361 protein-coding genes, 1 tRNA gene and 16 pseudogenes are annotated in these 394,669 nt (G+C 65.0%); 180 read left to right on the forward strand and 198 right to left on the reverse strand.

Annotated elements, in window-relative coordinates:
- Positions 1–20: 20 nt before the first annotated feature.
- Genes AC5Y5E_RS17270 through AC5Y5E_RS17295 form a run of 6 tightly spaced genes read left to right on the forward strand, consistent with a single transcriptional unit; the run spans position 21 to position 6,310 of the window.
- A complete protein-coding gene (locus tag AC5Y5E_RS17270; RefSeq protein ID WP_499904038.1) occupies positions 21–1,271 on the forward strand; it encodes an amidohydrolase family protein in 1,251 nt (416 codons plus the stop codon).
- A gap of 43 nt (positions 1,272–1,314) precedes the next feature.
- Complete coding sequence (locus tag AC5Y5E_RS17275) at positions 1,315–2,223, forward strand: VOC family protein (RefSeq protein ID WP_426628997.1); 909 nt, start codon at positions 1,315–1,317, stop codon at positions 2,221–2,223.
- A gap of 55 nt (positions 2,224–2,278) precedes the next feature.
- Positions 2,279–3,487 carry a cytochrome P450 gene (locus AC5Y5E_RS17280; RefSeq protein WP_067921700.1) on the forward strand — a complete coding sequence of 403 codons (1,209 nt, stop codon included), beginning with the start codon at positions 2,279–2,281 and terminating at the stop codon, positions 3,485–3,487.
- Positions 3,488–3,520: 33 nt separating this feature from the next.
- Positions 3,521–3,916, forward strand: a complete 396-nt coding sequence (locus tag AC5Y5E_RS17285) for a Zn-ribbon domain-containing OB-fold protein (RefSeq protein WP_369828961.1) — start codon at positions 3,521–3,523, stop codon at positions 3,914–3,916.
- Positions 3,909–5,054: a thiolase family protein gene (locus tag AC5Y5E_RS17290; protein ID WP_067921623.1), complete on the forward strand. Its 1,146-nt coding sequence runs from the start codon at positions 3,909–3,911 to the stop codon at positions 5,052–5,054. The genes AC5Y5E_RS17285 and AC5Y5E_RS17290 overlap by 8 nt, the downstream gene beginning before the upstream one ends.
- A 59-nt stretch (positions 5,055–5,113) precedes the next feature.
- A complete protein-coding gene (locus AC5Y5E_RS17295; RefSeq protein ID WP_068051591.1) occupies positions 5,114–6,310 on the forward strand; it encodes an amidohydrolase family protein in 1,197 nt (398 codons plus the stop codon).
- A gap of 550 nt (positions 6,311–6,860) precedes the next feature.
- On the opposite strand, the gene AC5Y5E_RS17300 is transcribed toward AC5Y5E_RS17295, so the two are convergent.
- Positions 6,861–7,517, reverse strand: a complete 657-nt coding sequence (locus AC5Y5E_RS17300; protein WP_499904039.1) for a nitroreductase family protein — start codon at positions 7,515–7,517, stop codon at positions 6,861–6,863.
- A gap of 254 nt (positions 7,518–7,771) precedes the next feature.
- On the opposite strand from AC5Y5E_RS17300, the gene AC5Y5E_RS17305 reads away from it, so the two are divergent.
- The 6 genes from AC5Y5E_RS17305 to AC5Y5E_RS17330 all read left to right on the forward strand — a co-directional run bounded on the left by AC5Y5E_RS17305 (position 7,772) and on the right by AC5Y5E_RS17330 (position 14,622).
- Positions 7,772–9,130 (forward strand): phenylacetate--CoA ligase family protein, encoded by a 1,359-nt coding sequence (locus AC5Y5E_RS17305; protein ID WP_499904040.1) that lies wholly within the window; start codon positions 7,772–7,774, stop codon positions 9,128–9,130.
- Between the two features lie 37 nt (positions 9,131–9,167).
- Positions 9,168–9,845 carry a hypothetical protein gene (locus tag AC5Y5E_RS17310; protein ID WP_499904041.1) on the forward strand — a complete coding sequence of 226 codons (678 nt, stop codon included), beginning with the start codon at positions 9,168–9,170 and terminating at the stop codon, positions 9,843–9,845.
- Between the two features lie 852 nt (positions 9,846–10,697).
- Positions 10,698–11,675 carry a thiamine pyrophosphate-dependent dehydrogenase E1 component subunit alpha gene (locus AC5Y5E_RS17315; RefSeq protein ID WP_067921611.1) on the forward strand — a complete coding sequence of 326 codons (978 nt, stop codon included), beginning with the start codon at positions 10,698–10,700 and terminating at the stop codon, positions 11,673–11,675.
- Positions 11,672–12,655: an alpha-ketoacid dehydrogenase subunit beta gene (locus AC5Y5E_RS17320; RefSeq protein WP_067921608.1), complete on the forward strand. Its 984-nt coding sequence runs from the start codon at positions 11,672–11,674 to the stop codon at positions 12,653–12,655. Before AC5Y5E_RS17315 ends, AC5Y5E_RS17320 begins: the two co-directional genes overlap by 4 nt.
- Positions 12,656–12,658: 3 nt before the next feature.
- On the forward strand, positions 12,659–12,901 hold the full coding sequence (locus AC5Y5E_RS17325; protein WP_067921605.1) for a lipoyl domain-containing protein: 243 nt from the start codon (positions 12,659–12,661) through the stop codon (positions 12,899–12,901).
- Positions 12,898–14,622, forward strand: coding sequence for an FAD-binding protein (locus tag AC5Y5E_RS17330; protein WP_499904042.1), 1,725 nt, complete (start codon positions 12,898–12,900; stop codon positions 14,620–14,622). The genes AC5Y5E_RS17325 and AC5Y5E_RS17330 overlap by 4 nt, the downstream gene beginning before the upstream one ends.
- A 646-nt stretch (positions 14,623–15,268) precedes the next feature.
- On the opposite strand, the gene AC5Y5E_RS17335 is transcribed toward AC5Y5E_RS17330, so the two are convergent.
- The 4 genes from AC5Y5E_RS17335 to AC5Y5E_RS17350 form a co-directional block, all read right to left on the reverse strand.
- On the reverse strand, positions 15,269–16,036 hold the full coding sequence (locus AC5Y5E_RS17335) for a hypothetical protein (RefSeq protein WP_499904043.1): 768 nt from the start codon (positions 16,034–16,036) through the stop codon (positions 15,269–15,271).
- Between the two features lie 98 nt (positions 16,037–16,134).
- On the reverse strand, positions 16,135–16,293 hold the full coding sequence (locus AC5Y5E_RS17340; protein WP_499904044.1) for a hypothetical protein: 159 nt from the start codon (positions 16,291–16,293) through the stop codon (positions 16,135–16,137).
- Positions 16,294–16,490: 197 nt separating this feature from the next.
- A complete protein-coding gene (locus AC5Y5E_RS17345; RefSeq protein ID WP_499904045.1) occupies positions 16,491–17,633 on the reverse strand; it encodes an acyl-CoA dehydrogenase family protein in 1,143 nt (380 codons plus the stop codon).
- 213 nt (positions 17,634–17,846) lie between these two features.
- Entirely contained in the window at positions 17,847–18,020 is a 174-nt protein-coding gene (locus AC5Y5E_RS17350; RefSeq protein WP_156764356.1) for a hypothetical protein, read from the reverse strand.
- Between the two features lie 447 nt (positions 18,021–18,467).
- On the opposite strand from AC5Y5E_RS17350, the gene AC5Y5E_RS17355 reads away from it, so the two are divergent.
- The 5 genes from AC5Y5E_RS17355 to AC5Y5E_RS17375 all read left to right on the forward strand — a co-directional run bounded on the left by AC5Y5E_RS17355 (position 18,468) and on the right by AC5Y5E_RS17375 (position 22,852).
- Positions 18,468–19,478: an LLM class flavin-dependent oxidoreductase gene (locus tag AC5Y5E_RS17355; RefSeq protein ID WP_499904046.1), complete on the forward strand. Its 1,011-nt coding sequence runs from the start codon at positions 18,468–18,470 to the stop codon at positions 19,476–19,478.
- A gap of 117 nt (positions 19,479–19,595) precedes the next feature.
- Positions 19,596–20,039, forward strand: a complete 444-nt coding sequence (locus AC5Y5E_RS17360; RefSeq protein WP_499904047.1) for a Zn-ribbon domain-containing OB-fold protein — start codon at positions 19,596–19,598, stop codon at positions 20,037–20,039.
- Positions 20,036–21,211 (forward strand): thiolase C-terminal domain-containing protein, encoded by a 1,176-nt coding sequence (locus AC5Y5E_RS17365; protein ID WP_499904048.1) that lies wholly within the window; start codon positions 20,036–20,038, stop codon positions 21,209–21,211. Before AC5Y5E_RS17360 ends, AC5Y5E_RS17365 begins: the two co-directional genes overlap by 4 nt.
- A gap of 203 nt (positions 21,212–21,414) precedes the next feature.
- Positions 21,415–22,059: a TetR/AcrR family transcriptional regulator gene (locus AC5Y5E_RS17370; protein ID WP_067921584.1), complete on the forward strand. Its 645-nt coding sequence runs from the start codon at positions 21,415–21,417 to the stop codon at positions 22,057–22,059.
- Positions 22,060–22,279: 220 nt separating this feature from the next.
- Positions 22,280–22,852, forward strand: coding sequence for a TetR/AcrR family transcriptional regulator (locus tag AC5Y5E_RS17375; RefSeq protein ID WP_499904049.1), 573 nt, complete (start codon positions 22,280–22,282; stop codon positions 22,850–22,852).
- A gap of 156 nt (positions 22,853–23,008) precedes the next feature.
- Here AC5Y5E_RS17375 and AC5Y5E_RS17380 read toward each other — a convergent pair whose 3' ends face one another.
- Positions 23,009–24,412, reverse strand: coding sequence for an aromatic ring-hydroxylating oxygenase subunit alpha (locus AC5Y5E_RS17380; RefSeq protein WP_499904050.1), 1,404 nt, complete (start codon positions 24,410–24,412; stop codon positions 23,009–23,011).
- A gap of 167 nt (positions 24,413–24,579) precedes the next feature.
- Between AC5Y5E_RS17380 and AC5Y5E_RS17385 the strand changes: the two genes are divergently transcribed.
- Entirely contained in the window at positions 24,580–26,241 is a 1,662-nt protein-coding gene (locus AC5Y5E_RS17385) for a class I adenylate-forming enzyme family protein (protein WP_499904051.1), read from the forward strand.
- A 156-nt stretch (positions 26,242–26,397) separates the two neighbouring features.
- On the opposite strand, the gene AC5Y5E_RS17390 is transcribed toward AC5Y5E_RS17385, so the two are convergent.
- From AC5Y5E_RS17390 to AC5Y5E_RS17405, 4 genes are read right to left on the reverse strand one after another with little or no spacing between them, the layout of a single operon-like run.
- Positions 26,398–27,177 (reverse strand): SDR family oxidoreductase, encoded by a 780-nt coding sequence (locus tag AC5Y5E_RS17390; protein ID WP_231984153.1) that lies wholly within the window; start codon positions 27,175–27,177, stop codon positions 26,398–26,400.
- Between the two features lie 40 nt (positions 27,178–27,217).
- Positions 27,218–27,967 carry an SDR family NAD(P)-dependent oxidoreductase gene (locus AC5Y5E_RS17395; RefSeq protein ID WP_067919816.1) on the reverse strand — a complete coding sequence of 250 codons (750 nt, stop codon included), beginning with the start codon at positions 27,965–27,967 and terminating at the stop codon, positions 27,218–27,220.
- Positions 27,964–28,581, reverse strand: coding sequence for a TetR family transcriptional regulator (locus tag AC5Y5E_RS17400; protein ID WP_083169391.1), 618 nt, complete (start codon positions 28,579–28,581; stop codon positions 27,964–27,966). Before AC5Y5E_RS17400 ends, AC5Y5E_RS17395 begins: the two co-directional genes overlap by 4 nt.
- On the reverse strand, positions 28,578–29,612 hold the full coding sequence (locus AC5Y5E_RS17405) for a phosphotransferase family protein (RefSeq protein ID WP_083169389.1): 1,035 nt from the start codon (positions 29,610–29,612) through the stop codon (positions 28,578–28,580). The genes AC5Y5E_RS17400 and AC5Y5E_RS17405 overlap by 4 nt, the downstream gene beginning before the upstream one ends.
- Positions 29,613–29,667: 55 nt before the next feature.
- On the opposite strand from AC5Y5E_RS17405, the gene AC5Y5E_RS17410 reads away from it, so the two are divergent.
- The 3 genes and pseudogenes from AC5Y5E_RS17410 to AC5Y5E_RS17420 all read left to right on the forward strand — a co-directional run bounded on the left by AC5Y5E_RS17410 (position 29,668) and on the right by AC5Y5E_RS17420 (position 32,765).
- Entirely contained in the window at positions 29,668–30,906 is a 1,239-nt protein-coding gene (locus tag AC5Y5E_RS17410) for an acyl-CoA dehydrogenase family protein (protein ID WP_083169387.1), read from the forward strand.
- Between the two features lie 256 nt (positions 30,907–31,162).
- A pseudogene (locus AC5Y5E_RS17415) lies at positions 31,163–31,313 on the forward strand (thiolase family protein); the annotation flags it as partial.
- Positions 31,314–31,565: 252 nt separating this feature from the next.
- Complete coding sequence (locus AC5Y5E_RS17420; RefSeq protein ID WP_083169385.1) at positions 31,566–32,765, forward strand: cytochrome P450; 1,200 nt, start codon at positions 31,566–31,568, stop codon at positions 32,763–32,765.
- Between the two features lie 82 nt (positions 32,766–32,847).
- Here the strand turns inward: AC5Y5E_RS17420 and AC5Y5E_RS17425 are convergent, their stop codons facing one another.
- Positions 32,848–33,867: a zinc-binding dehydrogenase gene (locus tag AC5Y5E_RS17425; RefSeq protein ID WP_499904267.1), complete on the reverse strand. Its 1,020-nt coding sequence runs from the start codon at positions 33,865–33,867 to the stop codon at positions 32,848–32,850.
- A gap of 225 nt (positions 33,868–34,092) precedes the next feature.
- Positions 34,093–35,331 carry an acyl-CoA dehydrogenase family protein gene (locus AC5Y5E_RS17430; RefSeq protein WP_499904052.1) on the reverse strand — a complete coding sequence of 413 codons (1,239 nt, stop codon included), beginning with the start codon at positions 35,329–35,331 and terminating at the stop codon, positions 34,093–34,095.
- A gap of 55 nt (positions 35,332–35,386) precedes the next feature.
- On the opposite strand from AC5Y5E_RS17430, the gene AC5Y5E_RS17435 reads away from it, so the two are divergent.
- From AC5Y5E_RS17435 to AC5Y5E_RS17450, 4 genes and pseudogenes are all read left to right on the forward strand, one after another.
- Complete coding sequence (locus AC5Y5E_RS17435; RefSeq protein ID WP_426628993.1) at positions 35,387–36,421, forward strand: phosphotransferase family protein; 1,035 nt, start codon at positions 35,387–35,389, stop codon at positions 36,419–36,421.
- A 10-nt stretch (positions 36,422–36,431) separates the two neighbouring features.
- Positions 36,432–37,052, forward strand: coding sequence for a TetR family transcriptional regulator (locus AC5Y5E_RS17440; RefSeq protein ID WP_426646497.1), 621 nt, complete (start codon positions 36,432–36,434; stop codon positions 37,050–37,052).
- Positions 37,049–37,798 (forward strand): SDR family NAD(P)-dependent oxidoreductase, encoded by a 750-nt coding sequence (locus AC5Y5E_RS17445; RefSeq protein ID WP_426646499.1) that lies wholly within the window; start codon positions 37,049–37,051, stop codon positions 37,796–37,798. The genes AC5Y5E_RS17440 and AC5Y5E_RS17445 overlap by 4 nt, the downstream gene beginning before the upstream one ends.
- 14 nt (positions 37,799–37,812) lie before the next feature.
- Positions 37,813–38,408: pseudogene (locus tag AC5Y5E_RS17450) on the forward strand (SDR family oxidoreductase); the annotation flags it as partial.
- A gap of 526 nt (positions 38,409–38,934) precedes the next feature.
- Here AC5Y5E_RS17450 and AC5Y5E_RS17455 read toward each other — a convergent pair.
- The 11 genes and pseudogenes from AC5Y5E_RS17455 to AC5Y5E_RS17505 all read right to left on the reverse strand — a co-directional run bounded on the left by AC5Y5E_RS17455 (position 38,935) and on the right by AC5Y5E_RS17505 (position 49,448).
- A complete protein-coding gene (locus AC5Y5E_RS17455; protein WP_083169375.1) occupies positions 38,935–39,714 on the reverse strand; it encodes an enoyl-CoA hydratase/isomerase family protein in 780 nt (259 codons plus the stop codon).
- 22 nt (positions 39,715–39,736) lie between these two features.
- Positions 39,737–40,138: pseudogene (locus tag AC5Y5E_RS17460) on the reverse strand (thiolase family protein); the annotation flags it as partial.
- A 163-nt stretch (positions 40,139–40,301) separates the two neighbouring features.
- Positions 40,302–40,496: a ferredoxin gene (locus tag AC5Y5E_RS17465; RefSeq protein ID WP_083169371.1), complete on the reverse strand. Its 195-nt coding sequence runs from the start codon at positions 40,494–40,496 to the stop codon at positions 40,302–40,304.
- Between the two features lie 195 nt (positions 40,497–40,691).
- Positions 40,692–42,155 carry an aldehyde dehydrogenase family protein gene (locus AC5Y5E_RS17470; protein ID WP_083169369.1) on the reverse strand — a complete coding sequence of 488 codons (1,464 nt, stop codon included), beginning with the start codon at positions 42,153–42,155 and terminating at the stop codon, positions 40,692–40,694.
- Positions 42,156–42,638: 483 nt separating this feature from the next.
- Positions 42,639–44,129: an aldehyde dehydrogenase gene (locus AC5Y5E_RS17475; protein ID WP_426646500.1), complete on the reverse strand. Its 1,491-nt coding sequence runs from the start codon at positions 44,127–44,129 to the stop codon at positions 42,639–42,641.
- A gap of 14 nt (positions 44,130–44,143) precedes the next feature.
- Positions 44,144–45,700, reverse strand: a complete 1,557-nt coding sequence (locus AC5Y5E_RS17480) for a class I adenylate-forming enzyme family protein (protein WP_174814376.1) — start codon at positions 45,698–45,700, stop codon at positions 44,144–44,146.
- Positions 45,701–45,711: 11 nt separating this feature from the next.
- Positions 45,712–46,188: an aromatic-ring-hydroxylating dioxygenase subunit beta gene (locus AC5Y5E_RS17485; RefSeq protein ID WP_372510066.1), complete on the reverse strand. Its 477-nt coding sequence runs from the start codon at positions 46,186–46,188 to the stop codon at positions 45,712–45,714.
- A gap of 53 nt (positions 46,189–46,241) precedes the next feature.
- A complete protein-coding gene (locus AC5Y5E_RS17490) occupies positions 46,242–47,552 on the reverse strand; it encodes an aromatic ring-hydroxylating oxygenase subunit alpha (RefSeq protein ID WP_499904053.1) in 1,311 nt (436 codons plus the stop codon).
- The gene (locus AC5Y5E_RS17495) at positions 47,549–48,022 is read right to left on the reverse strand and encodes an OB-fold domain-containing protein (RefSeq protein WP_083169361.1); all 474 of its coding nucleotides are present in this window, start codon (positions 48,020–48,022) and stop codon (positions 47,549–47,551) included. Before AC5Y5E_RS17495 ends, AC5Y5E_RS17490 begins: the two co-directional genes overlap by 4 nt.
- Complete coding sequence (locus AC5Y5E_RS17500; protein WP_083169359.1) at positions 48,019–49,170, reverse strand: thiolase family protein; 1,152 nt, start codon at positions 49,168–49,170, stop codon at positions 48,019–48,021. Before AC5Y5E_RS17500 ends, AC5Y5E_RS17495 begins: the two co-directional genes overlap by 4 nt.
- A complete protein-coding gene (locus AC5Y5E_RS17505) occupies positions 49,170–49,448 on the reverse strand; it encodes a hypothetical protein (protein WP_083169357.1) in 279 nt (92 codons plus the stop codon). The genes AC5Y5E_RS17500 and AC5Y5E_RS17505 overlap by 1 nt, the downstream gene beginning before the upstream one ends.
- Positions 49,449–49,704: 256 nt before the next feature.
- On the opposite strand from AC5Y5E_RS17505, the gene AC5Y5E_RS17510 reads away from it, so the two are divergent.
- From AC5Y5E_RS17510 to AC5Y5E_RS17535, 6 genes are all read left to right on the forward strand, one after another.
- A complete protein-coding gene (locus tag AC5Y5E_RS17510; protein WP_232078538.1) occupies positions 49,705–50,556 on the forward strand; it encodes an alpha/beta fold hydrolase in 852 nt (283 codons plus the stop codon).
- Complete coding sequence (gene hpaH / locus AC5Y5E_RS17515; protein ID WP_083169353.1) at positions 50,553–51,368, forward strand: 2-oxo-hept-4-ene-1,7-dioate hydratase; 816 nt, start codon at positions 50,553–50,555, stop codon at positions 51,366–51,368. Before AC5Y5E_RS17510 ends, hpaH begins: the two co-directional genes overlap by 4 nt.
- A 2-nt stretch (positions 51,369–51,370) precedes the next feature.
- A complete protein-coding gene (locus AC5Y5E_RS17520) occupies positions 51,371–52,171 on the forward strand; it encodes an aldolase/citrate lyase family protein (RefSeq protein ID WP_499904054.1) in 801 nt (266 codons plus the stop codon).
- Entirely contained in the window at positions 52,168–53,319 is a 1,152-nt protein-coding gene (locus AC5Y5E_RS17525) for an acetyl-CoA acetyltransferase (protein ID WP_083169636.1), read from the forward strand. The genes AC5Y5E_RS17520 and AC5Y5E_RS17525 overlap by 4 nt, the downstream gene beginning before the upstream one ends.
- A 4-nt stretch (positions 53,320–53,323) precedes the next feature.
- The gene (locus AC5Y5E_RS17530) at positions 53,324–54,784 is read left to right on the forward strand and encodes a class I adenylate-forming enzyme family protein (RefSeq protein ID WP_083169349.1); all 1,461 of its coding nucleotides are present in this window, start codon (positions 53,324–53,326) and stop codon (positions 54,782–54,784) included.
- Positions 54,785–54,923: 139 nt separating this feature from the next.
- Positions 54,924–55,283 (forward strand): nitroreductase/quinone reductase family protein, encoded by a 360-nt coding sequence (locus tag AC5Y5E_RS17535; RefSeq protein ID WP_499904268.1) that lies wholly within the window; start codon positions 54,924–54,926, stop codon positions 55,281–55,283.
- Between the two features lie 40 nt (positions 55,284–55,323).
- On the opposite strand, the gene AC5Y5E_RS17540 is transcribed toward AC5Y5E_RS17535, so the two are convergent.
- The 4 genes from AC5Y5E_RS17540 to AC5Y5E_RS17555 are packed head-to-tail and all read right to left on the reverse strand — an operon-like array spanning position 55,324 to position 58,607.
- Positions 55,324–56,247, reverse strand: coding sequence for an SDR family NAD(P)-dependent oxidoreductase (locus tag AC5Y5E_RS17540; protein ID WP_499904055.1), 924 nt, complete (start codon positions 56,245–56,247; stop codon positions 55,324–55,326).
- On the reverse strand, positions 56,244–56,678 hold the full coding sequence (locus tag AC5Y5E_RS17545; RefSeq protein ID WP_083169343.1) for a Zn-ribbon domain-containing OB-fold protein: 435 nt from the start codon (positions 56,676–56,678) through the stop codon (positions 56,244–56,246). The genes AC5Y5E_RS17540 and AC5Y5E_RS17545 overlap by 4 nt, the downstream gene beginning before the upstream one ends.
- A 4-nt stretch (positions 56,679–56,682) precedes the next feature.
- Entirely contained in the window at positions 56,683–57,477 is a 795-nt protein-coding gene (locus tag AC5Y5E_RS17550) for an enoyl-CoA hydratase/isomerase family protein (RefSeq protein WP_083169341.1), read from the reverse strand.
- Positions 57,474–58,607, reverse strand: a complete 1,134-nt coding sequence (locus tag AC5Y5E_RS17555) for a Zn-dependent alcohol dehydrogenase (RefSeq protein WP_083169339.1) — start codon at positions 58,605–58,607, stop codon at positions 57,474–57,476. The genes AC5Y5E_RS17550 and AC5Y5E_RS17555 overlap by 4 nt, the downstream gene beginning before the upstream one ends.
- Before the next feature lie 158 nt (positions 58,608–58,765).
- Between AC5Y5E_RS17555 and AC5Y5E_RS17560 the strand changes: the two genes are divergently transcribed.
- From AC5Y5E_RS17560 to AC5Y5E_RS17570, 3 genes are read left to right on the forward strand one after another with little or no spacing between them, the layout of a single operon-like run.
- Positions 58,766–59,212, forward strand: a complete 447-nt coding sequence (locus tag AC5Y5E_RS17560; RefSeq protein WP_499904056.1) for an FAS1-like dehydratase domain-containing protein — start codon at positions 58,766–58,768, stop codon at positions 59,210–59,212.
- Positions 59,209–59,631 carry a MaoC/PaaZ C-terminal domain-containing protein gene (locus AC5Y5E_RS17565; protein WP_083169335.1) on the forward strand — a complete coding sequence of 141 codons (423 nt, stop codon included), beginning with the start codon at positions 59,209–59,211 and terminating at the stop codon, positions 59,629–59,631. Before AC5Y5E_RS17560 ends, AC5Y5E_RS17565 begins: the two co-directional genes overlap by 4 nt.
- A gap of 49 nt (positions 59,632–59,680) precedes the next feature.
- Positions 59,681–61,018, forward strand: coding sequence for a TetR/AcrR family transcriptional regulator (locus AC5Y5E_RS17570; protein ID WP_499904057.1), 1,338 nt, complete (start codon positions 59,681–59,683; stop codon positions 61,016–61,018).
- On the opposite strand, the gene AC5Y5E_RS17575 is transcribed toward AC5Y5E_RS17570, so the two are convergent.
- On the reverse strand, positions 61,015–61,923 hold the full coding sequence (locus tag AC5Y5E_RS17575; protein ID WP_499904058.1) for a 3-carboxyethylcatechol 2,3-dioxygenase: 909 nt from the start codon (positions 61,921–61,923) through the stop codon (positions 61,015–61,017). The genes AC5Y5E_RS17570 and AC5Y5E_RS17575 overlap by 4 nt on opposite strands.
- A 113-nt stretch (positions 61,924–62,036) precedes the next feature.
- Between AC5Y5E_RS17575 and AC5Y5E_RS17580 the strand changes: the two genes are divergently transcribed.
- Together AC5Y5E_RS17580 and AC5Y5E_RS17585 are read left to right on the forward strand one after the other, a co-directional pair.
- Complete coding sequence (locus AC5Y5E_RS17580) at positions 62,037–63,212, forward strand: acyl-CoA dehydrogenase family protein (protein ID WP_083169331.1); 1,176 nt, start codon at positions 62,037–62,039, stop codon at positions 63,210–63,212.
- A gap of 27 nt (positions 63,213–63,239) precedes the next feature.
- The gene (locus AC5Y5E_RS17585) at positions 63,240–64,262 is read left to right on the forward strand and encodes an acyl-CoA dehydrogenase family protein (RefSeq protein ID WP_083169329.1); all 1,023 of its coding nucleotides are present in this window, start codon (positions 63,240–63,242) and stop codon (positions 64,260–64,262) included.
- Here the strand turns inward: AC5Y5E_RS17585 and AC5Y5E_RS17590 are convergent.
- Positions 64,226–65,344, reverse strand: coding sequence for a TIGR03857 family LLM class F420-dependent oxidoreductase (locus AC5Y5E_RS17590; protein WP_083169327.1), 1,119 nt, complete (start codon positions 65,342–65,344; stop codon positions 64,226–64,228). The two genes, AC5Y5E_RS17585 and AC5Y5E_RS17590, sit on opposite strands and share 37 nt — an antisense overlap.
- 65 nt (positions 65,345–65,409) lie before the next feature.
- Between AC5Y5E_RS17590 and AC5Y5E_RS17595 the strand changes: the two genes are divergently transcribed.
- Positions 65,410–66,486, forward strand: a complete 1,077-nt coding sequence (locus tag AC5Y5E_RS17595) for a phosphotransferase family protein (protein ID WP_499904059.1) — start codon at positions 65,410–65,412, stop codon at positions 66,484–66,486.
- 29 nt (positions 66,487–66,515) lie between these two features.
- Here the strand turns inward: AC5Y5E_RS17595 and AC5Y5E_RS17600 are convergent, their stop codons facing one another.
- Positions 66,516–67,982: a FadR/GntR family transcriptional regulator gene (locus AC5Y5E_RS17600; RefSeq protein WP_499904060.1), complete on the reverse strand. Its 1,467-nt coding sequence runs from the start codon at positions 67,980–67,982 to the stop codon at positions 66,516–66,518.
- Between the two features lie 173 nt (positions 67,983–68,155).
- Between AC5Y5E_RS17600 and AC5Y5E_RS17605 the strand changes: the two genes are divergently transcribed.
- Positions 68,156–69,748, forward strand: coding sequence for an AMP-binding protein (locus AC5Y5E_RS17605; RefSeq protein WP_499904061.1), 1,593 nt, complete (start codon positions 68,156–68,158; stop codon positions 69,746–69,748).
- A 64-nt stretch (positions 69,749–69,812) separates the two neighbouring features.
- On the opposite strand, the gene AC5Y5E_RS17610 is transcribed toward AC5Y5E_RS17605, so the two are convergent.
- Both AC5Y5E_RS17610 and AC5Y5E_RS17615 read right to left on the reverse strand, forming a co-directional pair.
- Complete coding sequence (locus AC5Y5E_RS17610; RefSeq protein WP_426628976.1) at positions 69,813–71,012, reverse strand: cytochrome P450; 1,200 nt, start codon at positions 71,010–71,012, stop codon at positions 69,813–69,815.
- Positions 71,013–71,062: 50 nt separating this feature from the next.
- Positions 71,063–71,284 (reverse strand): hypothetical protein, encoded by a 222-nt coding sequence (locus AC5Y5E_RS17615; protein ID WP_499904062.1) that lies wholly within the window; start codon positions 71,282–71,284, stop codon positions 71,063–71,065.
- A 405-nt stretch (positions 71,285–71,689) separates the two neighbouring features.
- Here AC5Y5E_RS17615 and AC5Y5E_RS17620 point away from each other — a divergent pair, with 405 nt between their 5' ends.
- The 3 genes from AC5Y5E_RS17620 (at position 71,690) to AC5Y5E_RS17630 (ending at position 75,607) form a co-directional block, all read left to right on the forward strand.
- A complete protein-coding gene (locus AC5Y5E_RS17620) occupies positions 71,690–73,270 on the forward strand; it encodes a class I adenylate-forming enzyme family protein (RefSeq protein ID WP_083169319.1) in 1,581 nt (526 codons plus the stop codon).
- A 352-nt stretch (positions 73,271–73,622) separates the two neighbouring features.
- Positions 73,623–74,924 (forward strand): phenylacetate--CoA ligase family protein, encoded by a 1,302-nt coding sequence (locus tag AC5Y5E_RS17625; protein ID WP_499904063.1) that lies wholly within the window; start codon positions 73,623–73,625, stop codon positions 74,922–74,924.
- A complete protein-coding gene (locus tag AC5Y5E_RS17630) occupies positions 74,921–75,607 on the forward strand; it encodes a hypothetical protein (RefSeq protein WP_083169315.1) in 687 nt (228 codons plus the stop codon). Before AC5Y5E_RS17625 ends, AC5Y5E_RS17630 begins: the two co-directional genes overlap by 4 nt.
- Before the next feature lie 70 nt (positions 75,608–75,677).
- On the opposite strand, the gene AC5Y5E_RS17635 is transcribed toward AC5Y5E_RS17630, so the two are convergent.
- From AC5Y5E_RS17635 to AC5Y5E_RS17655, 5 genes are all read right to left on the reverse strand, one after another.
- Positions 75,678–75,914, reverse strand: coding sequence for a hypothetical protein (locus AC5Y5E_RS17635; protein WP_067926447.1), 237 nt, complete (start codon positions 75,912–75,914; stop codon positions 75,678–75,680).
- Positions 75,914–77,059, reverse strand: a complete 1,146-nt coding sequence (locus AC5Y5E_RS17640; protein ID WP_426628972.1) for an amidohydrolase family protein — start codon at positions 77,057–77,059, stop codon at positions 75,914–75,916. The genes AC5Y5E_RS17635 and AC5Y5E_RS17640 overlap by 1 nt, the downstream gene beginning before the upstream one ends.
- 467 nt (positions 77,060–77,526) lie before the next feature.
- Complete coding sequence (locus AC5Y5E_RS17645) at positions 77,527–78,786, reverse strand: cytochrome P450 (RefSeq protein ID WP_499904064.1); 1,260 nt, start codon at positions 78,784–78,786, stop codon at positions 77,527–77,529.
- Between the two features lie 42 nt (positions 78,787–78,828).
- Positions 78,829–80,283 carry an aldehyde dehydrogenase gene (locus tag AC5Y5E_RS17650; RefSeq protein WP_426628970.1) on the reverse strand — a complete coding sequence of 485 codons (1,455 nt, stop codon included), beginning with the start codon at positions 80,281–80,283 and terminating at the stop codon, positions 78,829–78,831.
- A gap of 36 nt (positions 80,284–80,319) precedes the next feature.
- Positions 80,320–81,084: an SDR family NAD(P)-dependent oxidoreductase gene (locus AC5Y5E_RS17655; RefSeq protein ID WP_083169307.1), complete on the reverse strand. Its 765-nt coding sequence runs from the start codon at positions 81,082–81,084 to the stop codon at positions 80,320–80,322.
- A gap of 625 nt (positions 81,085–81,709) precedes the next feature.
- Here AC5Y5E_RS17655 and AC5Y5E_RS17660 point away from each other — a divergent pair.
- Positions 81,710–82,051, forward strand: a complete 342-nt coding sequence (locus AC5Y5E_RS17660) for an SDR family NAD(P)-dependent oxidoreductase (protein ID WP_499904065.1) — start codon at positions 81,710–81,712, stop codon at positions 82,049–82,051.
- 38 nt (positions 82,052–82,089) lie between these two features.
- Positions 82,090–83,115 (forward strand): TetR/AcrR family transcriptional regulator, encoded by a 1,026-nt coding sequence (locus tag AC5Y5E_RS17665; protein ID WP_499904066.1) that lies wholly within the window; start codon positions 82,090–82,092, stop codon positions 83,113–83,115.
- A 235-nt stretch (positions 83,116–83,350) separates the two neighbouring features.
- Here the strand turns inward: AC5Y5E_RS17665 and AC5Y5E_RS17670 are convergent, their stop codons facing one another.
- Both AC5Y5E_RS17670 and AC5Y5E_RS17675 read right to left on the reverse strand, forming a co-directional pair.
- Positions 83,351–83,575: a hypothetical protein gene (locus AC5Y5E_RS17670; protein ID WP_083169303.1), complete on the reverse strand. Its 225-nt coding sequence runs from the start codon at positions 83,573–83,575 to the stop codon at positions 83,351–83,353.
- Positions 83,576–83,618: 43 nt separating this feature from the next.
- Positions 83,619–84,197 (reverse strand): TetR family transcriptional regulator, encoded by a 579-nt coding sequence (locus tag AC5Y5E_RS17675; RefSeq protein WP_083169301.1) that lies wholly within the window; start codon positions 84,195–84,197, stop codon positions 83,619–83,621.
- 159 nt (positions 84,198–84,356) lie between these two features.
- On the opposite strand from AC5Y5E_RS17675, the gene AC5Y5E_RS17680 reads away from it, so the two are divergent.
- Together AC5Y5E_RS17680 and mftD are read left to right on the forward strand one after the other, a co-directional pair.
- A complete protein-coding gene (locus AC5Y5E_RS17680; protein WP_499904067.1) occupies positions 84,357–85,169 on the forward strand; it encodes a mycofactocin-coupled SDR family oxidoreductase in 813 nt (270 codons plus the stop codon).
- A gap of 34 nt (positions 85,170–85,203) precedes the next feature.
- Positions 85,204–86,388 carry a pre-mycofactocin synthase MftD gene (gene mftD, locus AC5Y5E_RS17685; RefSeq protein WP_499904068.1) on the forward strand — a complete coding sequence of 395 codons (1,185 nt, stop codon included), beginning with the start codon at positions 85,204–85,206 and terminating at the stop codon, positions 86,386–86,388.
- Positions 86,389–86,580: 192 nt separating this feature from the next.
- On the opposite strand, the pseudogene AC5Y5E_RS17690 reads toward mftD, so the two are convergent.
- The 13 genes and pseudogenes from AC5Y5E_RS17690 to AC5Y5E_RS17750 all read right to left on the reverse strand — a co-directional run.
- Positions 86,581–86,859 (reverse strand): annotated as a pseudogene (locus tag AC5Y5E_RS17690) (SDR family NAD(P)-dependent oxidoreductase); the annotation flags it as partial.
- 396 nt (positions 86,860–87,255) lie between these two features.
- Complete coding sequence (locus AC5Y5E_RS17695) at positions 87,256–88,857, reverse strand: GMC family oxidoreductase (RefSeq protein WP_083169293.1); 1,602 nt, start codon at positions 88,855–88,857, stop codon at positions 87,256–87,258.
- 761 nt (positions 88,858–89,618) lie between these two features.
- On the reverse strand, positions 89,619–90,416 hold the full coding sequence (locus AC5Y5E_RS17700; RefSeq protein ID WP_426628965.1) for a GntR family transcriptional regulator: 798 nt from the start codon (positions 90,414–90,416) through the stop codon (positions 89,619–89,621).
- A 44-nt stretch (positions 90,417–90,460) separates the two neighbouring features.
- Entirely contained in the window at positions 90,461–91,618 is a 1,158-nt protein-coding gene (locus AC5Y5E_RS17705) for an acyl-CoA dehydrogenase family protein (RefSeq protein ID WP_426628964.1), read from the reverse strand.
- A gap of 23 nt (positions 91,619–91,641) precedes the next feature.
- The gene (locus tag AC5Y5E_RS17710; protein WP_499904269.1) at positions 91,642–92,865 is read right to left on the reverse strand and encodes a CaiB/BaiF CoA transferase family protein; all 1,224 of its coding nucleotides are present in this window, start codon (positions 92,863–92,865) and stop codon (positions 91,642–91,644) included.
- Between the two features lie 550 nt (positions 92,866–93,415).
- Positions 93,416–94,030: a DUF6537 domain-containing protein gene (locus AC5Y5E_RS17715; protein WP_499904069.1), complete on the reverse strand. Its 615-nt coding sequence runs from the start codon at positions 94,028–94,030 to the stop codon at positions 93,416–93,418.
- A 17-nt stretch (positions 94,031–94,047) separates the two neighbouring features.
- Positions 94,048–94,686 carry an isochorismatase family protein gene (locus tag AC5Y5E_RS17720; protein ID WP_499904070.1) on the reverse strand — a complete coding sequence of 213 codons (639 nt, stop codon included), beginning with the start codon at positions 94,684–94,686 and terminating at the stop codon, positions 94,048–94,050.
- A gap of 12 nt (positions 94,687–94,698) precedes the next feature.
- Positions 94,699–94,929: pseudogene (locus tag AC5Y5E_RS17725) on the reverse strand (SDR family oxidoreductase); the annotation flags it as partial.
- Positions 94,869–95,066, reverse strand: a complete 198-nt coding sequence (locus tag AC5Y5E_RS17730; RefSeq protein WP_169718411.1) for a hypothetical protein — start codon at positions 95,064–95,066, stop codon at positions 94,869–94,871. The pseudogene AC5Y5E_RS17725 and the gene AC5Y5E_RS17730, both read right to left, overlap by 61 nt.
- Before the next feature lie 51 nt (positions 95,067–95,117).
- Positions 95,118–96,287: a cytochrome P450 gene (locus tag AC5Y5E_RS17735; RefSeq protein WP_499904071.1), complete on the reverse strand. Its 1,170-nt coding sequence runs from the start codon at positions 96,285–96,287 to the stop codon at positions 95,118–95,120.
- 25 nt (positions 96,288–96,312) lie between these two features.
- Positions 96,313–96,531, reverse strand: coding sequence for a hypothetical protein (locus AC5Y5E_RS17740; protein WP_083173206.1), 219 nt, complete (start codon positions 96,529–96,531; stop codon positions 96,313–96,315).
- Entirely contained in the window at positions 96,531–97,682 is a 1,152-nt protein-coding gene (locus tag AC5Y5E_RS17745; RefSeq protein WP_499904072.1) for an amidohydrolase family protein, read from the reverse strand. Before AC5Y5E_RS17745 ends, AC5Y5E_RS17740 begins: the two co-directional genes overlap by 1 nt.
- A 30-nt stretch (positions 97,683–97,712) precedes the next feature.
- Entirely contained in the window at positions 97,713–98,942 is a 1,230-nt protein-coding gene (locus AC5Y5E_RS17750; RefSeq protein ID WP_426628923.1) for an amidohydrolase family protein, read from the reverse strand.
- 141 nt (positions 98,943–99,083) lie between these two features.
- On the opposite strand from AC5Y5E_RS17750, the gene AC5Y5E_RS17755 reads away from it, so the two are divergent.
- Entirely contained in the window at positions 99,084–99,689 is a 606-nt protein-coding gene (locus AC5Y5E_RS17755) for a TetR/AcrR family transcriptional regulator (protein WP_083173207.1), read from the forward strand.
- 570 nt (positions 99,690–100,259) lie between these two features.
- On the opposite strand, the gene AC5Y5E_RS17760 is transcribed toward AC5Y5E_RS17755, so the two are convergent.
- The 7 genes and pseudogenes from AC5Y5E_RS17760 to AC5Y5E_RS17790 all read right to left on the reverse strand — a co-directional run bounded on the left by AC5Y5E_RS17760 (position 100,260) and on the right by AC5Y5E_RS17790 (position 107,474).
- Positions 100,260–101,174, reverse strand: coding sequence for an esterase family protein (locus tag AC5Y5E_RS17760; protein WP_083173168.1), 915 nt, complete (start codon positions 101,172–101,174; stop codon positions 100,260–100,262).
- Between the two features lie 1,224 nt (positions 101,175–102,398).
- Positions 102,399–102,536: pseudogene (locus AC5Y5E_RS17765) on the reverse strand (cytochrome P450); the annotation flags it as partial.
- A gap of 63 nt (positions 102,537–102,599) precedes the next feature.
- Positions 102,600–103,427, reverse strand: coding sequence for a mycofactocin-coupled SDR family oxidoreductase (locus tag AC5Y5E_RS17770; RefSeq protein ID WP_083173171.1), 828 nt, complete (start codon positions 103,425–103,427; stop codon positions 102,600–102,602).
- Positions 103,428–103,584: 157 nt separating this feature from the next.
- A complete protein-coding gene (locus AC5Y5E_RS17775) occupies positions 103,585–104,364 on the reverse strand; it encodes an SDR family oxidoreductase (RefSeq protein ID WP_426629021.1) in 780 nt (259 codons plus the stop codon).
- 32 nt (positions 104,365–104,396) lie between these two features.
- Positions 104,397–105,470 (reverse strand): acyl-CoA dehydrogenase family protein, encoded by a 1,074-nt coding sequence (locus AC5Y5E_RS17780; RefSeq protein WP_083173173.1) that lies wholly within the window; start codon positions 105,468–105,470, stop codon positions 104,397–104,399.
- Positions 105,467–106,615, reverse strand: coding sequence for an acyl-CoA dehydrogenase family protein (locus AC5Y5E_RS17785; RefSeq protein ID WP_499904073.1), 1,149 nt, complete (start codon positions 106,613–106,615; stop codon positions 105,467–105,469). Before AC5Y5E_RS17785 ends, AC5Y5E_RS17780 begins: the two co-directional genes overlap by 4 nt.
- 7 nt (positions 106,616–106,622) lie before the next feature.
- Complete coding sequence (locus AC5Y5E_RS17790) at positions 106,623–107,474, reverse strand: SDR family oxidoreductase (RefSeq protein ID WP_499904270.1); 852 nt, start codon at positions 107,472–107,474, stop codon at positions 106,623–106,625.
- A gap of 112 nt (positions 107,475–107,586) precedes the next feature.
- Here AC5Y5E_RS17790 and AC5Y5E_RS17795 point away from each other — a divergent pair, with 112 nt between their 5' ends.
- The 3 genes from AC5Y5E_RS17795 to AC5Y5E_RS17805 are packed head-to-tail and all read left to right on the forward strand — an operon-like array spanning position 107,587 to position 110,785.
- Positions 107,587–108,807, forward strand: coding sequence for a Zn-ribbon domain-containing OB-fold protein (locus tag AC5Y5E_RS17795; RefSeq protein WP_083173175.1), 1,221 nt, complete (start codon positions 107,587–107,589; stop codon positions 108,805–108,807).
- Positions 108,804–109,964, forward strand: a complete 1,161-nt coding sequence (locus AC5Y5E_RS17800) for a thiolase C-terminal domain-containing protein (RefSeq protein WP_083173176.1) — start codon at positions 108,804–108,806, stop codon at positions 109,962–109,964. Before AC5Y5E_RS17795 ends, AC5Y5E_RS17800 begins: the two co-directional genes overlap by 4 nt.
- An 11-nt stretch (positions 109,965–109,975) precedes the next feature.
- Positions 109,976–110,785 carry an enoyl-CoA hydratase/isomerase family protein gene (locus AC5Y5E_RS17805; RefSeq protein ID WP_083173177.1) on the forward strand — a complete coding sequence of 270 codons (810 nt, stop codon included), beginning with the start codon at positions 109,976–109,978 and terminating at the stop codon, positions 110,783–110,785.
- Positions 110,786–110,792: 7 nt separating this feature from the next.
- On the opposite strand, the gene AC5Y5E_RS17810 is transcribed toward AC5Y5E_RS17805, so the two are convergent.
- From AC5Y5E_RS17810 to AC5Y5E_RS17820, 3 genes and pseudogenes are all read right to left on the reverse strand, one after another.
- Positions 110,793–111,161, reverse strand: a complete 369-nt coding sequence (locus tag AC5Y5E_RS17810) for a PaaI family thioesterase (protein ID WP_499904074.1) — start codon at positions 111,159–111,161, stop codon at positions 110,793–110,795.
- Positions 111,162–111,626: 465 nt separating this feature from the next.
- On the reverse strand, positions 111,627–112,367 hold the full coding sequence (locus AC5Y5E_RS17815; protein WP_499904075.1) for a FadR/GntR family transcriptional regulator: 741 nt from the start codon (positions 112,365–112,367) through the stop codon (positions 111,627–111,629).
- A 109-nt stretch (positions 112,368–112,476) separates the two neighbouring features.
- Positions 112,477–113,139 (reverse strand): annotated as a pseudogene (locus AC5Y5E_RS17820) (acyl-CoA dehydrogenase family protein); the annotation flags it as partial.
- Positions 113,140–113,268: 129 nt separating this feature from the next.
- Here AC5Y5E_RS17820 and AC5Y5E_RS17825 point away from each other — a divergent pair.
- The 7 genes from AC5Y5E_RS17825 (at position 113,269) to AC5Y5E_RS17855 (ending at position 119,827) form a co-directional block, all read left to right on the forward strand.
- Positions 113,269–113,580, forward strand: a complete 312-nt coding sequence (locus tag AC5Y5E_RS17825) for a hypothetical protein (RefSeq protein WP_083173180.1) — start codon at positions 113,269–113,271, stop codon at positions 113,578–113,580.
- Positions 113,580–114,527 carry a VOC family protein gene (locus AC5Y5E_RS17830; RefSeq protein WP_083173181.1) on the forward strand — a complete coding sequence of 316 codons (948 nt, stop codon included), beginning with the start codon at positions 113,580–113,582 and terminating at the stop codon, positions 114,525–114,527. Before AC5Y5E_RS17825 ends, AC5Y5E_RS17830 begins: the two co-directional genes overlap by 1 nt.
- Before the next feature lie 287 nt (positions 114,528–114,814).
- Positions 114,815–115,891: an NAD(P)H-dependent amine dehydrogenase family protein gene (locus AC5Y5E_RS17835; protein ID WP_083173182.1), complete on the forward strand. Its 1,077-nt coding sequence runs from the start codon at positions 114,815–114,817 to the stop codon at positions 115,889–115,891.
- A 7-nt stretch (positions 115,892–115,898) separates the two neighbouring features.
- Positions 115,899–116,735 (forward strand): SDR family NAD(P)-dependent oxidoreductase, encoded by an 837-nt coding sequence (locus AC5Y5E_RS17840; RefSeq protein ID WP_499904076.1) that lies wholly within the window; start codon positions 115,899–115,901, stop codon positions 116,733–116,735.
- Between the two features lie 458 nt (positions 116,736–117,193).
- Entirely contained in the window at positions 117,194–117,751 is a 558-nt protein-coding gene (locus AC5Y5E_RS17845; protein ID WP_499904077.1) for a TetR/AcrR family transcriptional regulator, read from the forward strand.
- 86 nt (positions 117,752–117,837) lie between these two features.
- Positions 117,838–119,049, forward strand: coding sequence for a cytochrome P450 (locus AC5Y5E_RS17850; protein WP_499904078.1), 1,212 nt, complete (start codon positions 117,838–117,840; stop codon positions 119,047–119,049).
- The gene (locus AC5Y5E_RS17855; protein WP_197747111.1) at positions 119,042–119,827 is read left to right on the forward strand and encodes an SDR family NAD(P)-dependent oxidoreductase; all 786 of its coding nucleotides are present in this window, start codon (positions 119,042–119,044) and stop codon (positions 119,825–119,827) included. Before AC5Y5E_RS17850 ends, AC5Y5E_RS17855 begins: the two co-directional genes overlap by 8 nt.
- Before the next feature lie 14 nt (positions 119,828–119,841).
- Here AC5Y5E_RS17855 and AC5Y5E_RS17860 read toward each other — a convergent pair whose 3' ends face one another.
- From AC5Y5E_RS17860 to AC5Y5E_RS17880, 5 genes are read right to left on the reverse strand one after another with little or no spacing between them, the layout of a single operon-like run.
- Complete coding sequence (locus tag AC5Y5E_RS17860) at positions 119,842–120,864, reverse strand: DUF2889 domain-containing protein (protein WP_499904079.1); 1,023 nt, start codon at positions 120,862–120,864, stop codon at positions 119,842–119,844.
- 33 nt (positions 120,865–120,897) lie between these two features.
- Positions 120,898–121,110: a hypothetical protein gene (locus AC5Y5E_RS17865; RefSeq protein ID WP_083173186.1), complete on the reverse strand. Its 213-nt coding sequence runs from the start codon at positions 121,108–121,110 to the stop codon at positions 120,898–120,900.
- A gap of 6 nt (positions 121,111–121,116) precedes the next feature.
- Positions 121,117–121,566 carry a Zn-ribbon domain-containing OB-fold protein gene (locus tag AC5Y5E_RS17870; protein WP_083173187.1) on the reverse strand — a complete coding sequence of 150 codons (450 nt, stop codon included), beginning with the start codon at positions 121,564–121,566 and terminating at the stop codon, positions 121,117–121,119.
- Positions 121,563–122,762, reverse strand: coding sequence for a thiolase C-terminal domain-containing protein (locus tag AC5Y5E_RS17875; protein ID WP_499904080.1), 1,200 nt, complete (start codon positions 122,760–122,762; stop codon positions 121,563–121,565). The genes AC5Y5E_RS17870 and AC5Y5E_RS17875 overlap by 4 nt, the downstream gene beginning before the upstream one ends.
- Positions 122,763–122,766: 4 nt before the next feature.
- Positions 122,767–123,906 (reverse strand): amidohydrolase family protein, encoded by a 1,140-nt coding sequence (locus tag AC5Y5E_RS17880; protein WP_499904081.1) that lies wholly within the window; start codon positions 123,904–123,906, stop codon positions 122,767–122,769.
- Positions 123,907–124,104: 198 nt separating this feature from the next.
- Between AC5Y5E_RS17880 and AC5Y5E_RS17885 the strand changes: the two genes are divergently transcribed.
- Together AC5Y5E_RS17885 and AC5Y5E_RS17890 are read left to right on the forward strand one after the other, a co-directional pair.
- Entirely contained in the window at positions 124,105–126,561 is a 2,457-nt protein-coding gene (locus tag AC5Y5E_RS17885) for a CaiB/BaiF CoA-transferase family protein (RefSeq protein WP_499904082.1), read from the forward strand.
- Positions 126,554–127,156 (forward strand): TetR/AcrR family transcriptional regulator, encoded by a 603-nt coding sequence (locus AC5Y5E_RS17890; RefSeq protein WP_083173190.1) that lies wholly within the window; start codon positions 126,554–126,556, stop codon positions 127,154–127,156. Before AC5Y5E_RS17885 ends, AC5Y5E_RS17890 begins: the two co-directional genes overlap by 8 nt.
- Before the next feature lie 156 nt (positions 127,157–127,312).
- Here AC5Y5E_RS17890 and AC5Y5E_RS17895 read toward each other — a convergent pair whose 3' ends face one another.
- Positions 127,313–127,456, reverse strand: coding sequence for an LLM class flavin-dependent oxidoreductase (locus AC5Y5E_RS17895; RefSeq protein WP_142275067.1), 144 nt, complete (start codon positions 127,454–127,456; stop codon positions 127,313–127,315).
- A 185-nt stretch (positions 127,457–127,641) separates the two neighbouring features.
- Between AC5Y5E_RS17895 and AC5Y5E_RS17900 the strand changes: the two genes are divergently transcribed.
- The 8 genes from AC5Y5E_RS17900 to AC5Y5E_RS17935 all read left to right on the forward strand — a co-directional run bounded on the left by AC5Y5E_RS17900 (position 127,642) and on the right by AC5Y5E_RS17935 (position 137,531).
- Positions 127,642–128,925 (forward strand): amidohydrolase family protein, encoded by a 1,284-nt coding sequence (locus AC5Y5E_RS17900; protein ID WP_083173191.1) that lies wholly within the window; start codon positions 127,642–127,644, stop codon positions 128,923–128,925.
- Positions 128,926–129,070: 145 nt separating this feature from the next.
- Positions 129,071–129,727, forward strand: coding sequence for a TetR/AcrR family transcriptional regulator (locus AC5Y5E_RS17905; protein WP_232078241.1), 657 nt, complete (start codon positions 129,071–129,073; stop codon positions 129,725–129,727).
- Positions 129,728–129,785: 58 nt separating this feature from the next.
- A complete protein-coding gene (locus tag AC5Y5E_RS17910; protein WP_499904083.1) occupies positions 129,786–130,859 on the forward strand; it encodes a Rieske 2Fe-2S domain-containing protein in 1,074 nt (357 codons plus the stop codon).
- 77 nt (positions 130,860–130,936) lie between these two features.
- Positions 130,937–131,614, forward strand: coding sequence for a TetR/AcrR family transcriptional regulator (locus tag AC5Y5E_RS17915; RefSeq protein ID WP_499904084.1), 678 nt, complete (start codon positions 130,937–130,939; stop codon positions 131,612–131,614).
- 411 nt (positions 131,615–132,025) lie between these two features.
- Positions 132,026–133,087, forward strand: coding sequence for a hypothetical protein (locus AC5Y5E_RS17920; protein ID WP_499904085.1), 1,062 nt, complete (start codon positions 132,026–132,028; stop codon positions 133,085–133,087).
- Entirely contained in the window at positions 133,044–134,564 is a 1,521-nt protein-coding gene (locus AC5Y5E_RS17925; protein WP_499904086.1) for an aldehyde dehydrogenase family protein, read from the forward strand. The genes AC5Y5E_RS17920 and AC5Y5E_RS17925 overlap by 44 nt, the downstream gene beginning before the upstream one ends.
- Positions 134,565–134,826: 262 nt before the next feature.
- Positions 134,827–136,323 (forward strand): aldehyde dehydrogenase family protein, encoded by a 1,497-nt coding sequence (locus AC5Y5E_RS17930; protein ID WP_499904087.1) that lies wholly within the window; start codon positions 134,827–134,829, stop codon positions 136,321–136,323.
- The gene (locus tag AC5Y5E_RS17935) at positions 136,320–137,531 is read left to right on the forward strand and encodes a CaiB/BaiF CoA transferase family protein (protein ID WP_499904088.1); all 1,212 of its coding nucleotides are present in this window, start codon (positions 136,320–136,322) and stop codon (positions 137,529–137,531) included. Before AC5Y5E_RS17930 ends, AC5Y5E_RS17935 begins: the two co-directional genes overlap by 4 nt.
- 200 nt (positions 137,532–137,731) lie before the next feature.
- Here AC5Y5E_RS17935 and AC5Y5E_RS17940 read toward each other — a convergent pair whose 3' ends face one another.
- Positions 137,732–138,532 carry a mycofactocin-coupled SDR family oxidoreductase gene (locus AC5Y5E_RS17940; RefSeq protein ID WP_499904089.1) on the reverse strand — a complete coding sequence of 267 codons (801 nt, stop codon included), beginning with the start codon at positions 138,530–138,532 and terminating at the stop codon, positions 137,732–137,734.
- Between the two features lie 111 nt (positions 138,533–138,643).
- Positions 138,644–139,458, reverse strand: a pseudogene (locus AC5Y5E_RS17945) (mycofactocin-coupled SDR family oxidoreductase).
- Between the two features lie 329 nt (positions 139,459–139,787).
- Between AC5Y5E_RS17945 and AC5Y5E_RS17950 the strand changes: the two are divergent.
- The 4 genes from AC5Y5E_RS17950 (at position 139,788) to AC5Y5E_RS17965 (ending at position 143,698) form a co-directional block, all read left to right on the forward strand.
- Positions 139,788–140,981 carry an amidohydrolase family protein gene (locus tag AC5Y5E_RS17950; protein ID WP_499904090.1) on the forward strand — a complete coding sequence of 398 codons (1,194 nt, stop codon included), beginning with the start codon at positions 139,788–139,790 and terminating at the stop codon, positions 140,979–140,981.
- 86 nt (positions 140,982–141,067) lie between these two features.
- Positions 141,068–142,081, forward strand: coding sequence for an acyl-CoA dehydrogenase family protein (locus AC5Y5E_RS17955; protein WP_142274955.1), 1,014 nt, complete (start codon positions 141,068–141,070; stop codon positions 142,079–142,081).
- Positions 142,078–143,250, forward strand: coding sequence for an acyl-CoA dehydrogenase family protein (locus AC5Y5E_RS17960; RefSeq protein ID WP_083171977.1), 1,173 nt, complete (start codon positions 142,078–142,080; stop codon positions 143,248–143,250). The genes AC5Y5E_RS17955 and AC5Y5E_RS17960 overlap by 4 nt, the downstream gene beginning before the upstream one ends.
- Before the next feature lies 1 nt (position 143,251).
- Positions 143,252–143,698, forward strand: coding sequence for a YybH family protein (locus AC5Y5E_RS17965; RefSeq protein WP_499904091.1), 447 nt, complete (start codon positions 143,252–143,254; stop codon positions 143,696–143,698).
- Between the two features lie 217 nt (positions 143,699–143,915).
- Here AC5Y5E_RS17965 and AC5Y5E_RS17970 read toward each other — a convergent pair whose 3' ends face one another.
- Complete coding sequence (locus tag AC5Y5E_RS17970; protein ID WP_158086219.1) at positions 143,916–144,542, reverse strand: TetR/AcrR family transcriptional regulator; 627 nt, start codon at positions 144,540–144,542, stop codon at positions 143,916–143,918.
- A gap of 284 nt (positions 144,543–144,826) precedes the next feature.
- On the opposite strand from AC5Y5E_RS17970, the gene AC5Y5E_RS17975 reads away from it, so the two are divergent.
- The 3 genes from AC5Y5E_RS17975 (at position 144,827) to AC5Y5E_RS17985 (ending at position 147,112) form a co-directional block, all read left to right on the forward strand.
- A complete protein-coding gene (locus AC5Y5E_RS17975; protein WP_499904271.1) occupies positions 144,827–145,942 on the forward strand; it encodes a cytochrome P450 in 1,116 nt (371 codons plus the stop codon).
- A gap of 41 nt (positions 145,943–145,983) precedes the next feature.
- Complete coding sequence (locus AC5Y5E_RS17980) at positions 145,984–146,121, forward strand: hypothetical protein (RefSeq protein WP_158086220.1); 138 nt, start codon at positions 145,984–145,986, stop codon at positions 146,119–146,121.
- 163 nt (positions 146,122–146,284) lie between these two features.
- A complete protein-coding gene (locus AC5Y5E_RS17985) occupies positions 146,285–147,112 on the forward strand; it encodes an enoyl-CoA hydratase/isomerase family protein (RefSeq protein WP_499904092.1) in 828 nt (275 codons plus the stop codon).
- A 114-nt stretch (positions 147,113–147,226) separates the two neighbouring features.
- Here the strand turns inward: AC5Y5E_RS17985 and AC5Y5E_RS17990 are convergent, their stop codons facing one another.
- From AC5Y5E_RS17990 to AC5Y5E_RS18015, 6 genes are all read right to left on the reverse strand, one after another.
- Positions 147,227–148,054, reverse strand: a complete 828-nt coding sequence (locus AC5Y5E_RS17990) for an SDR family NAD(P)-dependent oxidoreductase (protein ID WP_499904093.1) — start codon at positions 148,052–148,054, stop codon at positions 147,227–147,229.
- A gap of 9 nt (positions 148,055–148,063) precedes the next feature.
- Positions 148,064–149,266 carry a cytochrome P450 gene (locus tag AC5Y5E_RS17995; protein ID WP_083171985.1) on the reverse strand — a complete coding sequence of 401 codons (1,203 nt, stop codon included), beginning with the start codon at positions 149,264–149,266 and terminating at the stop codon, positions 148,064–148,066.
- Between the two features lie 10 nt (positions 149,267–149,276).
- Positions 149,277–150,590, reverse strand: a complete 1,314-nt coding sequence (locus tag AC5Y5E_RS18000) for an amidohydrolase family protein (RefSeq protein WP_499904094.1) — start codon at positions 150,588–150,590, stop codon at positions 149,277–149,279.
- A gap of 589 nt (positions 150,591–151,179) precedes the next feature.
- A complete protein-coding gene (locus tag AC5Y5E_RS18005; RefSeq protein ID WP_142274957.1) occupies positions 151,180–152,250 on the reverse strand; it encodes an NAD(P)H-dependent amine dehydrogenase family protein in 1,071 nt (356 codons plus the stop codon).
- On the reverse strand, positions 152,240–152,833 hold the full coding sequence (locus AC5Y5E_RS18010) for an SDR family NAD(P)-dependent oxidoreductase (protein WP_426646531.1): 594 nt from the start codon (positions 152,831–152,833) through the stop codon (positions 152,240–152,242). The genes AC5Y5E_RS18005 and AC5Y5E_RS18010 overlap by 11 nt, the downstream gene beginning before the upstream one ends.
- Positions 152,834–152,916: 83 nt before the next feature.
- Positions 152,917–153,936, reverse strand: a complete 1,020-nt coding sequence (locus AC5Y5E_RS18015) for an aromatic ring-hydroxylating oxygenase subunit alpha (protein WP_083171989.1) — start codon at positions 153,934–153,936, stop codon at positions 152,917–152,919.
- Between the two features lie 199 nt (positions 153,937–154,135).
- On the opposite strand from AC5Y5E_RS18015, the gene AC5Y5E_RS18020 reads away from it, so the two are divergent.
- Positions 154,136–154,852 carry a TetR/AcrR family transcriptional regulator gene (locus AC5Y5E_RS18020; protein WP_426629495.1) on the forward strand — a complete coding sequence of 239 codons (717 nt, stop codon included), beginning with the start codon at positions 154,136–154,138 and terminating at the stop codon, positions 154,850–154,852.
- Here the strand turns inward: AC5Y5E_RS18020 and AC5Y5E_RS18025 are convergent.
- From AC5Y5E_RS18025 to AC5Y5E_RS18040, 4 genes and pseudogenes are all read right to left on the reverse strand, one after another.
- Entirely contained in the window at positions 154,849–155,757 is a 909-nt protein-coding gene (locus tag AC5Y5E_RS18025; protein ID WP_174814374.1) for an SDR family NAD(P)-dependent oxidoreductase, read from the reverse strand. The two genes, AC5Y5E_RS18020 and AC5Y5E_RS18025, sit on opposite strands and share 4 nt — an antisense overlap.
- A gap of 11 nt (positions 155,758–155,768) precedes the next feature.
- Positions 155,769–156,896: an acetyl-CoA hydrolase/transferase C-terminal domain-containing protein gene (locus AC5Y5E_RS18030; RefSeq protein WP_426629510.1), complete on the reverse strand. Its 1,128-nt coding sequence runs from the start codon at positions 156,894–156,896 to the stop codon at positions 155,769–155,771.
- Positions 156,897–156,955: 59 nt separating this feature from the next.
- Entirely contained in the window at positions 156,956–158,095 is a 1,140-nt protein-coding gene (locus tag AC5Y5E_RS18035) for an acyl-CoA dehydrogenase family protein (RefSeq protein WP_426629494.1), read from the reverse strand.
- 321 nt (positions 158,096–158,416) lie between these two features.
- A pseudogene (locus tag AC5Y5E_RS18040) lies at positions 158,417–158,539 on the reverse strand (amidohydrolase family protein); the annotation flags it as partial.
- A 607-nt stretch (positions 158,540–159,146) separates the two neighbouring features.
- Between AC5Y5E_RS18040 and AC5Y5E_RS18045 the strand changes: the two are divergent.
- Positions 159,147–160,058: a TIGR03619 family F420-dependent LLM class oxidoreductase gene (locus AC5Y5E_RS18045; protein ID WP_426629493.1), complete on the forward strand. Its 912-nt coding sequence runs from the start codon at positions 159,147–159,149 to the stop codon at positions 160,056–160,058.
- A gap of 47 nt (positions 160,059–160,105) precedes the next feature.
- Here AC5Y5E_RS18045 and AC5Y5E_RS18050 read toward each other — a convergent pair whose 3' ends face one another.
- The 4 genes and pseudogenes from AC5Y5E_RS18050 to AC5Y5E_RS18065 all read right to left on the reverse strand — a co-directional run bounded on the left by AC5Y5E_RS18050 (position 160,106) and on the right by AC5Y5E_RS18065 (position 164,717).
- Positions 160,106–161,236, reverse strand: a complete 1,131-nt coding sequence (locus AC5Y5E_RS18050) for an acyl-CoA dehydrogenase family protein (protein WP_083171995.1) — start codon at positions 161,234–161,236, stop codon at positions 160,106–160,108.
- Positions 161,233–162,724 (reverse strand): annotated as a pseudogene (locus AC5Y5E_RS18055) (class I adenylate-forming enzyme family protein). Before AC5Y5E_RS18055 ends, AC5Y5E_RS18050 begins: the two are co-directional and overlap by 4 nt.
- Complete coding sequence (locus AC5Y5E_RS18060; protein WP_499904095.1) at positions 162,721–163,569, reverse strand: alpha/beta fold hydrolase; 849 nt, start codon at positions 163,567–163,569, stop codon at positions 162,721–162,723. Before AC5Y5E_RS18060 ends, AC5Y5E_RS18055 begins: the two are co-directional and overlap by 4 nt.
- Positions 163,566–164,717, reverse strand: a complete 1,152-nt coding sequence (locus AC5Y5E_RS18065) for a thiolase family protein (RefSeq protein WP_083171998.1) — start codon at positions 164,715–164,717, stop codon at positions 163,566–163,568. Before AC5Y5E_RS18065 ends, AC5Y5E_RS18060 begins: the two co-directional genes overlap by 4 nt.
- Before the next feature lie 78 nt (positions 164,718–164,795).
- Here AC5Y5E_RS18065 and AC5Y5E_RS18070 point away from each other — a divergent pair, with 78 nt between their 5' ends.
- From AC5Y5E_RS18070 to AC5Y5E_RS18080, 3 genes are all read left to right on the forward strand, one after another.
- Positions 164,796–166,298: a class I adenylate-forming enzyme family protein gene (locus AC5Y5E_RS18070; protein ID WP_499904096.1), complete on the forward strand. Its 1,503-nt coding sequence runs from the start codon at positions 164,796–164,798 to the stop codon at positions 166,296–166,298.
- Positions 166,295–166,597, forward strand: a complete 303-nt coding sequence (locus AC5Y5E_RS18075) for a hypothetical protein (RefSeq protein WP_426629489.1) — start codon at positions 166,295–166,297, stop codon at positions 166,595–166,597. The genes AC5Y5E_RS18070 and AC5Y5E_RS18075 overlap by 4 nt, the downstream gene beginning before the upstream one ends.
- 98 nt (positions 166,598–166,695) lie before the next feature.
- Positions 166,696–167,601 carry an alpha/beta fold hydrolase gene (locus tag AC5Y5E_RS18080; protein WP_083172000.1) on the forward strand — a complete coding sequence of 302 codons (906 nt, stop codon included), beginning with the start codon at positions 166,696–166,698 and terminating at the stop codon, positions 167,599–167,601.
- Positions 167,602–167,673: 72 nt separating this feature from the next.
- Here the strand turns inward: AC5Y5E_RS18080 and AC5Y5E_RS18085 are convergent.
- Positions 167,674–167,844, reverse strand: a pseudogene (locus tag AC5Y5E_RS18085) (amidohydrolase family protein); the annotation flags it as partial.
- A 181-nt stretch (positions 167,845–168,025) separates the two neighbouring features.
- Between AC5Y5E_RS18085 and AC5Y5E_RS18090 the strand changes: the two are divergent.
- On the forward strand, positions 168,026–168,604 hold the full coding sequence (locus AC5Y5E_RS18090; RefSeq protein WP_083172002.1) for a TetR/AcrR family transcriptional regulator: 579 nt from the start codon (positions 168,026–168,028) through the stop codon (positions 168,602–168,604).
- On the opposite strand, the gene AC5Y5E_RS18095 is transcribed toward AC5Y5E_RS18090, so the two are convergent.
- Both AC5Y5E_RS18095 and AC5Y5E_RS18100 read right to left on the reverse strand, forming a co-directional pair.
- Complete coding sequence (locus AC5Y5E_RS18095; protein WP_426629488.1) at positions 168,579–169,004, reverse strand: Zn-ribbon domain-containing OB-fold protein; 426 nt, start codon at positions 169,002–169,004, stop codon at positions 168,579–168,581. The genes AC5Y5E_RS18090 and AC5Y5E_RS18095 overlap by 26 nt on opposite strands.
- A 1-nt stretch (position 169,005) precedes the next feature.
- Entirely contained in the window at positions 169,006–170,196 is a 1,191-nt protein-coding gene (locus AC5Y5E_RS18100; protein WP_083172004.1) for a thiolase family protein, read from the reverse strand.
- A gap of 105 nt (positions 170,197–170,301) precedes the next feature.
- Between AC5Y5E_RS18100 and AC5Y5E_RS18105 the strand changes: the two genes are divergently transcribed.
- From AC5Y5E_RS18105 to AC5Y5E_RS18115, 3 genes and pseudogenes are all read left to right on the forward strand, one after another.
- Positions 170,302–170,760, forward strand: coding sequence for a MaoC family dehydratase (locus AC5Y5E_RS18105; RefSeq protein WP_083172005.1), 459 nt, complete (start codon positions 170,302–170,304; stop codon positions 170,758–170,760).
- Complete coding sequence (locus tag AC5Y5E_RS18110; RefSeq protein WP_499904097.1) at positions 170,760–171,953, forward strand: thiolase family protein; 1,194 nt, start codon at positions 170,760–170,762, stop codon at positions 171,951–171,953. The genes AC5Y5E_RS18105 and AC5Y5E_RS18110 overlap by 1 nt, the downstream gene beginning before the upstream one ends.
- Before the next feature lie 28 nt (positions 171,954–171,981).
- Positions 171,982–172,524 (forward strand): annotated as a pseudogene (locus AC5Y5E_RS18115) (AMP-binding protein); the annotation flags it as partial.
- 169 nt (positions 172,525–172,693) lie between these two features.
- On the opposite strand, the gene AC5Y5E_RS18120 reads toward AC5Y5E_RS18115, so the two are convergent.
- Positions 172,694–173,515, reverse strand: coding sequence for an NAD(P)-dependent oxidoreductase (locus tag AC5Y5E_RS18120; protein ID WP_083172008.1), 822 nt, complete (start codon positions 173,513–173,515; stop codon positions 172,694–172,696).
- A gap of 198 nt (positions 173,516–173,713) precedes the next feature.
- Between AC5Y5E_RS18120 and AC5Y5E_RS18125 the strand changes: the two genes are divergently transcribed.
- The 3 genes from AC5Y5E_RS18125 (at position 173,714) to AC5Y5E_RS18135 (ending at position 175,316) form a co-directional block, all read left to right on the forward strand.
- A complete protein-coding gene (locus tag AC5Y5E_RS18125) occupies positions 173,714–174,439 on the forward strand; it encodes a hypothetical protein (protein WP_142274958.1) in 726 nt (241 codons plus the stop codon).
- Between the two features lie 62 nt (positions 174,440–174,501).
- Positions 174,502–175,047 carry a cytochrome c oxidase subunit 3 gene (locus tag AC5Y5E_RS18130; protein ID WP_083172010.1) on the forward strand — a complete coding sequence of 182 codons (546 nt, stop codon included), beginning with the start codon at positions 174,502–174,504 and terminating at the stop codon, positions 175,045–175,047.
- Between the two features lie 2 nt (positions 175,048–175,049).
- On the forward strand, positions 175,050–175,316 hold the full coding sequence (locus AC5Y5E_RS18135) for a cytochrome C oxidase subunit IV family protein (protein WP_083172011.1): 267 nt from the start codon (positions 175,050–175,052) through the stop codon (positions 175,314–175,316).
- 406 nt (positions 175,317–175,722) lie between these two features.
- Here AC5Y5E_RS18135 and AC5Y5E_RS18140 read toward each other — a convergent pair whose 3' ends face one another.
- The 4 genes from AC5Y5E_RS18140 to AC5Y5E_RS18155 form a co-directional block, all read right to left on the reverse strand.
- On the reverse strand, positions 175,723–177,204 hold the full coding sequence (locus tag AC5Y5E_RS18140; protein ID WP_306460841.1) for a class I adenylate-forming enzyme family protein: 1,482 nt from the start codon (positions 177,202–177,204) through the stop codon (positions 175,723–175,725).
- 407 nt (positions 177,205–177,611) lie between these two features.
- Positions 177,612–178,427 carry an SDR family NAD(P)-dependent oxidoreductase gene (locus AC5Y5E_RS18145; RefSeq protein WP_499904098.1) on the reverse strand — a complete coding sequence of 272 codons (816 nt, stop codon included), beginning with the start codon at positions 178,425–178,427 and terminating at the stop codon, positions 177,612–177,614.
- A 445-nt stretch (positions 178,428–178,872) separates the two neighbouring features.
- Positions 178,873–179,535, reverse strand: coding sequence for an isochorismatase family protein (locus AC5Y5E_RS18150; protein WP_083172014.1), 663 nt, complete (start codon positions 179,533–179,535; stop codon positions 178,873–178,875).
- 342 nt (positions 179,536–179,877) lie between these two features.
- A complete protein-coding gene (locus AC5Y5E_RS18155; RefSeq protein WP_499904272.1) occupies positions 179,878–180,327 on the reverse strand; it encodes a Zn-ribbon domain-containing OB-fold protein in 450 nt (149 codons plus the stop codon).
- A 116-nt stretch (positions 180,328–180,443) separates the two neighbouring features.
- Between AC5Y5E_RS18155 and AC5Y5E_RS18160 the strand changes: the two genes are divergently transcribed.
- A complete protein-coding gene (locus AC5Y5E_RS18160; RefSeq protein WP_426629480.1) occupies positions 180,444–180,599 on the forward strand; it encodes a maleylpyruvate isomerase N-terminal domain-containing protein in 156 nt (51 codons plus the stop codon).
- Between the two features lie 579 nt (positions 180,600–181,178).
- Here the strand turns inward: AC5Y5E_RS18160 and AC5Y5E_RS18165 are convergent.
- The 3 genes from AC5Y5E_RS18165 to AC5Y5E_RS18175 form a co-directional block, all read right to left on the reverse strand.
- Positions 181,179–181,820 (reverse strand): CAP domain-containing protein, encoded by a 642-nt coding sequence (locus AC5Y5E_RS18165; protein WP_083172015.1) that lies wholly within the window; start codon positions 181,818–181,820, stop codon positions 181,179–181,181.
- 331 nt (positions 181,821–182,151) lie between these two features.
- The gene (locus tag AC5Y5E_RS18170) at positions 182,152–182,484 is read right to left on the reverse strand and encodes a lipoprotein LpqH (RefSeq protein WP_499904099.1); all 333 of its coding nucleotides are present in this window, start codon (positions 182,482–182,484) and stop codon (positions 182,152–182,154) included.
- 80 nt (positions 182,485–182,564) lie between these two features.
- Positions 182,565–183,194 (reverse strand): TetR/AcrR family transcriptional regulator, encoded by a 630-nt coding sequence (locus AC5Y5E_RS18175; RefSeq protein WP_232078232.1) that lies wholly within the window; start codon positions 183,192–183,194, stop codon positions 182,565–182,567.
- Positions 183,195–184,457: 1,263 nt separating this feature from the next.
- Here AC5Y5E_RS18175 and AC5Y5E_RS18180 point away from each other — a divergent pair.
- From AC5Y5E_RS18180 to AC5Y5E_RS18225, 10 genes are read left to right on the forward strand one after another with little or no spacing between them, the layout of a single operon-like run.
- Positions 184,458–185,294, forward strand: coding sequence for an MlaE family ABC transporter permease (locus tag AC5Y5E_RS18180; protein WP_499904273.1), 837 nt, complete (start codon positions 184,458–184,460; stop codon positions 185,292–185,294).
- Complete coding sequence (locus AC5Y5E_RS18185; RefSeq protein WP_083172018.1) at positions 185,291–186,145, forward strand: ABC transporter permease; 855 nt, start codon at positions 185,291–185,293, stop codon at positions 186,143–186,145. Before AC5Y5E_RS18180 ends, AC5Y5E_RS18185 begins: the two co-directional genes overlap by 4 nt.
- Before the next feature lie 5 nt (positions 186,146–186,150).
- Entirely contained in the window at positions 186,151–187,638 is a 1,488-nt protein-coding gene (locus AC5Y5E_RS18190) for an MCE family protein (protein WP_426629477.1), read from the forward strand.
- Positions 187,639–187,670: 32 nt separating this feature from the next.
- On the forward strand, positions 187,671–188,699 hold the full coding sequence (locus AC5Y5E_RS18195; RefSeq protein ID WP_083172020.1) for an MCE family protein: 1,029 nt from the start codon (positions 187,671–187,673) through the stop codon (positions 188,697–188,699).
- Positions 188,696–190,108: an MCE family protein gene (locus AC5Y5E_RS18200; protein ID WP_499904100.1), complete on the forward strand. Its 1,413-nt coding sequence runs from the start codon at positions 188,696–188,698 to the stop codon at positions 190,106–190,108. Before AC5Y5E_RS18195 ends, AC5Y5E_RS18200 begins: the two co-directional genes overlap by 4 nt.
- Positions 190,105–191,445 (forward strand): MCE family protein, encoded by a 1,341-nt coding sequence (locus AC5Y5E_RS18205; RefSeq protein ID WP_499904101.1) that lies wholly within the window; start codon positions 190,105–190,107, stop codon positions 191,443–191,445. Before AC5Y5E_RS18200 ends, AC5Y5E_RS18205 begins: the two co-directional genes overlap by 4 nt.
- Complete coding sequence (locus AC5Y5E_RS18210) at positions 191,442–192,593, forward strand: virulence factor Mce family protein (RefSeq protein ID WP_499904102.1); 1,152 nt, start codon at positions 191,442–191,444, stop codon at positions 192,591–192,593. Before AC5Y5E_RS18205 ends, AC5Y5E_RS18210 begins: the two co-directional genes overlap by 4 nt.
- Positions 192,594–192,625: 32 nt before the next feature.
- A complete protein-coding gene (locus tag AC5Y5E_RS18215) occupies positions 192,626–194,065 on the forward strand; it encodes an MCE family protein (protein WP_426629508.1) in 1,440 nt (479 codons plus the stop codon).
- Positions 194,029–194,769, forward strand: a complete 741-nt coding sequence (locus AC5Y5E_RS18220) for an Rv1363c family protein (RefSeq protein WP_083172096.1) — start codon at positions 194,029–194,031, stop codon at positions 194,767–194,769. The genes AC5Y5E_RS18215 and AC5Y5E_RS18220 overlap by 37 nt, the downstream gene beginning before the upstream one ends.
- A 47-nt stretch (positions 194,770–194,816) precedes the next feature.
- Positions 194,817–195,524 (forward strand): Rv1363c family protein, encoded by a 708-nt coding sequence (locus AC5Y5E_RS18225; RefSeq protein WP_499904103.1) that lies wholly within the window; start codon positions 194,817–194,819, stop codon positions 195,522–195,524.
- A gap of 32 nt (positions 195,525–195,556) precedes the next feature.
- Here AC5Y5E_RS18225 and AC5Y5E_RS18230 read toward each other — a convergent pair whose 3' ends face one another.
- The 4 genes and pseudogenes from AC5Y5E_RS18230 to AC5Y5E_RS18245 form a co-directional block, all read right to left on the reverse strand.
- Positions 195,557–195,973 (reverse strand): hypothetical protein, encoded by a 417-nt coding sequence (locus AC5Y5E_RS18230; protein WP_499904104.1) that lies wholly within the window; start codon positions 195,971–195,973, stop codon positions 195,557–195,559.
- A gap of 220 nt (positions 195,974–196,193) precedes the next feature.
- Positions 196,194–196,334 carry a hypothetical protein gene (locus tag AC5Y5E_RS18235; protein WP_499904105.1) on the reverse strand — a complete coding sequence of 47 codons (141 nt, stop codon included), beginning with the start codon at positions 196,332–196,334 and terminating at the stop codon, positions 196,194–196,196.
- Between the two features lie 211 nt (positions 196,335–196,545).
- Positions 196,546–197,046, reverse strand: coding sequence for a MarR family winged helix-turn-helix transcriptional regulator (locus tag AC5Y5E_RS18240; RefSeq protein WP_083172023.1), 501 nt, complete (start codon positions 197,044–197,046; stop codon positions 196,546–196,548).
- 606 nt (positions 197,047–197,652) lie between these two features.
- Positions 197,653–197,865 (reverse strand): annotated as a pseudogene (locus tag AC5Y5E_RS18245) (hypothetical protein); the annotation flags it as partial.
- A 96-nt stretch (positions 197,866–197,961) separates the two neighbouring features.
- On the opposite strand from AC5Y5E_RS18245, the gene AC5Y5E_RS18250 reads away from it, so the two are divergent.
- Positions 197,962–198,459, forward strand: coding sequence for a DUF732 domain-containing protein (locus AC5Y5E_RS18250; RefSeq protein WP_232078229.1), 498 nt, complete (start codon positions 197,962–197,964; stop codon positions 198,457–198,459).
- A gap of 256 nt (positions 198,460–198,715) precedes the next feature.
- Entirely contained in the window at positions 198,716–198,841 is a 126-nt protein-coding gene (locus tag AC5Y5E_RS18255) for a hypothetical protein (protein ID WP_264054972.1), read from the forward strand.
- Positions 198,842–199,027: 186 nt separating this feature from the next.
- On the opposite strand, the gene AC5Y5E_RS18260 is transcribed toward AC5Y5E_RS18255, so the two are convergent.
- From AC5Y5E_RS18260 to AC5Y5E_RS18270, 3 genes are read right to left on the reverse strand one after another with little or no spacing between them, the layout of a single operon-like run.
- Entirely contained in the window at positions 199,028–199,663 is a 636-nt protein-coding gene (locus tag AC5Y5E_RS18260) for a TetR/AcrR family transcriptional regulator (RefSeq protein WP_174814373.1), read from the reverse strand.
- A 32-nt stretch (positions 199,664–199,695) separates the two neighbouring features.
- Positions 199,696–202,569 carry an MMPL/RND family transporter gene (locus AC5Y5E_RS18265; protein WP_083172026.1) on the reverse strand — a complete coding sequence of 958 codons (2,874 nt, stop codon included), beginning with the start codon at positions 202,567–202,569 and terminating at the stop codon, positions 199,696–199,698.
- Positions 202,566–202,997, reverse strand: coding sequence for an MmpS family transport accessory protein (locus AC5Y5E_RS18270; RefSeq protein ID WP_083172098.1), 432 nt, complete (start codon positions 202,995–202,997; stop codon positions 202,566–202,568). Before AC5Y5E_RS18270 ends, AC5Y5E_RS18265 begins: the two co-directional genes overlap by 4 nt.
- A 362-nt stretch (positions 202,998–203,359) precedes the next feature.
- Between AC5Y5E_RS18270 and AC5Y5E_RS18275 the strand changes: the two genes are divergently transcribed.
- Complete coding sequence (locus AC5Y5E_RS18275; protein ID WP_142274963.1) at positions 203,360–203,572, forward strand: hypothetical protein; 213 nt, start codon at positions 203,360–203,362, stop codon at positions 203,570–203,572.
- Positions 203,573–203,668: 96 nt separating this feature from the next.
- A pseudogene (locus tag AC5Y5E_RS18280) lies at positions 203,669–203,897 on the forward strand (IS110 family transposase); the annotation flags it as partial.
- 36 nt (positions 203,898–203,933) lie between these two features.
- Here the strand turns inward: AC5Y5E_RS18280 and AC5Y5E_RS18285 are convergent.
- Positions 203,934–204,494, reverse strand: a complete 561-nt coding sequence (locus AC5Y5E_RS18285) for a TetR/AcrR family transcriptional regulator (protein WP_083172027.1) — start codon at positions 204,492–204,494, stop codon at positions 203,934–203,936.
- Positions 204,495–204,679: 185 nt separating this feature from the next.
- Here AC5Y5E_RS18285 and AC5Y5E_RS18290 point away from each other — a divergent pair, with 185 nt between their 5' ends.
- The 5 genes from AC5Y5E_RS18290 to AC5Y5E_RS18310 are packed head-to-tail and all read left to right on the forward strand — an operon-like array spanning position 204,680 to position 209,587.
- Positions 204,680–205,108 carry an MmpS family transport accessory protein gene (locus tag AC5Y5E_RS18290; RefSeq protein ID WP_426629470.1) on the forward strand — a complete coding sequence of 143 codons (429 nt, stop codon included), beginning with the start codon at positions 204,680–204,682 and terminating at the stop codon, positions 205,106–205,108.
- Positions 205,105–208,014, forward strand: coding sequence for an MMPL/RND family transporter (locus AC5Y5E_RS18295; protein ID WP_426629469.1), 2,910 nt, complete (start codon positions 205,105–205,107; stop codon positions 208,012–208,014). Before AC5Y5E_RS18290 ends, AC5Y5E_RS18295 begins: the two co-directional genes overlap by 4 nt.
- The gene (locus AC5Y5E_RS18300; protein ID WP_083172030.1) at positions 208,011–208,337 is read left to right on the forward strand and encodes a DUF732 domain-containing protein; all 327 of its coding nucleotides are present in this window, start codon (positions 208,011–208,013) and stop codon (positions 208,335–208,337) included. Before AC5Y5E_RS18295 ends, AC5Y5E_RS18300 begins: the two co-directional genes overlap by 4 nt.
- A gap of 25 nt (positions 208,338–208,362) precedes the next feature.
- Positions 208,363–208,728 (forward strand): DUF5078 domain-containing protein, encoded by a 366-nt coding sequence (locus tag AC5Y5E_RS18305; protein WP_158086221.1) that lies wholly within the window; start codon positions 208,363–208,365, stop codon positions 208,726–208,728.
- Between the two features lie 22 nt (positions 208,729–208,750).
- On the forward strand, positions 208,751–209,587 hold the full coding sequence (locus tag AC5Y5E_RS18310) for an SDR family NAD(P)-dependent oxidoreductase (RefSeq protein ID WP_499904106.1): 837 nt from the start codon (positions 208,751–208,753) through the stop codon (positions 209,585–209,587).
- Positions 209,588–209,594: 7 nt separating this feature from the next.
- Here the strand turns inward: AC5Y5E_RS18310 and AC5Y5E_RS18315 are convergent, their stop codons facing one another.
- The 9 genes from AC5Y5E_RS18315 to AC5Y5E_RS18355 all read right to left on the reverse strand — a co-directional run bounded on the left by AC5Y5E_RS18315 (position 209,595) and on the right by AC5Y5E_RS18355 (position 220,556).
- Entirely contained in the window at positions 209,595–210,017 is a 423-nt protein-coding gene (locus tag AC5Y5E_RS18315; protein ID WP_499904107.1) for a hypothetical protein, read from the reverse strand.
- Positions 210,018–210,251: 234 nt separating this feature from the next.
- Positions 210,252–211,139: a nucleotidyl transferase AbiEii/AbiGii toxin family protein gene (locus tag AC5Y5E_RS18320; RefSeq protein WP_499904108.1), complete on the reverse strand. Its 888-nt coding sequence runs from the start codon at positions 211,137–211,139 to the stop codon at positions 210,252–210,254.
- A complete protein-coding gene (locus tag AC5Y5E_RS18325) occupies positions 211,136–211,777 on the reverse strand; it encodes a type IV toxin-antitoxin system AbiEi family antitoxin domain-containing protein (protein ID WP_499904109.1) in 642 nt (213 codons plus the stop codon). Before AC5Y5E_RS18325 ends, AC5Y5E_RS18320 begins: the two co-directional genes overlap by 4 nt.
- Positions 211,778–211,806: 29 nt before the next feature.
- A complete protein-coding gene (locus tag AC5Y5E_RS18330) occupies positions 211,807–211,947 on the reverse strand; it encodes a hypothetical protein (protein ID WP_499904110.1) in 141 nt (46 codons plus the stop codon).
- A 796-nt stretch (positions 211,948–212,743) separates the two neighbouring features.
- Positions 212,744–213,301, reverse strand: coding sequence for a M15 family metallopeptidase (locus AC5Y5E_RS18335; protein ID WP_499904111.1), 558 nt, complete (start codon positions 213,299–213,301; stop codon positions 212,744–212,746).
- Positions 213,302–213,363: 62 nt separating this feature from the next.
- Complete coding sequence (locus AC5Y5E_RS18340; protein WP_499904112.1) at positions 213,364–214,233, reverse strand: cutinase family protein; 870 nt, start codon at positions 214,231–214,233, stop codon at positions 213,364–213,366.
- Positions 214,234–214,359: 126 nt separating this feature from the next.
- Positions 214,360–218,499: a PE domain-containing protein gene (locus AC5Y5E_RS18345; RefSeq protein ID WP_499904113.1), complete on the reverse strand. Its 4,140-nt coding sequence runs from the start codon at positions 218,497–218,499 to the stop codon at positions 214,360–214,362.
- A 96-nt stretch (positions 218,500–218,595) separates the two neighbouring features.
- Positions 218,596–219,462 carry a cyclopropane mycolic acid synthase family methyltransferase gene (locus tag AC5Y5E_RS18350; RefSeq protein ID WP_499904114.1) on the reverse strand — a complete coding sequence of 289 codons (867 nt, stop codon included), beginning with the start codon at positions 219,460–219,462 and terminating at the stop codon, positions 218,596–218,598.
- A 110-nt stretch (positions 219,463–219,572) separates the two neighbouring features.
- Entirely contained in the window at positions 219,573–220,556 is a 984-nt protein-coding gene (locus AC5Y5E_RS18355) for a glycoside hydrolase family 6 protein (RefSeq protein WP_499904115.1), read from the reverse strand.
- A gap of 157 nt (positions 220,557–220,713) precedes the next feature.
- On the opposite strand from AC5Y5E_RS18355, the gene AC5Y5E_RS18360 reads away from it, so the two are divergent.
- Both AC5Y5E_RS18360 and AC5Y5E_RS18365 read left to right on the forward strand, forming a co-directional pair.
- Positions 220,714–220,784 (forward strand) — tRNA-Cys (locus AC5Y5E_RS18360).
- Positions 220,785–221,059: 275 nt separating this feature from the next.
- A complete protein-coding gene (locus AC5Y5E_RS18365) occupies positions 221,060–221,731 on the forward strand; it encodes a TetR/AcrR family transcriptional regulator (RefSeq protein WP_499904116.1) in 672 nt (223 codons plus the stop codon).
- 286 nt (positions 221,732–222,017) lie between these two features.
- Here AC5Y5E_RS18365 and AC5Y5E_RS18370 read toward each other — a convergent pair whose 3' ends face one another.
- Positions 222,018–222,710 carry a TetR/AcrR family transcriptional regulator gene (locus AC5Y5E_RS18370; protein WP_499904117.1) on the reverse strand — a complete coding sequence of 231 codons (693 nt, stop codon included), beginning with the start codon at positions 222,708–222,710 and terminating at the stop codon, positions 222,018–222,020.
- Positions 222,711–223,050: 340 nt separating this feature from the next.
- Between AC5Y5E_RS18370 and AC5Y5E_RS18375 the strand changes: the two genes are divergently transcribed.
- Positions 223,051–223,959 (forward strand): TPM domain-containing protein, encoded by a 909-nt coding sequence (locus AC5Y5E_RS18375; RefSeq protein WP_499904118.1) that lies wholly within the window; start codon positions 223,051–223,053, stop codon positions 223,957–223,959.
- 98 nt (positions 223,960–224,057) lie between these two features.
- Positions 224,058–225,026 (forward strand): carbon-nitrogen hydrolase family protein, encoded by a 969-nt coding sequence (locus tag AC5Y5E_RS18380; protein WP_499904119.1) that lies wholly within the window; start codon positions 224,058–224,060, stop codon positions 225,024–225,026.
- Here AC5Y5E_RS18380 and AC5Y5E_RS18385 read toward each other — a convergent pair.
- Complete coding sequence (locus AC5Y5E_RS18385; protein WP_499904120.1) at positions 224,969–225,646, reverse strand: TetR/AcrR family transcriptional regulator; 678 nt, start codon at positions 225,644–225,646, stop codon at positions 224,969–224,971. The two genes, AC5Y5E_RS18380 and AC5Y5E_RS18385, sit on opposite strands and share 58 nt — an antisense overlap.
- Positions 225,647–225,782: 136 nt before the next feature.
- Here AC5Y5E_RS18385 and AC5Y5E_RS18390 point away from each other — a divergent pair, with 136 nt between their 5' ends.
- From AC5Y5E_RS18390 to AC5Y5E_RS18415, 6 genes are all read left to right on the forward strand, one after another.
- Positions 225,783–226,106, forward strand: a complete 324-nt coding sequence (locus tag AC5Y5E_RS18390; protein WP_499904121.1) for a hypothetical protein — start codon at positions 225,783–225,785, stop codon at positions 226,104–226,106.
- A gap of 354 nt (positions 226,107–226,460) precedes the next feature.
- Positions 226,461–230,126: a nitrate reductase subunit alpha gene (locus AC5Y5E_RS18395; protein WP_499904122.1), complete on the forward strand. Its 3,666-nt coding sequence runs from the start codon at positions 226,461–226,463 to the stop codon at positions 230,124–230,126.
- A gap of 12 nt (positions 230,127–230,138) precedes the next feature.
- Positions 230,139–231,728 (forward strand): nitrate reductase subunit beta, encoded by a 1,590-nt coding sequence (narH, locus tag AC5Y5E_RS18400; protein WP_499904123.1) that lies wholly within the window; start codon positions 230,139–230,141, stop codon positions 231,726–231,728.
- Positions 231,725–232,399 carry a nitrate reductase molybdenum cofactor assembly chaperone gene (gene narJ / locus AC5Y5E_RS18405; protein WP_499904124.1) on the forward strand — a complete coding sequence of 225 codons (675 nt, stop codon included), beginning with the start codon at positions 231,725–231,727 and terminating at the stop codon, positions 232,397–232,399. Before narH ends, narJ begins: the two co-directional genes overlap by 4 nt.
- Positions 232,396–233,139, forward strand: a complete 744-nt coding sequence (gene narI, locus AC5Y5E_RS18410; RefSeq protein WP_499904125.1) for a respiratory nitrate reductase subunit gamma — start codon at positions 232,396–232,398, stop codon at positions 233,137–233,139. Before narJ ends, narI begins: the two co-directional genes overlap by 4 nt.
- Positions 233,140–233,251: 112 nt before the next feature.
- On the forward strand, positions 233,252–234,685 hold the full coding sequence (locus tag AC5Y5E_RS18415; protein WP_499904126.1) for a nitrate/nitrite transporter: 1,434 nt from the start codon (positions 233,252–233,254) through the stop codon (positions 234,683–234,685).
- A 656-nt stretch (positions 234,686–235,341) separates the two neighbouring features.
- Here AC5Y5E_RS18415 and AC5Y5E_RS18420 read toward each other — a convergent pair.
- Positions 235,342–235,716: pseudogene (locus AC5Y5E_RS18420) on the reverse strand (PE family protein); the annotation flags it as partial.
- Between the two features lie 134 nt (positions 235,717–235,850).
- On the opposite strand from AC5Y5E_RS18420, the gene AC5Y5E_RS18425 reads away from it, so the two are divergent.
- Entirely contained in the window at positions 235,851–236,480 is a 630-nt protein-coding gene (locus AC5Y5E_RS18425) for a MerR family transcriptional regulator (RefSeq protein ID WP_499904127.1), read from the forward strand.
- Entirely contained in the window at positions 236,477–239,419 is a 2,943-nt protein-coding gene (locus AC5Y5E_RS18430; protein ID WP_499904128.1) for a DUF4349 domain-containing protein, read from the forward strand. The genes AC5Y5E_RS18425 and AC5Y5E_RS18430 overlap by 4 nt, the downstream gene beginning before the upstream one ends.
- On the opposite strand, the gene AC5Y5E_RS18435 is transcribed toward AC5Y5E_RS18430, so the two are convergent.
- The 5 genes from AC5Y5E_RS18435 to AC5Y5E_RS18455 all read right to left on the reverse strand — a co-directional run bounded on the left by AC5Y5E_RS18435 (position 239,403) and on the right by AC5Y5E_RS18455 (position 258,945).
- Positions 239,403–253,016: a BTAD domain-containing putative transcriptional regulator gene (locus tag AC5Y5E_RS18435; protein ID WP_499904129.1), complete on the reverse strand. Its 13,614-nt coding sequence runs from the start codon at positions 253,014–253,016 to the stop codon at positions 239,403–239,405. The genes AC5Y5E_RS18430 and AC5Y5E_RS18435 overlap by 17 nt on opposite strands.
- A gap of 161 nt (positions 253,017–253,177) precedes the next feature.
- Positions 253,178–255,157 carry a serine/threonine-protein kinase gene (locus AC5Y5E_RS18440; RefSeq protein WP_499904130.1) on the reverse strand — a complete coding sequence of 660 codons (1,980 nt, stop codon included), beginning with the start codon at positions 255,155–255,157 and terminating at the stop codon, positions 253,178–253,180.
- 7 nt (positions 255,158–255,164) lie between these two features.
- Positions 255,165–256,370: a DUF7373 family lipoprotein gene (locus AC5Y5E_RS18445; protein ID WP_499904131.1), complete on the reverse strand. Its 1,206-nt coding sequence runs from the start codon at positions 256,368–256,370 to the stop codon at positions 255,165–255,167.
- Positions 256,367–257,542 (reverse strand): DUF7373 family lipoprotein, encoded by a 1,176-nt coding sequence (locus tag AC5Y5E_RS18450; RefSeq protein WP_499904132.1) that lies wholly within the window; start codon positions 257,540–257,542, stop codon positions 256,367–256,369. Before AC5Y5E_RS18450 ends, AC5Y5E_RS18445 begins: the two co-directional genes overlap by 4 nt.
- 407 nt (positions 257,543–257,949) lie before the next feature.
- On the reverse strand, positions 257,950–258,945 hold the full coding sequence (locus AC5Y5E_RS18455; protein ID WP_499904133.1) for a sensor domain-containing protein: 996 nt from the start codon (positions 258,943–258,945) through the stop codon (positions 257,950–257,952).
- Positions 258,946–259,195: 250 nt separating this feature from the next.
- On the opposite strand from AC5Y5E_RS18455, the gene AC5Y5E_RS18460 reads away from it, so the two are divergent.
- Positions 259,196–259,894 (forward strand): sensor domain-containing protein, encoded by a 699-nt coding sequence (locus tag AC5Y5E_RS18460; RefSeq protein ID WP_499904134.1) that lies wholly within the window; start codon positions 259,196–259,198, stop codon positions 259,892–259,894.
- 2 nt (positions 259,895–259,896) lie between these two features.
- Entirely contained in the window at positions 259,897–260,226 is a 330-nt protein-coding gene (locus AC5Y5E_RS18465) for a hypothetical protein (protein ID WP_499904135.1), read from the forward strand.
- Here the strand turns inward: AC5Y5E_RS18465 and AC5Y5E_RS18470 are convergent.
- A complete protein-coding gene (locus AC5Y5E_RS18470; protein ID WP_499904136.1) occupies positions 260,219–261,358 on the reverse strand; it encodes an FHA domain-containing protein in 1,140 nt (379 codons plus the stop codon). The two genes, AC5Y5E_RS18465 and AC5Y5E_RS18470, sit on opposite strands and share 8 nt — an antisense overlap.
- Positions 261,359–261,670: 312 nt before the next feature.
- On the opposite strand from AC5Y5E_RS18470, the gene AC5Y5E_RS18475 reads away from it, so the two are divergent.
- Together AC5Y5E_RS18475 and AC5Y5E_RS18480 are read left to right on the forward strand one after the other, a co-directional pair.
- On the forward strand, positions 261,671–261,991 hold the full coding sequence (locus AC5Y5E_RS18475; protein WP_499904137.1) for a WhiB family transcriptional regulator: 321 nt from the start codon (positions 261,671–261,673) through the stop codon (positions 261,989–261,991).
- A 36-nt stretch (positions 261,992–262,027) separates the two neighbouring features.
- Positions 262,028–262,507 (forward strand): DUF4333 domain-containing protein, encoded by a 480-nt coding sequence (locus tag AC5Y5E_RS18480; protein WP_499904138.1) that lies wholly within the window; start codon positions 262,028–262,030, stop codon positions 262,505–262,507.
- 14 nt (positions 262,508–262,521) lie between these two features.
- On the opposite strand, the gene AC5Y5E_RS18485 is transcribed toward AC5Y5E_RS18480, so the two are convergent.
- The 6 genes from AC5Y5E_RS18485 to AC5Y5E_RS18510 all read right to left on the reverse strand — a co-directional run bounded on the left by AC5Y5E_RS18485 (position 262,522) and on the right by AC5Y5E_RS18510 (position 268,345).
- Positions 262,522–263,265 carry a sensor domain-containing protein gene (locus AC5Y5E_RS18485; protein ID WP_499904139.1) on the reverse strand — a complete coding sequence of 248 codons (744 nt, stop codon included), beginning with the start codon at positions 263,263–263,265 and terminating at the stop codon, positions 262,522–262,524.
- Positions 263,266–263,446: 181 nt separating this feature from the next.
- Complete coding sequence (locus AC5Y5E_RS18490; RefSeq protein WP_499904140.1) at positions 263,447–264,706, reverse strand: hypothetical protein; 1,260 nt, start codon at positions 264,704–264,706, stop codon at positions 263,447–263,449.
- Between the two features lie 23 nt (positions 264,707–264,729).
- Positions 264,730–265,470, reverse strand: coding sequence for an esterase (locus AC5Y5E_RS18495; protein WP_499904141.1), 741 nt, complete (start codon positions 265,468–265,470; stop codon positions 264,730–264,732).
- 51 nt (positions 265,471–265,521) lie between these two features.
- A complete protein-coding gene (locus tag AC5Y5E_RS18500; protein WP_499904142.1) occupies positions 265,522–266,184 on the reverse strand; it encodes a hypothetical protein in 663 nt (220 codons plus the stop codon).
- Positions 266,181–267,146 (reverse strand): NHL repeat-containing protein, encoded by a 966-nt coding sequence (locus tag AC5Y5E_RS18505; protein ID WP_499904143.1) that lies wholly within the window; start codon positions 267,144–267,146, stop codon positions 266,181–266,183. Before AC5Y5E_RS18505 ends, AC5Y5E_RS18500 begins: the two co-directional genes overlap by 4 nt.
- A 14-nt stretch (positions 267,147–267,160) precedes the next feature.
- Positions 267,161–268,345: a TolB-like translocation protein gene (locus tag AC5Y5E_RS18510; RefSeq protein ID WP_499904144.1), complete on the reverse strand. Its 1,185-nt coding sequence runs from the start codon at positions 268,343–268,345 to the stop codon at positions 267,161–267,163.
- 197 nt (positions 268,346–268,542) lie between these two features.
- On the opposite strand from AC5Y5E_RS18510, the gene AC5Y5E_RS18515 reads away from it, so the two are divergent.
- Both AC5Y5E_RS18515 and AC5Y5E_RS18520 read left to right on the forward strand, forming a co-directional pair.
- Entirely contained in the window at positions 268,543–269,949 is a 1,407-nt protein-coding gene (locus AC5Y5E_RS18515; protein ID WP_499904274.1) for a serine/threonine-protein kinase, read from the forward strand.
- Between the two features lie 17 nt (positions 269,950–269,966).
- Positions 269,967–271,094, forward strand: coding sequence for a BTAD domain-containing putative transcriptional regulator (locus tag AC5Y5E_RS18520; protein WP_499904145.1), 1,128 nt, complete (start codon positions 269,967–269,969; stop codon positions 271,092–271,094).
- Between the two features lie 12 nt (positions 271,095–271,106).
- Here AC5Y5E_RS18520 and AC5Y5E_RS18525 read toward each other — a convergent pair whose 3' ends face one another.
- The gene (locus AC5Y5E_RS18525; RefSeq protein WP_499904146.1) at positions 271,107–272,024 is read right to left on the reverse strand and encodes a DMT family transporter; all 918 of its coding nucleotides are present in this window, start codon (positions 272,022–272,024) and stop codon (positions 271,107–271,109) included.
- 138 nt (positions 272,025–272,162) lie between these two features.
- Positions 272,163–273,032 carry an oxidoreductase gene (locus tag AC5Y5E_RS18530; protein WP_499904147.1) on the reverse strand — a complete coding sequence of 290 codons (870 nt, stop codon included), beginning with the start codon at positions 273,030–273,032 and terminating at the stop codon, positions 272,163–272,165.
- 176 nt (positions 273,033–273,208) lie between these two features.
- Here AC5Y5E_RS18530 and AC5Y5E_RS18535 point away from each other — a divergent pair, with 176 nt between their 5' ends.
- Complete coding sequence (locus tag AC5Y5E_RS18535) at positions 273,209–274,276, forward strand: diacylglycerol/lipid kinase family protein (protein ID WP_499904148.1); 1,068 nt, start codon at positions 273,209–273,211, stop codon at positions 274,274–274,276.
- A 14-nt stretch (positions 274,277–274,290) separates the two neighbouring features.
- Here the strand turns inward: AC5Y5E_RS18535 and AC5Y5E_RS18540 are convergent, their stop codons facing one another.
- On the reverse strand, positions 274,291–274,551 hold the full coding sequence (locus AC5Y5E_RS18540; RefSeq protein WP_499904149.1) for a hypothetical protein: 261 nt from the start codon (positions 274,549–274,551) through the stop codon (positions 274,291–274,293).
- 580 nt (positions 274,552–275,131) lie between these two features.
- On the opposite strand from AC5Y5E_RS18540, the gene AC5Y5E_RS18545 reads away from it, so the two are divergent.
- Genes AC5Y5E_RS18545 through AC5Y5E_RS18560 form a run of 4 tightly spaced genes read left to right on the forward strand, consistent with a single transcriptional unit; the run spans position 275,132 to position 281,322 of the window.
- Positions 275,132–278,383, forward strand: a complete 3,252-nt coding sequence (locus AC5Y5E_RS18545; protein WP_499904150.1) for a thioester reductase domain-containing protein — start codon at positions 275,132–275,134, stop codon at positions 278,381–278,383.
- Between the two features lie 19 nt (positions 278,384–278,402).
- The gene (locus tag AC5Y5E_RS18550) at positions 278,403–279,311 is read left to right on the forward strand and encodes a metal-dependent hydrolase (RefSeq protein WP_499904151.1); all 909 of its coding nucleotides are present in this window, start codon (positions 278,403–278,405) and stop codon (positions 279,309–279,311) included.
- An 11-nt stretch (positions 279,312–279,322) separates the two neighbouring features.
- The gene (locus tag AC5Y5E_RS18555) at positions 279,323–280,237 is read left to right on the forward strand and encodes an alpha/beta fold hydrolase (RefSeq protein WP_499904152.1); all 915 of its coding nucleotides are present in this window, start codon (positions 279,323–279,325) and stop codon (positions 280,235–280,237) included.
- Positions 280,238–280,239: 2 nt separating this feature from the next.
- Positions 280,240–281,322: a PDR/VanB family oxidoreductase gene (locus AC5Y5E_RS18560; RefSeq protein ID WP_499904153.1), complete on the forward strand. Its 1,083-nt coding sequence runs from the start codon at positions 280,240–280,242 to the stop codon at positions 281,320–281,322.
- 9 nt (positions 281,323–281,331) lie between these two features.
- On the opposite strand, the gene AC5Y5E_RS18565 is transcribed toward AC5Y5E_RS18560, so the two are convergent.
- Both AC5Y5E_RS18565 and AC5Y5E_RS18570 read right to left on the reverse strand, forming a co-directional pair.
- Positions 281,332–282,894, reverse strand: a complete 1,563-nt coding sequence (locus AC5Y5E_RS18565) for a PE family protein (RefSeq protein ID WP_499904154.1) — start codon at positions 282,892–282,894, stop codon at positions 281,332–281,334.
- 217 nt (positions 282,895–283,111) lie between these two features.
- Positions 283,112–284,119 (reverse strand): YihY/virulence factor BrkB family protein, encoded by a 1,008-nt coding sequence (locus AC5Y5E_RS18570; RefSeq protein WP_499904155.1) that lies wholly within the window; start codon positions 284,117–284,119, stop codon positions 283,112–283,114.
- Between the two features lie 272 nt (positions 284,120–284,391).
- On the opposite strand from AC5Y5E_RS18570, the gene AC5Y5E_RS18575 reads away from it, so the two are divergent.
- Positions 284,392–285,084 (forward strand): type 1 glutamine amidotransferase domain-containing protein, encoded by a 693-nt coding sequence (locus AC5Y5E_RS18575; protein WP_499904156.1) that lies wholly within the window; start codon positions 284,392–284,394, stop codon positions 285,082–285,084.
- Here the strand turns inward: AC5Y5E_RS18575 and AC5Y5E_RS18580 are convergent.
- Entirely contained in the window at positions 285,077–286,324 is a 1,248-nt protein-coding gene (locus tag AC5Y5E_RS18580; RefSeq protein WP_499904157.1) for an MFS transporter, read from the reverse strand. The two genes, AC5Y5E_RS18575 and AC5Y5E_RS18580, sit on opposite strands and share 8 nt — an antisense overlap.
- Positions 286,325–286,406: 82 nt before the next feature.
- On the opposite strand from AC5Y5E_RS18580, the gene AC5Y5E_RS18585 reads away from it, so the two are divergent.
- The 3 genes from AC5Y5E_RS18585 (at position 286,407) to AC5Y5E_RS18595 (ending at position 288,507) form a co-directional block, all read left to right on the forward strand.
- A complete protein-coding gene (locus AC5Y5E_RS18585) occupies positions 286,407–287,348 on the forward strand; it encodes a GlxA family transcriptional regulator (protein WP_499904158.1) in 942 nt (313 codons plus the stop codon).
- Positions 287,349–287,437: 89 nt separating this feature from the next.
- Complete coding sequence (locus AC5Y5E_RS18590; protein WP_499904159.1) at positions 287,438–287,734, forward strand: hypothetical protein; 297 nt, start codon at positions 287,438–287,440, stop codon at positions 287,732–287,734.
- Positions 287,735–287,871: 137 nt separating this feature from the next.
- On the forward strand, positions 287,872–288,507 hold the full coding sequence (locus AC5Y5E_RS18595; protein WP_499904160.1) for a class I SAM-dependent methyltransferase: 636 nt from the start codon (positions 287,872–287,874) through the stop codon (positions 288,505–288,507).
- On the opposite strand, the gene AC5Y5E_RS18600 is transcribed toward AC5Y5E_RS18595, so the two are convergent.
- Positions 288,504–288,992: a hypothetical protein gene (locus AC5Y5E_RS18600; RefSeq protein WP_499904161.1), complete on the reverse strand. Its 489-nt coding sequence runs from the start codon at positions 288,990–288,992 to the stop codon at positions 288,504–288,506. The genes AC5Y5E_RS18595 and AC5Y5E_RS18600 overlap by 4 nt on opposite strands.
- A gap of 1 nt (position 288,993) precedes the next feature.
- Positions 288,994–289,314, reverse strand: a complete 321-nt coding sequence (locus tag AC5Y5E_RS18605) for a helix-turn-helix domain-containing protein (protein ID WP_499904162.1) — start codon at positions 289,312–289,314, stop codon at positions 288,994–288,996.
- Between the two features lie 95 nt (positions 289,315–289,409).
- Between AC5Y5E_RS18605 and AC5Y5E_RS18610 the strand changes: the two genes are divergently transcribed.
- Positions 289,410–290,330: a TIGR03619 family F420-dependent LLM class oxidoreductase gene (locus tag AC5Y5E_RS18610; RefSeq protein ID WP_499904163.1), complete on the forward strand. Its 921-nt coding sequence runs from the start codon at positions 289,410–289,412 to the stop codon at positions 290,328–290,330.
- A 66-nt stretch (positions 290,331–290,396) separates the two neighbouring features.
- On the opposite strand, the gene AC5Y5E_RS18615 is transcribed toward AC5Y5E_RS18610, so the two are convergent.
- Positions 290,397–290,951 carry a chitin-binding protein gene (locus AC5Y5E_RS18615; protein WP_499904275.1) on the reverse strand — a complete coding sequence of 185 codons (555 nt, stop codon included), beginning with the start codon at positions 290,949–290,951 and terminating at the stop codon, positions 290,397–290,399.
- Between the two features lie 250 nt (positions 290,952–291,201).
- On the opposite strand from AC5Y5E_RS18615, the gene AC5Y5E_RS18620 reads away from it, so the two are divergent.
- The 3 genes from AC5Y5E_RS18620 to AC5Y5E_RS18630 all read left to right on the forward strand — a co-directional run bounded on the left by AC5Y5E_RS18620 (position 291,202) and on the right by AC5Y5E_RS18630 (position 294,390).
- Positions 291,202–291,915 (forward strand): VIT1/CCC1 transporter family protein, encoded by a 714-nt coding sequence (locus tag AC5Y5E_RS18620; protein ID WP_499904164.1) that lies wholly within the window; start codon positions 291,202–291,204, stop codon positions 291,913–291,915.
- Between the two features lie 148 nt (positions 291,916–292,063).
- The gene (locus tag AC5Y5E_RS18625; RefSeq protein ID WP_499904276.1) at positions 292,064–292,834 is read left to right on the forward strand and encodes an acyl-CoA thioesterase domain-containing protein; all 771 of its coding nucleotides are present in this window, start codon (positions 292,064–292,066) and stop codon (positions 292,832–292,834) included.
- Positions 292,831–294,390: a class I adenylate-forming enzyme family protein gene (locus tag AC5Y5E_RS18630; protein ID WP_499904165.1), complete on the forward strand. Its 1,560-nt coding sequence runs from the start codon at positions 292,831–292,833 to the stop codon at positions 294,388–294,390. The genes AC5Y5E_RS18625 and AC5Y5E_RS18630 overlap by 4 nt, the downstream gene beginning before the upstream one ends.
- Before the next feature lie 78 nt (positions 294,391–294,468).
- On the opposite strand, the gene AC5Y5E_RS18635 is transcribed toward AC5Y5E_RS18630, so the two are convergent.
- Positions 294,469–295,089 carry a TIGR03085 family metal-binding protein gene (locus tag AC5Y5E_RS18635; RefSeq protein ID WP_499904166.1) on the reverse strand — a complete coding sequence of 207 codons (621 nt, stop codon included), beginning with the start codon at positions 295,087–295,089 and terminating at the stop codon, positions 294,469–294,471.
- A gap of 92 nt (positions 295,090–295,181) precedes the next feature.
- On the opposite strand from AC5Y5E_RS18635, the gene htpG reads away from it, so the two are divergent.
- Both htpG and AC5Y5E_RS18645 read left to right on the forward strand, forming a co-directional pair.
- Positions 295,182–297,107 (forward strand): molecular chaperone HtpG, encoded by a 1,926-nt coding sequence (gene htpG / locus AC5Y5E_RS18640; RefSeq protein ID WP_499904167.1) that lies wholly within the window; start codon positions 295,182–295,184, stop codon positions 297,105–297,107.
- A gap of 67 nt (positions 297,108–297,174) precedes the next feature.
- The gene (locus tag AC5Y5E_RS18645; protein ID WP_499904168.1) at positions 297,175–297,390 is read left to right on the forward strand and encodes a hypothetical protein; all 216 of its coding nucleotides are present in this window, start codon (positions 297,175–297,177) and stop codon (positions 297,388–297,390) included.
- 1 nt (position 297,391) lies between these two features.
- On the opposite strand, the gene AC5Y5E_RS18650 is transcribed toward AC5Y5E_RS18645, so the two are convergent.
- Entirely contained in the window at positions 297,392–298,114 is a 723-nt protein-coding gene (locus tag AC5Y5E_RS18650; RefSeq protein ID WP_499904169.1) for a GntR family transcriptional regulator, read from the reverse strand.
- A gap of 103 nt (positions 298,115–298,217) precedes the next feature.
- On the opposite strand from AC5Y5E_RS18650, the gene AC5Y5E_RS18655 reads away from it, so the two are divergent.
- A complete protein-coding gene (locus AC5Y5E_RS18655; RefSeq protein ID WP_499904170.1) occupies positions 298,218–299,519 on the forward strand; it encodes an MFS transporter in 1,302 nt (433 codons plus the stop codon).
- A 12-nt stretch (positions 299,520–299,531) separates the two neighbouring features.
- Here AC5Y5E_RS18655 and AC5Y5E_RS18660 read toward each other — a convergent pair whose 3' ends face one another.
- The 3 genes from AC5Y5E_RS18660 to AC5Y5E_RS18670 form a co-directional block, all read right to left on the reverse strand.
- Positions 299,532–299,774, reverse strand: a complete 243-nt coding sequence (locus AC5Y5E_RS18660; RefSeq protein ID WP_499904171.1) for an excalibur calcium-binding domain-containing protein — start codon at positions 299,772–299,774, stop codon at positions 299,532–299,534.
- 96 nt (positions 299,775–299,870) lie between these two features.
- Positions 299,871–301,466: an NRAMP family divalent metal transporter gene (locus AC5Y5E_RS18665; protein WP_499904277.1), complete on the reverse strand. Its 1,596-nt coding sequence runs from the start codon at positions 301,464–301,466 to the stop codon at positions 299,871–299,873.
- Between the two features lie 74 nt (positions 301,467–301,540).
- Positions 301,541–302,869 carry a magnesium transporter MgtE N-terminal domain-containing protein gene (locus AC5Y5E_RS18670; protein ID WP_499904172.1) on the reverse strand — a complete coding sequence of 443 codons (1,329 nt, stop codon included), beginning with the start codon at positions 302,867–302,869 and terminating at the stop codon, positions 301,541–301,543.
- A gap of 327 nt (positions 302,870–303,196) precedes the next feature.
- Between AC5Y5E_RS18670 and AC5Y5E_RS18675 the strand changes: the two genes are divergently transcribed.
- The gene (locus tag AC5Y5E_RS18675) at positions 303,197–303,565 is read left to right on the forward strand and encodes a bleomycin resistance protein (protein ID WP_499904173.1); all 369 of its coding nucleotides are present in this window, start codon (positions 303,197–303,199) and stop codon (positions 303,563–303,565) included.
- On the opposite strand, the gene AC5Y5E_RS18680 is transcribed toward AC5Y5E_RS18675, so the two are convergent.
- The 6 genes from AC5Y5E_RS18680 to AC5Y5E_RS18705 all read right to left on the reverse strand — a co-directional run bounded on the left by AC5Y5E_RS18680 (position 303,536) and on the right by AC5Y5E_RS18705 (position 308,228).
- A complete protein-coding gene (locus tag AC5Y5E_RS18680) occupies positions 303,536–304,414 on the reverse strand; it encodes a DMT family transporter (RefSeq protein WP_499904174.1) in 879 nt (292 codons plus the stop codon). The genes AC5Y5E_RS18675 and AC5Y5E_RS18680 overlap by 30 nt on opposite strands.
- 2 nt (positions 304,415–304,416) lie before the next feature.
- Positions 304,417–304,809 carry a DoxX family protein gene (locus AC5Y5E_RS18685; RefSeq protein ID WP_499904175.1) on the reverse strand — a complete coding sequence of 131 codons (393 nt, stop codon included), beginning with the start codon at positions 304,807–304,809 and terminating at the stop codon, positions 304,417–304,419.
- Between the two features lie 34 nt (positions 304,810–304,843).
- Entirely contained in the window at positions 304,844–305,902 is a 1,059-nt protein-coding gene (locus AC5Y5E_RS18690) for a cupin domain-containing protein (RefSeq protein ID WP_499904176.1), read from the reverse strand.
- Between the two features lie 104 nt (positions 305,903–306,006).
- Positions 306,007–306,795 (reverse strand): HD domain-containing protein, encoded by a 789-nt coding sequence (locus AC5Y5E_RS18695; RefSeq protein ID WP_499904177.1) that lies wholly within the window; start codon positions 306,793–306,795, stop codon positions 306,007–306,009.
- A gap of 3 nt (positions 306,796–306,798) precedes the next feature.
- Positions 306,799–307,671: an alpha/beta fold hydrolase gene (locus tag AC5Y5E_RS18700; RefSeq protein WP_499904178.1), complete on the reverse strand. Its 873-nt coding sequence runs from the start codon at positions 307,669–307,671 to the stop codon at positions 306,799–306,801.
- Positions 307,672–307,715: 44 nt separating this feature from the next.
- On the reverse strand, positions 307,716–308,228 hold the full coding sequence (locus AC5Y5E_RS18705; RefSeq protein ID WP_499904179.1) for a winged helix-turn-helix transcriptional regulator: 513 nt from the start codon (positions 308,226–308,228) through the stop codon (positions 307,716–307,718).
- Positions 308,229–308,384: 156 nt separating this feature from the next.
- Here AC5Y5E_RS18705 and AC5Y5E_RS18710 point away from each other — a divergent pair, with 156 nt between their 5' ends.
- Positions 308,385–309,560 carry a thiolase family protein gene (locus AC5Y5E_RS18710; RefSeq protein WP_499904180.1) on the forward strand — a complete coding sequence of 392 codons (1,176 nt, stop codon included), beginning with the start codon at positions 308,385–308,387 and terminating at the stop codon, positions 309,558–309,560.
- 4 nt (positions 309,561–309,564) lie between these two features.
- On the opposite strand, the gene AC5Y5E_RS18715 is transcribed toward AC5Y5E_RS18710, so the two are convergent.
- Positions 309,565–310,149 carry a hypothetical protein gene (locus AC5Y5E_RS18715; protein ID WP_499904278.1) on the reverse strand — a complete coding sequence of 195 codons (585 nt, stop codon included), beginning with the start codon at positions 310,147–310,149 and terminating at the stop codon, positions 309,565–309,567.
- A gap of 132 nt (positions 310,150–310,281) precedes the next feature.
- On the opposite strand from AC5Y5E_RS18715, the gene AC5Y5E_RS18720 reads away from it, so the two are divergent.
- Entirely contained in the window at positions 310,282–311,022 is a 741-nt protein-coding gene (locus tag AC5Y5E_RS18720; protein ID WP_499904181.1) for a 3'(2'),5'-bisphosphate nucleotidase CysQ, read from the forward strand.
- 79 nt (positions 311,023–311,101) lie between these two features.
- On the opposite strand, the gene AC5Y5E_RS18725 is transcribed toward AC5Y5E_RS18720, so the two are convergent.
- Complete coding sequence (locus AC5Y5E_RS18725) at positions 311,102–311,746, reverse strand: TetR/AcrR family transcriptional regulator (protein WP_499904279.1); 645 nt, start codon at positions 311,744–311,746, stop codon at positions 311,102–311,104.
- Positions 311,747–311,909: 163 nt separating this feature from the next.
- On the opposite strand from AC5Y5E_RS18725, the gene AC5Y5E_RS18730 reads away from it, so the two are divergent.
- The gene (locus tag AC5Y5E_RS18730; RefSeq protein WP_499904182.1) at positions 311,910–312,335 is read left to right on the forward strand and encodes an MmpS family transport accessory protein; all 426 of its coding nucleotides are present in this window, start codon (positions 311,910–311,912) and stop codon (positions 312,333–312,335) included.
- A complete protein-coding gene (locus AC5Y5E_RS18735; protein WP_499904183.1) occupies positions 312,332–315,244 on the forward strand; it encodes an MMPL/RND family transporter in 2,913 nt (970 codons plus the stop codon). Before AC5Y5E_RS18730 ends, AC5Y5E_RS18735 begins: the two co-directional genes overlap by 4 nt.
- On the opposite strand, the gene AC5Y5E_RS18740 is transcribed toward AC5Y5E_RS18735, so the two are convergent.
- Genes AC5Y5E_RS18740 through AC5Y5E_RS18755 form a run of 4 tightly spaced genes read right to left on the reverse strand, consistent with a single transcriptional unit; the run spans position 315,233 to position 318,304 of the window.
- The gene (locus AC5Y5E_RS18740) at positions 315,233–315,676 is read right to left on the reverse strand and encodes a hypothetical protein (RefSeq protein WP_499904184.1); all 444 of its coding nucleotides are present in this window, start codon (positions 315,674–315,676) and stop codon (positions 315,233–315,235) included. The two genes, AC5Y5E_RS18735 and AC5Y5E_RS18740, sit on opposite strands and share 12 nt — an antisense overlap.
- 47 nt (positions 315,677–315,723) lie before the next feature.
- Positions 315,724–316,725 carry a 4-hydroxy-2-oxovalerate aldolase gene (gene dmpG, locus AC5Y5E_RS18745; RefSeq protein WP_499904185.1) on the reverse strand — a complete coding sequence of 334 codons (1,002 nt, stop codon included), beginning with the start codon at positions 316,723–316,725 and terminating at the stop codon, positions 315,724–315,726.
- Positions 316,722–317,654 (reverse strand): acetaldehyde dehydrogenase (acetylating), encoded by a 933-nt coding sequence (locus tag AC5Y5E_RS18750; protein ID WP_499904280.1) that lies wholly within the window; start codon positions 317,652–317,654, stop codon positions 316,722–316,724. The genes dmpG and AC5Y5E_RS18750 overlap by 4 nt, the downstream gene beginning before the upstream one ends.
- A gap of 20 nt (positions 317,655–317,674) precedes the next feature.
- The gene (locus AC5Y5E_RS18755; protein ID WP_499904186.1) at positions 317,675–318,304 is read right to left on the reverse strand and encodes a TetR/AcrR family transcriptional regulator; all 630 of its coding nucleotides are present in this window, start codon (positions 318,302–318,304) and stop codon (positions 317,675–317,677) included.
- 96 nt (positions 318,305–318,400) lie between these two features.
- Between AC5Y5E_RS18755 and AC5Y5E_RS18760 the strand changes: the two genes are divergently transcribed.
- From AC5Y5E_RS18760 to AC5Y5E_RS18775, 4 genes are read left to right on the forward strand one after another with little or no spacing between them, the layout of a single operon-like run.
- A complete protein-coding gene (locus AC5Y5E_RS18760; RefSeq protein ID WP_499904187.1) occupies positions 318,401–319,987 on the forward strand; it encodes a bifunctional 3-(3-hydroxy-phenyl)propionate/3-hydroxycinnamic acid hydroxylase in 1,587 nt (528 codons plus the stop codon).
- Entirely contained in the window at positions 319,984–320,844 is an 861-nt protein-coding gene (locus AC5Y5E_RS18765; RefSeq protein WP_499904188.1) for an alpha/beta fold hydrolase, read from the forward strand. Before AC5Y5E_RS18760 ends, AC5Y5E_RS18765 begins: the two co-directional genes overlap by 4 nt.
- A complete protein-coding gene (locus tag AC5Y5E_RS18770; protein ID WP_499904189.1) occupies positions 320,841–321,845 on the forward strand; it encodes a VOC family protein in 1,005 nt (334 codons plus the stop codon). Before AC5Y5E_RS18765 ends, AC5Y5E_RS18770 begins: the two co-directional genes overlap by 4 nt.
- 17 nt (positions 321,846–321,862) lie before the next feature.
- Positions 321,863–322,894, forward strand: a complete 1,032-nt coding sequence (locus AC5Y5E_RS18775) for an amidohydrolase family protein (protein ID WP_499904190.1) — start codon at positions 321,863–321,865, stop codon at positions 322,892–322,894.
- A gap of 7 nt (positions 322,895–322,901) precedes the next feature.
- Here AC5Y5E_RS18775 and AC5Y5E_RS18780 read toward each other — a convergent pair whose 3' ends face one another.
- Positions 322,902–323,807, reverse strand: coding sequence for a haloalkane dehalogenase (locus tag AC5Y5E_RS18780; RefSeq protein ID WP_499904191.1), 906 nt, complete (start codon positions 323,805–323,807; stop codon positions 322,902–322,904).
- A gap of 109 nt (positions 323,808–323,916) precedes the next feature.
- Here AC5Y5E_RS18780 and AC5Y5E_RS18785 point away from each other — a divergent pair, with 109 nt between their 5' ends.
- Positions 323,917–324,642 carry a DUF2652 domain-containing protein gene (locus tag AC5Y5E_RS18785; protein WP_499904192.1) on the forward strand — a complete coding sequence of 242 codons (726 nt, stop codon included), beginning with the start codon at positions 323,917–323,919 and terminating at the stop codon, positions 324,640–324,642.
- Here the strand turns inward: AC5Y5E_RS18785 and AC5Y5E_RS18790 are convergent.
- Positions 324,639–325,835 (reverse strand): MalY/PatB family protein, encoded by a 1,197-nt coding sequence (locus tag AC5Y5E_RS18790; protein WP_499904193.1) that lies wholly within the window; start codon positions 325,833–325,835, stop codon positions 324,639–324,641. The two genes, AC5Y5E_RS18785 and AC5Y5E_RS18790, sit on opposite strands and share 4 nt — an antisense overlap.
- Before the next feature lie 9 nt (positions 325,836–325,844).
- Positions 325,845–326,939, reverse strand: coding sequence for an NAD(P)H-dependent amine dehydrogenase family protein (locus AC5Y5E_RS18795; RefSeq protein WP_499904194.1), 1,095 nt, complete (start codon positions 326,937–326,939; stop codon positions 325,845–325,847).
- Positions 326,940–327,159: 220 nt separating this feature from the next.
- Here AC5Y5E_RS18795 and AC5Y5E_RS18800 point away from each other — a divergent pair, with 220 nt between their 5' ends.
- The 3 genes from AC5Y5E_RS18800 (at position 327,160) to AC5Y5E_RS18810 (ending at position 330,473) form a co-directional block, all read left to right on the forward strand.
- A complete protein-coding gene (locus AC5Y5E_RS18800) occupies positions 327,160–328,221 on the forward strand; it encodes an NAD(P)H-dependent amine dehydrogenase family protein (RefSeq protein ID WP_499904195.1) in 1,062 nt (353 codons plus the stop codon).
- A 69-nt stretch (positions 328,222–328,290) separates the two neighbouring features.
- Positions 328,291–329,283 carry an LLM class flavin-dependent oxidoreductase gene (locus tag AC5Y5E_RS18805; protein WP_499904196.1) on the forward strand — a complete coding sequence of 331 codons (993 nt, stop codon included), beginning with the start codon at positions 328,291–328,293 and terminating at the stop codon, positions 329,281–329,283.
- Positions 329,280–330,473: a cytochrome P450 gene (locus AC5Y5E_RS18810; RefSeq protein ID WP_499904197.1), complete on the forward strand. Its 1,194-nt coding sequence runs from the start codon at positions 329,280–329,282 to the stop codon at positions 330,471–330,473. The genes AC5Y5E_RS18805 and AC5Y5E_RS18810 overlap by 4 nt, the downstream gene beginning before the upstream one ends.
- A gap of 81 nt (positions 330,474–330,554) precedes the next feature.
- Here AC5Y5E_RS18810 and AC5Y5E_RS18815 read toward each other — a convergent pair whose 3' ends face one another.
- Complete coding sequence (locus tag AC5Y5E_RS18815; RefSeq protein WP_499904198.1) at positions 330,555–331,340, reverse strand: spirocyclase AveC family protein; 786 nt, start codon at positions 331,338–331,340, stop codon at positions 330,555–330,557.
- A gap of 173 nt (positions 331,341–331,513) precedes the next feature.
- On the opposite strand from AC5Y5E_RS18815, the gene AC5Y5E_RS18820 reads away from it, so the two are divergent.
- Entirely contained in the window at positions 331,514–332,152 is a 639-nt protein-coding gene (locus AC5Y5E_RS18820; protein ID WP_499904199.1) for a TetR/AcrR family transcriptional regulator, read from the forward strand.
- Between the two features lie 8 nt (positions 332,153–332,160).
- Entirely contained in the window at positions 332,161–333,360 is a 1,200-nt protein-coding gene (locus AC5Y5E_RS18825; protein WP_499904200.1) for a cytochrome P450, read from the forward strand.
- Here AC5Y5E_RS18825 and AC5Y5E_RS18830 read toward each other — a convergent pair.
- Both AC5Y5E_RS18830 and AC5Y5E_RS18835 read right to left on the reverse strand, forming a co-directional pair.
- Positions 333,347–333,937, reverse strand: coding sequence for a peroxiredoxin-like family protein (locus AC5Y5E_RS18830; protein ID WP_499904201.1), 591 nt, complete (start codon positions 333,935–333,937; stop codon positions 333,347–333,349). The two genes, AC5Y5E_RS18825 and AC5Y5E_RS18830, sit on opposite strands and share 14 nt — an antisense overlap.
- Positions 333,938–333,948: 11 nt before the next feature.
- Positions 333,949–334,797, reverse strand: coding sequence for a TIGR03621 family F420-dependent LLM class oxidoreductase (locus AC5Y5E_RS18835; RefSeq protein ID WP_499904202.1), 849 nt, complete (start codon positions 334,795–334,797; stop codon positions 333,949–333,951).
- 95 nt (positions 334,798–334,892) lie between these two features.
- Between AC5Y5E_RS18835 and AC5Y5E_RS18840 the strand changes: the two genes are divergently transcribed.
- Positions 334,893–335,528, forward strand: coding sequence for a TetR/AcrR family transcriptional regulator (locus AC5Y5E_RS18840; protein WP_499904203.1), 636 nt, complete (start codon positions 334,893–334,895; stop codon positions 335,526–335,528).
- Positions 335,529–335,595: 67 nt separating this feature from the next.
- Here the strand turns inward: AC5Y5E_RS18840 and AC5Y5E_RS18845 are convergent, their stop codons facing one another.
- The 7 genes from AC5Y5E_RS18845 to AC5Y5E_RS18875 form a co-directional block, all read right to left on the reverse strand.
- Complete coding sequence (locus AC5Y5E_RS18845; protein ID WP_499904204.1) at positions 335,596–336,585, reverse strand: alpha/beta fold hydrolase; 990 nt, start codon at positions 336,583–336,585, stop codon at positions 335,596–335,598.
- An 87-nt stretch (positions 336,586–336,672) separates the two neighbouring features.
- On the reverse strand, positions 336,673–337,176 hold the full coding sequence (locus AC5Y5E_RS18850; protein ID WP_499881047.1) for a lipoprotein LpqH: 504 nt from the start codon (positions 337,174–337,176) through the stop codon (positions 336,673–336,675).
- 102 nt (positions 337,177–337,278) lie between these two features.
- Positions 337,279–338,007, reverse strand: a complete 729-nt coding sequence (locus AC5Y5E_RS18855) for a hypothetical protein (protein WP_499904205.1) — start codon at positions 338,005–338,007, stop codon at positions 337,279–337,281.
- Positions 338,004–338,417, reverse strand: a complete 414-nt coding sequence (locus AC5Y5E_RS18860; RefSeq protein ID WP_499904206.1) for a hypothetical protein — start codon at positions 338,415–338,417, stop codon at positions 338,004–338,006. Before AC5Y5E_RS18860 ends, AC5Y5E_RS18855 begins: the two co-directional genes overlap by 4 nt.
- A 15-nt stretch (positions 338,418–338,432) precedes the next feature.
- On the reverse strand, positions 338,433–339,296 hold the full coding sequence (locus tag AC5Y5E_RS18865) for an LLM class F420-dependent oxidoreductase (protein WP_499904207.1): 864 nt from the start codon (positions 339,294–339,296) through the stop codon (positions 338,433–338,435).
- Positions 339,293–340,075, reverse strand: coding sequence for an SDR family NAD(P)-dependent oxidoreductase (locus AC5Y5E_RS18870; RefSeq protein WP_499904208.1), 783 nt, complete (start codon positions 340,073–340,075; stop codon positions 339,293–339,295). Before AC5Y5E_RS18870 ends, AC5Y5E_RS18865 begins: the two co-directional genes overlap by 4 nt.
- Positions 340,072–340,878 (reverse strand): alpha/beta hydrolase, encoded by an 807-nt coding sequence (locus AC5Y5E_RS18875; protein ID WP_499904209.1) that lies wholly within the window; start codon positions 340,876–340,878, stop codon positions 340,072–340,074. The genes AC5Y5E_RS18870 and AC5Y5E_RS18875 overlap by 4 nt, the downstream gene beginning before the upstream one ends.
- Positions 340,879–341,016: 138 nt before the next feature.
- On the opposite strand from AC5Y5E_RS18875, the gene AC5Y5E_RS18880 reads away from it, so the two are divergent.
- Entirely contained in the window at positions 341,017–341,949 is a 933-nt protein-coding gene (locus tag AC5Y5E_RS18880) for a 5'-methylthioadenosine/S-adenosylhomocysteine nucleosidase (protein ID WP_499904210.1), read from the forward strand.
- 1 nt (position 341,950) lies between these two features.
- On the opposite strand, the gene AC5Y5E_RS18885 is transcribed toward AC5Y5E_RS18880, so the two are convergent.
- Positions 341,951–342,802 carry a sulfurtransferase gene (locus AC5Y5E_RS18885; protein ID WP_499904211.1) on the reverse strand — a complete coding sequence of 284 codons (852 nt, stop codon included), beginning with the start codon at positions 342,800–342,802 and terminating at the stop codon, positions 341,951–341,953.
- A 248-nt stretch (positions 342,803–343,050) separates the two neighbouring features.
- On the opposite strand from AC5Y5E_RS18885, the gene AC5Y5E_RS18890 reads away from it, so the two are divergent.
- From AC5Y5E_RS18890 to AC5Y5E_RS18900, 3 genes are all read left to right on the forward strand, one after another.
- Complete coding sequence (locus tag AC5Y5E_RS18890) at positions 343,051–343,380, forward strand: DUF732 domain-containing protein (protein WP_499904212.1); 330 nt, start codon at positions 343,051–343,053, stop codon at positions 343,378–343,380.
- Positions 343,381–343,464: 84 nt separating this feature from the next.
- Entirely contained in the window at positions 343,465–343,911 is a 447-nt protein-coding gene (locus AC5Y5E_RS18895) for a hypothetical protein (protein ID WP_499904213.1), read from the forward strand.
- Positions 343,895–344,599: a TetR/AcrR family transcriptional regulator gene (locus tag AC5Y5E_RS18900; protein WP_499904214.1), complete on the forward strand. Its 705-nt coding sequence runs from the start codon at positions 343,895–343,897 to the stop codon at positions 344,597–344,599. Before AC5Y5E_RS18895 ends, AC5Y5E_RS18900 begins: the two co-directional genes overlap by 17 nt.
- Before the next feature lie 3 nt (positions 344,600–344,602).
- Here AC5Y5E_RS18900 and AC5Y5E_RS18905 read toward each other — a convergent pair whose 3' ends face one another.
- Both AC5Y5E_RS18905 and AC5Y5E_RS18910 read right to left on the reverse strand, forming a co-directional pair.
- On the reverse strand, positions 344,603–345,718 hold the full coding sequence (locus tag AC5Y5E_RS18905) for a glycosyltransferase (RefSeq protein ID WP_499904215.1): 1,116 nt from the start codon (positions 345,716–345,718) through the stop codon (positions 344,603–344,605).
- Positions 345,719–345,798: 80 nt separating this feature from the next.
- Positions 345,799–346,581 (reverse strand): helix-turn-helix domain-containing protein, encoded by a 783-nt coding sequence (locus AC5Y5E_RS18910; RefSeq protein WP_499904216.1) that lies wholly within the window; start codon positions 346,579–346,581, stop codon positions 345,799–345,801.
- A gap of 84 nt (positions 346,582–346,665) precedes the next feature.
- On the opposite strand from AC5Y5E_RS18910, the gene AC5Y5E_RS18915 reads away from it, so the two are divergent.
- Both AC5Y5E_RS18915 and AC5Y5E_RS18920 read left to right on the forward strand, forming a co-directional pair.
- Complete coding sequence (locus AC5Y5E_RS18915) at positions 346,666–347,616, forward strand: LLM class flavin-dependent oxidoreductase (protein ID WP_499904217.1); 951 nt, start codon at positions 346,666–346,668, stop codon at positions 347,614–347,616.
- Positions 347,613–348,278, forward strand: coding sequence for a maleylpyruvate isomerase family mycothiol-dependent enzyme (locus AC5Y5E_RS18920; protein WP_499904218.1), 666 nt, complete (start codon positions 347,613–347,615; stop codon positions 348,276–348,278). Before AC5Y5E_RS18915 ends, AC5Y5E_RS18920 begins: the two co-directional genes overlap by 4 nt.
- On the opposite strand, the gene AC5Y5E_RS18925 is transcribed toward AC5Y5E_RS18920, so the two are convergent.
- From AC5Y5E_RS18925 to AC5Y5E_RS18945, 5 genes are all read right to left on the reverse strand, one after another.
- The gene (locus AC5Y5E_RS18925; protein WP_499904219.1) at positions 348,249–349,784 is read right to left on the reverse strand and encodes an FAD-dependent monooxygenase; all 1,536 of its coding nucleotides are present in this window, start codon (positions 349,782–349,784) and stop codon (positions 348,249–348,251) included. The two genes, AC5Y5E_RS18920 and AC5Y5E_RS18925, sit on opposite strands and share 30 nt — an antisense overlap.
- Positions 349,777–350,424 carry a TetR/AcrR family transcriptional regulator gene (locus AC5Y5E_RS18930; RefSeq protein ID WP_499904220.1) on the reverse strand — a complete coding sequence of 216 codons (648 nt, stop codon included), beginning with the start codon at positions 350,422–350,424 and terminating at the stop codon, positions 349,777–349,779. The genes AC5Y5E_RS18925 and AC5Y5E_RS18930 overlap by 8 nt, the downstream gene beginning before the upstream one ends.
- A 55-nt stretch (positions 350,425–350,479) precedes the next feature.
- The gene (locus AC5Y5E_RS18935) at positions 350,480–351,631 is read right to left on the reverse strand and encodes an AAA family ATPase (RefSeq protein ID WP_499904221.1); all 1,152 of its coding nucleotides are present in this window, start codon (positions 351,629–351,631) and stop codon (positions 350,480–350,482) included.
- Between the two features lie 8 nt (positions 351,632–351,639).
- A complete protein-coding gene (locus AC5Y5E_RS18940; protein WP_499904222.1) occupies positions 351,640–353,232 on the reverse strand; it encodes a Na+/H+ antiporter in 1,593 nt (530 codons plus the stop codon).
- A 116-nt stretch (positions 353,233–353,348) separates the two neighbouring features.
- Positions 353,349–354,401 carry a DUF5685 family protein gene (locus tag AC5Y5E_RS18945; RefSeq protein ID WP_499904223.1) on the reverse strand — a complete coding sequence of 351 codons (1,053 nt, stop codon included), beginning with the start codon at positions 354,399–354,401 and terminating at the stop codon, positions 353,349–353,351.
- 84 nt (positions 354,402–354,485) lie between these two features.
- Here AC5Y5E_RS18945 and AC5Y5E_RS18950 point away from each other — a divergent pair, with 84 nt between their 5' ends.
- From AC5Y5E_RS18950 to AC5Y5E_RS18970, 5 genes are all read left to right on the forward strand, one after another.
- Positions 354,486–355,394, forward strand: coding sequence for an RNA polymerase sigma-70 factor (locus AC5Y5E_RS18950; protein WP_499904224.1), 909 nt, complete (start codon positions 354,486–354,488; stop codon positions 355,392–355,394).
- 4 nt (positions 355,395–355,398) lie between these two features.
- Complete coding sequence (locus AC5Y5E_RS18955; protein ID WP_499904225.1) at positions 355,399–356,208, forward strand: SDR family oxidoreductase; 810 nt, start codon at positions 355,399–355,401, stop codon at positions 356,206–356,208.
- 65 nt (positions 356,209–356,273) lie between these two features.
- Positions 356,274–356,708, forward strand: coding sequence for a protease inhibitor I42 family protein (locus AC5Y5E_RS18960; RefSeq protein WP_499904281.1), 435 nt, complete (start codon positions 356,274–356,276; stop codon positions 356,706–356,708).
- Positions 356,709–356,751: 43 nt separating this feature from the next.
- Positions 356,752–357,231 (forward strand): hypothetical protein, encoded by a 480-nt coding sequence (locus AC5Y5E_RS18965; protein ID WP_499904226.1) that lies wholly within the window; start codon positions 356,752–356,754, stop codon positions 357,229–357,231.
- A 49-nt stretch (positions 357,232–357,280) separates the two neighbouring features.
- Positions 357,281–358,099 carry a lysophospholipid acyltransferase family protein gene (locus AC5Y5E_RS18970; protein WP_499904227.1) on the forward strand — a complete coding sequence of 273 codons (819 nt, stop codon included), beginning with the start codon at positions 357,281–357,283 and terminating at the stop codon, positions 358,097–358,099.
- Here AC5Y5E_RS18970 and AC5Y5E_RS18975 read toward each other — a convergent pair.
- Positions 358,096–358,860, reverse strand: coding sequence for an SDR family NAD(P)-dependent oxidoreductase (locus tag AC5Y5E_RS18975; protein WP_499904228.1), 765 nt, complete (start codon positions 358,858–358,860; stop codon positions 358,096–358,098). The genes AC5Y5E_RS18970 and AC5Y5E_RS18975 overlap by 4 nt on opposite strands.
- 2 nt (positions 358,861–358,862) lie before the next feature.
- Positions 358,863–359,273, reverse strand: coding sequence for a DUF1707 domain-containing protein (locus AC5Y5E_RS18980; protein WP_499904229.1), 411 nt, complete (start codon positions 359,271–359,273; stop codon positions 358,863–358,865).
- Positions 359,274–359,337: 64 nt separating this feature from the next.
- On the opposite strand from AC5Y5E_RS18980, the gene AC5Y5E_RS18985 reads away from it, so the two are divergent.
- Entirely contained in the window at positions 359,338–359,925 is a 588-nt protein-coding gene (locus AC5Y5E_RS18985; protein ID WP_499904230.1) for a TetR/AcrR family transcriptional regulator, read from the forward strand.
- Here the strand turns inward: AC5Y5E_RS18985 and AC5Y5E_RS18990 are convergent.
- On the reverse strand, positions 359,871–361,166 hold the full coding sequence (locus AC5Y5E_RS18990; RefSeq protein ID WP_499904231.1) for an alpha/beta hydrolase fold domain-containing protein: 1,296 nt from the start codon (positions 361,164–361,166) through the stop codon (positions 359,871–359,873). The two genes, AC5Y5E_RS18985 and AC5Y5E_RS18990, sit on opposite strands and share 55 nt — an antisense overlap.
- A gap of 34 nt (positions 361,167–361,200) precedes the next feature.
- On the opposite strand from AC5Y5E_RS18990, the gene AC5Y5E_RS18995 reads away from it, so the two are divergent.
- From AC5Y5E_RS18995 to AC5Y5E_RS19005, 3 genes are all read left to right on the forward strand, one after another.
- Positions 361,201–361,845 carry a TIGR03085 family metal-binding protein gene (locus AC5Y5E_RS18995; protein ID WP_499904232.1) on the forward strand — a complete coding sequence of 215 codons (645 nt, stop codon included), beginning with the start codon at positions 361,201–361,203 and terminating at the stop codon, positions 361,843–361,845.
- 201 nt (positions 361,846–362,046) lie between these two features.
- Positions 362,047–362,274 (forward strand): FitA-like ribbon-helix-helix domain-containing protein, encoded by a 228-nt coding sequence (locus AC5Y5E_RS19000; protein ID WP_499904233.1) that lies wholly within the window; start codon positions 362,047–362,049, stop codon positions 362,272–362,274.
- A gap of 167 nt (positions 362,275–362,441) precedes the next feature.
- A complete protein-coding gene (locus AC5Y5E_RS19005; protein ID WP_499904234.1) occupies positions 362,442–363,914 on the forward strand; it encodes a serine/threonine-protein kinase in 1,473 nt (490 codons plus the stop codon).
- Here AC5Y5E_RS19005 and AC5Y5E_RS19010 read toward each other — a convergent pair.
- The 6 genes from AC5Y5E_RS19010 to AC5Y5E_RS19035 all read right to left on the reverse strand — a co-directional run bounded on the left by AC5Y5E_RS19010 (position 363,911) and on the right by AC5Y5E_RS19035 (position 367,698).
- Entirely contained in the window at positions 363,911–365,290 is a 1,380-nt protein-coding gene (locus AC5Y5E_RS19010) for an FAD-binding oxidoreductase (RefSeq protein ID WP_499904235.1), read from the reverse strand. The genes AC5Y5E_RS19005 and AC5Y5E_RS19010 overlap by 4 nt on opposite strands.
- Positions 365,291–365,311: 21 nt before the next feature.
- Complete coding sequence (locus AC5Y5E_RS19015) at positions 365,312–365,515, reverse strand: hypothetical protein (RefSeq protein ID WP_499904236.1); 204 nt, start codon at positions 365,513–365,515, stop codon at positions 365,312–365,314.
- Positions 365,502–365,738 carry a DUF6400 family protein gene (locus tag AC5Y5E_RS19020; RefSeq protein ID WP_499904237.1) on the reverse strand — a complete coding sequence of 79 codons (237 nt, stop codon included), beginning with the start codon at positions 365,736–365,738 and terminating at the stop codon, positions 365,502–365,504. The genes AC5Y5E_RS19015 and AC5Y5E_RS19020 overlap by 14 nt, the downstream gene beginning before the upstream one ends.
- A 298-nt stretch (positions 365,739–366,036) precedes the next feature.
- A complete protein-coding gene (locus tag AC5Y5E_RS19025; RefSeq protein WP_499904238.1) occupies positions 366,037–366,891 on the reverse strand; it encodes a phytanoyl-CoA dioxygenase family protein in 855 nt (284 codons plus the stop codon).
- A gap of 21 nt (positions 366,892–366,912) precedes the next feature.
- Positions 366,913–367,425 carry a GNAT family N-acetyltransferase gene (locus AC5Y5E_RS19030; RefSeq protein WP_499904239.1) on the reverse strand — a complete coding sequence of 171 codons (513 nt, stop codon included), beginning with the start codon at positions 367,423–367,425 and terminating at the stop codon, positions 366,913–366,915.
- A 3-nt stretch (positions 367,426–367,428) separates the two neighbouring features.
- Positions 367,429–367,698, reverse strand: coding sequence for a type II toxin-antitoxin system TacA family antitoxin (locus AC5Y5E_RS19035; RefSeq protein WP_499904240.1), 270 nt, complete (start codon positions 367,696–367,698; stop codon positions 367,429–367,431).
- Positions 367,699–367,913: 215 nt separating this feature from the next.
- On the opposite strand from AC5Y5E_RS19035, the gene AC5Y5E_RS19040 reads away from it, so the two are divergent.
- Together AC5Y5E_RS19040 and AC5Y5E_RS19045 are read left to right on the forward strand one after the other, a co-directional pair.
- Positions 367,914–369,320 (forward strand): CehA/McbA family metallohydrolase, encoded by a 1,407-nt coding sequence (locus tag AC5Y5E_RS19040; RefSeq protein ID WP_499904241.1) that lies wholly within the window; start codon positions 367,914–367,916, stop codon positions 369,318–369,320.
- A gap of 272 nt (positions 369,321–369,592) precedes the next feature.
- Positions 369,593–370,744: a serine/threonine-protein kinase gene (locus AC5Y5E_RS19045; RefSeq protein WP_499904242.1), complete on the forward strand. Its 1,152-nt coding sequence runs from the start codon at positions 369,593–369,595 to the stop codon at positions 370,742–370,744.
- 22 nt (positions 370,745–370,766) lie between these two features.
- Here the strand turns inward: AC5Y5E_RS19045 and AC5Y5E_RS19050 are convergent, their stop codons facing one another.
- Both AC5Y5E_RS19050 and AC5Y5E_RS19055 read right to left on the reverse strand, forming a co-directional pair.
- Complete coding sequence (locus AC5Y5E_RS19050) at positions 370,767–370,925, reverse strand: hypothetical protein (RefSeq protein WP_499904243.1); 159 nt, start codon at positions 370,923–370,925, stop codon at positions 370,767–370,769.
- Between the two features lie 35 nt (positions 370,926–370,960).
- Complete coding sequence (locus AC5Y5E_RS19055) at positions 370,961–372,235, reverse strand: cytochrome P450 (protein ID WP_499904244.1); 1,275 nt, start codon at positions 372,233–372,235, stop codon at positions 370,961–370,963.
- 87 nt (positions 372,236–372,322) lie between these two features.
- On the opposite strand from AC5Y5E_RS19055, the gene AC5Y5E_RS19060 reads away from it, so the two are divergent.
- Positions 372,323–372,775, forward strand: a complete 453-nt coding sequence (locus AC5Y5E_RS19060; RefSeq protein ID WP_499904245.1) for a VOC family protein — start codon at positions 372,323–372,325, stop codon at positions 372,773–372,775.
- A gap of 78 nt (positions 372,776–372,853) precedes the next feature.
- On the opposite strand, the gene AC5Y5E_RS19065 is transcribed toward AC5Y5E_RS19060, so the two are convergent.
- The 7 genes and pseudogenes from AC5Y5E_RS19065 to AC5Y5E_RS19095 all read right to left on the reverse strand — a co-directional run.
- Positions 372,854–373,915 (reverse strand): DNA cytosine methyltransferase, encoded by a 1,062-nt coding sequence (locus AC5Y5E_RS19065; RefSeq protein WP_499904246.1) that lies wholly within the window; start codon positions 373,913–373,915, stop codon positions 372,854–372,856.
- A 61-nt stretch (positions 373,916–373,976) separates the two neighbouring features.
- Complete coding sequence (locus tag AC5Y5E_RS19070; protein ID WP_499904247.1) at positions 373,977–374,744, reverse strand: type II restriction endonuclease; 768 nt, start codon at positions 374,742–374,744, stop codon at positions 373,977–373,979.
- A 59-nt stretch (positions 374,745–374,803) separates the two neighbouring features.
- The gene (locus tag AC5Y5E_RS19075; RefSeq protein WP_499904248.1) at positions 374,804–375,232 is read right to left on the reverse strand and encodes a very short patch repair endonuclease; all 429 of its coding nucleotides are present in this window, start codon (positions 375,230–375,232) and stop codon (positions 374,804–374,806) included.
- Between the two features lie 100 nt (positions 375,233–375,332).
- On the reverse strand, positions 375,333–380,660 hold the full coding sequence (locus tag AC5Y5E_RS19080) for a DEAD/DEAH box helicase (RefSeq protein ID WP_499904249.1): 5,328 nt from the start codon (positions 380,658–380,660) through the stop codon (positions 375,333–375,335).
- 8 nt (positions 380,661–380,668) lie between these two features.
- Positions 380,669–383,695 carry a hypothetical protein gene (locus AC5Y5E_RS19085; RefSeq protein ID WP_499904250.1) on the reverse strand — a complete coding sequence of 1,009 codons (3,027 nt, stop codon included), beginning with the start codon at positions 383,693–383,695 and terminating at the stop codon, positions 380,669–380,671.
- Positions 383,696–383,961: 266 nt separating this feature from the next.
- Positions 383,962–384,351, reverse strand: a complete 390-nt coding sequence (locus tag AC5Y5E_RS19090) for a hypothetical protein (RefSeq protein WP_499904251.1) — start codon at positions 384,349–384,351, stop codon at positions 383,962–383,964.
- Positions 384,352–385,207: 856 nt separating this feature from the next.
- A pseudogene (locus AC5Y5E_RS19095) lies at positions 385,208–385,839 on the reverse strand (FIST C-terminal domain-containing protein); the annotation flags it as partial.
- A 126-nt stretch (positions 385,840–385,965) separates the two neighbouring features.
- Here AC5Y5E_RS19095 and AC5Y5E_RS19100 point away from each other — a divergent pair.
- The gene (locus tag AC5Y5E_RS19100; RefSeq protein ID WP_499904252.1) at positions 385,966–386,199 is read left to right on the forward strand and encodes a hypothetical protein; all 234 of its coding nucleotides are present in this window, start codon (positions 385,966–385,968) and stop codon (positions 386,197–386,199) included.
- A gap of 41 nt (positions 386,200–386,240) precedes the next feature.
- Complete coding sequence (locus tag AC5Y5E_RS19105; RefSeq protein WP_499904253.1) at positions 386,241–387,200, forward strand: SMP-30/gluconolactonase/LRE family protein; 960 nt, start codon at positions 386,241–386,243, stop codon at positions 387,198–387,200.
- Here the strand turns inward: AC5Y5E_RS19105 and AC5Y5E_RS19110 are convergent.
- Genes AC5Y5E_RS19110 through AC5Y5E_RS19125 form a run of 4 tightly spaced genes read right to left on the reverse strand, consistent with a single transcriptional unit; the run spans position 387,197 to position 390,075 of the window.
- Positions 387,197–388,042, reverse strand: a complete 846-nt coding sequence (locus AC5Y5E_RS19110; protein ID WP_499904254.1) for an SDR family NAD(P)-dependent oxidoreductase — start codon at positions 388,040–388,042, stop codon at positions 387,197–387,199. The two genes, AC5Y5E_RS19105 and AC5Y5E_RS19110, sit on opposite strands and share 4 nt — an antisense overlap.
- A gap of 25 nt (positions 388,043–388,067) precedes the next feature.
- Positions 388,068–388,475, reverse strand: coding sequence for a type II toxin-antitoxin system VapC family toxin (locus AC5Y5E_RS19115; RefSeq protein ID WP_499904255.1), 408 nt, complete (start codon positions 388,473–388,475; stop codon positions 388,068–388,070).
- On the reverse strand, positions 388,475–388,747 hold the full coding sequence (locus AC5Y5E_RS19120) for a type II toxin-antitoxin system Phd/YefM family antitoxin (RefSeq protein WP_499904256.1): 273 nt from the start codon (positions 388,745–388,747) through the stop codon (positions 388,475–388,477). The genes AC5Y5E_RS19115 and AC5Y5E_RS19120 overlap by 1 nt, the downstream gene beginning before the upstream one ends.
- Before the next feature lie 35 nt (positions 388,748–388,782).
- Positions 388,783–390,075: a hypothetical protein gene (locus AC5Y5E_RS19125; RefSeq protein ID WP_499904257.1), complete on the reverse strand. Its 1,293-nt coding sequence runs from the start codon at positions 390,073–390,075 to the stop codon at positions 388,783–388,785.
- Between the two features lie 218 nt (positions 390,076–390,293).
- Here AC5Y5E_RS19125 and AC5Y5E_RS19130 point away from each other — a divergent pair, with 218 nt between their 5' ends.
- The 5 genes from AC5Y5E_RS19130 (at position 390,294) to AC5Y5E_RS19150 (ending at position 394,184) form a co-directional block, all read left to right on the forward strand.
- Positions 390,294–391,241, forward strand: coding sequence for a 2-oxo acid dehydrogenase subunit E2 (locus AC5Y5E_RS19130; protein ID WP_499904258.1), 948 nt, complete (start codon positions 390,294–390,296; stop codon positions 391,239–391,241).
- 80 nt (positions 391,242–391,321) lie between these two features.
- Entirely contained in the window at positions 391,322–392,131 is an 810-nt protein-coding gene (locus AC5Y5E_RS19135) for a DUF3060 domain-containing protein (protein ID WP_499904259.1), read from the forward strand.
- A 265-nt stretch (positions 392,132–392,396) separates the two neighbouring features.
- The gene (locus AC5Y5E_RS19140) at positions 392,397–392,849 is read left to right on the forward strand and encodes a DUF5994 family protein (protein ID WP_499904282.1); all 453 of its coding nucleotides are present in this window, start codon (positions 392,397–392,399) and stop codon (positions 392,847–392,849) included.
- Between the two features lie 49 nt (positions 392,850–392,898).
- Entirely contained in the window at positions 392,899–393,531 is a 633-nt protein-coding gene (locus AC5Y5E_RS19145) for a TetR/AcrR family transcriptional regulator (protein WP_499904260.1), read from the forward strand.
- Positions 393,528–394,184, forward strand: a complete 657-nt coding sequence (locus AC5Y5E_RS19150; protein WP_499904261.1) for an enoyl-CoA hydratase-related protein — start codon at positions 393,528–393,530, stop codon at positions 394,182–394,184. The genes AC5Y5E_RS19145 and AC5Y5E_RS19150 overlap by 4 nt, the downstream gene beginning before the upstream one ends.
- Positions 394,185–394,187: 3 nt before the next feature.
- Here AC5Y5E_RS19150 and AC5Y5E_RS19155 read toward each other — a convergent pair whose 3' ends face one another.
- A complete protein-coding gene (locus AC5Y5E_RS19155) occupies positions 394,188–394,556 on the reverse strand; it encodes a ClpX C4-type zinc finger protein (RefSeq protein WP_499904262.1) in 369 nt (122 codons plus the stop codon).
- Positions 394,557–394,669 lie beyond the last annotated feature (113 nt).

The raw sequence follows: 394,669 nt of genomic DNA on the forward strand, positions 1-394,669 counted from the left end.
GACGAGAGGGAAAACGTCACATGAATGACAGCATCCTCGCCGACCCGGCGAGCCTTGGGTTCGCAATGGTTGACGCCGACAATCACTTTTACGAGCCACGAGATTGCTTCAGTACGTATGCCGATCCAGGTGCGAAGGACTTAATCTTCCACTCTGAGGATGTTGACGGCGAGGAGCAGTACTTCATCGCAGGGAGGCGATTCACCTACCTGGAGAAGCCATTCGAGGACATTCAGGTGAAGCCGGGGGCTCTCGCCGAGATGTTGCGGTCTCGGTACCGCGAAATTCCGCCGGACAATGATGAAAATGTCGGGCCGCGGCACCCTGATTTCGAAGGAAGCTCAGCATTCACTCCGATGCATCCCTCCTGGCAGAACCGCGATGCTCGCATCGCTGTTATGAACAACCAAGGGGTGCAGGCATCGGTCATGTTGCCGACCCTTGGCGTCACTGTCGAACACTTTGTGAAGGACAACCCCGCGGCCACTTACGCAAACCTGGATGCCTTGAATCGCTGGATTCGGGAGATGTGGGGTTTCGCCTATCAGGACCGGATCTACTGCCCGGCCATGGTGTCGCTGCTCGATGTCGACGAGGCCGTGCGTCAGGTCGACGAGGCGCTGGCTCACGGCGCACGCTTCGTGTCGATGAAGCCAGGTCCCGTTGCGGGACGTTCGCCGGCCCACCCAGACTTCGATCCTGTCTGGGCGCGCTTGGAGGAAGCCAAGGTTTCGGTGATCTTCCACGTGGGTGAGGCTGGTTACAATGAGTTGTTCTCCGCTGCGTGGGGTGAAGCGGCCAATCCCAGTGCTTACCGCGCATCCGCATTCCAGTGGTGCAACTTCATGGTCGAACGACCGATCATGGATACCGTCGCCGCACTGATCTTCCACAACCTGTTTGGCAGGTTCCCGGGGTTGCGCGTGATGAGCATCGAGAACGGCTCCGCATGGGTTCCGTACCTCCTTCACACGATGGACAAGAAGAAGGGGATGGGCCGCAATGGCCCGTGGCTTGGCGGACGTGTCGCCGGTCGGCCGAGTGACATCTTCAAGGAACACGTGCGGATCACGCCGTTCCCCGAAGACGACCTTGACGTGTTGATCGCTGAAATCGGTGCAGAGGCTGTGCTTTTGGGATCCGACTATCCGCATGCGGAAGGACTCGCCGAGCCCGCTGACTTCGTGCCTCTGCTCAAGAATCAGTCTGAGCAGACGATCAAGTTGGTTCTCAGGGAGAACGCCTTGAAGTTGATCGAGGGAACCTGGTGAACGGACTTGTGCTGTATGTCGGCGTGATCCCACGGAGTGATTCGTGATCAACGCGCAAGTTGCGGTGCAGGCGACCCGCTTTCTCCATGTAAACCTCAACACCGCTTTACCCGATGCGTCGGTGAACTGGTATACGTCGCAGCTCGGCTTGCGAGTTGGCATGAAGACGTTGTCGCGCATCGAGAACACGCGTGGAATGGGCTTCGACCACCCAACCGAGGTCAACGCACGTTTTGCATTCGACCACAGAGGCGGCAGGCGTGCGCTTGCCCTTGAGATCGTTGAGTGGCTTACCCCGCCGACCGTCGATTATGGTGCGGTCGATCACGAAGCGCTCGGCATCGCAGCGATTGGATTCCTGGTTCCGACCGCGCATCCATTGCTCCAATCATCGCCCCGCACAAGGCGTTTGCTGGGGAACGATGGTGAGCAACTGGTGGCAGCGACCGTTGTGGATCCGGACGGTGTCCACGTTGAGTTGGTCGCCGATCCAACAGTGGAAGCTCCTGAGTTCTCCTACGCGCGTATCAACACTCATGATATCGGAAGATCAGTGGCGTTCTACGAGACCATCGGCTTCACGCCAAGAGGCGGTCGCAGAAACGCGACGTGGCAAAGCGCGGCAGGACCCGGCCGGGCTGTCGAGATTCAAGCGTTGCGACTGCCTGGCGGCGCTGACTTCTCCCTTCAGCTGACGACATCGTCATCTGAGCGCGATGCCGGACGGACCGCCAATGCTCGCGGTCTTTTCCGTATTGCGCTCGCAGTTGACGATATTGAGGCGGCGGTGAAGGCAGCGCGCGCGAGCCACATCGAGGCGTCGGACCCGGCGTGGGTGCCACTGCCTGATACCCCGAGGGAAGGTATCGATGCATCCTTCTTCAGCGACCCTCAGGGAGTAATGGTCGAGTTCGTAGGTGTTACTGAAGCAGCCGTCGAAAGGCGGCCGTGACCTTGAAAAACCATAATTGTCCGGCTGTAGGTTCGAGACTGTCAGCGAGGTTCTGATGACGCAATTCAAAGACTATGATCCCCGGTTGTCGCCCATCACGATCCACGTCAAGTCCATGGCCTCGCCGCAAGAATACTTCGCAGCGAAGGCCGGCGACGTCCGCCACGAATACCTGGATGGCGTTCACGTGCTGTATCGCCACGAGGATATTGTCAAGATCAACCGCCATCCCGCCGTCCTCGGAATGGGCGCTGCCCCGAAGCGCATGTTCGCCACCGGCAGTCCGTTGATTCCGCTGGAAGTGGACGGCGAAGAGCACAGGAAGTGGCGTCGTGTACTCGATCCCATGTTCTCGCCCAAGAAAATGGCAGAGCTGGGCGAGTCAGTGCGCGCGCTGGCCGGCGAACTCCTCGATCAGTTCGCGGCAGACGGCTTTGCCGAGCTGCACGATGCCTTTTGTGTCCCACTGCCGTCACTGACGTTCCTTCGCCTCGTCGGCGCCCCGGTGTCGGACCTTGACTTTTTCATCTCGTTCAAGGACGGCGTCCTCCACCCGGAGGGGGAGACCCTTGAGGAAATGAATGTGAACATGCTTGAGGCGGGTACCAAGCTGCTTCAGTACTTCGTTACTTTCCTCGCGGAGCGTCGCCAGGATCTCGAAGGTAGAAACGACGTCATCTCCAACTTGATCCGGACGGAAGTCGATGGTGAACCCGTCACAGATGACCTTCTGTTGCGGATCCTCTTCTTGTTCATGTTTGCGGGCCTGGATACCGTCACAGCGTCACTGTCGTGCGTATTCGCCTGGCTTGGACAACATCCCGAGGAGCGGGATCGACTTGTCGCTGATCCTTCGCTGATTCCCGCAGCGACCGAGGAGATCTTGCGGTACGAGTCTCCGGTGCCCTCCGGGCTTCGGTATCCCTGTGAGGACATCGACCTCGGGGACGGGCTCATCGTGAAAGCCGGCGAGACGATTCATACGCTGTGGTCAGCGGCGAACGTCGATCCGACCTTCCACGAGGATCCTCTTCGTGTCGACTTCGATCGTGGCCGCACGAACCACATTGTGTTCGCGAGCGGTGCGCATAGGTGCCTTGGATCGCACTTGGCCCGACTGGAGATCCGGATCGCAGTCGAGGAACTCCTCGCTCGCGCACCCGATTTCACCACCGACCCCAAGGAACTCAGGTTCGACAACGTCTCGGTGCGTGTGGCCAATCACCTGCCGATCAAATTCACCCCCAAAACCGCGGGAGTCTGACCAGAGATGCCATCAGAGTTTGAAACTGAGCTCGTGGCAGAGGGTCTCTTCACTTGGCCCTCGGATGAGCCGCAACTTATTGGGTCGGAGCGCGACGGCGTCGTCTCGTTTCCGGCGCGGCCGGGCGACCCGACCGTCCTTCTGCATCGGCGTGGAAAGCTCTGGGGGTTTACGACCCAAGAGTTCCGGCCGCCGTCGCCACCCTACGACGGTAACGACACTGCTGACACATTCCAGCCATTTGCAATCGGCTACGTCGAGTTGGATGGACAGCTTTTTGTGCAATCCCGATTCACGGTGTCTGACCCTTCGCAGCTGCGCATTGGCCAGGAAATGGAACTGCGAATCGTTCCGTACACCACCCGTTCGGACGGCACTGAGGTCCTGACATTCGCATTTGCCCCGGTGGAAGGGAACTCTAATGACTGACGTCGCGATTATTGGGGTCGGGCTGCACCCGTTCGGCCGGTACGGAGACAAACTCTGCTTACAAATGGGGGCAGAGGCGGCCCAGCAAGCCCTTGGTGATGCAGGTATTCCATGGTCGGGCGTCCAGCGCGCATACGTGGGTAGCTTCGAGGTAGCCAGCCCGGATGCAGTGGTCGGCTGGCTCGGGCTGACGGGCATCCCGGTTCGCGGGGTGTTCAACGGATGCGCCACCGGCGGTACGGCACTGCAGATGGCTGTCGAGGCAGTGCGTCACGGGCAGGCCGACATCGCCATGGCCATCGGCATGGACAAGCACCCGCGCGGCGCGTTCGCCGCCGATCCATCAATAGTCGGGCTGCCCAGCTGGTATGGACGTACCGGACTGTTCATGACGACGCAGTTCTTTGGCACCAAGATCAATCGCTACATGTACGAACACGGCATCTCCGTCGAGTCTCTGGCACGTATCGCCGCCAAGAACTTCGCTAACGGTGCGATCAATCCAGATGCTTGGCGGCGTAAGCAGGTGTCGGCCGAAGAGATTCTGGCCTCCGAAGTCGTCAACTATCCGCTCACCCGGCTTATGTACTGCGGCCCCGATGAGGGGGCGGCCGCGGTGGTCGTGTGCCGCGGCGATCTCGCCAAGAAGTACACGGATACACCAGTTTTCGTGAGGTCGTCGGTACTTCGAACCCGGACTGACGGCGCGTTCGAAGTACAGAGCCCGTCGATGCCGCTGAAGTCCGACCACAGTCCGACTGTCTATGCCTCGCGGGCGGCCTTTGACGAAGCGGGAATTGGGCCCGACGATGTCGACGTCGCGCAGCTACAGGACACCGACGCCGGTTCGGAGCTGATCCATATGGCCGAGAACGGGTTCTGCGTTGACGGGGAGCAAGAGAAATGGATCAGCGAGGGTGTCACTGAGATCGGTGGGCGTCTGCCAGTCAATACCGATGGCGGATTGATGGCCAACGGTGAACCGGTCGGTGCATCGGGTCTCCGGCAGATCCGTGAGATCGTGCTACAGCTGCAGGGTCGCGCCGGGGAGCGCCAGGTTCCCAACAATCCCAGGGTCGGCTATACGCATCTCTATGGCGCGCCGGGCGCTTCAGCAGTATCGATACTTTCGCGATAACGCACAGCCTCCAAGCTTCACCCTCCAGCAACCAGCTACATCCAGATCGAAGGACTACCATGATCGAGAACACTATCGGCCAATTGCCTTACAGGTTAATTGATTACGATCAACATCTCTACGAGCCGCATGACTGCTTCACAAGGCACATGCCCAAGGCTAAGCTCGACACCTCGATCTACCCGGTCAAGACTCCGAGCGGTCAGCAGGTGTTGTTGGCCAATGATCGGGTTGTCACGGGTTTGGAACGTGAGCAAAGCGATATGGCGTACCTCCCGGGCTCGCTCGTCGAAATGCTCCGGCAGAGAGCATCAGGGAACGCCTCTGACGCGGAGCGGTTTTTTGAGCCGATTCAGCCGGAGTACCTGGATAGGGATGTGCGGTTGCGCCAGCTCATTGAGCAGCAGATCGAGAAGACGATTCTCTATCCCGGCTGGGCGTTGATGGCCGAGGCGTTCCTTGACGGCATCGATCCGCTGTACGACAACCTCACGTCCTACAACAAGTGGATCGACGAGGATTGGGGCTTCCACTACAAGGACAGCGTGTACGCCACGGCGGTGTTGTCCCTGCGCGACCTGGATAGGGCCGTGGCCGAGCTAGACCGTGTGCTTAACCAGGGAGCGAAGTTCATTCTTCTGCCCGCTGGCCCAGCGTATGGCCGCAGTCCGGGAGACCCGTACTTCGATCCGTTTTGGTCCCGGATCAACGAGGCGAAAGCCGTTGTCTGCTACCACATCACCGAGTTTCACTATCAAGAGAATGTGGCCTCGCATTGGGGTTGGCAAGTTGGCCCGCCTTTCCAGTTCTCCGCGTGGCAGTGGCAGAACACGTATGGCGAGCGGCCGATAACCGACACGTTGTCTGCACTCATCTTTGACAACCTGTTCGGTCGCTTCCCCAACATTCGGGTGTTGGTCAGCGAGTACGGTGCCGCTTGGGTGCCACACTTTGTCCGCCATATGGATAAGAGTCGGGGGATGGCACGGCTGGGCAAATGGCTGGGCGGTCCGTTGACGGAGCGTCCGAGTGCGATCTTCAAGAAGCACGTTCGTGTTGTTCCGTACCCTGAAGACGATACGGTCGCCATCGCCAGTCAACTCGGTGGAACCGACGCGCTTGTGATGGGATCGGACTGGCCCCATGCCGAAGGCCTGCGTGAACCGGGCGAAATGTTCAACCTGGTAGAAGGATTGGGCGACGCCGCGCGTAAGCACTTCCTGCGCGACAACGGACTTGAGCTCCTGACTGGATGACGATCGCCTGCTCACGACAAGCGCGGCAGTGGTGGGCACGTTCCAAAAGGAGGTCGCCCAGGTGTCGTTGACAACGTGGACTGCTTTTGCCAACCACCTGGGCCGGGGATGACGGAGACCTGTGTGAGCAACGAGTTCCGTGGCGCTGTTGCGCTCGTCACGGCGTCAGCGGGTCCTGGTATTGGACAAGCCACTGCACGTCGCAAGTGCTCTCAACACGCTGACAGGTAGCCTCGCGCATGAGGGCGGGCCTCGCGGTATCCGCCCACCGTCGCGATGGGAATGGTTCGGGGCGCCAAATTGATTGACGACCATCCCGAATTGCTTTCGAGGCCGGAAGCTAACCGACCGATGGACTCTTTCTGATGATGTCGCGAGGCGATCGCGTCCTTGGCTGGGCCGCAAGGGGGCATATCACCGGCGAGGTGGCCAACGCGACCAGCGGTTCCTACATGCGCAGCCGAGCCCCACTCAACGGGAACCGGCGACAGTCCATCTCCGGAGCTCGATGGGGATCCTCGTGCGTGCGGCCAGTGTGCGCGCTGGTAACTCAGGAGAAATCTGAAGGCGGTTGGTTTCCCCAAGAATTCCACGAAGTCACCTTCTTGGGTGATCGGTTCTTTGCGCGGGCGAATGTGCCCTTGGTGTATGCGACTGCCAAGAGTGCGACTTGGGCGACATTGTCGGGTATGTCGAGTAGTGCTGCGACTTCGTTCTCGTACTTCAGATGCACAGTGGTGAACACGGATCCCAGGCCGCGGCTGCGCAACGCCAGCTGAAGTGACCAGATCGCCGGGATCACCGAGCCCAAGTACCCCGACCACTGCGAGATGGGAGCGCCGGGCTGCAAACGACCCTTCAGGCACGCGATGACCAACACGGGGACCTCAGCCAGATGGTCGGCCAGGTAATCGGCAGACGAGTACACGCGGCGTTGTTGGTCCTGTCTCTCGGTTGGCAGGCCGTCAACGAATGAGTCAATGCTTTCGTACTCGGAGCGCCAACCCTCGCGGTAGTATTTCGCGATCTCGCGCCGCTTTTCAGGGTCGTTCACGACTATGAACCGCCAGAGTTGGATGTTCGTTCCGGTCGGAGCTTGCAGGGCGATCTGAAGGCACTCATGGAGCACAGCCGGCTCGACGGCACGATGTAGATCGAGCCGTTTGCGTACCGCCCGTGTGGTGGTCGCGACCTCATCGAAATCCATCCGTGCCCCTATCGAATCGCCAGAACGACCGCCCGCTCATGCCCTCACAGCGAAGGCCGCAGCCGACGGGGAGAGTCATGCTTGGCATTGGTCTCCACTCCTGCGACTGGGCGGGGCGAGGGCCCGGGACGCGGCCTTAATGTACGAAACTATCTACCAGTATAGAACGTGTCCGCAATCACGTTACGATGTACTGTAGGTGCTACGGCGATAGCAGCGCACCTTGATTACTAACGCCGAACTCGAGGAGAATCGTGGCGAGTCCGACCGAGAGCCCGCTGGCACCGTTCAACGCGTCGTTCCCGGGCGACGACATGGGCCGCTACTTCTATGAGCCCGGGATCGAGACGGCAAGCCGCGAGGAGATCCATGCGTGGCAGGAGCGGCGCATCCTCGAACTTGTGCCGTATGTGTGGGAGCGGTCCGGTTTCTATCGCGAACATTGGGGCGGCGCTGGCGTGCAACCGAGCGACATCCGATCCCTAAACGACTTCTTCGCCAAGATTCCCACGTTCAGCAAAGCTGATCTCAGGGGGTATCGCGAACGCACGGGTGATCCCTTTGCCGGGATCCTATGCGTGGATCGAGCGGAGCTGTCCTCCATCACCTCGACTTCCGGCACCACGTCGTTGCCCGAATTCCTTCCCGAGATCTGGGATGCGGCACCGCCGCTGCCCATGACGTCCACCCGCGCGCTGTGGCAGCTCGGGCTGCGGCCGGGTGATCGCGTGCTGGTCGCGCCGGGGGCGTTTCGTGGGTTCTGGGACGATTACTACCGCCTGCTTGGCCTAGTGCCGGTGTACATCGACACCTGGATCGGTGAGGGCGAGCGGGTCCTGAACGCCGTCAACCGTCATCAGGTCGCATACCTTCAGTTGTTCATGCCGATCGTCATGGAGTTTGAGGCGCTCGAGGCGAAGTACGACCTTCGCGACATGCTTTCATCACTCAAAGGCGCCTCGTTCGCAGGCCAGCCGCTGAGCGCGACTCTCGCTCGCAAGGTCCGCGACGAGTGGGGGGTGCACTTGGTGACGTGGACAAGCGCAGGCGACACAGGTGGCGCATGGGAGGGCAATGAACGCGATGGCTACTTCCTGCAGGAAGATACCGTGCTGGCCGAGATCGTTGATCCGGTGACAGGCGTACCGGTGGGCGAGCGCGAGACGGGTGAACTCATCGCGACAGACCTCGACAACGACGCCGCCCCCTATATCCGATTCCGCTCCGAAGATCTCGTACGCGTCAGCCGCGAGCCGGCCATCAGTGGCTGTACCCATACACGAATCTGGGTCATGGGCCGGGCTGGTGACCAGATCCGGATCGGTGGTAAGACTTTTGTCCTGTCAGATATTTGGGCGCCCATAGAGTCGTTACCCGAATGTGCAGACGCGATCTTCCAGATCGTCAAGTACGCCGATGAAATGGGTGCTCTGCGCATCCGGATCGGATATGCGCCCGAACGCACGGCCGACATCGACGAACTGCATAGCCGCGCGGTGCTCACGCTCAAGAACGCCCTCGATGTCGAGGTGGAAGCCGAGCTGATGGCCGTTGACGAGCTGATGAAGCACTCGACGAGTGTGGCGAAGTTCCTCAGGGTGGTCAAGGAATGAACGAAAGCGCGGGAGGCAAGTTATGAGCAGAGCGACCATGGCAGCGGCGTCGGTGACGGTTCCGCGTGCCAGCCTCTATGGCATCGGTTCGTGTCGGGTCGGCACCGAGTTCCGCGACTTCGAGATCGGATGGGATGAAGTCGATCGTGATATCGAGTGGATGACTGCACTCCTGCGCGAAGCCGGTCTAAAGAAGGGCGACCTGGCGCAGATTACCCTGCCGAATTGGGAAGGGCCTTGGTTCACTCCCCTCATTGCCGGGCTAAAACGCATCGGCGTGGTCGTCGCGCTGGCCGAGCAGTTCTCGTGGGATGCGCGTCGCGTCGCCCATTTCGTCGGGAGTCTGCGTCCGCGTGCTTATTTCGGTCTGTGCGCGGAGACGCTCCAGGGGTTGCGCGGGCTCGAGATCGACACCGCGGAGCTGTTGAGCGATGTCGAGATTATCTGGGCGCGTCACGATGCGCTCGCTGAGACCCCAAACCTGGGCTTTTCGGCGCAGCCGCTAGTGCCGCTGGGCCCTGCCCTGGCTGTTGGTGTCCCTGGTGTGGGCGCGGTCGTGAACACCGGCGAGTGGGAAATACGCACCGCGGAGGGGGAATTCGTCGTGTCGACGGCTTCCGATCGCGCTATGCGATTCACCGATGTCGGCACGGGTATCAAAGGAACCGTCGGCAAGCAAACCGAACTTGGCACGACCGTCGAGTTTGAGTTCTGAGCGTGACTGTAATCGGGTAGGGTGCCGGACCCCGTGGCGCTGGCGGTGGCGCGCGATGAATGGATCACCTCAGAGAGGGCCGTCGCAAAGGCCAATCGCACCGTCAGCACGGAGCGGTGACCTGAGATTTGCAGTCTCGCGCAAGCCGATCTGCTCGCGTGGAGTACGCGTACACCTCCCAGGTTCCAGCTAGGCCGTCGATGAATCGCCCTACCGCGGCCGGTGATCAATGTCCGCAGGTCGGGCATCAGGCGTGGCAGCGCCCAGTCATCCATCGAATTGCATTGCGGGGCATGGCGCCGATCCGCATTCGCGCCTCCTGAGCGCGAATCCGCCTCGGACGGGTCCGAGTGATGAACGCAGGCTCGCGGCAAACACGACGGCTGTCCTTTCGGGTATCGCCGGCATGAAGTGGCGCGGTTGCCCGTCGCACGAAAGAAATAGATAGATGTTTGCTTCACCTCTTCAGAGCTCAGCTGTATAGTGTCCACTGACTAGAAGTGCGGTGTAGCGCGCATGGAGGGCGGGCCCATGACTGACGTATCAGAAGCCCCAGTCAGGTTTTCGCGTTCGGCGCCCATCGCGGCGTCGCACCCCGGCGGTGTCACACCGACTTCGTCTCCAAACGGGCCTACTGCCAGTCTGCTTTGCTGCTCGCGGCGCAGGAGCGCCTGTGGCCGAACGTCTTGCGGCTCGCCTGCCGCCAGGAGACGTCAAACCCGCGGCGGACGTGGTCACGGGGAATTCAACGGATCAACACGCGAACACCATTCAGGAGAAATCGATGTCTAAAGTGCACCGCGCAGTGAAGCAGTACTTGGGAACGGGCGTTGACGTCGGGGAGGCCCGGTCATGACGAGTCCAACATCGCAGCAGCTGGCGGACATCTACCGCATGGCGTCATTAATCAAGATGACCGATGAGAAGATCCGCGGACTGTTGATGTCCGGCGAACTGGCGCTTTCGTATTACTCGCCGCGTGGTCAGGAGATCGTCGCCGCAGCGACGGCGCAGTCGCTACGACCAGAGGACTACGTTGTCACCATCTACAGGGGAATCCACGATCAGATCGCCAAGGGTGTTCCGCTTCGGCCGCTCATCGCCGAGTTCTTCGGCAAGGTCGACGGTGCCTGTAAGGGCAAGGGCGGCCCCATGCACGTTACCTATCCTCAGTCGGGTGTCATGCTCACGACCGGCGTCGTGGGCAGCGGTCTGCCAATCGCCAACGGTTTGGCGTTGGCGGCACAGCTGCGTGGCGAGTCCCGCGTTGTAGTCAGCAACTTCGGCGACGGCGCAAGCAACATCGGAGCCTTTCACGAGGCACTGAATCTCGCCGCACTGTGGAAACTGCCCGTCATCTTCCTCTGTCAGAACAATGAATACGCAGAGCACACGCGCTTCGCCAACGGCACCAGCTGCGCCAACGTGGCTGACCGGGCGGACGCTTACGGGATACCCGGCGTGATCGTGGACGGCAACGACCCGGACACGATGTTCGCCGTCGCGGCAGAGGCCACCGCGCGCGCCCGCGCCGGTGGTGGCCCGACTCTGTTGGAGGCCAAGACATTCCGCTTCATGGGTCACTTCTTCGGTGACGACGGAGGCTACATCCCGCAGGATGAGTATGCGCTGCGACTCGCCGCCGATCCGGTTCCGGCGTTGCGAGCAAGACTCGTCGATCGAGGTTGCGCCACCGAGGAAGTGCTCGACGCGATCGATGCGGAGAACGGCCGCCTCATCGATGATGCGATTGAATTCGCCCGCGGCAGCGAATACCCCTGTGAAGCCGAACTCGGCCGCGACGTCTACGCGCAGGAGATTCTGGTATGAGCAGCGCCGAAATCACCTTCGCCCAGGCGTCCAACATGGCCATGGACGAGGCGCTTGCGGCAGACGATTCGGTGTTTATCCTTGGCGAGGATGTCGCCGACCGGGAGGGCGGCGGTGTCGCCAAGGTGACCGCGGGGTTGTCGACCAAGTACGGCGATCAGCGGGTCCGTAGCACGCCGATCAGCGAGCAGGCTATAGCCGGTGCCGCCGTCGGTGCGGCGATCGCGGGCATGCGACCAGTGGCCGAGATCATGCTGGCCAACTTCCTGTCGGTGGCGATGGACCAGATCGTCAACCACGCCGCCAAGATCAGGTTCATGTCGGGCGGACAGACGGGCGTACCACTGACTATCAGGACGATGAGCGGCGCCGGAATGGGTTCGGGCGGACAGCATTCCGATATGCCTGAGGCGTGGTTCGCTCATGTCCCGGGTCTCAAGGTCGTCACAGGGTCGACACCGGCGGAAGTCAAGGGCTTGCTGCTCTCCTGCATCTTCGACGATGACCCTTGCATCTTTCTCGAGTGCATGCCGACGTATTGGGACAAGGGGACTGCTCCGGAACCCGGTTTTCGCATTCCACTGGGCACCGCAAGGATCGCGCGCGCGGGGGCCGATGTCTCGGTCATCACCTACGGTCGCCCGGTCGCACAGGCGCTGGCGCTTGCCGACAGGCTGGCTGCGGAGAGAATCGGCGTCGAAGTCATTGACTTGCGCACTGTTTCGCCGTTCGACTCCGAAACAGTGTTGCGTTCGGTCGCCAAGACCGGTCGGGCGGTGATCGTACATGAAGCGGTCGAGCAGTTCAGCGTGGGCGCAGGCATCTCGGCAGTCATCTCCGAGGAGTTGCACGGCGATCTGCGTGCGCCAGTGGCCCGTGTGGGATCACGCAACTGTCCGGTGCCCTTCAGTCGGCCCCTGGAGCAGGCATTCCTGTACAGCGACGACCGTATCGAGGCCGCAGTACGAAAGGTGCTGTAAGACATGCCATTTGTTTATAAGATCAAGATTCCTAAATTGGGTATGGCGGTCGAGGCGGCGACTCTGTCAGCGTGGCTTGTCGAGGACGGACAGACGATCGCCGCCGGAGAACCGCTGTACGTCGCGGCCACTGACAAGGTCGACCAGGAGATCACCTCTCCGGTGTCGGGTGTCGTCAAGCTGATCGGAGTGGTTGAGGAAAACTATCCGGCAGGGACGTTGATAGCGGAGATCACGGCCCAATGACCATCGGCGACCAGCAGTGGGATGTCATCACCGACTGCGTCATAGTCGGCAGCGGCGGGGGGTCGATGTGTGCGGCTTTGGCCGTGGCCGACGCCGGATGCCAGGCACTTGTCGTGGAGAAAGCCGCCGTCGTCGGAGGGTCGACCGCAATGTCGGGTGGGGTTCTGTGGTTACCTGACAATCCCGTGTCGCGCCGCGTCGGCGTCGAGGACTGCCGCGAGGACGCCCGACGCTACTTTGCCTCGGTCGTAGGTGACGAGGGTCCTGCCACTTCGTCGCAACGGCGGGAGTCGTTTCTGGACGGGATTGAGCCGATGATCGCGTTTCTGAAGCGAAAGGGAATTCCATTCCGGCACTGCGAGGGGTACCCGGACTACTACGACGAGCGGCCAGGCGGAAAGCAACGGGGCCGGTCCATTGAGACCGATCTCTTCGACACCGGGCTATTAGGACCTTGGGAATCGAAACTGCGAGTGCCAGAGAGAATTCCACCGATCCCGATGTTCACCGGCGAGGTCGCGGCGGCGACTCTCGGCGGACGCACCGTCGGATCGGTGCGGACCATCGCGAACGTCGCCGGGCGCGCGCTCCGCGCGTTGGCCACAAAGCGCACCATGCGCGGCTCGGGTGCGGCATTGCAGGGCTGGATGCTGCTGGCCGCGTTGCGCCACGACATCCCGGTATGGACAAACACCCCGATGGTCGATCTGATCGTCGATGACGGCGCGGTGCTGGGGGTTCTTGTCGAACGCGACGGCAGGCGGCTGCGAATCCGGGCACGTGTGGGTGTGCTGCTCAACTCCGGAGGCTTCTCGCACAATGCGGCGATGCGGTCCCAGTACGGTAAGCAACCCGCGTCGACGAAATGGACCGCGGCCAACCCGGGCGATACCGGTGAGGTGCTGGAGGCTGCGATCCGTCATGGTGCCGCAACCGATCTCATGGACGAAGCGTGGTGGATGCCGGTGACGTTGCCACCGCCCGCCGACGATCCGCTGTTCCTGATGTACGAACGGTCGAAACCGCACGGCGTCCTGGTCGACGGCACAGGTCAGCGATACGTGAACGAGGCCTGCTCCTACATGGAGGTCGGTCGGGCGATGTTCGAGCGACACCGCTCGGGGCAGGCGGTGCCCAGCTGGTGGATCATGGACAGCCGGCATCGCCGCCGTTACATGTGGGGCTTCAACCCGATCCGCGGACACACGCCACGCAAGTGGCTGGCGAGTGGCTACATGCTCGCGGCCGACAATATCGCTGGGCTCGCGACACGGTGCGGATTACCCGCCGAGGCGCTGGAACATACGCTGGAACGTTTCAACGCGTCCGCGACTACGGGAAAGGATCCCGATTTCGGCAAGGGGGAACGGGCTTACGACCGCTACTACGGCGATCCGCGCACAAAACCGAACCCGTGCGTGGGTCCGGTGGACAAGCCGCCGTTCTACGCCGTCCGTGTCTATCCCGGCGACGTGGGGACGTGCGGAGGGATGCTGACCGACGAGCACGCCCGTGTGCTTCGGCGGGACGGAGACCCGATCGTGGGGTTGTACGCGACTGGTAATTGCACCGCACCGGTGGTCGGACGCAGCTATCCGGGTGCGGGAGCCAGCATCGGTGTCTCGTTCGTCTTCGGCTGGCTGGCAGCCGAGCACATGCTGGCGGCTCGTACGTCCGCGCTGTCGGGGCAGGACGCGGTGAACGTGGACACAGCGAGGTGACCAGAATTCGGGACAACTGAGGTTTTGTATGCAACGCCAGTTGTCGGCGACGCCGGCCGCGAGTTCGTGGTTCTCCAGCTGCAGGAAGATCGGCAGCATCTCCGCCCAGCCCCACCCGGGCCTACCGAGGGCGGCGATGGCGTGGAGGACAACCGCGTTGCCGCGGTTGTCCTCCATTTCGATAATCGAACTGGACCCACCCAGCAACAGGCCGCGCGTCCACTGCTCAACGAGCCGAGAAGAGCCGACCGGCCGTACCGGGAAGTGCCACGCCAGTGTGGATGGTCGACGAGCTTACCGAGCCCCTTCGGTATGCGCGCACCAAAGGTTGCCATCCGCTTCGATCAGCAGACGCGATTGGGGGTCGACGTTGAGCCGATTGGCCAGTACACAACCCGCCAACACGCGCCCACGACGATGTAGTTGAAGTCGCTCACCGGTCGCTCCTTCGCAACGTGCCGCTGCCGTCCGCGCTCCAAGTTGGGCAACGATTAGCCCAACCAATTCAACGGACTTCGCCGCCGAGCTCGGGTGTGCCGCCATGAACTGGAATCCGTTGTCCAAAACGAGGGCTGAGGCGGGCCGCCGTGACATTTGGCGATCCTACCAACGCATTAGCGCGATGAATCAGATGTTCATCAGGCCGTCATCCGGCTGTGTACGTCGCATCGACAGTGATGGCCACCCTCCCGTCGGGACCGAGTAGTTCGGCGCGTGCGACGGCGAGGCGTCGGCCGCGGTGCAGCACGATGACGCGGCAGTCGATCTCGCCACTCGACACCGGAATGCCCCGGAGAAACACCGCGCGAAGGTCGGCTAAGCAGAGGTCGGTTGATCCACCGGTGCTAAGCGCGAGGTCGATCGCCCGTCCGCCCATCATCGCACCTATCCCGCCGTGGATGATTTTATATGCGTTCGCCAGGTCCGTCGACGCACCGAAGCTCACGTCGGCACCATCTGCAGTTGTGCGCCTCACCCGCGTCTGAAGCAGCGCGTCGACGTCTTCGAATTCAGGAACCGGTGATGAGCTGATGTGAGTGGTAATCGATTGGTCCTGGGCGGAGACCAACATCGCCCCCAACGTCGCATATCCGAGCACGTTGTCGTTCTCGTCTGTAATGGTCGACTCCGCGAGACCGAATGTTCCTCGGATGCGGCGCAACCCGGCGCTGCACCTCAACATAGTCAGATGACCCGGAACCGGTCCCGTCAGTTCGAGGTGCAAGTGCGTGGTGAGCATTGCAGGGTGGTCACTGTCGATCACCGCCACGCCCAGACCCCAGTCGGCGAGTATCGCCAAAGCCCCGGGGATCAGCGCTCCCCGCGAATCACGCATCGCGCTGGAAACTGCCATGTGCCCGACCACCCGACCGTCGATCGCGACCGGATCATCGAGCCCGGCGACGGCGCGCACTGGGATGTGGGGCATAACGATTCGCCGGCTCGGCATAGCTGGCGGGGTTGGTTTCCTGTCCGACGAAAACCGCGCCATTACCGGGGGTCCCACATGTCTTAGTCCTCTGCGAACGTGGTGCCGGAGTCGGTCTCCCGCACCAGACCCTGGTGCACAGGCATCGACGGATAGATGAGATGGGAGAACCGCGTCAGCGTCTCATCGCGTGCCCTCACGGCGCGACCCCACCCACCGTCGGCGATGACGAACCCCGTCACGACGCGACCCTCAGACCTGCGCCATGAGTGTCGGGTCTGGCCGCCGCCATGGTGGAGAAGTATCAGCCCCTTCGTTGTGTGGCTGGATGCTGACCAGTGATCGCCGCGGATAATGCCTGCGGCGCCACGGAATTGGATTGGCGTTGGCTTCATGGTGGTACTCCGTTTTCACAGGTGCGGAAGGTGGTCCGGTCAGATCAAAATCCCATCGCGCGTCCCATGAGGTCCTTCATGATCTCCGTGGTGCCGGCGTAGAGTCGCTGGACACGCGAATCGCGCCACAGGCGTGCAATTTCGTATTCGTTGATATATCCGTAGCCACCATGCAATTGGAGGCAGCGGTCGATAATTTCCCACTGCACTTCGGACGTCCACCACTTCAATCCGGCCGCGTCCTCATCGGTGAGGGTTCCGTCGTTGGCCGACAGCACGCACTGATCGAGATAGCACTGAGCGCTGTCGAGTTTGGTCTGCATCTCGGCCAAGAAGTGCCGGTTCACCTGGAAGGTGCCGATCGGCTGGCCGAATGCGGTGCGCTCCATCGCATAGGCCTTTGTCAGGTCGAGCGCGCGCCGCGCCATCGGCAGTGCGTAACACGCCACCCCTAGCCGTTCGGTGGCCAGGTGCGATACCAGATGATAGAAGCCGCGATTGAGGTCACCGACCAGGTTTTCCTTGGGCACCCGGACGTCTTCGAAGAACAGCTCGGCCGTGTCGGCTGAGTGTTGGCCGATCTTGTCCAGCTTGCGTCCCCGGGTGAACCCGGACATACCTTCCTCGATCATCAACAGGCTGATGCCCTTGCGACCCGCCGCGGGATCTGTTTTGACCGCCGTCAGGATGAGGGACGACAACAACCCATTGCTGATGAACGTCTTCTGCCCGTTAACGATCCAAGCGTCGCCGTCGTCGCGGGCGGTAGTCTTGATGCCGGCGAGGTCGGATCCGGCCGCTGGTTCCGACATTGCAATTGAGCCGATGTACTCACCCGAAATGAACTGAGGCAGCCACCGCTTCTTCTGTTCCTCGGTAGTCAGGTCGTTCAGGTACGGCACCAGGATGTCGTTCTGCACGCCAAGACCGATGCCGGCGGTGCCGGAAGCGAAGAACTCCTCCGACAGGATCTGGTTGAACCGGTAGTCGGTGATGCCGAGCCCGCCGTACTCCTCTGGCAGCGCCCAACCGATCAGACCGTGTTTACCAGCTGCGCGCCAGGCCTCCCGACTGGCCTTACCCTCGCGCTCCCACTTGTCGGCGTTGGGCGCGCATTCGTTGTCGAAGTAAGCTCGTGCGGTCTGGCGGAACTGGTCGTGAATCGGGGCGAAGATATTGCGGCGCATAGATTTTATTCTCCTACTTGGCTGAGGTTGCAGGGCTGATGGTGTCGTCGTGACCCGTGTGCTAGTTGGGCTACCGGGCCGACATCACGCCTTGGGCCTTCACGGGAGTGAATCGACACGTGCCGTCAACGCGATGGGATCACCACTGCACCGCGGCCGGGTGTGCTGTAGAACTGAGACAGTCCGACCTTCGGTTGTTCGCACATGGCGGTGTCAGGCTGCGCCGCGCAATTTTTGCACAAGCTCATGGAACTGCCGCAGGCCTGATGCGCCTACCGGCTCACTATTGGCAAGCAAGCCGCCCATCTCCAGCGCCGACCGGTCGGGGTAGTGGCCGAATCGATACAGGCCAACACCAACGATAGCCATCTCCGCTGTGGTGCCCATCGAGGTCCTTCCCGTGGTAATGCTCCATTGCCGCCGCGCCAGCGATCACATTTGGAATGAATAATATAGCTGATTCACCGATCTTGACGAACTTACTCGCTGGTGCTCAAGCGGGCGCCAAGGCGTACGTTTGCAGAACATGGCTGTCGGCTCGCCTGTCGATTCCGCTTCGGGTGATTGGCAACTCCGTGGGGCGGATCCCGTTGCGCCCCATCGTGGCCCCTGAATGGTACACCGTATCTATACACCGTATAGTTGTGCGTTAGGATGCATTTGTTAACTCTCTTCGGACGACATCGGGCAACCAGCTATGAATGCTGTTTCACTATCCACGTTTTATGACGGAGGCTGCATGGAAGGGTTGATGTGACGGAATTTGCCCAGGGCTCGTCTGCGAGTCGCGACGCCGGTAGCCTCGTGGTCGAAGCGCCAGCCGACGGACCGCACGTGCCGCAACATTCCAGGTCCATCGACGTCGGCGTTTACTTCGACCTTCGTAATCCGGCGCGGTGGCGCAAGGACCCCGCGTATCTGTACCGATTCACAATCGAGGCGTGCGAGGAAGCCGAGCGATTGGGCGCCGCATCGGCCTGGTTCACCGAACACCACCTCTTCGACGACGACTACATGTCCAATCCGCTCACGTTTGCCGCCGCCGTCGCGGCCAGGACAACGCGGATCCGCCTCGGTATCGGGATCGTGATCGCCCCACTGCACCATCCCGTGGAGATCGCCGAGCAGTCCGCCTGCGTGGATCTAATCTCTGGCGGGCGTCTCGATCTGGGTCTCGGAGCAGGCTACCGCGTACCTGAATTCGACCTCTTCGACACGAATCTGAAGAACCGCTACGCGCGCACCGACGACACAGCACGCAGGTTGCGTGAGCTATGGGCGCCCGGCGGGGTGACACCGGCACCGGTACAACCTCAGCTCCCTATCTGGATGGGATACCAGGGCCCGCAGGGCGCCCGGCGCGCCGGCTTGCTGGGAGAGCGGCTCCTATCGGCCGACGGCGCGTTGTGGGAGGAGTACCGCGCCGGCCTCATCGAAGGCGGCCACCCCGTCAGCGCTGGTGTGATGGGCGGTGCTATCCAAGGCTGGGTCAGCGACGATCCGGAGCGAGATTGGCCCATGGTGTCCGAGCATCTCAGTCACCAGTTCGACACCTACCGCCGCCACAGTGTCGAAGGGACGGGACGGGACGTACCCAAGCCGGTCGACCTGAACCGCATTATGAATAAGGAAGGCCAAGCAGGGCCGTTGGGCTCATTTCTTTATAGCACACCGGAATTCGTCGCCGAGCGTATTCGCGCGTCGATCGGCGATGCCCCCGTGAAGACGGTGTTCTTGTGGGCGTCAATCGGCGGAATGGACGAGAAGCCGGTGATACGCAACATCGAAACCATCTGCAACCGGGTGGCGCCGCTGCTGGCGGCCGCTGACTCGTCGACGTCCTGAATCTGGGCACACGTGCGCCGAAGCTTCTCTGGCACACGCCACCAAGCTGCTCAGACGTTACAGCGTAAGGTTGTCAAGCCGACATTTTGTGCGGTGGACCGAAGAGGAGTTCTATCGATGGTGATCAGTGACGACGAATTGGTCGAGCGTTTCCCCGGCGAGTCCGTCACGCATGACAATGCGGAGCACTACCGCGGGCGCTTGCGCCGAGAGCTCCTGATTAATCGCTGCCAAGACTGCGGGCGGTGGCATGCGCCGCCCAAGCCGGTGTGCCCGGATTGCTGGTCGTCTGACCTGCGGTCGACTCCCGTTGTCGGGGGCGGAGAGATCTTCATGGCGATATTCCTTCACCAGGGCTCACCCGCGCCGGGTGTGGACTATTCGACGCCCTACCCGGTCGTGACGATCGAGTTGGACGAGCAACGGGGTCTACGGTTCACCTCCACGGTCGTCGGTGCGCCCAACGACGCGATCCGAATCGGTGCGCGCGTGAACCTAGCGTGGATCGACCGTCATGGGTCGCCGATGCCTGTCTTCGAGTTGAGCGACACCGGATCATGAGCGGAAAGCCCATTAACTCGATGAAGGATCACGTCGCGATTGCGGGCGCGGCTACGACCGGTTTTGTGGCCGCGAATTCGGGTCGCAGCCAGACGTCACTGGCGGCACAAGCCGCCATCGAGGTCATTCGGGCTTGTGGCCTGACCAAGGACGAGATCGATGGCCTATGTGGCAGTTGGCCATCGGCTAATGAACTGCAATCGGTGCTGGGCCTGCCGCGGCTCACGTGGTCGGGAAATCCGATGATTCCCCTTGTCGACCATGTCGCCACCGCCGCCGCCGCCGTCTATTCCGGCCTGTGCGAAACCGTACTGGTTTATCACGCGGCTTATCGCGCGATGTGGAACAGCGGCGGGGCATGGAAGGATCCGTTTCGGCGCATCGCGACTCCGGGACTCGGCGATCCGAAACCGGGTCCCGAGACGATGGCGGGTGCCGTCGGATACACCGGCTGGGCTTCTCGGTACATTTACGAATACGATGTGCCGCGTGGGGATTTCGGGCTTGTCGCCCTCAACGCTCGTGCTAACGCGGCGCGCAATCCCGCTGCGGCGATGCGTGATCCGCTCACGATGGATGAGTACCTCGGGGCGAGGCTGATTCGCGAGCCGTTGTGTCTCTACGATATGGATCCTGCCGTCGACGGTGGTGACGCTTTCATTGTCACCACCACCGAACGTGCCTGTGATCTGGCATTGCCGGCGGTGCTAATTAATGCTGCCGTACTCGGGCAGGTCGCGCCCAACGAGGAGGACCAGACCCTGAGCCTGAGGCACAATGGCCAGCACGTCGTGGTGAACACCCTGAAAGCGAAAAGTGACTTCTGGATTGACGACATCGACGTCTACTTTCCCTACGACGGCTTCACCCCGATCACTTTGAACTGGATGGAGAATGTCGGCTGGTGTAAACCGGGAGAGGCGGGCAATTTCCTACGTCAGCACTGGGACGCGGCCGAGGGCCGAGTGCTGATCAATGGCAAGATTCCCGTCAACCCCCACGGCGGATCGCTCTCGGAGGGGGCGACTCAAGCATCAGGGCACATTCGTGAGGCAGTTCATCAGCTGCAGGGGTTGGCAGGGGAGCGCCAAGTGCCGAATGCGCGGCGGGCGTTGATCACTGCAGGCGGGTTCTTCTTCAACGCACAGGGGCTTGCGCTGCACACCGACTGACTTCGTCGACGGTCAACACAGGCTACTGTGGATCGGCCGCGCGTATCGCCAGACTAGGACCGACCGGGGTTTCCCGGTTTCCCCGCCAATCGAAGAATCCCCGGTATGTCTAGATTGGGTGGCGTGGACCTTCGAACGCTGGTGCGGGATGGTGTCCGCTCTCCGGGTGCCCCGCTCGGGGCTGGCGGGTTGGTGATTGCGGCATGAGCCTCGAGCGGCATCGCAATGCAAAGCGCGTCCGGCGAACGGGCGACGAAGTACGGGCGCGGTTGCTCCAGGCAGGCCTAGAGGTTTTCGCTGAACGCGGCTACGCCGGGGCGTCGACCAAGGAGATATCGCGTCGGGCAAAAGTCGCAGAGGTTTTGTTGTTTCGCCACTTCGGAAATAAGGACGGGCTTTTCGAGGAGGCTGTGCTTGCCCCGTTCCAGCAGTTCGTTGATGCATACCTCTCCAAGTGGGAGGAGCACCGCCAAGTGGCTGAGCAGCCGTTAGAGGACAGGGTGCGTGAATATGTGGACTTACTCTACAGATTCTTCGAGCAGAATCGCCAACTCTTCGATGCGCTATTGGCGGCCAGAGCTCATCGCCCTGCGGTCGCTTCGCGCCTCGATGAGTTGTTCGCGCGATTGCAGAAACGGACGTTCGAAGCGACGATAGTGTTCGGCTTACCCATGAGGAACCCCGCGCTCACCACCCGGCTGAGCTTCGGACTGGTTATGTCAGCTGCATTGCACGCCGACATGCTGTTCCCATCACCGTCACATGCGGATCAAACGCGTGAGCAGGTGGTCGACCAGTTATGCGGCTACATGCTGGAAGGGGCGCAATCCGAGACAGAGACCGGGTGACATGGTGTTCGACGGTCTCCGGCATCAGATCCTTGCCTCCGCTGTGATGGGTAGGTCTAGAGGTTGGGAGTCGGACGAGCAGGTGAATGGTTGACGAACTGCGAGGTCGACCTGATAGTCGGATATGGCTGGCGCCTCGGTGCCACTGACGCCACATGGAGGCGAATTGGCTAGCACGCCATCGACGCGCCCGGTCCGCCACCGCCGATCGGGCGCCGAAGTGCGTGAACTGTTGGCCACGGCCGCGCGTGAAGCCTTTGCCGAAAAGGGTTACGCGGGGACATCGACGAAGGACATAGCGATTCGAGCCGGGGTGGCCGAGGTCCTAATATTCCGCTATTTCGGCACCAAAGCGGGACTCTTCGACGGGGCGGTTCTCGATACCTTCGAACAGTTCATTGACCAGTACGCCGTCCGCTGGTCAGAACGCGGTGCCCGCGGCGAGTCGGTCGAGGATATCGCTCGCGAGTACATCGCGATGCTCTACGCCTTCTTCGAAGAAAATCGCGCACTGCTAGTCGCCTTACTGTCAGCGAAGGCGCACCATCCGAGCACGGCCTTACGGCTCAATGAGTTGTTCGCGCGTCTGGAAAACATAGTTCGGGAGGCCACGCGCGAATATGGCATTCCAAGCCGGGATGCCGCAACGACGGTGAGACTTACTTTTGGCATGGTGTTGTCGACCGTCATTCATGCGGATGTTCTCTTCGCGGGCGGCCCAAGACTCAGCGAGCGACGGCTCGTGAATGAACTCACCGCCTACACCCTGCACGGAATCTCAGATTCATCCTAGCGTTCATCACCAGATGCCAGTTCCGCAACGGAACTACGCGTGCCTCCGAAGCTGTCAGGCGGAGGGCAAGGATCGCCTGATCTTGAACGACCGCCCGGAGCGTCGGGTTGCGCTCAGACGAGTGTGGTCGAACTGGGGGATTACCACATAGATTCCTCACCGACGGTTTGCTCTTCGCCCGGTGGGATATGTCGGTATCCCGAGATACTCGTGAAGAACACGGTGGAAGTTCGAGATAGGTTTTTCCTGCACTGGATTCGTCCGGGCGCCCACAAAACCTCGTGACTTCATTCCCCGTTGGACCTCACCGAGATTCTGGAAGTCCTGAGGCAGAATTCCGCCCCAATCATCGTGCTCGCGCCAATCTCTGAAGAACTGTCGCTCCAGTGGCGGCTCACCACCCGGGCGATAGCGAGCCAGTGACCAGACATCGAACACACACGAATCAGGGTCATCGCCGTTGGGACGCGCCCGATACCATAGGGCCCCGTCCATATAGGGCAACACGATGAGATTCGGGAATATATGCCAGTCCATTCCAGCGCGAACAATGTTCTCGAAGGTTAAGCCGTCCGGCCACCCGGCGCCGCTTTCCAGCGCTGCCTCGCGCTGAAAGGTCATCAGCTTCATCATGACGGTCATCGGTTCCTCGTCGGCGGGAACATCGGTCAACAACCGCTTGGCGGCCTCGTAATCGCGGGTGGTGTAGATGGCTCGAAGGTCTCGCTCCATGAGCTCGAGAAATCCGAAGAGCCCGTGGCGCAGATCCTTCGGCACTTCGCCACCCAACCGGCGCGACGGGAAACCCAGCGGTCTATTGTCCGGGGGGTAGGTGAACATCCCGTGCTTGCCGAACGCTTCGCCGACCGTCCAGTCATCGGCGAAGCGCAACAGCTGAGGATGCGTCGCTGAGACGTGATAGCCCTCGTTGAACGCCTCTAGCACCGTTTTCCAATTGCACGGTAGAACAACCGTTTTGTACCAGCGATACCGCAATTTTTCGAACTCGAAACCGTCAAAGATCTCCGGTACCGGTGACAGGTAATCCCGCAACGGCTCGGGGGACCTTTCCATCGTGACGAACACAAACCCGCCCCATGTGTCGACGTGGACTGTCTTCAGTCGAATGTCTTGATCCTGAAGGCTATCCCCGTAGTCGGCACGGTCGAGGACCTCACGCGGGCTGCCGTCCAGGTTCCACCGCCAGCCATGAAACCGGCAGTAGAAGTGTTTGGCATTCCCGCATCCCTCGGTGAGGCGACGGCCTCGGTGCTGGCACACGTTGTAGTAGGCCCGAACCGTCCCCTCATCGATTCGGATGACGACGATCGACTCGTCGCCGATCTCGTAGCTCACGTAGTCGCCTGCGTTCGGAATCTCCTCCTCGCGGCAGGCAACCTGCCACACCTGCGGCCACAACCGTTGCTTCTCCAGGTCGACGAAGTTCTTCTCGTAATAGGGTTCCTTCGGCACGAAGTCGTCGCGCACCCGGCCGTTGTCGGAATTGCTGCCCGTAACGAGGTAGTCGCCGTTGGCGGCCTGTTGCGTTAGATCGGTCACTGCGCGCCTGCCCTCACCGTAACGTCGCCATTAGTTAGTGATCGCTATATATTCACTCGAATGAGGTCGCCTGTCAACGATTGCCAAGAATCCTTTGACCTATCGAATCTTCGCTACGGTGGGCCTTGCCATGAGCGGTTGGGAATCCACGCAGAAGCAGCTGACAAATGACTGAGGCCACGACGGCAGGCGCCGCCAAAGGGCCTGCCCTCGGCGCGCTCCCACAGCCTGGCCAGTCGTACGTGCGTGCCACCGACTCGGTCGCCCTGTCCGAGGAAACCATTGATCAGGCACTCGCTCGCCTAGCCCGCGACTGCGGCCAGGATCCGGCATTGCGCTGGCTCGACGAGACAGGGCCCCATACCATGTCATGGGCCGAGGTGCATTCGCGTGCCTGCGCGGCCGCCGCTACCTTCCTTGAACTGAATCCAGGGCGTGCGCGGACCGCTATCGTCGCGCCGAATTCGGTCGACTGGATCGTCGCGATGTTCGGATGCGCGATCGCGCGAATGACCGTCGTCCCAATCAGCCCGTCATCAGCTGAAGCTGAAGTTGCCCACATGCTTTCGCTCTCGCGGGCGGGACTCGTCTTGGCTTCGAAGCGCTTCGGCGATCGCGAGGTGCTACAAAGGATCGGGCGCGTCGCCGAGACGATTTCAGTCCGCCCGGTGGTGCACGACATCGCTGACTACGACGCGGCGTCGTGGAAGTCCACATCGTACGTCGGCGGGCGTACCGGGGCGGATGAGTTTCTTGTGCAGTTCACATCGGGCACCACCGGGCTACCCAAGGCCGCCGTCCTGTCACATCAAGCGGTGCTGAATACGGCGCGGCTGTTTGTCGATGCAGTTGGGCTTCAGCCCGGTGACATTTTCCTGAATCCACTGCCCTTGCATCATGTCGGCGGCAGCGTGACTGGTCTGCTGTTGGCCTCGGCTGTCGCTGGCACGTACGTAATCATCGAGCGCTTCGATAGCGTCAGTGCCTTGCGCGCGATCCGTGAATTCGCGCCGGCGGCGATAGGATCAGTGCCCACCATGCTGGCCGACATACTCGCCCTGCCGGATGTCTCGCCATCTGACTTCGCGTCCGTGCGCATCGTGATGACTGGTGCAACAGCGGTCGACTCCGGGCTTATCGAGGAGATGGAGCGTCGTCTAAATGTGAAGTTCGTGGTGAGTTATGGCCAAAGTGAGGCCCCTGGCATGGTGACGAGCGCGCCCTCGGACCCGATTGAACTGCGACTTCGGACGCTTGGACACTGTGTGCCGGGCCGCGATTACTACATCTGCGACCCCAACGGTTCACTTCTGGCAACAGGGATGGTTGGCGAATTGTGTGTCCGCGGCCCGCTCACGATGTCTGGTTACCTGAGGGACGACGGTGCCCTTGAGCCTGCGACCGATGACGCCGGTTGGATGCACACAGGTGATCTCTGTTCGATGGATGACCACGGCATCGTGACGTTTCGCGGGAGGATTCGAGATGTGATCATCCGTGGAGGCGAAAATGTCTACCCCGCCGAGGTCGAACATGTCATCACGGCCCACCCATCGGTTGCCGAAGCGGCAGTCTTCGGAGTGCCCGACACCCGACTGGGGGAGCGAGTCGTTGCTGTGGTGCTGCCCGCCGCCGGCGCGACTGTTGACGTAGACGACCTCAGCACGTTCGTCGCGAAGCGGCTGAGCCGCTACAAACGGCCCGTCGAGTGGATGATCGCTGCGACGCTGCCGCGGACGAGCACAGGCAAAGTTCTCAAACATCAATTACAGCAGTGGTACGAGGCAGGCAGCATCACAAATTATTGCCGCGGCCGCGACTCGTTGTGAAATATGGCTAACACCAGCGACTTTCGGCATTCCTCCGCGACGGCTATCTGCAGATCGTCGATCGAGAGAAGGACATCAGCGCCGACCTTCGCGTGGACTTGAATTACCGGCAGTCCGCGAGGATCGAAAGACGGTCAATTCGTCGCTGCGAAGTTCTCAACGAATGGATTGACCGCCGGTGTTCATCCGCTGCAGCCGCTGGTTGGTGCGTTGCAGCCATGCGTCGTAATCGGTGGCTTTGCGCAGGAATGACTCCCCGACGCGGGGGTGGGGTAGTGCTAAGAACTTTCCGGCCTGGGCGGCGTCAAGCGTCAGCCTGGCGCAGTCCTCAGGCTCGACCACGTCGCCAAGGGCAATGAGATCTTGTGTCGCCCCGATGCTTTCGTCGTCCTCGTTGCGGCCGAGCATTCCGGTGTTGACGGCGTTCGGGCACAGGCAGGTGACCTGGATGCCTCGGTGGGCATAGTTCAGGGCCAGCCATTCGGCGAACCCGAGGGCTCCGTGTTTACTCAGGGTATAGCCCATGAAGGATGGTCCGGTGATCAATGCCGCAGACGAGATGGTTTGAATGAGCCAGCCTTCGCCACGTTCCAACATGCCGGGAAGCACTTCCTGCGCAGCCCAGACGTGGGCGAGCAGGTTTACGTCGACGATTCGACGGATTTCCTCGGGCGACTCGGTCAGCCCGTCTCCGGTGTCGCTGAATCCTGCATTCGAGCAAAACACGGCGACCGGCCCGAAGATGTCTTCGGCACGGGCGACAAGGGCGGTGATGGAGTCAGGGGAGCCGACGTCGCTGCGCACGGCGATGCCTCCGACGCGGGTGGCGATCTTCTGCGCGCGTTCGCCGTTGAGGTCGGCGACGACGACCCTTGCACCCCGCGCGGCGAGTTCTTCTGCTAGCGCTCGCCCGATTCCGTGACCGCCGCCGGTCACCACCGCACACCGTCCGTCTAATTGCATGGCTGTTGCTTCCTCAGAGATGCCCGCCGTCGACAGCGAGTACTTGTCCGGTGGTGAACGTGGCCGCATCGGAGGCGAGGTACAGTACTGCGCCCGAGATTTCGTCTGGCTGACCGACTCGGCCGAGTAGCGCGGTGCTGGCCGCGAAGTCGCGTTCGGTCTGCGGCCATGCCTTCATGACGTCGGTGTCGACGGCGCCAGGCATGACCGCGTTGACCCGTACTTTGGGTGCGAAGGCCCGGGCGAACGACTTGGTGAGATTGTTGAGGCCCGCCTTGGCGGCGGCGTACACGATGGCGTGCGAGGCCCCCATGTGTGCGGAGATAGTGCTGATGTTGACCACGGTGCCGCCGCCGTCCGCCGCCATCCGGGTGCCGATGGCGGCGGTCAGTCGGAACGGTCCCTTCAGGTTCAGCGCAATGGTCTTGTCGAAGAGCTCTTCGCTGATCGCATCGACACTGTCGTAACGCACTGACGATCCCGCGTTATTGACCAATATGTCGATGCGCCCAACGGCCGCGTAGGCTTCGTCAACCAGGCGGTCACATTCGGCCCATCGGTTGACGTTGGCGGGCAACGAGAATGCGCGCCGACCAGTGGCGGCGATCTCGGCTGAGGTCTTTTCGCATGCCTCAGAATTGCGGCTGACTACCACGATGTCCGCCCCCGACGATGCCAGCTGCGCGCAGATCGCCCGGCCGATGCCGCGGGTGGCGCCGGTGACAAGTGCAGTGCGTCCGGTCAGATCGAAGAGATTGGTCACTGGTTGTCTCCTCCTCCGTCGAACTTGCCGATTCCCTGCTCGAGCAGGGACAGTGCCGCCCGGATTCGCTCGGCCGGGTCGCCCCGCCCGCCGCCTTGGACCCAAGCGCCGAACTCTGCGGCGGCGACGGCGTTCATCGCCGTTACGACGATGCGCGCGTGCATCGTTGACTCCTTGTGTCCCTTGGGGAAACGTCCCGCCACCAGCGCGACGAGCTCGTCGTCGTTGACCAGGCGCTGGCCGCGGCTGCGGGCATTCAACTCCGGTGCCTGGGCAAGAATGCGGCCCAGTTGCACGACGCGTAGACGGTCTGCTGGTTCGACGTGGGAGGTGGCCAAAAAGGCTTGCCGTAGCGCGGTGACCGGACCCTCGTCGGCCGGGCGCGAAGCCAGCGCGTGGATCAGTCGCTCCCACACATGACGTTCGTAGTCCAGCAGTACTTCGTCCTTGGATGCGAAGTACCGAAAGAAGGTCCGTTCGGAGATTCCAGCGGCGGCGCTGATGTCGCCTACAGTAACCGTGTCAAAACCGCGCTCAGCGAACAACGCGATAGCGGTACGGCCGATGTCGGCGCGTAGCAGGCGCCGTCGCCGATCGGTCAGCGGTTCGGTCATAGCCGTTGCCCGCGCGCAAATTCCGCTGCGCCATGAAGCAATCGAATCACTCGCGGGCCCATGTCTGTGCGGTCGGCATCGACGCCGGATTTGACCTGCCGGGCGTGCGAGCCTTCGAGGATGATGGCGAGTTTGAACAATGCCAGCGCCTCGTAGTAGGGCAGCGCCGAGAGATCACGTCCGGTGCGCTCGGCATAACGAGTCGCCATTTGGGAGCGAGTCGGATAGCCGTCGGCGCCGCCAGCCTGGAGGGTGATAACGGGTTCCTCACCCGGCTCCGTCCAGCGCGCCAGCAGATGTCCGATGTCGAGCAATGGATCACCGATGGTGCCGGTGTCCCAGTCAACGATTGCGGCGAGCCTAGCGGGCGGTTGCGGGCTGACCATGACGTTGAACGGACTGTAGTCGCCGTGAATGATCGCTGCCGGGCTCATCGCGGGTATGTTGGCGGTGAGCCAGTCACTAAGGAAGTCCAGCTCGGGAAGGTCGCGTGTGCGATAGCGGTCGAGCTGAGCCAACCACCGCGGCACCTGGCGCTCCAGGAATCCCTCCGGCTTCCCGAGCCCATCGAGAGCCCTTGCCCGCCAGTCGACTTCGGCGAGATGGACGAGCCCGTCCACGTAGGCCATGGCCAAGTCGTGCCGCAATTCGGGATCGCCGGCGAACGGCTCGGGCAAGTCGAAACCGGGCGTGAATCCGTCGACGACGCCCATCAGCATGAATTCAGAACCAAGTACGTCGGTGTCAGCACAGTACAGCACGGGCTGCGGGTGCGGAACCGGTGTGCCTTCGAGGGCGTGCAGAATGCGCCACTCGCGGTGGGTGTTTGACGCGCTCGGGTCATTCTTCACCACGGGTGGGCGGCGCAGGACCCAGGCGTCGTCGCCGCGTGCTACGCGGAACAGTGCATTGGCGATTCCGGTGCTTGCCCCGATGCGTTCAGCCGTCAGCGGCTGACCACGGCCAGGGAGGCGGTCGCCGATCCACTCGTCGAGCCGGCCAATGTCGACAAGGTGTGCGGTGGTGGTCATCGCTCCGAAGATAGCAATCTTGACAGTGGGTGTCAATGATGGCAGGGTATGACACATGATCAACTTCGAGTTGCCTCATGAGGTTTGTGAACTGCGGACGCGTGTCGCCGCATTCATCGACGACGTTGTGCTGCCAGTCGAGCCTCAAGTCGGCGCGCGGCCCTTCTTCGAAATCGTTAAAGAGCTTCAGGCCGAAGCGCGCGCTGCCGGGTTGTGGTGCCCGTTCGTTCCGGTCGAATACGGCGGAATGGGCCTCGGTCATCTGGCGAACGCGGTCGTGCAGGTCGAGGTCGGGCGCGCCTTCAGTCACCTGGGTGCCTGGGCGATGAACTGCATGGGCCCCCAGGACGCGACGATGCTCACGCTGATCGAGCATGGAACCGACGAGCAGAAAAAGCGCTATCTGGAGCCGCTGGTCAACGGTGACATTCGGGTCTGTTTTGCGATGACCGAGCGTGCGGCCGGTGCCGATGCAACCGGTATGCAGACCGCGGCCGTGCAGCGAGGGCCGGATTGGGTTCTCAATGGCGAAAAGTGGTTCACCTCCGCCGCTTCCATCTCACAACTGGCATTGGTCATGGCGAAGACCGATCCCGACGCGCCGCGCCATCGCCAGTACACGACGTTTCTCGTCGAGTTGCCCAATCCTGGCTTCGAGATCATCCGCAACATTCCGGTTATGGGAGAGACCGACGTGCCGGCCTTCCACGGTGAGGTGACCATGGGTCACGCGGAAGTCCGCATCCGCGACCTAGTGGTCCCCGACGAGAACATTCTCGGCGGCCGTGGCGAGGGCTTTGCGATGGGGCAGCATCGGCTCGGATACGGCCGGCTCCGGCACGGGATGTGGAGCGTGGCCAAAGCTCAGGCAGCCTTGGATATGGCCACCGCACGTGCGTGCGAGCGTGTCACCTTCGGCAAGCGCGTCGCCGATCGGCAAGGCATCCAGTGGATGCTCGCCGATTGCGCCGAGAAGCTCTACATCACGCGACTGATGATCCTGCACCTGGCCTACAAAATGGAGCACGGGCACGACCTGCGCATCGAGAACTCGATGGCCAAAACCTATATCGCCAACATGCTGATCGAGGTGATCGACACGGCGTTGCAGATACACGGGTCCTTGGGCTACACCCACGACCTGCCGTTGGCGGCCTGGCTCTCAGAGGCGAGAATGAGCCGCATCGTCGACGGCCCCGATGAGGTGCACCGGTGGACCGTCGGGCGCAATGTCGTCAAGGCTTACGAAGCGACCGGCACCACGGCGACCGCAGCAGGCGGGGAGCTGTTTTGACCCAACGATGGCCTCCAACAATGTTTCGGGCCCATGCCTCTAGCCATCAACTGCCAGTGCAGCCCGGTGAACTTCTGTGAGCGGCTCGAATGAACATTGAGGGCACTGTTGGGCTAATTGCCGGGGCCGCAGGTCGCGCCTCTGCGCTTTGTCGCCGATTCGCGCGCGACGGCGCTAAGGCCGCGGGCGGTGGATCTCGCACTGCACCTTGCGATACGTGGCCTTGCTATACCAACGCCGAGGAGAACGAGAATCTATGCGCGACTCCGTAATCACTGCAGCCGTCCGGACCCAATCGCCAAACGCAACGGCGGTCTGGCCGGCGTTCATGCCGCGGAGTTGTCGGCCACGGTGCTGAACGGTTGATCGAACATGCCGGTATCGCGCCGGAGTCGGTTGACGATGTGCACCCGCACTAAAGCACCACCATTCTGGCAGATAATTCGGTTGATTGCCGGATCGCCCTCAGCTCAAGTTGCCTGGCTTGTCGAAGGACTCGCACGGCTGCGTGGAAGTGTTCCGAGGCCGATCGCGCCCACCTGAGCGGATCGAAACGTCATCGGCCGGTATCGGATGGCGACCGGCAGATGGTACTGTGCTATCCATCACGTTACGACGTAAAGTCAACGCTCCGTGCCTGGTCCAATAGTGAGGTACCGATGACGCAAGCCACCCGATTCGACCCCCGCTTTGCCCCGCTGACTCTGCAGGTCAAAGATATGGCCGAGCCGCAGCCGATCTACCACCAAAAGGCCGCCGAGGTCCGTGCCGAGCGGGTCGAGGGTGTGGTGACGCTGTATCGGCTCGAAGACATCGTGGCCATCAATCGACACCCGGGGATTCTCGGTACCGGTGGCCGCGGTGGTTCCTTCGGCCACGAAGGCAAGCTGATTCCGCTCGAAATCGACGGGGAGGACCACCGCAAGTGGCGCCGTCTCCTGGACCCGATCTTCGCCCCGAAGAAGATCGCCTTCCTCGAAGACCAGATCCGTACGCTGGCCCGCGAACTGATCGCACAATTCAAGGCAGCCGGGCATACCGAGTTGCACGACTCCTACTGCGTTCCGTTGCCGTGCCTGACATTCCTGCGTTTGTTCGGGGCGCCGGTCGAAGACCTTGATTTTTTTGTAGAGTTCAAGGACGGCGTGATCCATCCGCAGGGGGAGACCATGGAGGAAGCCGAGGCCAACATGATGGCCTCGGCGATGAAGATCTACCAGTACTTCGCGACGTTCCTGGCCCAGCGCAAAGCTGAGACTGAGACCAAACCGGACATCATCTCGACATTGCTGCACTCGGAGGTCGGCGGCAGGCCGTTGACCGATGAGGAGATGGTCAACATCATGTTCCTGTTCATGTTCGCCGGGCTGGACACGGTGACCTCGTCGATGTCGTGCGTTTTCGCCTGGCTTGGGCAACATCCCGAAGAGCGTGACCGGCTGGCCGCCGATCACTCGCTGATCCCGGCTGCCATCGAGGAGTTGATGCGCTACGAGTCACCGGTTCCGTCCGGGCTGCGCTACGCCGAGGAGGACATAGACCTCGGTGACGGGTTGGTGATCCGCGCGGGGGAGTCCATCCATGCCGTCTGGGCGGCGGCCAACGTCGACCCGAATGCCTTCGAGGACCCGCTGACCGTCAAACTCGACCGCGGCCGCACCAACCACATCGTGTTCGCCAGCGGCACCCACCGCTGCCTGGGTTCGCACCTGGCGCGCCTCGAACTGCGGATCGCCACCGAAGAACTGCTCGCAGCGATCCCCGACTTCGCGGTCGACTCCACTGAACCGCTGCAATACAACAACGCAGCGGTACGCGCCGCGCTGAAGCTACCGGTGGCGTTCACGCCGTCGGCCTGATTTCATAACGCCTGATCGCGGGCCGGATGGTGTCGAGCTGCACTTGAAGGCCCGCGATCAGCGTGCTTCGTCGGCGGTCATGTCAGGGAGCGACCAGGACCTTGCACTGCCGACCGGGATCGGTCAGGTCGACGAAGGACTGCCCGATCTCGCCCAGATCGACGACGGCGGTGACCATCGGCGTAACGTCGATCGCACCATCGGCGATTAGCCGCAGCGCCTCGCCGAACTCCTCGGGCGAGTAACCGTTGGCGAATGTCATCACCAATTCCTTTGATGCGCCGTAAATCATGTGCAAGGTGTCGGCCTGCATGCATACCCCCGCGATGAGGATACGGCTGCCGCTCGGTGCTCGGCACATGGCTTCGTCGAGCACCCCCGGCGCTCCTGCGGCCTCAAACGTGACGTCGGGGGTGACGAGATCGAACGGGGATGTCACGGCGGGGTCGACAGCATGGTGCGCGCCCATCGATATCGCAATGGTTCGGCGCAGCGGGGAAGGGTCAGCCGCCACAATCGACTCGACGCCGCGTGCTCGCAGCACCGCAATGATTGCCAGACCGACTCCGCCGCAACCGAGCACGAGCGCCGACTCGCCGGGCCGCAGCGCCGCCTTGCTCACCGAATGCACGCCGACGGCAACGGGCTCGGTGACGGCCGCGGCGGTCGGCGCCACCCCGTTGGGTACGGGAAGCAGCAGCGGCGCGGCCAGCAGCATCCGCTCGCCGAAGCCGCAAGACGCCGTATTGCTGTACACAAGGGGCTCGATCCCGGAGTCGGACAGCAGCGCAGGCATGGAGGTAACGATGGTGCCGCGCTTCGGCCCGTCGGTGCCAGGCCCGTACTCGAGCACCTGGGCGCAGAACTCGTGACCCATATACACATCCCGACTCAGGTCGACAGCGAGCTTCGCGAATGGGGCATCGCCGCCAATGGTTTCGGCGATGGCCACCATCTCGGGGCCGTGGGCGGCGAACTGCAGGTCCGATCCGCAGATCCCGCAGGCCTTGACCTCGACCAGTACCTGCCCGGGCCCGGGAACCGGTTCAGGGACGTCGTCGACCACTGTCATCGCTCCGTGGCGGAGCACCGCGGCTCGCATCACTGGACCCCATTCTTGGATAGCTAGATACTCGGACTCGACTGCTTTGTTGCCCTGGTGTGTCGAACGCTGACACGCAGCGTGGTGCCCTGGCGCGCGACAGCTTCGGTATCGCCGACGGCTCCTTCGAATCGGCAAACACGGCTACGGTAGCCAACTCAGCCGACTGTGTCGACGCCTGCCCGAGTCGTCTGGGGCTGAGTCGCGCTGTGCTGGTGACGCTGCTCAGAAGAGGTCGCCGCCGGCCGCGCCGGCGGTGGTGCCCGTTGCCTCGAACGCCTTGATCACGCTGCGCCCCACCGTCCAGCGGTGCACTTCGTCGGGCCCGTCGACAATGCGGTTCATCCGCGCCTCTGCCAACCAGGCCGCTAGGGGCAGATCGTGTGAGTATCCGAGTGACCCGTGAATCTGCAGGGCGGTGTCGACGACATCGATGAGCATGTTGGCAATGTAAGTCTTGGCGATGGAATTCGCGATCCGCAAGTCGAGCCCGCGTTCCATCTTGTAAGCCAGGTGCAGGATCATCAGCCGGGTGATGTAAAGCTTCTCGGCGCAGTCGGAGAGCATCCACTGGATTCCCTGACGATCAGCCACCCGTTTGCCGAAGGTGACTCTTTCACATGCCCGCGCGGCCGCCATGTCAAGCGCTGCTTGGGCTTTCGCGATGCTCCACATGCCGTGCCGCAGCCGGCCGTAGCCGAGGCGATGCTGGCCCATGGCAAAGCCCTGTCCAAGTCCGCCGAGAATGTTCTCGTGGGGGACAACGAGGTCGTTGATGCGCACTTCGGCGTGGCCCATCTGGATTTCGCCTTGGTAGGTGGGGATATCGGATTCGCCCATGATCGGGATATTGCGGACGATATCGAAACCCGCGTTGGGCAGCTCCACCAAGAAGGTGGTGTATTGCCGATGACGAGGGGCGTCGGGATCGGTCTTGGCCATCACCAGTGCCAGCTGAGAAATGGACGCCCCTGAGGTGTACCACTTCTCGCCGTTGAGGATCCAATTATCGCCCTCGCGCACCGCGCTGGTCTGCATGCCGGTGGCATCGGCGCCGGCGGCTCTTTCGGTCATGGCAAAGCAGACCCGGATATCGCCGTTGACCAGCGGGACCAGGTAGCGCTGCTTCTGCTCCTCGGTCCCGTGCTCGATGAGGGTCAGCATGGTCGCGTCCTGTGGGCCCATGCAGTTCAACGCCCACGCACCCAGATGGCTGAACGCGCGGCCCACTTCGACTTGCACGACGGCATTGGCCAAGTGTCCCAACCCCATTCCGCCGTACTGCACCGGTACCAAAGGGCACCACAACCTTTCCGCGCGGGCCTTGTCCTGGACCTCCTTGACGATGTCGAAGAAGGGACGCGTGCCGATCTGTGGCTCCGCCGGCAGCACCACCTCGTCGATGAAGGTGGCGACCCGGCTGCGCAGTTGCTGAATCTCAGCCGGGAGCTCGAAATCGATCATGTGACATAGACTGACAGTATTGACAGTGACTGTCAACAACCGTTAGCTTCAGTGCATGGCTTCGACCACGACGCTGCTCGACGTCGACCGGCTCGACTCGTGGATCGGGGACCAGTTGCCCGGTTGTGGGACCCCGATGACGGCTGAACGGATCGGCGGGGGGACCGGAACGGCAAACGTGTTATTCCGGGTGGCGCGCGGTGAGCACGCCTGGGTGTTACGTCGGCCGCCAGCGGTAAAGAACCACCCAACTGCCTCGAATACATTGCGGGAGTGGCGTATCCTGCAGGCTCTGGACGGCACCGACGTGCCCCATCCACCGCCGGTGCTCTACTGCGGAGATGCCGAAGTGCTGGGCACTGAGTTCATGTTGATGTGCGTGGTGGATGGATTCACGCCGGGGTTCGAGCTGCCCGAACCCTTTCTCGGTGATATCACCCTGCGGCACGGCCTGGCGATGGCCTACGTCGACGGACTGGTCCACCTGGCCGCGGTGGACTGGCGACGGCGCGGTCTGGCTGATCTTGGCAAGCCCGAGGGATTTCTGGAGCGCCAAGTGCCACGATGGCTCGCCCAGCTGGAGCGCTACAGTACCCGCGAGCTCCCCGAACTCGAATTCCTCGCCACCTGGCTTTCCGCCAACACCCCAACGATGAGCCCGGCCGCGCTCATCCATGGCGACTACAGCCCATTCAATGTAATGGTTGCTCCGCGGCCGCCGGCCCGCTTGGCCGCAATCGTCGACTGGGACACCGGCACCATCGGCGATCCGCTGCTCGACATCGGGCATCTGCTCGCGCGGTGGACCGAGCCGGGTGAAGATCCGATCATCACCGAACAGGCGGGCGGCTCGGCCGGCTACCCGAGTCGTCAGCAGATGGCGGACCGTTATGCCAGCCTCAGCGGACGGGACCTCACCGCGCTGCCCTACTACCAGGCTCTGGCGTTGTTCAAGCTGGCCGTGATCCTGGAGGGGTCGCACGCTCGGCAGGTCAAGGCGGGCATCGACCCGGACCGAACCGACATGGGACCTCGGGTGATTCGCCTGCTCGCCGGGGCTGCGGAGTTCGCCCGCGGGCAGCGCAAGTGAGGTTGCGGGCATGACCGAACCACTCACCGAGCGACGCCGACGACTCGTGCGCGACGACATCGGCCGGGCCGCCGTGCATCTGTTTGCCGACCAGGGCTACGACAACGTCACCGTCGCCGACATCGCCGCAGCGGCGGGTATATCCGAGCGCACCTTCTTCCGGTACTTCGCGACTAAGGACGATGTGCTGTTGGCTTACGAACGTCACCTGTGGGACCGTCTCGTCGCCGCGGTGGCCGCCCGCCCGGCCGACGAAGGCCCCGTCACCGCGTTGCGTGAGGCATTCCTGTCGACCTCTCGTGTCGAACCGGCCGACCGGTCGCGGGCTGCGCAGCTGGGCAGCATCCTCGCGCGGGCACCCGAACTCAACGCCCGCAGCCGAGGCCATCGCCTGCTCAACGACTCCGATCTGATCGAGCAGGTCGTGGCCCGCTTCCCGACGAGCACCGCCACGACGCGTGGCCAGGCCCGGGTGATCGTGACCGCGATGAATGCGGTTGCGGCAGCGGAATTCGGCGCTTGGTCGGAGTCCGGCGGCCGCGGTGACCCAGCGGCTCGCATCGGCGCGGCGCTGGCCGTGCTAGAAGAGGGACTCGCTCGATTCGACCGTCCCAAGGAGTGCATGTCGTGACCGACGGCTTCGACCTGTCCGGACGTACCGCCTTGGTCACCGGCGCTACCCGGGGCATCGGGCGCGCGATTGCCGCACGACTGGCCGCTGCCGGCGCCGACATCATCGTGACGAGCCGAAAAGCCGACGCCTGCGAACAAACCGCCGCCGAGATCGCCGCCAGCGGGCGGCGCGCGTATGCGTTGCCCGCCAACGTGAACCGCTGGTCGGAATGCGACGGCCTGGTCGCTCAGGCCTATGAGACAGCCGGCCGGATCGACATCCTGGTCAACAACGCGGGCTCCTCATTGCGCTACGACAATGTGAATTCGATCGGCGAGGAACTGTTCGACAAGACAATCGCACTCAATCTCAAGGGTCCCTTCCGACTCAGCGCGCTGATTGGTAGCCGGATGGCCGCCGACGGTGGCGGCAACATCGTCAACATCTCGACCATCTCGGCCCAAATCGGTGCCGGCCACGCCATCGTCTATGCAGCCGCCAAAGCCGGCCTGAACAACCTCACCAAGTCGTTCGCGCAGACCTTTGCCCCTAAGGTGCGCGTGAACGCGGTAATGCCAGGCGCCGTGGAGACCGACGTGATGAAGGCGTGGCCGCAATCCGAGCGTGATCTGGCCAGTGCTACAGCAGTGCTGGGAAGATTCGGAACCCCTGACGAAATATCGGGCGCCGTACTGTATCTGGTCTCCGATGCCGCGAGTTTCACCACCGGGCAAATCCTGGCCGTCGACGGCGGACACCTCTGAGAGCGGGAACCGATATGGAGCTGAACGGACGCTGTGCGGTGGTCACCGGCGGGGCACACGGAATCGGCCGGGCGCTGGCCGAGGAACTCACCGATCGAGGCGCCCGCGTCGTGGTAGCCGATCTCAATGTTGAACGCGCGCAACGGGTCGCTGCGCGGATCGGTGGTCTCGCCGTCGCTTGCGACGTCGCTGCAGTAGATGACATCACAGCACTGGTAGCGCAGGCCGAGGACGCTTTCGGACGGGTGTCGGTGTTCTGTTCCAACGCCGGGTACTCCGACAGCGGCGACGGCCTGACCCAGACCCCAGACCAAGTACGACACATCGTCGACGTCAACCTGCTCAGCCACGTGTGGGCCGCCCAGGCGGTGCTGCTGGGCATGCTTGAACGCGGGGAGGGATGGCTGGTCAGACGATTTCGTCGGCGGCGCTGATCACGGGCCCGTCGTTCATGGGCTACACGCTGAGCAAGCACGGGGCTCTTGGATTCGCCGAGTGGGTGGCGCTGAACTATCGGCGTCGCGGCATCCAGGTCACCTGCCTGTGCCCGAACGCGCTGAACACCGGGATGCTGGGGCGGAACGAGGATGATGAAAGCCTCACGCCCACTGCCGATATCGCGGCTCTCGGAGACGTCGTGGAACCCGAGGAATGCGCGCGCCAGGCGCTCGACGCCGCCGCGGCCGGCAAGTTCTTGGCGTTACCCCCATCCCCCGGTGGGGGAGTCTTTTCTGCGCAAGGCGACCGATTATGACGCCTGGCTGGCCCGCACCAACCGGCGGCTGCAGAAGATGCAGATGGCGGGACGCACCCCGGCCGGGCGGTGAAGCTTCGTTGTCCACAGCCGTCGGGGGGGTCATGATCGCCATACCACTCGGCAGTCGATCAGCCTGTCCTGTAGTCCGTGATCGATGCGAGCGGGATTCCACGCGAGTCCGATCGAGCAGTGTGGTGCCTCGAGTCGGCGGAAGATGAGGTCGCTTCGCTGCCACATGAGTGGAATGAAGGCGGGCAGAGTCAGAAACCCCGCACCGTCGGCGATTTCGCTGAGGAGATCCGACACGCTCCTCGGACGCCGTGCCAGTCGCCGTGGGGGCCATCTCATCGTGGTTGTTATATGCGGTCTTATTCCGGCACTAGCCCTTCCCTCCGTCGGCTTTGGCCGCCAAGTCACGCGCGATTCTGGCCACCTCGGGTTGGCTGAAGGAGACCTCCTCGGCGGCAAGCGCATACGGAAGGACCCGCCCTGCCGCGGCATTGAGGTGCAAGTTGACTGCGCGCTTGGTGTCCTGCAACGCCTGCGCCGGATGTGCGGCGAGCTTGTGGGCGAGTTCGAGTGCGGCGGGCATGAGCTCCTCAGGAGCTAACACCTTGTTGGCCAAGCCAATCTCCTTGGCGTCTTTTGCGTAGATGCGTTCCCCGGTGAACAGATACTCCTTGGCGCGCAGGATGCTCATCATTGCGGGCCATGTGATAGCTCCACCGTCGCCGGCGACCAGACCCATGGTGACATGCGTGTCGGCAATGAATGCGGTATCCGCCATGTACACGATGTCGGCCATCGTGGCCAGGCTGGCACCGAGTCCGACTGCGGGGCCGTTGATTGCCGCGATGACCGGCAGGTGGAAGCGCAGCATTTCGGTGACCAGCCGGCCGGCTTCGCGCATGCCGTGTCGCCGCCGGTCAACGTTGGTGACCTTCTCGAGGAAGCCGGACACGTCGCCTCCGGCGCAGAACGCCCGCCCCGCACCGGTAAGCACCACGACGCGGGCCTCCCAGTCGCTGGCGATCCGCTGCCATACGTTGCACAGCTCCAGATGGAGTTCATAGGAGAGCGCATTGAGGCTGTCGGGTTTGTTCAGTGTGACGATACGGACCGCCCCGTCAGACTCGATCTTGAGGATTTCGTCGCTCATGGTGCCTTGCTCCTTAGGTCGGGCCCTTCGTGAAGGGCTTGCGCTTCCGGGTCACCGGAGTGGTGGATAAAGACTCCATGCCGCCGGCGAAGAATGCAGAGCTCATCCCCGCGGCAATCTGTCCGGCGCCGATCGCGATCGCCGAAAGACTCGAAGCGCATTGCCGATTCACGGCCACGCCGGGGATGTCGGTCAGGCCGAGCTCGACGGCGATGTATCGGGCGGAGTCTCCACCGCCCTGCGTTACCTCGGCCAGGACGAAGTCGTCGAAGTCGCTGAGCACAAGACCAGACCGTTCGATGACCGCCGTCGTCACGGGCTTGGCGAGCTCGACCGCGGGCATGTTCGCCAACGTTCTCTTGCGAGCGGTGCCGATGCCGCTACGGCCGACGGGGATGATCGATGCCTTGGAACGTGACCGCACGGTTCCTCCGAGGTCGGACGTTAGATCTCAAGATAGCTTTCTGAGCAAATTGCGCGTTGGGAGCGTATCCCGCGCCAGGGGAGTCATTGCACCGCCGAATTGCGTTGTGCTTGCGCTAACTCACCGAAACACCATCAATCGTTGCGCGGCACCGCGACCGCGCCTAATCCTCGTCAAGGACGAGCGCGCGTTCGGGGCAGGCGCCCGCTCCTGCGCGTGCGGTCTCGACGTCTTGCGGTGCGACCTCCGTCGTCGTCAGCGACGAGTAGCCGCTGTCATCGAGTGGGAACATGTCCTGATTGACGGCGTAGCACTGCGCGTGGCCGACACAGTGTTCGCGTTGCAGCCGTAACTTCATGGCGAATCACCTCCGGATCGCGTCTTCTCGCCGCGTCTACGCGACGGCGACGCTCTAAAAGAATATAAACATTTGCCTTTTCGACCTCATTCTATCCAACCGCGCCGGCGGTCGCCCGGCCGTGGGGAAGGCCCCGACCGTGCCGCGTGCCCTGGGGTACCCGGCACGGTCGGGTTCGACGGGCGCTGTCCTGGCTCAGCAGGGGCTGGCGATGGTCTTGATACGGAGATACTCCGCGAAGCCCTCGACGCCGTGCTCCACACCAACGCCGCTGATGCCCCATCCGCCGAATGGTCCGTCGGGCGAGAGGTAGAAGGAGTTGTTGATATTGACCGTGCCTGCATTGAGTCGTCCGGCGACCGCCCACGCCCGCTCCTCGTCGGCAGACTGGACGTAGGCCGACAGACCGTAGCGGGAGTTGTTGGCCACTCGCACCGCCTCATCGTCATCACCTTCGTAGCGGACGACCGTCAGTACGGGGCCGAAGACCTCGTTCTGGGCGATCTCCGCGTTCTCGTCGACGTCGACCACCAGGGTCGGCTCGTACCAGAACCCCCTGTCGCGATCGCCGCGCTTACCGCCGACGGGCACTTTGGCTCCGGCCTGCTTCGCGCGGTTGACGAGACCCTCCATCCGATCGACCTGCTCGGCCCGGATGATCGGGCCCACGATGTTGTTCGGCTCGGTCGGGTCACCCCAGGGCATGTTCCCGATGTTGGCCGTCAGCCGCTCGACGACGTCGTCGTAGATCGATTCGTGGACCACCATGCGGGTTGGCAGTGCGCATCCCTGACCGCTGGTTGCCATGCACATGAATGTCCCCATAGCGCAGGAAGAATCGAGGTCGGCGTCGGGAAGCAGCACGTTGGCCGACTTACCGCCCAACTCCAGGACGACCTTGCGGCTCCCGATGGCCGCGCGCTGTTGAACTCGTTCGCCGACGCCGGGGGAGCCGGTGAAGTGATACAGATCCACACGCGGATCGCCGGTGAGGGCATCACCGGCGATGGCCTTGTCCGCTGAGCTGATCGTGTTGACTGCGCCGGCCGGAATGTCGGTGTGTTCGGCGATCAGCTGAACCATGCGCGCTGCGGTCAGCGGTGTATCTGGGGCGCTCTTGAGCACGACGGCGTTCCCGGCGGCGAGGCTGTGGTGGATCTTCCAGATGGCGGTCATGAAAGGGGCATTCCACGGGGTGATAGCCCCAACCACGCCGTACGGCTGGTAGCGCACGCGCCGGTTGGACCGCATCCCCAGAAGTTCGTAGGGCCCCAGCTCACGCTCCCAGGGGAACGACGTGGCCAGGTCATTGAAAAAGTCCATTCCCTCGATCATCGCGTCGACGTGCGTGCCCATCACCGCGGTGCACACACCTGCTTCCGATGTCACGATGGTGCGCAGTTCCTCGACGTCCTTGCGGAGTGCTTGGTGGAATTGCTCGAGGCAGTGGCGCCGGAACGCGTGGTCGGTGGCCCACGTCGTCTCATCGGCTACCCGCCGGGCAGCTGTGACCGCGTCGGCCACGTCCTCCGGGCCGGCATCGGCGGCGGCGGCCACCACCGATTCGTCCGCGGGATTGATTACGTCGTAACGATTGCCCGAGCGGGCTTCTCGGAACTCTCCGTCGATGAACAGCCTGCCCTCGTATCCAGCACCCATGGCACCCAAAACCTCTCTCGCGAAGCCCAACGGCATTCGCACGCTCTAATAGGACACTCATTTAGCAGACTAGCGTGATGGCAGTCACCGCACAATGGTGCCCCTGCGAGTGATGCGACAGTTAACGGAATCTACTGTCGAAGCAGGTGTCGACGGCGTTGTCCACGGCCCGAGCGTGTGGAGCAGGAACCACCGATTTACCTGATGGGTATCCTTAATTGGCCGGACGGTAGCACTCGCCGCGGTGCTGTCGTTGCACCGTCGGTTAGGCCTATGTTCGCCCCTGGCAGATGCCGTCACCGCGGCGCCCGCAAGCCCGTGGCGCTGCGCCCCGGCCTCTGGATCCTCGACACGACCGGGGCAGCTGGAAGGCGTCGTGGTCTCGAGGCTGGCCTTCAGTGGTAGCTCCTTGTCGGGCAGCGCGTCGAGAGCGGCCGGATCGTCGCCGGAGACGCGGGGGGACGGCGTCTCCGTCGACACACATCATCCGAGGGTGAACGGGTCTCGGGTGGCGCCGCTCAGCTCGACCCAGATCGCCTTGGTCTCGGTGAACTCGTGAATGGCGTCGGCGCCGTTCTCGCGGCCGATTCCGCTGTGCCCCATGCCACCGAAGGGAACTTGCGGGGCGACCGCCCGGTAGCAGTTCACCCATACCGTTCCGGCGCGCAGTCCCGCCGCCACGCGGTGGGCACGGTGCACGTCGTTGGTCCACACGCCGCTGGCAAGACCGAACGGGGTGGCGTTGGCCATCTCGACCGCCTCGTCCTCGTCGGTGAACGTCATCACAGCTAGGACCGGGCCGAAGACTTCCTCGGCGACGGCCCGCATCGACGGGTCGACACCGGTCAGCACGGTGGGTTTGACGAAGAAGCCGCCGAATTCGGTCGCGGGTTCACCGCCGCACGCGATTGTCGCGCCCTGTGCCCGGGCCGCGGCGAAGTGTTCGAGCACCTTCTCGTACTGGACCTTGTTGGACACGGGCCCCATCTCGGTGGTCGCCGCCTTGGGGTCACCCAGCTTGATGCTCGCGGCGCGGGCGACCACACGGTCGACCAAGGCGTCGGCAACGTCGCGATGGACCAGCAGCCGGGACCCGGCCAGGCAGGTCTGCCCCGTTGCCGCGAAGACGCCGGCGATGATGCCGTTGGCCGCCGCATCGAGATCGGCGTCGGGGAACACCACCTGGGCGGACTTGCCGCCGAGTTCCAGCGTGAAGCGCGCCATGTGCTCGATTGCCGTGCGCCCCACCGCGATTCCGGTCGATGTGGAACCGGTGAAGGCGACCTTGTCTATGTCGGGATGGGCGGCCAGCGCGGCACCGGTTGCCGGGCCCCAGCCGGTGACGACGTTGACCACTCCGGGCGGAAACCCGGCCTTGGCGAATAGCTCGGCGAACGCCAGCGTCGACGTAGGCGTGTGCTCGCTCGGTTTGATGACGAACGTGCATCCGGCGGCCAGGCCCGCGGCTAGCTTCCATGTCAGCAGCAGCAGCGGGGAGTTCCACGGCGTGATGGCCCCGACCACCCCGACGGGCTCGTTGCGCGTATAGACGAGGTAGTTGGGTTTGTCGGTGGGTATGACTCGACCGTGCACCTTGTCGGCGAGTCCACCGAAGTATTTGTAATAGTCAGGCAGGGAACGCATTTGGCCCACCATCTCGCGGGCCAACTTGCCTCCGTCGCGCACTTCGAGTTCGGCCAGTGTTTCCGCTTCGGCGGCGATGACGTCGGCGAGCTTGAGTAGCAGGGCGCCGCGCGCCGTCGGTGTGAGCTCCCCCCATGGCCCCCGCAACGCCGCGCGCGCCGCAGCGACGGCGGCGTCGACGTCTGAGGCGCCACCATCGGGTACCCGCACCCATGGTTGTCCGCTGTAGGGGTCGATGCTGTCGAATGTCGCGCCTGATTTGGCAGGGACGCGTTGCCCATTGATGAGCAGCTGGTACTCGGGCAGCGCGTCGGTGAGTGCTCGCGTCATGGTTGATCCCTCGCCTAGTCCGCTGATCGCTGGTGGCCGATCACGGCCTCGGGCTGCGTCGCGTCGAGGTCTTCGCGGATCCGGCCCTTGAGGATCTTGCCCGCCGGCCCGAGGGGCAATTCGTTGCGATAGGCGAATCGACGGGGTTGCTTGTAGCCGGCTAGCCGTTCACGACATGCGGTGGTGAGCTCGGCGGTCAGTGCATGGAGGTCGGTGTATGACGGGTGCGGCACGACGACGGCCACCGGGGTCTCGCCCCATTCGGCGTCCGGCACGCCGACCACCGCCACTAGCTCGACTCCGTCACATTGGGCGATGACCCGTTCGATTTCGGCCGGGTACACGTTGAAGCCGCCGGAGATGATCATGTCGGTTTGGCGTCCGGTGACGTGCAGATAGTTATCTGCGTCGAGGTATCCCATGTCCCCGGTGCGCACGCCGTCAGCGCGGAAGGTGGCGGCGGTTTGCTGGGGCTGGTTCCAGTAGCCCATGGCGTTGGCCGGGCTTTCGATGACGATCTCGCCGACTTCGTGTGCCGGAAGTGATCGTCCGTCGGCGTCGCAGATGCGGATCACGCACATCGGGGTTTCGCGTCCACACGACGTCAGGATAGAAACCCGTCCGGCGACGATGTCGCGGTGGTCCTGTGGCGTCAAGATGGTGGCCTGTCCACCGCACTCGGTCAGACCATACCGTTGCTGTAAGTCGCAGCCGAGCAACGTCATTGCCCGTTCGGCCAGGCCGGGTGGGACTGGTGCCGACCCGTAGGAGATGCGGCGCAGGCTCGAAAGGTCGCGGGGTGGACCCGACTCGATCATGGCCAGCGTGCGTTGCAGCATCGTGGGGATGAATGTGGTGAAGGTGATTTTATGGTGCTCGATCTCGTCCAAGACGCGTTCAGGTTCGAAGCGTTGATGGATCACCATCGTCTGGCCGAGGTATAGCCAGGAGACGGTGCGCAGCATTCCGCCGGCGGTGAAGAACGGCGTGGTTGCCAACATGACGTCGGATGCCTGCGCCTCGGTCACCAGATTCGTATCGGCGGCCTGGTAAAGCAGGGCACGGTGAGCGTGCATGACCCCCTTGGCCCGGCCGGTCGTCCCGCTGGTGTAGAGGATGACGGCCATATCGTCGGGCGCGGTCGGGCATGGCGGTGCGGCGGGGGACGCGTTGGCCAGGCGGCGTTCGTAGTCGTTGCCAATGACGAATGGGTCCAAGGCCTCCAGCGCGACGGCGAACCTGTCGAATTGGTCGCCGTGCACGATGGCGGCGCGGGCACCCGAGTCATCGACGATGTGTGCGACCTCGTCGGGGGTGAGCCGGATGTTGACGGGGATGGCGACGAGCCCGGCATAGGACAGGCCGAAGGAGATCTCTGGCCATTCGATGCAGTTGCGGGCGATCACGACGACGCGGTCGCCGGCCTGAAGACCCCGGTCGAGCAGGACGTTGGCCAGTCGACGGGCACGGTCGTCCAGTTGCGACCAGGAATGCCGCCGGTCACCATCGATTAAGGCGATCTTGTTGGGGTAGCGGCGGGCGTTGTTGGCGGTGACGTCATGGATGAGCAGCAACGTTTCCCCTAGATCAGGAAAGCGAGCGTGTCGACGGGCCCGCTCGCGTCGATGAGGTGAACGATCTTGCGGACCAGCCACAGCTCGCCATCGGCGTCGGCGCGCCTGACGGTATGTACCACCCGGCCGGCCCAGACGCGCTGTCGCACACGGTATTCGAACAACGCGAAGTTCGACTCCACGGTTACGGTGTCAGCGGTCGTGCCGACAACCTCGGAGTTGGACAGCAGCCGGCGCAGATGTGACGGTGGCACCTGCGAGTGCCGGTTTCCGGTGTTCAACTGCGCGACGCGGCTTTTGATGCGCCGCCGGTTGTCGTTGATGTAGGCCAACGATGTGCGCGGATCGTCGTCGGGATTCATCGGTACTCGGTACTCGGCGTCGTCGGCCCACAGCGACTCCCATTCCGAGTACCGGCCTTCGTCGGCCAGTCTTGATTCCAGGTAGAGGAACGACAGGATGTCGGAATCGGGTACGGCGCGCATCGCGGCCGCGATCGCGGCGGGGCGATCGCCGGTAGCGGTGTCGGCGTTCGTGCTCATGAGGCTGCTCCGCTGACGACCTGCGCCCAGCGCGCGTAGAAGCCCCGCTGCGGCGTCTCAGCGCTCTTGTCCGAGTTGACCGTTCCCGTCTCGTCGACGACGTCGGTGGTCATCCCTCGGGACAGCACCAGCCACTCCGGCGTCGTGGCGGCCAGCCCGGCCTGGTTGCGCATCCCGATCTCGCCGTCGTCGGCGATCAGGAACCCGGCCGGGCCCATGGCGCCCTCGGCGCGGCGCATGGTGCGCTGGTTGAGGTCGTCATGGCCCGGTATGAGCACTGCGGTGGTGTAGGCCACGGTGCGGTTGACGGCCTGCGGTTCGACGAACATGACGTTCATCTCGGCGAGGAAGAGGTTGGGCCAAATGAGCGTGTGCGGGGGTCCCACCACGAGGGCGTCGTGGGTCTGGTCGGGTCCGTAGGCGCGCTCGAGGGCATCGACATAGCCGGCCAGCTTGGCTCGGGGAATGCGCCCGTACCAGACGAATTCCTCGTCCAGTTTGCGGTATTCGTCGGAATAGTCGATCTCCGAATGCCCGTTGCCCATGTCGCGGACGACGACGTCGACTTTGGTCGGTACGTGCGACACCTTGGCGGGGCGAATCGCGTCGTACACCGATGCGTGGGTGAACAAGGCGTGGTAGCCGTCAACGTTGTTTTCCACCACCATCTTCCAGTTGGCGTGGTGGAGATGCTTCATCCAGTTGGCCCGCAGATCGATGCTGCGGGTGGGGGACAGGTTCAGCAACCTGTCGATGGCGTGCGTGGCGTTGCCCAGGTGCTCGGCCAATGTCGGTCCCTCCGGGCTCAACGATGCGAAGATGAATCCGCCGTAGCTGTCCACCCGGGGGGCGAGGGCCAGGCCGAGCTCGCCACGTACCTGTTCGAAAGCATCGCCGTAGGCCTCGCGCATGGGGACGCCGCTGAGCTCGCCGGTGTTCTTGAAAGTCCAGCCGTGGTACGGGCAGCGAAACGCGTTGGCGTTCCCCTTGTCTGCGTTGCATAGCCGGTTGGCTCTGTGGCTGCAGCGGTTGAGCAGCACTCGGACCACGCCGTCGCGGCCGCGCACGACGATCACCGGGTCGGTGCCGATCATCCGCGTGAGGTAGTCACCGGATTCGCTGACTTCGCTGTCGTGGGCGACGTAAACCCAGCCCTTGCGGAAGATGGTGTCCATTTCGCGCTGGAAGACGGCCGGCGAGGTATAGACCGATCCGTGCACTCGGTCTGGTCGCACGATGTCGGCGATGTCGGCGATGTCGTCATGGGGCGGGGGTGTGGGCTGCTTCGGTTTCTCGACTGTGGTCACGACGATCCTTTGCTGTACTCGATGGCCGGGATGGTGGCCGCTCCTAGGCGTCTGAAGCCGAGGAAGACCCTGGCTCCGATCGGGGGAGCAGCGGGGCATGGCGTCACTGTTGTGACGACGATGCGGTGACTGCTGACAAGTTCCACGTCAACGATCGGATAGGGCTGCTCGGCAACGACTAGCCCGCGTTCGCGGCGATGCATCATGGTGGCGGCGTGGACCTCCCCGACGGGTTCGACTTGGCGCCAAAGCATTTCAAGTGCGCCGCAGCCGTCGCACCGCTGTTGTTCGAGCTCGAGCGCCAGGTCGCAGTGCGCACAAAAAGGCATTGCCAGTACCCCGCGCGCGGCGAAGTCGTACAACGGTTGCAGGGGATCGCCTTGCACGTGGGGTGCTAGTGATTCTGCAAGTAACCAGTCGGCTGCGCAGTGCGCGGTTGTCGGGTTCGCGGGTGGGTTCGAAATGCTCATGCGGCACGCTCCAGGACCACGGCCGCGTGGTGGTCCATTCGCCCGCCAAGCCCGCTGACCAGTGCGGTGGACGCATGCGAAACCTGGCGTGCTCCACCGAGTCCGCGCAGCTGCAGGATGGCTTCGGCGAGCGGTGTCATGCCCTGAAGGTAGAAACCGGCCAGCTGGCCTCCGCCGGTGTTGACCGGCCGATCGCCGCCGGGTGCGATGCGCCCTTCTTGGACGAATGCGCCGACGGGCGCGTCGTTGGTCAACCCGTATTCGGCGAGCAGGATGAGTGTCACGATCGAGAACGGGTCGTAGAGTTCGACGACGTCGATGTCCGACCTGGCCATGCCGGCCTGCGCCAATGCGGTGTCCACGGCGCTCCGTCCACCGCCGAACCATGACTCCGCCCCGGCGCGCCTGCGCCGCACGGGGTGCGACCGGCCGAATCCGCGCAGTCGAATCCTATTGTGGCCCAAGGTCGTGTCACCAGTCACTACCACGGCGACGGCACCGTTGACTGGGCGGGCGCAATCCGGGCGGCGCAGCGGCTCGGCGATCATCGGGGCGGCGTGATAACTGTCAGCATCCAGGGGACTGTGATCCACGGCGTCGGGATTGTCGGCTGCCCAGCGGCGTGCTGTGACGGCGACCGCGCACAAATCCATCGCAGACCCACCCATGACGTGGAACCAGCGCTGGGCCAGCAGCGCGTAGGTCGGCACCGAGCCAAGCAGTCCCGAGGCCCGCTCCAGGCCTCGGGTGCCCCTGTGGCCACCGCTGTGGGCGTAGGTCGAACCGGAACCGCGTCCTGTCACGATCGGGGCGTCGGCGAATACGCAGACGACGGTGTGCGCCTCACCGGAGCTGATCGCGTAGTGGGCTCGCTGCAGCATGGCTAGGGTGGTGGCGCCCTTGATCTCGAGGTGCTCGAGCAATCGCAGGTCGACAAGTCCCGCGGTGGCAGCCAGCCCGACCCCCACCCGCTCGGGTCGCACGCCCTGGGAGGAGGCCACCAGAAGGCCGTCGACGTCGGCATGGCCGATGCTCGCGTCGCGCAGCGCGGCGACGATTGCGTCGCATGCCAGGCGGCCCGGAGTCGCGCCGGGTCGCAAGGACATCGGCGTCATGCCCAGGCCCGCAATGTCGACGTCGGTGACCATCAGCCCCCGCTGTATTTGCGTTCTGCGCGGTAGGTGCCCACGTGCAGCCACCGCTCGCGATCGCTTTCGGTGGACCGCGTCATGCTGGCCAACTCCAAAGGGCATAAGAACACCAGATCCCCGCTGTCGAGATCTTCGATCGCCAGCCGGTCACCGTTGCCGTTGGAATCCAGCCACAGGCGCACCCCGGCGAACTCATTGACCACGTCGGCTAGTGGTTTGCGGCGAACGGACGCTGGATGCGGGACGTCTGCCCGCGCATCCTTGTCGCCGCTCATCGATACCGCTTCTTTCGACTCGTCTGGATCAGGGTCACCCCAGTATTACCGCATAGCACTGTCAGAATCAACGCTGGGTGAGTTGGGGGCGTCGTTGCGCTTCACCCGCCTGGACATGCAGACTATCGGTACCAATGTTTGGTGATTGAGTAGTGACACTAGTGTCAGAAACGTATAGATGAGGGAGCCCGTCCCAGTGACACAACCCGCCACGGTTGGACCCGCCGCGCCCGAAGAGGCCTACCGCAGCATCTGGATGTACCTCAAGCAATTGTCGTTTTCTCAGCGCTATCTGACGGTGCCTGTCAACGGGCAGGCGGTGCGCACTCGGGTGGCCGAAGCCGGCGATCCGGCGATGCCGCACCTAGTGCTCCTGCACGGCACTGGTGGTCATTGGGAAACCTTCGCGCCCAATCTCGGCGAGCTGTCTGTGCACTTTCATTGCATCGCGCTGGACATGGTCGGTAACGGGTTCACCGACAAGCCGGATTTCGACTACGAGATCCCGGTCTACGTCGAACATGTGCTTGCGGTGATGGACGCGCTCGGCATCGAGCGGGCGCACCTGGTGGCGATGTCGCTCGGGGCCTGGGTGGCCGCGGCTATCGCGGTTCGCCATCCGGAGCGGGCTGACCGGCTGATCCTGATGTCGCCGGCCGGCAAGGAGGCGTCGGCGACCAATATGGCCCGTATTCGCGCCGAGCGGACCAAGGCGGTCAACGAGCCCACGTGGGAGTCGCTGCACGCGGTGTTCGCCCATCTGATTGCCGATGAACGCAACCGGCTGCCTGATCTCATCGGGCTGCGGCAGGCGATCTACCAACGTGAGGACACCCGGGCCAGCATCGATCATCTGCTGATCCTGCAGGATCCGGAGGCACGAGACCGTAATCTGATTGCGGAGGCGGATTGGCGATCGATCAGCTCGCCGGTCACGGTGGTTGCCTCGGGGCGCGACCACGGTGTGTATCAGGAAACCGCTACTTCGATCGCGGCACTGATCCCCGATGCCAGGGTTTTGGAGATGCCCGAGGTGCGTCATTGGCCACACTTTGAGGATCCGGACATGTTCAACGCCGCGGCTGTCGCGTTCCTCGTAGGCCGATGACTCGGCCGTCGCCCGCCGATATCGACGTCCTCGCTGCGGAATTGCACCGTGCTGAGCACGAACGCCGCACGATTTCTCAGCTGTCGCTGCGGTTTCCCGAGATGACGGTGGAGGACGCCTACGCAGTGCAGCGGGCACTGGTGGAACTCAAGGTTGCTGATGGTCGAGTCATTAAGGGCCGCAAGGTAGGTCTGACCTCTAAGACCATGCAGCGGGCGGTGTCGATTGATGAGCCTGACTTCGGCGCGCTCTTTGATGACATGTTCTTCGCCGACGGGGGGCGGGTGCCGCTGGGCAGATTTATCCGCCCACGAATCGAGGTCGAACTGGCCTTCGTACTGGGCCACGCACTGCGTGGTCCCGACGTTACGGCGGCTGATGTAGTGGCGGCCACCGACCACGTCGTGCCGGCTATGGAGATCCTTGATGCCCGGGTGGATATGACCGACCGCGAGACCGGGCACCGGCGCACGATCGTCGATACGATAGCCGATAACGCCGCCAATGCGGGATTGGTCCTGGGTTCTCAGGCGGTGCGTCCTGCGGAGCTGGACTTGCGGTGGGTGCCGGCGCTGCTGTTGCGCAACGGTGTCATCGAAGAGTCCGGGGTATCGGCGGCGGTGTTGGACAACCCGGCTCACGCGGTCGCGTGGTTGGCCAATCGCATTGCCGGATACGGAATCTCGCTTTCTGGGGGTGATGTCGTGCTATCAGGGTCGTTCACCGCGGCCATTTTTGCCGACCCTGGTGACGAATTTGTCGCTGACTTCGGGGAGCTGGGAACGGTGTCGATCACGTTCGCGGAGCTGTAACGATGAACAATCAGTGGACGCAGCGTATGCGTAGCGGGACCCGACAGATCGGCATGTGGGTGGCGTCGGGCAGCCCGTATGTCACCGAGATCTGCGTGGGCTCGGGGGTGGACTGGGTGTTGCTCGATCAGGAACACGCCCCCAACGATTTGCGCAGTACGCTCGCTCAATTGCAGGCCGCCGCCGGGTATCCGGATACCGAGGTGGTGGTTCGGCCGCCCATTGCTGATCCGGTCGTGATCAAACAGCTGCTGGACATCGGAGCGTGCAATCTGATGTTGCCGATGATCGATTCCGCCGAACAGGCTGTGGCCGCGGTGGCTGCGACTCGTTATCCGCCGGTGGGCATTCGAGGCGTAGGCAGTGCGTTGGCGCGGGCATCGCGGTGGAACCGTCGGGTTGACTACCTGGGCACGGCGGATCGTGATGTCTCGGTGACGGTCCAGGTCGAGTCCGACCGTGGCCTTGCTGCGCTTCCGCAGATCGTTGCCGTCGAGGGTGTGGATGCGGTATTCATCGGCCCGGCCGATCTGGCGGCGGCACTGGGCCACCTGGGCGACCCCGAGCATCCCGAGGTGGTGGCCGCCGTGGAACGTGCCCTCGCGATCATCGCGGCGGCCGGAAAACCTGCAGGTGTCAACGCATTTAACGAAGTTCTTGCCCGCCGATATCTTGCCGGGGGGGCGAGCTTTGTGCTTGTGGGCGCCGACGTCACGTTGTTGGCGCGCGGTGCGGAGCGGCTTGTTGATACTTACGAAGAGGTGCGTGAGGCGCCCACTGGCTCTGCGGAGGTGTGGCGGTGAGCCGCGCTGTTGCCATTGCCGGGGTGGCACTGTCGGAACTGGGTACCGCCGGTGACCGCAGCCCCTATGACTTGATCGCGCATGCGAGTCGGCGCGCGCTGGACGATGCGGGGCTAACTGCTGCTGACGTTGACGGGCTGGCCTCCACTGGGCAGGGAATGTTGGCTCCCGTTGAGGTGGCTGACTATCTGGGGTTGCGACCGACGTGGCTGGATTCGACGTCGGTGGGCGGTGCGGCCTGGGAGGTGATGGCATCGCATGCTGCCGATGCGATCGCCGCCGGTCACGTCGACGTCGTGCTGCTCACCTACGGGTCAACTGCCCGTTCGGATCTGCGCCGCGGGTTGCGTGGGGCCGGAATCGCGTGGGGCGCCCGCGGCCCGATGCAGTGGGAGGCGCCCTATGGGCACACGCTGATCTCGAAGTACGCGATGGCCGCTCGCCGGCATATGCACCAGTACGGCACCACCATCGAGCAACTTGCGGAGGTCGCGGTGTCCGCGCGGATGAACGCCGCGCTCAATCCGGAGGCTTTCTACCGGGATCCGATCACGATCGACGACGTGCTGGGCGGTCCGATGATTGCCGATCCGTTCACCAAACTGCACTGCTGTATCCGCAGCGACGGCGCGGCGGCGGTGGTCTTGGTTGGTGCGGACCGGGCCAGGGACCTGCCGCGCGATCCGGTGTGGATACTGGGCTCGGCGGAGACGACGTCGCACATGCTGACCTCGCAGTGGGATGACCTGACTGTGGGGCCCGCCGCGGTGAGCGGCCCGTTGGCGTTTCAACGCGCCGGGGTGCGTCCAGACGATATTGACGTGGCCGCGATCTACGACGCCTTCACCTACATGGCTCTGCTCACGGTGGAGGATCTCGGGTTCTGCGCGAAGGGCGAGGGGGGTCCGTTCGTCGAGTCCGGTGCGTTGCGGCTCGGTGGCGCCTTGCCGACGAACCCGGACGGTGGCGGATTGTCGGCCTGTCACCCTGGCCAACGCGGGCTCTTTTTGCTGGCGGAGGCGGCCCGGCAGTTGCGCGGAGACTGTGGTCCGCGCCAAGTTCCGGGCGCGACGTTGGCCTGCGTGAGCGCCACCGGCGGCTGGTTTTGCTCTAGCGGCACGATGATCCTTGGTCGTGGAGCACCCTAGCCTGATGGCCGTTTCGCCCCTGAATCCCGACGAATTCGCCGGTACCGGTGAGTTGTTTGCGGCCGCCGCGCGAGTTTATGGCGATCGGATCGCCTATGTCGATCGCGGTGAGCGGATCGGCTTCGCGGAGTGGTACCGGCGGTCCCAGACGGTGGCAGCGCAGATGCGCAGTCGCGGGGTGGGTGTCGGTGAGGTTGTCGCGTTGTTGCTGCCGTCCGGTATCGACTACGCGGTGTGTTATGGCGCCGCCGCGCTGCTCGGCGCGATCACCGCCGGTATCAATCCGCGGCTGGGCCCCTACGAAGTCATCGGGATTCTCGCACGGGCGGACCCGGCGTTGGTGGTGGTCGACGAGGTGACGGTCAAGGCCGAGCTCGCGGGCTGCCCAACGTTGCGCCGTGCCGAACTGGCGTCGGCTGTCGGCGCGGTGGTGACGCCGGCTGTGACTACGCGCAGTGATCCTGTGGCACTTATTTTCTCGAGCGGGACGACTGGGCAGCCTAAGGGTGCGATCTTTGACGGTGACAATCTCGCGGCCGGGGCCTTGGCATCGGGGGTGATGAGCGAGCCTTTTGACCGGCGGCTTACCTCGACACCGTTCTCGCATGCGGGCTACATGTTCAAGTTGTGGGATCAGCTCGTGTGGGGTTCGACTCTGGTCATCCCGGATACGCCGTGGTCGGTGCAGTCGATGGTGGCTCGGCTGACCGACGAGCGGATCACGGTCGCCGGCGCCGTGCCCACCCAGTGGGAGAAGCTTTTAGATAGCGATGTTAGCCGAGAGTCGTTGGGCCATCTGCGAATTGGAGTGGTTGCCAGTGCTCCGGCTTCACCCGAGCTCGTCCGGCGGGTCGGCGAGCGGATTGGGGTTCCGCTCGTGGTGCGGTACGCGATGACGGAATGTCCGACGATCAGCGGCACCGATCCCGACGATCCGCCCGATCTGTTGTGCACGACGGTGGGCCGACCGGCCCCGGGGATGGCGGTTCGGATTAACGACGGGTTGGTGGAGGTCAGCGGTCCGTGCGTGATGCGTGAATATTGGCGCCAACCTGACTTGACGGCCGAGACCGTACGGGACGGCTGGTTGCGGACCGGGGATGTCGGCGAGATCGGAGAGGACGGCTGTTTGCGCCTGCTGGGCAGGAGCGGCGATATGTACATTCGCGGTGGCTTCAACGTGCACCCGTTGGAGGTCGAACGGGTGTTGGCCCGGCATCCTGGCGTCGCGCGCGTCGCGGTGGTGTCGCGGCCGGCCCCTGTTATCGGCGAGATCGGTGTGGCCTTCGTCGTGCCGGCGGGCGAACCGCCATCGCTTTTGGATGTTCGCCGCTGGGTGTCGGACCGACTGGCCGACTACAAGGCTCCCGATGAGCTCGTCATCGTCGACGAACTGCCGCTGACGGCGATGTTGAAGCCTGATCGTGCTGCACTGCGCCGGCGGCTCGAGGCGGAGTCGGGATGAATTGCTGAACGGAAGGGACACGAGGTGGTGTGGGAGGGGATGAGCCGTGGCTTGCTGATGTGGGCGGTGGGGCGAGACTGCGACGTGATGCGGCTGACCGGATGCGCGCCTGTGGTGGCTTTCATTCCGGAAAGGGGCCCTGCGCTATCAGCATTCGCTTCTGTTGACGACGATCGGCGCGCGCACTGGGGTGCTGCGTACGGTGACGCTGCCGTTTTGGGCTGTTGACGATCGTGTGGTCGTGTGCGGATCCAATGCCGGCGCGGCGAAGGACCCGCACTGGGTGGGTAACATCCGCGCGGACTCGCGCTGCTGGGTCGACCTGCGCCGGCGTCGAGTGCCCGCGCTGGCCCGGGTCAGCGAAGGTGAAGAGCGCGAGGTGCTGTTTGACCGGATCGGACCGAGCCACCCGCACTTGCACCGGTATCGGGACAGTGCGGCGAAATCGGGCCGGGAGTTGCCTTTGGTCGTGATCACAGCACGCTCAGCGCAGTGGTGACGTAGCGGCGGTGGGCGTGATTTGTGCGGTCGGGTGTGGGTCAGCCGCCCAGACGCAGGCCGGCATTGCGCGTGCCGAAGATTTCGGTAGCGAAGATGGAACCCAGTTTGTTGGCGTCCCAACGCGTTCCGCCGTTGGAGGCCGCGGCGACCGGATGCCACCCCTTTAACAGCTGAAGATTCTCGCCCATAGCGCGGACCACCTGCCCGCTGACGTGCCCTGCTTGTGGGCTGGCCAGCCAGGCCACCACGGGTGAGCCCAGGGAGGGATCCTTGGGGTCGAATTGGTCCTCACCGTGTTCGTCGGGCTCGATGGCCGGTGCCGCACCGGGCATGGATGCCGACATCCGCGTGCGTCCACCCGGGCTGATCACGTTGGCGGTGGCGCCGATCGAGGCCAGTTCCAGGCTTAGTGTCTGGGTCAGCCCGACGATGGCCGACTTCGCGGCGCTGTAATTGGTCTGTCCGAAGTTGCCGTGCAGGCCAGCGCCCGAAGTGGTGTTGATGATGCGGCCGTACACCGGGCCGGCGTTGTTTTTGGCTTCGGTTCGCCAGCGGCGTGCCACCGCCCGGCTCAACAGCCAGCTGCCCCGCACGTGTACGCGCATTACCAGGTCGAAGTCCTCTGCCGACATATTCCAAATCGCTTTGTCCCGAACGATTCCGGCGTTATTCACCACGACGTCGAGTCGGCCGTGGCGCTCATATATTCGGCTCACCGACTGTTCGACCGCGTTCTCGTCACCGACGTCGGTGAAATCGGGGAACGCCGTTCCGCCGCGGTTTGTGATGATGGCGACGACCTCGTCGGCGATCTTGCCGGAGCCTGTCCCGTCCAGGGTGGTTCCCAGGTCGTTGACGATCACCGTGGCCCCATGCTTGGCAAGCTCGAGCGCATGGCCGCGGCCTATGCCGTGGCCGGCCCCGGTGACCAGCGCGACCAGTCCATCGAGCAGGCGGCTCATTTGTGCTCCTCATCAGTGGTGTCGGGGGTGAAGATCGTCAGGTATGGCGATTGGTCGTCGGCGGCGTCGACAGGCCGAAAGCCGGCGGTCACCGCCATGCCGATGGACACGGCGCCGGGGTCGACGCCTTCGATCAGGGTCATCAGGCGGGGGCCCTCGGCGAGTTCGACGATGGCTGCGACGTAGGGCACCCAGTCGCGAAACGGCGCCATGTCGTTGAGGTGGATCGTCGAATAGGTGTAGATCGTGCCCTTACCGCTTGCGGGTGTAGGGGTCAGGTCGGCACTCCAACAGCGCGGGCACAGAGGCCGCGGGTAGTGATGCACCGACGAGCAGGCCCGGCAGCCGGCGATGAGGAGTTCACCGCGTCGCGCGCCGTCCCAATAGGGACGGCTGGTGCTGTCGATCACCGGAATGTCGTTGCGCGCCATCGGGTCACCACCCGGTGAACTGCGTCGGGCGCCGCTCGACGAAGGCGCGCACGCCTTCGGTGGAATCGTGTGCGTGCGACTGGATTTCTTGCGCCATCGCTTCCGCGGCGAACGCGCCGGCGCGGTCGCAGTCGGGGGAGTCGTTCAGTAGGCGCTTGGTCAACGCGATCGCGCTGGTGGGCCCCGTGGCGCAGCGCGAGGCAAAGTCGCTCACCGTCGAGTCGAATTCGGACTCGGGTACCACGCGGTTGACCAGTCCGAGGGCCAGGGCGTCTGGGGCCGACAGGCGCTCGCCGAAGAAGGCCAGTTCTTTGGCCTTCTGCATCCCGATGCGGCGGGGAAGCAAGTAGCACCCGCCGCCGTCAACGACGAGACCGCGTTTGACGAACGACTCGGCGAAGTATGCGTGCTCTGTGGCGATTACGAGATCTGAGGCGTACGCGAGGTGGGCACCGAGGCCGCTCGCCGCGCCCTGCACCGCCGCGATGACTGGCTTCTGGCAGTCCAGCACGCTGCCGACCAGGCGCTGGGCTCCCGTCATGATCCTGCGCATCGGATCGAGCACGCGTTTGGGCGAGGCGTCGCGTCGTTTGGCGAGCGCGGCGACGTCGGCGCCGGAGCAGAAGTGTTTGCCGGCGGCGCGCAGCACGACGACCCGGATGAGCTCGTCGGCATCGGCGTTGTGCAGCAGAGCGATCAGTTGATCGCGGTCTTGTGGGCGGAGCGCGTTGGCCGCCTCGGGCCGGTTGAGGGTGATCGTCAGGACGCCGTTGGCGGAATCATTCACAATTGCGTTCATCGCTGATCCTCCCTGGCCGCTGGAAACACCAGTACGCCACGCACGTTGGCGCCCGACCGAAGGTGCTCGAATGCCTCGTTGATCGCGTCGAGTGGGTATTCGCGGGTGACCATGGAATCTAGATCGACGTGGCCTTGCGAGGCGAGCTCGAGAATCTTGGGAATGTCGGCGCGTGGGTTGCCCGAGCCGTACAGCGTTCCGACGAGCTGTTTTTCGGTCAGTGTGAGATCCATGAAGTTGGCTGTGATCGACCGGTCGAGCATCGGGTGAATGTTGGTGATCACCACGCGGCCACGTTTGGCGGTCATGGTTAGCGCCTTGCCCACTAACTCGCCGTCACCGACTCCCATCGCGCAGATGAATCGGTCGACTCCGCGGTCCCAGGTCGCTTCTGCTACCACCGATGTAGCGTCATCCCAGTTGCGGGTGGTGTGGGTGGCGCCCATCGTCAAGGCGGTGTGGCACTTGGTTTCCGAGGGGTCGATCACGACGATCGCGCGGGCACCAGCGAGCTTGGCGCCCTGAACGGCGGCTGCGCCGATGCCCCCGAAGCCGGCGACCGCCACAGTGTCGCCTGGGCGGACGTCGGCCGCGTATACCGCCGAGCCCCACCCCGTGACGAAGCCGCATCCCAGCAGGCATGCCCTGGTCAGTGGGACGTGGGACCCGACCTTGACGCAGCTGGCCTCGTTCACCACCGTGTGGTGTGCGAACGACCCGACACTGCATGCCAGTGCGAGGTTGACGTCGCCGAGGTGATGGCGGGCGGTGTTGTCGTGCAGCTGGGTCCCTAGATACATCCGGGCTCCCAGGTCGCACAGGCTCTGATGACCGGTCGAACATGAGTGGCAGCGGCCGCATGACGGGACGAAGCTGAAGACGACATGGTCACCCGGCTGCAGCCATGTCACGTGTTCGCCGACCTCGCGCACGACACCTGCGCCCTCGTGACCTCCGATGCAGGGCAGCCGCAGCGGCATGTCTCCAGTGACCAGATGCTCATCGGAGTGGCAGATTCCCGAGGCGTGGATCTCGACGAGTACCTCGGGCGGCTTCGGCGGATCCAGTTCGATCGTTTCGACCGTCCATGGCTTCCCGCGTTCGCTGAGAACGGCGGCTTGTGTGTGCACCCTGCGATCCCTCCTGCGGATGCTGTTGGCTGCCGAGTCGGCAATGACCATCACCCGCTTGGTCGACCCGATTCTGGCATCCTTGTACTGTTACCACAACTAGCTGTACTGCTGATACCTGCTTGACACTCCTTCGGTTTCTGACAGTATTGACTACTATGGACGACGCTGATGACGCCGAAGAACAGGCGCCTGTCGGAACGGTGAGCGAGGCGTGGGAGATGGTCGTGGAGCGGGGCAAGCTGATCGAGTTTGCGACCGCCATGCAATCCGAGCATCCGGCCTATCGCGGACCCGATGCGGTGATAGCGCCGACGTTCTTGATCAGCGCGGCGCGCTGGGCGCCGCCGGGGGCGCGGGTGGCCGTCGGGTTCAACCGCAAGCGGCTGTTGCACGGTGAGCAGGAGTACACGTTTCACGGCGCGCTGCCGCGAGCTGGTGATGTGCTGACGGTGCGCGAACGGGTGGCCGATCGGTTCGATAAGCCCGGAAAACGTGGCGGTGCCATGCGTTTCGCCGTCGTCGTTACGGAGTTCCGGCGCCCCGACGGCACGTTGGCGGCGGAGGCTAAGGCGACCTACATCGAACGCGAGGCCAAAACATGACGACAGATGCTGCGGTTTTGGCGCGGCTCGCGGTCGGTGACGAGGCTCCGCCGCGGGTGTTCGGCCCGTTGTCCAAGGACATGTTCGTGCGTTACGCCGGTGCTTCCGGCGACTTCAACCCGATGCATTACGACGACGATCTCGCGCGATCGGCGGGCTACCCGTCGGCCTTTGGGCAGGGCATGTTGACCGCCGCGCTGCTGGCCACGTTCGTGACCGATTGGCTGGGCCCGTGGCAGCTGCAACGCTACGGCGTGCGATTTAGGGGCCAGGTGTGGCCGGGCGACACGCTTACCTGCACCGGCCGCGTCACTGCCGTCGATCATGACCACGATCGGGTGACCGTCGAGATGAGCGTGACTCGGCCCGACGGCGCCGTGGCGGTGACGGGTTTTGCGGACTATCGGCTGGCGTCGTGAGGCATCGGCCGGCAGCGGTGGCGGGCAGCCCCGCCTAAGCTGGGTGACCATGTCGGAAGCTGAGGTCGTTCGTCGATCGAGTTACGGCCCGACCAGTCCGCGCATCGGCAGGCGTGGCGCTACGACGCGCAAACGCATCGCCGAGGTTTCCCTCGAGCTGTTCGGACGCGTCGGCTATGTCGACACCTCTGTCGATGCTCTGGCCAGGGCGGCAGGCGTGTCGCGTGCCACCTTGTATCAGTATTTCGGAGGTAAGGACGACATCTTCCTCGAGTTGTTGGAGGAATGCCGTGAGGCGTTGTACCGGGTGTCGCGCCGCATCGGCCCGCTTGGCGCCGATGCGACTGGTTTCGACAATCTGCACTGGTGGTTGGGGGAATGGAGCTGGGTCTTCGAGAAGTACTCGACGATGTTTATCCAGTGGTCTGCTGTCGCCTCGATGGATCAGACCGCGCGCGATCAGATCACGCGGTCGATCCGCGGGTATAACCACCGCATCGCCGCTAGGTTGGAGGCGTCGGAGATGGCTGGCCTCGATGCAGAGGCGGCCGCGATGATGATCACCGGACTCGTTCACGACGTCAACTTGTTCGTGCACACCGACCGCGCGTATGGGCGCGGTACGCAAGATGTCGTCGATACGCTTTCGGTGTTCCTGCAGTCGATGCTGTATCCGGAAACGCCGCCTGAGGTGTTTAGCGGTCTGGATCGTCCTGAGCGCAGCGAACCGCGCGGGGGGATTGCGTTCGCACATCCTGCGCTGCCCGACCTGGCCGGCTTGTCGGTCGAAGACCGGATCGCGAATTTGAGCAGACGCTCGGCGCAGACCGTCCAGGGTCTTGTTCGTGCCGGGACCGCGCGGTTCAACGCGATTGGTTATCGCCGCACATCGGTGGAGGACATCGTCGAAATGGCGCAGGTCGCGCGGGGAACGTTTTATAAGTACTTCACCGACAAGTTGGACATGCTCGTTGCCATCAGTGTCGACATGCATTCTCAGCTCGCCGCGCTTGCGATCGCGGCCGATGCGCTCGATCCGGTTACCGACCGTGATGGGTTGTCAGCTTGGCTGACGCGCTCTTATGACTTCTATGAACGTCATTTCGGTTCTATCGAGGCGTGGAACGGCGGTGTCACAGACAGCGCGCTGATCGCGGCGATAGGACGCGCCAGCGACGCTCAGTTCGACTCTGCGGCCGCGGCGATGCTGGCGCGAGCCCCGCAGCACTACCCCTTCGATCCGGTGGTGTCGGCGCTCATTTTGCGGGCGTCCTCGACCAGCGTCTTGAACAAGGCGAAGGAAATTCTGCATCCCATTTCGGGTGAGGAGCTTGTGAGGTTGTCGGCCAGTTGCGTGCGTCGGGGGTTTTTCGGTGAGTCGGGCTAAGCCGACATTGCCACGGCCATGCCGGTAATCCATTCCGGTACTGGCTGATAGACCAGTTTGCGCAGCGGCGTGCCGCCGCCTGCTGCCGCAGCGGCCAGCCAGGTCCGCACCTCGTTGGCGCCCGATCCGCCGCGCATGCGCGCTACATCCACTAAGTGGGTCAGCGCGGATGTATCCCAGCGCGCGAATGCGGCGAGGACCTCCTCGTCCCAGTCGGGGCGGATCTTTTCGCGTGCGGCGGGCATGCCTTCGGTGATAAGCCGGCGACGCTCATCATCGGTGAGCTGGTAGGCATCGACGTCGAGGCTGGGAGGCGAGTGCGATAGTCCTCCGGTACCGATCACCAATGCGCGCAGCTGCTGCTGGTCAAGGAACTCGGCTACCGCCGCCCCGAAATCCAGTACCCGCGCGGCCGTGGGCAGCGGGGCGGTGGCGCAGTTGATGGCGATCGGGATGACTGGCTTGGCGGCGAGGTCGCCTAGGAGGTCTCGTAACGGTTGGCCGAAGGCGTGGTCTAGTGCGATGTCGCGGCAAACCGCCACGTCGAAGTTCGCCCTGAGCAGGTACTCACTGGTGCCGAGGGCCACCTCGCTCGCGACGTCGAGCGTGCCGGGCGGGTGCGGGCCCTCGGCGATGATCGTCGCAGAGAGCACCACTGCGAAGGTGGGCACGACGTGGTTGAAGGCGCGGCGGTGGTCGCCGCCGAACAACACCACCACGTCGGGATCGAAGCTCGTGCACCGCTGCGCCGCGTCGGCAAGGGCTGCGCGAAACTTTGTGCCGTGAAGACATTGGGTGTCGCGGTCTTTGCCGGGGCTGTGGCTGGCACAAACGACGAGGCGGTCGGCCGCGCGACGGCCCGTCGAAGCCCGCCGCGCCAGGGCGGCCTTATTAAGGATGCTCATTGCCGCGTTATCCTACACTGACGGGGACTGCCTGGTTATCTCGTAGTGTTCATGAGTATCATGATTGGGATTGCTCGCCTGCTGATGGGCAGCTCGATGACGATGGTGAGTGAATGGACCTAACGTTCTCAGCGGAGCATATCGAGTTCCGCGACGAGGTGCGTAGCTGGTTGGCCGAGAATGCGCCCACCGAGCAGCGCCCCGATGTGCCCGCGGAGATCCGTGAGTACGACCTCGGGTGGCAGCGCACGCAGTGGGGTGGTGGCTGGGCTGGGATCTCCTGGCCGGTCGAATACGGTGGGCGTGGCCTGTCGCTCGTCGAGCAGCTCATCTGGTACGAGGAGTACGCGCGGGCCGGACTTCCGCCTATTGACGCATGCTTTGTCGGTCTTAGTCACGCCGGTCCGACTTTGATGACGAAGGCGACTCCTGACCAACGCAGCTTTCACCTGCCGAAGATCCTTGGCGGCGAGGCCATCTGGTGTCAGGGGTTCTCTGAGCCGTCGGCCGGTTCTGACCTTGCCGCACTGCGGACGCGGGCGGTGATCGACGGTGACGAACTGGTCATCAACGGGCAAAAGATCTGGACTAGCTTCGCCAACATCGCCGATTATCAGGAATTGCTCGTACGAACCACGTCTGGCGGCAAGAAGCACCACGGCATCACGTGGGTGATCTGCGACATGCACTCGCCGGGAATCGACGTCCGTCCCATCAAGACCATCGATCGCGGTGCGGAGTTCTGCGAGGTGTTCTACGACGATGTGCGGATCCCGATCGCCAACGTCGTCGGCGAGATCGACAACGGTTGGGCCGTTGCCATGTCGACGCTTGCTTTCGAACGTGGAACAGCTTTCACGGCAAGCCAGGTCCGCTTGTCCAACACCGTGGAAAATCTCATCGCACTGGCCCGCGAGACTACCGGGCCGGACCAGCGGCGGCCGGCGATCGCCGATGATGAGATCGCACGCCGGCTAGCGACTGCACGAGCTGAGGTCATCGCAATGCGCGCGATGACCTATGCCAGTGTGAGCGCCAATGCACGTACCGACACCCCGGGCCCGGGCGGATCGATGCTGAAGTTGTTCTACAGCCAGATCGCCGTGTCGGTTGCCAAGCTGGCCATGGATATCCTTGGACCGCAAGGGCTGCAATATAATTCGCGTTGGGCACGACCGATGGGCTGGTCGGGTCACTACCTGTACTCCTATTCGGTGCCGATATCCGGCGGTACATCGGAGATCCAGCGCAACATCATTGGGGAACGTGTGTTGGGTCTGCCCAGGTGACGGCGAGCGCGAAGGACTGATCGACAGATGGAGATGTCGGCGTCACAAGAGCAGCTTGAATTAGCTGCAGCCGCTGCAGAGTTCTGCGCTGAGTATGGTGCGCTCAGCGGTCTGCGGGAGCGGGCTGATGCGCCCTCGGCGGTCGAACCGAAGGTGTGGCACGCGGCTGCCGAACTTGGTTTCCTCGGATTGAGCGCGCCCGAACACGTCGGCGGCCAAGGGCTGCGACTGGAGGACCATGCGCTTGTATTCCGTGAGTTGGGAAAGTCCTTGCTGCCGGGCCCCTTCGTGGCAGGTGTGGTCGCTGCCGAGCTCGCCTGTCAGGGCGGCGACGCACAGTTGGGCGCCCGGTTCGTTGATGGCTCGACGCGAGCCGGCGTGGTCAACGCTGTGGGCGCCGGTGTGGATGCCTCGCGACTGACCGGTGCTGTTCAACTCGTCGATGCGGCCGATGCCGAATGGGCCGTGGTCGGTGGCGAATCCGGGATCGGTTTGATCAGGGTGGCCGACCTTGCTGACGTGGCTTGGGTGTCGTGCATCGATCCCGGGAGCCGCATCGCCGGCGCGCATGCGGCCGCGGTGCCGGTGTTGTACTGGGCCGCGTCGGCCTCGCATCCTGCGCTGCATATCGCGCGGGTGCTGGCGGCGGCGCAGCTAGCTGGTATCGCTGAGCGCGCGTTGGCGATCACCGCCGAGCACGCCAAGACGCGAATTCAGTTCGGCCGGCCGATCGGGGTCAACCAGGCTGTCAAGCACAGGTGCGCTGACATGGCAGTGGCGGCGGACGCCGCGCTGCAGCAGACCCTGTTCGCTGCGGTCACCGTGTCCGAGGGACACCCGGACGCCGAACTACAGACTCGGGCGGCCAAGTTCATCGCGGGCCGCGCGGCAATCGAGAACTCCGCCAGTGCGATCCACCTGCATGGCGGCATGGGGTTCACCTATGAGCACGACATCCATTTGTATCTTGAGCGGGCGCATGTCCTGAATCAGCTATTTGGTTCGGGCGCAGCTCAACTCGGCCCGATCCTGGCGTTGCCGCAGCCCTGAATGGCTGGGCCGGTCGACCCGGTGCAGTTGGCCGCGTGAGCCATCAGCGGTCCGAGCAGTTCTGGGGTCGCGCCGTGCAGCACGAGTTCATCGGCTCCGGCGGCGAGGTACTCGGCGAGTCGTTGGGCGCAGTGCCGAGCCGAGCCGACCGCCGCCGCCGCCTTGATCCAGGCGCTGGGAATGCACTGCTGGGCGACGTCGGTGAGGTCGTATCGGGTGAACCGGTAGTCGGCAATGGCGGTGCTGCCGTCAAAGAAGGGGTGCGCGCGCAACTGTGTCAACGGGGACGGATCCCATTGGTTGGCGGTGGTCAAGCTCTCGCCATAGCCGACGATCTGGAAATAGGTCACGGCGCGGGCGGCGATAGCGGCAATTTCTTGCTGCTCGGGCAGTTCGGGGGCCACCAGCACTGAGGCATACACCCGCATCTGGCTCGGGTCGCGCCCGCTTCGCTGCGCGGCGTCGCGCACCGTTGCGGCCGAGCGGGCCACCGCATCGACGGTGAGCATGGGGTGCAACAGCACCCCGTCGAAGTGGGTGCCCGCCAATTCGAGGCTTTTGGGCCCGATCGCTGCGAAGACCAGCGGTGGTGGTGCGGTGTCGGGCAAGTCGGTGAGGCGAAGCTTGGGAAAAGTGCCTGCGGGGCCCGAATAGGACACCTTCTCGCCCCCACAGAGCCGGCGCAGCAGTTCTGCGGTGTCGGCGACGACTGCGTTGGTGACGAGGGGCAGACCGTAGGCCTTGGCCGCCGCCGGATTCAGGCGGCCTAATCCCAGGATGAAGCGGCCGCTGGCCAATCCCTGCAGCGTCATGGCAGTCGAGGCCAGCTGAATCGGGTGGCGCAACCCGATGTTGGTCACGCCGGAGGCGACCTTGATGGTGGTCGTCGCCTGGGCGACGGCGGCCGCGAGCGGCCCGATGTCCTTGTTACCCAACCGTTCACCGATCCACGCGGTGGACAGCCCCGTATGTTCTGCGGCCCGCGCCTGCCCGATGGCAACGCGTGGATCGTGTACTCGTCCCGGCAGGAGGTATGCGCCGAACCGGTCCTGCGTCGAACCATGAGGTTCGAAGGTTTCCATCCTTTCCTTATACTCTATTATCGTCGTGGGTCAGGCATCGGTGTCGGACTGGGGAGGCGACGTCTGTGACCATTGCCACGCAGCGCGACATCGATGCCACCGGTCGCACGCTGCGCCGCTGGTTCGTTGCCAAGGCGGGTGCGCGCGTCGTTCACGATGTGGAAGTGACGCCGTCGAAGAGCGGATTTTCCAACGAGACGGTGATGTGTCGTGTGCGGTGGTTGGATGCCGCGTCGACCGAACACGATGACAGCCTGGTGCTGCGCATTGAGCCGACCCGCCATCAGCTCTTTCCGACCAGCGATGCGCTGCATCAGGCCGCGGTCATGCAGGCGCTGGCTGGCGCGTGCCGACTTCCGTTGCCGCAAATTCGCTTCGCCGAACCCGAGTCGCGGTGGTTCGGTGCCGCCTTTTACCTGATGAATCGAATCGACGGCCGGATACCGACCGATGTGCCGAGCTATCACCAGCGTGGCTGGGTGGCCGAGTTGTCAGCCGCCGAGCGCGCGCGCTTGTATGACAATGCGCTGGCACGGCTGGCCGAGCTGCATCAACTAGATCCGCGGCGGGTCGCATCGGTGCTTTCGCCCAAGTCATCGACCGGTAATCCCTTGCAGGACTACGTCGAGCATGTGACAGCGTGGGCGAGGTGGGCCGATGCTGATCTGCAGATCAACCGGTCCTGCATCACTGATGGGCTGCGTTATGTGCAACGCGCCCGACCCGCCGATGTCGCACCGGTGGTGGTGTGGGGCGATGCACGCATCGGCAACATGATCTTTGGAACGGATCTGTCTGTGGTGTCGATGCTGGACTGGGAGGCCGCTACCATCGGCCCGGCCGGCATCGACGTCGGGTGGTGGTTGATGTTCGAGGAGTACATCTGTGAGGCCGGCGGGCTGAACAGACTGCCGGGTATTCCGTGTCGTGAGGCGATACTGCAGCGCTACGAGTCCTTGCGGGGTTGCCCGGTTAAGGACGTGAGCTACTTTGAAGTGCTTGCCGCTCTGGTGTTCTCATTGATCAATAGTCGGCTGGCGACGCTGTTGCGCAATGAGGGATTCGACGAACAGCGGGCGGCGCAGTTCGCCGAGCGCTCGACGGCGATGTTAGGGCGAGGGCTCGATGTCGCCGGTGCCTGAGCCCGATCGGCGGGTCTGAAGCGCCAGGATCAGGCTTGCCACCAGTCGCCGAGTGCACGGAGGTAGCGGCGCAGTCGGTTCTTGGCCAGGCCGGAGTCGTTGGCCAGCAACGCGTCGACGATCGCGGCGTGCACGGCGGCCAGCTCCGGGGCGCGGGGCCCGGCGGCGGGGTTTTTCACCGGAAGCGCGGCGCTGTGACGTACCCACAGCTCCAGCAGCACCTTGAGGAAGAGTTCAAGAATCGGGTTGCCGCTGAGGTCGGCGAGCTCGGCGTGGAATAACCGGGCGGCTTCCAGCACGTCGGATTCCGGTGTGTGCTCGTCGATCAACAGCGATCCGCGCAACCGGTCGGCCACGCCGGGTTCGTTGATACGCGCCGCGACATTGTCTACACAGCCCAGCTCAATGGACTCCTGCACCCCGAGCAGATCGCGGACCTCGATGTGGCGGTAGTCAAGGTATAAGCTCATCGTCTCCACGCTCGCCTCGGCGTCGGGTGCCGACACCACGAGTCCGCCACCAGGTCCCCTTCGCATCTGGGCGATGGAGTGATATTCGAGCAAGCGGATGGCTTCGCGCAGCACCGAGCGGCTTACGGCGTAGCGGTCTTGCAGGATGGTTTCCGAGCCCAGTACATCGCCGACTCGTCCGTCGGCTTGACGGATGTCTTGTCGAATCCGTTCTGCTACAACCTCGGCCAGCTTGTCGCCGCTGATGACATTGTCGAAGGCCGAGGGGCGTGCGTGATACGACAGCAGCTTCGCCTGATCGGCTAACCAAGCGCCCAGGGCCTCAAGGTGGTTCCGCATGGCGAATTGGGCGCGCGCCACGTCGCCACCGATGATCGCTTCGACGACCGCGCGATGGGCGTTGACGCCGTCGTGGCCGATCGCCGCCGAGGTCGCGGCATGCTCGCGGCCGTTGGTCACCTTCGAGTAGCGCTCAGTGAGCTGAGCGAGAATCTCGATGAACAACGCGACTGCGGGATTGCCCGATAGCTCCCCGATCGCGACGTGTACGACGTGGCCGGACTTGCCGCGGTGGGGCAGGTCGGAATCGTCTGCCGCCAAGACCGCACGCAGATGTTCGATGCCTTGCTCGTCGACGCGCTCAATGGCCAGTGCCACGGCCAGCGGCTCGAGCAGGAGCCGCGCTCCGATGAGGTCTTCGAGGTTGGTGCCGACGCTTTCCAGATAGATGACCATCGCTTGGGTGGCGCCGCTGGGCTCGGGGGCTCGGACCACCAATCCGCCCGCGGGGCCGCGACGCATTGTGGCGGCCTGGTGATGCTCGGTGAGGCGGATGGCTTCGCGCAGCACGGCCCGGCTGACCCCGTAGTGTTCGCGTAGTTCGGCCTCGGAGCCGAGTAGGGCACCGACGGGCCACCGTCGGCGGATAATGTCGGCTTCGATGCGTTTGGCGGTCAACTGGGCCAGCTTGCCCCTCGAGCCCGGTGCGCCGGTCGTGTCGGCCGGCGGCAAGCTAGGCGAAGTCATAGCTAGGCGAAGTCATTGAGTGTGCTCCATGCGGTCGGTGAGTTGCACAGAGCGTACTGCTAGCCGGCCCGTCGCGGTGGATCCCGCGCTAACCAGTGCTTGATCCCGCTTTCTTCGGCGAAATCCGGGCGCATGCTATCCTCCCGATTAAGGATACTTAATAGATTCCCGCGATGCGCACTTTCCGTCCGCTCCAAAGTCGCGCCGAAGGCCTGATCCATGAGGAGTGTCATATGTATCGGTTGACGTTGGGTGATGTTCTGGATCAGAACAGTCGCACCTATCCCGACAAGGTCGCCACCGTATGTGGCGAACACCGCTACACCTATCGCCAACTGCGGGAACGGGTCGACCGGCTGGCGGGTTGCCTTAAGAATGCCGGCGTCGGCGAGGGCGATCGGCTGCTGTGGCTGGGCCAGAACTGTCACCGGTTGCTCGAGTTGATTTTGGCAAGCGCGAGGCTGGGCGCGATGACATGCCCGGTGAACTGGCGGCAGTCCGTCGACGAGTTCGTGTTCGTGATCGAAGATCTCGACCCCAAGGTCGTGGTCTGGCAGGAGGACATCACCGGCGACGTGTCGAAGGAGGCCCGCACCAAGGTCGGCGGCGAAGCGCTGTGGGTTCAGCACGACGGCGATGGCGAAGACGGCTACGAGCGTTTGCTCGCAGCGAACGAACCGAACTCCTCGTTCGGCGATGTCGATCCGGCATTGCCGGTCGTGGTGATGTATACGGCGGCTTTCGGTGGTCGCCCCAACGGTTCAATGATCACCCAGCTCGGGCTGCTAACGCAGGACGCGAACCTCTTCTATCTCGCCGAGATCACTTCGGAATACGTGTATTTGAACTGCGGACCGCTGTTTCACATTGGCAGCCTCATGTTCACAGTGGCCACCTTTCACATCGGCGGAACGAATGTATTCATCGCACGAGCCGAGCCGCAGTATGTGATGGAGGCGATCAGCCGCGAGCGTTGTGTGTCGGGATTCGTGCTCCCCCCCACCATCGAGAAGATCGTCGAACTCAACGCCGATGGCGCGCACGACTTAACGAGCTTCCGGTCGCCGTTTCCAGTGCCCGGCTGGGTCGACATGGTCTCGCCCGACACGTCGGCGTTCTTCCGTGGTGGATACGGTCAGACCGAGGCGACGGGATTCAACTGCTTCGCCGGATACGGCGGTAAGGCAGGGGTTTCGACGGCTGGGCGTCCATCGCCGTGGACGCGCGTCTACATCCTGGACGAAGACGGTCGCGAGGTGCCGCAGGGCGAAGTCGGCGAGATCACGTTCAACGGTCCGATGGTTCACGCCGGGTACTGGAACAGGCCGCAGATCAATGCCGAACGCACCCGCAGTGGCGGCTGGCGAACCAACGACCTCGGATTGCGGGACGAAGGCGGCATCATCAACTTCATCGGACCCAAGACACAGATGATCAAGTCCGGTGTCGAGAACATCTATCCCGCGGAAGTCGAGCGGTGTATCGAGGAAATCGATGCGGTCAAGGAAGCGGCCATCATTGGTGTGCCGGATGCCCAGTACGTGCAATCGGTCAAGGCGATCATCGTCGTTGAACCGGGACACACGGTCACGGCAGAAGACGTCATCGCCCACTGCAAGGCGCGCATTGCGTCGTACAAGAAACCAAAATTCGTCGAATTCCTCGACGCGCTCCCACGTTTGGTCACCGGCGGCAAGGACTATGCGCTGTTGGACCAGAAGTTCGGTGGCGGTGGCTACCCCGGCGGCGGTACCCGCAGTCAATAGGCGCCTGCCAACGAGCGGCGGGCCGCCCCTCCGTACTTCTTGAGCTGCGGCCGGGGACCGCCGTTCAGCCGTTCAGGAATTTGAGGGGCAGGTACTCCGCGCTGCGCACCGGCAGGTTAACGTATCGGACGTCTTCGCCAGGCGCGAGCTCATAGTGTGGCAAGCGCTTGTGCAGTTCTTCGATCGCGATCTTGAGCTCCATGCGGGCGAGGTTGGAGCCCAGACAACGATGCGTGCCGCTGGCGAAAGCGATGTGCTGATGACGCGGCCGATCGATGTTGATACGCAAGGGATCGTCGTGCACCGACGCATCGAGGTTCGCTGTCGCCCACGATGCGAGGATGGCCTCGCCGGCCTTAATCACGAGGCCGTCACCGAGGTCAACGTCCTCGGTCGGGTAGCGCGTGCCGACAGGCACCGGCGACTCGTAGCGCAGTAGTTCCTCAACCAATCCGCGAATCAGCGACGTATCGGCGATGACCCGGGCGCGTTCGTCGGGATGCCGAGCGAGCCAGTCGAGCATCAGCGAAAGTGACGATGTCACCGTGTCGAGGCCGGCGAACATCATCAGCGTGATGATGTTCATCAGCTCCATGTCGTTTAACCGTTCGCCGTCAATCTCAGTCTCTAGCAGGATGCCCAGGACGTCATCGCGGGGCTCGGTGGCGCGACGATTGGCGAGGTGCTCGGTGAAGTAGGTGACCAGGCGCATGCCGGCGGCAGCCCCGATCTCCTGGTTCTCTTCGGCGGTCTTTCCGGTGGGATGAAGGATGTCCTTCATGAATTGCAGGAAGAAATCGAGATCCTTTGTGGGAGCACCGAACAATTGCAGAAATGTCAGACAGGGCAGCGGCACGCAATAGCGCTGGGTGATGTCCACGATGTCGTCTCCTGCGAACCCGTCGACGAGCTCACCGGCCAGTCGGCGCACCGCATCCTCGAGACGTGCCACCTGCTTGGGCGTGAACATCGGATCGAGGATGCGCCGCCACTTGGCGTGGTCGTCGCCGTCGATCTCGAGTGGGATCAGTGGCATGGGAACCCCGAATGCCGGTCCGCGGCCACCAACGCCAAGGACCTTGGGGTGTCGATTGATTTTGATGATGTCGTCGTGCCGGTAGAGGTAGACGACACCCTCTTCGACACGCTCGTACCGAAGATCGGCGACCTTTTGTGCGAGATACGGCTGTGGAGGCTGGACATATTCGGTCGCCTTGCCGTATTCCGAGAGCCGGAAATCGAACGGCTCGAGTTTGGTCTCCATATTCTTTGATCTCCTGATGTTTGATCTCTCGATAAGTACCGTGGTCGTTTCTAACGGACGTCGAGCATGTCGCAACCGGTGACGCCAGCGGGCGCATCTTTCGCCCTGGGGCACACCGGCCACACGCTCGTAGAAGTCGGCGGGCTCTCACCACGCGGGTCGCCGGCCAGCGGCACTTCGCGTCCGGACGCCTCGTAGCTGTGTTGGTCGAAGCTCACCCAAACGCCCCGACGGTAGGGCAATTCGCCGACGGCGTCTTGTACGAGCGCCATGTGGGTCTCCTGTCGCATGCTGGCGAGACCAGATCGTAGGTGAACGTTGGTCAACCGCTCATCGAGCGTACAACAAAGAGCACTCTATTCGAACCCTGTTCCCGTCGGTGCCGGGCACCCGGATTTTCGCACCAGGGTGAGGTCTACAGCGCCGCGTCGCGGCCAGCTTAGCCGGTCTCAAGAATGGTTAAAAACCGAGGTAAACCGCGGTATTGAGAGGATTCCTTCGGTCAGCGCTGCCGCGGTCTATCGGCCGGATTGGGCGCCTGCAGGTCGACCCTGTTGATGTTGAGAGGAACGCAAGCGAGCCGCAGAAGCGCAATCTAGGACACTATTTTCGCCACCCGTATACGTGCCGAATATAGTGCCGTATCAGTGGGTGATGACAGATTGCTGGAGGTAGCGATGGGCAAGGTCGACGGTCTGTCGTTGTGGCTGCGTGATCCCGACTTCCCCTGGATCGACGAGTCCGTTGGTGCATTACTGCAACACCGCGCGCGCCACGATGCGGGCCGGGTTGCGCTGTACTGGTCGGCCGCCGGCGACACGATCACCGCTTTGACGTACGCCGACGTCTATCGCGACGCGTGCAGGATGGCCCGGGGACTGCTCGAATTCGTCGAACCAGGCGAGGCGGTCGCGGTCTGTGGCCCCAATTCGATCGAGTGGGTATTGCTCGAGTACGCCTGCGCCCTCGCGGGTGTGGTGCTGGTGCCGATGAATCCCGCGATGCGTGAAGACGAGTTCGTTCACATCCTCAGCATGACCGACAGCCGTGTCGTGCTGGCGGTGAACGAGTTCCGTGGACGAGGCGTCATCGACTCCCTGCGGTCGGCGGCGGGCTCATGCGCGGCGCGCCCGCAAGTCCTGGAGTTGGTCGAATGGGCGGGATCGACCGACGGCACCCACTCCTTGCCCACCGTCGATCCCAAGGCGCCCTTCATCATTCAGTACACCTCCGGCACGACGGGACGACCAAAGGGCGCGGTGCTCGACCACGCTGCATCGGTCAACGCGGGGGCACTGTGGGTAGGGGGCTGGGGGCATACCGCCGATGACATCCTGGTGACCGCGGCGCCGTTGCACCACGTCGGCGGTTCGGTGGCGATTGTGCTGGGTGTGCTTGCCGCCGGTTCGTCGTTCGGCACCTTGGCACGTTACGACGTCGATCAACTGATCGCCTTCGTCAAGAACACCGCGGCGACCGTCGTGGCGGCGGTGCCGACCATCCTCTACGACCTGCTCGAGCGGCCCGGCTTCAGCCCGGATCAATTACCCTCCCTACGCACCGTCATGGGGGGAGGCGCCTACGTTCCGCCGGAGACGATCCGCACGGTCGAATCGCGGTTCGGCGTGGAGTGCATTGTCAGCTATGGGCAGAGCGAAGCCCCGGCGTTTTTGCAATCGAGCCGCGACGACCCGCCTGAGCTAAAGGCGACATCGCTGGGACGACCGTTGGCAGGCCGCGACGTACGCATCGCCCTGCCCAACGGCCGTACGGCTCGCGACGGTGTGGTGGGGGAGATTTGTACCCGTTCGGACATGCGCATGGTCGGCTACCTTGGCCAACCTGAGGCGACCGCCGAGGTCGTCGACGACGACGGATGGCTGCACACAGGGGATCTCGGAGCGATGGACGAAAACGGGTACGTGACGTCGCACGGGCGCGCGCGAGACGTAATCATTCGCGGCGGCGAGAACATTTACCCGGATGAGGTCGAGGCTGTGTTGTCCACGCATGAATCGGTGGCTGCCGTGGCGGTGGTCGGTCAACCCGACGTCCGTTGGGGTGAGGTGCCTGTGGGATTTGTCCTGCTCAATCCCGGTTACGACATGGACGAGGCACGGTTGATGGAGTACGGCCGGGAGCGGCTCGCCTCGTTCAAGGTGCCCAAAAAGTGGATTCCTATCGAAGCCATGCCGTTGACGTCGTCGGGCAAGATTCGCCGCGTCGAGCTGCGAAAAGCTTTGTCCGAGAAGGCATGACATGGCTAGACCCCGGTGTGGGGTATCCGTTGGCGGCCGTGCAGGTGTTGGCGCGAATATACCCCGGCCAATGCGCGATTGATCCGTCGCCGATTTGGATTGTCCGATGTCGTTGCCCGCGAACCCTCCGGACTCGAGCTCGATCTCGAACGAGGGCTGCTCGGGGTCTAACAGGCCGTCGGCGTCAGCGCACCGAATCCATTCTCCAGCCACGGTAATGCGCGCGGGAAGCGGCAGCAGCGGGTGCGATGTCAGCGCCGGAGCGCCTTGACTCGCCCGGCTGCTCAAGCCATGATGTGGTATGGAGAATGAGTATACTGTTTAACTATCGACGGCGAATCCCCGGAGACCGATGAGTCAAGAAGATCTGTTCGAACCTGAAATAGAGGCCATGCCGCGGCCGGAACTCGAACAACTGCAGGAGCAACGCGTTCTCGAGCTGATTCCGTATGTTTACGAGCGGTCGGACTTCTACCGCATGCACTGGGATGAAGCGGGGGTCAAGCCAGCCGACATCCGGTCGTTGCAGGATTTCAAGGAGCGAATCCCGTTCATCAATAAGGACATGATCCGCGATTACCGGGAGAAGACCGGCGACCCGTATGGAGGGATCCTGTGCGTCGACCCGGCCGATTTGACGTCGATCGCGTCGAGTTCGGGGACCACCGGTGACCCGACGTTCTTCAACGAGCAATATGACGAGTACATCCCGCTGATGGTGGGTTGGGTGCGGGCACTTTGGGAGCACGGCCTGCGACCGGGCGACCACGCGATCACCGGGTCAGCGACGTTTCGCGGTGCGTCCTGCCACGAGCACCGAATCCTCGGTGTCGTACCGATAGCGATCGACAGCTGGTTTGGCCAATGGGATGCGGTGCTGGACGCCATCAAGCGGTACGACGTCAGGCAGATCCATGTTGTGGGACCGCTGATTTCGGAACTCGAGCGTCTCAGTCATCACCGCGACATGCGTGAGGCGCTGGCTCCGCTGAAGTTCATGACCTTCGCCGGTGAGCCGATGGGGTCGCGCATGCAGCAGACCGTCCGGGAGGAATGGGACACCGACCTGGTGATGTGGACGAGCGCCGGCGACACCGGAACCGCGTGGGAATGTAAGCAGCACAACGGATACCACGTCCACGAGGACACCGTCTTGGTGGAGGACCTCGTCCCCGACAAGAACGAGTCGGTAATCGAAGGGGAAGTCGGCGAATTGGTCACGACCGACCTCGATAACCTCGTTGCGCCGTTGATCCGCTATCGCGCTGAGGATCTGGTGCGAGTGAATCGGCAGCAGTGCGAATGCGGTCGTACTCATGCCCGGTTCTGGCCGCTGGGGCGGGCGGGCGACCTGACGATCGTACGGGGCAAATCGGTCATGCCGCTGGAAGTATGGGCGGTTATCGAGCAATTCGACGAGACCCGCTCGGCGCTGTTCCAAATCATCCGGCCGCAGAAAGAGGTGGATGAGCTGCACTTGCGTGTGGGTTATGCACCGGATTTGACCAAGGACACCGGCGAACTGCGTGAGCGGATCTGCGCAGGCTTGGCCGAAGCGGTCGGTATCTCCCCGACCGTCGAATTGCTCGAGGAGAAGGAAATCGTCGCCCGTGCCTCGTCGGCGGCCAAGATTCCGAGGATTGCGAAGTCATGAGCCAACAATCGACCATCGCCAGGGCTGCAAAGCTTCAGCGGCCAGGAATCGCTTGGATCGGGCGCTACAAGGTAGGTGACGATGTCATCGACTTCACCGTCAGCGAAGACGATTTCGCACGCGACAGTGCCTGGGCTGCGCAGGTCTTACGCGGTCACGGCATCGGCAAGGGCAGTCACGTTCTGGTGACGGCCACCCCATCCGAGACGCCGTGGATTGATGCGTTTCGCGTCGGTGCTGGCGTGGCGGGCGCGGTGCATTCGAACGCCGAACCGTGGAACTGGGACGCGCGTCGTTCGGAGATGTACATCCGCCGACTGAACACCGAAATGGTGATCGGTTTGAGTGCCGAAACGGTCACAGCCATGCGGCAACTCACCGATGCCGCCGTTCGGCTCGGCTCCGTTGGCACCATCTTGGCCAGGCCGGAGGCGCTGCCGGTGCTCAACGACCTCGGCATCGAGGCGGGTTTGTACGTCCGGTTGGGTCCGGCCGTGGCCGTCACCGCGCCTGATCGTGCGGGATTGCAGTACGACGAGGAGGAGTGGGCGGTCGAGAGCGTCGATGGACAGCTTGTCGTGTCCACGGTGGGACCACGCGCGACGCGGTTCGACCGGCAGCCTACTGGCGTGGCGGGTGAAGTGACATCGACGTCGGGCGGCGCTCGTATCACCCTGCGCTGACCTCGCGCGGCAAGAAAGCGCCGGCCGGAATCTCCGGCCGGCGCTTCATCTCGTCAACAGACCGGCAGACCTAACCGCCTGCCCTGGCCGAGACCGCTTTGGCGGCCGCGGTCTCGGCGGTGTGTTTGCGGGCCAGCTCGAGCCCGGCCTGCAGGCTTTCGGCGGTCATCACCCAGTCCTTACACGAGCAGCCGCAAGAGTAAGTCCCATCGTCGAGCGGAATGACGGACTGCACGTCGCATTCACCCGAGGACACCGCGTCGGATAGGAACTCCCTCGGCGAATCGTGCAGGACATTGTCGGACATCAGGCGCCGGCACCCACGGGCTCCTCGACGGGAACCTGCGGCACATCGGGGAACAGTTCGTAGAACGTGCCGCGCATGACCCGCTCGGCCACCTTCGGATCGGCGTCGTCGAACAACTCGTGCAGAGTCTCCTGCGTGTGGCCGAACGTCCCCTCCATGTGGGGGTAGTCGCTGCCCCACATGACGTTGTGGTAGCCCATGTAGGTCGCGGCCGCGACCGCGCTTTTGTCGTGCTGGAACGAGGCGTACACCTGGCTGAAGATCTGCTCGCGGATCGGACGCTCGAGCTTGGGCCGCACCGCCATGTGGTGCTGACGGTAGCCTTCCTCCATGCGGTCGGCGATGAACGGAACCCATGTGGCGCCGCCTTCGGAGACCAACACCTTGAGGTTCGGTCGCTTGTCCAGTGCGCCGGACGCGACCAGCTTCATGACCGCCCGCTGGCCTTCGAACGTCGTCTCGGTGTAGTTGAGGACGGCGCCGCCTGGACCGCGGTACTTCTGGCCAGGGTTGCGTGTCTTGTCACTCAGATCGACGGGCTCGCTGCCGATATGGAAAGCGATGACCATGTTCGCGGCATCGCATGCGTCCCAGAACGGTTCCCACTCGGGATAGTTGTAATCCTTCTGCATGGGATGAGGCAGGGTCGGCAGGAACACCGCGCGGTAGCCCATCTCGGCGATGCGCTCCAGTTCCTTGACCGCGTCGCCGACGTCGAGTGTGGACACTTGACCGACGGTGACCAGCCGCGGGCTGGCTTTCTCCAGGGTTTCGTACGCCCAGTCGTTGCTGACCCGCAAAGCCTCACGCAGCAGTTCTGGGCTGCGGAACGACGAGCACCACAACCCAAGTGAAGGGTAGACGACCTCGCCCCACACGCCCTCGTTGTCCAGGTCGTTAATGCGCACCGATACGTCCTTGCCGCCCGGAGCGCCGACGGTCATCTCCATAAACTTGCGTGCGGCACTGGTGGGAAGTTTGCGCCGGAACGCCATACCGTCGATATGGACAGTCTCCCACTCGCCGTCCGGATCCTTGACGGACCTTGGTACGCGTTCGGCAAGGTGAGGCGGCAAGTTGTCCCGCCATAATTCGTCGGGCTCCAGGAAGTGCGAGTCACCGGAATTGGCCCAGAGTTTCGTCATCATGTCCCTTCTCTGTTCGAAGCTGAGGCAACCAGCTCGCCAGCATGGATCGGGGTCTCAATCCATCGTCGACAACAACTATACGCTGTCAAGTAACGCTGCGCGAGAGCCGCCACGACCGCTGTCCGGTCGCCGGACCGGCCCCTAAATGAGTAGTCTGCTTAGACTGCGGTGCAAGTCGCCGGTTCGACGACGGTGGGCCTGTAGCGGTCAGGGCAGCGCAGCTGCGGTTCCTCGTTGCGCCGCACGCCGGCGCGTCGCAGGCCATCGAACTCATATCGACGTCGGTGTGAAACGCTGTTTCTCTGGACCTCGATCGGTGGAATGCCGCAAGACATGGTGGCCCAGGACGTGCAGACGATCTGCGCTCCGCTCGGTCGGTTGCTGCGTGGACCGACAGCCGCCGCGCACGCCCAGTATCGATCGGCCGGCGCGCAGGCGCTCGGCTTCTCACCGGTCACTCGCGGTCAGCTCGGCATGTACTCGACCTGTAGGTGCTTGATCCCGTGCACGAAGTTGGCCCGCAGGTAGTCCGGCTCGCCCACCGTGCGGATATCTGGCAGCGTGGAGAAGAGCTTGAGGAAGAAGATGGAAAGCTCGAGTCGGGCCAGGTTCGCGCCCAGGCAGTAGTGAGGTCCGGGGGCGCCGAATCCCAAGTGCGCGATTTGCTTTCGGGTGATGTCGAATTCCGTGCCGCGTTCGAAGTAGGTTTCGTCCTGATTGCCCGAGCGGTACCAGAGCACTACTTTGTCTCCGCGCTCAAATACCTGGTCGCCGAGCATTACACCGTCGCGGGTGACCGTGCGCCGCATGTGCAAGACCGGCGAGGCCCACCGGACGATTTCTTCGACCGCAGCCTTGGTATGGGTCTGGGGATCCGCCAGCCACAGCGCCCGCTGATCGGGAAACAACGTCAAGGCGTGCATGCCGTGCGCGATTGCGTTACGGGTGGTCTCGTTGCCTGCGGTGATGAGCAGGATGAAAAACGCGGCAAGTTCCTGGGGGCTTAGGTTGTCCTCATTGCGCGCCGCGACAAGTGCGGTGGTCACATCGTCACGGGGAGTGTTGATCCGATCGTTGGCGAGTTCTGCTAGCAGCGCGGCGAGTTCGTCGCTGGCGGCGTAGATGGCCGAGCCGACCGCTCGCGGACTCTGGTCGGGGACGTATTCAGGATCGCTTGCGCCCATGATGATGTTGGTGAGGTCGAATATGCGCCGTTCATAGCTGCGCGGAACCCCCATCATGTCGTTGACGATGCGGAGCGGAAGCAGGGCCGCAACTTCGGTGACGAAGTCGCATGCACCACGCTCGCGCACGCTATCGAGGATGGCCCGGCTCTGTTGATCGACGTCGGCGCGCACGCGCTCGAGCGAGCGGGGAGTGAAGCCGCGGGAGACGATCTTTCGTACGCGGGTGTGCTCGGGGTCGTCCATAGTGATCACCGAACTGCGGTACTCGAGCATGGCCTGCGACTGATCGAAGATGAGCGTGCCTTGCCCCGAGCAGAAGTCTCCGGCGCGGCGGCTTACCTCCCGGATGTCGTCGTAGCGCGTCAACGCCCAAAAGCCTCCGCCGCGCGGGTTGCCTTGCGTGTCGCGCTCTGGACAGTACGGGCGGGGTTCGTTGGCGCGTAGCCATGCGAACGCGGCGTCTCGCTCGTTGGCCGGTCTGGTCCACCAGCTCAGGTCGTCGAGGTCAATTGTGGGTGTGCTGTCAACGGATGCCATCGCGCGCTACCTTTTTGTCGGTCGGACGGTCGTGGGTTCGGGTCATTCGTCGGTGGTCCCGCCTAGCAGGATCGATTGGTATTCGATGAAGCCGGTGACGCCCTCGGGGCCACCTTCGCGGCCGATGCCTGATTCTTTGAAGCCGCCGAAGGGACTACCTAGATCGATTGGGGCTGAGGAGTTTACGGCGACTGAACCGGCTCGTAGCCGGGCAGCGAGGCGTTCGGCGCGGGTCGGGTCGGAGGTCCATACGCTGGCCGCCAAACCGTAGGGCGTGTCATTGGCGATCCGGACGGCCTCGTCGTCGTCGGAGTATTCGATAGCAAGCGCCACCGGGCCGAAGATCTCGTTACGGGCCAGCGCGGACGTGGTGTCGACGTCGGCGAACAACGTCGGCTCGAAGTAGTGGCCGGTGGTCAGGTCCGCCGGTCGGCGTCCGCCGGCGACGAGTCGGGCGGTCTTTGCGCCCTGCTCGACGGTGGCTTCGATCCGTTGCAGTGCCTGTGCCGAGATGACGGGGCCGATTTCGGTGGCGCGATCCGCGGGATCTCCGACGCGAAGGGACCGGACACGGTCGGCGAGCGCGCGGACCATTTCGTCATACCGTGTGCCGGGAATCAGTATGCGGGACAACGACGTACATACTTGGCCGCTACCGGCCATCGCGCCGAGCACTAGCGCGTCGATCAGCGCCTCGGAGATTTCGGCATCGTCGGTGACGATGGCGGCGGACTTGCCGCCGAGTTCCAGGGTGAGGCGGCGCAGGTCGCGGCCGCAGGCCTCCGCTATCCGGCGGCCCACTGCCGTCGATCCGGTGAAGCTGACCTTGTCGATTTCCGGGTGAGTCACCAGATGTGCGCTGACGGAGTCGTCGGCGGGGACGACGTTGAGGATGCCCCGCGGGATTCCCGCTTGTTCGGCGGTTTCAGCGAGCACGAACAGCGACAGGGGGGCCTCCAGCGACGGCTTGAGTACCACCGGGCAGCCGGCCAGCAACGCCGGCGCGATCTTGAGTGCGGTGGTGAATAGTGGTGCGTTCCATGGGACTACGGCGGCGACGACACCGACCGGCTCGCGTCGGACCAGCACGGTCCCGCCGGTCAATGCCGGGCGTGTCTCCCGCCATGGATAGGTGGTGGCGAGCCGTTGATGCACGCGAAGTACGCCGATCGCCGAGCCGACTTGGGCATTGGCGGCCCAGGCGCGCGGGCTGCCCACCTCGTCGGAGATGAGTTCGGCCAGTTCGTCACCGCGCGCCTTGAGCGCTTTGGCCAATCGGGCGAGGCGCTCGCCGCGCTCGGCGGGCCCAAGGTCGAGCCACTCACGACTTTCGTGGGCCGCCCGGGCCGCGCGCACCGCGCGATCGACGTCAGCGACAGCGGCCAGCGGCACTTGGCCGATTGGCAATTCGGTGGCGGGTGAGTGAACCTCGACGTGGGTGTCGGTGTGCGGCTTGAGCCACTGTCCGTCGATGAATAGTCGGTCGTATGTCCGCATGCGGTGTCCTCCGCGGTTGGCTAGCTATCGGGGCGCTCAGCGGAGCAGGGTGCGGCCACCGTCGACCATGAGGGTGGCCCCTGTGACGTAGCGCAGATCGGTGGCCAAAGACACGATGACCGGTGCGATGTCGGTTTCGGAGTCGCCGAGCCGTCCTAGTGGGACCTTCTTCAGCACACCGTCGAACCAGCGGGAATGCTGCTCGGCGTATTTCGCCACGTTCTCCGTCAGGGCGGCAGGGCACAAGACGTTGACCGTGATCCCGTAGCGGCCCCATTCCTTGGCAGCGTGCTTTGTGAGCCCGCGGATCGCTTCCTTGTTGGTGCCGTACGCGGAGAACCCCGGGTCGCCGTCGACGCCAGTGGACGACGCCATGTTCACGATGGTGCCGCCGGTCTGCTTCATGTACGGCAAGCACATTTGCATGGCATGGAAGGTTGGGAACAGCCCGCCATTCATCGCCGATTGCACCATGTCACTGGTGGTGTCCTCCAACGGGACCGGTACTCCCGCGCTCACCCCGCTCTGAGCGTTGTTGACCAAGATGGTCGGTGAGCCGAATTCGGACACGGTGCGGTCGATAACGCCCTTCAGCGCGTCGATGTCGGACACGTCGCAGCCGATGGCGATCGCCGTTCCACCGGAGGCGGTGATCTGCTCGACGACGTCGGCCACCCGGGAGTGCGTGCGGCTCGCCGCGCACACCGATGCGCCCTCGGCGGCCAATCGCACGGCGATCCCTCGGCCGATGCCCTGGCCGGCGCCGGTCACGATGGCCACCTGTCCCTTGAGTCTGCTCATTGCGGTGCTGGCTCCCATCCGTGCTCGTGGTCGAATGCGCTCATCGGCGGCCGGCGGGCCGCGAAACGGCATTATTCTCGGCGTTTCGGCCCACGGGGCTTGGCGGTAATCGTCCGTGGGCCACGGCCAACGGGCCAATAAAGAGTGTACTATATGTCTGATGCGGGACTGCTGCGGTGGCGAGATCGCGTAGGTAGCCTGACACGATATCGTTCTGCAGAGCGATGCCCAGCCCACGGCGCCGGTGAGCCAGAACTCCTCGGCGATGATGCGTTGAAGCGGAAATCGACGATGTCGGCACCCCCGTACTTCGCGGGCATCTCCCAGCCCAGCAGATTTAGCTTGCCTACTTCTCGGTCGACGTGGCCGCGTTGCTACGACTCCTCGGTATGCGGCACACGGGAGGTTCGAACCACGAGCGTGCGGTGTTGCGGAACTCATCGTGTGCGGGCTCGAGAATCTTGCGTTTCACCTGACCTCCATCGGTGCGGGCATCCGATGGTCGCCCGGCGTGATCGGCGACTGACCCATGAACCCAATAAGCTGATACTCAAAGCAACAGCCGATTCCTACACGTTATACCTAATATATGGGGTGGTTGATTGCATTAATCTCATCCTAAATCTTGGCCCCTGAGGATCTGGACGAGACTACCTGGCTGGTCGAGAAGGCCGGGCGCCGGATCGTGGCCGGACAGGCCGACGTTCGCGATGGGGATCAGTTGACGACGCTGATCGATCGGGGACTTGATGAATTGGGACGGCTGGACTTCTTCTTGGCCAATGCCGGGATCATGCCCAGTATTGGCGAACCGTCGCAACAACTCTCGGCGTTTCGTGATGCCATCGACGTCATGCTCACCGGCGTGTACCAGACCATCGAGGCGCAGGGCAGGTCATCAGCGTTGACGGCGGCATCGGTACTCAACGGGGGTATCTGGCCGACGTCGCCGAACTCGTTGGGATGAAGTGGCGCAGCTAGGACGTGGATGGATTGAGTCAGCGGGTGCAGGTGGCCAAGGCGCCCATCTGGGTTGGGTTGACCGGCGGTTGGGAGGGCCACATCGACGGGGGGTATCCCATGGGCACGACGGAGGGTGTCGGTAACGTCGCGCAGCGCGCGAGGATCTTCGGTCGCTGTAAACCGCAGTGGAGCAAACAGGTGTGGGGGGCCGCATCGACGGTGCGGGCGGGTGTTGGTGGCACTAAGTGGTGGTGCGGTGGTGATGGGGGTCGGCTCCCATTAGGACCCACAGCGAATGCGTTGTCGCGTGGTGGCGTCTGCATCGCGGCGCTTTACCATTACCATTCAGCTACTGAGGTTGCGGTGAAACACCGATTGGAGACGTGCCATAGTTCGCAGTGCTGCTACCCCCGCTCGGGCGGCGAGGGGCCGTCACGTAGCAAGCCGCCGGCCCTGACTGAGGAGCAGATCGTCGAGGCGGCGCTTCAGGTTATCCGCGACGAAGGCTTGGAGGCGCTGTCGATGCGTCGGCTGTCGCGTCAGCTCAAGCGATCTGCGATGGCCGCATACTGGTACGTCTCGGATAAACAAGAGTTGCGGGACCTCGTTGCGGGCAGGTTGTTGTCGAGGGTCGAACTGCCTGATCCAGAGTCTGGCCCGTGGGATGTGCGAATCCGCGCCGTCATCCAAGACATCGATACACAGTTGCACAGTTATCCCGGGATTGCGGCGATCCTGTTGGAGCGCATGCGCCGAACCGACCGACGCCTCATGAACGGCATCATCGAGATTCTGCTCAGCGCTGGTTTCGAGGGCCCCGATGTGTTCCTCTCGTACGCGATGATTCACACCTACCTCTTTGGTCGGTACCAGGTGGTTGGGCTTGGCGACGACCTCAACACCGCCGATCTCGAGGACACGTTGGCGGCGTTGGTACCCCATCTTGCCGGCCTGCACGGCGCCGACTTCTTCAACTACGGAATCGACACCATCATCGAAGGTCTGCGGGTCCAACTTGCCGCGCGCCGGCCCGCCGCGCTCCGGCGCAAGACGCGCGCGTCCGAGTGACAGCGCCTTAGCCATTACGGGTCACCCGAAATTGGCGGGCGAGGATCTATGCGGCGTCCGTAGGTTGCTAGGGCCGTTATGCGCTGTATAAGTAGTCGGCGTCGCGTGAGCTCAGTGTCAGGGCCGCGATCAGGCTCGCTTTCTGCATGCCAGATCTAGGTCTAAAGGTGTTTCTTTTCAGGCGAATTGGTAGTGCTTTTGCCATCGGGTTGTTGACCGACGTGGATCGGATCGGTTAGCGATCGATCGTTTCGCGGAGATCGTCCGGCAGGGCGCCGGCGGTGATGTCTTCAGATTGGCCGAGGCCGGCGGGAAACATGATCGAGGTGCGCACGAATTGGCCGCCGTCGGCGGAATGGAGTACGCGACTAGACATGTACGCCGATTCATTGGACGCGAGGAACAGCGCGACGTAGGCATTGTCGCGCAGGTCGGGTGCTCGATCCAGCCGCACCGGCACGGCCCGCTTGTCGGGATCTCAGCGCACCGTCGGGCAGGTCCGCTTACAGATAGGGATGCAAGACCGATAGGAATTGGCGAGCGAGGACGAATTCGGAGATCTTCGGATCGTCGTGATGCGCCTGCAGCGCAACCCGGAATGCGCTGATCACCACTGATGACAGGAAATCAGCGGTCGGCGAGTCTGGCTGAAGTCCCAGGCGCGCGGCCAGCAATGGCCGCAACGCGCGTTGAGAGTCGGCGTGGATCCGCAGCCAGGTCGGTTCGAGTTCGGGTGAGTTGGGCAGTGTGACGAGAAACTCGCGATACCGCTCGGAGTACTCGCCCTCTGCCGCTTGCGCGAAGGCGGCGATGAGGTTCTCGACCAAAGGGGCGTCTGGATCGGTGTCAGCGAAAGCTTGAATGCAGGTCCTCCACATGGTGTCCAGGATGGGCGCGATCGCGTCAGCTTTCGTGCGGAAGTACCGATGGAAGGTGCGCACGGATACGCCCGCGGCGACGGCGACGGCGTCGATGGTGGTGTTGTCGAAGCCGTTGGCGGCGAACAACGCCAAAGCGACTGTCGAGATCTCTAATTCGGTGGCCTGCCGTCGGCGACGCCGTAAGTCACCCAACTCCATCATGCAGTGATGATACACACATTACGCCAACATGACATTTTCTGCCATGATGGCGTAATGTGAAGTTGCTGCGGTTGGTGGGTGCGGACCTGCAACGTGGCCGGATGCAAGAACCCTGGCGTCGAGGCGTCAGGCATCAGATGACAACAGGAGGAGGCACCCATGAACCGGGTAATTGGCAAGGTCGCTCTCGTTACAGGTGCGGCGCGCGGGCAGGGTCGAGCCGAGGCGGTCAAGCTCGCCCAGGAGGGCGCCGATGTGATCATCACCGACGTGTGCGCCCGGGCCACCGAGACCGACTACCCGCCAGCCACTGTCGAAGACCTCGCCGAAACCGCTCGGCTGGTGGAGAAGACCGGTCAGCGGGTTGTTCATTCGGTTGCCGACGTACGGGACCTTGCCGCGTTGGAAAGCCTTGTGCGCGAGGGTGTTGCAGAACTCGGGCGATTGGACATCGTCGTGGCCAACGCAGGGATCGTTAGTTGGGGCCGGTTTTGGGAGATGAGCCCACAAAGGTGGCAGGACATGATCGATATCAATCTGACCGGGGTCTACAACACGTTGCGCGCAGCCGCGCCGGCGATGATAGAAGCCGGTAACGGTGGGTCGGTCATTGCCACCAGCTCGGTCGCCGGAATCAAGTCGCTACCGGGGCAAGCCCACTACAGCGCCGCCAAGCACGGGGTCGTGGGGCTGGCCAAGTCGGCCGCCATCGAACTCGCCCCGTATCGCATCCGGGTCAACACCGTGCACCCGTGGGCGGTGAACACGGCCATGGGTCAACAGGGGACCGAAATGCAGAAAATCTTCTCCGACAACCCTTCCTACGCCGCGGCGATGGGACAGTACTGGTTCGATCCGGCGATCTCCGAGCCCGACGACATCGCCAATGTCGTGGTATTCCTGGCCAGCGACGAGTCGCGGACGATGACCGGCGCCCAGATCACCGTCGATCACGGCGCCACCAAGATCTGATCTCAAACCCCACCGCAAAGAAGGACCTCTAGTCATGGCAAATCCATGGTTCGAAACCGTCGGCGAAGCTCAGCGCCGCGCGAAACGCAGACTGCCGCGCTCGGTATACTCCGCCTTGATCGCCGGAACCCAGGCTGGCGTAACTGTCAATGACAACGAAAAAGCCTTCGGCAAACTCGGATTCGCACCGCACGTGATCGGGGTGCAGGCCCAGCGCGATCTGACCACGACGGTATTGGATCAGCATATTTCCATGCCGGTTTTGATCTCTCCCACCGGAGTTCAGGCTGTCGATCCTGACGGTGAGGTCGCCGTGGCCCGCGCCGCCGCTGCGCGCGGGATCGCCATGGGGCTCTCAAGCTTCGCGTCCAAACCGATCGAGGAGGTGGTTGCCGCCAACGACAAGACGCTCTTCCAACTCTATTGGTTGGGATCGCGCGACGAGATTCTGGCCAGGGCCATGCGCGCTAAGGACGCCGGCGCAACAGGATTGATCGTCACCACCGACTGGGTTTTCAACGTCGGTCGCGACTGGGGCAGCCCCGAAATACCCGAACGGGTCAATCTGAGGGCACTGATGAAGCTCGCACCCGAGATTGCGGTGCGGCCGCGGTATGCGCTGCGCTGGGTGCGCGGGGGCAAGGTCACCATCCCGGATCTGACTGTCCCGAACATCAATGGCAAAAATGCCCCCGCGCCAACCTTCTTCGAAGCCTACGGTCAGTGGATGGACACCCCGCCGCCCACGTGGGATGACCTTCGATGGCTACGCGAGCAGTGGGATGGACCGTTCATGGTCAAGGGAATCACCCGTATCGACGACGCCAGGCGGGCTGTCGACATCGGCGCCTCTGCCATCTCGGTGTCCAACCACGGTGGGAACAACCTCGATGGAACGCCGGCGACGATCCGCGCTCTGGGTCCTGTCGCAGACGCGGTAGGCCACGAGGTCGAAGTCCTTCTCGACGGCGGCGTGCGCCGAGGTAGTGATGTGGTCAAAGCACTCGCCTTGGGTGCGCGCGCGGTGATGATCGGGCGCGCCTACCTGTGGGGCCTGGCGGCCAACGGCCAGGCCGGAGTGGAGAACGTGCTGGATCTGCTACGCATGGGCATCGATTCGACGCTGATGGGGCTGAGCTGCAGCAGGGTCCAGGAGGTCAACCGCGAACACATCATCGTCCCCGCAGGATTCGAGTCTGCGCTGGGCGTTTCTGCCTGACCTGCGGGTCGCAGGGTCACGGTCGGTCGACGCAGCCTCGACCGGGAGACAGTCAAGTCAGACGACGGCAACTGCACGCAATCGACTCGGACGCACCGGCTTTCGGTTGCAGCGTCAGGCGCAGTGCGCCGCTGTGAGCGCCCTCGCCATCGTGATCTGACAAGAGGCCCGCCCCGCGCGCTCGGGGCGACCACCGAAGCCGCCGTGGGTGATGACGGCGTACCTGAGCGTGTCGAGTTCGCTGGCCTTAGCGATGGCGCCAGCGACGCTGTCGTCGTTTGCGACGTCGGTGTTGACGAAGACTGCCCCCTCACCAAGCTCGTCGGCGAGCTTGTGGCCTTTGTCGTCGGCTAGGTCGGCGATGACAACCTTGAGACCGTCGGCGTGAAGCCGCCGAAGGGTGGCCTCCCCCAGCCCGCCCGCACCACCGGTCACGATGGCCGATGCGCCGCTGAAAACCTGCTGGGTCAATGCGAACTCCTTGTGTCGGTGAAGCCATGCTCGATGTCGCTGGGCGCGTTCCAAACTCATTGGCGGCCCTATCATCTAAACCATATAGCGCATTGCGGTGCGCTCGTGCACCGCCTCTGGGGTCGGCCCTCGCCGCGTGTGCGATGTTTGGGGCGTGGTCTGCGACGACGATCTCGTGCCGGTGCCGAGCGAAAGGCGATTCAGCCGTGGGTGGGCGTTGGCCTGGCCAGCAGCATCGAGTCGCTGCCTGTCGGTCGGTCCGTACCGACTTGGGAGACGATCAGTATCCCGAATGCGATCAAGCAGCGAGCCGCCGCGACCAGCGGAAGTCTTCCGGCGGAGATCGGTGGCGGCTGCTGGCGTGTTCGGGGAGCGCCTCCATTGATACCCGCCGCGTCAGCGGTCGGCGAGGATGAGGTCTGCAGCCCGCCAGGCCATCGCCATCACCGGCCCGTTTAGATTGCCCGACACCATCGTCGGCATGACCGAGCAGTCCATGACGCGCAGACCGTCGACTCCACGCACCCGCAGTGTCGCGTCGACGACATCATCGTCGGCGGAGCCCATGGCGCAGGTGCCCACGGCGTGGTAGCCGCAGTAGCCCTGATCGAGCGAGGCGTCGATGATCTCCTGATCGGAAATCACTTCAAGTCCGGGCCGCGTTTCCTCAACGATCTCGTCGGCGATGGGCGACTGCTCGAAGATGGTGCGCAGGGTGCGGAACAGGCCCGTGATCGTGTCCCGATCGTGCCGAGTCGCATAGAAGTTGGGGTCGATGTCCATCGGCGCATTGGGATCGCGGGATGTGATCGTCACTGAGCCTTCGCTGTCGGGCCGAGAGATGAACCCGATCACTTGTAGGCCCGGTTGGCGCTCCACGCCGACGTCTTGTCCGGGCTCTAGCGGTTTGGCTGAGAAGGGCGCCATGAGCAGTTGAGCGTCCGGACGGTCTTTATCGGGGGACGTCTTGAAGAAGCCCAGCACGTCGTATGCCGAGGTAGACATCGGCCCCTTGTGGGTGGCGAGATACTCTATGCCACTGAGCGCTTGTGCCAGCGGTGTTGCCAACTTCCGGTTGTATCCGACGTCGCGCTTGAGCCGGTATTGAACCGCACAACAACGGTGTTCTCGCATCCGGCGCCCGACGTTGGGGCTGTCGACAATGGTGTCGATCTTGAGGCGTCGCAGTTCGGCGGAATCACCGATCCCGGACAGCTGCAGCAGCTTTGGCGTCGCCAGGCTGCCAAGGCACAGGATGACCTCGCGACCGGCAGTGAATGTGACTGGCATGTTTTTTGCGACGGCCGTGACGCCGGTCGCCTTATCGCCCTCGAATACCACTCCGGTGACTTGTGTATTCACCGAGATCGTCAGGTTGGGGCGTTTGCGGACCGGGCGCAGAAACGCCCACGCAGAACTGATCCGGCGCCCGTTTTTGATGGTCCGGGTCGCCGGCCCGACCCGGCACGAGTCGTCGGCGTTGAGATCGTCGGTGATCGTCATCCCCAATCCGGCGGCCGAGCTGATGAATTCGGCACAGATGGCGGGGAGGTGTTCGTCGACGGACACATCGAGTGGGCCGCCGACACCTCTGGTGGCGGCTGCGCCGAGCCCATGGTTTTCCATCTGCAGATAGATGGGCAGAATGTCGTTCCATCCCCAGCCAGGGTTGCCGAGCTTCACCAGGGTGTCGTAGTCGGCTGCGGCTCCCCGGTTGTACACCATGCCGTTGATGGCACTTGATCCGCCAAGCATGCGACCGCGCGTCCATTGCTCGACCAGCTGGGACGGGCCGATCGGCCGCACGGGATAATGCCAGGCGAGGGTGGGATGACCGACGAGCTTCCCAAAACCCTTCGGAATACGCACCAATGGGCTGCGGTCGCGCGGGCCGGCCTCGACAAGCAGCACTCGGTTAGCGGGATCCGCAGACAGCCGGTTCGCCAGGACGCATCCCGCCGAACCGGCACCGACGATGATGTAGTCGAAGTGGCTCATGGCGGCGACGCTCTCCTTTGTGAGATGTGACTTTTGCGCTGCGGAGCGAGTACGCGGTGTCGATACCGAGCGCTACTGGCGTGACGCATATAGTACACTCTTTACTGATCTGCTGGCGGGCCCTCTATTTGGGGCGTCGGGCGCTGCGTCGAATCGGGGTCGTGTCCAGCGTGTTGGCACCTGTCAGGTCGGGTGATGTGGGGTGTGGGCAGCGTCGTGACCCGAAGGCATTTGCGCAAGTGCGCTCGCCGATGACAGGTGCGACCATCGCTGGCGGCGGTTGGTAGTGTGCGGCCGAGTTGCTCTACTGCCAGATCCAGCTAGGGCACGATCGTGATGTTTTGCCGCGACAGTCGCTTCGCTTTCAGCGCATGTTCGGCGTGCTGCCGCTGATCGCGGTTTGTCTGGCCATAGTTCGGAGACTCTATGATTTGAGGACTCAGTGGGCAACCGGCCCAGGAGACCCCCGAATTCAAGCTCATCGCTGACGTCATAGTCCGGACTGGGATCCCAGGGTCACCTCCACGGAGATTCAAGTCAACCCGTACCGTGTATAAATTTATCTGTTTTGATCTAGTGTGTGTGGCCTGCGTGCCGCAGGCACGGATCGGCGCTCAACGGGCCAGTTTGGAATCGTGACGGCCCTGAGATAGGGCAGAGGTCGGCGCGAAGTGGTAGACCGAGGGCCATGCGGACGTCTCAGGTGCGGAGCTTGCCGCCGGATTCCCGGCGGACCTATCACTACTACAACAGGCCAGTCGTTAGGCGCCGTCGTGGTGGAGTTGGCGGGGTGTGTGCGAGCCTGCCAGCGATACAGAATCTCGCCGTAGTGTCACGCGGTAGGTGTAGTGCTCGGGCAAAAAGTAGCTAATCGATAATTCGACCGGTTCACCGAGGTCGTTGGAGTAAAGCCGGTCCACCCGCAAGACGGGATGGCTGAGGGGGCAGCGCAGTTCGGCTGCAACCTGGTCAGAGGCCAGCGCCACCGTAATGGACTGCGCCGCTTGGGTAATAGGCCGGTCCAGGCGGGGATCGAGCAATCCGATCACGGTGGCCGTACTGACAGCGTCGGCTTTGAGTTCGGGGGCGTCTGCTAGAAGTTGGGCGCACGGGGGAGTGAGGTGAACGGTTGTCACGACGAAGGGGACGTCGTCGTGCAGTCGTATAAACACGATCGTGTACTGGGCGTCGGATTCGAGGCGCAGTCGGCCCGCGGCTTCGATGTCAATGCAGCGTTGCAGTGGGCTGACGACCCGCATGGTGGTGTCTAAGGACAGACACATCAGGTCTTCGATTGAACCCAGTTGGCGCAGGTAGCGGCCTGCCCTGCCCTCTGCGGCGAACGTGCCTCGGCCCGGGACTCGGTAGACCAGGCCCTCGGCAACCAATTCGGAAAACGCATGCCGAATTGTTTGCCTGCTCAATCCGTAAGACTGCGAGAGCTCGGATTCTGTAGGCAATTGCTCGCCGTTTGAGTAGCGGCCGGAGGTGATCTGGGCGCGCAGGTCGCGGGCGACTTGCCGGTACGCCGGTCCGCTGTCTGATCGGCTGAGTGTCATCGTCTCGAGGGTATTAGCCGCTCGCCGGGATCGCGGTCGATCCGTCAGATGGCATCGACGCCACGCTCGATGAGTTGCGTGGCAATGACGTTGCGCTGGATCTCGTTGGTGCCCTCTCCCACGATCATCAGCGGGGCGTCGCGGAAATAGCGTTCGACGGGATACTCCGTGGAATACCCATACCCGCCGTGGATGCGCACCGCGTCCAAGGCGATCTGCATGGCGGCTTCGGAGGCGAACAGTTTTGCCATTCCCGCTTCCATGTCGCAGCGCTGGTTGCTGTTGAAGCGTTCAGCGGCCAGCAAGGTGAGTTGGCGCGCGGCGGCAAGTTTGGTGGCCATGTCCGCCAGCATGTTACCCACGGCCTGGTGTTTCCAGATGGGTTTATCGAAGCTCTCGCGCACTTGGGCGTATGCCAGCGCGTCCTCAAGAGCCGCGCGTCCGACCCCCAGCGCTCGTGCGGCGACCTGGATGCGGCCGGTCTCCAGGCCTTTCATCATTTGACTGAACCCTTTGCCGGTGGCGCCGCCGAGAACGGCGTCTGTGGTGGCCCGGTAGTCGGCGAAGCGCAACTCACAGCTCTCCACGCCTTTGTAGCCGAGCTTTGGTAGGTCGCGGGAGACTTCGAGGCCGGGCCCATGCTGCACAAGGAGAATTGACATGCCCGTGTGAGGGGGCTTTGCTTGGGGATCTGTTTTGCACAGCAAGGCGATGAGGCCGGCACGGCGAGCGTTGCTGATCCATGTCTTGGCTCCGTTGATGACGTAGTTGTCGTCGAGCAGCGATGCGGTCGTCGTCATGGCTTGCAGGTCAGACCCACCGCCGGGTTCGGTGAGGGCCATGGTGGCGCGCAATTCGCCAGTTGCCATGGGCGGCAAATAGGTTTGTTTCTGCTCCTCGGTGCCGAAATCCAACAGCAGCTTAGCCACGACGGTGTGTCCGCCCATCGCACCGGCCAGGCTCATCCAGCCTCGGGCGAGTTCTTCGGTGACGTGCACGTAGCAGGGCATCGAGACCTCGGCACCACCGTATTGTTCGGGTATGGCGAGACCATAGATGCCAATCCGCTTCATCTGTTCAATAAGTTTGTCCGGGTAGGTGTTCGCGTGCTCGAGTTCGGTGACGACCGGCTTGACGTCGCGGTCGACGAAGCGCCGCACGGTCTTGATGAGCAGTTCCTCTTCTTCGGTTAAAGACGCCATGGTGGTTCTTTCTTCGCAAGGGTTTATACGGTGCGCGAGGTGCGCAGGTCGACGATTTGCTCACTGGTGTAACCCAATTCGGTGAGGACTGAATCGGTGTGCTGGCCTAGGCTTGGCACGGGTCCCAGCACCACCGGGACACCGGACAAGGTCGCAGGTGGCGACAGTGCGCGTATCGGGCCGTTAGGGGTGTCCACCTCACCCCAACGGTGCCGTTGGGTCAAGGATCGGTGCGCGATGAGGTCCGCGACCGAGTTTATCGATGCAGTGGCGACGGCTGCTTCGTCCAGCAGGGCGAGGGCATCGATCGTCTTCAGCTTGGACAATCGGTCGGCGATGAGGGCATTGCACTCGTCGCGGTGGGCCACCCTGGCGGAGTTGCTCGCGAAGCGTTCATCGTGCGCTAGTTCGGGCAGCGCCAACACGATTCGACAGAAGCTGGCCCATTCGCGTTCGTTTTGAACTGCCAGCAGTATGGAGCCGTCGGCGGTTTCAAAGGGGCCGTATGGGGCGATCGTGGCGTGCTGGGCGCCAAAGCGGGCTGGTTGACGGCCGCTGTAGTGGCTGTAATACATTGGCGCACCCATCCATTCGGCCATGGCGTCAAACAACGACACCTCGACTGGGCCGGCCTGACCGGTTTTCGCGCGGCGCAGCAACGCCGTCAGGATGCCGCTGAAGGCGTACATTCCGGCGGCGATGTCGGCGATGGAAATGCCGACTTTGGCCGGCGATGACGGCGTGCCGGTCAACGACAGCAGGCCGGACTCGCCCTGCACCAGCAGGTCGTAGGCTTTTCGCTGGGCGTCTTGGCCGACGGCGCCATAGCCCGAAATGCTGCAGACGATTATGTTCGGGTGACGTCGGGCTACCGCGTCGGCATCCAGATCGATCCGCCCCGCGGCCCCTGGGCCCAGATTGTGCACTAGCACATCGGCTTTGGACAACAGCGCTTCCAAGATTGCCCGGCCCGCTGCGCATTTGAGGTCGATAGTAAGGGACTCCTTGGACCGGTTGAGCCACACGAAGTAGCTGGACTGGCCCAACACCGTCTCGTCATAGTGGCGAGCGAAGTCGCCGCCGTCGGGCCGCTCGATCTTGATCACCCGGGCACCCAGGTCCGCCAGTTGCCGGGTCGCGAATGGCGCGGCGACGGCCTGCTCAACGCTGACCACGGTGGTTCCTTCTAGTGGCAACGGTTCCTGCAACGTCGACGATCTCCTGGGCGATGAAGGCCTACTGACCATGTACGGCCAAATATACATCTGGCCGTATTTTGATCTGCCAATGGGTGGGCCAGCCATGGCTTTAGGTTCGGCATATGCCTTCTTGACCTGGTGGTATAGGCCCAGCGGCACCCCGGTACGGCCAAGGATAAGCGTTAACCTTATTTGGCGATTTGTCTGGCGGCTGTGGGATGGAGCGCTAAACGGCCGCGATGGCCCGCGGAGCCAGGACGCGCGGCCAAGACGGGTTCCTCTCCCTGCCCGCACGCATCAGCGAAACCTCCGCGATCCGGACTGTTGGTGCTCCAAAGCAAGGGCCGGTATTTTGCGGTCACGTTCGGTTTCGGTCGCAGCCTGCTTGGCCGGGCAACCTCGCAAATCGCTGCCCAACTCCGAATCGTGCTGATCGCTGATCTCGACGACCATCCGAATCGCCCGCTCCCGCAGCTCGGGCGGGTAAAGCCTCGACGTACTCCCTGACATGACTCCAACCTTCCCAAGAAGTGGAGTCTCCGACATGCCGGTTCACTTTGAACCAGGACCGTTCTGCTGCGGACCTCATCAAGGGCTGTCAGGCTGACAGTATCGACGCGTCGATCTCAAGTTCCCGTAGCCGGGCTACATAGCGGCGAAGGTTATACATCTTTACCTCTTCGTACCCGCGGATCAGGTCGGGGGCCGAGGCGATGGCTATAGCCCTGTCGTAGCTATCGTGAGTGAGGGTGGCCAGAAGTTCATTTAGGCATGACTCGTAGTGGGTGATCAGCTTGCGCTCCATACGCCGGATCCGCGTATACGCGAAGGGATCGAAAGGGTGACCGCGTAGGAGCTTTCCCTTTGCGAGCAGCCGCAGCGCGAAGTGCACGCGGGGTCCCATGCTGATCTTCTTCTTGCGGCCAAGGGCTTTTAAGATCGGTGGGTGCAGCTTGTAGGTCAGCCCTTTAGCCCCGGGTATCTGTGTCGTCACCGATTCCAGGAATGCCGGGTCAGTGAGCATGCGCGCGACTTCGTATTCGCCCTTGTAGGCAAGCAGCTTGAAGAAGTTGCGCACGACAGCTCCAGAGAGTTCGGTGCGGTCGGTGATCGCGCGCTCCTGCGACCATACGTTTTGAGTCAGAGTGATTAGCCGACTGGCCAAGCGCTCGCCCTGGTATGCGATGAGGTCTGCGCTGCGGTGCTCCAGCACGTCTCGTGTTGTACCGGTTACAGAACAGGCGGCGAGTAGTCGCCGGGGTAACGCGGCCGATCGACGGTCCATGACCCGATGAGCTCGTCGATAGTGGTCAGGCGACCGAGCTTCGCCATCGTGTGGGTGAGCACCTGCTGGCCATAGTCGGGCGGTGTCCCCGCGACGGCGTCACGGGCCACGATGAGGTGGAAGCCCGCGTCGGACAGGTGCGCGGCGGTGACGGGGAGCGCCAGATTCAACGAAACCCCGGCCAGCACAACAGTGTCCACGCCGAGACCCCTCAGCACCGCAAGCAGGTCGGTGTCCAGTGTCGGAAACAGGCCGTGGCGGCGCGGCACCACCACGTCAGAGGGTGCCAACAGCTCGGACATGACCTGTGTGGCCGGTGCGCTGGGCTCCCAGTCCGCGGTGGCTGGCGCCAATACCCGCCAAATTCTCGCCGTACCGACTGTCTCTGCTTCGCACGCTCCCTCGTAGGTCGCGTGCACGACGTGTACGCCTGCGATGCGCGCCGCGTCGAGGAGGCGCTGCAGATCGGTGACGAGGCGTGGGCAGTCCTGCGCGAGCAGCGGCAGCACCGAATCCGGTCCCAGCACACCGGTTTGGCACTCGACACATAGCACGGCGATGCGGCGGCGGTCGATAGCATGCATTGGCGCCATCACTTAGCGTCGATCGCCCATGCCGGCGTCGACCTTCAGAACACTTCCGGTGAACGACCGTCCGGCCTCCGATATCAGAAACAGCACCGCGTTGCTGACGTCCTTCGGTTCGATGAGCAGGAGATCGGGCAGCGCGGTCTGCATCGCATTGACGAGATTCGTGTTCTGTTCGATCACCTTGAACAGGACGGGATTGTCGGTGACCATCGGCGTGGCACAGTTGGTCGGTGCGACGCGTCGGCGGCCACGCCGAGGATCTCCTCGGTGGCCGGGTTGATGTTGTCGATGACCTGACCGCTCGACGCGTCGCGCAGCCGGCGGTCGATGAACATCCGAGGTTCGGGATGGAAATCGACAGCACTGGTCGGCATTGGTGCGATCGTCATTGGCGTTACCTCCGTGCTGGCGTTGTCGGTGCTGTCTCAACGTGCTTCCCAGTGCAGCGGCAAACTGGTGAGCGAATAGGTGTTGGCCGGCCAGCCGATCCGCGGTGTGAAACCTGGCTCGAGCTCGAATTCCGGGATGCGGCGCAACCACTCTTCGATGATGAGGTTCAGTTCCATGCGTGCCAGGTGGGCCCCAAGGCATCGGTGCGGTCCACCGCCGAAACCCCAGTGTCGGTGAACTTTTCCGTCCATCAGCACCTCGTTGCCCGAGGTGGCGTCGCTGCCGTCGCGGTTGATCGCGGCGATCAGTAACCGGACCGGAGTGTCGGCAGGCAGCGTGATGCCGCCGACGGTGACTTCCCGGGTCGTCATCCGCGGTAGGATCGGCGCCGGTGGCTCCAGCCGGACGATCTCCTCGACGAAGACCGTGATCAGCTGGGGATCTTCCCGCAGCGCGGACCGCAGGTCGGGCCGGCGGGCCAGCTCCAGCAGCGCGAAACCGATTGCCGCCGTGACGGTGTCCAGTCCGGCCAGCACGAACAGAAAGCTCAGCCCGACCGCTTCGGCGTCGTCGAGGGGCTCCTCGCCCGTCAGCACCGCCGACAGGACGTCGGAGCCCGGGTTGGCGCGGCGTTCGTTGATGGCGGCTCCCAGGTAGGCGAACAGCTCCAGGGCAGGCCCGAGATCGTGGCCTTCCAACGTCGTGCCGCTGTCGGCGAGCTCGATGACGGCGTCCTTCCAGGTCAGGAGCTTGGCGCGGTCAGCCAACGGCAGGCCGTAGAGGGTGAGGAACACCTGCGACGGGTACGGCATTGCCAACTCGGTGACGACGTCGGCATGCCCATGCGGGGCGAGGGCGTTGATCATCCCGACCGCCTGCTGCTGCAGCGCCGGCAACATCGCGCCCAGGGTGTGCGGGCTGAAGAAGGGCTGCAGGATCTTGCGGAACCGGGTGTGCTCGGGCGGATCGAACGAAATCGGCACCAGCGGCAGGGGACTGCCAAGGGTGTCGAACGCCTTCTTCGACGAGAAGATCTCGGGGTTGCGCAGCGCGTGTAGCACGTCGTCACGGCGGGTCAGGTAGTACCAGCCGTGCATCAGGACGACGGGCCCCATGGCGCGGAGGGCGTCCCAACCGACTTTTCGGTCGTCGGCCATCGGCAACGACTCGTACTCGAGCTCCGGCACTGCATGCACGCTGGTCATCCGAATAACTCTCCTTGCTTAAGAATCAGTCCTGGTTGTGCAGATAGGCGTCGTATTCACCGCGAACCGACTCCATGGCGGCCAGCCGCCGTGTGACCGAGCGAATCTCGGCCTCATCGGCGGGAAATTGCAATGCTGCAAGCCGGTTTTGGGCGCGGACGATCGCGTCGTCGAGCCGGTCCCGCGCCTCGTCTTTGGTCAGCAGATCCTGGTCGGCCCAGTCCTCCACCTCCGGCGGGTCCATCAAGCCGCCCGTGGGAAGTTGTAGAACTCGCGCGCGTTCAATTCCACCATCCGGTGTGCCTCGTCGTCGGGCACGTCCCTGAGGGTCTCGGCGGCGCGTTCACGGCTCTGCGGCCAATACGAGTCCGAATGCGGGTAATCGCACTCCCACGTGATGCGGTCGACGCCGATGAAGTCACGTACATCAACCCCGAAGTCGTCTTCGATGAAGCAGCCGTGGATGTGCTTCTTGAACAGTTCGCTCGGCGGATGCTCCTGGTTGATGTTGTTGTAGAAGCGGTGCTTGCGCCACACGCTGTCGCAGCGTTCCAAAATGTATGGAATCCAACCTATTCCGCCTTCGGACAGACCGATCTTGAGCCTCGGATGACGGTAGAGCGTGTTCGAGAACAGCCAGTCGGTCATCGCCGTCATCGACATCGTCCCCATCAGGGTGATGAACACGGCGAACGGCGCGTCCGGCGCGATCGGTGGGGGAAAGCCGCCGGACCCGAAGTGCTGCGCCAGCACCATCCCGGTCTCTTCAACGGCCGACAGAACCGGATCCCAGTGGTCGGAATGCACCGACGGCAGTCCCAGCCTGTCCGGCAGGTCGGGGAACGTCACCGTCTTGGCGCCCTTCTCGGCGACTCGGTGGATCTCCGCGACGCTTGCGTCGATATCCCAAAAGGGCAGCATCGCAACGGGGATGAACCGGTTCGGCGCAGTGGCTGCCCACTCGTCGAGATGAAAATCATTCCACGCCCGTGAGCATAGGCGGGCGAGCTCCTTGTCCTCCCCTTCGGCGAATACCGCACCGGCGAACCGTGGGAAGGACGGGAAACAAGTCATCGCCTGCACGCCGTCGATATCCATGTCAGCCACGCGCGCCTTGGGGTCATAGCAGCCCGGGATCATGTCGTCGTAGCGCACCGGCTCGACGCCGTAGTCTTGGGGCTTCTTGCCGGCCACCGCGTTCAGGCCGATGTAGGGATAGATGCGGCCCTCGTACTGCCATACCTGGGTCAATGCCCCGGTGTCGGGGCGTTCGAAATCGATGATCTTCGGACCCGCTTCGAGGTATTTGCGGGGGAGCCGGTCGCTCCACACAGTCGGGTGCTCGATCAGATGGTCGTCGACCGAGATCAGCTGCATCCACGGCTGCAACGGCATCGGCGTTCTCCTTGCGTCGCTTCGAAGTTCTCAGGCGGAGGCCAGCTGCGGTGGTCTCATGGCGTCCGGGTTGGGATTCGCAATCGGCAGCCCCATGAAGCGGCGGGCGTTGTCGCCCATGAAGTCGTAGGTGCGTCGTTCGTCCATGCCTTCGGCGTATTCGTAGAACCGTTTGGGAGTTGCCAGGCCCTCGGGATGCGGGTAGTCGGAGCCGAACAGCACCTTGTCCCAGCCCACCGTCTCGACCACCTCGGCCACCGAACCCTCCCAGAAGGGGCTGACCCAGATGTTGCGGCGGAACACGTCAAGAGGATGCTCTGCGAAGTTCTGCGGCATCTTGGTGTAGATGTCGTCGAGATCGTGGAAGAGGGGCTTGATCCATGAACTGCCGTTCTCCACGCTGGCGATGCGCAGTCGTGGGAACCGGGTCAGTGTGCCGTGGCATATCAGACTGGTGATCATGTCGGCGATCTCCCTGTGCCCCAGCGCAACCCATCGGAATGCGCTCATCTCCATGAAGCTGTTTGTGTCGGGCGGTTCCCACTGATTGATGTAGCCGTCGAGCGGCGGCTGGCTCGCGTGCAGGACGATCGGCAAGCTCGCGGCTTCGACGTCGCGCCAGAACGGGTCGAACTCGGGCAGTGCGGGAGAGCGCCACCCGCGAAACCCCTTAACCGGGGAGGGTTTGATCAACGCCACCTTGGCGCCGTTGTCGAGGATGTAGTCGAGCTCCCGACGCGCGCCGTCGACCTCGGCGCAATTGATCACCGGCGTCATGAATAGCCGGTTGGCGTAGGTGAACTGCCAGTGTTCGAGCATCCACTGGTTGAGCGCGTGGATCATCGCCATAGTCAGTTCGGGATCCTCGGCCGCCGAGTGTTCCACGAGATTGGCCAGCGTCGGATAGACGAGCGTCTCGCGGACCTCTTGGCGGTCCAGCTCCCTGATCCGGTCCTCGGGATTTCGGCTCGCGGGCGGCGCGTCGATCGCCGCGCCCTGCATCTCGCGCAACGTCAGTCCTTCGGGATTGTGACCCGAATAGAACTTCTCGTGCGAGCCCGGTGCAGCGACCCGGTCGAAGGTTGGGTTGGGGATGTACTCGGTGATCTTGCCCAGTATCGCGATGCGAGTCCGCCGACCCATCTGGACGAACTGCACGGCTTTGGCGAACCGGTCTGGCAGGTATTTCGTCAGCGCACCGGGCGTTTCATACATGTGCTGGTCGGCATCGAATATCGGCGCGTCGGTGATCGGTTTCATCGCTGTCTCTTTCGGATCGGCTTTCAGTGTCGAGCTTTGATCAACTTGACGATTGTGTCAAGTCACTAGCGTGGATTTCACTATTGATGGTTTCAACTCGATGATTGGTACTTGACACTTATGTCATATATGCTGGTGGGCATGACGGTGACGCAGGGGAACGGCCGCGCCGGTGCGGCGGAGGAGGCCGGCCGTGGGGAGCGGACGCGGGCGCTGATCCTTGAGGCGAGCCGACAGTTGTTCCTACAGCGCGGCTTCGCCGGCACGCCCATCAACGCGATCACCGAGGCATGCGGAATTTCGCGCGCTGGCTTCTACACGTACTTCAAGGACAAAGAAGAGATCTTCGCCGTCCTGGGCGAGAGCGCCTACCGCGACGTGATGGCGGTGTTGACTCGGTTGGACAGGTTGCCGCGGCCATTCACTGCAGAAGATCTGCGCGGTTGGGTCGGCGAGTACTTCGCGTTCATGGACCGCCATGGAGCATTTGTGTTTGGCGCGTGGCATTCGTCGCCCGACCGGGAGGCGTTCCGGCGCTCGCGCAACCGCACGGTCACACGATCTGCCTTCAAGCTAGGGCAGGCGATCGTCGGGCCGGGTGACCACTCGCCCGAGGTCGTCGGTATCGCAGTGCTCGGGATGATGGACCGTGCCTGGCACGCCGAGCAGATCCAGGCCGTCGCCGTCGAAAGGGACGAGGCGATCAGCGCGCTGGCCGACATGATCCTGCGACTGGCCCACCAGTAGGTGCACTGGCACGACAGCGAAAACGCCTTGGCCCAAATACTTCAACGGTCCGATGACCCGGGCGTCTCAACCCACTACGGGCGACGGGCGGTCTGCCGTAAAAGATGTGCGCAGTGGCGTCCGCAGTCGCGCAGGGCGAACGATTGGACAGCTCGGCTATTGCTGGCGTCGCACGAACACGCGGTAGCCGAGCTGTCGGCGATCGGCGCAGCAGCAGACCATGGACTGGTCTGGTCGTCGTCTGGGGGTCCATGGTCGAATTGCCCGCAAGCCATGCGGCCAATATGCGGCCAAAGCGGCGGATGGGTTAGTCCAAGAGGGCCAGTTTAGTGACCTACTACGGGTAACCAGCTGAAATACATTGATGTAAGCTTAAACTCCGCTTTGGTCAGAAGCCTCGCCGGTGGCGTCGGCCCGCGTCGATGTCGCCGATCCCACAGTGACGCCCTAGCCCACGCCGGGTCTGATGACTGCTTCCGGGCGGTTGCCATCGCATCAGCCATAAGTAGCGAGCGCTGCTGAGAATATGCCTGCGGCATGATGGACGGGGGTGCACCCGCACTCGCCCAATCAGCGAATGGTTCCGGCGATATCGCCCGACATGGCACCCAGCTGCGGGCCCCATGAGCCCCAGCCATGGTCGCCGTCGGTTGGGAAGTCAAAGTGGCCGTTGCGTCCGCTGACGTTGCGGTACTGCTGGTAGAACGTTCGGTTGACACCCTGAGCCTGGTCGCCAGCTCCCAGCATGGATGCCGGGTCGCTGGCCGTGGGCGTCGTCGGGCTGAAGACCCACACGCGCGTGTCGTTCTGGGCTAGCAGTGCGGCATGGACCTGAGGGTCATGCCACTTCCACCGACCCAGCTGCGGGGGACCCCACATGCTATTGCCGTTGATGCCGCCGAACTGCTGCAAGCCTGCGAGGATCGCGCCAGCGAACGCGGTTTCCGACGGGTACAGAAAGCCCGACATGGAACCGGCGTAACGGAAGCGGTCGGGATGGAAGGCGGCCAGCGCCATCGCAGCGTAGCCACCCTGAGCGGCTCCGACGACTGCGTGGCCACCGGGAGCCAGGCCCTCGTTGGCGGCCAGCCAGTCAGGCAGCTCGCTGGACAGGAAAGTATCCCACTGCTTGCTGCCGTCCTGCTCCCAATTGGTGTACATGCTATATGCGCCCCCGGCCGGGGCGACTACCGAGATGCCCTTGCCGGCCAGCGTGTTCATCGCATTGCCCGCGGTGACCCAATTGCTGACATCCGGGGCGGCATCAAAAGCGTCCAACAGATAAACCGCGTGCGGCCCGCCCCCCAGGAAGGCCACCGGAATATCGCGGCCCATTGCTGCCGACGGAACCATCAGGTTTTCATATCCGGCTGCCCTGGCTTGTCCGGTGAGCCCGCTCGGCACGGTCACACCGCCCAGACCAGCCAATAGCGCGGCGACGCAGAACGCCCGCAGAACCGCTAACAAACCCCGCCTGGGTCCCATGTCCACTCCATCGTCTAGTCGATCCGCTACATCGCTACGATTTCTCACCCCAACTGGCAGTAAACAGTTATATGTATATATCATAAGATCTGGGTCAATTTTAAGGGCCGACTGCCAGCCTGGGTACGGGCCAAGTCAGGGGAGGTTGGGATGATGCGGGGTCTCGCGTCGGAAGTTCACCGCGACTGGTCCACGCAAGTCCTGGCCGGGATCGCCCGCGTCGTTCTGTGGTTCGCGCGGCCAAATTCCCCGGTCGTCGTGGAGCTGCGCGTCGCGGACCGTTCGTACGTCGTTACGGCAATGCCGACCCTATAGGTCGCGTTCGTCGCGGCGTAGGAACAGGTGAAAATGGCTCTCGATCGATTGTTGCGCCCCGAGGGGGCGCTGATCAACTTCCGCGGTGCTTCAGCCAACCAGTTGCGGTGACGACAACACGTGCTGGCAGCCCCTTCCGCGGAGCTGTCGGACGGCAGGCCGCTGCCGCTGGGGCGGGCGCCACGGGCAAAGCACGGTCGCCAGCGACGTCGATTTGCTACGAGCGGCACACACAGATTCAGTGGATTTACCCCCCATCTGTTGTCGTCTAACCATTCTGCGATGAGGTCATCGACGGTGGTTAACCGGCCAAGAACGGCAATGGTGTTGTCCAGCACCCTGATTTCCATAGTCGACAGGGGTACCCGCGACGGCGTCGCGCGGGACAATGAGTTCGAAGCCGGCCTGCGTAATGTGGCCGGCCGAGATCGGCAGCGCGAGGTTCAACGAGACACCGGTCAGAACGATCGTCCGCACACCGAGGCCCTGAGGATCGGCAGCAGCTCGGAATCGATGGTCGGGAACAAGCCATGGTGGCGGGGCAGCACCAGGTCGGTCGATGCGAAAGCTTGGGCAGTACCTGAGTTTCAGGAGATCTGGGAGCCCTCCCCGCGATGGCTGGCCCCAGCGTCCGCCATATCCGTGCGGTGCCATGGTATGCGCAGCCCAGTGTGCCTCCGTAGGTGGCATGGACCACCCTCACACCAATTGCGCGCGCCGCGTTGAGGAGGCGGCAGAGGCTCTCGACGAGACCCGTGCTTTCCGCGGCAAGTTGTCGGAGTACCGATTCGTGCCCAAGCAGGCCATTCTGGCGTTCCACGCAGAGGACGGCTGTAGTGGCCGATGGGGCTCACTTGTACTGGAGGGGTAGCGACGCGAGTAGCCAGCTGCCAAGGGAGTCGAATGCCTTTTCGACGAGAACACGCCCGGATCCCGTAGCGCACCAAAGACATCCACGCGACGCGTCTGGTAGTACCAACCGTTCATGAACACGACGGGTCCGGCGTCCCGGGCAGTCTTTCACCCCACCCACAGATCGGTCGACATAGGCAATAGGGCCCATTCGAGTTCTGGCACGCCACCGATGATCGACCGGGTCTTCTGTTGCCTTCAGCGGCGCACATCCATGCCGGCATCGACCTTCAGCACGCTTCCGGTGAAGGAACGTCCCAAATCCGAGATCAGGAACAGTATCGCGTTGCTGACGTCCTTCGGTTCGATCATGGGGAAGTCGGGCAACGCGGTCTGCATCACGTTGGCTAGATTTGGAGTCTTTTCGATGACTTTGAACAGCGCCGGGTTCTCGGTCACCATCGGTGTGGCGCAGTTCGTAGGTGCCACAGCGTTGACCCGGATACGGTCTGGGGCAAGCAGGTTCGCGTATGAACGCACCAAGCCCGTGATCGCCAGCTTGGCCATGTTGTACGCATCGGATCCGCCGCGGCCATCGGTCAGGTCCAACAGCGCCGCCATGGAGCTGGTCGCCACCAGGTTGCCCCCTGTGCCACGCTCCTTCATGTGGGGGATGGCGACTTGGAAGGTGTTCCAGACGCCGATCTGCATGATGTCGATACCCAACCGCAGCGTTTCGGACGCGTCCACCTCGTCGAGATTCGTGAGGATGACCCCAGCATTGGCGATGGCGGTGTCGATGTGGCCGAACTCTTTCACACCCTTGTCAAAGGCCGCCTGCAGCGCCGCCTTCTCCCGCACATCGGCCTGCTGGAAAACCATCTGCTGCCCAGTCTTCTCAACAAGGCGGGCGGTTTCTTCGAGATCCTCGAGACTGCCCAGCTTGTATGGGACCGCGTCAATGTCGTGGCAGATGTCCACACCTACGATGTTCGCGCCTTCCTCCGCGCACATGACGGCGTGTGACCGTCCCTGACCGCGCGCGGCTCCGGTGATAAATACAACCCGGCCGTCCAGCAAAGCCATCAAGTGCTCCCATCATTGTGGCTTCCATAGTCAGAAGCGCGGCGAGATGACTGCGCTCTGAGGAGGATTTTACGCCCACGATCTCAAATCATCCAACTATTTCGCTAATTTAGTCGGCGCAGGTTATGGACGGCGGCTTCGCGACACGCGCCTTAGCTCACCGCGGGGTGAAGCGTTGTGCGCCGTCGAGGCGCATTACTTCACCATTGACGTATCCGTTGGTCAGCAAGAAGGTCGCAGCGTCTGCGAACTCGTCCGGCGCGCCGAGGCGCTTAGGGAATGGAATATTGGCGGCGAACTTCGCGATCGCTTCTTCTCCGACCGACTCCATGATCGGCGTCTTCATCGTCCCGGGGGCGATCGTGTTGACTCGGATGCCGAGGGAGCTGAGGTCGCGTGCGGCGGCGATCGTCAATCCGATCACACCGGCTTTGGCCGCGGCGTAAGCGCTTTGACCGATCTGGCCTTCGTAACCGGCGATGGATGCCGTGAGTACCAATGCGCCCCGCTCGCCGTCGGGCAGAGTCGGCGCGGCTGCGATGGCGGCGGCGACCAGCCGAGCGACGTTGTAGGTGCCGTTGAGATAGAGGTCGATGGTCTTGGTGAAGGCGGCGAAATCAGCCGGGCTGTTGTCGCGTTGCACGATGCGTTGGGCGACGCCGAATCCTCCGTGGGCCACGACGGCATAACGCAGGTGGCCCAGTTGGTGGGCCCGTTCGATCGCTTCCCCGATCGAGTCTTCGCTCGTCACATCGGTAGTAACGAAGCTCGCGCGGCTGCCCAACTCGTCTGCGAGCGCCTTGCCCTTGTCGGCGGCCAGGTCGGCAATGACCACACCGAGGCCTTCGGCGTGCAATCGCCGCACCGTGGCCTCACCGAGGCCGCCCGCGCCTCCGCTGACGATCGCGGACGCACCGTTGAATTTCTCGACTGTCACTAGCTCTCCTTTTGATGTTGACTGCACCGCGGTCACAAATTGCCGATCACCAGGTCCCACGGATCGGCGGCATTTAGGGCCATCCGGCCGAGCCGGCGCGCATAGCCGGGGGTCGTGCCGTAGTCATTGCTCCAACTCTGCGCGCGCAGTGTCACCGACGACAACGGATGTTCAGCGGTCACGCCGATCGCGCCATGAAGTTGGTGGGCGATGGTCGTGACCGGTCTGACGGCTCGTCCGGCAGCCACCCGCGCGACGGCAACCGCGTATTCGGTTTCGCCACAATTGAACCCATAATCGGTGGCAGCCGCGACGGCCAGCATGGTGGCGGCTCGGGCACGTTCGACGTCGCCGGCTATCGCGGCAAGGGCATGCTGAACGGACTGGAACTTGCTCAGCGACCGGCCGAACTGGGTTCGTTCCCGCGTGTGGGCCACCGACATCGCTGCGGCGGCATCCAGTGCCCCGATGACCTGTACGCAGCGACACCATGCGCCGCGCACCGCCAACTCGTCGGCGACGGCCGGTTCGACGACGGCCAGCTCGTCGGCGGCCACGTCGAAGGTCAGTCGATCGCGTGGCTCCCCGGCCAGATTGTGGCTTTCCGCCAGCTCGGCGGGATTGATGTCGACGACACCCACGCGCGCCTCCTCGTGGCCTCGTGCGAGAAGCAGCACTGCCGAGCACGCGCGCGTCCATGGAACGCCAGTCGCCGTTCCGCGGATGCGCCCCCGAGTCGCGGTCGCGTCAGCGATCGCGACTGTGAGTGGTCCTTCCGGCAGTTCGATGCCTGCCAGGTTGCCGAGCCAGCCTGCCAGAGCGTCGGTTTCGGCCAACGGGACAGCGCCCGCGTGCCGGGCGATACCCCAGAGCGCAATGGCAAGCTCGCCAGGCCCCGCGCCCAAATCCGCGGTGCTCGTCAACCGCGCCAGCCCGGTCTCCTCGAGGTTGCGCCACAATTGCGCGTCGAATTGTTCGGGAATCCTGCGCTGACCAATCCGGGCATCGAAGGATCGCCGGCCGATGTCGTCGACCAACTGCCGCAGCTCGGCATGCTCGTCATCGGCGGTGTCGCCGGCGAACGCACCGCTCGAAAACGCCATCATCGCAACCCCATTCCGCGGGCGACGACACCGCGCAACACCTCATTGGTGCCACCGCGCAAAGTGAACAACGGTTTGTGAAATGTCGCTGTGGCCATTAGCGCCACCAGTTGCGGTGTCATCGGTATGCGGTCGAGCACGTCGGTGACCAGGTCGATCGACTGCTGCTCGAACCGGGTGCCGAGATCCTTGACCAGCGCTGCCTGGTTGGCTGCGTCCTTGTTCTCATTGAGCGTGCGTGCCACCCAAACTGACAGCTGTCGCAACGAGATCAGCCGTCCCACAAGGTCGCCGACGATGCCGGCGGTCGTGTCATCTGTTTCGCCAGAGCTGTTCAGCACTCGGACCGCCGCCATGATCAGCGGTGCGGTCGACAAAATCCGTTCCGGTCCGCCGCGTTCGAAGGAGAGTTCCGCGGTCACTTGGTGCCATCCTTGGCCGACCTCGCCCAGTACGTCGCTGTCCGGTACGAAGACCTCCTCGAATCCGACTTCGTTGAAATGATGGTCGCCGTTCATCAACAGGACCGGCTCGATTCGCACGCCCTCGGCGTCGCAGGGAACCAGGAACTGACTCAAGCCGTCGTGCCGTTGTTGTGGGTCCGGCAGGCTTGTCCTGGCGAGCACCACAACCTGATGGGCGTGGTGCGCCCCACTTGTCCATACCTTGGTCCCAGTGAGCAGCCAGCCGCTGTCGGTCTTGGTCGCCTTGGTCTGCACGGCAGCGAGGTCGGAGCCTGCGCCGTGTTCGCTCATCCCGATGGAGGAGTAGAAAGTTCCGGCGCCAATGCGTGGCAGCAGCCGCTCTCGCTGCTCTTCGCTGCCATAGGCCAACAGGCCCGGGGCCACCTGCCGGTCGGCGACCCAGTGTGCGGCGATCGGAGCACCGGCCGCCAGCAACTCCTCGGTCACCACATAGCGATGGAGGTGGGTCAACCCCCGTCCGCCGTACTTCTCGGGGATGATCAGCCCGACAAGACCGGCCGCGCCGAGGCGCGCACTGAATCCTTCGTCCCATTGTCCGAGCCAGGAGTCGACGGCGGGCACCCAGCCGTGTTCGGCCCGGTCAGCCTCGAGGAACTCCCGTACCGATGCGCGCAGCTTAGCGAGCTCGGGTTCGTCGGCGCGCAGCGCGTCGAATTGACTCATCGATCACCTAGGTGGTCGGAAGCGGGGTCGAGGGCAGATAGAAGTTCGGGACGAGGTCGTCCTCCGTGGCGGCCAACAGATATGCGGACAGGTCGTCCACTCCCTCTTCGGCGAGCACCTGCTCGTCGGTGTAGAAGTGGCCGCTGCAGTCGGTAGACCGGGTGATCAACGCGTGCGCCGCGTCGGCCACGATGCGCGGGTCACGTGCGTGCGCGCGGATAGCGTCGCCCATCGCGACGACCATCCCGGTGCTCCCCACGGTGGCGGCTGGCCACAGCGAGTTCACTGCGATCGGGATCGACGCGAACTCCGCAGCCCACCCGAGCGTCAACAGGCTCTCGGCATACTTGCCCACGGTGTGGCCGACGTGGGCCCCGACCCAGCGCGGATCCAAATTCAACGGCGGAGAGATGTTCACGATGTGTGCGTTGTCGGACTGACGCAGGTGAGGCAGCGCGGCCTGCACGACTGCGAACGGTCCCTCGACGTTGACCTCCAGCAGCCGGCGAAAGTTCCCGGGCGGCAGCGTCGGGGTCGCACGCAGATCCAGCGCACCCGCGTTATTGATTACGACGTCGATGCCACCGAACACATCGGCCACTTCCGCCACGGCAGAGGCGGTGGCGTCGCCGTCGCGTACGTCGCAGACCACTGGCAGGGCGCGACCGCCCGCCTCGCGAACTGCGTCGGCTGTGTCACCAATGGTGCCGGGCAGTTTGGGGTTAGGAGACGCCGTCTTGGCGAGCAGTGCCAGCGCGGCGCCATCGGTGGCGGCCCGGATCGCGATCTCACGCCCGATGCCGCGGCTGGCGCCGGTCACCAGCACGACGCGGTCCTTCAGCGTGCGGGGACCCGTTATTCTCACGCGTTGCTCCTCCCACAGGCAGGCACGTTGCCTAGAATGCTATAACTATATAGCTTATTAAAGCGGGCGTTTCTTCTCCGGGGCGCCATAGATGAAGCGAGGCTAGATGACCCACGTCGTTTCGATCGGCTGCTATCTCCCGCCGTGGTGCAAGGGGTCGCGCCGAGTGAAGGGACCCGACGAGGACGCGGTGACAATGGCCGTGGCGGCCGGCAGGGCCGCCGACACCGTTGCGTCTGCTCGGCGAGTAGTCCTGGTATCCCGCGACTTTCCACTGCTCGAAGGCGGGAACGGAGCCGTCCTGCTGGCCGCGCTGTCGCTACCGGCCGATACGCCCATCGCGGAGGTACTCGGCGGTGCGCCCGCGGTGTTGGACCAGATTGTGACGGCGTCGCCCGGCACGCTGGTGATCGCGGCCGATGACAACGCCGCGGCGGTGGGTGCTGCTGCGGTGTTGACCGGCGACGGCGAGTCGCACCTCACTCCGGTCGGACGACAGACTCGCAGCCTGCCTCTGGTGGCGCGAGGCGACGACGGCGTCCGCCACGCCTACCCGGACTCACGGCTGCAGCGCGAGGTCGGAATACGCGCCACCTTCGACAAACTCAGCCTTACCGGAACACCCGCGGCGGTCGCCGTGGCTGGTGTTCCCGCCGCTCAACTCGGCGGTGCGGTCGACACCTCGGGCGCCGCGGAGGAGCCGCGAGTCTCGGCCGCGGGGGTGGTGCGGGTAATAGCAGATGCGATCGAGCGTGAAGCGTGCGGTCTGGTGCTCGCCGCAGAACAGTCGACGATGAGCGTCGCGGCGCTGCAGGACACCGACTCGCCTCCGAAAATCAATCGTGACGAAGTGCCCGCACGCGAGCTGCCCGCGACCAAAATCGCAGACGGCGTCGGCATTCCGATCTCAATGCCAGCCTACGCCCGGGCGTTTGAGCCGAAAATTCGTTGGGAGGCAGCCGTTTTCGACGAGCGGCCCGGTATCGACCCGGCTCCGCAGTTCCCCCCGAGAGTTCGAGTCGACAACTCCGGCGCGCTAGCCACCGATTACCAGCTCGAAGCGTTGCCGCGCACGGGCACGGTCTACACCCACACGACCATCCGGATTTCGGTGCCTGACTTGCCCAGCCCCTACTCGCTGGCGGTAGTGCAGCTGGACAACAGTCCGGTACGGGTCCTGATGAAGGTTACCGGGGTGCCGGCGGGCGAAGCCACCATTGGGCAGGCCGGATCGGTGGTTCTGCGCAAGATCGCAACCCGCGCAGGTGTACCCGACTACGGGTACGCGTTCTGGCCGGGCCGCGTCAAAGAAGGAGTCCAGGCATGAGAAATGTCGCGATCGTCGGCGCGGGCATGACACCGTTCGGCGAGCATTTCGAGCTCGGGATCAAGGACCTGGTGCCGATGGCCTACGCCGAGGCCGTTGCGCGTGTCGACAAAGGGATCCAGAAGTCCGAGATCGAAGCCGCGTGGTTCGGCGAACTCTCCACCACCGATGGCTTCCCGGCGGGCATCCTCGCCGATACTCTAGACCTCACCGACATACCTGTTACCCGCGTCGAGAACGCCTGTGCCACAGGCAATGACGCGATCCGCAACGGAACCATGGCGATCGCGTCCGGCCTTTACGATGTCGTCTTGGTAGTGGGCGCCGACAAGGTACGGGAAACGTCGTCCACCACCACCTTCTGGGACTGGGCTGCGATGACCCGCGACAATGCCTGGGACTACCCGCTGGGGCTGGTCGCTCCGGCGAACTTCGCCCTGCACGTCATCCGATACCTGCACGAGTCTCCCGCTACCAAGGAGCACATGGCGATGGTCGCGGTGAAGAACCACTTCCACGCGCTGAAGAATCCAAAGGCGCAGTTGCGGTACGAGATCACCGTGGAACGGGCGCTGGCCGCTCCCATCGTGGTCGAACCCTTCGGGTTATACGACTGCACGCCGCAGAGCGACGGCGCCGCCGCGGTGATACTGGCGGCCGAGGACGTGGTCGACCGGTACACCGACAGCCCTGTGTGGGTACGTGGTGTGGGGCTGGGGATGGACCGGGTGATGCATCAACACAAAACGGACATGACGACCTTCCCGCCGACAGTGCGCGCGGCCAAGTCGGCGATGAAGATGGCGGGCTTGACACCTCGCGACATCGATGTTGCCGAGGTTCACGACTGTTTCACCGGGGTTGAGCTGATCAGCTACGAGGACCTAGGATTTGCCGAACGGTTCGAGGCGTACAAACTCGTCGAGCACCGGGAGCACTATGTCGGCGGGCCGCTACCTATCAACCCGAGCGGCGGCCTGAAGGCCAAAGGGCATCCGCCGGGTGCCACGGGGGTGGCGCAGTGCTATGAGCTATTCAACCAGCTGCGTGGCCAGGCGGAGAATCAAGTCGACGGGGCGCGAGTCGCGTTGGCGCACAACATCGGTGGTCCAACCGCGGTGTCTGCGGTGACGATCCTTTCCAACAAGAAGAACTGACAGGACATCACATGACGACTTCCGCGATCGCTACCCTCGCCGGCTACGAACAGTTCGCCCCATGGCTGTTGGTGGAGAAGCGCGGCAACGTCCACGTCGTGAGCATCAACCGACCAGAAGCGCTTAACGCCGTCACCGAGGAGGTGCACCACGCATTCGCCACCATCTGGAAGGTGCTCGACGCCGATGGCGACGTCAAGGCGGTGGTGACCACCGGTGTCGGCAAGGCGTTCTCGGCGGGTGGGGACATGGTGATGTTCGGCCGCCTCATCGAGGACGAGGTGGCGCGCGCGTTTCAGATCCACGAGGCCCGCACCGTCTTCCTCGAGGTGATCAACTTCCCGAAGCCCCTGGTTTCCGCGGTCAACGGACCGGCGGTCGGGCTGGGTTGTTCGATCGCCCTGTTGTCCGACCTGCTGGTGATGGGGGAGAACAGCTACTTGGCCGACCCGCACGTTGCCGTTGGGCTCACTGCCGGGGACGGCGGCGCCGCCATGCTGCCCTTGCTGATCGGCATGATGAAAGCCAAGGAGTATGTGTTGCTTGGCGATCGGATCACCGCGCCGGTCGCGGAGAAGCTGAATCTGGTCACTAAGGTCGTCCCCGACGACGCGGTGCTCGAGGAGGCGTTAGCACTCGGCGAGCGGTTCGCCGCACTGCCGCCGCAGGCTCTGCGGTCGTCGAAGGTGGCGCTGAACATGCACCTTGCCCGGGCTGCTCAAGGTGTCCTGGAGTATGCGCTCGCCGAGGAACTGACGTCCTTCTCGACGCCGGAGTTCAAGGAGCGCGTTGCCGCGTTCCGTGCTCGATCCAAGAAGTAGCCGCTAACTAGCGGTAGGCGGTGACGCGCGCCGTCACCGCGGGCTTGCCGTCCTCCCCGATCGCACGCGCGTCGGCGACGGCAGTGCCGCGTCCGATGCGCAGCGGCGCCGCTTCGTAGCGGGATCGGTCGCCGCCGTAGAACGGGCGCAGAAAGTTCACCCGGACCGACGCGGTTCGCATCGGCGCGCCACCCGTGTTCACCGTCGCGGACGCGGCCAATTCGAGTCCCGCCGAAGCGACTCCGCCGTTGATGACACCAACGGCGTTGTTGAGGAACAGGTCTATGTGCTGGCGCAGGACGCGCACAGCGTCGGCAGGTGGCATGGGCTCCACGGCCATCAGCTCCGCCAGGGAGGTGTTGTGACTCTTGGACACCGTCTCGGGGGGGCTCGTTCAGGTCGAGGGTGTCGGGCGTGACGTAGTACGACCGCACGGTGCCCGCGCCGATGACGACGCCGTCGCAGGTCAGGGTGCACACCGAAAGCGCTGACCCGCTGCCGCGAGGACCTAGGAGGCGACCGGATGCGACGACGGGGGAAGCGCCGATCGCGGTCGCCCGCTCGCTTCCTTCGGGGCTCAGCTCGATGGCCAATTCGGTGGACACCGTCCATTCGGCGTCGCGACACCGGAAGTGGTTGGATAATCCGCTGACCGCATCGACGAGCACGCCGAGGGGGCCGACGGTCGGCAAATCGGTGAAGGGGTTGCGCATGCCCGCGAGCGGCATCGACATCTCCACGACCGCGGACTCCTGGTCCGCGATCAATACCTCGATCCCGAACCGCCGAAACAGATGGATCGGGGTCTCGATGTCGTGGCCGGCGTCCCGGCTGACATCTGTCATTCGAGAAGATCGACGACGGTGGACAATTCGGAACCCGACAGCACGAATTCCTCCGCCTTCTGCAGGTGCTTTTTCCACAGCTCGCCGGCCTTCTCGGCGTCGCCCGCCTTGATCAGGTCCAGCACCATGCGGTGTGTCTTCGCGGACCGGCGGACCGCCTGCTCTGCGCGAGCACCTTCGGTGGGCTGCAGCGAGCGATTCGCCTTCTCGACGATGTGGTGCAGCATATCGCTGACGATCTGCAAGGTCTTGTTGCCCGACAGCCGTGCGATCGCGGCGTGGAAGTCCGTCAGTTGGACCACGGCATCGCTGCCCGGTTTCAACTGCTTCTCGGCTTCGACGATCTGTTCCAATTCCGCGATCACTTTGGCGCTGCGCTCGTTGGCCAGCTGAACGACGATCGGCGTCTCGAGCGCAATTCGCGCGTCGTAGACATCTTTGAGCGTCACGCCTTCGTACTCGAGAATCAGTCCGGCATAACGGGCAAGCGTCTCGCGTCGCGGTCGGGTGACCCGGGCGCCACCGTGCACGCCGCGCTGCACTACGATCAGCGACTCGGACTCCAGCACCCGGAATGCTTCGCGGAGCGTTGGCCGGGACACACCGAACCGCTCCATCAATTCCGATTCGGGCGGCAGCATGGTGCCTTCGGAAATCTCACCGCGAATGAACATGCGCCGCAGCACGGTGGCCACCCGATCGGCCATCTTCGGCTCCCGAAGACTGGTGACCTCCATATCAACCTCCGCCGGTATTGAAAGAATTAACTATTTGGTAGGTTAACTGATGTAAGTCGGCAACCCGGTCATCCGGGTCCGCAGAGCGAGCGAACTCATCTCTAAGTGTCTAGTACGCCATGGCCCGGCCCATCAGATCCTTCATGATCTCGGTGGTGCCCGCATACAGTCGCTGCACCCGCGAGTCGCGCCACAGCCGCGCCACCTCGTACTCGTTGATGTAGCCGTACCCGCCATGAAGCTGCAGGCACCGGTCGAGGATCTCCCACTGCACTTCCGAGGTCCACCACTTCATGCCGGCCGCGTCGGCGTCGGCGAGGGTGCCCTCGTTGACAGACAGCACACATTGGTCGAGATAGGTCTGCGCCGCGTTGAGCTTGATCTGCATCTCGGCGAGGAAGTGCCGGTTGACCTGGAACTTGCCGATCGGCTGCCCGAACGCCGTGCGTTCGAGCGCATACGCCTTGGTCAACTCGAGCGCACGTCGCGCGGCGGGAAGCGCGTAGCACGCCACACCGACCCGCTCGTTCGGGAGATTCGAGACGAGGTGGTGAAAGCCGCGGTTCAACTCGCCGACGAGGTTGTCCTTGGGCACCCGGACGCTGTAGAAGAACAATTCGGCGGTGTCGGCAAGACCGTTGCTAATAAAGGTCTTCTGCCCGTTGACCACCCGGTGGTCGCAAGTACTGTCGGAAGTCACGGCGGTACTGCGCGACTTGCGACGCATAGCCGGGGGACACTCTAATATCCCTTCTCCGATCGCCGTCCCGGTCGTTGCGCCGAATTAGCTAAACAGTTATCTATAACAGGTACACTGGCGCACGTCGCGAGTCCAGTAAGAGGAAGTGCCAATGATCGCTTCGCCAGTATCCGCATCAACTGTCCTCGGCTACCCGATTTCATGACCGACTTGCTCAATAGGGTTCACGTGTGCGAACTCGTGGCATGGACCCTCGTCCCGGAGACCGGCACGCTGCTCACCGTCCGGGGGGCCGACGTCATTAAGCTCGAGCACCGGTTGACCCGTGATCCGCAGCGGGGACTGAACGGGAGGCAGTACGCGTCCGCAGGCAAGCCAGTTCGGCTCGACGAGACGCCGCTGTCGCAGAAGTGTGCCCGCGGGCGAGGGAAGCACACGGCCGCGCTGGTCGCTGAACTGGGCTGCGGCGAGGAGGGGATCATCAACTGCGAAGTCAAGTCGGTGGTGTTGTAGTGGGATCGGACAATCTGGCTCGGCGGTTCCTGCACGTCAACCTCAACTGCGATTCACTCGACGCGGCAGAGCGGCTGTATGCCGGCCGGCTGGGACTGTCGCCTCGGATGCGTACGGATCCCACGGTGGCGACTGACGGGACCATTCTGGGGATGGACGGCGAGGCGTACTGCACCACCTCGTTTCTCTACGATACGAGGGGGCCACGAGCCGGCTGTGCCCTCGAGGCAATCGAGTTCGATTCACCCGCACTTGTGCGAGACCACAGTGCCGATCCGGTGCGCCCGGGCATCCGGTCGATGCTGATGTGGGTAATGGACTTGGAGGCTGCCGTCGGCGGATTGCGAGCTGACGGCTTCGCAGTCGGCGACCCTGTCGACGGGCTGATATCCGGTACCAAGTCGGTGCTGGCCGTGGATCCCGACGGTGCGATCGTTGAGATCGCCCAGCGCCCAGTCGATGTCAAGGCGTCGGAGGGGACGCTGTTCTCCGGGATCCGCATCATGGCGATCGACGCGCTAGCTACCCGGGAGTTCTTCGGCGCTATTGGTTTCGTCGAGGTCGAGGCGCCGGCGCGCAGGGAGGTGGCCTCCGAGCAGCTCGCGCCGTATGGGTCGGCGGAACCTCTGGCGTGCGTCGTGGCGCGATTCGCCCTTCCCGAGGACGCACACCAGTTCACCGTGGTGCTCGTGCAGCATCCCCACACCGCGCAGACGCCGGTGCCATGGGGAGGCAACCGCCAGGGTCTCTATCGTTGCGCCCTGCGGGTGGAGGATGTCGAGAAAGCACTAGCTGAGATGCCGGATTCGGTTGAGCGGATGGGTGATCCGGTGTGGTGCCCGCTACCGGGAACCAAGATCGACGGCTTGAAGATTGCGTTTCTGCGGTCGCCGGACGGTGTGATCTTCGAGTTAGTCGAGCGCCCGCTGAAGCTGTTTAGCCGCTGATTGAGCGCAAGCAGCTGCCACCGGAACTGCGCTCCGCCTTCTCGGTTATCGCTGCTCAATTATGTTGTGCTGCACCGCTATCGATGGTATGTGCGCACCGCTGTTGACGGCTGAGCGACATCCCACTGAAAACGAGCCACGGCACGGAGCCGTCAGAGAGTCGATTCGGCTGCGACTCAACGTGTCCCAGGAGCCTCGTAGCGAGATAATGGATCAATGGTTGACTAGCGTTGCGACGCGCAGTTAGTGTGATGTGCGTCGCACCGCCGATCGAAGATTGAGGGTCAATGAAGATCATCCAGTGGGCCACCGGCAACACCGGCAGTCACGCCGTCCGGGCAATAGCTAACCGTCCCGCCTACCAACTAACGGGTGCCTTTGTCTATAGCAAAGAAAAAGCCGGCAGAGACATCGGCGAAGTCTGCGGGACAAGGCCTCTCGGAGTCCTGGCAACGACCGATCGCAGCGAGATCATGGCTGCCGAGGCAGATTGCGTACTCTACATGGCATTTGCCGAACGTGGATTTCCGGAGGCCGCGGGCGACGTGTGTCAACTGTTGGAATCGGGCAAGAACGTCATCGCCACCTCGACGCCGTTCCTACACCCTAAGGCCATGGACGAACAACTCGGCGCCGCAATAGAGGGTGCATGTCAGGCAGGCGGCGTGACATTCCACGGGCTCGGCATCGCACCTGGCTACATGAGCGAAATGCTGCCGCTGAGCCTGTCTCGGCTCTGGGGTCGTGTCGATAAGTTGGTTGCGAGGGAAACCCTCATGTACAACGAGTACCCGAGCCACGAAATGATGTTCGACTTCCTGGGATTCGGCTACGAGCCCGACGATCCGACGCCATTGTTCACCGACCTCGAGGTTGTGGGCACCGCCTATAAGCCGTCGTCCGTTTTGCTTGCCGACACACTCGGGCTCAAGGACTACGAACTCGTGCATTTCCGTGACATTGAATTGGCTCCCGAAGACTTCGACGTTGCGTCGGGACACATTCGCAAAGGCACAGTGGCCGCGATGCGCTTCGGCACCCGGGTCCTTCACGAGGGTAGAGCGGTCATCGTGCAAGAGCACTGCACCCGTATGCGCGAGGACCTCGGCTCATCGTGGCCCCGCGGCGACGGCTGGTCGATCGTTGTGGAGGGAGAACCGTCGATGTCGGTCAGCGTGAACATCGGGATCCACGGGGAAGACCACACCGATCAGGCGTGCTTAGCCACCGCGATGCACGCCGTCCATGCCATTCCCCAGGTGGTCAATGCGGCGCCGGGCATCCATACCCTCGTCGATCTAGCGCCCTTCTACGGCGGCGACGCCTTCACTGTCGCCCAACCTGCCGCCGTAGACACCAAGTGAGGACACGATGAGCCAGATCAGCATCGAGGGCAAAGTCACCATTGTTTTCGGCGGCACCAACGGCATCGGCGCAGACATTTGCCGCTACTTCGGGCGCGAAGGTGCGACCGTAGTGGTCACCGGGCGCAACGTGGAGCGCGGCGAGCAAGTCACCAAAGACATCACCGCCGCCGGCGGCACAGGAATCTTCATACGCATCGACATCGGCGTGGAAGTCCAAGTCCAGTCCGCGGTCGAGGAGACCGTCTCACGGTTCGGACGCCTCGATGCGATCGTCAACAATGCCGCGCCCACCGACGTTGCTGCGGCAGGTGGCGACGTGCCCATCGCCTATCAAACGGCCGAGAATTTCGAATCCATGATCCGCGTTGGCATTTGGGGCCTGTTTCATTGTTGCAAGCACGCCATCAATGCGATGGTCAAGACCGGCGGCGGATCGATCGTCAACATCTCATCTGCGGCAGGGGTGACCGGTGTTGCCGGCCTAGCCACCTACGCCATGACCAAGGGCGCGATGAACGCCCTGACCCGTAGCGTTGCCGTGGACTTCGGCAGCCAATCCGTTCGATCCAACGCCATCATCGTCGGGAACGTCCCGGTGAGCGACATCGTTCAATTCCTGGCCAACCACCCCGTAGCCGGGCCAGAATTGTTGGGAGTGAACTCGATCCCGCGCCTAGGCGTCGGCGACGACATCGCGGCGGCCGCGGCATTCCTTGTCTCCGACGCATCGGCATGGATCACCGGATCCTTAATGGCCGTCGATGGCGGGTACACTGCGCGGGCGCCGATAAGCGACCTCAGCGCGGCCCTCGCCGACTACCAGGCCGCGCAAGGTGCCTGACCGCAGCTGCAAGACGTCGGGTCTTTCCCCCTGAGACGACTTGCGTAGCTGTCGATTGCGGTCGCAGTTTCGCAACTAGTACGAATGATCTCAGGGTGCCTCTGTCTATAGATTCACGTAGCTGCTTTCGGGACGCTCGACACGGCCGACGAACAGCACCCGGGCATAGCTGGGCACGGTTCCCAATCGACAGTCGACGTTGGGATAGCCGTCGGCTGACCGCGGCGGGAGTGTTTCTACGCAGCGGTCCTCGTCCCGTGGAGCCCGCCGTGGGGGCCTTCCGACGGTGGTCTCGGCGCGCCTGTCGTCGTCGCGGAAATCGGCGTGGCAGGCTCGCTGACGTTGAAACGCTGGTGCAGGATCACTGTATGGCGCGGGCTCGCAAGACAACACGAGGGGCAGCGACTGGGCCCGGCCGCCCACGGGGATCTGACGGAGCGGAGACCCGGCGCCGGATCATGGTGACGGCGATGAAGCATGTTGCCGAACGCGGCTATGCCCGAGCCACATTGCGTGAGATCGCGCGCGAGGCCGGTCTCACCGGCGGGACTGTCTTCTACTACTTCCCGAGCAAGGCTGAACTCGTCACCGCCACCTTCACTGAGCTGGCAGAACCGGTGATCACGCAGTTTCGCGTGGCGGCGACCGTGAAGACTTCATTTTCCGAGGCATACATTGCGTGGCTAGAAGCCGGAGTCGAAGTAATGAAAACTTACCCGCATCTGGCGTCTTTCGTTGCCGCCATCGGTGTGGCCGGGGAAGTGGACCCAAACCTTCGTGCTCTGCACGATCGTGCTAATGATGCACAACATCGGCTGGTCGCCGATCTGGTTGCCATCGGTCAGCGTGCTGGCCAGTTCCGCGACGATCTGGACTCCGCCGCGATCACCGACATGCTGTTCGCGATCATGCTCGGTCTCACCGACTTGGCCGCGAGCACGTCGGCAGACCGGTTCAGCGCAGCCATGAAAGCAGCGGCGCACCTGGTGGATGGGACGTTGATTCGCCGGCCGTAACCCCTGTGATGCGAAACGCCACTTGACGTGGGTGTGACGTGCAACTTAGCCTTTAATCAGTCAGCCGACTGATTAAAGGGACGGTGATGGTGCATTTCAATGTCATGACCGATATGTCCGCAGAACCGTGGGAGGCTTTGGCGAAGGATCGCCTGCATTGCCCGGTGGAACGCGTCGACGTCGGCGGATTCGTTTACCACCAAGTCAGTGAGCCACACCTCATCCGGCAACTGTTGCGCCGTCACGACATCTTCTCCAACGAGATGGGTGTGCTCCCGCGTGGTCCCGAGCCAGTGGGCGAGCGCGTTTTGGAGTTCGCCGATCCCCCGGCCCATCGGACCCATCGACAACTGGTGGCCAAAGCGTTCTCGAAGGCGCAAATGAACGAACGCGTCACCCACATCCAGGCGGTCGCCGACGACCTCGTAGACGCTATCGCGGCCCAAGGCAACACTTTTGAGCTTCGACGCCAATTCGGCCGACCTCTGCCCTCGACGATCGTCGCTGAGATCCTCGGCGTCCCGGTACAGGACCGTGATCTGTTCATGGATCTGACCGAGCGCGTCGAGGCGCTACTGGCAGAGGAGCAAGCCAGCCAGGAAACCACCCAGGTCATGCAGCAGTTCATTGACTACGTCTACGAGCAGTTCCGTATCCGAGAGACTGTCCCGACCGATGATCTGCTGAGCTCAATCCTGTACGCCGAAGTCGATGGCAAGAGATTCACCAGGTTGGAGGCCGCCGCGATGGTGCGTCTTCTATTGGGCGCGGGCAACGGGACTACCTCCATCGCCATCTCCAACACCGTTTGGCTGATCGAAACCAATCCCGGGGAGAAGGCCAAACTACTGGCTGACCTCGACGGACTTGTCGAGTCCACGATCGAGGAAGGTTTACGATTCGACTGCCCCGTCGGAGGGAATTTTCGCGGTGTAACACAATCCACCGAGCTGGGCGGGGTCAGCCTCAAGGCAGGGGACCGGGTCTTCGCGAATTACCTTGCCGCTAACCATGACCCCGACCGCTACGACGACCCCGACTCATTTAAAGTTGACCGCGCTTGGGGCGAACTGCCTCCGCATTTCGCGTTCGGTCATGGTATCCATTACTGCATTGGCGCGCCCTTGGCGCGCGCCGAAACCGCAATCGGACTCAAGACACTTTATCGGCGTCTTCCTCGGCTGCGCCTCGCGGACGGCTTCACGCCTGAACGGGTACCCGGTGCGATGTTTCGAACGTGGACAGCCGTGCAGATGCAGTTCGACGGCCCAGTAGGTCCTAGGCTCTCAGATGGCTGAACATGGCATGCACAGCGGCACAGCAGGTTTGGTGACTGGCGCATCGTCGGGCATCGGTGAAGGTGTGGCCAGGATGTTCGCTTCGCGCGGCGCGGCGGTGACGTTGGCTGACATCGACGCCGAGGCGGGCCAGCGAATCGTCGACGATATCGTGAGCGCGGGTGGGACAGCGCGTTTTGCGCTCTGCGACGTCACAGATCCCGAACAAGTGAAGCGAATGGTCGACGAGGCCGTGGACGTCTACCAGCGACTGGATTTCGCGGTCAATAACGCTGGGATCACTGGGCCCGTCGGGCCGACGGCGGAAATTCCGCTCGATGGTTGGCATCGCGTGCTGGATCTCGATCTCAGTGCGGTCTTTTACTGCATGAAATACGAGATCCCGCACATGGATGCCGCTGGTGGTGGGGCCATTGTGAACATCTCCTCGGATGCGGGCTTACAGGCCGTGCCGGGCATCGCCGCCTACGTCGCGGCAAAGCATGCCGTCATCGGGCTAACCCGAACGGCCGCAATGGAATACGCCCCGAATGGCCTGCGCATCAACGCTGTGTGTCCGGGTGCGACGAACACACCGTTGATGGCGTTGTGGTTCCAAGGTGACCCGTCGGCTGAAGCCGCCGCCACGCACGCGATTCCGTTGGGACGCATGGCCGAAGTGGATGAAGTCGCCGAGGGTGTGCTGTGGCTGTGTTCGCCAGCGGCAAGCTATGCCGTGGGCATGGCGATGGCTCTTGAAGGTGGGTTGACCATCGGCGTGGCTCACCCGAAAGGCTGACCCGACGGGAGATTTCAGCCGGCGGAGAGCAGCGAGACCAGTGCCTCGGCGTCGGCGATGCTGCGCAGTAGGTCGTTGAGGTGCGTGCAGGTCGTCGTACCATGGAGCTCGTGACGCACACGGGTGTGCAGCTCGTTTAACCTCATGCCGGCGAGGCGAGTCGCGCTGGCGACGGCGCCCGGACATTCCTGCCAGGGGAGTACCCGGGGTACGGCCTCCGAGCGCAGGATGGTCTCGGTATCGAGATCCACCGCTGCCTCGATCGTGTACTCATGGATGATGGTTTCCGTACCGTCGGCCCGGACATAAGTGTCGCGAAACATCGCATCGATCACCATTTCCCGACTATCCGAGTCCTGGTGGACGTCCAGCCTGCGGCGACGGCGCATCCCGTGAACGGGAAGCGCTGTCAACTCGTGCCAAGCCAGCGGGTCGTTGGGGTCTTCGAGGCCCGGCGCCGGCGGTCCGGTCACGACGGCGGGGTCCCCGGCCTCGAACGACGTCATCAGCAGACCGCCGGTCACGAAGCCGGCGCACCGGTCGGCGACGGGCAGATAGCCCGATGTGGCGCCGTCTCCCAGTGCGCCGGATGCCGACAACGCATGCCCGGAGATCAGCGTGGCGACCGGGACGTCGTCAAGCAACGTGTAGCGCAAGTCGCGTCGCTGCCTTAGTTCGGGGGCCGTCTTGTCGACCGCGGCTCGGAAACCACTCATCGCCGGGGCGCCGGCCAGATGCATGCCCGCGACGCGCGGTTCGAGGTCAATGTACTGGACCACGCGGGCGACCGCCTCGACGGTCGCCCGTATCCGGGCGTCGCCGAGCTCGATGGTGGTACCGTCGTGCGCGGTCATGAGGTCGCGTGCCCGCCCAGATAGGTGCACAGGGTCTAGCGAGCCCGGTTCACGGGTTATGTCAATAGAACTCGTTCGCCGCACCGAACCCAATTGCCGCGCCGGTGTGCCCTTCGTCGGCGCGTGTATACCGTGCAGCGGATGCATCCCGATATGGGGTGTGCCCAGGTCGCTCGCCCTCATGGCCGCGTCACGAGTTCGCCGTCCCAGCCCTTGTCAGTCCGGCGTGTGACGGGTGTGGATGCGTGCCAGCCTGAGGCCTTCTTGGGAGTCGTCGACCTCGACGCTCCAGTTGCCGCACGTGCACCATGCACGGAAGTGCCCGTTGTCGGGCAGAATGACCTGTCCGTCACAGTCGCCACCGGTGTTGGCGATGCTGGTGAGGAATTCGAGTGGTTTCTCGTGCAGAGCGCTTTCGTCGTCAGCCATGCCGCCTCACTCCTTCGGAACATCGGCGGCTCGAAATACCGGAAGCATCCAGCCGTCCGCGATCGGCGAAAAGTCCACGCGCAGAGCCATTCCGATCGTCACGTCGGTCGGCGCGATGTCGACGACGTTGCTCACCAGCCGGGCACCCGGCGCGTCGGGCAGGTCGACGACCGCTGGTACCAACGTCAGCTCAGGCATGCCGGGGATGCCATGCACGACTGCGAAGCTGTACACCGTCGCCTCGCCACAGAGCTGAACCCAGTTGACGGCAGTGGACTGGCATTCAGGGCAGAATGGTGTGGGCGGGAGCCGGAAGTTGCCGCAGTCGGCGCACTGGGGCGCGACCAGTCGCCCTTCTTTGGCTGCGTGCCAGAACGGTTCGGTGTCTTTGTTGACGGCGATCCGAACATGTTCCCCGGGAAGGGTTGTCGCCAGCGTCGCCGGAGGAGCGCTCATGCTGCCCGACCCAGGATGAGGCCGCTGACGGGCAGACTGGCCGGACCGCCGGTGACTAGCGCCAGCTCGGCGTCGGGCACCTGGTTGATGGCGGTCCCGCGCATCTGCTCGACTCCTTCCATGATGTGGGTCATACCGATGATGTAGGCCTCCGACAGTTGGCCGCCGTGCGGGTTCAGCGGGATCGAGCCGCCGTCGTAGCGGATGGCGCCACTTTCCACGAACGCGCCGCCCTCGCCCTTCTCGCAGAACCCATAATCCTCGAGTTGCATCAGTACCATCGGGGTGAAGTGGTCGTATAGCAGTGCCACGTCGATGTCGGCGGCGGTGATTCCGGCCTGGCGGTAGAGCCGCTCGGCGATCGGCTTGTTACCGGAGGAAGCAAAGTATTCGTCGGGCATACCCATCCACGCGAACGCCCGACCCCATTCACGCACACCGCCGTGCGCGGCAGCGACCACTGGGACCGGCGGTTGACGCAGATTTCGCGCGCGGTCGATGCTCGTGGTGATCACCGCGATGGCCCCATCGGTCTCTTGGCAGAAGTCATAGAGACACAACGGTTCTGCGATCATCCGCGCTTTGAAATAGTCATCGAGGGTGAGCGGCTGCCGGTGCATCGCCTTGGGCCGGTTCAGCGCATTCGCCCGCGTCGAGATCGCGATCTCGGCGAACGCCTCGCGCCGCGTGCCGTACAGATGCATATGCCGGCGCGCCAACACCGACATCAGCTGACCCGGGCCGAACAGACCCGACGGCTGCAAGAACGAGTTGATCGGGTCGGGCTCCATCGCCGAAAACACCGATCCGAGACGCTGTTTGGACTGTTGCAGCGCCATCACAGTGACCACGACGGAAGCATCGCCGGCGACAATGGCCGCCCGCGCCAGTCCGATCGCCCCGGCCGAACCGCCACCCCCCGCCGTCAGCGCTGCGGTGAACCGGACCTCGGGAATACCGAGGGTTTCTACGAAATCACCGGTGTCCATCTTCTCGGTGTAGCCCGCGCTGGCACCCGAGTAATAGGCGAAACCGTCGATGTCGCGGACGGACAGCCCGGCGTCCTGACACGCGGCCAGGATCGCCTCACCGGCGAGTTCGGTGGTCGTCTTGGGAAGTGATCCGCCGCGCTTGTAGTACGGGGTTGCACCGATACCGACGATGGCGACGTCACGCAGTCCGTTCGAATTCGACACTGGTTCAGATGCTTTCGGCTGGGATAGGCGGTACATCGGGGAATAGCTCGAAGAACGCGCCCTGCGTGATGCGCAAACGTGTATCGTCGCTGACCCCGTCGAACAGCGACTTCAGGGTGTCCTGCGTGTGGCCAAACGTGCCCTCCATGTGGGGATAGTCGCTACCGAACATGACATTGCGGTACCCCATGTGCTCAAAGGCAGCGACCGCGGTTTCATCGTGCTGAAACGATGCATAGACCTGGCTGTAGAGAATCTCCTTCGGGCTGCGGCTGAGCTTGGGCCGCACCGCCATATGATGTTGGCGATATCCCTCGACCAACCGGTCACCCAGGAACGGAACCCACGTCGCGCCGCCCTCGGAAATCAGCACCTTCAAATTCGGATGCCGGTCCAGCGCACCCGAGGCCACCATCTTCATGGCGGCCCGCTGCCCGGAGAATGTCGTCTCCGCGTAGTTCATGATCGCCCCACCCGGACCGCGGTACACCTGACCTGCGCCGCCGCTCGCACTGTTACCGGCCTCGACGGGCACCGGATCGGTGCCGATGTGGAAGGCGATCACCACGCCGGCCTCTTCGGCGGCGGCCCAGAACGGCTCCCATTCCTTACGGTGCCAGTCCGGAGCACTAGGGTGCGGCATCGTCGGCAGAAACACCGCCTTGTAGGACTTGTCGGCCGCCCACTGCAACTCATCGATGGCGTCCTCGACGACCAGGGTCGACACCTGCGCGGTCACCACATACCGAGGCGACACCGCCGCAATCTCCTCAAGCGCCCACTCATTGCTGGCCCGCATGCACGCCTTGAGCAACTCCGGCGTGCGGAAAGTCGAACTCCACATTCCCAGTGAGGGGAAGATGACCTCTCCCCAGACGCCTTCGGCGTCCAGGTCGCCTAGCCGCGCACGGGCATCTCGCACCCCCTGCGGCTTCGAGCTCAGCTCGGCGAAGGCGACCATCGCCGATGATGGGAGTTTGCGCCGGAAGATCTGACCATCGACGTAGACGGTCTCGTACTCACCGTCGGGATCCTTTTCCGAGCGCGGGCACAACTCGGCCAGCCGCTTCGGCAGCCGGGACTGCCAGAGGTCGTCGGGCTCCAGAAAGTGCGAGTCGCCGGAATTCGCCCAGATCTTGGTCACGCGGTCCTCCAACCGTGCACAGTCCGAAAAATTGTTTTTCATAAGAAGGTTAGGACGCCGGGGTGCTATGCGTCAACGCCGATGCGCGAAAAACTGTGTTGAACTCGCGGGCTGCGAGAAGCTAAGCTGCAATCCGCGTCACCCCAGACACCTATCGTGGCAACGGCGAAAATAGACTTTTCGAAGGAGTTGCATCAAATGTCCTCTCCCGTCGGCGACCAGGCCGCCCCCGAAGCGACGACACCGCTAGCCGGCATCCGCATCGTCGACCTGTCCACCACGCTGCCTGGCGCGTTCTGCACGCAGTTCCTGGCGGATTCCGGTGCGGATGTTCTGATGGTCGAGGCGCCCGGCGGAAGTCCGGTGCGCGCATTGCGCGGCTGGCCGGCGTTCGGGCGCGGCAAGAGTAGCCGGGTCCTCGATCTCAAGTCGGCCGAAGGCCCGACCGAACTAGATGAGACCCTGCGCGGTGCCGACGTCTTGGTCACGACGTTCAGTCCCGCCGCACTCATCGATCTGGGCATTGACTCGAATGCTCTGCTGGCGCGTTATCCCCGTTTGGTGATCGCGCATATCACCGGTTGGGGGCGCAGCGGTCCCTGGCGCGACCTCAAGGGCTACGAGGGGCTTGTGCTCGCCAAGGCCGGTCTGTCGCATGCGGTGCGCCGGATGGCTCAACCTCCGCGTCCGTCGTATGTCGCAGTCCCGTATGGGAGTTACGCCGCTGCACACATTGCAGTGCAAGGCATTCTCGCGGCGCTGCACGAGCGGGATCGCAGCGGACTCGGTCAGATCGTCGACGCCGACCTCCTGCGTGGTGTACATGCGATCGACGCGTGGACCTGGTTCGGGGAACTCGTCGGCATTCGCTGGCCGGAGGCGTACAACAGTGTGGAGGCTTGGACCGAACAGGGGACCCCGCAGAGCCCGATGCTGCTCGCGCTGTTGTCGGCGCCGACCAAGGACGGTCACTGGTTGCAGTTCGCCCAGGTTCAACCCCACCTGTTCACCGCGATGTTGACCGAGCTGGGCATGATGGAGCTTCTCGCAGACGCGAAGTGGAAAGGCTTCCCCGTACTTGAGAGCCCGGAGCTGTATCGCGAGTTCTGGTCGATGATGCTCGCCAAGGTGGGTGAGCGCACCCTCGTCGAATGGCAACGAATCTTCGACGACAATCCCAATCTGTGCGCGGAGTTGTTCCGCTCCGGTCCACAGGTTTTCGATCACCCCCAGCTGGTTCACGACAGGCGATCGATCGTCGTGGAGGATCCCGAGGTTGGTCCCGTCCGCCAACCCTCCACGCTGATTCACACATCGGCTGGCCTCTTGCGCCAGCCGTCGCCCGCGCCTCTGTTGGGTGACCGCCAAGGTAAGTGGTCTGCTGACGCTGCGGTCGCCGATCCCGGCGAGAAGGGACGATCGACACCGCCATTGACCGGGACTACGATTCTCGAGTTCGGCGAGATGTTCGCCGCGCCTTACGCATCCAGCGTGCTTGCCGACCTGGGCGCCCGCGTCATCAAGTTCGAGAACATGGGTGGCGACAACATCCGGAGCCTTCTGCAGTTTCCCGAAGCGGCTGGTGCCAAGGTGATGCAAGGCAAGGAAAGCATCCAGGTCGATCTGCACACCGACGAGGGACGCGCGGTTGCTCACCGGCTCGTCGCGTCGGCCGACGTTGTGCTGCAGTCCATGCGGGCCGGCGTGGCAGATCGACTGGGTATCGGCGTAGAGGCGTTGCGCGCCATCAATCCGGACCTTATCTACGTCTCGGCACCGGGCTACGGAGTCGACGGGCCCTACGGAAGCCGGCCAGCCTACGCGCCCAGTATCAGCGCAGCGGGCGGGGTGGCGTTGACCAACACACCCGATGCCGAGTGTGCGACGTCATCCCTCGATGAAGTGATGCACCAGGTGCCCCGTATCACGACGGCCGGTACCTCAGCGGAGTTGCAAAGCGACGGTTTGGCGGCGCTGAGCGTGGCGTCGGCGATCCTTACCGCGCTCGTCGGCCGTGACCGGGGCCGACCGCTCCACGAACTGCGGACCTCGATGCTAGCCACCGTTACTCATGTGCTGACCGATTGGCTTGTCGATTACGAGGATGCGCCAGCGGCCGCGGTGCCCTTGCCCGGCGGCAACGGTCTGTCGGCGCTGTACCGAATCTACGACGCCAGCGAGGGACACGTTTTCCTGGCCGCGCCGAAGCCGAAGGAATGGACGGCACTAGTCGAGGCGCTACGCGACTTCACCGACCTCGACGAGGAGCGCTTCGCCACACCGGGCGCTCGTGCGGCCAACGACGATGACTTGGCCGGACGGCTCGAGGCTGTCTTCAGCAAGGAGCCGGCCGTGTTCTGGGAAAGGCATCTCGGTGCGGCGGGTCTTGGGTGCGTGGAACTCTACGAGGGCGCTCCGGCACGGCTCATTCAGACCGATCCGCAGTTGGCGGCGGAATACACCGTGTCTGCCGTCAGCCCCGTCTTCGACGAGCACCTGCGATTTTCGCCATTGGTCCGGTTCAGTCGGTCGGAGGTCAGGGCGCCTGGCGGATGCCTGGCCGGCCAGCACACCGTCCCGGTGCTACGGGAGTTCGGCTACGATGACGCGACAATCGCGAAGTGGCAGGATGCCGGTGTAATTCATTGTGGCTGAGACTCGGACGATCAATCGCTCATCGGAGCGGCAGCACATCATCGACGCTGCCTACCGGTGTCTGGATCGCAACTCCGACGCCTCGGCATCCATCACTGAGATACTCGATGAAGCTGGTCTAGGGACGCGGGCCTTCTACCGGAACTTCAGCACGAAACACGATCTTGTGTTGGAAATGTTCCGTAGGGATCGCGAGGCGGTGCAGGCGCAGCTGCGCGAGGTTGTGGCGCGCGCCCAAACCCCCGTTGAGGCCCTGCGGTCGTGGATGACGCATATGTTCGAGCTGGTGTCGAATCCGCGAAAGCGCAAGAGGGTGGCCATTTTCTACTCCGAGGAGCTGCGGCGCACTCCGGGTTATGCCCGCGAACTCGAAATCGTCATGGCGGCCGATCGAGCGTCAATCGCTGCGATCCTGCACCGAGGTAAAGCCGACGGGATCTTCACCGTGTGCACTCCGGAGGTGGATGCTCGGTCGATACGGGCGGCTTTCGAGGCTGCGCTCCTCGACCGGTTCCATCAGAAGTCGACACTAGAGGCCGCCGACGAGGTCGAACACCTGCTGGGCTTCGTACTGCGTGGTCTGGGCGTCGCTTGACCTTTCAGCAAAGGTGCGAGCTTCGCGCAGATCGTCTGCACATGCCGTAGCGTCCACTTCTCGGACATCCCGCCCTGCGACGCCCAGAAGAACACCGTCTGGGTGGGAGAGTCGCCGATCATCGCCCGCACCTTCGAAGCCATGGATTGTGGTTTCTCACAACAGAAATAGCTCAGAAACCCCGAACGACAACGGCGAGCCGAGGTGGCCGTCGTCGAATTGGTGGTGCTCGGTGACCCAGACCGAATGCGCGCCTAGCTGTTCGGCTTCCTCGCCCAGCTCCAGTGGGAAGGCGTGCAATCGCGCAGGCTCCTGCCGCCGCCGAGGTGGATTGCGGAGATCGAAATATAGCCCGACGTTGATTGGGGTTGAGGATGACGGCATCGGCCCTCCGGACAACCGAATGCGTAATCATATAATTATATGCCTTGTTGGCGCGGTAGACTGGTGCCTACACCGTTTGAAACTGAAGGAAGGTCGGCATAGTGAACAAGGACGACATGATCCTGATCAGCGTTGATGATCACGTTGTCGAGCCGCCGGACATGTTCAGGAACCATCTGCCGAAGAAGTACCTCGCTGAGGCACCACGGCTGGTGCACAACCCTGATGGCTCGGATACCTGGCAGTTCCGCGATGTGGTGATCCCCAACGTCGCGTTGAACGCCGTGGCCGGTCGGCCGAAGGAAGAGTACGGCATCGAGCCGGCCGGGCTCGACGAAATCCGGCCCGGCTGCTGGCAGGTCGACGAGCGGGTCAAGGACATGAACGCCGGTGGCATTCTGGGGTCGATCTGCTTTCCGTCGTTTCCCGGCTTCGCGGGGCGGTTGTTCGCCACAGAGGATCCAGAGTTTTCTCTCGCACTCCTGCAGGCTTACAACGATTGGCATGTCCAGGAGTGGTGCGGGGCGTATCCGGCGCGGTTCATTCCGATGTGTTTGCCGGTCATTTGGGATGCTGAGGCCTGCGCCAAGGAGGTGCGGCGCAATGCCGAGCGGGGCGTGCACGCGTTGACGTTCACCGAAAACCCGGCCGCGATGGGCTATCCGTCGTTCCACGACGATTACTGGACGCCGTTGTGGGAGGCGCTGGTGGACACTGACACGGTGATGAACGTGCACATCGGCTCGTCGGGACGGCTGGCGATCACCGCCCCGGATGCGCCGATAGATGTGATGATCACGCTGCAGCCGATGAACATCGTGCAGGCCGCGGCGGATCTGTTGTGGTCCAAGCCGATCAAGAAGTACCCCAACCTCAAGATCGCCCTGTCCGAAGGCGGCACCGGCTGGATTCCATATTTCTTGGAGCGTGCTGATCGCACCTATGAGATGCACTCGACGTGGACAGGCCAAGACTTCGGCGGGAAGAAGCCCTCGGAGGTGTTCCGGGAGCACTTCCTGACATGCTTCATCTCCGATCCGGTGGGGGTGGCGCTGCGCAGTCAGATCGGTATCGACAACATCTGCTGGGAGGCCGACTATCCGCATTCGGACAGCATGTGGCCCGGCGCCCCGGAGCAACTCCACGAGGTGCTCGAAAAGAACAATGTGCCCGATGACGAGGTGAACAAGATGACCTTCGAAAACGCCATGCGCTGGTATCACTGGGACCCGTTCACCCACATCAGCCGCGAACAAGCCACCATCGGCGCACTACGCAAAGCCGCCGAAGGCCACGACGTCTCCATCAAGGCCCTTTCCCACCATGAAAAGGGCAACCGCGGAGATGGTTTGGAGGGCATGGTACGGGTGAACTCCGGCGACTAACGCGCCCAGCCAGTAGCGGATCCTTCGCACATTGCGACCGCCGACGAAGGCGGTCGCAATGTACTGAGGAGCGTCGGTGAGTTGGATTGAATCGGGCTGCGGCACGAGTACCTGAATAGCTGTTGAGCTCCATACTTTCGAAGACATGTGCGACGGCTCCTGGACCGGCGCGGCGTGTGCTTCACTCATGGCGATGAAGCCACGCGAACGCACGCCGCCGTGGGCGGCAGGGGCCAAGACGGATCGGACTCGGGAGCAGATCCTCGAAGGAGCTCGCCTGACTTTCCAGGAATTGGGCTATGCGACCACCCGGGTCGAGCAGATCACAAAACGAGCAGGTGTTTCCCGTCCAACCTTTTACGTCTACTTCGCGACCAAACGAGATGCGTTTCTGGCGGTCGCTGAGCGGTCCGTCGAGCAACTGAGCCTCGTCCTCGAGGCGTTCGATGCGCTGCCCCAGCAGCCTGATGATCGTGACCTCGCGTCTTTCGTGGAGGAGTTCTTTTCATACTTCGACGATTTCGGCGCGTTCGCCACGGTATGGCGGCAGGCGGCATTTGCCGATCCCACGTTGCAGCAGTCCGGCTGGAAGGCGCAACGGCGGTGGGCGACCCGCATCGGCCGAAACATCGACCGCATCCGCGGAAGCTCGCTCGGCGATCCCGTCTCCCAGGGCCTGGCATTCGAAGCGATGCTCGAGTCGCTGTGGTTCTCCTCGGTCGTGGATGCTCCTGGAGCCAGCCGACATTCGGCGCACGCCACCGCCACCGCGATGGTCAGGGCGCTCATCAGAAATACTTGACATATATGTCTAAGTATCGTAACGTTCAAGCATCTAGGCGCTTGAGAGGTGGCTTGTTGTGCGTAAACCGATCACCGTGACCGACATCGAATCGGAGGTGCGGATCCCGGCGTGGATGGCCCCGAGCGGTTGGTTCGTGGTTGGCTGGTCGCACGAACTCGCATCCGGCGATATCAAACCGCGCAAGGTGTTCGGTCAGGAGCTCGTCCTCTACCGGAAGATCGGCGGGGAGTTGGGCTGTCTGGAGGCGGCCTGCCAGCACCTCGGCGCGCATCTGGGTTACGGCGGCAGGGTGGTCGACGATTGCATCGTGTGCCCGTTCCACGGGTGGACGTGGGGACCGGACGGGCAGAACGTGGCGGTACCGGAAGGACGGACGAGTAAACGGCGTATCGAGCCGTGGCCCGTGTGCGAGCGCAACGGCATCATCTACCTGTGGCACGACGTGGCGGGTCAACCGCCGGCGTGGTCGGTACCGGATCTGTTCGAAGATCTGCGCGATGAGTACCCCACAGGTGAGTTTTGGGACGTGGCAACCGCAGGCAGTGCCTTCGGATACGGCGAGTTGCCCATCGAACCACGAGTCGTCGCCGAGAACATCGTCGATCCCATCCATTTCCGCTACGTGCACCACACCCGCGATCTCCCCACGCTGGTGGATTTCCAAGTCACCGACGCCTCCTTCATGACCAAGCTGCGTGTGCACTCCCGGGGTAAGCGCAAGGTCGACGGTCCTCGGCGGGAGGACACGGTGACGCTCAAACAGTGGGGTATCGGGATGGCGTTCACGCGGTTCTCCGGACGCGACAACACGCATTCGGTGATATCAGTTACGCCGGTGGATGCTCAGACTTCGACGCTGCGCCAAACACTGTTCGTCGAGAAGATCGATGGTGAAAGCGACGATGAACGCTCCGCCAGGATCAAGGCCATCGAATCGGTTTTCCCCGAAGATCTCGCGATCTGGCAGCACCAGCGGTTCATCGAGCCGCCATCGCTGCAGACGCAGGAGGCCAAGCTGTTCCGCATGATGCGCAGATGGGCCCAGACTTTCCAGCCCAAGCCCGGTGAGTACGGCAGCCTGCGCGGCAATCGTGGCGCCGACGGCCCTTTGTCGACCAACGAGGGTTAGCAACGGCGCCGCTGCGCCGGGGCGGCCCCGCACATCGGCGGGTCCAATCGGCGGCCTTGCCGATAGAGTCCATGCCTATGGTGACCGAGCGGAAACCGCGGGCACGCCGAGGGTCTGCGCCCGGATTGATACGTGATGCGGCGCGCGAGCTGTTCGCCGAACAGGGATATCGCACCACCACCCGCGAGATCGCGGAGCGGGCCGGAGTGTCACACGACCTGATTTTCCGATACTTTGAGTCGAAAGGAAATCTGTTCGTCGAGGCGGTCCTAAACCCGTTGCTAGACGCAGTGGACGAGCTACACCGCCGCTGGCTGACTGACGTGGCGCAGAGTCGTGGTAGCGAAGAGGAGCATCTGCGGCGATTCGTCCTGGCGTTCTTCGACTTCCTGACGGATGAGAGCGCGATCGCGCAGGCGATGGGCCGCCTCATTGCCGAATCGACTAACGATGAAGAGGTTCAGACCGTTCGACGGCGAATCGATGCCACGTTAGAAGCCATGGTCAACCCGCTGGAGGCATATTTGGCGGGCAGCGATTTCGCCCCTGCGCGACCCGGACTGAATATTCGGGTGATGTTGCTGACCATCGGTGTGACTGCCAACTTCCTTCCCTACACCTATGCGAGCGACGACAGGGTTCCCACTAGAGAAGAGATGTTCGAGGTCATCTTGAAATCTACCTTCGCGATGTGGGGTCTAAGTTTCGAAGAAGCCGAGGGAGCGGCGACCTCCACGCGGCGCAAACGCCCTTGATTCCATGGCGTGGCTTACATGTTCGGCGGCCCTGTGGACCTGCCTCCGTCGTGAATACCGTTGATTGGCAATCCAACTCGATGCAGATTGGATGCCGGCATTCTCCTTTGGCGATATATACAACCAATGGTTGACTTTCTGCTCTGCGTCGCTTATCGTGACGTACGTCACCGAACCCAGCGGCAAGCAGAAGGCGTTCACAGCGATGGCTACAGGCTTGGAAGGCGAAGTTGCCTTCATCACTGGTGTGGCTTGTGGACAGGGTTGAGCTCGTGGATTGGTTACTCAGCGACGCAGCCAAGTATGTGACCGGAATACAGCTGCCGGCCGATGCCGGATTCACGGTCGGCTGACAACGGTCTGCTGGACCGAAGGATCCCTTCCCGCAGTACACACAACGAGGAGACACTTGTGACGACCGTTCAGCGAGCTGCCATCAGCGACGTGACTCCGGAGGAGGCGCTCAGTTATCGAGACCAGTTGGGTGAGCCACACTTCACGGGTAAGCATCTGCTGGAGGACAACGCGTTTCTGATCACCGGTGAGACGGACGATCACGACGTCTTCGCGGTCAGCTTGACTTTCAATGTCGACGGCGAAGCGTGGGGTGGAAGGCCGGCTACGTTGCGACAGACGAACTTCATGGCGTTGCCGAAATCGCAGCGGTACAAAGGAATTGACGATAACGACTACATTGGCGTGCGTTCGGACCCAGTTCGGCCACAGCCACTCGAGGTCATACGCGACGGCGACAAGGTGGTCTGGACGGAAGGTGATCTTGTCACCACGGCTGACGTACCTTACTGGACTATCAAGGGTGAGCATGCCGGCGTCGACTTCGATGTGACGATGGGTGGTCTCTGCGACGCGTCTCGCTTCCTGGGAGCATTCTCCGACTTGCAGACAAACGGTATTGCCGGGATCGAACAGCCGCTGTGGGTGGAGGGCTCGGTCTCCTCAGGTGGGCACACCTACGCACTGCAGCGCGGGATCGGGATGCACGAGAAGGTCATCATCGGCGACCAGTGGGTGCACGGTGCGAGCGCCATGCGGAAGTCGCGCCACTATTGGATATGGCTCCTCAACGAGGAATTCCGGGTCTTCAGCTACATCAAGGAAGCCACCGGTGTGACGTTCGGGCACACCAGCATCGGCAACGAGCACAGCCACTTCGGCGAGGGTCAGATCGAGGTCACCGAGCTCGACTACTGGACGGATCCCCGCACGGGACAGTCGATCCCGTCGAAGGTGTCGCTGACGATGAAGTCCGACGACAGTGTGGTCGCAGTGGTCATCGAGGCCTACGGCCGATTCATGTACACGTACTGCCAGGCCAAGGCGAGTATCTCCTACTATGGGCTGGCGTGCCGAGCCAACGGGACGATCGCCACACCCGAAGGCGTTATCCCCATCAGGGACGTACGCACCTATGTGGAATCAGGCATCTACCCAACGCCGCTTCCGGTCAACTGACCTCGCTAACGGAGAAGATATGACGACAACCGAGTCGGACACACGCGCTGTCGGGCTGTGGATTGGCGGGGAGCGGCGCACCCAAGGCTCCGGCGGAACCCATGATCACATCAACCCGGCTACAGGTCTGGTGGGCAGCACGATCCCGCTGGCCGGTGCGGCCGAGGTCGATGAGGCAGTGGCGATAGCCGATAGGGCTTTCGCGAGCTGGCGGAATACGGCTCCGGCTCAGCGCCAGGCGTTGCTGTTCAAGCTCGCTGACCTCGTGGAGGCCAACGCCGCCAAGTTCGGGGAGTTGAGCGCCCGGGAGAACGGGTCGCCGATAATGATCGCGACGACGATGGTCGGCAAGGTAGTGGAGTGGATTCGCTACTACGCGGGCTGGCCGGGCAAGATCGACGGACAGGTGACCGGTACCTATGGTCCGGACGGCGTGTTCTCCTACACACTGCCGCAGCCCCTCGGCGTGATTGGGGCGATCATCACCTGGAACGGTCCACTGATGTCGCTGGCCATGAAGGTTCCCGCCGCGCTCGCGGCCGGCAACACGGTGGTGGTCAAACCGTCCGAGCTGACCCCGTACACCGGCGAGCTATTCGCAGAGCTCATTTCGTGCGCCGGCTTTCCGCCGGGGGTGGTACAGGTTCTGCCAGGCACGGCGGAGGCCGGCGGTGCCCTGGCCTCGCACCCGCTCGTTCGGAAGGTGAGTTTCACCGGTGGGCCGGACACGGCGCGCAAAATCCTGCACGCCTGTGCCGAGAACATGACGCCGACGGTGCTCGAACTCGGCGGCAAGTCGGCCAACATCATTCTCGACGACGCCGACCTCGACAGCGCGTGCAGCCACGGGGTGATGATGGGTATTGGGCTGCTCAGCGGCCAAGGTTGCTCGTTCCCAACGCGAATGCTGGCCAATCGGACGATCTACGATGAGGTCATCAAGCGGGCCAAGACCCTCGCGGAGTCTATCGTCGTCGGGGATCCCATGGCGCCCGAAACGATGTCGGGCCCGGTGGTGAGTCGTCCATCCTTCGATCGAATCCTCGCAGTGATCGAGCAAGCCAAGCGCGACGGCGCGCGGCTCATCACCGGCGGTGGCCCACTGAACCGACCGGGACTCGGCGGCTACTACCTGCAGCCGACGGTGTTTGCCGACGTCGACCCTGACTCGGCTCTTGCGCAAAACGAGGTGTTCGGTCCGGTCCTGGCGATCTCAGTCTTCGATACCGATGAGGAAGCCATCGCGATCGCCAACAACAGCCGGTATGGCCTTTCGGGCTACGTTCACACCAAGGATCTCCGGCGTGCCCACGTGATCGCGGAGGGCATCAGAACCGGTGAAGTGCTGATCAATGGTGCTCTCAACCTCGCCGCCAACCAGCCGTTCGGAGGCGTTGGCGTCAGCGGTTTCGGCAAGGAGGGTGGCCGCGACGGCATCTACGAATTCCTGAACATGAAATCCGTAGCGGTCAATTGAGACGGGACGAAACTCCGTCCAACCGCACAATTGACGTCGCCTGTCGTCAGTGACGGTAGGGCATTGACGTACGTCATCGGATGCCGGGAGAAGTCTGTCCAAGCCCGTCAGACGGCGACGATGCATGTGAGTACGGCGGCCATTCCTCACAATCGGCTTCCGATGTCCGGCGAATGCGCCCCCGGGTCACGAATCAGATAAATAGTTATCTATTAACGGCTACACTCATGTGCGGCGCCACTTCCAGCGAGAGGATGTCTTCATGACGGCTTCGCCAGTTTCAACGTCGTCGGTCAAATTCAACCCAGAGAGTCGTCTCTACATTGACGGCGAGCTACGCGACTCGGTGTCCGGTAGGACGGCCGACAACATCAACCCTGCGACCGAAGAGGTGCTGGGCGTCGCCACCGACGCCGGTGCAGAGGATATGGAGGCGGCGATCACCGCTGCGCGGCGCGCCTTCGATAGTACCGATTGGTCGACGAATCGCGAGTTTCGTCAGCATTGCTTGATGCAACTCCACGACGCCCTTCAGGAGGAGAAGGAGGACATTCGCGCCGAGTTGATCGCCGAGGTCGGTGCGCCGCTGTCGTCGACATATATTGCGCAGCTGGAGTGGCCGATCGCTGACGCCGTTGGGTGGCCCGCCCGGTACATCTCCGAGTTTGCTTGGGAGCGGGCACTTCCCGACGGTGCGCTGTTGGGCTCACCGTATCACCGTAAGGTTGTCAAGGAAGCGGTCGGTGTCGTCGGTGCTATCACGCCGTGGAATTTCCCGTTTGAGATCATCAGCAACAAGGTGGCGCAGGTCCTGGCCACGGGCAACACGATGGTGCTCAAGCCCGCGATCGAGACGCCATGGAGTGGGCTGCGGTGGGGTCGTGTCGTCGCGGAGAAGACCGATATTCCACCGGGTGTGTTCAATGTCGTCGCGACGTCTGACAATGGCGTGGCTCAGCTGCTCGCCACCGATCCGCGCGTCGATATGGTTTCTTTCACTGGCTCGACGGTTGTGGGCAAGCTGATTCAAAGTCTGTCCGCTGACACCATGAAGCGCACCTTGCTCGAGCTCGGCGGGAAGTCGGCGTACATGGTGCTCGATGACGCTGACATGGAGGCGGTCCTGCCGGGCTGTATGGGGGCGCTGATCCATTCCGGCCAAGGCTGCGGGCTGACTACGCGAATGCTGGTTCCGCGGCAGGTTTATGACCAGGCGGTCGAGGTCGCCACCGCGACTTTTGCGGCGGTTCCCGTCGGAGACCCAACCGATCCTGCGACGTTTTGCGGTCCTGTGGTGTCGGCCAAGCAGCATGAGCGCGTGTTGAATTACATCGAGATCGGCAAGCAGCAAGGGGGGCGGGTGACGGTCGGAGGCGGAAGGCCCGACGGGCTGGACCGTGGGTACTTTGTGGCGCCGACTGTGTTCGCCGATGTGGACGCACGCCACCGTCTGTTCCAGGAGGAGATCTTCGGGCCGGTGATCACGATCACGCCCTATGACGGCGGCGACGATGGTCTGGTCGAGCTGGCGAACAACTCGACCTATGGTTTGTCGGGTGCGGTGATGGGCTCGCCGGATCGAGCTATGGCGGTGGCCGGGCGAATCCGCACCGGCACGTTGAACCTCAACGGCGCCATGTTCTACGGCGCCGACGCTCCGTTCGGCGGTTACAAGATGAGTGGGCTCGGCAGGCAAAACGGTCACGAAGGCTTCGAGCAGCATCTGCAGACCAAGACGATTGGATACACCGGCGCATGACTGGTGTGCTGAGCGGCATTCGCGTCGTCGAGCTCGCCGCATGGACGTTCGTTCCGGCCGCTGGCGCCGTGCTCGCCGATTGGGGCGCCGATGTCATCAAGATCGAACATCCCGAGACCGGTGATCCGCAGCGCGGATTGATCAATTCCGGAGTCGTCGCCGGAGCGGGCGGCGTCAACCACTTCATTGAACAGCCGAACCGCGGAAAACGCAGCATCGGTCTGGACACCTCCAGTCCGGAGGGCCGCGAGGTGTTGATGACGTTGATTGAGACAGCCGACGTGTTTCTCACCAACCTGCTGCCGGACTCGCGGCGGCGCATGGGAATCGACGTGGATCAGGTGCGCGCGCGCAACCCCAAGATCATCTATGCCCGCGGCCACGGGTACGGCATCAAGGGAGAAGAAGCCACGCGGGGTGGATACGACCTCGCGGCCTATTGGGCTCGCGGAGGGATCGGAATGGGATACGCCACCGACGACGGGTCCTATCCGCCGCTTCAGCTGCCGGCCTTTGGTGACGTGTATGGCGGCTTGACAATCGCCGCAGGCATCGCCGGAGCGTTGGTGAAGCGCGAGCGGACGGGTGAACCCTCCATTGTCGACGTCTCACTGCTCAGCGCCGCCGTCTGGCAACTGGGACCCAACATCGTCGGCGCGGGGGTCACCGGTCAGGAAGTTCCCAAGTTCTCGCTCGAGGAGATGCCCAACCCCGCTGTCAACCTTTACAAGACCCGCGACGGCCGGTTCATCGCCTTTGTACTTCTTCAGGCCGACCGGTTCTGGTCCGATTTCTGTACGCGCCTAGGTCGCCCGGACTTGATCTCCGACGAGCGGTTCGCCACTGCACCCGTACGATTCGAGAATCGCAAGGAGTGCATCGCCGAGCTGCGGTCGACGTTTGCAGCCGCGGACTTAGCGCACTGGGAGAACGTCTTTGCAGATTTCGACGGCGTATGGGACGTGATGCGCACCGCGCGCGAGATCCACGACGACCCCCAGGTCATTGCAAATGGTTATCTGCCCCGCACCACTGACGCCAACGGCAACGAATTCGCGTTGGCCGGCAGCCCGGTCCAGTTCGATGAGACGCCGTTAGCACTGAGGTGCGCCCCAGGACACGGTGAGCACACTGATGAATTGCTGGCTGAACTCGGCTACGACGAAGAGCAGATCATCGACTTCAAGATCAAGTCGGTCGTATTGTAGGTTCCTGCTGGGCGGAGCAATCCGGAGACGCTTCGCCGACGGCCGATACGGTGTTTATGACATTCATCGCGCAGGCGTTGGCGGCCGGGTAATAGCCAGCCGCGGTGTTCACCTTTTAAGCCGGGTATGCCGATATTGCCTGTGCCGCAGTGAATTGTGCGCTTCTTCAGCGTCCTCTAGTGCCTCTCGGCGGTGGCGGTTCAGCGAATCGTCACTCCGGCATCGACTTTCAGTTGAGTGCCGGTGACGAAGCGGGCTTCGTCGGAGAGCAGATAGAGCACCGCGTTACTGATGTCGACGGGCTCGACCACGTCAACGGGCATCGCGTTGTGGAAGATCGGCGCGAGATCCTGGCGCGTGTTGGCCAGCAAGTCCAACAACTCCAGTGCTTCCATACCTGTGGGTACGCCGGTGGGATGCACGGTGTTCACCCGAATCGAGTGAGCCGCCAATTCGTTGGCCAACGCCATGGTCAAGCCGACCACGCCGTGCTTGCTCGCGGTGTACGGAAGTTGCAGCGGTGTCCCTTTGATACCGGCGGCCGAACTGATGTTGACCAGGCTGCCTCCTCGTTCCATCAAATGCGGGATCGCCGCCAGGCACGTATTCCAGGTACCAATCAGATTGACGTCCAACACGATCCGCCAATCTTCGTCGGTCACCATATCCCAGGTCCCGCTGGTCAATACTCCGGCGTTGGACACCGCTCCGTGCAAATCGCCAAGCTGATCGACGCCGGCATTGACAACGTCCTGCAACATCGTGCGGTCTCGCACATCGGCGTGAGCGGCGTGCACTCGCTGGCCTAACGCCTGCACTTCCTTGGCCGTGGTCTGCAAATCCTGCGGCGTGCTCATCGCATAGGTCAGCCCCTCGATCGGGGCGCAGATGTCAACCAGGATGAGGTCGGCCCCCTCCTGCGCCAACCGCACGGCGTGGCTGCGTCCCATACCGCGTGCAGCGCCGGTGACCAGAATGACCTTGCCAGTCATGCGTCCCATCGAAAAACCCTTCCTCAGAAATGGATTCGGACACCTCACGCCTCAAACACCGACAATCGGCACCGCACCAGGCGCTCATACGGCGCCGCCGGTGTCTATGACCTCGCCGCGTCACATGGATGATGGCGGACCGGCCGGGAACTTGAGATAGGAACCGGCGTCGACGCGGATCTGCTGGCCGGTGATGTAGCGGGATTCGTTGCTGGCAAGGAACACCGCGAGGTTGGCGACGTCCTCGGGTTCGATGTAAGGGATTGGCATCGCCTGAAAGAAGGTGAACGCGGGTTCGGCATCCTCACGTGTCGGATTTTCCAGGTCGGGACGGAACAGCTTGTACATGCCTTCGTTGTGGATGAGGTGCGTGTTGACGTTGATGGGATGGATCGCGTTGATCCGGATGAAACGCGGCGCGAGGTGCTGAGACATCTCTTCGACGAATTGGTGGTGGCGGCGGGCATCATGCCAGCAGTTGAGCCCGTCACGATGATCGACGATCCGTCTGCGAGGTGCGGAATCGACACGGCAACCGCATTCATCACACCGACCAAGTCCACATCGGTTGCGTCGACGAAATCGCTCGCCTCCGGCTCTCCCAACGCCATGGGAAGGATGCCGGCATTGGCGACCACGATATCGAGGTGGCCGAAATCCGAAAGGCCCGCCTCGATGGCTGCGCGCAGCTGATCGCGTTCGCGCACGTCGGCCTTGATCGCCAAGATGCGGCGGCCACAGTCCTTGACCAGCTTGGCCGTTTGGTCCAGATCCTCAGGGGACGCCAGCGGATACGGGTTCGACTTGATGTCTTCGCAAATGTCGACCGCGATGATGTCGGCACCTTCCTGCGCCATCCGGACGGCGTGCGCGCGGCCCTGGCCGCGGGCCGCTCCGGTGATGAACGCGACTTTGCCGTCAAGGCGGTTGGTCATAGGGCCTCGCTGTCCTCGAGTTGCCATCGTTGGCCACGCACCGCTAATCCGCTAAACAGTTATATACTAATCAGCTGCGACACCCGCTTCGCAAGTGGGCGGCATCGACCATAAGGTGGCGGCACCCAAGCACATATTGACTTTAACATCAGTGTTAAAGTATGGTGAAGCCATTGCGGCGGCTGCGGGCGATCAAGTGCATGTGCGAGGCGCTGGCAGGACTGGCCCGCCATGTCATTGGATCATCACCGCATCGTTTAAACGGATGCTGCGACTCCCACGAGGGACCTGCAGTGAACCACCGAGACCTCTGCAACGGAGACAAGGCCATGACTGTCGATATCTTCGATTCCGACACCCACTACTACGAGCCGCCTGACTGCTTCACTCGCTATATCGATCCGAAGTTCCGTGATAGCGCGATTACGGTGGAAGATCCTGACTCGGGCAATGAACGAGTGATGTGGCGTGGCCAACAGCTGCACCTGATTAATCCGGGGTTCTTCACAGAGGCGCTCAACCCAGGGTCTTTGAAAGAGTGGTTCCAGGCGATCAAGAAGGGGATCGCCCCGGACGATGCGCGGCTGCTTGCGCCGATGGCCGCTGAATGGCGGGACCGGGCAGCGCGGATCGCGAAGATGGACGAGTTGGGTGTCGCTGCAATGACGTTGTACCCGACGCTCGGACTGCTGTGGGAGCATCACCTGCGCCATGACACCGAGGCGCTGTACGCCAACCTGCGGGCCTTCAATCGATGGCTCGCCGACGACTGGGGATACGCGCGCGACGACAGGCTCCTCGCGGCACCGATGGTCTCCCTGCACGATCCCGAGCTCGCCGTCGCCGAGCTGAGCCGCGTATTGGATGAAGGCGCTCGCGTCGTCGTCATGAAACCTGGCCACGCGAACCATCGCTCGCCCGCCGATCCGATCCATGACCAGTTCTGGGCGATGTGCCAGGAGGCCGAAGTGCCGGTGGCATTCCATATGTCGGAGTCCGGCTACAACGAGTTCTACTCGACGGATTTCGGGGAGAACCCGACGCCACGACCGCATGAGAAGTCGGCGTTGCAGTGGGCGATGTTCTATGGGGACCGACCCATCATGGAGACCTTTGCAGCCTGCATTCTTCACAACCTGTTCGGCCGCTTCCCGCGGCTACGGCTTGTGAGCGTCGAAAACGGTTCCGGCTGGGTGGGATACCTTCTCTCGGTCATGGACAAGATGAAGGGCATGGGACGCTCGGGCCCATGGCTCGGTGGGCGCGTCGAGGGACGGCCGAGCGATATCTTCCGCGAACACATCTATGTTTCTCCATTTCCGGAAGACGACGTCGGCGCACTCGTGGACCTGATTGGTGCGGAACGGGTGCTCATGGGCTCCGACTTTCCACACGCGGAGGGAACCGCCACCCCGATGGACATGGTGAAGACGGCGGCCGGGTTATCGCCGACTGCTCAAGCGCTTTATCTAGCGGGAAACGCGCGGCGGCTACTGAAGACAGAGCGTGCCGCTGTCGCGTAGCCACCAAGGCTCACACGACCCCGACCGTTACCACTTACCAAGCGGCGCTGTCGGCTAACGACGCGTGGCGGAAGGACATTTGTGCCGTGGATCTTTCGTTGTCATCCGAGCAACGCGACCTCTGTCGCGTGGTCGGGGCGCTGTTGACGAAAGACTGTTCGACCAGTCGGGTGCGTGCCGTCGAGGTCGACGGTGGATTCGACGCGGACTTGTGGAAGTCGCTGTCCGCGATCGGGGTTGTCGGCAAGGACATCGACGATGCGCCGGATCCGCTGCTCACAGTCGCACTTGTTGCGGAGATCTGCGGTCGCCACCTCGCACCGGTCCCACTCATCGAAACCTATGTCGGTCGCCGACTGTTGTCGATGGTTTCTGCAGAGTCGCTCGTCCCTCGAGCCGATGAAGCGGTCATCGCGGTGGCCTTAGCGCCGTGGCAGAGCCCCGATCACGAAGTCCTCGTTCAGTATTCCGGTGTCGCGGATGGTGTAGTCGGCCTGCTCGGCGATGAACTGTTGTGGTTGACCGGAATGGACTGCTATCCGGTGCAGCGCAACTTCGCGGGCGCCGCCCTCAACAGAGTTTCCCCGAAACGGGCGACCGGGATCGAGGTTCTCCAGAAGGGTAGTGCGGCCCGCGCAGCCTACACAGAGATGGTGACGAATTGGAGGCGTCTGGCCGCCAGCATGCTCGTGGGCGTGGGCCTGCGCGCGGTCGAACTGGCAGCCGAATTCGCAAAAGAACGTTCGGCATTCGGTGTTCCGATAGGTCGATTTCAGGCGGTCGCGTTTCCTCTGGCTGACGACTTGACGGCCCTCGATGGGGTGCGGCTGCTGTCCTGGAAGTCTCAGTGGGCCGCGCAGAAGCAACTCGATTCGGCCGGTCTTCTCGCTTTGATGGCATATGCGTCGGCGGCGGAGGCTGCGATGAGGGCTGTCGCGCACGCCCTGCATACGCACGGCGGCCAGGGCTTGACCGAGGAGTGCGACATCCAGCTCTATCACCGCCGGGCGAAATTCCTGGCTGTGATAGCGGGCGACCCCAAGCACCAGTACGCGGCTATCGCCGACGCTCTGCTGCCACAGTTGGAGGCGGTCCGATGATCGAATTCTCCTTGCCGGACTCGGCCGTCCAACTCGTGAGCGAAGTCAAAGACTTCCTGGATGAGCACTTGACACCTGCAGTGCGGGAGCATGAGCGACGCACTGGCGATGGTCACAACTGGGAGTTCAACCGTGCTCTGGCTCAAAAGCGTTGGGTTCTGCCCACGTGGCCTGTCGAAATGGGCGGGGCCGGTCTGGGCGACTTCGCATACGCCCTGCTCATTCAGGAGTTGTACCGAGCCGAAGCCCCTCTGGTCGGTGTCAACACCACGCAGATGCCGGCCGCGGTGATCAGGGATCTCGGCCCCGACCATCTGCAGCGCCGAATCCTTCCCGAAATCGCTGCGGGGGAGGCGATTGTCTGCCTCGGCCTCACCGAACCTCATGCCGGTTCGGATCTGGCCGCGGTGACAACGCGCGCACGCCGGGACGGCGGCGACTGGGTGATCGATGGGCAGAAGATGTTCACCACACTCGCCCACATCGCGCAGTATTGCTATCTGCTGGCACGAACGACTCCCGATTCGGTCCGACACAACGGCTTGACCGTGTTCATGGTGCCGATGGATACACCTGGCATTCAGGTGACTCCCATCCTGACGGTCGCAGGCGAGCGAACGAACGCGGTCTTCTACGACGGCGTTCGAATCCCCGACGAAGCCCGCATCGGTCAGGTCGACCGTGGCTGGGACGTAATGCGGCACGCACTGGGGCTGGAGCATCAGGCGGGGTCCTTCTGCGGAGCGGCGCAACGGCTGTGGTCGGGCGCCGTTGCCGCCTCACAGCGGTACACCGACACAGAGGGCAGGCGCCTGATCGACTTGCCCGCCAGCCGAGAGCGCCTAGCCCGGGCAGCGGTACACAATGAGATCACCCAGCTATTGCACCACCGCACCATCTGGCTGGCGGCCAACGGGCAAGAGGCGCACGTCGCTGGTGCCGAAACCAAACTCTACTCAGCAGAGACCTTCATCGAAGATGCGACCGCGCTCGCAGATATGTTGGGGCCGAACGTGCTATGTGCATACGACGGAACTGACGCAGACGCCGCGGGCATCGTAGGTCACTCCTATCAGTACTCGGCGGGGACGAGCATCTACGGGGGGACCAGCGAGATCATGCGAGGCCTGATAGCCGAACACGGGCTGGGACTGCCGAAGGCGAGGTGACATGACATTCACGACAGCCAAGGACCCGAACGAGCTGCCAGTCTGCTACATCGATGCGATCAGTAGCCGAGACTTCGACGCCCTTGGAAAACTTTGGACTCCTGACGCCCGATGGCAAGCGCCCGGCATCTCGGAGGTATCCGGGATCGAGAACGTCCTCGCATTACTCGAAAATATGAGTGAGAGCGTGACATTCGCGTTCCAGGGAATACTCGGAAACATCGTCCGGGTCGACGGTGATGTCGGTGTAGGTAGATGTTACATCGAGGAGCGCGGTCGCTACACCGACGGCAACGACTTCACCATCAATGGCTACTTCGACGACCAACTGAAACTCGTGGATGGATCTTGGCTCTTCGCGAGTCGGAAGTTCAACTTGCTCTACCGGCGGATCTCGCCGAGCGAGGGCAAGTTCTACCGACATTCCGAGTGGGAAGGAAACATTTGAATGATCGACTCCAGGGCTATCGCCGAAGACGATCGTTCGTTGTGGACGAATCGACAGATGTCATCCTGACCTCGCGCAGGCAATCTCCGCTGGCGACGCTGATCTGGCCGAACACCTGATGCGGGAGCTTCCGCGCGGTGCGGCCTCGTTACAAGGGGATCGACCTTCTGGGCACGGTCGCGCCGCCAATAGTCCCGATGTTATGCAGACGGCTACGTCAGTTGATGAGTTCGGCGACCAGGATCCTGATCGTGTCGACAAGCTGATCGCGGCTGTTGCTGCCGTTGTTACCGAGCCAGCGGCTGCGAAACCACAGACCTTCTGCAATAGCCAAGAACGCGACTCCCGAACTGGCAGGATCCGTGGGCGACCGCCCACGGAGGCGATCAAGCTCCACGCCCAGCCGCCGCTCCATTCGCAGCTCGAATCGAGCGCCCTCCTGACGCAACTCGACATCGGCCATGCTGACTTGACGCCAGAGCCGGATGAACGCGCCGAACTCGTCGAAATAATCAACAAGCTTTTCGCTCAGGTCGACCAGATCGGCGGGGTTCCATTCCGTGGGAACGTCTTTCAATGCGTTCAGAAGGCTGTAGCCGCCCTGTGCTGAGTCTCGGCCGAGGGCCAAGAAGATGTCGTTCTTGGACGGAAAGTAAATGTAGAACGTTCCGCGCGACATTCCTGCCGCGACCGCAATGTCTTCGGCTCGGGCACCATGAAATCCACGGTCGAGAAACACTTGCTTGGCGGCATCGATCAATTTGCGCCGGGTGCGTTCGGATCGACGCCCCGGCTGCCACGTCAGCTCTCGGTTCTCGCCCGGCGGCAACGGCGATCGGTCCATGCGGCCCAGCATATCCGGGTATAGACTTTAACAACTACGTTCAAGTACGCTGGTCATCAGGGGCTGAGGCCCGCTGGACCTGCGGTGCCGCGCAGTCGGGCTGTTGGACAGGATCGGGTTGGACGTGTCGATGGAGACCTGCCCCGCACGGGCGGCGCGTCGGCCGGGGCACGCGCCCCTACCGCATCGGGCCGGTCTGGCCCCCTTAGTGGATGGGATCTGAGACGGTGCTCAACAGCAACACCATCCTCAACGTGCCTGAGACCAGCTATGCATCGTTGCCGATGGCTGCAGATCGGAAGATCGGCTGGGACCATCTGCGGAGCATGGGGCGTGTTGTCCTAATCGATGGCTGGTATTACCTGACTCATCGGGACGACGTCTTGGGCGCGCTTCGTCGGCCAGAGCTGTTTTCATCCAAGGACGCCTTTGAGATACTTGGCAGTCCTGTCCCGCTTCCGCCGCTGAGCACCGACCCCCCGGAGCACACCCGCTACCGCAAGATTCTGCAGCCCTTCTTCAGCCCGGGCGCTCTCAAAGAAATGCTGAAGTCGCTTCGGTTACAGGCGGCCGAGATCGTTGACGCTGCGGTCCAAAGCGGTCAGTGCGATGCGATCTCCTCGATCGCGATCCCATATCCGTCGCAGGTTTTCCTCACGCTCTTCGGGCTTCCGATCGAAGATCGAGACCGGCTCATCGCATGGAAAGACGCAGTCATCAACCTCACCGAGCGAGCGAGTCTCGAGGGAGCGGACTTGACTCCTGCTCTTGAATTATTTGCCTACGTGCAGCAGGCGCTGGAGGATACCCGGAAATCACCGAACGACGGGATGCTGTCTCAGCTCCTGACCGGTGAGGAACGCCTTGATGACACCGAACTGACGGGCTTTTGCTACCTATTCGTATTAGCCGGCCTGGACACCGTCACAGCGACTATCGGCTTTGCCTTGCTCGAGTTGGCGCGAGACAAGAGACTTCAGGACCGGATCCGCCAAAACCCCGAAGATACGGTTCCTTTCGTTGAAGAGATCGTCCGCCTTGAGCCTACGGTCGCCATGCTCCTGAGGGTCACGACGGAAAGTGTGAGGGTTGGAGACGTGACCTTGCCTGCTGGCACACCCGTGCGACTATGCGTGGGTGCCGTCAATCGTGACAGCAGCGACGGGACGTCGACCAACGATCTGGTTATGGATGGAAAGATCCACCGCCACTGGGGCTTCGGCGGGGGCGCCCATCGGTGCCTAGGATCACATCTTGCGCGTATCGAGCTGGCCGCGGTGATTGATTCCATTCTCGAAAAGACAAAAAACATATCGCTAGCAAAGGATTACACCCCCTGTATTAAGTTCCCCGCCAACGCGTTTCAACTCGGCGAACTGCCACTGATCATGGAGGCGTGAACTGCTTGGCCCGGCAACCGCGCACGAACGGAAACTGGTGGGTGAGCACCCCGATGAGCCTCATCAACGACATCCCGACCCGCGCCGAGCTGGTAGCTCGCATCGTCAGCGAGGCCGACAAGCGCATTAATCGGCTCGGCGCCATGATCACAACGGCCAACGGAAGGCTTGCCAATTAAGCGCCCTCGCTTCTGATTGCACGGACCGACGATCCCTGCAGCCCGGTTCAGCGGGTCGGGTCCACGTGACCCGCACTGCGGGCAAGGCATCGGCGGTTGGAATCCTACAACTATATATCTATTTTGGAAGGGCAACGTATCCAGCTCACGGAAGGAGCCCCGCATGTCTCAGGATGCCGACGGCAGTCCCCGTCCACCCGACGGCGATTGGCTGGGTACACCGTTTCTGACGTTTGAACGTGTTGGTGCAGTCGCGGTCTGCACGATCGATCGCCCGCAGGCGCGCAATGCCATGACGCCCGCGATGTACTTCGGAATTCGGTATGCGATCAGTCGAGTTAATGCGGATCCCGACCTCGCCGGACTTCTGATCACCGGTACCGGTGACGTCTTTGCGCCGGGTGGTGACCTCGGCAAGCAGGGTGAGGATGACTGGATGGACTTCGCCTCCACCTTCGGCATGGACGTGACGCCGTTTGACCCGCTGCGCCAATCGGCCAAACCGGTGGTCTCGGCCGTCAACGGGCTTTGCCAGGGTGGCGGCCTGCAGATTGCCCTGTGCAGTGATCTCGCTGTGGTAAGTGACCGCGCGACTTTTCGCGTGCCTGAGCTGTTCCGCGGCATCGCCGACACCTATTACAGCCAGGTGCTCGCCCGCTTGATCGGTCCGGTGCGCACCAGAGATCTAATGTTCACTGGTCGCACGCTGAGCGCCGATGAGGCGTTGGATTGGGGCTTGGTGACCAGGGTGGTGCCTCATGACGATCTGCTGAAGGTCGCCAGAGAGCTACTGGAGCAGTGCTGTCGGACCGCTCCGGCGGCTCGCGGGTTGGTCAAGGCAAGCCTGGATAATTACCTCGGTCTCTTTGACCGGATCGGCATGCAAACGAGCATGTTGGGTCCGGAAGCACGCGAAGGCTTCCGGGCGTTCAAGCAGCGGACTTCACCAGATTGGGTGCATCCAGAACTGCGGGTGCCGGGCCGACTTTGACGAGTTCCCGTACAGGCGACGGTTGATGCAGCGCCTGAGCGCGCTGCCGGATGGCAATAGCTGCTGCGGGGATCGCATGGTCGGGTCGATGGTGCGGCGCAATGGCCTTCCCTGTCAGCCTAGTTTGCGCTTAAGGGGTAGATCGCAGCCGGTGAGTTCGGCGGAGATCTCCCATAGTCGACGTCCGGTGTCGGGATCGTGTGCCCGGCGGTTGAGGTCGACAACCTTTGGCTTGCCCCATAGATGTAGTAATCCACGGGGGGCCCAGTACGTCGGCGAAGGCAAGTTCATGGTGGCTGCCAACACGGTGGAACGTGCGGCGAGGTCGGCTGGCTGGGCTATGTAAGGCTGTAGATGCCGAAGCACGAACGCCGCGATGCCGGGCAAGTCGGACAGGATGTCGCTGTCGCTTACGCCGGGGTCGCTGAGGTGGGCGGTGAGGCCTCTACGCGCCAATTCCACGGTGAATACGGCATTGGCGAGTTTCGATTCCGTGTAGGCCGACCACCAGTCATACGTGCGGTGTTCCCAGTTCAGGTCGTCCAGGTGCAGCCGCGGCATCGCGTACGTGCTGCTGGTGACGGTCACCACGCGATCGGTGATGCGGTCAGCCAGCAGGCAGGTCAGGGCGAAGTGGCCGAGATGGTTGGTTCCGATATGGGCTTCGAAACCGTCGGCGGTGTGTGTCAGCGGCAGCCCGAGCACGCCGGCGTTGTTGATCAGCACGTCGACGGAGTCCACCGAATCAGCGAACGCGCGCACACTGCTCAGGTCTGCCAGGTCAAGGCGAGCGACCGACACGTCCCCGCGCATCTCACGCGCGGCGGCCAGGCCCTTGCTCGGGGTTCGGCAGGCCAGCACCACCTGATGGCCGGCAGCGGCCAGGATGGCTGCAGTAGCCTTGCCGACGCCGCTGTTGGCGCCGGTCACGATGACTTTCATCGAGCGGTGTCACCCCGTGACCACGGGCAGGTTTTCCCACCCGCGAACCGTCGAAGTGTGTGCCTGGACCGCGTTGTCCCAGTCGACCTCCCACGCCGGAAAGCGTTTGAGCACCTCTTCCAACGCGACGCGCGCCTCGAGCCGGGCCAGATGGGCACCCAAACAGAAATGGATACCGTACCCGAACCCGAGGTGGGACTTCTTGTTGATGCGGTGGATGTCGAAGCGGTCCGGCTCGGCGAACATCCTTTCGTCGCGGTTAGCCGATCCATTGAGTAATAGCATGACGCTCTCCTTCGGCACCGTGACGCCGTACAGCTCGACGTCACGGGAAAGGTAGCGCGCGTTTACCGGCGAGGGCGCCTCATAGCGCAGCAGTTCTTCGATCGCGTGGGGTATCAAGCTGGGGTCGGCGACCAGCTCGCGCCGCTGATCGGGATTTTCGGCCAACACCTTTCCCGCCCACCCGATCAGCCGTACCGTCGTCTCATTGCCGGCAGCTGCCAGCAACCCGACGTAGTTCAGGATCGTTTCCTTGTCGAGATGTCTGTCCACGCCGCCGCTGTCGGTGTAGGTCGCGTTGAGCAGGTCGGTCATCAAATCATCGGCGGGGTTTTGGGCGCGGTAATCGATGTAGGCGCTGAAGGTCTCGGGGTCCAATGCGGTGAGGACCCAGTCCATGTCCTCATCGCCGGTGGCGTGGAAGCTGTCGTCCACGCGCTGGCGGTACTTAACCTGATCGGCTTCGGCCATGCCCAGCATCATCCCGATAGTGCGCATCGGTACCTCAGCGCCCAGGTCGGTGATGAAGTCAAAGCCGCCGCGCTCGACCATCGGCTCCAGTGCGGCCGCGCAAAAGGCGCGAATCTTGGGTTCCATTTCGGCGATCCGACGCGGCGTGAACACCCGCGCCAGCAGAGCGCGATGCTGATCATGTTCGGGTGGATCCTCGAACAGAATTATCCCCGGTGGGACGGGAAGATTGCTCTTGATCACCTCGAGCACCGAGCCCTTGCCCGACCGGTACGTGTCCCAGTCGGTAGAGGCGTCCTTCACGTCGGTGAATCGACTCAGGGCATAAAAGTCGTACTGATCGTTGTAATACAGCGGCGCCTCGTCACGGAGCCGACGCCACATCGGGTACGGGTCGACATCGAGTTCGGCATCATAGGGGTCGTAACGGACGCTCGAGGTTTCAACGGTGGTTGCCATGGCTGCCTCCCTACACCGCCGCCGGCGTGGGCACGGTCATCGACTCAATAAAGCTGCCCGCCCCATCGGCAATCGCTTTGCTAGCCACGCGTTGCGCCCCGTATTCATGTGGCGTGGTGTCAACGTCGAGCGCGCTCGCGCGCAGGGCCCCAACTGTGCATTCTTCCCGCTTGCGATGCTCGAAGGGATCAAATCCGTACCACTGTGACGCGTTTTTCCAGGTGAACAGGTCGATCTCGTCGTCGTCGAGACCGGCGGCCACAAATCCCGCCATCGCCGTCTCCGGGCCCCTCGGCCACGTGGAGTCCGAGTGTGGGAAGTCGCATTCCCACGCGATCGTCGTCGGGCCGATCATCTCCCGGTTCTTCAACCCGACGACGTCGTCGATGAAGCAGGTCAAGACCGAACGGCGGAAGGCGTCGCTCGGCCTGATGTCGCCGAAGTCTTCGTGGGTCCACGCGCGGTGGTGGTCGTAGACGAAGTCGGCCTTCTCCAGGAAATACGGTACCCAGCCGGCCCCGCCCTCGGCGAGGGCGAAACGGACGTTTGGGAACTTGCGCATCACCGGTGACCAGAGCAACTCGACGGCGAACAGCGCGGTGGAAAAACCCATCGAGTGCGATATCACCGAGAACGGTGAGCGTGGCATGAACTTGGGAAAGGCGCCGAAGTGGAAAACGGCCACCGTGCCTGTGTCCTGGCATGCCCGCCACACCGGGTCCCACTCGTCGCCGTGATAGTCGGGGGCGCCGAAGCGATGTGGTTCGGGATGCATCGAGACGGCGCGGACCCCAGATGCGGCCATCCGGTAGATCTCCTCGGCGACGAAGTCGGCACCCGCGGTGAATCCGGACAATGCCAACGGGATGAAACGACCGGGGTAGGCGCCGCACCATTCGTGCAGATGCCAGTCGTTGTAGGCACGAATCATCACCTTGACGAACTCCGCATCACATCCCTGTTGGGCGAAGAACTGACCGCCCAAGCCTGGCCAGGACGAAAAGTTGAGGCTGGCCAGCACGCCGTTGGCGTTCATGTCCCGCACTCGTTCGTGCACGTCGTAACACGATGGGCGCACCTCGTCGAAGTTATGCGGATCGCGTCCCCAGTCCTCGGCCGGCCGGCCCTGCACAGCGTTGAGCCCGAAGGTGGAGATCTCGACACCCTCGACGAGCCACGCGTCGGTGCCGTCTGGCCTCCGCACGACCTTGGGTACGCGATCCTTGAACGCCGCCGGGACGTGATCGCGGTAGAAGTCCGACATGGAGGGGGGCTCGACGACGTGGTCGTCGACGCTGATCAGAATCTGGTCTTCGATGCGCATGCGTTGAGGCCCTTTTCTTTACGTTCGCCGACCACTGAGCGCGTCGGGTGCCCTTAGTGTGAACAGCACCTAACCGTTCGAGATATAAATGGTTGAATAGTTTGCTCGCTCTAAGGCTAGTTGTACTTGAACATGTGTGTCAATGTCCAAGCCCTTCGGCTGTCACAAGAAGACGTGATCACACCGACGCAAGAGGATGTGTGCGTGCCTGCGCGATCGGATGGTTCGACCAGATCCGCCTCAGCGGCGGTGGGTTCACCAACAGAAACCTGTAATCGATGGAAAAGGTTCTGCGGTGAGCGACGGTAAGTCATTCGCTTCGGGCACGTCGCGGTGGCCAGGTGCTGCCGCCGAGTTGGCCGCGGGCGTCTTCGGCTCCACCGTAAGACCAACTCGCGCGAAACTCCGGCTCGATCGGCGATCTCCCGCGTCGTCGTGCGGTAGCCGTGGTCGGGCCGAACACCTCCGGCGCAGCAACCTCGGCGCGCGGGCGCTAGCCCGGCATGCGCGTCGAGACTTCGTCACCGCCACCCACTGTGGTGCGGGTTGATAGTGAGACCGGTCAGGACTCGGTGCGCCGGCTCGGCCGTCAGCCGGCGACCGGCGCGGGGACGTGCCGAGTCGCCCTACTGTAGAAGTGCGGCAGGTCGAGCTGGCCCAGGATTCCGGGTGCGGCGGCGCATACCGCATTGATGGCGTTGATGGGATGCAGCGCGGTGATGGCACATCCGTCATACAGGCTCAGGGCGATGGCCGTCTCGAAACTCGGCTCACCCTTGACGACAACCTGGTAGCCGGCCTCCGCGTCGTTCAAGGCGCGCTCCCAATCGGGGGCGGCGTCGGGATGTGTGCGTTCGACCTTCTTGTAATAGATCACCGGCCGACCGTTGGCGATTCCGGTGACCGTCCACCGCACGGCGGCGATGGTGTGGGCCAGCCCCCGACCCCAGGCGGCGTCGTAATCGACATCGAGGGAGGCATTCTCGACCGTCGAGGTGATCTCGTCCAGCTCGACGCCGAGGTAATCGGCGATGCCCCGCACCGTACTCTCGTGCCAGCCGGTGCCGACGTCGCCGTAGAACATCGGTGCCCGGTAGTCGAGCGGATGGTTGAATCCCCAGGCGCCGACCTGGTCGTAGCTGGGATAGCCGTTGAGGTCGCAGATCTCGGCGACCGACACGCTGTCGATCCGTCCGGCCCCGCTGAGCAGGTTGAACAGATGGCCCGTGGTCATGAAGCCCGGATCGGTGCCGCCGCAGAACACCGAGGACCCGCCCGTGCGGCAGGCGGCGGCGATCGGTTCGACGAACTCGGCCCGACCATGTTGCGGCGCAATGAGATCCATCAGTGCCGCGGTCACCACGTTGGTACCGGCCTCCAGGAACGGCACCACGTCGGCGACGCATTCGGCTTCTCTGGAGGCGTAGTTGCCGAAGTAGGCCAGGCAGTCCGCATTCAGCGCGAGAAGCGCCGCGACATCGTTGGTGGCGATCACACCGGTGGGGCCGAGCCCGACGAGTTCGCCGGCGTCGCGCCCGATCTTGTGCTCGGCCCAGGCGTGGACGCCCACCAGTTCGTACTCGGGGTGGTCGATGAGTGCGCGCAACCCGGTCGCACCGATGGGACCCGTACCCCACACAATGACGCGCTTACGAGACATGGCCTGTCCTCCTATCTAGTTCACCGGAAGCGGCGTCGGGTAGATGCCGTTCTCGAGATAGGTGACGGTATCGACGATCTCGGTGGTGGTGTCTGTCGGTGCCCTTGATCCCGGCCGTGGAACTGGTGATAACGATCGAACCTCCATGCCCGCCATCAATGATGGGTTGGCGGACGAGGAAGCAGGTATTCCATACGCCGGTCAAGTTGGTGTTGATGACGTCGTTCCACGTTGCGATCGGGTCGTCGTCTTCGCTGTAGCGCACGACCCCGGCGTTGGCGATGGCAATGTCGAGGCGACCGAAATGCGCGAGTCCCTCATCGAGGACGGCCCTAAGCGCTGCCTGGTCGGCGACGTCGGCAACCCCGGTGACGATCTTGGCGCCCTCGGCTTCTACGAGATCTCGTGTCTCGTCGAGGTCGGCGCGAGTCGCGTTCGGGTAGTCGATGGCGGGCAGGTCCCGGCAGATGTCCGCCGCGATGATGTTGACACCGCGGCTGGCGAGCCGAACAGCGTGAGCGCGGCCCTGCCCGCGGGCAGCACCTGTGATGAAGGCGACTTTCCCGCTGAAGAAGTCGGACATGGTGACACTCCTAACTGTCATTACTCGACAACAGGGATAAACCGGGCAGCGGCGGACCCAGCCGATATGGGTGGATTAAATTGTCAGTGCTGCTGCGCGGCAGCAGAGGCTACGGTCGGGGCCGAGCCCGTCGCTCGATCGGGGTAGAAATTCGACGCCCACTCGCGCAACGCGGTGAAGCCCTTGTCTCCCGCTCCAGCCAATCCCGGCTTGACGAGATACCGTTGCCGATTCCAGATGTTGATGTCATCGGGAAGCGCGGCCATTGCCTCCTTGAGCCTGCGGTCGCGGCGCGCCTCGTCGTCGTCAGGACCGTGGTCGACCCAGTAGCCGGCGAAGATTTCGGTGGTGTCCTCATCGACCGGTGTGGTGTTGATGGTGATGATCCGAATGCCGTCGGCGGTCTTTTCGATGTTGACGCTCGTACCAAGACCGGAGAACCAGAGGCGCAGTGTGTTCATCGTGTCGGTAACCGGGCCCTCGTGTTGGGCCCAGCGGCGGCCGAACCCGACAACTGCGTGCCACGACGTGTCCGTTGTCTCCTCTGCCAGTACCACCGGAGCCAGTTTGGTGCCGTGTACGAAGCGGAAGTGCTGAGGGTCGACGGCGTTCTCGGCGACCATCTGAGGGTGTACCTCGAGTCCCGTCAAGTGCTGGGGAGTCACCGGATAAAACTCGTAGCCTCTCAGCGCATCGCCGCCAACGTCGATCGCGTCGAAAACGTCGAAATACGGTCCACGCCCGTCAACATCGTGCCAGATGTGGATGGATTCATTGCGCTCGCAGACAGGCCACGAGCGAATGCGTCGACCTCGGTTGGGGCGATCCAGGTAGGGGATGCTCACGTTCTTGCCGTCGTGTCCCCACACCCACCCGTGAAAGGGGCATTGGATGCCCTGCTCGGTGACACACCCGCCGAAGGCGAGGTTGGCGCCGAGGTGCTGACAGTAGGCATCGAGCACGTGGACCTCGCCCCGTAAATCGCGATACGCGACCAGATCCTCGCTGAAGTAGCGCAATGGCATCACGCTTCCTTCGGCCAGATCGGACGACCAGGCGACCTGGAACCATCCCGTCGGCTTCATGCTGAGGGGAGCGCGCATCAGATCCTCCCAAACGGTTGAAGGGCGGTACTGCACGACCGTCGGTGGCGGTGGAGCTACTTGATGAAGGTAACGCGATTCTACAGTAGTGTCAAATATGTATCGAGTAATCCGCAGGCCAGGGCGGTAATTGCAGATAGTGTGTCGATTCACATACCGTTGACGGGACGTTGGCCTGCGGCCCCGGATCGACTGAAGGATGGGTGACGAAATCAGCGGCAAGAAGGAACTGGCGTCCAGCGACGCGGCCCGCGGAGCGTCAGCGCGCAGCGCCTTGCCGCGCGAGCCGCGTTGGGAGCTCAACGCGAAAGCGTTGCAGACCCGGCAACTCATCCTCGACCAAGCTCGAACACTGTTTCTCGAACGCGGCTATGCGGGCACTCGGATCGAACACATCACCACCGCATGTGGGTTGTCTCGCGGAGCCTTCTACGCCTACTTCGCATCCAAGCTCGAAGTTTTCGAGGCGCTGGGAACATCGACTTACAAGAGCCAGCTGGCGGTGATCGCACGGCTGGGTGAGCTGCCGAAGCCGTGTGCGTTGTCCGACGTACGGGCCTGGGTCACGGAGTACTTCGAATTCATGGCCGAACACGGCGCCTTCATGCTGTCCTCGGCGCAAGGAGGCCCGCAGGACCCTGAGTTCAGGGATCGTGTGCGCATACTCACCGTGAGGACCGCACGGCGCTTCGGTCGACTGATCGAGCAGCATTCCGGTCGCTCGGAAGGTGCAGATGCGGCGCTTGGTGTGGTGGCGATGTCCACACTGGAACGATCTTGGTTCTATGTGTATGGAACGCAGCTGAAATTGAAACCGAATGAAGTGATGAATGCGGTCGCCGAGACATTGCACGGGCTCCTGCTGCCCGTCCGCTCCGATACCGCAGCCGACGCATCCACGGTCGCAAAGAATTAGCCGCTAGGTAAGGGTCCTAACAGGCCTCGTGGCGATGTCCCATACAGCCAGCTGACTGCCTGGCCGACCTCCGAGAAAGCCAGCGCTGCACCATCTTTGGCGTGATAGCGGGCGATGGACTCGGTGAAACCGTCTATGCGACTGAGCTTATGGCCGTTGACGCGCAGAATCTGGCCCGTCAGCCAGCCCGACTCCGGCCCCTGCAGCCACGCCACCACCTCCGAGCTACGCGCGGGGTCCAGCGCAGGATCATTGGCCCTTTCTCCGCTGAAGAAGCCTTCGCTGATCCGGGTAACTGCCAGTGGCGAGATCGCATTCACCGCAACGCCGTAGCGGCGCGCCTCCATCGCCGTGACGACGGTGAGGTTCGCGATAGCGGCCTTGGCTGCACCGTAGGCGCTCTGTCCGATGTTCCCCCACAGGCCGGCGCCTGACACCGTGTTTACGATTCGGGCGTCGATCGGGTTCCCGGCCTTTGATTGCGAACGCCAGTACTCACACGCGTGCTTCGTCACCGCGAACGTCCCCTTGAGATGCACCGCGATCACCGCGTCCCAGTCGTCCTCGGTTGCGTTGGCCACCATTGCGTCTCGCACAATTCCTGCATTGTTCACCACACCGGTCAGGGTGCCGAAGGTGGAAACGGCCGTGGTGATCATGTCGGTGACGTCGCTCCATGAGGCGACCGAACCGGTGTGTGCTATCGCCTTGCCGCCGGCGGCTTCGATTTCGGCGACGACGTCGGCGGCTGGCCCGGCGTCACTCGCAGAACCGTCGCGGCTGACGCCTGGGTCGTTGACGACGACCGCGGCGCCATGCGCGGCCAGCGCGAGGCAATGGCCGCGTCCGATGCCACGTCCGCCGCCGGTGACCAGCACGACGCGTCCTGACAGAGGTCCAGTCATGTGTTTTCCCTTCATTCGAACAGTGCGCCGATGAGTCGCCTGCGCTGGCCCCAGTCGGCGCCACGCAAGTCCGCGTGGCCTGACTCGGTAACGATGAGGTCGATGTCGTGCGCCGGTGTGGAAGCCGGTCGGCTCAACTTCTCAACGAAGGGAGAGCGGCCGTTCACCGTGGACGGGACCGCGATGATGGACAGGCCGCCCCGGCTCATGCTCGCCGCGGCGCAGTAGTCCGGGTGTCCGCCAATGCCGCCGACGATCTTGTCGCCGATTCCCTCGACGTTGATTTGACCGAACGGATCGACTTCGAGTGCGGTATTGACCGCGATCAATGGAATGCCTCGCGACAGCCGGGTGAGGTCGTGGGTGTAGTCGATGCCTCGCAGGATCGGCTTGCCGTCGGCCCAGCGGTAGAGCGTTTGGGTGCCCAACAGGTATGCGGCACTGGGTATCCCGATGAGCAGCCCCTTAGTGTCGAGGTCCACCACGGCGTCGGTCAACAGGCCAGTGTCGATGCGAAGTGGCCGTTGTGTGCGGTTGAGCAACGCCGTGCCGAGCTTGCCGGGGCCGTACTGCAACCGCACACCTTGGGGCACGAATCGCAGCACCGCGTCGGCCAGGGCTTCGTGAACCGCATCGGGAACGACGCTCGGCATCTCGACGGGACCGTCGGAGGTATGGCCGACAAACACAATCGTCTCGGTGGCGAGCGGCGGACCGGCATCGGCGAGCGGCGCGTTCGCATCGGCGATCGCGAAAACGGCCGTACCGGCGTCGACGACCTCGCGTTGCCAGGACACCTCGGTGCTGAAATGAAAGCTGCCTGCCCGATCCGCCAAGCGAGTGATGAGTACGTCGGGACGCAGCACACCACTCATCAGCGAGGGCACCGAACTGAGCCGTGTTGGGACGAAACATGCTGTCGGAGAGGCCAGTATGTTCCGCACACCCCAGCCCGGCATGATCGCGACCACTTCGGCGAAAGCATCGACCTGCAGCCCCTGCGGGGGCGACGGTAACCAGCCGACGACAAGTCGAACCCCACCGATCCGGCGAGCCACCGCGCTGAGCGTGGCACACACCGATGCGCCGTCGTCGAGACACCGCGGTGCGCCGACACCGTCGCCGAGCGCGACAGTCATGCCTGGGCGCAGGTGGTCCCGAAGTGCGGCAGAGAACTCTGTCAGCTCTAGATCGACAGTCACCGCGGCTCTTTTGGAAGTCCCAGTATCCGCTCGCCGAGAATGTTGCGCTGGATCTCGCTGGTGCCGCCGAGGATCGTCTGCGCGCGTCCAACCAGCATCGCACGCACCAACTCGGCCTCGTCTGAGTCGTCGGACGGGTCGACGCAGGCATCTGTGCCGAGCACTTCGGTGGCGAGGTCACCGAGGTCGCGATCGGTCTCCGAGGTCATCAGTTTGAGGACCGAGAAGGCCGACGAGGACGTACCGCCTTCCTCGATCGCGCGCTGCCACGTGAACCGCAACAGCCACATTCGTGCCCACAGCTTCGTCATCGATTGAGCCAGCACGGGGTTTAGCTGGTCGTGCTCACGGGCCGCCTGCGCCATCCGGTCGAGGAGTTTGAACATTCCCACGGCCTGCGAGCCGAGCGTCAGCCGCTCTCGACCCAGCGTGACCAAGGCGATGGGCCACCCTTGGCCCTCGTCGCCGATCAAGTGATCATCAGTCAACTCGACGCCGTCGAAGAAGACCTCGTTGAATTTGCTCTCGCCGTCCATCTGCCGAAGCGGCCGCACCAAGACACCGGCAGAATCCATCGGAACGATGAACATGCTCAACCCGCGATGTGAATCCGGTCCCGTGCGGGCGAGCAGCAGACCGAATTGGGCCGAGTTCGCCGCCGAACTCCAAACCTTCTGTCCATCTATCCGCCACCCCGACGCGCTCTTCACCGCTTTGGTCCGTACGCCGGCCAGGTCGGACCCCGCACCCGGCTCGGAGAACAGCTGCGTCCAAACGTGATCGCCAAGTCGGATGGGTTCGAGGTAACGGGAGCGCTGTTGTTCGGAGCCGAACTTGATCAGGACCGGTCCGACCAGGTCGACGGCGGTGATCGCGAGCTGGCGAGGCACGCCGGCCCGAGCACACTCCTCGGCGAACAGCGCCTGATAGGCGACCGACGCGTCGGCACCCCCGAACTCGACCGGCCAATGCAAGCACACGTAGCCGTGTTGGGCGAGGTGCTTGTGCCAGGCGCGGCCGGGCTCGATGTCCTCGGCGGTCGGCGTGGGGCCATAGTTCCGAAGTCCCGGCGGTTTCGGTGCGCTCTCTAAGAAAGAACGGAACTGTGACCGCAGTGTCGCGATGTCCTCGGTCACCTCCCTAACCGTCGATCCGCCAGCTGACGTCGAGGTACATGCCGTATTCGTCAAAGAACCGATTCCATCGCGTTGAGAGGTACCGCCCCCGGAATGTGGGTGCACAGTCGAGACCGAACCAAAATCGCCAAACATTTAGTTATTTTAAGGAGTGTAGCGACTGGTCCGACGCTTGGGCAAGCCGACTGCGCAGAACGCGAGGAGACACCCGCGCACGGACTCATCGCGAGATCGGCAGGACGCCGAGTGCGCCGCTGCAATGACGCCGCGAGCGGCGAGCAGCGTTAGCGCGATCGGCTAATAGTGGCTGGGCTTCGCAGCATAGCTCCACAGGTGCATCCCGTCCTTCTCGAGGATCCGCGGACCGGCCTCGCGGAACTTCTCCGGCAGACGGTCCTGCCACACCCGCGGATACTCGATCAGGTGATCGTCGACGGAGACGATCTGTGTAGCCGCGTAACGGCGCGGTCTGTCCTTTCTGACGGCAAGTCTTGATTTCTGACGCTTCGCCTCACAAGTGGCCAAGGCGATTGCCCAGCGGCGCGGGCTGAGAACGCCCGACGGCGACTGCGGGCTGCTTGCGGCGGTGAGTCTGCTACTCCTCGAACGTGCGCTCGCGCAGTGGCTGTCCGCCCTCGGCCTCGGCCTTGACGACCTCATCCGCGCAGAGTTCTCAGCTCTGCCTGTTGCTCCCACGTAGAGACCACCGTGCGGCAGTCAATCGTTACTACGGGTGGGGAGGTTCCATCTCCGCCGCTGCGCCTATACAGGCAAACATTTAGCTATAACTTGTTACAATATGAGGTGCGCGCAAACACGACGACACGAGGACACGCATGAACCTGGATCTGACCGGCAAACCGCTCATCACCGCCAGCAGTCCGGGAATCGGTGCGGGGATCGCCACGACAACTCAATCGAGGGAGAATCGGTGGTAGTGCGCGCCCGTAAGGCCTATGCGGCCGCGTTTCTCGCCAGGGTGCGAGCCGACTTCGTCAACGGCATCAACCTCCACCTCAGCACCCCGGCAACTGGGTCGATCTACTGAGACATGAACTTCACAGTCGAGTTTCCCAGTGACGTCCCCACCGCCGATAGAGAGCTACGCCAGCCGACGGCCATGCGTGCGTTGGCGATCCACGCCGAGGGCGTCGGCTTCGATGCCATCGCCCTCGCCGATCACCCTGCGCCGTCAGCGAAGTGGCGGCGCGCCGGCGGGCACAATACCTTCGACCCGGCGGTCGCGCTCGCCTTCTTCGCGGCCGCGACCAGCACGATCCGGCTGATGACACACCTGTGGGTGCTGCCGTTCCGCAACCCCTATTTGACCGCCAAGACACTGACGTCACTGGACGAGGTGTCCGGTGGCCGGCTGATCGCCGGCGTCGGGGCCGGCTACCTGCGCTCCGAATTCGCCGCACTCGGAGTCGAATTCGACGATCGAGTCGCGCTTTTCGACGAGTATCTCGCGGCGTTGCGCGAGATCTGGCTGCATCCCGACCGTCCGCTCACCGGAACCACCTTCGCGGCGAGTGCGGAACCAGCGGTGAATTCACCGGTCCAGATGCCGCATCCGCCGCTGTGGATCGGGGGCAACAGTCCCGCAACGTTGCGCCGCGTCGCCGCACACGGCAGCGGGTGGTGCCCGATGGTCAACCCCGCCGCCGTAGCCTCGTCGGTGCGCACTGCGGCGATCGAGACGGTTGACGATCTCGCGCGCTCTGTCGATAAACTGCGCCACCTGCTCGCCAATGCGAGTCGTGATCCTGGCGGTGTCGAGATTCAAGTAGCGGTGCCCGCAATAGATTTCGATGATGCCGCCGCGGTGGACTCGCTCGATCGGTTCGTCTCGGCCATCGGTGACGTGGGGGCGACCCGGATTCTGGCCCACGTCGACGCCACGTCGGTATCAGCGGCTGAGACCTATATGAAGCGGTTCGCCGACCACTTCGCCATGGGCTAGCTAGCGATCATCATTCTGGGGACTGCCGATGCCCGGATAGCAGAGCGTCAGACGATCTTTGCTTCTGCCCTTAGCCGTTCCCAGTGTTCGGCGGGCTTGCCGAACAGCACCTCGTCGGTGCGTGCCCGACGCACGTAGAGGTGCGCCGAGTCCTCCCAGGTAAATCCGATGCCGCCGTGGATCTGAACATTCGCATGTGCGGCGTTTCGGAGCGATTCCGAGCACACCGCCTTTGCCATGCTTGCCCGCCAGGCGGTTTCGTCGGCCGGGCCGGCGTCATGGGCGTCCAGCGCGCCCTGCGAAGCGGACCTGGCCCACTCGAGGTCTAACAGCATGTCGGCGCATTTGTGCTTGATCGCCTGGAAACTGCCGATGGGGCGGTTGAACTGTTCGCGCGTGCGCGCGTAGTCGGTCGCGATCTCCAACAGGCGCTCACAGGCGCCGACCTGCTCAGCGGACAACACTGCCATCGCCAGGTCGACGCTGCGGGAAACGACGTCCTCAACCGAGGTACCGCTCGACAGGCGGGTGGCAGGTGCTGAGGTGAAGGTGATGGTCGCCATCTGCCGGGTGCCGTCGAGCACGCTCTCCTCGGCAATCACCACCCCTTGGGTCGTCGCATCGAGGACGAATAGGGCGAGCTCGCGTCCGGCGCGGGCGACGACGATCAGGTCGTCGGCCGAACCGCCGTGAAGGACATGGTGCACAACGCCGTTGAGCGTCCACGATGAGGTGGCGTACTCGGCCGACACGGACACATGGCCGCGCTGCCACAGGCCGCAGTCTCTGCTGAGTGCGGCGGCGGCGGTGCGTTTCCCTTCGATCAGCGCCGACAGCCGTTCATCTGCATCCGGATCGTCGACGGCCAGCAAGAGACTGGTGGCCAGTACCGCGGACGCGAGGAACGGCACGGACGCCAAAGAGCGTCCGAGTTCGTGCGCAACGACGCCCATCGCGGTCGCGCCGTAGCCGGCGCCGCCGAATTGCTCGGGAAGCCCGATCGCGGCGACCCCGACCTGACCGCACAGCACTTTCCAGAGTTCGGCGTCGAAGCCGCGGTGCTTTTGACGTCCGCCATAGGCGACCGCGCGAACCCGATCCTCCGGCGACAGCCGCTCGCAGGCTGCACGCACGGACTGGGCGAGCTGTTTGCGCTCGTCGACGCTCAGGGATGTCATCGATCGTCTCCTGTGATCTGTTCTACGAGTGCGGGTTTCGCGACCTTCCCCAGTCCTGTCATGGGGAACTCGTCGACAACCATTAGGCGCTCTGGCCACTTTTGTTTCATCAGTCCGCGCTGGTCAAGAAAGGCGCATAACTCTTCGAGGGTGATTTCGCGACGACGCGGAGATCGGCGCACGACCGCACACACCATTTCGCCGCGCTCCGCGTCGGGCTGGCCGATCACCGCCACCTCGTCGATGAGCGGATGGGCCAACAACTCGTTCTCGATCTCATCAGGCGAGATGTTCTCACCCTTACGGATGATCAGGTCTTTGACTCGGCCGGTGATCACGATGCGCCCGTCGGGCCGCAGATGCCCTCGGTCACCGGTGCGCAACCAGCCATCGGATGTCGTCGTCTGTGACCACTGTGCGGCGTCGAGGTAGCCCGGGGTCACGTTGGCGCCGCGCAGTTCGATCTCGCCGCGGGCCCCGATGCGTACCTGCGCACCCGGAATCGGCCTGCCGCACGTGTGCGACTGCTGCTCCTCGGAATCGGTCGCTTCGCTGACGCAGATCGTGGGGGCTTCGGTCATTCCGTAGGCGTGTACGATCGGCACGCCCATGTGGGTACGCACCTTGTAGTGCAGTTCGGGCGGGCACGGCGCCCCCCCCGCCGATCAACATGCGCAGCGAGGGGATCAGCGGCTGATCACCGCCGGAGGCGAGTTGGGCCGCAAGAAGCATCTGATAGAACGCGGTGCTGGAGCCCGAGATCGTCACGCTGTTCTCTGCCAGTTGACGGGGAAGTTCGGTAGCGTCGATCTTCGGTATCAGCAACGCGGGAAACGCTCCGATCAAAGCGCTTGCCAGATAGAGGATTCCGCCGATGTGCGCGATGGGGAACCCGATCGTTCCGACATCGTCGGGGTGGCTGCCGAGTCCGAGATGGGTGGTGTAGCCGCGCGCCGCGGCCAGTAGCGTGGCGTCGGTGTGGCGGACACCCTTCGGTCGGCCGGTCGTGCCGGACGTGAAGTAGATCCACCGTGCGTCATCCGGTGAGCGTGGCGCGGCCAACGTCGGGTCGGAACCGCCAGGGGCCCCTCCCACGACCTGAAGGAAGTCGGCGGGCAGCGTGACGAGTGAGACGTCGGGTGGGGCGTTGATCGCCGTGGCGTCGTCGACGATCAGGATGTCGGCTGCCGCAACGTCGAGCGCGGCGCGGACTTCGCGCTGCCGGCAGAGGTGCAGCACCGGCGCCTGAATTGTGTCGGTGCGGGCCAGTGCCAGCATGAGCACCGCCGCGGCGCTGTGTGACGCCAATTGCCAGGCGACGGTCATTCCGGGGCGTACCCCGGAGTCAGCCAGCCAGCGGATGCACGCGGTCGAAAGCCGCGCCACCTCCGCGACGGTGAACACCCCGCCGTCGACGTCCAGCAGCAGTCGCTGATCCGGTCTCGCCTCAGCTACGTCGTCGAGCAATCCGGCGATGGTGGAGGTCATGGTTGCGATCCTTCAACGAATGCTGCGATGGCCTCCGCGGTTTCGACCGGCCGGTCCAGCATCACGTAGGTGGAACTTCCCTCGACGAGGCGTAGCGTCGCGTCGGGAAACGCTTCGGCGAGCCGCTTGGCATGGCTCACGGGGAACAGCTGGTCGTGAGTCCCCCACACCACCAGCACCGGCTTGGACCACTTCGCGATGGCGGACTCTGCTGCTTTCGTGTGCCGTGGATTCAGTGCCGCGCTGAATCGGACTGCCTCGCGGCGTACGTCGGCCGAGTTTAGGAAGCCGCCGAAGATCGCCGAATCGCGGTCTTTGGCGATGCCGTCTTTGGTGACGGCACGCTTGAAGAACGCCAGACCGGGCCGGCTGGCCAGTGCCCGCAAGGCGATGGCGCCGGCGCCGCCGCTGATCCGGCACAGCTTTACCAGCGGTGCGAACGATTTCGGTGGGAAGTGCTCGAAACTGTCGCAGTTGGTGAACACCAGCCGCGATACCCGAGACCAGTTGAGGTCGGGAATCGCTAACGCGGACAACACGATTCCGCCGCCGGTGTCGTTGGCGACCAGTGTTACGTCGCGCAGATCCAACTGTTCGAGTAGGCCGATGATGCGCCGGCCCGCGGCAACCACCCCGACGTTGACGCCGTCGCCGACCGGTCGCCGCTGCGCTCCGAACGGCCACGTCGGTGCGATGCACCGGTGGTTATCGGTCAGCCGCGCGATGACGTCGTCCCACAACCCGCCGGTGACGTACGCCCCGTGCACGAACACGATCGGCGCGCCGGCGCCGACATCGGCGTACTCGATCTCGGCGTCGTCGACGACGACGTCCGCGATCGTCATCTCGACAGGATGGCGACGGCGGCGGTCCCCGGTGAGCCGTAGAGCTGGGCCAGCGCGACGCGCGGATTGTTGGGCACCTGACGGTCGCCCGCGTTGCCGCGTAGCTGGTGGACTAGTTCGTACACTTGGCGCAGGCCGGACGCGCCGACCGGCTCCCCGTTGGCCAGCAGACCGCCGTCGGTGTTGATCGGCAGCCGCCCACCTATCTCGGTAGCGCCGTCGTGCAGTAGCGACTCCTGCTCGCCGTCCTTGCAGAGCCCGGTTTCGGCCATGTGAATGACCTCGGACCCGGCGTCGGTGTCCTGCAGCTGCGCGACGTCGACGTCCTCGGGTCCGATGCCGGCCTGCTCGTACGCGGCTTTCGCGGCTTCCGCGGTGGTTCCCGGAACGATCGGCAGTTCGATCGACGTGCGTAGCAGCTCGAAGGCGCCCTCGCGACGGCTGCGCAGCGCGGATGCCCGCAGGTAGATCGGGGTGTCGGTGTATTTCTTGGCGACGTCGGCCCGACACACCACGACCGCCGCGGCGCCTTCGTTTGGGTTGCAGTACATGAACTGACGCAGGGGTGCGTTGACGATCGGCGAGCCTAGGATGGTCTCCACGCTCATGGCCTTGCGGCGCCACGCATGATCGGCCAGGGCGCCGTTGGCGAGGTTCTTGGCCGCGACGCGGGCCAGCGTCTCGTCGGTGACGCTGTGGTCGTGCATGTAGCGCATGATCTTGGTGCCGAAGTAGTGAGTGGTCAGGAACATGCCCTGATCGCCATACCATTGCGGGAGCCCGGCTACCGCGGGATCCGCGCCGAATGCACCGCGCGGGTGTTTGTCCAGGCCGACCCCGACTGCGATCTCGGCCTCGCCCAGCTGGACGTCTCGGGCCGCAAGTGTCAGCAATGTGTTGCCCGTCGCGCACCCGCTCAGCGTCGCCCGCGCGGGGATACCGGTCATTCCGGCGAGACCGGTTACGGCCTCCGGGTTGGCCACTTCGAGGCTGCCCGCGTAGAGGCTGCCGACGTCGGACCAGTGCACCCCGGCATCCTTGAGCGCACGGCCGATCGCAACCGCGCCCATCTCGAGTGCCGAGCGATCCGCGTACCGCCCGAAGGGGTGGATTCCGACGCCGATGATCGCGATGTCCGGTGTGCTCATGGGTCTCCTTGGGTCAAGTGGACTCCTGCCAGCTGCTAAGGATATAACTATATAGCGGATTTACGAAGGGTTGAGGAGTTGAGTATTGCACTGCTGCTCGAGATGGCAGTCTCGGGCGACCCCGATCGGCTGGCGGTCATCGACCGCGAGAGCCGGTTGACCACTACCGAACTGAGTGCGCTAGCCAGCGGGGGAGCCGCGGTCCTTGCGGATTCCGGCGGACAGCACGTGGCGTATATCGGGACAGGCGGGACCATGCTGCCGGCGTTGATCTTCGCCTCGGCGCGGGCGGCGGTGCCATTCACCCCGTTGAACTACCGGCTCGGTACCGAGGGCTTGCATCAACTCCTCGACCGCCTGCCGTCTGCGCTGGTGGTCGCCGACGACGACTACGTCGACATGGTGGCCGGAGCGGGCAAGCAAGTTCTGCGCTCCGAGGACTTCCTTGCCGCTGCCCGCGCGGCCGATCCCGCCCAGCAGTTCGCCGATCCCGACGACGTCGGCATCGTGCTGTTCACGTCCGGCACGACGTCACGCCCCAAGGCTGTTGAGCTGACGCACAATAACCTGACGAGTTACGTGACGGGCACGGTTGAGTTCGCTTCTGCTGGCGCCGAGGACGCGGCGTTAGTGTGTGTTCCGCCGTATCACATCGCCGGTGTCGGTGCGGCACTGTCGAATCTGTACGCCGGCCGAAAAATCGTGTACCTGCCCAGGTTCGATGCGCGGGAGTGGGTGCGGCTGGTTCGTGAGGAGAAGGTGACAACGGCGACCGTCGTGCCGACTATGTTGGACCGGATCGTTGCGGAGTTGCGGGCCGCGCCGACCGGGTTGCCTACACTGCGCAACCTGGCCTACGGCGGCTCGAAGGTGGGTCTGCCGCTGGTGCGCAAGACGATGGAGTTGCTGCCGGATGTCGGGCTGGTCAACGCGTACGGGTTGACCGAGACGAGTTCGACGATCGCGGTGCTGACCCCCGATGACCATCGGCTAGCATACGCCGCCGAGGATGAGTCGGTATCGCGGCGGCTCGGTTCGGTCGGCCGGCCGGTGCCCGGCATCGAGGTTCAGATCCGCTCCGAGGACGGTACCGTGTTGGGTCCGGGTGAGCCGGGGGAGTTGTTCGTGCGGGGACCGCAGGTGTCGGGCCGCTACACCGAACAGGGATCGGTTCTCGACGCCGAGGGTTGGTTTCCTACAAAGGATGTCGCGATGGTCGACGACGATGGTTACCTTTTCATCGGTGGGCGCTCTGATGACACGATCATTCGGGGCGGCGAGAACATCGCGCCCGCCGAGATCGAGGATGTCCTGATCGAGCATCCCGCGGTTCGTGAGGTAGTTGTCGTCGGGCTCGACGATCCGCAGTGGGGGCAGATCATCGTTGCGGTGGTGGTGCCCGAGCCGCACTCCGAACTCGACGCCGATGACCTGCAGGCGTTTGCGCACAAGGTGTTACGAGGTTCACGCACCCCGGACCGCATCGAGATCGTCGATCAGCTGCTGACCACTGACACCGGCAAGGTGTTGCGCCGTGAAATTATCCGAGAACTGTCCGAAAAGCTCAGGAGTGCAACATGATCAAGAACGGTACCCGCCTGCAGAGCCAGGTCTGCGACACCCAGGTGATCGTAGTGCGGGCCACCGACAGCCTTGACGACCTACGCTGCGGCGGCGAGCCGATGGTGACACTGGATGCCGAGAAGTCACCGCACGCGGGCCTCGATCCCGCGCTGGCGGGCGGGAGCGCGATGGGTAAGCGGTACGTCGACGAGGATGGCGCCGAGGTGCTGGTCACCAAAGCCGGAGTCGGCACGCTCAGCATCGGCGGGACGCCGCTTTCGCTCAAAGAGGCCAAGCCGCTGCCGGCCAGCGACTGAGCGCGCGCCACGATGAGTGCCCAGCATGACCGTACTGCGAGAATCTGGCGCGCGGCTTTCGCGGCGGCTTCACACTCAGTGACTAGTTGCGGAGCGACATGAGCACCTCCCAAGCCTGGCCACCACACGCGGCGCTGAAGATTCCGGCGGGTGACGTCACGATGGTCGCGGATGCCTATGGTGATCCGTCGGATCCGCCGGTGGTGCTGCTGCATGGTGGTGGCCAGACCAGGCATTCCTGGGGTTCGACCGCTTCCGATCTGGGCGCCAAGAACTGGTATGCCGTCACGGTCGACCTGCGTGGGCACGGCGACAGCAGCTGGTCGCCGGACGGCTACTACGGGCTGGACCGGTTCGCCAACGATGTGGCCCGGGTGGCCGACTTCCTCGGTCGCCCACCGGTCTATGTGGGTGCCTCACTGGGCGGCAACTCCGCGTTGGCGGCGATCGCGGGCCGGCCCGATCTCGCGCTCGGCCTGGTCCTGGTGGACGTGTCGCCGTTCCTGCAACCCGCGGGGACGAGCCGGATCCGCGACTTCATGGTGTCACACGCCGAGACGGGGTTCGGCACGCTGGAGGAGGCCGCCGATGCCGTCGCTGCCTACGTCCCGCACCGTCCCCGCCCGCGCAACTTCGACGGTTTGAAGAAGAACCTGCGCTTCCGAGACGGCCGGTGGTACTGGCACTGGGACCCCGCATTTATGGCATCGCCGACAGATCAGGCCGTGCAGCGCGATCAGCTCATCGACCCCGCCCGGCTCGGTGCGGCCGCGCGGGACTTGCGGCTGCCGACGCTGCTCGTGCGCGGCGGCGAGTCCGATGTCCTCAGCGTCGGCGACGCGGTGCGTTTCCTGGAGTTGGTGCCACACGCCGAATTCGCATCGGTTGCCGGTGCGCACCACATGGTGGCCGGTGACGATAACGCGGTCTTCGAGGGCGTGCTCGACGACTTCCTCGAGCGCCGGGTGCGCTCGCGGCTCAAGCTGTTCAACGCTGCGAGCTGACGATCGAGCTCGCAGGTTGATCGTGTTGCGTTGATTCCGGGCGGGCCCCTAGGGGATTCACCCTCGGCGCTGCTAGGAAACGGTCTGTAGCAGTGGCGGGTTGACGGCGTCCGGATCTGGGTTGGCAATGGGAAGCCCCATGAACCGACGGGCGTTGTCCCCCATAAAGTCGTAGGTACGGCGTGTGTCCATGCCCTCGGCGTACTTGAAGTAGCCGCGTGGAGTTTCCAGGCCTTCCGGGTACGCCTCCATTCTTCGCTGAGCCTGCCCTGAGCTTCCCGCAACTTGACGAATGTGTCAAGATACTATCCGATGGCGACACAAAATATCGATCTACATGGGGAAACCGACTTCCGACGTTTTCGTCATGTAAGTTGCGACCACGACCGCGTCTGAGGGCGTCCGTGCCGGGGACCTGCTCGATATGAGCCGTGGCGAACGAACGCGTTCGGCGATACTTGACGCCAGTCGGCGGTTGTTCCTCGAGCGTGGCTTCCGCGGCACGCCGATCAACGCGATCACTGAAGCGTGCGGGATCTCACGCGCGGGTTTCTACACGTACTTCAAGGACAAGCGCGAGGTATTTAGCGTGCTCGGCGAGACTGCGTACCGCGATGTGCTCACGGTGATTGGGCAGTGCGGTGATGCGGTCATGTCGGGAAGGCCGGACGCTCTGAGGGCTTGGGTGGGCGAGTACTTCGGCTATATGGACCGCCACGGCGCGTTCGTGACGGCGGCGGCGCATACCGCACCCGACGACGAGGAGTTCCGTCGATCCCGCAATCACATGATGACGCGCGCCGCATGGAAGCTGGGACAGGCGATCTGTGCCGAAGGGAAGCATTCCCCGGAAGTCATCGGCATCGCCGCCATGGGGCTACTCGACCGCGCGTGGTATGCAGTGCACACGCAATTTGTTCCGGTGGATCGCGCCGAGATGATCGAGGTAGTAGCGGAGACGATTGCCGCGATGACCGCTACGCCGGGCGAAACGCGTACGTGAGCAACGATTCGCCGGCTTCCGTCTCGAAGGTGCTCGTACAGCTCACCATCGGCTGACCGATGCGCAGTTCCGCCGCATCAACACCGATGATCAGTGACTCGACAAGAACGCGGTCTCCGAGCTGGATAAATCCGACGATGTATGGCCGGAATGCCTCCGGCGAGCGGTGACCCTTGTAGGGCAGAGGTGGGGGGAACTGCTGGGAGGTGAAAGTGAAAAGCGTTCCCTCCGTCGGCAAGTCGATTGGCTCGATGTCTGCCTGAACGTCGGGATCGGCGTCGAACAACTCCGGCCGTTCCGCCGGGAATTTCACCACGCCCGTCGACCGTCGTCGAGAGCCCTGGAGCACGGCGCGATCGCCGTCGAGCCGGAAAAGATTGTCTGCGATGAGTTGACTCATGTCATGCCACCTCGATTACCATTGCTGCTCCCATTCCGCCACCGGCGCACATCGACAACACGCCGATGCCGCCGCCGCGGCGGCGGAGCTCATAGATTGCCGTCGTCACCATCCGCGCGCCTGTCGCAGCGATTGGATGGCCCAGGCTAATGCCGGATCCGTACACGTTGACGATTTCCTCGTCGAGGCCCAGTTCGCGCGAACACGCCACCGCCTGAGCGGCGAACGCCTCGTTGATCTCGAACAGCGCCACGTCCGCGAGTTTGCGCCCCGCCAACTCCAGCGCTTTGGGGATGGCCCAGATCGGTCCGCTCCCAGTCCGATTCGGCGGCACACCGACCGCACCCCACGACAGCACGTCGGCCAACACGTCCTTGTCGGTGTCCGGCCTGGCCAGCGCGAGCACCGCGGCCGCGTCGTTGAGTCCCGACGAATTGCCTGCGGTCACGGTGAACCCGTCGATCTCGGGATGCAGGACGTTCAGGCCGGATAGCGCCTCCAGGGTGGTGGCCCGGCGCGGGTGCTCGTCCTCGGCGAAAGTGACCGTAGTTCCGTCGGCCTGCGGAACCCGTAGTGGCACAATCTCGTCGACGAAGGAGCCGGCGTCAATGGCCTTCACCGCGCGCTGGTGGCTGCGCAGCGCCCACTCGTCTTGGTCCTGGCGCGAGATCCCGTACTGGACAGCGCAATTGTGCGCCACTGTGATCGACATATCGAGGGCCGGCGCGTCCGCTGTCGGCGGGTGTGAGAGCGGAGACCAGGGGTCCTCGTAGTCGTCCAGCGACTTACCGGAGGTGAACGGCTTGCGTTTGCGCAGCAGCGGTGTTGTCGATAATGACTCCATCCCGCCGGCCAGGATCGCTCGACTCATTCCCGCCGCGATCTGGCCTGCGGCCACCGCGACCGCGGAAAGGCTCGAGGCGCATTGCCGGTTGACCGCCATCCCGGGAATGCCGGTCAGGCCGAGATCGACGGCGACGTAGCGGGCGCTGTCACCGCCGCCCTGCATGCTCTCGGCGAGCACCAGGTCATCGAACTCGGTGGCATCAAATTCTGATCGTTTGATGGCCGCGGCGATCACCGGTTTAGCCAGCTCAACGGCAGGCATGTGGGTCAGCGTTCCTTTGCGGGCGGTACCGATAGGGGTGCGGGCGGCGGCCACGATGGCTGCGCGCGACGTCGTCGGCGTCATGTGTCTCCCGAAAGGTCGTCGGATACCCCGGTTTGGGTGTCCTGGTTCGCGCCTAAGAGTATACCGTTAAATAGATATCTGTATTAGCGGTCTGACGGGAGTGAAATGAAGACAATCGGATCGGTCGACGACGCAGTCGAGGCAATAGGGGCCGAACTCGGCGTCAGCCAGTGGTTTGAAGTGGAGCAGTCGCGCATCGACGAGTTCGCCGACGTGACCATGGACCACCAGTGGATCCACGTCGACGTGGAGCGCGCGAAAACCGAAAGTCCCTACGGCGCAACCATTGCGCATGGCTTTCTGACCCTGTCGCTCATTCCCGGCCTCAGCAAGGACAACTACCGCGTGGAGAACGCCAAGATGGGCATCAACTACGGGCTGAACAAGGTCCGGTTTCTGGCCCCGGTGACGGCGGGCAGCCGGGTGCGGGTGCGCTCGGAACTCGCCGACGCGGTGAGAGCCGGTGAGGACGCCGTTAATCTCACCGTCCGGCACACCGTCGAGATCGACGGGTCGCAGAAGCCCGCCGCCGTCGCCGAGTTGATCGCCCGGTACATATTCTGATGAGCGGCGGCCCATTCGGCGGCAAGGCAGTCCTGACAGGTGCGGGCAAGTCGCAGGTCGGCCGCAGGTTGGGCCGGACCGGCCTGGACCTGACGCTGGAGGCGGTGCTGCGCGCAATCGCCGACGCCGGGCTGGACGTCGACGACATCGACGGGATCGCCAGCTATCCCGGACCCGGAATGCCTGATCCGGGGTTTTCCGGCGCCGGCATCCACGACGTACGCAACGCGCTTGGGTTGCGGAGTCGCTGGTACATGTCCGGGATCGAGACCGCCGGACAGATCGGCCCGGCGATCGAGGCGTGCATGGCGGTCACCCTCGGGTTGGCGAACCACGTCGTGGTGTTCAGGTCAGTGTGGGAGTCGACCGCAGCACAGCAACGGGGCGGGGGCAGGGCGTCGGTGTTGTTCGGGGGTGGCAAGCTGCCTCCCCACCTCGAGTGGGTCGCGCCGCACGGGGCGTTGTCCGCAGCGAATTGGCTCGCCATGCCCGCGCAGCGTTACATGCATGACTACGGCATGACCCGAGAACAACTCGGTGCGATCGCGATCAACGCCCGGCGCAACGCCGGACTGAACCCCGAGGCCATCTACCGTGAGCCGATGACGATGGATGACTACCTCGGCGCGCGAATGATCTCCGAACCACTATGCCTTTACGACTGCGACGTTCCCTGCGACGGAGCCACGGCCGTCATCGTCTCGCGCCGCGACGCCACGCACGGACTGCCGCGCCACCCGTTGACAGTAGAGTCCGTCGGCCCCGGCATGTTCGAGCGCGCGACCTGGGATCAGCGCTTCGACCTCACCACAATGGCCGCCCACGATTCAGCCGAAACCCTCTGGCAGAACACGACCTTGATGCCAGGCGACGTCGACATGGCGCAGATCTACGACGGCTTCTCGTTCCTGACCGTGATGTGGCTGGAAGCGCTCGGCTTCTGCGAAAAGGGCAAGGTGGGCGAATTCATCGAAGGTGGCGAGCGCATCGCGCGCGACGGCGAGCTACCGATCAACACCAGCGGCGGACAGTTGTCGGCTGGGCGACTGCACGGCATGGGTTTTCTGCATGAGGCATGCGTGCAGATGTGGGGCGACGCCGGCGACCGCCAGGCGTCCAAAACGCCCGAAGTCGTCGCGGTCGGGGTCGGGGGCGGACCCGTGGCCGGATCGATGCTCCTGAGCAGCCGGTAATCGGGTATTCGATACGGGCGACGCTTCGATGACACTGGCCGACAGCGTCACCGACAACGCCCGCCGATTCCCCGACGTGGCCGCATACCGTCTCGAAGATCGCGAGGTCACTCACGCGTCGCTGCGCGAGCGCGCCGCGCGCCTGATTTCGGCGATGGCATCTGCCGGTGGGCGGCGCCAGGACGGCATCACGATACTGAGCCGCAACAGCGTCGAGCTCGGCGAGGTGATGGCAGCCTGTCAGCTCAGCGGAATCATCATGGTGACCCTCAATTTTAGGCTGACCCGCGATGAGGTGCGCGACGCGCTGGTGCGCGTGCGGCATTCCATCGTGTTCGTGGTCGACGTGTTTGCACCCATGGTTTCTGAGCTCGCGCCCGAACTTCAGAATCAGCCGCTGATCGTATGCATCGGCAGCCAGGACCACTGCCAGATGGTCGACTTCGACGACTTCCTCACGAGCGGCGCCAGCGGCGCGGCCAAAAGCTGCATCCTCGGGCAACGAGAACGGCGACACGTCGCGTTCACCATGAACGCCGAAATGCGCACCGGCTCGGCCGATCGCGCGGTGGCGATCAAAGGCGTCTCGGTAAACCGCACTAGTGCGGTCCTGCATGTGGTGCTGGACCGGGCCGACAAGCACCGGCCCGAGGGTCGGCTTCGGCTGCCCGCGTCGAGCTGGCCGCACTGACCCAGACGGTGGCCGGCGGCCGACGCAGTCGTACATCTTGTCGTCTGTGTCATTTCGTTCCAACGGGATTGAGTGGAAGTGGGCCGTCGGCGACAACGTCGCCGAGCAGGCCGAGATCGGCACCTGCCTGCGCAGCGGCCGCAAGGCATGCGGCGACGTCCTTGCGAAGGAAGGGACCCGCGATCTCGGCGAACGAGTCGGTGCCACCGACTTGCTGCATGTGGGTGGCGGCGCGACTTCCCGCGCTGCACACCTGGAGTGCGGCCAGCAGAGCATCGGGGTTTACGCCGATCGATGCCCCCAATTCTGTTGCGGCAGCGACTAGCTGGGCGTTGGCGGCGAAGAGCACATTGTTGATGAGTTTGAGCGCTAAGGCGCTGCCCAGTTCCCCGGTGGGCACGATCGTATTCGCGTAGGCCGCCAGTGTTGGCGTCACCAATTGCACGGCCTCGGCGGGGCCGCCGATCAGCACGGTGAGGGTGCCTGCGGCGATGTCGTCGGCGGTGCCGCTGACCGGCGCATCGAGGATCGTCGGAGCGGAGGGATCGTCACGCAAGGACTCGAGCGTGGTCAGCGTGCCGGTGGTGTGGGAGACCACGATGCTGCCGGGCTTGGCGTTGGCGACGAAGCCGTCAGGACCTAGACCTACCTCGATTAGCTGCGCGTCGGAGAACAAGCACGAGATCAGAATGTCGCTGCGGGTGGCGAGTTCGGCCACCGAGGCGGCAATCCGGGCGCCGCGTGATGCGAGTCGATCGCGTACCTCTGACCGTCTCACATACACCGCCACGCGCACCCCGACGTCGAGCAGCCGAAGCACCATAGGCTCGCCCAACCGACCCACTCCTATGAAGCCGACGGCGTTGGTCACATGCGCTCCTCGGGCATTCGATATAACCAATTTAGTTAGGCGGCCTAGGCTCCCGCTAAGTCCGCGGGCACGCCGAGTCAAAGGACCTACCGACTATGTATCCCGCTCGAAGCGAAGTCAATCGATGATTGACTACGAGTGAGAACGGCCGATAACGTGACCTCGGTCTCAAAGTCGGCGCGAGGAGTCAGAATGCACGTGAGGATCGAAAAGGGCGCGGCATGGCTAGGACTGGCGATGTTGGGCGGTTTCATGGTGATGTTTTGGTTCATCGCTGGACTCATCCCGCCGATGAGTCCAGCCCTGACCGCCGAACAGACGGCACACATCTACGGCGACCACAGCTTACGCATCCGTATCGGTCTCGCCCTGATGATCCTGTTTGCCTGGCTCTTCGCGCCGTTCCTTGCGCTGCTGTCACGCCAAGTACGCCGGATCGAAGGCTATTGGGGGGTCATGTCATTGACCCAAGTGATGCTGAGCGTCACCTTCCCGTTCGGCTTCTCGCTATGCGCACTCTTCGGGGTGGCGGCCGCCTACCGCCCAGAGCGCAATCCCGATGTGACACAAGGACTCAGCGACATGTTCTGGTTCATGTTTGTCGGGTTGGTCGGCCCGTTGATCACGCAGGTGGTCATCCTGGCGTTCTGCGTGTTCATTGACAGGCGACAGGTGCCGAGCTTCCCGCGGTGGTTCGGTTACTTCAACATCTGGTATGCCGTTCTTGGCGTACCCGGATGCGCGATCTACCTGTTCAAGACCGGTCCGCTGGCGTGGAACGGAATATTCGCCTTCTGGATCCCTCTGACCGTGTTCTGCATTTGGTGGATCGTGACAGCAATCATGTTGACCCAAGCGGTCGATGTCGAAGCGGCCGAACGTAAAGCGCGCGCTGCGAATCGGGAGTGGGAACCGGCCGCGTGAGTCAGACGTCCCTCCGGCCGGTTGGCGGCGCGCCGTCAAGCAGGACGCGGCCGACCCCCCATATGCCCGGCGAATCTGGCGTGTGGATTTTCCTGTTCGGCGACATGGTCGTGTTCGGCGTCTTCTTCGCGACCTTCATGTGTCAGCGCGCACAGGCACCCGAACTGTTCGACGCATCGCGGCACACGCTCAGCATCGGCATCGGCCTGACGAACACGCTGGTTCTGCTGACCAGTTCGCTGTTCGTGATGACCGCTGTCCGCGCGATCCGGCTATCCCATCGGGTTGCGGCGCAATGGCTGCTCGTCGGAGCGCTGATTTGCGGGCTCATTTTCATTGCGCTCAAGTCCGTTGAATACACGGCCAAGGTCACTGCCGGTCACGTCCCGACAGAGAACAACTTCTACCTCTACTTCTTCATCCTGACCGGCCTGCACCTCTTCCACGTGCTGATCGGCGTCGGTGTGCTGATCCTGCTGATGACGCAAGCGCGCCGAAGGCAGCTCAGCGCCCTGAGGATGGCGGTTGTCGAAGGCGGTGCATGCTTCTGGCACCTCGTCGATCTGTTGTGGATCATGCTGTTCGCGCTGCTGTACCTGGTGAGTTGACGATGACCGTCTCATTGCTGCGCGCGCGCTCCACGCTCGTGTGGCTGCTGCTGGTCGTGGTAACGCTGCTGTCGTGGGCGCTGGGCGCCGACCACGGCGTTGGCTCGACAGTCGCAGTGGTCGTCCTCGGGCTTGCCGTGGTCAAGGTTCGGTTTGTCGGCCTCGACTTCATGGAGTTGCGCACCGCACCGCTTATTCTGCGGGCACTTTTTGAGGCGTACTGCATCATGTTGTGGATGGTTCTCGCCGGTATGTACTTGTTGCTCTGAGCGCCGATGGCTGGTCAAGGGTAACGTGCCGCGAGCGAAGCACGCCCCGATTGATCCAGACGGTCGCCCGCGAGCTGTTCGCAGAGCCGGGGACGGCGCCACGACGCGCAGGATTGCTTCACACGCACGGGGATTCGCACATTTGAACCTGAGGCGCCGGCACGGATGAACCAATGGCCGGTGAGCGGGAAGGACGCGCTGGACCCGTCAGGTGCTGGCGTATCGAGTTCTCGATTGCGGTGCTAAACGCCGAGGAGTCCGCAGAGCAGCGTTCGCCGAGCCCGATGCACCCATGTCCACTTTTGGTCCGTCGTGCTCACCGCGCTCGCCGCGCGGTGTTGTCGAGTCCGCCTCCTTGATCGGCATGACATCGCTGCTGCTGCCAGCGTCGAAATGCTGAGATTGATCAATGAGCCCGCCCTCCCGTTTCTGATGCCTCCAGATGAGCGTCTCTGAGGCGGCATCGCAGCAGCTTGCCGGCGGTGCTGAGGGGCAGTTCGCTGATGATGTGCCAATATGCCGGCACCTTGAAGCCGGCCATGCGTGGGCGCGACCAGGCATACAGCTCCTCGGCGCTAGGGGGATCGTCGATGTCGCAGGGGACGATAAATGCCGCGATCGTCTCGCCGAGCCGATCATCGGGTACACCGACCACTCCAACGACCTTCACCTTCGGGTGTGTGCCGATCACGTTCTCCACTTCCAGAGGGTAGACGTTCTCACCTCCTCGGACGATCTTGTCGTGTTGTCGGCCGCGCAGTCGCAGATATCCTTCGGAATCGATCTCGCCGAGATCGCCGGTATGGAGCCAGCCATCGGGTGCGGTAATCACAAGGTGCGCAGCCGAAGCCAGGACTTCTCCAGTGCCGCTACCGTCGGGCGCGTGGATGCGCAGCTGTAGACCAGGCACCGCGCGGCCAACCGATGTCAGTAATTGAGGTCGCGCAACTGCTCGGCGGTGGTCCTCGGCATTCAGACAAGTGATCGGGCTTCCTTCGGTTTGGCCGAACAGGTTGATCAAGTCCACGTTGGGCATGAGGTCAATGAGCCGGCGCACGGTCTGGGGTCGCATCGGAGCGGCGCCGTAAACAAGCGTGCTGAGGGGGACCCTGTCCAGGACGCCCCAGCCGAGCAACATCTCGATCATGGTGGGCACTAGCAACGCATGGGTGACACCAACCTTCGATAGCGCACACCACCAATCCGCGCTGAACCTCGTAGTGGATGCCGCGGCTCCGCCGGCTGTCAACGCCGCCAATAGGTTTCCCACTCCGCCGATATGGTGAATCGGAGAGCCCGTCGCAAAAGTCGTTGTAGGTCCAAAACCGATCAATTGCTCGAGGAGGAGCGCGCGGCCGAGCATAACCGAATCTGTCATCGCGACAGATTTCGGCACGCCCGTCGTTCCTGCCGTGTGCAGGACGAAGGCGGCGTTGTGAATTGCGGTGGGTAACGCGCTAGCCGACAGCTCAAAAGTCGGCACCGTGACAACACGCACACCGCTGCGCCGCTGCACCTCGGAGGCAATGTCGCCAAAGGCCGGTTCGGCCAGGAGAATTGGCGAGCCAGTGCCGACCACCATGCAAGACACCTCGTCTATGGCGAGTCTGGGCCCGATAGGCGCCAGTGGCCGGTCGGTCGACGCCCCTCCCAACAGCAGGGCTATCGTGTCGGCGCTTGTGGTGACCAGGGCCGGAACCGCCGCACCCGCCGGCGTGTTCAGCCCAACGAGGAATTCTGCGGCGCTCACCGCCTTGCCGATCAACTGGGCCCCGGTGACTGCACCGGTCGAGTCGTGGAAGGCGGGCCGGTGATTGCCGTGATGTGCTTCGTGAATTCGCGAGATCCACGAAGACGTGCTGTCGGCTAAGTTGAGGGGGGATATGATTTGCTCCTACATGCTCGAAGCCACGTCTGCTCCAACCGCTTTGACCACTCTGTACTGCGTGGTGTTGATCGGGTTCTCAGCGTCATTGATGAATCGCGGTACCAACGGTTCGACCGTCGGTATGCGATGCTCAGTCCCATCGCCGGGCCAGCCCACGAGATCTTGGCCTTCATGTCGCCGCCCTCATATACCTCTGGGTCGCGGACGCCTAAAAACGCGCGGCATCAATGACATTCTCACCCCGATCGATGATCCGTACAAATTCGCGTGACACCGGGTTGCCTGCAACCCGCCCCGTGGTGCGCAACGGGCGGAAGGTGCGTCGGTTCCACGCTCGTCAGGCATCGGACTGTGAAAGGCGGTAAGCGCCGATCGATGTGCGGCCAGCATTGACCTCGTCAGGGGAGTCAACGAAAGTCCGTCCCCCCGTCCACATTGAGATCGGCACCAGTGGTGAAAGTATTGCGTCGAGAACCTAGGACCGTGATCATTGTGGCGATTTCTTCGGGATCCCCTGGCCGTTTGAGGTTTCCGAGCGCGTCGCCGAACATCTCTTCGAGAACCATTCCGGCATCGACGGCGGCGTCGATATCTAGGCTTCGAGCGCGGATCTCCCTTTCGACGAACGCATGGATCTGAGTGGTGAGAAAGGTACCGGGTGAAACCGTATTCACCAGTATCCCCTCGGGGGCCAGAGTCATTGACAGATTCTTGGTCAGACTCGTCAGTGCGGCTTTGCCGGCGGTGTAGGCAATCAGCCTCGGCGATTGACGTTGAACCGAATGCGCCGACAGGTTGACGATGCGTCCCCAATCCGCTTTGCGCAGGAGTGGCAATGCGGCGCGGCATGTACGCACCACACCCATGACCATGAGATCGAAAGCTCTGAACCACGTCGAATCGTCCAGATCATCGAAAACACCAGTGATCTCGGCGCCTGGTCCGACGGTGTTTACCAAAACATTGACCTCTGCCCATCGCGATCCAATCTTGTCGAACGCGGCGGTGATGCTTTCCGGATCAGTTAGATCCGTGACGATCCCCAGCGCATCCGGGCAGCCGGCGCGTGTCAGTGCGGCGGCTGTGTCGTCAAGGGCTGACCGTCGGCGGGCAAGCACCGCCACTCGTGCCCCTTCTCTTGCAAAGCATTCGGCGGTCGCCTTGCCCATGCCTTCAGTACCACCGGTGATGACCACGGCGGAGCCCGCCAGTCCAAGGTCCATTCCCAGGCCTCCAATTCGACGGATTGACGCGGACCGCCGGTCATGGAGGTCCCCTTACATCTGGGATGCGTGCTGCAATTTCCCCGAAGCTTCGCACCGTACTGCTCCCTTCGCGATCCAGTTGCCAAGTGTCGACGCGGGTAATAACAGCCAGCGCCGCGGAAGAAATTCGCGTGGCGGCAGACAACGGCGGGTTCCGGTCCTCCCGTGATCAGTTGGAGCTCGTCACCGACGGTGATTGCGCGGTCCGATGCGGTCCGGCAAGCTGCCACCCTCCCTTGATCGGGGCGCCGACTGGGGCCTGGAGCGCGGGTTGGCCAGGGGCGTGTGCCATCCAACGCCGTAGCAACCTTGCTTGTCCTGATAGTTCCACAACCGGTAGCACCTGTGAATGAACCGTCCAGGCCGTGACCTTGCAGTGTCATCATTTGACTCCTCACGGCTCTCAGGTCGACCGGTTGATAGTGGCGGAAGCGGTTCTGGCCCAGCCTCGTTCGAGGTTCTGCAGTGAAATCACCGACGCCAACATAGCGATCGTGTATTGGAGTACCTGCACGCCGTATTCGGCCGGCGTCCCCACGACGGCGTCCCGGACCACAACGACATGGAATCCCTCTTCCGCTGCGTGCGCGACACTGACCGGAATCGCGACGTTCAGCGATACTCCGGCAAAAATGATGCTCTCAATGGCGTTGCCGCGCAGAATCTTCAGCAACTCGGTGTTCAGCGTCGCCGAGAATCCGTGGTGTCTCGGCACAATGAGGTCACCGGTTGCCAACAGCCCCTTGACGATCTGGGTCTGGTGATGGTCGGCGCTCCAGTCTGCCGTGGCCTGCGCGGTCGTGCGCATCAGTGGGGTCGACTCCGCGGCGCCCCCAAGAGCGCCGACATACGGGGCGTGTACGACGAGAGCGCCGGCAAGTCGCGCTATCCTCAACAGCTCGGCTATCGAGTCGATCACCGGTGATGCTTCGGCGGCAAGTGCCGGCAATATCGAGGTGGATCCGACCACACCGTTCTGGCATTCGATGCACACCACGGCTGTGGTGGACGGATCAGGCGGCGCTGGCTGCGGCGACATCGCTCGCTCTCGAGATGCCTTGCTCATATCCAACTCGCTCCACGGGCCGCCGCGGCGCGGAATTCGCTCTCGCGCAACGACGAAGAGGATTCTACGGTCGCCGACCGCAGTCGAACCGGTTGCCGGCGGTGACAGGTCGTCATGACAGTCGCGTGGCGCTGGAAGTCATTTGAGCATGCCCGCCGAAATGCATCACTGCGGAGTGCATGGATGCGTTGCTGCACAAATTGCCATATAACTGTCATCTTGTTGTGATCGGTCGTGTCGCCGAGTGCACCCGCATGCGCGCCACACGTCGATTGGCTACGAGCGCCGGGGGTTCGACGCATCGATTCGCTTGTGAGCGATCCCAAGGCAGTGGCACAGAAATCAACTCGACCGGGGCCGGAATAGCGGGAGCCAGACGCGGCTGTTCTCCTCGCCCGTCACGTCTATCCAGCCCTCGAAGAAGACCTCGACTTGCAGGCCGACGTGGATGTCGGCGGGCGTTACGTCGACCACGTTGGTGATGAGACGCACGTCCGGCTCGTCTTCGAGTTCCACCATGGCGACGATGTACGGCGGATCCAAACCGGGAATCCAGGGTTGACGGTTCACCGTGTACGCGGCCACGGTGGCTCGTCCGGACACCGGCTGTGGACCAACGTCGGTGCTGCGGCAGCGCCAGCAGGCCGGTCCCGGCGGGTGAAAGAAGCGCCCACACGCACCACATCGGCTGATCATCAGCTGACCGCATTCCCCGCCGGTCCAGAAGGCGTGCGATTCGACTGAGGGATTGGGGGCCAGCCGAAAATCGGGCCTGTGGTAGACGGAATCGATCGACACAACCTAAACCATAAACTATATATTGGTTTACGGTGGTGCACTGGATCTGTAACGTGATCAGCGGTGCCGGACGCGGAGATCGATGAAGCGCTGGATCAAGCTGAGCAGTTGTGGGTCGATACTCTTTCGGCAGTGGCCCGGGCGATCTTGACAAGCCCAGCGGATGCGATGGATGGACGATTGCCGACGTTGTCAATCACGTTGCAGGAGGGGGACATCGTTACGTGATGCTGCTTCAGGTGAGGACGCGGCTGCGACAGCTTTGACCCGAAACAATGACTACATTGGGACCGATGCGGCCGCCCAGTTCTGGCATTACGAATGGATGATGCGCAAGACTGCCGCCGTTGTTGACCTTGGCGCGACGGTTGACCATCGAGCGGGCCCCCGGTCGGGAATGACGCTGCTGAAGATGCTCGTCTATTGCACACCAAGGATTTGTGCGACGGACTCGGAAGCCGATGGGAACCGCCCGGCGATCTTGCGTCGTAACTCTTGGAGGAGAAGCTGCGTCGACGATTGAGGAGCTTCGGTCGAAAATCTGTTCGGGCCAGCCAGGACCGCTCGATCTGCTGCAGCCGCCGACCGGTTGCTCGCGCTGGCTGGACGTCGCTGAGAGGCGTTGTCAACGCACCGGATCGGTGAGTCTTCAGCCGACCCCGCCCCGATCGTTTCAGGCTTCACCACCGGCGGTTCGGGTGTGACGTCGACGGACCGATCGAGCAGCTTGCCACGTGCCGAAATGGCAGATCCTGCGAAGGCCCCGGTGCCATTGACACGCGGACTCGTCAGGTGCAAAAGCTCAAACCGGCTCTATCGGTCCTCGAAAACGTTGCGGTGCTCACCTATTGCGCTGGATAGCCAGGCGGCGGATACACTCCCCGCAGGATCCAGGGCAACCAGTCGATGCCGAATTCAAGTTCGTCGCTGGCATCGTAGTCCGGGCTGGGATCGGGTGGAACGTTCCCCGTTGGGCATGCCGCCTGCGCCGGCCGGCCGTAGACGGCCACCACAACGGTGCGATCCGGACTGTTTTCCGACCACACGCCGATTTGGCAATTGCCGCAGTTGGACATGATCGCCGTATAGGCGGGGTTGTAGTACCACCGGTTGATCAAATCATTACCGCTGATTGCAATGGATTGGTTGATCGCCACCGTTTCTGCCGCCTGGCCCTGGTAGCCGGCTGCGTTGGCGCGGTCCTGTGGGGTGGACCCGTCGGAGCCGATGTCGGCGTCGAGGCTTCGGTTGTTCAGCACGTCTCTTGTATGCCGTTGGGCGGCGAGTTGCAGCTGCGGGTTGGGCCTAACGTCGTTGGTGCATCCAGCGTGATGTTGGATGGTATAGACGTTGGCAATGACGCCGTCGTTGAGTCGTTTGTTGTTTGGTATGAGTGTGTTGTTGTCGTTATCCGCATGTGCGGCGGGCCCCAGCACGGTGCAGGCGGCAACGACCAACGCAGCCACGGTAAGCGGCCGATATTGCATGCGTAATGACCTCCTTGTCAGCCGCCGGCTGGGCGGTAGTGGGCAGCGGCGCGTCGCCGGTCGAGTGCGGCCCTGGTAATCGCATAGTCACACTCGACGGCGTCGAGGCGGCGCGCGGCTGCGGTCGCCACAGCCAATGTCACTGCGGCGCGGGATCGTTCGATATCGTCTGCGACCGCCGGTAGAGCATGCCGGACCGACCCTAGGCAGGGTAGCCGCCGTATTGACGCGAACCACCCTGTCATCGGAGTGCATCCAACTGAATATCGGCCCGGCGTTGTAGCAATCTTGATCCACTCCGTCTCACGGGGCGACAAATTAGTGAGATATTTTACGCTTTAACTCCGATGGAGCCAAGAGGAACCTTGGCGGCCGTGAAGGCGACGTTCGAAACGGGCTGATCAGGTGGCGGGTAACAGGCGACCTGGATCGTGGACTTGCCTGTTGCCCTTTGGCCGGGGTTTTCGGTGTCGAACCCTGCGGCCCAGCCGCGGATCGTGAACGTCTGACCGTGCACGGCGGCAGTGAATTCGCGCAACAAGCAGAGGTGGCGGCTGAGCGAAACAGCGCTATCCACATATCGGGCGGTAGCCCGGCCAAGGATGAATCCCGCATGAGCGTAGCCGCTTTCGGCTCGGCGCAGCCGCACGAAGAGTTTCGTCATCGGTCCTAGCGCCGGCGGCAGGATGTCAGCCGGCACCAGGGACAAGGCCCCACGCATGTGAATTGATGTCGCAGATCGGGCTAAGGCCGCGGACTCAACGAGGCGATCAGAAGGTTTCGCAGCACACCCTCGTTACCCCCGTCAGCAGTCGTGGCGGGTTCACCGACGAGGCTGAAATTGACCCGGACAATCCAGCGTGCCAAGGTGTCGGCCGGAAGATCTCGACGAATTGCGCCGGCGGCTGCAGCGACTTCCAGTCGACGCACGAGCGCGTCGGCGAGTGTGGCCCGCCACAACTCGGAGCCTTCGGCAGCATGGTAGGCAGCCCCGACGGCTTGGTGGTCCTCGACCAGCGACCGCAGGATCGGTGAGCTCCGGGCGACTTCGATGCCACGAAGGCATGCAACGACCAGCTGATCCAGAAATGGCTCATCAGTCTGCCAGCACTTTTCAACGGCGGCCGCAGTGGCAGCAAGCACCCGCAGAAAGGACGCCGCTAACAGTGCGTCCTTGCTCGGGAAGTAGTAGTAGACCGTCGACCGGTGCACATGCGCACGCCGGGCAATATCGCCCATACGGGTGTGCACGGGCCCCTTCTCCGCGTAACAAGCATCGGCTGCGGCCAGCAACCGTTCGCGTGCTTCGTCCTCATCGGCGGGGGAGTCGGCGGCCCACGAACTCACCCGGTGTTGGTTTGGCTGAGCGGCCACAACAGCAGAGTATGGCCTGCCAGCCACGCCAGCGACCCGACGACCCCACAAGCCCGCACCATCGACATTGGATCCGAACGAGTTAACTGGGCAGCAACCGTCGAGTACAACCGTAAGCCACTGCGGTCCACCGCTCGACTCATGCGAACAGACCGCTCAGCAACGCGTTAAAGCCACGAGTCAATTAACTCGATATATAGATATATGTTTAGCCGAATGAGGGTGCGTTAGCGACCGCTTTCGTTCGCATGTTTTGCGTCGACCCTCGGTGCCGTAAAGCCGAGTCAGGCTGACCGGCTACCTGTTGGCGGCGACCGTCTGCCAAGCGGGATGTTGGCCAGTACTTGACACGGTTTATTGATTTGGCGTGGCGCTTGCAGGCGTCGGGGCCGCACCGGCCGACATTAGATTCGCTCGCTTGGCGCCACCGATAAGCGCTGGTCCTGGCGCCGGCAGCGCGTTTACATAGGTCAGTTGCCGCCGACTCGCTACCGGATCCGCGGCCTGCCTGGCCCGTCCGGTCGTACCCGTACGGGCGCTGCCTGATCGGCTCGCTGGATGCAAGTCGGCGCCATGCGCCATCACTGGTTAGCGTGATTTCTGTTGTGAATTCCTTATCTCCGTTGCCTATATACGGATGTCAAAGAAAAGCTATAGATGTGCTCCTCATGCCACATGAAACTTATTGTCCTCCGGTCCGCTGGTAATCACTGCCGTCAGCTCCCGGGAGATCGATTCCGCAAATGAGGAAAGTTTTGACTACTATTGAGAATGGATGGATTATTAAGAGATATAACTGACCTCAGCAAATGATTGAATATGACAGTGGGGTTTCATCGTGGTCACATGCTGCTCCAATCCAGCCGCCCAGAACAGGGTTCGGACTAGGACCAGCCCCGTGCTGCCACAGGGATTGTGACAGGTCGACACGCTCTCGCGGGAGCTGCAGACCTCCAGGCGGGACGGGCGGTGGGAGGCCCAACCGGTGGATGATTGCGACAATCAGACCAATTTTGTCGGACGTTGCAGCAAATACATGGTAGTTGCACAGATGTCGCATGATCGCCAAGAGATTTTCTGCGAGATCTCGAATATCGCGGCCGAAAGAGCATATGTTGCTTTTCGTGAAGATCGTGGTGTACGGTCCCTGTGCTGCCCATCACACCAAGGTAAGACGGCGGATTGTCTTTAACCGCTGCAGGGAGGATTCATAGGTCTAATGACAACGGCGACCAGCTCCGGAGAGGCGCGCTAGTGGTTGCGATGGACGTCGAACCTGCTCCGGTCCCCACGAGCGCGCCGCCGCCTACTTTGGCCTCCCCAGGTGGCGCTCGTCCGACGTCGGGCGCTTACCAGAAGCCCCTGCGCGAGGTGGGCGCCTTTTTCGCATTGTCGCTCGACATCCTGATGCAGATGGTGCGCCCGCCGTTTGCCTGGCGAGAGTTCATCCACCAGACCTGGTTTGTGGCTCGGGTCTCGATCTTCCCGGCCATCTTCTTGGCGGTCCCGCTCAGCGCGCTGCCGATATTCATCATCAACGTGTTGCTGGTCGAGATCGGGGGCGCCGATGCATCCGGCACCGGCGCCGCGCTAGCTAGCGTCGTCTACATCGGGCCCATCGCGGCGGTGCTCGTAGTCGCCGGTACCGGCGCCACAGCAATGTGCGCCGATCTGGGTGCTCGCACGATCCGCGAAGAACTTGACGCCATGCGCGTGATGGGAATCGACCCGATCCAGCGACTGCTGGTGCCCCGGGTACTGGCGCTCGGGCTCAACGGGATGTTACTGAACTCGATCATCACCACCGTCGGCTTGGTTACCGACTATTTTTTCTCGGTCTACTTCCAAAATGTCAATCCGGGTGCCTTCGCGGCGAGCCTCACGTTGCTCGTCGGACTTACAGAAACGGTCATAGCCTTCGCCAAAGCGATGCTGTTCGGTCTGGTGGCTGGCCTCATCGCGTGTTACAAGGGCGTGACCGTTGGCGGCGGTCCCCAAGGCGTCGGCAACGCAGTAAACGAAACCGTGGTGTACACGTTCATGGCGTTGTTTGTGATCAACGTGGTGCTGACCGCGATCACGACGAAGGCGACAATGTGAGCGCCGCGCCAGCCGCCGCACGGGCGCCACGGCTGACCAACCGCGTGCGCGGCTTTGTCGACGGGTGGAATCGGATTGGAAGCCAGACCGCGTTCTACGTCAGGGCCTTGGGCTCGACGTGGGAAGCAGTGGTCCGCTACAAAGTTGAGACGCTGCGCCTGATCGCCAGCATGAGTCTTGGCGTCGGGGCGCTGGCCATTATCGGCGGCACGGTGGTCATCGTCACGACGTTAACGATGAGCGTCGGTGGACTTGTCGGCATCCAGCTGTTCCGATCGTTGTCTGATGTCGGTGTGCAGGCGTTGAGCGGCTTCGCGTCGGCCTTCATCAACACGCGTATCGGATCGCCGCTCATCTCCGACGTCGGCCTGGCGGCAACCATCGGCGCCGGTGCCACCGCGCAGTTGGGCGCGATGCGGATCAATGAAGAGATCGACGCGCTGGAGGTGATGGGCATTCGAACCATCAGCTACCTGGTCTCCACCCGGGTGGTTGCCGGTGTGCTGGTTGTGGTTCCGCTGTGGTGTATGGCGTCGCTGGCGGCATATTTTGCGACCTGGAGCCTCATCGTCTTCGGTTACGGGCAGGCGCCAGGTGTCTACGAGCACTACTTCCACACGTACCTGCAGCCACTCGACTTGATTTGGTCATTGCTGCAAGTCATCGCCTCGGGAACAGCGGTAATGCTGGTGCACACCTATTACGGATTCAATGCCACGGGCGGACCTGCCGGCGTCGGTGAGGCGGTCGGTCGTGCGGTGCGCGCTTCGCTGGTCGTGGCGACGGCGGTGACGCTGGCGGTCGCGCTCGCCGCCTACGGGGCATCGGGCAACTTCCACCTGTCCGGGTAGCGATCATGCCAACGAAACGCCGCGAAGCGGGCCTGCACCCGGCAATCTGGACCTTCATCCTCCTCGGCTTGATCGTCGGATCGACCGTGCTGACGATAGCGGCGTTTCACAGAGACCTCAGGCCGTACGCCCAGGTGACCCTGGCGTCGGACCGTGCTGGTCTGATGATGGACCCCGGCGCGGCGGTGAAGTTGCGTGGTGTGCAGGTCGGCCGGGTCGCGTCGATTGAGCCGGGCAATCCGGTGAAGCTTCGACTGGAACTGTACCCAGAGCAGCTCAAGTACATCCCGGCCAACGTCGGGGCTAAGATCACCGCCACCACGGCATTCGGCGCCAAGTACGTTGACCTGTTTGCTCCCCCGAATCCGAGCCCGAAACGGTTGTCGGCCGGAGCGGTAGTCAAATCGGACAACGTCAGCGTCGAAGTCAACACGGTCTTCCAGAACCTCGTCGGGGTGCTGAACCAAATCGACGTACCCAAATTGAACGCGGTGCTCACCGCGGTGGCCGACGGATTTCGCGGCAACGGCGAAGCTATCGGCGAGGCCACCACGGACGCCAACGAGGTATTGATGGCTATCAATCCCCGCAGCGAGACGATCCGAGCCGACTACCGCGCTCTCCAAGGATTCAGCGACACCTACAGCGCAGCGGCGCACGACATCGTGGCGGTGCTGGACGCCGCCAGCACGACAAGCGCCACGATCACCAATCAGGCCAAGCAAATTGACTCGTTGCTGCTCAACGTCAGCGGGATTTCCCGGGCTGGCGTCAACTTGATCGGCCCGAATAAGGACAACTTGGTGCACGGCTTCAATCTGCTCGAGTCCACCACGCGTCTGCTGATGAAATACAACCCTGAACTGACGTGCACGATCGTCGGCGGTGAAGCCGTGCTCGACGAGTACGGCTTCACCGACGCGGCCGGCGGAGCCAACGGATATTCGGTGATCTTGGACGCCGGTCTGCTCTTCGGGGACGACACCTACCGATACCCCGACAACCTCCCAATCACCGGCGCGAAGGGTGGCCCGGGCGGCCAGCCCGGCTGTGGATCGTTGCCCGACGTCGCCAAGAACTGGCCGCAGCGCTACCTGGTCACCAACACCGGGTACGGCACCGGGCTGGACATTCGGCCCAACCCCGGCATCGGTTTCCCCGGGTATGTCGACTACTTCCCCGTGACCCGCGGAATACCGCTGCCCCCCAGCATTCGTCACCCAGGGGGACCGGCGCCCGGCCCGGTCCCTGGAACGGCCGGATACCAGGGCCCTGGACCCTACGGTGCCCCGCAGTACGCCCCGGACGGAACGCCGCTCTATCCGGGTTTGCCGCCAGCGCCACCGGCGGGCAGGCCGCAAGAGCCCGGCCCTCCGCCGCCGGGGTCGGAACCGTTCGTGCCGCCGGTGCCATCCGGACCTCAGGCAACCTGCGGTGTCCTCAACCAAGTGTGCGCACCGGTGCTAGCGCCACCCGACGTCCCAGGTCCCTGACCGCCGCCCCAACGCGACAGAGAAAGGCAGAGATGCGAGAGAATTTGGTAGGCGCTCTATGGCGCCTCGCCATCTACCTGGTCGTATGCCTGCTCGGCGCGTTTGTCCTGATCGCCATTTTCGCCCAGTTGCGCTTCGAGCCCGAAAAAACTTACCGGGCCGTGTTCGCCAACGTGTCCGGCCTCGAGGGCGGAAACTTCGTCCGCGTGGCCGGTGTCGAGGTCGGCAAGGTCGAAAACATCACCGTCCAGCCAGACTCCACGGTGCTCGTTGAGTTCACCGCTGCCGATTCGGTGGTGCTCACCGAGGGCAGCAGGGCCGCGATCCGCTTCGCAGACCTAATCGGCGGCAGATATATGGCGCTCGAAGAAGGGGCCGGAAGCGTCAAACGGCTTCATCCAGGTGAGACTATCCCGTTGGCGCAGACGGAGCCGGCGCTCGATCTCGATGCGCTGATCGGCGGCTTCCGGCCGCTGTTCCGGGCGCTCAACCCAGAACAGGTCAACAAGCTGACCGGTCAGTTGATCGCCGCATTCCAGGGCCAGGGCGGCACCATCGGCTCGTTTCTCACCGAGGCCGCCGCCCTGACCAACACCCTGGCCGACCGCGACCAGCTGATCGGTCAAGTCATCACCAATCTCAACACCCTGCTCGGTTCACTGAGCGGCCAAAGCAAACAGTTTGCCAAGGCGGTCGACTCCCTGGCCGAACTCGTGGACGGCCTCAAAGCCCGCAAACAAGACATCAGCAACGGGGTGGCATACGCCAACGCCGCTGCCGGATCGATCGCCGATCTCCTCGCGCAGGCCCGCCCACCGCTGCGAAAGGTGGTCAATGAGACGGATCGAACTGCGGCGACCGTGCTGGCCGATCACGACTACTTCGACAACTACCTCAATACCTGGCCCGACGCGATGCAGGTACTCAACAGGCAGGGCATGTACGGAGACTTTTTCAGCTTCTACATCTGCGACCTCTTCCTCAAGCTCAACGGAAAGGGCGGCCAGCCGATCTACGTCAAGATGGCCGCGCAGGCCAGCGGGAGGTGCACGCCGCGGTGAAACGCTTCTCTGAACGCAATCCACTTCTCATCGGCGCCGTGGGCCTCGGGGTCATCTTTGCTCTGATGTTGCTGGCACTGAACTACGACAAGTTGCCGTTCTTCGACCGGGGTAAGACCTATTCGGCATACTTCGCCGAGGCCGGCGGCCTGGTTCCCGGCGACCGCGTTCAGGTATCCGGTTTCCGGGTCGGGCAGGTGTCCAGCGTCGAGCTGGACGGACCGCGGGTCCTGGTCAAGTTCAGCGTCGCCGACAACGTGCGCCTCGGGGACCGCACCGAGGCCGCAATCAAATTGAGGACTGTGCTCGGAAGCAAACTCCTCGCCGTGACCCCGCGCGGAGAGGGGCAGCTGAGCGGGCCGATACCCCTCGACCGGACCACGCCCGCCTATCAACTGCCTGACGCCCTCGGGGATCTCGCCACAACGATTAGCGGGTTGAACACGCAGCAACTGTCCAACTCGCTCGCCGTGCTGTCCGACACCTTCTCCAAAACCCCGCCTGACTTGAAGGCCGCAGTGCAGGGGGTAGCACGATTTTCCCAGACACTGGATGAGCGCGACACCCAGTTGCGAAACCTGTTGAGTAACGCCAGCAAAGCGACGAAGGTGCTGGCCGAACGCAGCGACGAAGTGGTCAAACTGGTCGCGGACACCAACACACTGCTGGTTCAACTGAAAAGCCAAAGCAGCGCCCTCGACCAGATCTCCAACAACCTTTCCGCAGTGGCCCAGCAGATCAAGGGTTTCATCGCAGAGCACCGCGAGACGTTGAAGCCGGCGTTGGACAAGCTCAACGGGGTATTGACAATTGTCGACAACCGCAAGGAGCGCGTACAGAAGGCGATCGTAGGTCTAGACAGATACGCCTTGGGGCTGGGTGAAGCCGTGGGATCGGGACCGTTCTTCAAGGCCTACCTCGCGAACCTGCCGCCCGGCCAATGGATGCAGCCGTTCATCGACGCGGCCTTCTCCGACCTCGGCCTCGACCCGGCAACCCTTCCCCCGAGCCAGCGGGCGGACCCACAGACCGGCCAACCCGGCACACCGCCGCTGCCGCTTCCGTATCCGCGGACCGGCCAGGGTGGCGAGCCTCGGCGGACCCTGCCGGACGCGATCACCGGAAACCCGAACGACCATCCGTGCGGTGTGCCGGGCGTGGCGTTGCCCGGCCCGGGCTGCTACCCCTATCGGCAGCCGCCGCCCGCTCCGCCACCTGGTGGGCCGCCGCCGGGACCGCCCGCTCTCGCAGGTCCAGGCGAGGGCCAGTCCGCCCCGCCGTCGTCCGTGCCGGTCGAGCAGCCCGCGCCCGGGCAAGTACCGCCGGTCCAGCCTCCGGTGCAAGCTGGTCCGGGACCGATCGACACTCCGCCGGGAACTCCGCAACAGACTGAAGGTGGTGGGCGATGAGTTCCCGTCATGCCAAGATCGGCTTGGCAATCGCCCTGGTGGTGTTGCTCGTCGGCGGCGTCCTCGCGGTGGTGCTGCCGGCTAGCGGTGTCGGCCGGACACATGTCACCGGTTACTTCGCGGACAGCACCGGCCTCTACAACGGCGACGACGTCGTTATCCTCGGCGTGCGCGTCGGCAAGGTGGAGAAGATCGAACCACAGCCTGATCGTGTCAAGATCACCTTCTGGTACGACGACAAGTACAAGGTGCCGGCCGACGCTAAAGCTGTGATCCTTTCGCCGTCGTTGGTGACACCGCGCTCCATCCAGTTGACGCCCGCCTACGCCGGCGGGCCGGTGCTGGCCAATCAGGCGGTGATCCCGCAGGACCGCACCGCGGTGCCGGTGGAATACGACGACTTTCGTGCGCAGCTCGAACGGTTGACCCAGACACTGCAACCCACCGAACCGGGTGGGACGAGCACCCTGGGGGAATTCATCAACACCGCAGCCGACAACCTGCGCGGCCAGGGCCCCGACATTCGTAACACCATCGTCAAACTGTCACAGGCGATTTCGGCGCTCGGCGACCACAGCAACGACCTCTTCTCCACATTCAAAAACCTGTCGATCCTGGTGTCCGCACTGCACGACAGCAGCGATTTGCTGCGGCAACTGAACCAGAACCTCGCCGCGGTGACCAACCTGTTGGCCAACGACCCCAATGAGGTCGGAAACGCGGTCCGCAACCTCGATGACGTAGCCGACGACGTCCGCAGCTTCGTGGCCGACAACAAGGAAGCCCTCGGCACCACCTCGGACAAGTTGGCGTCGGTGTCGCAGGCGGTGATCCAGAGCCTCGATGACATCAAGCAACTTCTGCATGTGGCCCCCAACGCCTTCGGGAACTTCCTGAACATCTACCAACCCGCACAGGGAGCCCTGACCGGCATCCTGGGGGTCAATCAATTCGCCAACATCATCCAGTTCCTGTGCGGGGCGGTGGAGGCGGCCTCGCGCCGCGGCGCAAAGGATTCGGCCAAGCTGTGTGTGCAGTATCTGGCGCCGATCATCAAAAACCGTCAGTACAACTTCCCGCCGCTGGGAGAAAACCTCTTCGTCGGCGCAACTGCGCGTCCCAACGAAGTCACCTACAGCGAGGACTGGCTGCGACCCGACTACGTTCCCCCGCCACCACAAGGTTCGCCGCCCGCGCCGGCAAACCCCGAGCCACCGGCCAACGGGCCGCCGGTGCCCGGCCCCCCGCCGCTGGCCGCGGAGGCGCCGGCGAAACCGCCGACCAATCCGGCCGCTGGCCTGCGCGGAATGATGGCACCGCCCGGAGCTGGACAATGAGCCGACCGCAGTATGTGTGCCGCGCAGCCATGGGGCTGCTGGCCGCGCTGGCGCTGACCGCGCTCTCCGGCTGCGGCTTCCACGGTGCCAACTCGTTTCGGCTGCCCGGAACCAAGGGTGGCGGTTACACGATTCAAGCCCAGATGCCCGATATCCAGAACCTGCAACGGAATTCCCGGGTACGGGTCAACGATGTCACCGTCGGCACTGTCACCAACATCGAGGTTCAGGGTTGGCACGCGCTGGTCACCATGACGATCGACGGTGACGTCGACCTGCCCGCCAACGCAACTGCCACCATCGGGCAGACCAGCCTGCTGGGATCGGTGCACCTAGAACTCGCGCCACCCACCGGCATCCCGCCGCAGGGCAAGCTCAAAAATGGATCGCTGATTGCGCTGCCATCGGCTAGCAGCTATCCGTCGACCGAACGCACGTTGGCCGCGCTGTCCCTCGTGCTTAACGGCGGTGGCCTGGGCCAGGTTCAGGACATCACCAAGGCATTAAGCACCGCCTTTACCGGTCGCGAACAGGACCTGAGAAGTCTGCTTACCCAGCTCGACAAATTTGTCCGCTATCTCAACGACCAAAAAGACGACATCATCGCGGCGACGGACAGCCTGAACAACCTGGTCGGTCAATTCGCCGACCAGAAGCCGGTGATCGACAAGGCGCTCAAGACCATCCCGGGCGCGTTGGGTGTGCTCAAAGACGAGCGCAACGCTCTGGCCGATGCGCTCGGTGATGTGAGCCAATTCGGTGCCCTTGCCGCCGACTCGGTCGACAAGACCAAAGAAAATCTGGTCAAGGAGCTCAAGGACCTCGGCCCGGTACTGCAGTCGCTGGCCGACGCGGGACCGGCGTTGACGCGCTCGCTGGGTTTTTTCGGAACCTTCCCGTTCCCCACGGCCACGCTCAGCAAATGGTTGCGCGGCGAATACGCGAACTTGACCGCTGTCTTCGACCTGACGCTCAGCCGACTCGACGCGGGCCTATTCACCGGCACCCGGTTCGAGTGCAACCTGACCGAGCTGGAGCTGCAGTGGGGCCGCACCATCGGCCAGATGCCCAGCCCGTGCACGGCGGGCAGCCAATACAACCCCGGCAACCCGCTGGTTGCGCCCTACCACTTCGACCAGGGGCGATAGCAGTGCTGACTCGGCGAATCAAAATCCAACTCATGGTTTTCGGCGCGCTCTTCATGGCGGCGGCCTCCATCATGTTTTTCAACTACATGCAGGTCCCGACCGTCTTTTTCGGGGCCAATCGCTACACGGTCACGCTCGAGCTACCCCAGGCCGGCGGCCTGTACCCGGGCGGCAACGTCACCTACCGGGGGGTCGATATCGGTCGGGTGCAGGACGTGCGGCTGACCAATACCGGCGTCGAGGCGGTGATGGCGCTGGATTCGGATGTCCACGTCCCCGCCGATCTGAGCGCCCAGGTCCACAGCGTATCGGCGGTCGGCGAGCAGTATGTCGAGCTGTTGCCACGCGATGCGAAAGGCCCCTCGCTGAAAAACGGCGACGTGATCCCTGTGAACCGCACGTACGTACCGCCCGACATCAACTCGCTGCTGGGCGCGACCAACCGCGGGCTGAATGCGATCCCGCGCGACAACGTCAAAACGGTGGTCGATGAGTCGTACATCGCTGTCGGTGGGCTGGGGCCGGAATTGTCCCGGCTGGTGAAGGGAACCACCACCCTGGCGATCGACGCCCGCAAGAACCTGGACGCGCTCGTCACGTTGATCGACCAGTCCAAGCCGGTGCTCGACAGCCAGACCCAGTCCTCGGATGCGATCCAGGCATGGGCCGCCCATCTGGCGACCATCACCTCGCAACTGCGCAACAACGACTCCTCGGTCGCGGGCCTGATACAAAAAGGCGGGCCGGCAGCCGACGAAGCCCGGCAGTTGTTCGACCGGCTGAACCCCACGCTGCCGATCGTGCTGGCCAACCTGGTCAGTGTGGGCCAGGTGGGGGTCACCTACCGGGACAACCTTGAAGCCTTGTTGGTGCAACTGCCGCAGGGCGCCGCCGACATCCAGGCCATCGGCGTGGCCAACAAGGACACCAAACAGGCTTTCCACGCCCCGTACCTGAGCTTCAACCTGAACCTCAACTGGCCGCCGCCGTGCACCACGGGATTCCTGCCGGCCCAACAGCAGCGAGCCGGCAGCTACGAGGACTACCCGGACGCTCCCAAAGGCGACTTTTACTGCCGGGTGCCGCAAGACTCGATGCTGAATGTGCGCGGTGCGCGCAACATCCCGTGTGAGACACGGCCGGGAAAGCGCGCCCCGACCGTGAAATTGTGCGAAAGCGACGAAACCTACGTGCCCCTGAACGACGGGTGGAACTGGAAGGGCGATCCAAACGCGACATACACCGGGCAGGGTGTCCCCGACTACAGGCCGGGCGAGGAACCGACCGGGCAGCAACGTCCACCGTCGCCACCCGGTCCGCCCCCGCCGCCGATCGCAGCCGTCCAATACGATCCAGCAACCGGCATGTATGTGGGGCCAGACGGACGAATGTACACCCAAGCCGACCTGGCCCCCCGTGCCACAAAGGAGCAAACATGGCAGAGCATGCTGATGCCTCCCAAGAGCAACTGAACAACACAGACCATCCGCATGCGCCGGCGGCGACGCCCGGACAGAGCGGCGACGATCCATCGCAAACGCCCAACGGGCTCGCTGCGCATGAGAACCACACCGCGGCGGCGCCCGACTCGGAGCCGAAGGCACAAGTGCAGGATGACGAAGCCGAGGAGTACGACGCCGCGGTTGACGGAGAGGCCGATGCAAAAGACGCTGCTGCGCCGGCCAAGAAAACAATGTCGCCGGTGCGGCTGGCAACGGTGCTGGGCATTGTCCTGGTTGTCGCATTGGGTGCGCTGGTCGGTTGGCTGGGATTTCGGGCGTATCAGTCGCATCAGGCCCAACAGCAGCGCGACGTGTTGGTTCAGGTCGGCCGGCAAGGCGCGCTGAATCTCACGACGATCGACTGGCAACACGCCGACGCCGATGTTCAACGCATCCTGGACTCGTCGACCGGCGCTTTCTACGACGACTTCTCCAATCGATCCAAACCCTTCCTCGAGGTGGTCAGAAAGGTGCAGTCGAAGTCGGTGGGAACCGTGAACGAGGCAGGTCTGGAGTCGCAATCGGGCAACGAAGCCCAGGTGCTGGTCGCAGTGTCGGTCAAGATCACGAATCTCGGTGCGGACGAACAGGAGCCGCGGCATTGGCGAATGCGAATAACCGTGCAAAAGCTCGGGAAAGAGGCGAAGGTCTCTAACGTCGCGTTCGTGCCATGACGAAGCACAGACAACCAAGCCCACGAACCAGAAAAGGAACCATCGCAGTGCGGGCTGAAACCGATACCGCCACCGAGCCCGACGAAGGCACGCTCGCCGACGAGACGGCTGCCGAGGACTCGCCCTACATCGACGAGTCGGAGACGACCGGCGACGCAGCGGACGCTGAGGGCGCCGCTGAACCAGACGGAACGGCATCAGCGGACACCTCCGTCGAGAACGATCCCACCGAGGACACCAAAGGTGCGAAGTCTCCGCCACGCCGGCGTCGCATCATGTGGTCGCGGCTCGCGGTGTTCTGGGTGCTGCCCATCTTGGCGTTGTCGCTGGGGGCGGCCGCAGGCTATTTGAAATGGCAAGGCACATCGGTGCAGGAGTCAAAAACTGCCGGCATCGAGGCAGTCGCGGCGGCCAAGGACTCCACCGCCGCGCTCCTGTCCTATCAACCCGACAGCGTCGAGAAAGACCTCGGAGCAGCCCGCGACCGGTTGGCCGGCAAGTTCAAGGACTCCTACACACAGTTGGTCCACGACGTAGTGGTACCCGGAGCCAAAAAGCAACACATTGCGGCGGTCGCCATTGTCCCTGCAGCGGCCTTGGTGTCGGCGACGCCCAACCACGCGGTGGCGCTCGTGTATGTCAACCAGACCGTCACAGTTGGTAACGAGGCGCCCAGTGATACCGCGTCGTCTGTCCGGGTGACTTTGGACAAGGTGGGCGGGCGCTGGCTGATCTCAGCCTTCGACCCTGTCTAGCTCGGATGCCCTGGCGAAGCCCACCGTCACGTTCACATCGTTGTCTGCGACGGGCCGAAATTCTGGCAGAGCGTATAGGGCGGCGCCACAGTGCTGGCGCATCCCTGGCCCTTGACAACGTATGTGGCACCGGGCCGGTAAGCGTAGTAGACAGACACCGTAGACGGGCCGCTCTTCGAGGCGCACTGCGCAGGCGAACCGTCGCCCGCAATAGACAGACACACCACCATTGAATTGGGGACCGCTTCCATGGTGCATGGCCCCGGATGCATCGTGACCATCACCGAGTTTGCACCCGACCACTCCACGACTTCGGGCGCCGACAGCACGAAGGAGCACTGTCCGGTTTCGTCGCCGTCCGATGGCGACGCGTGCGATACGCCCGCAGAGCAAACCGCAACAAGCGCTATCACCGGAAGAGCTCGCAGCACGGCAAGATAGCTAATCATTTAAAGATTATAAGCGATGGCCTAGACCCGGATGCCGGCCGAGCCGAGATGCCGGCGATCACGAGGGCAGCCGTTGAAGTTCGTCCTGGTAGCTTTCCCGTCAGGGGCCGTCGTGCGAAAACGTCCAAGACCGTGGACTTCTCGGCGCCCTAAGCGCGTAGTCTTTCGTCTTTCTCAGGTGGCGGCTCGACAGTTCGGCGGCCTTCTGCGCATCGTCGATCTAGATGAGGTCGACCAGCATCTGATGTGTCTCACTGGACCGTCGCCCGACCGGCTTGCCGCGCACACCCGTGGCCAGCTGTAGCGATCGGTGGGCTTTTTCGGTGATGTGGTGCAGCATCGAGCTAACGATCTCCAGCATTTTATTACCGGACAGCCAGGCGGTAGCGGCGTGGGATTCGGTGGTTTGTCGACGCCCCCGCTTCCTTGCTCTTCGGCCTCTTGCTCGAGAATCTCCTCAAGGCTCGGCGATAGCCTTGGCGCTGCGAATCGTGGCCAGTTGCACCACCATCGGCGTCTCGAGCGCAGCGCACCGAAGCCCAACTTGTCAGCGGCCAGCGCCAGTTGAAGACCTAGGCGCCGTCTTGCCCCGCGAGCCGCTCCAGCGGTGGCATCGCCTCAAAGAGGATTGCCCGATCCTTCGGGCTGAGTGTAATCAACATCGCCGCAAGTTGTGCATGCCTCGGTGCCAGCGACTCGCAACACACCGCCAGGCCATGCCGTGTGATCCCGACGAGCGCGCTCCGCCGGTCTGTCGGATCGTCCGACCGCGTGACAAGGCCAAGGTTGGCCAGCCGACGGATGCCAACGGTGATCGTGGGTCCGCGCACACGCTCGTGAACGGCCAACGCAGTCATTCGCATCGGACCGTGTTCTTGCAACGTCTTCAGTATGGACAGCTGCGCTAGTGTAAGTTCGCCTACCGGAACGCTACGAGCCTGCCGACGGCCCAGTACGAGAAAAACGCCAAATAATGTTTCGCAGAGCTGCTCGGCGAGCTCGTTGACGCGAAGGGTCGGCGCGAGTCTCGTGTTGTTCTGCGCGCGGCCTGACTTGACGGTAACGTCAGACACCGGAGTATCTCTCCACTAGTGCTCCGTCTGCCTTTTGATCTGGCGCAGTGCATCGCGAGCGCGTTGGACCTTGGCGGTGATGTCGTCGGCGGTGCGCCTCCATATGAGGGGCTTCTTGTTGCGATTGCGATGCTCGGCCCCAGCGGTGATTGTCGTGTTGGGCTTGGCGAAACTGGTGAGACCTCCACGGCGCAGCCCGCTGGTGGTAGCGGCTTTTGGCCGCGCGGATTCCGTGTTGGGATACCCGAGAGCGCAGTCGAACGCGGCTAGACACAATTCGGTGAGGTCCGCCCGCGAGATATCCTGCGACTGAATCCATTTCGCGGAGGCTGCGCGAACGAATGCCAACCAGCCCTCGACGGCGATCGCGGTGGGATCGCGTAGATACCCCTCCGTGACGAGTTGATTGATCAGGTGTTGGCCGACGACCCTGAGCTCTTCGGAGATGATCGCCTGGATTGCCGCGTCGTACGACAATGCGCCCCGATTAATCGCGACTGCTTCAAACGGATGATCGACAAAAGATTGGATGTGGGCCTCGAGTCCGGTGGCAAGCTGTTGTGCGAGTGGTAAATGCCCGTGAAGATTCGAACCCATGCCGCTGCCCCACTTGACCGCATGAATGTGCTCGTTGTTCTCCGTGAGGACTGCGATCGCATCACCTTCATGCAATCCGGACCTGCGGAAGTACTGCGCGAGCTGATTGGCCCGCGCCTCAAGCGCACCAAAGGTCAGCACCTTTCGGGATGGGTAAAGAATGGTGGCCGCCTCCCTCGCGGTCGTAACGCGTGCGAAGCTGCCGGTAGACCAACCCGCCAGCCCGGGTCGGAAATACCGGCCAGCCCGTTCGAGCCGCAGGTCTTATAGGCTGACATGGCTGGATCTTATCCGTTATATAGTTTAATATACTGGGCCATGGCGATGGCGATGTGGAGGCTCATCACGTCGGCTGATCGACCGAGCACCGGTGGACAACGCCTCGGCTACGGTGATGCCGGCCGATTGTCTGAGACGCCAGCGGTAAAGTGTCGCAAGTCGCTAGTCGCCTTGCTCATTGCGGGGGCTGCGGTCGGCGGGGTCACGCTGACGCTGGCACCGAGGGCGCATGCCATGCCGGCGCCTGAGGTGGAATATACGTTTGATGTGGTGGTGCGAAAGCACTATGACTTCCCAAACAATGACGCGATCGGCTATGGCTATGGGATCTGCGACAAAGTCAGCCGAGGCGAGAGCTACCCGCAGGTTATGGGTGATGTGAAGCGTGAGATCACGCCCAACGACGAGTTCTCGGCCAACTACCTGGTCTCGTATGCGGTTAACTTGTTGTGCCCTGAGCAGATCTGGCAGCTGCGGAACTCGGCGGGAGGCTACCGACCGCCGGGCGGAGCAACCGGGCCTGCTACCTATTACTGAAGCTGGCCACGCGTGATCGCTCGGGCGCGGCGTCGCTCTGTGCGGGTGTTACGATAAGTGAGCCGTAGCGCTCAGTTGCGCCAGCCCAATGACGATTGGGGCGCGAATAGTGTTGGTGTTCATATTATTTGAGTACTAAGAATCGCTGCCGTCTCTGGACGGTAGGTCGTAGGGTGGGTTCAGCTCGGCACCAGAACGCGTCTCAATGTGTGAGCGTGACGCTCGGCGAATTCAGCCGCGGCGCGCAGGCTCCGCGATGTGCGGCAAACTGGGCGGCGACCGCCAGCGCGCGGGCGACGGTCTCGTCGGGGCCTTCAGCTGCAATGGCCAGGTGGTGTGCCTGCGATTCCTGATCGGGCGTGGCCTGACCCCGATCGGTTGATCCAGGAACAAAACCTGGGGTAGTCCAACTGCGGCCTATGACCGTCCGCCCGGCCTGACGCTCATCAACTTGCTGAATTGGCCCACGAACGGTTTGCGCAGCGACATCCCTGCGTTGACTGCCGGCCCGGGGGCTCATTCACGGCCCGCCAGGCGGTGATGATCGGGTGTGCGCAGGCCTAGCGAGTTACCGGCGATCGGGTCCGGCAGCACCGCAGGGGCAGGTGACTGCCGGCAGCACAAGCGTATTGATGAGGTTTCGCACAAGATCGGCGTCGACGGTCTGTCCGCTCACGGCCCGTAGCAGACCCATTGCCACCATCACGTCGGCGACCAGTGACCAATCGCGGTCGCCGGGTATCTCGCCGCGGTCGGCAGCTTGGGCGAAAATGGCGGACAGCACGCGGCGGCCTTTGAAGAGAAGCAAATCGTCGAGCGCATCAGCCAGATCGGGATCCTGAGCAGTTTCCAACCCGACGCGCAGGATCAGGTCATTGGAGATCAGGCCGTCGTCGTTGCGAGCTGTGCGCTCGACGATGACCTCCAGATCACCCGATAGGCTGCCGGTATCGGGCGGGTCGTCGTCCAACAGATCCGGTCGCCAATAGACCAACGCGTCGGTGATCAGTGCCGTCTTGGATGACCAGCGGCGATAGATAGCGGCTTTGCCGACACCGGCCCGTGCGGCGATGTCGTTCATGTTGGTGGCGTTGTAGCCGTGTTCGGCCAGAATTTCCAAGGCAGCGTTGAGGATTGCGGGATCACGTGACCGGTCCAGGCGCCCGTTGGTGCGTTGGCGCAGTCTGGACTGGGGTTCGGCGATCAACTCGGGTCGACCCGACGTTCGGGTGGTCCTCATGTGGTTGGGGGCCGCGGGATTGGCGCGGTGCTGTCGTCGGAATCCTGCCCGGGACGCGTCCTCTTGACGATTTTGAAGGTGTTCAGCGGCCACCAGAACCAGCGGCCGAGTGCCGCCGCGATCGATGGGGTCATGAACGCACGCACGATCAGCGTATCGACGACGAGGCCGATGCCGATGGTCATGCCCAGTTGGCCGATGACGCGCAGGTCGCTGACGATCATCGACATCATGGTGAACGCGAACACCATCCCGGCCGCGGTGACGACGCGTCCGGTTGCTCCCATGCCTCGGATGATGCCGGTGTTGAGTCCCGCGTGTATCTCCTCTTTGAGGCGCGAGACCACGAGCAGGTTGTAGTCCGAGCCCACTGCCAGCAGGATCACTATGGACAGCGGGATCACGATCCATTGCACGCCTAAGCCCACGATGTCCTGCCACAGCAGCACGGATAGCCCGCATGCGGTGCCCAGCGAAGCGGCCACGGTGCCGACGATGACCAGTGCTGCCACCAGACTGCGGGTGATCACCAACATGATCGCGAAGATCAGGATCATCGACGCGATGACAGCGATCATCAGGTCGGTCTTGACGCCGTCCTGCATATCGCCGTACATCGATGCGGTGCCGGCAAGCGAAACCTTCGCATTGGCCAATGGAGTGTTCTTGACGGCGTCCGCGACGACACCTTTGAGGTCCCGGACGTGTTCGATGCCTTCGGTAGAGGCGGGGTCGCCCTGGTGGGTGATGATGTAACGGATCGCTTTGCCGTCGGGCGAGACGAACATCTTGAGGCCACGTTTGAAATCAGGGTTCTGGAACACATCCGGTGGCAGGTAGAAGAAGTCGTCGTTCTTGGCCTGGTCGAAGTACAGGCCAATCTCGGTCGCGCCCTTGGCCAATTCCTGTTGCTGGGCCTGGGTGCCGGCCATGGTGCTGTGGGTCGCGATCATGAAGTCGCGCATCTTCTTCATCGAGTCGATGGTCGACTGCAGAATTGGCAACATCTGTGGCATCAACTGATCCAAGCGGTCCAGATCGGTCGTGAGCCCCTGGATCTGGTCGCTGAGCGTGTCGACGCCGTCGATGGCGTCGAAGATGGAGCGCAGTGACCAGCAGATCGGGATGTCGAAGCAGTGCCTCTCCCAATAGAAGTAGCTACGCAGCGGCCGGAAGAAATCCTCGAAATCGGCGATGTTGTTGCGCAACTCCTTGGTGGTTTCCAAAAGCTCGTGCGTGCGGCCGACCATGCTGTGTGTCGTCGCGGTCAGTTCGGAGGTGATGGTGTACATGCGCTCCATGCTGGCGACGGTCCTGCTCAGCTCGTCGGCCTGCTCGAGCATTTGAGCCGAGTTGTCGTTGTTGAACTTGGCCCCCTGCAAGGTGCCGGCATTTTGCGCACCGAGCATGAATGGGATCGAACTGTGCTCGATCGGCGAACCCAATGGGCGGGTCAGGGTCTGTACCCGATCGATGCCCCGCATATGTGCAACGTTCTTGGCGACTCGGTCGACGACGAGCATGTCGGCGGGGTCACGCAGGTCGTGATCGGCCTCAAGCATCAACAATTCCGGGTTCATCCGGGCCTGGGAGAAGTGCCGGTCCGCGACGCCCATTGCAAGGTTGGCGGGCATGTTGGCGGGGGTGAACTTCTGGTCGTTGTATTGCGGTACATAGGTCAGCAGGCTGGCGAAACCGATGACGGCGACCATGGTGGTCACAAGGATGATCGGAATTGGCCACCGAACGACCGCGGTGCCGACCTTGCGCCAACCCCGCGTCGAAAGTTCACGTTTGGCGTCGAGCAAACCAAATCTGGACCCCACCGTGAGAACCGCCGGTGCCAGCGTCAGCGCCGCGGCGATGATCACCAAGACCGAAATCGCACAAGGCAAACCCATGGTCTTGAAGTACGGCAATCTGGTGAAGCTCAGACACATGGTGGCGCCCGCAATCGTCAAGCCGGAACCCAAAATGACGTGTGAGACACCGTGATAGGCCACGTAGAACGCGTCTTCGCGATCTAGGCCTTTCGATCTTTCCTCCTGATATCGGCCGAGCAGGAAGATCACATAATCCGTTCCGGCGGCCAGGGCCAGCATGGTCACCATGCTCACCGCGTACGGGGTCAAACCGATGATGTGCAGGTAACCCGCTGCGGCGGTAACACCCTGCGCGGCAAAGAGTTCCAGCCCGATGATGACCATGGACACCAGCATCGTCACGACCGAGCGATAGATGGCGAGCAGCATCACGATGATGACTGCGACCGACACTAACTCCATCGTCGCCATGCTTTGATGCCCGGCGACGCTGGTATCGGCGTTGAGAACGCTGTTGCCGGCGACGTGGGCCTTGATACCCGGCGGCGCCGCCACCGAAGCGACGATGTGACGAACAGCAGCCACCGACTCATGGCTTGCACTGGTCCCCTGCGAGCCGTTGAGGAAGATCTGCACGTACGCCGACTTGCCGTCCACACTCTGCGAGCCCGCCGCGGTCAGCGGATCACTCCAGAAGTCCTGAACGTTCTGCACATGCTGGTGATCGGCCGTCAGTTTTGCGACGATCTCCTCGTAGAACTTGTGCGCGGAATCACCGAGCTTGTCGTTACCCTCGAGCACGACCATCGCCGAAGAATCCGAATCGTACTGCTGAAAGACCTTGCCGATGTTCAGCATCGCCCGATAGGACGGCGCATCGGTCGGGCTCATCGGCACCGACCGGCTCGCTGCGACCTCATCGAGAGACGGAACCAGGATGCCCAGGCCGACCGCGGCCAGCACCCAGAACACGATGATCGGCAGCGAGAAGATCCGGACTGTCCGCCCCAAGAGCGGGCGATGGGGCTTCGAATGCTGAAGGCTCATACGGATTTCACCAAGCAGTAGATGAACGGTTTGACCAAGTCGGTGCTGGTCCGGGCGTCGCGCACGTCGCCGTCGACCGTGACCCGACATCGAAGGTCGCTGACGTTTCGGTCACCCTGAGCCATGATGTTGGCCGACATCGACGGCAGTGTCGTCACGATGGTGAACGACCAAGGCAGCGGCGTGTTTTCGATGAGATGGGGTTGACCGTTCTCATCGAGGTAGTTGAGGCTCGCGGTGCCCCCGGAACCGGTGATCTCGTACGTGATGTGCTTCGGGTTGAAGTTCGCGGTAATCCCTGACCCCTCAGCTGACTTCGGCGCTCGCGGTCCCGCCGATCCGTGAATACGGACGATGGCATAGGCGCCGAGCGCGACCACGACCACAAGAAGCATTGGGATCCAGAAGTGCTTCATCAGCCGGTACAGCACTGCATGCCCCCTGCCCCCTCGCTTCGTTCATCCAAGACATGGCAGTCGCGTAGCCATGCCCGCTCGCCATAACGGAACCCGAGTTCTCTGACGGGAACGTAAAAAACGTACCCCCTAACGGGCGGACGCCCCGCCAACGCGAGGTGAGCGGCATCACCGACGCCGGCCACGGCTGCCTGAAGCGGCACGGTGACAAGGCCCAAGTTCTACGACTAGCTCACCGACGAGACGTCGTCGAAAGACCCAACACCCTGCGCTTATCTGCCGCGATCGGGGCCGTTCAGCAAGAATCTGGCCCTGCTATGATTCAGATCACTTCAGGGTGTGTGTTATGGCTGAACTCATAGATGAGGTGGGCAATGATCCGAAGGCGTAACCGTGCGGCGATCGTCGGTCAGTCTCCAGCCGTAGGGACGTTGATCACCGCTCACCGGCTGTGGATAGCCATGCTATGGATGCTGTTCATAGCGTCCGTCAGTGCCGTCTTTGTGACCGCCGCGCTCGGGCAGGTGCTAACGGCCATGATCATCGGTCTCATTACCGGCGCGTTCTTCGCCGGCATGGCCAGCTGACCGATCTACGGTGGCACGCGCTGCCGTAATCCGTTCGCGCGCACAGCGCTTCGATGGACCGCCGAACAGAACAGAACTCGGGTCCGCCCTAACGAGCGGGCACGCCATCAAGTCTCCGGCGCCAAATCCGATGCAACCGACGCCGTAGCGTTAGCCAACTTCGTGCGCGCTGACATACCAGCACAGCGACCCTTCCCGCCGGTACCGAACTGGCGCAAGCAATCCCGGTGTGGCCCGTGCACAAGACGCCGTCTGGGCACGCCAGAACCTCGGTTATGAAGTTCGGTCCCTGCTCCACGAGTCCTATCCGGCCGCCGTCTCGGCGGCGGGATTGGCACGGGTCCGCCTCGCGGCATCCGGCTCATAGCGCTGCGGTGACCTTCTTGACGACATCCTGCAATAGGTCGCGCAGGTCGTCGTCGGTGATTCCGCTCAGGCGGGCGTCGGCCGTACATCCGTAGATTCCGGCGGTGAGTAGCGTCATGGCGACCAGATCAGAACAGCTCCGTTGCGCGCCGAGCAGCAGGTCGGTGAAGTTGTCGACAGTGTGGCGCAGATCCGGGTGGGTGTTGATCAGCTCGGTCATGGCCGGATCGCCGTAGATGACGTTGGCCACTTGGCGGTGTCGGATGACGAGGTCGATGAGGCCGCTGAGGGCGACGTCGCGGCGCGCTTCCGGCGTGGGAAGCCCGTTTGCGATGCGCTGGATGCGTGCGAGGTCATCAAATATCGGTTGGGCAACTGCTAGGGCGATGTCGTCCTTGGACTGAAACTGGTAGTAGACGGAGGCTTTCGTAACACCGAGCCGCGCGCCGATCATCTGAATGGAGGTGCCGCGGACGCCGTATTGGGCGAACAGCTCAAGCGCCGCCTCGAGCACGCGCTCGCGCGCGAAACCGCGAGCAGCCACGGGTTTGGCCATCCCGAACGCCTCCTTTCGTGCAGGCTACCGCCGGCGGGAAGTGGTGACTTGGGCCACCCTGACCGCGGCGGCGTGGCGACGCTCACAAGTCTTACTCCAATATAGACGGTACTCATACGACCGTATAAGTTGAGTCTGCCGATCGGCTAATAACGTTGCGGTCCAGTGGTCGAGGGAGGGTCGGGATGAAAGTGCTCCAACGTGTGTGGCTGCCGTTGGTGATGGTGGTCGTCGTTGCCCTTGGCGGGGTGGCTGTCAGCCGGATCCGGGGGATCTTCGGCTCGGATCCGGTGCTGGTAACGCCGATGAACTTCGCCGGTGATGCCAAGCGGTTCAACCCGAAGGTGGTGCGTTACGAGGTCTCCGGTCCCGCCGGTGCGGTCGTCGACATCAACTACACCGACCTAAAAGCGATACCCCGGCGGGCGAGTAACGTCGCACTGCCCTGGTCATTGACCCTGTCGACCACCGATCCATCCGTGTCTGCGACGCTGGTCGCCCAAGGTGATGCCGACTCGCTGGGCTGTCGCGTTTACGTCGACGACCAGCTGCGCGCTGAGCGCGTCGTCGACGGGTACGACGCCCAGACCTACTGCATTGTGAAGTCCGCGTGAGCGCGCCGGTCGCAGAGGCGGTGACCGAGGAGATCTCGGTGCCGACCCGGCCGCGCCCGCATTTCGGCGGCATCGCGCTGGCGATGCGCAAGCTTTCGGTGCCGATCATCATTGCCTGGATCGGGTTGGCGATATTCCTGAATACCTCGACGCCGCAGCTCGAGAAGGTCGGTGAGTTGCGCTCGGTGTCGATGAGCCCCAAGGGCGCGCCCGCGGCTGTGGCGATGCAGCGAATCGGCCAGGTGTTCGCGGAGTTCAAATCCGACAGCTCGGCGATGATCGTGCTCGAGGGCAAGGACAAGCTGGGTGCCGAGGCCCGGGAGTATTACGCGAAATTAGTCGCCGCCCTGCGCGCCGACACCGCGCACGTCGAGCACGTCCAGGATTTCTGGAGCGACCCGCTGACCGCCTCGGGAGTGCAAAGCGGCGACGGCAAGGCCGCCTACGCCCAAATCAACCTGGTCGGCAATCAAGGTGAGGCCAAGGCTAACGATTCGGTGGCCGCCGTGCACCGGATCATCGAGCAGACCCCGGCACCCGCGGGCGTGAAGGCCTATCTCACCGGCGGTGCGGCGACGGCCGCCGAGCAGCAAGCGATCGGCCACAGCAGCATGAAATCAGTGGAGAAACTGACCATGGTGGTCATCCTGGTCATCCTGCTGGTCTACTTCCGCTCCATCATCACGACCCTGCTGATCCTCGCGATGCTCGGGATCAGCGTGGCGACCGTCCGCGGGACGATCGCCTTCCTGGGCTACCACGACATCATCGGGCTTTCGACCTTTGCCACCAGCCTGGTGGTGACGTTGGCCATCGCCATCGCCGTCGACTACGCGATCTTTCTGATCGGCCGCTATCAGGAGGCGCGCAGCCTGGGTCAGGACCGAGAATCGGCGTACTACACCATGTTCGGTACCACCGCCCACGTCATCGTCGCCTCCGGCCTCACGATCGCGGGGGCCACCTTCTGCCTGAGCTTCACCCGGCTGCCGTACTTCCAGACGCTCGGCGTGCCGTTGGCTATCGGCATGCTCGTGATGGTCACGTTCGCGATGACCTTCGGGGCAGCGTTAGTGGTGGTGGCCGGCAGGTTCGGCCTGCTCGATCCCAAACGCGCTTTGCGCTCGCGGGGCTGGCGCAAGGTCGGTGCCGCGGTGGTGCGCTGGCCCGGACCGATTCTGGCTGCCACCCTGGTGATATCGCTGATCGGACTGATCGCGCTGCCCAGCTATAAAACGAGTTATAACGACCGTAAGTACCTGCCGGCGAGCATCCCCTCGAGCCAGGGCTACGCAGCGGCCGAGCGGCATTTCGCCCCCGCCCGGCTCAACCCCGAGATGCTGATGATCGAGACGGACCGCGACCTGCGAAACCCGGCGAACTTCCTGGTGATCGACAAGATCGCCAAAGCGGTGTTCAAAGTGCCCGGGATCGGGCGCGTCCAGACGATCACCCGGCCCGACGGACAGCCCATCGAGCACAGCACCATCCCCTACGCCCTGTCCCAGCAGAGCATGTTGAGCAAGCTCAACGACCAATACCAGGGTGACCGGACGGCCGACATGTTGAAACAGGCCGAAGACATGCAAACGAACATCGACACGATGCAGAAGATGCAGAACATCACCGTCCAGATGGCCGATACCACCAACAACATGGTGACGAAGATGAAAGACATGTCGATCACGCTCGCGCAGGTGCGAGATCAGCTGGCGAATTTCGACGACTTCTTCCGGCCGCTACGCAGCTACTTCTACTGGGAACGGCACTGCTACGACATCCCGGTCTGCTGGGCGTTGCGCTCGATCTTCGACGCACTCGACGGCATCGACGCGATGACCGACAACATCCGAAACTTGATCCCGGACATGGAACGGCTCAATTCCCTGATGCCGCAGATGGTTGCGTTGATGCCGGCCATGATCGACACGATGAAATCGGTCAAACAGATGATGCTGACGCTGTACCAAACGCAGAAGGGGATGCAGCAGCAAACGGCCGAGATGCAGCAGACCTCCCACGCGATGGGGGAGGCGTTCGATGCAGCCAAGAACGACGACTCATTCTATTTGCCGCCGGAAGCCTTCGACAACGCCGACTTCAAGCGCGGCATCAAGCAATTCATGTCCCCGAACGGGAACGCGGTGCGATTCATCATCGCCCACGAGGGTGACCCGATGTCGGTGGAGGGCATCGAAAAGATCGACGCCATCAAGCAAGCCGCGAAAGAAGCGATCAAGGGCACACCGCTGGAGGGGGCACGAATCTACCTCGGCGGTACCGCGTCGACCTTCAAAGACATGGCCGACGGCACGAAGTACGACTTGATGATCGCGGGTATCGCCGCGCTCGCGCTGATCTTCCTGATCATGCTCATCATCACCCGGGCCATCATCGCCGCGGCGGTGATCGTCGGCGCGGTGGTGATGTCGCTGTGCGCCTCATTCGGCATCTCAGTACTACTGTGGCAGTACATCATTGGGCTCGAACTGCACTGGATGGTGCTGCCCATGGCAATGATCATCCAGCTTGCCGTGGGCGCCGACTACAACCTGCTGGTGATCTCGCGCCTCAAGGAGGAAGTCAGCGCAGGGGTCCGCACCGGCATCATCCGCACCCTGGGAGGCAGCGGTTCGGTCGTCACCGCCGCCGCGCTGCTGTTCGCCTTCACGATGATGACCATGGCGATCGGCGAGCTGCGGGTGATCGGTCAGGTCGGCACCACCATCGGACTGGGATTGATCTTCGACACCCTGATAGTCCGGTCGTTCACGACGCCGGCGATCGCTACCCTGCTGGGGCGGTGGTACTGGTGGCCGCAGCGGGTGCGGGTGCGCCCGCTGCCCACCCCGTGGCCCAAAGTCGAGCGTTTGCAGAAAGATCCGGCGGTAGGAGTGGCGCCATGAGAGCGTTGACCGCAGTCCTCGCGACCTTTCTCACCTCGGTGCTGCTGGCCGCACCCACGGCCGCCGATCCCGACACCGACTTCACCAACGAGCTGCACACCTACGGCATCTACGGGCAGCCGGACTACCACGCCTGGATCGCCAAGACCACCTGTGAGCGGCTGCACCGCGGAATCGACAAGGACGTCTATGCGTCAGCCACATTCGTCGGACGCAACCTCACCCACGACACCACCACCGGACAAGCCTGGCAGTTCCTGGCCGCTGCGCTGGGAACCTACTGCTCTGACCAACTGGTGCGTTTCGATGCGGCTACACAGTAGCCCGAAGACACCGGGGATGGCACGAGTGCAAAAGCTCACTGAGTTGGTGGATATGCCCGAAGCGTTCATCGCGAACGCGGTGGTATCCGCCCCAGCGACCCTGGCTGATGCCATCAACCAATGCCCGATTTCACACCACATGCTCGAGACCACCTGTACCGCAGAGCAAGTCCTGGCCGCTGCATGCGGCGACGAACCGGTCTGCCACCAGCCATACATGATGGACTACAACGGCAAGTCAACTCAGATGATGCGCGCGGCAGCAGACCGCACCCACCCGGTCTATTCGATGAATTACGACCGCGGGCTGGCTTATTCACATCACATCCCTACCGACGCATTGATGAACAACTCACGTTGCGTCAGTACACGCCAAGACGTCGAGAATTGAACAAAGAAAGGAACTCAGGACAGTGTCGTCAACTAACGATGTCGTAGTTGTCACTGGTGCGAGTCGCGGCTTGGGCCGCGGTATCGCACGAGCGTTCGGCTCGAAAGGCGCCACGGTGTACGTGACGGCGCGCGGAGCCGAAGAGCTTGCGAGAACGGTCGACGAGATCGAGGCGCGAGGCGGCACAGGCATCGCGGTGCAATGCGACCACCGCGACGACAACGCCGTCAAAGCACTGTTCGTGCGGGTGGCCGAGGAGTGCGGTCGCCTCGACATCCTCGTCAACAATGCCGCCGCAGTCGACTACCTGGCCAACTCTGCGCCGTCTCCCTTCTGGGAGAAGCCGTTACACGTCGTCGACATGATCGAGGTGGGCCTTCGATCCAACTATGTGGCGTCCTACTACGCAGCGCCAATCATGGTGGCAGCCGGGAAGGGACTGATCGCCAGCGTGTCGTTTTACGGAGCGGTATCGTACTTCCACGGCCCAGCCTACGGCGCGGCGAAGGCCGGCACCGACAAGATGATGGCCGATATGGCGATGGAACTGGCATCCCATGGCGTCTCGGCCGTCTCGATCTGGCCGGGCTTTGTTCTCACCGAATTCATCGAAGCCGTACCCCTAGAGCAACTTCCCGACGCCGTGCGCCAATCACTTCCGCAGTGGGAGCATCCGGAGTTCACCGGTTTGGTGATCGATGCGCTCTACCACGATCCACAACTGTCCCGCTTGTCTGGCCGTGCGTTAATCGGCGCTGAACTCGGCAGACGCTACGGCGTCAAGGATATCGACGGCAAACAGCCGATCGACTACCGAGCGACGATGGGCAGTCCGGTGGAGCCATTACATCTGTCGTGAACACGACCTAGTGGCGTGAGCCATTCAATGCATCGCTAGCGTTCTGGTCCCCTTGATCATCGGCGGTGTCGAGACGGTCCTCAGATGTGTCGATGAATTCGTCAAGGCGCGCACGCTCCACGACGGCGGCCAATAGTCGGAGCAAAATCTCGCCGGCCCGCGAAGCGACCCGACGGAACGACAGAAGGAAAGTGTCGCGGTGCTCTTCGGCGGGTTCATCCGTATCCGCGGTGTGTTCGCCGGTAATCGAATCGTTCCACCAAACCTCGGCTCCGAACCGGGAGGTTTCCTGGGGATGGTCGAACAACGCCCGGTCGATGTCGATCCTCCTTCTGGCGTACTTTCCCGGCCAGACGTGGATATGCGCAGCTCGAATCGCCCCAAGCCGTGCGGCCAATATGCGGCCAAAGCGGCGGATCAGTACGTCCAATAGGCCCGATTACGGGCATCGCTACTGGTATGACCAGCGAAAACACATTGATGTAAGCCGGAACTCCGCTTCACACGTAGAAGGTTGATCCCGCACGCCAAGGTGCGCTAGGCAGTCCGTTCGCCAGTCCGCACACAGTCCGCAGTAGTCTCGACGAACCTCTTCAAGCCTCGGCGTGTTTCGGCAGCGTATTCCGTTGTGCCCGTTCGGAATACCACCGTTTGACGGCGCACCTCACAAAAGGCCGTCAAATCTCGTCTCCTCAGGTGGGACGCTCTCATAATCCGTTGGTCGCGGGTTCGAGCCCCGCCCGCCCCACTTCAGAGGGCATTTTTCAAGGTCAGTTTTCGAATCATCGTTTATTAATCGTTTATGCGGACGCGTTGACCTGTGCCCAAGCCTCACACACCGCGCGCGGGGCGTCCCGTGGGGAGACCGTGAGGCGGGTTTGGCCGGCGAGCTGGTTCTGCCATTCGGCCTCTGTAGGCGCCTTCGTGAAGTCGTGCGGAGCCGGCGGTTGATTGGTCGGGCCGTAGCGCCGGTAGAGATTCTCGGCGGCGGCATCGATCGCAGGCGGCTGAGTGCCCAGAGGTCCCATAGGTCGCGAGAGGCGTGGCGGTCGACCCACGTCGCGGTCTTGGATGCGGCGAAACCGGGAAGCGTCGGCACTAACAGCGCGGCGGCGGGGGCATCGGTGTAGCGCTGGACCAAGGATCGTCGCTCGGTCGGCCACACGATTCGGTCCCGGGTAGACAGCAGTTGTAGTCGCACTGTCAGGCCGCCGGTGGCGCGGAGGATTGCAGGGCGGGTGTCGGGAACGCTGCTAAGTGCGGGGTCGAGCGTGAGTCGCCCGTGAGTGCGGGCGACGGCGCGGGGCAGGGTGGCGTCGATATCGGCGGCTACGGTCTGGCGGTCACCGATTGCGATGAGGTCGATGTCCTCGCTCAGCCGCCCGTTCGGGAGGTGGGTGCGGGCGAGCGCGGTTCCTCCGATGAAATGGATTCGGTCGCCGACTGCTCGGCTTAGAAAGGCAAGTAGATGGGAGATCAGGTGGTCGCGTTCGACTTGTTCGGTCGCGACACCGAATTGCTCCGCGACGACGGCTTTTTCGTCGCCGTTCACTGTCGGGCCCAGGTTCTGGCCCGTTTCAGCGATGCGCCGCGTCGTTGTTCGGTCGCCAAGGCTTGTAGGCGGTTTAGGTCGCTGCGTTCGTACAGCGCAGCCACGGCGCTCGGGATATCGATTTCGGCGTCGCCCAGTTGGGGGCGGTGGGCGAGGTCCAGGAGCGTCTGTTCGGGTGTGGTTACCAGCGTCGGCCCGAGCTCGGTGTCGTAGCGTTCGGCGTCCAATCCTTGGGTATTGCGCTTTACGAATCTGACGACCGCAGCGCGGTCGGATAGGGCGATGGGGCGGTGCTGGGCAGGGACGGCAACGGTCGCGGTGGCCAGTGCACGCGGAATTGCTCCGTAAAGCCGTGCTGCGCTGATGCCCATGACGACGATGTCATCCGGTCCGTAGATCGCCGAAGCAATGCCTGCCGCGGCGGTTTCCAAGCCCGGCATCCACCTACGTCTGACCATCTCTTGCGGCACTACAACGTAGTAGCCGTCGGCGAGGCGGTGCAGGACTCCACGTTCGGCGAGGCGGGCCAGTTGTGGGCGCGGGTGGGCGTAATGCTGCGCGGCGTCGGCAGGCCGAATGGTCTTCATCGGCGCCTGGGCCAGGCTGATTGGCAATGGGGTACTGCGCTCCTGCGCCATCTCCACTCCCAAGTATGCATTTCGTACCTTTAGAGAGTACGAAATGCATACTGATGATGCAAGGCCTCGTACCAGGCGACGCTATCGCTGTCGGCGGCGCGCACCGTCCGGTCCAGGAGGCCGGCCGCCTGGGAGTGGATGCGCCCGCGGTTCATGTAGTCCTTCATCATTGGCCCTCCGACGTAGCGCCTTTGTGTTGCGACGCTGGAGTCGATCTGGCCGAATCATGATGGGCTAATTCGTTTGATCCCTGACATTCCTTCGATGAGCGAGTTAACCGGGGCCGAGCAGCGGTATCAGGCCGTGCCGGCGGTGATCAGCGATGGGTTGTCGGTCTCCCAGCCTGCCGAAACCTCCGAAAGTGTAGGGAAACCCCCGATGCGCCGAGGGTTGTCTGATCAATAGCGTCGGATCCTGACGTTGCGCGCAAAAACGTCCGTGTAATCGGGGTCTCGTCCACGATCCGCGTCGGAAGGACTTTGGACATGAGCCATCCAGCGAGCATCTTGAAAGCCACGACAACGACGACGCTGGTCGCACTTACCGCACTGGCGTTGGCTAGTCCGGCGTCGGCGAATACTTACACCCAAGTTCCTCGCGGTGGATTGCCCGCAGCCGTATAGCCAGACGTGCACCCCGAGGCAAGGGATCCAAGTTGGCGGCAGCGGCACTCCCTACTACATCAGGTTCACCGCGGATCCCCATGCGTGCGCCCCGGGCGAGGTGCATATTTTCGTCGACGGGGCCGAGGTGGGCCATTCCCAAGTAGGGCTGGGAGTGCCTGCGCAGTTCTTCAGGGTTCCGCACGGGCCGGGAAATAATCACACGGTCGACGTGCAGATGGATGGAGTCCTGGGCGGCTGCAACAAGGGCGCAATGAGTGGTTGGTCCGGCACCCTTGAGGTCCAGACGGACGTGGACAAGGGCATCTGACGGATGTGCTTGTCCGGCTGGCCGATCCGGGAACTAGCCGGCCGCGTTGGGAAGCAGCGCCGGGCAGTTCCCGGCCGCGTCCGTCGCCAGTTCGAAGTGCCACAGCTCGTTCGCATAAATCCGGCATAGCCCGAAGCGCGACCCGTTGGACATCAGCCATTCGTCGGCGCCCGTACCCGCGACGTCGACCGCCTCGCCTGTGACGTGCTTAGACATCGTAGGGGTCTGCACGTATTGCCTCGCCGCGGCGAGGCTGCCGTAGGTCTGCACGGCGTTGTCCAGCAGCCGCTGCTGAAACTCCGGCGACCGCCAGCCCGAGGTGATGGTCATGGTTACACCGTCCGCGGCGGCCGCGGTGGCGGCGGCCTGAATCGCTTTCAACAACGCCGGGTCGAGGCGCGCGATTGCCGAGTATTGCATGTCGAACGGCGTCAGCTGGCCCCCGTTGGGCAGGGAACCGTCGCCGGGGTCGGCAGGAGGGGCCAACGGGACGGAGTGGTCGGCGAGCCTGATTGGAGTCCCCGGCGGATCAGACGGCGCGAGGAAACCCAACGCCACGGCAAAGGCGGCGGCCGACGCAACTGATCGCATGCTCCATCTCCTGGCTGTTCCCCGACGACACTCTACCGATGGGGCATCCGGGGGGCGCCTCGTCAAACCTGGCTAGTGGAAAACGGTTGCGTCTCTTGGCCCGCCAAGGCGATGAAGTTATAGATCGGCGTCGTGTCGTAGGTGTAGTGAGACGCGTTGGGGCCGGCCGCCAGGAACATTCCGCCGTTGTAGATCGCCTCGGTGATGGAGATGATTTCTTCAACCGAAGTGGCCGGGTTCACCAGCTTTAATGCGTCGCGCAGGATCGCGAAAATGTTTGGACTATTGGCATTTTGGACGATGTTGTAGATCTGCGTCTCGATGACTCCCGGGCCGGCCTCGGCCGTCCACGGGTCGGGGCCGACGGGGGCGTCCGTGTAAATATCGTTTCCGACACCAATGGTGTTGACGAAATCGCCCCAGAAATGCGTGACCGGCGTGAGTAGGTGTGGTGCGACATCTGCCGGCATCATGCAGGCCGGGCCCGAAACGCCACCGGTGACGACACCGTCGACATCGGCCGGCATCGGCCAACCGGCGAACTGGTTGCCTGAAGCGAACCCCGGCAACCGTTGGGGATTCCCCCAAACACCCACCGCGACAATGCGGTTCGCGACCTGCGGATTCAGCCACGCTATCGTGTGCAGGAACTGGCAGACGACGATAGCGCCCTGTGAGTACCCGAGCAGGATAATGGAATTGTCCGGATAGGACGGCACGCCGGGTGGCGGATTGATTTGCGTGCAAAGCCTATTCAGCTCGGCGACGCCGGCGTCCACGCTTGGGCCCATGGGGAACACGCTGGCCGGATAGTTACCGACAGGCTGCCAGTAGAACAGATCCGGAAACGCAGCCGCCAGCGCGGCTGCTACGCCTGCGGGTTGCGGGGGCGCGGTGTTCCACATGTCGACACCGGTTCCCGATACGGTCATCACTATGTGCGGCATCATGCACCCTTCAGCTGAAATGTGAACCAGCGATCAAAGGTGGGGTGCCCCGTCCGCGGCAATCCGACACTCAGAAGTTCCGCGTCCGGCCGCGCCTGCCGGCGGCGGCCATTACTTCCAGAATTCGTTCATGGGTTGGGCATACATGTCGTTGATGGTCAGCGGTCCCAGCGCTCCCGGCGAAGGACTCAAGGCGTCTTCGATGGTGGCCATCAGGCTGTACTGGTCGTAGTGGCTGGTGGCGACGAAGTGGCCGGACTGCATCGCCCCGGTCGCGGCGTTCACGGCGCCCGCGTTCGGGATGACGATCATCGGGACGTTGTTGCCCTGGTTACCGATGCCCAGCGACAGGTTGTTGTAGTCCTCGTCGAACGTGATGATGATCGCGTCGTGCTGCGTCGGGTCGGTCCACGTGTTCGAGCTCTGAATGGTGGACACCTGTTGCTGGACGAACTGGTCGCCGGCAGCGATGTTGTACTGGTGCGTCGTGAGCTGGCTGCCCACGAAGTTCAGCGCGCCGGTCGGAGTGCTGACGGGGCCTTCCATGTTGTTCGACTCGTTGGCGGCTATCCACGTGAATTTCGGTGCGGTGCTTGGGGTTTGCAGATCGTGGTTCAAATTCCCCAGCGGGAGCAGGTGGGTCGTCAAATAGTTCGGGTTGGGGTTGGCGTAGACGTAGTTGAACATCGCGAACGGCAATTCGTCGACGGCGTAGTCACCCGAGTCGACGATGGTGCCGGGGGCGGGCATGCTCTGTGCGTAACCGGCCCAGCTGACGCCCGAAGCATCCATCTTCGCCATGAGGTTGTTGTTTCCGAAGATGACGTTCGGCGGCGGGTTGACGTCGATGCCGTAGTCCGTTCCGCCGAGGATCCGGAAGTAGTTGGGATCGCTGGGGTGGCCGAGCGCGTAGTAGTTGTCCGCGTATCCGTAGCTGCCGATCAGGCTGTTGATGTACGGCGCGTTGGGGCTGCCGAGGATGTCGCCGACGCCGTGGTTCTCCATGTAGATGAGGAACACGTGATCCAGGTGGCCGACGTTGGACGTCGGGGTGGTGAGCGTCGGCGCGGTGAGGTTCGGATCGCCGACGGTGAACGACAGGTTGTCGCCGAAGGCGTTGTTGTAGTTGCCGAGGACCGGGTTGTGGTCGGCGAAGGTCGCGGTCACCACGGCTTTGGTGGTGCCCACCGGGATCGTCCCGGAGACGTCCCGTCCCTGGAATCCGGTGATTCCCAGGCGATCCAGCGACGTGACCGACGTGGTCGTGCCGGTGCCCAGAACGGCCCCGCTGTTGTTGAGGAAGGTGACCTTCAGCGACGCCGAGGACGGGTCGCCCAGGTAGCCGCCGAGCGTTCCGCTCAGCGTGTACGGCGTTGTGCCGGTGTTGATCTTGCCGGCCGCGGCACTCAGGTCGACGATTTGGCTGATGGTCGAGGTGGCCACGGGTCCGCCGCCGGCGAAGTTGCTGCCGCCGCCCGGGGGCGCGCTGCCGGGGAAGCCCAGGAAGCCTGGCAGGTCCGGGATGGAGAAGGGTCCCGGGTAACCGCGTGGGGTGCCGTAGGCGATGATCGTCGGGGTTCCGGTTACCGTCCAGCCCGGAATGGTCACGCCGCTGTAGCCCGACCCGGACGGATCGGCCGTTTCGAAGCCGGGGTTGACCAACAGGTTCGGGCTCATCGGCAATCCGGGGATCCCGTTGCGGCCGAGCAAAATCCCGCCGGTTCCCACCGTGCCGGGCCCGCCCAATAGGCCGGCGCCGGCGTTGCCGCCGTTGCCGCCGTTGCCGCCGACGCCGATTAGGATCGAACTGCCGCCGCCCCCGCCACCGCCACCGCTGAAAAGGGAAGTCGGGGCCACGTCCGCGCCGGCCGCGCCGGGACCGCCGTTGCCCACCAGCGACCCGCCAGTCCCGCCATGGCCGCCGTCCCCGCCGGGGCCCGCCGCGGCGAATCCGCCGGACCCGCCGGCCCCGCCGGAGCCGACGAATCCGGCGCTGCCGCCGGTCCCGCCCTGGCCGCCCGGATGTGGACCGACGGTTGCTGCCGAAGTGCCGCCTGCGCCACCGGCACCCCCGGAGCCCACCCAGCCCGCGGTGGCGCCGATTCCGCCCGGCCCGCCGGCGCCGTTGGTGCTGGATCCGCCGGTCCCACCGCCCCCGCCGGTGCCCGACAGCGGGCCGCCCGCCCCGCCGGTCCCGCCGGCCCCGCCGGCGCCCTGACTGCTGGAGCCGCCGTCGCCGCCGCCCCCACCGGGACCGAACAGCGAGCCGCCGCTGCCGCCGGGTCCGCCAGCTCCGCCGTCGGACTGGATGGACGCGCCGCCGACCCCGCCGTTTCCGCCGCCGGCGCCGAACAGTCCACTGAGCGGCCCGCCGGTTCCGCCGGCCCCGCCCGCGCCGGGTCGCAACCCACTGGTCAGCTGACCGGTTAACCCGCCGGGGCCGCCGACCCCGCCGGACCCCAACAACCCGCCGGCGCCGCCGGACCCGCCGCTGCCGCCGTTCCCGTCGGCTCCCACGGCGGCGGCGCCGACGCCGCCGGCCCCTCCGGGACCGCCGTTACCGAACAGCCAACCGCCGTGGCCGCCCATGCCGCCGGCCCGGCCGGGACCGGACGCCCCGAACCCGCCGGCCCCGCCGACCCCGCCGCTGCCCAACAGCCCGGCAGCGCCGCCGGCCCCGCCCGGCAGGCCGTTTGCGCCGGAGCCCCCGGCCCCGCCAGAACCGAGCAACCATCCGCCCGGCGCACCGGGGGCCCCGCTGCTCGCGGCGCCGGCGGCGCCGTTGCCGATCAGCGCGCGCCCGGTCAGCGCCACGCTGGGCGCATTGATCACATTGAGCGCCGCCGCCGGCATCAACACCCCGTTGGCGCCGGCGACGCCGTTGCCGCCGGCGGGCGCACCGAGTCCGCCGGTCCCGCCGGACCCGCCAATGCCGAGCAGCACCGCCCGGCCGCCGGCCCCACCGATCCCGCCGGCAAAGCCAGCGGCGCCCTGTGCGCCGGCCCCACCGGCCCCGCCGTCGCCGGCCAGAAGGGCGCCGGCGCCGCCGGTCCCGCCGGCTCCACCCGCCCCGGCCGACGCGAACCCACCCGCCCCACCGGTCCCGCCGAAACCGATCACGCCGGCGTCCCCGCCGGCCCCGCCGTGGCCGCCGGTGCCGCTGCCGAAGTTGTTGCCGCCGGCGCCGCCCGAGCCGGCCGAGCCGAGCAGCCAGCCGGAGTGGCCGCCGGTACCGCCGGCCCCGCCGTCGCCGCCGAAGCCGGTGCCGCCGACACCGCCGGGACCGCCGTTGCCCACCAGCAGGGCTCCGGCGCCGCCGGGCCCGCCGGCACCGCCGGCGCCGGTCGCGCCTAACCCGCCGGTGCCACCGGCGCCACCGGCACCGACCAGCATGCCGCCGGCTCCGCCGGCACCGCCCGCCCCGCCGGTGTCCCCGGCTCCGCCGACCCCGCCGGCGCCGCCGCCGGCGCCGAGCAGCCCGCCGAGCAGCCCACCGGCCCCGCCCGTCCCACCGACACCGCCGGTTCCGGTCGACGAGAACCCGCCGACCCCGCCGGGCCCGCCGGCGCCGAACAATCCGCCGGCCCCGCCGGTGCCACCCGTCCCGCCGGGCCCGGCCGTCGCGAAGCCGCCTGTCCCGCCGGTCCCGCCGGTGCCCAATAGCCAGCCGCCTTGCCCGCCCGGTCCGCCGGCCGCGCCGCTGCCGCCCGCCCCGCCGGCCCCACCCGTGCCGATCAGCCCCGCGGGGCCGCCGGCCCCGCCGGCGTTACCGGCCGCGCCGGACCCGCCGGCCCCGCCCGAACCGAGCAACCACCCGCCGGCCCCTCCAGGGGCGCTGGTCCCGGGGGTTCCGGGGGCGCCGTTGCCGATCAGCGGTCGGCCGGTAAACGTCAGGCTGTACGCATTGAACGTGTCCAGCAGGTTCCGCTCCACGGCCTGCAGCCCGGGGAGCTGGAGAAACGCCGCGCTGGTGGCCTCGGCGGCCGCGTAGGAGCCCGCGCCGCCGCTCAACGCCTGCATGAACTGCTGCTGAAACGCGACCGCCTGGGCGCCCATCGTCTGATACGTCTGCGCATAGTTGCCGAACAACCGCGCGATCGCCGCCGACACCTCGTCGGCGGCCGCCGGCACAATCCCCGTCGTCGGCGGCGCCCACGACGCCGTCGCCTCTTTGATCGCCTCCCCGATTCCGCTCAAATCCGCCGAGGCCGCGGCCAAGGCCTCTGGTGCTGCGATCAGGAAAGCCGACATTTTCGACTCCCATCAAGTTCAACGGGGAGACTCGGACCGCTAACTCTATTTAATGAAACCCAGGAAAGTGAAGCCCTTCTGGGCGCGACACGACGACTATTTCCGCAGGGTGAATTGGTTGAGGTCGGTGTAGCCCTTGCGGAAGAGGTTCGCGCAGCCGGTCAGGTACTTCATGTACATGTCGTAGACCTCTTCGGACTGGATCTCGATGGCCTCGGCCTTGTGTGCCTCGAGGCCCGCGGCCCAGACGTCCAGGGTCTTGGCGTAATGCCGCTGCAGCGACTGGCGGCGCTTCAGCTTGAAGCCGGCCTTCGCCGAGAACTGCTGCACCATGTCGATGGTCGGCAAAAAGCCGCCGGGGAAGATTTCGGTTTTCATGAAGTCGCTGAATTCGACTATCGCCGGAGTGAGCGGCAAGCCGGACTCGATGATCTCCTTTTCCGAGAGCACGGTGATCGTGTGCAGTAGCATCGTGCCGCCGCTCGGCAACAGCTCGTAGGTTCTTTCGAAGAAGGCGTCGTAACGGTCGTAGCCGACGTGTTCGAACGGGCCGATCGCGAGGATCCGGTCCACCGGCTCGTGAAACCGCTCCCAGCCCTCCAGCAGCACCTTCTTGGAACGCGGGCTGTCCGACTCGGCGAACAGCTGCTCGACGTGGGCGACCTGGTTCTTGGACAGCGTGATGCCGATGACGTTGACGTCGTATTTCTCGATGGCCCGCATCATGGCCGCGCCCCAGCCGCAGCCGAGGTCGAGCATCGTCATGCCCGGCTGTAGGCCCAGCTTGCTCAGCGAGAGGTCGATTTTGGCGATTTGCGCCTGTTCCAAAGTCATGTCGTCGCCGCCCAGCCAGTAGGCGCACGTGTACATCTGGGTGCGGTCGAGGAACAGGCGGAAGAAGTCGTCGGAGAGGTCGTAGTGCGATTGCACGTCCTCGAAATGCGGCGTCAGCTCCTCAGCCATCTTGATGTTGCCTCCAATCCCTGTGCGGCTAGGGGTTTGTGGATCGATCCACCCGAGGTGACCGTGGCTTGAGGTTACGACGACGCCCGTCGTCCTTGCCAGAGATGCGTCTAGCCCCCTGCGTGGGCGAGATCGATGGCGTACTGATTCACGAAGGTGCCCGCCGGCGGATCACCCTTGTCGCACGTTCCGTCGGATTCCCCGGGACGCTTGATCCACAAGTAGGCGTCGGCGTGCGCGCCCGCGGTGGCGGTGGTCGGGGGAGTGCCCAGCCCGCGGCCGCTGGGGTTGCACCAGTTCAGCCCGGAGTCGGGCGCCGGCCCGGCGCCGTTGCGCGACGTGTCGATCACGTAGTGCGACCCGTTCGTGAGCCCCGAAATCGCTTCCCCGTAACCGATTTCGTCCCCGGTGGTGTAGAAGTTCGCGGTGTTGAGGCTGAAACCGCGCGCCCGGGCGACATCGACCTTGTTGAGCCTGGCGGCCATGTCCTCAGCGCTGTGCCAGCGCAGGTGGCCGCCGTCGACGTAGAGGGCCGTGCCCGGGTTGCGCGTCAGCGTGTCGACGGCGTAGCGAATCAGGTCGTAGCGTTCCTGGCGCTGGTCGGCCGACAGGCAGTCGGCCATCGCGAGGGCATCGGGTTCGAGGATGATCACCGTCCGGGTGCCGCCCACCTGGGATGCGATCCCGTCAATCCAGCCGCGGTAGTCGTCGGCCGTCGCCATGCCGCCCGCGGCGAAGCTGCCACAGTCGCGGTGCGGAATCCCGTAAATCGCCAGAACCGGGATGGCGCCGGCGGTCGCCGCGTCGCCGGTGTACTTCGCAACCGTCGATGCGGAGGAGCCCGGGACGATCCAGTACGCCTGCGGCGTGTTGGCGATGGCGGTCAACTCGGGACTCGGCGGATCGGCGTGCTGCGCGGCGCGCATCGCGGCCGAGCTGGGATTCACGTAGAAGGGCATGCCGGCCAACGGATTGGCGTCATCGGCCAACCGCACCGACGGGGCGGGACCGACGTGCCCCGGGTTGGCTAGAAAAGCCGCAACAGTTAGCAAAGGGGCGACCCACCGCGCGACCGCGCCAGCTGAGAACGTCACCCCAGGAAATTAGCAGCACGCGACGCAGATCGCGGACGTAGGTGATAGCGCGCTCCGTGCGCCTGTCTACCGGAGAGACCGCGCGTCGAGACCGAAATGATCGGACCGAGGCAAACCATCGGGTTTCGCGGCCCGCGCTGGCAGTGTAGCGATTTGTGCGGGTGTGGCTGAGTGGCTAGGCAGCGGCCTGCAAAGCCGTAAACACGGGTTCGAATCCCGTCACTCGCTCCGCGAAATGCGCGGGGCGGCCGCGTCCCTCCGGGGCTAAGGGCCAGCAGTTGGCCCAAACGTCTATTTGCCAGCCCTGGTGATTTTCGCCGTCACGATAATCGTGGTTCGCCTTGTCGACCTGTACTTATGGAGGTCAAAATAGCGCCGCGCATGGCGCCTGGTTAGTGCCTAAGGGCTGGTCGGGCTGCTAACGGCTATGTTCGTTCGCTTGATGGGTCTGACGATTTTGCGACACGCAGCCTGTAAACTTGGTGCGAATGCACGGGAGCCCGGTGGCGAAACTGACAAGCGGTAATAGCAACGGCCGTCCGCGTGGCCGGCCGCGCCTGACAATCGATCGGGACGCGGTCGCCGACGCGGTCGCGGAGCTTTTCCACGAGGGTGGCTACGAGGCCGTTTCTATCGTTGACACCGCCGAGAAACTGTCGGTTTCGCGCGCCACGTTGTATCGCACCGTTCCAACCAAGCAGGACCTCTTAGGCATTCTCTTCGAACGCAGTACGCGTGAGATGACGGAGCGAGTTGAGACGGCGGTCTGCGACATCGCCGATCCCGCGGACCGGCTGAAAGCGATGGTTCGCCTTCAGTCAGAGGCGGCGGTGCAAATGCGCAGCTACCTGCACGTCTTGTTTGACGGCGGTGACCTGCCCAGCGACGTCGTCCAGCGTTGGCGCAAGTGGAGTCGGCAATTCGAGAAGCTGTGGCTCTCGGTGGTTGCCGCCAACATGGAGGCCGGCTACATCGAAAAGGGTGATGTGGTCATCACTACACGACTGATCCTCGGGATGATCCTTTGGGTATCGCGGTGGTACCAGCCCAAGGAAAAGATCACCGCGGAGCAGATCGCAGACGAAGCCATCCGGCTGCTGCGTCTGGGAGGGCCGGTCGGCGCGCGGAAAGCCGTTGGACGACAACGACTTCGGAGACCGCGCGCCGGAACTTAAGGCCGAGGCGCGGGCGTCTGCGCTGCAGGCGGTCGTCGCGATTTGCGAAGGGCGACTCTCCGGGCGTGGTATCGGGGAAGGCCTACACCGATGTCGACGAAGTGATCGATGCCGCCGAAGATGGCGAAGGTGTCATCTTGGTCCGAATCTCGACAAGACCCGACGACGTGCAGGGAATGGATGTCGGGTTTCCGTGTCCAGGTGCCGAGCTCCCAGACCCCCGTGCGAACCGCATCAACAAACGAAGCTTCGGTCAGGCCACCAGCCCAGAAGTAGGTGTTTCGTGTCAGTGTCGGGTAGCTGTCGTGCGCGCCTTCCGGGTGCGGCGGGCCCGGGATTCGGGAAGCGGGCACAGTCCGTTGCGGACAAAGGATTGGGCGTTGGACACGATGCCGTCGACGGAGTCGCGGCGCCGGTCGCTCCATTCGGCCGTCCAGTTGAGCGTTCCAAGGACCAGCAGCTGCAGGTAACGGACGTCAAGGTCGGCGCGGATCTGCCCGCCGGCAACCGCATCCTCGAGCAGCTGGCGCCACAGCCGTCCATACCTCGCTTCCTCTCTCAGCTGACGTGCGCGGAGGTGCCGTGGGAGCTGTCCGGAATTGTGGATCGAGGCGGTGGCATAGTCGGAGGTCTCGAGCTCGTGCCGCAGATGGGCCTCGACGGCCGTCACGATCCGATCCAGGGGCGAGGTATCCGGTGGCAGATCGTCGAGGACCTGTTGTACGTGTTTGCACAGTGCGGCGACGCCGCAGTACATGACCTCTTCGATGAGTTCTTCGCGGGATGCAAAGTAGTAGTAGATTGCCGGTGCCTGTATCTCGGCGTGTTCGGCGACATCCGAGAGTCTCGTCCCGGCAAACCCTTTCGCGCTCAACACGTGCGCGGTCGCATCGAGGATGCGGGCACGGGTGCGGGCGGACTTGGATTCATTTTCGATGGTAGGTCCGCTTTCAGATGCCTCGGTAGGTTTTATAGCCACGGTTAAAAGATATCGTGGCCGCGGTTCGCGCCTGGATCTCGGTGGGATAAATGGTTTCGGAGTGGCGGTCAGACTATTGGTACACCTTCGGGTGCGGTGCTCCAGGCTCGAGCCGCGTTTTTGGTGGCCGGCCACGGGCATCTGGAGAACCCGGAGGGACTAGGGCCGGGGCTCCCGCTCAACGTGCATGGATCGCAATCCACCGATCCGCTGGCCCAGATACCGCTTGTCGACCTCGGTCGGCCCCGGGCTGGCGACCAGCTTCCCAGTTGCACAGTGATCTGCATTGGCTCCTGAGGCCCGTCCGCCCGACCATGAATTGACGGCATAGATTACCCTTATGCGCGTTCTTCGCCTGTTCGGTGTGGTCCTCACGATCCTCACGGCGGGCCTGCTGCTGGCAACGCCCGGCGGCGCGCAACCGCCGTCCAAGCTCACCGATCACATCACTGACAACACCGGGGCGTTGACCGATTCCGGCCGGACGGCGGTCAGCTCGGCGATCGACCGGCTATACCGCGATCGGCACATTCAACTGTGGGTGGTCTACGTCGACAACTTCTCCAGGTTCAAACCCGAGAACTGGGCCGACCGAACCCGCGGCGTCAGCGAGATGGGCGACTACGACGCGCTGCTGGCCGTGGCAACGAACACCAAGCTGTACGCGTTCAGCGTGCCACCGAATCTGCAGGGCCTCACGGTAGCCGAGTTAAACAGCCTGCGCAGCAACAAAATTGAGCCAGCGGTGAACGCCAAAGACTGGAGCGGCGCCGCAGTCGCTGCGGCTGACGGGCTGAACAAAGCGCCAAGTTCGTCCAAGCAGATCTGGGTGTTGATCGCGATCGGCGTCATCGTCGCCGTGGTTATCGTCGTCGTGGTTCTCGTTCTCTATCGCCGCCGTCGCCGCCGGCGTGCCGCGCAGCGGATCGACACCCCCGATGGCCAGGTCGACATCGACGCGCGCTCGTTGGCGCAAGCGCTGTCCACCGCGGATGCCAGATTGCGTCAGATCAGCGACTACGTCGCCCGGCATCGCCAGAGCCTCGGCTCCGACGCCCAGCGCCGTTTCGAAGAGGCGAAACGGCACTTGGAAGCGGCGCACGGCAAGGAAACAACAAACGAGCCGGAAGCAATTGCCTATGCCAACAGGGCGTCGACCCTGGCCGCTCAGGCACAGACGTTGGCCAACGCCGACGTGATGGCGGCGCACCGCCCCCCACGACGTCGAGGCACCGCCTCGACGCGATGATCGGCCGGTTCACCATCGGCGATCGCTTCCGCCGGATGGCGGGAATCGTCGTGAGAATGTCCTTGCCGACATATCGCCATGGGGTTGACCATCGACATATGGGCATAACCCTGCGCGCTGCCGCCGTCCAGTTAGACGCCGTCCTCGTCGACGTCGATGCCAACCTTGTCGCCGTCGAACGCCTGGTCGATGAAGCCGCGGCTGCCGGCGCAACCGTGATCGCCCTGCCGGAGTTCTTCACCACTGGCATCGGCTTTCTGCCGGAACTCGCAGATGCCGCGTTACCGCCGGACGGCCAGGCCACCGAGTTGCTGTTGAGCCTGGCCCGACGCCACGGCGCCATGATCGGCGGGTCGTTCTTGGCCGGGGACACCGACGGGCACGTGCGCAACGCCTACCTGTTGGTGACGGCGGAGGGCGTGGTGGGTCGCCACGATAAGGACTTGCCCACCATGTGGGAGAACGCGTTCTACATCGGCGGCTGCGACGACGGCGTGATCTCGGCCGGCGAGCTCACGGTGGGCGTCGCGATGTGCTGGGAGCTCATGCGCACGCGGACGGTGCACCGGCTTCGCGGGCGCATTGACCTGGCGATGACTGGATCGGGCTGGTGGTCGGTTCCCGGCTGGCACCCGTCGGCCATCTTCCGCCGGATGGAAACCCGCAACGCCGCAACCGCCCGGCGAGCGGCCCAGTCCTTCGCCGGCTACGTCGGCGCGCCGGTGCTGCACGCCGCACACGCCGGCTCGCTGCGATGCCGAATGCCTTGGCTGCCAATCGATTACAGTGGTCGCTTCGAGGGTGGAACGATGATTGTCGGCGGGGACGGTGTGGTACTCGCCAGCCGTGACAAGGAGCAGGGTGAGGGCGTCGTCGTCGCTGATATCGATGTCGGCCGTTGTGCACCGAAAACGCAGCCTCCGGGAGGCTTCTGGCTGCATCGGCGTGGACTCCTGCCGGCCGCCGCATGGCATTATCAGCGGCTGCACGGTAGGCGGTTTTACCGCCGTCATGTCGCCCGCGAATTCGATTTGGGCCGATACGCGGGTAGCGCGGTTCGCGGCTGACCCTTGCTTGAATAAAGCGCACGTTCCCAGATTGTGGCCAGTGTGTCCACGAGCGCATGCATATCCGCATCAGAGGTTTCAGGGGTCAGCGTCAGCAGCCGGTGAACGTTCATGGTCACCAAAGCCGTTGCGGCACCGCGGGGATCGAGAAGGCCGCTGTCCGCGCCACCAATGATCGCCTCGGCAACCGTGACCACGGGGTCGACTAGGGCCGCGCGGGCCGCGGCCACCTCGGGATCATCGCCAGCCGACCAGAACACCGCACGCAGAATCGCCCCGTGCCGGCGGTAGGTGTGTGCCGCGCTCAGCAGCGCCGCACGCCCGGCCGCGACGGGATCCTCGGCCTGGCGCCATTGGGCCAGGGCCGCGTCCGCCTCGACACGCAGGGGCCGCACCAGTGCGCCGATCAGTTCGGCGCGGTCGCGGAAATATACATAAAAGGATTTGCGCGACAGCGTGGTGCGATCCATGATCGCTGCCACGGTTACGGCGTGGGCTGGCTGCTCCGCGAGCAATGCGGCCGCCGCCTCGAGGATTTCGCGGCGAGCCTCCGCGGGAGCGCGACGGCGCCTTCGAGAGGGACTTGATCCTTGGCCGCGAACCACTCCCGTTACTGCCACGGTGGCAGTATAGTCGTGGCGGTTAATGCCGCAGTGGCATTAACCGTATTTGGAGGAGGTTCCGATGCGAGCTGGCTGGACGGGGAGGGGGAGCGCGGGCCGCTGGTATTGCGCGGCCGTTGCGTTATTTCTCGGTGTGCGTGCGACCGCAACGCTGGTGGCGGGGGCAAGTTTCAACTTGCCCGGAGATGGCTGGCGATCGGTCTGGCAGCTGGTGATGGTCGTTGTGCTCGCCGTCGGTGTCGCGTACCCCCCAGCGGCCCCCGCGGCAGCGGTGACGGTTGGCCTGACCTATGCAGTGGCCACCGGGCTCGAGGTATTGCACGGCACCGACCTGGTGGGTGTGGTCCCGGTCGACATGCGCGACCGCATCGTTCACCCGCTGCTGGCGGGGCTCGCCTTGATCTGCGTGCTGCTGGGACGGAGTCGCAGCGCCGACCGGCAGCCGTCGGACCGCTGACCCGACTTGCCGGGCGAGCGTTGCACGCGCGCCTCGGACCCCCGGCGGCGTGGCCTCACAGGTCCGTAATCGGACGCGCGATTCGCGTGTTAACGGCACGAAAATTGTGAGCCCGCGATTGCGACGCCGCGACGGCTCGCTGCCGGCCCGGTTTTCAGCGGTCGAGTCTTCCAGCAGCGCCTTTTCCCCTCCATCGGCAACACCCGGGCATGCCCGACGCCTCTCAATATGACCGCGGTGTTAACCCGAGCGCACAACCGGGCTAGGCCGTCGGTGCGAACTTTTGAGCGGCCAAAAACCTCCCTTACGCTCGGTAAATGACCGCGCGATAGGCCCCGTTTGAGAGGAGGCGCCATGGTCGATCTCAACGCGAATCACCAGACCGCCGCCGACGCCTTGCTCGGGTTCAGCAAATACTTTCATCGGGGCGAGATCTCGGCGGATCACCGCGCGCTGCACAAGGTCGGTGGCCGGTCGGCGGATGACTTCTACCGGGATCGCTGGGCGCACGACAAGGTGGTCCGCTCGACCCACGGCGTGAATTGCACCGGCTCGTGCTCCTGGAAGATCTATGTCAAGGACGGCGTCATCACCTGGGAGTCCCAGCAGACCGACTACCCGTCGGTCGGAGCCGACAAGCCCGAATACGAGCCGCGGGGCTGCCCCCGCGGGGCCTCGTTCTCGTGGTACACGTATTCGCCTGCCCGCGTGCGCTATCCGTACGTGCGCGGTGTGCTGCTGGAGTACTACCGCGAAGCCAAGGCGCGACTCGACGACCCCGTGCTGGCGTGGGCCGACATCGTGGACGACCCGGAGAAGGCAGCCCGCTACAAGACAGCGCGCGGTAAGGGCGGGTTTGTCCGGGCCGAGTGGTGGGAGGCGGCGGAGATCGCGGCCGCGGCACACGTGCACACGATCAAGAAGTACGGCCCCGACCGGGTGGCCGGCTTCTCACCAATACCGGCGATGTCGATGGTCAGCCACGCCGTTGGGGCACGGTTCATTTCGCTGATCGGCGGGTCGATGCTGTCGTTCTACGACTGGTACGCCGACCTTCCGGTTGCCTCGCCGCAGGTGTTCGGCGACCAGACCGACGTTCCCGAATCGGCCGACTGGTTCGACGCCGGCTACCTCATCATGTGGGGCTCCAACGTCCCGGTCACCCGGACGCCCGACGCGCACTACATGACCGAGGCGCGCTATCGCGGTCAGAAGGTGATCGTGGTCTCGCCCGACTACGCCGACAACACCAAGTTCGCCGACGAATGGCTGCCGGCGCGGCCGGGAACCGATGCCGCGCTGGCGATGTCGATGGGCCACGTGATCCTCAAGGAATTCTTCGTCGACCGGACAACCCCCTACTTCTCCGACTACGTGAAGAAATACACCGACCTGCCGTTCCTGGTGACGCTGACCGAGCGCGACGGGGCCTGGCTGCCCGGAAAGTTCCTCACCGCTGCCGATCTCGGGGACACAAGCGAAGGCGCGTCGTCCAAAACGGTGCTGCTCGACGCGCAGGCCAACCCGGTGGTGCCGAACGGCTCGCTGGGGCATCGCTTCACCGCATCCGGCGAGGGCAACTGGAACCTCGACCTGCACGGCGTCGACCCGCTGCTGACGTTGTATGGCGCCGACGGCGACGCGGCCGCCGTGACGCTGCCCCGGTTCGACAGTAGCCGCCCGGACGTGCTGACCCGCGGCGTGCCGACGAAGACCATTGCCGGGCAGCGGGTTACGACGGTGTTCGACCTGTTGCTCGCGCAATATGGCGTGCACCGCGACGGCCTCCCCGGTGAGTGGCCGATGCACTACGGCGACGCGAGCCAGCCGTACACACCGGCCTGGCAGGAGCCGATCACCGGGGTCTCGGCCAAGGCGGCCGAACGGATCGCGCGCGAATTCGCCGACAATGCGGAGCGTTCGGGTGGCCGGTCGATGATCTTGATGGGAGCCGGGACCAATCACTGGTTTCACTCCGACCAGATCTATCGTTCGTTCCTCACGCTGGTGATGCTGACCGGTTGCCAGGGCGTCAACGGCGGCGGCTGGGCGCACTACGTCGGGCAGGAGAAGTGCCGACCGGTCACGGGTTGGTCCACGCTGGCTTTCGGGCTGGATTGGCAGCGGCCGGCCCGGCAGATGCAGGGCACGGTGTTCTGGTACCTGGCGACCGACCAGTGGCGCTACGACCGGTTCACCTCCGAGGTGATGGCGTCCCCGACGGCCGTGGGCCGGTTCGCGGGCCGGACGGCGGCCGACAACATCGCGCTGGCGAGCCGGCTGGGCTGGATGCCGAGTTATCCGACGTTCAACCGCAACCCGCTGGATCTGGCTGACGAGGCCGAGCGCCTGGGCAAGGACGCGGCGGCGCATGTCGTGGACGGGCTGAGGTCCGGCCATCTCCAATTTGCTTGCGAGGACCCGGATGCGCCGGAGAACTTTCCGCGCTGCCTGACGGTGTGGCGCTCGAACCTGCTCGGCTCGTCGGCCAAGGGCAACGAGTACTTCCTCAAGCACCTGCTCGGCACCGACTCCAGCGTCGCCGCCCGTGACGAGGATGCCGTGCGTCCGCAGGAGGTGCGCTGGCGCGACGAGGCACCGATCGGGAAGCTGGACTTGTTGCTGTCGTTGGACTTTCGCAACACCAGCACCACGCTGTTCTCCGACATCGTGCTGCCCGCGGCCACCTGGTATGAGAAGCACGACCTGTCCAGTACCGACATGCATCCGTTCGTGCACGCCTTCTCGCCGGCGATCTCCCCGCCGTGGGAGACCAAGACGGACTTCGACGCGTTTCACCGGATCGCGCGGGGGTTCTCCTGGCTGGCCGACAAGCACCTCGGCAAGCGCAAAGACATCGTGGCGATGCCGCTGCAGCACGACAGCGCCGACGCCACCGCCCAGCCGGGAGGGCGCGTGCTGGACTGGAAAACCGGCGAATGCGACCCCATTCCGGGCAAGACAATGCCGCGGCTGGTCATGATCGAACGCGACTACCCGGCGGTCGCCGAGAAGATGGCGGCGCTGGGGCCGATGGTGGAAACCGTCGGGTTGACCACCAAGGGCGTGACGACGCATCCCGACGCGGAGGTCGAATACCTGCGCGGCGTCAACGGCACCGTCGTCAGCGGCATGGCGGTCGGGCGGCCGTCGCTGGCCAAGGACATTCACGCCGCCGAGGCCATCCTGGCCCTGTCCGGCACGACGAACGGGCGGCTGGCCGTCGACGGATTCGAGGCGCTGCAGCGCCGCACCGGCATCGAGCTCGCCGACCTCGCCAAGGAGAACGAGGGGCGGCGAATCACCTTCGCCGACACGCAGTCTCGTCCGGTACCGGTGAACACCTCGCCGGAGTGGTCCGGTTCGGAGACCGGGGGGCGCCGGTACTCGCCGTTCACCATCAACACCGAGCGGCTCAAGCCCTGGCACACGTTGACGGGCCGGCAGCACTTCTACCTCGATCACGACTGGATGGGTGAGCTGGGGGAGCAGTTGCCGATCTTCCGCCCGCCGCTGGACATGACGGCGCTGTTCGACGAGCCGGCGGTCGGCGACACGAGCGGCGGGATCACCGTGCGGTACCTGACGCCGCACTCCAAGTGGTCCATCCACTCGGCCTATCAGGACAACCTGCACATGCTCACGCTTTCCCGTGGCGGGCAGGCGATTTGGATATCCGACGTGGACGCGGCGAAGATCGGCGTCCAGGACAACGACTGGATCGAATGCACCAACCGCAACGGGGTGGTGAACGCGCGCGCGATCGTCAGCCACCGGATGCCCGAGGGCCTGGTGTTCATGTACCACGCGCAGGACAAGGCGGTCGATGTGCCGCGCACCGAGAAGACCGGCAAGCGCGGCGGCATCCACAACGCCCTCACCCGGATCATGATCAAGCCGTCACACCTGATCGGGGGCTACGCCCAGCAGTCCTTCGCGCTGAACTATCACGGCCCCACCGGAAACCAGCGCGACGAGGTCACCACGATCAGGCGGCGCTCGCAAGAAGTGGAGTACTGACGCATGAGAGTCATGGCTCAGCTCGCGATGGTGATGAACCTCGACAAGTGCATCGGGTGTCACACCTGCAGCGTCACCTGCAAGCAGGCCTGGACCAACCGCGGCGGCGTCGAGTACGTCTGGTTCAACAACGTCGAAACCCGCCCCGGGCAGGGATACCCGCGCCAGTACCAGGACCAGGACAAGTGGAAGGGCGGCTGGACACTCAACAAGCGTGGCAAGCTGACGCTCAAGTCGGGGTCTCGGATCAAGCGGCTGCTGAACATCTTCGCCAACCCCGACCTGCCGACGGTGTCGGACTACTACGACCCGTGGACCTACGACTACGAGAACCTGCTGTCCGCGCCGGCGATGGACACCACGCCGGTGGCCCGTCCCAAGTCACTGATCACCGGCCAGGACACCAAGGTGACGTGGGGCGCGAACTGGGATGACGACCTGGGCGGGGGACCGGTGCAGATCGGCCGGGATCCACTGCTGGCCAAGGTGTCCGACAAGGTGAAGCTCGAGTTCGAGCAGACCTTCATGTTCTACCTGCCGCGCATCTGCGAACACTGCCTGAATCCGTCGTGTGCGGCGTCCTGCCCGTCCGGCGCGATCTACAAGCGCAGCGAGGACGGCATCGTGCTGGTCGATCAGGACCGCTGCCGCGGATGGCGGCAATGCGTCACCGGCTGCCCCTACAAGAAGATCTACTTCAACCACAAGACCGGCAAGGCCGAGAAGTGCACGTTCTGCTACCCGCGGGTCGAGGTGGGCATTCCGACCGTGTGCTCCGAGACCTGCGTCGGCCGGTTGCGCTACATCGGGGTGCTGCTCTACGACGCCGACGCGGTGGCGGCCGCGGCGTCCGTGCAGGACGAAAAAGACCTCTATCCAGCGCAACTCGGCGTGTTCCTCAACCCGCACGATCCCCGGGTCGTCGCCGAGGCGGAGCGCGCCGGCATCTCCGGCGAATGGATCCAGGCCGCCCAGAATTCGCCGGTCTATCGCCTGATTGTCGACTATCAGGTGGCGCTGCCATTGCATCCGGAGTACCGCACGATGCCGATGGTCTGGTACGTCCCGCCGCTGTCCCCGGTGGTCGACGTGCTCGCCGAGACCGGCCACGACGGCGAGAACCGCAACAACCTGTTCGGCGCCATCGACGCGTTGCGCATCCCGATCGAGTACCTGGCCGAGCTGTTCACCGCCGGCGACGTCGGGCCGGTTCGCGCTGCGCTGCAACGGCTTGCGGCGATGCGCTCGTACATGCGGGCGGCGAACCTGGGCGAGGCATTCGACGACTCGATACCGGAGTCGGTGCGGCTGAAGGGCGAAGAGATCGAAGCGATGTACCGGCTGCTGGCCATCGCCAAATACGCCGACCGCTACGTGATTCCCAACGGCGCGGGATCGGACGCGCACCGCCTCGATGCGCTCGCGACCGGGTGCAGCCTCGACGGCGACGGCGGGCCCGGCATGACGGCGTTCGACGCGATGGCCGAGAAGTTTCACCTCACCAACGGCAACGGCAACGGCAGCAACGGCAACGGCGGCAAGCCGGTCAACCTGCTCAACTGGGACGGCCGCAGCACCGACGGGTTGGTGCCGACAAAGTGAAGATGCTGACCCTCACCCGCAGGCCGGCGGCCAACGCGGCAGGCCTGTCCGAGCGCGACCGGCGCCTGGTGTGGCGCATCGCCGCCCTGCTGCTGGACTACCCGAGCGAAACCATGCTCGCGATGACCGACCAACTCGTCACGGCCGCAGCGGAATTGCCCGACTCGGTGGGCATTCCGCTGCTGCACGTCCTGAACGAATTGCGCGGCGTGGACCCGATGCGGCTCGCCGCGCGGTACGTCGAAACGTTCGACATGCGCCGGCGCGCCAGCCTGCACCTGACGTACTACGCCTACGGCGACACCCGCAAGCGGGGGATGGCGCTGCTGCGCTTCAAGCACGCCTACCGTCAGGCGGGTCTGCAGCTCGGCGACGGCGAACTGCCCGACTTCCTGCCGCTCGTCCTCGAATTCGCCGCGACGATCGATCAGCTGCAGGGGGAGCGGCTGCTCGGCGAGCACGTCCCGGTGCTCGAACTGCTGCGACTGTCCCTGGCGGACAGCGGCTCTGCGTACGCCCCGGTGTTGGTGGCGGTCCTGGCGACGCTGCCGCCGATCAGCACCGCGGATCGGCGCCGCATCACCGAGCTGGCCGCGGAGGGGCCCCCCGAGGAAGAGGTCGGGTTGGAACCGTTCGCGATGGATCCGATGGTCTCGGGCGGCCGGCGATGAACACCGTGTTGTGGATGACGGTTCCGTACGTCGCGTTCACGTCGTTTCTGCTCGGCCACGTCTGGCGCTACCGCACCGATCAGTTCGGTTGGACCACACGGTCGTCGCAGAGTTACGAGAGCCGGCTGCTGCGCATGGGCAGCCCGCTGTTTCACTTCGGGCTGCTCGGCGTGGTCGGCGGTCACATCGTCGGCCTGCTCATCCCCGAATCGTGGACGTCGGCGATCGGGGTCTCGGAATTCTTCTACCACGTGATGGCAGTCACGATGGGCTCGCTCGCGGGCTTCGCGGTCGTCACGGGAGCGGGAATCCTGTTGTACCGGCGTATCACTGTGCCCGCCGTGCGCAAGGCGACGACCCGCGGCGACAAGGTGATGTACCTGCTGCTGGTGGGCGCGCTGGTGACCGGGATGCTCAACACGCTGACCAACGTGTTCGCCGCCTACAACTACCGCGACACGGTCTCACCGTGGTTCCGCAGCCTGTTTTCGCTGCATCCGGCGATGGAGCTGATGGCCGGCGCGCCGTGGACCTTTCAGCTGCATGTGCTGATTGTCGTTGCACTGCTTGGTATCTGGCCCTACACGCGGTTGGTGCACATGTTCAGCGCCCCCGTCGGCTACCTGACGCGTCCGTATCTGGTGTACCGCAGCCGCGACCCGCAGAAGGCGTCCGCCAACCGCTACGCGAGAGCATGGGCCGCGCCCGAACCCCCGCCCGCGCGTAGCCGCTGGGTATGACGCGATCCGGCATCTAACTCACAGCACTTCGGGGCCGGCTTGTGAGCGGCTTGTAGCAAGCAGGTCATCGCGGGCAAGCCTTGCCGCAACAACACTTTCGTACGGTTCACGCATGCGCCAACACACGATTGACGACTGGGACGCCGAAGACGTCGACGCCTGGAACAACGGCGGGGCGAAGATCGCCCGCCGCAACCTGATCTGGTCCATCTTCGCCGAGCACATCGGATTCTCGGTCTGGTCGATCTGGTCGGTGATGGTCCTTTTCATGCCGCAGAACGTTTACCACATCGACGCCGCGGGAAAGTTCTTCCTCGTCGCGATGCCGGCACTGGTGGGAGCGATTCTGCGCCTGCCCTATACGTTCGCGACCGCGACGTTCGGCGGCCGTAACTGGACGGTGTTCTCCGCGCTGGCACTGTCATTGCCCACGGCGTTAACGATGTACTTCATGGCCCACCCCGGCACGTCCTACACGACCTTCATGGTCGTGGCGGCGATCGCCGGCTTGGGTGGGGGCAACTTCGCGTCGTCGATGACGAACATCAACGCGTTCTATCCGCAGCGGCTCAAAGGTTGGGCGCTGGGCCTGAACGCGGGTGGCGGCAACATCGGCGTCGCGACGATCCAGATCGTCGGACTGTTGGTTATCGCCACCGTGGGCAACCGTTCGCCGCACTTGGTGTGCGCGGTTTACATGGTCCTGCTGTCGATCGCCGCGGTTGCCGCCGCGCTGTTCATGGACAATCTGACCAACCAGCGCACCAATGGCCGCTCGATGATCGACGTGATGGCCTACCGCGATTCGTGGCTGATCGCCGTGCTGTACATCGGAACGTTCGGGTCGTTCATCGGCTTTTCGTTCGCGTTCGGCCAAGTGCTGCAAATCAGCTTCCTGGCCAACCTGAGTCACGGCGCCAAGGTGACTCCGGCGATGGCGGCCCACGCGGCGCTGCACGCCGCGCAGATCGCGTTCATCGGACCGCTGCTGGGCTCGATCGTGCGGCCGATCGGCGGCTGGCTGTCCGACCGCATCGGCGGTAGCAAGGTCACGCTGTACACGTTCGCGTTGATGATTGCCGCGGCCGGCTGGCTGGTGGCTTTCGGCGCGATGGGTGACGCCAAACATCGCGCCCCGTCGGGCGGCATCCTGCTCGCCTACGTCGTCGGGTTCGTCGCGCTGTTCATCTTGTCCGGGATCGGAAACGGGTCGGTATACAAGATGATTCCGTCGATCTTCGACGCCAAGGCGCAGAGCAACGACGGCCTTGACTCCGCCGAGAAGGCCGACTGGTCGCGTCGGATGTCGGGCGCGCTGATCGGGATCGCCGGTGCCATCGGCGCGCTCGGCGGCGTCGGCATCAACGTTGTGCTGCGGGCGTCGTACCTGTCGCCGGCGAAATCCGCGACTACGGCGTTCTGGGTCTTCCTGGGCTTCTACGTGTTGTGCGCGGTGATCACCTGGTTCGCCTACGTCCGTACCCCCGCCACGGCCCGCGGCGCCAAGACCGCAATGGGCACAGAAGCGCTGGCACCGGCGGCGTGATATCGCCCCGTTGGGAAGCAACGGGATTCGAGGCGTCACGCCGATAAGAACGGCTTGATTGGCGCGATCCAGATCGGCGAGAGCAGCACCGGGTCGGTCCACGCCGGCCACAGCAGCGCCGGGTTCGCACCCGGGGGCGGCCAGTTGTTGTCGTTGGCATAGGCCCATACCTCCCACGGGTTGTCGTAGTACGACGCCGTCTCGACCAGGCTGAACCAGTCCAGGTTCGGGTGGGTCAACCAGTAGCCCGTACCGACGAAGTAGCCGCCGACCGCCCAAGCGGCGTAACTGGTTTGGAAGAGTGGTCCGAAGATCCTGCTCTGCCAGACGTGGACCTCTTCGTGGTTGACCATCACGTCATCGGCACCTGGCCCGGTTCCCAGGTGGGTGGTGACGTTGCCCATCGTGGTGGCGAAGCCGGGCAGCCCGATGCCGCCGCGGTAGACATGCGAACCCACGAGCGCGCTGAACGCCGAGTCGTAGCCGCCGGCGTTCGGCGTGAACGCATTTAGTGCTTGCACGCCGTAGCCCAGTGCCGTGCCCTCGAAGCCCCAGGTGTAATCCAACAGAAACGCGGCCCAGCCGCGCCAGTCGCGGAAGTTGTAGATGCCGAATTCGCGCTGAACGAGCTGGTTCAGGTCGCTGATCGCCGCGTCGGCAACCCCCGTCCCGGCCGCACTGCCGGTGCCGACCAACGGGCGGCCCAACAACGCCTCGGCGGAAGCGTTGACCGCACCCAGCAGCGACGCCCCCGCGTCCTCCGCGCCCGCATACGAGCCGGCCGCCGAGGTAAGAGCCTGCACAAACTGCTGTTGAAACGCTCCGGCCCGGGCGCTGAGCGCCTGATACTGCTGCCCGTAGCCGCCGAATAACGCCGCCACCGCCTGCGAGACCTCATCGGCGGCGGCAGCCGTCATCCCCGTGGTCGGGATGGCGGCCGCCAGATGCGCCGCGCTGACCGCCGCGCCGATGGTCTCCAAATCCGTGGCGGCCGACGTCAACAACTCCGGGGCCACCACCAGAAGCGACACGTTTCCTCCTCGTCCCTGTTGCCGATGAAGCGTATTCACGTCTCGATTCGGCAGGTGGGTTTTCGACGCATCGGTAATCGCGCGCTGTTGGCAGAACCTTGACAGTGTCATCATGACAGTGTCAATATCGAGGGATGGCCGACGTGGCGTCGTGGACGCTGGACGAGCTGGTTCGGCGGGTGGCCGCCGGACTGGCGGATCCGGCGTATCCGGGTGCGCCTAACGGGCGCGTCCGGGGCCTGCCGGATCGCCGGGTTGTCCGGTGGTACACGACGACCGGACTTGTCGACCGGCCGACCATGCAGGGACGCACGGCCCTGTACAGTCCCCGGCACCTGCTGCAGATCGTGGCGGTCAAACGGCGCCAGGCCGAGGGCCGCTCGCTCGCCGACATCCAGGCCGAACTGGCGGGAGCGACGGACGAAACGCTGCGCAAAGTCGCCGCCGTGCCTGACGAACTCATCGCTTCCGAGCCGACGGAGTCTGACGAGCCGTCGCCGACTCCGGTTCGCCGGCAACGCTTCTGGGCCGATCCGCCCGCCGCCGTCGAGCCGGTCGCCAATGGCGATGGCGCTGACAGTGTCACAACGTTGGCGGCCGTCAGCCTGCCCGGCGGAGCACTGTTGCTGCTGCCCGCCGGGTCCGGGAGTGGCGGCCGACCCGATGAAGACGACATCGACGCGATCCGTGCGGCCACCCGGCCGCTGCTCGAACTGCTGGCCGAGCGTGGCCTGCTGACCCCTGATGAACGGAGCCCCTCATGACCGTCCGCATCACGTCGATGGCCGACGCTGAGATCGATCGGGTGGCCGCCCCAGACGACGAGGCCGGACTTGGCGCTCTGAGCACCGAGCGCGGCAACCTGCCGCTGGAGCGCATCGACGTGCGTGCCGAGATCACCGGGCTCACCAGCCGGGTCGAGCTGACGCAGGACTTCGTCAACTCCTTCGACGTACCCCTGGAAGCCAGCTACGTGTTCCCGCTGCCGGATCGGGGGGCGGTCACCGGGATGCGGATGACGGCCGACGGGCGGGTCGTCGATGCCGAGCTGCGGGAGCGGGAGGCCGCCCGCCAGGCGTACGACGACGCCATCGCGTCGGGTCGGCGCGCGTCCATCGCCGAGGAGGAGCGGCCGGATGTCTTCACCATGCGGGTCGGCAACATCCTGCCCGGCGAACGGGTCAGCGTCGCCCTGACGCTCGTCATCCCGCTGGCCTACGCGGACGGCGAGGCGACGTTCCGCTTCCCGCTTGTGGTTGCGCCACGGTACATCCCGGGCCGCGCGCTTGCCGATGTTGCGGTCGGCGACGGACACGCCGACGACACCGACGCGGTCCCTGACGCGTCGCGCATCACGCCGCCGGTGCTGCTGCCCGGTTTCCCGCACCCGGTTCCGCTGTCCATCGAGGTGGGCATCGATCCCGCCGGCCTCACGCTGTCGGAGGTGCGATCGAGCTTGCACGCGGTGTCGACCGACGGCGGCCGGATACGGGTCCACCCCGGCGAGCGCGCCAACCGGGATTTCGTGCTGCGGCTGCGCTACGGCGCGGAAGACGTCACCGATTCGCTTGTGCTGGTGCCCGATTCCGAGGGCGACGAGGGAACCTATCAGCTCACCGTGCTGCCGCCGGCGGCCAGCGCGCCGCCGCGCCCGCGGGACGTGGTGCTGGTGCTCGACCGCTCCGGCAGCATGGCCGGCTGGAAGATGGTGGCGGCCCGCCGCGCCGCGGCCCGCATCGTCGACACGCTCACCAGCGAAGACCGGTTCGCGGTCTTGACATTCGACGATCGGATCGACCGCCCCGCCGGGCTGCCCGACGGGCTGGTCGAGGCCAGCGAAAGGCACCGGTACCGCGCCGTCGAGCACCTCGCCCGCGTCGACGCCCGCGGCGGCACCGAGATGGTCGCGCCGTTGCGTCAGGCCCTCGCGTTGTTGGGCGGGTCACGCAACGGTGAGGCCCGCGACTCCGTCGTCGTCCTCGTCACCGACGGCCAGGTCGGCAACGAGGACCAACTCCTGCACGAGCTGTCCGGCGACCTGCAGCGGGTGCGTGTGCACGCGGTCGGCGTCGACCAGGCGGTGAACGCCGGATTCCTTTGGCGCCTAGCCAGTGTCGGCGGCGGCCGCTGCGAACTGGTGGAAAGCGAGGACCGCCTCGACGAGGCGATGGACGCCATCCACCGACGCATCGGCACGCCGCTCGCGCACTCGCTGTCGCTGTGCGCCGAGGGTCTGGCGATCATCGAGGACACCGCGACCCCGGCTCGGCTGCCCGCCCTGTTTCCCGGAGTGCCGCTCGTGGTGAGCGGGCGGTATCGGGGCAGCGCGTCGGGCTCGCTGGCCCTGCGGGGGACGACGGGGGAGGGCGGGGACTGGTCGGTCACCGTCGCCGGACGACGCCTTGATGCCCCGGCCGTGACCGCGCAGTGGGCCCGGGCGCATTTGCGCGACCTCGAGGACCGTTACGCCTCGGCGCCCGTGGAGGACTCGGAGAGGCGGATTGTCAAGACGTCATTGCGGTTTGGCGTGTTATGCAGGTTCACCGCATTCGTCGCGGTGGATAGCCGCGTCGTTGCCGACGGTGAAGTGCCGCACCGCGTGATGCAGCCCGTCGAGGTGCCGGCCGGTTGGGAGCCGGGGCCGGCGCCAGGCAATGCCGTGTTTGCGGCGGCCCTGCCCCCGCCGCCGTTGGCCGGGGCCACCGTGACGCCGCTTCAACCCCCTCCGCCCGTCAAGGAGTCGCCGGGCAAGTTGCAAGCACGAACCGTCAAGCTGCGCAACGCGATTGCGGCGGCGGTCGTCGGCGTGCTGCTCATCGGCGGCGGCTGGACGTGGTCGACGAGTCGCGACGGCGGTCACCCAACCCCGACGGCCGACGGCATTGTGAGCGGCAAGATTCCAGCATCGGAGGATAGAGGCGCCGCGGGCCAGACTTCCGGGACTAGGGCCGGCGTTCCCGAGAACACCGTCTCGCTACCGGAAGCACCGCCACCGCCGCAGGCGCCCGCCGACGCCACCTTCAAACGCGACGTCATCACGACGGGATCGATGCAGATGGTCGTCACCGAGCCCGCCCAGGTGGCCGACCGGCTCGTCACCGCGGTCAACGCCGCCGGCGGGCGGGTGGACTCGCGTTCGGAGCGAACCGGATCATCCTCGCCGACAGTCGATCTCGTGTTGCGCATTCCGGCCGACAAACTCGACGGGGTCCTGGCAGACGCCAAGAAACTGGGGACAGTCGAGTCGATGTCGATCGGGCACAACGACGTGACGTCGCAGCGCGTTGACCTCGATGCCCGTATCGAGGCGTTGCAGACCTCGGTCAACCGACTGCTGCAACTGATGGGCCGGGCCGGCAACGTCGCCGACCTCCTGGCTGCGGAGTCGTCGCTTACCCAGCGGCAGGCCGAGTTGGACTCGTTGCGGGCGCAGCGCGCCACGCTGGGTGACCAGATTTCCTACGCGACGATCAACGTCAGCCTCTCGACCAAACCGGCGGCGGTTCCTCAGCCTGGGTTCCTGAATGCTCTTCGACACGGCTGGCAGTCGCTGCTCTCCGCTGTCCACGGCGTAGTGATGGCTGTCGGATTCCTCATCCCTTGGATACCGGTGCTGGCCGTGGGGGCGTTGGTTCTCGTCTTGGTTCGGCGCCGCAGGCGCTTTCGGGGCAAACCGTCCGGCGAGGCTAGCCAGTCCGATTGAGCTCGGCGAACCTCGCAAGCGCGGCATCGAGGTCCTCGTCCTCGTAAACCTCCAAGCGGGGTCCGTCGACGGCGAACAGAAGGGTGCGACACCAGCGTATTTCATTTCCATGCTTGTCGGTGCCTTCGATCACGAAGGTGACGACGGTCCCTCGGCTGTTGAGCGCGTGGACACACGGCACCCGGTAGCGGGCATCTGGTACGAGCGCCCACAGTTCCTCGACGCCGCGGCCGAAGTCTTCCCCTGAGGGGAACGGTATGCGTCGATGATCGACGTAGGCGAGCTGCATCAACCTAGGCCCCGGTTCGTGGCGGTTGAGCTCGGCGACAGTTTCCAGCCCGGCCTTCCAAACACTCGCGTACGGGGCCGCTTCTCCGGCGAGGTATCGATTTTCGATTTCCGCGAAGGCAACGTCGATGTCGTCGACGTCGAAGAACACACCCCCCGCGATTTGGTTATCGGCGTCGATCTCGATGAGGTACAGGAGTTCGCTTCCATATTCTGCCTGGCGCAGCTCGCTGTTCACGTGAGTAAGGGCGAGGCGCTCTCCGCGGGTCGCGATGACGGCAGACGTCATGTTCGCTGTGAACTTGTCGAGGGCTCGCATGTTTTCGATGTGAATTTCGCGGCCATGTAGGACCCCCGCGTTTACGACGCGACGTCGATCGTCCGTAGAAACGTCGGCGGCCAGCAACGCAGCCATGGCGTCCCAGTTGCGGGCCCTATAGCAGATCCAAAAGCGTTCGTCCGCTTGGCTGGCCGCGTTTTCCAGTCGCCGGCCCTGCGGCTGCAATTCATCAAACCGAGCCAGCGCCGCGTCGAGGTCCGCCTCGTCGAAGGCTTCGACGCGGCCGTAGAGGTCGCCTTCCACTATGCCAACGACGATTGCCCGCCACTCGGCGTCAAATCCCTCTTGCGAGCTTCCACGCGCAACCTGGGTGATGACCGCTCCTAGGTCGCTCAGCCGATGCACCGCCTCGATGTGGACGCTGATGTCCGGCGTGAGGTCCCGCACGCTACGTAGATATCCTGCCAGATCCTCCAGCTCATTCGTTAAGACCGTTCGATGGTCGATGTATACCGAATTCGGTTTCATGCCGGGAAGTTCGTGCCGATTGGACGCGGAATAGCTTTCCGCAATGACCGACCAAACGCGCCAGTGGGCGGCCGCTTCGCCGGCGAGGTAGCGGGCGTCAAGCTCCGCGAAGGCCGCGTCGATGTCATCCGGGTCGAATGCGACGCGCGCCACGATCCGCTCTTCGGCATTGATCTCGAGGACACTAAGAAACTCCATGTGGAATGCCTCAGGTTGCTCTTGGTACCGGATACACGTCCGACATAGCTCGAGACGAGCGCCTCGGGTCGCGATGACGGTCAATGAAATACCCGTAAGCCCCAAGTCGACGGCGCTGCGCATATCCGCGATGGCGGCATCTCGTCCGTGTTGAATCCCGGAGTTCACGACCCGACGGCGATCGTCGATTGCAATGTCTTCGGCCAGGATCTCGCCTACGGCGTTCCAGTTACGGGCCGCGACAAATGCCTTGAGTCGCCCGTGCACTCGGCTTGCCGCGTTTTCCAGTCGCCGCGTCGGTGTGTGAAATTCCTCGAAGCGGGTGAGCGCGGCGCCGAGGTGTTCCTCGTCGAACACCTCGACGCCGCTGATTAGGTCGCCTTCGACTGTGAACATCATGATCATCCGCACTTCCGCGTCGAAGCCGTCTCGCGAGGTCATGTTCAGGACCTCGGTGAAGACTGCTCCGCGTTCGTTCAGCTGGTGCACGGCCTCGATGTAGACGCTGGCCTTCGAAGTGAGGTCCCACACGGCCCGGATGGATGCGGCTAGATCAGCCCCCTCGACCGACACGAGCGGTCGATGATCGATGTAAATCGGGTCTGGAGTTGTCGCGAGAAGTTCTTTCCGATTGAAAGCGGCGCAGATCCGCGTGATCATCGGCCATGTGTGTCGATGGCCGGCCGCTTCGCCGGCAAGGTATCGCGCGTCAAGTTCGGTGATTGCGGCGTCGAAGTCATCGAGGTCGAACACGACATCCGCGGCAATTCGGTTGTCGTCGCTGATCTCTAGAATCGCAAACGCCGCGGCGTCAAACGCATCAGACGACCGGTCTTGGCTCGTGAAGGCGACTTTGATGAGCGCGAGACGCTCTCCGCGGGTCGCAATCACGGTCGACTCCACCCGCGTTGTCCAGATGTCGGCGGTGGCGCGCCAGTTCGCCATCTCGGCGTCTCGACCGCGTCGGATGCCGGCGTTTACGGTACGACGGCGATCGTCTGAGGAAACGTCGTCGGTCAGTAGGTCGGCCATGGCGTCCCAGTCGTGGGCCGCAAAATGAGCGAGGAATTGCTCGGCCATTTGGCTCGCCGTGTTTTCCAGCCGCGGCGCCTGTGGACGCAGTTGCTCGAGCCGCTCAAGAGCCGCGTCGATGTCCGTCTCGTCGAAGATTTCGCAGCGGTTGATCCGGTCGCCTTCGAGAGTTAAAAGAAGGATCATTGGCCACTCGACATCCAAGCCCTCTGGCGAGGTCCCAGACGCCGCATAGTTGGCGACCACTCCGAAACTGCTGAGCCGATGCACCGCCTCGATACGCATGCTGAGGTCCGGCGTCACATCCCAAATGGCGCCCATGGCTGCTTGGCCTTCGCGCGCGTCGATTACCGCGAGCTGCCGGTGGTCGATGGTGACCCACTCCGCCGCCGGAAGTTCGTGTCTGTTGAACGCCGCGCATTCCCGTGCGATGGCCGACCACGTCCGTGCGTGGAGGCCTGCTTCGCCCGCAAGGTATCGGGCGTCGAGTTCTTCGAAGGCTGCGTCGATATCGTCGGGGTCCAACGCGACTATCGCGGCCATCTTTTCGTCAGCGTCGATCTCGACAATGATGAGCGCCTCGGCGATGAAATCCTGCGGCTCGTGGTCGAGGCCCGAGAAGCGGGCACGAGTCAGAGCGAGGCGTTCGCCGCGGGTCGCGATGACGTCAATCGTCGGGTTGATTCCGATATCGGCATACACCCGCATGTCTCGCATCTGGGCATCCCGACCATGCAGGACTCCAGCGCCCACCATCCGACGCCGATCGTCATGGCGCATGTCGTCGGCGAAGAGCGCGTTCATTCTGTCCCAGTCGCGCGCGGCGAAGCATGCCCAAATGTGCTCGTTCACTCGGGTTGCCGCGTTTTCGAGCCGTGGTACCGGTCGGCTCAGCTGTTCGAACCGCGCGATCGCGGCATCTATGTCGGCGTCGTCGTAAATTTCGTAGCGGTTGATCGCGTCGCCGCCGACGATGAAGAAGCTGGTTATCCGCCACTCGGCCTCGAACCCTTCTCGTGACGTCGACTTCGCGACATGGGTGGTGACCGCGCCGAGGTCAGTCAGCTGATGAACGGCCTCAATGTAAATGCGGTTTCGAGGCGTGTCTTCCGTATCTTCCAACGAAGCACGAAGGTATGCCATGAAGTCACCAGACCCGATTGCTGAAAGCGCACGATGATCAACGTCTACCAAGTCGGGTGCGACCGCCGGCATTTCACGTCGATTGAGCGCGGCGTACACCGCGGAGATCACTGACCATGTGTGCGCGTGGGCGGCGGCTTCGCCGGCGAGGTAGCGCGCGTCGAGTTCCGCGAAGGCTGCATCGGTGTCGTCGAGATCGAACACGACGACCCCTACGATTCGCTCGTCGGCGTCGATCTCGACGATGCTGAGGGCATCGTTTTGAATCGCCTCGGGTTCGCTGCCCGAGACGCGAACCCGTGTGAGCGCAACGCGCGTCCCGCGAATTGCCAGAACGCCCGCCATCGCCATTGTGAAGCCGACATCAACGGTCGCCTGCGCATCTTTGATGTTGGCATCTCGACCATGCAGGATCCCGGCATTCACCACTCGCCGGCGATCGTCGAGGGAGACGTTCTCGGCCGATATCTGAGCCACGGCATTCCAGTCGCCGACGCCAATGTAGGAGTAGAGGTGCTCCCACACCCGCGTTGCGGTGTTCTCCAGCCTTGGTGCCGGCTGGGTGAGTTCGTCGAACCTCGCGAGCGCGACGTCCAGGTCAGCCTCGTCGAATACCTCGGTGCGGCTGAGCATGTCGCCTTCCACCGTCCCAATGGTGATCACCCTCCACTCGGCGTCGAAGCCTCCGTGCGAGGTCTCATGCGACGTGTTGGTGACGACGGCTCCGAGATCGTTCAGCCGATGCACAGCCTCGATGGAATGCCTGAGGTCAGTCGTGAGGTTCCACGCGGCGTCAAGTAACGCAGGCATTTCACCGGACGCAAACGATGCTCCTCGGCGGTGGTCAACGTTCACCCAATCTGGCGTCGTCGAAGGCATTTCATGCTTATTGAGTGCGGCGTAGGCCTGCAAGAGGACAGACCACGTGCGTGCGTGAGCCGCCGCCTCCCCGGTGAGATACCTAGCATCGAGCTCGGCGAAGGCGGCTTCGATGTCTTCTGGGTCATATGCGGCGCGTGCCAGTATCCGTTTGTCGGGGGAGGTCTCGACGATAATGAGCATCTCGATGCGGAATGCCCCGGCTTGGTTGTCTTCGCTCGAGATACACGTGCGGCACAGGACAAGGCGTTCGCCTCGTGTGGCAATGACCGTTGCCGTACTTGTCTTTGCCCCGATGTCGGCGAAGGCGCGTATGTTCGCGATTTCGACATCCCGACCACGCCGGATTTCGGCGTTGACGACACGTCGATGGTCGTCGACCGACGTATCGGCGGTCAGTAGCTCCGCCATTGCGGACCAGTCGCGTGCGGCGAAGCACGTCCGGAAGCGTTCGTACGCTTGGCTTGCCTCGTTTTCCAGCTGCGGTGCCGTCCGGCTGAGCTGATCGAACTTCGCGAGGGCGGAATCCAGGTCCGCCTCGTCGAATACCTCCATCCGGGAGACTATTTCGCCGTCGACCGTCATCAGAGTAACTCCCCGCCACTCGGCGTCGAAGCCCTCTTGCGAAGTTCCATGGCCCGTCCAAATGAAAACCGCGCCCAAGTCGTTTAACCGATGTGCTGTCTCGATGTAGATGTTGAGGGTTTGGTCGAGATCCCATCCCGCACGTATGTATTCGAAACCTTCACCGGGCGCAAACGCTGCCCCGCGGCGGTGGTCGATACTCACCGCGTCCGGTGTCGTCGCAGGGAGTTCGCGACGGTTGTGCGCCACGAAAACACCCGCGATCACCGACCAGCTGCGAGCGTGGGCGGCCGCTTCACCCGCGACGTAGCGGGCGTCGAGTTCCGCGAAGGCTGCGTCGGTGTCGTCGAGGTCGAACACGACGACCGCCACGATCTGGTCATCGGTGTCGATCTCGACGATGCTGAGGGCGTCGTTTTGAACCGCCTCGGGGTCGCGGCCCGAGACGCGGACACGCGTGAGGGCGACGCGGCCACCCCGGGTTGCCAGGGCGCCCACCACCGTCATTGTGAAGCCGACATCAACGGTCGCCCGGGTAGCTTCGATCGCGTCATCTCGACCGAGTCGGACCCCGGCGTTGACCACGCGCCTGCGATCGTCGACGGAAACGTTCTCGGCCGCCGTTTGACCCACCGCGTCCCAGTTGTGGGCCGCAATGTCCGCATAGACGCGCTCGAATACACGAGTTGCGGTGTTCTCCAGCCGCGGTGTCGAGGGGTGCAGTTGCTCTAATCGCGCGATCGCCGTATCGAGGTCTGACTCGTCGAATGCCTCAAATCGGTTGATCAGATCGCCTCGAACCCCGTAGATGACGGCGATCCGCCACTCGGCGTCGAAGCCTTCCTGTGAGGTCTGCTGCCCGATATGGGTGCAAACCACGCCCCGGCCGGTGAGCCGGTGGACGGCCTCGACATAGGTACGTGTGTGCTGGACAAGGTCCAAACCGGCGCGGGCGTATGCGATTCCCTCGCCCGGCGCGAAGGCTGCTACCCGACGGTGGTCGATAGTTACCACATCCGCTGCCATCGCGGTCAACTCGTGGCGGTTGAGCGCCGCGTAGCCATCCACGATGACCGACCACGTGCGCGCGTGTGCGGCTGCTTCGCCGGCGAGGTAGCGCGCATCGAGTTCCTGGATGGCGGCTTCGAACTGACCAGAGTCGAATGCGATCAGCGCCGAGATCCGCTCGTCGGCGTTGATCTCGACTACATATAGGACATCCACGCGGAACGCGTCGGGCCCGTCGTCGATGCGTGAGAAGTGGGTATGGGTGAGGACGACGCGATTCCCGCGGATGGCGACGGCGTCTGACGCCGCTCGCGTGACGTCCAGGTCGGCGGCGGTCTGGAATTGCCTGATCATGACATCCCCACCGCGCTGGAGTCCGGCGCCAAATACAGGACGGCGATCGTCGCCGTAATAGGAGTCGGCCACTAGCTCCGCCATCGCGTCCCAGTCGCGGGCCGCGAAGTGCGCCAAAAATTTCTCGATCGCTTGGCTCGCCGCGTTTTCCAAACGCGGTGCCGGACGGCTGAGCTGTTCGAACCGCGCGATCGCGGCGTCGATATCTGCCTCGTGGAATACCTCGCAGCGGTTGATCATGTCGCCCTCGACCGTCAGCAGCGCAACCCCTCGCCACTCGGCCTGGAAGCCCTCGCGCGAGGTCTCATGGGCTGCGTAGATGATCACCGCCCCGAGGTCGGTCAGCCGATGCACGGACTCGATATAGATAGTGATGCCCTGGTCGAGATCCAGTCCGGCGCGGAGGTATGCACTCAACTCGGCCGGCCCGAACGCCGTCTCGCCTCGGTGGTCGATATTGACCAAATCCGCCGTGGTTGCAGGGAATTGCTGGCGGTTGAGGGCGGCGTAGGCCGCCGCGATGACCGACCATGTGTGCGCGTGGAGAACCGCCTCGCCGGCGAGGTATCGGGCGTCGAGCTCATTGAGGGCGGCGTCGATGTCGTCGAGGTCGAACGCGACGTGGGCTGCCAAGCGCTCGTCGGAGTCGATCTCAGTGACGCTGAGAAATTCGATACGGAATGCTTCAGATTGCTGGCCTCGTCCGAGGATAGCCGTACGGCATAGGGCTAGGCGCTCGCCACGGGTTGCGAGGGCGCTCGACGTTATTTGCTCCCCGCCGAACTCCGCGGTGGCTTGGCTATTGGCAATCTCAACATCCCGGCCGCGTCTGATTCCGGCGTTGACCATGTGTCGACGATCATCGTCGATCATGTCTTCCGCCATGGCGTTTGCCGTCGCGTTCCAGTCCCGGGCTGCGAAGTATGCATTCACGCGGTGGAACACACGGGTTGCTGCGTTTTCGAGCCGCGGTGCCGGACGGCTGAGATGTTCGAACCGCGCGATCGCGGCGTCGAGGTCTGCCTCGTCGAATAGTTCGCAACGGCTGAGTAAGTCACCTTCGACCGTGAGGAGGAAGATTTCCCGCCACTCGGCATCAAAGCCCTCTATCGAGCTTCCACGCGTGACATGGGTGACGACCGCTCCCAGGAAAGTCAGCCGGTGCACAGCCTCGATATAGGTGCTGCCGTCTCGTGCAAGGTCCCATGTGGCGCGGACATATGCGATCAGCTCACCGGGCGGGAACTTTGTCCCGCGGCGGTGGTCGGTGCTCGCGAAGTCCGGCGTCGTTGCGGCGATCTCATGTCGGTTGAGCGCGGCGTACGCGGCCGTAATGACCGACCACGCGCGGGCGTGTGCGGCCGCTTCGCCGGCGAGGTAGCGTGCGTCGAGCTCTGCGATGGCGGCATCGAAGTCGTCGGGGTCGAAAGACACGACTGCGACTGGCCGCCCTTCCGCATTGATCTCGGCGATGCCCAGGACATCGGTGACAAATGCCTCGGGCCCTTTGTCGCGGCCCGAGAAGCGAAGACGTGCAAGGGCAAGGCGCTCCCCACGGATCGCAATCACGGTAGGCACGTTTGCCGCCCACAGTTCGGCGGATGCTCGCATATCTGCGATGTAAGTGTTTCGACCATCGCGGGCCCCGGCGCCCACCACGCGACGGCGATCCTCGTAGCCAAAGTTGTCGGCCAGGATCTCCGACAATGTGTCCCAATCGCGAGCCGCGAAGCACGCCAGGAAGCGCTCGGTCGCTCGGACGGCCGCGTTTTCCAGCCGCGGCGCGGGCCGGCTGAGCTGATCGAACCTCGCGAGGGCATCGTCGACGTCCGCTTCGTCGAATAGCTCGCCCCGGTTGATCAGGTCATCCGCAACAGTCAGAAGTAGGGTCATCCGCCACTCGGCGTCGAAGCCCTCGCGCGAGGTCCCGTACGCCGCATGGGTGAGGACCACTCCAACATCCGTCAGCTGATGCACGGCCTCGATGTACATATGTGTGTCCGGCGCGAGATCCCATGTGGCGCCGAGCAATGCGGCCAGGTCATTCGCCTCGAAACTGGCGGACGATCGATGATCGACGTACATCCAGTCCGGCGTCGCCGCGAACACTTCGTGCCGGTTGAGCGCGGCGTAGGCATCTTTGACGACTGACCATGTGCGTGAGTGCGCGGCCGCCTCTCCGGCGAGGTAGCGCGCGTCGAGTTCGGCGATGGCGGCGTCGAAGTCGTCGAAGTCGAAATGTGTTCTGGCGAGTATCAGCCCGTCGGTATCGACCTCGGTGATCGACAGTGCCTCAACCATTATGTCTTCGGCACTGATCGCGTCTGATCGAACGTCGCGCCCCGCGAACCGTAAGTGGTTCAGGCACAGGCGATCACCCCGCACCGCCAGTGGTGTCGCGCTGATCTTTAATGCTCCGAGGGCGGCGATCGCCTGAAGATTCGCGATCTCTGTTGCGCGGTCGTTGCTCTCTCGGCCGAATCCACGCCGGCGGTCATCGACCCGGATGTCATCCGCTAACAGCGTGCCAATCTCATCCCAGCAATTGCCCCCGAATAGCGCTACGACCCGATCATCGGCTCGGCTTGCGGCGTTTTGGAGCCGCCGCGCTTTTGGCTCCGCCTCGAACCGAGCGTGCGTGGCGTCGAGTTCCGCGAGCGCGGCGTCGATGTCTTCGACGTCGAAGAACATCTGCAGCGCGATTCGACCGTCATCGTCGATGGCATACAGGTGAAGCAGTTCGTCGTACGGGGCCCCAGGGTCCATGTCTTCGGTGCCGGCCCTCATTCGAGCGAGCGCCAGGCGCTCGCCTCGCGCCGCGAAGATGATGTGCTTGACCCGCATGCCGCCCGTCTCGATTTCGTGCCTCCACCTACGTCGCCACTCGTCGGATGGCAGCGTAAGACCGACGACTTTCCGGCGATTTTCTATCGAGATCTCGGGTGCGAAAAGCTGCTCGAACTCGTCCCAAGCCCCGCGGTGAATGGCGGCCATCACGCGTTCGCCCACCCGCACAGCCGCGTTGTCAATCCTGGTCGCCGCATTTTCCAACCGCCGCGCCCTCGGCTGCTCCTCCTCGAATCGGGTGTGCACGGCGTCGAGTTCGGCGATCGCGGCATTCATATCTTCGACGTCGAACTTAACCTGCAGCGCTATTCGACCTTCCTCGTCTAGGCCGATTACTTGGAGCATCTCGTCCTTCGGCGCCCCCGAACTTACATCCGCAGTGCCTAACTCCAGCCGCATGAGGGCGGATCGCTCACCACGAATAGCGACGACCTGGGTGCGGTAGCGCACCAAGCCCGTCTCGATGTAACGCCTCATATCCCGGGGCCAGTGGTTCGATGGAACGTCGATCCGCTTGAAGCCGACGATCTTTCGGCGGCTCTCCACGGACACGTGCGGGGCAATAAGCCGCTCTACCTCGTCCCAAGCCTCGCGATTGACAGCATCGACCAGACGGCCGCCCATTTGTACGCAAGCGTTGGTCAATTCGACGCTCGGCGCTTGCGGCCGAGCTGGTGGCGGCTCGCGCTCGCCGAGAATGGGGCGCGCCTTCTCGGCAAGAGCCGCAGCGCCTTTCCGCTCGTAAAGCCCGACGGCCTGCTCGGCGGCGACCCGCGCCCCCGCGACATCGCCGGCGGCGCGCAAAATCGTTGCCAGGGAGAGGCATGCGTCGCCGTGATCGACCAACGCGTCAGTCCGCTCGGCCAGGCCGACGGCCGCCTCGGCCACGCGCCGAGCCTCGCCGTGATCTCCGGCGCGCGACAACAGCCGTGCCCGCAACGTGCGCCAGGCGATCGACGGCTTCAAGGCGTGGCCGGCGAGGCGCTCGCTCTCCGTACACAGTTCGTCGGCCTCGGCCTCGCGATCGAGCAAGAGGCACGTGCGGCCGAGCAAGGCGGCGGTCTCGGCGGTGTCGGCGTCGAGGCCCATGCGGCGGAACCCGTTGTAGGCCTTGCGCAGATGCGGCTCGGCGGCGGCGGGATCGTCGACGACCAGCTCCACGATGCCGGCGAACTGCTCGACCTCGAGAAGGGCATGGCGCAGGCCGAGCTCGGTGACCGTGCGCCGGGCCGAGTCGATCATTCGCCGCGCTGCTGCGGCGCGGCCTCGGAATGCTTCCAACACGGCCTGGCACCGCGTCGACGTCGCCTCGACCGCAGGCGACTCGGTCGTGATTCGCAGCAGCCGCACCACGTCAAGGCACCGCCCGCCGGCGCGCGGGACCGGGTTTGGACCCCACAGCGCCGCGAGGGGCGCTTGCGCCAACACCGCGTTCACCCGGCGGTGTTCACGCGCGCGCCGTGCCGCCGTCAAAGCGTCGTCCAGGGCGATTTCGCAGTCGCCGATTCTCCCGAGCCGTGCCAGGCAGCCGGCACGGACGGTGTGCGCCGTGGCTTCTCCTGCGGCATCGCCCAATTCGGCCAGCTTGGTGGCAGCCATAGCCACCGCGGCCTCGATCTCGTCCAACCGCTCCGGATCGGTCAGCATCGACAGCTGCCCGTCGAAGCAAGTCGCCCATGCCGCTAGCCGAGCCGAATCGACGGTGGCGCTTTGTAATTGAGAGACCGCACCGGCCGCGGAACCCACGTCACCCGCGGCCAGCAGCGCCTCGCAGCGTGCGACCAGGAGCTCGGCGATCTGATCGTCGCGGTCGGGCAGCTCGTCGTCAATCTCCTCCAGAGCGTGCAGCGCCCGATCGTAAAGGTCGGCCGCACCCTCGTAGGCGAGGCGGGCCATCGCCTGGTCCGCCGCACGCCGGCAGTACTCGACGGCCTTGACCGCGTTTCCCGCCCAAGCACATTCGAAGTAGTGGTGCGCCAGCTCGGCGAGCAACTCGTCGTCGGCGCCGGGCTCGTTCTCCAGCGTCGTGGCGATGCGCTGGTGCAGCCGCATGCGCCGCACCGATGGCAGCTCGGCGAGCAGCGACTGTCGGACGAGCGCGTGGTTGAACCGGTAGCGACCGCCGGGCTCTTCGATGACAATGCCCGCCTTGCAGGCCTCGTCGAACGCGTCGACCAGGTCGTCGCCGACCACCCGCTCCACCAACTCCAACGCGAACCGGCTACCGACGACCGCCGCCGCCGCAAGGGCCTTGTTCGTCTCCGGTGTCAGGCGAGAAAGGCGGCGGCTCACAGCCTCCCGGACCCCTTGCGGCAGCGTGCTCTGGTCCCACCGGCCGCCGCTTTCCTCGACGTGGCGCAGGGCCTCAATGAGGAAGAACGGGTTGCCACCCGTGACGGACGCCAACGCCCGGGCCAGCTCCTCGTCGTTGTAGCCGGCCTCGGCGACGTAGGCGCTCACGTCGTCCTCGTCGAGCCCGCCGAGCTGAAGGCGGTTCGCGGTGCCGTCGCGGTGCAGGTCCGCGAGCATGGCCGAAAGAGGGTGCGAGCGGTCGAGGTCGGTGCTGCGATAGGTGCCGATGATCTGCACGCGGGCCCGCTCGCCGAAACGCAGCAGATGCCGCAGGAGGAGCAACGTGGGTTTGGCAGCCCAGTGCAGGTCATCGAGGATCAGGACGACGGGCGCGCTCGCCGACGCGACACCCAGCAACGCGACGACAGCATCGAAGAGCGCGTAGCGTTCGGTATCGGGGTCGGCGCGGGTCGGTGCGGCCAGGTCGGGGAGGACATCGGTCAGCCCGGGAACCAGGGGGAGCAGCGCTTCCACGCCCCGCAGCCCGCCAAGCCGACCGCTACCAAGGCACGGCACGAGCGATCGCAGGGCTTCCGCGAACGGCTGGTAGGGCGCTCCAAGGTCCTCGTCGCAACGGCCGTAAATCACCAGGGCGCCCTGGTCGTAGGCCTGCCGGGACCATTCGCCGGCCAGGCGAGTCTTGCCGACACCCGGTTCGCCGGCGATCAAGACGGCGTTCGTGCCGCCCGCGAGGGCGGTCTGCCACGCGGCAAAAAGCCGCTCGAGCTCTTGCCCGCGACCGACGAACGGCCCTGGGCCGGCCAGCACCGCGGGCAGGCTCGGCCGCTCCAGCGGCGCTTCGGCCGAGACTTCTTCTTCATTACGGACTTCCGCAGTCTCCCGCCGGAGCTCGAAGACGTGCTCCGGGCGCGCAAGGTTGCGCAGCTGGCGCGTGCCGAGGTCGGCGAGCACGACGTCGTCGGGCAGGGAGTCGATCACGAGCTCGGCGGTCGCACCCGAGCACAGGATCTGGCCTCCCGCCGCCAACGACCGCAGCCGCGCGGCGCGGTTGACCGCCCGACCGAAGTAGTCGCCGTCGCGGAATTCGGCCTCCCCGGTGTGCAATGCCACGCGGACGCGCATGGGCTCCCGCAGCACCCACGGCTCCTGGACAATCGCGTCCTGCAGCTCCAGAGCGGCGGCGGCCCCCGCGGACGGCCGCTCGAAGACCGAGAACGTGGCGTCGCCCTCGCCGCGGGTCTTGATCAGCCGTCCGCCGCGGGACGTGACGACCTGTTCGACCAGCTCGTCGTGTCGCGCGAGCGCGACCCGCATGGCACCGGCGTCCGCCTCCCACGCCGCGGTCGACCCCTCGATGTCCGTCAGCAGGAAGGTCACGGCGCGGGTCACCGCCGGAACATTCTGCGCGCCAGGGGTTTCCAGCGCGGCGTCCTGCGCGACGATCGCGGCCTCCAGCCGGCGCAGCTCCGGGCCGGGATCGACGCCGAGCTCGTCGGCGAGCAGGGTCCGCGCCCGCTGGTAGGCGCCCAGGGCCTCACCCTGCCGGCCGGCGCGGTAGAGGGCGAGCATCAGCTGGGCCCAACGCCTTTCACGCAGCGGCGCGTCGGCGACCGCGGCCTCGAGCTCACCGATGATCTCGGCGGCGCGCCCCGTCGCGAGCAGCGCGTCGGCCCGGTCCTCCACCAGCGCGGCGTGGCCCTCGATCCACCGTGTCTTTTCCGACGTTCCCCGGCGGCCGTCGGGCAGTTCGGGGATGCCGCGCCAGAGTTCGAGCGCCTCCTCGAAGCGGGCAACCGCCTGGCCGGTGTCGCCGGCCGCGGCGGCATCGCGTCCCCGTCGCGCCGCGGACTTGTAGCGCGACGCGTCGACCTCGCTCTCGGCCAGGGTCCACCCCGCGCCCTCCGTCAACACGAAGCCGTCGCCCAGGGCGCGGCGCAGCGAGGAGATGTGGGTTTGCAGGGCCTTGGCCGCCGTGCGTGGCGGATCCTCGCCCCAAAGCAGCTCGACGAGCGTGTCGGCCGACACCACCGAACCGACGTGCAGCCCGAGCATGGTTAGGATCGCGCGGGGCTTGGCGCCCGGAATCGCGACCGGCGCGCCTGCACGCCGGACCTGGAGAGGTCCCAAAACCCCCAGTTCCACCTCTAGAAGACTAGTCACGTCCGCAATCGTCGGTAAGACGATTCAACAAGCAGTCAAGATCGAGTAAAAGCCGCCCTATCCTGCGATATCTGCGAGCATGCCGGCCGTGGTGCACGGGCCGTCGCTGCAGGCCAGCAACAACTCGGCCTTCTTGGCGGGCCTCAGTGGATTTGGTTGCCGAGCTTGTTGACGAGAGCGGTGTTGAGATACCCGGTGGCCGCCGGCCCGCCGGTGTTGAGCGCGGTGATGGTGGCGGGGTCATCGACGATGACCAGCAGCCCGCCGTATCCGCTGTACTTGGCGGGCAGGCCGGCGTATCCGCCGCCGCCGGCGCCCGGGTCGGTGCGCAACAGGAGCATTACGTCGGTGCGCCGCCCGACGTAGTCGAAGTCGTTGATATCGAACGGCACATCGGGTGGGTCGCTCGGGGCACGCTTGTAGTGGGTGCTGTAGGAAAAGCCGATGCCCTCGAGGTAGCTGGTCGGAGCGGACACCGACGCGGCGGCCGTGGTGTCGGTGCCGGTGTAGTTGACCGCCAGGATGGACTTGCCGGAAAAGGCCGGGTGGTCCGATTTGACCTTCGCCTGTTGTGAGGTGGCGTCGTCGAGCAGCGTCTTGGCGGCATCGGACCGGCCCAGCGCCGTGGCGATCCAGCTCAGTTGCGTCTGCCAGGTCCAGTCTTGGGTGGTGTCTGCGGACTGCGTCAGGGTCGGCGCGATGGTGGCCAGCTTGTTGTAGGTGGGCTGGTCGATGTCGCCGGTGTCGATGATGAGGTCGGGTTTCGCCGCGGCGACCGCAGCGGGGTCGATGCCCGCGAGGACCGGCGCGCCGGAGTGCACCAGGGATTGAAGCCAGCCCGGCACGCCTGCCTGCGGCCGGGTCATGATCACGGGCTGCACGCCCAGCGACAGCACGGCGTCGGGATCGCCCGGTCCGAGCGCGGCGATGGCCACCGGGCGGTGCTCGAGTTTGACCGTCCCGAACTTGCCGGTCAGGGATTGCGGGCGGTAGGGGGCCAACCCACCGCTGGAGTGGCCGAGCATGCGGATGCCCACGACCGCCGCGACGACCACCGCGACGGCCAAACACGTTGCGGCCAGGACTAACCGGCCGCGTTTGCGGCGCCGCGGTGGCTGCGAGGGAACGGGCCCCGGCCAGTGTCCGCCTGAAAGGTGCTGTGGCGCGGGCGCACCGGGCCCGCTGGGCGGTGTCGGCCACGTGGGCGGGTAGGACAGCGTGGGGTTGGTCCGGGCGGGCGTTTCGTGCCCGCCACCGGACGTGCCCGTGCCGGACGTCGGGCCGCCGGTCAGCGCGGCCGCCGTCGCCGCGGCCAGCGCGCCCGCGGTTTGGAAGCGCTCGTCGGGGTCCTTGGCCAGCGCGCGGGCGATGACGTCGTCGACGGCGGGCGGCAGGCCGGGGGCGAGTTCGCTGGGGCGCGGGATCGGCCGCATCAGGTGGGCCATCAGCATCGCGGGCAGTTCGCGGTATTCGCCGTAGGGGGTACGGCCGGTCAGCAGCCGAAACAGCGAGCAGCCAAGGGAATAGATGTCGGTCCGGTGGTCCACCGGGCCGCCTTGGATCGCCTCGGGCGCGGCGTAGGCGGCGGTGAAGACCAGTGAGCCCGTAGCGGTCAATGTCGTGGCGTCGTCCAGGGCGCGGGCAATGCCGAAGTCGGCCAACAACACTCGTTCCTGGTCGGGAACGCCCGGCGAGGCCAGCAGGAAGTTGCCGGGCTTGATGTCGCGGTGCAGGATGCGGCGGGAGTGCGCGTAGTCGAGCGCTTTGGCGACGTCGCTGATGATGCGCACGATCCGGGTTGGCGTGAGGTTCGCGGCGGCCAGATCGCTTGCCGCGGTACCGTCGACGTATTCCATCGCGATCCACAGCTGGCCGTCGTCGGTTTCGCCGCGGTTGAACACGGTGACGATGTTCGGATGGCTCAGCGTGGCGGCCAGGTCGGCTTCGCGGGTGAACCGGGCGCGGAACTGCTCGTCGACGGAGAGTTCGGCGGACAGGATCTTCAGCGCGTCGCTGCGGGGCAGGGTGGGGTGGCGGGCCAGGTAGACCGTCCCCATCCCGCCGGAGCCCAAGACGCCTTCGATGCGGTAGCCGGCGATGACGGTTCCGATGGCTAGCGGCATGGCCGGCTCATTTCCCGGTCAGCATGCGGTATTGGGCGGCCATCATCTGGTGCAGCGCGGTTTCTTGTTCGTTTTGGATGAAGTAGGCGTAGCGGTCGGCGCCGGCCACGCACCAAAACGCCAGGGTTTCGGTGAAGCATTTCGCCTTGGGCATCCCGCTGATGCCACCGACCCGGTGCGGGCCGGAATAGTCGGCCACGATGCGGGCCGCCGAGCCGGCGTCGGGTGTCTGGTAGACGCGGATTTCGGCGACCTCGGCTACCTGTTGGACCCCAACGGATTTGAACAGGGCCTGCATGTGAACCGCGTCGTCGGGTTCGAGGTGCAGGGCCCCATGAGCGTCGTAGACGCCGTCGCTGACGACCTCGTTTTCCGCGCGTTTCGGCAAGGTTCGGGCCAGCAGGCCGTCGGGGTCCAGCGGTAGCTGAGCCAGCCGGTCATACGGGGTGGGCTTGAACTTGTCGATGAGTGGCTGCTGCGGATCGAGTGTGGTGGCGATCAATTGCGCTGCAATATCCGTGTTTTGGGCCGAGGTGGCGGTTTGGGCCAGGATGTATTGGCCGTGCGCGGTTACCGCCGTCACCGAAAACCTCGGTTCCCCTGGGGTGGGGTAAACGGCGGTCCAACGGTAGGTCACCGCGGCGGTGCCGGCATAGCGGGGGATCGAAATGGGCTGGGTGGGAATGGGCTTGGTATCGAATGGCTCGGTGAGGGCCGCGCTCTTGGCCGCCATGGCGGCGACGGCGGCCGTGGCGTCGGCGGGCGTGTCCAGCTCCAAGACGATGTTGAGCAGGCCTTTGTAGGGCCCGGTGCCGGTGTGGCGGGAACTGGAAAACCCGGCCACAAACCTGTGACCCGCAAGGCCGTCACCCATCGGGGCGCCCAGCAATGCGTTGACCCCCTCATACGCCTTGACCGGACCCGTATCGACCTGGGCGTACTGAGTCAGGGCGGGATCGACTTCCCACGGGCCCACCACGTTGGTGGCGAGGCGGCGCGCCTCCGCCCATCCGCCCTCTCGGGGGGCGCCGGCGACACCCAGGGGCGGGCGCGGCGTGGTCGGATAGTTCCCCACGTCGAGCAACGCGACCTCAACGCCGTCCCAACCGCCCGCTCCCGCCGCCGTGGTGGCGGTCCCGTCGATCGTGGTGCTGCATCCGACGGCCGTGGCCACCACCGCGACGGCGACCCAGATTCGCGCCATCCTGTTCATGAGCCCGTCAGCATGAGGTATTGGGACGCAATGATCTGGTGTGCGTCGAGTTCTTGGCCGGCAGCGGCTTTGAACGCGTACCGGTCAACGGCGGCGACACACATGTAGCGCACCGTCGCCAGGTCGGGGTTGTCGGAGCCCCGGTCAAAGCAGCGCGCCGAGGGCAGCCCGCTGATGCCGGGCGCTGATTTATAGCCCAGGAAGGGGACATCCATGCGCACCAGCCCGTCGACGGCCCGAACCGCGCCGGTCGGGTCGACGGCCTCATAGACGGTGGTCCGGTCGGCCGAGACCCGCTGAATGCCGGCGTCGTTGTACATCGCCTGGGTGGCCACCGGGTCTGAGCGAAAGTTCAGCGCCCCGCGGGGCTCGTACACCGCGGCCTGGTTGACCGTCGGGTTGGTGGAGGGCACCGTGCGGGCTAGCAATCCGGTGGGATCGGCGGGCAGGCTGGCCAGCTGTTCCACCGGGCTGGCCTGGAAATGGTCTGCCGAAGGCCCTTGCAGGTCAAGGGTTTTGGCGATCATGTCGCCGACCGCGTCGGCGCTTTCCTTGGAGCCGGCGTACTGGTAGAGCACGAAGGGCCCGTGCGCGGTGAACGCCTCGGCCTCGAATCCTCCCGAGACGGCGGCGACGTTGGCCAAAGCGGTTGGGTAGCGGGGGATTTGCAGGCGCCTGGCGGGCACGTTGCCGGCACGCGGGATGGCCAGGTTGGCCGCGGCCATCGCCGAGGCGGCCGCCGCCGCGTCCTGCGGGCCGGCGAAACGCAGCACCGCGTTGTCGAGGATCTTGGGCTTGTCCGTCGCCGCACCGGGTTGTCCCGCCGGCACGGGCACTGTGGCGCGCCCGCTGACGAACCCCACCACAAAGTGGTGGGCGGCCGCTTGGTCGCCCATGGCGGTACCGAACACCAGCGCCGAGAGAGACCGGATGTCGGTGAGCGCGGTGGTGGGCGCCAGATCCGACTGCACCGAGATCAGTTTCGGGTCCACTTCCCACGGTCCGGTCACCATGCTGGCCATGCGCTGCGCTTCGACGCGACGCCCGGCGTCTTCGTTGGGCACAGTGCCCAGCGGGTCCCGCGGCCGGCGCGGATAGTTGCCGGGATCCAGCAAGGCCACATTGGCCGCCGGGGGAGCCGCGCCGCCAGACTTGACGGCGCTACCGGTCACTACCAAGGTACAACCGCTAATCAGCGCGATGACCAACGCCGCCATCAATGCCAGTGGCTTCGGCGCAGTGCCTAGTCGCCGCAGACCAACAAGACCCGCACCGCAGGCCTTGCCGTGAACGTCTTTCACCGACGCCCGCCCCGACCGAACTCGGGGGCGTCGGGGCGGGGGCTCAGCGCGTCCACGGGCTCGGCGCTCACCGAAGCGTTGCGGATCCCCACGGCCACGCCCCCTTTCGCTTCCCCAAGCACGTAAACAACCCAGAACACGGCCACGCGGGCCGCGAATGGTAGCTGATGCTACCAGCGTGCATCGCCGACATCGGGGGAATCAGGAGAGAGGCTGGGCATCGGCGGAGAGTCGCCCCAACCCGCGCCACCGGCCGTCAATCCTGTTGCGCTTGAAGGTCATTGGGTGCTAACCCGGTCCGCCATCCGCGCGGCGGCGGTGGTGGCCTGGTCGGCGCGGTTGAAGCCGCAGCTGCGGGTGTCGATCACGACGTTGTTGCGCGCGGTGAGTGCCCGTTGGCACCCCCAGCCGCGGGCCCCTTCCTGGGTGAAGACGACGCTGAGCATCCCGTCGCGGTTGGTGACCGTGCCGACGGTAAAGGTGATGGAGCCCTCAGCCGGGTTCGTGAGTGTCAGCGGCTTACCGTCGCACTTCCCCCAGTTCTCGGTTTGCTGAGCGGCGAACCTGGTAGCCGCCTCAGCGCTGGGATAGTCGATGACGGCCTGGCTGACGAGATGCCCGTCGCCGCGCAGGAATTGCGTCTGCACGCCCAGGTAGCCGCTTCCTCTCAACGCCTCGGTCAACGCCGGATGCTGGATGCCCTCGCAATCGGGCCTGTCGCTGGACAACTCGCTGAACGGGGAATCTGCATGGGCGTCGGGCATCACCCGAATGTCGGTGGCCGTTTCAATGCCGTTGACCGTTCCGGCATCCAGCAGCAGCCGGGGCAGCGCCTCAAGCGGCACGGTCGGTGCGGGGGGTGCCTGGCTGGGCGCGACCGACGGCGAGGGGGAGTCCGGCGCCGGACTGGCGGCCGAACGCGCCGGCGTGGGGTCGGATTCGCTCGCGATGGCGATCAGCCCCGTGCATGCGATGACGGCCACCACCGTGGCCGACACTCCGCCGATCCAGGCCCACTTGCGCCGGTCGCTGCGCCGCTGGGTCGGCGGCGGATAAGCCGGGGCCGGCCAGCCTCCGAAAGCCCACGGCGGGGGTGTCGGCGAAACCTGCCGGCCCGCGGGGAATGCGGCACTCCGGCGGGGGATAACCGCGGTCACCTCCTCGCTGCCGCGCCCGCCAGGCGGGGCCCACCCGGCCGGGCCCGGCGGCGCGACCCGTGCGCCGGGGTGCCCGCGTTGGGGATCGGCTGGGTACGGGTTCGGCTGACTTGTCATCGGATGTCCTTTCGGGGTGTGCGGCAACGCGCCCGCGCTCATGCTTCGAATTAGAGCACGCTAACCGTAGCGATGCAACAAGTAAATCGTTGCAGAGCTACGACATAGTTGCTAGCATGCGTCTCAGACCTGAAGCGGTGCTCCCGCCGCCCCGATAGGAGGACCCCTAATGACTGCTTGCTCGCTCACCCCATCGGCACCGGAAGGCGGCGCCGACATGCGTCTCCGCGGCCGGCGGACCCGGCGTCTAATGGCCACCGTCATGGTCGCCGCGGCGGGCCTGTGCCAGTTCTTGACCGGCTGCGCCGTCACGGCCACCGGGCGACCGGCGGCCGCCCCGGACCTGGGCCATTGGCAGCCCCCGCCGATCCTGAACCCGCTCCTGGGTGACCTGCTGCTCAGCGCCGCCGACGTCAATGCCGTCGGGCACACCGCGGGCATGACGCTGCGCACGCCGCTCACCAAGATGGGGCACGCCGAGGGCCTCGTTTCCACCCCGAGTTGCCTGGACGCGTATTCACCGATCCAGGCGGTGGCCTACGAAGGCAGCAGCTGGACGGCGGTGCAAGGACAGATTTTCGACGATGCCGCGTCTCCAGACGCCCCGATCAACCACGCCCTGGTGCAGGCCGTGGTCGGTTTCCGCGACGCCGACTCGGCCCGGCAGTACTTCAGCCAGGCCAAACCGCGCTTGTCGGTGTGCGCCAACCGCGCACTGACCGTCAACCGCCCGGGGCGTACGCCGGTGAGATGGATGTTCGGCGACTTGGTGGCCACCGACGGCACGCTGGGGATCCTCCGAACCGAGGAGAGCGGCGGCTTTGCCTGCCACCGCGCGCTGGGGCTGGCCAACAACGTGATCATCGATGCCCTGTGGTGCGGATTCGACACCACCAACCAAGCGGGCCAGGTGGTCGGCAGGATCGCCGCCGCGGTCTCGCAAGCATGACCGTGTCTCAGCCTCGGCCCTATCGGCACGCCTACCCGCAGCCGGCGCATGTCTATCCGGGGTGGGCGACCCCCGCCGCCGCGGGCAATCAACCGGTATTCCAGGTCCGGGTGACCAAGCACACGGGCCTGGCCATCGCCTGGTACCACCAGCGCTACACCGTCACCGGGACGCTGCAGCAATGCGAGGCCGCCATCAGCCAGGCTCAGCAGCACAACCTGCTCGCGGGGTGGTGGAGCCTGGCCTCGGTCCTCGTGTGGAACTGGGTGGCCCTGCTCGAAAATCACAGTGCGCGAAAGGCTTTGCGTCACCGAGCCGGTCGACTCAGTTGATCGTCAGCTGCGCGATCAGCGTCTCGAGAGCGGTAATGGCCTCCGGGGCGACGGCGCGCTCGGCTTCGGCGTCCTCCAGGACGGCGATCGGCAGGCCGGCACCGTTGGCGGCCTCCTCGATGCTCAGTTCGGCGCGGTGGCGCGCGTCGTAGAGCCGCTGGCCCAAGGTGGCCGCCGGTGACCGCGCGGCGCGCATCATCAAGTCGTTGTAGCTGCGCCGGACGCTGCTGAGGGCCAATACGACCGACGGCGTGCCCTTGGCGTTGCGGGCGGCGCTTGCCGCCAGCTTCTCGAGCTTGCGCAAATCGGCCAGGATCGCCGTGGCCCTCGGCGTGAAGTCCGGGTAGGAAGGGTCGGGCAGGTCGGCCATCGCCGCGGTGAGCGTGTGCATGGCCAGTTCGACCGTTTCGGCCATCAGCGGCGCCCGGACGGTGTCGGTGAGCACCTCGGTCGCCTCGTCACCGGGCGCGGCGGGTGGCACCCCGAGCGCGGTGGCTCGTGCGGGCGTGGTCGAAGGCTCGAGGCGGATGCGGGTGATAGTTCCCGCCGGCCAGTTCAGCGCTTTTTCCAGCTTGGACAGGGTGGCGCGGCGCGGCCAACTGCGGCCCTTCTCGAAGGCGATCAGGGTGCCGGCGTTGATGATCTTGTCCCGGGCCAGGCTGCGCTGGGTGAGGTCCAGCTCGTTGCGGCGTGCCGCGACCGCGCGACCGGCACGCACGACACCGGGATCGCTCTCGCCGTCCCACCATTGATCCTCGTCGGCCTGCTGCGCGGCGACGACGATCGTCGATTCGTCCGGTGGCGACGCGTCGGACGGACCGCCGGGGGTCAGCAGCACAGGAATCCCGTCGGCGGCGCCCAGAGAGATGGTGGTGGGCCCGGTGATCAGCACCGAGCTGCGGCGCACGCCGTCGACGAACATGCCGTTGGTGCTGGTGTCGATGGCCTGCCAGCCGTCGCGGTGCGGTTCGAGGCGAACATGCCATCGCGAGATCCGGTCGTCGTCGATCGTCACCGCCGCCGCGGCGTCCCGGCCGATGACGGCGACGCCGGCCGTCGGGAGCAGCGTGTGCGATCCGCGTCCGGCTCGCACGGTCAGGGTCGGTGCCGATGTGGACGGATCCGGTCTCACACTCGCCTCCAGTCGATGCGGTTGTCCGCGGTTGCTTCATGTTGCACCGCTGCATCGCTCGGAAATGCTACAGCTTTCCTGAGGCACTCGCCACGGTGCGCGCCGTGATTTGGCGGCCGAGTGTCACGGGACCGTGCCGCTTCCTTCGGCGCTGAGACGAGCACATACGCCGCTGAACTGCGCGAATTAGCAACACCGTCCACGCCATGTCGAGGAAGAGCCAGTGCAACAACTAAATTGTTGCAACCCACTAACGCTTCGATTACAGTCGTTGCATCAGGCGCGGATCCGCGCACGAAGGAAAGAGGAGCCATGACAGCGACCGCCGCACGTGAGCCGAGTGACGACTTCGTACCCGCCTGCGTGCGGGACCCCGAGCGGTGGACGACGACCGATCCGGACGACGAGGCGAAGGCGCTGTGCCGCGCGTGCCCCCGGCGCTGGCAGTGTGCCTGGGACGCGTACCACACGCCCGGCGCCCAGGGGCTGTGGGCCGGGGTGGTCATCCCCGAGACGGGACGTGCCAGGAGCTTCGCCCGGCGCCGCCTGCGCTCGCTGGCCGAACTGGGCGGCTATCCGATTCGCCCCCGACGACGGCGCGGCGCGGCCAAGGACCGTCGGCCGTCGCACTGACACACCGCCGGAACAGTCGGTTAGTGAGAGGTACCGATGAACCGTCCCTACCCCGCGAGCCCACCATTTCCCACGCCGTATCACCGGTGGCCGGACGCTCGACCGTATTACCCGCCGCAGTACGGAATGCCAATCCCGCCAAGGGGTTTAGCGATCTACCGGTGGCGGTGGTACGTCGGGGCGCTGGTTGCCTTCGTCGGCTCCGCGCTGCTGATCACGGGATTCGTCGCGCCGGCCTTCTGGGTCACCAAAAAGCTCGACGTCGCCACCGCCCAGGCCGGCGTGCAGCGTGTCCTGTCCGACCCATCAGGCTACGGAGCCAAGAACGTCGGCGATGTCGCCTGCAACGACGGGCAAAATCCCACCATCGCGAAGGGGAGCACCTTTACCTGCGCGGCGACCATTGATCGCGTCAAGCAATTGTTCGTCGTCACCTTCACCGACGATGCCGGCAACTACACGGTCGGCCGATCCCACGAAACCGGCGGCCGCACAAAGCAGTTCACGAGTCGATAGACCGCGGCAATCGGTCACACCTCGACGGCGGCGGCGATCTTGTTGACGACCTCGCCCGCTTGATCGGCGGTGTCGAATCCACACCAGAGCGTGTCGATGACGACGTTGTTGCGCACTCCCAACGCGCGTTCGCACGAGAAGCCACGGCCGGTGTCGAGGCTCTGCACGAGGCTCAGCGTGGTGTCGGTGGCCGCCAGCGCGCCGAACTTCCAGGCGACGGGGCTGTCGCCGGGCTGGGTGATGGTCAGCGGCCGGTTGGCGCAGGCGGCCCACCGCGGCTTGGCCTGGAGGAAGAACTGCTGGGCCACGTCGGCGTCGCGGAAGCGCACCACCGCCTGGAGCAGGGCGTGCTTGTTGTGGTCGGCCTTCGCGTGAGCGTTGTCGAGGAACTGCCCTTCCAGCGCGACCCAGCTGCTGTCTCGGTAGACGCTGGCCTCGACCGGCGAGTAGGCGTCGAGGCAATTCCGGTCGGAGACCACGTCGTCGCTGTGCGACATCTCCGAGATCGGCCTGCGCAGCGCCATGCTCGTGGTCTGCCCGACGGCGTTGACGTCCCGGGCGCTCAGCAGCAGGTTCGCCAAGCGCGCGTTGCGGATTGGCGCGGGCTGCCAGTGGCCCAGGTTCGGCGCCGCGACGGGACGCCCGGTGGTGGACACCGTGCAGCCGGTCAACATCAAGCACAGGCCGACCGCGGTGATAACCACGTAGCGCACACCGGCACCGATGGGTCCGGATGCAATCACTGATGTTGCAGTCATTCGCTGTTCTCCTGCCCGGTCGTCCCCCCGCACAACACCGCAACTGCGATTTAAATTCACAGTCTCGTCTTCTCAGCTGCGGTCCGCGATCAAATATGACGTCAGGAAAAGCAAAAGTGGTTGCGAAATGCCGGTTATGAACTGTCTATGGGTTTTCGCATGAACTCAGAGTGTCGCGCGCCTACTTCCGGCCCGGATAGACAATCGCCTGGGTCACACTGCCGCCGTTGACGGTCGGCCCCAGCAACGCGGTGAACGAGTTGGCCGCGGGGTCGTAGGTCAGCAGCGAAGTGCCGGGACCGCAGCCGGCCTTGGCCACGAGGACCAGCTTGTCGCCGCTCACTCCGTCGACGACCACGCTGTCGGACAGTCCGGGCACCTTCACCCGGGTGGCGTGCCCGTCGGGAGTCAGGCGGGACAGGAACACGGTGCCGCACCCGCCGATCGACTGCAGGTACGTGCCGCTCGGCAACTGCCACGCGTCGGTGTCGCCGAGGTCGCCGCTGAATCCGGGATCACGGCCATCTCCCGAGTTGACCGCCGTCAGCGCGGTCGGCGTCGTGCCGTCGATGGGCACCTGCCACAGCTGGCCGACGTGGGAGAAATGGCCGGTGTCGGTGCAGTGGGCGAGCACCACGGTTGGTGAGGTCCACCACCGGACCGGTCTGCACGCGGTGAGGTGCCCGGGTACCGGCAGCTCCTTCCCGGGCGTGCCCTCGTTGCCCATCAGGGCGAGGCCTTTGGTTGTGCCGACGACCAGCTGGGTGCCATCGGGTGTCGGCAGAGCTCCACCCTGATAGTCCGGCCCCAGCGGATAGGCCAGCTCCTGCTTGCCGGTGAGGTCGACACGTTGGAGCGAGGGCCGATCCGGATAGTGCCCCTTGCCGACCAACACGGCCGTGCCGTCGGGGCGCGCATAGCGGACGGGGCCGCCGTCGATGGCGTCGAAGGTGGTCTGATTGCCGTTGCGAAGGTCGACCGCAATGACCGATTCGTCGTACACGGACCCGGGTTTGGTCGCGTACAAAAGCGCGTGGCTGCGGTCCCCGGACCAGTCGATCAGGCGGGCGGTGGAGCCGGCCTGGAACGTGGTGATCGGGTAGCGCCCGCCGACGGGGTCAACCAGGTACAGCGTCGTGGTCACCTTGTTCACGTCGGGCTCGTTCGGATCCCGCCGCTCGCCGGGCCGATGGCTGATGGCCGGGCTCCACAGGGCGAGCATCCAGCCCGGGCCGACCTGCGACCACGGGATGGTCGCCATCGCGGCTTCGACACCGCGGGCCGCCGGCTGCGCCTCCACGGCGGGCGTGCCCGAGGGGTTATGCGCCGCAGTGGAATCGGTGATCGATGAGCACCCGGTGGCCAGCACCGCCGCCAGCGCGACGACACCCATCCGGTTGCGCCATGCGGCGGCGTGGTTGCGAATTCGCTTGGGGTTCATGTTGGTTCGTTTCCGTTCCTGCATCATGCGAGCATGGCTGCGAGTTCGATGCGGGGGACCGCGATTTTGTGGGGCCCGGCGTTGTCGTGCACCACTTGGTCTTGGCCGAAGAAGAAGATCACCGCGTCGTCGGTGATGCCGAAGTTTTGGTACGTCGTCTCGTCGAGATCGGCTGACGGGGCGTCCAATTCGGCCCTGACGATGGTGTTGAGCAGCTCCAGCGGTTTGCTCCCGGGCTTGAACAACGTGTCGAACGTGATGGGGACGCGCTTGGCGAGGTTGAAGTTGAACGCCCGGAAGGTGGTGTTCGGGTGACCTTCGTGGGCGAAGCCGGTGTCGTTGTCGATCTTGAGCACCAGGCTTTGGGTGCGGGCGTCCGGTTTCCCCGAACGGTAGGTCTTGGCGGTGACGGCGTACTGATACGGCCGATTCCGTCCGCCGCGCGGGCCGAACTTGGCGACCCAGTCGACGAAGTCGTCGCGATTCTTTTTCAGGAACGCGGCGACCGCCGGCATCTCCGGGTAGTCGATGGGGAAGCCCATGTCGATCGTGTAGCTGGGGGTCGCGCTCCGCACCTGGCAGATCCCTTTGGGTCCAACGGTTCCGCCGAGGTCGGTGCACGCCGATTGCCCCTGCGCGGCGGTCGATGTGGTGGTGGTCGCGGACGGCGCCGTCGCTGTGCCGCTTGTCGTGGAGCAGCCCGCCATCGAGAGTGCCGCCATGGCGAGCCCAATCGTCAGGACTCGGGTGATCGATTTCTTCATGCGTAAAAGCCTGCGGGGGAGGCCTTGCGCGATCCTTGCGTCAGCCTTGCGTCAGTTGACGGCCTGGACGCCGTCCCGCGCCATGGTCAGGTCGCCGCAGCTGATGACGCCCGCCGAGGTCCATGCCGGGTCTTGAATCGACGTCGCGGTGACGGTATCCGAGCGGCCGATCGTCGCCGTCGTGCCATTCAGGTCAATCTCGGTGCGGCGCACCGTCAAAAGGGGTGCGCCGTGTGTGTCCCGAACCTGAAGCAATCCGACCAGCCGGCGTCCGTCGCCGAGGTCGCTGCAGCCGATGCCGTCGCCGTTGCCCCTGTGGTGGCCGCGGTCGAAGCGGAATTCCGTGCCCTGCAGGTCGACAACCGGGGTGATGGTGCAGCCGGACACCGCGTACAGGATCGCGTCCCGGCCGGTGTCGACGATGATCTGGTGATTGCCGTCTTGCTGGGCGTCTATCAGCAGCGCGGAGCGTCGGATGGGGCTGGCGCTCACTATCTTTGCCTCGCCGTAACCCTGGCTGGTCGTGATGCCGACGGCCATGTCGGTGATCCACAGCGTGGCCGGCTGGCCGTAGACATCGCTGACGTCCTTGCTCGCCGCACCGGGCGGTGGCCCGCCCGGTCCACACCCCGCGTCGGCGACTGCGGGCGGCGCGATAAAAACACCGAACGACGCCATCGCGATGGCGAGGACAAGCGACAACTTCGGCTTCATTTCTGGTCTCCCGGATTTAGTTTGACAACGTTGTGATTGCCGATGTCGGCGACGTAGACGCTGCCCGCGGCGTCCACTGCGACCGTTACCGGCTGATTGAGGCCGCTGAACGGCAGCACGACGGGTTTGTCCGCCCCGGCCGCCAACTTCAGCACCTTCTTGCGCTCGGCGTCGAGCACATACAAACTTCCGGCGGAGTCCACCGCCATGCCTCCGACGCTGCCAAGGTCGAGCGGCAGCACCGTTTGGGTGTCCGTTCCCGCCGCTAGCTTCAGCACTTGTTTGAAGTCGCCCGCGTACACGTTGCCAGCGGCGTCCACCGCCATGCCGCCGACGCCGAGGATGTGTGCGAACGGCAACGCCGTCGGGGTGTGCGACCCCGCTTCGGCCTTCACCACGTGGACGGGCCTGCAGCACCCGCCGTCGGGGTAGACCCCACCCCCGTCGGTGCCGTAGGCGCTGCCGGCGGCGTCCACTGCTAGTAGTTCGCCGCGCAAGCCGAGATCGGGCAGTGGCAGCACGGTCTGGGTGCCCGACCCGGTGGCCAGCTTCACCAATTGCTCGTGTCCCGTGTCGAGGACCCACACGGCGCCCGCGGAGTCCGCCACCAGGCCGGCGTGAACGAACTGCGGCAACACGGTTTGGGTGTTCGACCGTGCCGGCAGCTTGATCACGCGGGTGGTCACGGAGGGCAGTCCCGCGTCACCCTTCGAGTGATGAAGGTCGGTGACATACACGTTGCCCTCGGTGTCCACCGCCAGATCGTGCGGATTTTCGAGGGCGGTGAACGGCAGCACCGTTTGTCGGGGCGCCGGCGAAGGCGTCGACCCACTTGGTGGGCTCATTGAGCCCGCGTGGGGGGTGCTGATCGAGCATGCCGCGCCGAACGTGGTAAACGCGATCGTCACCGCGGCGATCAGCAGACGCCTTCGAAGTCGTTGCTGGCGGCCGGTATTGGCCATGTCGATCTCCCTCGCTACTGCTGGCCCGGGTAGGGCACCGCGTTGATGACGCCGCCACCGTTGACCGGCGGCCCGAGCAGCACCGTCGACGTGCCGCTCGCGGGGTTGTAGTCAATCAGCGCCTGACCGCCGCCGCACCCCGACCTGGTTTTGATGTCCAGGTCGCCGCCGTTGACGCCGAGCACGACGACGCTGTCGCTTTTCACGTCGGGCATCGAGACCTTTGACGTCGTGCCGTCGCCGTTGACCTTGGCGAGGAAGATGACGCCGCACGCGCCTGCGGCCTGAACGTACCTGCCGGCGGGGACCTGCCACGCGTTCAAGTCGCCGTAGTCGGGGCCCTTCTGGCCGTTGTTCGGCGCGGTGAGCGCGGTCGGTGTCCCACCGTCGATGGGCACCAGCCACAGCTGCGATCCGGCGGAGCCACTGCAGCGGGTGACGGCGATCGTCGAGTCGGCATCCCAAAACCGCGTCGGTGTGCAGTCCTTTTGCCCGGCGATCGGCAGCGCCTTGCCGGGCGCGCCGTCGTTGCCCATGAGAGCCAGGCCGGAGGCCGTGCCGAGCACCAGCTGCGTGCCGTCCGGTGTGGACAGATACCCGTCGAAGTCCTGCCCGACCGGGTACGTCATCTGGTGGTTGCCGGCCAGGTCGACCCGCTCGAGCGATCCGGGCTTCGAGTCGCGCCACTTGTACAGCAGCACCGCCTTGCCGTCGGGGCGCGTATAGCGCGGGTTCACGCCGCTGCGCTCGACGGTGAACGTGGTCTTCGCGCCGCTGCGCAGGTCGACCTCGGTGACGACCGTGCGGCCCTTCTCGTCCATGGAGAACAGGGCCCGGGTCCCGTCGCCTGACCAATCGACCAGCTTCGGGCTTTGACCCTTGCCCGGCGGCGGAAAGGTGGTGATCGGGTAGCGGCCACCGGCGGGATCGACCAGATACAGCGTCGTCGTTGCCGTCTCCCAGGTCGGCGTGCCGGGCGGAGGCGTCTCGCCGGTATGCAAGCCCGGAACCGGGCTCCAGACGGCGAGCATCCAGCCGGGACCCACCTGCGACCAGGGGACGGCTCCGAGCGGGGCCTCGACGCCATGGGCCGCCATCGGCTGGGCGTTGTCGGGTTGGGCCTGCGCGGCGGGCGCGAGGGCGATCGTCGCGGCGGCCATTGCCATCAGCGCGGACATCGCGCGGGACGTGGTGGTCATATCGGGCTCCTGAGAGACGCTTCCGGGTCTTCACCGCCCGGTCATGTAGAGGCTGCGGCGGGCGCCTTGCGCGTTTCTTGCGCGAACCTTGCGTCGGGTCGTCGAACCGCCCGGGACGGCTCGCGCAGCAAAGAGCTGCATAGCCCGGCCGCCTCGGGAGATACTGCGTCGGTACCCGAGGAATCGAGGCGGTGGTAGTGGACGCGCGCGTCGGTACGACGTTCGGCAAGTACAACCTCACGCGCCAGCTCGGCAAGGGCGGCGGCGGGGTGGTGTACGAGGCATACGACACCGGCAAAGGGCGGACCGTCGCGCTGAAGATCCTCGCCGAAGATCTCTCGACCAACGACACGTTTCGGACCAGATTCCAGCGCGAGTCCCAGGCGGCGGCGATGCTGCAGGAACCGCACGTCATCCCGATCCACGACTGGGGCGAGATCGACGGCAGCCTCTACATCGACATGCGCCTGGTCCAGGGGCAGACCCTGCTCGACCTGATTGCCGAAGGCCCGCTGACGCCATCGCGGGCGGTGGCGATCATCGGTCAGGTCGCCGCCGCCCTGGACGCGGCGCACGCCGAGGGATTGATTCACCGCGACGTCAAGCCGCAGAACATCATCGTCACCCCGGCCGATTTCGTGTACCTCGTCGACTTCGGCATCGCGCAGACTAAAGGGGACCCCCGGCTGACGACCGTCGGGACTCAGATCGGCACCTTGAATTACATGGCGCCCGAACGGTTTAACGACAAGGCGACGACGCCCGCCGTCGACGTCTACTCCCTGGCGTGCGTCTTGTACGAGGCGCTGACCGGGGACGCCCCGTTCGCCGGCGACAGCCTCGAGCATCTGGTGGCGGGCCACCTCGTCTTGCCGCCCCCGCGACCGAGCGTGGTGAACAAGCGCATTCCGGCGGCGCTCGACGAAGTCGTCGCGCGTGGCATGGCCAAAGATCCCGACGAGCGGTACGGAACGGCGGGCGCCCTCGCCCGCGCCGCGCAGCGAGCATTGGGAGGCCCGTCGGGCGACGGGGACCGCACGCGACCGTTTACGGCGGGTGCCGTTGCCTTCCGCGGCGCGACGGACGAGATCGCGACGGGGGAGCTGCCGAGGCGCCATTCGGGCGAAGGCAAGCGGAGATGGCTGCTGCCGACCGTGATTGGGCTCTCGGCCGCCCTTATTCTCGCGGGCATCGGCGTGGCCATCGTGCTTGTCGCCCAATCGCCGGCCGGCCAGCCGCAGATCTCGCCGCCGCGCGCCTCGGTGCCCCCGCTGATAACGGGACCCGATCTGAGCAGCCTGCATCAGTCCTGCGATCAGGGCTTCTCCTTGCCGACGGCCTCGGGGTTCGGCACCCACGCCGGACGCGGGACTCCGGAAACGTCATGCCTTTTCGCCAACAGCGTGCTGACGTCGTACTGGGCCGAATACGGCAACGCCAGCCCGCTGCCCCGGGCGATCTCGGCGCCGGGCGCCGTCGACTGTAAGACCGTGCCCGGCGCGCTGTGCAACGGCTCGAACTTTCTCATGCACTGCCAGCAGCACCCGGGCGACAGCTGGATTACGTGCGTCGGCGGCAGCAGCGCCCGCGTGTACCTGTGGTGACGGCGAAGGGAGGTGTGATGGCCCACGACGCTCTCGGGTTCGGGGTGTTGGGACCCTTGCAGATGAGCGCCGACGGCACCGACATCGCGCTGGGCCCGGCCAAACAGCGGGCGGTGTTGGCCACGCTGCTGATCAATCGAAATCGCACCGTTGCGATCGACTCGCTGATCGACGCGGCGTGGCAGCAGAACCCGCCGCCCGAAGCGCGGGCGAGCCTGCATGCGCACGTATCTCGGCTTCGCCGACTGGTCGGCAGCGCCGGCGTGGATGCGGCGGCCGTTCTGGTCAGCGCCCAGCCGGGGTACCGGCTCAACGTGCCCGACGAGGCGTGCGACGTCGGGCGCTTCGCTCTCGAGCAAAAGGCCGGAATCGAGGCGGCCGCGGCCGGCCGCTTCGAACAGGCCAGCCGCCACCTGTCGGCCGCGTTGGCCGAGTGGCGCGGCCCGGTGCTGGAGGACTTGCGCGACTTCGAATTCGTGGAGGCCTTCGCCGCCGGGCTTGCGGAGGACAAGCTGGTGGCGCTGACTGCGCGTGCGGAAGCCGAGATCGCTTGCGGGCGGATTCATTCCGTGATCGCTGAGCTCGAAGCACTGGTATCCGAACACCCTTACCGAGAACCGTTGTGGGCACAGTTGATAACGGCCTACTACTTGAGCGAACGGCAATACGACGCGCTCGATGCGTACGGCCGGCTGAAGACGACGCTCGCCGACGAGTTGGGCATCGACCCCGGGCCCACGTTGCGCAGCCTGCATCAGCGGATCCTTCGCCAGGAGCCGCTCGACGTCCGACAGGTCGCGCGCGCAACGGCGAAACGCGTTGTCGAGACTCTCCGCAGGCCTACCGAGGTCTCACGCGAGTCCGTCGTCGCCTACCTGCGCGACGCCGCCGGCGGTCGTTATCCGCTGCGGGGGGCGACCACCAGGATCGGCCGTCTCGCCGACAACGACATCGTGATCGACGACGACACCGTAAGCCGCTACCACGCCGTGATCGTCGACACCGGGAACAGCTTCGTCGTCACCGATCTGCAGTCGGCCAACGGGGTCGACGTCGCGGATCGACGGATCCGCACCAGCGCGACGCTGGCCGACGGTGACCGCATCAAGATCTGCGGCCACGAATTCACCTTCGAAATGTGTTGAACCGTAACAGCTTCAAACTTGGGAGGCCGCCTTCGGCCGGTCGGTGACCTTCACGTCGCGCCCGGCACCGGCGGACATGGTCGCGGCCTCACCGCGGGCCAGACCGATGGTCGCAACGATCACCACCACCGCGGCCGCCGCCAGCAGAAACCAACCTGTGCCGTCGGCGTTCAACGTCTCGGCCAGCACGGTGATTCCGAGCACCCCTGCCACGACGGGTTTGGCGACGATGATCGTCGGCAGTGACGCGGTCAGCGCTCCGGCGCGATAGGCCGACTGATGGATGATCATTCCGGCGACTCCGGTGAACAGCCACGCATAGAACTCGGGCGTGTGCCATAGCTGGCCCGCGTGGTGTTCGATGACGTCGACAACGCCCTTCATCAGCACCGAGAACACCGCTAACAACGAACCGGCCACCGCCGCCAAAAGCAATGCCGCGGCGGGACGGTTCGACCAGATCCGCGCGCCCAGCAGGAACAGCAACAGCGGTGGGCCCATCACGATGGCCACCACCAGCCAGGCTCCCAGCGCGCCGCGCTCATGGCCGCCCGCCGGCGCGCCGACCGCGATCATGACCGCCAGCGCCGCGGCCAGCAAGATCGCCCACAGCCATTCGACACGGGTTACCCGATGACGGGTCACCCGCGCGTAGATCGGCAGCGCGAACAGCAGCGCCGTCACCTGAAGCGACATCACCAGCAGCACCGATCCCTCGTCGAGCGCCCAGGCCAGCAGGAGGTAACTCGAGATGTCCCCCAAACCGCCCAGCCACCAACGCTTGTCGCGCAGCAACATGCCGAACAGTGTCAGATGGCCGACCGGCTTGTCGGTGACCTCCTGCGCGGAGCGCTGCCGGATCACGTTGCCAACCGCGGATGCCAGTGCGGCGCACAGGGCGAGCAGCACCGCCAGGTCCCTATCCGACATGGCACGACCTCCTCACCCAAACCCACTCGCTGTTAGCTGGCTCGCCTCCGCGGATTCGCACCGAAAGCGGCTGACTGACTACTCACCAATCTAACCTCGACCCGGGGGAGCGGAGCGTCGACGGCCGCGCGCTTGGTTTCACAGCGGAAATTTCGTGGCGGTGAGCTGTTCCGACAGCTCCCACAGCGCGGCGGCTGTGGATGCGCGCCTGGCCGGCCAGTTTCGCCAGGTCGGCTGGCTGCGGCCATACAGGCCGAACCGTGGGCCGACGAACGTGTCGCCCGCGAGGTCCTGCGACGCCGCGTACAACGTTTGCCGGGCACCGAAGTCGGCGTCGGTGGACACGACGCGGTCGACAGCCAGCACCGCCGCGTCGCCGAATTTGCGACCCGAGTTGCCCTGCAGGTTCGTATGCGACCAGCCGGGGTGAGCGGCCAGCGCGCGCAGCGGAGAACCGACCGCATCCAGGCGTCGCTGCAGCTCGCTGGTGAACAGCAGGTTGGCCAGCTTCGACTGGCCGTAGGCCAACCACGCCGAATACGGCCGGGACCGCCAGTTCAGGTCTTTGCGGCTGATGTAGCCGATGTGGTGCAGCAGGGAGGACACCGTCACCACGCGATCGGTCAGCCTGGGCAGCAGTAGGTTGGTCAGCGCGAAATGGCCGAGGTGATTGGTGCCGATCTGGCCCTCGAACCCGTCGACGGTGACGGCGCGCTTGGTCGCCATGATGCCGGCGTTATTGACGAGGACGTCGACCTTTTCGATGCGGTCGGCGAAGCGTCGCACCGAAGAAAGGTCCTGCAGGTCGAGGCAGCGCACCTCGACGTCGCCGGCCATTCGCCCGGCCGCGGCGCCACCTTTTTCGGCGTTGCGCACCGCCAGGATGACGTGGGCGCCGACCCGCGCCAACTCGCGCGCGGTCACCTCGCCCAGCCCGCCGCTGGCACCCGTGACGATGGCGGTACGTCCCGCGAACGACGGCAAATCCGCTGCTGTCCAACCTGACATGGCAGCCACCCTAGCGGTGAAACGGCAAGGGCCGTTCCGGGCAACGGTTTTGGCGGTCGTGCGTCGGCGACTGTTATCGCGTCGGCTGGCGCACTTTGGCTTCGCGGGTATCGTGCGGACATGGACAGCGAAATCCCAAGTGCGCGCCGGGTAGGGCGTGGGTCGGGGGGCCCCGCATGTATCTAGGGGTTATCGTCAATCCGCTCGCGCGCAAGAATCGGGCCGCGCGGCACGACGTCGCGGCCGACATGCGCGGCATCGTCGGCCCGTGGGGCGAGGTGCACGAAACCACCTCGGTCGCGGAGCTGCGCGACGCCGTCGAACGGCTGTACCCGCGGGTCAGCCACCTGATCAGCGACGGCGGCGACGGATCGCTGAACTGGTTGATCAACGAAACCCGGCACTGCGCCGACGATCCGGAGCGCTGGCCGGCGTTCGTGCCCAGCAATGGCGGCAGTGTCAACGCCGTCGCGCGCAAGGCGCGGGTGCGGGGGAGGCCCGAAGCGGTGCTGCGCGCGCTGGTCACGGCGGCCGAGACGAATCAGCCTCCGCCCGAAACGTTTCTGGACACCCTGGCGCTCGACGGCGAAACGGCGAACGGCGCGAAGTTCTATCGGCTCTGCTTCGGGCTGGCCGCCGGGGGCGTCGGAAACCGGTTCTACGACAAGTACTACGACAACCACACGCACGGCCGGGCGGACGTCGTTCGAGTGATGGCCCACTCGTTCGGCGACTATTTGAGCAACAAGGTGGTCCCCGGGCACGCGAACAGGTCAAACTACGCGACCCGACTGTTCGCGCCGACGCACGCGCGCGTGGTGATCGACGGCGTCGAGGTCCCAACGCGCACACACACATTGCTGCACGCGGGCGCGATCGACCTGCACATCGGCGCCGGTTTCCGGCTCTTCCCGAAAGCGTCGGAACCCGGCGCGCTGCACTTTCAAGCCGGGCACCTGAGGCCCTCGAGGATCATTGCGCACCTGCCCGCGGCGCTCCGCAACGGAACGCTTCCCGGTGATCTGGTCCGCGACGTCAATGGCGACGAGATGATCATCGAGGCCGAAGACGAGCCGCTGTCGCCGATCATCGACGGCGAGCGTTTCGACGGCATCGTCCGCCTCGTCGCCCGCGCCGGGCCGCGAATCCGCATCGCACAGGTCGGTCGCCAACTACCGCTCGACGCGCGGCCACTCCGCCATGCGATGTCGCGCGGCAACGATCCGCGGGGTTCGGATTCCTGACAGCGCGCGCGACGCTACCGCCGCGCCCGGATGGTGCGCGTGATCTGGGCCGTGAGCTTGGGGTCGTTGAGCAGTTGGTCGACGAGCGTGGCGAGAACCTCTTGCCCGGTGACGCGAGCGACACCAAGGCGGTCGGCGGCTTCGCGCTGCCAGATGTCGAGGGCCCGGTGCTGGGCGGGCGTGAGGTCGACGGTTCGTCGGGTTCGGGGATTGCGCGTTCGCCCGACCGCGAAGCGATCGGTCGGCGCCGCTGCCATGCGGTCCGGAGTGCTCATCAGAGGTGTCTCTCGTCGTAGCCAGTACAGATGGATCAGTAAGTCAGTTTCAGTATATCCGTAGGTTATGAGGCTTGCCCGCGTCGCCGCCGGGCGCACCGCCCGTGCGGTGTCGTGCGGACCCATCGGGTTCGCGCTTCGAATAACCGCCGCCCAATGCCCGCCTTTGGCCCAGTGGAAAATAAGCCCGCAAGGGCGCCGATATTTGCAAAATCCCGTCGGCCCTGTTTATCGAAAAATGCCGGCGGCGATCCCGGCCAGTCATCGACTACGGAACCCCGGAAGTCCGTAGGTCAGTATCCACGTATCTTCGTGTTAGCAGGGTATACGTCGGACGCGTGTTGTCCTTACCTACTGAGACGAGTATTTGCATAAATAAATTCTCGCGTGTAGAAAACGGCGTCGCGTGGGGCTCCCTGTGGGATGGATCATGCGGAGCTGTGAGGTTAATGTGCGGCCTTGAAATCGCTTTGCGTGGCGTCGATTAACGGCGCTACCGTGAATGAATTACGACGTAACCAGTTCTTCTTTTGATTTCGCCTAAATCGGGCCACCAACCTGGAAGGGGAGTGACTCCTTGATGGAGACGCTGATCGATTACCTGCGGATGTGGGAGGCGCGGAAGCCGCATGACACCCTCTTCCGGTTCGTCGACTCCGATGGCCGCGAGCTCGGGCGCTACACGTACCGGAGCTTCGCGGAGAGGACGCAAGAGCTGGCCGCCTACCTGTCCACGGAAGCCGGGCTGAAGCCGGGAGATCGGGCGCTGCTGGTCTACGCGCCAGGTCTGGAGATGGTGGCCGCGTTCTACGCCTGCGCACGCTTGGGAGTCATCGCCGTCCCGGTCAGTCCCCCGCTGCCAATGGCTTTCGAGTCAGGGCTGGCCAAGCTCAGCTTCATCGCGCGCGACTGCCAAGCGAAAGCGGTGCTGTCGACCAAGCAACTCGAGTCCGACTTCCGTCAGCTACTCGGCCACCGGCAGGGCGCGATGCCGTGGCCGGACGCGGAGCGTCTTCCGGAGCTGCCCTGGGTCGCGACCGATGGGACGCGCAACTTCGGCGGCGGCCCCGTCGCCGACGCGCCCGGCCGGGTGCTCTTCCTGCAGTACACGTCCGGTTCGACCAGCGATCCCAAGGGCGTGGTGGTGACCCACGCCAACGTCATCGCCAACGCGTCGGCCTTCCCCGACAGCGAGGTCGTGGTCAGCTGGCTGCCGCAGCACCACGACATGGGTTTGATCTCCGCCTACCTGTTCATCGTGGTGATCGGCGGCAGCACGCACGCGATGTCACCGGAGGACTTCCTCAAGCGGCCCTCGTCCTGGCTGCGGCTCATCAGCGAGGTGCGCGCCACCCGCACGCCCGCGCCGAACTTCGCACTCGAGTACTGCCTGCGTGAGGACAAGCTTCCGGCGTCCCAGCTCGAGGGCATCGATTTGAGCAACCTCGAGTCGATGCTCATCGGGGCAGAGCCGTTGCGCGCCAAGACGTTTACCCGCTTCCGGGAGCGCTTCGCCCCCTATGGGCTGCGTCCCGACGCCCTTACCGGCAACTACGGGCTGGCCGAGAACACCCTGATCGTGTCCGTGCGGGGTCGCCAGACGCTGGCCGTGAACAAGCGCGCCCTGCAGCAGAACGTCGTGCGGGTCGAGAAAGCGGTGCCCCGGAACAATAACCAGACCCCGCTGGTGAGCAGCGGCAAGCCCGCCGCCGGGACTGTCGTCCGCATCGTCGAGCCCGAATCCCGGCGGGCGCTGGGCCAGGGCAAGGTCGGCGAGGTCTGGCTGGCCGGTCCGTCCAAGGGCGGCGGTTACTGGCACCGCCCGGACGTCACCGCGGAGATGTTCGAAGCCCGTATCCACGGCGACGACGAGCACACCTATCTGCGGACGGGCGATCTCGGCTTCCTTTACGAGGGCGAGCTTTTCGTCTGTGGTCGGACCAAGGACCTGATCATCGTCCGCGGGGTCAACTGCTACCCGTCGGACATCGAGGCCGTCGTGGAACGGTCGGCCCCGCAGGTCCGGCACGGCTGCGTCGCTGCGTTCGCCGTCGAACGCGACGAGGAAGAGGCGTTGGTCGTCGTCGCCGAGGTGCGCGACGGTAACGACCTCCCGGACGGCAAGGCCCTGGCGCGCGCGATCCGCCGTCACGGCCACATCGATCCGCACAACATCGTGTTCGCGCCGCCGCGCAGCATCCCCAAGACCACCTCGGGGAAGATCAGGCGGTCGCAGACCCGCCAGCTGTGGCTGGACGACAAGCTGCCCGCGCTGGCGACTTGGGTTAACCAGGCGGCCCACCACACCCACAACGGGCCGGGCGCCAGCGCGGGCCCGCTCGCCCGCTTCCGCAACCTCGTCGAGAGCTACGACCTCACCGGGTACGAAGATTGCTCCTTCGCGGATCTGGGGATCGACTCGCTGGCCCTGGCGGAGCTTCGCTCGGACCTGCAGGCGCTCCTGGAAGAGCACGGGGCGGGTGAGTTGGCCGAGGAGGTCAACACGCGCCTGCTTCAGCGCCTGACCGTCGCCGAGTTCTTCCGGCTCATGCGGCAATTCGGCGATCGGTCCGGGCAGCCCGTGCTGGCGCTGCGGCGGGCGCTGGATCAGATCTCGGCCATGTACGAGGCGCAGGAGATCGAGCAGATGCGCGCCGATGCGCGGCTGCCCCTGCCCGCGCTACCGTTGGCGCAATCGGGCCCGGCCAGCGACATCCTGCTGACCGGCGCGACCGGATTCCTGGGGCCGTTCCTGGTGAACAGCCTGCTGGGCCAGACGTCCTGCACGATCCACGCGCTGGTGCGCGCGACGGATGCGGCCCACGGCCTGGACCGAATCGTCGCCTCGCTCCACCGGGCTCAGCTATGGTCCCCGGCTCTCGAAGCCGAGGTCCGGTCGCGGGTGCGCGTGGTCTGCGGTGACCTCGCCGAGCCCCACCTCGGCGTCGGTGCGGCGGGGTTCCAGCGGCTGGCCGGGAACGTCGACGCCATCCTCCACAACGGCGCCCTGGTCAACTACGTCAGGACGTATGACGCCCTGCGCGCCGCCAATGTGATTGGCACGCATGAGCTTTTGCGCCTGGCGATGACCGCTCACCGCAAGACGTTCCACCTGGTGTCCAGCACGTTCATCTACGGCTGGAGCACCGAGCCCGTGGTCGGGGAGTGGGATGCCAACACGAAGATGAGCGGCCTGGACTTCGGCTACTCGCAGACCAAGTGGGTCGCCGAGCAGTTGGTCCTGGCAGCGCAGCGACAAGGGCTCGATGTGCGCATCTTCCGGCCCTCGTTGATCTCGCCCACCAGGGCGGGCTTCGGAAGCGAGGACGACATCCTGGTGCGCTTGACGGCGTTCATGATCGAGCACGGCGTGGCCGTGAACGCGCTCAACCAGCTCAGCATGCTGCCGGCGGACCTGATCGCCGATCACATCGTCGCGATGATGGACCTTCCGGCCGAGGCGGGCGTTGTTTTCAACATGACCGCCGACGATTACTACAACCTGACCGACATCACGCGAATCCTCTCGGAACGCTTCGGCTACCGCTTCGACTATCACGACATCCCGTCCTTCACCGAGCAGCTGAACCGGCGGTGCACCCCGCGCGATCAGCTCTATCCGCTGGTCGATTTCCTCACCCGCTCGGCGGACAAGATCGCGGCGATGCGGGAAAAGCGTTACGACAACACCCAATACCGGCACGCCCGCGCGCTGGCCAAGGTCCATTTGCGGGAGCCGGCCCTGGCCAAGACGGTCGAGAATCTCGTGGGGTTCTTGCGTCAGGAAGGCTTGATCACCGAGGCTGAGGGGGAGGCGCAACGCAGTGCCTAGGGACGTTGGGGGGTCCACCATGTTCACGGTCGACGACCAGGCGACGGGCCCGCACGACGCGTCCCTCGATCACGAGCGGATCGTCCTGCAGGCGCGTGACGTCGAATTCGACTGGGGCAAGCTGCCGTTCTACTACGTGCCCAATGAGCCCTTCACCACCCACTTCTGCAACGTGCTGCACCTGTTGCTGCCGGCGGGCGAGGAGTTCATCGTCGACGCATTCAAGAACACCCTCTCGCTGATCAAGGACGATCAGCTGCGGCTGGACGTGCAGGGGTTCATCAGCCAGGAGGCCATGCATTCCCAGGCGCATTCGGGGGTGCTCGGGCACTTCGCGGCCAAGGGCGTCGACGTGACGCCGTTCACCGACCAGATGGCGTGGCTGTTTCAGCGGCTCATCGGTGACCGGCCCCGGTGGAGCCGGCGGCGGCGGGAAAGCTGGTTGCTCGAGCGCGTTTCGATGGTGGCGGCGCTGGAGCACTACACCGCGATCCTCGGTGAATGGATTCTCGACACCCCGCAGCACGACGCGCTGGGCACCGACCCGGTGATGCTGGACTTGCTGCGCTGGCACGGCGCGGAAGAGGTCGAACACAAGGCGGTCGCGTTCGACGCCATGAAGCACCTGCGGGCGGGGTACGGGCGCCAGGTGCGCACCCAGCTGCTGGTGACACCCGCGCTGTTGTGGCTGTTCATCCGCGGCGTCCGGTTCATGTACTCGGTCGACCCGAACCTGCCGCCGGGCAGCAAGCCGCGCTGGCGGGACTACTTCCGCGCGGCGCGACGGGGGTTGGTACCCGGCCCATTTGAGTTCCTGGGCGTCATCGGCGCCTACTACCGGCCGAGCTTTCATCCCTCCCAATTGGGTGGCGTGGGACGCGCGGTCGACTACCTGGCCAGGTCACCCGCCGCGCGGGCGTCGCACTGAGGTCCCGACGAATGACTCAGTCCACCAACGTAACCGCCTCCGACGGCGTCTCGCTGGCCGTGCACGCCTACACCGACATCGACGCGCGACGCGCGACCGTCCTCGCCGTGCACGGCTACCCCGACAATCACCACGTGTGGGACGGGGTGGCGGAGACGCTGAGCCAACGCTATAACGTGGTGGCCTACGACGTGCGCGGGGCCGGCGAATCATCAACGCCGGCAGACCGATCCGGGTATCGGCTCACCCAGCTGGCCGCCGATGTCGGCGCGGTGATCGACAGCCTCGGGGTGGGCGAGGTGCACCTGCTGGGCCACGACTGGGGCTCGATCCAGGGCTGGGCGGCCGTCACCGACGAGTCGGTGATGGCCAAGGTCGCCTCCTACACCTCGATTTCGGGCCCGCACCTGAACTACGCGGGCCGGTTCCTGCGCTCACCGCGCACACCGCGCGGGATGGCCGACGTACTGAGGCAGTTCCTGGCGTCCGGGTACATCTGGTTCTTCCTGTGCCCGGTCGTGCCGGAATTAGCGATCCGGTCCGGCGCCACCGCGAAAGTCTTTGAGACGGTTGAACGCATCGGCCGCTCGAGCGTGGACGGCCCGCGTCGCGCCGCACCGCTCCGGTCGATCGACGACTACGTCAACGGGCTCAACCTCTACCGGGCCAACATGCCCGGCCCGATCCTGGCGCCCGGCGCGCGGCTGCCGCGGACGACCGTCCCGGTGCAGGTGCTCGTGGCGCGTCAGGACCACTTCGTGACGCCCGCCCTGCAGCGGTTCACCGGTTCCATACCGCCCGACAGCAGGATCGTCCCGATCGAGGGCGGCCATTGGGTGGTGGCCTCGCATCCCGGCGTCATCGCCCGGCTCACCGGTGAGTGGGTCGACCAGGTTGCTAACCGACGAGAAACCCGCGGGGCATGAGGATGACCGTGTCGCAGAGCATTTGGGGCAGCAGACCCGCCGACCTCTACGGGCGCCGCCGGCGCGACCGGAGCTACACGGCGCTGTGGAGTGTGGGCACGCTCTTCGGCGGCTTCGCGTCGGCGTCGCGATGGACGCCCTCGCGGATATCGCCGGTGCAGCGGACCATCACCGCGTCGGTCGTCAGGCGCGAGCCGCTCACGCCCGACGTGGTCGCGTTGACGTTGGCCGACCCCGACGGCGGACTGCTGCCGTCCTGGACGCCGGGGGCGCACATCGATGTTCGGCTGCCTTCGGGGCGCCGCCGGCAGTATTCGCTGTGCGGCCCGCCCGGGCGGCGCACCGACTACCGCATCGCCGTGCGCCGGATCGCCGACGGTGGCGGCGGTTCCATCGAGATGCACGACACCTTCGACATGGGCGACCCGTTGGAGTTCGAAGGCCCGCGCAACGCGTTCTATCTCGTCACCGACGAACGGGACATTCTGTTTGTCATCGGCGGCATCGGGGTAACGCCCATCCTGCCGATGATCCGGCTGGCCCAGCAGCACGGAATCAATTGGCGCGCAATCTATGCCGGCAGGGGACGCCACCACATGCCGCTGCTGGACGAGGTGCTGGCGGTGGACGCCGACCGGGTCACCGTCTGGGCCGACGACGAGCAGGGCCGGTTCCCGACCACCGATGAGCTGCTGGCCGGCGCGGGCCCGAAGACCGCCGTGTATGTCTGCGCGCCGACCGTCGTGCTTGAAGCGGTTCGTGTGGCGCGCGACGCTCACGTCGACGCGCCGCTGCACTACGAGCGGTTCAGCCCGCCGCCCGTCGTCGACGGTGTCCCGTTCGAGCTCGAACTGGCGCGGTCCAAACGGGTCATCACCGTGCCGGCGAACCGGTCGGCGCTCGCGGCGATGCTGGACAGCGAGCCGGCTACTGCGTATTCGTGCCAGCAGGGGTTCTGCGGGACATGCAAGGTCAAGGTGCTTGGGGGACAAGTCGATCGCCGGGGACGCGGTGTGGAAGGTGACGACGAAATGTTGGTCTGCGTGTCCCGGGCGAAGAGTGACCGCGTGGTGATCGACGCCTGACGGCGCGGGCTACGACCCGGTCGTCCCCGTCGTGCCGTACAGCAGCCCCCGTTGGCCGCCGGGCCCGCCGTGACCCGCCCCGGCGGGGTTGCCGTTGCCACCGTCACCACCATTGCCGATCAGCACCGAGCTGCCGCCGGTGCCGCCGATGCCGACACCCGTGCCGCTGGGGCTGCCCGCGTCGCCGCCGCGACCGCCGTCTCCGAACACCAGGCCGCTGCGGCCACCGCTACCGCCGTGGCCACCGGCTTGGTTGCCACCCGCGATTGCGCTCCCGCCGTGCCCGCCGGCACCGCCGTTGCCGAACAGCCCAAGCGCCGCGCCGCCGTTACCGCCGTCAGCGCCGGGTTCGAAGTTCACAAGCGGGTCGCCGCCGTTACCTCCGGCACCGCCGTTGCCCCAAAGGAACCCACCGTTGCCCCCGTCGGCACCGGCGAGGATCGTCGAACTGCCGCCGGCCCCACCACTGCCGATCAGGCCGGCACCCGCGCCTGGACCAGGAGCGGCGACGATGTGTCCCCCGCCGAAGGCCGCAAAGTCCATGCCGGGCCCGCCGTTGCCGCCGTTGCCCCAGAAGAACCCGGGGTTGCCACCGCCCTGCGAGGTCCCGCCATTCCCACCATTGCCGACAAAGTAGGTGGCGCCGGGTACGCCGCCGAGGTCTACACCGATGCCAGCACTGCCCGCGTTGCCGAACAGCCCGGCGTTACCGCCGTTGCCGCCGACGCCAGTGGGTTCGGTGTTGGTAACGCCCAGGGTGCCGCTGGATCCGCCGTTGCCGCCGTTGCCGATCAACGAGAACGCGCTGCCGCCCGTGCCGCCGTCCCCGTTGACATGGATGCCGCTGCCACCGGCGCCGCCATTGCCGGCGTTGGTGAAGATCCCGTAGGTGTTGCCGCCGTTACCGCCGCGGCCGCCTCCGCCGTTCGGCGCGACGTCGGCGCCACCGGCGCCGCCGTTGCCGCCCACGCCGAACAGCCCACCGGTGCCGCCGTTGCCGCCGTTGCCGCCGGAGAAGTTGGCCAAGGGATGGTTCGCGCCCGCCCCGCCGTCGCCGCCCCGGCCCCACAGCAGGCCGGCGGCGCCTCCGTTGCCGCCCGATCCACCGTTGCCGGCGCCGGACCCGCCGTTGCCGCCGTTGCCGATCAAGATCCCCGCATCGCCGCCGTTCAAACCGCTACCGGCGGGTGCGTTGGCGCCGTCGCCGATCAGCGGCCGTCCCAGCAGCGTCTGCGTGGGCGCGTTGATTGCGGCCAGGAGGTCCTGCTCGAGGGTTTGCAGCGGGGAGGCGTTGGCGGCCTCGGCGGCGGCATATGCCCCCGCGCCCGCGTTCACCGCCTGCACGAACCGGTTATGGAATGCCGCGGCTTGCGCGCTGATCGCCTGATAGGCCTGGCCGTGCGCGCCGAAAAGCTCCGCGATCGCCGCCGACACCTCGTCGGCGCCCGCGGCCAGCATTTGCGTCGTCGTGGCCGCCGCTGCCGCGTTGGCCGAGCTGAGCGCGGAACCGACTTGGGCTAGGTCCGACGCCGTCGCGGCAATCGCGTCCGGCGCCGCGATGAGGTATGACATCTCAGTCCTCCGTGGCAAATCATTTGCAAGCTTCGAGAATGGATCGTTTCAGACGTCACGACCGCAAAGCCTATCATCATCGCGCGTCTGGTTTTGCGGTTTCAACCAGGACTTTTAATCCTTAACTCGATCAATTCGAGTTGTTGGGCGAGCCGTTGACCGGCGCGCCGCCGCCCCGATTGCGGAGCGGACTGGCGAACTTGCGGCGTAGCGCCGATCAGCCGGCGGGCCGGCTGCCGATGGTCGGCGTTTGCGGGCGGGTGCCCTTGCGGGCGAGGTCGCGAAACCTGACGCTGACGCGCTGAAAGGGCTTGACGCGCTCCGCTTTTGCCTTTTTGGAGTAGGTCCTGCGGTCGGCCTCGGTGAGATCCGCGTCGTCGACGAAGGGGGTGAGCAGTGCGCGCGGGTAGAGGCGCTCGACGAGAACCACGTTGATCTCGGCGCACAGCACCAGCGTCGACGACACCAGATAGAGGAAGGCCAGCAGCCCGAGCACCAGCGCGAAGACGCTGTTGGTGGCGCTGGACGACTTCACCGTGTGCGCGACATAACCGGCGCCGAACCGCTGCAAGATCTGCCAAATGACCGCCGCCGCAAGCGCTCCGGGCCATACCTGGCGGTAGGTGAGTTGGCGGGCGGTGGTCACGCGAAACGCCACCAGGCAGATCAGCCCGTTGATCGCGACGGCGGCGAGGGTGGCTCCTATCTCACCGAGGAGTCCCAGCGATCCGGTTGCCTGGCCGATCGCGGACAGGGCGGTGGACGTCAGGGCGGCCGAGCCGAGGACCACCAGCAGGAGCATGCTTCGCAGGCGTGAACGAATCGGGTTGGGGCGCTTGTTCCTTGGCACTGCCCACACCGAGTCCATCGCGTTTTGCAACGCCTGACCGACGCCAAGTCCGCCATAGAGTGCGCCCACAACGCCGACGAGCACGGCGACGGTGCCGCCGCTCAGCCCCTCGGGTTGATGCAATTGGCTTCCGATCACCGGGAATTGGCTCAACGTGCTGTGCAACACCTGCTCTTGCAGATCGGGCCGTCCGGCCAAGACCACCCCGAGTCCCGTGGTCATCAGCAGTAGCAGCGGGAACAGCGACACGAACCCGTAGTAGGTGATCAGGGCGGATAGGTAGCCGGCCTGGTCATCCAGGTACTTGTAGATCACCGCGATCACCACGCCGACGGGGCGGTTCCGCCGCTGCAGCCTGTCGAGCCAGCCGACCATCCGCGCTCACTTCGTCTCTGTAGAAGCCGTCTCCCAATCGATGGGTTGAGCAGGTCATACCCAGATTCGCGGCGGATCAACCCACCGGGTCGTGAGGCCGACGAAAACCATCCGTCCCCGGCGTCGATTAGGTTGCGAGACAAGGGGTTCGTGGTCGAAGGCGCTGGCGAGACCCCGCACAGGGGGCTTTGCTGACGATTGCCGCTGGCCGCGGGATCACATAAACTCCTCCCCGTCGGTGTGCTCGCCGAATCAAACGGAGGGGTCGGCTGATGGCCAATGTCCTATTCGTCATGACCGCAACAAGTTTCTGGACGCTCAACGATGGGACCAGGCACCCGACGGGTTATTGGGCCGAGGAGTTCGCCGCCCCGTACAGCGCGTTCAGCGGGGCCGGCCACGAGGTCGTGGTGGCGACTCCCGGTGGCGTGGTGCCCTACGTGGACGTGATGAGTCTGCGTCCCTCGATGGCCGGCAGCGAAGAGATCGCCCGCCAGCTCGAGGAAACTCTGCGGTCCGCCGAAGAGTTGCGCAGGCCAATCGAACTGGCCGACGCCCGCCTGGATGACTACGACGCGGTCTATTACCCCGGCGGGCACGGCCCCATGGAGGACCTGTGGCGGGACGCCGACTCGGGCCGGTTGCTCACCGCCGCGCTCGCTTCGGGCAAACCCCTGGCCATCGTTTGCCACGCGCCGGTCGCCATGCTGGCCACCCGGCGCCACGGCGTATCACCGTTTGCGGGCTACCGCGTCACCGCCTTCACCAACGACGAGGAGGACGGCGTCGGCCTACTCGAGAAGGCGCCGTGGACGGCCGAGGACGAATTGGTCAAGATGGGGGTCGACTTCGTCCGCGGCGAGATGTGGAAGCCTTTCACGGTCGTCGACCGGAACCTGTACACCGGGCAGAACCCAGCCTCGGCGGGGCCGCTGGCGCAGGAGTTGCTCAAGGTCCTCAAATAGGCGCGGACGCGAGCGCTCGGCCGTCGACGTCGGCGTCCGGTCCGCTCGGGGCGTGGCCCCGGCGCCCTCGGACGCGAAGCCACAGCAGCGATGCGAGCGCGGCCGTCAACACCACGCACAAACCCATCACCGGGGACCAGCCGAGCCGCGCGTGGCCCAGGGTGAGCAGGTACGGCACCGCAAATCCCAAGTAGCTCAACGCCTGATAGGCGGACGTCGCGACCCCGAGCCGCGCCGGCTCGGCGACGCGTTGGATGTCGGCCAGGCCCGCGAACTGGGTGACGCCGTACGCGGCGCCCAGCACCGCCGCGGCGATCAGGACCGCCCACACGGTCGCCGCGAACGCCGCCCACACGGCGACGATCAGCGCGCCGACGGCGATCAGCATGGCCGGCGCGAGCAGGCCGGTTCGGGCGTTGGGTCGCAGACGAACGGCCAGCGGCTGAACGATCACCCCGGCCAGCGCCGGGATGGCCGTCGCGACCGCGGCGAAGGTCAGCGGTTGCGAACCGGCTCGGTTTGCGACCAGCGCCGGCAGGTAGGCCAGCGCGATCGCGGCGGTCCCGAATACCCAGGGCGCGAACGGCGCCGACACCACGAGCAAGTGTTTCCACAGCGATTCGCCCCGCTCGCCACGGCGTTCGGTGCTCGCCGTCGGCGCTAAGGTGCCCGGGCCGTCGCCGCGAGCCCGGCTCACCGCGAGAAGAGCGAGAATCGAGAGCGCGATCTGTGGCAGGTACGGCCACAGCTCCGGCCGCGAAACATGCTGCGCGACAAGCCCCGCGACCAACGGGCCGCCCCCGAAGCCGATCGTCATCGCGATCGTCGCGCGCCGCGCCGCCGCCTGGTGGTGCGCCTCCACCGACGACAACTCCCGGATCCACGCGGCGCCGGTGCCAAACGCCAGGCCGCTGCTGATCCCGGCGAGCAGCCGCCCCGGAAACAGGAGCCCGTGCCACGCCGAACCGGCCATCAGGACGGCCGAGGCGACCAGGGACACCACCAACGCCGCCAGCACCACGACGCGCCGCCCGGCGCGATCCGACCAGCGACCGCCCACCATGAGCGCCGGGACCAGACCCACCGCGTAAAGCCCGAACATCACCTCCGTCGCCGCAACGGAGACGCCGCGCTGTTGATACAGCACGATCAGCGGTGCGAATTGGTTTGCGCCCCAACCGATCGCCGCGACCGCGACGGCCGGCCGCAACCAGTCTTTCGACAGGGTTCTCCGAGTCATGCAAACAGCATCCGGCCGGCGGCGGCGACGCACCAGTGGCCGATATGACACAAACCGTACAATTTCGGTCATGGCCCACGTTGTGGCGATCGCGCTGAGTAACCAGGTGCCGATCTTCGAGCTTGCGGCGCCGTGCGCGATCTTCGGCACCAACCGGTCGGACCTGGCGGAGGACTGGTACGAGCTGAGGGTGTGCAGCCCGTTCGAGGGCGCACGCGTGGACCGCTGGTTCACCGCGGCAACGCCCTACACCTACGCGGACCTCGTCACCGCCGACACGGTCATCGTCCCGGCCTGCCACGACGACGCCCTGGAACCGCCGCGCGAACTGGTGGACGCGATCCGGCGGGCGTCGCGGCGGGGTGCCCGGATCGCGTCCATCTGCACCGGCGCCTTCGTGCTCGCGGCGGCGGGTCTTCTGGATGGCCGGCGCGCGGCGACCCACTGGATGCACGCCGGCACGCTTGCCGAACGTTACCCGCAAATCCGTGTGGATTCGGCGGCCCTGTACGTCGACGAGGGCGACGTCCTCACCTCGGCGGGGAAATCGGCCGGCACCGACCTGTGCTTGCACATGGTGCGACAGGATTACGGCGCGGCGGTTGCCAATCAGGTTGCGCGACGGCTGGTGGCGCCGCCGCACCGCGAGGGGCATCAACGCCAGTACGCGAACCCGATTCCGGGGAACGTGAGCAATGACGTCGTCGGCGACACGATGGATTGGGTGCTGACGCATCTCGACGAACCCCTGACCGTCGAAGGCCTCGCCCGGCGCTCCGGCGTCAGCGTCAGAACCCTTCACCGACAACTCGTTACGCGCACCGGAAGCAAGCCCCTCGACTGGTTGAATGGCCAACGCGTACGACGCGCGCAACAGCTCCTCGAAACCACCGACTTACCCATCGAGCGCATCGCCACCGACTGCGGCTTTGGCAGCGCCGCCACGCTGCGACGGCACTTCCGCGACACGCTCGCCACCACTCCCGACTCCTATCGCCGGACGTTCACCACGGCAGCTCCGTGAAATTGGCAAAAACGCCGGTAGATGAGCGCGCGCAGCGATTTAATCAGTGTTCAACGGGCATCGAGGCACCGGGCAGGAGGAGGACCGACATGACCGAGGCAAGGCATCTTCGAACGCGTTGTGCGATCGGGGCGTTCGCGCTCGCGTTGGCGGGATTGCCGGCGATCGCCATCGCGGCGCCGGCGATCGGCAGGGCCGACGATCCGCCGCCGTGCGCACCGGGCTGGGTGTGGAGCGCCGAGGAGAATCAATGCGTGTTCTGGCTTCCGGCCGCGAATGGACCCGGGGGACCGGGCGGACCCGGCGGCCCGGGCGGACCGGGTGGCCCCGGCGGGCCCGGTTTACCGGGCAGCCCCGCCGGGCCGGGCGGTCCCGGCCGGCACTAGTTGCTGCCGCCGTTTGCGTGTGAGTGCTGGGCTTTCCGTGCGCGTCCCGGGCGGAAAAATCGCCGAGATTCCGCCCTCGGTAGACAGTCAAAGCCGTCAGCGCACGTTGACGCGCAGACCATCGTCATACTGAGCCGATGACGTCAGCTCAGCGCCGCGGGCTCAACGACGCGGTCACCCGCATGTGGAGCTTCCTCGCCCCGGCCTACGACCTACCTTTTCTGCAGCGGTGGGTGTACCGCCCGCCGCACGACGAGGTGATCGCGCAGCTGCGCGCCCACAACTGTCGCAAGATCGTCGATGTCGCCTGCGGCACGGGCATTCTCAGCGACCGAATCGAGCGGGAGCTGCATCCCGACGAGATCTACGGCGTCGACATGTCCGACGGCATGCTCGCCCAGGCGCGCGCCCGGACCAACCGGGTGCAGTGGCGGCGCGGCCCGGCCGAGCAGCTGCCCTTTGACGACGGCGCCCTCGACGCCGTCGTGACCACGTCGGCGTTTCACTTCTTCGACCAGCCTGCCGCGCTGCGGGAGTTCCATCGCGTGCTGGCCCCCGGCGGGCTGGCGGCCGTCTCGGCCCTGAGCACGCGGCAACCGCTGCTGCAGTCGTCCGCGACCAATCGATGGAAACCACAGCACAATGCGTCGCCGTCCGAGATGCGAAGCCTGTTCGAGGACGCCGGGTTCACGATCAGCGATCAGCACCGCATCCAGCGACCGGTCTGGACGCGGATCGTTTCCGACCTGATCACCGTCGGCACCAAGAGCTAGCCGCGCCGCCGCGCGAGGATTTCGCGAAGGGTTGGCAGCGCTCGCTGGTCCTTAGGTCGGTTCGCTGCTTGTTTCGATCGGATGACGTCACGGAGTGATGCGATGCGCACACTCACTCCATAGAGCTGGACCTGGTCCGCATCGCGGCGCAGATCACGATATCCGCTTGTGCCAGAAGGCTGGAAGGTCACGTCGAGATCGCCGGCGTCCGTCGTTAGGTTCCAGGTTTGCGCGCCGGCCAGAGTTTCACCGTCGCAGGTGAAAGGCAGGCCGCGAGTTTCTGACTCGGTGCGGACTCGTGCGTTCAGCTCACGTAGGGCAGCGGCGAGGCTGTCTAGGTTTCGCTGTCCAACTTCTGGTGTGATGTCGGCGTCCTCCGTCGGGAAGGGGGAGCCATGGTAAACCGCAGCGAGGCCGCCGATGAGGATGTAGGCAACCTTGTTCCGGTCCAGAACCTCAAGGATGCGAGGCAGGTCGAGGTCCACCTCAATCCCGCCCAGCTCTCCGCAGCGCCGCGAGTTGCCCTGCCAATCGGGCGTGGCGATCCATCCGCTGTTGGCCGCTGAGACCGGCAAGCCGGGACGCCTGAGCCATGTCACTGTCATCAAGCGGCACGAGCATGAGCTCGAGATCGTAGCCGCACAACCGCACCACCCGGCGTACGTCGTCGAGACTGACGGCGGTGCGCCCGGACTCCCAACGCGCAATTGCCGATTGGGTCGTGTCGGCGCGCGTCGCCAACTCGGCCTGCGTAAGGCCCGCGCGTTGCCGGGCCTCGCGCATCAAATCGCCGCCGTAGGAGGTCATGCAGTCATTATAGCAGCTCTGCTATATCATCGACCCGATGCCGCGGCACCGGTCAGAATGCAAGGTACGGGTTGTCGAGCACTCAAGGAGCCCAAATGAAGTTCGCCTTCCCGCTGCCGCACATGCTGCGGCTCAAGGCGATCACCCAGCCCTGGGAGGCCGGCGTCACCGGCGCCGACCAGACCCGAATCGCCAAGCGCGCCGAAGCGATGGGCTACGACATGATCGCGATCCCGGAGCATTTCGTCATCCCCACCGACCATGTGGAACTGTCGGGACCGCATTACCTGTCCTCGACCGTTGCGCAGGCCTACCTCGCGGGCGCCACCGACAGGATCCGGCTGAATTCATGTGTGACGATACTGCCGCTGCAGCACCCGATCGCGCTCGCCAAGGCGCTCGCGACGGCCGACTGGATGAGCGGCGGCCGCATGATGGTGACGTTCGGAATCGGTTGGCTGGAACCCGAATTCGACTTCCTCGGGGTGCCTTTCCGCGAACGCGGCCGCATCGCCGACGAGTATCTCGAGGCCATCCTCGAGCTGTGGACCAGCGACTCGCCCCGCTTCGAGGGCAGTTACGTGTCGTTCCGGGACATCGCCTTCGAGCCCAAACCCGTTCAGAAACCGCACCTTCCGGTGTGGATCGGAGGCGACGCCGATGCCGCGCTGAAGCGCGCCGCGCGCTTCGCCTCCGGTTGGTGGCCGTTCCTGACCCCGCCGGAAAAGATCGCCGAGCGCGTCGACTTCATCAAGAGTCAACCCGCCTACGACGGGCGCCCGTTCGAGGTCATGCACGGGCTGGGCACGACGCGGGTCGGTGAGGGACACCGCGTCGTCAACGACCCGGACTCCCGTCCGGGCGGCGGCGTTCAGGGGATCGTCGACCGGCTGAACTGGCTCGCCGAGCAGGGGGTGACCTTCAGCGCGGTGCCCGTGCCCTCCGTCCGCGGCGTCGACGAGTACCTCGACTACGCACAGTGGGTCATCGAGGAGATCAAGCCCAAGGTCGTCTGAGCGCAAACGATCCCGCCGACGCCCGCCCCACCGACCGGCGCGGCGGGCAACGTGCGGGTCGACCCGTTACAGCGGAATCCAGACCCCAAAGAACCAGAAGCCCCACTGGTTGAAGCCGGGGTCCCAAACGGGCGTCTCGTTGTAGCCGTAGTAGTTGATGGGGCCATACCCCCACGGGCCGCCCGGCGGCGGAAGGGGCCTGTCCCACGCCGGCCGCGGTGGCTCACCCCAGCCCCAGGGCGCGGGCCCATCCCCCCACGGCGCGCCGTGGAAGTAGCCGCGATGCGGATCGCCGCGCCATGGGCCACCCGGTCCACCCGGTACGCCCGGGCCGCCGGGACCGCCGGGATGATCGAACCCGGGGCCGCCCGGGCCACCCGGTCCGCCCGGGTGATCGGGCGGCGGTCCGCCCGGCCCACCGGGGCCGCCTGGGCCGCCGGGTCCGCCCGGATGAGCGGGTCCACCCGGGCCCCCGGGTCCGCCCGGTCCGGCGGGGCCGCCCGGGCCCCCGCCCGGATCGTTCGGTCCGGCCGGGCGGTGATCCCCCGGCACCGGGCCGCCGTGGTTACCGCCGGGAGCCGGCGGCTGCCCCGGTGCGGCGAACGCCGAACCGGCGCCCATGCCCAGGGCGGCGGCGCCCAGAGCGCCGACGATCGTTCCCCCCGCAATGAATTGCTTGAATCTCATAGTCCTTCACCTGTCCAAAAGTGAGTACCTAGAACCCCCCGACAACCACAGGCTAGATAGCCCATCTATGGATCCGCTGTGACTCGCCCAAGCGCAACTTTTGGGCATTAAGGCAAGGCTGTGCTAGGTATGGCGAGGCTATAGTTGCTGGTCGGACGCGGTTTTGGCGTATATGGTTGCGGTCGTGTCGACTACCTCCCACCCCGCCGAACCCCATGTGGGTTCGGTGTCGTCCAAGCTGAATTGGCTGCGCGCCGGCGTGCTGGGCGCCAACGATGGCATCGTGTCCACCGCCGGCATCGTGGTCGGCGTCGCGGCGGCGACGGTGGAACGCGGCCCGATCTTGACGGCCGGAATCGCCGGGCTGGCCGCCGGGGCAGTGTCGATGGCGCTGGGCGAATACGTCTCGGTCAGCACTCAGCGCGACACCGAGCAGGCCCTGTTGACCAAGGAAATGCAGGAGTTGCAGGACGATCCGGCCGCCGAATTGGACGAGCTCGCCGAGCTTTACGAAGCCAAGGGTCTGTCACCGGCAACCGCGCGCACGGTGGCCGAGGAACTCACCGACCACAATCCCTTCGTCGCCCACGCCGAGGTTGAACTGGGTATCCACCCCGAGGAGCTGACCAATCCGTGGCAGGCGGCGCTGTCCTCGGCCTTGTCGTTCACCGTTGGCGCGTTGTTGCCGTTGATCGTGATCCTGGTGCCGCCGACGGCCTGGAGAATCCCGGCCACCGTCGTCGCGGTGCTCCTGGCCCTGGTGCTGACGGGGGCGGTGTCCGCGGGACTTGGCGGTGCGCCGCAGGGCCGGGCGGTGGCCCGCAACGTCATCGGCGGCGGGCTCGCATTGGCGGTCACCTACGCGATCGGGCACCTGGTGGGCGCCGCGATCGCGTGATCATCTCGGCGGCGGCCGCTACACGCCGGGACTGGAAACAGAAACTGTAATATCAACTGTTGCCGTCCTGACGAGAAAGGGTCGTGCTTTGACCGAAACGAAGATCGCGCCCGCTGACGCCGAGGCCGAGGCGCAGGCACCGTATTTTGTGCGCGACGAAAACCGTTTCGTGCCAAACGGAATCGCGCGGGGCGGCTGGGGCCCGTCACTCAGCGGCCACGTCGTGGGCGGGCTCTTGGGGTGGGCTGCCGAACGCGCGGTGGACGATCCGCAACTGCAACCCGCGCGGCTGACCGTCGACCTTCCCGCGCCGACCCTGCTGGAACCGATCGAGGTCCACACCCAGGTGCATCACGACCGCCGGCGATTGCGGCTCGTCGAGACCGTCCTCACCCAGCGCGGCGCCCCCGTCGCGCGGGGAAGCGCATTGTTTCTGCGGCGCGGCCCACAGCCCGAGGGCGACGTGTGGTCGTCGGCCGTGCAGATGCCGCCGCTACCGATCGACGACGGCCCCGCACCCTCGCTCTTCATGCGAACCTACGGCTGGGGCACCGAGATTCAGAACCCCGATCCCGAGTGGGCCGACACCTTCGGACCGAAATACACCTGGCTGCATGACACGCGCTCGCTGATCGACGGCGAACCGCTGAGCGCCTTCACCCGCGCCGCAATGTCCGCCGACATCACGGCCTCGCTCGCCAATTGGGGCACAAACGGATTGCAGTTCATCAATGTCGACTACACCCTCACGCTGACCCGATTGCCGGAAGGGCCCCACATCGGCCTGGCCTCCCTCACGCACTACAGCAACGACGGGGTGGCCACCGGTTCGGCCGCCCTCGTCGACCACAGCGGCCCGATAGGTAGCTCCGTGTCGGTCGCCATCGCGCACTCCGGGTTCAAGCCGCCGACCGGATGAGAGAGGAAACCTACTGGGCGTTGATCGCCGCGGCCGCAGCGCGCGGTTCCGACCGGCCGCTGCTCGCCGACGAGTTCGGCCGCAGCCTCACTGCCCGTCAGTTCCACGATGAGGCATGCGCCACGGCCGCCGCGTTCGCCGAACGGGGGATAGGCGCGGGAACCGTGGTGTCGTGGCAGCTGCCGACGACGCTCGAGGCCGCGGTCGTCATGGCGGCGCTGGCGCGGCTTGGTGCGGTCCAGAACCCGATCATCCCGATACTGCGTGAGCACGAGGTCGGCTTCATCACCGCCCAGCTGTCATCGGAATTCTTTGTGGTGCCCGAGTTTTGGCACGGATTCGACTATGGCGGGCTGGCGCGGGCCCTCGCTCCGGACCGCGGCTTCCAGGTCATCACCCTTGACCTGGCGACACCGCCGGCGGCCGGCGAGCTGCGGCTGCCCCGGGCGAGCGCCGACGCCCTCGGGCCGCCGCCGGGAGCTATCGGCGGCACGCGCTGGATCTACTATTCGTCGGGAACCACCGCGGCTCCCAAGGGGATTCGCCATACCGACGCGTCGGTGATGGCCCCCGCCGCGGGGCTGGTGGAAAAGATGGGAATCACCAGCAGCGACGTGGATCCCGTCGCTTTTCCCTTCGCGCACATCGGCGGTGCCGTGATGCTGGCCGCCGGCCTGTTGACCGGCATGCGGTTGGCGCTGTTCGAGGTATTCGACCCGGCCACCACGCCGCTGTCCATCGCCGCGCACAACCCGACGTTCCTGGGCATGGCGACCCCGTTCTTCCTGGCATTCCTCGATGCCCAACGAAACCACGGCCACCAGCCGCTGTATCCCTTCGTGCGGGGTTGTCTGGCCGGCGGCGCGCCGATCACCGCCGAACTGGGACACCAGGTCCGCGAAACCTTCGGTGTGGCCGGCATCGCCAACGCCTGGGGGCTCACTGAATTTCCGGTGGCGACCTCACCGCCGCTGTCGGGAGCGCCGGAGGTGCTCGACCATACCGTCGGCGCGCCAGGCCCGGGGGTCAGGGTCCGGGTCGTCGGCGAACCAGGAATCGAACTGCCCGTCGGGCAGGAGGGCGAGCTGCGGCTCAAGGGACCGCAATGCTTCCTCGGCTACGCCGACGCCACGCTTGACGCCGACGCGTTCGACGCCGACGGATGGCTGCGCACAGGCGATCTCGGGCTGATCGACGCGGACGGCAACGTACGCGTCACGGGCCGGATCAAGGATGCGATCATCCGCAATGCCGAGAACGTCTCGGCCCAGGAAGTCGAAAACGCGCTGGCGAGCCATCCCGCCGTCGCCGATGTCGCGATTATCGGGGTGCCTGACCCTCGCACCGGCGAGCGCGTCTGCGCCGTGGTGGTACCGGCGTCAAGTGACAATGTGTCGCTGGAATCGCTAGTGCAACACTGCCATTCGCAAGGGTTGAGCCGTTACAAGCACCCAGAGCGCCTTGTTATCGTCGATGCGCTACCGCGCAATCAGTTCGGCAAGGTGATCAAGAAAGAGCTGCGTGAGGCCTTCACCGCCGGTCGTCTACAAACTTGATATCGCATGCGCTATCAACTTTCCGAGTCGGGTCACACCTTCGTCACGGGGCTGAAGTGATTGGCGTGACGCGGCCCGCTACAACCCCTTGGGCGCGTCGCGAACCGCCTGAACCGCCGCCGCGTCGCCGTCGTACTCGACCCGCGCCTCCCGCCCGACGGAGAACAGCAGCAGCTCCTCGGGCGGACCGGTGACCACGACCGCCGGGCCGGAGCCGGCCGTCAGCACCGTCTTCCCCCCAGGCGTGCGCAACGCCACCCGGCCCGGGACCTTGCCAAGCGTGACCCGGGCCATCAGTGACAGAGTGCGCTGCAGCGCCCGGCACATCCCTTGCTCTAGCACGCGGGGCTCCCAGTCCGGCTGCGCGCGGCGCACGTCCTCGTGGTGGATGAACATCTCGGCGACGTTGGCCACCGGGTCGAGCAGGATGAACGGCGAATAGACCGGCGGGCCGGACGCGACCTTGTTCACCAGCTCATCCCAGTCGTTCTTCGCGGCCACCTCGTCCTGCACCTTCGCGGTATGGGCCGCGAAGAACGGGATCATGATGCCCGGCGCGGCGTCGGGCCGGTACTCCCGGATCACCAGGTGGGCAGCCAGGTCTCGCGTTGTCCAGCCTTCGCACAAGGTGGGCGCGTCGGGGCCGACGGCCCGCATGGTCTCGACGAGGGCGGCGCGTTCGCGTTGAGCAACGGACATGGGTTCAGGGTAGGGCCAGCCCGTGAGCGCGGACCATCCGCATCTCGGTAAATTTGCAGCGTCGTATCCGGAAGGAAAGTGCAGGGGATGTCATGAACGCGCGTGTCGAGCAGCTGGAATTTCAGGCCGAGGCCCGGCAACTGCTGGATTTGATGGTTCACTCGGTCTACTCCAACAAGGACTCGTTTCTGCGGGAGCTGATCTCGAACGCCTCCGATGCGCTGGACAAGCTGCGCCTCGAAGCGTTTCGCAACAAGGACCTCGACGTCGATACCTCCGACCTGCACATCGAGATCGATGTCGACAAGAGCGCACGAACGCTCACCATCCGCGACAACGGCATCGGGATGACGCGCGAGGAGGTAATCGACCTGATCGGCACGCTGGCCAAGTCCGGCACCGCCGAGCTGCGCCAGCAGCTACGGGAGGCCAAGAACGCCGCCGCCTCCGAGGAATTGATCGGCCAATTCGGCATCGGCTTCTATTCGAGCTTCATGGTCGCCGACAAGGTAGAGCTGCTGACCCGCAAGGCAGGGGAGAGCGACGCCACCCGGTGGGAATCCAGCGGCGAGGGCACCTACACCATCGAAACCGTGGACGGCGCGCCGCAGGGAACCTCGGTCACCCTGCACCTCAAGCCCGAAGACACCGAGGACGAGCTGCACGACTACACCGCGGAGTGGAAGATCAGGCACCTGGTCAAGAGGTACTCCGACTTCATCGCCTGGCCCATCCGGATGGAGGTCGAGAAACGCACCCCCGCGGACGAAGAGGGCGGCGACGAGACGGTCACCATCGAGACCGAGACCCTCAACTCGATGAAGGCGCTGTGGGCCCGGCCCAAGGAGGAAGTCTCCGCCGAGGAATACAACGAGTTCTACAAGCACATCGCGCACGCGTGGGACGACCCCCTCGAGGTCATCGCGATGAAGGCCGAGGGCACTTTCGAGTACCAGGCCTTGCTGTTCATCCCGTCGCACGCCCCGTTCGACCTGTTCGACCGCGACTCCCACGTCGGGATCCAGCTCTACGTCAAGCGCGTGTTCATCATGGGCGACTGCGACGAGCTGCTGCCGAGATACCTGCGTTTCGTCAAGGGCGTCGTCGACGCACAGGACTTGTCGCTCAACGTGTCTCGTGAAATCCTGCAGCAGGACCGCCAGATCAAGGCGATCCGTCGCCGGCTGACCAAGAAGGTCCTGGCCACCATCAAGGAGCTGCAGTCCGAGCGTCCGGACGACTACCGCACCCTGTGGACCCAGTTCGGCCGGGCCATCAAAGAGGGCCTGCTGTCCGACGCCGACAACAAGGACATGCTGCTGCAGGTGTCCTCGTTCGCCTCCACCCACAGCGAGGAGGAGGCCACCACCCTGGCCGAGTACGTGGAGCGGATGAAGGAAGGTCAGCAGCAGATCTTCTACGCCACCGGCGAGACCCGCCAGCAGCTGCTGAAGTCACCCCACCTGGAGGCCTTCAAGGCCAAGGGTTATGAAGTGCTCCTACTGACCGATCCCGTCGACGAAGTGTGGGTGGGGGTGGTTGACGAGTTCGACGGCAAGCCGCTGCAGTCGGTGGCCAGGGGCGAGGTGGACCTCGACTCCGCGGAGGGCAAGAGCGAGGCCGAGCGCGAGGAGCAGGAAAAAGAGTTCGCCGCCCTGCTGACCTGGCTAAAGGAGACGCTGAGCGAGCACGTCAAGGACGTGCGGCTGTCGACGCGGCTGACCGAGTCGCCCGCCTGCCTGATTACCGACGCCTTCGGGATCACACCGACACTCGCACGCCTCTACCGCGCCACCGGGCAGGACGTTCCGATGGGCAAGCGGATCCTTGAACTCAACCCGCATCATCCGCTCGTAACCGGGCTACGGGACGCGCACAAGGACCGCGCCGACGACCCTTCGGTCGCCGAGACCGCCGAATTGCTCTACGGCACAGCGCTTCTCGCCGAAGGCGGGGCGCTCGACGATCCGGCGCGGTTCGCCGAGCTGCTCGCACAGCGATTGGCCCGCACGGTTTGAGCGTTTTCGGGTAGCCAGCGGGCGTTTAATGCGATTGAATTTGGCCTGGAAGGGATAATCACAGCGCATGGCCAAGTTCCGGATCATCGACCCACATGGCGGGATTGTGGCGACGAAGAATTTCGAGAGCGCCGACGCCGCACACGCGTGGTTCACCGACGCGGTCGCGGGCAGCACCGAGCTGGGCTGGCGCATGGAGGTCGACGACGCGGGGCAGTGGGCATTCTTCGATGACACCGAGGGCTTCACCGCCCCGGCCAGCCGCCGTCCGTTCAGGCGCTGATTTACCGACGCGACATTTCGGGTGGGCTTTCGCCAAGCACACGGTGGAGCAGGTTGCCGGTGCCGAGCAGGTGCTTGGTGACCAGCGACTTCGCACCCTCGACGTCGCCCCCGCGAACGGCCTTGAGCAACGCCGCGTGTTCGCGGTCTGACTCTCCCTTGTACGACGGCAGCCCGAACTTGAGCCGCAGGTAGCGCTCGCCGCGCTCGTGCAGCATGCCGATCAGCGCGAGAAGTTGTGGCCGCCCGGCCGGCTCGTAGAGGCTGGTGTGAAAGGCCTCGTTGCGCCCAACGTAAAGCGACGGCTCGGTTTCGGCCGCGGCCTCCTCGCACAGCGCTTCGGCGTGGCGCAGGGTGGCGGCCGTGTGAGCGGGTATCGCCAGCCCGATGGCCAGGCTCTCGAGGGCGGCGCGCATTTCGTAGACTTCGCGGGCCTCGTCGGCCGATAGCGGGGCGACGGTCGCCCCCTTGTTCAGCTCCACTTTGGCCCAGCCTTCGCTCTCCAGCTGGCGCAGGGCCTCGCGAACCGGGATCGCGCTGACGGAGAAGTGCCGCGCGATGGCGTCCTGGCGCAGCGGTACCCCCGGCGCCAGCGTGCCTTCGACGATCGCGGCGCGCAGCGCGTTGGCGATCAACCGTGACGTGCTGCCTCGCTCGGCCACCGAGTGCGCCGTGGGTAGCGCGCTCAGTGCGTTGTCCGACGGGGACCGACCTGTTACGCTCATCACTATATTATATACAATGTGACGCCGGTCGGCCGTTAGCGCCAAACCGGCTCGCGCCTACGCGGATCCCAATAGCCGTTCCACCCGTGTCAACGGAGGCCAGATGACGTCAACGACGCAGCCGGCAAGCCTCGCCAGGCGTCGCACGCCGCTCAACCGCTCGCAGATCGCGGGTTTCTGGGGCGCGTGGACGGGCTGGACGCTCGACGGGATGGATTCGTTCATCTACGCGCTCGTGCTCGCGCCCGCGCTGACCGAGCTGCTGCCGCGTTCGGGTTTCGCCGCGACGTCGACCAATGTCGGTCTCGCGGGCTCGATTCTGTTTGCCCTGTTCCTGGTGGGTTGGGGCCTGTCGTTCATCTGGGGGCCGATCGCCGACCGATTCGGTCGCACCAAGGTGCTGGCCGCGACCATCTTCACCTTCGCGATCTTCACCGGGCTTTCGGCCGCGGCGCAAAACGTGTGGGAGCTGGCCATTTTCCGCTTTGTCGCGGGCGTCGGCATCGGCGGCGAGTGGGCGCTGGCGGGCACGTATGTGGCGGAGGCGTGGCCCGAGGACCGGCGCAAGATGGGGGCGGGCTATCTCCAGACCGGCTACTACGCGGGATTCTTCCTGGCGGCGGCCCTGAACTACACGATCGGGGTCCATTTCGGCTGGCGGGCAATGTTTCTGACGGGCGCGGTGCCGGTCGTCGTCGCGATCCTGATCTTGACGCGGGTGAAGGAAACCGAGAAGTGGGAGAAGCTGGAGGCTCAGCCCACGGTCCGCGTGAACCCGCTGCGCGAGATTCTCGGCGCGCGCTACCGGCGTCGAACCTGGGTGGCGTGCGCGCTGCTGACTATCGCGATCGTGGGCCTGTGGGCCGGCGCCGTCTACGAACCCACCGCGGTGATTCAGTTGGCGCAGCACGCGGGTTTCGACAAGGCCGACGCAACCAGAACCGCGTCCTGGGCCACGGGCCTGCTGTCCATCGGCACCATCTTGGGCTGTCTGGTCGTGCCGATCCTCTCCGAGCGCATCGGGCGCCGCAAGACACTCGCGATTTACTTTGCGGGAATGGCCGTTTCGATCACCGGCAGCTTCGGTTGGGCGTTCTATCTACCCAACGGGCTCGCGCCGTTCATCGCGTGGCTTTTCGTCCTCGGGTTCTTCGGCGGCAACTTCGCCATCTTCAGCCTCTGGTTGCCCGAGCAGTTCGAGACGCGGGTGCGCGCGACCGCGTTCGCGTTCTGCACCTCGTTCGGCCGATTTGTCGGCGCGGGCGTGAATTTCTTGCTCGGCGCGGCGGTACTGCACCTGCATACGCTCGGATTGCCCGTGGCCCTGACGGCCATCGCGTTCGTGATCGGGCTTTTCGTCATCCCGCTGGCACCCGAGACGCGGGGCGAGGCGCTGCCCCAATAGGGGGTGCCGAGTTCAGTGGCACACCTCGCAAGCGATGCCGTCGCCGTCGCGGTCAAGGGCGGCCCGATAACCCGGCTGTCCGATGTAAATCGGAGCCGCTCCGGCGGCGCACGCCGCCCTGCAGTTGGGGTAGTAGACGTTCGACCCGGTTGTCGGGGCGGGCGACGGCGTGGTGGTTGACGGTGCAGCATTGGCGCCGGGTGCCACCGCTATCCCGATAACGATTGCTCCGACGATGAACGCTCGCTGAAGCATGGTACAAACCTCCTACCTCGCCGGGCTCACGTGCTTTGCTGCTGACAGCTCAGCTAACACCGCGCAGCATTGGTGAGGCAAGCGCTTTGGCGAAGTTCAGCGGCCGAGCTGGACGGCCTTGACGACCAGCAGCAGGGCGCCCACAACCAGGTAGCTGCGCAGGGCGATCATGCCGAGCCGGGTGCCGGGGGACCAGGTGACCGGTTCGAGCAGGGTCAGCGGCGGCATCCGCCAGGTGTTGCGGTCGACGGGACGTGCCGGCGGCGTCGGGGCCGGTGGCGCGGGCTGGCCGCGGGACATCCATCGCAGAGTCGGCACCGCCGCGGCGGCGAGTACGACCAGCGCCAGGCAAAGGTAGCCGGCGACAGCGACGACGTCGATATGGGGGAACAGGGTGGTGGCCATCAGGATCCCGGACAACAGCAGCAGGATGCCGACGATCAGCCCGGCGACCCAGTTGAGCCAGCGCCGATTGACCCAGGGCCCCAATACTTCCCGGTCGTTGCACAGCAACAGCAGGAACACGCTGGCGCTGGGCAACAGCAGGCCGGCCAGCGCTTGCACGGCGGTGGTGATCAAACCCAGTGGCGCGCCGGGGATGAGCACGATGGCCGCGGCCAGCGCCACCATCGCGGTGTAGGACAGGTAGAACTGCTTGGCGTCTGCGAACCCGCGGTGCAGCGAATGCTTGAGGCCGAAGACGTCGCCGAAGGCGTAACTGGTGGCCAGCGTCACGGCGGCCGCGCCGATGATCGACGCGTCCATCAGCACGATGGCGAAAAACGCGCCGAGCGTAGCGCTGTGCTGGCCGAGTAGGTGCGCGATGGCCCCGGCGTCGGAGAAGCCGCCCACGGTGTTTGTCGAGCGCGCCGCCCAATCGCCGGTCATCACGAGGGCCGCGGCGCCGACGATCACGACGAAGGCCCCGATCACGGTGTCGGCGCGCTCGTAGGCCATGAACCGCGGGGTGATCCGCTTGTCGACGACATTGGACTGCTGAAAAAACAGCTGCCAGGGCGCGACGGTGGTGCCGACGATGGCGATGATCAGCAGCACCGCGTCGGAACTCACCCCGCCCGAGATGCTCGGCACCACAAACGACTTCGCCGCATGCGCCCACTGCGGGTGCGACATGAGCAGCATCGGGATCTGCAGCAGGGTGACTGCGATGAAGATGAACATGGCCCGCTCCCAGCGGCGGAAGCTGCCGCTGGCCATGATGGCGACCAGCGCCACCGCCGAGATGGGGACCACGACGTATTTGGATACCCCGATGTAGTCGGCGGCCAGGGTGATGCCGATGAACTCGGTGACGATGGTCAGGAAGTTGAGCAGGAACAGGTCGCCAACGGAGAACCAGCCCCAGCCGCGGCCGAAGCGTTCGTTGATCAGCCGGGCGTGACCGACCCCGGTGACCGCACCGAGCCGGACCACCATCTCCTGGTTGACGATCAGTACCGGGATGAGCAGCAGCAGCACCCACAACAGGGAGTAGCCGTAGTTCTGGCCGGCCTGGGTGTAGGTGGCGACCCCGCCGGCGTCGTTGTCGCCGACCATCACGATGATCCCGGGGCCGACGATCGCCAGCAGCGTCAACAGGCGGGTCTTCCACGTCCGCGAATGGTCGCCATCGCTGAGCTTGATGCGCCCGAACGCACCCTCGATATCGCCCAGGTGTGCGGTGTCGAGCACCGCGGTGCGCCGGGGCGCGGCCGGTTCGGCGTTGCCCGCCGCGGCCGTGGGGGTGGTCTCGTCGGCGCTGGACGTCACGGTGTCTCGGCTCCCGGCGCGTGGCTGTCGGTCGGTTGGGTGATCTCGCGGAACGGACGCGGAGCGGGCTCGCGGCGGCGCCAGTCCTCGGGGATGGTTGCTTCCAGGACGTCGTCGACGGTGACCACCCCGAGCACGCGGTCCTCGTCGTCGACGACGGGGATGGAGTAGAGGTTGAAGTCGGCCATCAACAGCGCGATGTCGGTCAGATCGGCGTCGGCGGTGACGCAGACCGGATCGGAATCCATCAGTGCCCCAACGCCTTCGGTGGCATCGGCCTGCAGCAGGGTAATCACCGACACCACACCGGCCAGCCGCCCGCCCTCGTCTAGGACGTGCAACTTGATCAACGCCTCCGGCTGGACGTTGGAGGCGGCGGCGATCAGCGCCAGCGCGAAGCCCGCAGTCGCGGTGGCCGCGCAGGAAACGAAGTCGACGTTCATCAGCCCGCCGGCGCTTTCGGGGTTGAACCCCATCAGCGTGATCACCTTGGTGCGCTGCGGGCCTGGCATGAGCTCCAGCACGCGTCGTCGTCGTGACTGGCGCAGGTCGGCGATCGCGTCGGCGGCATCGTCGGCGCGCATCCGGCCCAACAGGGCGGCGACCTCGTCGTCGGGCATGCCGTCCAGCAGCCGGCTCGCCTTGTCCGGGTCCAACTCCTCGAACACGTCGGCTTCCAGTTCCGGGTCACTGTGCACCCGGTCGAGGATTTCGCCGCCTTCGGCCTTGTCGGCCTCCTCGAGCAGATCGGCGATCTCGGCGGCTTTGAACTCGCCGAACCGGTCCGACATACGCCGCACGGCGTCGGAGCCACCGTGGCCGATCAGCGGTTCGAACGCCTTCCAGTCGCGGGCCGCGTGCCCGCCGGAGTGCCTGATCAGCCCGAACAACGTCGGCGGCCGGCGGGTGTCCAGCCGCGCAACCACCCACCCGGCGCCGGTGTCCTCGAGCTCGACGTCGTACGCGCGCACCAAATCCGCCGCGGCCACGTCGATCAGCCGGTGGCCCAGCACGTCGGCGCGCAGCAGCACCTCGCCGTCGCGGCGCTCGAAGCCGCGGAGGTCAACTTTGTTCTTGGTCAAAATGATTCGTTTCGGGGCGAACTCTTCGATGGATTTGGTGCCGATGAACACCCGACGCCCGCCGACCCCGGCCACGATCCCTGTCACCGCCGGATAGTCGTCCGCGCCCCGCAGGCGCACGATCACGTCCTCGACGCGGCCGACGGCCTCACCGGCGCGGGCCACGATCGGCGCGCGCAGCAGCTCGGACAGATGGATCACCGGCAGCCCACCGCGGGGCTTCGCCTTCTCTGATGTGCTCACTTGTCCTCCTCAACGCTGAGCGACAGTCGCCCGCAGGATGCCATCTGCGGGTGCGTCTTACAACCAGGTTCGGTGATGGCGCAAGTATCGTGGCTTGACCGGTTCGGCCGCCAGAGCGTACGCCGCCACCCGCGGGGATAGCTACAGCCAACAGGTAAACGGCGGGTGGCCATCGGGATCAGGCCCGACCGGCCGGTTATCTAAATCGGTTGTACCAGTGGGCTATAGAGGAATCCGGCCGGGAATTTGTATCCCTGCGGGTAGGGCGAATTGCTGGCGTCGGGCGGGGCGTCAGCATACGACAGCGTTTCCCTGGCACACTGGGGTGTGCCCGAAATCGCGTTCGACTCCGTGTCCCCGATCGTGCCGGTCAAAGACCTGGACGTCGCGCTCGACCGCTATCGCAACCTCGGCTTCGACGCGCGCGCCTACGAGGGCCCGGCGCGCTACGGGTTCGTCGACCGCGGGTCTGTCTCCATCCACCTCACCGAGTGGGACGAGCACGACCCGCTGAGCACCGCCTCCAGTGTGTATCTCTACGTCAGCGACGCCGACGCCCTCTACGCCGAGTGGGCGGCGCTGGAAAATCTGGCCGGCCGCCTGATCGAACCGCAGGACACCGACTACGGTCTAAGGGAATTCGCCTACATCGATCCCGACGGCACCCTACACCGGATCGGTTCGCGGAACCTCTGACTCGGTGGCCTGGCTGCGCGCCAGGGCCACCGCCGCGGCGATCATCACCGCGACCGAGACGCCGAGCGCGACCATGCCGATGTGGTTGGTGCTCAACGTCTCACCCAGCACGGTGACGCCCAGCACCGATCCGACGATGGGTTCGGCGACGGTCACCGCGGGTAGCGACGCGGTGAGCGAGCCGGCCCGAAACGCCGACTGCTCCCACGCCGTCGCCGCGAGGCCCAGCACCGCCCAGACGTACAACTCGGGCGCGCGCAGCACCGCGGGCACGCCGTGGCCGAGCTGGTCGACGACGCCCTTCGTCAAGACCGTGAAGACGCCCCACAGCGAACCCGACATCAGCCCTAACAGCAGCGCGCTGACCCAGCCCGAGAACATCTGGGCGCCGATCACACACAGGAACAGGCACGGGCCGATGACCAGGCCCACGACGATCCACGTCCGAACCGACCCGCGGGGGATTCCGGCCTGCGGGTTGCCGACCGTGACCACGACCGTGACGGCGGCGGCAAGCAGCACGGCCCAGATCCCTTGCCACCGAGTGATTTTGCGGTGGTTGGCGGCCGCGCTGATGAGCAGCGCGAACAGCAGGGAAGTCACGGACAGCGCCTGCACCAGCACCACCGACCCCAGGCCGAGCGCCGCGGCCTGCAACCCGAACCCGGCGGCGGCGACCAGGCTGCCCGTCCACCATCGGCGGTCGCGCAGCAGCCGGCGAAACAGCGCCAAGGTGCCGACCGGCTTGTCGGTGACCTGTTGCGCGGATCGCTGTTCGAGGACATCGCCGATGCCGATCATGAATGCGGCGCCGATCGCGAGCAGCGCCGCGATGCCCGTCCTACCCACGATCAGCTGTCGCGCCTGATCTTCAGCGCGGTGGTGATCATCGGGATCTGCAGTGGCAGCCGGGCAAGCGCGGCGATGCGCATCGGCCATGGCTTGTCCCACCACAACCGGCACATGTTGACGTTGGCCGGGAACACGCTGACGAACAGCGCGACCGCTGCCAGTGCGGCCCGTCGCCGGGTGCGCCGGGGCACCAGCAGCGCACCGACGGCGATCTCGGCGACGCCCGATGCATAGGTATAGAACCGCGCGTCGCCGGGCAGTTCGGCGGGGACGATGTCGTCGAATGGTTTGGGCGCCAGGAAGTGGACGGTGCCGATGCCCATCAGCATCGCCGCGACTCGATAGGCGGTCGTTCGGGTGGTGTCACGTTCAGCGAGGGGGGTGGTCGTCATCGACCCATTGTGTCGTGCGCGGCGCCGGCGTGGTTCACTGCTCTCCCACAGCGTGGGCATCGAGCGGGTTCCGCCGGTTGACGATGAGCGGATCCGCCTTCGTGAACGGGAAGTCGGGCAGGTCGTCGATGTGTGTGTCGAACGTCGCCGCCAGCACCTTGCGCGAGTAGGCGCTTGCCGACGCGCGATACCCGATGTCGCCGGGGGTGGGTTGGTCGAAGAAGATGCAGAAGTGCATCTCGGGCGCGTCGAAGACCTCGATGTGGTGGGGGTAGGCGCGGGGGATGAAATACACATCGCCCTGCCGCAGGTACCAGGTGTCGAGGGTGCCGTCCGGATCCATCACGGTCATGCGCGCCGCGCCACGGTTGACGTAGCCCATTTCCGCGGTGATGGGATGCCAGTGCGGTTCGCGCATGCCGTCCTCGCGGATGCGCAGCGAATACATCGACAGGTCCTTCAGGGCGGGCCAATACTGCAGCCGGGCGGTCCGGGCCGAGCCGACGGCGATGCTGACGGGCGGCGTCATCGCCTCCACCGAAAACTTGTGTGGGTCATCGAAGTAGGCGGTGGCCGGCACGTCCGGATCGCCGTCGCGGGCCGCCAACGCGCGGTCGCTGGTGCTGCGGCGGATGGCGGCGAAATCCGAGGCCGGGAGGTCGTAGGTGTTGCCCAGCACGGCGTCGGTCATGGCCCCGAAAGCCGCGCCCAGCCCGAAGTCCTCGGGCCGTTCGCTGCGGAAGGTGATGATGAATTCGGCTGTGTCGCTGCCGATGTTTTCGATGTGATGCAGTGAACCGGAGTCGACGTGGAACATGTCGCCGGCTCGCACCACAAAGGACGAGAATTGGCTGCCGGTGTCGAGCACCGACACGAGCGCGGTACCGGCGACGCAGTAGGTCAGCTCGTTGGCGTTGGCGTGCCAGTGCGGGGTCCGCATGGCGCCCGGGCTGATCAGCAGCCGCTTGATCGACAGGCCGGTCAGGATCGGGAAGGTGTCGGCGGTGAGCCGGCGAATCGAGCCGAGATCGGATTCCTCGACGATTTCACCTTCCGTTAACGATGCGACGTGTTCGCTTGTCTGCGTGAGCATTTCATCCTCCAAGGGGATTCCGGGTCGAGGGCTTGGACGGGTCACTACGCTAAGCCTGCCGCCTCGGGCCTATGCCCGTCCAACGCAGAGTTTCGATGTGCCGATCAGCGTTGCTTATCGAGTCGAAACTTGCCCAAGCGAACCGCGGTGGGAAAGATCGGGCCGAAGCACGCGAATCGGCAGCCGGGGTTGCGGCGGGCCTCTTGTTTGACGAGTCGGGCGGTGTCCTCGGCGAATCCGTCGCGCGGGTAAAGGCTGAGGATCTCGTCGAGGTTGTCGGGGTGCAGCGCCCACTGCTGGGCCAGGACGTCGACCAGCCCACCCGCCCTAAGCCAGTGGGCCACCGGCCCGTACCGACGGGCGGGGACGAACGGGTTGAGGTTCGTCGTGATCGCCAGGGCCACGCTGTCCCGGCGTGAGCTCGCCCAGCCGGCGGCCGCCGTGATTTCGCGAGCCAGTCTGGCCCCGGCAACGGTGAAGCACCCGCGCCGGTCGGGGTCGAAGAGCCCGGTGTCGTGGAGTAGCGCTGCAACACAAAGCGCTTCGCGGTCGAGTGGGTCGGGGTGGCCGCTCAACTCGTAGCGGATGGCCGTGAAGTAGTAGGTGCGGTAACTGTGGTCGACGATGTGCGGGCTGGCCACGGCGCGCAGGCGCTCCTCGGCCGCGCGAACCGCTTCCGTGCGCGGCGGCGCCCATCGGGTCAGGTCGATCTTTCGCGGGGCGCGCGGCGGGGCGATATGACGGACGGCCCAGCGCAGTCGGGGAGCGGCGTCACCGAGCAGCACCGCGCCGGTGCCCGCGAGCAAGGCCACGCGCTGGGGCACCGACAGCGGCGGGCCGCCCAGCCTTTCCCATTCCAGCGAGCCGACCGGTGGTGCGGCACTGCGGCGCATCGCTCACTCCGCGCTCGTCGGGTGCGCGGCAAGGAAGCCCTCGATCGCGGTGACAAGCTGATCGGGCTGTTCTTCGGGGATGAAGGTGCGGCTCCCGGTGATCAGTTCGAATCGCCCTTGCGGCAACAGTTTTGCCAGTCGCCGGCCATGGTCGCGGGGGAAGATCTTGTCGTCGTCGGCCCAGAGCACGAGCGCCGGCTTGTCGAAGTCGGTGAGCCGGTCCGCGGCCGCGAACGTGTATTTCGTGTCGACCGCCCGCAGCATGCGCCGGAAGTCGCGCCTGACCCCCGGGTTGAGACGCACCGGGTCGGTGAACGAGCGCATGATGTCCGGCGGCATCGGCCGTGACGTCACAAACCCGTAGGCGGTCGGCAGGCGCTGGATCGCCTTGAATTGCGCGGTGTAGGCGACGATCCAGGTGAGCAGCCGCGAGCGCGCCATCACCTCCAAGTACTTCTGCGGCGTCGGCGGAAACTTCTCGAACGCGTCGCACGAGGTGAGCACCAGGCGAGCGATCCGGTCGGGGTGTCGTCCGACCAACGCCTGGGCGACGGCGCCTCCCGTGTCGTTGGCGACGATCGTGACGTCGTCGAGGTCCAGGGCATCGAGGAAGTCCGCGACGATCCGCGCCATGCCCGGCAGCGACAGATCGGCGTCGGCGTCCAGCGGGATCGAGTGCGAGCCCCACGGCAGGTCCGGGGTGATGCATCGATGGTCTGCCGCCAGGCGGGGCGCGACGTGTCGCCACAGATCGCCGTTGACGCCGACTCCGTGCACGAACACGATCGGCGGGCCATCGCCGCGCTCGCGGTAGCCGATCGCGCCGTGCGGGATGGCGACGCGGCGCTGCTGGCCGAGATCCGGGCTGATCGACATGCGACCATACTTGCATGGTGCAAGTACACGGGCAATGGCGCGGCTCAATGTCGCGGGGGACGGCCTTCCCACGCGGCGAGCTGCGGCGGCGTCAGGGCGGTCGGCTCGCCGTCCGGTCCAACCGCGCCGGGCGCCGGCACCACCCGCAGGTCACGTAGCTCGATCGGCTGGTCGCAGTGTTCGCATCGCAGCGCGCCGCCAGCCTCGTGATCGCAGCCCTTGTGCAGGATCAGAACCTCGGGGCCCGCGGGACCCGGTTCGTGGCGGTCGGCCCAGGCCATCAGCGTCAGTACCACCGGGAACAAGTCGCGGCCCTTTTCGGTCAGGTGGTACGAACCGCGCGACCCGATCCGCTCCATGACGCCGTGCTCAACCAACTTCTGCAGCCGGGCGCTCAATACATTCGTCGCAAGCCCGAGGCTGCGCAGGAACTCGTCGTAGCGGGTCAAGCCGTGGAAGGCATCGCGGACGATCAGCAGCGTCCAGCGCTCACCGAGAATCGTCAGCGCGCGGGCGAGCGCGCAGTCCTGACCGGTGTAGTCGCGCCCAAGTGGCATGGTGCAAGTTTAGGCGCCGGGGGCCGCTCGAGTGTTAGCGCGGTCACACCCGGCCGCGTCTGGAACTTAGCCCGTTACTATTGCTCATACGGTATTGGATACGATTCCACCCATCCGTCGCTGCCGACCGCAGCCAAACAGTCCGAGGTTGAAAACATGGCCACACCCGTGATCGTCGGAGCCACCAGGACGGCGATCGGCCGCTCGTTCAAGGGCGCGCTCGTCAACACGCCGCCCGAGACCCTGATCACCACGGTGCTTCCCGAGGTGGTGCGCAGGTCGGGGATCGACCCGTCGGCGATCGACGACATCATCTTCGCCGAATCGCACTACGGCGGTGGCGATTTGGCGCGTTATGCGGCCGCCGCGACCGGCATGGAGGACATCCCCGGCCAGGCGGTGAACCGGCACTGCGCGGGCAGCCTCACCGCGATCGGCAACGCCGCGGCCCAGATCGGCTCCGGGATGGAGCGCGTGCTGATCGCCGGCGGCGTGCAGTCGCTGTCCATGACGCCGCTGATGAACCAGCGGATTCCCGGCCCCGAGCTGAAGTTCGAGGAGCGCTGGCTGCCCCCGACGCACGTCGAGGCGCCCGACGCGCCCACCAAGGACATGTCGATCACCGTCGGGTGGAACACCGCGCAGGCGGTGGGCATCACCCGCGAGGAGATGGACGCCTGGGCGGCCCGGTCACATGAGCGCGCCATCGCCGCTATGGACACGGGGAAGTTTCTCGACGAGATCGTCCCGCTGAAGATCACCCAGCTCGACGGCTCGGTGACCGACTTCTCGGTGGACGAGCATCCCCGCCGCGACACCACGATCGAGAAGCTCGCGGCCCTCAAGGTGCTGCATCCCGAGATCGAGGGATTTTCGATCACGGCGGGCAATAGCAGCGGCACCAACGACGCCGCCGCGGCGGTCGCGTTGGTCGACCGTGACTACGCGCTCGCCGAGAAGCTGAACGTGATGGGCACCGTCCGGGCCTGGGGCGCCGTGGGCGTCCCGCCGCGGGACTGCGGTCTGGGCGCGGTCAAGGTGATCGGCAAAGTGCTGCAGCGCGCCGGGTTGTCGGTCGACGACGTCGCACTGTGGGAGATCAACGAGGCGTTCGCGTCCGTGCCGATCGCGGCGTGCCGCGAGTACGGCATCGACGAGGAGAAGGTGAACTTCTCCGGCAGCGGGTGCAGCCTCGGCCACCCCATCGCGGCCTCGGGCGCTCGCATGGTGACCACGCTGGCCTACGAGCTGGCGCGGCGCGGCGGCGGCATCGGTGTCGCGGCGATGTGTGCGGGCGGCGGCCAGGGCGGCGCGGTCGTCATCGAGGTCTGACCGCCTAATTGCAGAACGTATAGCCGATGAACTGGGCGTCGCGCGCGTTGGCTCCCGAGTAGTTGACGTAGTGCACTGCCGGCATTCCGTTGTACTGGGTGTTGGTCTTCTGAGCGGTGGGCGGCGGGACCGCCTTGGGGAAGGCCAGGACCAGGTCGGCAAAGATCTTGAGCCCCGTTTGGCAGATCGCCTCGGGCCGCGGCGGCTGGGCGTTCCACGCGTGCACGACGACCGGGTCGGTCAGCTGATAACCCGCGGCGCAATTGGGATCGCAGATCTTGAAGACCGCGGTCCCGGTCCCGTCGGCGCCCTGGGGGCCCCACGACGTCCACGACATGTCTTGCAGCGCAACGGCTACGCTGGCGCATCCCAAGACGCTGAGCTTCTTCGGACGCTCGACCGGGGGGACCGACGGGTTGTAACAGCCGGGAATGGCGAAGCTGGTCGATTGCGACGGCTGGGTGGTGGCCTGGCCCGGGGTGCTCTGGTGACCCTGGATCAGCTTCACGCCGACAATCGCGAGTATGCCGATCAGCAGCACAGCGAGGATGACACCCAAGACCCCCAGGCGTCCCCCCGGAAACCGCAGCCGGCTCGATGACGAGACGTTGCCGCTCACGTTTACCAGGTTATGGCAGAACCGGCCCCTCTGGGTGGCGCTGCCGCAAGAATCGTCGCGGGGTAAATTTGGTCAACGCTACCAACTTATTGAGGATTGCCGATGGATGATCATGCCCTGGCCGCGCGGTTGGCCGCGGATGCGGGACGGCTGCTGCTCGGCGTCCGCGAGGAATTCGCCGAGGCCGACGCCGGCGAGCGAAAAGCCGCGGGGGACAAGCGGTCCCACGACTTCCTGATGGAGGCGCTCGCCGCCGAGCGGCCCGACGACGCGGTGCTGTCCGAGGAGGGCGCCGACGACCCGGTGCGGTTGCGCTCGCAGCGGGTCTGGATCGTCGATCCGCTCGACGGGACGCGGGAATTCTCCGAGCTCGGGCGCGACGACTGGGCCGTGCACGTGGCGCTCTGGCAGGACGGTGAGCTCGCCGCCGGCGCGGTGGCGCTGCCAGCGCAGGGGGTCACGTTGGCGACGCCGTACGTCACCGCGCCCCCGGCCGCACCGGATCAGCCCCGCATCGTGGTCTCGCGCACGCGGCCGCCCGCCCTCGCCCTGGCCGTCCGCGACGCGCTGGACGGCGTCCTCGTCGAAATGGGTTCTGCCGGAGCCAAAGTGGCGTCGATCGTCCAGGGTCTGTCGGACGTGTACGTGCACGCCGGCGGCCAGTTCGAATGGGACTCGGCCGCCCCGGTAGCGGTGGCCCGCGCCGCCGGCCTGCACACCTCCCGCATCGATGGCTCGCCCCTGGCCTACAACCAGCCGGACCCCAAGCTGCCCGACCTGGTAGTCTGCCGCCCCGAACTCGCCGCTACGGTGCTGGCCGCAATACCGCCGAACGTCGAGTAGTTGCGGCCGCCGGGCCGAAATCCCGACAACAAGTCGACGCTCGGCCTGGGCCGGTTGGCCGCGTCACGGCCGCTCAGCGCTATCGCGCGGGGGCCACGGGTTGCATCGCCGCCTCGAGCTGTTCGTCCTCGAGCGCGGCGACGGTCAGCGGCGGTTGATCGGTGCGATAGCGCATGCCCTCGAGGAGGATGGCCACATAGCGTCGCCAAAGTTCGGTGTCGACGTGACCGGCGTACTCGCTGACCGTTCCCGCCAACAGTCCGAAGATCGGCATGTCGCCGGGGGACATCTCGGAACGCAGATGACCGTCCTTCTTGGCTCGCTCGAGCAGTTCGGAAAGCCTTGGTACGAGCCGAACTCGGGCGGCATCCACCCGACTGCCGCAATAGGCCTTGCTGAAGGCGACCTCTCGCATTCCTCGGTCGGTCGCGGTGAGTTCGCACATTTGCTCGACATACCACACGAAGCCCTGCCATGAATCGGGGTGTCGCAGCGCCCTTTCCGCCAGGACGGTGAGCTCGTCGATGCCGTCTTCAAAAATCGCTTCGAGCAATTCCTGTTTGGTGGGAAACCGCCGGTACACGGTTCCGACTCCCACGCCCGCATGGTGAGCCACCTCGTTGAGGGTGGCCTCCAGCCCCCGGGAGGCAAACAGTTCGCGGGCGGCCTCGATCACCCGCTGACGATTGCGCTCAGCGTCTTTTCGAAGCGGGCGATCCGTCATCTTGCAAGCGCTCACGTCGATGAGTGTAACGAGCGCAACACTTTCAGATAAGTGGATTGACTCTATCCACTTATCTAGTTAGGTTGTCTACCTAGACCGTCGCCGGTCGCCGACCCCCCGGCTTGCCTGGGATCACCGAAAGGCTCGCACCTTGATTGACGCGATGACCAGGCTTCTCAGGCGCGCCTGGCTGCCCCTACTGGTCGCGGCCGCCGTCGCCGTCGGCGCGGTCACCGTGGACCAATTGCACGGAATCTTCGGCTCGAATGCCCTCCTGGTGACGCCGAAGAGTTCCGATAGCGCCGAACGCTTCAACCCCAAGGTCGTGACGTACGAGGTGTTCGGGTCCGCCCCGACGGCCGTCATCAATTATCTGGACCTGGACTCCAAGCCTCAGCGCGCCATGAACGCCGCTCTGCCATGGTCTTTGACGCTGCGCACGACCGCACCCGCGGCCACGCCCAACATCCTCGCCCAAGTCGACGGGCACTCCGTCACCTGCCGGATCACCGTCGATGACCTGGTCAAGGACGAGAGGACCGCGACCGGCGTGAATGCCGAGACCTTCTGCTTGGTGAAGTCGGCATGAGCACGCTAGTGAGCGACGCCCCGACCGACACGATTCCGGTCGCCCGCCACGCGGCCCGCCCGTGGATGCCGCGGACGATCCGGTCGTTCGCCGTGCCGATCATCCTCGCGTGGATCGCCGTCATCGCGCTGCTCAATACCGTTGTGCCGCAACTGGAAGCGGTGGGGAAGATGCGCGCGGTGTCGATGAGTCCCAACGATGCGCCGTCGATGATCGCGACCAAGCGCGTGGGCAAGGTGTTTCACGAGTTCGACACGAGCAGCTCGGTGATGATCGTGCTCGAAGGCGACAAGCCATTGGGTCCGGACGCCCACCACTTCTATGACCGCGTCGTCCAGCTGCTGCGGGCCGACACCAAGCACGTCCAGCACGTGCAGGATTTCTGGGGTGATTCGCTGACGGCGGCGGCCGCCCAGAGCAACGACGGCAAGGCCGCCTACGTCCAGGTGTACATCGCCGGCGACCAGGGCGAGGCACTGGCCAACGAATCGGTGGATGCCGTTCGCCACATCGCCACCAGCGTGCCGGCCCCCGCGGGGGTCAAAGCGTACGTGACCGGGCCCGCGGCGACGAGCACGGATCAAAACGCGGTGGGCGACAAGAGCATGGAAACCATAGAGATGCTCACCTTCGCCGTCATCGCTGTCATGTTGTTGCTGGTCTACCGATCGTTCGTCACGGTGTTCATCGTGCTCGCGATGGTGGTGCTGGAATTGTCCGGCGCCCGGGGACTGGTGGCATTCCTCGGCTACTACAAGGTTTTTGGGCTCACGACGTTCGCGACCAACCTCGTCGTCACTCTCGCCATCGCCGCTGCCACCGACTATGCCATCTTCCTCATCGGGCGCTATCAGGAGGCGCGTAGGTCGGGGCAGGACCGGGACTCGGCCTACTACACCATGTTTCACGGGACCGCGCACGTCGTGTTGGGCTCGGGCCTGACCATCGCCGGAGCGGCCTTCTGCCTGCACTTCACCCGGCTGCCGTACTTCCAGACGATGGGCATTCCGCTGGCGGTCGGCATGACGATCGTGGTTGCCATGGCCCTGACGCTGGGTCCCGCGCTGATTTCGGTGGCCAGCAGGTTCGGCCGGGTGCTCGAGCCCAAGCGCATGAAACAACCCCGGGGATGGCGCCGGATCGGCGCCGCCACGGTTCGGTGGCCGGGTGCGATCCTGGTGTGCGCGATCCTGCTGGCGCTGGTCGGCCTGCTTACCCTGCCCGGCTATCGCACCACCTACAACGACCGCATCTACCTGCCCGGTGACGTGCCGGCGAACACCGGATACGCGGCGGCTGACCGGCATTTCTCCAAGGCCAAGATGAATCCGGACCTGCTGATGATCGAAAGCGATCACGATCTGCGGAACCCGGCCGATTTCCTGGTGATCGACAAGATTGCCAAAGCCCTTGTCCGCGTGCACGGCATCGCCCAGGTGCAGACGATCACACGGCCCGAGGGGCGGCCGATCCAGCACACCTCGATCCCGTACACGATCAGCATGAACAGCACCGGCCAGATCATGAATAACGACTACACACAGGCCACGCTGAAGAACACGCTCAAACAGGCCGACGACATGCAGGTCACCATCGACTCGATGGAAAAGATGCAAGGCCTCACCCAGCAGATGTCCGAGATCACGCACAGCATGGTCGCCAAGATGAAGAAGACGAGCGTGGACGTGCAGGACTTGCGCGATCACATGGCCGATTTCGACGATTTCTGGCGCCCCATCCGAAGCTACTTCTACTGGGAGAAGCACTGTTACGACATTCCCATCTGCTGGTCGTTGCGGTCGCTGTTCGACGCGCTTGACGGCATCGACGTGATGACTGACGACATCACCGAGCTGGTGCCGGACATGGAACGCCTCGACGCCGTGATGCCGCAGATGGTCGCCCTGATGCCGCCGATGATTCAGTCGATGAAAGACCAAAAGCAAATGATGCTGAACCAGTATCAGGCCCAGAAGGCGCAGCAGGATCAGACGATGGCCATGCAGGACAATGCCACGGCCATGGGCGAGGCGTTCGACGCCGCCAAGAACGACGACTCGTTCTACCTGCCGCCGGAAGCCTTCGACAACGCGGATTTCAAGCGCGGCATTAAGCTGTTCCTGTCGCCGGACGGTCACGCGGTCCGGTTCACCATTTTCCACCAGGGCGACCCGTTGACGGAGGAGGGCACGTCACGCGTCGAGCCGCTGAAAACCGCAGCGGCAGACGCGATTAAGGGAACGCCGCTTGAGGGGTCGACGGTCTACCTCGGTGGCAGCGCGGCCCTGTACAAGGACATGCAGCAGGGCGCCGACTACGACTTGCTGATCGCCGCGGCCGCCGCACTCATCCTGATTTTCATCATCATGGTGGTGCTCACCCGCGCCGTCGTCGCCGCGGCGACCATCGTCGGGACGGTCGTCCTCAGCCTGGCCACCTCCTTTGGGCTCTCGGTGCTGCTCTGGCAACACGTCGTCGGGATCCCGCTGCACTGGATGGTGCTGCCGATGTCGGTCATCGTTTTGTTGGCGGTCGGGTCGGACTACAACTTGTTGCTGGTATCGCGAATAAAAGAGGAGATCCACGCCGGGCTGAACACCGGGATCATCCGCGCGATGGCCGGCACCGGTTCCGTGGTCACCTCGGCCGGCTTGGTTTTCGCCTTCACCATGATGTCGATGGCCGTGAGCAAGCTGATCGTGATCGGTCAGGTAGGAACGACGATCGGTTTGGGCCTGCTGTTCGACACGCTGGTGGTGCGCTCGTTGATGACACCGTCGGTCGCGACCCTGCTGGGACGCTGGTTCTGGTGGCCGCGACACGTCCGCCAGCGGCCGGTTCCGCAGCCGTGGCCGCAACCGCGCCGGTCCCTGGCGATGGCAGGGGCGAACGGTCAGTCAGCGTCGTAATCGGCGGCGGCCCCTCGCCTCATGGGTCCACTCCTTTTCGACACGCCCGATCTCGAGCGATAGCAGCATGAGAGTCGGGTTGTCGCAATGGACTTCGTGCGCGGTGCGGAATTCCGCCGCCTCACCGGTGGTCGATAGGTAGGGCCGCAGGCTCTCGAACCATTCGTCGCCGACGACGTTGGGCGGGTGGCCATTTTGCGGGCCGCAAGCCCACTGCTGGTAGGCGTCCCGCGCGTTCGCCAAGCCGCTGCGCCAGCGGTGGATCGCGTCGCAGCGCTGCGTGTGGATGTGCATCTTCATCTGATGCTTGTTGTTGTTGCTCGCAACCATCCCGGGCAGCAAGTTATCGGCGGCGGACCTCGCGACGCCCGCGATGCCCATGGCCGACGCACCCACGACCGTGCCCATCAGGCCCATCGTTACCATGTCCATTCGCTGATCGTCGCACCCGGGGGCGGCGACGGCCAGGGGCGCCGGGTTCAGCGCGATCCGGTGAGGTCCAGGGCGATGTCGACGAGCATGTCCTCCTGGCCGCCCACCATGCCGCGGCGCCCGGCCTCCTCCAGCAGGGTGCGCGCGTCGATGTCGAAGCGGGCCGCGGCGGCCTCCGCGTGCCGCAAAAAGCTGGAGTACACGCCCGCGTAGCCGAGGGTCAGGGTTTCCCGGTCGACCCGCACGGGCCGGTCCTGCAGGGGCCGGACCAGGTCGTCGGCGGCGTCCTGCAGCCGGTGCAGGTCGCAGCCGTGCTCCCAGCCGAGCCGGGTGGCCGCGGCGATGAACACCTCGAGCGGCGCGTTCCCGGCGCCGGCGCCCATGCCCGCGAGCGAGGCGTCGACGCGGTGTGCGCCGTGCTCGACGGCGGCGATCGAGTTGGCCACGCCCAGCGAGAGGTTGTGGTGGGCGTGGATGCCGATTTCGGTTGTGGGCGACAGTGTTTGGCGCAGCGCCTCGACCCGTTCGCCGACGTCGCGCATCGTCATGGCGCCGCCCGAGTCGACGACGTACACGCAGGCGGCGCCGTAGCTCTCCATGAGCCTTGCTTGCCCGGCCAGGTCGGCGGCGCTGGTCAGGTGGCTCATCATCAAAAAGCCCACGGCGTCCATGCCGAGGTCACGCGCGGCGGCGAGGTAGGGGGCCGAGATGTCGGCCTCGGTGCAGTGGGTGCCGACGCGCACGACCGTCGCCCCCGCGCGATGGGCGTCCTTGAGGTTGCGCAGGCTTCCGACACCCGGTAGCAGGAGCGTCGCCACCCTGGCGTTCCGGACGGTCGCGGCCACGGCCTCGATCCATTCCAGGTCGGTGTGGGCTCCGAACCCGTAAACGCAGCTCGAACCGGACAACCCGTCACCGTGGGCGACCTCGATCGAGTCGACGCCGGCCTCGTCCAGGGCGCGGGCGATCACTGTCGCGTGCTCGATGCTGTATTGGTGGCGCACCGCGTGCATGCCGTCGCGCAGGGTGACGTCGCTGACGTAGATCATGTTGCGGCTCCGGCGGTTTCGTTGTGGTGCGCGGCGATGCGTTCGGCGGCGGCCTTGGCGGCGGACGTCATGATGTCGAGGTTTCCGGCGTAGGAGGGTAGATAGTGTGCGGAGCCGGCGACCTCGAGCAGCACCGTGACGCGGGTGCCGGTGAACTTGCCGGTCTCGGGGATGTACAGCGGGTGGTCACGGTCGAACACCTGGAACTGCACGTCTTGCTTGAGCCGGTAACCGGGCACATAGGCGGCGACCCGGGCGACCATGTCGTGGATTTCGTGCTCGATCCTGTGCTGCTCCGGTTCGCCATCGACGAGGCAGTACACGGTGTTGCGCATGAGCACCGGCGGATCGGCGGGGTTCAGGATGATCACGGCCTTGCCGCGCTGCGCGCCGCCGACGACCCGCAGTGCGGTGGCGGTGGTTTCGATGAATTCGTCGATGTTGGCGCGGGTTCCGGGGCCGGCGGATTTCGCCGAAATCGAGGAGACGATCTCGGCGTAGGAGACTATCCCGGCCGTGCCGACGGCGGCGACGATCGGGATCGTCGCCTGCCCACCGCAGGTCACCATGTTGAGGTTGGGCGTGTCGAGGTGGTCGTCGAGGTTGACCACCGGCACGCAGAACGGTCCGATCGAGGCGGGGGTGAGGTCCAGCATTCGTATTCCGCTGTCCCGCAACGCCGCCCAGTTGGCGCGGTGCGCGCCGGCGGAGGTGGCGTCGAAGGCCAGCCGGATGCCGGCGACCTCCGGCATCCGCAGCAGTCCCTCGACCCCGTCGGCGGTGGCGGGCACGCCCATTCGCCGCGCGTAGGCCAGCCCGTCGGAGTCGGGGTCGATGCCGACCATGGCGCCCACGGTGAGTGGGCCGTCGCTGCGCAGGATTTTGACCATCAGGTCGGTGCCGATGTTGCCCGAGCCGATGATGGCCACCGGAAATCGCCGGGCGGGCGTCACTTCGTGTCCTCGGCGGCCATGCGCAGCGCGCTGTCGTAGAGGATGTTCGCGTGCAGCTCGAACAGCGCCAGCAGGTCGACCGAGTCGCCACCGAGCTCCTTGGCGACGAAGAGGCCGTCGCCACCGGCGAGGGCGTAGGTGGCCAACTGGTGGACCTGCGCGTCGGTCAGGCCCGGGACCACGTCCCGCACGGCTAGCGTGAGCGTCTCGAACGCCCGGGCGCGCACGGCGAGGAACATCGCCCGCGCCCGCGGCTCGACCGGCCGGCGCTCCAGCGCGAGCATCAGGCCGAGGCGCAGGAAGTCGGGGGAGTCCAGCAGGGCCTTGGCGATCTGCATGACCATCGAGACGAGTCGCTCCCGCGGCGTGCCCGCGGCCGGCATCTCCCACGCCGAAAGCCAGTGCGCGAAGCTGCGTTCGATGACCGCGGCGATCAGGTCGTCCTTGTCCTTGAAGTGCCAGTAGATGGAGCTGGCGGGTAGGCCGCACTTGGCGCTGACCAGCCCGATGCTGGTGCCCTCGTAACCGCGCTCGCTGGCGATCTCGGTGGCCGCGTCGAGGATGCGGGTCCGGGACGCCTCGCCGTCGAGGCGGCGGCGGCGCTGTGGCTTGTCTTTGGTGCCCACTGAAACTCCTTGCCGGCAGGGTCTTGACTCTGTAGTGATCACTACATTACCGTAATGATCGCTACAGAACAAGCCGGACACGAAGGCGAGACGGCAATGAACGAATATCCGACCTATGACGTCGCGGTGATCGGTTACGGTCCGACGGGCGCCACCGCCGCGAATCTGCTGGGCCGCCTCGGCCTTAGCGTGGTCGTCATCGAGCGCGACCCCGATGTGTACGGGCGGGCGCGGGCCATCTCGACCGACGAGGAGGTCATGCGCATCTGGCAGTCCGTCGGGCTGGCCGACCGCCTGCAGCGGGACATGCTGCCCGATCGGCCGCTGGCCTGGGTCGACGCCCAGGGCGTGCCATTCATCGAAACCACCATGACGCCCCGCGGCTGCGGGCACCCGCCGCAGCAGTTCCTGTACCAGCCCGCGGTCGACCACGTGCTCCGCGAGGGCGTCGACCGGTTTGCCGGCGTCGAGGTGCTGCTGGAACACGAGTGCCTGCGGGCGGTCAACGGAGCGTCGGACGTCGAACTGATGCTGGCCGACCTGCGCACCGACACCTTCAAACGCGTGCGGGCGTCATACGTGATCGCCTGCGACGGCGGGGCCTCGCCGACCCGCGGCCAGCTCGGGGTCGGATACGAGGGACGCACCTACGCCGAACGCTGGGTTGTCATCGACACCAAGGTGATTCGCGAATGGGACGGCCATGACCGGCTGCGCTTTCACTGCAATCCCGCCCGGCCGACCGTGGACTGTCCCACGCCGCTGGGACACCACCGCTGGGAGTACCCCGCGCGGGCCGGCGAGGACGAGACGAGGCTCGTCACCGACGAGGCCGTGTGGGAAGTCCTCAACGACCAGGGCATCACCGACGAGCACGTCAAGATCCTGCGCGCGGTGATCTACAGCCACCACGTGCGCGTCGCCGACCGCTGGCGCGTCGGGCGCATCTTCCTGGCCGGCGACGCGGCGCACGCGATGCCGCCGTGGATCGGGCAGGGCATGTCGGCCGGCGTGCGCGACGCGGCCAACCTGTGCTGGAAGCTCGCGGCCGTGCTGCACGGGCAGGCGCCCGATTCGCTGCTCGACAGCTACCAGGCCGAGCGCAAGCCGCACGTCACCGAGGTGACCCGCCGGGCGGTACGCAACGGGCGGATCATCACCGAGCGCCGGAAGTCGTTGGCGTGGTTGCGAAACCACCTGCTGCGGGCCGTGACACGAATTCCCGGGGCGCTGAAGGTCGGGCAGAGCCTGATCTGGATTCCGCCCGCGCACTACCCCGACGGATTTGTGGCACCGGATGCGCACCCCGCGGCCGGTTGGCAGCTGCCGCAGCCCTGGGTCAGCGACCCCAGCGGAAACAGGTCGCGGCTGGACGACGCCCTGGGCGGCGGCTGGGCCATCCTGCACCTCGGCGCGACGCCGCCCGGCGCCGATCGCTGGGAGCGGCTGGGCGCCGTCTCGCTGGGCGTCACCAGCGGCGCGCCGGCGCCCGGCGCAATCCGCGACGACGACGGCAGCCTGACGGGCTGGCTGCGCGGCAAGAAGGCGGCCGCGGTCGTGGTGCGCCCCGACGGGTTCGTCTTCGCCGCCGCGGCCGCCGGCGCTCCGCTGCCCGCCCCGCCGCCAGAGCTGACCGACCTGACCCCGCCGCTGGCGGCCACCCCGATCGGAGTCCCCGCATGAGCACCACCGAACTGACCGAGCGCACCGTCACCGTCGCAGGCAAACCCATCTTCGTCACCGAAACCGGCACCGGCCCGCCCGTCGTGATGCTGCACGGCGGCGGCCCCGGCGCGTCGGGCGTGTCGAACTACTCCCGCAACATCGACGCTCTCGCAACGCATTTCCGCGTCATCGTGCCCGACATGCCCGGCTACGGCAGGTCCGCCAAGGGCGTCGACCAAAACGACCCGTTCGGCTACCTCGCCGACATGATCCGCGGCCTCATCGACGAACTCGGCATCGGCACCGCGCACCTCATCGGCAACTCCTACGGCGGATCGGCGGCGCTGCGCCTCGCCCTGGACACCCCGGACCGCGTCGGCAAGCTGGTATTGATGGGCCCGGGCGGAATCGGCACGACCCGGGGCCTTCCCACGGCCGGGCTGAAGAGCCTGCTGTCCTACTACGGCGGCGACGGCCCGAGCCGCGACAAGCTCGCCACGTTCATCCGCACCTACCTGGTTTACGACGGAGCCGCCGTGCCCGAGGACCTGATCGACCTGCGCTACCGCGCGTCGATCGACCCCGAGGTGATCGCGAACCCGCCCCTGCGCCGCCCCTCCGGACCGACCGCCCTGCGCACCCTGTGGCGGATGGATCTCACCCGGGACAGCCGGCTGACGGCCCTGCCGACACCGACGCTGGTCCTGTGGGGCCGCGACGACAAGGTCAACAAGCCCTCGGGTGGGCCGCTACTGCTCAACCTGCTGCCGAACGCCGAGCTGGTGATGACCTCGCACACCGGACATTGGATGCAATGGGAACGCGCGGAGATGTTCAATCGGCTGGCCATCGAGTTCCTGGAGCGTGTGCGATGAGGCCGTCGGTGTTCGGGCGGGTCCAGCTCGGTTACGTGGTGATCGAGACCGAAAAGTTCGGCGACTGGCGGCGATTCGGCCGCGACGCCATCGGCATGCATATCGACGAGGCGGGGAGCGACGCGATCCGGTTTCGCCTCGACGACAACGAGTGTCGGTTCCTGCTGCAACGCGGCGCGGCCGAGGACGTCATCGCGCTCGGCTGGCACGTGGACGACCACGACGCCTTCGACACCGTCCTCGCCCGCGTCAAGCGCCACGGCGTACCGGTGACCGAGGGCACCGACGACGAGGCCGCGCTGCGCGGCGTGGAGCGGCTGGTTCGATTCCCCGGACCCAACGGCCTGACCCAGGAGGTCTTCACCCGCGCCCGCACGGACACGGCGCGCCTGCATATGGCCGCGGGCGGCGGGTTCGTCACGGGTGCAGCGGGTCTGGGCCACGTGGCCGTCACCACGACGAAGCCCCATCAGCTGCGTGGCTACTACGACGCGGTGTTGGACGCGCGGCTGTCCGACTACATCGACGAGACGATCAGCGGCCTCAAGTTCAAGATCCGCTTCCTACGGGTCAACGAGCGCCACCACACCGTGGCGATCGCGGCCGTCAACCGGTTGCGGCTCAACCCGATCCGCACCCGGGTGCAGCACCTCAACGTCCAGGTCGCGCAGCTCGACGACATGACCGCGGCCTACCAGCGGGTCAAGCAACTCGGGTTCCGGATGGCGCTCGGCGTGGGCCAGCACACCAACGACAAGGAGCTGTCCTTCTACGCCGTCACGCCCTCGGGATTCGAATGGGAACTGGGCTGGAACCCGATCGTCGTGGACGAGGCGACCTGGGAGCCCACCACCCACCAGGGCATCAGCATCTGGGGGCACACTCCAGAGGGGCAGACGATCATCGACAAGCTCAACCAGTTCAAGACCGGCGCCGCGTCGATGTTGCACCATGAGGACGTCGTGCCGGCCCTGGCCGGGGCGGGCATTCCGGACCGTTGATCGACAGGGGAACTGCGATGTTGCGGATCGACACCCACCACCACGCGATCCCGCCCTTCTACCGAGACCTGTTGCGCAAGGCAAAGATCGACCAGGAGAGCGGCCGTGCGCTGCCGGACTGGAGCCCCGAGGAGTCGCAGCGGACCATGGGCGAACTGAACGTCGCCACCGCGATCCTGTCGGTGTCCACGCCGGGCACCGCGTACCTGCCGGACGCGAGGGACGCCGCCTCGCTCGCCCGCGACATCAACGACTACCTCGCCGAAGTCGCCCGGACCCAGCCCAACCGGTTCGGATTCTTCGCGACCATCCCCATGCCGCATCTGGCCGAATCCGTCGACGAGGTCGCCCGATCACTCGACGCCTTGAGCGCCGACGGTGTCGTGTTGCTGGCCAACAGCGCGGGAACCTACCTGGGCCAGGATGGACAGGACGATCTGTTCGCGGCGCTGGACGCGCGCTCGGCGGTGGTGTTCATCCACCCCGCCAACCTGCCCGGCACCGTCGTGGACGGCGTAGTACCTTTCGCGGCCGACTTCCTGCTCGACACCACACGGGCGGCGTATTTGCTTGTCCGCAACCAGATTTGCCGCAAGTACCCCAACATCAAGTTCGTCCTCAGCCACGCGGGCGGATTCGTGCCCTACGCCTCGCACCGGATGGCGGCGGCCATCACGGGCGACACCGGACGCAGCCTCACCGACGTCCTCGACGACTTCGCGGGCTTCTACTTCGACACCGCCCTCTCGTCGAGCGCCGCCGCGCTGCCCAGCCTGCTCGCCTTCGCCAAACCCGGGCACGTCACCTTCGGCTCCGATTGGCCCTTCGCTCCCGTCGCGGTCGGCAAGCTGTTCGCCGCGGGCCTGGAAACCTACCCGGGGCTCGACGCGGACGCCCGGACGGCGATCGAGCGCACCAATGCGCTCACGCTGTTCCCGCGCCTTGCGACGGCGCCGCCGCCGCAGGCCGGCTCCGCGGTCGACCAGCTGCGCCACGCGGCCAGCAGAATGTTGATGCGCGGGATCACGCGACTGATCAACAGCGGATAGCGCCCGTTCAGCGCAGGGCCTGCTGCCAGGACAGCACGCGTCGGGCCAATTCCGGCCCGGCGTCTTCCTGGATGAAGTGGCTGGCCTTGATGCGGGCGTGCGGCTGGCCGGCCGCCCCGGGGATGTGCTTGATCAGCGGGCGGTCCGCATGCCCAAGGATGGGATCCCGGTTGCCGAAGATGCACAGGCAGGGCTTCTCCCACTGGCCGAGGGTCTTCCACGCCGCCCGGTTGGCCGGGATGGCCGGGTCGTACGGCGACGTCGGCACCAGCTGAGGGAACGCGCGGGCCCCGGCCTGATAGGTCTTGTCCGGGTAGGGGGCGTCGTAACCGGCCCGCACCTTGGGGGGCACCCGGCGGACGGTGCCGGTCGCGACGATGCGACCGGCGGGCAGCACGGGGGAGTAGCGGGCGAAGGCCCGCCATGCGTAGAAGGCCGGCGGCGTGGGGCGCTCCGCGGTGGGCAGGAAGCCGTTCGCCACGACCAGCCGCGCGACCCGATCACCCTGCTCGGCGGCGATGCGCAGGCCGATCAGCGATCCCCAGTCCTGCACGAACAGGGTGACGTCCTTCAGGTTGAGGCGCTCGAACCACGAGGTGACCCACTCGACGTGGCGCAGGTAGGTGTAATCCTCCATCCGGCTGGGCTTGTCGGAGCGGCCGAAACCGATCAGGTCGGGCGCCAGCACGCGGTTCCCGGCGTCGGCCAGCGGGGGAATCATCGTGCGGTACAGATAGCTCCACGTCGGCTCGCCGTGCAGCAGCACGATCGGCGGGCCATCGACCGGGCCCTCGTCCAGGAAGTGCATGCGCAGCGGCTCGGTGTCGCTTGCGGTCACGTCGATGTAGTTCGCTACGAACGGATAGCCCTCCAGGTTTTCGAATCGGGAGTCTGGGGTTCGCAGCACATCCATATTCGGCTCCTCCGGGGTGGGACCTCTGCAAGCCTCTCGCGGCAGCGCGATTTCGTCCAGTGGCAGATTCATTGAGACGGTAACCGGCAACAATTAAACTGGCCACATCATGGCCATCCGGCAAGCGGTACTGCTCATTGCCGACATCGGCGGATACACCCACTACATGAGCTGGAACCGGACCCATTTGGCGCATGCGCAGCTAACCGTGGCCGGTTTGTTGGAAGCCGTCATCGACGCCGGCAAGGGGCTGAAGCTCGCCAAGCTGGAGGGCGACGCGGCGTTCTTCTGGGCACCCGAAGGCAACGCCAAAGTGCTGGTATGCGAGCGGCTGTCGCGGATGCGCGCGGCTTTCCTCGCGCAGCGCGCGCGGTTCAAGTCCGACATCGCCTGTGAGTGTGCGAGCTGTGGGCAGTTGGACAATCTGTCGCTGAAGTTCGTCGTGCACCAGGGCGAGGTCGCGGAGCAGAAGGTGAAGCGCCACGTCGAACTCGCCGGGGTCGATGTGATCCTGGTGCACCGGATGCTGAAAAATTCGGTACCAGTTGTCGAGTACGTGTTGATGACCGATCCGGTCGCCGCATGCCTCGACGACCCGATGCGCGGGCTGTGCAAGCCGCTGGTCCACCACTTCGAGGGCATCGGGGACACCTCGACGCATTACATCGACCTCGCCACCTCGGAGATGCCGGCCGCGCGGCCACGGCGCAGCCGTTTCGGCCGGTTAGGGGCCACGGCCAAGTTGGAGCTGAGCGCGTTGCCGTTCCTGTTGGGTATCAAGAAGCCCGCGCAGGGCTTCCGCAACCTGGACCGCGCCGAGGACATTCCCGCCTAGCCGGTTTCGAGCGCCCCGCCCATTCGCGATATCGCCTCGGTGAGAATGGCTTTCGAGGTCGCGAAGTTCAACCGGACATGCCCGGTCCCGCCGGTTCCGAAGACGTGGCCGGAGCTGAGCGCGACGCGGGCGTGGTCGAGGAACCACCGGGCGGGCCCGGCCAGGTCCGCCACTACCGCCAGCCCGCCCGCGTCTTCCTCGTCGAAACCGAGCGCTCGGCAATCGAGCCAGGCGAGGTAAGTGCCCTGTGGCCATAGGTATTTCACGCCGGGAAGGTGCTCGGCGATCAGGTCGCCCAGCAACGTCCGGTTCGCGTCGAGGCCGCTCAGCAACGCGTCGAGCCAGTCATCGCCGCTGCGGAAGGCTTCGGCGTGGGCGATGACGCCGAGGTGGCTCGGGCCGTGGCTGACCTCCTCCGGCATCCGGCGAAGGTCCGCCTCCGCCTCCGGACCGGCGATGGCCAGCGCCGCCTTCAGGCCCGAGAGGTTCCACGCCTTCGAGGCCGACGTCAGCGCCAGCGCGTTCTCCGCGCCGGGCACGCTCAGGTACGGCACGAATCGCGCGCCCGGCAGGATGACCGGCGCGTGGATCTCGTCCGAGACCACCCGCACGCCGTACCGGCGGGCCAGCTCGGCGACGGCGCGCAGCTCCTCGAGCGTGTGCACCGACCCGGTCGGGTTGTGGGGATTGCACAACAGGTAAGCGACCCTGCCGCCCGAAGCGGCGGCGCGGACGAACGCTTCCTCCAAGGAGCCCAGGTCAATTCGGCCGGCGGCGTCGAGCGGCGCCTCGATCACCCCGCGGCCGTCGTGCGAGACGAACGCGTAGAACGGCGCGTAAACGGGTGGGTTGACGACAACCGCATCCCCGCGGTCGGTGACCAGGCGCAGCATTTCCACGGCGCCGAGCATCACGTCGGGAACGATCGCGGTGCGGCCGACCTGCAGGTCGTGCCATTGCCAGCGCCGCGAGGCGAATTCACTGACCGCCTCGGCAAACGCGGTGCCGCAGGGATATCCGGTGTCGCCGATGTCGATCGCCTTGCGCAGCGCTTCGGCCACCGTCGGCGGCAGCGCCACGTCCATCTCGGCGACCCACAGCGGCAACACGTCGTCGGCGTGCGCGCGCCATTTCATGCTGGTGCGCAGTCGGAGTTGCTGCAGCGTGAGTTCCTCGAGTGGGTTATAGGCCACCCCGGCAGACTAGGTGGCGAACGCGTGCTTTGGAATCGTCAGTGGTAGGTCGACCGAACTCAGCAGCCCGGGTTCCGCCGCAACGACATACGGGACGGCGTTGACGACGCGCATCGCGGTGGCGACCATCGCGCCCGCACCCGACGTCATGCCCGCGACACCGGCCTTGCGCGGATCTTTCAGCGTGGCCGCCAGGGTGCACTCGATGTCTGGGTCGCCGGTGATCGCGATGCGGTAGGACAGGTCGCCGATCCCGGTCGGCCAATCGGGGGCGACGTCGTGCGCGAGCCGGGTGACATGCTCGATGACGATGGCCTCGCGCCCGTCGACCACCCCGATCGCCTGCATGCGCAGCGCGCCGCACGTCCCTGCCTCGACCGTGCCCATCGCGACCTCCAGCGTCCGGTTGGTGACGGCGCGGTCGAAACTTTCGCGGACCTCCTGGACTTCGACCCCCAGCGCGTCGGCGACCAGGCGGATCTGGCCCTGCCATTCGCCGGCGATCGCGCCCGGATAGCCGATCCAGGGCTGATATTCGAGCGGACGGCCGAAACCCAGCGCGTCGCTCATGATGTCGGGAACCCCATAGTCGTCGTACAGGCCGATCTCGAACGAGTGGATCTTCTCGATCGACGACGACTGCGTGGACAGCACCAGGGGCAGGTAGTCCGCGGCGAACCCGGGCTCGATGCCCGAGGCGTACAGCGACACCTGCCCCTGCTTGGCCGCCGCGACGAGTTGGTCGCGCCATTCCGCGGGTTCGTAGGCGTGCGGGTTGACCAAACGCGTGGTGCTGGTCGTGACGACGTTGATCCCCGCCTCGAGCAGCATCACGTAATCCGGGATGGCCAGCGCGTCGCGTTCCGGGCCGCTGGCCGCATAAATCACGCAGTCGGGTTTCAGCGCGATCAGCGCGTCGGCGTCGTTGGTGGCCTTCAAGCCGATCGGCTCGCCGTTGGCCAGTTCGCCGGCGTCCTTGCCGTCCTTCTCCGGCGAGTGCACCCAGACGCCGACCAGGTCCAGGTTGGGGCGCCGCGCAATGGCGCGGATGGCGATCGATCCGATACCGCCGGTCGCCCAGACCACTACGCGATGGGTCGTCATCCTGTTTCTCCTCAGTTGCGCGCGATTGAAAGCCGATACGGCCGTTGCCCTTAAGTCGATAAGAAAGTGCACACTATCCTAAAGAACAAATCTTAGGTTAACCTGCAGCTGATGTACACGCTCAGGTTGGTGCGGCTCGCCGGGGAGATCAGTGTCTTGGACCTGATCAGCCGAACCTCGAACGCGCCGTGGCCGCGGCGAACCAGTAAGGAGAGTGCTCGTGCGCGTCGTCGTGTGGTCCACCGGGGGAGTCGGCAAGATCGCGATCGACGCCATCGGCCGCCGACCGGACCTGGAACTCGTTGGCGTATGGGTGCATTCGCCCGACAAGGTCGGCAAGGACGCCGGTGAGTTGGCCGGCATCGGCCCGCTAGGCGTGACCGCCACCGACGATGCGGATGCCCTGATCGCCCTGGCCCCCGACGCCGTCGTGTACGCCGCGAGCGGTCCCGAACGCGACGGCGCCGCCGTGCCGGACTACCTGCGGCTGCTGCAGGCGGGCATCAATGTCGTGTCGACGTCGTCGACGAGCCTGGTGTATCCACCGTCGTATTTCGCCCCGGACTGGCGCGACCAACTGGAGGCCGCGGCCAAGTCCGGCGGTGCGTCGTTGTACGTCTCGGGCATCTTTCCGGGCTTCGCCTCCGATCAGCTGGCGTTGCTGATGACGACGCAGTCGAAGAACATCCGCACCATCACGGCCAGCGAGGTCGCGCTCAACGACCACTACCCGGTGGCCGACGTGATGATGGACGGCTTGGGCTTCGGGCGCCCACTGGATTTCGAGCCCATGCTCAAGACGCCCGGCTTTATCGAAATGGCTTGGAAAGCACCGATATTCCTGATCGCGGGCGGCCTCGGCGTCGAAGTGCAGGAGGTGCGGGGCTCGTTCGAGCGTGAACTCACCGACCGCGACATCGCCGTGGCGTTCGGCACCATCAAGGCCGGCACCTGCGGCGCGGTGCGCACCCGGGCCGCGGGCATGATGCACGGTCGCGAGGCCATCGTGATCGAGCACGTCATCCGGATGGCTCGTGATGTCGCGCCCGACTGGCCGGCGTCGGACTGCGACGCGACCTATCGAGTCGACATCGAGGGCGACCCGGACGTCCACTGCGTGCTGACCCTCGGGGCGGCCGAGGGGCACGGCGCCGGCCGCGCCGCCATGACCGCCACGGCCATGCGCGTGGTCAACGCGATCCCGTACGTCATCGACGCGCCACCCGGCCTGCTCAGCTCGCTGGACGTCCCGACGACTTTGCCGCGCCACGCCTTTGACTGAACGTTGACGCAGCTCTCGGCGGCCACGTACCGTACGCGATACAAATATTAGGTTATCTAGGAGTCGGCCGTGTTCACGTTGCGCTTCGACATGCGAGCCCCGTCGTGGGGGGCACCGCGAGTAGCGCTGTACGGCGCCGTGCCCGAAATGTGCGCGTGGGCCGAGGATCATGGCGGTCTCGCCGCGGTGTTCTGCGAGCACCACGGGTCCGAGGACGGCTACCTGCCGTCCCCGTTGTTGCTGGCGTCGTCGGTGGCGTCGAGAACGGAGCGCCTGGCGCTCAGCCTGATCCTGATCCTCCCGTTCTACGACCCGGTGCGCCTCGCCGAGGACATGGCGGTACTCGACATCATCAGCAAGGGGCGGGCCTCGTACATCCTGGCCCTGGGGTATCGGCCGGAGGAGTTCGAGCACTTCGGCGTGGCGCTGCGCGGTCGCGGCCGGCTCGCCGACGAGAAGCTCGCGCTGCTGCGCTCGCTGCTCTCCGAGAAAACGGTCAACCAGGACGGGCGACGGATCACGGTGACACCACGCCCGCACACCGACGGTGGCCCGGGTTTGATGTGGGGCGGCGGAACCGTCGCGGCGGCGCGTCGGGCCGGCAGGTACGGCCTGGGCATGCTGGGCAACGCCAACGAACCCGGCATGCGGGAGGCCTACGAGGAGGCCTGCCGCGAACACGGCCATACGCCGGGCCCGACGATGTTTCCCAGCCGCGACACCCCGTCGGTCGTGTTCGTCGCCGACGATTTGGACCGGGCGTGGGAAGAGCTCGGCGAGCACCTGCTGCACGACGTGCGAACGTATGCCGCGTGGAATCCCGGGGACGAGACGACGGCGGGCTTCTCGCACGTCAACACCGTCGACGAGCTGCGCGCCAACCCGGCGTCGCACGTGATCATCTCTGTCCCGGAGGCGATTTCGCGGGTCCGCGCGGGCGAGATACTCAACCTGTCGCCGCTATGCGGCGGGCTGCCGCCGGAAGTCGCGTGGCCCTATCTCAAGCGCGTGGGGGAGGTCGTGCTGCCGGAGGCGCTGGCGGAGACGAAGGCACCGCTATGACGGGGGCGGGAACCGCCGAGGTTTACTACGACCCCTTCGATTTCGTCATCGACGACGACCCGTACCCGACGTGGAAGAGGCTGCGCGACGAGGCGCCGCTGTACTACAACGAGAAGTACGGCTTCTACGCGCTGAGCCGCTACGAGGACGTCTCCCGCGAGCTGATGAACTTCGACACCTACCGGTCGGGTCGCGGGACCACGATCGAAATCATCAAGAGCGGCATCGAGGTTCCGCCCGGAATCATCCTGTTCGAGGATCCGCCGATTCACGATCTGCATCGGCGTTTGCTCTCAAAGGTTTTTACGCCCCGCCGGATGGAGGCGGTCGAGCCGCTGACCCGGGCGTTCTGCGCACGCGCGCTCGACCCCCTGATGGGGACGGGCCGGTTCGACTTCATCGAGAATCTCGGCGCGTTGGTCCCGATGCGCACGATCGGGTACCTGCTGGGCATTCCCGAAGACGGTCAGGAAGCGATCCGCGACAAGGGCGGCCGTCAGCTCACCCTGAAAGAGGCCACGTTCCGGCCCGCCACGCAAGAATTGTTCGAGCGAAGCTATGAGATGTTCTCCGACTACATCGATTGGCGGGTCGACCACCCGTCGGACGATCTGATGACCCAGCTGCTCAACGCCGAGGTCGAGGACGACGGCGGGCCCCGGCGCCTGACCCGGATCGAGGTGCTGCAGTACACCAGCATGATCGCCGGCGCGGGCAACGAGACGACGACGCGCCTGATCGGGTTCCTGGGTCAACTTCTCGCCGAGCACCCCGACCAGCGACGGCAAATCGTGGCCGACCCCTCGTTGATTCCCATGGCCATCGAGGAGACCCTGCGCTACGAAGCGCCCTCGCCGGTCCAGGCGCGCTACGTCGCCCGCGAGGTCTCATGCCATGGCTCGACAGTTCCGGAGGGCTCGATCATGTTGCTGGTCAACGGATCCGCCAACCGGGACGAACGCAGGTACCCGGATGCGGACACGTTCGACATCCATCGCGGCGACACCCACCTCAGCTTCGGCCACGGCCTGCACTTCTGCATGGGATCGGCCTTGGCGCGCATGCAGGCGCGGGTCGCGCTCGAGGAGGTCATCAAGCGCTGGCCGGACTGGGAAGTCGACTACGCCAACGCCACCAAGGCGCACACGACCAGCGTGCGGGGATGGGCGAAGCTGCCGGTGTTCACCTGATTTCGCCCGCTCGCCGAACGTCGAGTTGTTGCATGAGATCCGGCCGTTTTGGCGCAACAACTCGACGCTGGACGGAGGAAGCTACTTGGGCTGGTTCGGTACGCCCGGGAACAACTGGCCCGTCGGCCCCGCGGTCACCCAGCCGCCCAGCTTCGTCGCCAGGTGCGGCGCGAAAACGGCGCCGTAGAGCAGGTTTCCGATGACGACGACGGCGGCGATCGACAGCGCCGACGATTGCAGGCGAGTCTTGGTTCGCTTGTCGGCCCACATCTCGATGACGTTGCGTCCCTGCGCGTCGGTCCGCCCGAGCAGGTAGGTGAAGACCATCATCTGGATGCCCATCGCGAGGGAGTCGTAGAGCGGGTACTGGTGAACGGTCCCTTCGCGTATTGCGAGCCCGGGAATCACGCGGCCGTAATAGAAGACGCCGAGCTTGGCTCCGAGGAACCCGTTGAACAGCAGCGCCCAGCAGAAGCCGACGACGAGGCCCACGATCAGCAGCGTTATCGGCCTGCGCCACTGGAACTTTGCGCTGACCCACCTCCCTAACGCCGCGCCCGTCACGGCCGGCAGCACGAAGTAGGAGATGTAGCCGACGGGAACGAACGACGGCAATCCACCCCACGTGACGTTCAGCGGCCACCACGACGGCATCCGCGGAATGGCGGGCGGGAACTGAGCGTACATCGCCCAGTCATAGGGCGCCTCGATCCACGAGAACGAGATCGCCGAGATGCATAAAAGCAGCAGTGGGTGTATCCGGCGTTGGCGGATGCTCAGGTAGACAGCGATCGCGGTGAAGGTGATGCCACCGACGAGGGCAAAGCCGCTGGCCGCCTGCATCAGGGGAGTCATCCCGGCGCTCATCGGTCGCGCCCCTGGTCGGGTGCGCGACGCGCTTCGGGGTCGAAGTGCAGCACCAGGCCGAAGATCAGGACGATCAGCCCGAACAGCGTGCCGAGCATGATGACTGCACCCACGTCCGCGCCCCTTCCGGTAACGGGTCGATCCTCAAGATAGTGCATGCTATCTTAAAAGTCGTGCCCCAGCGACCCGCCGTTACCGCGGCCACGCGCCGCCCCCGCGGTGCGCCGCGCAAACTGCTGCTCGACGCCGCCCGGGACCTCTTCGCGCGTCAGGACTACCGCGGCACCACCACGCGCGAAATCGCCCAGGCCGCAGGCGTAACCGAACACCTGCTGTTCCGTCACTTCGGGTCGAAGGCCGCGCTGTTCCGCGAGGCCCTCGTCTCACCCTTCACCAGCTTCGTCGACGAATTCGGGCGCACGTGGCAGTCCGTCGTGCCCGAGGAGACCAAGGAGGAGGAGCTGGCGGGCCATTTCGTGGGTCAGCTCTACGACGTGTTCGTCGAACACCAGGGTCTGCTCTTGACGCTGATGGCATCGGATGCCCTCAGCGACGAGGAGAAGGCCGACGCCGGCATCGATGACGTCCGGCGGGCCATCACGGTGCTCGGCCAGATCAGCGCCGAGGGCATGCACCTGCGCGGGTTGCGGTCGGATCACCCCGACCTGCCCGCGCATTCGACGGTGGCGATGATCGCCGGCATGGCCGCGTTGCGGTCGACCTACTTCGGCAAGAAGCCGCCGTCGCGGGAGGTGATCGTCGAGGAGCTCGTCCAGGCGATCCTGCACGGCTTCCTGCACCGAAACGAGTGAGGGGCAAGATGTTACGTTCGGCCGAGCTGTATTACGACCCATACGACGTCGCCATCGACGACGACCCGTACCCGGTGTGGAAGCGCATGCGCGACGAGGCGCCGCTGTATTACAACGAGAAGTACAACTTCTACGCGCTGAGCCGGTACGAGGACGTGGCACGCGAACTGCCGAACTGGGAGACTTATCGGTCCGGCCGGGGGACCACCGCCGACATCCTGTTCAACAACATCGAAGTGCCGCCGGGCATCCTGCTGTTCGAGGATCCCCCGCTGCACGACCTGCATCGCCGCCTGCTGTCCCGCGTGTTCACGCCGCGGCGCATGCTGGCCGTCGAGTCCATGGTGCGCGGATTCTGCGTCCGCGAACTCGACCCGCTGATCGGTGCCGGCGGGTTCGACTTCATCGCGGACCTCGGGGCGATGATGCCGATGCGGACCATCGGCTACCTGTTGGGCATCCCCGAAGCGGACCAGGCGAACATCCGAGATCGCAACGGAGCCTTCATCGAAATGGCCGAGGGGCGCAAGCCCGGCGAGGTCAACCCCAATCTGTTCGCGGACACCATCGCGATGTTCGCCGAGTACATCGAGTGGCGCGCCGGGCATCCGTCCGATGACCTGATGACCGATCTGCTGCGGGCCGAGATCGAAGAAGCCGACGGCACCCGTCGCCCCCTGTCGAGGACCGAGGTGCTGTCCTACACCGCCATGATCGCCGGCGCCGGCAACGAAACCACCGCTCGTTTAATCGGTTTCATGGGGCAGTTGCTGTCGGATCACCCGGATCAACGCCGGGAACTCGCCGCCGACCCGTCCCTGATCCCCGGCGCGGTCGAGGAAACGCTGCGCTACGAACCGCCGTCGCCGGTGCAGGCGCGCTACGTGGCCCGCGACGCCGAGCACTACGGCCGGGTCGTTCCGGAGGGGTCGTTCATGTTGCTGCTCAACGGTTCCGCCAACCGCGACGACTGTCGTTTTCCCGATCCGGACCGCTTCAACATCCACCGCCAGGGCGGCCACCTCAGCTTCGGGCAGGGCCTGCACTTCTGCCTCGGCTCGGCGCTGGCCCGGATGGAGGCCCGGGTCGCGCTGGAGGAGGTCCTCAAACGCTGGCCCGATTGGGAAGTCGACTACGCCAACGCCGAACGCGCCCACACCGCCAGCGTTCGCGGCTGGGCGCGCCTGCCCGTCGTTACCGAGGGGTAGTGCTCCTCATCGCGAGCAGTTCGTCGACCGACCACTGGTCGTAGGCGTGCTCGCCGTACTTCACCGCGACCACGCGGCCGTCGGCATCGATCAATATGTCGGCGGGCAGGCCGAGGTTGCCGTTGGTCGGGTTGGCCGGCATAGGGGCTCGGCGCTTTGTTATCGAGCTCTTGAGGGCATGCCACCAGCCCCTGGGCAGGGCGCGCCATGCTCCCGGTCTGAGGATCGACCTGGCCGACGCCTCGACGCCGAAGCGGCGGTACAACTTTCGCTCGGGGTCGCCGACGACCGAGAACGGCAGGTCACTCTCGTACTTGCGCAATTCGGCCGAAGTGGAATGGAAGATCACCACTTCGCGAATGCCCGCGGCAGTGATCTCGTCAAGCCGCGCGGTGATCGAGCGCAGATGTAGGTTACAGATCGGGCAGCCGGCGAACCGCCGAAACTGCAGATGGGTCAGCGCCACTCCGGGATCGGGGATCGCGATGGGTTCGTCCCGGATGCCGGAAAGTTCCAGTTGCGGAAAACGGTCCCCGACGCTGAGGCGGGTAGCGGTGGCTTCAGTCTTGCGTGACATGACTTTCTCTCCTATTTGACGGCCGCGACGAGCTTCGCAAGGGTTTCCCATGACGTTCCGAAGGTCTTGTTGAAGGTGAAGTAGCTGATGCCGAGCGCCTCGTGCAGTTTCTGGACGCGTTCGGCCGCAGCCGAAACGGGCAGGTCAAGCAACGTGGTGAGCTTGCGCAGTTCGGCCTCGGGGGCATGGGGCTCGAGCAGGCGAAGCAGAGACAGGTCGCTGGGATCGTCGATCGAGACCTGAAAGAAGGAGAAGCTCAATTCGATGTCGTCGAAGCGGTCTCCGGCTCTGGCTTTGACGAAGCTGACCCGCTCGGCAAGATCGGCCTCGGTGCCCATCGAGGCGATGGCCACGATGTCGGCTTGCCGTGCCGCCATCGTCAGCAGTCTGTCTCCGGCGCCGGCCACCATGATCGGCGGCGGGATCTGCACCGGCGGCGGGATGTGGCCGGGATCCGAGAGCAGCCTGCGGATTTCGGTGACGTGTTCGGTCAGGATGCGGACGCGCCGGCCCGGGCTGGGGAACGGCAGGCCGGCCGCGTCGAACTCGTGCTCGACATAGCCCGTGCCCAGTGAGATGATCAGCCGCCCACCGGTTGCGGAGTCGACGGCGGCGAGGTCGCGTGCCAGCAGTGCCGGTCGATAGAACGAGGCATTGAGCACCAGGTTGCTGACCTTGACCGTGGGCGCCGCCGCGGCGATCGCCACGAGTGGAACCAAGGGTGCGGTGAATCCGAGGTGGTCGGGCAGCAGGATGACGTCGAAGCCGATTGATTCGGCGCGACGCGCTTCCTCGGCCATCTCCGGTACGGAGTTCTGGCCGGGCAGCGTCAATCCAAGCCTGATGGGTTTATCGCGCATGTCGCTTCCTCCAATATTCGCCGTACTGACAGTATGCTCAATGTTCGATTGGTCTGATTAATTCCCGAACCAGGGAGGGGCATACTGGGGTTCCGATGAATTCCTCCCGCAGCCCGTATCAGTCGCGATTGCGTGCCGAGCAGGCCGCCGGCACGCGCCGGCTGGTGCTGGACGCCGCCACCCGGCTGTTCGTCGAACGCGGTTACGGCGGTACGTCGATCGATGCCATCGCCGAGGAGGCGGGGGTCGGGCGTTCCACCGTGTTCGCCGCGGCCGGTGGCAAGCCCTGGCTGCTGAAAACCGCGTGCGACCGGGCCATCGTCGGCGACGACGAGCAGGTCCCGTTCCATGAACGTCCCGAGGCGCGCAAGCTTTTCGCCATGCCCGACCCCGCCGAGATCGTCACGGGATATGCGGGCATGCTCAGCGAAGCCCAACGGCGGGTGTCTGCCATCTATGAGGTGGTGCGGTCGGCCGCCGGAGTCGACCCGGAAGTCGGCGAACTGTGGACCGAACTCAGTCAGCAGCGTCTGGCCGGGGCGAAGGAGATGGCGGACCTGCTGCGCCGCAAAGGGGGCCTGCGCTCAGGCCTTTCCGTCGCTCAAGCCCGCGACATCATCTGGGTGTACAACGACCCCGGCATGCACCACGCGCTGGTCGGTATCCGCGGCTGGAGTCAGGCCAAATACCGCGACTGGCTCGCGGACACGTTGACGTCCCAACTCCTCTAGGTTCGCGAGCGTCACGCTAGCGTGACGCTCGAGCCCGAGCGCGGCGCTAGCGCGACTGTCGAGGCGGTTAGGAGGCGCTTTCGTCGACCAGCACGGCGCCGCCCGGCTGATTCCCGAGCGTCTGCAGTGGGATGTCCCCGCCCTGGGCCGTGAGGCGAACGATCTGCGCCAGCTCGCCGGGGGCGTCGCACTGCAGGTAGTGGTCGGCGCCGGGCACCACCCAGTAGCGGTTGCGGCCGGGCTTGCTCTTCAGATACGTCTGCCAGACGTAGTTGGGAACGCGCAGGGGTGAGACGTTGTCGTGGATGCCCCACACCACCGTGGTGTTGACCGGGCTCTTGGAAAGCGCCTCCAGCCAACCGGTTTCACCCGCCGAGCGCTCGTGCAGGTATTGAATCGTGTCCGGCAGCACGCGGATTCCGTCGTTGTGGGCGAAGCACCTTGCCAGCGCGGCGATCTCCGGGTCCTCCAGCGTGCGCCGCGGAATGAAGGTGCTGACGCCCAGGCCGGCCGCGAGCATCTCCGGGGTGGTCGCCGCCGCGGTGTCTCGCCCGGTCGCGGGGTCCAGCAGCGCGGTCTGGAACACGGTGAGGTTCGACAGCGGCAGGTAGATGTTGGCGTTGGTCATGATGAGGTCCACGGGCACGGCGGGCGGGTCCTGGGCCGCCAGCATCTCCAGCGCGATCATGCCGACGCTGCTGCCGCGGTCGTGCGTGAGCATCCGGAATTCGGTCAGCTTCCACACCTGGGTGATCGCGTAGACGAGCAGGCGCGCGTCGTCGTACAGCGAATAGACGTGCGGCGCCGGCGGCTTGTCGGACAATCCGTAGCCGGGAAAATCGAGCGTGAACATGTCGAAGTCGGAGCCCAGTTCACCGGCCAGCGCGAAATAGTCGATGCTCGACGTCGGAAAGCCGTGCACCAGCACCAGCGCGGGCGCCCCGGGTGTGCCACAGCGGCGGCTGAACACCGTGAGTTCCTGCCCGTCGTTGGCCGCCGTTGTCGACCGCCACCGCAGCTCGGTCCCGCCTTTTTGCCACTCCGCGAAGATGTCCAAGCTGCCAGCATCGCAGAGGTGGTCGCGGTTGGACAACCAGGTCCCATAATTCCCTGGCGTCGCAGGAAGTTTGGGATCTGACGTCGCTCAGGGACAGGTGACGTGGATCCCGAACGTCACCTGGTGCACGTCGCCCTGATTCGGCGACACCCCCTGGCCCGTCCCGGTCACGGTGTAACTCTTGCCGTCCTTGGTGGCCTGCACCTGGGTCGCGGACTGCGGCGCCTGATAGGGCAGCTGATACTCCCCGGAGCCGGCCTTGAGCGACAGGGAGAAGCCGTCGACGCTCGGCGGTTTTTCGTCCGACAACGCCAGTGACACCGATGCCGAATCGTCGTGAACGGTGATGCGGGTGGTCAGGTCCCCGGACTCCGCCGGCGTGGCGCTGGGTTGCGCCGCCGTCGCGGTGCACTCGACCTTGTTCATGATCGTGTGCTTGTTGCCGCCGATCATCACGGTCGTGCTCGGCGGCGCCGCGGTCGTAGTGGTGGCAGAGGATGGCTGGCCGCTCTTGCTCGAGCAGGCCGGCAGGGTGGCCGCCACGGCGATCGCGCCGAGCGTGGCGGCGAGAACGAGTCGCGAACTGGTCATCTCACGTCCTTTGCTAGAGCTCAGAAGGACTATAGAGGCCGTTCGTTGCGCCAAGATCTCATCCCTCTGGCGACCCGTCGAACGGCGGATCCACGCGGTTCATCACCAGGCTTCCCAGCTGACCATCGTTCGTAACGGTCCCGCGAAAAGTGGTCGCACCGCGCCCGACCGCCACCGTTCCTCGATGGTCGGAGCGAGGGCGTCGACGGTGGTGAGCGGGTCTGCGTCGAGGTAAACGACCGTGATGTATTGGTGGTCCGTCAGCCAGCCCGCGGGCAGGTGGGTCCATCCGGTGCTGGTACCGAAGGTCCAGGCCCCGGCGGTGCCGGGCGTGGCGAGCAGCGCCGGATGGAGTTCGGCGTGCAGCCATTGCAGCCACGCGTCGGGGCGGCCGTCGGCGGGTTCCTCCACGATCAGCACGATTCCGCGGTGCGGCCGAAACGGCACCACCTCGGGGGAGACGAGGGCGTGCGGCGAGGCCTGCCACTGCAGCAGGCGCAGGCCGGCCACTTGCAGCGATGGCCGCGTGACCGGGAAGCGGCCGTTCTCCCGCAGCGAGCGGCCGAGCGCGACGAAGTCGTCGAAGGTTTGTTCAACGGGATCACCGATTAGGTAGTGCACCACGTTGCCGAGCTGCACCAGCGGCCCGTCGGCCGCCAGGCGGTGCTCGGGGTAGGCGCCGTCGGCGATCCAGCGCAGCCCGTGGACGATGCCCGGCAGTTGGTATTGCTCGGGCATGTGATCCAGCAGGTGCCAACGCAGATAGTTGCCGTCATCGCCGGGCGGCGCCGCGGCGGTGAGGCTGAAAAAGCCTGCCTTGACCCGGTTCACGTGCCCGGACCGACCACGAAACAGCGACCGGTGCTGCTGGTGAGCAATACCTCCTGAACCGCGGACTTGTCGACGGTGGGGAATTCGAAGCGATGCACTTGCTGTCCGGCGTCGATACTGGCGTCCTGGGACTCGGTGGTGCCGTCCTTTTTGCGGACCAGGGCCGTGACCTTGTCCGGCTTCGAAAGATTCTGCGGCTCATGGAAATACCACACTTCGATGCCCGCGCCCGAGCCTTGCCAGCCGTCGGAGTAGTAACACCCCGGATTGCCCTCGGCGTCCGGCGGCGGTGGCGGGCAGATGGATAGCCCGACGCACGATGGCGCACCGGTGGCCGTCGGCGGGGAAACGATGACAACGCCCGCACAACTCAACACAAGGATGGCCAGCATTCGGATCGTCTTCGGCATGAAAGTCCTTTCTGATTAAGACCTTTGCAGTTCCGCGAGCGCGGCCAGATTGTCCAGGTATTGCTTTAGCGAGGTGTGTCTGAAGATGGCGCTGACGATGGTGGCGCCGTGGGCGGCGAGTTCGCCGAGCGCGTCGCGGGTTCGTTCCGGCTCGTTGATCGGATCGAGCGGTCGCGACGGGGGCAGCACGACCTCGAATCCGGGGGGAAGGTCGAAGCGGCCCAACCATTCCCGGACCTGTTGCAGGCTGACGTTGAAGGGGGCCCAGCCGTCGGCGAGGGTCGCGGCCCGGCGCAGCGATCGCGGCGTGCGCCCACCGATCCAGATGGGGACGCGGTCCTGTACGGCGCAGGGGTCGACGACCATCCCGCTGAACGAATAGAACTCGCCGTGGTAAGCGGGCTCGGGGTCCGACAGCGAGGCGCGAAGCGCGCGCAGCGCGTCGTCGCCGCGCGGCCCGCGGTTATCGAAAGGCGCGCCGATGAGCTCGAACTCCTCCTTCAGGCTGCCCACCCCGACCCCGAGGATGAGCCTGCCGTTGCTGACCTTGTCCAGGGTGCCGTAGCGCTTGGCGATCTCGAGCGGGTGGTGGTACCCGAGCACCAGCACGTGGGTGGCCAACCGGATACGTCGGGTGCGGGCCGCGAGATAACCAAAGGTGGCCAGCGGATCCCAGTAGCGGGCGCCGCGGCGGTCGCGCTCGGCGGCGGGCAGCGCGACGTGCTCGCTGCAGGTCAGGTGGTGATAGCCGAGTCGGTCGGCGGTTTCGGCGATCTGGGCGAGGTCCTCGATGGAGGCGTCCCTGGTCCACTCGCTGCTACCCGGCAGCATGGTGACGATGGGTGTCGCGACCGATAGTTTGAGTGCGGCGGCGCTCATCCCTGCATGTACCCCCCGGCGTCGACGGGGATGGATTGCCCGGTGATGGTTCGGCTCTCGTCGCCCGCCAGGAACAGCGCCAGGTTGGCGACGTCCTCGGGTGAGGAAATGTCTTGCAGCGCTACCCCTTTGAGCGACTTGGCCCGTTGGGTTTCGAAGTCGATGCCCTGTTCGTCGGCGGTGCGTTGCACCCACTTGCGAAACAGGTCGGTGTCGATGGCGCCGGGCACGATGCAGTTGCACCGGATGCCGTACGGACCGACTTCTAGCGCAACGGCTTTGGTGAACGCCCGCAGCGACGCCTTGGCGGCGACGTAATGGGTCTTGCGGACGATGCCCCCGTAGCTGGCCGTCGAGGAGAAGTTCAGGATGACCCCGCGGCGGCGTTGCAGCATCGACCGGTTGAGCACCTCGCGGGTGCACAGCATGGCCGCGGTGACGTCGATGGCGATGGTGGCGTTCCAGTTGTCCAGCGTCTGCTCCCAGATCCAGCGGTCCTGGCCGGGCGCGGCGGCGTTGTTGCACAGGATGTCCACCTGGCCGAACTCGTCGACGGCCCGCGCCACCATGGCCGCGACGTCGTCTTCGTTGGTGACGTCGGCGCGCATCGCGATGGCGCCCGGGCCCGCCGCGTCGGCGGCCTCGCGGACCAGCTCTTCGCGCCGCGCGGCCAGCAGCACGCGGGCGCCTTCCGCGACGAACAGCGCGCCCATCACCGGTCCCAGGCCGCTGCTGGCGCCGGTGATGATCGCGACCTTGCCGTCCAGCCGCCCGGTCATTGCGGCGACGCCGTCGGACAGCGGGTTTCGAGCCAGGCGTGAATCCGCTCGGCCACGCCGGCCCAGCCGGGCTCCAGCATCATGTCGTGTGCCATCCCGGGAATGAACTCCGCCTCGGTGTGATACGCGCTCGCAGTCGCACGCACCTCCCGCGGCGAGAAAAGGATGTCGTTCTCGGCCCCCAGGACCAACATCGGGGTGTTGACGAGGGCGGGTTTCGGCAGATCGAGCAACAACATGCCGAGGACATGCCCGCCCACATACTCTTCGTCGAGCCCGGCCGCGTAGCGCGCCACCTCGGCGAGGGGAGTCGAGCCGGAAAAAAAGCTTTCCCGGGCCAATTCGGGTGTGCGGCCCATGCTTCCCTTCGACTTGGTGATGGCCAGGTGCCGCGCGGTGAGCCACGGATGCAGCCGGAACCGGCGCAGCAGGAATTTGGCGATGCCGCTCGGCGGTACGGAGGCGAGCAGGACGGCGGCCGGCGCGGCGTGCGACTCCAGATACTTCTGCACCACGAAGCCGCCCATCGAGTGCCCGATCACGACGGGTCGTTCGGGCAGGCCGTCGGCGACCGAGGCGACGTCGTCGACGAAGTCCGCCATCGAACAGAACTGCATGCGTTTGGGCGCGGGGCTCTTGCCGTGGCCGCGCAGGCTCACCGCCACCGACCGATAGCCCTTCGCCGCGAAGAAGTCCAGGAAATGCTCGTCCCAGCACCACGCGCCGTGCCAGGCGCCGTGGACGAATAACAAGGGCGTTTTGCGCGAGTCGCCGCTGGGTCCCTTGTCGATCACTTCGAGCACGCCGTTGAGACTAGCGGCAATAACGGCACGAAATCGCTAAACAAAAAGAACGATAACGAATATTCGGTCGGGTCCCCGATGCGCGAAAATCGACCCATCACATTAGCCACGTCGATAAGGCAGCGGGTCTCGGCATTCATGACCGACAAAAGACCAGGGGGATCGTGCTCAGAGCAGCGCACGCTGGTGCTGTCCGCCTTCCCGGCCGAAGCCGATGCCGTACTGGAGCGGACCGCGCTCGACAGCCGCCCGGTGGTGCGGGCCGACCGCCGACGCTTCTATCTGGGCACGATCGGCGGCAAGAAGGTGATCGTGGCGATGACGGGCATCGGCCTGGTGAACGCGACCGAGACGGCCCGGACCGCGTTCGAGCGGTTCACCTGCGCGACATCGGTTTCCATTGGCGCCGTGGTGTTCTCGGGCGTCGCCGGGGGCGGCGCCCGCGTCAACATCGGGGACGTGGCGGTGCCGGCGCGCTGGACCCTGGACCAGGGCGCGACCTTTCACCCGGTCGACCCCGGCATGCTGGCCGCGGCGCAGGCGCTGAGCGTCGACCTGGAAAGCGTTAATTACCTTGGCAATCCGATCTGCCTATGCAAGTACGCGCCCCGCGTGAAGCTGATCGACCTGAAGCGGCGGCCGCGGCTGCTCGTCGGCGGTGACGGATCCAGCTCCGACAACAACAACGGCCGGGCGTTTCCGTGCGTGCCGAACGGCGGCGACGTCTTCGGATGCCAACCCTGCAGCGCACCCGATCGCTCACTCTTGTACACCGGCAACTTCTTTCAGGCGGCCGGTCCCTGGCTGCGAAACTCCTTGATCAGCAACCTCAACATCGCGTCGACGGCCAACCCGGCCTTCGACGCGACGGACAACGAGACGGCGGCGGTGCAGGCGGTCGCCGACGCGCATGGGACGCCGTTCCTCGGAATTCGTGGGATCTCGGACGGGGCCGGCGACCCGTTGCGCCTGCCGGGCTTCCCGTTCGAGTTCTTCTTCTACAAGCAGATCGCGGCCGAAAACGCGGCCCGGGTGACCGCGTCCTTCCTGCGGAGCTGGGCGGGCTTCTGAGTTATTCGGGCCCGCGGCCGACGGGGCGGCTGGGATCCGAACACCATTCCGACCATGACCCCGGATACAGCGCCGCTTCTCGGCCCGCCGCGGCGAGCGCGGCGATCATGATGGCCGCGGTGACGCCCGAGCCGCAGTAGACGCCCACCGGGGCTTCGCGATCGATGCCGTGGTCGGACAGCAGTTGGGCGAGCGCGTAGTCGCCCACGAAGGTCCCGTCGACCGCCAGGACAGCGCCGCTGGGAAGGTTTTTCGCGCCGGGGATGTGCCCGGCGACGGGGTCGAGGGGTTCCACGTCGCCCCGGAACCGTTCCGGGGCACGCGCATCGAGCAGCGTCACGCCCCCGCCGGTTTGGGCGGCCGTCAAGGTGGTCCGCCCGCCGGCGTACAGGTCATCGTGTGGCACAGTCACGTTCCCGGGCGGCGGGCTGACCGGGCCGGTCTCGAGGCTTCGTCCGGACGCGCGCCACGCGGTCAGGCCGCCGTCGAGGATGCGCACGTTTTCCAGCCCCGCGGCCGTCAGCACCCACCACGCCCGCGCGGAGCCGGCGCGGTTCCAGTCGTCGTAGACGACGACCGAATCGGCTTGGTCGATGCCCCATCGGCGTGCGGCCGCCTGCAGGCTGCGCCCCGACGGCAGCGGGTGGCGTCCGCGACCGGCGACGCCGTGGTCGCTCAGCTCGTCCTCGAGCGACACGTACGCCGCGCCCGGCAGATGGCCCGCCAGGTAGGCCGGACGGCCATCGGGTTCGTCGAGGCGCCAACGCACGTCGAGTATCACCGGCGGGTCGTCGGATTCGATGAGGGCGGCCAGCTCGGTCGACGTGATCAGTACCTGGTCGCGCGCCTCCACCCCCGCGAGCCTAGTCCCGCGCCGGGAAGTAAACGCAACTGGAACTGACGGTGAACTCTTGCCGGCTCGGGCGGGGTGAGCTGTGCGTTCAGAATTAAACTCGACCAGAACTAAAACTGAACGGCGGATTGAAGTTTGGCTTTCGGCGGGCGGTCCCGCGCGAAGACTATTGACCACGGAACGGCTCGCACGCGAGGATTAATTACAGTGGGCTTTCGGCCCGTGTGGTTTTCGAAAGTGATGGGGAAATGAAGAAGAAGCTTTCTGCGGTCGCGTTCGGCGCGTTTTTGGCTTTCACGTGGGTGCCCGCAGCCGTCGCGCACGCCGACCAGACGGACCAGGACTTCGCGGAATACCTGGCGGGGCACGGCATCAACTTGGGTTCGCCGGCCCAGGTCGTGAACATGGCGCGCACGATGTGCAAGGACCTCGAGGCGGGCTACACCCAGAAGGACGAGATCGACCAGCTGACGGGGTCGCACAAGCTGACCCAGGCGCAAGCCGAGACCTTCATCGGCGCGGCCACCGCGGACTACTGCCCGGGCAAGCACAGCCCCACCAAGCCCGGCGGCGGATAGTCCTCAGCGCACCCTCCCGACCGGCGGTCTGGCATACCGACCACTGGTCGGTTACCCTTCCTGGGTGACCAGGGAGGTGTCGCAATGAACCGATCCGAGCAACCGGACTTCCGCACCCGCATGTTCGCCCGCGTGATGGGCCCGTACCTCACCATCGTGCCGACGACCGTCGCCGTGCGCGGGCACTACATGGAGGAGCTGTTCAACGAGTTCAAGGCCAATCCGATGTGGCCGTGGCTCTACGGTGCGATCCTCTTGATGGGCGGCCTGTTCATCATCGCGTTCCACCAGTACTGGCGGAGTCCCGCGGCCGTCATCGTCTCACTCGTCGGCTGGTTCTTCGCGATACGCGGGTTGCTCCTGCTGACCGTCCCGCGGGCCTACGATGCGGCCGGCAACGCCGTCTACACCTCGGGCGCGTCGGCGGTGATCTGGGTTTTGTTCGCGTGCCTGGCCTCGGCCGGCCTCTACCTGACCTACGTGGGCTGGAAGCCGAAGGCCGCGGATCGACCAAATGCCGCGGGTAGTTAAGCATCCCGACGTCCGGCGCGCGGAGCTGCTCGACCGGGCAGCAGCGCTGTTCCTGCGCGACGGCTACGACAACGTCAGCCTCAACGACCTGATCGCCGACGCGGGCGTCTCCAAAGGCGCCTTCTACCACTGGTTTCCGTCCAAGGACGCGCTGATAGCCGCCCTGGCCGAGCGCAGTGCGGCCGACACATTCACCTTCGTCGAGGATGCCCTCGCCACCTGCGATGGTGACGCGCTGGCGCGGCTCAACGCGGTCTTGCAAGCCGGTTTCGACGCGAACATGAAGAGCGGCGGGGCCGAGCAGTTGGCGGCGACGGCGTCGCTGCTGCGTCCGGACAATGCCCACCTGTACGCGCGCATCCTCGCCGTCGAGGAGGCCATGTTCCTGCCGCTGCTGGCGCGGCTGATATCCGACGGCGTGGCCGACGGGCTGTTCGACACGTTCGACCCGGACGGCGTCGCCGACATGATCTACGGCCTCGCGGCGCGCACGAACTCGAACGTCGTGGAGGTGTTGCAGGCCCCGGACGAACCGGCACGCGAGGCGGCGATCGACCGCCTGACAACGAGATTCAGGCTGCACGGGCTCGCCATCGACCGGATCCTCGGCCTTGCCGACGGCAGCGTCACCACGCTCACGCGCGAGCAGGTCGGGGCGCTGGTCGCGGCGCTGCCGCGAATTTACTAGCCGCTAAGCGGTTTTGCCGGTCTGCAGCGACGCCAGCATGCCCGCCGCCGCCCGTTCCCAGGTGAAGCTCTCGGCGCGGCGCCGCGCGGAGCTGCGACGGTGGTATTCGGGTCGCCCGACGATCGAGCCGACCGCCCACGCCATCGCGAACGGGTCGTTGTCGGCCAGAGCGCCGCTGTCCGGGGTGACGATCTCGGTCAGCGCCGACGTGCGCGACACGACGGCCGGGGTCCCGCAGGCCAGCGATTCCAGCGCGGCCAGGCCGAACGTCTCATGCGGGCCGGGCGCCAGCGTCACGTCGGCCGTGGCCAGCAGCTCCGCGACGGTGCGCCGGTCGTTGACGAAGCCGGTGAAGTCGATCGGCAGCCGCGCCGCCTGCCTTTCCAGCCTGGCGCGCATCGGTCCCTCGCCGACGACGACCAGTCGGGCGTCGACGCCGGCGTGGCACAGCGCACCCAGGGCGTCGATGCTGCGGTCGACCCGCTTCTCCACCGACAGCCGCCCGCAGTGCACCAGCAGGATCTGCTGCGGTGTGGCCCAGCGCCGCCGCACCAGATACGAGTGCCGGCGCGGGTGAAACGTCTGTAGATCCACGCCCAGCGGCACGGTGACGGTGTTGGTCGCGCCGATCCGGTCGAACTCCTCGCGCGCGAATGCGGTGGTGCACACCACGGTGTCGTAGTTGGCGGCCGTGCGCCGATTGGCGAAGTCCGCGAATTTCTCCGCGCTGCGCCGCGGAAGTATTTGTCCCACAAGGCGATCCAGGCGCTCGTGGGAGATCATCACCGTCTTGGCGCCATAGTCGCGGCCCCACGGCCCCAGCGACCGCAGGGTGAGCCGGTCGGAGACCTCGAGCGCGTCGGGTTTCAGCGCCGCCAGGAGCGCCTTGACGGGTCCCGGCATCACCGCGCGGTAACCGCCGGTGAAGGGAATCAGCCGGGCTGGCATCGTGATTCGCACCACGCCCGTCGGCAACTCCGTGCGTTCGGGGCTTCGCCCGGGCACGATCAGAAACACCTCATGCCCGGTGGCGCAGTATTCGGCGCCCAGCCGGTCCACCGCGGTGCGCAGGCCGCCGGAGCGGGGACCATAAAAGTTGGCGACCTGTACAACGCGCATACCGTGAGGACACGCGGCGCGCATGTGCAGTCATCGATGCGGAACCGACGCGTGCCTGAACAGTCCGTGAAGAAATCGCCTCACTGTGCGTGACGGCGGGCGAGGATCGCGGCGGTCTCCCGGTCGGCGGGCAGAAACGCCTCCAGGCGCAGCTCCGACACGGTGACATCCAGCGCGGTGACGAATGTCGAGATCGTCGCCACCAGCCGCACGTCGCCGTCGGGGGAGCGCAGGTGCAGCGGCACCGCGAACCCGAGCGATTCGATCGGTCGCCCGCTCGGTGCCGGCGTGCCATAGCCCTCGAGTTCCTCGATCAGCGCGTCGATGCGCGGGTGGGGACCGCGCTCGCGCAGGCCGTGCAGAATGTGGCGCCGCCAGTCGTCGAGGTTCACGATCCGCGCCGCCATGCCCTCGGGATGCAGCGCGACACGCAGCACGTTGACCGGCGCCTCCAGCAGCCACCCCGCGACCCCGTCGGTCAGCAGCCCGAAGGCGCCGTTGGCGGCGACCAGCTCGCCGAAGCCGTCCATGACCATGGCCGGATACGGCAGGTGTCCGTCGAGGACATGCTGCAGCGCCTCCCGCACGGGTCGCAGCAGCGGCGCGTCGGGCGCCGACTCCGGATGTGCGGGCGCGAAGCCGGCCGCCGAGAGCAGCGAGTTGCGTTGCCGCAGCGACAGCTGCAGCGAGTCGGCCAGCCGGCTGACGATGTCGCGTCCCGGTACCGATCGGCCCTGCTCCAGGAAGCTCAGGTGCCGTTGCGTGGTGCCGGCGTCGTTGGCGAGGTCGATCTGGCTCAGCCGTCGCCGGTTGCGCCATTCGCGTAACGCCGTGCCGAAGTCGCCCTGCATTGCCGTGGACATGCAAACAGTCAACCCATTCACGGCGCTGGGCGCTATTCCCTGGCGGGAATTGCCGCGCGTCAGCTCCGGCGACACGATCGCCGTATGAATCAGCCACTTCGCCTCGGTGTGATGCCGCCCCTGGCCGCCGACCCCTGGGCCGGTGCCGACCTGCGCCGGCTCCTCGACTTCGCCCGCGCCGTCGAGGATCTGGGGTTCGACTCGCTGTGGGCGAACGACTCGTTGGTGCGCCCGCGCATCGAAGCGCTCACGTTTCTGTCGGCGGCGGCCGCGGTCACCGATCGGATCACCCTGGGCACCGCCGCCCTGCAGCCGGCGCTGCGGCGCCCGGTGCAGACCGCGCAGGTCCTCGCCTCCATCGACCGGCTGTCGGGCGGTCGGTTGGCGGTGGCCGTCGGCGCTGGCTTCCCCGGCCTGTCCGAGGTGGAGTATGCCGCCTGCGAGGTTCCCTGGCGCCGACGCTTCGCGCGCCTCGACGACACCGTCGCGCTGTGGCGCCAACTCTGGAACACCAAGGAGCCCAGTTCGTTTCACGGGTCCGTGCTGCATCTCGACAACATCCCGGCCGGCATCACGCCGTTCGACGGGGCCGACCCGCCGGTCTGGCTGGCCGCCGACACGCCGGGCGCGCGGGCCCGTGCCGGCCGCCTCTACGACGGGTGGCTGCCGTATCCTCCGACACCGCAGGCTTATTCGTCCGGCCTGGCCGAGGTGCGGGCCGCGGCCCGGGGCGCCGGCCGCGACGCCGACGCCGTGACGCCGGCGTTGTTCATTACGGTGCTGATCACCGACGATCCCGACGGCGGTCGGGCGGCTCTGGATCATTTCTGCTCCCAGACATACGGTTTCGGCATCGACGCCGTCGAGCAGATCCAGACTTTCGCGGCGGGGGCGCCCGACGCCGTCGCCGCCCGGCTGGCAAGCTATGTCGACGCCGGCGCGCGGCATCTGGTCTGCCGGATAGCCGTCCTCGGCCCCGACGGATTCGTCGAGCAGCTGGGCCAGCTGCGGACCGCGACGGAGTCGTTGCGATGACCACGATCGTGCGGCCGGGACCCGATCGAGCCGCGACCTTCACGGGCCTTGTCGACGAATACCGCTCCTTCGCCGAACTCATTGGCGCCCTGGATAGCTCGGAGTGGGCGCGGGAAACCCGCTGCGTCGGCTGGCAGGTGCGCGACGTCGCCGGCCACGTGGTGGGCCAGGTGGTCGACACGGTCAGCGGCGCGATCGGCACCCGCACGCCCGACGATCAGGCGGCGGCGCTGCGCGGCGAATCCCCGGCCGCGCTGGCGGCGCGGCTGCATGCCGCGACGGATTCCGTTGCGAGCCTTGCCGCGGCGTTCGACGACGCGGCGTGGTCGGCACCCAGCCCGGTGGCGGGGCTCACGCTCGGCCAGGGCGTGCACGCGCTGCTGAACGACGCATACGTGCACGGTGACGACATCCGTTGTGCGCTCGGCCTGCCGCACGACGACGGCCCGGGTTTGCGCGCCGGCCTCGACTTCGTGTTGGGTGCCCTGCTACGCGATGACGCCGCCGTCGCGGAACCGGCCATCGCCCGGCTGTTGGGAATCTCGACCGAGCGGTTCGCCCAAGAGACCGGCATGGCGGAGCACGACTTTCTGCTCGCCGCCACCGGGCGGTGCGATCCCGCACCCCTGGGGCTACCCGGCAGCGTCAACATCTTTCGCTGAGGGCCCGAACCACCGCTGTAGCGCGGCGCGCAGGCTTGCTTGCTCGGGCGCCCCGAAAGTGGCCGCCGCCCAGGCGACGTAGCCGTCGGGCCGCAGCAGCAGCGCCGCGGCAGGCGGGTCGTCGGTGGTCGCCTCGATTACGTCGACGCGATCCCGCCAGCCGTGCGCCGTGGCGCCGACGCCGCCGAGGTCGAGCAGGACCGGGCGGGCGTCGTGGAGCAGCTCGGCGACCCGCCGGCCGCCGTCGAGGGTGAGCTCGGGCACCGGCCAGCCCGAAAGCGGATGGTCGTCGCCCACGTCGTAGCGGACGTCGTTTCCGGCCAGCAGTTTCGCCATGTGCCGGGCGGCGTCGGGGATGGCGAAGAGTTCGCCCAAAAGTGTTCGCAGCGCCGCGACTTCGGGACCCGGCGCCATGAGGGCGGTCTGCGACAGTGAGTGCATCATGACGCGCTCGCCCACGGGGCGACGCTCGGACTCATAGGTATCGAGCAACCCGGCGGGGGCCCAGCCGTTGAGGTGGGCCGCGAGCTTCCAGCCCAGATTCATGGCATCCTGCAGCCCGAGGTTCAGGCCCGGCCCGCCCATGGCGCTGTGCACATGGGCGGCGTCGCCGAGCAGCAGGACCCGTCCGTCGCGGTAGTGCTCCGCGAGGCGCGTGTTCTGCCCGTTGATCCGGCGCAGGGCGTGCGGCCCAGGGCCTTTCGGCTCCTCGAACGGCAGATCGACGCCCAGCACGCGGCGGGCGCTCTCGCGCAGTTCGGCCAGGCTCATCGGCTTGTCCTCGACCGGCGGCCCGAACTCGATGGTGCCGAACAGCGAGCGGCCGGGCTCGAACTCGGCGTAGATCACCCCGCCGGTGTCCAACCGCGTGTGGCCGAACCGCAGCATGCCGAAGCCCGGGATGTCGATGCCGCCGTCGGCGCGGCGAAGCCCGTCGGGGATGTGCACGTGGGCCAGCCGGCCGACGGTCTGCGAGGTATAACCGGGGAAGTCGATGCCCACGGTCTTGCGGACCAGGCTGCGCCCGCCGTCGGCGCCCACCAGATGCCCGGCGGCGATGCGGTATTCGCGCTCGGGTGAGGACACCGTGAGCGCGACGGATTCCGGCTCCTGCCGGAGGCCGGCGAGTTCGTGCCCCCAGCGCAGGTCCACCCCGAGATCGCGAGCCCGCTTCTCCAGCAGCCGCACCACCCGGGGCTGTTGGATGGCCAGCGCGTACATCGGGTTGTCGGGGATGCCGAGGAAGTTCAGCGTCATGGCCGCGAAGATCCACCCGTAGGCGGGTTGCGGGGGATTGGGGTCGCCGGTGAACTCCCGGTACAGGCCGCGCATGTCGAGCATCCGAACCACCTGCCCGACAAGGCCGTTGGCCTTGGGCTCGGCGCTGGGCCCGGGCAGGCCGTCCAGCACGACGGGCCGGATGCCGGCCAGCGCCAGCTCGCAGGCCAGCATCAGGCCGTTGGGGCCGGCGCCCGCGATGACGATGTCGGCGTTCTCGTCAGCCACGGCGGGTCTCCTTGCGCTTGGCGGGCTCGGGCAGTCCGGCGGCGACGGCGGCCAGGCCGTCGCGGATCAACTTCGTGATGGCAACCGGCGGGTCGGCCCGCACGTAGGCCTCGGCCGCCGCGTCGCCGACGGCGCGCACGACGGCCACCACCAGCCGCGGGTACAGGTCGCGTTCGGGGTTGGTGCCGGTGCGTTCGGCGACGGCCGCGAGCCACTCGTCAAAGAGGTCCTGCGGCAACGCGTTACGAACCTGGGGGTTCATCAGCAGCTTGCGGACCTCGACGAGATCCGTGCGGTTCGGCACTCGACTTTCGGCGCCGTAGAAATCGTCGAAGTCCTCTTCCAGGGGGGTGAGCACCGCGTGGGTGAGCGCCGTCCACAGCGGTTCGTCGGCGGGGCGCTGGCGAAGCGTTGCGATGCCGCGGCGCATGCGCTCGGTCTGCCGGTAGGCCAGCGCCTCGTATTTGCCGCTGAAGTAGTTGTTGAACGTGCGCAGCGATACCCCGGCCAGGCCGGCGATCTCGTCGCGCGTGACGTTTTCCAGCCCGCGCTCGAACGCCAGGTTCAGCGCGGCGTCGCTGAGCGCGCGCCGGGTGTCGGCCTTCTTGCGCTCGCGCAGTCCGGTCGGTTGGTCGGGCATGGGGACCAACGTACGGGAAACCTGCCCAGTGGGCAATATTGCCCGCCGGGCAAGTTCAGCGTTTGCCCCATTCCCACGGCGGCGTCGTCAGCAGGCCCTGGCCGGTGATGCGCGTCTCGCCCCACTCCTTGTAGAGCTCGATCTCGACGGTGTCGCCGCCGGTGGCCTCCAGCAGCGTGCGCGAATGGGTGACCACCACGACCTGCGTCTTCGCGGCGGCGGCGCGGATCAGCGAGCCGAGCGGCCGCACCAGGTCCGGATGCAGCGAGGTCTCGGGTTCGTTGAGCACCATCAGCGAGGGCGCCTGCGGGCTGAGCAGCGCGGCGGCCCAGAGCAGGAATCGCAGTGTGCCGTCGGACAATTCGGCCGCGCGAAGCGGGCGAAGCATGCCGCGCTGCCGCAGCTGGAGGTCGAACACCCCGTCGTGGGCGGCGACCGAGACGGTGGCGCCGTCGAACGCGTCGGCGACGGTGCGCGCGAGGTCGTCGAATCCCGCCTCGATGATGGTCTGGATCGCGGCGGCCAGGTCGTGGCCGTCGTCGGACAGCACCGGCGTGCGGGTGCCGACCTGTGGCTGCCGCGCGGGCGCCCCCGCATCCACGCGGAAGCCGTCGTAGAAGCGCCAGCCGCGCAGCCGCTCGCGCACGGCCGCGAGTTCGGGCAGCGCGTGCGGGTTGGCGTACTCGGCCAGCACGCTGCGATACGACGGCAGCGAGCGACTGAGCTCGTCGAACCCGCGGCCCGCGCTGACCTCCGCGAGATTCCGGGTACGGCGCACCAGCGTCGTGCCGGTCCGCAGCACCGGTCCGGCGAACACCGCTTCGCGTTTGATCTCGGGATCACGGCCGAAGGCCGACTGAATCCCGGCCATCTGCGGGATGCCGAGGTCGACGAGGTAGCCGAAATCGTCTGCGGCGAAGCCCATTTCGAGCGACACCGGCCGGGTGCGCACCGTGCCCTGGGCCTTGCCGGTGCGCCGGGCGCCGCCGAGTTGTTCGGGCCCGGCCCACAGCACCGATTGCAGCCCGCCCTCGCGGGCCAGCGAGCCGATCACCTCGCCGCGGCCGCAATCGGCCAGCAGCCGCAGCGCGCGGTACAGCGAGGACTTGCCGGCGCCGTTGGCCCCGGTGACGATGGACAGCCGCCCCAACGGCACGATCACCTCGCGCAGCGACCGGTACCCGCGGATGGCGACGGTCTGCAGCACGAGGCGCGCTACTCGTCGTCGGCGGCGTCGAGAAGTAGGGCTTCCTCGAGGTCCATCTCGTTCTGCAACTCGCGCAGCACGATGTCGTCGATGAGGTTCTGGTTGCGCATGGCGGTGATTTCGCGCCGTTTGTGTTCGAGCACGCCGAGGCGCACCTGTCGGACCTTCTCCTTGCCCTTGACCAGTTTGTGGTTGGTGGAACCGTCTTCGGTGGCCTTGACCAGTGCGGCCTTTTCTTCGTATTCCTTGCGCAGCCGCCCCAATAGTTCCTCGCTGATGCCGACCTCGTCGGCGACCGTTGGGAGCGCGTCGAGCGCCGCTTGACTGCCCCGACAGCGGGCCATTTCCAATTCCTGGACGTAGGTGCGGTCGTCGGGCATCTTGGCCCAGCGGACCACGGCGGGCAGCGTGCTCCCCTGGACCAAGACGGTGACCAGGATGACGAAGGTCACGATGAAGATCAGCAGGCTGCGGTCGGGGAAGGGCGTGCCGTTCAGTGTGGTGGCCGGGACGGCCAGCGCCGCGGCGAGCGACACGGCCCCGCGGAATCCCGCCCAGGCGATCACGAACCGCTGGCGCCAGGGGGCGCGGCGCTGGCGCTGGACCTCGCGGCGGTCGATGAGGCGAATCAGGCCGGTGGTGATTTCGCCCCACACGATGCGGGAGGCGATCACCACGCCGGTGACGGCCAGGGCGATGTAGGCGGCGTGGCGGAGGCCGCCGTCGACGTGGGAGATGCCGTGCAGCGCGCCCGGGATCTGCACGCCGACGAACACCCACAGCGAGCCGTTGAGCAGGAAGGTCACGATGTCCCAGAACCCGAAGGCCGCCAGGCGGGAACGGGCCCGGATCACCACCGGCCCGGCGTAGGCGAGGACCAGGGCCGACACCATGACCGCGACCACGCCGCTGCAGTCGAATGCCTGGGCCAGCAGGAACGCCGCGAACGGAGTCAGCAGGCTCATGGCCCCTTCCTCTTGCGGCGCGTCGATTCGCTTGCGCGCCAGCACCACTAACCCACCCACCAAGAGCCCGGCGGCGATGCCGCCAAGGTACGAAAGGACGAACCGGCTGCTCACTTCGAACGGCGTGATGGCGGACCCGCCGACGGCCACGGTGACACTGCCGGCGAACAGCACCAGCGCGGTGCCGTCGTTGATGAGGCTCTCGGCCTTCAGGACGGTCAGCTGCCGGCGGGGCAGCTTTTTCGCGAGGCCGGCCACGGCGGCGGCGTCGGTGGGGGACAGCACGGCGCCCAGGACGCCCGCCGCGTGGGGGTCCATGCCCAGCGATCGCGCGGTCCACGACACCGCCGCCGCGGTGGCGATCACCAGCGCGATGCTGAGCAAGACGATGACGCGCGCGTTTGCGCGGATCTCACGGAAGCTGGTGTTCATGCCCTCCCAGTAGAGGATCGCGGGCAGGAACAGCAGCAGCACGACCTCGCCGTCGACGTGCACGTGACCGAAGCTGGGGATGAGGCCCAGCAGGGCGCCGAGCGAGATGAGCAGCACCGGGGGGCCCACGCGGTAGCGCCGGCCGATGACCGTCCCCACGATGACGGTGGAGACGAGCGCGACGATCAGGACGAGGCCAAACACCTGCCCAATCCTGCCGGACGGGTACGACTTGCGCCGGTTGGGGTTTGGGTCACACCCGTCCCACGGCCACCTTCAGGGTGCGGGTGGTCACTGCCGCGTCGCGGAGTCGGGCCCACCTAACAATCGCAGCAGCAGTCGTCGCAGCAGCAGTCGCAGCCCTCGCAGCAGCACCAGCAGCCCGAGCCGTCGCCGCCCTTCTTGCGTTTCCCGGGATTTGGGGTTTCGCCCTCGTCCGCGGGTCCACCCGGGCCGGGCTGGTTGCCGAAGTTGATGGGTTCCTGCTGGCCGCGCGGCGTTCCGCTTTGCGCGGTGTAGCCGGCGTGGCTGAAGGTGCGTTTGATCGCGCGGCGCACCTCGCCGGTCAGCAACCGCTGGGCCAGGCGCCCGTCGGTGAATTCGACGTCGGCCAGCGCGAGTTCGATGCCCAGGGTCGCGTCGTCGCACAGTGCGCGGGCCTCTTCGATGGGAGTTGCGGTGGCCGCCAACGGGTTCCACTTGCCGCGCGCCACGTCGTCGCGATAGTCCTCGACGGCGTCGAGCAGGTGCGCCACCCGGCCGAACAGCTGCCCGATCTCGCGCAGCGGGGCCGCGTTGGCGGGGCGGCCGGCCAGCACGGCGGTGTGCGCGAAGGCTTCGGCGACCGCGGTCTCGGTGGGCTCGGTCACTGCCAGCAGCGGGCTGCCCGGGCCGGCGGACGCTTCGAGCGCGGCCTGGCGGTCGATCGCCGCGACGAGCACGCCGGTGTCGAAGCCCAGGGTGTGGCCGGCGTCGGTGCCCTGGCGCACCCAGCGCTCGGCGATGCGCCGCGCCGCCGGGCGAACCCCGGCCGCGCCGACCATGCCGTCGCCGTCGTCGACGTGGTCGCGGACCTTCGCGGCGGCCAGCGCCAGCGAGACCACCGCGGCCAGCCGCACGCAGTCGCCGGTGGCGACGTCGGCGCGCTTCATCCCGCGCAGCGGGCACCGCCCGGCCTTGCGGCGCGTCGGCTCGGCGGCCGACTGCGCCTCGACCAGCAAGGAGACCACCAACCCGTCGTAGTTGGTGGCGATCCGCGCGACCTGGCCGTAGTCGTCGCGCAGCGCCAGACACAATCCACACAACTGGGCTCGCCAGGCGTCCGCGAGCTCGCCGCCGAGCCGGTGACGGCAGGGCCGGATGATGCCAAACATGCACAGAAGCTACCCGAGGTTCAGCAAACGTGCGCCGCAAAACGCCGTGCCCGCGGTCTCACCGCCGCGTGGCAGTCTGGCAGGGTGACCGACGTCGCGCAGGACTTCGAGTCCCAGCGGCCGCGCCTGTTCTGGCTGGCGTACCGGCTGCTGGGTTCGGCGAGCGAGGCGGAGGACGCGGTGCAGGACGCCTACCTGCGACTGCACGGCGCCGATTCGGAGGCAATCGAATCGCTGCCGGCCTGGCTCACCACGGTGACCACGAACCTCTGTCTCAACCGGCTGACCTCAGCCCGCGCCCGCCGCGAGGTCTATCCCGGCCCGTGGCTGCCCGAGCCCGTGCTCACCGACGACCGGACGCTCGGCCCGCTCGAGACCACCGAACAGCGCGAGTCGGTATCGATCGCGCTGCTGAGCCTGATGGAGCGGCTCGGCCCGACCGAGCGCGCGGCGTTCGTGCTGCGAGAAGCGTTCGGCTACAGCCATTTCGAGATCGCCGAGATCCTGCAGACGTCGGAGGCGAACGCCCGCCAGCTGTACCGGCGGGCGAAGGAGCGGCTGGGCGAATCGCGGCGGCGGTTCCAACCGGACCGGGGGCAGTGGCGGCGCCTCGTCGACCGGTTCTTCACCGCCGCCCGTGCCGGCGACGTGGACGGTCTGGTGGAGATCCTGACCGACGACGTGACGTCGACGGCCGACGGCGGCGGCAAGGTCGGGGCGGCCCGGCGCGTGATCGCGGGCCGCGACCGGATGGCCTACTACGTGGCGCGTGTGTTCAGCCGGAACTTGGGGCCGACGGCGATGCGCCTCGAGGTCGCGGAGGTCAACGGGGAGCCCGCGATGCTGGCGTTCGACGGCGACAGCCTGGCCGGGGTCCTGTGCTTCGAGATCGCGGGGCAGCGGATTGCGGCCCTGCGGGTGATGGCCAACCCCGACAAATTGCGATTCCTCGCCGAGCAGTTGTCACATCCGGCGGGTCTGCCCGGTTCATAGGGGTATGGCGAATCGAATTTTGGTAACCGGCGGCACCGGGACCGTGGGGCGCGTCGTCGTCGATCGTCTGACCGCCGCGGGCAAAGAGGTCCGCGTGGTCAGCCGCGGGCGACGACGGCACCAGCGCGCCGACGTCGAGCACGTCGTCGGGGATGTGCAATCCGGCGTGGGGCTCGACGCGGCGGTGGACGGCGTCGACGCGATCGTGCACTGCGTCTATCCCGCCGAGCAGCTGGTGGCGGCGGCCAAACGGGCGGCTACGCCGCATCTGGTTTACGTCTCCATCGTCGGAATCGACCGCGTCCCGTTCGCGCTCTATCGCACGATGCTGGCCAACGAGCGCATCATCGCCGAGTCGGGCGTGCCGTGGACGGTGCTGCGGGCCACCCAATTTCACGACCTGATCGCTTTCGTTTTGCGGATGCTGGCGAAACCGCCGGTGATGGCGCTGCCGTCGGGGCTGAGGTTCCAGCCGGTCGACGTGCGCGACGTGGGCGCCCGGTTGGCCGACCTGGCGCTCGGCGAGCCAATCGGGCGGGCGCCGGACCTCGGCGGCCCGCAGCCGCGCACGCTCGACGACCTCGCCCGCAGCTACCTGAGGATCGCCGGCAAGCGCCGCCCTATCGTTCCGGTTCGGTTGCCCGGCAAGGTGTTTGGCGGGATTCGGGGCGGAGGGCTGCTGGCCCCGGAGCACGCCGACGGCACGATCACCTTCGAGCAGTACCTTCGTGAACAAATCGCCGCCGGCGAAAGGCCCTATCGCGACGCCATCCGCGCGTACTTGCCGCGCCTCTGGCCAACGTTCGTCCAATAGCGTTCGCTCGCCTCGGGCCGGCCTGCCGACATAGGCTGCGGGTCATAATGGGGGCGATGACCGTCGTGAAGATCAGGCTCTTGGTGACCATCGCGATACTCGTTTCATCGACGTTGATGGGCTGCCATTTCGCGTCCCGCAACCCGCCGACCAGCCACACCCTCGAGGTCGCGATGCGCGACGTACTGAGGCAGAACGCCATAGCGCAGGACGTCACGCTGGGGGTCGGCAACACGCTGACCGTGCGGTTGGGCTCGAACTACACCACCCCCTACCGCTGGGCGATCGACACCAAGATCGGCGATCCGACGATCGTGAAGCAAACCGGTCACGAGTACGTGCAACCGACCTCCGACGCGCTGGGGGCGCCGGGCACGGAGGTGTGGACGTTCACGGCGCTGAAGCCCGGGAAGACGACGATCTCCACCGCGTACTCGAGCATCGTCGGCAAGGACTCGAAAACGGCGTGCACGTACACGGCCAACGTGACGGTCCAGTAAACGTCTCTGGCAAACGAGAGCGCGTCCCGCTACGGTCTTGACTGTGATTGGCTTTCTTCGCAATTGGTCCGAGATCGGGAAGCTGCCCGCGCCGCTGCGCGAAGAACTCGACGCCGAGGGTGTCATCTTCAGCGCCGGCAAGGTCGGCGTGAGCCGACACTTCAGCGGCCACGTGCCGGGCGTCTACTCGGCCACCGGCGTGGCCCGCTACACCGGCGGGATCGGCTTCAGCATCGCGCGGGTGGTCGCCACGTTCCCGGTTCGCGCGGACCCCAACCTGCGTTCTATCGATTGCTCATGGGACAGCGACAAGGGGCCGGCGCGGGCGATCATCACCGAGAAAGGCCTGCGGATCGAAATCGACTTACACGGGGTCGATCCCGCCTTTTCCGGGTCGATGAAGCTGAATTATCGGAAAAAGATTCCCGCCGATGTGCTGGAAAAGCTGCCAACGACGACGCTGCGTTTTCGGGTCGACCCGGTATTCGTGTATCGCGCCGCGGGGGTGCGTCCCAAGCCTTAGTTGACCAAATGCCCTATTCGCCGACTTGCGGTCGGCTGAAGATCGGGGTATGAGCGTCAGCCATGCCGATTCGACCGACATCGACAAATGGGATCGCGGCCTGACCGAGCACGTCGTCGCGCTGACCCGGCCGATCGTCAAGCACTATTTCCGGTCCGAGGTGCGCGGCCTGGACAATATCCCGGCCGGCGCGTCGCTGGTGGTGTCGAACCATTCCGGCGGCCTGACCTCGTTTGACCTGTCGGTGTTCGCCGTCGACTACTACGACAAATACGGCTACGAGCGCCCGCTGTATGCGCTGGGGTTCGACACGCTGTTCGGCGGGGTGGCCGCCGAATTCCTCAACCGCACCGGGGTGATTCGCGCGACGCGCGAAAACGCCGCCAAGGCATTGGCGTCCGGCGCTGTCGTATTGGTCTTCCCGGGCGGCGACTTCGACGTGTACCGGCCGAGCATGCGCGAGAACGTCATCAACTTCGGCGGCCGGACCGGCTACATCACCACGGCCATGGACGCCGGCGTGCCGATCGTCCCGGCGGTATCGATCGGCGGGCAGGAAGGCCAGCTGTACCTGAGCCGCGGCACCTGGCTTTCGCGACTGCTGAGGCTCACCAAGTTCGAACGCAAGCACTTCCGAACCGACATCCTGCCAATAACTTTCGGCTGGCCGTTCGGGCTGAGCGTCCTTGCCCCGGTCAACGTGCCGCTGCCCACCAAGATCGTCACCGAGGTGCTGAAGCCGATCGACGTCGCCACCGAATTCGGCGGGGCCGCCGACGTCGAGCACCTCGACGCGCTGGTGCGCGGCATGATGCAGAAGGGCCTCGACGCGCTGGCGGCCAAGCGCCGCTTCCCGATATTCGGCTAAGCCTTCGCCGGCTGCAGCATTCGGCCGGCGACGCGCGCCGAGATCGAGCTCGGTCCCAGGCGCGCGAAGGTGGACGTGAACCGATTGCGCCACCCGGGCACCACGACGGCGCGCCCCTTGCCCAGGGCTTTCAGTCCGGCGGCGACGACGGGTTCGGGCGCCGCGAGGCGCCGATAGACCGCGGTGTGCGAGACGTCCCCGCCGAGCGCATCGACGAACCCGGTGCGGGTGGCGCCGGGGCAGAGCGCGGTCACGGTGACACCGGTTTTTCGCGTCTCGGCCCACAGGGCCTGGCTGAGCGACAGCACGAACGCCTTCGAGGCGCCGTAGGTGGCCTGATATGGGCCGGGCTGAAAGGCGATGGTGGAGGCCACATTCAGGATGCCGCCGCGCCCGCGGGCCAGCATGCCCGGCAGCACGGCGTGGGTCAGCCGCACCAGCGCGTCGACGTTGACGGCGACCAGCTCGTGCTCGCGGTGCGCGTCGACCTCCGCGAACGGTCCGTAGGTGCCGAATCCGGCGTTGTTGACCAGGATGTCGACGTCTTTGCCGGCCAGGCGGGCGATCAGGTCGTCGGTGCCTTCGTCGGTCCCGAGGTCGCCGACGACGAGTTCGGCGTCCCCATTGATGCGTTGGGCCACCGCCTCGAGGCGGTTTTCGTCGCGGCCGGCGAGCACGAGGCTGTGGCCGCGTCGGGCGAGTTGGTCGGCGAAGATGGCGCCCAGCCCGGAGCTGGCGCCGGTGATGACGGCGATAGACATTGCTAGACACCTTTTTTCGTGATCGGGCGGACGGCCAGGGCGTGGCTGAGGAAGCCGATCGCCGTCCCGAGGATCGGCCAGATCGGCCAGAAGTATGTCACGCCGGTCGCCGCCCAGATGGTGAGAACGACGGTAGTCATCGCGACGAACGCGGCGAGGTGGATGCGCACGCTTGCGCGGGCCTTTCGCGCGGCGGCGGCGCGGCGCCGCGGGTCGGCGCGCCGGATGCGATGCAGCGGCAGGTCGGCGACGAGCTGCCTGAGCTCCGCGGCGCTCTGGGTTTGGAACGCGGCCTGCAGCCGCCGGTCGTACTCGTCGAGCTCAAGGTAGCCCTGCGCGAGCGCCTGGCCCAGGTTCGTGGCGGTCCTTTGCCGGTCGATGTCGCCGGCGCGAGCGATGGTGGTGGTTGTCATGGGTCCGGTCCTTCGTGGAGATGTGAATAGCATTAACATACTACGGAATGTTAATGTCGTCAACATGGCACGTTCGAGCACTTCCGCACGGCGCGACAGCTACCACCACGGCGATCTCAAAAGGGCGCTGACCAGCGCCGCGCTGTCCCTGGTGGCCGAGAAGGGGCCGAAGGGCTTCACGCTGACCGAGGCGGCGCGGCGCGCCGGCGTCAGCGCCGCGGCCCCGTACCGGCACTTCACCGACAAGGCCGCGCTGCTGGCCACCGTCGCCGAGCAGGGCTTCCGCGAGTTGCATGCCGAACTGGTCGCGGTGCCCGACATGGACCCGAAGGCCCGGGTGGTCGAACTCGGCCGGACCTACGTGCGCTGGGCCGTCGCCCATCCGGACCACTACCGGGTGATGTTCGGCGCCGACATCGGCAAGGCTGACCACCCAGGTTTGGCGGTCGCCGGCGAGCAGGCATTCGGTGACCTGGTGGACGCGCTCACGGGGGTTGTCGACGGGGCCGATGCGCGTTCGGTTGCCGCGCCGCTGTGGTCACTGGTGCACGGCGTCGCGTCGCTCGCGATCGGCGGCGAGCTGAGCGCGGTGGGGATTCAGGAAGATCCGGCGGCCATGGTGGCGGGAGTGGTGGCCCGGGTGCTCACGTAGACCTCGGCCAGGAACTGCTCGACGGCGACGGCCGCGTGCACCGCGCGGGCCGAGCCGAAGATGTCGAAAGCGTGCTGGGTGTAAGGCAATTCGGCGTAGACGACGGGTTGGTTGCTGACTTCGCGCAGCTTGCCGGTGAAGTCGCGGGCCTGCTCGACGAAGGCCAGCGAGTCGTTGGTGCCGTGCAGCACGAAAAACGGGGGCGCGTCGGGGTTTACGTGATGGATCGGCGACGCGGCCTTGAAGGTCTCGAGGTGTGTCGACGGCTTTTGCTTGATGATCGATTTGACGAGCAGCCCGGGCATCATCGCGTGCATGGAGTCGTCGAGGCGGGTGAAGTCATAGATCCCGTAGAAGGGCACGGCCGCCTGCACGCGGGTGTCGGCGTCCTCGAATCCCGGTTGGAATTGCGGGTCGTTGGGCGTCAGCGCCGCCAGCGACGACAGGTGGCCGCCCGCCGAACCGCCCGTGATGGCAATGAAGTCGGGGTCGCCGCCGTAGTCGGCGATGTGCTGTTTGACCCACGCGAGGGCGCGTTTGACGTCGACGATGTGGGCGGGCCAGGTGTTGCGCGGGCTGTGCCGGTAGTTGATCGCCACGCAGATCCAGCCGAGCTCGGCGAGGTGGCTCATGAGCGGATGTGCTTGCCCGCGTTTGTTTCCCGTCGTCCAGGCGCCGCCGGGGATCTGAAAGAGGACCGGCGCCTTGCCATTCGGGTCGAGGTCGGGGCGTCGCCAGATGTCCAGGTGGTTGGCGCTGCCGAATTCGCCGTAGCTGATGTTGGAGTCGTGGGCGTAGTCGCGGTAGATCCGCATCATGCGCAGCAGCCCGGGCGCCTTGGCGATGCCGGGGCCTTTGGGCCGGCGCCACAGGTCGCGCGAGTCGGTGCGCCTGGACGGGCCCAGGCCGTCGTCGAGTGCCTTGGACAGCGGGACGTTGGCCTGGTGGCCGGCGCGGCTGAAGTTCAGCAGGCCGGCGGCTGAGACGGCGGCGGTGATCCAGGCGAGGATCCGCACCGGGCGGTTGAGCCGGCGCTGTGTCAACGCCAGTCCGCCGAGCTGGCTGGCCATTGTCTGCAGCGGCAACTCGGTGACGACCAGGCCGAACAACCACGAGAACAGCGACAGGTAGCCCTTGCGTGCCAGCGGGCGGTAGGCGTTGAGGGTGGACGTGGCGGTGATGGCCGTGACCACGAGGGACGCTGCTTGCCGGAGGTTGTGGGCGAGTCGAGCCTTCTGCATTTCGTCACCATAACCGCTCGTAAGCTATGGCTTCGTGGGTGACGTCCCGCTGGATGCGCAAGAGCGTCGTGAGCTGTGCGATCTCTTCGACGAGCTCGGCCCGTCGGTTCCCACCCTGCTCGACGGGTGGACTTGTCACGATCTAGCGGCTCACCTGGTGTTGCGGGAGCGCGATGTCGTCGCCGGCCCGTGCATGGTGTTGCCGGGTCCGTTCGAGCGGTTCGCGGAGCGGCGTCGCGCCGCGTTGGCGGCGCGCTCGGACTTTGCGGGGCTGGTCGCGCGGATCCGATCCGGGCCGCCCATCGGGTTCTTCCGGATTCGGTGGGTGCGCGAGATGGCGAACCTCAACGAATGCTTCGTCCACCAGGAGGACGTGCGGCGGGCCAATGGTTTGGGGGTTCGTCCGTTGACGCCCGCCCTGGATGCCGGGCTGTGGCGAAACGTGCGCCGCGGGGGGCGGTTTCTGAGCCGGCGGCTTCGGGGGTCCGGGCTTGAGGTGGAGTGGGCCGGGGGCGGTGAGCGGGTGACGGTGCGGCCCGGCTCGCCTTCGGCTTTGCTCAGCGGGGCGCCAGGGGAGTTGCTGTTGTATTTGTTTGGTCGGCAGGGCGCGGCGCAGGTCGAGGTGAGCGGGCCGTCCGAGGCCGTTGCGGCGGTGCGTCGCACGCACTTCGGGATGTGAGTGGCGCGCTGAGTCACATCAGCCACATGCGTCTCTGGAAATGGGCGGCACCCTTTTTGTCCACCTCATAGCGACAATCTCCGGCGGCGCCGACAGTTGTCGCTATGAGGTGGACACATTGGCATATCCCTGACTTCTTGTGACCCATGGGATTTGGAATCAGATCCGCTCTTTCGCTGGTTGGCGCACCATAATGGCGCCATGCCCAGCGTGCAGATTAAAGACGTTCCGGAGGACACCCACCGAGTTCTGCGTGAGCGGGCCGCCCGCGCGCACCAGTCACTGCAGGAATACCTTCGAAGCCGTCTGATCGCAGAGGCGGGCCAGCCCACGCTGGATGAAGTTTTGGATCGTGTCGCCGGTTACCGTGGCGGCCGGGTTTCCTTCAAGGGCGCTGTTGAGCACATTCGGGCGGAACGTGGGCTGTAACGCTCGGCGGTGCCAGCGAGACCTTTGTCGCCCCGGAGTTCGTCGACCTCGAGGTGGGCTCGGTGTGGCGTCGGCATATCGAGATCGTCTGCTGACGGGGTTATCTCCGCCCGCGATTCGGGAACCCTGGGGCACACCAGCCGTCGTACGCAGCGAAAGGATGTCAGTTGTTCACGCCTTATCGCCGCACGCGGGTCGGCACCCGGTTCGGGCCCTATGAGCTGCGATCGCTGATCGGCGCGGGCGGAATGGGCGAGGTGTACCGGGCCTACGACACGAGCAAGGGTCGGATGGTCGCGCTCAAGCTTTTGCGCCCCGAGATGGCGGCGGACCCGGGTTTCCAGCAGCGCTTTCGGCGAGAGTCCCAGCTGGCGGCGCGGTTGCAGGAACCGCACGTCATCCCGGTTCATGACTTCGGCGAAATCGACGGGGTGCTCTTCATCGACATGCGCCTGGTCGACGGGGGCAGCTTGAAGGACCTGCTGCGCGAACGGGGGGCGCTCGATCCCGGGCAGGCGGCGGCGATCACCGCGCAGGTGGCGTCGGCGCTGGACGCGGCCCACGCCGAGGGTCTGGTGCATCGCGACGTGAAGCCGGAGAACGTGCTGCTCACCCGCGACAACTTCGCGTACCTGGTCGACTTCGGCGTGGCGCAGTCGCACGGCGATCCCAGCCTGACGGCGGGCGGACCGTTGATCGGGTCGTGCGCGTACATGGCGCCCGAGCGATTCTCCGGCGGCCCGGTGGGTCCGCAGGCCGACGTCTACTCGCTGGCGTGCGTGCTTTACGAGTGCCTCACGGGTCAAGCGCCGTTCGAGGGCGCGGAGATCCCGCAGCTGATCGCCGCGCACCTGCAGATGCCGCCGCCCCGGCCGAGCATCATGCGCCGGGGGATCGACAAGGCGCTCGACGACGTCATCGCCCGCGGGATGGCCAAGGATCCCGCCGCCCGGTTCTCCTCGGCGGGGGAACTGGCCAGGGCGGCGTTCGGGCTGACGCCGGCAACCCCACAGCCGGCACCGCCCCCGCCCGAGCTGCCTCCAAGCGCGCCGTCGCGCACCCAGGCGTTCTCGACGGTCTACCCCAACCCGGACGACACCGGTTACAGCCCGTATCCGCCGCCGGCGCCGGAGCCGCAGCGGCCGGGCAGCCGCGCGCCCGTCCTCGTGGCCGGGGCGGCGGTGGCCCTGCTGGTTGTCGCAGCGGTCATCGCGGTGACGCTCGTTCTCTTCGGCGGCACGCGAAACAGTGCGTCGCCTCAACCGGCGGCGCCCCCGACCTCGTCGACGACGAAGACGCCGTCGCTGTCACAGCCGGTGCAGGGCGCCGACGGGCTCGGCTTCGTCGGTGAGACGGCGCGGTGCGACCCAGGCAGTCCGCCGGCCCTGGTGGTGCGGACTGCCCAGTCGCTCGCGGTGGTGTGCCAAACTGCGCCCGGCAATTTCTACTACCGGGGCGAGCGCATCCGCGACGGCGCCCACATCGAGCTGACCGACGCGGTGCGGTCTTCCGACGGGTTCGACGTCACCAATCCGGAAAACGGGGTGCGCTACGAGGTGCGCCCGGAACGGCTTCGGATCATCAGCAACGGCCATGTCGACTCGTCGGAGCCGGTGCTGCAATACGCAAGCGCCACTTAGGGTTCGCCGAACAGCACGTCCGGGTTGAGGATGCCCGCCGGGTCGAAGCTGTGCTTGATGCGGCGCATGAGGTCGACCTTGACCGGGTCTTCGAGCTGCAGAAAGTACGGGGTCTTGGCGCGGCCCAGGCCGTGTTCCCCGGAGATCGCGCCGCCCAATTCCATTGCCAGCGCCAGGATTTCGGTCATCAGCTGCTTCTTTTTCGCACGGTCTTTGCAGATGATGGCCAGGTGCACGTTGCCGTCGCCGGCGTGTCCGCAGCCGGCCGCCGCGCCGCCCGCCGTCGCCGCGAGCTCGCGCGCGGCCGCGAGGAATTTCGGCATCGCCGAGCGCGGCACCACGGTGTCGATGATGTCGTCGGCGCCGATCGCCTTGGCCGTCCAGAAGGCCTTTTCGCGCGCCTCGATCAGCTTGCGCGCCGAAATCCCTTCCAGCACATAGGCGTCGACGGCGCCCAGTTCCACCACCAGCTCGCCGGCCCGCTCGACGTCCTCGTCGAGTCGTTCCGCGGTGCGGTTCTCAAGCGCCACAACGAGATACGCCTGGCAGCTGTCGCGCACGTTGTCCGGGACACCGAGCTCCAGGTTCTGGGTGTGGACAAGCGCGGCCATCGTCATGTTGTCGATGTATTCGAGGATGTAGGGCGCCAGGCCGCTGGCCAGGACCTTAGGCACCGCCTCCATGACCTGGTCGAAGTCGGCGAACGGGGCGAGGACCGTGGCGGCGTGGTCGAGGCGCGGGTGCAGCTTGACGATCACCTCGGTGGCCAGGGCCAGGGTGCCCTCGGAGCCGACGATGAGCTGGGTCAGGTCGTAGCCGGTGGAGACCTTGGCGATCTTGCCGCCGGTGCGGATGATCTCGCCGGTGGGCAGCACCGCCTGCAGGCCGAGCACGTTGTGGCGGGCGATCCCGTACTTGACCGCGCGCATCCCGCCGGCGTTGGTGCCGACGTTGCCGCCGACGCTGGAGGACAGCTCGCCCGGCTGCACCATGTAGCTCAGCCCGGAGTCGACGGTCGCGGCGTCCAGTTCGGTCAGCGTCACCCCGGGCTGGACGACGGCGACCTGGTTGGTGGTGTCGACCTCGAGGATCGCGTTCATCCGCTCGAAGGAGATCAGCAGGCCGTCCTCGCGCGGGATGGCCGCGCCGGACAGGCCGCTGCCGGAGCCCCGGGCCGTCACCGGGATCTTGTTCTCGCTGGCTGCCTTGAGCAGCTGCGAAACCTCTTCCGCGGTGGCCGGTTTGGCGACATACGCCGGCTTCTGCGGCGCCGACGTCAACACCTCGTCGTGCCAGTAGTCCTCGGGGATCGCGTCGCCCGTCAGCAGGTTGTGCTCGCCCACGATTTCGGAAAACCGCGCCGTGATATCGCTCATCGCGATCACTCTAATAGGCGGTTACCGGGTGTCGGCGCTCCAGAGATGACCGCAGGTCGAGCACTGCAGGTGCACCACCCAGGCCCGGTTGCTCAGCAGGTACTGCCAGTGGTTCGTGCAGTTGCGCGGGCCGCGGCAGTCGTCGCAGTGCCGGCCGTGGTCGCATTGCGGGCAGGGCAGCCAGGCGCGCCGGCCGCGGTCGGCGTGGGGATCAATCGGTAACACGGTTCGCCGCCCGATCCGGGAGCACTCCCGCAGCGACCAGCTCGTCGTAGATCCGCTGCTGGTCGTCGTCGAGCCCGCTGTACAGCAGGTCCCAGGCGCGCTCTTCCGCCGCGAGCACCTCAACGGGATCCCAGTCGCCTCCGATCGCCTTGAGAACCGCGGCGCGCCGGCGCGCTTCGTCGAGCGTCAAGTCATATGCGAAATCGGCTGGATTTTCGGACATGGATCTCCCACGGATTGGAATTGTGATTCCGGCGCTGGCGCCGGCGCACCGGCTCATCAGGGCCGGGAGGTTTCGCAGAGACTAACCGGGCGCGACAGGTCCGGAAACTTGAACGCGGGCCAGATCACACGCGTTCGCGTCGCCTGTGCGGTCGCCGCTGGGCGTTCCCGGTGTCGCTGTGCACAACATCACACTCGCGACAGCTCATGAACGCGACAGTGGCCCGACGGCCGTGCGCGCGGCGACTACCGCATCGAAGAGTGGATCCGCCGTACTCCGACACTGGCGTACTGACGTCTCACGGCTGGTCTAGCAACCGGATGGGGTGCAGGCCGTCGACGGCGCCGACGAACGGCGGGTGGATGCTGTAGCCGATCATGCGTTGCAGGTCTGGCGAGAGCGTTCGCGCCATGTCGCGTGGGATCGACAGGGTGAACGCTTCCATCGGTCGCAGCCACGGTTGGCAGTATTGGGCGGTGATGGCGAGCCGCGCGTGGTCGGTCGTGTTGGCGCCGCCGCCGTGCCACAGGGTTCCCACAAAAAAGACGCAGGAGCCGGCGGGCATGACGACGGGTACCGCGGGATCGTCCGGCCCGGGCGGGCGCCTGCCCCAGCGATGACTGCCGGGCAGCACCACCGTGGCGCCATTGTCGGCGGTGAAGTCGTCGATCGCCCAGATCGTCGCGGCGGCCAAAGGATCCCGCGGCCGCGGGATCGGGTAGAACCCGTCGTCGTGGTGAGGCAGCTGGGGCGACTCGCCCGGCTGAATGTTGATGGCCTGCAACGCCGAAAGCAGGTAGTTGGGCATCAGCAGTCGATCGAGCACGGCCAGCACCCGCGGGTGGTCGACGAGCCGGTCGCACACGCGGGTTCGGCTCAGCACGCTGTAGATGCGCTGGGTGCGGCGTCCTTCGAAGGCGTTGCGCCCGGTGTGTGCGAGCCAGGGGCCGACGGTGTTGCGGATGTGCTGGCATTCGTCGGCGCCGAGCAGGTTCTCCCAGATGACGTAGCCGTCGCGGTCGAGGGCGGCCATGTCGGCGTCGACGATCGCGGGGTCGACGGACGCGCCGCCGCTCGGTGTCCACTTATGCCGGCCCGCCAGATCGCCCTTGAGGTCGTCCAGCGTCGTGACCGGCTCGTCATCGATGCTCATATCCCGACCCTGACCCCAACTTCACTGAGGGTCAAGGTGCCCGAGTGCTTTCGCCGCCGTGGACACTTTCATGACCAAACGACGCTCGCGACTCCTGACCGGAACAAAGTGGTAGTGCTCGTAGAAGGATTGCGCCTCGTCGTCTATCGCGTCAACGACGATGAGCCGGCCGCCGCCGATTTCCGATGCGGCGACGACTTTGCCTAGTGCGTCGAGAAGCAGCTGCTCGCCATAGCCCTGACCTCGAAGCGATGAGTCGATCGCCAGGCGAGCAATCAGATATCCGGGTATGCGGGAATAGCCGCCGGCGATGGATCCGGAGAGGCCGTCGTCGTTGCGAACAACCTCGGTGGGGCAGATGGCGAAATAGGCGCGGACTTTCTGCTCGCCGACCGGGGTCCACACGTAGACGTGTGCAACTCCGCTGCTGTTCGCGCGACGGGCATGCGCGATGAGCCAGTTATTCAGCGATTCCTTACCGCAGTCGAATCCTTCCAACGCGTGGGCATCAGTGAGTCGCGCGGACTCGAACACTGGTCAACGCCTTGTGAAGACCGCCGGTTTGCGTGCGGCTGCCGCCAGCCGCGGGGCGTCGTCAGCGGCTTCGAGCGAGGACATCAGTTTGTCGAACTGTTCGGGCTCCATCCCCGTCACCAACTCCTGACGCAAGACGTCTTCGGCCCGTTGCATCGCGGCTTTCCGCACGAATTCCGACGTCTGCTCATGAACAAGGTTGGCGGCATGCTGGATCCGGTCCAAGGTCGCTTGCTCCGCGCGAAGCTCGATGCGCTTCGTCTTGACTGCCACAGCGCCGCGTCCTCTTCTCTAGGTAAATCATTGCTCGTCATGTGATTGTACGGCGAATGTACGTACATAGCTAGTGACGTGCAGCAAGGCTGGGGCCACCCGAGTAAGTCAGCTTTTAGATGACAGTGGCCCGACGGCACGCGTTCGCGTCGAAGTAACGGGTGGTTACTCCTCGGTGCGGGATGCTGGGCGGGTACCGAAAGGGGAGGACGGCCGTGAGCATCGCGACCGGGCAGCGCGAGGGCCAGGCGATCCAGCTGTCGTTTTCGGGCCGGTTCGGGTTCGGGATCGACCAGTGGGCCTACCTGCCGTTCGAGGTGCCGTTGGGGGTCCAGCGGATTCGGGTGAGCACGTCGCACGATCGCTTCGCGGTGGGCGGGCCGATCCGAAACGTGTTGGATCTGGGCATGTTTGGGCCAGCGGGCCACGAGCTGGGCAATGCGGCCGGATTCCGGGGATGGTCCGGCGGGGCCCGCGACGGCTTCGTGATCTCCGCCAGCCATGCGACGCCGGGCTACCTGGCGGGACGTATCGAGCCGGGCCTGTGGGCGGTTGCGCTGGGTCCGGTGGTCCTGAGCCCGTGGGGGATGGCCTGGGAGGCGCGCGTCACGCTGGAACGCGGGCAGTCCGGCCCGGAAAGCGGTCCGCTGGTCGCGTATCCGGCGCCGTGCGTCGGGCGGGCGGGCTGGTACCGCGGGGACCTGCACCTGCACACCGTGCACTCCGACGGCCAACGCCATCCGGATGAGCTGGTGGCGGCCGCGCGCGAGAGCGGGCTCGACTTCATTGTCTCCACCGACCACAACACCAACTCCGCCAACCGGGTGTGGCAGGCGTGCCGCACCGGCGGGTTGTTGGTGATTCCCGGCGAGGAGGTCACCACCCGGCACGGGCACTGGCTGGCCGTCGGCCTGCCGCCGGGTGGCTGGGTCGACTGGCGATACGCGCCGCGCGACGGGGTGTTCCCGCGGTTCGCGTCCGAAGTGCGTTCGGGCGGCGGGCTCGTGATCGCGGCGCATCCCGCCGCGCCGGTGCCGGGGTCGTTGTGGGAGTTCGGTTTTGAGCACGTCGACGGGCTCGAGGTGTGGAACGGCCGGTGGAACCTCGACGACGAAGTGTCGCTTCGCATTTGGCAGCGCCTGCTGTGCGAGGGCCGGCGCGTCGTGGCGGTCGGCGGCAGTGACTCCCATGCCCACCAGCAGGCGGTCGGTTCGCCGCAGACCGTCGTGTACGCGCGTGAACTGTCGACGCCCGCGCTGCTCGACGGGTTGCGCCGCGGCCGTTCGTACATCGCCCGATCACGCGGTGTCACAGTGGAACTCACCGCATCCTGCCCGGGCCGGGGCGCCGGTCCCGGCGAGACGCTGCCGGTGCCGGCCGAGACGCCTGTCAGCGTCACCGCCATGGTCACCGGCGCAGCCGGAACAACCGCCGCCCTGATCACCGCGGAGGGATGTGTCGGCCGGGAGGCGGTGACCGGGCCGGCGCGGACGATGCTGCGGTGGGAACTCGACGCCGCGTCGGCGCGCTTCGCGCGGCTGGAGATACGTGAGGCGCAGCGGCGCCCGCTCGGCGCGATGGTCGCGCTGACGAATCCCGTGTGGCTCGCCGGCCAGCGATGACGGCCACACCGTCGTTGGTGTGTGCCAATCCGCGCCCCGATGGCGCCAACCCGGCCGACGGCACCCGTTGCGAAGTGCGTCCCGACCGGCTCAGGATCATCTATGGTCATGTCGACTCCTCGGAGCCGGTGCCGCAATATGCCTCGGCTGTTTAGCGCGCGTCGGCAGCGGTTATCCCGATCCCGCAGGGGGGCACCTTTCGGACAGGCGGGATCGACACGGAGCTCGAAGGGACTCAGCCTCACCGCGGCGATGGCACTGACGGAGTGCGGATGGTGCCGGGTGTAGTTGTTGGCGGCGGTCGTTACGAACTGCGCGGTGTTCTGGGCCGCGGTGCGATGGCCGAGGTGCGCGACGGGTGGGACCTGAAGCTGAGCCGACCCGTCGCGATCAAGCTGCTCTTTCCCGGGATCACCGCCCGGCCGGACACCCGCCCACGGTTTGAGGCGGAGGCGCGCGCGGCCGCCCAGCTGACCGGCCGGCACGTGGTCGTGGTCCACGACGTCGGCGAGCACGACGGGTTGCCGTTCATCGTCATGGAGCGCCTGCCGGGTGTGACGCTGGCCGACCACATCGCGCGCGGGCCGCTACCGCCGGCATTCGTACACACCGTCCTCGACGGCGTCCTGGACGCACTCGCCGAGGCGCACAACGTCGGCATCATGCACCGCGACGTCAAGCCGGGGAATATCTTGTTCACCGCCACGGGCGAACCCAAGCTCGCGGATTTCGGCATCGCCAAGACATCCGGCGTCGCCTACACCATGACCGGCGAAATCATCGGCAGCATGGCCTATCTGAGCCCTGATCGACTCGCGTCCCGGCCGGCGACGGTGGCCGACGACTTGTATGCCGTCGGCGTGGTGGGTTATGAGGCGCTGACCGGGCGGCGGCCGTTCCCGCAGGAGGACCTGGGTGCGCTGGCGCATGCGATCCTGCACGAGTCGCCGCCGCCGCTCGCCGCGCTGCGCCCGGATGTGCCGCCGCCCCTCGCCGCGGCGATCGAACGGGCGATGACGCGCGACCCGGCGTGGCGGTTCGGTGAGGCCAATGCGATGCGGGCCGCGTTGGCCGGCGCGGCCCCGCCGCCGGTTCCGGTGCGCCTCAGCACGGGGACCCGTGTGATGGAAGCACCGCTCCCCGTCCTGACGGGCTATACGCCCGCGGGCCTCATGCCCGACCATCGACGGCGCAGGCTGTGGGTGGCAGCGATTATTGCCGCATTCATGCTGGCGCTCCTCCTGGTCATCATCAACCCGCCGTTCTCATCGGGGCCCCCGCCACAGCCGGCCACTACCAGCACACCGTTGCCGCCACCGACGACCGCCACATCCACCGTAAGGTCCAGCATCACCCCGATGCCCCCATGGGCGCCGCCACCGCCGCCGCCGGGCAAGAAACACAAAGGCGGACAAGGCGATTGACCGGTTACGGTGTCGCGCTGAACTAGTTCATCGCTCGCTGCAACGTGGCATCGACGTTTTGCCCGTGTTCATGGGCGATGCAGGCATCGACAAGCATCCACAGTGCTTGGTAGAGCGAAAGGCGCCATGCGTGTTCTCCGGCGGGGCGGTAGGCCTGAAGAAGCAGGGAGATGTCTTGCATTTGGCCTCGTGGCCATCATGACGACCACGTGCAAGTCATTTATCAAGCGCGTGACGCGCCCGTGCTTTCGCTCCAGGGGTGAAGGTGACCGGCAGCTTGCCCAGCCCGGTCATGCTCGGATTGCCCAGGTATTGATGGACGTTTTGGACGTCGACCTGGTAGTCGGGGATGCGGTCGAGCACCGCCTTGACCATCACCTCGGACATCAGGCGCGCCAGGTGCGAGCCGATGCAGCGGTGCGGCCCGAGCCCAAAGGCCAAGTGGCGGTTGGGCGTTCGGTGCAGAATGATCTCGTTGGGGCGGTCGAACTCGTGCTCGTCGTGGTTGGCGGAGAGCCAGCTGATGACGACGCGGTCGTTTTTTCGCAGGTGTTGTCCGTTGAGCTCGACGTCTTTCGTGACGGTGCGGCTCAGGGTTTGGTTGACCGAGAAGTAGCGCAGGAATTCGTCGGTGGCGGTGCGGTACAGCTCGGGGTGGTCGATGAGTTGTTGGCGCAGCTGCGGGTGGGTGCCCAGGTGCAGCAGGGTCAGCGCGGTCTGCGAGGTGGTGGTGTCGACGCCGCCGGCGATGAGGTTCCACAGGATGTTGAGCAGCTGTTCGTCGGTGAGGCGCTGGCCGTCGAATTCGAACTGGATGAGGAAGCTGGTCAGGTCGTCTGTCGGGTTGCCGCGCCGGGTGGCCGCGAACTCGATGACTTCTTGCATCATGGCGGGGACTTGGGAGATGGCGTCGATGTACTCGGGACTGTCCTGGGGGATGGCCATCATGGAGTGGAAGAGGTTGGCGTAGAGGTGCCAGTTGTCGTAGGGCAGGCCCATCAGCTTCATGGTGAGGATGGCCGGGACCGGGCTGGCGTAGTCGAGGACGAGGTCCATCTGTCCGTCGCCGATTTTCTGGTCGAGGAACTCATGGGCCTTTTGTTCCATGAACGGCCGCATCTTCTCGACGGCGCCGGGTGACAAGAAGGGCGCCAGCGCGTGCCGCAGCGCCAGGTGATAGGGACCGTCGATCTCGCCGATGCCCAGGGCCGGGTGGCCTTCGGGCCGAGGGACGCCCATCTCGCCCTGGTAGTCGACGCCGTCGTCGGCGTTGGGCTCGTATTTGTGGGCGAAGGTGTCGCCGTCTCTTGCCGCTTGGCTTACCGCGGCGTAGCTGCTGAGGAACCAGAATCCGTCGTAGTTCGTGTTCCAGGCCACCGGACACTTGTGTCGCAGGTCGGCGTTGATGGCCAGTTCGTTGAGGTTGTATTCGTCGGAGTGATGGTCGAACTCGACGACTGCGTCAGGGCTGACGTCGGGACGGGTTGTCATCGGAAGGTCCTCCACCAGGACGGGAGCTCTGCTTTTTGCACTATCTTTGCATTATTACGCGCTTGGGTTCTCTCAAGAAAGGCCGCGATGAGTAGTCACCGGACGACCTTCAACCATGTCGGATTGTGCGTCTCCGATCGCGAGCGGTCGCGGCGGTTCTACGAGAACGTGCTTGGGTTCGAGTTCTGGTGGGAGCTTGATCCGCCCGATGGCCCCACCGCACAGCTTGTGCAGCTTCCCGAGCCGCTCGGGGTGCACGCGACCTACTTGGTGCGCGACGGCTTCGTGCTCGAACTCATGGACTACTCGAAGCGTCAGGTTCACGTCGGGTCGGAACGCGTCATGGATCAGATTGGCCTGACGCATATCTCGTTCTCTGTGTCCGATCTCCCGGGTGCGTTGGAGAAGGTTACCGAGTTCGGGGGCGCGGTGGTTGAGGGGACAGTGACGGAGGCGATGGCGATGATCCGCGATCCGGATTTGCAGTTGTTGGAGTTGCTTTCGGATGGGTGGTTGGCGGCATTGCCACCTCGGCCTTAGACAGTGTCCCTCACGGCGGTGGGTAGCTAGGCAGTTGGCTGGGCTCTATGTGTTCGTTGTCGCGCTTCCCCTTCGGTACTACAGCACCTTTTTGACCTCTTCGCAGACACGACGGGCGAGCAGCGGAGGTACCGAATTACCGAGTTGCGCTTGCTTACTTGCACGACTACCCACGAACTCAAATTCGTCAGGGAAGGTGAAAAGACGCTTGATTTCGGCGACACGGAGGCGGCGATTCTCCCAGTGAAAGGGGCCGACGTTCGGGCCGGGTTGAGCTTGAATGGTCGGCGAGGGCTTATCGGGGTCTAACTTCAGAAGGAACGACCAGTACCGACTTCGCCACTTGAACAACGGATTTGGGTGCCCTCTCTCGGCCGTGTAGTGGAGATAGTTGCTCCCCGGCGGAATCTCGGCGAGAAGCGGTGCGTATTGTCCTCGCAATTTCTCCTGGGGCTCCGCATCGGTGACTAGCCCTTCGAGAGCTGCTCCTGCTGTAACGAACGGCTTGGACTCGTTGCCGGTCTGGCGTCGCTCCCAATTGCCGCCGTGCGATGCGGCGGGTAGTTGGGGTGTCGGCCCACCTCTCGGTGCTCCCACAATGAATAAGCGCGGACGGGCCTGGGGCACACCATAGTTGGCAGCATGGAGCACGCCAATTGTGAACGAGTACCCGGCCTCATCGATCTCTCGGAGGAGTCGCACTAGCGCTGGGCGGCTCGCCTTGTTGTTATAGGTAAGTGCGTAAACGTTTTCCAATACAAATGTCCGCGGCTGAGCCTCGCGCAGCACGCGTGTGTACGCCTGGAGTAACGAGGCGTCTGGGTCCAGTCCGGACCGCTTCCACTCCAGCCAGAAGCCACTCTTGCTGAAGGGGGTGCAGGGTGGTCCGCCAAGGAGCAGGTCTGGAGTTTCGCCTTTGCGTAGTCCAGCGGCTGCCAGAATCTCGTCGGTCGTCGTGTCGAGGATGTCTTTCTGAATGACTGGCGAGGCTAGCTTCGGGAAGTTCTTCTCCATCGTCAGCGCCGCGTCGCGGTTGTGCTCTACCGCCGCTTTAACATCGAAACCCGCCGCTTCCGCACCGAGATCCAGTCCGCCCGCTCCCGAGAATAACGAGATCGCTACACCCTTGGTGCCCGCCATACGCGTAGCATCGCACGGCGCACCCACAAAAACTGTCCAACTACACGGGTTATCCACAGGCCTATTTTTCGAGCTGCCTCGCGAGCAGCAACTCAACTGCCCTGGCGGTCTTGAACGGGAACCTCCGCCAGTAGGCATAAAACTCTCTCTCCGTGGCGAACTCGCCCTTACCGGCTCGAAGGTCATCAACCTTGTCCACCGCACCGATGTACTCACGGGTCGTCGAGGATCGCTTCGTGCTCGCGATCTTCCAAGGTTGCTGAACAATCAATTCAAGGTCGTCGACCCTTCCCGGTTTGGTCTCGTTCAAGGTGTAGATCCCCAGCACGTCGAGATGCGTCGCGTAGTCGGCGAACGGGCGCATCACGCCCGGAAACAAAACCTTCGGATGGCGAAAGTAAGTGTTGCCTGTGTACAGAGTGATTCTGCTCTGCGTCCGATTGACTGCCTGTCCGGCGGCGTTTACGGCCCGACGAGCAATCTTGACGTCGACGGCGTGAAAGCCGCCGCCGAACCGAGGGCCACCCAATTCGAGGTCTGGGTAGCCTCGCTCCGTGCCGCGTGTAGCGGTGGCGCCGTCCAGCTGCTCAACGCGGTCCATGAGAAAGCTGACGATTCCGACCTCCAAGACATTCGCGAGCGCGGCGGGTTCCTTAGGCAGGGGGAGAATGTGACCACCGGCGTTCAGCTGAGCTTCCAGATCGCCCTCGTTCCGCGCAGTGAGCGGCCAGTCGTGTTCGCCTCGGCTGCGGAACACTCCCCCCAGGCCCCAGCCGTACTCCGTGCACTGTTGGCGAAGCCACTTCTCGACCGATACGACCTTGGCCACGGTGGCAGCTTGCCAGAGTGTTGGAGCAACATACGGGCGGCCACGCCGAAAAGTTGTGACTATGAGTCCTTGGTGCGAAGGCGGACGTGGTGCTCGATCCGGTCAGCGGCGGCCTCCGGATCGTCGTGTTCCCATACACGGATAACCGTCCATCCGGCTTCTAGCAGCATCATGTCTACTTCAGAGTCGCGACGCACATTGCGATTGACTTTCGCGACCCAGTACTCCACGTTGGTCGAAGGCTGCCGGTAATGGGCCGGGCACCGATGCCAGAAGCAACCGTCGATGAACACAGCGAGCTTCGCTCGCGTAAACACCAAATCGGCGGTCCGACGGACGCTGGGGACTGGGGGCGCCGCGACCCGGTATCGCAAGCCGCGTCGATGCAGGATCGACCGCAACAACCGCTCTGGCCTCGTGTCTCGGCTGCGGTTTCCCTGCATCACCTTGCGGACCGACGGGGTGGTGGTGCTCGATCCGGCTTTCATGCGTCTATTTAACCCACGGATGGCCTGGCGTCCGGCCCCAGGTATCCATGAGGTACCGGCTCACTGGCCGAAGCGGCCATAGGCTCGGTTGGCGTTGCTGCTAGGCGAGCTTAGAGAAAATACGGAACGGTGTTCGGTCGAGCACGAACAGGTCTGACACTCCGACCCTCCCGACACCTCGCCTCCGAAGCTCGCCTACAGCTGATTCAACGCCCGACGTCCAATGCAGCGCATCGTGCCGCCACAACGGATGCCCCAGCACGACAGCGGACCTTGGCCCCTCGTTGTTCACTATCACGGGCACACCATCAATAATTTCGTGAGATAGGTTGCCGAAATTTTCGAACGATTGCTCGAAACCTCGGAGAAGCTTGGTCGTTCGCTTTTGCCATAGGCCGAAATCAAGTGGTCCGCCGAGGGCGAGGTCAACGACGTCCAGTCCAAGGCGCCAGTCAAGAGCCCAGTGGTGAAACCGATTTTCGTAATTGCGAAGACACCCCGGACACGAGGACGTACAGGCACTTCCGTGCGGTTCCGACCTAAGTTTGGTACCGGTGTCGTCGCGGATCGCAATCAGCAAATTCTCGAGATTTCCTGGCTGACCCAGTTCCAACGCATAGCCCGCTCCGTTGTCGAGTGCGTCGGCGATGAATACGCGGGCGGTCACGGTCTCGCCGTGGCGAATTGGCTGAAGGCCAACCTCGAGTTCAGATTGATCAATGTCGAGGTGAGCTTTTGCGGCGTTTCGAAGCAATGACGCAAACGAGAGGAGAGCGCCGTATCCGGCGGGGCAGTCGCCCGGCTGAGTCGCAATGCAACGGTCGGCGAGCGAAAGCCCGTCGAGCCCGATGAGTAGGACATCGGTCCTCCTCACCTCGCCGATGGCGGCCTTGGGAAGGTTGGTTCCCTTCCTCATGAAGTCAGGAAGGGCACGCCGGTAGAGTTCGCGGTCTGTAACGACGACTGAGTCGTCATCGAGTTTCGCCATCGAGAATAAGTTGCGGTTGTTGTCATTGACCGCGACAACTTCGGCCTGCTCGAGCAGAGAGACAGACATCGCTCGTACCCCGGTGATTTCGGCGTGCCCGGTCGAGGCCGAGAGTTCTGTGTACCCGCGGAACATCGGTGTCATGTGGGAGTCGTCGTAATCAGGCTGACTATAGATCGTGCGATAGCCCTCGGGCTGATACAGCGTGTACCGGTTCATCGGGCTTGCGCAAACAATGCATTCGTCGCCGCTCGGTAGGGTCTCCAAACTCCCGCATTCATGACACCGCTGCACCACCAGATCTCCTGCCAACGGATTCTTCGGAAAGGCCCGATCCCCTCGGAAGGTGTACGCGGCGAATCCCACACATAGGTGCTCCGAGCCATCTTTCACAACGACCGCACCCGGTGCGAAGGTCGTGATCGATGTTCCCAGGTCTCGGTCCGCGACGGTGGCTCTGTCCATATCGCCCGTGCGTCGCACTCGGCCGGAGTACAGCGAACGAACCCGAGTAGGGAACCCAAACATTGGAAGGACTCCTGCGTTGGCCAACAATTCGCTGAGTTCCGCGTGCCCAAAGTAGGGATTTTTGACCGCGTCGTCGATCTCTATTACCAATGCAGATCGAGCCCATTTCTCGAGTTCGGTTGCGTCGACATCTGTTTCGACCGTAAATCGGCGACAAACATGGGAGACTTCATCGTTCTTGGCCAGCCAGGTCGCAACCTCCAGTCGTCGATCCTCCCATTCGGCCGACGGCCCGAAGGTTCCGTGGATGCTTTCGCCGGTCCGTTTAGGCGGCGCAGATGAATCGCGGAATGCGCGACGGAGAAGCTCGGCTGCGATGACGCGCCGAACAATTCGCTCGCGCGAAAGGTCCACGAACGGGGGTGGCGGGTCTGCGGCGGTCATCAACTCGGGTGACTGAAAGTAGAAGTCGTCATGTGCTCGATCACGACAGACGGTTACCGCGAACGAGAACGGCTGACCAGAGCGTCCGGCTCGACCCACCCGCTGCTGATAGTTGAACCGTTGCGGTGGCATGTTCGCCATCGCGACGGCGCGAAGTGATCCGATGTCAACGCCGACTTCCATGGTGGTAGTGACCGACAGAATATCGAGAGGATCGGTCAATGAATTCTCTTGTGGCGCGGGCAGAGTCGCTCCGCGAAACAGACGTTGACGGTCGCGCTGTTCGGCGAGGCTCGTCTGACCGGTCAACTCCGCCACACGCATTCGTCGAAGGGGATGCGTGGCTAGCCAGCCATAGTAATCTTGGTCACCCGGACCAATTGGTCCTTCCCGCAGCGTTCCACCGGCACATTCAGTATTGGTGCAGACCCCTGCCGAGGGGTGAAGATGAATTGTCGAGCAGTTGTCACACTTCCACCGTGTGGTGCCGGCTGGGACTATGACGATGGCTGACTCCGGGCTACTGGTTCTGATCGTCCAGGTCTCGTTCGCGATGCCCGCGCCGCGCAAGAAGTCGATGATCTGCGTGGCCAGCTCTGCGCTACTCACTGCATGCCGCGAACTCACGCGCTCAAGGAAAATCTTCACTGCCTTGGGAACATTCGTACCGAACGCGAGGTACCCTCCGTCGAAGCGTTTCGCCTCGCCGAGCAGCCGCAGCACGCTCGACAGCACCTCCAGCGTTGTTTCCGGCGTGAGGCCCCAATCCTTCGGCAAGTCGGCTCTTGGCCGTACAAAACCAATCTGTGTTGATTCGAGGCCACGAGCCGCGCGATCGAACACTGCCTCGGCAACTTTCGTACTGGTGGCTGCGCGGCGTTCCCGCCTGATCTCGCCAACGATTTCCGGTGCAAGCGGAGTCCAGAGGCCTGGCTTGGGAGCTTCGTAGGCCTTGTACCACGGAGAGTCGCCCACGCTGTCGGCGACACTCGGTCCTGGCCCAGCAGGATTGATTCCCTGCGCTACCAACAGGCGCTCCACCCGCGTCGTCAGCGACCCCCAGGATAGAAACCGACCCTCGGTTGTTGCCTCCTGGATGATGCGCAGATCATCTTGGTCAGCAATGCCGGCAATTTCGAGCCGGATGGCGGAAAAGAGAGCGGGTCTGGCGGCACGAACGGCAGTCGCCTGCTCAATCTGGTCATCACCAACTTGGCCTTGGGCCAGCCGCCTCAATAGCGCCACGGGGTCCGATCGCTCGGCGAGCACCTGTCTGACCACCTGTCGGATCTGGTCACGGAAGTTGTTCAGTGCGATGCCAGCGGCGATCCGGGCGGCATCGTCACGGCTATCAGTGAACACAATCGTTCTGGACGCATCCGCCGACTCTCCAAGACTCCTGAAAAGCTGTGAGACTGACATTTGCGTGAGTTGCGCACGACCTGACGTGTGGGCTCGAATCGGCGACCTGACATTGCCGCTGAAGAATATTTCGGGTTCTCTGTTCGTCTGGCTTCCGAGGCAGCGCGGACAAGTCTCTGGCAGTGCTGGGATCGAGACCTTCGCCTCTCCCACGTCACTATGGCGGAGCACTACTGCGGTTGGCGCGCCGGATGCTGGCATGAGTGCACCCAGGTAAGGGTCGAAGGTTGCCCCAACGAAACTGAACTCGACCTTCTTGCCCTTCGCGGAGTCTCGATCATCGCCACCAGGCAGCTGATGAGAGGCCGTTTCGTCAGGAACTTGTGTGCCAAGCCATAGCCACCGGTACTCGTCGTATGTCCTTCGAAAGACGAAGTCGCCTGACGTATCGCCCGCCTTCACGGGAGTGGTAGACAGGATCACCGTCCCGTCTTCCTCCTGCGACACGATGTACCCCCCGAGGCTGACGTCGCCACATTCGTAGCAATAGAGGAGCTCAAGAACCCGTGCGCCACATGCGCAAGTCGAACGAGGAGTGTCATATAACTTCCCGACGCGCCGCCCCTCTTTTGGATCGAGTTCAGTGCACATCGTGTTCGAACAGGCCCATAGACCCCGCATGCCGCGCAGCATGATGTGTGCGCGAAATGGGATGGTCGGCGTCGATGAAGCTGCGAGTCCACGCATCATGGCACGCAACGCTTCTGGTCCATCGGGGTTGGCTGGGAAAATCCGCTGAGCGATAGTTAGCACATCGGTAGCCCGCGGCTTATCGTCGTTCGGCTCAACGCAACCGGCTGCCAGGGTTTCTGCCCACCGCCCCGAATCTGCCGCGGCGGCAAGGCCTTCTTCCTCAACCGCCAAGACGTCCTTCGCCATGGGGTACGAAGGAGTCGGCAACACCCTTGGCTGGCCGGGCTCGATTACGAACGTCTCACGAGCCACACCGAAAAACCGCTCCAAATACCCGAGGCCGGACGAGTCGCTTGGCAGTGACGCACTGGTCGCAATGATGCGCAACTGTGGGGAGCCGGGTTCCAGTCCGATGCGTGAACTCAGATTGCGAATCACCATGCCGACCTCAGCGCCTGAACTCCCTCGGTAGAGGTGAAGCTCATCTACAACAAGGGTGAAGACGTTCTCCATCGACTCCGACAACCAACGTCGTGTGGCGTCGAACATCGGCTCCTCAAGATCGCGCATCAACATCGCGTTGAGCATCGAGTAGTTGGTCACCAAGATGTCGGGCGGAGTAGCGACCATGTCCCACCGCGTGATCAGTTCACCGGCGAAAGGGTCCTGAAATTGGCCGAGCAGGTCGTCGTCTCCAATCGCCCTAACCCTGCTGATCTGACTGACGAGTCCGCGCATGTATTGAGCGACAGATCTGACTGGTTCGGAACCCGAGCGACCTTGCGGGATCTCGCCCGATCCAGGCGTCGCGCCTGTATACCTGCCGAACCACACGTCGACCGGCGTTGCCTGCGTCCGCAATGCGCGAACCGACCGTCGAAGTCGGGCGACCTGGTCTTCCACCAAAGCGTTCGTCGGATACAGCACCATCGCGCGCATTGCTGCGATGTGCGAGCCCGTTGGTCGGCACGATTTCCAAAGCTGTGTTTGATTGCCGATCGACCACCAGTCGTGAACTGGCGTGAGTTGCGAGACCGACTTTTCGTGGGCAATTCGAACCAGGAGCGGAATCAGGAACGACTCGGTCTTGCCGGAACCCGTACCAGAGGTGATCACCGGGTTCCGGGAGACCTGTTCACTGAAGTGAATACGCAGAGCTTCGGCCTGATGTTTGCGCAGCCGTACGCGGTCGAGATCGGCTGGAGCGACGCCGAAGACCGCCGAGGCCACCTTGTTGAGGGATTTGGAGTCCATCCCTGCCGCGACGGCCGCGTCGGTGATGGAGCCGATACCCTCATAGGGAAGAACCGGCTCGAGCATCATCGGCGCGAAAAGGTTGCCCTGACCGAGTAACAGGAGTTCCCGCCTTTCTCGGACCAGATCATCGTCACGCAACGCGTATGCGGTGTCGACATACCGGAGGAACGCGTCGCGAAGGTCGGCCTCGATGTCGAATGGTGTTGGGAATGACACGCTTACCTTCAGTTCATCAATCGGTCCGCAATTACGTTGGCAACCGGACGGGGCACGTCGGGGTACTGCACTAAACGAGGCTTGGGCAGTTCCCGCGGAGCCCTACCGGAACATAGCGATAAGGCGCGTCCGTAGAGTCCGGGCAGGTCGGCTCCGAGCGGAACGACTACCGATCCTGACTTGGAGTGGTAGCCGATCAGAGGGTCGCGCGCCCAGCGATTGGCAATATGCTTTGCGAGTTGTGCGGACGCGATGGCTACTGTCCCGGATTCGAGGTCGGTGCGAGACCTGACAACGTAGGTCGAGTTCAAGTCGCGAAGTCGGTACGCCCCGGTTGACGCGATCGACGTGCCACGGATCCACGTCGCGGAGGCGGTATGCCAGATCTCAAGGCTCCTAAACGAGGGCACGCCGACGCGCGTCAGGCTCATCTCCACCTGTTCGAGCGAGGGTAACTTGGTGGCAATGGTGAGAGCGGGCGAGTGGTCGAGGAGCGTAATTCCCAGCTGAGCGAGTTCATCCCGCATCTGGTCCAGCGTGGTGAAATCTGACTCGACAATGAGCCGCAGCATCCCCGCGTCAGTTGACCCTCGTAGGCTTCCCTTGTCGTCCAATAATTCTCGTAGTCGTTGCACGAGGTGTTGAGAGCGCGCGCCGATCAGAACCCAGGAGCTGTCTGAGACCGGCACGAGAGTTGCCGTGTTGATGGCCCACTCGACCGGCTGTAGGAGGTTATTCCGTCGCACGTCGAGGTGACCGATGACCTCCTGTCGACGCAGAAGCGTGTCGGCGAAGAGGCCCGAGCCTTCGATCTGGCCGGCGACCCTTTCAAACACACCGTAGGAACCATGACCGATGTGGCTCAGCGCATCGAAAGCAATGTGCTGGTCTGTCTCACCGTGTTCGACCACGGGTGGGATCTCGGTTTGTCGGATGGTGATCGCGGGACCGCGCTTCTTCCTTTTCTTTCCTGCGGCCGCAGGCGTCGCCGCGAATCGCCTAACCAGTCCGCACGTCGTGCATTCGCCGTCGATGGTGCGGGATGTCGGCCGACTGCCATCTGCGGTCGGCAGTTGGAAGCGATGCAGACCGGTCGTCATGCACGAATCTCCCGGTGGGGCAGTACCAAGGGAAACCTGCTTGAGCGTTGTCGCGACCACACGGTTCGGCCGTGGCGAATACTCGGCGATTTGGCTCGTTGAGGCTTCCTCCGCACAGGGCCTGGAGACCTGCGCTCCGTTGATGTAATCGTCGCAAACAGGAGGTCCTGCGGTCAGCGGCCACATAGGATTGGCGGCACGCGCGTAAACGAGTTCTAGATCGGTATCGTTGACCTTGAAGAGCGGCGAATTTCCCGACCGCAGGCGCAATATCGTTGTAGAGGTTGGGTTATTGCCAGCGCTGGCATACATTGCGACGGTGTATTCGCCGTCGTCGAGTCCATATTCCTCAAGCCTCACGATGGCTAGGCCGCCATCCGTTTTGACTTCCAAGCACTCATCCTCCGCGACATACATTGATCCCCTGAAAACACGGACGGTGACCGAATTCGCACCTGCTGCGAGAGCAACGATTTCAGGCGGATCTAGGGTGGACCACTTCCGGAGTCGGCCGGGGAGCACAAATCCACCCCTCAGTGTCAGACTCGTTAATGCGCGCGGGACGAGTGGTAGTAGATCGACATGGGACGCTTGATCCGGCGCGGCAACGAGTTGCACTTGGCGGAAAAGCAGCCATCCGTCCGGTAGTCCCGGAATCGAAGTTAGCAGTTCCCAACCGGGACGCGCGAACGCCTCGAGGTGCTTTTCGACTCGGAACTTCGCGTCGGCTTTCGCCAACACAACGTTGTCCTCGCCGACTGCAACCCGCTCGACCTCGACAAAGCAACCCTGGAGTTGGTCCCACCGCAAAGGCGCAACGCGCCGCGGCAGCCGCTCGATCTTGCCACTTCCGTCGGCCAGTGACCCTTTCAAAAAGTTGGTGATGAGCGCTCCCGCGTCGAGCAGAGCTACGTTGGCTAACTTTATTGCACCGGTGGGACCTGCGGTGGTAGGGACCTGTACAAGCCCGTCTTCCCCTTCGATGCAGGCGTACGGTGCGTCCGTCGACTGAGTCGAAATCGCAAGGTTGAACTCCACTTGCATCCTCGGAAAGGTGCGCAGATAAGCGAGAACTCGCGTCGAGACAGCTGAGCCAGCTGTGCTGATCCGCTGGCTGTCATCGCCTGTCCACGCCTCAAGTTCTAGGCAGGCTGCCTGCGAGATCCGCTCCCGAGCGTCAGAGTTCGCCCACAGTCGACGCAGATTGCTGCTTAGGGGGCTAGGCAATTTGGTGGCATAAACGTCGAGCACCGGTTCCATGTCGGGTACTTCCATTTGGAATCCCGGGGGGAGACCCTCCGCCACAAACACCTCATGGAGACCTTCGCGATCGTGCTTTCGTACAACAGCTTGCGACATCGGCAAACCGATGTAGCGCATTCCGCCAAGCGCGTACGCCGTCGGGACGCCCCGCTCACCTTCCCAAGCTTCGAGCCAGTTGTTAAGTGACCGCCAGATAGTCTCAGCGACTTTCCTGTAGTCCGCTATAAGGCGATTTCGACAGTTTTCGGGCACATCAAGCAGCGGGAAAAGTCGGCCATAGTAGTTGTTGGAGCCCATATCGCTCTCCGCATGCATACTCTCGGCGGCCCACGTCAGAACAACTAGCAACGGCAATGAGGGCGGCGTTTCGATTAGATTCCTCGAGTGCCGGTGAGCCTCCCGCGTGTGCCACGAGAACGGCGCTATACCCTCACGACCGAGGTAGAGCGAGCGCCGCACGATATCAAGATAAGCTGCTCGCCGATCGTCGTCGGCGACGCCTGCACGCTCTATGATCCGAGCAACTGCGTCTGGTTCCGCAAAGGCGTAGACCGGCTGACCGGCTCTGTCCTCGCCGAAGAGTTCATCGGCGGTCGCCTCACGCAGCCGCGTGTAGGTCGTATCAATCGCTTCGGCCTCGCAAATCCGCGACTCGGTTCGCCCAGTGGTCACTTTCTCGACAATAGCGATGGACCCCGACATTCCGCCTCGATTCACCGATCCGGGCTGGATGGTTTGCCGGCTTGTTTCTTTCGGTTACTAGTCGGACTTGTGTTCGGCCGGTTTGTGTGTCCGTCGGGCGGAGACGTTGAGAATCTCGTCGCGGAGCATTTCGTTGATGCGGGCGTGTAGTTCTGTCGCGCTGCGGTCGTCGTCCACTGCATTGATGTGTTGCGCAGCACTCATTTTCGGTCGTCGCGCGCCGCGAAACTGCGGCCCTAACGTTCGGTCCACACATCGCGTGCCTGTATCGCTCCTGTCCAAGTTGTCATCACTACGGTGCCATCGGGAAAGATCGCGTCAAGGCGCCGAGTTGATGACTGGTCGGTGAGAATCTCTTGGAGGCGATGGGCGTAGCCACTCATGTCGGGACGCCCGACGTATTCGCGCGTCAGATCAGCAATTGGGCGTAGCAAGCCGATGGTTAGACCAAAGGGGCCAAATCCGGCGGCTTCGATATCATGCGGGCCTGCGACGTCATCTGTGCTCTCGCCAAAGTCAATGGAACGAACAAACGGCAGATAGTAGGCGAAAAGATACCGATCGAGGTCGACCTCGTCGTAGCGTACGCCTTCTGCTGAGTCCTTTGACGGGTCGTAGGCGTCCACGCGTATACCCCTAGCCGGTTCTCGAAAGTACGCTACACAGCCTAGCGCGAGCCATGGACTCTGCCCTCCTACCGAAGTGACCGAACGCTTCTGCTCCTCCATCTTCGTGCGCAGTTCCGCTTCCGGAGTCCGCGACCGGCCCTTGGCTTCGGCCACGACCCATCCGTTGGCTGTAGGTCCTATCAGATCAGCGCGCCGCCGCGTTGTCGTGTTAAAGACCACTTGATGCTGGTCTGCGTAACGATCGACATGCATGAGGTAAGTAGCCCCGAGTTCGATACGGCAAAAGATCGCCGTTAGCGCCATACCGAGTGCGTACGACACGCCAACACGTTCCGACCTGTCGAGTATTTGGACTAAATCGGATCGGACGAGTTCGCCGTAGGGTCGTCTCCGAACATAAGCGGGGATCAGCGTCGCTCGGTGGAGGAATTCCCAGACCGATAATTCGGCGTAGCGCGCCTGATCGCCTGGTGCTCGACCGGTGGCGAAAAGCGCGTGGGCAAGATCGGCTTCAGTAAACCGCAGAGTCCCGTTCCAATTGATCAATCCGGGCGGGAAGCGTCGCGCGGAGTAAGGAACTACGAAGTCGGGTGGCGTGGGTTGCACTTGTCTCCCTAATGGCTCTTGCAGCGAAATTCAGCGAACCGTTTACCTGAGCCTATTCTGATGCGGCTATCACATTCGAGGCCAAGCCTGCACTGAAGCTAGCCAACAAGGGCGTCAATACGCGGAAGACCACAAACACCGGTTCCGAGTCCTCGTACGAGCAAGGGTTCGCGACGTGGATCGCCAGCGGCGACTGGTGTCACAGACCTGACGCGCATGGCAGTGGGCCCAGCGCCGAAGTGGCGGCTCATCTCGTGCCATCGACGAACAGCGCTATCGACGTGGTAAATGCGTGCACGCGTTGCAGTGCGATGGAGCTGATCTCCCCGGCGGCGGACAAGCCCGCGAGCGAAATCCGCTAAGTATTCCTCGATTGCCGATGCATCGTGATCGGCGACCCGAATATCCGCCGCACACGCCAGTTGCAGGTGAACAACAGCGCGCCACCGAACGCCCGGGCAGCTCTGCTGTCGCCCGCTGCACGGCCAGGCGCACGTCCTTGTCGGCGCCCGCTGCGTCACGGACCTGGACCTGCACGGCCGCGCCGACCTCGACGACACCGCCGATCTCGATCGCCGCGGTTGATTGGGTCGGCGCCAAGCGGCCCGCGGATCAAGAGGGCGCCCTTTCCCGGTGCCACTAGCTGCTCGGCGACACGATCCCGATCTGCAGGTCGCGGCCGACCAGTCCTTGCTCGTCGCGCGGCAGCCCCTCGCCGATCTGACGCAGGCGCTGCAGCGGCGGCCGGCCGCCCAGTTCGGCGATCGTCGCGGTGTTGCGCCGGTAAGGAAGTGGGCCGCCGATTGGCCGGCAGCCTTGCGACACGTTCGGGCAACCGCGCACATCGGGTAAGCGCACGCCCACGAGAGCGAATGCCAGCCACACCAACACCGCGGGCTTGTCAGGTTCCTTGAACCGTCGCCAACCGATCGGCTTGGCTGAGCTGGATGCAGTTCCGAACAGCTCGCCGATATTCTCGTTGGACCAACGATCGCGGGAGGCTCGATGGCTTTAATCAGCGAATTTCAGCAGATTGGCTCTGATACGAACGGCGTGCACAAGCCAGTCTTGTGTGGCTGGCGGAGGTTCAATGTCGACGGCCAGACTTTCCTTCAACTCGACACATATGGTTCTGACGAACGGCAAATACCCAACAAAGTTTCGCAGTCGATTCAGCTCGATCGGGACGGTGCGGCAACTTTGTTAAACCTGATCCGAGACACGTTCGGCGGCCTTTAAGAATCGGCTTGAAGTACCGCCACACGTTCAGAGGGGCATCGATGACCGGAACGGACGAGCCCGCCATTGCGTCGACCGGTTTGCACGCCGTCGGACGCGGCGTGGAACGCCCGGAACACGTTGTGGTGGCTGGTGATGGCCGAGTATTCGCCTCCGATAAGGCCTCGGCCGTCGCAGAACTCGTTGACGAGAACACCGTCCGGCGTATAGGCAAGGCGGGCGGCGAGCCGAACGGGATCGCGCTCGACCGCAACGGCCATTTCTTAATTGCCAACTGGGGCGTAGGCGTGCTGCAGGACCTCGACCCGGTGACCGGCGCGATCACTGCGGTTCTAACCGGACAACTCGACGGACGTTCGCTGCGATGGCTGAACTTCGTTCTGATGGATTCCGTTGGAGAGCTGTGGTGTTCGGTGAGCACGATGGCAGACGATCTTCTGGATACCATCGCGCGCGGCGCCGCCGATGGGTTCATCTTTCGCGTCGCACCGGATCGCCAATCGGCACGGGTGGTTGCCGACGCCGTAAACTTCCCGAACTGCATGGCGCTGGACCGCAATGAGGACTACCTGTATGTGGTCCGCACGGTGACCGCCGACGTGGTGCGGTTTCCAATCCGGGGCGAAACACTCGGGCCGCCAGAACGATTCGGCCGGCCGCTGGGGGACCGGCGCCCCGACGAGTACGGCCCCGACCAAGGCCGGTTCCTGGCCGACCCGCAGGTGGCCCGCCGGTGGGGGATGGCCGACGGATGCGCTTTCGATGCGGAGGGAAACCTTTGGGTGACACTCGTTCTCGCCAACAGGATCGTGGCGATCAGCCCGGACGAGCAGGTGACAACCGTGATCGAAGACCCCGGCGGCGCGCTGTTGAGCGCGCCAACCAGCATCGCCTGGGGCGGGCAGGACATGCGCGACATCTACATCGGCTCAATCACGACGCCGTACGTGCTCAAGGGGAGAAGCTCGGTGCCCGGCCTGCCGCTGGTCCACCAGCGCTAGACCGACGGCCCGGGCCTCATGAAGTCGGGCAGCGCCTGGTCCGGGTCCGACGGGATCATCGATTCCGGCAGCCCCCACAGCTGGCGAATGGTGGCACCGCCGTCGACGACGAGCGTCTGACCGGTGATGCGGGCGGCCAGCTCGGAGGACAGGAACAACGCGGCGTTGGCGATGTCATGTGCGCGGGGCGCGGCCAGCGGGTTAATTCCGTTGACGGCGTACTCGTTTGGCGGCTGGTCCTCGTTGCCGGTGCCGACGTTGCCCGGCGCGACCGCGTTGGCGCGAATGCCGTAGCGCCCCAGCTCGTCGGCGAAGGTCTTGACGAGCGAGATGACGCCGGCCTTGGCGGCGCCGTACGCCGCATGGTAGGCGGCCGCCGCGATGCCGTCGACCGAGGCGACCGCGACCAACGATCCACCGGTGCGCTGGGCGACCATGTATCTCCCGACGGCCTGGAAAAGGTAGAACACCTGGGTCAGGTTGTAGTGGATCGCCGCGTCCCACAACTGGGTGCTGGTTTCCTCGACCTTCGACCAGGTGGCGCCGCCGATGATGTCGACGCACACGTCGACCCCGCCCAGCGCCGCGACCGCGTCGTCGATCGCCCGACCGACCTGCACGGGGTCGGTCATGTCGGCGACGATTGGGACGGCCTTGCCTCCCCGGCCGGCGATCTCGTCGGCGACGCGATGCGCGCGCTGCTCGTCGATGTCGATACAGGCGACCGAGGCGCCCGCCTCGGCGAGGGCTAGCGACGTGAACCAGCCATGGCCCGCGCGCTCGGGGATGTAGCCGGCACCCGACACCACGGCGCGCTTACCCGATAGTCCGATATCGATCACGGCCGACCTCCAATCCGATGAATCCTTACGGCTCTCGGCGGCCCGGAGCAACGGTCGGCAGGCCGGCTGCCGCGGCGGCCGTAAAGAGGCGTTCGTCGTAGGTGACGAACGCCGTCAGCTGGGTGCCGAATACTCCGTCCCCAGTCGCGAGATGGATCGCGTCGAGTGACCGTAACGAGGTGTCTGGATACGCCGCCGCGGCCGCCCGAACCACCTCGTCGATTTCGTAGCGCGCCACTCGAGCCACGATCGCGGGAACTTCGGCGAGCAGCGAGGGCTCTACCCGGCGGAGGGCGCGAGGGAGTTCCACTTCGATCAGCGTCGACGACACCCACGGCGCCGGTGTTTGTGCGTCGAGCCAGTCGGCGAGGGCATCGCTTTCGGGTTCACGCCGGATCAGTTTCATCAGGGCCGACGTGTCGAGATAAAGCATCAATAGCGCTCGTTGTCGCGCAGCTCGCGGAGCAGTTGGCCGGCCTCGTGATCGGTCTTCACCGGTCCGGAGGGACGCGGCGCCGGTCCGCTCAGAGTGGCGGGACGAAGCCTTCCCGCGCTGATCATTTCGGCGAGGGGATTTTCCTGGGCCGGGACCAGGCGGGCCACGACGGCTCCGCGCTCAGTGATGTCGATTTGCTCGCCGCGTTTGACCCGTGCAAGCACCCCAGCGGTGTTCTGGTTCAGCTCGCGCACCGGCACCTCAGACATGCCAGCCATGGTACTACGTATTTGTACTACAGCAATTACGTCCCGGAGTGCTCGAGCCCGGCGCTGTCCGGCTGAAGCTCAAAGTCCTTGCCGTCGCCGATATCTGGCCGTCCATTGCTGCCATTGCCCCGGAACGGCCCCGCCACCTGTGCGCCCACCCACACGATTCCGCGGCCCACGACCCCGAGCACATGGCCCGTCGTCGTCGCGGCGGCGCCGATGGTGGCGAACGCAGCGTCGAACACGCTCGGAATGTGGAAGTCCTCCCAGGTCTCGACCTGGTGGTGGCGGGCCTCGGCGAAACGGTCGAGCTCGTCGCGCAGGGCGCCGCGCTGCCTGGCCAGCTCCCGCACCGCCCAGAATCGGAAGCCATCGAGAACCGATGGCTTTCCGAACCGGTCGAGCGCTTCCTTCGCGCTCCCATAGATGTCGACGTCCTCGCGGAAATGATGGTCGACGAGCTCGCGGGCTTCGTCGATCGCGCGCAGCAGCTGCTCGGGTTGCGTCGACTCGATCCGTGCGAGGTTCAGGCGCTGCCACTTGTGCAGCGCCTCCTCCGCGATGACCAGCAGGCTCAACGTGTCGCCAAGCCGGTTGTCGTTGACCGCATTTCGCAGCTTCTGTGCCCGGTGCTGCACGCCCGACGCGTCATCCAGAGCTGCCAGGACGCGCCGGACATGGTTGCGCAGCTGCTCGACGGTGACGTTGAGCGCCGGCCCCAGCCCGGCCACCGATTCCCAGTACGCATCGGGCAGCGACCCGTACTTTTCCAGCGACTCGACCATCCGCGACAGCGTCAGGTTGTTGCCCAGCACGTCGCCGGCGCGCTGCGCCCGGGCAACCTCGAGCACCGATTCGACCTTGTCCTCCACGCGCCGCACGGCGTCTTCCACCTGGGCAACCGCGGACGTCAGCGCGACCTGCACCGCGATCATCTGCGCCGACAGCACCGCTTCGGGCCCAAACCCGGCCGGTCGCCACTGCAGGGGAGCGAGGAAGGCATCGGCGCCCGTCGTCAACCGAAAGATGCCGTCGCTCAGGGGAACCAGATTGCCGTCCTTCAACGCTTCGAGGCCGTCGCGATGCAGCTGGACGTACTTGCCCGACTCGGCCAGCAGGGACGCCAGCCCGGCGAGCCCGTTGGCGAGCGAGGCGCCGTCGATGCCGGCGACCCGCATGGCCTGCCCGGCGGTCTCCCGCAGCCGCGCCAGATAGGAGTCGACGGCCGCGGGGTCCCCGCCCAGCAGCAGGGCCTCGTCCTGCAACGAGACCACGACCTCGTCGGTAGCGGTCGTCGCCGACACGTCGGACATCTCGGATGTGCTCACGGCATCCCCTATTAATCCGTCGGCTTGCGGGCGAGCAGGCCGAGAGTGAGCAGGTGGTCTGGTGAGTGCGGACGTTACACCCATGTTTCAGGGCGAACCTTCCGCTTCGCCGCCTGTTGGGCAGGAATTCACCCGGGACGAGGGGACCTTGTGCTCTGGGCTGCATCCCCGCCCCGGGCGGAGACTCGGGTACCTGCTTTGAAGAGGAAGTTCCGAACATGTGGACCACTCCAGCCGTCATTCCGTTCTCCGTCTGGCGAAAGATCGCCATGGCCACCTGGCGGCCGCGGAAAGACCCGGTGATCTGGGCGACGATGGATGTCGAAGCGGCGCGGCTGCTCCAATATTTGCGCCAGGTCCGCCAGGCAACGGGCCAGCACGTCACACCCATGGACCTCGTGGGCAGGGCCGCCGGCAAGGTCATCGAGGCGCTGCCCGGGCTGAACGGCCGGGTCGTGTTCGGCGGCTTCCTGCCGTCCCCGACCGTCGACTGCTTCTTCGTGGTGTCGCTGCGGACGGACCTCGTAACCGGAGCCGAAGCCGCCGGCACCGATCTGTCCGGCACCGTGGTGCGTCGCATCAACGAGAAACCGCCCTGGGAGATCGCCAAGGAACTCGCCGATCACGTCGGGCGCATCCGCCACGACGAAGATCCCCAGTTCAAGCAGAGCAAGGCGTTGGTCAAGGGGCTGCCGCCGTTGCTCCTTCGCCCGGTGATGGACGCGATGGGCTTCGTCACCGAGAGCTTGCAATTACCCATTCCCTTCCTTGGGCTGGAGGCTCGCCCCTACGGTTCGATACTCGTCAGCAATGTGGGCACCTACGGCCTCGACACGGCCGCCGCCCCGTGGCCCACGTTCTGCCACGTGCCCCTGGGGATCATGATCGGCGCGGTGAAGGACAAGGTGTTGGCGCTGGGCGGCCAACCCGTCGTGCGTCCGGTGCTGCCGCTGTCGATCGGCCTGGATCACCGGTTCGTCGACGGCTACCAGGCGGCGACGATGGCCGGCATCTTCCGCGCGTACCTCGCCGATCCCGCCGCCTTCGACCCGGTGCCCAGGAGCATCCCGCCACGTAAGCGAAAGGCTGCCCCGGCGCGGTCCAACGGCGAGAGGCCGGCGGCCGCGGGCGCAGGAACGCGGGCCAAGGCGCAGCGCCACGCCTAAGGGGAGGCGAGCAAATCGCCCCAAATCGCCGGCAAATTGAGGACTGTCAGCCCAGCTGCGGATGTGGAACCATTTGGCAAATGAAGGACGACGATCCCGAAAAGCGGATCCGCGAGCTCGAGCGAGAGCTTGCCGACGTCAGCCGGCCCCCGCAAAGCCCGCCCCCGTACACGGGCGGCGAGACGTACACCGAGAACCCCCCGCCGTACACGGGCGGCGCTACCTATACCGGCGGTGCGACCTACACCAGCGGCCCGACCTACACCGGCGGCGCGCAGTACCCCTGGGGCGCCCCGCAGCCGCGGCGCAAGTCCTACCCCTGGTACCTCGTCCTCGTCTTCCTGGCGGTCGTGGTGCCGATCATCATCAGCCTCGTGATGATGTTCGCCAGGTCGTCCATAGGCAGTTCGATCTCGCGAGGCGCCGGGCGGACGACGTCAAGCGGCCCCACCGCGGTGCCGCAGGGCGGCGAGCTGCGAGTGAGCGACAACTCCCAGGCCAGAACGATCGCCTGCAACAACGGCAAGCTCACTTTGGCCGCGTACGACAGCAAGTACGTGATCACCGGCCACTGCGCCAGCCTCCTCGTGGGCGGCTACGACAACAACGTCACCGTCGAGGACGCCGACGCCATCGAATCGACCGGATACAGCAACGTCGTAATGGTCAAAGGCTGCGACAACGGCAACCTGAAGATCTCGAGCTACGGCAACGAATTCAACGTCACCGGCCACTGTGCCGGCCTCGCGATCTCCAGCTACAACAACAAGGTCAGCGTCGACAGCGTCGACGCCATCACTGTCTCGGGTTACGGCAACAACATCACCTACCACACGGGCACGCCGAAGGTCACAAATTCGGGCTACGACAACAACATTCAGCGGGGCTGAATCGGCGACGGGTGGGGAACCGGTGTCACCATCGTTCCCAAGTCCCAGCATCAGCCGCGGCCGGGAGCGGGCCGCCGATCCCCGAAACCACACCCACGCTAGGTCGCGGTGAACCGCTGGCGTACCGTTGAGAACGAGCTTTTCGTTGTCAGCGCTGCCCATCCGCGGATGGCATCCACAGGCAATGCGATTCCTCCGTCGCCCCAGCACCCCGGGGCGGTCGATGCCGACCGTGAAGGAACTGCCCGTGGACACCGCAGTATCGATGCCTCACCTCCGGGGCCGGCACGGAACCAACCCGATCCGGGTGTGCGTGGCGCGCGAATTGGGCCACGACATCGACGGTGCGTGGTGGCCCCGCGTGGACCGCATCGCCAACGAACTGCCCTCGCTGGTTACCGTCCTGACCCCGCTGCTCGGGGAGATCAAATCCATCAACGTCAACTGGTCGCCGCTGCAGCGACCGCCGGACCTGAACTGGCCGGGATGGGAGCAGAAGCGCCAGCACGTGATGACCTTCAACGGCTGGGAAGCGTGCGCCAATCTGCTGATCGTTCCCTACGCCACCAACACCGCGCTCGCCCTGATGGTGCTGCGCCTGGCCGCCGACCTACCGATCGACACCGCGGACCGCAACAAACGCGCGTTCGTGAACGCCGGTTCGATTCTGTGCGCCGCACAGCGGCAATGCGACGTGGCGGCGCCGACCCAGGCCTGACCGACACGCCCGATATGTAACAGAGCAACCGCTCTGTTATGCTCCCGAGGTGCCCCGCCCACGCGTCCACGACCAGGATCAGATCCTTGATGCCGTGGAGTTGTTGGCGGCGCGGTCCGGGCCCGCCGCCGTCACGATCCGCGCGATCAGCGACGCGACCGGCGTGTCCAACGGCGCGCTCTACCACTCGTTCGGCTCGCGTGCGGGCCTGGTGGGCCGCGCCTGGCTGCGCGCCGGGCACCGATTCCTCAGCGCGCAAGGCGAATTGATCGACGCCGTCCTCGACGGCGACGCGGCCGCCGCGGTGGTGGCCGCGGCCGAGGCGCCCGCGGTATTCGCCGAACAGCATCCGCACTCCTCGCAGCTGGTGCTGACGGTGCGCCGCGACGAGCTTCTCGGCCCCGACACCCCGACCGAGCTGGCCGCCCAGTTGCGCGACCTGGACCGGCTGCTGGTGGAGGCGATGATCCGCCTGGCCCGCGCCCTGTGGGACCGCAAGGACGCCGCGGCCGTCGACGTCATCACCATGTGCATCGTCGACCTGCCGACGGCAATCCTCTTGGAACGCAAACGAATCCACGATCCAGACGCCCGAGAACGACTGCGCGCCGCGGTGCGCGCCGCGCTGGCCGTTGGGCCGCCGCCGTTGCGGCGCAGAAGCACGGAAAGGAACACGAAATGACACCAGCGGTGATTTGGGACGACAAGATCGCCGTCGTCGACCTCGGCGAGGACGAAAACCGGTTCTCGCCGGAGTTTCTCGACGCCATCAACGCGCACCTGGACGAGATCGAAAACGCCGGCGCGCAGGGGCTGGTCACCACCGGGCGCGGCAAGTTCTACACCAACGGGCTGGACCTGGACTGGCTCGGCGCCCACGGCGACCAGACGCAGTCCTACGTCGGGCGGGTGCAGGCGCTGCTGGCCCGCGTGCTGACCTTCCCGACGCCGACCGCCGCCGCGATCACCGGTCACGCGTTCGGCGCCGGCGCCATGCTCGCGATGGCCCACGACGTGCGCGTGATGCGCGCCGACCGCGGCTACTTCTGCTTCCCGGAGGTCGACATCCGCATCCCGTTCACCGACGGCATGGCCGCGCTGATCCAGGCCAAGCTCACCCCGCGGGCCGCGATCGCGTCGATGACCACCGGGCGACGCTTCGGCGGGACCGAGGCCGTCGACTTCGGCATCGTCGACGCCACCGCGGGGGTGGGCGAGGTGACGGCCGCCGCCGTCGACCTGTTGCGTCCGTTGTCTGGCAAGGACCCCGGCACGCTCGGCGCGATCAAGCAGACCATGTTCCGCACCGCGGCGCAGGCGTTGACCAACGTCTGAAACCTATTCGCCGGAGAACCGCTCCCACGCGGACTGGCGCGTAATGCCCAGCGTCTGACCGATTTTCGCCCAGGTGGTCCCGCGCCGGCGCAGCTCACGCACCCAGGCGCGCAGGTCGGCCTCGACCTGCTGGGCCACCACCGCCATGCGGGGGATGTGGTCGAGCATCTGCTGGTCGCTCCACGACTCCCAGATCGGCATGCGTAGCTCGTTGGGCTTGTCGCGGTACTCGTCGATGATGGCCTGCGACAGGTCGATGCATTCGTTGCAGATCTGCACGCCCGGCCCGGCGACCAGCTTGTCGACCTCGGCGTTGGACTTGCCGCAGAACGAACACCAGATCTGTGCGGTCTGCTTGGTGGTAGGGCTCATGAGGACTCCCCGGGTTTGTCAGGCTGTCCCTGACACGGTACGGCGTCAGGCTCACCCTGACAAGGGTCTCTCGGAGGTTTTGGCGAGCAGACGCAGAATCGCACGCAGGAGGG

It is taken from the genome of Mycobacterium sp. NGS54 (assembly GCF_059812465.1).

What these genes read in the sequence shown, in the direction of transcription:
- AC5Y5E_RS17270 (WP_499904038.1), top strand. Translation starts at nt 21, where the DNA reads ATGAATGACAGCATCCTCGCCGACCCGGCGAGCCTTGGGTTCGCAATG.
- AC5Y5E_RS17280 (WP_067921700.1), top strand. Translation starts at nt 2,279, where the DNA reads ATGACGCAATTCAAAGACTATGATCCCCGGTTGTCGCCCATCACGATC.
- AC5Y5E_RS17290 (WP_067921623.1), top strand. Translation starts at nt 3,909, where the DNA reads ATGACTGACGTCGCGATTATTGGGGTCGGGCTGCACCCGTTCGGCCGG.
- AC5Y5E_RS17295 (WP_068051591.1), top strand. Translation starts at nt 5,114, where the DNA reads ATGATCGAGAACACTATCGGCCAATTGCCTTACAGGTTAATTGATTAC.
- AC5Y5E_RS17300 (WP_499904039.1), bottom strand. Translation starts at nt 7,517, where the DNA reads ATGGATTTCGATGAGGTCGCGACCACCACACGGGCGGTACGCAAACGG.
- AC5Y5E_RS17310 (WP_499904041.1), top strand. Translation starts at nt 9,168, where the DNA reads ATGGCAGCGGCGTCGGTGACGGTTCCGCGTGCCAGCCTCTATGGCATC.
- AC5Y5E_RS17315 (WP_067921611.1), top strand. Translation starts at nt 10,698, where the DNA reads ATGACGAGTCCAACATCGCAGCAGCTGGCGGACATCTACCGCATGGCG.
- AC5Y5E_RS17320 (WP_067921608.1), top strand. Translation starts at nt 11,672, where the DNA reads ATGAGCAGCGCCGAAATCACCTTCGCCCAGGCGTCCAACATGGCCATG.
- AC5Y5E_RS17325 (WP_067921605.1), top strand. Translation starts at nt 12,659, where the DNA reads ATGCCATTTGTTTATAAGATCAAGATTCCTAAATTGGGTATGGCGGTC.
- AC5Y5E_RS17330 (WP_499904042.1), top strand. Translation starts at nt 12,898, where the DNA reads ATGACCATCGGCGACCAGCAGTGGGATGTCATCACCGACTGCGTCATA.
- AC5Y5E_RS17345 (WP_499904045.1), bottom strand. Translation starts at nt 17,633, where the DNA reads ATGCGCCGCAATATCTTCGCCCCGATTCACGACCAGTTCCGCCAGACC.
- AC5Y5E_RS17350 (WP_156764356.1), bottom strand. Translation starts at nt 18,020, where the DNA reads ATGGGCACCACAGCGGAGATGGCTATCGTTGGTGTTGGCCTGTATCGA.
- AC5Y5E_RS17360 (WP_499904047.1), top strand. Translation starts at nt 19,596, where the DNA reads ATGGTGATCAGTGACGACGAATTGGTCGAGCGTTTCCCCGGCGAGTCC.
- AC5Y5E_RS17365 (WP_499904048.1), top strand. Translation starts at nt 20,036, where the DNA reads ATGAGCGGAAAGCCCATTAACTCGATGAAGGATCACGTCGCGATTGCG.
- AC5Y5E_RS17370 (WP_067921584.1), top strand. Translation starts at nt 21,415, where the DNA reads ATGAGCCTCGAGCGGCATCGCAATGCAAAGCGCGTCCGGCGAACGGGC.
- AC5Y5E_RS17385 (WP_499904051.1), top strand. Translation starts at nt 24,580, where the DNA reads ATGACTGAGGCCACGACGGCAGGCGCCGCCAAAGGGCCTGCCCTCGGC.
- AC5Y5E_RS17400 (WP_083169391.1), bottom strand. Translation starts at nt 28,581, where the DNA reads ATGACCGAACCGCTGACCGATCGGCGACGGCGCCTGCTACGCGCCGAC.
- AC5Y5E_RS17405 (WP_083169389.1), bottom strand. Translation starts at nt 29,612, where the DNA reads ATGACCACCACCGCACACCTTGTCGACATTGGCCGGCTCGACGAGTGG.
- AC5Y5E_RS17410 (WP_083169387.1), top strand. Translation starts at nt 29,668, where the DNA reads ATGATCAACTTCGAGTTGCCTCATGAGGTTTGTGAACTGCGGACGCGT.
- AC5Y5E_RS17420 (WP_083169385.1), top strand. Translation starts at nt 31,566, where the DNA reads ATGACGCAAGCCACCCGATTCGACCCCCGCTTTGCCCCGCTGACTCTG.
- AC5Y5E_RS17425 (WP_499904267.1), bottom strand. Translation starts at nt 33,867, where the DNA reads ATGCGAGCCGCGGTGCTCCGCCACGGAGCGATGACAGTGGTCGACGAC.
- AC5Y5E_RS17430 (WP_499904052.1), bottom strand. Translation starts at nt 35,331, where the DNA reads ATGATCGATTTCGAGCTCCCGGCTGAGATTCAGCAACTGCGCAGCCGG.
- AC5Y5E_RS17435 (WP_426628993.1), top strand. Translation starts at nt 35,387, where the DNA reads ATGGCTTCGACCACGACGCTGCTCGACGTCGACCGGCTCGACTCGTGG.
- AC5Y5E_RS17440 (WP_426646497.1), top strand. Translation starts at nt 36,432, where the DNA reads ATGACCGAACCACTCACCGAGCGACGCCGACGACTCGTGCGCGACGAC.
- AC5Y5E_RS17455 (WP_083169375.1), bottom strand. Translation starts at nt 39,714, where the DNA reads ATGAGCGACGAAATCCTCAAGATCGAGTCTGACGGGGCGGTCCGTATC.
- AC5Y5E_RS17465 (WP_083169371.1), bottom strand. Translation starts at nt 40,496, where the DNA reads ATGAAGTTACGGCTGCAACGCGAACACTGTGTCGGCCACGCGCAGTGC.
- AC5Y5E_RS17470 (WP_083169369.1), bottom strand. Translation starts at nt 42,155, where the DNA reads ATGGGTGCTGGATACGAGGGCAGGCTGTTCATCGACGGAGAGTTCCGA.
- AC5Y5E_RS17475 (WP_426646500.1), bottom strand. Translation starts at nt 44,129, where the DNA reads ATGACGCGAGCACTCACCGACGCGCTGCCCGAGTACCAGCTGCTCATC.
- AC5Y5E_RS17485 (WP_372510066.1), bottom strand. Translation starts at nt 46,188, where the DNA reads ATGCGCGCCGTACCCGATTCCGACATCCTGTCGTTCCTCTACCTGGAA.
- AC5Y5E_RS17495 (WP_083169361.1), bottom strand. Translation starts at nt 48,022, where the DNA reads ATGAGCATTTCGAACCCACCCGCGAACCCGACAACCGCGCACTGCGCA.
- AC5Y5E_RS17500 (WP_083169359.1), bottom strand. Translation starts at nt 49,170, where the DNA reads ATGGTCACCGACGTCGACATTGCGGGCCTGGGCATGACGCCGATGTCC.
- AC5Y5E_RS17505 (WP_083169357.1), bottom strand. Translation starts at nt 49,448, where the DNA reads ATGAGCGGCGACAAGGATGCGCGGGCAGACGTCCCGCATCCAGCGTCC.
- AC5Y5E_RS17510 (WP_232078538.1), top strand. Translation starts at nt 49,705, where the DNA reads ATGTACCTCAAGCAATTGTCGTTTTCTCAGCGCTATCTGACGGTGCCT.
- hpaH (WP_083169353.1), top strand. Translation starts at nt 50,553, where the DNA reads ATGACTCGGCCGTCGCCCGCCGATATCGACGTCCTCGCTGCGGAATTG.
- AC5Y5E_RS17520 (WP_499904054.1), top strand. Translation starts at nt 51,371, where the DNA reads ATGAACAATCAGTGGACGCAGCGTATGCGTAGCGGGACCCGACAGATC.
- AC5Y5E_RS17530 (WP_083169349.1), top strand. Translation starts at nt 53,324, where the DNA reads ATGGCCGTTTCGCCCCTGAATCCCGACGAATTCGCCGGTACCGGTGAG.
- AC5Y5E_RS17540 (WP_499904055.1), bottom strand. Translation starts at nt 56,247, where the DNA reads ATGAGCCGCCTGCTCGATGGACTGGTCGCGCTGGTCACCGGGGCCGGC.
- AC5Y5E_RS17545 (WP_083169343.1), bottom strand. Translation starts at nt 56,678, where the DNA reads ATGGCGCGCAACGACATTCCGGTGATCGACAGCACCAGCCGTCCCTAT.
- AC5Y5E_RS17550 (WP_083169341.1), bottom strand. Translation starts at nt 57,477, where the DNA reads ATGAACGCAATTGTGAATGATTCCGCCAACGGCGTCCTGACGATCACC.
- AC5Y5E_RS17560 (WP_499904056.1), top strand. Translation starts at nt 58,766, where the DNA reads ATGGACGACGCTGATGACGCCGAAGAACAGGCGCCTGTCGGAACGGTG.
- AC5Y5E_RS17565 (WP_083169335.1), top strand. Translation starts at nt 59,209, where the DNA reads ATGACGACAGATGCTGCGGTTTTGGCGCGGCTCGCGGTCGGTGACGAG.
- AC5Y5E_RS17570 (WP_499904057.1), top strand. Translation starts at nt 59,681, where the DNA reads ATGTCGGAAGCTGAGGTCGTTCGTCGATCGAGTTACGGCCCGACCAGT.
- AC5Y5E_RS17575 (WP_499904058.1), bottom strand. Translation starts at nt 61,923, where the DNA reads ATGAGCATCCTTAATAAGGCCGCCCTGGCGCGGCGGGCTTCGACGGGC.
- AC5Y5E_RS17580 (WP_083169331.1), top strand. Translation starts at nt 62,037, where the DNA reads ATGGACCTAACGTTCTCAGCGGAGCATATCGAGTTCCGCGACGAGGTG.
- AC5Y5E_RS17585 (WP_083169329.1), top strand. Translation starts at nt 63,240, where the DNA reads ATGGAGATGTCGGCGTCACAAGAGCAGCTTGAATTAGCTGCAGCCGCT.
- AC5Y5E_RS17590 (WP_083169327.1), bottom strand. Translation starts at nt 65,344, where the DNA reads ATGGAAACCTTCGAACCTCATGGTTCGACGCAGGACCGGTTCGGCGCA.
- AC5Y5E_RS17600 (WP_499904060.1), bottom strand. Translation starts at nt 67,982, where the DNA reads ATGACTTCGCCTAGCTTGCCGCCGGCCGACACGACCGGCGCACCGGGC.
- AC5Y5E_RS17605 (WP_499904061.1), top strand. Translation starts at nt 68,156, where the DNA reads ATGCGCACTTTCCGTCCGCTCCAAAGTCGCGCCGAAGGCCTGATCCAT.
- AC5Y5E_RS17610 (WP_426628976.1), bottom strand. Translation starts at nt 71,012, where the DNA reads ATGGAGACCAAACTCGAGCCGTTCGATTTCCGGCTCTCGGAATACGGC.
- AC5Y5E_RS17615 (WP_499904062.1), bottom strand. Translation starts at nt 71,284, where the DNA reads ATGGCGCTCGTACAAGACGCCGTCGGCGAATTGCCCTACCGTCGGGGC.
- AC5Y5E_RS17620 (WP_083169319.1), top strand. Translation starts at nt 71,690, where the DNA reads ATGGGCAAGGTCGACGGTCTGTCGTTGTGGCTGCGTGATCCCGACTTC.
- AC5Y5E_RS17625 (WP_499904063.1), top strand. Translation starts at nt 73,623, where the DNA reads ATGAGTCAAGAAGATCTGTTCGAACCTGAAATAGAGGCCATGCCGCGG.
- AC5Y5E_RS17630 (WP_083169315.1), top strand. Translation starts at nt 74,921, where the DNA reads ATGAGCCAACAATCGACCATCGCCAGGGCTGCAAAGCTTCAGCGGCCA.
- AC5Y5E_RS17635 (WP_067926447.1), bottom strand. Translation starts at nt 75,914, where the DNA reads ATGTCCGACAATGTCCTGCACGATTCGCCGAGGGAGTTCCTATCCGAC.
- AC5Y5E_RS17640 (WP_426628972.1), bottom strand. Translation starts at nt 77,059, where the DNA reads ATGACGAAACTCTGGGCCAATTCCGGTGACTCGCACTTCCTGGAGCCC.
- AC5Y5E_RS17645 (WP_499904064.1), bottom strand. Translation starts at nt 78,786, where the DNA reads ATGGCATCCGTTGACAGCACACCCACAATTGACCTCGACGACCTGAGC.
- AC5Y5E_RS17650 (WP_426628970.1), bottom strand. Translation starts at nt 80,283, where the DNA reads ATGCGGACATACGACCGACTATTCATCGACGGACAGTGGCTCAAGCCG.
- AC5Y5E_RS17655 (WP_083169307.1), bottom strand. Translation starts at nt 81,084, where the DNA reads ATGAGCAGACTCAAGGGACAGGTGGCCATCGTGACCGGCGCCGGCCAG.
- AC5Y5E_RS17675 (WP_083169301.1), bottom strand. Translation starts at nt 84,197, where the DNA reads ATGATGGAGTTGGGTGACTTACGGCGTCGCCGACGGCAGGCCACCGAA.
- AC5Y5E_RS17680 (WP_499904067.1), top strand. Translation starts at nt 84,357, where the DNA reads ATGAACCGGGTAATTGGCAAGGTCGCTCTCGTTACAGGTGCGGCGCGC.
- mftD (WP_499904068.1), top strand. Translation starts at nt 85,204, where the DNA reads ATGGCAAATCCATGGTTCGAAACCGTCGGCGAAGCTCAGCGCCGCGCG.
- AC5Y5E_RS17695 (WP_083169293.1), bottom strand. Translation starts at nt 88,857, where the DNA reads ATGAGCCACTTCGACTACATCATCGTCGGTGCCGGTTCGGCGGGATGC.
- AC5Y5E_RS17700 (WP_426628965.1), bottom strand. Translation starts at nt 90,416, where the DNA reads ATGACACTCAGCCGATCAGACAGCGGACCGGCGTACCGGCAAGTCGCC.
- AC5Y5E_RS17705 (WP_426628964.1), bottom strand. Translation starts at nt 91,618, where the DNA reads ATGGCGTCTTTAACCGAAGAAGAGGAACTGCTCATCAAGACCGTGCGG.
- AC5Y5E_RS17710 (WP_499904269.1), bottom strand. Translation starts at nt 92,865, where the DNA reads ATGGTCAGTAGGCCTTCATCGCCCAGGAGATCGTCGACGTTGCAGGAA.
- AC5Y5E_RS17720 (WP_499904070.1), bottom strand. Translation starts at nt 94,686, where the DNA reads ATGCATGCTATCGACCGCCGCCGCATCGCCGTGCTATGTGTCGAGTGC.
- AC5Y5E_RS17730 (WP_169718411.1), bottom strand. Translation starts at nt 95,066, where the DNA reads ATGCCGACCAGTGCTGTCGATTTCCATCCCGAACCTCGGATGTTCATC.
- AC5Y5E_RS17735 (WP_499904071.1), bottom strand. Translation starts at nt 96,287, where the DNA reads ATGACCAGCGTGCATGCAGTGCCGGAGCTCGAGTACGAGTCGTTGCCG.
- AC5Y5E_RS17740 (WP_083173206.1), bottom strand. Translation starts at nt 96,531, where the DNA reads ATGGACCCGCCGGAGGTGGAGGACTGGGCCGACCAGGATCTGCTGACC.
- AC5Y5E_RS17745 (WP_499904072.1), bottom strand. Translation starts at nt 97,682, where the DNA reads ATGCCGTTGCAGCCGTGGATGCAGCTGATCTCGGTCGACGACCATCTG.
- AC5Y5E_RS17750 (WP_426628923.1), bottom strand. Translation starts at nt 98,942, where the DNA reads ATGAAACCGATCACCGACGCGCCGATATTCGATGCCGACCAGCACATG.
- AC5Y5E_RS17755 (WP_083173207.1), top strand. Translation starts at nt 99,084, where the DNA reads ATGACGGTGACGCAGGGGAACGGCCGCGCCGGTGCGGCGGAGGAGGCC.
- AC5Y5E_RS17760 (WP_083173168.1), bottom strand. Translation starts at nt 101,174, where the DNA reads ATGGGACCCAGGCGGGGTTTGTTAGCGGTTCTGCGGGCGTTCTGCGTC.
- AC5Y5E_RS17770 (WP_083173171.1), bottom strand. Translation starts at nt 103,427, where the DNA reads ATGGCTTTGCTGGACGGCCGGGTTGTATTTATCACCGGAGCCGCGCGC.
- AC5Y5E_RS17780 (WP_083173173.1), bottom strand. Translation starts at nt 105,470, where the DNA reads ATGATGGCGTTTTCGAGCGGTGCGTTCGCCGGCGACACCGCCGATGAC.
- AC5Y5E_RS17785 (WP_499904073.1), bottom strand. Translation starts at nt 106,615, where the DNA reads ATGAGTCAATTCGACGCGCTGCGCGCCGACGAACCCGAGCTCGCTAAG.
- AC5Y5E_RS17795 (WP_083173175.1), top strand. Translation starts at nt 107,587, where the DNA reads ATGACCCACGTCGTTTCGATCGGCTGCTATCTCCCGCCGTGGTGCAAG.
- AC5Y5E_RS17800 (WP_083173176.1), top strand. Translation starts at nt 108,804, where the DNA reads ATGAGAAATGTCGCGATCGTCGGCGCGGGCATGACACCGTTCGGCGAG.
- AC5Y5E_RS17805 (WP_083173177.1), top strand. Translation starts at nt 109,976, where the DNA reads ATGACGACTTCCGCGATCGCTACCCTCGCCGGCTACGAACAGTTCGCC.
- AC5Y5E_RS17815 (WP_499904075.1), bottom strand. Translation starts at nt 112,367, where the DNA reads ATGGAGGTCACCAGTCTTCGGGAGCCGAAGATGGCCGATCGGGTGGCC.
- AC5Y5E_RS17825 (WP_083173180.1), top strand. Translation starts at nt 113,269, where the DNA reads ATGACCGACTTGCTCAATAGGGTTCACGTGTGCGAACTCGTGGCATGG.
- AC5Y5E_RS17835 (WP_083173182.1), top strand. Translation starts at nt 114,815, where the DNA reads ATGAAGATCATCCAGTGGGCCACCGGCAACACCGGCAGTCACGCCGTC.
- AC5Y5E_RS17840 (WP_499904076.1), top strand. Translation starts at nt 115,899, where the DNA reads ATGAGCCAGATCAGCATCGAGGGCAAAGTCACCATTGTTTTCGGCGGC.
- AC5Y5E_RS17845 (WP_499904077.1), top strand. Translation starts at nt 117,194, where the DNA reads ATGGTGACGGCGATGAAGCATGTTGCCGAACGCGGCTATGCCCGAGCC.
- AC5Y5E_RS17850 (WP_499904078.1), top strand. Translation starts at nt 117,838, where the DNA reads ATGGTGCATTTCAATGTCATGACCGATATGTCCGCAGAACCGTGGGAG.
- AC5Y5E_RS17855 (WP_197747111.1), top strand. Translation starts at nt 119,042, where the DNA reads ATGGCTGAACATGGCATGCACAGCGGCACAGCAGGTTTGGTGACTGGC.
- AC5Y5E_RS17860 (WP_499904079.1), bottom strand. Translation starts at nt 120,864, where the DNA reads ATGAGGGCGAGCGACCTGGGCACACCCCATATCGGGATGCATCCGCTG.
- AC5Y5E_RS17865 (WP_083173186.1), bottom strand. Translation starts at nt 121,110, where the DNA reads ATGGCTGACGACGAAAGCGCTCTGCACGAGAAACCACTCGAATTCCTC.
- AC5Y5E_RS17870 (WP_083173187.1), bottom strand. Translation starts at nt 121,566, where the DNA reads ATGAGCGCTCCTCCGGCGACGCTGGCGACAACCCTTCCCGGGGAACAT.
- AC5Y5E_RS17885 (WP_499904082.1), top strand. Translation starts at nt 124,105, where the DNA reads ATGTCCTCTCCCGTCGGCGACCAGGCCGCCCCCGAAGCGACGACACCG.
- AC5Y5E_RS17905 (WP_232078241.1), top strand. Translation starts at nt 129,071, where the DNA reads ATGTGCGACGGCTCCTGGACCGGCGCGGCGTGTGCTTCACTCATGGCG.
- AC5Y5E_RS17915 (WP_499904084.1), top strand. Translation starts at nt 130,937, where the DNA reads ATGGTGACCGAGCGGAAACCGCGGGCACGCCGAGGGTCTGCGCCCGGA.
- AC5Y5E_RS17925 (WP_499904086.1), top strand. Translation starts at nt 133,044, where the DNA reads ATGTGGAATCAGGCATCTACCCAACGCCGCTTCCGGTCAACTGACCTC.
- AC5Y5E_RS17930 (WP_499904087.1), top strand. Translation starts at nt 134,827, where the DNA reads ATGACGGCTTCGCCAGTTTCAACGTCGTCGGTCAAATTCAACCCAGAG.
- AC5Y5E_RS17935 (WP_499904088.1), top strand. Translation starts at nt 136,320, where the DNA reads ATGACTGGTGTGCTGAGCGGCATTCGCGTCGTCGAGCTCGCCGCATGG.
- AC5Y5E_RS17940 (WP_499904089.1), bottom strand. Translation starts at nt 138,532, where the DNA reads ATGGGACGCATGACTGGCAAGGTCATTCTGGTCACCGGCGCTGCACGC.
- AC5Y5E_RS17950 (WP_499904090.1), top strand. Translation starts at nt 139,788, where the DNA reads ATGACTGTCGATATCTTCGATTCCGACACCCACTACTACGAGCCGCCT.
- AC5Y5E_RS17960 (WP_083171977.1), top strand. Translation starts at nt 142,078, where the DNA reads ATGATCGAATTCTCCTTGCCGGACTCGGCCGTCCAACTCGTGAGCGAA.
- AC5Y5E_RS17965 (WP_499904091.1), top strand. Translation starts at nt 143,252, where the DNA reads ATGACATTCACGACAGCCAAGGACCCGAACGAGCTGCCAGTCTGCTAC.
- AC5Y5E_RS17970 (WP_158086219.1), bottom strand. Translation starts at nt 144,542, where the DNA reads ATGGACCGATCGCCGTTGCCGCCGGGCGAGAACCGAGAGCTGACGTGG.
- AC5Y5E_RS17975 (WP_499904271.1), top strand. Translation starts at nt 144,827, where the DNA reads ATGGCTGCAGATCGGAAGATCGGCTGGGACCATCTGCGGAGCATGGGG.
- AC5Y5E_RS17985 (WP_499904092.1), top strand. Translation starts at nt 146,285, where the DNA reads ATGTCTCAGGATGCCGACGGCAGTCCCCGTCCACCCGACGGCGATTGG.
- AC5Y5E_RS17990 (WP_499904093.1), bottom strand. Translation starts at nt 148,054, where the DNA reads ATGAAAGTCATCGTGACCGGCGCCAACAGCGGCGTCGGCAAGGCTACT.
- AC5Y5E_RS17995 (WP_083171985.1), bottom strand. Translation starts at nt 149,266, where the DNA reads ATGGCAACCACCGTTGAAACCTCGAGCGTCCGTTACGACCCCTATGAT.
- AC5Y5E_RS18000 (WP_499904094.1), bottom strand. Translation starts at nt 150,590, where the DNA reads ATGCGCATCGAAGACCAGATTCTGATCAGCGTCGACGACCACGTCGTC.
- AC5Y5E_RS18005 (WP_142274957.1), bottom strand. Translation starts at nt 152,250, where the DNA reads ATGTCTCGTAAGCGCGTCATTGTGTGGGGTACGGGTCCCATCGGTGCG.
- AC5Y5E_RS18010 (WP_426646531.1), bottom strand. Translation starts at nt 152,833, where the DNA reads ATGTCCGACTTCTTCAGCGGGAAAGTCGCCTTCATCACAGGTGCTGCC.
- AC5Y5E_RS18015 (WP_083171989.1), bottom strand. Translation starts at nt 153,936, where the DNA reads ATGCGCGCTCCCCTCAGCATGAAGCCGACGGGATGGTTCCAGGTCGCC.
- AC5Y5E_RS18020 (WP_426629495.1), top strand. Translation starts at nt 154,136, where the DNA reads ATGGGTGACGAAATCAGCGGCAAGAAGGAACTGGCGTCCAGCGACGCG.
- AC5Y5E_RS18025 (WP_174814374.1), bottom strand. Translation starts at nt 155,757, where the DNA reads ATGACTGGACCTCTGTCAGGACGCGTCGTGCTGGTCACCGGCGGCGGA.
- AC5Y5E_RS18030 (WP_426629510.1), bottom strand. Translation starts at nt 156,896, where the DNA reads ATGACTGTCGCGCTCGGCGACGGTGTCGGCGCACCGCGGTGTCTCGAC.
- AC5Y5E_RS18045 (WP_426629493.1), top strand. Translation starts at nt 159,147, where the DNA reads ATGAACTTCACAGTCGAGTTTCCCAGTGACGTCCCCACCGCCGATAGA.
- AC5Y5E_RS18050 (WP_083171995.1), bottom strand. Translation starts at nt 161,236, where the DNA reads ATGACATCCCTGAGCGTCGACGAGCGCAAACAGCTCGCCCAGTCCGTG.
- AC5Y5E_RS18060 (WP_499904095.1), bottom strand. Translation starts at nt 163,569, where the DNA reads ATGACGATCGCGGACGTCGTCGTCGACGACGCCGAGATCGAGTACGCC.
- AC5Y5E_RS18065 (WP_083171998.1), bottom strand. Translation starts at nt 164,717, where the DNA reads ATGAGCACACCGGACATCGCGATCATCGGCGTCGGAATCCACCCCTTC.
- AC5Y5E_RS18075 (WP_426629489.1), top strand. Translation starts at nt 166,295, where the DNA reads ATGATCAAGAACGGTACCCGCCTGCAGAGCCAGGTCTGCGACACCCAG.
- AC5Y5E_RS18080 (WP_083172000.1), top strand. Translation starts at nt 166,696, where the DNA reads ATGAGCACCTCCCAAGCCTGGCCACCACACGCGGCGCTGAAGATTCCG.
- AC5Y5E_RS18090 (WP_083172002.1), top strand. Translation starts at nt 168,026, where the DNA reads ATGAGCCGTGGCGAACGAACGCGTTCGGCGATACTTGACGCCAGTCGG.
- AC5Y5E_RS18095 (WP_426629488.1), bottom strand. Translation starts at nt 169,004, where the DNA reads ATGAGTCAACTCATCGCAGACAATCTTTTCCGGCTCGACGGCGATCGC.
- AC5Y5E_RS18100 (WP_083172004.1), bottom strand. Translation starts at nt 170,196, where the DNA reads ATGACGCCGACGACGTCGCGCGCAGCCATCGTGGCCGCCGCCCGCACC.
- AC5Y5E_RS18105 (WP_083172005.1), top strand. Translation starts at nt 170,302, where the DNA reads ATGAAGACAATCGGATCGGTCGACGACGCAGTCGAGGCAATAGGGGCC.
- AC5Y5E_RS18110 (WP_499904097.1), top strand. Translation starts at nt 170,760, where the DNA reads ATGAGCGGCGGCCCATTCGGCGGCAAGGCAGTCCTGACAGGTGCGGGC.
- AC5Y5E_RS18130 (WP_083172010.1), top strand. Translation starts at nt 174,502, where the DNA reads ATGCCCGGCGAATCTGGCGTGTGGATTTTCCTGTTCGGCGACATGGTC.
- AC5Y5E_RS18135 (WP_083172011.1), top strand. Translation starts at nt 175,050, where the DNA reads ATGACCGTCTCATTGCTGCGCGCGCGCTCCACGCTCGTGTGGCTGCTG.
- AC5Y5E_RS18145 (WP_499904098.1), bottom strand. Translation starts at nt 178,427, where the DNA reads ATGGACCTTGGACTGGCGGGCTCCGCCGTGGTCATCACCGGTGGTACT.
- AC5Y5E_RS18150 (WP_083172014.1), bottom strand. Translation starts at nt 179,535, where the DNA reads ATGAGCAAGGCATCTCGAGAGCGAGCGATGTCGCCGCAGCCAGCGCCG.
- AC5Y5E_RS18165 (WP_083172015.1), bottom strand. Translation starts at nt 181,820, where the DNA reads ATGCAATATCGGCCGCTTACCGTGGCTGCGTTGGTCGTTGCCGCCTGC.
- AC5Y5E_RS18170 (WP_499904099.1), bottom strand. Translation starts at nt 182,484, where the DNA reads ATGACGAAACTCTTCGTGCGGCTGCGCCGAGCCGAAAGCGGCTACGCT.
- AC5Y5E_RS18180 (WP_499904273.1), top strand. Translation starts at nt 184,458, where the DNA reads ATGGACGTCGAACCTGCTCCGGTCCCCACGAGCGCGCCGCCGCCTACT.
- AC5Y5E_RS18190 (WP_426629477.1), top strand. Translation starts at nt 186,151, where the DNA reads ATGCCAACGAAACGCCGCGAAGCGGGCCTGCACCCGGCAATCTGGACC.
- AC5Y5E_RS18195 (WP_083172020.1), top strand. Translation starts at nt 187,671, where the DNA reads ATGCGAGAGAATTTGGTAGGCGCTCTATGGCGCCTCGCCATCTACCTG.
- AC5Y5E_RS18205 (WP_499904101.1), top strand. Translation starts at nt 190,105, where the DNA reads ATGAGTTCCCGTCATGCCAAGATCGGCTTGGCAATCGCCCTGGTGGTG.
- AC5Y5E_RS18210 (WP_499904102.1), top strand. Translation starts at nt 191,442, where the DNA reads ATGAGCCGACCGCAGTATGTGTGCCGCGCAGCCATGGGGCTGCTGGCC.
- AC5Y5E_RS18215 (WP_426629508.1), top strand. Translation starts at nt 192,626, where the DNA reads ATGGTTTTCGGCGCGCTCTTCATGGCGGCGGCCTCCATCATGTTTTTC.
- AC5Y5E_RS18220 (WP_083172096.1), top strand. Translation starts at nt 194,029, where the DNA reads ATGGCAGAGCATGCTGATGCCTCCCAAGAGCAACTGAACAACACAGAC.
- AC5Y5E_RS18230 (WP_499904104.1), bottom strand. Translation starts at nt 195,973, where the DNA reads ATGATTAGCTATCTTGCCGTGCTGCGAGCTCTTCCGGTGATAGCGCTT.
- AC5Y5E_RS18235 (WP_499904105.1), bottom strand. Translation starts at nt 196,334, where the DNA reads ATGCTGGAGATCGTTAGCTCGATGCTGCACCACATCACCGAAAAAGCC.
- AC5Y5E_RS18250 (WP_232078229.1), top strand. Translation starts at nt 197,962, where the DNA reads ATGGCGATGGCGATGTGGAGGCTCATCACGTCGGCTGATCGACCGAGC.
- AC5Y5E_RS18255 (WP_264054972.1), top strand. Translation starts at nt 198,716, where the DNA reads ATGTGCGGCAAACTGGGCGGCGACCGCCAGCGCGCGGGCGACGGTCTC.
- AC5Y5E_RS18265 (WP_083172026.1), bottom strand. Translation starts at nt 202,569, where the DNA reads ATGAGCCTTCAGCATTCGAAGCCCCATCGCCCGCTCTTGGGGCGGACA.
- AC5Y5E_RS18275 (WP_142274963.1), top strand. Translation starts at nt 203,360, where the DNA reads ATGATCCGAAGGCGTAACCGTGCGGCGATCGTCGGTCAGTCTCCAGCC.
- AC5Y5E_RS18285 (WP_083172027.1), bottom strand. Translation starts at nt 204,494, where the DNA reads ATGGCCAAACCCGTGGCTGCTCGCGGTTTCGCGCGCGAGCGCGTGCTC.
- AC5Y5E_RS18290 (WP_426629470.1), top strand. Translation starts at nt 204,680, where the DNA reads ATGAAAGTGCTCCAACGTGTGTGGCTGCCGTTGGTGATGGTGGTCGTC.
- AC5Y5E_RS18300 (WP_083172030.1), top strand. Translation starts at nt 208,011, where the DNA reads ATGAGAGCGTTGACCGCAGTCCTCGCGACCTTTCTCACCTCGGTGCTG.
- AC5Y5E_RS18325 (WP_499904109.1), bottom strand. Translation starts at nt 211,777, where the DNA reads ATGGCGCAGGAGCGCAGTACCCCATTGCCAATCAGCCTGGCCCAGGCG.
- AC5Y5E_RS18330 (WP_499904110.1), bottom strand. Translation starts at nt 211,947, where the DNA reads ATGATGAAGGACTACATGAACCGCGGGCGCATCCACTCCCAGGCGGCC.
- AC5Y5E_RS18335 (WP_499904111.1), bottom strand. Translation starts at nt 213,301, where the DNA reads ATGCGATCAGTTGCGTCGGCCGCCGCCTTTGCCGTGGCGTTGGGTTTC.
- AC5Y5E_RS18340 (WP_499904112.1), bottom strand. Translation starts at nt 214,233, where the DNA reads ATGACCGTATCGGGAACCGGTGTCGACATGTGGAACACCGCGCCCCCG.
- AC5Y5E_RS18345 (WP_499904113.1), bottom strand. Translation starts at nt 218,499, where the DNA reads ATGTCGGCTTTCCTGATCGCAGCACCAGAGGCCTTGGCCGCGGCCTCG.
- AC5Y5E_RS18350 (WP_499904114.1), bottom strand. Translation starts at nt 219,462, where the DNA reads ATGGCTGAGGAGCTGACGCCGCATTTCGAGGACGTGCAATCGCACTAC.
- AC5Y5E_RS18375 (WP_499904118.1), top strand. Translation starts at nt 223,051, where the DNA reads ATGCGCGTTCTTCGCCTGTTCGGTGTGGTCCTCACGATCCTCACGGCG.
- AC5Y5E_RS18380 (WP_499904119.1), top strand. Translation starts at nt 224,058, where the DNA reads ATGGGCATAACCCTGCGCGCTGCCGCCGTCCAGTTAGACGCCGTCCTC.
- AC5Y5E_RS18395 (WP_499904122.1), top strand. Translation starts at nt 226,461, where the DNA reads ATGGTCGATCTCAACGCGAATCACCAGACCGCCGCCGACGCCTTGCTC.
- narH (WP_499904123.1), top strand. Translation starts at nt 230,139, where the DNA reads ATGGCTCAGCTCGCGATGGTGATGAACCTCGACAAGTGCATCGGGTGT.
- narI (WP_499904125.1), top strand. Translation starts at nt 232,396, where the DNA reads ATGAACACCGTGTTGTGGATGACGGTTCCGTACGTCGCGTTCACGTCG.
- AC5Y5E_RS18415 (WP_499904126.1), top strand. Translation starts at nt 233,252, where the DNA reads ATGCGCCAACACACGATTGACGACTGGGACGCCGAAGACGTCGACGCC.
- AC5Y5E_RS18425 (WP_499904127.1), top strand. Translation starts at nt 235,851, where the DNA reads ATGGCCGACGTGGCGTCGTGGACGCTGGACGAGCTGGTTCGGCGGGTG.
- AC5Y5E_RS18430 (WP_499904128.1), top strand. Translation starts at nt 236,477, where the DNA reads ATGACCGTCCGCATCACGTCGATGGCCGACGCTGAGATCGATCGGGTG.
- AC5Y5E_RS18440 (WP_499904130.1), bottom strand. Translation starts at nt 255,157, where the DNA reads ATGCCGCTAGCCATCGGAACCGTCATCGCCGGCTACCGCATCGAAGGC.
- AC5Y5E_RS18445 (WP_499904131.1), bottom strand. Translation starts at nt 256,370, where the DNA reads ATGAACAGGATGGCGCGAATCTGGGTCGCCGTCGCGGTGGTGGCCACG.
- AC5Y5E_RS18455 (WP_499904133.1), bottom strand. Translation starts at nt 258,945, where the DNA reads ATGACAAGTCAGCCGAACCCGTACCCAGCCGATCCCCAACGCGGGCAC.
- AC5Y5E_RS18460 (WP_499904134.1), top strand. Translation starts at nt 259,196, where the DNA reads ATGGCCACCGTCATGGTCGCCGCGGCGGGCCTGTGCCAGTTCTTGACC.
- AC5Y5E_RS18475 (WP_499904137.1), top strand. Translation starts at nt 261,671, where the DNA reads ATGACAGCGACCGCCGCACGTGAGCCGAGTGACGACTTCGTACCCGCC.
- AC5Y5E_RS18480 (WP_499904138.1), top strand. Translation starts at nt 262,028, where the DNA reads ATGAACCGTCCCTACCCCGCGAGCCCACCATTTCCCACGCCGTATCAC.
- AC5Y5E_RS18485 (WP_499904139.1), bottom strand. Translation starts at nt 263,265, where the DNA reads ATGACTGCAACATCAGTGATTGCATCCGGACCCATCGGTGCCGGTGTG.
- AC5Y5E_RS18490 (WP_499904140.1), bottom strand. Translation starts at nt 264,706, where the DNA reads ATGAACCCCAAGCGAATTCGCAACCACGCCGCCGCATGGCGCAACCGG.
- AC5Y5E_RS18495 (WP_499904141.1), bottom strand. Translation starts at nt 265,470, where the DNA reads ATGAAGAAATCGATCACCCGAGTCCTGACGATTGGGCTCGCCATGGCG.
- AC5Y5E_RS18500 (WP_499904142.1), bottom strand. Translation starts at nt 266,184, where the DNA reads ATGAAGCCGAAGTTGTCGCTTGTCCTCGCCATCGCGATGGCGTCGTTC.
- AC5Y5E_RS18505 (WP_499904143.1), bottom strand. Translation starts at nt 267,146, where the DNA reads ATGGCCAATACCGGCCGCCAGCAACGACTTCGAAGGCGTCTGCTGATC.
- AC5Y5E_RS18510 (WP_499904144.1), bottom strand. Translation starts at nt 268,345, where the DNA reads ATGACCACCACGTCCCGCGCGATGTCCGCGCTGATGGCAATGGCCGCC.
- AC5Y5E_RS18520 (WP_499904145.1), top strand. Translation starts at nt 269,967, where the DNA reads ATGGCCCACGACGCTCTCGGGTTCGGGGTGTTGGGACCCTTGCAGATG.
- AC5Y5E_RS18525 (WP_499904146.1), bottom strand. Translation starts at nt 272,024, where the DNA reads ATGTCGGATAGGGACCTGGCGGTGCTGCTCGCCCTGTGCGCCGCACTG.
- AC5Y5E_RS18530 (WP_499904147.1), bottom strand. Translation starts at nt 273,032, where the DNA reads ATGTCAGGTTGGACAGCAGCGGATTTGCCGTCGTTCGCGGGACGTACC.
- AC5Y5E_RS18535 (WP_499904148.1), top strand. Translation starts at nt 273,209, where the DNA reads ATGTATCTAGGGGTTATCGTCAATCCGCTCGCGCGCAAGAATCGGGCC.
- AC5Y5E_RS18540 (WP_499904149.1), bottom strand. Translation starts at nt 274,551, where the DNA reads ATGAGCACTCCGGACCGCATGGCAGCGGCGCCGACCGATCGCTTCGCG.
- AC5Y5E_RS18545 (WP_499904150.1), top strand. Translation starts at nt 275,132, where the DNA reads ATGGAGACGCTGATCGATTACCTGCGGATGTGGGAGGCGCGGAAGCCG.
- AC5Y5E_RS18550 (WP_499904151.1), top strand. Translation starts at nt 278,403, where the DNA reads ATGTTCACGGTCGACGACCAGGCGACGGGCCCGCACGACGCGTCCCTC.
- AC5Y5E_RS18555 (WP_499904152.1), top strand. Translation starts at nt 279,323, where the DNA reads ATGACTCAGTCCACCAACGTAACCGCCTCCGACGGCGTCTCGCTGGCC.
- AC5Y5E_RS18560 (WP_499904153.1), top strand. Translation starts at nt 280,240, where the DNA reads ATGACCGTGTCGCAGAGCATTTGGGGCAGCAGACCCGCCGACCTCTAC.
- AC5Y5E_RS18565 (WP_499904154.1), bottom strand. Translation starts at nt 282,894, where the DNA reads ATGTCATACCTCATCGCGGCGCCGGACGCGATTGCCGCGACGGCGTCG.
- AC5Y5E_RS18570 (WP_499904155.1), bottom strand. Translation starts at nt 284,119, where the DNA reads ATGGTCGGCTGGCTCGACAGGCTGCAGCGGCGGAACCGCCCCGTCGGC.
- AC5Y5E_RS18575 (WP_499904156.1), top strand. Translation starts at nt 284,392, where the DNA reads ATGGCCAATGTCCTATTCGTCATGACCGCAACAAGTTTCTGGACGCTC.
- AC5Y5E_RS18580 (WP_499904157.1), bottom strand. Translation starts at nt 286,324, where the DNA reads ATGACTCGGAGAACCCTGTCGAAAGACTGGTTGCGGCCGGCCGTCGCG.
- AC5Y5E_RS18590 (WP_499904159.1), top strand. Translation starts at nt 287,438, where the DNA reads ATGACCGAGGCAAGGCATCTTCGAACGCGTTGTGCGATCGGGGCGTTC.
- AC5Y5E_RS18595 (WP_499904160.1), top strand. Translation starts at nt 287,872, where the DNA reads ATGACGTCAGCTCAGCGCCGCGGGCTCAACGACGCGGTCACCCGCATG.
- AC5Y5E_RS18605 (WP_499904162.1), bottom strand. Translation starts at nt 289,314, where the DNA reads ATGACCTCCTACGGCGGCGATTTGATGCGCGAGGCCCGGCAACGCGCG.
- AC5Y5E_RS18610 (WP_499904163.1), top strand. Translation starts at nt 289,410, where the DNA reads ATGAAGTTCGCCTTCCCGCTGCCGCACATGCTGCGGCTCAAGGCGATC.
- AC5Y5E_RS18615 (WP_499904275.1), bottom strand. Translation starts at nt 290,951, where the DNA reads ATGGGCGCCGGTTCGGCGTTCGCCGCACCGGGGCAGCCGCCGGCTCCC.
- AC5Y5E_RS18630 (WP_499904165.1), top strand. Translation starts at nt 292,831, where the DNA reads ATGAGAGAGGAAACCTACTGGGCGTTGATCGCCGCGGCCGCAGCGCGC.
- AC5Y5E_RS18635 (WP_499904166.1), bottom strand. Translation starts at nt 295,089, where the DNA reads ATGTCCGTTGCTCAACGCGAACGCGCCGCCCTCGTCGAGACCATGCGG.
- htpG (WP_499904167.1), top strand. Translation starts at nt 295,182, where the DNA reads ATGAACGCGCGTGTCGAGCAGCTGGAATTTCAGGCCGAGGCCCGGCAA.
- AC5Y5E_RS18645 (WP_499904168.1), top strand. Translation starts at nt 297,175, where the DNA reads ATGGCCAAGTTCCGGATCATCGACCCACATGGCGGGATTGTGGCGACG.
- AC5Y5E_RS18650 (WP_499904169.1), bottom strand. Translation starts at nt 298,114, where the DNA reads ATGAGCGTAACAGGTCGGTCCCCGTCGGACAACGCACTGAGCGCGCTA.
- AC5Y5E_RS18655 (WP_499904170.1), top strand. Translation starts at nt 298,218, where the DNA reads ATGACGTCAACGACGCAGCCGGCAAGCCTCGCCAGGCGTCGCACGCCG.
- AC5Y5E_RS18660 (WP_499904171.1), bottom strand. Translation starts at nt 299,774, where the DNA reads ATGCTTCAGCGAGCGTTCATCGTCGGAGCAATCGTTATCGGGATAGCG.
- AC5Y5E_RS18685 (WP_499904175.1), bottom strand. Translation starts at nt 304,809, where the DNA reads ATGACGACCACCCCCCTCGCTGAACGTGACACCACCCGAACGACCGCC.
- AC5Y5E_RS18690 (WP_499904176.1), bottom strand. Translation starts at nt 305,902, where the DNA reads ATGCTCACGCAGACAAGCGAACACGTCGCATCGTTAACGGAAGGTGAA.
- AC5Y5E_RS18695 (WP_499904177.1), bottom strand. Translation starts at nt 306,795, where the DNA reads ATGCGCCGCAGTGCCGCACCACCGGTCGGCTCGCTGGAATGGGAAAGG.
- AC5Y5E_RS18700 (WP_499904178.1), bottom strand. Translation starts at nt 307,671, where the DNA reads ATGTCGATCAGCCCGGATCTCGGCCAGCAGCGCCGCGTCGCCATCCCG.
- AC5Y5E_RS18705 (WP_499904179.1), bottom strand. Translation starts at nt 308,228, where the DNA reads ATGCCACTTGGGCGCGACTACACCGGTCAGGACTGCGCGCTCGCCCGC.
- AC5Y5E_RS18710 (WP_499904180.1), top strand. Translation starts at nt 308,385, where the DNA reads ATGGCCACACCCGTGATCGTCGGAGCCACCAGGACGGCGATCGGCCGC.
- AC5Y5E_RS18720 (WP_499904181.1), top strand. Translation starts at nt 310,282, where the DNA reads ATGGATGATCATGCCCTGGCCGCGCGGTTGGCCGCGGATGCGGGACGG.
- AC5Y5E_RS18725 (WP_499904279.1), bottom strand. Translation starts at nt 311,746, where the DNA reads ATGACGGATCGCCCGCTTCGAAAAGACGCTGAGCGCAATCGTCAGCGG.
- AC5Y5E_RS18730 (WP_499904182.1), top strand. Translation starts at nt 311,910, where the DNA reads ATGACCAGGCTTCTCAGGCGCGCCTGGCTGCCCCTACTGGTCGCGGCC.
- AC5Y5E_RS18735 (WP_499904183.1), top strand. Translation starts at nt 312,332, where the DNA reads ATGAGCACGCTAGTGAGCGACGCCCCGACCGACACGATTCCGGTCGCC.
- AC5Y5E_RS18740 (WP_499904184.1), bottom strand. Translation starts at nt 315,676, where the DNA reads ATGGACATGGTAACGATGGGCCTGATGGGCACGGTCGTGGGTGCGTCG.
- dmpG (WP_499904185.1), bottom strand. Translation starts at nt 316,725, where the DNA reads ATGATCTACGTCAGCGACGTCACCCTGCGCGACGGCATGCACGCGGTG.
- AC5Y5E_RS18760 (WP_499904187.1), top strand. Translation starts at nt 318,401, where the DNA reads ATGAACGAATATCCGACCTATGACGTCGCGGTGATCGGTTACGGTCCG.
- AC5Y5E_RS18765 (WP_499904188.1), top strand. Translation starts at nt 319,984, where the DNA reads ATGAGCACCACCGAACTGACCGAGCGCACCGTCACCGTCGCAGGCAAA.
- AC5Y5E_RS18770 (WP_499904189.1), top strand. Translation starts at nt 320,841, where the DNA reads ATGAGGCCGTCGGTGTTCGGGCGGGTCCAGCTCGGTTACGTGGTGATC.
- AC5Y5E_RS18775 (WP_499904190.1), top strand. Translation starts at nt 321,863, where the DNA reads ATGTTGCGGATCGACACCCACCACCACGCGATCCCGCCCTTCTACCGA.
- AC5Y5E_RS18780 (WP_499904191.1), bottom strand. Translation starts at nt 323,807, where the DNA reads ATGGATGTGCTGCGAACCCCAGACTCCCGATTCGAAAACCTGGAGGGC.
- AC5Y5E_RS18785 (WP_499904192.1), top strand. Translation starts at nt 323,917, where the DNA reads ATGGCCATCCGGCAAGCGGTACTGCTCATTGCCGACATCGGCGGATAC.
- AC5Y5E_RS18795 (WP_499904194.1), bottom strand. Translation starts at nt 326,939, where the DNA reads ATGACGACCCATCGCGTAGTGGTCTGGGCGACCGGCGGTATCGGATCG.
- AC5Y5E_RS18810 (WP_499904197.1), top strand. Translation starts at nt 329,280, where the DNA reads ATGACGGGGGCGGGAACCGCCGAGGTTTACTACGACCCCTTCGATTTC.
- AC5Y5E_RS18815 (WP_499904198.1), bottom strand. Translation starts at nt 331,340, where the DNA reads ATGAGCGCCGGGATGACTCCCCTGATGCAGGCGGCCAGCGGCTTTGCC.
- AC5Y5E_RS18825 (WP_499904200.1), top strand. Translation starts at nt 332,161, where the DNA reads ATGTTACGTTCGGCCGAGCTGTATTACGACCCATACGACGTCGCCATC.
- AC5Y5E_RS18830 (WP_499904201.1), bottom strand. Translation starts at nt 333,937, where the DNA reads ATGTCACGCAAGACTGAAGCCACCGCTACCCGCCTCAGCGTCGGGGAC.
- AC5Y5E_RS18835 (WP_499904202.1), bottom strand. Translation starts at nt 334,797, where the DNA reads ATGCGCGATAAACCCATCAGGCTTGGATTGACGCTGCCCGGCCAGAAC.
- AC5Y5E_RS18840 (WP_499904203.1), top strand. Translation starts at nt 334,893, where the DNA reads ATGAATTCCTCCCGCAGCCCGTATCAGTCGCGATTGCGTGCCGAGCAG.
- AC5Y5E_RS18850 (WP_499881047.1), bottom strand. Translation starts at nt 337,176, where the DNA reads ATGACCAGTTCGCGACTCGTTCTCGCCGCCACGCTCGGCGCGATCGCC.
- AC5Y5E_RS18860 (WP_499904206.1), bottom strand. Translation starts at nt 338,417, where the DNA reads ATGCCGAAGACGATCCGAATGCTGGCCATCCTTGTGTTGAGTTGTGCG.
- AC5Y5E_RS18865 (WP_499904207.1), bottom strand. Translation starts at nt 339,296, where the DNA reads ATGAGCGCCGCCGCACTCAAACTATCGGTCGCGACACCCATCGTCACC.
- AC5Y5E_RS18870 (WP_499904208.1), bottom strand. Translation starts at nt 340,075, where the DNA reads ATGACCGGGCGGCTGGACGGCAAGGTCGCGATCATCACCGGCGCCAGC.
- AC5Y5E_RS18880 (WP_499904210.1), top strand. Translation starts at nt 341,017, where the DNA reads ATGACCGACAAAAGACCAGGGGGATCGTGCTCAGAGCAGCGCACGCTG.
- AC5Y5E_RS18890 (WP_499904212.1), top strand. Translation starts at nt 343,051, where the DNA reads ATGAAGAAGAAGCTTTCTGCGGTCGCGTTCGGCGCGTTTTTGGCTTTC.
- AC5Y5E_RS18895 (WP_499904213.1), top strand. Translation starts at nt 343,465, where the DNA reads ATGAACCGATCCGAGCAACCGGACTTCCGCACCCGCATGTTCGCCCGC.
- AC5Y5E_RS18900 (WP_499904214.1), top strand. Translation starts at nt 343,895, where the DNA reads ATGCCGCGGGTAGTTAAGCATCCCGACGTCCGGCGCGCGGAGCTGCTC.
- AC5Y5E_RS18905 (WP_499904215.1), bottom strand. Translation starts at nt 345,718, where the DNA reads ATGCGCGTTGTACAGGTCGCCAACTTTTATGGTCCCCGCTCCGGCGGC.
- AC5Y5E_RS18910 (WP_499904216.1), bottom strand. Translation starts at nt 346,581, where the DNA reads ATGTCCACGGCAATGCAGGGCGACTTCGGCACGGCGTTACGCGAATGG.
- AC5Y5E_RS18915 (WP_499904217.1), top strand. Translation starts at nt 346,666, where the DNA reads ATGAATCAGCCACTTCGCCTCGGTGTGATGCCGCCCCTGGCCGCCGAC.
- AC5Y5E_RS18920 (WP_499904218.1), top strand. Translation starts at nt 347,613, where the DNA reads ATGACCACGATCGTGCGGCCGGGACCCGATCGAGCCGCGACCTTCACG.
- AC5Y5E_RS18930 (WP_499904220.1), bottom strand. Translation starts at nt 350,424, where the DNA reads ATGCCCGACCAACCGACCGGACTGCGCGAGCGCAAGAAGGCCGACACC.
- AC5Y5E_RS18945 (WP_499904223.1), bottom strand. Translation starts at nt 354,401, where the DNA reads ATGTTTGGCATCATCCGGCCCTGCCGTCACCGGCTCGGCGGCGAGCTC.
- AC5Y5E_RS18955 (WP_499904225.1), top strand. Translation starts at nt 355,399, where the DNA reads ATGGCGAATCGAATTTTGGTAACCGGCGGCACCGGGACCGTGGGGCGC.
- AC5Y5E_RS18970 (WP_499904227.1), top strand. Translation starts at nt 357,281, where the DNA reads ATGAGCGTCAGCCATGCCGATTCGACCGACATCGACAAATGGGATCGC.
- AC5Y5E_RS18975 (WP_499904228.1), bottom strand. Translation starts at nt 358,860, where the DNA reads ATGTCTATCGCCGTCATCACCGGCGCCAGCTCCGGGCTGGGCGCCATC.
- AC5Y5E_RS18980 (WP_499904229.1), bottom strand. Translation starts at nt 359,273, where the DNA reads ATGACAACCACCACCATCGCTCGCGCCGGCGACATCGACCGGCAAAGG.
- AC5Y5E_RS18985 (WP_499904230.1), top strand. Translation starts at nt 359,338, where the DNA reads ATGGCACGTTCGAGCACTTCCGCACGGCGCGACAGCTACCACCACGGC.
- AC5Y5E_RS18990 (WP_499904231.1), bottom strand. Translation starts at nt 361,166, where the DNA reads ATGCAGAAGGCTCGACTCGCCCACAACCTCCGGCAAGCAGCGTCCCTC.
- AC5Y5E_RS19000 (WP_499904233.1), top strand. Translation starts at nt 362,047, where the DNA reads ATGCCCAGCGTGCAGATTAAAGACGTTCCGGAGGACACCCACCGAGTT.
- AC5Y5E_RS19010 (WP_499904235.1), bottom strand. Translation starts at nt 365,290, where the DNA reads ATGAGCGATATCACGGCGCGGTTTTCCGAAATCGTGGGCGAGCACAAC.
- AC5Y5E_RS19020 (WP_499904237.1), bottom strand. Translation starts at nt 365,738, where the DNA reads ATGTCCGAAAATCCAGCCGATTTCGCATATGACTTGACGCTCGACGAA.
- AC5Y5E_RS19025 (WP_499904238.1), bottom strand. Translation starts at nt 366,891, where the DNA reads ATGAGCATCGATGACGAGCCGGTCACGACGCTGGACGACCTCAAGGGC.
- AC5Y5E_RS19045 (WP_499904242.1), top strand. Translation starts at nt 369,593, where the DNA reads ATGGTGCCGGGTGTAGTTGTTGGCGGCGGTCGTTACGAACTGCGCGGT.
- AC5Y5E_RS19050 (WP_499904243.1), bottom strand. Translation starts at nt 370,925, where the DNA reads ATGCAAGACATCTCCCTGCTTCTTCAGGCCTACCGCCCCGCCGGAGAA.
- AC5Y5E_RS19055 (WP_499904244.1), bottom strand. Translation starts at nt 372,235, where the DNA reads ATGACAACCCGTCCCGACGTCAGCCCTGACGCAGTCGTCGAGTTCGAC.
- AC5Y5E_RS19060 (WP_499904245.1), top strand. Translation starts at nt 372,323, where the DNA reads ATGAGTAGTCACCGGACGACCTTCAACCATGTCGGATTGTGCGTCTCC.
- AC5Y5E_RS19065 (WP_499904246.1), bottom strand. Translation starts at nt 373,915, where the DNA reads ATGGCGGGCACCAAGGGTGTAGCGATCTCGTTATTCTCGGGAGCGGGC.
- AC5Y5E_RS19075 (WP_499904248.1), bottom strand. Translation starts at nt 375,232, where the DNA reads ATGAAAGCCGGATCGAGCACCACCACCCCGTCGGTCCGCAAGGTGATG.
- AC5Y5E_RS19100 (WP_499904252.1), top strand. Translation starts at nt 385,966, where the DNA reads ATGGCTTTAATCAGCGAATTTCAGCAGATTGGCTCTGATACGAACGGC.
- AC5Y5E_RS19105 (WP_499904253.1), top strand. Translation starts at nt 386,241, where the DNA reads ATGACCGGAACGGACGAGCCCGCCATTGCGTCGACCGGTTTGCACGCC.
- AC5Y5E_RS19115 (WP_499904255.1), bottom strand. Translation starts at nt 388,475, where the DNA reads ATGCTTTATCTCGACACGTCGGCCCTGATGAAACTGATCCGGCGTGAA.
- AC5Y5E_RS19120 (WP_499904256.1), bottom strand. Translation starts at nt 388,747, where the DNA reads ATGTCTGAGGTGCCGGTGCGCGAGCTGAACCAGAACACCGCTGGGGTG.
- AC5Y5E_RS19130 (WP_499904258.1), top strand. Translation starts at nt 390,294, where the DNA reads ATGTGGACCACTCCAGCCGTCATTCCGTTCTCCGTCTGGCGAAAGATC.
- AC5Y5E_RS19135 (WP_499904259.1), top strand. Translation starts at nt 391,322, where the DNA reads ATGAAGGACGACGATCCCGAAAAGCGGATCCGCGAGCTCGAGCGAGAG.
- AC5Y5E_RS19140 (WP_499904282.1), top strand. Translation starts at nt 392,397, where the DNA reads ATGCCTCACCTCCGGGGCCGGCACGGAACCAACCCGATCCGGGTGTGC.
- AC5Y5E_RS19150 (WP_499904261.1), top strand. Translation starts at nt 393,528, where the DNA reads ATGACACCAGCGGTGATTTGGGACGACAAGATCGCCGTCGTCGACCTC.
- AC5Y5E_RS19155 (WP_499904262.1), bottom strand. Translation starts at nt 394,556, where the DNA reads ATGAGCCCTACCACCAAGCAGACCGCACAGATCTGGTGTTCGTTCTGC.